Raw genomic sequence first — 410,317 nt, forward strand, 5'->3', positions numbered from 1 at the left:
GGCAATCGCCTCCTCGCGCGCAACCCCGGCGCCATTGTCGAGCCCCGCCGACAGCGCCGAGACCAGCAGGCGCACGCCGCCCTTGCCCTGGATCAAATCATCCATCAGCACGTCAAAGGCCTTGCCGTTGTTGTCTTCTTCAAAGCGCATCAGCGCGCCGGTGGTGAAGCGCAGTTTATGGGTGGTCTTTCCCTGCTTCAGTGTTGCTGCAGCAATCATCGATTACACCCCCTTGGTCCAGCTGATGAGCCCGGTGGGGCGCAGTTTGAGATCCGTCATCAGATCTCCCTCATGGTCGACCGAGGGCACCGAGGGGTTCACGAAGGCCTTGTAGGCAAAGACATCCCCCGAGGTGGCCTGACCCTCCATCATTGGCAGCTTCACCCGGAAGAACACCGGCTTGCCGGAGGCCTTGTAGCCGGCGGCCAACTCGTAAAGCGCGGCGGAATAAAAGCAGCTGAGCGTCAGCTCGCTGGTATCCGTGAGGCCCACGCCCCATTCGCGCGACCGACCGGGGCTGTCGAGCGAGGTGCGATCCCGGTATTCCGGGTTCTCCTCGGGGATCCCCACCGTCTTGCAGCCCTTGATGACGACAAACGTCGCCTCTTCTCCATCCGGAGACCATTCAATGTCCGCCAGATCGCCTGCGATGACATTCTCTGCCATGGCTCGTCCTTTCATATTGTTTGGGAAGTGCCGGTTGCCCGGCCAAATCAGGCGCGGTAGCGCACCTGCACATCCAGCATTTGCAGCCGGATCACATCGCCGCCGGTCTCCTGTGTGGAATCCCGCCGGGAGAGTTCTTTGATGCGGATCACTGATCCGCCGCGATAGTCGGTGAGCGTGGTGGAGACCAAAGGCGCAAGCTCGATCAGCTCATCTGCATCATCTGAATAGAGATTGACCTGCACCCGCGCCGTCTCCACGTTCGAGCGTCCCTTCAGGGAATAATCGGTCAGGTTGGAGATCCGTTGCAGTGTGATACGCGGGAACCCCTCGGCGTCATCAAACCCGCCCCAGACAACCGCCGGCGTGAATGATAAGAGCACGGCACAGAGATCCGTCTCCAAGCTCATTTTGCCACCCTCGCCGCCTTGCGCCGCGCGCGTTCCAGCGACTTCTCGATCTCATTCCAGACCTCACGCCGCAGCGTTGCCAGCATTACCGTTGTCCCGACATCCCAGGCAGGCCGCAGAAACGGACGCGCGGGCATCGCACCGGTCGACCGCCCCGTGGAGGACTGGACACGCGGCCCGGTGCCGAACTCATAAAGATGGGCATGCGGCGCATCCTCCCCATTCGGCTGCACCGGCCCCACATAAAGCACCACCTTGCTGCGCCCGGTATCACCGCGCGCCTCTTTGCGCTGACGGGCAGTCAGCTTGCTGGTCACGGCGACGGTAAACGGAGACACACCGCTCGCCAGGTCCGCCACGGGTTTCAGGCTTTTCTTCATCGCGCGGCGCATCACGCCCTTTGCCGTGCCGCGCGCCATATCCGCCAGCGCGCGCTCAATATCGCCCGCGCCTTCGATCTTCATCTTCACCGCCATGTCGCCCTCACTGACTTTTCAGGGCGGTGATCTCGACCCACCGCCGCCGGCCGATTTCCTTCGTCCCGGTGATTTCCCAATCCGCCCCATTGATCCGCAGAAAGTGCTCGGACGTGATCGCCGCAGCGCGCGCGGAATAGCGCAGCACAAAGCGGGCATCGGCCTTCTGCTCCACCGCCCCTGCCCGCCAGCGCTCACCGTCTGAAAGCGGCTCATAGCTGGCCGGAACCGTCAGCAATTCGACCTCGCCCGTGTTCCGCTTGTTGCCGGTGGCCGTGGTCTCAGTCTGCCGCGCAAGCACGGTCACCACGCGATCCAGACGCCTGCCCATCACTCCACCTCGCAAGGACGCCGATAGCGTGCCTGCTTCATCAACAGCCGCACCCCAAACGAGAGCTGCGGCGGCTGCTCGCCATCCACGGCGATACCCGCCTCAAACCACTCCTTTGCCAGGAGAAAGACCGCCTGCCGCAAACGGGCCAGCGTGGGCACATCCGCGCCGCCCACCGTCGCCTGCACCCGCAGAAGATCACCGCGCACCGAGCGACCGGCCCAACTGCCGCCCAACACAAGCTGCGGCTCATCATGGGCCTGCTGCACCCATGCACCCGCCAATGGTTGATCGAGCCACCCCCCAATCCCGTCGCTGATTGCGAGGCCCGTCAGGTACGCGACCGGCAGCACCGGAAACCACCACCGGACCCAAGCACCACGGGTCACGATGAACTCGACAGAGCGCGGCGTCAGCGGGCGACCGGTGGCGGTGGCGACAACAGATTCCGCCGTTTCCAGAACAAGGCTCAAGGCGGCATCGTCATCCAGATCTTCAGCAGCGATATGAACCGACCGTTTGAAGTCCTCCAGGGTCACGCCCGCCGGGATTTGCCCCTCTTCGATCACCCGCATAGTTCGCGCTCCTTACGTTTTTGCGCCCTGTTTTGGCGGAGTGCCTGCGCCTTCCTTCGGCAACGCGCTTGCGGGCTTTTCCGTCTTTTTCTCCAGTGCGGGTGGCGTGTTTTCAGCTTCTGCAGCCAGCGCCGCTTCCCGCGCCGCAAGCGCCTCTTCGCGCGCCTTCAGGTCGGCGTCGCGCGCATCCAGCTCGCCCCCCTTGGTTTCGAGTTCTGCACGCGCATCGGCGATCATCTGTTCGGCAGCGGTGGTGTCCACGCTCAGCGCTTCGACGGTCTTGGAGGCGTCCGGGTCATAGGGTTTGCACACGCCCTGCGGCCATTTTGCGATGGTTGCGGCATCAAATCCGGCAACGTCGCCTTTGACGTAGCGGCCATGAGTTTTCAGAAATTCAACGATGAGTTTTGCCATATCAGCAGTCCTTGTCAGAGTGGGGTAAGACCCCGGCGCGCGCCGCCGGGATCAGGAGTTCAATGAAGGGATCAGAGCGACCAGGCGACGCCGTTCAGGCCGGCGATGGCCTCATCATGCGCAGGCGCCATGTCGTGCTCCGCGATCGCGCGCATCAGGGTCAGATCACGCTGGAACGCGTGGACCTCGTTGCCAGACTGATCCGTGAAGGACGCCTGCGTGCTGGTTTCGAAGGTGATGTCCATGGTGTCGCCGATCATGATCTCGGCGAAGTCAGCAAAATAGACCTCGGTCTCATTCCCACCCGCGCCCAAGTTATCGGGGATCTGGGACGTTTTCCGGATGGGGGCACCATGCAGCACCCCGCTATCGTCAATGGACGGGAACACCTTGAAGCCGTTGGCCCACCGCAGGCTGGCCAGGAAGTTCTTGGCCGACCCTCGCATGATCCAGCCCGGCGTGGTCATCGCCACATTGGCGTCCTCAACTTTGCTGACGATGCGGCGGATTGCCTGTTCGACCACAGCCGGGTCAGTGCCCGCAACCGCATCTTGCCAATGCTCCGCCAGCGCCCAGCTCCGCAGCCCCTTCGGGGTGTTGCCACTGCCGTCGAAACGCAGGAAAGCCAGATCGTTCTTCAGGGCCATTTCTTTGAGAATATCATCGCGAACGGTCTGGGCGATGGAGGCGCTGGAATGGCGCAACAGAGAATTGCCCAGCGGCACCAATGTGGTCAGCTTCTTGAACTTCTCTTCAACCTTGTCAAAGGTCGGCTCACTTTCAACGATTCCGGCATTTTCTGCACCGTAGGCTGCAGAGGAAGAGGTGGCCTGACGGGCATTCCGTAGTTCGCCTGCCGGCATGTCGTGGACGCGCGCACCCGAAGCGCGCACTGTGATACGCGGACGCAAAAGCGCAATCATCTGCTGCGCCTGTGGGCGTGGCAGGGTCACGCCACCGGCGCTCTCGGTAGCACCGGAGAGCGCCGCTGAAATTGCGCTGTGACCATCCCGCTCCAGCCGCGCCACCGCGCGGTCCCGATCCCCTTTGCAGTTGATCAGCGCATGCGCCATGAATCCAACCTCAATCCCTTCGTACTCCGGGTCTTTCGGCATTGCCGGCGCGGCCTGTGGTGCGGCAGAGCCGGTGGTGTCGAGTTCGGATGTGGCGGTGGCCGCCTTGGCGCGCTCAACCGCTTCGGCCCGCGTCACCTTGACCTGCAGCGCCTTGAACTCGCCCTCAGCGGTCTCGAAGGCCGCAACCGCCGCCTCCAGCGCACCGGCCTCCGCGTCGTCCTGCGCCTCCAGGTCTTCAATCGCCTTGGCCTTGTCACCCATGGCGTCCGCCGCAGCCTTCAGCATGCGGCGCAGATCGTTGATGTCCATGTCGTGTCTCCTTTTTCACATGGAAAGGCTGCACTCGCGCAGCCCAATTGGCCCCGCCGCAAATGCGCGAGGTGTTCCCAGACCAAACCGGTCAGAGAGTGTCAGAGAGAGGCCTGCGCCCGTGCCGTGGCGGCGCGGGCCAAATAGGCGCGCGACGAAGCCGATTTCTTCGGTGCGTAGAGACCAGAAAGGCGCGCCATGAAGTCCGGCAGCGTTTCAATCTGGTCGACCAGACCACGCGCAACGGCATCGCTGTTCCAGAAGACATCGCCCCCTTGTTTGATGTCGTCGCTGCGGCTCATTCGCCCCGGCAGATCCTCGGCAGCAATCCCGCGGCCCTGCGCCACGGCGGCAAGGAACTCCGCTTCCATTTCATTCAGACGCACCATTGCGGTGGCCTGCCCCGCGTCAGAAGAGAGATCCGGGCGCTTGGCGCCTGCGTGCTCCGAGGTCAGGATATAGAGCTGATTCCCCGCCTCACCTGGTTGCACCGGCTGATAGGACGTCAGCATGGTCCCGACAGATCCAACCCAGCTGCCGGGGGTGGCGCTGATTTCGGTGCATTGGCTTGCCAGCCAATAGCCCGCCGACGCAGCCAGCGGATGCACCAGGGCATGCACCGGCTTTGCAGCCACACAGGACCGGATCGCCTCGACCGCCGCCTGCACGCCGAGGACAGACCCGCCGGGGGTGTCGAAGATCATCACCGCCGCGCGCACCTCATCGCTCGCCGCCAGTGTCGTCATGGTCTCGGCGACACCGTGATAATTGGACCAACCGAGGAACCGCTCCAGAATGCCGGAGTTCGGCGTCAAAGCGCCGCGCACCGGGACATAAGCCACGCCGCGATGCACCGCGTATCTTTGGCCGCGTTCGATGGACACGCCGACATCGGCCAACGCCTGGAGGTCCGTTGAGGCGTCCGGGGCCTCGGTTGGGATCTGCTGGTTCAACAGGCCCAACCCCGAGTCATGAATTGACAGATCCGCGCCGTGGAACAACGCGCCGATAGTGGCTCCGCTCATTCGTCTTTCCCCTTCTTTGGTTGGGTGTCATCGCGCGTCATGTTCGGCGCGGGGTTCAGCGTTTCGCCGCCCTCTACCGGCTCAAGGCCAATCTTCTTGCGCCCTTCATTGGGCGTCATGAACGGCCCGCCGATAGCCTTGTTCATGGCCTCGTTGCGCTCTTTGATGGTCGGCTGCAGGAGTGCGTCGAAGTCATGGCGCAGGAAGAACTCCGCCTCGCGTTCGCTGCGGGTCAGCACCGCCATCGCCATGGTCTGCTCTGCCAAGCCGGACCAGTGGAACAGGCAATCAGTGAGGTAGTCGATGGCCTGCTGCTCGCCGTTGGCCTTCACGCCAAATTCCAGCATCTGCAGCTTGGACGGCGGCATGCGGTAAATCGCGGCCAGCTGCTCCCGGTCGAACTTGCGGCTCGACAGCAGCTCCTGATCCGCCGCTGTCAGATCGAGGCTCTTGATGTCATCATCCGGCCCCAGCACGGGAACACCGTCAGAGTTTGGATTGCTCAGATGCTCCTTCAGGCGGCGCGCATTACGTCTGCGATCCTCATCACTCTCATAAGAATCGCCCATCTTCATATAAGCCTTGGCATGCGCCCCCGAGAGTGACCGCGCCGCAGACTCCTGACCGGCGAAGGCCAGCCCCACCGTTTCCGCCGCCACCTGCAAAGGCGACCGACCCGTCCATCCATCCAGCGCCATATAGCGCAGATGCACCATCGACCGGCTGGCAACCCGGCGCGCCACACCGGCCCCATCGGTGAAGTCATAGAAGCGATCCCGACCGGCTTTCAGCGGGGTGCATCCATCCTGATCTACCAGCTCGATCAGCTCCAGCTCGCCACCGCCATCACGCGGACCGAAGGCAAAACCGTTGCCGCGCAGCGCCCAGGCATAGACCAGCGCAAAGCGCATGACCTTTGCAGGCACCCCCGGCGAAGCCTCCACGTTCAACAGGTAGTTGGCCGGATGATCGCGCACCCGGACCTCCTGCCCGTCCGCGTTACGCTGCCACAGCTTCAGTGGCACTTTCGACAGATCGCCGGCGATATTGTTGCAGCAAGCAAAGACAGTGCCGTGCTGCTCGCCGCGCTGTGGCGTCACGCGCGGCAGCTTGGTGGAGAGTTTCGAACCCCCACCCCAGCCGATTTCGGTCATCCATGGCTGCGGGTTGGCGGTGCCAGAGGTCTCCACCTCCGCCGCCGAAGCCATCACCGGCGGCTCGACCCGCGCCCGCGCCGGCACCGACGCCCCGGCGCGGCTGATCTCCAAGCCCAGCAACTTCATACCACTTCGACCTCGCGTGCTTTGCGTTTCTCTTCTCCGACCTCGGCGCGCCCCAGCGCCATGATCGCCGCCACCGCCGCATCAATGCGCCCGGTGGATTTCTTCTTGTTCGGTTTCACGTTTTCGGCGGCGTCCTCATCGCGGTGGACATTGCCCACCTGCCAACCCAGCACGGGATTGCCGCCGTGCCGGATCTTGTTCTGCGCCACCTTTTCCTCGAACCTCTTCATCGGGTTCGACATCGAGGCGTAGCCCTGCCGATGCTCGACCATCGGGAACCGCCGCTTGTCCAGCTTGTCCGCCAGGTACTTCATGCCCCAGGGATCATAGGCGACTTCCTGCAGGTCGAACTTCTTCCTGATCCACTCCAGACGGTTGGCGATCTGATCCTCATCAATCGTGCCGCCCTTGTGTATCTCCAGCCAGCCCTGATCCCGCCAGCCGACATATTCCCGCTTTTCCGTCTGCGCCCGCTGGATGAAGCCTTTCGGCCCCTCCGGCAGGAACGTGTAAGTGATCAGATAGATCAGCCCATCCACCGGCACCGCGACCACGATGGCCGTGGTGTCGATCTTGTTCGACAGATCCAGCCCCACCCAGGCCTTGCGCCCGAAGAGCATCGCCGGGTCAAACGGCGCCGAGGCCATGCCATGATCCCAGACATCCGGCGCGATCCACGACTGCGCCCCCTCGGTCCAGAGGTTCAGGTGGAAGCGCCGAAAGTTCGGCATCTTGCCTGCAATCGCCAGCGCCGAGCGCAGCGTGGCCTGCATGGCCTCCTGCTTCTTACTGATGCCAAGGTTGGGGTTTCCCATCGCCCAGGCAATGGGATCGCTGGGGTCACAATCCGCCGGCGGCTCCGCGACAAAGCCAAAGAACGCATCATCCTCGACCTTGCCGCCCAACACGCTTTCAGCGTAGCCGCGGATCTCACCGCAGAGCGAGTTGCGATCCTGCCCCGCCGTGGTGATCACCCAGTCAATCGGCTGGTCCCGCGCGATCATGCTTTCCACGATGGTGTCGGCCAGTTCGCGGTCGGTCCAGCGGTGCATTTCATCACGGGCCAGGAATGACGGGTTGATCCCGTCCGAGCTATCGCCGTCACGGCTCAGGCAGGCGATGGAGCCATCCGTGCGCGGCGTCTCAATCGAGGTGCGCCAGACCTTCATCATCTGCCCCAGAAACGGCGAGCGCTTGATCATACGCTTCATTTCCTTGAACAGCAGCCCCGCCTGATCCTTGGTGGTGGCGGCGCAATATCCCTGCGGCGCGGCCTCGCCGTCAAAGAGCTGCGTGAACAGCATCGGCACGCCGGTGTCGGTGGTCTTGCCGTTTTTCTTGCCCACCTGGTGATAGGTGGACCGGAACCGCCGCAGCCCGGTCTCGCGTTGCTTCCAGCCAAAGACAGACCCGTGCCGGAATTCCTGCCATGGCTCCAACTTCAGCGGTTGGCCACCCATCGGGCCCGTCGTGTGCTGCAGCATCCCCGCCCAGCGTATGATCCGGCTTGCCGCCTCACAGTCAAAGTACAGCCCGCGATCCGCGCCGGTTTCCAGATCCATCAGGTGCCGCTCGCAGGCCATCCGCACCAGATCGCCCGCGATGATGTCTCCCTCTACAACCCCGGTCGCATAGCGCGAGACCGGGTGATCAATCGGTTCCATTGAGCATCTTCATAGCATCGTCAAAGAGATCGCCTTGGCCCTCTCCCGACAGCCGCAACGCATCAACCGGCGATAAGCCAAACAGTGCCGAGTCCCGCCGCATGCCCGCCATCGCTTCCTGCTGGATGCCCCAAGCCGCCCTCTTTTTCTGCTGAACCCCGTTCCGGGTCTTGGTTTCATAGTACAAGCCCTCCAAAGCGAGGCAGGCCGACGCCGCCACGAAATTGGCGACACAGGTGCAATAGCTTGCAAACTGATAGGCATAGAGCGCATCGAGCCGATCCTTTCGAACCAGTTCGGGTGCAAGCGCATCCCAAACTTTCCGGGCCTCACCCTCCAGAAACTCCGGCGCGTCAGGGACAGGCTTCTGGATGTCGTCTTTCATGGGAACGACGTTTTGCAGGTTCGGTTTCTTCCCTTTCATCCCGCTTCCTCCATGGTTGATTAGTGGGCTTTTTTCCTCAATTTCGCGCGCACAAAAACAAAGGTATCCCCGCCGGTTTGGGGCATATCCCGCTCAGTTTTGAGATACCCCCCGGTCACCCGTGGAACACCTCGCGCGCAGTCTTGCGGCTGTGGCAGCGGTGACAAAGCGCCTGCCAGTTCGAGCTATCCCAGAACAGTTTCCGGTCACCCTTGTGCGGCGTGATGTGGTCGACATCCGTTGCCGCCTCGATCACTCCAAGCTCTCCGCAGTCCACGCAGAGCGGATGGTGGCGCAGGAAAGCTAAGCGCGCCGCTTTCCATTTGGGATCGGCATAGAGTATCCGCGCCATGACCGCCGCCTCGGAGGTCTGCGCCTTGGCCCGCCGCGCCTTCAGCTTGTCTTGCCGCGCCGCTTCATGCCGTTCGCAATGCGATAGCCCAGGCACAGCGAAGTCCTCACAGCCCGACGCTACACAAATCTTCAATCGCGCCATGAGGCATCCATTCGTCAAAGTGCAAGGGGTACGCACGTGAGATGCGTGATCGAAATCAACATCCATCAGCAATTGTTTATTGCAAAACGATAAGAATCAGTGCAAATGCGATAAGCACACAACAGCAACTCTATGAGGTTTCACATGAGCGAAAATCGCTTGTCCCGCTTATCTTGGTGGCTACACCTACTCGCCACGCTCTTTGTCATCGGCATCGTCACCAGCGTCGTGGTGGTTGGCTTTCTGTTTGCGACCGATCCCAACGCCGTCGAGCTTACCGACTTCCAGGTGCCTGCAGAGAACATCGTGGTCGGCCCCATGTTTTGGTTGGGCTTTGCCATCAGCCTTATTCCGACTGGCTTTGCCATCTGGGCAATCCTGCTGCTGCGCAGGTTGTTCCGCTGTTATATGGCGCGCGAAGTTCTGACAGCTCACTGCGCCACGTTGATCAAGAAGAGCGGCCTTGCGTTGCTGATCATGGCAATACTGCGCATCGTGCTCCAACCTGTTGTCACGGCTTTGATGAGCTGGTCGGCCCCTGCGGGAGAACGTATGCTCTCGCTCGGTATTGGGACGCAGGACATCAACTTCTTCTTTGTTGCCGGCCTATTGGTGGTTATTGGTTGGGCCATGAATGAGGCGGCAGGTGCCGCGACAGAAAACAAAGCGTTCGTGTAATGGAAGTCGTTGTCAGGTTGGATGTCGTGATGGCACAGCGCAAGGTGAGAGGTCGTGACCTTGCCAAAGAGATCGGCATTACCGAACAAAACCTGAGCCTGCTTAAATCAGGTCGCGTAAAAGGTATTCGCTTTGATACACTTGCCAAACTATGCGCCGCACTAGACTGCCAGCCCGGTGATTTGCTTGAGGTTGTCGACACCACCGAGGCGCAACCGACCTAAGCGACATCATGGAAGACATCGCAAACGAAGTGCGCCCGGAGCAGGATCTCTGCACCGGGCGCACGTTGGGTGACTGCAATATGTCAATTGGGCTAGGATTTCGTCAAGCGGTTTTCTTCCATGGCGCGCTTGGAGGCATCACGTTCGTTACCACATGAGAGGTTAAGTGACTGATCTGAAGCGCTGATTTTATTTCCAAAAGGGCTGACCACCATTGCAGATATCCACGCCGCATCGATGCGATCTCGCGCGCAGTTGGACGGATTTCAATTGGAGAGTAGAGCACCGGCTCCATCGCGATACTGCCATTGCGCTTGCGGCGGGCTTGATGGGGCCATCCCACTGAACCGAGTTCCAACGCATCTGATGTCCGTGCCCGCGTGCCATGCCGGTTGGTCGCGGTTGCCCTGGGGCGCACCTGCAACTCGCTCCTCCATTCAGGAGCCCGACCAGAGCGCGCCAGCTCCGCAATCCAGATCGCCATACGCCGGCCACCGCAACTCTCCGGCAAGACAGCCAAGGTGCTGGCCACGATATCCGCATCATGATGCGCCGAGGATGTGCCGCCACCCTGAACCCGACACCCCAGCCGCGCCTGCTCCATCAAGATGTACTCCATCCCGACACCGGGCTTTGCCCCGGTTTCGCGCTCGATCTCATCAAAGTCTATGCCGACCTTCTCGCGTTGAAACGCCCACTCGATGATGTCCAACACTGAAACAGATCGTTTGGTCGCGATCCCATGGGCACCGCTGCGCATCGTAACCGTCAAACCGCACCTGCCTCTGCGACCAGTGCCGCAATCCGCTGGCATTTGTCCTGCGCCTGACGCCGTGCCTTGCGGAATTTCCAATCCGCATCCGACAACGTCCCACCCCGCGCGATCTGCTCATCCTGGCGGACAATCTGGCGGCGGGCATCCTCGGCCTTGGACCGGATCTGGTTCAAATCATACTCTCTGGGCCACACCCTCGACCGGCGCAGATAGCCCAGAAGCTCGGGCGCCCAGCCCTCGGCAAGCGCCGCCTGCCCCAACCGATGCGCAAACACCGCCCGAAACAGCGGCGACGCATCATCCGGCGGTGGCTGGATCGCTGCCGCCCATTGCAGGATCTTCGCCGCAATCGGGAACTGATCCTGTCCCTTGCCACCCGGCATGCTGGCCACCTGCTCCGCCAGCGCCGAGAGGTTCAGATCATTCATATACGCCAGCTTGCCGCAGAGATCCGTGATCATCACATCAAACTGCGCCACCGTCAGTTTGCTGGGCTTGGCCAGCCCCAGCCGCACCAGCGGCTCGATCAACAACTGCCGGACCCGCGCCGCGCCTGCCGCCTGTTCCTTCGCATCCATCTCTGCACCTCTTTTCTCAGCAAATCCGAGTTATCCACAGCCACCGAACCCGAACGGTCCCGCGACTGTCCTTCTGTTTTGTTATTTCTCTGTCTCTGTCCCTGTCGTGCAGGACAGTCTGAGACTGTCCGAGACTGTCTTGAACTGTCCGCCGGACAGTCTTGGACACTGTCGGACAGTTATCGGACGGAGCCGGAGCGCGCCTGGCCGAGGTCGAACATATGCGTCGACCAGGACCGCATGGCGCGCTCGATCCAGCTGGCGTTGCGGTATTCGCAGCCCTCCTGGACCAGCCATTCGTCCATCCAGCGAATGGCGGCGTCATTCTTCGCCAGCTCGGCGTGATAGCCGGCCACCGTCATGCGCAAACGCTGCAACCGCTTGGCCGCATTGGCCGCTTCATGCTTGGCGCGGTTGTCTTCCTTGCGTGACAGCGCCTCGGTCAGCGACCGGAGCACCATCGGATGCATCAGCCGCACCTCGCCGCCCTCGCAAATGCAGGGCGTCCACTTGTGCAGCGGGCCGTAGTCCAGCTTGCACAGAGATCGGAAGTGCCCCGGATCCACCAGCAACAGCTTGGCCAGCGTCTCCAGATCCTGCGGCACCGTGCCGACCGGCGTCTGGTCATAGGCGATATTGATCAGATCGAAGTAGAGCGCCCGGCACTCCGGCGTGCCCTTCAGCCGCATATCCGAGTTCAACCAGCGCCGCCGCTCCCACGCCATGAAATAGTGACTATCAAGCCGGTCCTCGATCCCCAGAGGATATTCCGGCAGCTCCTCGGTGGAGACCGGCTGCAGTCCAACCGCGCCCAGCATCAGGCTGCCTCACCAAACAGAGACGACAGCTCATCATCGATTGCATCGATCAGCTGCGGGCCGTTGTCGACCGCATGGCTGCGCGCCATCTTGCGATAGCGTCCGGACCAACCGCGATAGCGGCAGATCTGGGAACAGGTCTGCCGCGATGCGCCAGTAAACGAGGCCATATCCGCCAAGGTGCATTCCCCGGCCCTGTCCTCGATCAGCCACCAGATCTGATAGGCGATCCGCTCGATACGCGGTGAAGTGATCTGTGCCATCATGCTGCCCTCGCCAATTTGTCTTGGAAGAACGCCGCCGCGCCGGGATCCGTCAGGATCATCAGCAAGGCGGTATGGCTGGCGGGCGCGGTTACAGCACCCCACCAGTTCAGCGCGGTCTGGAACGACACATCGCAGAACAGCGCCACCTCGCGCGGGCTGTGGAACCGCGCGTGGAAGTAAGCCGACCAAAGGTCAGGCGCGCTGATCTTCAGTGCATATGGATCCAACTGATTTGACCAAGACGCTTGGTCAGCTGACGTGCCAGGCTGGTCGCATGGCACATCATTGTTCACGATCAGAGTTAAACGCGGGCGGCTCATGCGGCTGCCTTTTCATTCGGTGGCGGATTGTCAGCCATGTATTTTCGCAACCTCTCAGCAACGGAGAGCGTGCAGCTTTTTCCATCCTTCAGGCGGCGATAGAGCCGACTGTTTCCAACCGCGCGACTTGTGACAGTGGCTGGCGCTACGCGCCTTTCAGCCGCGTAGCGCTCGATTTCAGAAATAAGCTGAGCATTCATCATGCGACCATATAGGGACTATAATCCCCACACATCAAGGGACAATCATCTCCTATCGGTAAAAGAATTGCGGGACTATTGTCTCCATATGCCTTTATCATTCAGAGAAGCGCTCAATGGAGCCATGTCAGCATCTGGGCTTTCGATGCGAAAACTGGCTGAGAAGGCTGGCGTTTCGTATGAGCAGCTGAAGAAGATCAACCAAGGCAAAACCCAAAGCACCAACGCAGAAGATGCGCTCCGCATAGCTGCCGCGCTTGGCATATCGCTTGAGAGCTTTATGGCAGGAGAATTCGAAGGAACACCAACCATCGCCATTGCAGGCAAGGTAGGCGCCGGTGCCTCCGTCCCTGTATTTGATGCATACGCAAAGGGCGACGGACCACAGGTAGCTTGCCCGCCAGGGCTTTCACCTAGCGGAGTTGTGGCCGTTGAGGTCGAAGGTGATAGTATGGAACCTGTATATTCGGCAGGTGACCTACTTTTCTACTCGCGAAATGGGCACGATAGCGTGCCTAGCGATGTCATCGGACACAGATGCGTGTGTGAAGACGAAGAAGGCATGGGTTGGGTAAAGCAGGTGAAAGCCGGAGATGAGCCCGGTCTTTTCCACCTGATCAGTTTGAACCCAGGCGCGAACAACATTTGGAATACTCGACTAAAATGGGCCGCTCGTGTCCGCCTACATTGGCCTTCGGACCTCGCAAAGCGGCTGTGAACGCCCCCTAACCAAATTCTCGTAGTGACCGAATCTCTCTTCGGGCAATCGGAGGACGTTCGCCCTGCGCATCGACGGGGATATTTTTCCCCACTACACCATTGACAGGGACTATTATCCCCTACTATCAATCTCCCATCAACCGATGGAGGATTGAATGCAAGACAGACTTGAAGCCGTGCTGCGTGACGCTCAGCAAATCGCTGGCTCTCCCGAGGATCATCTCGACACCCCGCACCTATTCACTACGGCATGGGCCACGCTAAAAGCCGCGCGCGGTCAGGGCTTTGATCCTGCCCGCCTGCGCGCTGCACACCTGATCGAGCGCCCAGCACCGACACCTGAACCAACCGAACAGGTCTTGGAGCGCGTCGGCCACAAGGTGCGCCGCGTCATGGCGGACCGCCAGATCAGCCCGCACGGCCCCCATGCGGCGTAAGGCGAGGCGCACCCGCAATGACAAACCCTATCTCTCAAGGTTCCGCACCCATGGCGGACGGCCCCCGCGGGCGCCGCCCTTGCTCGAATAACGAACACCCGCGCCGCGCTGGAGGATTGCGCGCCGATGGGGTTCCCGAGGTTTCGCACCCGTCTTGCGGTGCGGATCAGGCGCGGGCGGCTCAATCCTCCAAATTGCCCACCGCCCGCGCATCATCTGCCGAGATCAACACCCTGGCGCTCTACGCCGCGACAGAGACCCTCAGGGCGACACCGATGCATCAGAGATCGGCGCAGTTTGCAGATCTCGGCGGATGCATCACCGCGCCAGCTTCGGACGCATGGGTCTATGATGAGGCGCTCTGGCTGGTCGATCTGATGGGCATTCTATGCGCCGGCACATCCCGCCAAAACGCGCTGAGCAACTGGATCAAGACCGCCTCGGCGCGCGTACCCCGCCGCGCCAGCGATGGCCGCCCGGATTGCCCCTACGACGGCCAATTGCCCGCGCCGAATTTCGTGCAAAGTGGCTTCAATGTCTAACGCACTGATCGCCTGCGAAACCAGCGGCATCATGCGCCGCCTCGTTGCCGCCTAAGGCGGCGCGCAGTTCGGAAGCAATGGCCGCCCAAAGCAAGGTCCTGAATCGAGAGAAATTTCATGCCATTTCAGCAGCTTTTCGTAAAGGAAGCGGACATAGCCAAAATGCTGGGCCATGACGTCAAGTGGCTACGCTCAAACAGTGAAACACTCGAACGTCAGTACGGCTTTCCCAAGATCGATCCTGCAATAGGCATGCGCCACCGTGAGGCGGTTGAGGAATGGGCGCGAGAACGCAACGCTAGATCTGCTAAAGCGCGCTCCCGGCGGTTGACGGAAACCAACCATACGGAGAACCACGATGCGTTTTAGAGACTCGCTCTGGGATGACAGCGAACCGGCCTATGCGCCGTTCCTGAAGTACCTGAAAGACCGGAACAGCTACCTATGGCGCCCAAGCAAGAAGTATCTCGAAGCTGGATACAGCATCAAAACATATAAGCTCGGCGGATCAAAAGGCGACGGGCTTGATCTGGAGCGCGCCGCTCACTGCCGCGCCCTCACTCGCGAGATGCTTGAATGGTTTGACGGCGAAGCTATAGGCCGGAAGGCAGGTACATGGGGGTGGCTGATTGGCCGCTACCTGTCAGACGAGTTCAGCTCCTTCCATGACGTCTTGCCCCAAACGCAGGAAAAGTATCGGCAGATGCTGGGATACATCGAGCAAGCAATTGGCAATGTGCTGATCGAGGAGACTGACTTTGAGCGGATTATGAGGTGGAAGAAAGCCATGCACGACAAGGGCCGCTCCACCCACTACGTCAAGAAATGGTTCACCCACTGGCGCTTAATCGTCTCCCACGGGATCAAGGTCGGTGTAGATCATTGCGCCAAGGTGAAAGCGATCCGCGAGGAGGTGCGCATCCAGAATCCCGCCCGTCGATCACGTTATGCCACCCGCGAGCAAATCGAGGCCATCGTGGCCGAGGCCGACCGCATGGGCCGCCCCCACCTCGCCCTTGCCATATTGATGCGGTTCGAGTTTATCCTGCGCGGTGTCGACGTGCACGGGCAATGGGTCAAGGACGATACCCGGCAGGGCGGCGTTCGCGACGGCGGGCAGATTTGGGTCGACGGTGTGACGTGGGATATGTTCGATCAGCACGTCACCTCGTTCACCAAGGTTATCAGCAAGACCCGCAAGAGCTTGACCGAACCTTACACCTTCAGCCTGAAGTACACCCCCGAGATCCGGCAGCGCCTGCTTTTGATCCCGACAGATCAGCGCACCGGCCCAGTAATCACCATGGCAAACGGCAAGCCACCCAAGAATGGTGTCCTGTCCCGCGGCTTCAAGGAGGCCCTGCGCGCTGTGAACAAGGCACGTGCCAAAGCTGAACTAGACCCCTTCCCTGATGATCTACAGATCCGTGACACCCGGTCTGGCGGCATCACCGAAGCGAAGTCTCTAGTGGACCCCACTACCCTCCAGCACGCGGCCCAGCACACTCAAGGCACCACCACCGCGATCTACACCCGTGACCGGTCTGGAGCCGCAAACAACGTGATTCAGGTCCGGGCCAAAAGAGGGTAAGAACAGAACGAGTAACAACACGAGTAACAGACGAGTAACAACGGCTTTTCAAGGCAGATCGTTAAGTGGGAAAAATATATTATTTTCAGATTGGTACGGGCGGCGGGACTCGAACCCGCACGGCTAAAGCCTGGGGATTTTAAGTCCCCTGTGTCTACCATTCCACCACGCCCGCGCGGCTGGACCTCAGCGTCAAGCTCTACCCGCGCGGGCGGCTGTGTTCAACAGGATTTTCAGAGGCTTGCGGTTTCATTTCTCACACCGCAGACGTCGCTACAACTCGATCTCATCCGCTTCCAGAGGCGCACCGGGGCCAAGCAGGTGGCGTTCGGACAGCCAAGGATTCAGCCGCAGAGCCTCCTGCAGGGTACTACGCGCCTCGTCCGGTCGCGCGAGGCCCAGCAACGACAAGGCACGTCCGCTCATCGCCGCCACATGGCGCGGCGACAGTGCCAAGGCGCGATCCAGATCTTCAAGCGCAGCGGCGAAGTCCCGGCGCAGATAGTGCACGAAGGCGCGCTGATTGTAGCCCTCCGCATAGTCGGGGCAGTAGTCAATCAGCCGGTCGAAATCGGACATCGCGCCGAGGAAATCAAAGGCCGAGCGCCGGGTCATGCCGCGATCCAGGATCTCCTGCGCCTGAGCGTCCGGCGCATCCGCCCAGAAGGTCCAGAGCTGATTGGCGATGCGCTTTGCCTCGCGCTCGCTGTCGGCGGCTTGCACCTGCTCCAGCACCTCATCGATCCGCGCCGCGTGATCCGGCGCGCTAGGACACTCTGCCCAACTGCCCCCGGCAAGAACTGACAGGGACACGACGGCGGGGATCACGACACGAAGCAACATACCCGATATGGTGCGCCAAATTCCGCTGCGGACAAGTTACAATCGCGTGTGCTGGCGCATACGCGATTGTCCTCGCGCCTAGATCGGCCCCAGCCCCCCGTCGTCCTTCACCGTCTGCATCGACATGTAAGTGGAGGTCGAGGACACATGCGGCAGCGAGGAAATCCGCTCGCCCAACACCGCGCGGAAATCCGACATCGAGCGGCAGCGCACCTTCAGGAGGTAGTCGAAATGCGATGCCAGCATATGAACTTCCTCGATCTCGGCCACCTGTACGACGGCGGCGTTGAATGCCGCCAAGGCCGCCTCGCGGGTGTCGGTCAGCTTCACCTCGACAAAGGCGATGTGATCGAGCCCCAGCCGGATCGGGTCGATCATCGCGCGATAGCCCTGAATGATACCCTCCGCCTCCAGCCGCTTCAGGCGGGCCTGGGTGGGCGACTTCGACAGACCGATTGCACGCGCTAGATCGGAAATGGAGCTGCGGCCGTTGTGGCTCAGCTCACGTAGAATCGATTGATCAAACCGGTCGAGACCGGGGAAGCGCGATTGCATCAAAAAGCCTCCGCAAATAAACGCGTTTGATCCGCATTATCGACACAAACGGGAGAAATGACCAGTATGAACGCGATACAAGGGTCAAAATCTCTGAGATTGGGGAAAAGACATGACATCTACCATCTTGTTGCGCGACCGGATCGATGCCGGCACCTATGCAGATCAGGCCCGCATGCGCGATGCGCTGGTGGCCCAGGCCGCGCTGTCCGAGGCCGATCGCTCTGCCATCTGTGCCTCCGCCACCCAGCTGGTGACGGACATCCGCGGCCATTCCTCGCCCGGGCTGATGGAGGTCTTCCTGGCCGAATATGGCCTGTCGACCGACGAAGGCATTGCCCTGATGTGCCTGGCTGAGGCGCTGCTGCGGGTGCCGGATGCGGATACCATCGACGCCCTCATCGAAGACAAGATCGCGCCCTCCGACTGGGGCAAGCACATGGGCAAATCGACCTCCTCGCTGGTCAATGCCTCCACCTGGGCCCTGATGCTGACCGGTCGCGTGCTGGACGAGAAAAAAAGCCCCGTCGGCGCCCTGCGCGGTGCCATCAAACGTCTGGGTGAGCCGGTGATCCGCACCGCCGTGGGCCGCGCCATGAAGGAAATGGGCCGCCAGTTCGTGCTGGGTGAGACCATCGAAAGCGCCATGAAACGCGCCTCCAACATGGAAGCCAAGGGCTACACCTATTCCTACGACATGCTGGGTGAGGCCGCGCGCACCGAGGCGGATGCCTCGCGCTATCACCTTGCCTATTCCCGCGCCATCTCGGCCATTGCCAGCGCCTGCACCAGCAGCGACATCCGCGAAAACCCCGGCATTTCGGTGAAACTCTCGGCCCTGCACCCGCGCTACGAGATCGCCAAGGAAGCCTCGGTCAAGCAACAACTGGTGCCGCGCCTCAAGGCCCTGGCGCTGCTGGCCAAGGCGGCAAAAATGGGTCTCAACATCGACGCCGAAGAGGCCGACCGCCTGTCGATCTCGCTCGAGGTGATCGAGGAGGTGATCTCCGATCCCGCGCTCCATGGCTGGGACGGCTTTGGCGTTGTGGTGCAGGCCTATGGTCCGCGCGCCGGGCTGGCCATCGACGCCCTCTACGAGATGGCGGAAAAATACGACCGCCGCTTCATGGTGCGTCTGGTGAAGGGCGCCTATTGGGACACCGAGATCAAGCGCGCGCAGGTCGAGGGCATGGATGGTTTTCCGGTCTTCACCTCCAAGGCGCTCACGGATGTGTCCTACATCGCCAACGCGCGCAAACTCCTGTCCCGCACGGACCGGATCTATCCGCAGTTCGCCACCCACAACGCCCATACCGTCGCCGCGATCCTGCACATGGCAGAGGACGGTCAGGCCTATGAATTCCAGCGCTTGCACGGCATGGGTGAAACCCTGCACCAGAAGGTGATGGACAAGAACAACACCCGCTGCCGCATCTATGCACCGGTTGGGGCGCACCGCGACCTGCTGGCCTATCTGGTGCGGCGTCTGCTGGAAAACGGCGCCAACTCTTCCTTCGTGAACCAGATCGTCGATGAGGATGTGCCACCGCAAGAGGTCGCCGCCGATCCCTTCCTGCAAGTGGACGACCTGAGCACCGACATCCCCACCGGCCCGAACCTGTTCCAGCCGGAGCGTATCAACTCCAAGGGGTTTGACCTGCGCCATGCGCCCACCCTTTCGGCCATCGACGAGGCCCGCGCGCCCTTCCGCAGCGCCACATGGGACGCAGTGCCGTTGATCGCGGGCGAGGCCATGCCGGAGACCCGTGTGGCCGTCACCAACCCCAGCGATCTGAGCGAGATCGGCTCCGTGGCGCAATCCAGCGCCGAGGATGTGGAGCTGGCCCTGGCCTCCGCCTCCACCTGGGACGCCCCGGCAGAGGTGCGCGCCGCCGCACTCAACAAAGCCGCTGACCTCTATGAGGCCAACTATGGCGAGCTGTTCGCCTTGCTCGCGCGCGAGGCTGGCAAGACGCAGATGGACGCGGTGGCAGAGCTGCGCGAGGCGGTGGACTTCCTGCGCTACTACGCCGCCCGCATCCCCGATGCCGCTCCTGCGGGCATCTTCACCTGCATTTCGCCGTGGAACTTCCCGTTGGCGATCTTCACCGGTCAAGTGTCGGCCGCACTGGCGACCGGCAACGCGGTACTGGCCAAACCCGCCGATCAGACCCCGCTGGTGGCCTTCCGCGCAGTCGAGCTGATGCATGAGGCAGGCGTCCCGCGCGAAGTGCTGCAATTCCTGCCCGGACGTGGCTCCAAGGTCGGCGCGGCGATCACCGGCGATGCGCGTGTGGGCGGCGTCGCCTTCACCGGTTCCACCGCCACCGCCATGCGCATCCGCGCGGCGATGGCCGACAATTGCGCCCCCGGCACGCCGCTAATTGCGGAAACCGGCGGCTTGAACGCGATGATCGTGGACTCGACTGCCCTGCCCGAACAGGCCGTGCAGGCGGTGATCGAAAGCGCGTTTCAGTCGGCAGGCCAACGCTGCTCCGCCCTGCGCTGCCTCTACCTGCAGGAAGACGTGGCCGAGGGCGTGCTGACCATGCTCAAGGGCGCGATGGAAGTGCTGGATCTCGGCGATCCCTGGGATCTGTCCATCGACAGCGGCCCGGTGATCGACGAAGGCTCCCGCGCCAAGATCCTCGCCCATATCGACCAGGCCCGCAGCGAAGGTCGGGTGCTGAAGGAGATGCAGGCGCCGCAGGGTGGCACATTCGTCGGTCCGACGCTGATCAAGATCGACGGCATCAGCGACCTGCAGGAGGAGATCTTTGGCCCGGTGCTGCATGTGGCGACCTTCAAGTCGCGCCAGCTGGACGATGTGATCGACGCCATCAATGCCACCGGCTACGGGCTGACCTTCGGTCTGCAGACCCGTATCGACGACCGGGTGCAGCATGTTTGCGACCGCATCCACGCGGGCAACATCTATGTGAACCGCAACCAGATCGGCGCCATCGTCGGCAGCCAGCCGTTTGGCGGCGAAGGTCTGTCGGGCACCGGTCCCAAGGCGGGCGGCCCCCACTACCTCGCGCGCTTCTGCGCCCCGGACCGCCAGCTGAGCACCGAGGCATGGGACGGCACCATGGCGGAACTCCCCGGCGAGACCGGCGAGGCCCGCGCGCCTGTCACCACGTCCCTGCCCGGCCCCACCGGTGAATCCAACCGTCTGACAGTCTCCGCCCGCGCGCCGCTGTTGTGCATGGGCCCCGGCAAAGCCGCCGCTGCAGAGCAGGCCAAGCAGGTTATCGCACTTGGCGGCACCGCGCTGGAGGCGGACGACATGGTGGATCTGCATCGCCTGCAACATCTCGGCGGCATCGCCGGTGTGCTGTGGTGGGGCGATGAGGCAACGGGCCGCGAGATCGAGCAGGCCCTGTCCAAGCGCGACGGCCCGATCCTGCCACTGATCCCGGGCACCCCGGATCGCGCCCGCGTGCTGGCCGAACGCCACGTCTGCGTCGACACCACTGCGGCCGGGGGCAATGCCGCACTCCTCGGCGGCAACGCCTGACACGCGACATCTGACGCGATCAACACCAACGCGCCGCTCCGTGTCCTTCCGAGACGGGGCGGCGTTTCTTTGAATTGCTCTTTCAAGAGAGGGTTTGCGCTGCGCTTCGCGCATCGCGGGGGGCGGGGGCCGCGCCTTTGGCGCGGCCCCCGCCCGGCCCAACGCATGTGTGGGTGGCTTTGCCGCCTGCCCATGGGGCGGGAGCGCCCCAGGCCAAAAATCACTCAAGCCCGGTGGCAAATCGCGCCAATGGCCTTGACCTCGGCCCGGCCACGGCCCAGCGTCTGCGCATGTTTCCACTGCGCGATCACAACCCATCCGGCCGCACGCCCTATGTCGTTTATCTTCTGATGGCGGCCAACATCCTTGGGTATCTGTGGTACTCCACCAGTTTTTCGACAGATCGCAGCCTCGCGCTCTTTTACAGCGCCTTTGCCACGGTCCCGCGAGAGATCATGATGGGAGAGGCCCCGCTGACGCTGGTGACGTCAATGTTCATCCACGGTGGCATCCTGCATCTGGCAGGCAATATGCTGTTCCTGTGGATCTTCGGCGACAATATGGAGGACGAGATGGGCCACCTGCCCTTCCTTCTGTTCTACCTGCTGTCTGGTGTCGGCGCGACACTGGCCCATGTGGTGTCGGCCCCGCAGTCACTGGTGCCGCTGGTGGGAGCCTCCGGTGCCATCGCCGGTGTCATGGGCGGCTACCTCTTGATGTTTCCGAAGGCGCGGGTGGATATCCTGATCATCCTGATCATTTTCTTCCGCATCATTCCCGTGCCCGCCTTCATCATGCTGGGTCTCTGGCTTGGCATGCAGTTCCTCGGTGGCCTCAACGCCGATCCCAATCTTGGCGGCGTCGCATATTGGGCCCATGCGGGGGGCTTCTTCATCGGGCTGGCGCTGACTGTGCCGCTCTGGATCAAGCGAGGCGGTCCAAGGTTCTGGACCCGCACAGACGGTCAGCCGCCGCACCCGGAAACGACCTACAGCACCAGCCGCATTCCACGCATCCCGCGCCACACCCCAGCCCGCCGTCCCGGCCCCTGGGGCAAGTGAAGGAGACGGATATGGAAACCCGCCACGCCACCTGCCATTGCGGGGCCGTTGAAATCAGCGCCGACTTCCCGGACGGGCTGAGCTCCGCCAGCCGGTGTGATTGTTCCTTCTGCCTGCGCCGCGGCGCCCCTGCGGTGACCGCCCTCATGCAGAGCCTCAAGGTGCTGCGCGGGAGCGAGGCGCTCAGCTGCTACACATGGGGCAGCCACACCGCAAAGCACTATTTCTGCAAGATCTGCGGCATCTATGTCTATCACCAACGGCGCTCTGACCCGGCGCAATGCGGCGTCAACCTCGGCTGTATCGAGGGCGGCAACCCGCGTACCCATGCCGACAGCTTTGGCGACATTCCCTGGACCGACGGCGTCAACCACCCGGCCGACCGCTAGGCTCAGGTTCCGAGCGCCCCCATCCATCCATGCCCACTGAATGATGCCGCCCGAACACTTGCGTCAGATGGCGACCACAGCCCGCTTTTATGCTACCTTAGCTGACAAGCCGTAGAAACGCAGAGGCAGACATACGTCAGGACGCCCGTTCACTTCAGGGAGGCCTCGCCATGATCATGCGCATTTTTCAAGTTATCACCCATCCGGGGAAGGAAGGCGAGTTTGCCGAATTCTTTCACCGCACCGCGATCCCTATGATGAAAGCCACCAAGGGCGTCATCTCGGTGTTCCCCGGAGCCGCACGCAACGACAGTCCGCGGGACTTCAGCCTTGTCATGGTCTGGGAGAGCCTCGATGCGCTCAAGGACTTTGTCGGCGAGGATTACGACAGCCCGCATATCGACCCGGCCGAGGCAGATCTCGTCCAGTTCAGATCGATCAAACATTACGAGTTTATCGAAGCCTGAGCCGGATCTGAGGCAAATGGCCCGGTCGCCATGATCGTCCGAAACAAAAAACACCCCGAGGCAGGAGCGCCGCCGGGGTGTCAGATCAGATTATTTGGACGGCACGGCACCGGGGTCTCCCCCGAAACCGATGTGCACGTCCCGGGCTCGATCAGCCCCGGATAACCTTGGCAAAATTCTCAAAGATAGGCTCGTTGGAGCAGATCACATTCCCGCTCTCGATGATGGAGGCCTCGGGGTCGAGCCCTTCGCACAGACCGCCTGCTTCCTTGACGATAATGATCCCTGCGGCAACGTCCCAGGCGTTCAGGCGACGTTCCCAGTAGCCCTCATACCGTCCGGCAGCCACATAGGCCATGTCGAGGGCGGCAGCCCCCCAGCGACGCACACCGGCACAGGCCGGCATCAAACGCGCCAGATCTTTCAGGGTTTCCGGCAGGTCGGCACGACCAGCGAACGGCAACCCGGTGGCAAAGATCGACTCGATCATGCGGTGACGTGCAGAGACACGCATGCGGGTTTCGTTCATCCAGGCGCCTGCGCCCTTTTCGGCAAAGAACATCTCGTCCTTGGCCGCGTCATAAACCACGCCCGCAACGATCTTGCCCTTGTGTTCCAACGCAATGGACACCGCCCAATGAGGCAGACCGTGCAGGAAGTTGGTGGTGCCGTCCAGCGGATCGACGATCCAGCGACGGGTCGGATCCTCGCCGGGTTCTTCGCCGCCTTCTTCGGCCAACCAGCCATAGGTCGGGCGCGCGCCCATCAGCTCATCTTTCAGGATCTTCTCGGCGGCGATATCGGCGCGGCTCACGAAATCCCCGGCCCCTTTGGTAGAGACCTGCAGGTTTTCGACTTCGCGGAAATCTTTCACCAGGGAGCGGCCTGCCTTGCGAGCGGCCTTGATCATCACGTTGAGATTTGCGCTACCAATCATTGTACGAGCTGTCCTTGCGGGGGGAGATGTCGGTCAAAGGGTGGCCATACACGCCTCGCGCCCGCTTGCCAAGGGCGAAACCTGCCCCCATCGGGATCTGTCGACCTCGTGGTAAACTGAGAGGGGGTTGTCGCCCTCAACTGAACTGACTAGTTCAGTTCATGCAAACAGGATGCAGCCCACCTGCCCCATTCATCTCGATAGGAGGACACCCCACATGACCGAGCAGATGCAACGTATCGTACTCGCCAGCCGCCCCAATGGCGCGCCCACCCCTGAGAACTTTCGCCTTGAGAGCCTGGACATCCCGACACCGGGCAAGGGCGAAGTTCTTGTAAAAGCGGAGTATATGTCCCTCGACCCCTATATGCGCGGGCGGATGGACGATGCAAAATCCTATGCGGCCCCTGTCGCGGTCGGCGCGCAAATGGAAGGCGGCGCGGTGGGCGAAGTGCTGATCTCGAACCATCCCGATCTGACGCCAGGAGACAAGGTCCTGGGCATGTTCGGCTGGGCGTCACATGCGGCTGTGCCCGGTGATGAGCTGCAAAAACTCGACGCTTCCCTGACGCCGACCTCGCTGGCCCTGGGTGCCCTGGGCATGCCGGGGTTTACCGGGTGGCATGGCTTGAACGTCCATGGCCGCCCCAAGGCGGGCGAGACATTGGTGGTGGCAGCGGCCACCGGCCCTGTCGGCTCCATGGTGGGACAGCTGGCCAAGGCCGCCGGGTTGCGCGTCGTCGGCATTGCGGGGGGCGGCGAGAAATGCGCCCTGGCGACCAAGACGTTCGGCTTTGATGCCTGCCTTGACCACCGCGCCTATGACACGGCGCAGGAGCTGCAGGCGGCCCTCACCGAGATCTGCCCGGACGGAATTGATATCTACTTTGAAAATGTCGGCGGTAAAGTGTTGGAAGCGGTCCTGCCCCTGATGAACCGCTTTGGCCGCATCCCGCTGTGCGGCATGATCGCCTGGTATGATGGCGCTGCGGACACGAAACTCAGCGGGCCTGGGATCTGGCGCACGGTGCTGGTGAAGCATCTGTCGATCAACGGCTTCATTATCGCCAATCACTTTGACCAATACCCCGCCTTCCTGCAGGAGGTCGGCCCGATGGTGGCCTCCGGTCAGGTGAAATTTATGGAAGACGTGGCTGAGGGGCTGGAGAATGCCCCTACTGCCTTCATGTCAATGCTGAAGGGCGGCAACACCGGCAAGCAGGTGGTCAAACTCGCCTGATCCCGGACTGCGGGTCTGTCGTCCGATGCCGACCACCCCGCCCTGAGCGGCTTCCGATCCTGACGGATCGGACCCGCGCATGCCGGGCCTGTCGGCCCGGCATGCGCATCGCGCCGCAACGCGCGCCGATCATTGCGTCTGAAGCTTGCGCGCCTCGACACGCGCCAGACGGATCAGCTCCTGCATGTAGGGCTTTGCCTCATCCTCTGTTCGGATAGCGGCATAAAGACGACGTGTGATCCCCGCCTCGGTCAGGGGGCGTGTGACGTAATCGGAGGAATATTTCACCTCGCGCACTACCCAGTCCGGCAACACCGACACCCCGCGGTTTGACGCGACCAGCAGCAGGATCACTGCCGTCAGCTCGACCTTGCGGATACCTGCAGGCTCCACCCCCGCCGGGATCAAAAGCTGACTGAAAATGTCCAGCCGGGTGCGCTCCACCGGGTAGGTGATCAGTGTCTGGCCAAGAAAATCCTCGGCCTCCACAAAAGGCTTCTTCGCCAGCGGATGCTGCGCCGAGGCGACAAAGACCGGGCTATAGTCGAACAGTTCGATGAAGGTGACGCCCGGCATTTCCTCGGGATCGGAGGAGACCACCAGGTCTACCTCCTCACGCTTCAAGGCCGGCATCGCCTCGAACGCCAGACCGGGCCGGATGTCCACATCCACATCGCCCCAGCTCTTGCGGAAGGACTCCAGTACCGGGAACAGCCACTCAAAACAGGCGTGGCATTCGATGGCGATATGCAACCGCCCGGCCTCACCTTCGCGCAGGGCCGCAAATTCCGCCTGTGCCGCCTCGATTTGCGGCAGGATCTGCTCTGCCAGCCGCAACAGGCGCATGCCGGCCGCTGACAGTTTCATCGGCTTGGAGCGTCGCTGGAACAGCTCCACCCCGGTTTGCTCCTCCAGACCCTTGATCTGGTGGCTCAGCGCGCTCTGGGTGATGTTCAGCTGATCGGCCGCACGCGCCATGCCGCCCGCCTCGTGGATCGCCTTGATCGTGCGAAGGTGACGGAATTCGATATGCATCCTGTGGTTCACCTCATGTTGTTCTTGAGAAATATGAATTTGCTTCACTCTTAGCTCTCGTGTGACAAGGGGTCAAACGACTTGCGACGCTTACCAGCCGCAATGCGACACCCCGTGCGCAGAACGCCCATTTTCGGCCCCACCGGCCCCCCGAGGAGACAGTGACAGTGACCACGCCCGAGATTTCCTTTGAATTCTTCCCGCCCAAGAACCTGGAGGCCTCCTTCCGGCTCTGGGACACGGTTCAATCGCTGGCACCGCTGGCACCGCGGTTTGTCTCCGTCACCTATGGCGCGGGCGGCACCACCCGTGAACTCACCCGCGACGCGGTGACCACGCTGCACAAAAACTCCGGCCTAAAGGTTGCCGCGCATTTGACCTGCGTGTCCGCGACCCGTCAGGAAACGCTTGATATTGCAGACCAATATGCCGAGGCAGGGATCACCGACATCGTCGCCCTGCGTGGCGACCCGCCGAAGGAACAGGGCCGTTTCACGCCCACTAAGGATGGGTTTGGCTCCTCTGTTGAACTGATCGAGGCATTGGCTGCGAAGGGAAAATTCAACCTGCGCGTCGGCGCCTACCCGGAAAGCCACCCGGAGGCCGCCAGCCAGCAGGCCAACGTGGAGTGGCTGAAGCGCAAGCTTGATGCAGGCGCGGATGAGGCGCTGACCCAGTTCTTCTTTGAGCCCGAGAGCTTCTTTCGCTTTCGCGATGCCTGCGCCAAGGCGGGTCTCGACACGGATCGCATCACGCCGGGCATCCTGCCTATTGAGAACTGGAAAGGCGTGCGCCGCTTTGCCGAAGCTTGTGGCACCACGATCCCGGCCTGGCTCGACGAGGCGTTTGAGAAGGCCACACGCGATGATCGCTGTGACCTCCTGGCGACCGCACTGTGCAGCGAGCTTTGCACCGAGTTGCTGGAGGGCGGCGTCAAGAAGCTGCATTTCTACACGCTCAACCGTCCCGAACTGACCCGCGATGTCTGCCACGCGCTTGGCGTGACCTCGAAGGTGCGCCTCGAGAACGTTGCGTAAGACTTGTTGGCGCCCCGGCGTCCTCCTAGCCTGCGCGCAACGCTGACAGGAGGACGCCATGGCGGTTGCAACATCCCCAAATGATCTGATGCCGATGGCCGAGATCGCTACGATCTCTGGCCTCGACTTCATGACCGGCATCCTCGAGGGCCGCCTGCCCGGCCCGCCCATCGGCGAGACCATGGGCTATCACTTAACCAGCGTGACCGCGGGTCGCGTGGTGTTTCGCGGCACGCCCGAATTCAACGTCACCAACCCGATGGGCACGGTGCACGGGGGCTGGTACGGCACCTTGCTGGACAGCGCCATGGCCTGTGCGGTGATGACCCGGGTGCCGAAGGGCTCGGTCTACACAACGCTGGAATACAAGATCAACATCCTGCGTCCGATCCCGCTGGGCATGACCGTGGACTGCTGGGGCGAGATCGACCACGTCGGCCGCTCCACCGGGATCGCCCACGGCGAGATCCGGGGCGTGGAGGATGACAAGCTTTATGCCACCGGATCGACCACCTGCATCGTGATGAAGCTCGCGCCATAACGCGCTGAGGGCCGACACTTTTCCGGCTCGTGCGGATTGGTGGCACCGGAATACCGCAGGCTGAGAATTGAATGATGGCCCTGGAAAAACCATATCCCTCACAATGCAGGGAGGGATGATGGAAAACTTGGGCCAGGACGCCGCCAGGATTGTGATCGAACCGGGCCTGAGGGCGGAACATCGCGCCAGCGCCGCGCGCGGCTACTGGCAGGCTTTTTCCCGCAAGCTCCGCTATCCGCTGGGTCCACAGGAAAAGGCCGTGGCCTTTTTCGAACAGGTGATCGCGCCCGATCACGCCATCAGTGCGATCTCATCCAACGGCAGGTTTCTCGGCGTGGCCGGGTTCAAATCCCCGCACGGCAGCTTCATCGGCGGCACGTTCTCGGATCTCGCGGAGGTCTATGGCACGTTCGGCGCGGCTTGGCGTGCAATGCTGGTCAGCTCCCTGGAGCGCGAATGCGAGCCGGGAACCCTTCTGATGGACGGGATTTTCGTCGATCCTGAGGCCCGCGGCCTTGGCGTCGGAACCGCGCTATTGCAGGCGATTGTGGATCACGCTGAAACATCCGGGCTGGAGCGGGTCCGGCTGGACGTGATTGACACCAACACACGCGCCCGCGCGCTGTACGAGCGCGAAGGGTTCGTCGCCCAGAATGTCCAGTCACTTGGCATCTTCGCTCCGGTCTTTGGATTTTCCAGCGCAACGGAAATGACCAGAACGCTAAGTGATCATCCCGGCACGCAAGATGCGGTCAATGCGGCGTTCGACGCATGAACAAACTCAGCCAATTTGCTGATTTCTGGTCTTTTCCGGCGGCATGGACACTGGGGTGAATTTTCTCGCTCCGGTCCAATCCAACCTTCCGGTGGCGGCGCATGAGAAAGATCTTCCCCCACCCCGACCAGGTTCCAACGGAGGGCGCGTCCGGGTCGACCGGAAACCGCATCCGCCAGTCGCGCGGCAAGGGCAATCCACACATTTCAGCCCGTTCCAGCATCCACACCAGAGAGATGTTGGCCAGCGGGCGCGCGTCTTCAAACCCGCCCAGTTGACCGCCCACATCCCCATGCGCCCCGCGGAACCAGACCTGCTCCAACTGCCCCTCGTAGTCGGGCGATGTCTCCCACAAGACCGGCGCGTAGACCTCGCGCGTCTCGTCAAGCGCCAGTGCCTGAAACCCGGCTTTCACATGTTGGCTGAGTTTGTGATCGTGAAAGGCATGATGCACCTGTGACCATCGCCAAATCAGCGGCAACCTGAGGCCCAGCGCCTTGACCGTGTCCCAGGCTCCGACCATCTCCACCTCGACCGAGGGGTGGCAATAGGCGCTGCGGAATGCCTGCCGCACATCACTGCCGCTGGCCAGTTGATAATGGCGATAGGCGGTGCGGATGTGGCGCACGGTGGCATGTTCACTGGTCACAAGCCCAACCGCCCCCAGCATCCCCGCCAGTGATCGCGCCGCATAAGCGCCGCGCGAATACCCCAGAAGGTAGATCCTGTCGCCCGGACGATAGCGCGACGCGAGATAGCCGTAGGCGCGGCGGATCTTGCGATTGATGCCGCGCCCGATCATGACATCGACAGTCTTGTTCCATGCGGTCCACTGCACGCCAGCCTCATAGTAGACCGACACCTGGGGGCCCATCTCCTTGCACAGGCGATAGGCCATGCCCGCGTGGGTTTCATGACCTGGCTCCAACGTCGACATGGTGCCGTCCAGGATGATCACATGACATTGCGGTCCGCGTGTGACGGTTTCCGAGGATTGCGCGGACAGCAGCCTTGGCCGCCCGAACAATCCCAGAACTGATTTACTCAGCCGCTTGAGAAACATCCGTGATCAACTCCCATAGTTTGACCGGCGTGAACGGCATGTCCACCTGCCGGATGCCCTGATCCCAGAGCGCGTTCTGCACCGCGTTCGCCACCGCCGCCAGCGCACCGACAGTGCCAGCCTCGCCGCAGCCCTTCATGCCCATCGGGTTCTGGGTCGAGGGCACCGGTTCAGACGTGAAGCCGACCCAGGGCATATCTTCCGCGCGGGGCATGGCGTAGTCCATGAAGGTTGCCGTGAGCAATTGGCCGTCGGCGTCATAGACCACATGTTCAAGCATCGCCTGCCCAAGCCCCTGCGCGACACCACCGTGAACCTGACCTTCGGCGAGCATCGGGTTGATCAGATTACCAAAGTCATCGACCACCGTATAGCGGTCCACGCGCGATTGTCCGGTATCACGGTCGATCACGACCTCCGCGAGATGCGCACCATTGGGAAAGGAGCGCCCGGGCAGAGACGCCTCCGCCTGATGGCGCAGCAGGTCAACACGCCCCTTTTCGCGTGCCAGATCAGCCGTTTCCAGCACCGTTGGCGTCAGGTTTGATCCGGGCGCGCGGAAAGTCTCACCATCAAATTCCACGGCCTCCTCATCGACCCCCATTTCCTCCGCAAGAAAGGGGGTAAAGGCGGCAACCATCTTGTCGACCGTTGCCAGTGTGGCATTGGCCTGTGTGGTGACAGACCGCGATCCCCCGGTGCCGCCGCCTTTGGCAATGCGATCACTGTCGCCCTGAATAACTTCGATCTCACTGACGGGGATGCCGGTCTGGTCCGCAAGGAACTTGGCAAAGACAGTCTCGTGCCCTTGTCCGTTGCTTTGCGTGCCCACGTAGATGTTCACCCGTCCGTCCTCCAGAAATTCGACGTCTGCGGTCTCTGAAGGATCACCCAAAATACTTTCGATATAGTAACAAAGGCCCGCGCCCCGGTAACGCCCCTCTGCCGCATCCCGCGCGCGCCGCGCCGCGAACCCGGCCAGATCCGCCTCTTTCACCAGCCGGTCCAGCACCAGATTGAAGTCGCCCACGTCATAGGTTTCATCGGTGACGGATTTGTAAGGGAACTTTTGCGGGGCGATGAAATTCTTGCGCCGCAGCTCCATCGGATCGACGCCCAGCTCGCGCGCCGCGCGGTCCATTACCCGCTCCAGCACATAGATCGCCTCGGGCCGGCCCGCGCCGCGATAGGCGTCGACCTGCGTGGTATTGGTATAGATGCCGTCCACCTCCAGCCAGGCGGTCTGGATGTCGTAAACCCCGGCCAGAACACGGGAAAACAGCTGCGTCTGAATCGGTTGGCCGAAGTGGGAATTGTAGGCACCAAGGTTGCACTGCGTATGCACCCGGTAGGCGGTGATCTTCAGATCCGCGTCAAAGGCCAGCTCCGCCAGCGAGGTCAGATCACGGCCGCCATTGTCGCTCAGCATCGCTTCGGTGCGGTCCGACATCCAGCCCACCGGGCGCTCCAGCAGCCGGGTCGCATGGGCCACGGCGAAATACTCCGGATAGGGCATCGCCTTCATGCCAAAGCCGCCCCCCACATCAGGTGTCACCACATGCACGGCGTCTTCGGCCAGGTGCAGCTTCTTGACCAATTGCTCCTTCATGCCCCAGACGCCCTGCCCGCCGAAGTGGAAATGCAACCGCCCGTCCGCCCAGCTGGCATGACAGCCGCGCGGCTCCATCGAATTCACGATGATCCGGTTGTCCGCCACCTGCAGGCTCACCCGATGTGCGGCATCGGCAAAGGCGGCGTCCGTTGCGTCCTTGTCGCCCAGCCCCCAGTTGAAGGCCCGATTGTCCGGTGCTTCGGGGTGGATCTGAGGGCCGCCTGACGCGAGGTCCATTTTCACGTCGAGATCGTCATAGTCGAATTCGATCAATTCAGCCGCGTCGCGAGCCTGCTCTATGGTCTCGGCAATGACCACGGCGACAGGCTCTCCGACATATCGCACACGGCGTCCGGCCAGCACCGGGCGTTCCGGGGCCGCCCCTTTGCTGCCATCGATGTTCTTGACCAACGCCCCGTCCAGACTGGCCTCGATCCCGGCTTCGACCAGGTCCGCCTGCGTGATCACCAGATGGACACCATCGGCCTCGCGCGCGTCATCTACGTTGAGCGTGGTGATCTCGCCATGCGCCACCGGGCTGCGGAACACGAACGCCCGCAGCGCCCCCTGCGGCATGGTATCCTCGATATAGCGTCCCTGCCCGGTCAACAGGCGCTGATCCTCAACCCGCGCGAGCGGCTGGCTTTTCCCGAATTTCTCGACGCGTTGGTTCATGAGACTGCTTCCTCTGTGCCTGCGATCTGCTGTCGCGGAGCCTAATGCGCTTGCCGCGCTTGTCCAGTGATAGCGCTGAACAGGTGAAGGAATTTCGTCAAAGGGCGAAGAACCGCTGCCCCGTCCGGCTGCCATAGGCTCCGATCATACACGCCCCGGTCGTCAAGGCGTGGAGGTCGGTGGCAATTCCCCCACCTACGAGCCCTTCCAGATCAAAGGAAAACCCGACCTCGTGTGCCCGGCCAGGTTCGCGGGATGCGCGTCAGACCTGACCGGGCACTAAGGCCGGGTTCTTGATGGGTTCAGGCCGCAGTTTGGGGGGGTGTGGGTGGGGTGGGCTGCGGCCCTTGCTCATCTTTATTTCAAATAAGACTTAATAGCCGGTTATCAGACCGCCCCTCTTGGCCCTCTCCTGTCGATTTTTTCCGGATCGGTTCGACACTTTCCCTTTGCACCCGCATTCGCTATTGGAGGTTTCAACGCGGGCCAGTCCCGCTACATGAGATCAAAGACGTGACGGACGGGGCATCAGACATGGCAATGGAAAAGACCTTCAACGCAGCAGAGGCGGAAAGCCGTCTCTTCGACGCCTGGGAAAAGGCCGGCTGCTTTACCGCAGGCGCCAACGCAAAGCCCGGCGCCTCCACCTATTGCATCATGATCCCGCCCCCGAACGTCACCGGCGTTCTGCACATGGGCCATGCGTTCAATAACACACTGCAGGACATCCTGATCCGCTGGAAACGCATGCAGGGGTTCGACACGCTCTGGCAGCCTGGCACCGACCACGCTGGCATTGCGACGCAGATGGTGGTGGAGCGTGAGCTGGCGGCAACCCAGCAGCCCTCCCGCGCCGAGATGGGTCGCGAGAAATTCCTGGAGAAAGTCTGGGAATGGAAAGAGACCTCTGGCGGCACCATCATCAATCAGCTCAAACGCCTCGGTGCGTCCTGCGATTTTGACCGCACCGCCTTCACCATGGCGGGCGCTGCCGGTGATACCCGCACCGGGCATGAGAACTCGCCGAACTTCCATGACGCGGTGATCAAGGTCTTTGTCGAGATGTACAACAAGGGCCTCATCTACCGTGGCAAGCGGCTGGTGAACTGGGATCCGCATTTCGAGACCGCGATCTCCGACCTTGAGGTGGAAAACATCGAAGTCGCCGGCCACATGTGGCACTTCAAGTACCCGCTCGCGGGCGGCGCGACCTATACCTACGTCGAGAAGGACGAAGACGGCAACGTCACCCTCGAGGAAGAGCGCGACTACATCTCCATCGCAACCACCCGGCCCGAGACCATGCTCGGCGACGGCGCGGTTGCCGTGCACCCCTCGGACGAGCGCTACGCGCCTATCGTTGGTAAGCTGGTGGAGATCCCGGTCGGTCCCAAGGAACACCGCCGCCTGATCCCGATCATCACTGATGAATACCCGGACAAGGAGTTTGGCTCGGGTGCTGTGAAGATCACCGGCGCGCATGACTTCAACGACTATCAGGTCGCCAAGCGTGGCGGCATCCCGATGTATCGCCTGATGGACATGAAAGGCGCAATGCGCACCGACGGCGCACCCTATGCCGAAGATGCGGCAAAGGCCCAAGATCACGCCAAGGGCGCCGCCTTCACCGAAAACGACGTCGACGCCATCAACCTGGTGCCCGATCACCTGCGCGGCCTTGACCGGTTCGAGGCGCGCAAACTCGTGGTGCAGGAAATCACCGACGAAGGTCTCGCCGTCATGCAGACCGTCAGTCGCACGGTGAAGGACGCCGACGGCAACGAGAGCGAGGTCACCGAGACCCTGCCCATGGTCGAGAACAAGCCGATCATGCAGCCCTTTGGCGACCGTTCCAAGGTGGTGATCGAGCCTATGCTGACCGACCAGTGGTTCGTGGATGCGGAAAAGGTCGTCGGCCCGGCGCTCGACGCGGTGCGCAATGGCGACGTGAAAATCCTGCCGGAATCCGGCGAGAAGACCTATTTCCACTGGCTGGAAAACATCGAACCCTGGTGCATCTCGCGTCAGCTCTGGTGGGGCCACCAGATCCCCGTCTGGTACATCCCCGGCGAGGATGACTGGTACCCGATCTGTGCTGCTACCGAAGCCGAAGCGCTGGAAAAGGCCCGCCTGCAATCCGCCGAGGGCACCGAATTCCGCATTGTTGCGGACCAGCACGAGGCCGCCGATATTCTTGCCGAGCAGCGCAAGCTGATGGATGTGCGCACCGAGGGCACCATCCAGAGCTTTGCCGGCCCGATGCAGGTGCCGATGTGGCGCGAACCGGATGTGCTTGATACCTGGTTCTCTTCCGGTCTTTGGCCGATCGGCACGCTGGGCTGGCCGGAATGGACCGAGGAGACCTCGAAGTATTTCCCGACCTCCACGCTGATCACCGGTCAGGACATCCTGTTTTTCTGGGTCGCCCGGATGATGATGATGCAACTTGCCGTTCTGGACGAAAACCTGCCCGTGCAGGACCGCATCCCCTTCGACACCGTCTACCTGCATGGCCTCGTGCGCGACGCCAAGGGCAAGAAGATGTCGAAATCCACCGGCAACGTCATCGACCCGCTGGAGATCATCAAAGAATACGGCGCCGACGCCATGCGCTTCACCAATGCGGCGATGGCCTCGCTGGGCGGCGTGCTGAAGCTGGACATGAAACGGATCGAGGGCTATCGCAACTTCGTTACCAAGATCTGGCAGGCGTGCTCTTATGGCGAGAGCCAGATTGACGCCTTCTCGGTCACCCGCGACGCAACGCCGCCCAAGGCCACCCTGCCCCTCAACCGCTGGATCATCGGCGAGATCGCCAAATTGCGCGAAGAGGTCGATGCGGGCTTTGAAAGCTTCCGCTTCAATGACGCGGCCAATGCGCTTTACTCCACTTTCTGGAACACCTTCTGCGACCGTTATCTGGAATTCACCAAACCGGTGTTCCAGGGCGAGGACGCAGCGGCCAAGGAAGAGACCCGCGCCACCTTTGCCTGGGCCATTGACCAGGCATTGATCCTGATGCACCCGATCATGCCCTTCGTGACCGAAGAGCTGTGGAACGTCACCGAGGGTCGCGGCACCAAGACAGGTGAGGCGTCGAAGATGCTCGCTCACGCGACCTGGCCAACCTATACGGCGGCCGATCTGGTGGATGCAGAGGCCGAAGCGGAAATGAACTGGGTCATCGCGGTGATTGGCAATGTCCGCTCCGCCCGCGCCCAGCTCAACGTGCCCTCGGGCTCCATCGTGCCGATGCTGGTGACAGAAATGGACGCCACCAGTCAGGGGTTCTGGGACCGCAACGGGGCGCTCATCATGAACAAGGCGCGTATCGAAAGCCTGACCCGGACCGAAACGCTGCCCAAGGGCTGCATCTCGATCCCGGTTCCGGGCGCTTCCTTCGCGCTGCCGCTGGCCGACATCATCGATGTGGCCGCCGAAAAGGCGCGTCAGGAAAAGAACCTCGGCAAGCTGGCCAAGGAGCTGGGTGGCCTGCGCGGTCGGCTGAACAATCCCAAGTTCGCCGCCTCCGCCCCCGATGAGGTGGTGGCCGAAGCGCGCGAAAACCTCGCCATGCGCGAGGAAGAGGAACAGAAGGTCAAAGAGGCGCTGGCGCGTCTTGCAGAGATCGGCTGACCTATCGCAAAAACTGAATGAAAAACGCCCGAGGTCATGCTTGGGCGTTTTTTGTTGCAACAGAGCAGCTTGACGGATGCGCATACAGGGGCTTTCCCCGTGAAATTATCAACAATCGCCTATAGGTGGTGATTGCCAAAGCCTGTGATCTGGTACAGCTTGGACTACGAAATGACAGAGGCCGGTCACCGGTCCGCAGAAGGGTGAGGGAACTACATGACCAAGGGGTATTGGGTTGCGCATGTCGATATTGACGACATGGAGCGCTACAAGGAGTATGTTGCAGCCAACGCAATTCCCTTTGCCGATTACGGCGCGCGCTTTCTGGTCCGTGGTGGCCCGAAGGAGGTGCGCGAAGGTCAGATGCGGTCCCGCACTGTGGTGATCGAGTTCAAGGATTTCGCAACGGCCAAGGCCTGCTATGATAGTGTCGCGTATCAGGATGCGAAATCCCTGCGCGATCCGGTATCAACCGGGGATATGGAAATCATCGAAGGCTACAACGGTTGAGCCCGCGGGAGAGGATTTTTTCATGCTGAAGAAGCTGTTTCAGGCCTTCCGCCCCTCGCAGAGCCAAAGCCTGCCGGACCCGGATGCAGAACTCGCCCTCGGGGCGCTTCTGGTGCGCATCGCCCAGTCAGATCGGGCCTATGTGCTGGAAGAAATCAGCCTGATCGACCGCATTCTTGCCCGGCTTTATGAGCATAACGCGATCGAGGCGGCCAAAGTGCGCGCCACCTGCGAGAAATTGCACGCCGCCGCTCCGGAGACCGACACATTTGGTCGCCTGATCCGTGAAACTACCGGGCTGGAAGAGCGCCTCGCCGCACTCGATGCGCTGTGGGAAGTGGTGCTGGCGGACCGCCGCGAACACGAGGGCGAGGTCCAGATCGTGCAGGACGCCTGCAAGGCCATGGGGCTTTCCGTGATGGACAACAAACGCGCACGCGACAAGGCACGCGCAAAACTGGCGACAGAACCGACAGACCGGGAGGACGTGTGATGTTCAAGGAATTTCTGGACAAATTGCTGGCCCCGGCCCCCGCGATCCTGCCGGATGAAGAGGCTCGTCTGGCGCTGACGGCGCTACTCGTGCGTCTGGCGCGCTCGGATAATGTCTATTCGGATGTTGAGCGGGATCGCATCGACCGCATCCTGCGCACCCGCTTCGCGCTGGATACCGGTGCCACGCAAATCCTGCGCGAACAGGGCGAGGGCCTGGAGGCCGCAGCCCCGGACACCGTGCGCTTCACCCGCGCGATCAAGGAGGCCGTGCCCTATGAGGACCGGACCGGCGTGGTCGAAGCCCTCTGGCAAGTCGCACTGGCGGACGGCAAACGAGACGATGGCGAAGACGCGCTGATCCGGCTGGCGGCCAACCTTCTGGGTGTGAACGACGTCGACAGCGCCATGGCGCGCAAACGGGCAGAGGCCCGCGCATGATTGCTCTGTTGCCGATGTATGACCGCCCCGAGACAAAGGCGGCCAATGATGCCTTCTGGCAGGCGATCCGTGCCGCCCTTGGCCGTGGTCCAGACCATCTGACCCGTGATATGGATCTCTGGCAGGCCTGGCGTTCGCCGGAGCTGCTGCTGGCCCAGACCTGCGGCCTGCCCTATCGCGCGCGCCTCTATGGTGATGTGGAGCTCGTCGGCACCCCGGATTACGGCCTGCCCGGCTGTCCCGAGGGCCACTACAACAGCGTCCTTGTTGCGCGCGCCGATCAAAGCGGCATCCGCCTGTCCAAATTCGGCGGCAGCCGGTTTGCCTATAATGACCCGCTGTCGCAATCCGGCTGGGCCGCAGCCATGATGCGGATGCGCTCCGAGGATATCCTGCCCGGCGAGCTGCTGGAAACCGGCAGCCATCGCGCCTCTGCCGAGGCGGTCGCAACCGGCAAGGCCGATTTCGCCTGCATTGATGCGCTCACCTTTCAGATGCTGCAGAGCTACGAGCCTGACCTCATCGCGCAATTGTGTGAACTCGAACGCACGGAGCCCACCCCGGCGCTGCCCTTCATCACTGCATTGAGCGAGGACGCCGCCGCGATTCTGGCCGCCATGCAAGCCGCGCTGGAGACCCTGGACACGGGCCATCGCGAGACGCTGCAACTGAAGAAAATCATGGCCATGACGCCCAGCGACTATCTCGCCATTCCCACCCCGCCCGGGCCGACCTTGCTGATGGACCGTCTGGCGCGCGCACGCTGAAGCTGCCCTGCAACACCGCCCGGACCTGCGCACACAGTCCCCGTTTCCGGAGCATTTTCAGGAGCATTGCCCCTTCTGGCAGTTTCCGCAGCGGAATTGGCGTTTTGACGGGCGTGTTTGCCCCATTGCGCATTGCATTCGCCCAAAAAGTTGGTCCAATAGGGTCACCTTGCACAATAGCCGGACGAGATCACATTGACCGACGACACCCCTGTACTCGAAATCCGCGGATTGCATAAATCCTACGGCGACTTGGAAGTCATCAAAGGGGTGGATATCACCGCCAAAAGAGGCGATGTGGTGTCTCTGATCGGCTCTTCAGGCTCCGGAAAATCCACACTGCTGCGCTGCTGCAACCTTCTGGAAGACAGCCAGCAGGGCGATATTATGTTCAAGAGCGAGCCCATCAGCTGGCGTGGCGCGGGCCTGTCCCGTCAGCCTGCCGATGCCAAGCAGGTGCTGCGCATCCGCACCAACCTTTCGATGGTTTTCCAGCAGTTCAACCTGTGGTCTCACATGACCATTCTCCAGAACGTCATGGAAGCACCGCTGACAGTGCTGAAACGCGACCGCGACGAGGTGGAGACCTCCGCCCGCAAATACCTCGACCAGGTCGGCATCGGCGACAAATGCGACGCCTTTCCGGCGCAGCTTTCAGGCGGCCAGCAACAGCGCGCCGCCATCGCCCGCGCGCTCTGCATGGAGCCCGAGGCGCTGTTGTTCGACGAACCCACCTCCGCCCTCGATCCTGAACTGGAGCAGGAGGTGGTCAAGGTCATCAAGGATCTCGCCAGCGAAGGCCGTACCATGCTGATCGTGACCCACGATATGCGCTTGGCCGCCGATGTCTCCGATCACATCGTGTTCCTGCACAAGGGGCTGATCGAGGAAGAAGGCTGCCCGGACGAAATCTTCGGAAACACTCGCAGTGAACGGCTGCGGGCGTTCCTGTCGTCGACGCGACAGGACCAATAACCAAAAACCAGACCAACACAATAACGGGAGTAACACCATGAAATCTCTGCTTCTCGGCTCTGCCGCGCTGGCTCTCTCCGCAACATTTGCCCTGGCCGATACCGTTCGCCTCGGCACCGAGGGCGCCTACCCTCCCTACAACTTCATCAATGATGCTGGCGAAGTTGACGGGTTCGAGCGCGAGCTGGGTGACGAGCTGTGCAAGCGCGCTGAGCTGACCTGCGAGTGGGTCACCAACGACTGGGATTCGATCATTCCTAACCTGCTGTCCGGCAACTATGATGCCATCATCGCGGGCATGTCGATCACCGACGAGCGCAAGGAAGTTGTTGCCTTCACCGAAGGCTACACCCAGCCATCGCCCTCCGCCTATGCAGCGCTGTCCGAAGGTGTCGACGTGACCTCCAGCGTCGTTGCTGCTCAGGCTGGCACCATCCAGGCCGCGCATGTCGCCGAATCCGGCGCAACCCTGGTGGAATTCCCGACCCCCGATGAAACCATCGCGGCGGTGAACTCCGGCGAGACGGACGTGGTCATGGCCGACAAGGACTTCCTGGCGCCGATCGTCGAATCCAGTGATCTGGTGTTCCTCGGCGACGTCTACCTCGGCGGCGGTATCGGCATGGCCTTCCGTCAGTCCGACGACGAGATGCGTGGTAAATTCAACGCCGCGATCGCCTCCATGAAAGAAGACGGTTCCCTGAACGACATGCTCGAAAAATGGGAAATCGAAGGTCAGTTCTGATCCGCTGACCCCAGACTGAAACACGGAAGGGGGGCATTGGCCCCCTTTCCACTTTTCCCCGCGCACCCTGCTGCGCTTGCGTGCGATCCCGCGCCAGAAAACGAGGCCCGCCATTTTTTCCTATTGCTCCGATCCGGCCATCCTGGAGGGTTTCCAATGGCTGAGCTGTTATCTGACCACCGGCAAGCACATGGGCTTTTACCTGTCTTTCGGGACCGTGTTGCTGCTTCTGGCGATCACTGCGCCACTGGCGCTGGCCTTCGGGTTCTTTGGCGCCAGCGCCGCGCGCTCGCGCATTGCCCCCCTGGCCATATTCGGCAAAGGCTACATCGCCATCGTGCGCGGTGTGCCCGATATCGCCTTCTTCCTGTTTTTCGTCATTGCGCTCGATCAGGGCATCGAATGGCTGCGTCACAAGGTGAAATGCTCTGACTGGGATGAACCGATCCGACAGGGCAATGATTTTGTGGTCTGCCAGATCGCAAAGATGCCGCTGAACGATTCCCCCCAATGGGTGCATGAGGCCTATGGCTTCAGCCTCGCGGTCCTGACTTTTGCCATCGTCTTTGGCGCCTTCGCCGCGAATGTCCTGTTTGGTGCGATGCGTGCGGTCCCCCGGGCCCAGATCGAAACCGCCGAGGCCTACGGCATGTCACCGCGCCAGTCGTTCTGGCGGGTGCTGGTGCCGCAGATGTGGGTCTATGCCCTGCCCGGCCTGTCGAACCTGTGGATGGTGCTGATCAAGGCCACGCCGCTTCTGTTCCTGCTGGGTGTCGAAGACATCGTTTACTGGGCGCGCGAACTCGGCGGATCCAAGACCGAACGGTTCACCGACTTCCCCCATGGCGACTGGCGCATGTGGTATTTCCTGGCGCTGCTGATCTTCTACCTCGCCTTCACCAAGGTCTCTGAACTTGTGCTGGCACGGATCTCGCGCCGCCTGTCCAAAGGTCAGGCCACGCTGGCCGGAGAGGCACAGCGCAAGGAACCCGGCACGGCTGCGGAGGCCACGACATGAGCTGCTTTGAGACGCTACAAGCCTATGCCTTTCGGTCGCTCGGTTATGGCGAACGCCTGCTGCCGCGCAGCGACTTCACCCTATGTGAACAATTCGTGCTGATCGGCTCCGGACTGATCTGGAACGTCTACTTCGGCGTGATCGCGATCGTCACCGGGTTCTTCTTTGCCAACGCGCTTGCGATGGCAAAGAACTCGCCGCGGCGCTGGCTGCGCAGCCCCGCCAACGGGTTCATCTTCGTGTTCCGCGGCTCGCCGCTGTTCATCCAGTTCTTCTTTGCCTACTTCCTGTTCCTGTCACTCAAGAGCGTGTCGCCGATCTTTGACCCGCTCTCTGCGGCGTGGCTCGGGGCGTTGATCGTACTGTTTCTCAACACCTCCGCCTATTCGGCAGAGATCTTCTACGGTGCGCTGCGCTCGATCCCCAAGGGCGATATCGAGGCCGCGGATGCCTATGGGCTGTCCGGCTGGCACCGCTTTCGCCGGGTGATCTGGCCCACCATGATGCGGCTCGCCTGGCCCGCCTACACGAATGAGGCCATCTTCCTCTTTCACGCCACCACGCTGGTGTATTTTTCGGGCTTTCCCGCCTGGCGGCAAAAAGGCGACGCGCTCTATTACGCGAACTATTTCGCGGACAAGACGTTCAACCCCTTTGTCCCCTACCCGATTCTCGCCTTCTACTTCATCCTGCTGACGCTGGTGATCATCGCCGTCTTCGGGGCGATCAACACCCGGCTGAACCGGCATCTCCCGCAAGAGCGGCGCACCAAAGTCCGCTTCAAGCCACAGATGATCCGCTGAACCACATCCGGGCTGACACTGCTCCTGTGCGACAAAGGCTCCTTCGGGAGCCTTTGTTGTTTTGTGGCCGCGGCCTCGCTCCCGGGCTTGCGACCCGGAAATGTCGCAAAAGAATACGGCACCTTCTGCCTTGAGGAATTTTTTTGATCAAATTTGCTTGCCAGCTTCGATTGGTCACGCCAATGTAGGGGCAACAAGACAAGGAGCACGCGCATGGACTTCTCTGCGCTCAGAACAATTCGTATCGCCGCCTGTGACCTCAACGGGCAAATGCGCGGCAAACGCCTCCCCGTCGGCATGGCCGACAAGCTGGGTGAAGGCTCCGCCCGCATGCCGTTTTCGGTTCTCAATGTCGACATCTGGGGCCGTGACATCGAAGACAGCCCGCTGGTGTTTGAAACCGGCGACGCCGATGGCATTCTGCTGCCCACCAAACGCGGCGCCGTGCCGATGCCCTGGCTCGCCACCCCCTCGGCGCTGGTGCCGATGAAGATGGTGCATGAAGATGGCCGCCCGTTCTTCGGCGACCCGCGTCAGGTGCTGGCTCATGTGCTCGACCGCTATACCGAGAAGGGCTGGACCGTCGCCGCCGCCACCGAGCTGGAGTTCATCCTGATCGACGACGCAGGCAGCCAGCCGCTGCCGCCCATTGATCCGCTGACCGGTCGCGCTCTGGACCAGCAATCGGTGCTGTCGATTGCCGAGCTGGACGCCTATGACGACTTCTTTACCGATCTCTATGATGGTGCCGAGGCCATGGGCATCCCAGCCCAAGATGCAATTTCCGAGGCCGGTCTGGGTCAGTTCGAGATCAACCTGACCCATCAGGACGCCATGCGCGCCGCCGATGATACATGGCTCTTTAAGGCGCTGGTCAAAGGGGTTGCACGCAAGCACGGCTTTGCCGCCACCTTCATGGCGAAACCGTATGCCGAGGAAGCCGGCAACGGCATGCATGTGCATTTCTCCGTCTGCGACACCGATGGCACCAACATCTTTGACAATGGCGGCCCCGAGGGCACGCCCGCCTTGCATGCGGCGGTGGCAGGCTGCATCAACGCCATGCGCGACAGCACGCTGGTCTTCGCCCCGCATGGCAACTCCTATGAACGGCTGGTGCCCGGCGCCCATGCGCCCACCTCCGCCGCCTGGGCCTATGAAAACCGCACCGCCGCGATCCGCATTCCCGGCGGCAGCCACAAGGCCCGCCGGATCGAACACCGGGTCTCGGGCGGCGACATCAACCCTTATCTGATGCTCGCCACCGTCCTTGGCGCGGCGCTCATCGGCATGGAGGACGGGTCCACGCCCCCGCCCCCCTCAGAGGGCAATATCTACGAGATCGAAGGCCTGCCGCAGCTTGCTGGCAGCTGGGCCGAGGCCATCGACCTGTTCGAGAACAGCCCCCTCATCGCACGCATCCTGCCGCCGATGGCCATCCGCAATCTGGTGATGACAAAACGCCAGGAGCTTGCGGGCTTTGCAGAGAAGCCGGCAGAGGGCCATTGGCTCTCGTGGCTCGAAGCCGTATGACCGCGGAGAATGGGTTCGATGTGCGAACCTCCAGTTTTGATCATATTTGGTGACTTATGAAGATCGGCATCCTGCAAACCGGCCACGCCCCCGAAGAGCTGAAACCCGCCTCCGGCAATTATGACGAAATGTTCCGCGCGCTGCTTGCGGGGCATGGGTTCAGCTTCGAGACCTATCCGGTGCTTGACGGGATCTTCCCGGATACGGCCGAGGCCGCCGACGGCTGGCTGATCACCGGCTCCAAATTCGGCGCCTATGAGGACCACGACTGGATCCCGCCGCTGGAGGATCTGATCCGCCAGATCCACGCCCGCAAGATGCCGCTGGTCGGCATCTGCTTTGGCCATCAGATCATCGCGCAGGCCCTTGGCGGCAAAGTGGTGAAATACGATGGCGGCTGGAGCGTTGGCCATACCGAATACCGCCTGCACGGCGCGCCGGTGCAGCTGAATGCCTGGCATCAGGATCAGGTGGTGGACAAACCCGCAGAGGCCCGCGTGATCGGCCAGAGTGATTTCTGCGCCAATGCCTTTCTGGCCTATGGCGATCACATCTGGACCGCGCAGCCGCACCCCGAATTTCAGAATGCCTTTGTCGATGGTCTGTTGCGGACCCGCGGCAAGGGCGTGGTCCCCGACGCTCAGCTTCAGGCCGCGTCAGAGACCCTCGACCGCGCCACCGACTCAACGCAAATAGCCAATGAGATTGCCGACTTCTTCAAGAAAGTGAGGACCCGATGACGAGCCCGACGCGCTGGCAGGAAAATCTGCCCGAAGCCGCAAAGACCTATCTGGAGGGCCGTCGTCTCGACGAGGTTGAATGCGTTATCTCGGACCTTCCCGGCATCGCCCGAGGCAAGGCGGTGCCAGCGTCGAAATTTGCCAAGCAGGATTATTTCCACCTGCCCGACAGCATCTTCTACCAGACCATCACCGGCGACTGGGCTGATGCGGCGGATGAGGATGGCTGGATCGAAAAGGACATGACGCTGAAGCCGGACATGTCCACAGCCACTGCCGCCCCCTGGACCGGCGACTGGACCCTGCAGGTGATCCATGATGCCTACGACCGCGAAGACAAGCCGGTGCCCTTCAGCCCGCGCAACGTGCTGAAACGTGTCGTCGACCTCTATCACGCGCAGGGTTGGAAACCTGTGGTTGCGCCGGAGATGGAGTTCTTTCTGGTGGCCCGCAACGTCGACCCTGCCCGCGACATCGAACCGATGATGGGCCGCTCTGGTCGCCCCGCTGCCGCCCGTCAGGCCTATTCCATGACGGCGGTGGATGAATTCGGCCCGGTGATCGACGACATCTATGACTTTGCCGAGGCGCAGGGCTTCGAGATCGACGGCATCACCCAGGAAGGCGGCGCCGGTCAGCTGGAAATCAACCTGCGCCATGGCGACCCGGTGAAGCTGGCGGATGAGGTGTTCTACTTCAAGCGGCTGATCCGCGAGGCGGCGCTGCGCCACGATTGTTTTGCCACCTTCATGGCCAAGCCGATCGCAGATGAGCCGGGTTCGGCGATGCACATCCACCACTCGATCATCGACATGGAAAGCGGCGAGAATATCTTCTCCGGCCCACAGGGTGGCGAGACGGATGCCTTCTATCATTTCATCGCCGGTCTGCAGACCTATCTGCCCGCAGGTCTCGCGGTGATGGCGCCCTATGTGAACTCCTATCGCCGTTATGTGAAGGACCACGCCGCGCCGATCAACCTGGAATGGGCGCGCGACAACCGCACCACCGGCATCCGCATCCCGCTGTCGGGACCGGCGGCGCGTCGGGTGGAAAACCGCATCGCAGGGATGGACTGCAACCCCTACCTTGGCATCGCGGTGTCGCTGGCCTGCGGCTATCTCGGATTGATGGAAGAGCGCCGCCCCACACGCCAGTTCAAGGGCGATGCCTATGAGGGCGATGGCGACATTCCCCAGGTGATGGGCCAGGCGCTGGATCTCTTTGACGAGGCCAAGGCGCTGCACGAGGTGCTCGGCCCAGACTTTGCCCGCGTTTACAGCTGTGTGAAACGGGCGGAATACGAGGAGTTCCTGCAGGTGATCTCGCCGTGGGAGCGCGAGCATCTGCTGCTGAACGTCTGATCCTTTAGCGCCACGCCCCGTCCTGGGCGTGGCGCATTGGATATTTATGAGAAGTTGAAAGACCAGCCCCCTGCGTTTGAACCTCAGGGGTGGCAGACCCATGAGGCCGACCCGATGGCGCTGAACCTGTTGCACGCAAATGACCGCCCCGGCAAATATCCCGAAAGCTGGTATGCCGCCACCGCGACGCCGGGGGTGCATTATCCGTCGCTGTCGGGGGGCGTACGGGCGGATGTCTGCATTGTGGGCGCGGGCTACACCGGCCTGTCGGCCGCGCTGCATCTGGCCGAAGCGGGCCGCAAGGTGGTGCTACTGGATGCGCAGCGGGTGGGCTTTGGCGCCTCCGGGCGCAATGGTGGCCAGCTGGGCTCCGGCCAGCGTCAGGACCAGGAGGTGCTGGAGCGCATGGTGGGACGCGAGGATGCCGCCAAGCTCTGGACCCTGGGCGAAGAGGCCAAGGACCTGGTCAAGGGGTTGATCGCCAAGCATGATATTGACTGTCATCTGAAACCCGGCGTGGCCTGGACCGCCGACAGCGCCCGCGAGGTGCGGCATCTGCATGACTATGGCCGTCACCTGCAGGACGCTTATGGTTACGATCAGATCGAGATCCTCGATCAGGAGGCATGCCACGCCATGTGCCCCTCGCCGGCCTATGTTGGCGGCGTGCTGGATCACGGCGCCGGGCACCTGCATCCGCTGAACTACGCGCTTGGTCTGGCGCGCGCTGCCGCTGCAGCCGGGGTGCAGATCTATGAGCGCAGCGAGGTCTTTGCCATCGAGGATGGCCCGCAGGTGGAGGTCCGCACCGGCGAGGGCACGGTGCGCGCCGACCATCTGATACTGGCCTGCAACGGCTATCTCGGCGGGCTGAACGATCAGGTTGCTGCGCGGGTCATGCCGATCAACAATTTTGTCGCCGCCACTGAACCGCTGGGCGATGACGCCGGCCGGGTGCTGGCCCGCGACGTGGCGGTGGCCGACAGCAAGTTCGTGGTCAACTACTTCCGGCTCAGCCATGACAAGCGGCTTCTGTTCGGCGGTGGCGAGAGCTATGGCTATCGCTTTCCCAGCGATGTCGCCGCCAAGGTGCGCCAGCCGATGACGGAGATTTTTCCGCATCTGCGCGACGTGAAGATCGACTACGCCTGGGGCGGCACGCTGGCTATCACCATGAAACGCCTGCCCTATCTGGCGCGGGTCTCGCCGCGCATCCTGTCGGCCTCGGGTTATTCTGGCCATGGCGTCGGCACCGCTACCCATGCGGGCCGTCTGATGGCCGAAGCCATCGCCGGCCAAAGCGACGGGTTCAACACCATGGCGCGCATTCCCACCGCCCCTTTCCCGGGTGGGCCCAAGATGCGCACGCCGCTGCTGGCGCTGGCGATGACCTGGTTTTCCCTGCGTGATCGGCTCGGCCTCTGATCTCGGCCGGGGGCGCTGCCCCCGGACCCCCGAGGTATTTTTGTAAAGATGAAGACGGGTCACGCCCCCATTCACCTGAAATGAAGCAGAGCTGAAGACAGCGAATCTCCGGTGCTGCCGCCGCGCGCCACATCGCTCCTTTGGACAAGTTTCGGGCGCGACATCCCTGCCCCAAGGCAACAATTTCGTGAAATTTCTACCCCGCAAGTGCCTGAGCACAGGGGAATCCTTGGCATCTCGACGTCATTGTTTTATATTTCTGAAAAGGCAAATTCAGGATTTTGAAATATGAGCCAGGCCCCCAATTCCCAGGTCCAGAACGTCCAAGTTCCGAATGTGCATCAGGGTGAACCCATCCCCGAGGCGGCGCGCGAGGCGATCGAGGCCTTGATGCAATCGGGCGACCTGTTTCGCTACACCGCACCAGAGGATGCACCGGTGTCCTTGCTGGAGACGGAGTTTGCCGCGCTTCTGGGCAGCAAATATGCGCTGGCGGTCTCGTCCTGTTCCGCGGCGCTGTTCCTGTCGCTGAAGGCGCTGGATCTGCCCCGTGATGCCCGTGTGTTGATCCCCGGCTTTACCTTTGCCGCGGTGCCCTCCTCGGTGGTGCATGCGGACTGCGTGCCGGTGCTCTGCGAGGTGGGTGAGAACTACCGCATCAACATGGACGACTTTGCCGCGAAGCTGGATCAGGACATCTCTGCCGTGATCATTTCGCACATGCGCGGGCATACCTCCGACATGGATGCGATCATGGCGTTGTGCGACGCGCGTGACATCCCCGTGGTGGAGGATGCGGCCCATTCGCTGGGCACCACCTGGCACGGGCGCAACATCGGCACTATCGGCCATGTCGGCTGTTTCTCCTTCCAGTCCTACAAGATGCTGAACGCTGGCGAAGGTGGCATTCTGGTGACCGATGACGCCGATCTCGTGGCCCGCGCGGTAATCATGTCCGGCGCCTATGAACACAACTGGCAGAAACACAAACCGGCGCGTGGCGACAATGGCACCGCGCTGGCCGAGGCCTTCGGGCGCTGGCAGAACCTGCTGCCGCTGTATAACCTGCGCATGAGCAACCTCTCTGCAGTGGTGATCCGCCCGCAGATCCCTGAGCTTGCCCGCCGCGTTGCCGATGGGCTGAAGAACCACGATTATGTGGCCGCGAAGCTGAACGCCCATGCCAATTTCCACGTACCCGCACCGCTGGCGCCCGAACGTCGCGCGCCGGATTCGATCCAGTTCAATCTGGTCGGCATGACTGATACGCAGATCGCAGATTTTGCGCAGGCTACGGCGGACAAGGGGATGAAGGTGCAGATCTTTGGTCGTTCCACCGACAACGCCCGGGCGTTCTGGAACTGGCAATTCCTCAAGGATCTGCCGGAGCTGCCGGAAACCCGCGCCATGCTGATGCAGGCCTGCGATGTGCGCCTGCCGGTGCGTCTGACACAGGCAGAACTGGATGTGATCGCGGATATCTTGCTGACCTCGGTCGAGGAGATCATGGCACGCGAAGCCGCCTGATCGACGGGGCAACACGCTGACTTTGTGAAGGGCGCGTCCGGACGCGCCCTTCTTCATGTCCACCATCTCCCGCGCCCATCGCCGCCGCGCGTCAGCGCGGCGCCCGGCCCAACTGGCGGTACTGCATCTTTGATGCGGTGCCGCTGGGCGGGAGCGCTCCCGCGCGTCGCGCCTGACATCAAAGATGTCAGGCCGCCCATTGGGCCTTGCAGCGCGCCTGCGGCGCGCTGCAAGGGGGACCGGTCGCAAGCATTGCGCAAAAAAGCCCCGGCAAACCGGGGCTTTCTACAGCTTCAGCTAAGAAACAGGCGCCCTCAGCTCAGTTTTGAGAGTTTTTCCTGCAGCTCCGCGAGCTGGCGCTTGATGGTGTTCAAATCGTCTTCGCTCTCACCGCTGTCATTATCCTCGCCGCCGCCAGTCCAGCCGCCACTCATTCCGCCGGTCATCGCCTTCAAGAACGCCTCCTGCTGGGTTTTCATGGCCTCGAAGCCGGGCATCTGCGCCATCGGATTGATCGCCGTCATATTCTCCATCATCTTCGACTGGCTGTCGCGCAGCATATCGAAAGACGCCTGCAGAAACTGCGGCATCACACCGCCTCCGGGCACCATATAGCTGCGCACCAGATCGTTGAGCACATTCACCGGCAACACGTTTTCGCCGCGGCTCTCATGCTCGGCAATGATCTGCAACAGATACTGGCGGGTGAGGTCATCCCCCGTTTTCAGGTCAAGGATCTGCACCTCGCGCCCGTCCCGGATAAAACCTGCGACATCTTCCAGCGTCACGTAATCGCTGGTCTCGGTATTGTAGAGCCTGCGGCTGGCATAGCGTTTAATGAGCAGAGGCTTATCCTGTTCCGCCATTCTCTTCTCCCCGGGAAATGTGCGCGTTGCAAAAACCCTAGGCGAGGCTGTCATAAAAAGAAAGCACTGAAAGCAAAAGGAGATGCTGCTGAGAACACCCCTCTTTCACCGTTGGAGGCGGATCAAGTGCAACGCACTCTTGAGAGGACACAGAGTCTCTGTGAATGCCGCTGTTGTCTCACTTTGAAGGTCCGCACCCCGTCCCCTCGCTCACCGAAGGCCACCATCATCAAAAGCGAAGATCCGTCGGACCGGTCCCGATGCACAGCTTTCGAGGGGGCCAGCCACACCGCGTGCCTCGTCGGCCCCGGAAGTGCCCCTTGCGCCCAACACTGATTGCCAGGCTCTCAGACACAAAAAAGGGCAGGCGCGCGGCCTGCCCTTTTCTTCGGGGTCCCGTTGGTTGGGAGGAGAGCTGAACGGGGCCCCGAACGTTCTCGCTGGCGATTATTTCGCGGCAGCGGCTTTCTTGGCAGCGGTGGAGACCTCTTCAGTGGCCTTCTTCACAGCAGCAGATGCCTCTTCAGACATGTCCTTGCCAGCCGACATCATCAGCTCGACGGTGTCCATCTGAACCTTTTTGGCAACTTCGGCGAAGGCTGCCATGTTCTCGGCTGCAACTTCAGCGGAGGAAGATGCAAAATCGGTTGCCGATTTGGCGTAGTCGGCCGGATCGGCTTTCGCCTTGGAGATATCGCTCATCTTCGCCAGAGTGTCTTTGGTCCACTTGCTGGAGATCTCGGCGTTTTTCTCGGCCGCGTCCAGCGCAACGGAGGAGAGCTTCTCGTTCAGAGCGGCAGTGTTCTTGAAGAAGTCTTCCATCGCGGAGGTGTCAACCGGGAAGGAAGCCATCATGTCTTTCATCATCGCGGAAAAATCTTGGGTCTTAGCCATGGTACTCATTCCTTTGTTACGATCCTTCGGAACGCGTCCGATCAGGAGGGTCCTAGCGGGAACCGCCCCGCTGTTGAGATCAATATGCATGCCGCAGTGCAGCATTTCAAGCAAAATTTGCTGCGTTGCAGAAATTTCATCTTAGTTTTACGTTAGAGATGCGCATTGAGGCACATGTCTCCAGCCCATCCGTAGCGCGCGCCCTCGGTATCCTGCGGCGCAGGCCTCTATAGACATGCCAGAGAGAGAGCGACGTCAGGCAATCAGCCTTTCGACCACCTCGGCCCAGCAGATGTGCTGTACATTCCGCCCCCTCAGGACCTTGCTTTGGCGCGCACATATTGGCCCGGTGCGGCGTCCAACGCCGGATAGGACGCATGCGCCCCCGGCACCCGGGCGGGGACCTGCTTACCGGATCGCGTCTTCAGCCAGCTGCCCCAGCGCGGCCACCAGGACCCTTCGGTAAAGCGCGCGCCCGCCATCCATTCGTCCGCGTCCGCTTTCAGGTCGTCGTTGACATAATGGCCGTATTTGTTGCGGCTGACCGGGTTCACGATCCCAGCGATATGACCCGACTGGCTGACAACAAAGGTCTTGGAGCGCGATCCCATCTGCTGCACGCCGCGATAGCATTGCTTCCAGGCGGCAATGTGGTCGGTCTCGCAGGTGATCGACATCAACGGCACATCCACGTCGCGAAGGTGCAGCGTCTCGCCAAACAGCTCAAACCCGCCCTCCGCGAACTGGTTGCCCTGACACAGCCCGCGCAGGTACTGCACCGCCATCCGGCCCGGCAGATTGGCCCCGTCCCCGTTCCAGTAGAGCAGATCGAAGGCAGGAGGGGTTTCGCCCATCATGTAGCTGCGGATCGCCGGGCCGTAGACCAGATCATTGGCCCGCAGATAAGAGAAGGTCCGCGCCATGATGTAATGTGGCATGATCCCGTCGTCACCGATCTCCTCCTCGATCGCATCGACAAAGTCGTTCTGAAGGAAGGGGGTAAAATCCCCCTGATCGGAAAAATCCGTCAGCGCGGTAAAGAAAGTCGCGGATTTCACCGATTTGTCACCGCGCTTCTTCATCAGGGACAGGGTCAGGCTCAGCGTCGTGCCGGCAATGCAATAGCCCACCGCATTGACCTGTTTCGTGCCGCAGATCTCCTTGACCACCTGGATCGCCTTCAGGAACCCGTCCTCGACGTAGTCCTCCATGCCGATATCCGCATAATCCTCATTCGGATTGACCCAGGAGACGACAAACAGGCTATAACCCTGATCGGTAATCCACTTGATCAGGCTGTTCTTTTCCTTGAGGTCGAGGATGTAGAACTTGTTGATCCAAGGCGGAAACAGCACGATCGGCGTCTCATGCACGGTCTCTGTCGTCGGCCGATAGTGAATGAGCTCCATCATCCGATTGCGGAACACCACGTCGCCGGGGCTGGTGGCGATATTGCGACCGATTTCAAAGGCCGTGTCATCTGCCAGCCGCACGATCAGCTCGCCATCGTTGGCCTCCAGATCCGCAACCAGGTTCTCCAGCCCGTCAATCAGCGACTGGCCGTCCGTCTCCAGTGCCTTTTCCAGCGCATCCGGGTTCGTCGCGAGGAAATTCGTCGGCGCCATCATATTGATGATCTGATCAGAAAAATAGCTCAACCGCTGCCGGTCCACCCGGTCCAGATCCTCGACCTCCTCGACGGCGGTGCGGATCGTCTCGGCATTGGTCAGATACTGATCGCGCACAAATCTGAAATAGGGATTGTTCTCCCACATCGGATTGGCAAAGCGGCGATCTGCCGGACGGGGCGCATCAGCCTCTTCGGGTGCGCCTTTCAGGGCGCCAGCCATGGCTTTCTGTGCTTCGGCAAAATTCTCGACCGACTTGCCCCAAAACTGCACCTGCTGTTCCAGCAGTCGAGAGGGGTTTTGTGCCATCGCGGCCCAATAGGACGATGCTGCACGTGCGAAGAGCTCTTGATTCGGAGCGTCCAATCCGGGGTTATGGGTCTTCTTATGCGCCATTACCTCTATCAGGCGCTTGGACAGCTGCTCCACGCGTTCAAGATTTTCCTTAAGCTGGTCAATCTGTTCCGCGGAGGTTGCTTCAATAGCCTTGTCGGTTGTTGTCATCTTAAGGAAACCCTCTTAATCTTTCTGCTGTGCAGAATACTTGCCCTGCCATTCTACGGCAAAGCGACCCAAGGTCCGAATCCGCCGGAATGATCCGGCACACTCGGGCTCAAACCGCGGCACGAAAAGCACCGCCAAGGAGACGCGTATGCGCTACATGATGTCCTACGACCTGATGGAGACGGTTCGGAACACGAACCAGTGGCTGGGCGCGACGGCGCAGTCCATGGCCTCCTATCCGGCCTTCGCCGCCCTGCCCAACCCGATGCTGAGCTGGCTGGCTGGTTGGGGCGAGGTCACCGAACGCAGTTTCAAACGCATGGTGGCCAAACCCGACTGGGGTATCCATGTCACCACGCTGAACGATGGCAAGGATCACCTGGTCGAGGTCGACACGGTTGTTGAAAAGCCGTTTGGCGACCTGATCCACTTCCGGGTCACTGACCGCCCCGAACAACCCCGCAAGGTTCTGGTTGTTGCGCCGATGTCCGGCCATTATGCCACCCTCCTGCGCTCCACGGTCAAAAGCCTCATTGAAAACTGCGAAGTTTATGTGACCGACTGGCACAACGCCCGCGACATTCCGGTCTCCGCCGGCAAGTTCGACGTGGAAGATTACACCCTCTACCTCGTTGATTTCATGCGCGAGCTTGGCCCTGACACCCATGTGGTTGCGGTCTGCCAACCTGCCCCCCTGACGCTGGCGGCCACCGCCTATCTCGCCGAGATGGAGCCCAAGGCCCAGCCCACGTCGCTGACCCTGATCGGTGGCCCGGTGGACCCGGACGCGACTCCGACAGATGTAACAGATTTTGGTCATCGCGTCACCATGGGCCAGCTTGAACAGACCATGATCCAGCGCGTCGGTTTCAAATACAAGGGCGTGGGCCGCGCGGTCTATCCCGGCCTGTTGCAGCTGTCGTCTTTCATGTCGATGAATATGGACCGCCACTCAAAGGCCTTCTCCGAGCAGATCATGCGGGTCAGCCAAGGCGACGCCACGGACCACGATGCCCACAACCGGTTTTACGACGAATATCTCGCGGTCATGGACATGCCGGCCGAGTTCTACCTCTCCACCGTCGAGCGGGTTTTCAAGAACCGCGAAATCGCCAAGAACGAATTTGTGGTGGATGGTCATAAGGTCGATATCGGCAAGATCACCGATGTGGCGGTCAAAACCGTCGAAGGCGCAAAGGACGACATCTCCGCGCCTGGCCAATGCATCGCTGCGCTGGATCTCTGCACCGGCCTGCCTGACAGCAAAAAGGCCAGCCATGTCGAGCCTGACGCTGGCCACTACGGCATTTTTGCGGGCCGTTCCTGGCGCAACAACATCCGCCCGCTGGTGATTGAATTCATGGACGCAAATGCCCGCAAACCTGCGCGCAAGGCGGCCGCCAAACCCGCCCAGGCTGCACAATAAGCCGGAGATCCGTGATGTCAGCGCCCCTTCGCTTTGCCTGCGCCTGCGGCAGCCTCTGCGGCCATGTCGAGCCGACGTCGGTCAAACAGGGCACACGTATCCTCTGCCACTGCGCGGACTGCCGCGCGGTGGAGCTGTATCATGGCTGTACGGACCCCAAGGGCACCGGCGTCGACCTGCTGCAACTCAACCCTGACATGGTGACCATCGACAAGGGTGCAGAGCATCTGCGGCTGCTGAAACTGTCCCCCAAGGGTCTTTTGCGTTGGTATGCGGGCTGCTGCGGCACGCCACTGTTCAACAGCCTCGGCAAACCAAAGCTGCCGTTCATCGCGGTGCGATCTGCCCTTTTTGATGACCCCGACCAGCTCGGCAAGGTGATCGCGCAGGCCTTCATCCCGCAGCCAGGCAAACCGCCCAAACACGAAGGCGCGGCACGTATGACCATGAAACTTGCCAGTCGCATGATCTCGGCCTGGGCCTCCGGTCGCTGGCGGCAGACGCCGCTGTTTGACATCGACAGCGGCGCACCGAAGGCGGAGCCGCTGATCCTGACCAAATCCGAACGGCGCGCCCTCACCGCAGGGGAATAGCTTCGCGACCCTGCCTTGCCTGTGCTCGGCAAGGGGTGGCAAGGGCTGCAACGCCTCCCCCAACCTAGACTGCCCCCACATCATTAAATCGTCGCTGCGCGCGCATAATCAGCTGGCGGTGTCGTTGGGGGCGCCTTCCCGTTTGACCAAAGGCCCGCGAGACCTGACCCGCTCGGCAGGTAGGCTGCCCACAGGTGAGCCGCCGCCCGTGTGTCACCGCATCATGCGCGAAATCAGGCGCTCGCCCGCAGCGCTGGCGTCAGCTGCAAAATCTCTTCTGGCACGGGCTCTATCACTTGCGAGGCCACAGGAGACGGCTGGAAATTACGGCGCGACCGTCGGCTGACCCAAAGCGGTTCATGTTCCGACGGGGCAGCGCTCTCACGCGCAGCTCCGTCTCCAACGATCCAGCTGTGCAGGATCGCAGAGATACGATCTGGCTGTTCCATCAACGGAAGATGCCCGGCATCCTCGATCATTTCCATCCGGGTGTTCTTCATCAATTCGGCGGTGAACATCTGCCGCTTCACCGGAATGATCTGGTCATGCACCCCGCAGATCACCAGCCCGGGCTGCTCTGCCCGCATCAACGTCGCTTGCTGGTCGTTCCGTCGTTGCAACATCCGGCTCTGCGCAACAAAGATGTCGGGTCCAAGGTCTTCCGCCATATCGGCGATCTGCCCCATGATCTGACTGCGCAGCGGGCTCGGTGCCAGACTGGCCGCGGGAAAGACATCCTGCATCACCGCCCGCAACCGCCCGGACCGTGCACGGATGATCCAGGGTTCCCGTTCGGCCGCCTTGGCCGGGGTTTCCGACAACGGGCTTGATGCGATCAACCCGATCCCGGCAATACGATCCGGCGCAACCTCAAGCATCGACATCGCGATAGACCCGCCCAGTCCGGCGCCAATAACGGTAAATTTCGCAGGCAGATGAGCCAGCAGAGAGGCGGCCACATCCTCGACCCGCTCCGCGCTCAGCACCGGTGCGACGGTGACCGGCACGTATCGTGAAAGCAATCGGATCTGCGGCTCCCAGATCCGACCATCACTCATGAATCCCGGCACCACCACCACAGGGTGCCCCGACAGCTCCGCTGGTTCATTCATCTGTATCTGCCCGTTTTCCTGCGCGCCTATAAGTGGCGCTTGGGTTCACTACATGTCCCAAAGTGCGGGGCAGCAAGGACTTTTTTACTTTGCGTAAAATTGGTTAAGAATGTGTGACTTCCTCAATACCCGTTCCAGCGAAACGCCCCATCCGGTGCCAGCGGCGAATACGGATTATGCGCAATCTCCCAGATGTGCCCATCCGGCGCGCGAAAATACCCGATTGTGCCGCCCCAGAACACCGCCCCTGCCTCGCGCAGGATTTCGGCCCCCGCGTCCCGCGCACGCGCCATCAACGGGGCCACCTCGCCTTCGGTGCGCACATTGCAGCTCAACGTCATCGCCCCGGTGCCGAGCGCCTCCACCGGCAGGTTCATATCCTCTGCCAGCTTGTCCAGTGGGTATAATCCAATGGTTTGCGAGATCAGATCAAATGCGATCACCCCATCGGGGCTCTCCGCCCGCGTCCATCCCAGCGCCTCGTAAAACCGTGCCGATGCCTCCACATCCGGCACCCCCAACGTGATCAGGCTCACTCTCTGGTCCATCTCAAAATCCTCACCATAAAGATAACACCCCCAAAGAGGGGTATTGTCAGAGCTTACACAATGGGGAACAAAATGTGAACACCCATCAACGGACTTGCGTCACCCCCGCGCGCACACCTCTGCGACAGCCTCCGCAATCAACCGCAGACAGGCCTCGTCCGAGAACCGGTGATCGGCGCCTTTCACCAGTTCCAGCCGCATATCCTCACAGGTTGCATGCTCCAACAGCCGCAGCGCGGTCGCGGTCGATACCGCAGAGTCGTCGGTGCCCTGCAGGCAGCGCACCGGGAAGGGCAACGCCAGCGCATCGCGCAGCACCAACCGCGTGCGGCCATCCTCGATCATCCGTTTGGTGACCACATAGGGCTCCATGTAGTCACTCGGCAATTCGACCCGCCCGCGCGTGTTCAGCTCGTCCTTTTGCACATCGGTGAAATTCGCCCAATAGCCATCTTCGGTGAAATCCGGCGCGGCGGCGATGGTCACCATGCCTTTGATGCGCCCAGACCGCGCCTTGGCCAGCAACAGCGCCTGCCACCCCCCCATGGACGACCCCACCGGCACGATCTCACCCTGTGTCAGCTGATCCACAGCCGCCAGCGTGTCCTCATGCCAGTCACCGATGCACCCGTCCTCAAACCTGCCGGAACTCTCGCCATGCCCCGAGTAGTCAAAGCGCAAAAACGCCTGCCCGCGCGCCTTGGCCCAGTCTTCCAGAAACAGCGCCTTGGTGCCCTCCATGTCGGACTTCAAACCACCGAGGAACACCACGCAGGGCCCCTGCCCGTCGGTCTTGTGATAGGCAATGCGTCGCCCTTGGGCGGTTTCCAGATATTGCGGCGCCATCGGCTGTCTCCCAAAATTCTTCATGCGTCCTCACATGCCATGGGTGGTGAGATTCGCCAAATCCGCCCCCTTCATCTTTTTCAAAACACCTCGGGGAGCGCGAGGGGCAGCGCCCCTCGCTCACAGCACCCGCCTTTTTGCACCCGCTACCTTGACCTCACCGCCCCCCTCCGCCAAACAGCTCTCACACATATAACCCGCAACCGGGCGTTCAGTGGGCGCCAAACCGACGAGGAGAGCCAAGATAATGGCCCAAGTCTCCCTTACATTCCCCGATGGCAACGCACGGTCCTATGACGCAGGCATCACCCCTGCTGAGGTCGCCGCCGACATCTCCACCTCGCTTGCCAAAAAGGCCATCTCCGCCACCGTGGACGGTCAGCACTGGGATCTCCAGTGGCCGATCACTGCCGACGCCGCGATCGCCCTTCACACCATGAAGGACGAGGCGCAGGCCAACGAGCTCATCCGCCACGACCTCGCCCATATCATGGCGCGCGCCGTGCAGGAGATCTGGCCCGACACCAAGGTCACCATCGGCCCGGTGATCGAGAACGGCTGGTATTACGATTTCGACCGGAAGGAGCCCTTCACTCCCGAAGATCTCGGCACCATCGAAAAGAAGATGAAAGAGATCATCAACAAGCGCGAGCCGGTGACCACCGAGGTCTGGGACCGCGCAAAGGCGGTGCAGTATTATACCGACAACAACGAGCCCTATAAGGTCGAGCTGATCGACGCCATTCCCGGCGACGAGCCGCTGCGCATGTACTGGCACGGCGACTGGCAGGACCTCTGCCGGGGTCCGCACCTGCAGCACACCGGCCAGGTGCCGGGCGATGCGTTCAAGCTGATGTCGATCGCGGGCGCCTATTGGCGCGGCGACAGCGACCGCGCCATGCTGCAGCGCATCTACGGCGTCGCCTTCACCGGCAAGGAGAAGCTCAAGGCCCATCTGACCATGCTGGAAGAGGCCGCCAAGCGCGACCACCGCAAGCTGGGCCGCGAGATGAACCTGTTCCACATGCAGGAAGAGGCCCCGGGTCAGATCTTCTGGCACCCCAACGGCTGGAAAATCTACACCACCCTGCAGGACTACATGCGCCGGATGCAGGACCGCGACGGCTATGTCGAGGTCAACACCCCGCAGGTGGTCGACCGCAAGCTCTGGGAGGCCTCGGGCCACTGGGACAAATACCAGGAAAACATGTTCATCGTTGAGGTCGACGAGGACCACGCCCGTGAAAAGGCGGTGAACGCGCTGAAGCCAATGAACTGCCCCTGCCACGTTCAGGTCTTCAACCAGGGTCTGAAATCCTACCGCGACCTGCCCCTGCGCATGGCGGAGTTCGGCTCCTGCGCGCGCTATGAACCCTCGGGCGCGCTGCATGGCATCATGCGGGTGCGCGGCTTTACCCAGGACGATGGCCATATCTTCTGCGCCGAGGATCAGATCGAATCCGAGACCGCAAAATTCATCGCCTTCCTGTCAAAGGTCTATGCCGATCTCGGCTTTCACGACTGGACCATCAAACTGTCGACCCGCCCCGAAAAGCGCATCGGCAGCGACGAGAGCTGGGATCTGGTGGAAAAGGCGCTGGGGGATGCCTGCAAGGCCGCCGGCTACGAGTATGAGCTGCTGGAAGGCGAAGGCGCCTTTTATGGCCCGAAGCTGGAATTCACCCTGACCGACGCCATCGGGCGCAACTGGCAATGCGGCACCCTGCAGGTGGACCCCAACCTGCCGGAACGTCTGGATGCGAATTTCATCGGTCAAGACGGCAGCAAGCACCGCCCCTTCATGCTGCACCGCGCCACATTGGGCTCGTTTGAGCGTTTCATCGGCATCCTGATCGAGGAACACGCCGGCAAGCTGCCCTTCTGGCTGGCGCCGCGTCAGGTGGTGGTGGCCTCCATCACCTCCGAGGCGGATGACTATGTCAACGAGGTGGTCGAAACCCTGCGCGCCGCCGGTGTGCGGGCCGAGGCTGACATCCGCAACGAGAAGATCAACTACAAGGTCCGCGAACACTCCGTGGGCAAGGTGCCGGTCATTCTCGCCGTCGGCCACCGCGAGGTCGAGGAGCGCAGCGTTTCGGTGCGGCGTCTGGGCGAAAAGCAGACCAAGGTGGAAAGCCTGGCAAATGTTACAGAAGAGCTGTCGCGCGCCGCGACGCCGCCGGATCTTCTGTAATAATTCCCCTCTGAAACTGAAACGAACGGCCCCCACTTGGGGGCCGTTTTGTTACAACAGGCCGAAATATCGCAAAAACAGCGGCTTGCGGGCAACGCCTCTCTGACATTGACTGACGCGGACGTGAGGCACGGCCGCGTGAGTTTATTTTCGCAACCCTCCCCGGTTAAGGTAGCCCTGTCACCAAAGACGACGCTCATCACTTCAGGAGGACACGCGTATGTCGACCACCAAGAAAACCCTCGCCGTTGCTGGCGCCGTTGCCGCAGCTCTGACCGCCGTCACCACCACCCACGCCTCGGCGCAGGCCAAGGAAAAATGCTACGGCGTTTCCCTCGCAGGCCAGAACGACTGCGCCGCCGGTCCCGGCACCACCTGCGCCGGCACCTCCACCGTGGACTACCAGGGCAACGCCTGGACCCTGGTGGACAAGGGCACCTGCACCGAGATGGACCTGCCGGCAATGGCCGATGGCACCGACCGCTCCGGCGCGCTGGAGCCGCTGGAACGCGACCTGCCAGCCTAAGGCCCAACGCCCGGACATCACGTCCGACGCATACAACGGGCGCGCACAACTCGGCGCGCCCGTCTCTCCCGGCCAAGGCCCGCCGGCTCTCCTGTTCTCCGCCTGATTCAGCCTGATCCAGAAAGAGATGCGCCATGCTCACCCGCCCCGACCGCTCCCCGCGCCCAGACGCGCTGCCACATGCGCCCGGCGTCGGCTACAAGCCCCAGCATTTCCAGCATATTCTGGAGGATGCCGGATCGGTCGAATGGCTGGAAATCCACGCCGAGAACTACATGGGCGATGGCGGCCGCCCGCTGGCGCAGCTGCGCCATCTGTCGCAACGCTTCGCCATTTCAGTGCATGGCGTCGGCCTGTCGATCGGCGGCGCAAGCCCGCTGGATCCAGATCACCTCGCCCGTCTCAAGCACCTCACGGATTGGCTGAATCCCGCGAGCTTTTCCGAACATCTCGCGTGGTCCACCCACGACAGCCATTTCTACAACGACCTGCTGCCGCTGCCTTATACCAACGCTACGCTGGCCCGTGTCTGCGATCACATCGATCAGGTGCAGGGCCTGCTGGGTCGCCAGATGCTGCTGGAAAACCCCTCCAGCTACCTCGCCTTTGCCGAGAGCACTTGGGAGGAACCCGCCTTTCTGCACGAGATTGCCAAACGCACTGGCTGCGGATTGCTGCTGGACGTCAACAACGTCTTTGTTTCCGCCACCAACCTCGGCTATCGCCCGCAGGACTACATCGACGCCTACCCGCTTGATCTGGTAGGAGAAATCCATCTTGGCGGCCATGACGAGGACGAGGATGACCACGGCTCCCCGCTCTTGATCGACAGCCACGGCGCCGCGGTGGTGGACCCGGTCTGGGCGCTGCTGGACTACACGCTGGCCCGCTCCGGCCCCAAACCGACGCTGGTGGAATGGGACACCGATGTGCCCGACTGGGTGGTACTGGAGGCCGAGGCCGCCCGCGCCGCCGCTGCGCTGAACGCCGTAAAAATGGCCGCCTGATGTCGCGCGAGGATCAATTCACCCGCGCCATTCTGGACGCACGCCTGCCGGTGCCCGAGGGGCTGCTGGATGGCGCCGATCAGCCCGCTGGGCGGCGCTTCAGCGTCTATCGCAACAATGTCGCCGTCTCCCTGACCGAAGCACTGCATCAGGGCTTCCCCGTCATCACAAAGCTGCTGGGGCCGGAAAATATGGACGGGCTGGCCGCCCTCTATCTGCGCGCCCAGCCGCCGACCTCGCCCCTGATGATGCAGTATGGTGAGGGCTTTCCCGACTTTCTAGAAGGCCTCGAACAGCTCTCTCACCTCGGCTATCTCGGCGATGTGGCGCGGCTGGAACTGGCCCTGCGCCGCAGCTATCACGCCGCCGATGCACCGCCCCTCGACACGCTGCACCTCGGCACTTTGCCGCCCGACGAACTCATGGCCAGCCGACTCAGCTTCGCGCCCGCGATGGCCGTGCTGCGCTCGCCCTGGCCGATCCACGCCATCTGGGCCTATAATACCCATCCCGACGCGCCCAAGCCCGTTGCCCGCGCCGAGGATGTGCTGATTACCCGACCCGAATTCGACCCCATTCCGCAGCCTTTGCCCCCGGGCGGTGCGGACTGGATTGCCAGGCTTCAGGCAGGCGAGACCCTCGGCAGCGCGACCGAGGCCGTCACAAGTGATTTTCCCGATTTTGACCTCAGCGCCCCGCTGGCGCTCCTGATCGAGGGCTTGGCCCTCACCGACCTCTCGCAATAGGACTTCATATGAACGCCCTGATTTCTCTGCATAACGCCGCATTCGACCTGATCGAGCGCGCGGGCAATTGGCTGATGCCGCTGTTCGCCCGCTTCACCTTTGCCGCCGTGCTGCTGATCTACTACTGGAACTCCGGCCTGACCAAACTGGGCGATGGCCTCTTCGGCGTTGTCTCGCCCTCGATCGGCGCCTACAGCCAGATTTTCCCGAAACAGCTGGAGGCCGCGGGCTATGACGTCTCGCAGCTTGGCGTCTTCCACTGGGCCGTCGTCATGGCGGGCACCTACGCCGAATTCATCCTGCCGCTGCTGATCGTCATCGGCTTTGCCACCCGTCTCGCTTCGCTGGGCATGATCGGCTTTGTGGTGATGCAATCGCTCACGGACGTCTACGGCCACGGCGCCACCGATGCCAAGACGCTTGGCGCCTGGTTCGACCGCGCCTCCGACAGCACCATCATGGACCAGCGCCTGCTCTGGGTCTTTGTCCTGCTGGTGCTGGTGGTCAAGGGCGCCGGCGCGCTCTCGGTGGACGCCCTGCTGCGGCGGCGCCAGGACGATGCCAGCGCCTGAGCCATCACCGTTCCCCCGTAAAATCACGGCGCGCGAGGATCATGCCTCGCGCGCCGTTTTCACTCAATCAAGCGCGTAGCTTCAGGCCACCCCAAGCACCGATTTTACATCCGCGGTCCAGCCGAGATAAAGCTGATCGCCCGTCTCGATCAGCGGTCGTTTCATCAGGCTTGGATGCTCTTTGACCAGCTCCAGCGGCGGGCGCGTCCGCTCGTCTTCACTCAAACTTCGCCATGTGGTTGAACGTGTGTTGAGGAATTTATCCGGAAATTGAGCATATGCCCGCTCAATAACCACCTCTGGAACACCGTCTTTCCGCACATCGACAAACACCGCATCCGGCAATGATTTCAGCGCCTTGCGGCACGTATCACATGTCTTCAACCCATATAGCTTCACGACTGCTTCCCCTTGCATATGAAAGTTTCACACAATTTATGGTAGAGCCCCACCGATTTTCTTTGATTTTTCGAAACTGCGTGCCACACTCAAACTGGCTCTTTTGAATTAAAGGGCTTCGGTTATCGTGTTCCGGACACCATCCATCGGCTCCGGCACGCGTGGACGAAAGGTACTTTGAGCATGCTCAAAGTGAAGTGCAAGTAAGAAGGAGACACGGGACATGCCAACTGGCACCGTGAAATGGTTCAACACCACCAAGGGCTATGGTTTTATTGAACCCGAAGAGGGCGGCAAGGACGTGTTTGTCCATATTTCCGCCGTCGAACGCTCTGGCCTGACCGGCCTGGCTGACAACCAAAAAGTGGGATATGAGCTGAGCGAAGGCCGAGATGGCCGCGAAATGGCCGGCGATATTCGCCTGCTCTGAGCCCTTCCCCCAAAATCACCGCTGCGCCCGAACTGCTTGTGTGTGGCTTGGGCGCAGCCGCGACTCTTTCAAAAATCAAAATACCATCAGTGCTGATCGTCAGACAGGGTTCCGCAGGTACTCTGTCAGCACACAGGCTGGCGCGTCATCTCTGAGCGGAATTTTTGCCGCCACCCGCCAGGCCGTCTCGTCAAAGGTCGGGAAATAGGCATCAGCCTCGGCGATGTCCAGATCAACCTCGGTGATCATCAAACGGTCCGCCATCTCCAGCATCCCCTTGTAGATCCCGGCACCACCGATCCCATAGATCCGAGCATAGCCCTCACTCCGCGCCAACGCTACCGCCTCCGCGATCGAGGAGACCACGGTCTCTGCCGCGTCTGGGTTCGACGATACGACAATATTCAGACGATTTTTCAACGGCTTGAACGGCAGAGAGTCCCAGGTATTGCGGCCCATGACAATGGCCCCGCCAGAGGTCTCACGCTGAAACGCCTTCAGGTCCTCCGGCGCATGCCAGGGAATGTCGTTGTCCTTGCCGATGGCGCCATTGCGGGCCCGCGCGACGATGAGTGTGATCATGGGAAAGCCTGTCCTTGCCCCCAGCGGTCAAACCGCAACGGGCGCCTTGATGGTGGGATCCGGGTCATAGCCGACGACCTCGAAATCCTCGTATTTGAAGTCAAAGATCGACGTCACGTTCCGCGCGATCCGCAGCTTCGGCAGCACCTTGGGCTGGCGCGACAGCTGCAATTGCACCTGCTCCATGTGGTTCGAGTAAATATGCGCGTCCCCCATCGTATGCACGAAGGTGCCGGCCTCATATCCGGTCACATGGGCCAGCATCTGCAACAACAGCGCGTAGGATGCGATATTGAACGGCACACCAAGGAACATGTCCGCCGAGCGTTGGTACAGCTGCAGATGCAGCTTGCCGCCCAGCACCCGCACTTGCCACAGAGTATGACAGGGCGGCAGCGCCATCTCCGGCACGTCACCCGGGTTCCAGGCGCTGACAATCAGGCGGCGACTGTCGGGGCTGGTCTCGATCATCTTCACCAGTTCCGCAATCTGATCGACAGTGCCCGCGCGATAAAGCGGCTCATCCCCCAGCGTGCCCTCGGCCAGATCCAGCCGCGGAAATCTGCGCCACTGGTGACCATAGACGGGACCTAGGTCGCCGTTCTCATCCGCCCATTCGTTCCAGATTGAGACACCATTATCCTTTAGATACTTGATATTGGTATCGCCGGACAGGAACCAAAGCAGCTCATGGATGATCGAGCGCAGATGCAGCTTTTTCGTGGTCACCAGCGGAAACCCATCCGCCAGATCGTAGCGCTGCTGCATCCCGAAACAGGACAGCGTGCCGGTGCCGGTGCGGTCACTGGTTTCCACCCCGTGGTCGAGGATATGCTGCAAGGCATCGTGGTACTGCTGCATGGGAAAACCTCCTGATTGCCGGTCGGTGATAGCGCGCCAAACCCCGAGATCCAAGCGCTTTGCTCTGCCCCTCTCGACATTCCCGCCACCGAGCTTAGGTTGACCTGCGACGCCGAATTGTTTCGGTAACTGAAAAAGGACATTCCAATGCCGCTCAAGTATCTGCACACGATGGTCCGCGTGAAGGATCTGGACAAATCCATGGCGTTCTATGCGCTTCTGGGCCTGCAAGAGATCCGCCGCCATGACAGCGAGGGCGGCCGGTTCTCATTGATCTTTCTCGCGCCTCCCGGTCAGGACGAAGCCCCGATCGAGCTGACCTGGAACTGGGACGGCGACGACGAGTTGCCCTCTGACAGCCGTCACTTTGGCCATCTCGCCTATGAAGTCGACAATATCTACGAGAGCTGCCAGCACCTGATGGACAATGGCGTCACCATCAACCGCCCGCCGCGCGATGGGCGCATGGCCTTTGTGCGGTCGCCCGACAATATCTCCATCGAGCTGCTGCAGGCCGGTGACGCGCTTGACGCCGCAGAGCCATGGGCCAGCATGGAAAACACCGGCCATTGGTAAGCCTCATCATGTGACACCTGTCATGTGAGACCTGCCCTTGATGCCCTGCCACGCCCGCGCCCGGACCGGTCGCGGGCGTCACGTTTTCGGCTTTATATCATTGACAAAAATGAACATTCTGACCCCGGATCGCATCCGTGGCCGCGCCAGAGATGCCGTCCAACAAAACACGGCCGGCCGAGAATGGACCTGCGGCAGACGGCATGACCAGCGTGTTCAGACAGCGCTGATCGGATCACGCAGAGCACTGTTTCAGTAAGACAGCTCGTCGCAGCACCGCACAACCGCCGCGACCGAAACGCAACGCGCCCCCGCCAGCCAATGCGCTCTTGCAGCTTCCAGCAACCGGCAGCGGACAGGGCCGCGCTCTCGCCAGACCGGACGGTCACACGACATCCAGCCCGGCGCAGATAAATACCTGGGCCGAGCTGGGTGAGAGCCATCATGCACATGCGGGCAAGCAATCAGGACCAGCGGTCCGTGGTCGATCACCCAAACGTCACGTGCCTCCTGCTAGGACAGGACAGGCACGCGCCGCAACATGGATCTTACATCCGCAGGCCGGAACTGGTCGGGTGGCCCATGGGGTCACCGTCGCAGCATTCCCGAACCAATGGGATGCAACGTGTTACGTACACTCTACTAACAGATTGCCGAATTTTCCGGCGTCGGCAGTGCCTTGGTTGCTTCTGCAACCACCCCGGTCTCATCATCCTGACCGCGCATTGCGGTGGCTTGGACAGGGTTGACAGTGTTGCTGGGTCGTCAGATTTGACTGGTGATCTCCGGCACAGCCGAAGGAGGCAAAAAAGGCGAACGTCGTGCAATTCCTGTCTTTATGCTCCACGGACCTTGGGCCCGAAAAACGGTTCTTAATAGATGTAGCGAATCTGGTCTGACCAGTACCGCTCCATACGCTTGAGAGAGACGGTGATATCCTCGATCCCTTCGGCGCTGATCACGCCTTTGGTCTCCAGGCCCTCAGCGTGACGAGAGAACAGCGACGCAACAATGTCGCGGATTTCCCGGCCGCGGGGGGTCAGGCGCACACGGACCGACCGACGGTCGATTTCGCAGCGCTGATGGTGCATATAGCCCATCTCCACCAGCTTCTTCAGATTGTAACTTACGTTACTGCCCTGATAATAGCCGCGGCTTTTCAGTTCCCCGGCTGTCACCTCATTGTCGCCAATGTTGAACAGCAACAGAGCTTGCACCGCGTTGATGTCAAGGACACCCACGCGTTCAAACTCATCCTTGACTACATCTAGCAGCAGGCGGTGCAGACGCTCCACCAGTGCAAGTGCATCCAGGTAACCAGTCATGAATCCTTTCCGATCCAGCTGGTTGATTGGTCGTTCCATACTCATGCAGCATCTCCGAGTCGAAATTGCTTCTCGTCGAATATGACGGCAATTTCCTGAAAATGCGTTAAACTGGATTTCTCTTTTATTTTTCGTATGTTCTCGAGATTTCATCGATCAAAGCGTGAAACGGCTCCGGTGCGGCGACCTGACCTGTTACCCATTGGTAAAGATCTTGGTCATTTTCCCGCAAAAGCCGATCATAGAGCGTCAAACCCTCATCGCTCATCTGAGCCAGATTCGCCGCCGCATACCCGGAGAGGAGAATGTCCATCTCCTTGATCCCACGGCGCATGGACCGCATGGAGAGCCGCTTGATGCGGACCTCCCGCGTTTCCTGGCCTGCTTCGGCTTCGATCATTCCGCAGGCTCCTGGGATGCCACCAGACGACGCAGGGATTTTTCCAGGCGCCCCGCCCGTTCGGCCTGCGACCGCAAGTCTTCGCGCAGGCTGCGCAATTCGCGTGCGATCGCGGAAATGTCCTCGCTCATCGTGTCCTCTGTCGGACCAGACAGGTCATCGCCTTCGCCGGTCAGCAACCAGCTCATGGAGACATTCAAGAGCCCCGAAAGCATCGACAGCTTGTTGGCCCGCGGCTCGGACAGATCCTGCTCCCAGCCCGCAAGGGTGGATTTCTTCACCCCCATGCGGCGGGCCAGCTGCCCCTGGGACATGCCGGAGCTTTCCCGGGCCGCGGCCACGCGATCACCAAACGTTGCTGCGTCAGGGCCGTACCAGTCCGTCGTGGTGTCGGTCATGTGGTCTCTCCTTCGTGGATGACTTGATTGCCGTTTGGCCTCATCTTATGAGGTTTAAAGATGACATTCAAACCGAGGTCCGACATGTCCTTTCTATCTGCGACACTTTCCCGCGTGAAGCCTTCGCCGACCATCGCGGTCACCAACAAGGCCCGCGAGCTGAAGGCGGCGGGGCGCGACGTGATTGGCCTGGGTGCGGGCGAGCCCGATTTCGACACGCCGCAGTCCATCAAGGACGCCGCCGTGCGCGCCATCGCCGAGGGCAAGACCAAATACACCGCAGTCGACGGCATCCCGGAGCTGAAGCAGGCGATCTGCGAAAAGTTCAAGCGCGACAATGATCTCGACTACACGCCCGCACAGGTCACGGTGAACTCCGGCGGCAAGCAGACGCTGTATAATGCGCTGACGGCGACGCTCAATCCCGGCGACGAGGTGATCATCCCGGCGCCCTATTGGGTCAGCTACCCCGACATGGTGCTGCTTGCGGGCGGCACGCCGGTCGCGGTGGAGGCCAGCCTGGAGACCAACTTCAAGCTGACGCCGGAGCAGCTGGAAGCGGCGATCACCGACAAGACCAAATGGTTCATCTTCAACTCGCCGTCCAACCCCACCGGCGCGGGCTATTCGCGCAGCGAACTCAAGGCGCTGACGGATGTGCTGCTGCGCCACCCGCATGTCTGGGTGATGACGGATGATATGTACGAACATCTCGCCTATGACGGTTTTGAATTCGCCACCCCGGCCCAGGTTGAACCCGCGCTTTATGACCGCACGCTGACCTGCAATGGCGTCTCCAAGGCCTATGCGATGACCGGCTGGCGCATCGGCTATGCCGCCGGCCCCGAGCCGCTGATCGCCGCCATGCGCAAGGTGCAGTCGCAGTCCACGTCGAACCCCTGTTCGGTCAGCCAATATGCCGCGCTTGAGGCGCTGACCGGCCCGCAGGATTTCCTCGCTGCCAATAACGAGATCTTCGTACGCCGCCGCAATCTCGTGGTGTCGATGCTGTCGGAGATCGACGGGCTGACCTGCCCGGTGCCGGAGGGGGCCTTCTACGTCTATCCGTCGATCGCCGGGTTGATCGGCAAGACCACGCCCGCCGGCACCAAGATAGTCGATGACGAGAGTTTTGCCACCGCGCTTCTGGAAGAGGCGGATGTGGCGGTGGTCTTTGGCGCGGCCTTTGGCCTGTCGCCGAACTTCCGCGTCAGCTACGCCACCTCGGATGAGGCGCTCAAAGAAGCCTGCACTCGCATCCAGCGGTTCTGCGCGTCGCTGCGCTAAGCCGCGCGGGACCCAATGACCCGGACAGGAATGACCGGGGCGTCGTGCAACAGCGCGGCGCCCCGTTTTGGCATATTGCAACGGATCTCGGGATCGCCAGAGGGCCGCATCCGCGAGGGATGCCCCACCATAGCACGTCAGCTCCGGGTGATTGGCAGGGTTAGATTGACGCAACATCGCGCCGCCTCTTGCTTCGCCGTATCAGCCTGATAGATTTCGAAAATTGCAGGTATTTTCAGGTTCCTCCATGAGCATCGCCCTACCCGACTACTATTTCCGAGTGCGCGAGAATGGCGCCTTGGTGTTTCGCGTCGACACCGAAGACCGCAACCAGCGGCTTGCGATGAACCAGATCGCGGTGGTCAACCTGAAGAAAGGCGACATCAAACCCCATGGCGACAGGGTGCTGAGCGCGGATGATCTCACCGCCATCCGGGCGTGGATGGAAGGGCGCAAAGCCTTGCTCGCGGATCGTGAGGTCGACGACATCCTGCGCACCGTGGATCACCTGAACCTGACGGCACAATGGGCGCAGTCCCGCGCCAGCGACGATCAGCTAGCGCAGGTCACCGATGGGCTTTTGCTCGCGATGCATGACCTGCGGAGCACATTGGTACGCAAAAAAGCCGACCGTCTGTCACAGAACCACGGGCAGGACAGCTGAGCGCGTCACAGCACTGCGTCAGGTCCGACGGCTGCCCCCCTGCCCTGAGATAGGAAAATCGGGCCGCTGCCACCTCAGGCGGCGGGACCGGCCGTCATGTCCGGGGGCAGATCGCCGGGAGGTGTCATGTTCATATGCTTCAGCGCATGCACCCAGAACCGCAACAGCAGCAGAACGCCCGCGGTGCTCAGGCCGAGGATCAGACCGATCCAGACACCGACGCCTCCCATCTCGAACCGGAAACCGAGGATATAGGAGGTCGGCACCCCGACCGCCCAGTAGCTCAGAACCGCCATCACCATTGGCACGCCGGTATCCAGCAAGCCGCGCAACAGCCCCAGCGCGATCGCCTGCATCCCGTCCATCAGCTGGAACAGACCGGCCATTGCCAGAAGCGTGACACCGATTGCCAGGATCTCGGGCTTTTGCGGATCGTCCGGGTCGAGGAACAGCAGGATCAGCGGCTCCGGAGCAAGAAAGAACACCAGCACCGTTGCCACCGCGATCAGCAGCGACGCCATCGTCACCACCAGCGCACCGCGCACCATATGCACCTTGTCGCTGCGCCCCAGCGCGTTGCCGACCCGAATGGTGGCTGCATTGGACAGCCCCAGATGCGCCATGAACGTCAGGCCCGCAACCGAAACCGCGATCCCATGCGCCGCCAGCGGCACCGTGCCCAGCCAGCCCATCATCAGCGCAGAGGCCGAGAACAGGCTCACCTCGCACAGGGTGGTCAGTCCGATGGGCAGGCCGTGACGCACGATCTCGCGCATCATTTCCCAGTCGGGACGCTGCAAGTTGCGCAGCAGGTCATGCTCCGGCAGGCGCCACAGCGCGTAGCACACCACCGCCAGCAGGGACACGCTTTGCGTCGCCAAGGAGGCCAGCGCCGCGCCTTGCAGGCCCATCTCGGGCAGGCCGAGGTGACCAAAGATCAGCACATAGTTCACGACCGCATTGACCACCGCAGCCATCACCGTGATCCACAGCACCACCTGCGTGCGCTCCAGCCCGGCGAGGTAGGACTTCAACACCATCACCAGAAGCGCCGGGAAGATCCCCCACCCTGCAATCCGCAGGTAGGTTCCGGCATCCGCCGCCACCTGGGGTTCCTGTCCGGCCGCCAGCAGGATCGCCTCGGAATACCACATCAGGGGCATCGACAGCGCGCCATAGACCACCGACAGCCACAGCCCCATGCGGGTGGAGCGGCGAATGCGGCGATGGTCATCCCGAGCGGCCGCCGAGGCCACCATCGGCATCACCGCAAAGGCAAACCCGGCACCCAGGATGAACCACACGAAAAAGAATGACTGCGCCAGCGTCACAGCGGCCAGTTCGGCAACACCATACCACCCCAGCATCACCGTATCGGTCAGACCGATGGCAAACTGCGCGATGTGACCACCGATCAGCGGCAGGCCAAGGATCGACAATGCGCGGACATGTCCGCCATAGCTCATCTGTACCGGGGGTGTATTTGCCATCTGATCGGCCTCCTTGTGGCACAAGCCCTTAGGCCGGGTTTGATGTATCGACAAGTCAGGTTTTCGTACCGATACAATTGCACAAGGAATAGGCAGTTGGAAAACGGCGAGAGCCCGCCTATAGCGGCCTCTCCGGCCAATGCGCTGTGTAACGCTACGTCACATACTGCGCATCAGAAGCTGCAGGCACAGCACCAGAACCAGCCCACCGGCACAGACCTCCAGCGCGGCGGCCAGACGCGCGCCGCCCGTCCCCTCCTGCCCCAGCACCCGCGCCAGGACGCCAGTGCGCACACCCGCCGCAACAAGCGCAACACAAAGGGTCACACAGGCCGTGCCCACCCCCATCGCGAATGTCCCCGCCACCCCTGCCGACAGCACATCCAGCCGCCAGGTCAGCAACAGCAGGAACACTGCGCCCGTGCAGGGACGTGCCGCGATGCTGAGGATGATCGCCACGGCTTCCCGCCAGGAGGAGAGATTTGCGGCCTCCTCCAACGTCGGTCCGTGGCGATGACCACAGCTTGCACAGACTGCGCCCGGTCCATGATGGTGATGATCCGCATCACCATGGCCATCATCCGTGTGAGGGTCATGGGATGGATGGTCGTTAGATTGACGATGGGTCTGGTGATGCGCGTGACCTGCCTCAGCCGTGGCGCCATGCCCCGGCGCCACATGGCCATGGTCGGCGTGATGATGCCGCCCGCCTGTTGACCGCAGCCGAAGCGCCCTGCGCAGACCGCGCAGCAGCAGGTACAGTCCAAGCAGCGCCATCAACCCGTAGGAGACCGGCGCCAGCAGATCCTCCGCCGTGGCGGTCAGCCGCTCTCGCCCCCAGTCAAACAGCCAGACCCCGGCCAGCACCAGGATCACCGCGCTTGCCGCCTGGGCCAGAGAGGACGCGACCGCCAGGCCAGACAGGCGCCACAGGGTGACAGCCCGCCCCAGCCCGTAGCCGCCGATCACCAGCTTGCCATGCCCCGGACCGGCTGCGTGAAAGAACCCATAGGCGAAACAGACGCCCATCAGGCTCCACCAGGCACCGGGCTGGCCGCCCTTCAGCGCCCGCAGCCCCTGCGCCATGGCATTCTGGGCCTCCCGCTGCGCCTCGGCCGCCGCACGCAGCAACGGCTCCGCGCCGCCAAAACCCCAGAGCCAGACCGCGCCCAGCAGCACAACCAGCAGCAGCGTGCTGCCAAGGATCGTCAGCAAATGCCGCGCCATCTCAGCCCTCACACGCCAGCGAGACGGTGGCGGCAAAGGCCGCACCGACCTCCGGATAGGCATCCTCGGCCTGCTCCGTCGGCATCGCATAGAGAAGTTCTTCGACCAGCGTATAGGCCCGGTCCAGATCCGGCGGCGTGACCGAGGCGGTACAGGGTCCGGTCACCTCCACCCCGCGGCTCAGGTCGTAGGCCGTGTAATAGGTCGGATCATAGGGTTTCACCGTCACCCCACCAGCCGCGACAGGCGTCTCGCCGATCAATTCGCGCCGGTGGCGGGTGGTGATGATGCCACGCTCCACCTCGGTGCTCAGGTGGACGGGGTCGCCCAGCGCCAGAGCGCGCGCCCCGGCGGTCAGGTAAAGGTCGCCCTCGAACCCCTCGCTCCAGTTCATGTCAAAGCCTTTCAGCCGCTCCAGCTCCTGCGGCGTCAGCGCGCCGTCAAAATCACTGTCGAGCAGCAGGTCCTCAAAGATCAGCAGCGAATAGAAATCATCATAGGCCCAGGTGACCTCCACCGCGGTCAGCTCTCCGGCGGCGTTCACCTCCAGCTTCAGCCCGGTGTCCACAAAGATATGCGGATGCGCCAGAAGCGGCGCAGGTGCGAGCAGGGCAATACAGAGGGCAAATCTCTTGATCATGTTATAACATCTACTGAAGGCACCCATAGGGCTCAAGCGGGTTTGAAGATCACGCGCGCATCCTGCGCCAGTTTCCGCCCGGCACCCGGCCCGCGGCTCACCGATGGCCCCAGTCCTGCGGATCGGCGCTGTTGCCCGGGCTGAGCCCCAGCACATCGCCCTGCGTCGAGCAGCCCAACCCCAGCACCGTGCGATTGGCATAGGCGAAATAGGCCACCACCTGATTGATCTCGAGGATTTCGCCATCTGACAGCCCATTGTCCCGCAGGGGCCAGATATCAGCCTGGACCATCTCTGCCGGGCGCTCTGTCAGCTTTTGCGCATAGACCAGCGCGGCCTTGTCCGCATCCCGCAGCGGCAGGCTGTCGATGTCACGCGCCGCAATGGCAGTACGGATCGCCTCGGCACGCGCATCATCCTGCAGCAACCGCTGCAAGCCCGCAAAATGATGCTCCACGCAATAGTCACAGCCGTTGAGAGCCGACACCCAGACCCCCAGCACTTCGAGAAACCACTTGGGCAGCGCATTGCCGCTGTGGTGCAGCACATTCTTGTAGAGCGCCATATGCCCTTCCATGGAATGCGGACGCAGGGAATGCGCCATCATGATGTTGTCGACATTGCCATCCGGCCCCACCACCCGGTCATAGAGCTTGCGCAGTTTTCCGGTCGCCTTTTCAAATGCAACGGTTTCAATCCAGGCCATTCGTCACCTCCAGCATATAATGCAGGCACGCTACCCCGCCACCTGCGCAAAGCAAAGCCTCCCGGTCGCGCGGCAGGTCAGACCCGCAACCGCATCTCCTGCACCGCATCCAGCGCGGCGGTGATATCCTCGTCCCGCGTCCGGTGATTGGTGATCGCGGCGCGCAAACAGGTGGTTCCCGCCACATCCGTGGTGGAAAAGACCGCGCTCCCGGTCAGCTGCAGCGCCATGGCGATCTGCGTGTTGATCTGCGACTGGCGCTCCGGTGTCTCTTCGGCCGCGGCGGTGAAGACGCAGATGTTCGACACCACCGGATGCATCAGCGCAAAGCCGTCCCGCGCCTCTACCTGCGCGCCCATCTGCGCCGCCTGCCTGCAATTGTCGGTGATTGCCGCTGCAAAGGCCGCCGCGCCAAACATCTCCAGCGCGCACCAGACCTTGATCGCGCGATTGCCCCGGCTGAGGTCGATACCGTAGTCGCAGAACCATGGCTCACCCCCGGCAAGCCCCGCCTCGGCCCCCGCCAGATAGGACGGGCGCGCCGCAAAGGCCGCCCGATGCGCGGCGGCGTCCCGCATCAGCACCAACCCGCAGTCATAGCCCACATACATCCATTTGTGAAAATCCAACGCCAAACTGTCGGCCCGTTCGATACCATCACTCAATCCCCGCCACGGCGGCTCCGCCAGCCGAGTCCAAGCACCAAAGGCCCCATCGACATGCAGCCAAAGCCCCTCGGCAACCGCCAGATCCGCCAGCGCATTGAGGTCGTCAAACAGCCCGAGATCCACCGATCCCGCCGTGCCCACGTTCAGGAACGGCATCGCGCCCGCCGCCCGATCCTCGGCCAGCATGGCCCGCAGCGCCTGCGGATCCATTGGCCCGTCGCGCAGTGGCACCCGGCGCAGGTTCTGCGATCCAATACCCAGCAGCTCCAGCGCCTTCAGCGTGGCATTGTGCACGCCTGCCCCCGCATAGGCCGTCAGTCGCCGATCCCCCTGCCCCGACTGCCGCAGATCCGGCACCGCCCGCACCCGCGCCGCCTGAAACGCCAGCACCGTGGCCTGCGACGTGCCGGAGGTAAAAACGCCGCTTGCACCTTCGGCAAAGCCCATGGCCTGCCGCGTCCAGTCGATCACCGCGCGTTCCATCTGGTTGGCGCCATGGTCGCGACCGCCGCAATTGGCATTCACCGCCGCCGCCGCCATGCCCGCGATCAGATCAGAGGCCAGCCCAGTGCCCTGCACCCAGCCCCAGAACCGCGGATGGATATTGCCGCCATGATGCGGCAGCACCTCCTCGACCAGCCGCGCCACCAGGTCGCCCTGATCCGCCTGCCCGATGGCATAGCGCGCCTCCAGATCCTCCGGCACCGGCTGCCAGGGCCGGTCGCGCGCCACCTGCATCTGGCTGATCGCCGCATCCAGCATCCGCCGCGCCTCCACGCGAAACGCGCCCCAGTCGTCGGGGTCCAATATACCGTTCTTGCCCATGGACCTATGTCCCCCGTTTGCTAAGCTGCGACTGTTTGAACAGCACATTGAGCAGCCCCCCGCGCAGGGTCAACTCAGGCTGCACCCAAAATCGGCAAAGGGAGGTTTGATCGTGGCCATTGGACGCGTCGAGCGTATCACCGCTCTGGTTGCGGCGCTCTTGGGCATTGCAACCGGCATCGGCTACTTTTGGGATCGGCTCAGTCCGGCGCCGACATTGGCCTATTTCGACGGCACCGCCAGCACCGATGCCAGCCAGCTCAGCGACGGCGACAACACCGCGCTGCGTGATTTTCTGGCCCAGCAGGGAAACAACCCGGTCTTTCTGGACCTCTCTGTCTACGTCAACGAGCTGTCACCACGCCGCACACCGGCCTGCGACACGGATCCGCCCGCTGGTATGAGCGCGGCCGCGGACGCGAGTTCCTACGTGTTCTGGTCTCTCGAGCCGAACCACACCTGCATCACAGGGACCGGCGCACAGCAGCCCTCCGCGGTCTTGTTCGCCTTAGACTTGGCCCTGGACCAGACCATACCGGGTGCCGACGTCCAAATCCCCCCATCTTCCAGCGGCGGCGTGGGGCGCTGGGTTCAGCGGATCTCCGGCTTCTTTCTGGTTGCGCACGGCAGTTACGGTGGGCAGGACGTCTTTACCCTCACCCCCACAGCTGTTGCGCAGGATCTACGGCAGGCCACCCGTACGGCCGCCGCCAAACGCTGACCGGGCGGGGCGTCGACACGCGGGACGCGCCCTTATCCACAGGCGCGTCACGCCCCTTCCCCCGCCCGATCACATACGCCATAATAGCCACCAACCAAACCCAACGATAAGAGCAGTGATCCGCATATGGCCGACGATCTCCTGAGCCCGTCCTCGTCCGACACCTATGACGCCTCCTCCATCGAAGTCCTCGAAGGCCTGGAACCCGTGCGTCAACGCCCCGGCATGTATATCGGCGGCACCGACGAACGGGCGCTGCACCATATGGTGGCGGAAATCCTCGACAACTCCATGGACGAGGCCGTCGCCGGTCACGCCAACCGCATCGAGGTGGAGCTGAACGCCGACTACTCGCTCACCGTGCGCGACAATGGCCGCGGCATCCCGATCGATCCGCACCCGAAGTTCCCGGACAAATCGGCGTTGGAGGTGATCCTCTGTACCCTGCACGCGGGCGGCAAATTCTCCGGCAAGGCCTATCAGACCTCCGGCGGTCTGCACGGGGTCGGCTCCTCGGTGGTCAACGCCCTGTCGGATCTGCTGGTGGTGCAGGTCGCCAAGAACAAGGAACTTTTTGAACAGCGGTTCTCGCGCGGTGTGCCGCAGGGGCCGGTGGAAAAGATCGGCGCCGCCCCCAACCGGCGCGGCACCACCGTGACCTTCCACGCCGACGAGCAGATCTTCGGCTCTCACCGTTTCAAACCCAAGCGCCTGTTCACCCTGGTGCGCTCCAAGGCCTATCTGTTCTCCGGTGTCGAGATCCGCTGGAAATCCGCCATCGACGACGGTGAGACCCCGACCGAGGCCACCTTCCACTTCCCCGGCGGCCTCAAGGATTATCTGACCGAGGTGCTGGGCAAATCCTCCGTCTACGCCGATGCGCCCTTCGCCGGGAAGGTGGAGTTCCGCGAGAAGTTCAACGCGCCCGGCTACGTGGAATGGGCGATCAACTGGACCCCCTCGCGGGATGGCTTCACCCAGTCCTACTGTAACACCGTCCCCACCCCCGAAGGCGGCACCCATGTCGCCGGCTTCTGGGCCGCAATGCTCAAGGGCATCAAGGCTTATGGCGAGCTGGTCGGCAACAAGAAGGCCGCCAGCATCACCCGCGAGGATCTGATGGCGGGCGGCTGCGCGCTGGTCTCCTGCTTCATCGCCGACCCGGCCTTTGTCGGCCAGACCAAGGATCGCCTCTCCACCGAGATCGCCGCCAAGATGGTGGAAAACTCGGTGCGCGATCACTTTGACAACTGGCTCGCCGCCGACACCAAATCCGCCGGTGCCATCCTCGATTTCCTGGTGCTGCGCGCCGAGGAACGCCTGCGCCGCAAGCAGGAGAAGGAGACCCAGCGCAAATCGGCCACCAAGAAGCTGCGCCTGCCCGGCAAGCTCACCGATTGCACCTCCAAGGACCGCTCCGGCACCGAGCTGTTCATCGTCGAGGGTGACTCTGCGGGGGGCTCCGGCAAGGGCGCACGCTACCGCGAATATCAGGCGCTCCTGCCCCTGAAGGGCAAGATCCTCAATGTGCTGGGCGCCGCCTCCGGCAAGCTGACCTCAAACGCCGAGATCCGCGATCTCTGCGAAGCGCTTGGCGTTGGCTTGGGCACCAAGTTCAGCCTCGATGACCTTCGCTATGACAAGATCATCATCATGACCGATGCGGATGTCGACGGCGCCCATATCGCGTCCCTCCTGATGACCTTCTTCTTCACCCAGATGCGCCCGCTGATCGACGGCGGCCACCTCTATCTGGCCTGCCCGCCCCTGTTCCGCCTGACCCAAGGGGCCAAGCGCGTCTATTGCCTCGACGAGGCCGAGCGCGACATGTGGCTGGAGAAAGGCCTCGGCGGCAAGGGCAAGATCGACGTGAGCCGCTTCAAGGGTCTCGGCGAGATGGACGCCAAGGACCTGAAAGAGACCACCATGGACCCCAAGACCCGGAAATTGATCCGGGTCACCATCGACGAGGACGAACCCGGCGAGACCGGAGATCTGGTCGAGCGACTGATGGGCAAGAAACCCGAGCTGCGCTACCAGTATATTCAGGAAAACGCCAAGTTCGTGGAGGAGCTGGATGTTTGAGCGTTCCTGATCGCCATCACATTTTAGCGGAAACCTACCAAAAACAATTTATTGCAGAAGGCAAGTGCGTCTGGGTTCATGACAAAGAGGAGGGGAAGCAATTCCCCACTCAACCCAAAAACTCCACTGTACGTACAGGCTTCAACACCGCACTTTTGCCGGATGGCAGCTTTGACAAGGCGTCGATGGAAACGTTCTTTTCAACGCTGGAAACTGAATACGCCCAAATCATCACCCAATTTCGATCAGGTTTCCAGACTAGCAAGCGAATAGGCTATGCTATCGCCTTCATGCAATTTCAAGCGGCACGTTCTCCATTAGTTCGAAGATTCATGACCGATTTGCTACTACAGCTCACTCCTGACGACGAGCGCCTTCTGAAGGTATTGCAGGTAGAGAATGTAGGAATCGAACTTCTTCGGCGAGCACGAGCAGGTGATGTAGATGCGAAGACAAAAATTGGACTACATTCTACCAAACACATTGTGGATGGAGTGAGCAACGCGCTAAAGGGACTTTGGTACAGACCTATACGCCTCTGTTCTCCCATGCCATTGGTAACCTCCGACAACCCAGTGATATATTTTTCGGTCAAGAGACAAAACGGAAAAGTACAGACCGGGTTGCCATTTGAAGGGTCAAGAGTTCTGTGTTTCTTTCCAATGGCGAAAGACATCCTTCTATTCGGCGACACTGAACGCCCGCCTCTTGACAAGTTAATGAACGATAGGCCTAGTCAGATTTCTAATTCTATCGCATTGGTAAAACGGCTGAACGCTGTAAGCGCCATAAATGCGGAGCGAAGTATTGTCGCTCCTTCCGAGACGAGTTTAAAAAGAACCATGTCGTCTATTGCCAAGAAAACTGCTAGTGTTTCCACTTTGCTTGAGATGTACAATCAGTTGGCGAAAGCCGCTTTATATGTAACTTCCGAACACTGGAAGTAATCCCGCAACACAACGCCCGCGCCTGACCTTGGGGAGGCGTGAAGCGCCTTCCCGGGGGGAAGGTCAGGCGCGGGCCGTGCCGCTGCGCGCCACGTCCCAGGAAAAATCCCGCCAACGCCGCTCCTTGATTTGCACCGTCGGTTGCGCAGGGCTCCGCCCGTCCAGCCCTCACATTCATCTTCTCTCAAATATCCCCGCCGGAGGCTCCCCGGACGCCCCAAGCGCCGCGGCCACCGGCGTTGCACCCCCGGCGCACGGCCAGCACGCGCGCCCTTTACCCCCGGATGCCATACTCAACGGCGTCGCGACATCGGGCGCGGGCTGACATCCCGCCGCCCACCAGGAGAACAGGGCCCCAGAGACCACCCCTTCATCGGGTGCAGGGGATCCGGCCAGACGCGGGGAAACCTGCGCCATCTCTCCGCTTCCCCGGGGACTTCAAACCCTCGTGGCGGCGCCGCCATTTATCACGCTCTTTGCCACAACGCCTTGTAAGGCAGTGACAAAACAGATTGATCCCAGCAGGCCGCCGTGCCTCACCTTCCCGCCAGACAGAGGGCGGAGAGGGGCATCTGCACGTCTGGCCTTCCTCACCTCCCCGCCCAGCCGCTGCTGGTCCGACGGGTCAAATCCATCGTGGAGCTACGCCCCCGCACGCGCTAAGATCACCCCAAGAGACCCCATATTCGACCTGCCCGGCTGAGGACGCCACCCATGCGCCATTTCGACGAGATCTTTGCCATCCCGGTCGCCCGCCATTGCGACCCCGCCGTGCTCAAGGGCAGACTGGCACAGCCCATGTCGCAGATCACCGCCCGGCCCAAGGACCGCTGGCGGCCGGTTGTGTCCCTCTGTGCCGTCAACGCGGGTTGCGATCGGCAAGTCACCGATCCGCCCGCCGCCATAAAAGAGCCGATGCAGATACTGCAGGACGCCTGCGCCAGCTGGGCGGCGCAATCGGACCAGTCGCTTCATCGGGGCAGCCGGGTGCGGGCGTTCAGTGTCTAGGGCGCTCCTCCTCATTCTGATCCTGCTGGCCGCCTGCGGCCGCAGCCCCACCGAGCGGGAACGCTTGTTCCTCGGCACCATCCATGGCGACAGTCTGGATTACGCCCGCCTGCGTCTGGTCGAGGGCGCGCCACTGCGCGCGGTCACCTTCCGCCGCCCACAACGCCCCCGCACCACCTGCCGTGAACGCATCCTGCCACCGCGCCCCGCCGGCGAGCTGGTCACCGCCTCTCCCGCTGCGGTGGCGCTGTTCAACCGTATCTTCTTCACCCGCGAATGGTTTGCCCCGGACTACACGCCTGACTATCCGCAAACGCTGCATCTGGTGGAGGCGATGCTCCTGGCGCATGAGGCCACCCATGTCTGGCAATGGCAGAACCGCGCCCTCACCGGCTACACGCCGCTGAAGGCGCTTGGCGAACATAGCGCCTCGCCCGATCCCTATCTGTTTGACCTTGATGGCCCGGCGGAGTTCCTCGCTTATGGCTACGAACAGCAGGGCACCATCGTGGAGGAATACGTCTGCTGCCGCGCCCTCGCCCCCAATGCCCCGCGCACCCAACGCCTGCATGAGATGCTCGCCGAGGTGATGCCCGTCTCCGACCTGCCGCACAGCCGCGAAAGCGACGTGCTGTTGCCCTGGAAGGGTGCCAAACTCGACAAGATCTGCGATTGATCCCCCGCCCAGAGGAGCGTTGCGTAGAAATACGCGGGCGCACGGATAGCGCTTGCCCCCTGTTTGCCAGCGCCGCATTCTGCCCCGACACGCAATCGCAGGTGGAGCGATCATGGGGAGGACAAGCGAAATGACCCAGTATGCGCTGATCATGCTGGCGGCCGGTGTCGGCATTCCGGTGCTGGCTGCGCTCAACGCGCGATTGGGGCAGTTCCTCGGCGCGCCGGGCGCGGCCTGCGTGGTGCTTTTTGCGGTGGCCTTTGTCGCGGCGATCGCATTCTATCTGCTGGTGGGGCCAAAAACCCTGACACAGGTTGTGGTCGCCCCGAAACACCTGCTGCTGGGTGGGATTCTGGTGGCCTTCTACGTGCTCTCCATCACCCATGTGGCGCCCCATTTCGGGGTTGGCAACGCGGTGTTCTTCGTGCTGTTGGGGCAGCTGTTGTCCGCCGCCGCCATCGACCATTTTGGCCTCTTTGGCGCACAGATCAGCCCGCTGACCTGGATGCGGGCGCTGGGTATTTCGGTGATGGCGGCCGGCGTCTGGATCACCCAGATCGCCGCCTGACCCCCGCTTTGCCTGCTGAAATCAGCGTGCATCACCCCGCGCGCAGCACGCCTTCTTCCAGCCGCAGCATCCGGTCCATACGCGCAGCCAGCTCCAGATTATGGGTGGCGATCAGTGCCGACAGGCCGGTCTCAGATACCAGCCGCATCAGCACATCAAACACCTGATCCGAGGTCGCCGGATCAAGGTTCCCGGTCGGCTCATCCGCCAGCAGGATACGCGGGCTGTTGGCCAGCGCCCGGCAGACTGCCACCCGCTGTTGCTCGCCCCCGGAAAGCGCTGCGGGTCGATGCGCGGCGCGGTCCGACAGTCCCACAAGCGCCAGCAGCTCGGCGCCGCGCGCCTCTGCCGCGCGTTGGGAGACGCCATTGGCCAGCTGTGGCAGCACGAGGTTTTCCAGCGCCGTGAACTCCGGCAGCAGATGGTGGAACTGGTAGACAAACCCCACGTCCTGCCGCCGCACCCGCGTACGCTTGCGATCACTGGCGCCCGCCATATCCTGCCCGCCGATCTCGACGGTGCCCGCATCCGCCACATCCAGCAGGCCTGCGATCTGCAACAGCGTTGACTTGCCAGCCCCCGAAGGCGCCACCAGCGCCACCACTTCGCCCGCACGCAGGGTCAGATCCGCGCCGCGCAGCACCTGCACCTCGCCCGGGGTGCCGGGCAGATAAGTCTTGGTCAGCCCGTCGATCTGCAACGTGATCTCACTCATAGCGCAGTGCCTCCACCGGGTTCATCCGCGCCGCGCGACGGGCCGGAAATATGGTCACGACAAAGGACAGGCCCAGCGACAGGCCCACCGCCGACAGCACATCGCCCATCTGCAACTCCGCAGGCAGCGCATAGATGCCGCGGATCGAGGGATCCCAGACTCCGCCGCCCATGGCATAGTTCACGAAGGAGAAAATCGGATCGATATAGATCGCGAACAGGCAGCCAAGGATCACCCCCAGCAGCGTGCCGATCACCCCGGTGATCGAGCCACAGATGAAGAACACCCGCATGACCGACCCTTCGCTGAGGCCGATGGTGCGCAGGATGCCGATGTCGCGGCCCTTGTTCTTCACCAGCATGATGAGGCCGGAAACGATGTTCATCGTCGCGATCAGCACCAGGATCGACAGGATCACGAACATCACGTTGTCCTCGACCTCCAGCGCCCGCAGAAAGCCCCCTGAACTGTCGCGCCAGCTCCAGACGCCATAGCTCTGCCCCGCCGCCTGCAGCAGTGGCAGGATATACTGATCGACGGCCTCCGGGTCGGCGACCATCACCTCGATCTCATCCGCCGCCCCTTCGCGGTTGAAATAGCTCTGCGCCTCGGCAAAGGGCAGATAGGCGCGGGTGTTGTCGATGTCATAGCGCCCGGCGGTGAAGACATAGACCACCTCATAGGCGTTGACGCGTGGCGAGGTGCCAAAGGCGGTTTTGACCCCGTTGGGAGAGATCAACTTGACCTTGTCGCCAATGCTCAGCCCCAAGCTGCGCGCCACACCGGAACCGATCGCAATCCCCTCGTCAAAGCGACCAAGATCGCCATAGGATTCTTCGCTCTGCGCAACACCCGGGATCTCGGCGAGATCTGCGGCGTGGATGCCATAGACCTGCACCCCGGCATTGCGATCCCCGCGGCTGGCCATCACCTGGCCCTTGATCAGGGGCGCCGCCTGCAACACTCCGGGCACCTCGCCCACTGCATCCGCCAGCGCGGCAAAATCGGTTATGCGCCGGTCCAGCGTGCCGGCTGCCGTGACCTCACCATGCGCATAGACGGTGGCATGGGCATTGGCGCCAAGAATGGTGCCGACGAATTCCGACCGGAACCCCGACCGCACCGCAAGCGTGGCAATCAGCGCAAAGACCGCCAGCGTGATACCGATCAGTGAGATCCAGGTCATCACCGAGACACCGCCCTCGCTGCGGCGGGCGCGCAGATAGCGCCAGGCAATCATCCATTCGAAACGGGAAAAAGGCGCAGGTGCGGCCATTTAGGCTGTCTTCCTTATGTGGTGCAGATCCGGCTCCGACCGTCGGGAGCGCGCGTCGCGCAGACCCTAGGGGCGCACGCAGGCACGGTCAAGCAAGCCGGTCGTGGCGGCGCGCGCGACGGGCAAAGACACGCCGGAGCCCACGCAACACCGCCCAAAGCAGGCCGCCTCCCAGAAGCGCCCCAACACCCGCCAGCAGCATCGCGTCAAGAGACACCGGAACCGCGGGTTCAAAGGCGCTGAGCGTGGCGCTGGCGATCTCTGTTTCGGCAAAACGCCCCAGATGCAGCGCCCGCTCCACCGGGGCCATCGCCGCCAGCTCATGCAGATCGGAGGACAGACGCGCATATCGGTCGATGGTGGCGGCCATGGTCTCCGCCCGCTGCGCTCCCATCTCGCCCCCCTGCGCCAGTTGCACCAGCGCCGCCTGCCGTTCGAGGCCAAGGGCCGCTGCATCCGCGTCAAACTCTGCCACCGTGCGGCGCAACGCATCCACATGGCCGCCGAGCCGCTGCAGATAGGCCTGCGCATAGGCCGGGAACTGCGACAGACCAACGCCCGCGCCCAGACCGCCCAGCAGAGACACCATCCGCGTGATCATGTTCGTTGTCCTTCTCTCCGCCCGTCGCCGCACAGGTGCCCCCATGCGCCCGCCGGGTGCAACCCTCAGCATGAGCGCGCTATCAAACCCGCGCAACCCTCCCCTGTGAAGGGGAAAGGGGGCGCTCCCGCCCCCTTTTGGTGTTTTGCAGTCGCAAAACGCCGAAAAGGCGTTGGGGGTGGCGCCGGGCCTTTGGCCCGGCGCCACCCCCAACCCGCAGGCCCCAACCGGATCAGGGCATGTTTCATGCCCGCAAGACGGACGGGAGCCCTGACAGCATGCACCGATACGGAGCAATCTGCAAAAAACAGCGCAAAAAACTGCAGGCGCACCAGACAATCGGTATGAAATGCAACCCTTTGGTAAACTATCAGCAGCCATTCTCCCATAGGTGGATTTAGACCTTTGCCGCATGGATCGCGCCATGAGGAGATTGATATCATGACGGCTATTTTGCCGGGCCAAGACCCCCGGATCGCACAGATTTTTCAGGATATGGCCAGCAACAAACGCACCCTCAAGGATGCCGATGAGGTCGAACAGGCAGGCAAACGCGGCCAGGCGGCCATGCACACCGAATATCAGATGCGAGCAGAGGACGGCATCACCGTCAAAGAAGGCATGGGCGTCGGCGATATCAATCTCACCGCCCAACGCTACCGCCAGCAGGCCGCGGACATGCGCGTCGCCATCGCCAAACTGCGTGATGAGGATCCCGACCACGCAGACTACGCCACCACCATCGCCATGCAGATCCTCGGGCAAGTCAGCACCGGCGACACGATGGCGGACACGATCCTGATGTCGATCGTGGGCGGTGACGCGACAGATGACACCTTCCTGAGCGCGAAATTCGCCATGCCGGATGCGGTGGGCACCGCAGGCGCGGATGAGGTCTCGGTGGAAACCGAGGGTATGATCTTTGGCGTAAAGACCGGCGACGGTGCCGATGTGGTCTCCCTCAGCGGCGCGCAGGTCTTTGACGTCAGCACCGATGCCACGCCCACCATTGCAGTCACGGTTGCCGACACGGAAGGCTCCAAAACCTGGATGAGCACGCAAACCTTTGCCAACAATGACAGGCTGACCATTCAGGCCGAGACTGCGGGGTCCATCAGCACCGGTGGCGGCGATGACAGCCTCCGCATTGATGCGGATAACCTCTACAGTGTCTCCGCCGGGGACGGGAACGACAGGCTGCGGATCTCAGCCGATTATGCGAAGGGCATCAATGCAGGCGCAGGCAATGATATCATCAGCTTACACGCGACAATTGCCGAACGCATCAGCGGCGGCGACGGGGCCGATGCGATTGATGTCACGGCCGCGCGGGGCTCTGTGGATGGTGGTGAGGGCGACGACCTGATCCGCATCTCCGCAACCGAGGCCGTCACAGTGAGCGGTGGACGTGGCAATGACATGATCGAAGTGCGCAATGGCGGCGGCACCGTCACCCTGTCGCGCAACGATGGGGACGGCGATGATATTGCCATGCTGGCACCTGGGGCAAACCTGACCATCGCCTCTGCCGCGCCCACCAGCCTCACCCGCGAAGGCGACAAACTGCTCCTGCGCTATGCCGATGGCGGCAGCCTCACCCTGAGCGGGATTGATCAGGCGGGAGAGATTTCCCTCGCCAATGCCCGCGGCGGTGATCCTGTACCGCTGCAAATCCCGGCGGCAGACGCCACTGGTGTCGATCTGAGGGTCTGACGTTCGGATCTGACAGAGGCCACGGTTGCCGCGCCTTCAGATACCCCCCGGAAGACAGGAGTATTGGTAGGTACCCAGTGGGCGCACTCGCGCATCGGGCTGCGCGCCCTTCACCGGCGTTGCGCGTATCACTCAAACAAAGACATCTGATCTGGATGCGGCTGCGTAGGTGTCGCAGGGTTGTCCGCACGGACTGCATCAACCAACGCGCGGAGGTCTCTGGCCAAGTCCGGGCACAGCCCTTGCAGACGCGCGGCCTCCTGCGATGCAAAACTGAATTCGCGCGCGCTCATGTGAAACGGCACGTCCTCATCTGCCTCCAAGGTTTCGAGCATCTCTTTGATCGACCAGCCATCGGATAGAAACCCGAGTGCCCGCTCAAAACTCTCGTGCTCGGGATGCGCCCAAGCGATAATTCCGCGCAAGTAGTGGGCAGCCTGCGCGCGATCAGCGCCCTCGCTCAACGTGTTCAACGCGCGGCAAACCTGCACGGCCCATGGTTCGACCCAAACCACCAGAGCTTCAAACAGCGCATCCGCGGGCGGGATCATCGCGGGTGGAATCGAGACATGCCAATGACCCAAATCCCCCCCCGAGAGCGGCAATCCTTCGTAGGCGCAGTAGCTTGCAGGCGCACGTTTGGCCAAGGCGATAAGATGGGCGAAAAAATCAAAGAGCGGTGCCACCGCATCCTCATAGCGACCTGCGATCTGCCAGAGCCACGGCAGTGCCGCCCAAGTGGCCGGGTAGAGCGATTCCTGATGATGGAGGCGATCCCACAGCAACGTATTGCACAACTCCGGGTCCCATTGCTCCAGGAGGCTGGAAAGAGGTCCCCGCACATCCTCCACGCCGTAAGCGCCGGGCAAATGGTCCCAAAGCGGATCATCAAGTAAAAGTTGCATCGTGGCACTATCCGAACTGAAATCTGGCCGGACTGTTACACAACATGCGGCATAGAAAAACCCCGCCCGACGGGTCTGTCTGACGGGGCTTCAAATCTTTTGCGCCGGTGGCTTCAGAAGCCGCGCGGCGTGGGGTGGTTGGAGTAGATCGCGGCGATCTTTTTCACTGCCTCTTCCGGGCTCAGCTCTTCGCTTTCGCCGCTGCGGCGCGAGGTCAGTTCGACCACGCCGTTCTTCAGCCCGCGCGGGCCGACGGTGATGCGCCAGGGCAGACCGATCAGATCCATGGTGGCAAACTTGCCGCCCGCACGTTCCTTGCGATCATCATAGAGCGGCTCCAGACCAATGGCGGTCAGCGCGGCATAAAGCTGCTCGCAGGCCGCGTCGGCCTCATCGTCGCCCTGCTTGAGGTTCACGATCCCGCAGTGGAAGGGGGTGACACCCTCGGGCCAGATGATGCCCTTGTCGTCGTGGCTGGCCTCGATGATGGCGCCGAGAAGACGCGAGACGCCAATCCCGTGAGAGCCCATGTGCACCGGCACGCTGTCGCCCTCGGCGGTCTGCACCGTGGCGCCCAGCGCCTCGGAGTATTTGGTGCCGAAGTAGAAGATCTGGCCAACCTCGATGCCACGGGCAACGCGGCGACGATCCTCCGGGACCTCGTTGAACAGGGTCTCTTCGTGGGTCTCGTCGGTGCGGGCATAACGCGAGGTGAACTCCTCCAGCACCGCCTGGCACTCCGCCACGTCATCATAGTTGATCTCGCGGTCGCCGAATTTCAGATCGGTGATCTCGCTGTCATAGAAGACCTCGGATTCGCCGGTCTCGGCCAGCACGAGGAATTCGTGGGTGTAGTCGCCACCGATCGGGCCACCATCGGCGCGCATCGGGATCGCCTGCAGGCCCATGCGCTCGTAGGTGCGCAGGTAGGTGACCAGATGGCGGTTGTAGGCGTGCAGCGCGTCCTCTTTGCTGAGGTCGAAGTTATAGCCGTCCTTCATGTAGAATTCACGCCCCCGCATCACGCCAAAGCGCGGCCGGATCTCATCGCGGAACTTCCACTGGATCTGATACATCGTCAGCGGCAGGTCCTTGTAGCTGGACACATTGGCGCGGAAGACATCGGTGATCAGCTCCTCGGCGGTGGGGGTGAACAGCATGTCGCGGTCGTGACGGTCCCGAATGCGCAGCATCTCCTCGCCGTAGGCGTCATAGCGCCCGGACTCGCGCCACAGATCGGCGGACTGGATGGTGGGCATCAGCATCGGGATATGGCCCGCGCGCATCTGCTCTTCGTGCACGATGCCTTCGATCTTCTTCAGCACGCGATAGCCCAGCGGCAGCCAGGTGTAGATCCCCGCCGCGGACTGTTTGATCATGCCGGCGCGCAGCATGTAACGGTGGCTGACGACCTGGGCCTCGGAGGGGGTTTCCTTGAGGACAGGCAGGAAATAGCGGGACAGGCGCATAATGGCTCCATGCGGTGAGAGGTGTTTTGCCCGGTGTAGTGGCTGGAACCCGCGTGGACAAGAGTTGAGATGCCTGCAGGATCTGGCGCCCGCGCTCATCCACAAACCGGATCACACACCGCCTTCCCAATGACCCAATGCACGCAAAGGTAATTTTATTACTCGCCTTCAGGCAAAGCCGATATGCGGCGTATCACACCTGCCACAATTGCCCAGTGAAAATTGGCCGATCACAATTGGCCAGCGATACTGGCCCGAAGACAATTGAATACCTCTGCCCGTGTGAATCGGTCAAACCGTGCAAAGCCTCCGACCATTCGACATCAGCACAGCCCGGTGTCGTGACCTGAACAACGCAGCGAATGATCTGCCGTCTGCGCTTGGCCTCGCTGCAAGATTGGACATCGCAGCATGCAGGTCGATCCGGCTGCAGGGGAGCGGCCCTGACATGCCACGCAAGGCAGTCGGACTACTAAACCCTTAGCAGGGTGTATTCGCGACCTTCGAAACGCCAAAGCGATTCCCCCTCGTCCCCGCTGCGCGCCCCTTCGATCCGGCACGAAACAGCGCGCACTCCGCAGCCCAGCCGGTTGCAGCCCCGGATCGGTTCACAGCCACCGCACAGGAGATTTTGCGTCGACGTCCAACCGCAAACTGTGTAAGCAACGGGCCCGTCAGTGTTTTTGATCGCACCTGTTTCGACCTCTTTGCGAGATGTGGCGCGTGCCCGACAGAAATAGTTTTAATTCGACGCAGTTTTTTGACACATTGTCGCCGAATGCGCGTATTCAACGAATGGAATTTCGGCACTATAGGTTTTCTGCCGCCGAATTTCAGGCCAGTCCTTGTTTAGTTTAAAAGATGTGTTGTTGATGAACCAAGCTGCCAATTTCACCCCCGACTCCTATGATGTGCAACTGCGCGAACTTGGATTGGTGGAAGATGAATACGACGCTGGTTTCGACAATCTCACCGCTTTGGCCGCCCGGGTTCTGAAGGCCCCCACCGCATTGTTTTCGGTGGTGCAGCCCAGCCTTGACCGGCAATTTTTCAAGAGCTGCATCGGCCTTCCCAAGCTGGCGGTCGAACTGCGCCAGACCTCACTGTCCTACTCCTTCTGCCAGTATGTGCAGGCCACCAACCAACCGCTGGTGATCGAGGACAGCCGCAGCGACGCTGAGCTGAGAGACAATGCGGCGGTGGTGGATCTGGGCCTGGTCGCCTATCTTGGCGCTCCAATCCATCTGCCGGATGGTGCCCCCATCGGGGCGCTCTGCGTCATCGACACGGTGCCGCGACGCTGGAGCGAAGAGGATCTGGAGACCATTCGGCAGCTCGCGCGCAGTGTTGACGACATGATCGCCCTCCGGCGCGCGCGCGACACGGCTCAGGAAGCGCAGGCTGACGCCCTGCGGGAAGCCGACGCCCGCAAGACCTTTCTGGCGCATATGAGCCACGAGATCCGCACACCGCTGAACGGGATCATCGGCTCCGTCGACCTGCTGATGCGCAACGGGCTGGGACCGACGCAGATGCAGAAGGATCAGACAGAGCTGCTGCGCACCGTCAGCCGCTCCGCACAGAGCTTGCAACGCCTGCTGAGCGACGCCCTCGACATCGCCAAGATCGACGCGGGAAAGCTGGAACTCGCCTCCGCGCCCTTTGACCTGCGTGAAGTGGTGGATGACGCGATCCAGCTGTTTTCGGCGCAGGCCCGCGACAAGGGCATCGACCTCAGCCACAGTTTTGCCGGCATCGAAGTGCAGGAACTGCGCTACGGTGATGCATTTCGACTAAGCCAGATCCTCGGCAATCTACTGAGCAACGCGATCAAGTTCACCGATCATGGAGGGGTCAACCTCTGCCTGCGTGGAACGCCGGAGGCATTGTTCATCACCCTGCGTGACAGCGGCTGCGGCATTGCGCCGGAACAGCTGGATCAGTTGTTCCAACCCTTCATCCAGGCGGATGCCAGCGTTGCGCGCGAACGGGGCGGCACGGGCCTCGGCATGACGATCGTACAGCAGATGGTGGCGCTGATGGACGGGCGCATCCGAGCTGAAAGCACCCCCGGCGAGGGCACAACATTCCGCATGCGACTGCCGCTGCCTGTGACCCAGGCCCAGCCGCACACCGCGCATGCCACACCAGCGCTGTATGACTGCGATGACATGCGCACACCTCCCGCAGAGCCCCTTCAGGGCAAGCGTGTTCTGATCGCGGATGACAGCCCCAGCAACCGGATGGTCCTGCAAAGGATGCTGGAGAACCTCGGCGCCAGCGTCGACAAGGCCTTTGACGGCGGGGACGCCTTTGCGCGCGCAGTGACCAACCGCTATGACGTGATCCTGCTGGATATTCACATGCCCGGTCACAACGGCATTGAAGTGGTGCGCAAATTGCGCGCCCACCCTCGCCATCTTGCACATGCGGCGCTCTGTGTGGCGGTGACCGGAAACACCCGACGCGAACAGGTCACGGCCTATTTCGATGCGGGGTTTGACGCCTGGCTTGGCAAACCACTGCGCCAGTCTGATCTGATCCGGGTCCTGGCCCCACTCATGAAGGACATCCCCGTCCCCGGGCGCTCTCTGACCAACCGCTACGTTGCGGAATGACACAGGCCGCCGCGCAGCAGCGTCCTGTGCACTCGGATCGGCGTAACTCTCTCTTGCAACTGCATGTGCCATGGGCGATCACATAGGCATCGGAAAACAGCCAGAACGAGGATGGCGGATCATGGCACTGCCCGCGCGCAAGCAATTGAAATACTGGGGCGTTGCCGCAGTCCTCTTCGCCGTGGTCATGTGGGCGCTCGGCAATGTGCTGCTGCCCTTCATCCTTGGTGGTGCAATCGCATATATGATCGACCCCCTCGCCGACCGGCTGGAGCGCGCCGGGCTGAGCCGGGAAGGCGCAACCGCGGTGATCACTGTGGCTGCGGTTCTGATTTTCCTGATCATGCTGCTGCTTATCGTGCCCATGCTGGCGAACCAGATGATTGATCTGGTGCAAACCCTGCCTCAGGCCATGTCCAATCTGCGCGACTTTGCCCAGGACCGCTTCCCGGATCTGTTCGAGGAAAACAGCCGCGTGCGCGAGGCGCTCGCAGGGCTGTGGACAATCCTGCAAGACAAGAGCATGGGTCTGCTGCAGACCTTTGTCGGCTCGGCCCTGTCCCTGTTGAACGTTGTGGTGCTGATCGTGATCGTGCCGGTGGTATCGGTCTACCTGCTGGTGGACTGGGACCGGATGGTCGCGCGCATCGACGCCTTGCTGCCCCGCGATCACGCACCGGTGGTGCGCCGCCTGGCGCGCGACATCGACAACGTCCTGTCCTCCTTCGTTCGCGGCATGGGCATGGTCTGCGTGATTCTCGGCACCTATTACGCGGTGGCACTGATGCTGGTGGGGCTGAACTTTGGCCTTGCGGTGGGGTTCGTCGCAGGTCTGGTGACCTTCATCCCCTACCTCGGGGCGATCATCGGTGGCGTGCTGGCGATCGGTCTGGCGCTGTTCCAGTTCTGGGGCGCGCTTGAAGGCGCCGATGGCGAGATGATCCGCCAGGGCACCGACTGGATCCGCATCGCGCTGGTCGCGGGCATCTTCATGATCGGCCAGATGGTCGAGGGCAATTTCCTGACCCCGAAACTAGTCGGCAATTCCGTCGGGCTGCACCCGGTGTGGCTCCTGCTGGCGCTGTCGGTCTTTGGTGCGCTGTTTGGCTTTGTCGGCATGCTGATCGCGGTGCCGGTGGCGGCGGTCATCGGGGTGGTTGCACGTTTTGCCGTGGAGCAGTATCTCGACAGTCGACTCTATCAGGGCCAAAGCCATCGGGATGCTGCGACCCTATCCGTGGACGAGCCGCGCTCCGACATTTGATCCAGACACCAGGCACAGAACAAGCAGACTGACGATGTCCGAACAGCTGAGCTTTGATCTCCCGGCGAAACCGGCGCTGGGGCGGGATGATTTCTTCGTGGCGCCTTCGAACGCGATGGCCGTGGCGCTGATCGACCCCGCCTTTGCCTGGCCCTCGGGCAAACTGGTGCTGAGCGGGCCGAAGGGATCGGGCAAGACCCACCTTGCCCATGTCTGGGCCAAGGAAAGCGGCGCCCGCGTGGTGCCCGCGCAGACCCTGACCGAAGCCGATGTGCCCATGCTGGCAAGCGGCCCCGTCGCCATCGAGGACGTGCCGGAGATCGCCGAGGACGCACTGGCTCAGAAGGCGCTGTTTCACCTGCACAACATGGTGCTGACCCATGGCCACCGTCTGATGCTGACCGGACGCCCGGCGCCGAACCTCTGGGGCCTTGGCCTTGCCGATCTGCAAAGCCGGGTGCAGGCCGCCACCCATGCCGCGATGGATGCACCGGATGACGCACTGCTGGCGGTGGTTCTGGCCAAACTGTTCAACGACCGTCAAATCACCCCGAAACCTGACGTGATCCCCTATCTGGTGGGGCGTATGGACCGCAGCTTTGCCGCCGCACAGGCGGTGGTGGATCAGCTCGACCGGCTGGCGCTGGCGGAACAGCGCACCCTGAGCCGCGCCCTGGCCATCCGCATGATGGCCAACGACCGAGAGCGCGAAGACGGATGAGACGCCCCGTGACAGGATATCGCCTGCGCCCCGGATCCCGCCGCTGCCGAATTGACCTGATCGCCCTGATAGACCATCCTTCCCACAGCCAAAACGCCCCGGAGTCTGCATGACAATCCAGTCTGACGCCCCGACACACGCCGCCTCGGACATCACATCCGCCGGGCTGGACAGTCCCGAGGCCCCGCAGCCCGATGCACCGGGCGAGGACTGGGGCCCCTATGGCCGACCGCTGTTTGACGACCCGGACGCGCGCGCACTAAAGCGAGTCGGCGTGGTCGATGTGGGCTCGAACTCGGTGCGTCTGGTGGTGTTTGACGGCGCCGCCCGCAGCCCGGCCTATTTCTACAATGAAAAGATCATGTGCGGCCTCGGCGCGGGCCTGTCGGAAACCGGCAAGCTGAACCCGAAGGGCCGCGCCCGCGCGCTGGCGGCGCTGCAGCGCTTTCAGATGCTGGCGGATGGGTTGCTGCCCTACCCGCTGACCGTGGTGGCCACCGCAGCGGTGCGCGACGCCAGCGACGGGCCGGAATTCTGCGCCGAGGTGGAGGCCGCCACCGGCCTGCGCATCCGGGTCATCACCGGCGCCGAAGAGGCGCGGCTGTCGGCACAGGGTGTGCTCTTGGGCTGGCCCGGCGCCTATGGTCTGATCTGCGACATCGGCGGCTCCTCGATGGAGCTGGCGGAGATCCACGACGGCGAGGTCGGCAAATGCGTGACCTCCAACCTCGGCCCGCTGAAACTGAAGGACATCACGGGCGGACGGCGCGGGCGCAAGAAACACATCGACGAGGTGATGACCGGGCTGCGTGACCAGATGGGTGATCAGCGCGACCGGCTGTTCCTGGTCGGCGGCAGCTGGCGGGCCATCGCCCGCGTCGACATGTTGCGGCGCAACTACCCGCTGACGGTTCAGCATGAATACCGCATGACCGCCAAGGACGTGCGCGAAACCGCGAAATTCATCGAAAAGAACGACCTCGACAAGATCCGCAGCGATTGCGGCATTTCCTCGGCGCGGATGGCCTTGGTTCCTTATGCGGTGGATGTGCTAGCCCGGCTGGTGAAGACATTCCGCCCCAAGGACATCGCGATTTCGAGCTATGGTATCCGCGAGGGGCTGCTCTATGAACAGATGCCCGAGCGTCTGCGCCAGCGCGACCCGTTGATCGAGGCGGCGCGCTTTGCCGAGGCGAAGGACGCGCGGGTTCCGGGCTTTGGCAAGACGCTCTATACCTTTGTGAAACCCCTGTTTTCCGGCGCGCCTTATGCCAAGTTACGATTGGTGAAGGCGGCCTGCGTGCTGCATGATGTCAGCTGGCGCGCGCATCCCGATTACCGCGCCGAAGTCTGTTTCGACAATGCCACCCGCGCCAATCTGGGCGGGCTGAAACACTCCGAACGGATCTTTCTCGGCATGGCGCTGCTGCATCGCTATCGCAACAAGCGTCAGGGCACCCATTTCGAGCATCTCTATGATCTGCTGGCCCCAGAAAAGCAGAAAGAGGCAGAGATCCTCGGCAAGGCCATGCGCTTTGGCGCCATGCTGATGGTGGGCGAGGATCAGGACATCGGCAGCCTGCGCTGGCAGCCGCGCAAACGCTTCCTGCATGTGGAATTGCCCGCCGCCAGCGCGCCGCTCTTTGGCGAGGTGGCGCAATCGCGGCTTATGTCACTGGTCAATGCACTGGAGGCTGAGGTGCGCGTCACTGTGGAAGGCAAGCGCGGCGCGCTGCTGCAAAAGGACTCGCGGGAGTAATAAAACTCCCCGGACCAGGTCCCTTGCCATTGGGCATCTTCGGATGTGGCGGCAGTTCAGCGCCCCCCGACATACCAATTGTGCGCGCCATCACGAGGCGGTGCTGCCGCCCGTGTGCCGGTTGTGCCATCCCGGTTCAGTCGGATCGCAGGAGAAAACGGCGATCTTGTTGTCCTGCGAGGCGCTAAGGTCGCCGACAGAAGAGTGCGCCGCCTAAGAGGCGTTCCACTGGCCGTCCTGTAAAAGCCCCACTTACAATTCGATACTGCCGTCTTCATCCGCCTTTGGTGCCTCCCCCTCCGGCAGCGGCTCCTTGCGACGGATGATGATGTCGCCGTTGGGCAGGATCTCCGGCATCTCGTAGACGCTCCAGTCCTCCACCTGATCGGCAATCTCCGCCAGCGCCGGACCCATCTCGGTCAGGAAACTGCGCATGGAGGGGCCGATTTCGGCAAAGAGACGTGCTGCCTCCTCCAGGGTTGGCTCCATCTCACGGCGCAGACCCTCGAAGAACAGCTCCGCCCCGCGCTCCATCAGCGACGGCGCGCCATCGCTATCTGGGGTGGTTTGGTCCTGTGCAAGCACCGGCAGTGCGGGCAACATCAGCGCCAACCCCAAAACGCGGGGCAGTCGGCGCAGCGAAGAGAACGAGAGAGCATGTGTCATACCCGAAGTATAGCGCGCCTGTGTAACAGGTATAGAGGTCGCGTGGCGCGGTCCCCTCCGTCACAGACATATGGCAATCTCTTGCCGCACCTCGGTTCACGTCGACCAGCGCGCATCCATACAAAATACGCTACTGGATTGGCAGCTCGACTGTGCATCAGACACGGCGGCGCAGGCCCGCGCAGTCACCCGCCCGACGGACGGGTCAGATCCAGATCTAGCGTGACGGGAAAGTGGTCCGAAGCCGCCAGCAGGGCCTGGCAGAGATCCGGCGTGCCATAGCAGCCGGCATCCTCGAACGGGTGCCAGATGCGCCATTGCGGATCAAACGACATCAGCTCCGGCGACACCATTGCGTAGTCCAGAAGCGCCTGAAAATATCGCTTATCCAGATGGTTATAAAAACGGGCTGATGTAGGGAGCCCCTGCCGATTGGGTCGCAGCAGCTGGCGGGCATGGGGGTCCACCAGCTCGGCCCCCATGATGATTTCCACCGAAGAGCGGCCAAACAGAGCCTCGTAGACATCCAAGCCGGGACCATCGTTGAGATCGCCCATCAGCACCAGCGGCACAGCTGCCTGCAGATGATCCTCGATCCGCGCCCGCAGCCAGACTGCCTGTGCCAGCTGCTTGCGCCGATTGGTGATTGAAATCGCGCGGGCATCCTCGGGCGTCCGTGCGCCATGCGGAGCCTTGGATTTCAGATGCGCGCCGATCAGGCGAAAGGGCAGGCCTGCGCGCGGGGTGATCTGCAGCTCCATCGGCGGTTTGGAAAAGCGCACCAGATCCGCCCTCGCATCCACATCGAGGTCGATCTCAAAACTGCCGTCAAAGCGCGGCGCCTGGGGCGAGGAGACTGGTGCATGGACCGCCTCCAGCACCGTTGCATCATAGAGAAAGGCGATCTCCTGCTGGGTGTCATTGGCAAAGCCCATCACCACGTCACGGGTGCGCAGCCCGGCCCAATTGGCAAAATTTTCCAACGCCCGCAGTGTGTTCTGGTGCTTTCCGCTATTGGGGGCCTCCACCACGACGATGCCATCCGCATTGATCGCTCGCAGCACAGATGCAATCGCGTCGGCCTGCGTCCTGCGGCTGATGCCGTGCCGTCCCGATGGCCCCTCATCAAGCCGCAGCCCGTCCGCGTCATCAAAGAGGTTGGCGAACCATTCGATGTTATACGTGCTCAGGCGCATGATCTCGGGCCTGCGCCGTGCCGCTGATATCGTCCCAGGCGCGGTTGATATCGGCCATGCGTTTCTCGGCCAGTCGGATCGCCTCGGGCGGGACACCGCGGGCGATCATCGCATCCGGATGATTGTCGCGCACCAGCCGTCGCCAGATGCGCCGTATCTCCTCCAACGGTGTGCCGGGCTGCACGCCAAGCACATCATGGGGATCACGCGGTGCGCCCTCGACAAACCGCGCCCGCAATGACCGGAACTGCGCGTCGGACTGCCCGAAGATCCGGCTCACATCCTCAAGAAACGCATTTTCATTCGGGTGATAAAAGCCATCGGCAATGGCGATATGAAACAAGCCCTCCATCAAATCGCAGAGGGTTCCAGGGTCATCGGCAAACATCGCCCCAATGCGGCGGGCATAATCATCGTAGCCTGCGATGTCCTGTCGCGCGAGGTTGAACACCCGCGCGGCCTGCACCTCGTCCTCGGCTGCAATCTGGAACACATCCCGAAACGCGGCAACCTCGTCGCGGGTCACCTGCCCGTCCGCCTTGGCCATCTTTGCCCCCAAAGCAATCACCGCAATGGTAAAGGCCACCGAGCGTTCCGGCGGCGTGCGCAAGCGGTCGAAAACCTGGCTCAGGCTTTCGCCATTGGCGAGCGCGGAGAGCGCTTCGGTTATGCGAGTCCAAAGTGACATGAGGGCAGTTTACCTGCGAAAGGCGCCGGTGTCAGGCGGGGCATGTCCCTCCTCACGGAGAATTTTCCACGATCGCACAGGATCGCGCCACTGGCCCGGCGGCCCGTCAGCGCACAATCGTCATGCAAGTGTTCGCACCCCATGCGGTGTGTCGATCTCAGCGCGGATGTCAGCTGGTCCCGCCTCAAACACGACACGCGCATCTGGGAGCGCCAGCATGGCACGCAGCACCTCCGCCTCCGGGTGGCAGATTATCAGGCGCCGGAGGCCGCAGCCCTGCTGGGTCAGCCGCGTGGCCGGATGCGGCCCCTGCCATTGCATCAACGCAGGACAGCAATTGTCAAAGGGCAGGATCCCGGTTTCGGGCACCGCCATCTGCCAGCTGAGATCGCCGCGTGTCAGCGACACCGGCTGACCAGCATCCACCTCCTGCGCGGCCAACGTGACCAGCGTGGCGTCCAGATCATCGCAGCGGCAGATCCAGGTGCCGATCCGAGGCGGACCACTAAACCGGTCAAGGTCGAACCAGCGTGGGCTGCGCTCTGGCGTGGCACCGGGGTCAATGGCGATCGCCTCCAGATACAGCCCGCCCTCAAGGCCAAGCAACGCGTTATGGGTACCGAACACCTGATGCTGCCCACCGGGCTGCAGCGGCACACCTAGCGCCTGCTCCACATGCGCGGTGGCCTCCTCAAGCGTGTCCCCGGCAACGGCGAAGTGATCAAGTTCCATATGCGTATCCTTTGGCAGCCGCGCGTGTTGCGCTCAGTCATTTACCCAAACTTTCCGGGCTGTTGCATAGCGTAACGCCCCAGCCTCAGAAGAAAACCCCATGCCTGCGGTGGCTGTGTCCAGAGGGTCGAAACATCGGGGCATATCTGCTTGATCTCAAGTTAACTTGAGCAATTAAGGTGCGAGTCGCGGGGCATTCCCCACCAGACAACCCGGAGACAGAACATGCACTCAAACTGGTCACCCGACGATTTACTTGGCCTGTATGAAACTCACCTGACAGTCCGCGACCTAGATCGGGCGCTGGACTTTTACACCAATAAACTGGGCCTGACGCTGGCGCGCCGACTGCCGGAGCGCAAGGTCGCCTTTCTCTGGGTCGGACCGAAGGAGACCGGCATGCTGGGGCTTTGGGAGGTCGGCAGCGCACCGATGGGATTGCAGCTGCATTTCGCGTTTCGGGCCACCCGGTCGGCGGTGCTGCACAGCTGCCAGACGCTTGCGACACGCGGGATTACGCCGCTGGGGTTCACAGGCGAACCGGTACAGGAGCCGGTGGTGCTGGGGTGGATGCCAGCGGTGTCGATCTATTTCAAGGATCCGGATGGCCACTCTATCGAGATGCTGAATATGCTCGATGAGGCGCCCGATGCGGCATTCGGCGTGCGCAGCTACTCGGACTGGCAGAACCGCTGAAGCCATCATCAGCTGAAGCCATCATCATAGGGCACACGACATCGTGGAAAACGACGGGCGGGCTCCCGCCCGTCCCGGTGGCATGATACATGCCACCACGCCCGTTGGGCGTGGCGCGTTGCCCCAGATGGGGCAACGCGCGCAGCCGACCCTCAATGAGGGTCGGCTGCCACCGGATAGCTTCAGACCTCAGCCACGCGCCGCGCGGATCAGTTCCAGAATATCCTGAGCAGCCGTCGGGATATTGGTGCCGGGACCAAAAATCGCCTTGACGCCCACCTTGGTCAGGAAGTCGTAGTCCTGCTGCGGGATCACCCCACCGCAGATCACGATGATATCCTCGGCACCCTGCGCCTTCAGCTCGGCGATCAGCTGCGGCGCCAGCGTCTTGTGACCTGCCGCCTGGGACGAGATGCCGATCACATGCACATCGTTGTCGATCGCATCCTGCGCCGCCTCCGCAGGGGTCTGGAACAGCGGCCCGACGTCGACGTCAAAACCGATGTCGGCAAAGGCGGTGGCGATGACCTTTGCGCCACGATCATGCCCGTCCTGGCCCATCTTGACCACCAGAAGACGTGGGCGGCGACCCTCTTCCTCGGCGAAGTCCTCGATCGACTTCTGGATCGCGGCAAAGCCCTCGTCGCCCTCGTAAGCAGCGCCATAAACACCGGCGAGGGTCTTCACTTCGGCGCGATGGCGGCCGAATTCCTTTTCCATAGCCATGCTGATCTCCCCAACGGAGGCCCGGGCACGGGCGGCTTCGACCGCAGCCTCGAGCAGGTTGCCACCCTCACGCGCGCGACGGGTCAGTTCACCCAGCGCCGCCTCGCAAGCCTCGGTGTCGCGGCTGGCGCGGATGCTCTCAAGCCGCTTGATCTGACTATCGCGCACCTTGACGTTGTCCACATCGAGGATGTCGATCGGGTCTTCCTTGTCCTTGCGGTACTTGTTGACGCCGACGATCACCTCTTCGCCGCGGTCGATCATCGCCTGACGGCGGGCGGCGGTTTCCTCGATGCGCAGTTTCGGCATGCCGGAGGCGACGGCCTTGGTCATGCCGCCCATCTCTTCCACTTCCTGCATCATCGCCCAGGCCTTATCGACCAGCTCAGCGGTGAGGCTTTCGACATAATAGCTGCCCGCCAGCGGGTCGACCACATTGGTGACACCGGTTTCTTCCTGCAAAATCAACTGCGTATTCCGCGCAATTCGTGCAGAGAAATCGGTAGGCAAGGCGATCGCCTCGTCCAGCGCATTGGTGTGCAGACTTTGCGTGCCGCCCAGAACCGCACTCATCGCCTCATAGGCGGTGCGGATGACGTTGTTGTAGGGGTCCTGCTCCTGCAGGCTCACGCCGGAGGTCTGGCAATGGGTGCGCAGCATCTTGGAGCGGTCGCTCTCAGCGCCAAATTCGGTCATCACCCGGTGCCACAGGGTGCGGGCCGCGCGCAGTTTGGCGGATTCCATGAAGAAATTCATGCCGATGGCAAAGAAGAACGACAGCCGACCGGCGAATTTGTCCACATCCATGCCGGCCTCGATGGCGGCTTTGACGTATTCGCGCCCGTCCGCCAGCGTATAGGCCAGCTCCTGCACCAGGTTCGCGCCGGCCTCCTGCATGTGGTAGCCGGAAATCGAGATCGAGTTGAATTTCGGCATCCCATCCGAGGTATATTCGATGATGTCGGAGATGATCCGCATCGAGGGTTCCGGCGGATAGATATAGGTATTGCGGACCATGAACTCCTTGAGGATGTCGTTCTGGATGGTCCCCGACAGCTGGGATTTGTCATGGCCCTGCTCTTCGCCCGCAACGATGAAGCTGGCCAGGATCGGGATCACCGCGCCATTCATGGTCATCGAGACCGAGACCTGATCCAGCGGGATGCCGTCAAACAGGATCTTCATGTCCTCGACACTGTCGATGGCGACACCGGCCTTGCCCACATCGCCCATCACCCGTTCATGGTCGCTGTCATAGCCGCGGTGGGTGGCGAGATCAAAGGCGACGGAGACGCCCTGCTGACCGGCGGCGAGGTTGCGGCGATAAAAAGCGTTGGAATCCTCGGCGGTGGAGAAACCGGCGTATTGGCGGATGGTCCAGGGGCGACCGGCGTACATGGTCGCCTTGACGCCGCGGGTGAAGGGGCCAAAGCCCGGCAATGTGCCCATATGGCCGAGGTCTGCGGTATCCTCGGCGGTATAGATCGGTTTTACGTCGATGCCTTCGAGGGTCTGCCAGGTGAGATCCTCCAACGCACGGCCGCGCAGCTCTTTTTCAGCCAGCGCCCGCCAGTCTTCCGGTGTCTGGGTCATGCAATGGTCCTCTTGTCAGATCGTCCTGCGACACGTGTTCCGCCGCAGTGTTATTGTCGGGTTTGACGTCCGATTTGTTCGGATCTTCAACCAGTTCTGCGAGCCCGTCGGCACCGCCGACCAGCCACATCATATCGTCGTAGTAACTCTCCCGCAGGCTGGCGGTTTCAGCCTCAGAAAACGGCATCCAGCGCCCATCGCCCTCAGGCAGCAGCCGGGCAAAACGCTCCGGCAGATCGGCGCGCAGCTCCGGCAATCTGGAGCTGGAATTGAGCCGGAATCGACCCCGTACAGCGGGACAATTCACACCGGTCACCGCAGAAAGTTGCGCCTCGGGCTGGCTGGCAAAGACTTCATGCGCAAAGACCCTGATGCGGGCCCCTGGCATGGCGCAATATATATCATGAATGACGTCGCGCCAGCTGCGCGTCGCCTCGGCGATGCGCTCCAGCGTACGGGCATTGGACATCCGCAAGGACTGTTCCAGACGCACGGCCATGGCAGAGGCCCAATAGCTTTCGGGACTGCGGATGTTCAGCATCACATCGGTGACCGCGCCGCCAAAGGCATGGTCCAGGCGCGACAGATGCTCTCCCGCACCGGGATACAGCTGCCCGAGAGAGAGGTTCTGTTCCAGCTTGCCCATCATATTGGCATCCGACACCACCAGCGATGCGGTCCCGGCGTCACGCAATGCGCAAAGCTGCAGCGCAATACGCCCCTTGGCACGTGTCACAGGGTCGCGGCCCGTCACCGACAATGCGCCGGGTTGGATGCCGTGCAGCAGCCCCTTGCGCGTGCGGTCCGGTCCCATCATGGCAATGCCGTATTGCGACAGCTGATCGCCCTTCCGGGTCATGTAGTTCTGAAAATTGCGCGTTGCGCAGCGGTGCGCACCGATATGCAGAATGACTTTCATCGCAGGTTCTCCTTGCGCCAGCGGGGGGCATCGGAGACAGCATGGCGCGTCAGGTGTTCCATCGCGCTTAACAGAAGATGATTTTTTTGTGTCTTCCACGGTTTCAGAGGTCGCTTTTAAGCTTGGACCACATATATTTATGCTCATAGGAGAGCGTATGAACAAATTGAATACACTGGCCCTGCTTGCCACAGTTGCCACCCTGCCGCTGGCCCTCGCGCCTGCCGTTCTGGCCGCACAGGAAAGCCCGCAGCCGCCTGCTCCCTCGGTGGCAGGCCTGAGCGATGATGCCTCCCCGGTAGATCTGACCGCAGAAGAGGCGGAGCCCGCCTTCGAGATCCGCGACGGGTATGAGGTGGAGATCGGCGAATACCGGTGGACCCACCGCCCGGTGGTGGTCTTTGCCGACAGCCCGGCAGATCCGCGGTACCAAGAGCAGATCGACGAGTTCCTGCAGGACATTCCGGCCCTGATGACCCGCGATGTTCTGGTGTTTGTCGACACCGATCCGGACGCCAAATCCGCCCTGCGCAAGAAACTGCGACCACGCGGGTTCATGCTGGTGCTGATCGGCAAGGATGGCGGTGTGAAGCTGCGCAAACCGCTGCCATGGAGCGTGCGGGAGTTGAGCCGCACCATCGACAAGATGCCGATGCGGCAGCGCGAAGTCGAAGACCGACGGGGCGGTTGAGCGCTGCGCGCCCTGCCCTGCCAACCGTATCGGCCCGACCAACCCTGCCGAACCTGCCATCCGTGGACGTAATCCGTTAGGAGGTGCGGCCGCGCGAGTAGAACAGGCGCCGGTTGCGCCGGTCGAAGACCGCCATGAACTTTTCTTCCGGCTCGAAGATCAGCACCGAAGTCGGGTCCAGAAGCGCGTTGAAATAGGCCTCTTCCATCTCTACTGCCATGCAGTCCTTGCCGCTGGTGCCCGAAGACAAAACCCCGATGCCCTGCGGCAGATCGCGGGTCATGATCTGCTCGGTGACCACGGTGGGTGACATGCCGTCGATCTCGAATGCAACCGCGGTGCCCTCGGTGATCATGCGCATGCCGGTTTCGACATCGCGGACCTTTTTCACCATGGAGCTGATGCGGGTGGCCTTCACCTCGAACAAAGCGGCGGTGCAGTTCACGCGGGAAAAGAAATAATGCGTCTCGCCCAGCTTGACCCAGTCTTCCACCTGCGCGCGCACCTTCTCCTCCTGGTCGAGGCTGCAAGCCGCAATCAGCGCGGCACTCAGCAGAGCCAAAACAGTGGCACGCATAGGGCGACTGGAACGGGGCAAGGACATAGGTAGGACCACGGGCAAGACCTTCAGAAACTTTGGCGCGCACTTGGGACCGGGGCGCAAAGCGACCCGGCAAGCTGAATGTGCCAACCCTATGGCGCGGGCGTTCAGAAAGCCTTAACACACCCCGCGTAAGCGCAGGATTTTGCGGTATTTTTGACCCGCGCGCATACGCCCTGCCGGGGCCGTCCGGCCACCGGGTTGGATCAGGGAATATCCGGGCGCGCGGGGTCATCAGATCATTCGAATTCGATGATCACGTCGTCGACGGCAAGGCTGTCACCGGCGGCGGCGTTGATCTTGGAGACCACGGATTGCTTCTCGGCACGCAGGATGTTTTCCATCTTCATCGCCTCGATCGTGCAGAGCGGCTGGCCTTCCTGCACCTCCTGCCCCACTTCGACGTCGATTTTCACCACCAGACCCGGCATCGGGCACAGCAGCATCTTGGAGGTGTCGGGCGGCAGCTTCTCCGGCATCAAGGCGGCCAGTTCCGCCTGACGGGGACGGCGCACATGCACCTTCAGCTCTGCCCCACGGCTGCGCACGCGGAACCCTTGGGTGATCTTGTCGACCTTGAGCACCAGCGGCGCGCCATCGGTCTCTACATGCGCCAGCAGGTCGCCCGGCGTCCAGTCGGAGGTCACGCGAATGGCGGCGCCGTCCTCCTCGAAGGTCACCGTGGCGCCTTCGGGATCGGCGGCGACATGAGTCTTGAAGGTCTGCCCCTGCAGATCCACCACCCAATGGTTGCCGACACGGCGTTCGTGGTTGTCCATCCGGCCCGACACCTGGGTGCGGCGGATTTCGGCAATCCGATGCATGGCGGCACAGGAGGCGGCGATGCGGCGCAGGTCGCCCTCGGGCAGCTCCACCCCGCTAAAGCCGTCGGGATATTCCTCGGCGATGAAGGCGGTGGTGATGTCGCCGGAGATGAACTTTGGATGATCCATCACCGCCGCCAGGAACGGCAGGTTGTGCCCGATGCCCTCGACCTCGAAACTGTCGAGCGCGATGCGCATCGCCTCGATCGCCGCCTCCCGGGTTGGTGCCCAGGTGCAGAGCTTAGCAATCATAGGGTCGTAATACATTGAAATCTCGCCGCCTTCGTAGACGCCGGTGTCATTGCGAATGACCACGGGGCCCGCCTCGCCCGGCGCCACGCCGGGGGTATAGGCGGCGGTTTCCGCTGGCGGGCGGTAGCGGGTCAGGCGGCCGATCGAGGGCAGGAAGTTGCGATAAGGATCCTCGGCATAAAGCCGGTTCTCGATCGCCCAGCCGGTGAGTTTGACGTCATCCTGAGTGATCGACAGTTCCTTACCTGCCGCGACACGGATCATCTGCTCGACCAGATCGACGCCGGTGATCAGCTCGGTCACCGGGTGTTCCACCTGCAGGCGCGTATTCATTTCGAGGAAGTAGAAATTCCGCTCACCATCGACGATGAATTCCACCGTCCCGGCAGAGGCATAGCCCACCGCCTTGGCCAGCGAGACCGCCTGTTCGCCCATGGCGCGGCGGGTCTCTTCATCGAGGAAGGGGCTAGGCGCTTCTTCTACCACCTTTTGGTTGCGGCGTTGGATCGAGCATTCACGCTCGCCCAGATAGACGCCGTTGCCATGCGCATCGCAGAGCACCTGGATCTCGATATGGCGCGGCTGGGTGACGAATTTCTCGATGAAGATCCGATCGTCGCCAAAGGAGCTGGCGGCCTCATTCTTGGAGGACTGGAAGCCTTCACGGGCCTCTTCGTCATTCCAGGCGATGCGCATGCCCTTACCACCGCCCCCGGCGGAGGCCTTGAGCATCACCGGATAGCCGATCTCGCCGGAGATCTTCACCGCCTCGTCCGCGTCCTCGATCAGCCCCATGTAACCGGGCACGGTGGAGACACCGGCCTCTTGGGCGATCTTCTTCGAGGTGATCTTGTCGCCCATCTTCTCGATCGCGCCCACCGGCGGGCCGACAAAGGCTACGCCCTCGGCCGAGAGCGCCTCGGCGAATTTGGAGTTTTCTGACAGGAAGCCATAGCCCGGATGCACCGCCTGCGCGCCGGAGGCCCGGATCGCCTCCATCACCTTGTCGATGACGATATAGGATTGGTTGGCCGGCGCCGGCCCCACATGCACCGCCTCATCCGCCATCTGCACATGCAGCGCCTGGCGGTCGGCATCGGAAAAGATCGCGACCGTCTGGATGCCCATCTTGCGCGCGGTCTTGATGACGCGGCAGGCGATTTCCCCCCGGTTGGCGATCAGGATCTTGTCAAACATGGGCTGTCCCTTGTGGTCGGTGTTGAGATGTCGGACGCGCGCACGCAAAACCGCCGCGCACGGAGATCATCCGTGGCGGCGGCGTGCCAGCGTCGTGGGAAACGGTCAGGGGGACGCGGATCAGCTCCGCGCCCCGGGCGCCCTTAGCAGCGGCCCGGATTTTCCTGACAGTAGATGAGGTTGCCTGCGACGCCAACGGCGGCACCGGTGACCAGACTGCCGTTGAGCAGCGCGGCGCCGGCCGCACCTGCGCCGGCGCCATAGAGCGCCTGTTCGCCAGTGGTGTCGCCGCATGCGGCAAGGGCCGTGGTGCCTGCGATGAGGGCGGCAATGATAGATTTGCGCATCGAAATGCTCCTTTGGGAGGGACTGCTAGATTGCGTCTCACTTTGCCTGGACAACGCGGAGCGTCCAGATATGTTCCATGCATAGTATTGCGATGGGCGACGGATCGCCCGTGAAACTGGCGCAAATGGCAAGGTTTCGCCCATCTGCGCCGACAGCCGCCATTAGGGTCGATGTCGAATTGGACAGAAGCGCTACCGCCCTGCCCCGTCAGGGTTTTTCGCGGCGCAGGCAGACTGCGAACCGCGGCAAACAGGGAGAGAGAGTGGGGACCAAAAATGGGCAGCTGGCGCGGGGATGCACACAGCTGCCCAGTCAGGTTTTGGGGCCAGAACAGCAACCAGAAGGGACGAAATGGCTGTGACGGCTGGTTTGACCCTACAGCCATCTGCAGGCCTGAAAACCAAATCGTAAGCGTATGGATTTTTTGGGCAGTGGGCCGCGCACTTTCCAAATGTGAGAGCGGGAATGCGCCGATCAGGCCCGGACATCCCTCTGAATGCGCAGCTTTTTGCTGCAACAGGAGGGGCATTCGGGCGATATGGCGCATATCCCGCATACGATCAGCCCTCAAAGGCCTCAGGGAACGACCTGCGCGCCACATCGACGTCAATCACCAGCAGCGAGTCGTAGCTTTCAGGGTCGAAGGGGTCATCCACGGCCACCACCTCGCGCCCGAACAGCCAACTCAGCCGCCCTGCGTCGAGATTGCCGCGCTCAAACGGCTGGTCGCCGAAGCATTCCCACAGCGCTTTCATGAAACCGGCATCGGCCCGCTTGTCCGCAGGCCTGCGATCACGATACCGCTCGCGCTTGGTGATCGGTGTGACGCCCTTGGGATTGGGGCGGCGGATAATATATTGGAAATCTGTGCCCGGAAGACGGCCCGGAAAGCCGCGATGTTTTAGCATGGGTGTGCCTCCGGTCCGGCACCCCGCAGGTCGGAAAGGTCCGGCCACAGGGCCGGACCCCTGAAGTGATTACTTGTATTTGCCGGTGTAGACCGGTTCTTGCGAGATCGGCTCGGGCTCGACCACGACGAATTCTTCTTCGCGCTGGCCTGCGCATGCGGAAACGGCGGCCACGAGACCGGCGAGAGTGAGAAGTTTGATGCTCTTGGACATGTCAGTCTCCTAAGATCATTAATGAAACCTGCACGGGCGCGTGCCCGTACCTCTGTCAGCCTGGCGGAAAACCCACCCGACCGAGGCGCATTTTTGCGTCCTGCGCGCAGCATAGCGGCATTGGTTTCAAGGTTATATGAAAATTCCGCGTCTCCAGCGGCCTGTGGCGCGAAAATCGCAGAAAAGTGCCGATGTGGTGTCTCGGGCAGCAGCATCAGAACCCCTCCCAGACGCAAACACCATCATCGACGCGGTAGGTCTCGAAGAACTGCGTCGCTTCGGGTGCGGTGCTGCCAAAGGGCAGATCGCGATCCGCCAGCGAAATCACCACGCGGTCCGGCGCAAGCGCGTGGTGTGTCAGGTATGGCACGGCCAGCTTGGCACAGAGGAAATCAATATCAGTGGCGCTGGCCTCCTGCGTCGTCTGCTCCGCAATCTGCGGCGCCACAAAGCGAAACCGCGCCCAGAGCGCACCGGGCGCCGTGTCCAGCAGCACCTCGGAGAGGGTCACAGGCTGGCCAGAGGGAACTGTGATTGCGCTGGCAGCCGGTGCCTCGCCCTGCCCCGATGCGGCGTCCGCGCCGCTGCCGAGCACCAGCGCGACGCATGAAACAGCCACGGCACACAGGTGTTGCACAGGCGCAGAACGCCGACTGACGGGCGCAACTTCAACCACTGCTTGTGCTGGAAATTGTGGGAAAGATCCAAATTTGCCGCAGCCCCGACCCCAATCAGATCGGGCTCCTCCTGCCGGGGCTGCGGGCGCTGCGCCTAGGGCGCGCGCTAAACTCAATTCGGCTGTGGCAGAGCATGCAACCGATTCGGCCTCTGAGTCAAACCCTGTTACAAATTTGTGCAAAACCATATGATCCCGCCCAACCTGCGATCTGTTTGGGAACATGCTGGCGGCATACCGGCGCAATTGCGTCACCCCGGATGCAATTTGCCCGAACATTCCCCTATTATTGCGCTGTTTTAGCGGCATCACAGGGTCCTCCCGGAGCGCTGCGCCTGAGCCACCCAACGGGCGCGCCGCGCCGGGCACGCCAAAACCGCCCCGATCTCTGCCGCCAGACCCGGCGCCACCGGGGCCGCGACTCGCCCGCCCGCCTCAACGCGAATCACCTCGCCCTGCCGGGTCAGCCGCACTACCGGAGAGAACCCCCGCACCCGCTGCAGCGCCCGCCACATGTCCTGACGGATCTGATGTGCCAGCCGCATGGGATCACCCACAGGGAGAGTGGTGGTGGCCACCACGTCAAACCGGGCGGGCAGCTGTCGGGAGAGCGTCAGCTCCCCCTCAGCGCGGGATATGTGCCAGCGAGGTGCCATGGGGATCCGGGATCAAAGCGGGATGTTGTCGTGTTTCTTCCACGGGTTCTGCAGCTTCTTGTTGCGCAGAGAGGCAAAGGCGCGCGCCACCCGGCGGCGGGTCGATTTCGGCTGGATCACCTCGTCGATAAAGCCGCGCTCTGCCGCCACAAAAGGATTGGCGAAACGGTCCTCATAATCCGCAGTATGCGCTGCGATCTTCTCCGCATCCTTCAGGTCGGCGCGGTGGATGATCTCGGTCGCGCCCTTAGCGCCCATCACCGCGATCTCCGCCGTCGGCCAGGCGTAATTGAAATCGCCGCGCAGATGCTTGGAGGCCATCACGTCATAGGCGCCACCATAGGCCTTGCGGGTGATCACCGTGACCTTGGGCACCGTCGCCTCGCCGTAGGCAAACAGCAGCTTGGCGCCGTGCTTGATGACGCCGCCGAACTCCTGGGAGGTGCCCGGCAGGAAGCCCGGCACGTCGACAAAGGTCAGGATCGGGATTTCAAACGCATCGCAAAAGCGCACGAACCGCGCGGCCTTGCGTGAGCTGTCGATGTCCAGACAGCCGGCCAGCACCATCGGCTGGTTTGCCACCACGCCCACGGTCCGCCCCTCAAGGCGCACAAAGCCGGTGATGATGTTCTTGGCGAAGTCTTCCTGGATCTCGTAGAAATCACCCTCATCGGCGACCTTCGTGATCAGTTCCTTCATATCATACGGCGTGTTGGCGTTCTCCGGGATCAGCGTGTCCAGGCTGTCCTCGATCCGGGCCGGATCATCGAAGAACGGGCGCACCGGAGATTTCTCACGATTGTTGGCGGGCAGGAAGTCCACCAGACGGCGCACTTCGGCCAGGGCCTCGACATCGTTTTCAAAAGCGCCATCAGCGACGGAGGATTTCTTGGTGTGGGTGGAGGCGCCGCCCAGCTCCTCGGCTGTGACCTGTTCGTTGGTCACGGTCTTCACCACATCCGGGCCGGTCACGAACATATAGGATGTGTCCTTCACCATAAAGATGAAGTCGGTCATCGCGGGGCTGTAGACCGCGCCGCCCGCACAAGGCCCCATGATGACGGAGATCTGCGGGATCACGCCGGAGGCCATAATGTTGCGCTGGAAGATCTCGGCATAGCCGGCGAGCGCATCGACGCCTTCCTGAATGCGCGCGCCACCAGAATCGTTGAGACCGATGATCGGCGCGCCGTTCTGGATCGCCATGTCCTGGATCTTGCAGATCTTCTGCGCGTGGGTCGCTGAAACGGACCCGCCAAGAACGGTGAAATCCTGGCTGAACACATAGACCTGGCGGCCGTTGATGGTGCCCCATCCGGTGATTACCCCGTCGCCTGCGGGCTTATTGTCCTCCATGCCGAAATCGGTACAGCGATGGCTGATGAACATGTCGAACTCTTCAAAGCTGTCCTCGTCCAGCAGCAGTTCGATGCGTTCGCGCGCGGTCAGCTTGCCGCGGGCATGCTGTGCATCGATGCGTTTCTGTCCGCCGCCAAGGCGCGCGTCTTCGCGGCGCTCTTCGAGTTCGGCAAGGATATCCTTCATGGCAAATGCCCCCTGATCAGTTTGGGCCCAATGTTTCGAACGTATTTTGAACCGGGTTCGTTATCGGCGACCCTAACGCGCAGCCAGCATCAGCCCAAGGCAAATATCGCAAATTTGCAAATGCAATGCATACCCCGAGTGCAAAGCAGCAAATTCGCAAACCAACTGTGGAACTCGACCCGCGGGGCCTTTGGCCAACGGGTGTCGCCACTTGGCAAAATTGTACCACACCGGCAGCTTTGTTGGACTTTGACGAAGCGCCGGACTAGACGATTAACACGCAAACTAAACCGAGACGTATAGTGACCCGCACCACGCCCCCGACCATCTGGACGCTGATCCTGCTCACCGGCCTGTCCGCACTTGGCATGAACATCTTTCAGCCCTCACTTCCCAGCATGGCTGCATATTTCGGGGTCGAGTATCGCATGATCGCGCTCTCCGTGCCGCTCTACCTCGCGTCGAGCACCGTGGTGCAGATCTTCATTGGCCCGATTTCGGACAAGATGGGTCGCAGGCCGGTGTTGATGGCGTCGCTGATCCTGTTTCTTCTGGCGACGCTGGGCTGCATCTTCTCGCCCACAGCGCCCATCTTTCTCGCGTTCCGCATGGCGCAGGCGGTGGTGGCCACCTGCATGGTGCTGAGCCGGGCCGCCATTCGCGACATGCACGATGGCCCCAAAGCGGCCAGCATGATCGGCTATGTCACCATGGGAATGACCGTGGTTCCGATGATCGGTCCGGCGCTTGGCGGGGTTCTGGATCAGGCCTTTGGCTGGCATTCCAGCTTCTGGCTGCTGTTTGCCAGCGGCGTGGCGACACTGGCGATTTTTCACGCCGATTTTGGCGAGACCGCAACCAAGAGCGGCAAGACACTGCTGCAGCAGTTCCGCGAATACCCCGAGCTGCTGCGCTCGCCGCGGTTCTGGGGCTATTCGCTGGCTTCAGGCCTGTCAGCGGGCAGCTTCTTTGCCTACCTCGGTGGCAGCCCGTTTGTGGGCAGCGAAGTCTACGGGCTCAACAGTGCCGAACTGGGCTTCTACCTCTCCGCGCCGGCCCTCGGCTATTTCATGGGCAATTTCCTGTCAGGCCGGTATTCGGAGCGCGTCGGGATCAATGCCATGGTATTCTGGGGCGCGATCGTGAACATCTTCGGGGTCGGGTTGTCGCTGACAATCACCCTGGTCGGCTGGGATACGGTGTGGAGCTTCTTTGGCCTGATGTGTTTTGTCGGCCTTGGCAACGGCATGGCGATCCCCAATGGCACCACCGGCGCCATCAGCGTCCGCCCGCACTTGGCGGGCACGGCGGCGGGTCTGTCTTCGGCGATCATGATTGGCGCCGGGGCTGCGCTGTCGGCGGCCGCAAGCTGGCTGTTGGCGCCGGGCTCCAATGCCTCGCCACTGCTGGAAATCATGATCGCCAGCAGTATCTTCGGGCTGATCGCCATTCTCTACGTGATAAAACGAGAACGTCAGCTTGGCCTCACGGTCTAAGTCTTTTCCGGCTTAACGCCACGCCGAAGGCTGGTGTTTCGCTTCGGGCTGCGCCCGAAGCGACCCGCGCGTCGCGCGCCCCATCCGGGGCGCGCGACGCGCTCGGCCCAACTGCAACGTCAGCTTTTCAAAGCTGGGCGTCGCAGGCGGGAGCCTAGCGCCAGCCGCAACGCAGACGCTGGCGACATTCCACGACTTGCCAGCCTGACTTTGCAGTTCTACAGTTTTAGCGGATCCTATTTGCAAAGGCATGCCGCATGGCCACCCAAAAGCTCTATGCCGGGGCGAAGCTGCGCGAGATGCGCACCCGCCTCGCCCTTACCCAGAAGGATTTCGCCGCCAAGCTCGGCGTGTCCCTGCCCTATCTAAACCAGATGGAGAACAACAACCGCCCCGTCTCCACCACCGTGGTGCTGGCGCTGGCGCAGGAGTTCGGGCTGGATGTGACGGAGCTGTCATCCGGGGACAGCGAGCGGCTGATCTCCGACATGCGCGAGGCCATGGCCGATCCGGTCTTTGCCGATGACGTGCCGCCGCTGGCGGATCTGCGCCTTACTGCCTCCAACGCGCCAGCACTGGCGCGCGCCTTTCTCAGCCTGCACCGCGCCTATCGCCAGACCCACGAGCGGCTTGCGTCGCTGGACGAAGCCTTGGGGCGCGAGGATGCGCGCATTCAGGCCAGCCCCTGGGAGGAGGTGCGCGATTTCTTTCACTATTGCGACAATTACATCGACGCCGTGGACCGCGCGGCCGAGCGGTTTTCGGGCAGCGGCGACACCCGCCTCAACGCCGAGACCGCCCTGCAGGAGATGGGCGTCACCCTGACCCTGCGCGACATGGAAGGCCTGCGTGCCTATGATCCGGAAACCAAGGTGCTGGCGCTGTCGCATCGCTCCGCGCCGCAGACCCGACTGTTCCAGATGCTGTTGCAGCTGGCGCTCCTGCGCTACGGCGACCTGCTGGATGCAACGCTGGATTTTGCAAAGTTCCAGACCGAAGAAGCCCGGTCGATTGCAAAGATCGGTCTTGCCAACTATTTCGCTGGTGCGGCGCTGATGCCCTACACCCGCTTCCTTGAGGCTGCACAGGCCTGCCGTCACGATCTGGAGCTGTTAGCGATCCGCTTTGGCGCCTCGATCGAGCAGGTGGCGCATCGGCTTTCGACCCTGCAGCGCCCGGGCGCAAAGGGCATCCCGTTCTTCTTTGTGCGCGTCGATCAGGCCGGCACCATCACCAAGCGCCATTCTGCCACACGGCTACAATTTGCGCGTTTTGGTGGTGCCTGCCCCCTGTGGAACGTGCACCGTGCCTTTGAGACACCGGGCCGCTTCCTGCGGCAACTGGCCGAGACGCCGGACGGGGTGCGCTATATCTCGCTGGCGCGGGATGTGTCGAAACCGGGCGGATCTTTCGGAGCACCGGTGCGGCGCTATGCGATCTCGCTGGGCTGCGAGGTGAGCCACGCGGATGCGCTGGTCTTTGCAGACGGGCTGGATGTGACGCAGGCCTCCGCGTTTGAGCCGATCGGGATTTCCTGCCGCATCTGCGAGCGCCAGCACTGCCATCAGCGCTCGGTGCCACCACTGGAACGCCGCCTCACGGTGGACACCAATGAACGCAGCGTGCTGCCCTACCGGGTGAATTGACGCAAAACGGGCCGCAGCTTTCTGCGGCCCGTCGTGGTTCACCGCTCCCTCGGCCCTCACGCCTTGGACAGGATCCCCCAGATCTCATCCTTGAGCGTCGCGCGTGTCTTGCGCAGCTCGCTCTCGGCCTGCTCCGAGACCGGCTCCACATTGGTTTCGGCGCGGTGCACGGCGCGGTTCACGTCGTGGTATTCATCCGCCAGCTTTGCAAAATGAGCGTCCGACTGCTTCAGATCGCTGATCAGCGCGGCTTTTTCGGGGAATTCCTCGGCCAGTTCATGCGGGGTATGCGACATCTGTTCGCTCCTTGTCTGTGTTGTTTGACAAGAGCTTAGAAGATGACTCGCAGGCACACTTTGACCGGGATCAAGTTTTGGAGGAATTCAAAACCCCCGAATGACGTGCGGCCGGCATCGCCGCGATATCCGGCCCTCTAGTCAAGGTCCCGCACCAGCGCCCGATTTGAAGCGCTGCAACATTGTGTGCCGTAGGGTGGCAGAGGTTTAGAACCGTGTGAGGAACTGCTCACCTGCTCCACCCCACTCCGACACGGAGCAGCTCTCAGATTGGGCACAGGGAAGGGAATCAAGGGATAGCCTTCAAATCAGGCTGGTCTGCTTTGAGCCCTTCACTGCCACAAAGCATTGTTCGCTGGCTCGGAATATGCGAGCCATTTCTTCCATGACAGACCTGTATTTGACCGAGCCTGACTTCGAAGCTGAGATTACGATCCTTACCGAAGAGCAGCGAGGGCGCCGGGCGCCTCCACACAACTACATTCGCTGGGATTTCGGCTATGCAGAAGACAATCCTCTAGAGCGAGAGCGCTATCTGGATGCAGAAATCTACATGATTTGGCCAAATTTTCTGGATACCGAAGGCGCACCTATTCAGAAGGGCATCCCGCTTGTAGGAACATACAAGGCTCGGATGCACATCCTGGTGAGAGAAATGGTGTACTACCACCGGAAACGGATATCGGTTGGTCTGAAATTCAATTGCTATGAAGGGGGCCAAATCGTGGCAAGAGGGGTCGTGACAGAACTTCGGGCCATTTCGCCCAACGGCAACTAAATCTCGCTCACCGACCAACATGAATTTCAGACATGTCCATAAAAAACCGCCCCGCCGCAAATGCAGGGGGCGGCTAGGCGTGACCAACAGTGCAGGGTTCAGCGCTGCGAGGTCTCCCAATCCGGATTGAACCAAGGCTCTGCATTTGAGGACGGCAGACGGCGCCCCAGGATATGATCGGAGGCTTTCTCGCCGGTCATGATCGAGGGACCGTTGAGGTTGCCATTGGTGATGCGCGGGAAGATCGAACTATCCGCCACCCGCAGCCCCTCGACGCCGATCACCCGGCATTCGGGGTCAACCACGGCCATCGGGTCATCCACCGCGCCCATCTTGCACGTACCGCAGGGGTGATAGGCGCTTTCGACATGTTCGCGCAGAAAACCGTCGATCTCCTCATCGGTTTGCAGGTCGGTGCCGGGCTGGATCTCATGCTTGAGGTAGGGCTTCATCGCGTCCTGAGCAAAGACCTCGCGCGTCAGGCGCACGCATTTGCGGAAATCGATCCAGTCCTGCTCGGTCGACATGTAGTTGAACAGGATCTTCGGCGCGGCATTGGGATCGGCGCTGGCCAGGGTGACCTCACCGCGCGAGGCGGAGCGCATCGGGCCGACATGGGCCTGGAACCCGTGCCCCTCGGCAGCGACCTGACCGTCGTAGCGCACTGCGATGGGCAAGAAGTGATACTGAATGTCCGGGTAGTCTATCCCTTTGTCGGAACGGATAAAGGCCGCACTTTCGAACTGGTTGGAGGCCCCCAGCCCGGTTTTGGTAAACAGCCACTGCGCGCCGACCAGCGCCTTGCCGAAGAGGTTCCAGTATTTATAGAGCGTGATCGGCAGCTTGGAGGCGAACTGGAAGTAGAACTCCAGGTGGTCCTGCAGGTTTTGCCCAACGCCGGGGCGATCTGCGATCACCTCGATGCCGTGTTCGGCCAGATGCGCGGCGGGGCCAATGCCCGAGAGCATCAGGAGTTTCGGCGAATTCAGCGAGGAGGCTGCGAGGATCACCTCCACATCCGCACGGATCACCTCGATCTGGCCACGGCGCTCGACCTCGACACCAACGGCGCGGCCCTCCTCGATCACCACCTTCCGGGCCAGCGCCCGGATCATGGTGCAATTGTCGCGCTTCAGGGCGGGCTTCAGATAGGCGTTGGCGGCAGACCAGCGGCGGCCCTTGTGGACCGTCATCTCCATCGGGCCGAAGCCCTCCTGCTGCTCACCATTGTAGTCCTTGGTGACCGGATAGCCCGCCTGCTGCCCGGCCTTCACAAAGGCATCATGCAGCGGGTTGTCGCGGGGGCCGCGGGTGACATGCAGCGGGCCATCTTTGCCGCGCCAGTCGGGATCGCCGCCATGGCCGCGGTCGTCCCAGGTTTCCATGCGTTTGAAATAGGGCAGCACGTCGGCATAGGACCAGCCTGTCGCGCCGCTTTCGGCCCAGTGGTTATAATCGCCGGCGTGACCGCGCACATAAACCATGCCGTTGATCGAGGACGAGCCCCCCACGACCTTACCACGCGGCGTGACCAACTCGCGCCCACCCAGATGCGGCTCGGGCTGGGATTTGTAACCCCAGTCATACATCGCCATGTTCATCGGGTAGCTCAAGGCGCCCGGCATCTGGATGAACGGGCCTGCATCGGTGCCGCCATGTTCGATCACCAGCACCGATTTCCCCGCCTCGCTCAGACGGTAAGCCATGGCGCAGCCTGCGCTGCCGGCCCCAACAATCACGTAATCCGCGTTCATCGCGTCCATTCTCCTGTCACAGGGCCGACCCGTCGGGGCTGACCAAAAGGCATAGCTTCTCTGGTCCCGCGCGTCCTTTTGGGCGACGGGGTGGGTGGGTGGGCGTCGCCCAAAAGGACGCGCCCTATCGTTTAGGTGCAGACCTCAGAAGGCTGCTTCGCAATCGCCCATGCGCACATAGACCGACTTCACTTGGCTGAAGTGCTTGATCGCCTCCTTGGAGTTTTCACGCCCCACGCCAGAGGCCTTCACACCGCCAAACGGCGCCTCGACCGGCGCGTCATTGTAGGAATTGATGAAGCAGCTGCCCGCTTCCAGCTGACCGATCACCCTGTGGGCGCGGGTGAAATCCTTGGTGAAGACACCGGCGGACAGGCCAAACTCGGTGTCATTGGCGCGCGCGATCACCTCTTCTTCGGTTTCGAAGTCGAGCACACACATGACGGGGCCAAAGATCTCCTCGCGGGCGATGGTCATATCGTCGGTGACATCGGCAAAGACGGTGGGCTGCACGTAGTAGCCGTCCATCTCGGCGCGCGCACCGCCGCAGATCAGCCGTGCGCCCTCTGCCTTGCCCTTCTCGATATAGCCCAGCACGATGTTCATCTGGTTTTCGGTCACCATCGGGCCGAAGTTCACCTCTTCATCCATCGGGTCGCCCAGCTTGGCGGTCGCTGTGCGCTCGGCCAGACGGGCGAGGAAGGTTTCCTTGATGTCCTTGTGCACAAATACCCGCGTGCCGTTGGAGCAGACCTGACCGGAGGAGTAGAAGTTGCCGTTGATCGCGCCGGAGATGGCGCTTTCGATGTCGGCGTCCTCAAACACCAGCATCGGGGATTTACCGCCCAACTCCATGGTCACATGCTTCATGCCTTCGGCGGCAGCGGCATAGACTTTCTTGCCGGTCGGCACAGAGCCGGTGAGCGAGACCTTGTCGACGCGCGGATCAGTGACCAGAGAAGCGCCCACTTCGCCCATGCCCTGAATGACGTTGTACAGCCCCGCAGGCGCACCGGCCTCGATCAGGATCTCAGCCACTTTCAGCGCGCAGAGCGGCGTGGTCTCGGAGGGTTTGAACACCATCGAGTTGCCACAGGCCAATGCAGGCGCGCCTTTCCAGCAGGCGATCTGCGTGGGGTAGTTCCAGGCGCCGATGCCGACGCAGAGCCCCAGCGGTTCGCGGATGGTATAGACCCAATCGTCGCCCAGCTGGATATGTTCGCCCGTCAGGCTTGCCGCCAGACCACCGAAATACTCCAGCGCATCAGCGCCCGAGGTGGCGTCTGCCACCAGAGTTTCCTGCAACGGCTTGCCGGTGTCATAAGTCTCCAGCACCGACAGATCATGGTTGCGCTCGCGCATGATGTCGGCGGCGCGGCGCAGCACCCGGCCACGCTCGGTGCCGGACATCTTCGCCCAGATCTTCTGTGCCGCCTGCGCAGACGCCAGCGCCTGATCGACGATGGCGGGGGTGGCAGCATACACGCGGGCGATCTCTTCGCCAGTGGCGGCATAGATCACCGGGATCGGGGTGCCGGAGGTGTCTTCGATATATTCGCCATTGATGAAATGGCTGGCTTTGGGCTGGGCCGGATGTGTCATGGTCTCGCCTCTTTCCTTCTCAGGTCAGCGTGGTGTCCCGCAGGGCGCGGGAAGGTGTGGAATTCTTCGTGCCCGCAGATGCGGAGCACGAAGCTGTGCGGTTTTTCGGGGACCGGCACATGCAGGATGGGCGCAGGCGGCGTCGATCGTGCATGGGTCGGTAGCGGACCCGGGGTGGTGCCGCCCGGCCTGCGGGCACAGGCAGGGCGACACCGAGGTGCGTCTTAGTGCACGGCTTCGATCTTGGAGAAATCGAGATCGTTCTCATCCGGGCTGGCCTCGATGGCCATGACCTCGTTGCGCTTGACCGCGAAGATGTAGATCAGGCAGCTCACGTAGAGCCCGATCACCACGGCACCGATCCACTGAATCTGCAGCCACTGGCTCTGGAAGGCGACGGTCAGCGCAAAGAGCACAACGGCGTTGCCCAGCACATAGGGCAGCTTGCCAAAGCGTTTGGTGGTGAGGTTCAGGTTGTCGGTATAGAGGCGGATCAGCGAGTCAAACGAGTTGATCACGAAGACAACGCCCACAACCATCATCGAGACATTGATGAACAGCGTCGTCGGGATCTCGTTCAGGTGGTAGTAGTACAGCACCGAGAACCACACGCCGAGCGGGATCGACGGGAATATCAGCAGCGCGGCCAGCACTTGCCAGGTCTTCAGACCGCCGACAAAGCGCGAGGTGAACTGACCGATCATGATCGACCAGGCGAACCACCAGAACAGGTAGAATTCGTGGTAATCGGTGAGCGGCAGCACGAACTTGTGAATATTGGAGAAATAGCCGCCGATGTTGCCGGCGGTGCCCGCAAACTCACCCAGACCCATTCCGGAATAGGCCCACATGCCCAGGATCAGCACCATGAACAGGCCGGTGGAGCCCAGCGACAGGATGCGCACGTATTTGATGTCGGTCGAGGAGAAGGCGGCAAACAGGATCACCAGGAAGGTGATGACATAGAAGGCCGGGATCACCGTCTCGCCGTCGCCCATGAAGGTGGCGTAATAGGGCAGATAGATCAGGAACAATGCGCCGGTGAAGGCACAGGTGCCGATGATGACGATGTTGTTGATCCACTTGACCACCGGGATCTCGAAGAACTTCACCCGCGGTTCGATGACGCAGAAATAGAAGGTGGTCAGGAAGTAGAAGCCCCAGATCAAGAAGCCCCAGAAACCGAACTCCAGCGCCAGCGGGTTGGTGAACCCATAGGCGGGATTGTTTTCCACATCCGCATAAAGCGGGAAGTCCCAGGCCAGCGGGAACATGATCAGCCCCACGTCGAGACCGGATGTAAACAGGATTGCGATGAACGTGAACAGCGGCACGGGAGTGACGCCGACCACCTCCAGGTTCCACCACTTGATGACGCAGAATGCCACCAGCGCGAACGCCAGAAGAATACCTGCTGAGATCAAATAGGTCATGAATTTCACCTCCCAGTGAATTGGTCGCAGGAACACACACTGGCGTCCCGGCGGGGCGATGTTATTGTTGTTGGAGACCGTGATCGTGATAATCAGGGTCTGCATAACCTAACCAAATTTTGAATGGTCATTCAAGTTTTGGTTTTTGGACGCCAATTTTTGAACACTCATCCGGGCTGACGCACTCTTATTTCATGGCACGAAAACGCATCCGCGACATCCGCAACGAAGAACTGATTGAAGCCACCATCGTCACCGTTCACAAACGGGGTTATGGCACTGTAACAATGGCGGAAATCGCGCAGGAAGCTGGCACATCCGCCGCTTCGATCAGCTATTACTTCGGCTCCAAGGAAGGGCTGATGGAGGCCACCATGCGGCATCTGTTGCGCAAGCTGCGCTATGCCATGGTGGCGGGCTACGGACAGGCCGAATCGCCACACGAACGGCTCTATGCGTTGATGGATGCGAACTTCTCAGATTCGCTCTTCACTGTGCCGCAATGCAGCATCTGGATGCAGTTCTGGGCCAGCGCGCCCTATTCGTCAAAACTGGCCCGCCTGCACCGCATCAACCGCTCGCGCGTGCGGAGCCACTTTGTGGCCGAGCTGAGCCAGCTTGTCCCCGCCGACCAGATCGAAACCGCACGCCTGGCGCTGCAAAGCTATATGGATGGTGTCTGGCTTCAGGCGGCGCAGTCGGACGACCCGCTCGACAGCGCCAGCGCCCGCCGCGCCGCGCATCGGGTGGTGGATCTGGTCACCTCTCGAGAGCTGGTCGCCTGAACCGCCACCCGGCGCAGGCCCCTGCCCTCCCTCAACTCTCGCGCCGATAGGTCAGCTGGGTCCCGATCGGCAGATAGACCAGCGACAGCTGTTCGTCGGACGCCTGTGCAATGCGATAGCACAGGCTGGTCCCGGCATTGCGGTCCCAGGTGAACAGATACATCCCCTGTTCGTCTTTACTGCCGGCGCATTGCGTCTGGATCGAGATATACTCCACTGATGTTTCCGCACCGGCATAGGTGTTCACGCGCTCTGCGCCGGTCACGCGAAAGCTGTCATTGGGGTCATCGACCGATTGCCAGCGGCCCTGAAGCCGTGCCAACAGACGATCAAAGCGGTCCATCGGCAGCACTTCGATGTTGCTGAGGATCAATTCCGACGTGGTATCAAACACATCTTCACGCTGGCCCGTCAGCGCGACGCTCCGCCCCTGCCGGAGCGAATGCATCTGCTTCAGCAGCGCATCTGGTGTCCGACCGTCATCATAGACCACGAACCGCCGCCCTTCGCCGATGAAGGTGCAGAAACTCACGTAGGGGTCCACTTCGCGCAAACAGCCCTGAAACACAGCGATATGCCTGAGCTGCGATGATGCAGCACTTGGGGCGGAGTTGAGGAAATCGCGTTTCAGGTTGGCGCTCAGGGCATATGTGAAATCTGGTGTGTCCGGTCCCGTGTCGATGCGGGCGAACTCTTCCTGCCGATATCCCCGCCGGGCGCAATTGTCGTCGTCCACAATGGCAAAGGCCTTGTCATCAACGCAAAATCCCAGTTTGTCGTCGAGAAACCCCCAGCCTTCGGTCTCAACCCGGAGGTAATAGAAGCGGCGCGGCAAATCGCCGGAGACAACGCGCGCACAGCCATCTGCGGGCACTTGCCACCACCCTTCCGAGATCCAGCCCTGCTCACTCTCATAGCCAATGGCGACGTTGTGACTGGCAGCGGTGTCGTTGCAAACATCCAATGCCGCCTGCGCGCCGGAAGACACCGCCAGAGCGGGCACCAGCCAGAGTAGCCGTCTCAAGAGATGATGAAGCATGGCACCACTGACTTCGTATTTCCGCAGTCAGGCGTATCACACAAGTGTAACGCCCTGACGACAGGCGGAGCGCGAAATATTTCAAAATTGCGAATTGGCCAGACCTCGCCCGGTCAGGATTTCATCGCATATGGCGCTGGCGTGACCGTGCGCCGCTTCAGCATTGCCTCACGCCAGGTGATGAAGGTGACGGCCGCGAGGATCATGGTGCCGCCGAGAACCACCCAGGCATCGACCCCTTCGCCAAAGGCCAGCGCCCCGAGAAGCGTCGCCCAGATCAGCTGCAGGAAGGTCACCGGCTGCGTGACCGTCAGGGGCGCGGCGGCAAAGGCCAGCGTCATGGTGTAGTGGCCGGCGGTTGCAAAACAGGCGACCAAGAACAGCAGACCCAGCTCCGCCAGTGTCGGCGTGACCCAATTCATCAGCGCAAAGGGCGCGAGGCCAAGGGTCACCCAGAGCGACAGCATCGCCACCACCACGGTAGGATTTGTCCGCCCGACCATGGTCTTGGCCAGAAGATAGGACAGGCCGAAGGCAAATCCGGTGACCAGCATCGCCAAATGGCCCGGCGAGACCTCGCGAAAGCCGGGACGCAGGATCACCACCACGCCCAGCAGCGCCACCGCGATGGCCGCGATGCGGCGAAACGCCAGTTTTTCGCCCATGAAGAGCGCGGCCCCCAGCGTGACATAGACCGGCGAGAGGTAATTCATCGCCGTAACCTCGGCCAATGGGATGCGCGTCATGGCAAAGAACCACATGATGACCCCAAGCGCATGCACCGCGCCCCGCATCGCAAAAAGCCCGTGCAATTGCCGCGTCCAGTTCACCGCCCTGAGCGAGCCGATCATCGGGATCAGGAACACCAGCCCCAGGAGGTAGCGGAGAAAGGCGCTCTCGGCTGGCGGAATGCGCGGCCCCATGTATTTCACAAGCGCCGTCACCGCCACGAAGTTGAGCCCCGTCACCAGCATCCAGAAGACACCACGCAGAGGGTTGGAGGTCGGCTCGCTTGTCAGGGTCGTTGCATCGGTCATGGCGCAAAACAGACACCCATTGCTGGGGCAAGACAACCCTTCACTTGTGAAATATTGTACCCCTTTTACGTCCGCGTCACGGGTACAAGCGGCCCGCCCTGACCGGTCGCCCCCTTGCCATTGGCTCCAGGCTCTCTATGTTTGAGGGATAGGTAACAGAGGAAGACCGCATCCATGATCCAGACCCTTGCCGCACTCGCCCTTTTTGTGTCGCTGCACGTGGTTCTTTATCATGCCGTCTCCCTCCGCCTCCGTCATTCTCGAAAGCCTCTGCTGGTCCGCGCCTGACGCCCGGCCGCTTTTCGACGATCTCTCCCTCTCATTCGGCCCCGGACGCACCGGGATCGTCGGTCGCAATGGCACCGGCAAGACGACCCTGCTGCGCCTGATCGCAGGGAGGCTGCGCCCCGCGTCGGGGCGGGTCATCACCACCGGGTCATTGGGGTGGATGCAACAGGACGTGGCCTCTGATGAGACGCGGAGTCTGGCAGAGCTGTTTGGCGTCGCCCCGGATCTGGACCTGCTGAACCGGGCGGACGCAGGCACGGCCACCACCACGGATCTAGCCGAGGCCGACTGGAGCCTGCCCGCCCGCATGGCGACCGCCCTTGCGACCTGCGGCTTGCAGATTGCGCCGGAGGCCACGCTGGCCGGCCTGTCCGGTGGCCAGCGCACGCGCGCGGCGCTGGCCGCATTGCTGTTTCAGTCCCCCGACATCCTATTGCTGGACGAGCCGACAAATACGCTCGACATCGAGGGGCGCGCGGCGGTGCGTGAGATCCTTCGGACCTGGCGCGGGACCGCGCTGGTGGTCAGCCATGACCGCGATATCCTCGAGGAGATGGACGCCATTGTCGAACTGACCGCGCTTGGCGCGACGCGCTACACCGGTCCCTATAGCAGTTTCAGGATTGAGCGGGACGCGGCGCTGGCGGCGGCGCATCATGATCTGGCGGAGGCCGAGAAAACCCGCAAGCAGCTCGGTCGTCGGGTGCAGGAGGCGACAGAGCGCAAGGCACGGCGCGACAAGGCGGGCAAGGCCGCGCGGGCCTCGGGCAGTCAGCCCAAGATGTTGCTCGACAAGGCAAAGGAACGGGCCGAGGCCTCCAAAGGGGCAGCGGCGCGGCTGCATGAAGACCGTCTTGCGACTGCCGAGGACGCGCTGACGGAGGCCCGGGCGCGGATCGAGGTGCTGGAACCGATCCGGATGGAGATCGCCGACACCGGCCTATCGGCCACGCGACGGGTGCTGCAAATGGCGAATGTGACGGCGGGATATGCCGAGGCTGCACCGGTCCTGCGGGATGTTTCGCTGGAGATCACCGGCCCGGAGCGGATCGCCCTCACCGGTCCCAACGGCTGTGGCAAGTCGACATTGCTGTCGGTGATCCTTGGCCAGTTGGTGCCAACTGCGGGAGACATCGCCTTGACCGTGGATCCGGTGCTGCTGGATCAACACGTCAGCCTTCTGGCGCAGGATGAGACATTGGCGGAAAATTACCACCGCCTGAACCCGGAGGCCACCGCAACCGACGCCCGCGCGGCGCTGGCCCGGTTTCGCTTCCGGGCGGGCGACGGTGACCGCAAGGCCGGGGCCCTCAGCAGTGGACAGCGGCTGCGGGCGGGGTTGGCCTGCACTTTGGGACAGCCCTCCCCGCCGCAGCTGTTGGTGTTGGACGAGCCCACGAACCATTTAGATCTGGACGCGACTGAGGCACTGGAGGCCGGATTGCGAGCTTACACCGGGGCGCTGATGGTGGTGAGCCACGACCAGCCGTTTCTGGAGCGCATCAACCTGACCCGCCGCATTTCGCTTTCGGACAAGGGCCTCAGCGGTCTGGCAACGGAATGAATTCGCTGTCATCCCCCGGCGGCAGATGAAAGCGCGGGTTATTGGCAAAATCGCCGCGCGCCCAGGCCTGTTTCGCCTCTTCGATCTTTTCTTTCGAGGAAGCGACGAAGTTCCACCAGATATGGCGGGGGCCGCCCATGGTCTCGCCGCCCAGCGCCATCAGCCGCGCGCCCTCGGGCCCGGCGGTGACGGTGATGGCATCGCCGGGGCGAAACACCATCATCTGGCCGGTCTCAAAGGTCTGACCCGCCACCTCTACCGCACCCTGCGTGATATAAAGCCCGCGGTCCTCATGATTGTCGGGCATCGGCAGCTTGGCGCCCGCCTCAAGGATCACATCCGCATAGAAGGCTTCTGACTGCATGGTAACGGGCGCGGTTTCTCCCCAGGCGGTGCCGAGGATCAGGCGCACCTCCTTGCCCTCACCCGTCAGATACGGCAGCGCCTCCTTGCCGTGGTGTTCAAACACCGGCGCCATGTCTTCCTTGTTTTCCGGCAGGGCGATCCATGTCTGGATACCAAAGAGGCTGCTTTGGCCCTTGCGGGTGGCCTCCGAGGTGCGCTCGGAATGGGTGACGCCCTTGCCGGCCACCATCCAGTTGACCGCGCCCGGATGGATCATCTGATGGGTGCCGAGGCTGTCGCGGTGCTCAAACTCGCCCTGATAGAGATAGGTCACGGTGCCAAGGCCGATGTGCGGATGCGGGCGCACGTCGATGCCGCCGCCGGTGAGGAACTCTGCCGGGCCCATCTGGTCGAAGAAAATGAACGGCCCCACCATCTGGCGGCGCGGCGCGGGCAAAGCGCGGCGGACCTCAAACCCACCGATATCGCGGGCACGGGGAATGATCAGCGTCTCGATACTGTCGAGGCTGCCCGCATCGGGGCACTTTGGTTCCAGTGTCGGGTTCCAGCTCATGGGCCTGTCCTTTCCTCGCAACTCTGCCTTTCAAGATAGACCATGCGAGACCGTCTGACAGCCTGTTGGTTCTGCACAGGCCCTGCGCGCGGCCTCACATCAGGGCGAGTTTCAGCGCCAGCGCCAGCATCACCACGCCAATCAGCGCATCCAGCACCTGCCACGCGCGCGGTCGGACAAAGACCGGCGCCAGGAGCCGCGCGCCATAGCCTAGCGTGAAAAAGAACACGAAGGACGCGGTGACCGCCCCAAGGCCAAAAATCCACGCCGGCGTGTATTGCGCCGAGATCGCCCCGAGCAGGACCACCGTATCCAGATAGACATGCGGGTTGAGCCACGTGAACGCCAGGCAGGTCAGAATTGCGGGCCAGAGCGCCATCTGGGTGCCCTGCCCTTCGGTTCTGAGCGCGGCACCGCCCGTCCAGGCCGCCTTGAGAGCGCGCAGCCCATACCACGTCAGAAACAGAATACCGCCGATCAGCATCACGGTCTCAAACCACGGCAGCGCAGTGGTGAGCCTGCCAAATCCGGCCACCCCGGCGGTGATCAGCACCGCGTCCGACACAGCGCAGGTCAGCACGACCGGCAGCACATGCTGGCCCCGGATGCCTTGCCGCAGCACAAAGGCGTTCTGCGCCCCGATGGCCAGAATCAGGCTGAAGGCGAGGCCAAAGCCCGCCATCAGGGTCGGTAAGGCATCGACAGCAGCGAGGGGCGAAAACATGGCGTGGCTCTTTCTTTCTGGGTCAATGTCACTTTGACTACCCCGATGCATTTCGGTAATCCAATTAAAGATACTCACCTGGATTAAGCACAGCTAATGCGATTTGATCCCCCTCAACTGGCCGCGTTGTCGGCGGTCCTCCATCTTGGCAGCTTTGACGCAGCTGCCGCATTGCTTGGGGTGACGCCTTCGGCCGTCTCGCAGCGGATCAAGGCGCTGGAGGATCGGATCGGCACACCGCTGGTGAACCGCACCAGCCCCTGCACTGGCACCGAAACCGGCCTGCGCATCGCCAAACATGCCGAAGATGTCGCCCTGCTGGAGCAAAGGCTGAGCCGGGATCTTTCGCTGGACACCACCAGCACGCCCGCCCGGCTGAAGGTTGCGGTGAACGCCGACAGCCTTGCCACCTGGTTTGTCGAGACCATGGTGGCGGCGGGCGATGTGCTGTTCGAACTGGTGATCGACGATCAGGACCATAGCACCGAATGGTTGCGCCGGGGCGAGGTCTCTGCCGCCGTGACCGCCGAGGCACGCCCGGTGGCGGGCTGCGATGCCTTTGCGCTTGGGCAGCTGGATTATGTGGCCACCGCCAGCCCCGCCTTCATGGCGCGCTGGTTCGCAGACGGGCTGACGCCGGAGGCCGCTGGACGCGCGCCCTGCATGATCTTCAACACCAAGGATCGCCTGCAACACCGCTGGCTGACGACCCATGTGACCCCGGATGTCGTGCCGCCCGCCCATTACCTGTCGTCGACACAGGCCTTTCTGGATGCAGCGACTGCGGGCCTCGGCTGGGGCATGAACCCGGTGCAACTGGCCCGCCCCTATCTGGAGCGCGGGGATCTGGTGGAACTGGTCCCGGGCAGCACTCTTGGTACGCCGCTCTACTGGCAGGTGAGCCGGATCATGGCCCCGGCCCTGCGCGACATCACCCAAGCCGCGCGCCGTGCGGCGGCAAAGACGCTGACGCCTGTAGACGCCTAGGCGAGCACGCACCCCACCGGCCGCTCACCTGCCGCTAGCGAGCGCGCGCCGGACAGTGCTAGGCTGGTTGGATGCGGCGCGCCCTTCTTTCATCGCCCCGGTCGTTCGGGTGGACCTTCTGGCTCATGCTGGCGATGCCGCGTGCGCTGGTGATCGCGATGCTTTGGGGTTTGACCCATCTGGCTGACATGCCGCTGACGCTGGCCTCTGCGCTGATCGCCAGTGATGCGCTCGTGCTGATATGGCAGATCATACGCTACCATCACAGCGCCGACGCCCATATCCGCGACACCGGCGCAATGGTGGCAAGCTGGGGCGGGTATTTCGCCTGTTTTCTGGCTCTGCTCGCCTCGGCAACGCTGTGGTGGGATCTGGTTCTGATCGCAACGCGCCCGCCCGTGGCAGAAACATTCGACCAGCAGATGCGACGCGAGCGAGAGCAGCTTTATGTGCTGGAGGTCGCTTCAGACGGCACCGAACTGCGGTTTGAGGGCGAAATCACCTATGGGCTGAAAGCACGGCTCACGGGCCTTCTTGTGGCACATCCGAACCTGCGCCGCATGTCATTGACCAGCCCCGGCGGCCATGTCTTCGAGGCCCGTGGCACGGCTCAGGTGATCTCTGCGGCAGGGCTCGACACTTACGTGGAGGGGGACTGCACCTCGGCCTGCACATTGTTGTTCGCAGCTGGACAGCGCCGCAGCCTCGCCCCAGATGCGCGGCTTGGATTTCATGGCTACGGGTTTGCGACGGTGGTGCATCTGCCCGGTTATGATATCGAGGCGGCACAGAACAAGGATCGCGCCTTTTTCCTGTCTCATGGGATCGCCCCGATGTTTGTCGCGCGCATGTATGACACCCCGGCACAGGACATGTGGTTCCCGGACCTGAGCGTGCTCAGAGCCGCTGGCTGGCTCCGCGACTAGACGATCCCAAATGCCCCAAACGACAAACGGCCCCGCCAGATGGGCGAGGCCGTTCTCGGGTTACTTTGTCAGGGGCCGCTCAGAGCTGCGCCATCACCTCGTCGGAGGCCTCGAAGTTGGTGGTGACCCGCTGCACGTCGTCGTCATCTTCCAGCGCATCCACCAGCCGCATCAGCTTTTGCATGCCTTCCAGGTCCAGCTCGGTGGTGGTGGTGGGCTTCCAGATCAGCTTGGTGCTGTCGCTCTCGCCCAGCTCGGCCTCCAGCGCGTTGGACACGTCGTTCAGATCGGTGTCCGCGCAATAGACGATGTGACCGTCCTCGGAGCTTTCCACATCCTCGGCGCCGGCCTCGATCGCCGCCATCATCACCGTGTCCGCATCGCCAACTTCGGCGGGATAGGCGACCTCGCCCTTGCGTTCGAACATGAAGCCGACAGAGCCGGTCTCGCCGAGATTGCCGCCGTTCTTGGAGAAGGTCGAGCGCACGGTGGAGGCGGTGCGGTTCTTGTTGTCGGTCATCGTCTCCACGATCACCGCAACGCCGCTGGGGCCATAGCCCTCATAGCGGATCTCGTCATAGGTCTCCGCGTCGCCGCCGGTGGCCTTCTTGATGGCGCGGTCGATCACGTCCTTGGGCACGGAGTTCGACTTTGCCTCCTTGACGGCCAGACGCAGGCGCGGGTTCTTTTCCGGATCCGGGTCGCCCATTTTGGCGGCGACGGTGATTTCCTTGGAGAGTTTGGAGAACAGCTTGGATCGCGCAGCATCCTGGCGACCTTTACGGTGCTGGATGTTCGCCCATTTGGAATGGCCTGCCATGGTGCATCCTATGTTTTGATTTCAGAAACTGGCGCTCATATAGCCCCGGAGCGTGCAGGCATTCAAGCCGGGGCTGTTTTTCTTTGCCACGAGGACAGTTCGAACGCGTCACATCCAGTTCAGGGTGTGTATGGCATTCTGCATTTCTTGCGGAGCGCACCTCCTCAAGAACCTGTTTCACGCGACGCAGGCGAAGATCCGGTTTCCTATGCCGAAACCGATGTAGAATATCTCGTTCTTGCGTGGATCAATGAGCGCATAAACATAGCGCCCCATCCGGTCCACGAGTACGCCCCTAGAACATGAACCCCACGTAGCCAATTGATTTTCCTCGACTGATTGTTCACTGCTGTAATACCAGAGCATTGCCGAAGGTGCTGAGGTGATGCCTACTAAAAACCCCGGAGCCAACGATGACATTGGACCAAACCCTGCTTTTCAGCCTCTTTGCCGCCGTATTCGGCCTGCTCCTCTGGGGAAAATTCCGCTATGATCTGGTGGCCTTTGGCGCGCTGATGGTGGCCGTGGTGCTGGGGCTGGTGGAAACCAAGGACGCCTTCGCAGGCTTTGGTCATCCGGCCACATTGGTGGTGGCGCTGGTGCTGATTGTCTCTGCGGGGTTGGTGAAATCCGGGGCGGTGCATCTGATCACCCGCACCCTGGTGGATCAGAGCCGTTCGCTGGGGGCACATATTGTCATGATGGGCAGCGTCGGCGCGGTGCTGTCGGCCTTCATGAACAATGTGGCGGCCCTGGCGCTGCTGATGCCGGTGGACATCCAGACCGCGCGCAAGGCGGGGCGCGCGCCGGGCCAGAGCCTGATGCCCCTGTCCTTTGCCACCATCCTCGGCGGCATGGCGACGCTGATCGGCACGCCCCCCAACATCATCATCGCCAGTATCCGCCATGACACGCTGGGCGAACCGTTCAAGATGTTCGATTTCGCCCCCGTGGGCCTTGCAGCTGCCGCGGCCGGTCTGGCCTTTGTCGCCCTTGTGGGCTGGCGGCTGATCCCGGACCGCTCGGGCGCGGCAGGCGCCACGGAGAGCCAGCTTTCTCCTTACGTGGCGGAGCTGACGGTGCCGGAAGAGTCTGAGCTGATCGGCCAGCGGCTGGGCGGTCTGGACCCGGAGGCAGAGAAGGCCGATGTGGCCATTCTCGGGCTCATGCGGAGCGGCCAGCGGCGGTATGGTCGCTCGGCGGGGGCGATCCTGCAGGCCGGAGACACCATCGTGCTGGAGGCCACGCCGGAGGCGCTGGACGAATTCCGCTCGACCCTGAAGCTCGACTTCTCCGATGCTGCGCGCGAGGAGAAGCTGAAGGCCGCGGGCGACGGGCTGGAGCTGATCGAGGTGGTGGTGCCCGAACATTCCCGCATTGCCGGGCGCAGTGCGCAGGCGGTGGGGCTGGCATGGCGGCAGAGCGCGGTGCTGCTGGGCATCGCGCGTCAGGGACAGCGGCTGAAAAAGCACCTGCGTCAGACCGAAGTCGCTCCCGGTGATATCCTGCTGATCCTCTGCCCGCGTGATCGCGGCACAGAAGTGGCCGACTGGCTGGGCTGCTTGCCGCTGGCCGCACGAGGCCTGTCGGTGACGGCCAATGACAAGACCTGGTGGGCGATCGGTCTCTTCGCGGCGGCGGTGACGGCGGCCTCTTTCGGGTTAGTGTATCTCCCGATCGCCTTGGGGTTGGTGGCGATCAGCTATGTGCTGCTGAAGATCCTGCCGGTGGCGGAGATCTACGATCATGTGGAATGGCCGGTGATTGTGTTGCTGGGCTCGATGATCCCGCTGGGGCAGGCGCTGGAGAAATCTGGCGGCACAGAGCTGCTTGCCACGGCGCTGGTCGATCTGACCCAGGGGCTGCCTGCCTGGGCGATCCTGACGGTGCTGATGGTGGTGACCATGACCCTCTCGGATGTGCTGAACAACACCGCCACGGCGATCGTGGCGGCGCCGGTTGGGATTTCGATGGCCAATGCGCTGGATGTCTCGCCCGATCCATTCCTGATGGCGGTGGCGGTGGCGGCCTCGGCGGCCTTCCTCACTCCGATCGGGCACAAGAACAACACGCTGGTTCTGGGCCCTGGCGGCTATCGGTTTGGCGATTACTGGCGCATGGGGCTGCCGCTGGAGATCCTGGTGATCACCGTCTCGATCCCCGCGATCCTGCTGTTCTGGCCGCTTTAGATCGCTCGTTGACGCAGCCGCACAGCTGAAGACTGCGGGGGGGCTCCCGCCCCTTTTTCCTGCGGCAGAGCCACCATCAAAAGCGTTGGGCCGGGCGGGGGCCGCGCCGAAGGCGCGGCCCCCGCCCCCTCGCGACGCACAGGGTGCGGCGCAACACCTCTGTGGCGCTGACCTTTCATGTCGCACGGACGAGAGGCACGGCACTACCGCGCCGCGGCACCTGCCCTCACGGCAGCGCCACACGCAAGGATTGCGCGGCGCGGCCCCTTGCGCCTAGGCTCAGACAGAAGAGCACCGCGAACCGGGGAGGAACGCCATGGCCGCCGCGCAGAGAGACAACAGCGCCGATGTCATCGTGATTGGCGCCGGGCTGGCCGGGCTGGTCGCGGCAAACGAGCTGGCCGACCGCGGAAAGCGGGTGATCCTGCTGGAGCAGGAACCGCCGCATTTCCTAGGTGGGCAGGCGCATTGGAGCCTTGGCGGGCTATTCATGGTCGACACGCCGGAACAGCGCCGCATGGGCATTCGCGACAGCCTCGATCTGGCACGGCGTGACTGGGCCGGCAGCGCGCAATTCGACCGCGACGAGGATCACTTTCCGCGCCAATGGGCCAAGGCCTATCTAGAGTTTGCCGCAGGCGACATGCGCCAGTGGCTGCATTGTCTGGGCCTGCGCTGGTTTCCGGTCGTCGGCTGGGCCGAGCGCGGCGATGGCCGCGCCGAGGGGCATGGCAATTCGGTGCCGCGGTTTCACGTCACCTGGGGCACCGGGCCGGGCGTGGTTGCGCCCTTCGCCCAACGGGTCGAGGCGCATATCGCGGCTGGGCGCATTGAGGCACGCTTTCGCCATCAGGTCAGCCACGTCATCCAGCAGAGCGGCCTCATCACGGGAGTGTCGGGAGAAATCCTCGCCAAGGACGCCAGCCCGATCGGCGCTCAGACCAGCCGCCAGGAGGTCGGTGAGTTCGAGGTCTATGCCCCTTCGCTGATCGTGGCTTCGGGTGGTATCGGCGGCAATCTGGAGATGGTGCGCGCCAACTGGCCGGTGGAGCGTCTCGGCCCCGCGCCAAACCGCATGGTCTCTGGCGTGCCCTTCCACGTCGACGGGCGCATGCTGAAGGTGGCGCAGACCGCGGGTGGCCATATCATCAACAACGACCGCATGTGGCATTACTGCGAGGGCCTTCGGAACTGGGACCCGATCTGGCCCAACCACGGCATCCGCATCCTGCCCGGCCCCTCGTCGCTGTGGTTCGACGCTCATGGCAGCCGCCTGCCCGACCCGGCGCTGCCGGGGTTCGACACGCTGGGCACCCTGAAGGCGATCCTCGCCACCGGACAGGACTACAGCTGGTTCATCCTCAGTCAGAAGATCATCGAGAAGGAATTCGCCCTGTCCGGTTCTGAACAGAACCCGGACCTGACCTCCGGCAAATGGGGCGAGGTGCTGCGCGCCCGTCTGCTGTCGCGCGGACAGGCACCAGGGCCGGTGGAGGCCTTCAAGAAACACGGCGCCGATTTTGTGGTCGCCGACACGCTGTCGGAACTGATCCGCGGCATGAACGATATTGGCGATGTTGCGGTGGACGAAGCCCATATGCGGGCCCAGATCGAGGCGCGGGATGCGCAGGTCGACAATCCCTTTGCCAAGGACCGGCAGATCCAGGCGATACATGCGGCGCGCAACTATCGCGGCGACAGGCTTATCCGGACCGCCAAGCCGCATCGCATTCTGGACCGCGCCAACGGGCCGCTGATCGCCGTGCGGCTCAACATCCTGACGCGCAAAACGCTGGGCGGGCTGCAAACCAATCTCGACAGTCAGATGGTCGGCGCAGATGGCCAGCCCCTGCCCGGCCTGTTTGCGGTGGGAGAAGCCGCCGGCTTTGGTGGCGGCGGCTATCATGGCTACAACGCACTGGAAGGCACTTTTCTGGGCGGGTGCCTGTTTTCAGGCCGACAGGCGGGACGCTCGGACAAGATCGCCTGAGCCACCGTATCCGGGCAGCATCACTGACAGGCCAAGCATGCTCTCGATAGGCGCACAGTCCGGATGGTTCAGCCGCTGGTCTCCAGCAAGCTCTCTTCCTCGGCGTCGCGGCTGTAGCGCAGCAGCTCGGTGCCCTCCTCATCCAGCAGGATCAGCGCCGTCGGCTCGATCTGGTAGGAGGTCACACGGGCCAGCAGCGCCAGCACTGTTTCCTCCTGCTCCGCCAGCCCTTCCGGACAGGCCATCATGGTGCCCGCGATCTTGTCCGGGAAGGTGATCGCCTCGCCGTCGATCTCCGCCTCACCCATGAACCGGTTGCAGCCAGCGCTGGTTCCGAACTGTCCATCCTCGGCAAAGCTGAGATCGAGACCACGTCCCTCCAGCGGTTCGGCGCCCTCGATCTGGCTCAATGTCCAGTCCGTCTCGGTGAGCGCGGAGTGCCCCACTTCGGTGGCACGTGTCTGTACCCCGATGACAATGGCGGACGCCGAAATCATAATTGCTGCGATAAATGCGCGTCGGGTTGTTTGCATGGGTCCCATTCCCAATTTCTAATTCACTTATCAAATGTGGGACTGCAATAAGGCCACCACAAGAGGCGCCGTTGGGCGAAACGCAGAGATGCGCGGAAAGACGCGCAGTTGCTGCCAATTGATCCCCGTCAGAGCGGCCACAATAGCGGGATCACCGCCGAGGCCAGCAGCCCCATGGACAGGTTCAACGGGATGCCAACGCGCAGGAAGTCCGAGAACTTGTAGCCGCCGGGCCCATAGACCAGCATGTTGGTTTGATAGCCGATCGGTGTCGCGAAGGCAGCTGACGCCGCGATCATCACCGCGATCACCAGCGGGCGGGGATCGAGTCCCATAGACTGCGCCAACCCCACCGCGATCGGCGTGACAACAACGGCGACCGCGTTATTGGAGACCAGCTCGGTCAGCACGGACGTCAGAAGATAGACCGCCCAGACAAGGAAGAATGGCGGCAGGTCTGCAAGCGAGGGCCCGATCGCAGTCACGATCAGCTGCACCGCGCCAGAGCTTTCCAGTGCCGCACCGATGGCCAGCATGGAGAAGATCAAGGCCAACAAGCGCCCGTCGATAAACGAGAAGGCCTCGTCCGCATCGATGCAACGGGTGACCAGCACCAACGCCACAGCAAGGATCGACAGCATGAAGATCGGCGCAAGCCCGAAGGCCGCGCCAATCACAATGCCGACCATCGCGGCCACAGCGACCGGCGCATGACTGCGGCGATAGGCACGTTGCGTGGGCTGCGACACGTCAGCCATGTCGGTTTCCGCCGCGAGCCGCTGAATGTCGCCAGGGGCCCCCTCCAGCAGCAGCGTGTCGCCGACGCGCACGACAAGATCATCCAGCTGCACGCCGATGTTCTGATTGCGCCGGTGCACCGCCAGCACATAGACGCCGTAGCGCCGCCGCAAACGCATCGCGCCAAGGCTGCGGCCAACCAGACGACAGCCGGGCGTGATCAAGACTTCGACGGTCTTGGTCTCCACTGCGGAGACCTGATCGACGCGCTTCAGCTCCTTGTTGCTTTGCAGGCTGAGCAGTTCGGTCATCTTGGTGCGCAGGACCACCCGGTCCCCCACCTGCAACTGCACGCCTTCGAGGTTGCGGCGCAGCGAGTCATCGCCACGGATCACGTCGATCAAACGTACACCGGGGCGTTTGAACAGCTGAACGCCGGTCACTTCGCGCCCGATCAGGTTGCTGTCCGGGGGGATCACCGCCTCGGTGAAGAATTTCATCTTGGAGCGATCCGACAGCATCATCGCCAGATTGTCGCGCTCCGGCAGCAGATGTGGGGCGATGAAGCGCAGGTAGAGCATGCCCCAGATCACAACCACGATCCCCAGCGGGGTCACTTCGAAGATCGAGAACGGCTCCAGCCCCTGCGCGCGCGCGACACCATCCACCAGCAGGTTGGTCGAGGTCCCGATCAGCGTCAGCGTCCCGCCAAGCACAGCAGCATAGGACAATGGGATCAGCATCTTGGAGGCCGACACATTGAGCGTGCGCGAGATCTGGATGAACACCGGAATCATCACGACAACAACCGGTGTGTTGGACACAAAGGCAGAGGCGATCACCACGAACCCCATCAGCAGGGCGACGGCAAGTCTCGGGCTGACCTCGGCCTTCTTGCGCGCCACGGCCGTAAAGGCATTCAACGCACCCGTGCGCACCATCGCCCCCATGATCACGAACATCGCGGCGATGGTCCAGGGCGCCGGGTTGGCAAGGACCGGCAGTGCTTCGCTATACGGCAGCACGCCGGTGACAAGCATGACAGACACGCCACAGATGGCGACCACCTCGGTCGGATAGGACTCGCGCAAGAACGCCACGAACATCGCAAGAACGATCAACAGCGCAAGAATGGCGCTCGATGTGTCACCCGATTGAAAGAGAAACATGTAGATCCACTATGCCAGGGTTATCCCGCCGCACTCCGCACGGGCGTGTCGGCTGGCGGTCAGTTTCACCGATCCCGCGTCGCACAGCAAGCGATTGTCGCAGCAAAAATGCAGTAAACGCAGTATGATCGACGCAGACGTCGCGGATGCGACACGCGCTGCTGGTCGCCGAGCGCCGGCAAAGGTTTCGCGACCTGCTGCCCCAGACCGACTGGCGGGGATGCTCCCGCCCAAGACACGCTGCTCTGGCCTGCGCCAGAGAAACGGTCTCGGTTGGGCCGGGCACCGCACGCAAGCGTGCGGTGCCCGGCCCAACGGGAGGAGGGTTTTTGTCAAAAAACATGACGACGGGCGGGAGCCCCCCCCGGCCCGCAGGGTGCCCCCGACCCCGCCAATACTCATTTCGCGCCCCGCTTAGGGCGCTGCGTGACCCGGACTGAAAACAGGCGCGACAGTGACTAGGCAATATTCAGCAACGCGAACGAAATGCGCAGGGCACACCCTTTCCAATGGCGAACTCTTGCGTTGAAAAGATCGGGCAGTCATCGTCTCAGGAGAGGCGAAACAGATCCCTCTGCCTCAGGGCGCCGCCTGTTGCAGCAAACCGCCCTGGCGCACCATTTCGATGCGTTTGGCAGCCCCGGTGCGATCATCGGTTTCCACATAGACGCCGGACAAGGTCGCCTCGCCCGAGGCCGGTGTAAACCGCCCCTTGGGCATGCCGGTCAGGAAGCGACGCATCGGTTCCGCCTTGTCCATGCCGATCACCGAATTGTAGTCGCCACACATGCCCGCGTCACTCAGATAGGCGGTGCCGCCCTCGAGGATCTGCGCATCGCCGGTCGGCACATGGGTGTGGGTCCCCACCACCAGCGAGGCCTTGCCATTGCAAAAATGCCCCATGGCCATCTTCTCCGAGGTGGCCTCGCAATGCATGTCGACGATGATCGCCTGTGCCAAGCCCCCGCGCGGGTGCGATTTCAGTACGCCTTCCACAGCGCCAAAGGGATCGTCAAAAGCGCGTTTCATGAACACCTGCCCCAGCGCCTGCAGCACCAGAACCTTCTGGCCGCCGCGCGCCGTGAACAGCCGGTGCCCACGCCCCGGTGCCCCCTTGGCAAAGTTCAAGGGCCGCACGATCCGACTGTCCTGTTCGATATACTGCAGCATGTCCTTCTGATCGAAGGCATGGTCGCCCAGCGTCACGCAATCGGCCCCCGCATCAAACAGCAGCTTGGCGTGTTCGCCCGACAGCCCCATGCCGTTGGAGGCGTTCTCGCCATTCACCACGACAAAATCGAGCCGCCAGTCGTCGCGCAGACGCGGCAGGTTTTCGGAAATCGCCGCACGTCCCGCGCGGCCCATGACATCGCCAAGAAACAGAATTCGCATAGTCCCCGAATAGGCGCTGTCGCGATGCGCCACAAGAGCCAAAGCTGCCGCTGTGATGTTGCACCACGGCTCTCAACCGGTGGAACAGTCCTGCCCCTCGAGGCGCGCGCCCTTGCATGGAAACTGTTGCGATGGGGCAAACAATCCTGCATGCCATAGGAGATTGCCGCGAGCTTTATCCGGTTCACCCTGCAAAAATTACAGTTTTTAGATAAATTGGTTGCGAGATGGAGCCGAGGCGACGAGCCTTAGCAAGAGCAGATCCGCCTGCCGCCCCTTTGCATCCGCCGTTTGCGAGAGTTTTATCATGTCCACACCGATTCTGAGCCTCGACCCCGACACGCTTTTGATGTCCACCAAGGATGCCCGATCTGCGGCCACTGCGCTGGCGCCGGAGTATCAGTCGCGCGGCCCCTTCAACTACGGTGGCTACGACGGTTTTCTCGACCCGGAGATCCTGGAGCGCGTGCGCGAGGAGCTCAAGCAGCTGCCGGAGGCGGAGAACAGCTATGACCGCCCGCAGGAACGGCTGAAGACCTCCTATGTACCGGAGCGCCTGCCGATGTACACCCGACAGCTGTTCTACGCGCTGAATTCGCGTCCCGTGCTGGCGTTTGTGGAAGAGCTGACCGGCATCAAGGGGCTGATCCCCGATCCCTATTTCGCCGGTGGCGGCGTGCATGTGGTGGCCAATGGCGGCCATCTGGACATCCATGCGGATTTCAACCACCACGCCGGGCTGAACCTCGAACGACGGGTCAATATGCTGATCTATCTCAACAAGGACTGGCGCGCGGAGTATGGCGGCTCCTTCGAGGTCTGGGATGAGAATATGTCCAACAAGCTCGGCAGTTACGTGCCTGAGTTCAACCGGATGTGCATGTTCTCCACCTCCTCCGACAGCTGGCACGGCAACCCGGAGCCGGTGAACCACCCCGATGGCGAACCGCGCATGTCGATCGCGCTGTATTACTATACCGCGACCTGGGACAGCACCCGCAAGAGCCACACCACCCTGTTCAAGCCCCGCCCCGGCAGCAAGGACCAGCGCGACCGGCAGGTGGCACGGCGCGAGCTGCTGCAAGATCTGCTGCCGCCAGTGATCCACCGCAAACTGGCGTGGCGGCTGGAAAAGCTGGGGTTCTGATCTCTCAGGACTGCCGACACGGACCGCTGACGGCGCCGAACCTAAATGCACTGGTTGGCGGCCCGTTCGGGTCCGTGCGGGCCGTTCCTAGCGTTTGAAATCCAGGATCCGGCTTTCGGTCACGATCATGTCGAGCGGCTGATCGGTGGGCTCCAACGGCAGCTGCTCGGCCTCCTGCGCGTCAAAGGCAAAACCGATGGCCAGCGTGGCACGACGGCTGCGCAGCCGTTCCAGCGTGCGGTCGTAAAAGCCGCCGCCATAGCCCAGACGGTTGCCCGCAGCATCAAAGGCCACCAGCGGCACGATCAGGATTTCCGGGTCGAAATAATCGTCCACCTCCGGCACCTTGGCACCAAAGGGTCCGTCCCGCAGCGCGCCGTCGGGGTGCCAGAGGCTGAACTCCAAGGCCAAACCCGCGCCTTGAATGACCGGCACGCCTACGGGGCCATGGGCGGCGGCTTCGGCCATCACCGCGAGCGGGTCGATCTCGGTGCGGATCGCCATGTAACCGGCCAGCGGCACGCCGCGATAGCCGGCCAGCACCTCGGCCAGATGGCCTGCCGCGCCTGGATGCTGCGCCTCAAACGCGCCCTTGCGGCGCACGAAGGCCGCCTTGCGCGCCGCCGCCTTGATCGCTGCCAATGCGCTGGCGTCCTGATCCGTCTCGCTCATGTCCTGCTCCTGCCGACCTGTTACAGCAATATCGCTCCGGCAAGACCGAGGAAGGCAAAGAAGCCAACCACATCCGTCACCGTGGTCACAAAGGCGCCGGAGGCCAGCGCCGGATCGACGCCGATACGATCCAGAATAACCGGGATCACCGTGCCTGCGAGCCCCGCCACGACAAGGTTGATCACCATTGCGGCACCGATGACGACGCCCAACATGGGCGTGCCGAACCAGATCACGCCGATGATGCCCATGACGATGGCAAAGATGACGCCGTTGATCAGCCCCACCAGCACCTCGCGCCGGATCACCCGCCAGACGTTGGCGCCGGTCAGGTCGCGGGTGGCAAGTGAGCGCACCGCCACCGTCAGCGACTGGGTGCCTGCGTTGCCGCCCATGGAGGCGACGATCGGCATCAGCACCGCCAGCGCCACAAACTGCGCGATGGTGGCCTCGAACTGGGCGATCACCAGCGAGGCGAAGATCGCCGTCACCAGGTTCACCGCCAGCCAGGGAAAGCGCTGCTTGGTGGTTTCCGACACCTTGTCCGACAGGCTGCCGTCGCCGACACCGGCAAGGCGCAGGATGTCTTCTTCGTGTTCCTCGTCCAGCACCACCATGGCGTCGTCGATGGTGATGGCGCCGACCAGTCGCCCGTCGCCATCCACCACCGGGGCGGAGATCAGGTGATACTGATTGAAGGCATAGGCGACGTCTTCCTCGTCCTGATCTGCGGGGATGACCTGAAAGGTCTCCTCCATGATCTCCAGCAACGGCAGGGTCCGGCGCGAGCTCATCAACCGACCCAGCGTCACCTGCCCTACGGGGTGCATGCGCGGGTCGACGATCACCACGTGGTAGAACTGTTCCGGCAGCTCCTCGGCCTCGCGCATGTGGTCGATGACCTGACCGACGCTCCAGTGTTCGGGGGCGGTGACCACCTCGCGCTGCATCAGACGGCCGGCGGAGTTCTCCGGGTAGGCCAGCGATTGTTCCACCGCGACCCGGTCGCTGTCTTCCAGCGCGTCAAGGATGGCTTCCTGCTGCGGCTCCTCGAGGTCCTCGAGCAGGTCGACCACATCATCGCTGTCGAGGTCGCGCACCGCATCCGCCAGCACCTGTGGTGTCAGCGCGGCGATGACCTCTTCGCGGATCGACTCGTCCAGTTCCGACAGGATGTCGCCGTCGAATTCCTTGTCGTATAGGCGGATCAACCGCCCCCGATCAAAGGCATTGATCTGTTCCAGAAGGTCGGCGATGTCGGCCGGGTGAAGCGGCTCCATCAGCTCGACGAGCGTTTCGCGCTCATCCCGATCGAGCGCAAAGAGGATCTGCGCGACCCGTTTGCGGTCCAGCTCGTAGGCGTCCTCGCCCGTGGCTTCGACGTCGGGGGTGTCCTCGCCTGTGGTCATCCGCAGCCCTCCGGTTTTCTGAACCATCTGCCTAAAGGAAGGTGCCGGGAGAACGCAACGGTCCGTCAGCGATTTACCCTCGGCTGTGGGAGGCCTATCCTGTGTCTGCATGATTTTACAACAGGTGTGATGCGTCGATGGAACAAGATCTCATTCTTCTGGGCCGGGTGCTGTCCTTTGTGGCCTCTCCCTTTTCCGAGGCCGGACCGGAGGCCGCGGTGCAGGAGCATGAGGCCATTGCCCTGCGCGGCGGTCGAATCGTGGCGCTTGGCACCAGGGCGGCGCTGGTGAAGGCGCTGCCGGGGGCGCAGTTGCTGGACCATGGGGACAAGGTGATCCTGCCCGGGTTTGTCGATGCGCATGTGCATTATCCGCAGACCGCGATTATCGCCAGCTGGGGCAAGCGGCTGATCGACTGGCTGAACACCTATACCTTTCCCGAGGAGATGCGGTTTGGCGATGCGGGCTATGCGGCAGAGATCGCGGCGCGCTATCTGGACCTGACCACCGCCTGTGGCACCACCACGTTCGCCAGTTACTGCACCATCCACCCCGAAAGCGTCGAGGCGCTTTTTGCCGCCGCTCAGACACGCGGCCAGCGCGTGGTGGCGGGCAAGACCTGCATGGATCGCAACGCGCCCGAGGGCCTGCGCGACACGCCCCAAACGGCCCATGACGAGAGTGCCGCGCTGATCGCGCGCTGGCACGGGGTCGACCGGCTGACTTATGCGATCACGCCACGATTCTCGCCCACCTCGACGCCGGAACAGCTGGAGGCGCTTGGCGCGCTCTGGGCGGCGCACCCGAGCTGCCTGATGCAGACCCATCTGAGCGAGCAGCTGGACGAGATCGAATGGGTGCGCGGGCTGTTCCCGCAGGCGCGCGATTATCTCGACACCTACGAGGGCTTTGGCCTGTTGGGCGAAGGGGCGGTGTTTGGCCATGCCATCCACCTGCAGCCGCGCGAGCGCGACCGGCTGCGCGAAAGCGGTGCAAGCCTGGTGCATTGCCCGACCTCCAACACCTTCATCGGCTCAGGCCTGTTTGATCTGCACGGCCTGATGGCGGAGGGACAGCGGATCGGGCTGGCCACCGATACCGGCGGCGGGTCGAGTTTCTCGATGCTGCGCACCATGGCTGCCGCCTATGAGGTGGCGCAGCTGCGCGGCACGCCCCTGCATGCGGCGCAATTGCTGTGGCTGGCCACCCAAGGCTCGGCCCACGCGCTGCGGCTGCAGGACAAGGTCGGCAACCTCGCGGTCGACATGGAGGCGGATCTCGTGGTGCTCGACCTGGCCTCGACCCCGGCCATCGCGCAGCGGGTGGCGCGGGCAGATGACCTCTGGGAGGCGCTGTTTGCCACCGTGATGATGGGCGATGACCGCGCCATATCAGAGGTGCGGATTGCCGGTCGCAAGGTGGTGTGAGTGCGGCGTGGATGTCCGGTGGCTCAGGCCCCAAGGGGCCCGAGCCTGCAGGGGGCGCTGCCCCCTCGGCCCTGACGGGCCTCACCCCCGGGATATCTGCGCTCAAAAGACATAGGCATCCGGGGTTTGCCCCTTTGAGAGCGCCCCCAAGCGACGCAGAAAGAGCAAGATGATGAAACTCCTGGCGATTTCCGGCAGCGCCCGGCAAGCCTCCAGCAATACCGCGCTGTTGCGGGCGGTGGCAGAGGTTGCGCCGCCCCCTTTCGAGACCTCCGTCTTTGCAGGGCTCCCGGGCTTGCCGGTGTTCTCTCCGGATCTGGAGGCCGCGCCGCTGCCCGCCCCGGTGCAGGCGTTTGCCGATCTGATCGCCGAGGCGGACGGGCTGATCCTCGCCAGTCCGGAATATGTGCACGCCCTGCCCGGCGGGCTGAAGAACGCCATCGATTGGCTGGTGTCGCGCGAGGAGATCATCGCCAAACCCATCGCCCTGATGCATGGCTCGCATCGGGGCGATGAGATGCTGGCGCAATTGCGCCGAGTGCTGTCAACGGTGAGCAGCGGTTTCATGGCAGAGCCGTTTCTGCGTCTGGACCTGCTGAAGCGCAGCCCGGAAGAGATCGCAACGCAGATGCGGGCAGATGAGATGCGCGCGGCGGTCGCGGAGTATCTGGAGTTGTTTCGCAGCCGCTGCACATCCGCCTGAGACGGCTAGCCGCCGTTGGCCTATCCGTTGGCCAGCGCGCGGGTCATCTCGCCATGGCGGCGGATCACCCCCGGCAGGTCCAGCGTGGTGACGGCGCCGCCCCGGACCACCTGACGCCCCTCGACGAACAGGTCGCGCACCTGGCGTGGCCCGGCCAGCACCAGCGCCGCTGGATCCCAGCTGCCGCTGGAGGCCAGACCGGAGACATCCCAGATCGCCAGATCGGCGCGTTTGCCAACCGCGATGCGGCCACAATCCACCCGCCCCAGCACGTCGGCGCCACCGCGGGTGGCCATCTCCAGCGCCTCATAGGCGGACATCGCATCGGCGCCATTGGCGACCCGCTGCAGGAGCATGGCCTGACGGGTCTCTTCCCACATGTTTGCGATGTCGTTGCTGGCGGAACCGTCGACCCCGAGGCCGACCTTGACGCCGGCATCACGCATCTGACGCACCGGCGCGATGCCGCTGCCGAGGCGACAGTTCGAGCAGGGGCAATGGGCCACGCCGGTACGGGTTCTGGCAAAGAGATCAATCTCCTGCCCGTCGAGTTTCACGCAATGGGCGTGCCAGACGTCCTCGCCGGTCCAGCCCAGATCCTCGGCGTATTGACCCGGGCGGCAGCCGAACTGCGCCTTGCTATAGGCGACATCCTCGTCATTCTCCGCCAGATGGGTGTGCAGCATCACCCCCTTGTCGCGGGCCAGAACCGCGGTGTCGCGCATCAGCTCGCGGCTGACCGAGAACGGCGAACAGGGCGCGAGGCCAACCCGGCACATGGAGCCTTCGCCCGCATCGTGAAAGGCATCCACCACCCGGGTCATGTCGTCGAGAATATCCGCTTCGCGCTCCACCAGGCTGTCGGGCGGCAGGCCGCCATCGCTTTCCCCGATGCTCATGGCGCCGCGGGTCGGGTGAAAGCGCAGCCCCACCTCGGCGGCGGCATGGATGGTATCGTCCAACCGTCCACCGTTGGGAAAGAGGTAGAGGTGATCCGAGGTCAGGCTGCAGCCCGAGAGTGCCAGCTCTGCCAGCCCCAGCTGGGTGGAGACCTGCAGATGCGCCGGCCCCATGCGCGCCCAGATCGGGTAGAGCGTCTGGAGCCAACCGAACAGCAGCGCATCCTGCCCACCCGGCACCGCGCGGGTCAGGTTCTGGTAGAGGTGGTGATGGGTGTTGACGAGCCCCGGGGTGACCACCGTGCCGCGGGCCTCCACCACAGGTTCCTCGCCTTGAAGCCCGGTGCCGATTTCGGCAATCACCCCGTCGCGAACCCGGATATCGACGGATTTCAGCACCCGCCGTGCGTCATCCATGGTGAGCAGGGTTTCAACGTTCTTGATCAAAAAAGCAGACATGATTTCACGCTCCATCTATCGCCCGTTTCGGTGTGTGGAGGTGATGATGCGCCGACAGAACAGGGGCAAAGGACTCGGCGCGCCCCTATTGGTACAACCGCTGCCGCGATGGGGCAAGTTCGGCAACCCGCATAAGCGTTTTGCCGAAATCCTGAAAATCAACCCTGACATGGCCGCATCATGGGCACTGGACCGGAACAGGATCGCGGCGCGCTTTGTCTGATGCTGTTCGAGTCAGCCCGCCTTGAGCAAAGCCAGAGCGGCGGCGTGAATCTGCGGGTTGGCCGCCGCAAGCGCGCGACCGCCGTTGTGCACGGGGTCGCCTTCCCAATTGGTGACGATCCCCCCTGCCGCCTCGATCACCGCGATGGGGGCCTGAATGTCATAGGCGTTGAGCCCGGCCTCGATCACCAGATCCACCGTGCCGGCCGCCAGCAGCGCATAGGCATAGCAATCCATGCCATAGCGGGTCAGCTTGACCTCACGTGCCACCCGCTCAAACCCGTCGCGGTCGGCCTCGGTGCCAACCTCGGGAAAGGTGGTGAACAAGATCGCATCCGCAAGACTGTCTGTGCGGCGCGTGACCAGCGGTCGCGTGCCATGCGGGCCAACGACTTGGGCGTGGTCACGACTGCCTTCGAAACGCTCACCAATGTAGGGCTGATCGACAATGCCCAGCATCGGGCCATCCCCATCCGACAGGGCGATCAACACCCCCCATGTCGGCGTGCCGCTGATGAAACCGCGGGTGCCGTCGATCGGGTCCAGCACCCAGGTACGCCCGCTTGTTCCCGATTTCGGGGCAAATTCCTCGCCGAGGATGCCATCCTCCGGGCGCAGGTCGGCCAAGACAGAGCGCATCGCCTCCTCTGCGGCGCGGTCTGCAATGGTGACAGGGTCGAAGCCGTCATGCAGCTTGTTGTCAGCGGTCGTATTAGCATTGCGGAAATGCGGCAGAATGACAGCGCGCGCCGCATCGGCAAGCTGTCGCGCAACGTCGAGGTCAGACATCGTCATGGCAAGGGTCCCGGTCAAATCAAAAGATAGCGGTGTCCTGCGGGTGCCATGGCGCGCGGATGCTTTCAAGAGAAAAGCCCGAAGCAAACCCATTGCAGAAAAAACGAATGCAATTCCGCCAATCCGCCCAACGGAAGGCACAGAGCGATGCTGCAAAGCGATGAAAACACATCGCTGTGATGAAACGATGGATACATCCCAACGAAAAGGAGGCCGCAATTGCGGCCTCCTCGGGTATGCGGATGTGTAAAGCGGATATGTTCGGAACAGACACGTCCAACATATCTAGTTTTTGTCAGGCGACGTCGCTCAGAACACGCGCCAGTTCAAAAAGACGGCGGCGCTGGTTTTCCGGAATGGCATAGTAGGACCGCACCAGATCAAGCGCTTCCTTGTCGCCCATGAGGTCCGCAGGCACACGCGCCTTTTCAGCGACGGCCTTGTCCTCATCCTGCAGCCCTTCGAAAAAGAAACTGACGTTCACGCCGAGCGCATCAGAAATGTCCCAGAGCCGCGACGCGCTGACGCGGTTCGCGCCGGTTTCGTACTTCTGGATCTGTTGAAATTTAATTCCAACTTTTTCAGCCAATTGCTGCTGCGTCATTCCAATCAGCCAGCGGCGATGTCGAATGCGTTTGCCAACGTGAGTGTCGACGGGATGTGCCATTTAAAGTATCTCCCAGTTACGGTAGCCCAGAATGCTGGCGGTGCAGCCTTCACAAGGCCCACAATTCTATTTCCGGACCCGCAGGCCGATGGCGCACAAACCGTCATCGGTATCTTTTGGTTAGAGTCAGAGGTTCAGTTATGTGGAAAGTGTACGCTCTTCGTGGTTGAATTCAAGTAAAGCAACACGCGCACAACGGGCCGGGCCAAGCAAATATATGATTTTATGCATCAAAATTTAGAATGGTTAATACCGCAAATACGGTTTCCAGCCACCCGCCATAAATAGCGAGGCTGTAAATCGTTGTATATGCGCTTGCATCAATGCCGAATCGCTAGCGCAAGAATCAGGGAGTAAAACATCTATGCTATCCTTTCGTATAGGAAAACAGGGGTCCTGCGGAAATCTGATGGAAATTGACACCCCCGCTCCTGGCCCCGGTCAGATCGGTTTGAAAATCCATGCATGCGCGCTCAACTTCGCCGATCTTCTGATGGTTGAGGGGCGCTATCAGGATACACCGCCCCTGCCCTTCACGCCGGGCCTGGAATGCGCAGGGCGGGTTACTGCAGTGGGCGATGACATTTCGGAATTCCAAATCGGAGATCGGGTCGCAGTTTTTGGGGGCCAGGGTGGGCTGGCCGAGTTCGGCGTCTTCGATGCGGCGCGGGCGGTCCCCTTGCCCGCGTCGGTGGGCTACGACGCGGCGGCGGCATCCTTGATCGCCTATGGCACCAGCCTGCTGGCGCTGGAACAACAGGCCCGGCTGCAGAAGGGCGAGACGCTGCTGGTGACTGGCGCCGCTGGAGGCGTCGGGTTGACGGCAGTCGAGATCGGGAAACATCTGGGGGCGACAGTCATCGCGCAGGCGCGCGGCGCGGAGAAGCTCGCAGTGGCAAAAGCTGCAGGCGCAGATCACCTTATCGACGCATCCGAGGATCTGCGCCTGCGCGTGAAGGCGCTGGGTGGCGCCGATGTGGTCTATGATGCCGTCGGAGGCGAGACCTGGAAGGCGGCGTTCCGGGCCACCAATCCAGGCGGGCGGCTGCTGCCGATCGGCTTTGCCGGTGGCGAGGTGCCGCAGATCCCGGCCAATCACCTGCTCGTCAAGAACCTCACCGTGATCGGCTTCTACCTCGGCGGGTTGGTGAGCCTGCGCCCGGAGCTGGGGCGCGAAACCTTTGACAAGCTGATGCGCTGGCTGGCCGAGGGGCGGATCACCCCGCACATCAGCCACCGCCTGCCCCTGAGCGAGACCGCACAGGGACTGGAGTTGATCCGCAGCCGCAAAGCCACGGGCAAGGTGATCATGCAACCCCGACCTGAGACGTCGGGCTGACCACCTCGGTGCCGACCATGCGTAGGCCGGGTTGGGACAGCCCGGCAAACCCCTGCCGGATCAACCCGGCCAGGTGCTCAACGTATTGGGCACGCGCCCGCTCTGCCCCATAGAGGTTGATGTGCTGCCCCGGCAGCGATGGCAGGGCGCCGCCGTGGTCGATCGCTTGCTGATGCGCGGGCTGGGTGCCTTCCAGCAGCACGCCCACCGCCAGATCCGCGCTGATGGTGGCCTCCACCGTGCGATCCGACTCGCTGTCGACGGCCATTTCCCAACGGATGCCCGCATCGTCGAGCGCCGCAGTGGCCAGCCCGCGGAAGATGCAGTTGCGGCAAAACCCAATGCGCAACGGGCGCTGACGCCAGGTCTGCCCATTGAGGGCCCCGATCCAGCGCAGCGGCATCTGGTGGATGGTCTCACCACCGGCCCCGGCCACGCTTTCGGTCGTGACGATCAGGTCGAACCGCCCGAGGTCAAAATCCGTCCTCAGGCCCCGGGTGTGAGAGGTGCAAAGGTTCACCTTCACCCGCGGAAACTGTGCGTTAAAGCGTTGCAAGACCATCGGGATCACCGGATGCACCACGTCATGCGGCACCCCCAGTGTCACCTCGCCCTCGAACGCCTGGTCCGTCAGGCGGGAAATGATCTCGTCATTGAGGCTGAGCATCTTGCGCGCGAACCCCAAGAGCTGCTCTCCGGCCGCGGTCAGGCCGATACTGCGCCCGCTGCGATCCAGCAACTCCTCGCCCAGCATCTCTTCCAGCCGCTTGAGCTGCATGGACACCGCCGATTGCGTCAGATGCAAAAAGGAGGCGGCGCGCGTCACGCCGCCCGTGTCGGCGACGGCCACAAACGAGCGCAGCGTGGTTATGTCCAGATTTCGCATCATCACACCTCTTGATGGGTTACTTCAAAATCATTCGTTTTGAGAATACACCTATTCGCCTCTATATATCAACAGAAGTGATGCAAGAAAGCTCACTCATCACAAACGATACTATGGAGCCCATCATGACCTGCAGCATATCCCAAAGCACGCCACTCCCCCGCAGCCGCCCCTCACTGCTTGCGCGCCTTCACGCTGTCGTTGCGCTTCGTCGGCAGCGCCGCGCCCTGGCGTCACTGTCCGACACCCAGCTGAAGGACATCGGCCTCAGCCGGGCAGAAGTTGACGCCGAAGCCCGTCGAAAGCCTTGGGATGCGCCTCACCACTGGCAGGGTTGAGGTCGCCACAGTGATCTCTCTGATATTGCCGAAAAACCATCGGAACCGGCCCGCCATCATCTGCTGCGCCGGTTCCGCTAAAAAACATGTCTTTGTCGCGTCGCTTTTCGTTGGTTTGCAGTCCGGAACCCCTTGAACATGAGGGCCCAAAGGCCAATATTTGGCACAACAGGCAGGTCCGCGTCGCGGATGTGCTCTGAGGGAGAATTCTAGACGGAGACCATGACATATGGCACAGTTTGACAGCATTCGGTCTGCTGCCGGCGCACGTACCGCCGAGATCGACGCAGGGCTTCGCGCCCACATGAACAAAGTCTACAGCACGATGTCCGTGGGCACGCTCATCACGTTCCTCGCCGCTTGGGCGATCGCGGGCCTTGCGGTCACGTCTGATCCGGCCAACGCGGTCGCTCAGCTGAGCGGTGACAACTACCTGACCAACTTTGGCTACGCGATCTACGCTTCGCCGCTCAAGTGGGTGATCATGTTCGCGCCGCTGGCGTTTATTTTCTTCGGCTTCGGTGCCGCAGCGAAACGCCTGCCCGCGTCCGGCGTGCAGCTGGTGTTCTACGCATTTGCCGCGCTGATGGGCCTGTCGATCTCCTCGATCTTCGTGGTCTTCACCGGCGAGAGCATCGCTCAGGTCTTCCTGATCACCTCCGTCGCCTTCGCGGGTCTGTCTCTGGTGGGCTACACCACCAAGAAAGACCTCTCCGGCATGGGCTCCTTCCTGATCATGGGTGTGATCGGCCTGATCGTTGCATCCGTCGTGAACATTTTCCTGGCCTCCTCGGCCATGGCGTTTGCGATCTCCGTGCTTGGCGTTCTGATCTTTGCCGGTCTGACCGCTTATGACACTCAGCGCATCAAGAACGACTATCTGCAGATGGTACATGCCGGTGACCAGGAGTGGCTGGCCAAGTCCGCGATCATGGGCGCTCTGAGCCTTTATCTGGACTTCATCAACATGTTCATGTTCTTGCTCCAGCTGTTTGGGAACCGCGAATAACGCACTCTCCCATACCATATGACAGCCGGGGCGGATCTTTCAGATCCGCCCCTTTTTTGTTCGCCTATCCCTTTTGTTCGCCAAACCCATTTTGCGACAGCCATTTGAACCGACATCAGAAATGAGGATTCTCACATGAGGATTTCACCACTTGATCCACATGAGGCCCCGCGCCTTGTCCCGCTCCTGCAAGACTTGCACGCGCTGCATGTCGCGCATCAGCCCGCCCGCTATCCCGCGGACCCCGCACCCGATGCGCTGACGCTCTGGCTGCAGGAGTGGCTGTCGCAGCCGCAGACCGTCGCTCTGGTGGCGCTCAGCCCGCAGAACGCGGTGATGGGCTATCTGATCTACGAGGTTGAGGATCGCACCGCGCTGCCCGTCCGCGCCGCAGAACGACGCGCCATGGTGCACCACATCGCCGTCGCAAAACCGTTCCGTCGCATCGGTGTCGGCAAGGCCCTGATGGCGGAGATGAAACGCCGCGCGCTCGCCGATGGGGCAACGGTGATCGGCGTGACCTATGCGCCGTTCAACACCGCGTCAGCCGGGTTGATTCAGAGCATGGGGCTGAAACCGGTCACAACCGTTGCGGAATGGCGCCTGGAGGGCTGATAGCGATGCGTGACATGCGCGGGCCGTCCCGCCACGTCCCCTGGCTTGCCGGTGTGGAGAAGAGGCCAGAGAGCTAGGGTATGCCCTCAGAGCAGCTCTACGACGATCTGTGAGGGCGGCCCCATCACCTCGGCGGTGTCGTCCCTCTCTTTCACCACGGCCACCGCAGGAAGCAAAAGAATGAGCGCCGATAGTCCCAATACTTTTTTCATATCAAACACCCCGATCAACACACACGCCACTGAGAAGTCTTCTTCTGCAGGGAGAATGTGGTTGGAATGTGTGAGCGCGGCGGCGTCAAATGGCAGCTCGTCGCGCATTTTAGAAAACTACGACAGAGCTGAGCACGCGCGGCGTGGCCCTTTTTACAGGTTCCACAGAAAAAAGGGCCACGCGATATGCGTGACCCTTTTCAAATCAAAAGATCTTTTCTGATCCCGAAAGCCTTACTTGATTTTGCCTTCTTTGTACTCGACGTGCTTGCGCGCGACCGGGTCGTACTTACGTACGGACATTTTTTCGGTCATGGTGCGTGCGTTCTTCTTGGTCACGTAGAAGTGGCCCGTGCCCGCGGTCGAGTTCAGGCGGATTTTGATGGTGGTCGGCTTCGCCATTGTGCTTCTCCTGCGTCCGAAAAGGCAGGGGGCCTCTCGGGTCTAATTCCTATATGAGCGTGCGGTTTTACCCTTGTCGTGGCGAGTGTCAATAGGATTCGCCGGGATAAATGTGCTGCCCGTTGAAATGGCGGTCCTTGCGGGCCGACCACTATGATTTGCGCAGAGAGCCTGTAAGCCGGATCTTGTTCCCCCTGCCCCGAAGGACAAGGTTCGATGACCATTCTTCTGCGACGCCCGTTGCCGGACGCCTGTAGCTGCCAACCCGGCCTCTCTCGGGTGAAACATCCCTAGCGGCGGTATCGGGTTGCCCCGACCGGCCCGCGCGGAGGCCCTATTTGGCATTGCTCCCGGTGGGGCTTGCCGTGCCACCCCTGTTGCCAGCGGCGCGGTGGGCTCTTACCCCACCGTTTCATCCTTACCCCGCAACGTCCCCTTCGGCGAACCTCCGGTTTGGCGAGGCGGTTTCATTTCTGTGGCGCTTTCCGTCAGGTTGCCCTGCCCGGGCGTTACCCGGCACCGTCGTTTCAGGGAGTCCGGACTTTCCTCGCGGGGGCTTGCACCCCAACGCGGCCATCCGGCTCTCTGCGCGCGGTCTGCCTACGCCTGCGTGGGCGGTGCGTCAAGGTGGCACGGAGGTGAGGGGCGTTGCCCCTCTGCGCGGATGCGCATTCACCCCAAGGTATTTGTGAAAAGATGAAATCAATCCAGGAGTGGAGGCAGATCGTCGGGGCACAGTGGCCCCTCCCCCCAGGGCCGATAGCGCAGACGAACGGCTTCAAGAAGCGTGGCATCGTCAACCTCGGCGGTGAACCCGCAGGCCCGCGCGGCCTTGCGAAAACTCTGCGGCGTGGCGGCTGTGGCGGCATTTGACCGGCGGGCGGGCCGCGCAAATCCGAGGGTCGCAAGCCGCTGCCAGTCGAAGCGCGGCCCCGGATCACATTTGCGACCAGGCGCCATGTCGGAGTGACCAATCACCCCCTCTGGCGCGATACTCCACCGCGTCATGATGCGCGGCAGCAGCGCCTCTAGGCGCCGCATCTGCGGGTCTGGGAACGGGTGATCGCCGCGATTGTCCAGCTCGATCCCGATCGAGCGCGAATTGATGTCGGTGTGCCCCATCCACTCGCCAGCCCCCGCATGCCAAGCGCGCATATCTTCACGCACCATCTGCCAAAGGGTCCCATCACTGCCTATCAGATAATGCGCCGAGACCTCATGCGCGGGATCACACAGTCGGCTCAATGCCGCCTCTGCGCTGGCCATCGCGGTGTAGTGCAACACGATCAGCTGCGGACGCAGACCGTTGCGCCGCGGCCCGAAGTTGGGGCTCGGGTGCCAGAGGGGCGCACAGCCGGTCAAGCAGGGCCCTTACTGGCTCTGAGCGCGTACGGCGGCACGATAGGGGGCCGGATCCCAGCCGCAGGCATAGCCGTCGCCATCGGGATCCAATGCCTTGCGGTCCCGTTTCGGCCCTCCCAGCTCAAGGAAGGCTGTTTGCGCCAGATCTGGCGAAGCGTATTCGGCGCAATGACGCTGGGACCGGGCTTGCAGATTAAGACCAGTGCGGCTGTAGATGCGCTGCCCCCGGGGGTTCGAGGTCGACAGCGCATAGCGCACGATGTTCGGCGACAGGTCCTGTGGACGGTCCGGCACCGCTGTAGGCGTGACAACTTCATATTGCGCGCGCTGCCGGGCAAGCCGCTCCGCATCGCTTTCGATGGTCTGCCGGGAAGCCACCGCTTCAAAGTTGTTTTCATCCGAAATCGTCGGATTACCAACAAGTGCAGGCGCCGGGTTGGACGGGCTGGCCTCAAGCGGTGCCTGGCCCGAATTCTGTCCGGATGCGCTGATCGCAGCGGCAGCTTCGCGGGCAATGTCGTCATTGCCCGCAGAGGCAGCGCCAGAGGGGCGTGGATCTTGCCAGTTGGCGGTGTTGGAGGCGTTCTCGTCAGACAGGCGCGTGGGAGATACCAGCGGGTCGCCGTTCAGTGTCTGCCCCGGCTCGACCTCGGGCGGCGCATTGAAGGGGCTCGTGTCATCCCCGATCCCTGCGGCGCTGTCGGGCACTTGCGGGCTGCAGGCTGCGAGCGCAATCACGCTCACCGCCACCATGGTTCCCAGAACTCGCATAGGTCTCACCTGTCTGCTCAGTTTTGCTTTGCCGTTTGTCTTACCACCACTGCGCCGGTTTGGCCACAAAGCCCGCCGATTGCTCCAGCGCATAGGCAGTGTTCAGCAGATCGCCCTCGTCCCACGGCTTGCCGATGAGCTGCAGACCCAACGGCAGTCCCTGTGCATCCAGCCCGGTCGGCACCGAGATGCCGGGCAGGCCGGCGAGGTTCACGGTGACGGTGAAGACATCATTCAGGTACATCTTGACCGGATCGGCGTCGTTCATCTCGCCCAGGCCAAAGGCCGCGGAGGGGGTCGCCGGGGTCAGGATCGCGTCGACACCGGCGGCAAAGACATCCTCGAAGTCCTTCTTGATCAGGGTACGGACCTTGCGGGCGCGGTTGTAATAGGCATCGTAGAAGCCTGCCGACAGCACATAGGTGCCGACCATGACGCGGCGCTGCACTTCGGAGCCAAAGCCCTCGGCGCGGGTCTTCTCATACATCTCGGTGATGCCGTCGCCGGCGTCGAGGCTGGCACGGTGGCCGAAGCGAACCCCGTCGTAGCGCGCCAGGTTCGACGACGCCTCTGCCGGGGCAATCACGTAGTAAGCCGGCAGCGCGTATTTCGTGTGCGGCAGGGAGATGTCGACAATCTCCGCACCGGCCGCCTTCAGCATCTCTGTGCCATCATCCCAGAGTTTGGCGATTTCGGAAGGCATGCCGTCCATGCGATATTCGCGCGGGATGCCGATCTTCTTGCCCTTGATGTCGCCGGTCAGCATTGCCTCGAAGTTCGGCACCGCGAGGTCTGCGGAGGTCGAATCCTTCGCGTCATGACCACACATGGCCTCCAGCATGATCGCCGCGTCGCGCACCGATTTGGTCATCGGACCAGCCTGATCCAGCGAGGAGGCAAAGGCAACAATGCCCCAGCGCGAGCAGCGCCCGTAGGTGGGTTTGATGCCCACGGTGCCGGTGAAAGCCGCAGGCTGGCGGATCGACCCGCCCGTGTCGGTGCCGGTCGCCGCAAGGCACAGGTCAGCCGCCACCGCAGAGGCGGAGCCACCGGAGGAGCCGCCGGGGGTGATCGCGGTCTCATCCGCGCCGCGCCGCCAGGGGCTGATCGCATTGCCATAGGCGGAGGTCTCGTTCGACGACCCCATGGCAAATTCATCCATGTTCAGCTTGCCGAGCATCACCGATCCGGCGTCCTGCAGCTTTTGCGAGACGGTGGATTCATACTCCGGCTTGAAGCCCTTGAGGATGTTCGAAGCCGCCTGGCTGTCCACGCCCTTGGTGCAGAACAGATCCTTGATGCCGATCGGCAGGCCGCACATGGCGGGCGCGTCGCCCTCCTTGATGCGCGCATCCGCCGCCTTGGCGCGTTCCAGTGCGATCTCAGGCGTCTTGTGCACAAAAGCGTTGAGGGCATTTGCGGCGTCGATGGCCTTGAGGCAGCTCTCAGTCAGCTCGACCGAGGTGGTCTCGCCCTTGCGCAGCAGATCGCGGGCCTCTGCAAGGCCCAGTTTGTTCAGGTCAGACATGTCTTACTCCACAACCTTGGGCACGGCGAAAAAGCCTTCGCGGGCATCGGGGGCATTGGCCAGCACCTTGTCCTGCTGGTTGCCGTCGGTGACCTCGTCGACGCGGCGCGCGAGGCGCTGCGGGGTGACCGAGGTCATCGGCTCGACGCCTTCGACATCCACTTCGTTCAGTTGCTCGATGAATCCGAGGATCGTGTTGAACTCCTCTGCCAGCGCGGGCAGAGCGTCCTCCTCGACCTTGATCCGGGCCAGTTTGGCCACCTTCGCGGCTGTGCTTTGGTCAATCGACATCAATAACCCTCATCTCGTGTTGCCCCCGCATTTACCGCCCGCGCCTGCGCGCCGCAAGCCTGCCTTGGGATTTCTCCGCCCAAAGGCCAAATGAAGTGCTGCGCCAGGGCGCTTGCTGGGTTGGTCCGGGTCGCCGCCGCCGGGAAGTCTCTGGTAAAGATCGCGCCGCGCGCGCCACGACCTGAGCCACAGGATCTTGCTGCCCAGGACGTGTTTACTCTGACACGCAATCTTGCGCGTTAGATCAATGGATTTTTCCGCAACCCCTGATAGGGTCGCAAAAAAGGCATCCTGCATGAACCACCCACAGGGAGAGCGCATATGAAACTGATCTGGCTTGGTCATGGCGGCTTCCGCCTGCAAACCGGCGACACCACGATCCTCATCGACCCTTGGCTGACCGGCAACCCGATGCTGGAGGACCACCAGCACGAGGCTGCGACAGCCGGCACCACCCACATCTTGCTGACCCATGCGCATTTTGACCATGTTGCGGATGTGCTCGGCCTGGCCAAGCATCTCTCCGTGCCGATCATCGGCCAATACGACCTGATGGGGTTTTGGGGCGAGACCGAGGGCGTGGAGACCCTCGGCTTTAACAAGGGTGGCACGGTCGAGGTTGGCGACACCCGCGTCTCCATGGTGCCGGCCTCGCATTCCAACACGTTTTCCACCCGCGACGGGCTGCGCACCGCCGGCAGCGAGGTTGGGTATATGATCCAGGCCGAGGGGCATATGATCTATGTCTCGGGCGATACCGACATCATGGCAGACATGGACTGGATGGGGGATTACTACCGGCCCGACATCGGCATCCTGTCCGCTGGCGGTCATTTCACCATGGACATGAAGGCCGCCGCCTATGCCGCGAAGCGCTATTTTGCCTTCAAAACGGTCATTCCATGCCACTATCGCACTTTTCCATTGCTGGAACAGAGCGCACAGGACTTGATTGACGGGCTTCCCGGCGTCAACGTCATCGAGCCACAGGTTCTGAAAGAAATCGAGTTCTAATGCCAGCCAACGATTTTACCACCACCGAATACGCCCGCAGACTGGAAAAGACCCGCCGCGCCATGGCCGCGCAGGGCTTTAAAACACTGGTGATCTGCGATCCCTCCAATATGGCCTGGCTCACCGGCTATGACGGCTGGAGCTTCTATGTTCCGCAGGCGGTGATTCTGCATGAGACCGGCATGCCGATGTGGTGGGGCCGCACCCAGGACAAGCCGGGCGCCGCGCTGACCACCTGGCTGGAGGCCGATCACCTGTTCGACTGGCCCGAAGAACACGTCCAGCACCCGGACCACCATCCGTTCGACTCGCTGGTGGAGCTGCTGCGCGACTTCGGCTGGACCGAGGCCATCGGGGTGGAGATGGACAACTATTATTACTCCGCCCGCAGCCATGAGATCCTTGAAACCGCCCTTGGTCGCGACGCCCTGGCCGATGCCACCGGCCTGGTGAACTGGCAACGCGCGGTCAAGAGCGAGCAGGAGCTGCAGCTGATGGAGGCCGCAGGCAAGCTCTCGGCGCATATGCACGGGGTGCTGCGTGCCTCCTTCAACGAGGGCATCGCAAAGAACGCGCTGGTCGCGCGGGTGCAGGCCGCCGGCATCGAAGGCCTGCCGCTCCTGGCCGGGGACTATCCGGCGATTTCACCCATTGCGCCCTCGGGGATCGAGGCCTCCGCCTCCCACATCACCTGGAATGACCGTCCCTTGGCCCCCGGCGAGGCGACGTATTTCGAGATCTCCGGCTGTGTGCGCCGCTACCACTGCCCGATCAGCCGCACGCTGTTCCTCGGCAGCCCGCCCGAGGACATCCGCCGTGGTGAAAAGGCAATCCTGCAGGCGATCGAGGACACCTTCGCCGTCGCCAAGCCGGGCGTAACCTGCGAGGAAGTCGCCGCCTGCGTCTACGAGAGCTTTGGCCGCGCGGGCTATATCAAGGGCAACCGCACCGGCTACCCGGTGGGTCTCAGCTACCCGCCGGACTGGGGCGAGCGCACCATGTCGCTGCGCCCCGGTGACACCACCAAGCTGGAGGAGAACATGACCTTCCACCTGATGCCGGGCCTGTGGACACCGGATTGGGGCATGGCGATCACCGAGACCTTTGTTGTGACTCCCAACGGCGGCGAGCCGCTGGTGGATGTGCCGCGCGAAATCGTGGTGAAATAACACCGCAGCTCAATCGCTTACCACACTGCCGGGCGGGGGAGCTCCCGCCCGGCGGCATGGTTTATAAAAAACCACACCTTCCGTTGGGCCGAGCGCCGCGCGCCCTTCGGGCGCGCGGCGCGGGTCGCTTTGGGCGAAGCCCAAAGCGAAACAGCTCAGACAAGACATCTGCCATCAAATCAAAAATCAGTCGGGACAGGTCCGAAAGTCAGACCGGGACTGTGAACGCCCGACGCGCCTGAGCCGCCAACGGGCGGCAAAAACAGCCTTCGGCATGGTCATTGACCAACCCCATCGCCTGCATGAAGGCAAAGCAGGTGGTCGGTCCGACGAATTTCCAGCCACGCTTTTTCAAGTCCTTCGACAACGCCACCGACTCGGGACAGGTAGAGACCGTCTGCGGCTCTGGCGGTGTCTTGACCTCATAGCGCCAGAAAAACGCGGCCAGAGAGCCTTCGCGCGCTTCAATCTCGATTGCCCGTGCGGCGTTGTTGATGACCGCTTCGATCTTCCCGCGATGACGGATGATACCGGCATCCTGCAACAAGGCCGCAACCTTCTCCGGCCCGTAGCCCGCCATCGCGTGATAATCGAAGCCATCAAAGGCCGCGCGAAAGTTCTCGCGCTTTGACAGGATGGTGCGCCAGCTCAGGCCGGACTGGAAACTTTCCAGACAGATCTTTTCAAACAACCGCCGATCCTCGCCCACCGGAAAGCCCCACTCCGCATCGTGATAGGCGTCGAACTCCGGCGCGGAGGCAGACCATGCGCAGCGGTCACGTCCGTCCGCGCCGGTGACAATCCGGCTCATGCGGCCACCTTCAGGAACTGAAGCCGCGCATCGGTGCGTGCGGGCGTGAACTTGGTAATCTCCGCCACAACAACTCCTTCAACCACGAAGGGGTCTGCGGCGACCCGGGCCTCCAACGCTCTACGGTCCTCTCCCGATGCAAGGATCGCCCCGCCCTGTCCCTCTTCCAGTGACCCCGCCACGAGGAAAACGCCATCGGAAAACCCCTGCGCCAGCCACGCCTTATGCGCCTCCATGACCTGCGCGGCGCGCGCCTTTTCTGCAGTGAATTTCAAATAGATCACAAACATCGCGACCCTCTCTCCTGTTTTGAATGGGCTATGGGGCCTGCGTCGCGATTTGCTGCTCGACCCAATCTGTCATCTGCGCAACCTCTGCCTCGATCAGCGCCTCGTCACCAAAGGCCTGCGCCAGCGCCGCCACGCCCTGACTGCGCCCCATCAGATGGGTGGCCAGTGCCTTCGCATCTCGCTCAATACCAGCGCTGCGAAATTGCGTTGCGAGCCAGTCGATGAAGAGGGTGAACAGCTCCGCCGCGCGACTTTGTGCGGCATGTTCGAGCTTTGACAGCTCGCTGACCAATGTGCCCACCGGGCAGCCCCAGGACATGATCTTGGCACGATTGCGGATCAGGATGCGGATGAAACAGGTGATGCGCGCAAGGGGCGTGTTGCTCTCTGCTTCCCACGCCGTCAACATCGCCGCCGTGCGAGACAAGCGCAGGTCTATGACCGCATTCAAAATCTCATCCTTGGCCTTGAAATGATAGTAGAAATTCCCGCGCGACAGGCCCAGCGCCCCGGCAATATCGGCCAAGGACGTGGCCTCAAACCCGCGCTCGTAAAACAGCACATCCGCCTGACTGACAATTCGATCTCTCGTGCGGGTCATCGGTCTCTCCATCCACGTGTGAAACCCGAGCAGATTTGACGATTAGGTCAATTGCCCTAGCTCACATTTAGGTCACTTGACCTAGATCTGCAAGCCCGATTTCGCAACGCGGAGCATGTGCCGCAAGAGCATACGGTCATCCAGGGTTTCTTGCCCGGACCAGAGCATCGACAGAAGCAGCTTCGCAATTGCCCAATGGAGTTGCTCCCGCGCAGTGCAGCCCGCCACACGTCCCCACATCATCGCGCGACGCCGGATCACCTGCGGGTCTGCGGCATGGGCGCGACATCCACGCGGATGACGAAACGCATTGGCCAACTCATAGGCGCGCGGCCCCACCAACCCCTTGGCGTCAAAGGCCCGCAAGCCCTGAGCCGTTTGGATGATGTTGTCGTGGTGCAGATCACCGTGCTGGGCGACGTCCTCCCCCGCACCGCATTGCAACTGATCCAGACAGGCCCGCGCAACCCCTTGCGATTCTTGCGCTTCGGGCGAGGTGAAAGTGGCGTCGCGCAGGGGCGACATGACCGTTGATACTGGCAGCAATCCGGCGCCTGAAATGCGGGTGGCACACAATCGAGCGGCCACGTCAGTCACCCCATGATCCGCCGCCTCTGCCCCCTTCGCACGCGCCAGATCCCCCAATGATGGCCCCTCAAGCCACTCCATCAGAACCGCATCCGCACTGCGCTCGAAAACCCGCACGGCTCCCGCGCCCTCGCAGCGTTCGAGATAGGCAAGGCCGCTTGCCTCATTCCCCATATGACCGGCGGGATAGTACTTCAGCGCCGCCCATGCGCCCGACCCCCGGCGTACGCGCCAGACCTTCGCACGCGCGGTCTCTGCCACCAGCTCGGGCGCGCTCAGGCCAAAGCGCTGCAACAGGTCTGTTGGTGGCAGGCTCATCCGCGCCGTTTCGCGAAGAAGTCCCGCAACAGCGCCTCAGATTGTGTCGCGGAAAAGCCGTCATAAACCTCCGGCGCGTGATGGGCCTGCGGGTGGTCGAACACGCAGGCGCCATGGGCCACACCGCCGGATTTCGGGTCGGACGCGCCGTAATAGACGCGCGCCACACGGGCAGCGGCGATGGCAGCCGCGCACATCGCACAAGGCTCCAGCGTCACATAGAGATCGTGCCCCAGGAGCCGCTCAGTCCCCGATGCCGCACACCCCGCGCGGATCACCAGAACCTCTGCATGGGCAGTGGGGTCGTTGAGTTCCCGTGTGCGATTGCCAGCCCGCGCGACCACCTCGCCCGAGGGGCCTACCAGCACCGCGCCCACCGGCACCTCGCCGCGTGCGGCGGCGGCGCGCGCCTCAATCAGCGCTTCTGCCATGAAGGATCGAAACTCCATCCCTGTGGTGCTCCTTTGTCGCCCATGCCGCCGAGATCCGGGGCAGCCCTACCCTGCAATGGGTGCTTTCGCAGGTCTCGCGAATAGGCTATGGCAGCGCCATGAGCAAGAAAACCCCATCCGCCCCTTCCAAGCATCGCGCAGCCACCGGTGCCGCGCCCGGCTCCCGGCCAAAGGCCAAACCGTCGGCAAAGCCGCGCGCGCCGCAAGGCCCGCAGGGTGATGCGTCGGTCAACGCACAACCCGCGTCCGAAGGCGGCCGTATCGCCAAAGTGCTGTCCCGTGCTGGCGTTGCCTCGCGTCGCGAGGCAGAGCGGATGATCGCCGAGGGCCGCGTGGCGGTGAACGGCAAAGTGATCGACAGCCCGGCGCTGAATGTGACCGACAACGACCGCATTGTCGTGGATGGCAAGCCCCTGCCCGAGGCCGAGGCCCCGCGCCTGTGGCTCTATTACAAACCCACCGGGCTGGTGACCAGCAACTCGGACGAAAAGGGCCGTCGCACGATCTTTGACGAACTGCCCGAGGATCTGCCCAGGGTGATGACCGTCGGACGGCTCGACATCAATTCCGAGGGGCTGTTGCTGCTGACAAACGACGGCGGCGTCAAACGCCAGCTGGAGCTGCCCTCCACCGGCTGGCTGCGCCGCTACCGGGTGCGCATCAATGGCCGCCCTCAGGACCATGAGTTCGAGATCCTGCGCAAGGGCGTGGTGATCGACGGCGAACGGTTCCAGCCGATGACCGTGACCCTAGACCGCCAGCAGGGCGCCAATGCCTGGCTCACGATCGGGCTGCGCGAGGGCAAGAACCGCGAAATCCGTCGTGCGATGGATGAGGTGGGATATCCGGTCAACCGGCTTTTGCGTGTGTCCTACGGTCCTTTCCAACTTGGCACGCTGAAAGAAGGCGAAGTCGAAGAGCTGCGGTCGCGGGTTGTCCGTGACCAGCTTGGCCTGCCAGCGCCCGAAGGTGATGGCGAAGCGAAAAAGAAACCGCAGCGCCCCTCGCGCGGGCCACGCAATGCCCCCGGCAAACCGCAGGGTCGCCCTGACCAGCCCGGTGGCAGGTCTGAGGGTCGCCCAGCGGGCAAGGCCCCGGCAGGCAAGCCCACGGGCAAGGGTGGCGGTGGCAAGGATGGCGGCGCGAGCATGGGCCGTGGCAAGACCTTTGGCAGCAAAACCTCCAGCAGCGCCACACGCCCGGGAAAGTCCGGCCCTGCCACAGGCGGTAGACCCAGCGGCAAACCAAGTGGCAAATCAGGGCGTTTTGGCAAAAAACCGCAAGGTTGAGCGCCCTTGAGCGGACTTCCCCCTAGTACGCGGGCCTGAGATCTCCTAGGTTTCAATGCGTTGAGGAAAGTCTGGGGGCCAAAACGGTGAAATCCATCGCCTATGTCGCGTTGCTGATCCTGATGCTGGGCATCGGGACCGGCTGGATCGTTGGGGTCTAGACACATGGCACAGCGTTTTGGTGGCAAATTCAGCCCCTCGGGCAACGACCCCTCCGGCAGCCGTCCGGACGGTCGCACCTCAAGCTCCTCCCGGATGATGGCTAACGCACAGGTGAACCCCGTGGGCCTGCGCGCCAACCTGATGTTCGTACCTGCTGCTGTTCTGATGCTGTTCTCCCTTGGCGCTGGCGCCTCGGCCCTGGTGATCGGACTGATCGGCGCAGGTCTTTGGGTCGGCTCCGCTGTGATGCTGCGCGAAGGGCTGAAGGCCGAAGCCGCCTATGCTGCGCGCAAGGTGGCGCGTCGCCCCGCCCTGCCCCGCAAAATCCTCGCCGCGCTTCTATGTGGTCTCGGCGGCGCTGTCGGTGCATGGGCCAGCGAGCCTGGCGTGATCACGGCTGCGCTCTATGGGCTGGCCTGTAGCGGGCTGCATTTCGCCGCCTTCGGTGTTGACCCGCTCAGCGACAAGGGCGTCGCGGGGGTGGACGAATTCCAAAGCTCCCGCGTGGCCCGCGTGGTGGATGAGGCCGAAACCCATCTGGCCGCGATGAAGGATGCCGTTCTGCGTGCCAAGGATCGTCAGGTCGAGCTGCGCGTCGACCAGTTCCAGTCCGTGGCCCGTGACCTCTGCCGCACGGTGGAGGAAGACCCGCGCGATCTGACCGCCGCGCGCAAGTATCTGACCGTCTACCTCATGGGGGCCCGCGACGCGTCCATCAAGTTTGCCGATATCTTTGCGCGCAGTGGCGACGCACAGGCCCGCGCCGACTATCTGGCGCTGCTCGACGATCTGGAACAGAATTTTGCCGCCCGGACCGAAAAACTCCTGCTGGAGGACCGTGGCGACCTGACGATTGAAATTGATGTATTGCGCGCCCGGTTGGAGCGCGAAGGCGTCCAGATGGACCGCCCCTCTTAACCTGACAGAAAGGCCTGGCCCATGTCCGAGACCATTCAGAAAAAAGCCGTCGAAGCCGAAACATTGGTGAAGGAAGTGACCGAGGTTGCCCTGGCTGAGCCCAAGGGCGAGCTGGCCACGCTGGAGGCCGCAGACCCGGAGACCACCACCGCGATCCGTCGCCGCATTGGCGAGATCGACATGGGTGACACCAATTCGATCATCTCTTTCGGCTCTGCCGCACAGGGCGAATTGCAGCAGATCAGCCAAGCGATGCTGACGGATGTACGCAACAAGGATGTCGGCCCCGCCGGCGATTCCCTGCGCGATATCGTCACCACCATTCGCGGCTTTTCGGTCTCCGAACTGGATGTGCGCCGCAAGCCCACCTTCTGGGAACGGCTGCTGGGCCGGGCCGCGCCCTTTGCCAAGTTCACCGCCAAATACGAGACCATCCAGGGCCAGATCGACCGGATCACCGACAATCTCCTGGGCCATGAGCACACGCTGCTGAAGGACATCAAATCCCTTGACGTGCTCTATGAGAAGACGCTGAACTTCTACGACGAGCTGGCGCTTTATATTGCCGCCGGTGAGGCAAAGCTGGCAGAGCTAGACGCCACAGACATTCCCGAAAAAGAAGCTGCCGTCGAGGCGGCGCCAGAAGACGACAAGGTCATCAAGGCGCAGGAGCTGCGCGATCTGCGTGCGGCCCGCGACGATCTGGAGCGCCGGGTGCATGACCTCAAGCTGACCCGTCAGGTCACCATGCAGTCGCTGCCCTCGATCCGCCTGGTGCAGGAAAACGACAAGTCGCTGGTGACCAAGATCAACTCCACCCTCGTGAATACCGTGCCGCTGTGGGAAACCCAGCTGGCGCAGGCGGTAACCATCCAGCGCTCGGCCGAGGCGGCGCATGCGGTGCGCGACGCCAACAACCTGACCAACGAGCTGCTGACTGCCAATGCCTCCAACCTGCGCGAAAGCAACAAGGTGATCCGGCAGGAAATGGAACGCGGCGTGTTTGACATCGAGGCCGTAAAACAGGCCAATGCGGATTTGATCGGCACCATCGAGGAAAGCCTTCAGATCGCCGACGAGGGCAAGCGCAAGCGCGCCGAGGCAGAGACCGAGCTGAAGAAGATGGAAACCGAACTGCGCGACACGCTGGCCTCCGCCAAGGCGCGCAAGGATGGTGTCGGCGACAATGCCGGCACCGCCGTGCCAAAGTGAGCATGGGCGCGTGACGCCTCGACACAACAAGACCCGGAACCGCCGCCTCGGCGCGGTTTTGTCGCTGGGCGCGTCTGTCGTGCTCAGCGGGTGTCTGGCGCTTGCGCCCGGCCCCAAGGACACGCCGCGCCCAACGCCACGGCCCGAAAAACCGATCTACACCCCGTCGGTCGAGGCACAGGCCCTGACGAAATACTACGCTGATCTTGAACAGGATCTGCTGACCCGTGGGTTATTGCGCACAGATGGTGGCGGGCCGGAAACGCCGTATGACGCCGAGGACCTAGCGGAAAACTTTGAAACCCTTGCGTTTTACGACGAATACGCCACGGCCTCTGATGGCGGTGCCGGGGGCCTGGGGCGTTGGGAACAGCCGGTGCGTCTGGTGCCGGTCTTTGGCCCCTCGGTATCCGCGGCGCAGGCCAAGCGGGATCGCGCCACACTTGCTGCATATGCCGCCCGTCTCGCGCGCATCACCGGGCATCCCGTCACGGTCGGCTCCAGCGGCAATTTCACCGTGATCTTTGCAGGCATTGATGACGCTGACTATGTTGAAAGCAAGGTGCGCCAGCTCCTGCCCAATCTTTCGGCCAGTGACGTCGCCCTGTTTGCGACCCCACCGCGCAAGTTCTACTGCCTGGTCTTTGCAGGCGGCCCGCAACGCGACCCGCTGAATTACTCCCGCGGGGTTGCGCTGATCCGGGCCGAGCAATCTGAGCTGATGCGCGACAGTTGCATTCACGAAGAAATCGCGCAAGGCCTTGGCCTGCGCAACGACAGCCCCAGGGCGCGGCCCTCCATCTTCAACGATGATGACGAATTCGCCCGCCTGACCAGCCACGACGAGAAACTGTTGCAGATCCTGTATGATTCCCGTCTGCGCGTGGCGATGAGCGCGGAGGAAGCCCGACCGACCGTCGCGCGTATCGCCCAAGAGATCATGGGCGATCTGTCTCTCTAGGACGCCGTCCCTGCACCCCCTCGGCACGTGCACCATACGGTTGCGGGGAAAAGCGCCATGTCTCCGGCAGAATCGCAAGTTCCACGCCCTGCCCTCTGGTTTCGAGGCAACGGGGTTGCTACATCTTGGGAAACAGCCGTGGGAGGACACAGCGTGGGCATTTTCGATTTTCTCAAAGGCGAATTCATCGACGTCATCCATTGGACCGATGACACCCGCGACACCATGGTCATGCGGTTTGAACGCGAAGGCCATGCGATCAAATACGGCGCCAAACTGACGGTGCGCGAGGGTCAGGCGGCGGTCTTTGTCCATGAAGGCCAGCTGGCGGATGTGTTCACGCCCGGTCTTTACATGCTTGAGACCAACAATATGCCGGTGATGACGACGCTGCAGCACTGGGATCACGGCTTTCAGTCGCCGTTCAAATCCGAGATCTACTTTGTCGCGACAACGCGGTTCAATGACCTCAAATGGGGCACCAAGAACCCGATCATGTGCCGCGACCCGGAGTTTGGCCCAGTCCGCCTGCGCGCCTTTGGCAGCTACTCGGTGCGGGTGGTTGATCCGGCGCGTTTCCTGACCGAGATCGTCGGCACCGATGGTCAGTTCACCATGGACGAGATCTCCTATCAGATCCGCAATATCATCGTGCAGGAGTTCTCGCGCGCCATTGCAGGATCGGGCATCCCGGTGCTGGACATGGCGGCCAACACCGCCGATCTGGGCAAGCTGGTGGCGGCCGAGATTGGCCCCGTCGTGGCGGAATACGGCCTCGCCATCCCGGAGCTTTATGTGGAAAATATCTCGCTGCCGCCGGCGGTGGAGCAGGCGATGGACAAGCGCACCCAGATGGGCATCATCGGCGATCTGGGCCGCTATACGCAGTTCAAGGCCGCCGAAGCCATGGAAGCCGCCGCCAAGACCCCCAACAGCGGCATGGGCGCGGGCCTTGGCATGGGAATGGGCATGGCGATGGCACAGCAGATGGGTCAGACCTTGCACCAGGCGCAGTCCCCGGCAGCAGCGGGCCAGACCACCGGTCCCTGGGGCACACGGCCCGCACCCGCTGCCTCGCAGGCGCCAGCGCAGGCCGCCCCGATGGCCCCGCCGCCACCGCCGGTGGAGCATGTCTGGCATACTGCTGAAAATGGCAAAACCTCCGGGCCATTTTCCAAGGCGCGCATGGGGCGCATGGCGCAGGAAGGCCAGCTGACACGTGACACCCATGTCTGGACCCCGGGACAAGACGGCTGGATGCGCGCAGGCGACGTCACCGAACTGGCGCAGCTCTTCACCATCCTGCCCCCACCGCCTCCGCCGCCTGCGGGGTAGTATCCCTTGACGATGCCGAGCTTTTCACCCTACTCAACGCAACAATGGAGGTATGCGGTCAGCCTGAGCGGCCCGATCGCATACAACATCATCCTTATTGTTTCGACGGCTCCAATTCTGCTTTCAAGCGACCCTTGGTATGCTGCAATTCTGTATATCTTGGTGTTTGCTCTAGTTGGTACACCAATTGCCTTGATGGCGAGTTGGGTATTCTTGTCTGCGCCACTTAGGCTTCTTATGCGACGCCGCGTAAGCTGGGGAGTTGCAGTGCTTTGGGGGGCCATAATTCCGATGGTTGCCATAGTGACCTATTCGCTTCTGATAAATACTATTGGAACAACAGGGCTTGGGTGGACCAGCCCCACAGCGCGAGACTGGACAGTCTCGGCTGAACATCAGCTCCTCACATCGTCTCAATCGAGAGCGATATTCGTAAGCGCATGCGTTTCAACCGCACTTTTTATTCGCTTCTGTCTCGGACCTGGCAGACAACTTGAAGCACCTTGAATAATTGGCTCTAGACCAAATGGTATACTCCGCGTGACCCAGACACCGCCGCCCCCGCCCGCAATGGACACAGCCCCCCAAGAAGCAGAGGAAACGCACCGCTTTCCTTGTGAACAATGCGGTGCCGATTATCGCTTTGCGCCAGCAGAAGGCGCGTTGATCTGTGATCACTGTGGCCACCAGAAAGACCTGACAGAGAGCCCATGGGGCGGCAGCGCCCTGAAGGAGCTCGATTTCCTCTCCGCGTTGCGCGAACAGCTTCCTGCCGCCGAGATGGAAGTGACCCGCGTTTCCTCCTGCCCCAATTGTGCCGCGCAGGTGGAGTTTGACCCCTCGGTGCATGCGCTGGAATGCCCCTTCTGCGCCACTCCCGTGGTGGCGGACACCGGCGAGAACCGTCACATCAAACCCAAGGGTGTCCTGCCCTTTCAGTTCGACGAACGCGCCGCGCACACGGCGATGGAAGACTGGTTGGGCGGGCTGTGGTTTGCGCCAAATGGCCTCAAGGAATATGCCCGTAAAGGGCGCAAGATGGATGGGATCTACGTCCCCTACTGGACCTATGACGCCCAGACCCACAGCCAATACACCGGCCAGCGCGGCACGGAATATACCGTCAGCCGCACCGTCATGGTCGACGGCAAACCGCAGGTGCGCACCGAAGTTCGCGTGCGCTGGTCCAATGTCCGTGGGCGCGTGCAGCGATTCTTTGACGACGTATTGGTGCTCGCCTCCAAAAGCCTGCCGCGCAAATATACCGAAGGGCTGGAGCCTTGGGACCTGTCGCAGCTTGCCCCCTATCAGCCCAAATATCTGGCCGGGTTCCGGGCTGAGGCCTATACCATCGACCTTGAGCCCGGCTTTGCCGATGCCAGCCGGAAAATGGACCGGGTGATCGAACGCGACATCAAGTTCGATATCGGCGGCGACCGCCAGCGCATCAGCTCGGTCGATACCGATGTGAGTGCGGTGACGTTCAAACACGTGCTGCTGCCGGTCTGGATGGCAGCCTATAAATACCGCGGTCAAAGCTATCGCTTTGTGGTGAACGGGCAGTCGGGCCGGGTGCAGGGCGAACGCCCCTATTCCGCATGGAAGATCGCAGGCGCCGTTGTGCTGGGTTTGATCGTGGCGGCTGGCGTGGCCTACCTCGCGTCACAGAGTTAAATTCCGACACCTGCTTGCCTTTTCGCGACTCCCCCTGCATGTTCGCGCCAAATTCCGGGGAGACGATACATTGTCCAACAGCGCTTTGAGCGAGTTAGACCAGCTGCTAAGCACGCGGCATAGCTGCCGCGGGTTCAGGCCCGATCCAGTACCCCGCGCGGTGATCACCCAGATCTTGGACGCCGCTTGCAAAGTGCCTTCCTGGTGCAACGCTCAACCCTGGGCGCTCACGATTACCAGCGGCGCGGAGACCGACCGGCTGCGCACGGCTCTGACCGAGGCCGCCACTGCCGGTGACCATGACCCTGACCTTGCCTTTCCCACGCGGTATTCCGGCGCCTATCAGGCCCGCAGACGCGCTTGCGGCTGGGCGCTTTATGAGGCGGTCGGGGTTCAAAAGGGCGACCGGGAGGGGGCCGCGCGACAGATGATGGAGAACTTCTCCCTCTTTGGTGCCCCCCATTGCGCGATCCTGTCGAGCCCGGCTGAACTCGGCTCCTATGGCGCAATGGATTGCGGCGGTTTTGTCGCCGCTTTTACCCTTGCGGCGCAGGCGCTGGGGGTCGCAACGATCCCGCAAGCCGCCGTCGCGTCTCATGCGCCGCTGCTGCGCCAGCTCTACGATATACCCGAGGATCGGCTGATCCTCTGTGCGATCAGCTTCGGCTACGAGGATCCGGATCATCCCGCCAACGGGTTTCGCACCACTCGGGCCGCGATCAAAGACTTCACCGATTGGCGCGGCGCCTGAACCGCCGCAGGAAGGACAGCCATGCGCGCCCTGTTGCAACGTGTGAGCGCGGCAAGCGTCACCGTCGACTCTGCCACCATCGGCGAGATCGGCCCCGGAATACTGGTCCTGATCTGCGCGATGCAGGGCGATAGCGAGGCCGAGGCCGAACATTTGGTGCACAAGATTTCACGCCTGCGCATCTTTCGCGATGACGCGGGCAAGATGAACCGCTCGGTTGCGGATGTCGGTGGCTCAGTGCTGGTGGTCAGCCAGTTCACGCTAGCCGCAGACACCCGCAGCGGCACAAGGCCCGGTTTTTCCAAAGCCGCGCCACCAGCAAAAGGAGAAGAGCTTTATCATTGTTTTTGCGACAAAATGCGGGCTACGGGCCTGCCCGTTGCAACCGGCGCATTTGGAGCTGACATGAAAGTTTCACTTGTAAACGACGGTCCTGTTACAGTCTGGCTGGACACCGATGATCGTCCTAACAAGTCCGCAAGACCGGGGTAACACCCCCGCGCAGCCAGAGCATTCGCAGGCCATGATGGGAGCTCTCAAGGGCCGGTTATCCCGGCACTCCCAGCAAGTCGGACGCAATTTTCTGGCATTATTCCTTGCCCCAGTGTGCCAAATCGGCAAATCTTGTACCACCATTCAAGAAAAAACCGGGGCCTACTCGTAACCTCGATAGGGAGACAACGCATGAACGATTATCTCAAACACCTCGCACAGGAAGCCGCTCTGGGCCGTATGGGCCGACGCGAATTCCTCGGCCGCGCTGCGGCGCTGGGTGTCACCGCATTGGGTGCAAACACGCTGTTGGCATCCGCTGCAAAGGCGGCCGGTCCTCAGGCCGGTGGCACGCTGCGTGTCGGTCTGCAGGGTGGCTCCACCACCGACAGTATGGATCCGGCGCTGGCCACCAATCAGGTTGCGCTTTCGGTGATCCGCCTCTGGGGCGAGCCGTTGGTCGAACTGGCCGAAGACGGCGGTCTGGACGGAATGGTTGCAGAGAGCTTCGAAGCATCTGCCGACGCCAAGACCTGGACCTTCAAGATCCGCTCCGGCATCACCTTCTCCAATGGCAAAGCCGTGACCGCAGAAGACGTGGTTGCCACCATGGAGCGCCACTCCGGCGAAGACACGAAATCCGGCGCGCTTGGCATCATGCGGTCGATCACCAAAGTATCGGCTGACGGCGACAACGTGGTGTTCGAACTCGACAGCCCGAACGCCGACCTGCCCTACCTGCTGACCGACTACCACCTTGTGATCCAGCCCAATGGCGGCAAGGACGACCCAGCCGCAGCGATCGGCACCGGCGCCTACGTGATGAAGGCCGTCGACATGGGCGTGCGTTTCGTGGCCGAGAAAAACCCCAACTACTGGGGCGATCTGGGCAACGCGGAAACCATCGAATACGTGGTCATCAACGACAACACCGCGCGCGTCGCCGCGCTGCAGGCCGGTCAGGTGGATATGATCGACCGTGTGCCGCCCCGCACCGCCAAACTGGTGGACCGCGCGCCCAACATCACCGTGCATTCCACCGCAGGTCCCGGCCACTATGTGTTCATCGCTCATTGCGACACGGATCCCTTTGCCAACAACGACGTTCGGATGGCGCTGAAATACGGCATCAACCGTGAGGAACTGGTAGACAAGATCCTCAACGGCTTTGGCTCCGTCGGCAACGACAGCCCCATCAACGCCTCCTACCCGCTGTTCACCGCGGCCGAGCAGCGCACATACGACCCGGACAAGGCGAAGTTCCACATGAAGAAGTCGGGCTATGACGGCTCCATTCTTCTGCGGACCTCCGACAACTCCTTCCCGGGTGCGCCGGATGCGGCGGCTCTGTTCCAGCAATCGCTGGCGGCAGCCGGTATCGAGCTTGAAATCAAGCGCGAGCCGAATGATGGCTACTGGTCCGAAGTCTGGAACAAGCAGCCCTTCTGCACCTCCTACTGGGGTGGCCGTCCGACTCAGGACCAGATGTTCACCACCGCCTATCTGTCCACGGCAGACTGGAACGACACCCGTTTCAACAACGAGCAGTTCGACCAAATGCTGATCGCCGCGCGCGGCGAGCTGGACAATGCCAAGCGGACGCAGATGTATGCGGACATGTCCGACATGGTGCGCAACGAAGGCGGCTTGATCTGCCCGATGTTCAACGACTTCGTCGATGCAACATCCGACAAGGTAGACGGCTGGGTTGACGGCGTGAAAGGCCACGCCCTGATGAACGCATATGCCCCGCTGAAAATGTGGGTCAAAGCCTGATATGCACCCTGTCCTAAAACTACTGACTCAGCGCATTGCGCTGAGTCTCATTCTCCTGTTGATGATCTCCGTGCTGATCTTTGCCGGCACCATGATCCTTCCAGGCGATGTCGCCCAGTCCATCCTCGGACAGTCCGCAACGCCCGAGGCGCTGGAGAATTTGCGCGCTGAATTGGGCCTGAACGATCCGCCTGTCACCCGATACTTCCAATGGTTTTTTGGCGCCCTGCAGGGAGACCTTGGCACTGCTCTGACCTCTGGGCAGGACATCACATCCGCCATCGGATCACGCCTGTCGAACACGCTGTTCCTCGCCTTCTGGGCCGCGCTGATCGCCGTACCGCTGGCGATTTTTCTCGGCCTTCTGTCGGTGCGCTACAAGGACCGCTGGCCGGATAAGCTGATCTCCGGCGTCACGCTGGCGTCGATCTCCATCCCTGAATTCCTGATCGGCTACGTCCTGATGTATCTGGTCGCCGTTAAACTGCGCTGGTTTCCCTCTGTCGCCATGATCAACGACAGCATGAACCTGTGGCAGAAGCTCAATTCCATCGCCCTGCCCGTTGCGGTGCTGACGCTTGTGGTGCTTGCCCACATGATGCGCATGACCCGTGCGGCGATCCTGAACGTGATGCAGTCCGCCTATATTGAGACCGCTGAACTGAAAGGGCTTTCGACCTTCAAGGTGATCTGGCGTCACGCGTTCCCCAACTCGATCGCTCCGATCGTGAATGTGGTGATGCTGAACCTCGCCTATCTGGTTGTCGGCGTCGTGGTGATCGAAGTGGTCTTCGTCTACCCGGGCATGGGGCAATATCTGGTCGATCACGTGTCGAAACGCGACGTGCCGGTGGTGCAGGCCTGTGGTCTGATCTTTGCCGCCGTCTACATCGGGCTCAACATGGTTGCCGATATCGTCTCGATCCTGTCGAACCCGCGCCTGCGGCACCCGAAGTAAGGACACGGACATGAAAAATATACCCGTATCCGCCCTCATCGGCCTGTTTTTCACGGCCCTCTATTTCCTCGGCGCGATCTTTGCGCCCCTGCTCGCGCCCTATGGTATGGCCGAAGTGGTCGGCGATGTCTGGGAGCCCTCCAGCGCCGACTATCTCTTGGGCACCGACAACATCGGTCGCGACCTCCTCAGCCGCATGATCTATGGCGGCCGGACCACCATCTTCATCGCCACCGTGGCGACCATCATCTCCTTCACCACCGGCTCCATCCTCGGCATCTTTGCCGCGGTGGCAGGTGGCTGGGTGGATCAGACGCTGTCGCGTTTCGTCGATCTGATCATGTCGATCCCGACGCTGATCTTTGCACTGGTGGTGCTGTCGGTGACACCTGTCACCGTGCCGATGCTGATCCTCGTCATGGGTCTTCTAGACTCCACCCGCGTGTTCCGTCTGGCCCGCGCGGTCGCCGTGGACATCGAGGTGATGGACTTTGTAGAAGCTGCCCGCCTGCGCGGTGAGCGCACGGTCTGGATCATCTTTCGCGAGATCCTGCCCAACGCCCTCTCGCCGCTGGTGGCCGAGATGGGCCTGCGCTTCATCTTCATGGTGCTGTTTGTCTCCACCCTGTCGTTCCTCGGCCTTGGCGTGCAACCGCCCGAAGCTGACTGGGGCGGCATCGTGAAGGAAAACAAGGACGGCATCGTCTATGGCATTCCCGCCGCCCTGATCCCCGCCTTCGCCATCGCGACCCTCGCGATCTCGGTGAACCTGGTGGCCGATTGGGTCCTGAACCGAACCACATCGCTGAAAGGAGGCCGCGGATGAGCGAACCACTTCTGAAGGTCCGCGACCTGAAAATCGGCGCCACGGTCTACCCGCCGGGTGAAAAGCCCCATGATATCGAGATCGTGCATGGGGTCAGCTTTGACCTGATGCCGGGCAAGGTGCTCGGGTTGATCGGGGAATCCGGCGCCGGCAAGTCCACCATCGGTCTGTCCTCCATGGCCTATGGCCGTGGCGGCGTGAAGATCACCGGCGGCGAGGTCTGGGTCAACGGCCGCGATATCCTGCAGTCCAAACTCAGCGATATCCGCAAGCTGCGCGGTGGCGAGGTGACCTATGTGTCGCAATCCGCCGCCGCCTCCTTCAACCCGGCCAAACCCATCATGGAACAGGTGGTCGAAGCTGCGGTCGAGCAGGGTAAATTCTCTCGCAAGAATGCCGAGGCCCGGGCGCGGGCGCTGTTTGACAAGCTGGGCCTGCCCGATCCGGACAACATCGGTGAGCGCTATCCGCACCAGGTCTCCGGTGGTCAGCTGCAGCGCTGCATGACGGCGCTGGCGCTCTGCCCCGAACCCGATCTGGTGGTCTTTGACGAGCCCACGACGGCGCTGGATGTAACCACCCAGATCGACGTGCTGATGGCGATCAAGGAAGCGATCCGCGACACCGGGGTGGCGGCGCTCTATATCACCCACGACCTCGCGGTGGTGGCACAGGTCTCCGATGACATCATGGTGCTGCGTCAGGGCGAGACCGTGGAATACGGCCCCGTCAACCAGATCATCAATGAGCCGCAGGAGGAGTACACCCAGGCGCTGGTCTCCGTGCGCTCCATCGATCACGAGGAAAAGGCACCCACCGAGGAGCCGGTGCTGTCGGCGCGCAATGTCACCGCGCGCTATTCCGGCACCAAGTTCGATGTGCTGCACAACGTCAACGTCGACCTCTACCCCGGCCAGACGCTGGCGGTGGTCGGCGAATCCGGCTCCGGCAAATCGACGCTGGCGCGGGTGATCACCGGGCTATTGCCCCCACGTGAGGGCGATATCCAATTTGCCGGTCGCACCCTGTCGCCGGACTTCAAGAACCGCACCCGCGAGGATCTGCGCGAATTGCAGATGATCTACCAGATGGCGGATGTGGCGATGAACCCGCGTCAGACCGTGGGCACCATCATCGGTCGGCCGCTGGAGTTCTACTTCGGTCTGCGCGGAGCGGAAAAGCGCAAGCGGATCCAGGAGCTGCTGGATGAGATCGAGCTTGGCGACGGTTTCATCGACCGCTACCCGGCAGAGCTGTCGGGCGGTCAGAAGCAGCGTGTCTGCATTGCCCGCGCGTTGGCGGCCAAGCCCAAGGTTATCATCTGCGACGAGGTCACCTCGGCGCTGGATCCGCTGGTGGCGGACGGCATCCTGAAGCTCTTGCTCAACCTGCAAAAGATCGAGGATGTGGCCTATCTGTTCATCACCCACGACCTGGCGACGGTGAAGGCGATCTCCGACAACATCGCGGTGATGTACAAGGGCAAGGTGCAGCGCTACGGCGGCAAGACCGAGGTGCTGAGCCCGCCGTTTGATGACTACACCGACCTCCTGCTCAGCTCCGTACCGGAGATGAAGCTGGGCTGGCTTGAAGAGGTCATCGCCAATCGCAAGATGGAGAGCGCGGGCAACTGATGCCCGCCTCCTGCCAACCGTCAGCGTCCGCTCGATGCGGGCGCAAGACAACAAAAGCCCTGTTCGGCCGCAAGGCCGGACAGGGCCCGACCCTCCCCCCAGCGAGGGCGCTTCACGCCCACCCTAGGCTCGGGCGCTGTCCTGAGCACCAACAGACCACCCCCAGCCCAGGACCTCTCACATGGACCGCAAACTCCTGCTCATCATCCTTGATGGCGTGCCCTACCGCAATTTCCGCCGCCTGTTCGGCAACCTCGAAGGCTGGGTGCAGTCGGGCGAGGCGCGCGTCTGGAAACACCGCGCCGTGCTGCCGTCGATCTCGGCCAGCTGCTACGCCTCGATCCACACAGGCGTTTCGCCGCAGGTGCATGGCTGCACCGGCAACGGCAATGTGTTCCGCCTGAAGGAGGACGATGTGTTCTCGCAGGTGCGCAAGGGCGGCGGCACAACAGGCGCCGTGGCGCATAGCTTCTGGTCAGAGTTCTTCAACCGTTCGCCCTTCGATTACGTGCGCGACATCGAGTATGACGAACCCGAAAGCGCCACCATCAACCATGGCCGGTTTCACTCCATGACCGGTTACGGCCACGACAATCAGATGACGCCCTCAGATGTGGATCTCTTTGCGACGCTGACCAACCTCTGCGGTCGCTTCGATCTCAACTACGGCATGCTGCACACCTGCACGTTGGACAGCATGGGGCACCGGTTCTTTCACGAAAGCGCCGAGATGGACAAAGCCTGTTTCGTGATGGACGAAATGCTGGCCCCCTTCATTCCGCGCTGGCGTGCCATGGGCTATGAGGTGATCGTGACTGCCGACCATGGCCAGGACGACCGAGGCCACCACGGCGGACACCACCCGCTGCAACAGGAAACCGCGCTTTATTACTTTGGCGAGGCCGAGGGGCCGGCGCAGGACGACGTGATCGACCAGCGGCAGCTGGCGCCGACGATCCTGAACCGCCTTGGCGCGCCGGTTGCAGACAGCATGAAAGCCGGGGCATTCTTGCGCTGAGGACACATTAGGCCGCCGCACAGACGCGGCGGCCTATTCATGCGGGCAAGCCCGATCTGCTCAACGTCACGCGTCACCAGCGTGACACGTCCTCGTCCCGGTCTACATCGCTATCAGGTCAAGAGCTGGCCACGCTCGCTGAGGTCACTCGTCGTAGGGCCAGATTTCTTGTCCCAGCCCCTCAATCGCCAGCACGATACGTTCGAAACTATCGCGCGCACGGCCCACGCTGTGACGGGCGCGTAGATATCCATGCACCAGACCCGTCTCATTCATCCATTCCGCCACCCCGCCCGCCGCGTGGATGGCATCGCGATAGGCGCGGCAATCATCGCGCAGCGGATCGCAATCGGCAGAGAACATCACCGTCGGCGGCAGTCCTGCAAAATCGCTGTCCTGTAACGGCGCATAGGTGGGGTCATTGCTGACCGGTGTGCCGCCGCTGCGCACGTCTGCATAGAATTTGACATCCTCCAGCGTCAGCATCGGCGCGTGAGCATGTTCGTTGTAGGAAGGCAGAGTGTGTTCACCGCCAAGCCCCGGATAGATCAGCACCTGGCCCAAGACCGCATCAACGCGACCACGCGCGTGATGTGCCACTGAGGCACTGAGCGTCCCGCCCGCGCTGTCACCTGCAAGAACCACGCCCCCGTCATATGTCGTGGCGATCCATTGCAGCACCGTCCAGGCGTCGTCGAACTGCGCCGGGTGCTCGTTTTCAGGTGCAAGCCGATAGTCCACGGCCACCACACGGTAGCCGGTCTGCTCGCAAATTTCGGAACACACATCATCATGGCTGTTGAGATCACCGACGACAAAGCCGCCGCCATGACAGTACATCACCGTGCGGGTGGGATCTCCGGCCTCGTAGATGCGGACCGAGACCGTCTGGACCGTCTTCTCGGTGACCTCGACCACCTCGGAACGCGGTTTGCGAAAGGCCGCGGCCATCTTGTTGTAGACCGCGCGTTGTTCGTCGATGCTCAGATCCACGGTGTCTTCGGGGTAATGACGACCCGTCTCCCGGATAAAGGCCCAGGTTTCTTCGTCAATTTGCTTTTCATAATCCATAGTGTCCACCCATCGGCGTCCTCAGTCACGTCGAGCCTAGGACCGCAAGTCCGGGTTGGAAACGGTAAAATGGAAAAAGCACACCAAAGGTGGCGTGCTTTTCCAGTGATACGGCGTGATCGCAGATGTCAGGCAGCGGGCTTGGCTTCGTCCCAGGGCCGAGTGAAGGCAGACAGCACATTGCCGACGTCCTCGGGGCCACTGCCGTGCAATGTGACCTGAGCCACCAGCCCGCGCTTCTTGTCATCGATGACAGAGGTCACGCGCGCGTCCAACCCTGCCTTCTCCAGCGCCGCGTCATAGACGCGAATGATCGCGTGACGGCGCAAATCCGGCTTGAAGACCTTACCGACAGCGGTTTTGGGCAGCTCTGGCAGAATGGTCATATGCTTCGGGATCGCCGCCCGTTCGTGAATATGGCGTTTGCAATGCGCCAGAAGCTCTTCTTCGGTGACGGAGGCCCCATCGACCAGCTCGACAAAGGCGCAGGGCAGCTCGCCCGAATGGGCATCCGGCTGGCCGATCGCACCGGCAAAGGCCACCGCATCATGGCCAAGCAGGGCTTCTTCGATCTCCGCCGGGTCAATGTTGTGGCCGCCGCGAATAATCAGATCCTTGGCCCGGCCCGTGATCCAGAGATAGCCGTCCGGATCCACGCGCCCCAAGTCCCCGGTCCGCAGGTATTTGTCCTGATAATAGAGATCGATGTTCTTGTCGGTCTCCGTGTAGGTATGGCCGGGGAACACACCCGGCGTATAGACGCAGATCTCGCCGATTTCGTCAGTGCCGCATTCCTTCAGCCCCTCGGGCGTGCCTTTGATGATTTTCACGTCGGCATAGGGGAATGGAATGCCGATGGAGCCGACCTTCTTCTCGCCCTCTACCGGGTTGCAGGAGACGAGGCAGGTGGCCTCGGTCAGGCCATAGCCCTCAACCAGCGTGACCCCGGTGGCCTTTTCAAAGCGGCGGAACAATTCCAGCGGCAGCGGGGCCGAGCCGGAGAACGCGGTCTTGATGGTAGAGACATCCGCGTCCACCGGGCGCTGCATCTTGGCAGAGATCGCCGTGGGGACCGTGATGATAAAGGTGATCTTCCAGCGCTCGCAGAGCTTCCAGAAATTGTCGAAAACCCCATCCCCGCGATATCCCTGCGGCGTCGGAAACACCACATGCGCGCCAGACGCGACAGCGGCCATGACGATCACATGGCAGGCAAAGACATGGAACAGCGGCAGAGGACACATGATGTTGTCCTCCTCGGTAAACAGCAGCGTGTGCCCAAGCCAGCCATTGTAGATCATGCCCTGATAGGTGTGCTGTGCGACTTTCGGCATGCCGGTTGTGCCGCCGGTGTGGAAGTAGCAGGCCACCCGGTCGCCGTCGCTGTCAGGGAAGGTCAGCTCGGTCGGTTGCTTGGCCATTTCCTTGCGAAAACACTTGTAGTCCGCATGGGCGTGGGCCTTGTTCACCTTGGGCCGGATCAGCGGCACGATCCAGGATTTCGGCGGCGTCAGATAGCGGTTGAGATCCACCTCCAGCACGGTCTTGACGCTGGGCGCATGCGCCACCGCCTCGGCCACCTTCTGCGGTACATCGGTCTTCGGAAAGCCCTTGAGCGTCACCACAACCTTGGCACCGGTCTCGCGCAGAATGGACGCGATCTGCTCTGGTTCCAGCAGCGGGTTGATCGGGTTCACGATCCCCGCCACCGCGCCGCCCAGCATGGTGATCAGCGTCTCGTTGGCATTGGGCAGCACGTAGGCAACAACGTCCTTTTCGCCCACGCCCAGGGACCGGAACAGATTGGCCGCCTGCGTGGTCTTGTCTTTCAACTCGGACCACGTCAGCGTTTCTGCCTTGTCCGTCGGACCGGAAAAGATCTGGTAGCTGACGGCACGGTTGTTTGGAAAGTTGCCCGCAGTGCGCGACAGCAGACCATAGAGCGTCTTGGGGACGTCGCGATCCGCCCAGGCACATTCCTGTTCGATCGCCGCGACATCCGCGGTCGTTGCAAAAGCCATGTTCTTCCTCCCCTAGCCCGTCCCACGGATCTTGATTGTTCCTCAGGGCCACGATGATTGGAATACCTTGGCCGTGCAAGCAAGACACGAGGTTCACGTAAAGGAAGTTCAGATATGACGCTGCGCAATTTCATGCCTGCGCGCACTGTCAGGGAGACGGCGCGCAGGCAAATCCGGGCTCAGGCCACGGCCTGACCATCGGTGAACTGCAACCGCGCGAGACGGGCATAGAGCCCCCCTTCGGCCACAAGGCTGTCGTGGGTGCCCACCGCCACGATCTGTCCCTGATCCATCACCACAATGCGATCCGCCTTCTTCACGGTCGCCAAGCGATGCGCCACCACGATGGTGGTGCGATCGCGGCTCAGATCCTCAAAGGCGGCCTGCACCAGACCTTCGCTCTCGGCGTCGAGTGCCGAGGTCGCCTCGTCAAGCAACAAGACCGGTGCGTCGCGCAGGATGGCACGTGCGATCGCGATCCGCTGTTTCTGCCCGCCCGACAACATCACGCCACGCTCACCCACATAGGCGTCATAGCCCTCGGGCAGTTTCATGATGAAGTCATGCGCGGCCGCGGCCTCTGCGGCGGCCTCAACTTCGGCATCGCTGGCGTCCGGGCGGCCGAAGCGGATATTCTCGCGCGCGGTGGCGGCAAAGATGATCGGATCCTGAGGCACCATGGCAATATGACGCCGGAACTCACCGCGCGAAAGCGCCGTCAGCGGCACGCCGTCCAGACGCACCTCGCCAGACTGCGGATCATAGAACCGCTGGATCATCTGGATGATCGTGGTCTTGCCCGCCCCGGACGGACCAACAAAGGCCACGGTTTCGCCGGGCTGGATGGTCAGCTGCACCTGATCCAGCGCAGAGGTGTCGGGACGCGACGGATAGGTGAAGGACACGTTGTCAAAGGTCAGCTCGCCGCGCACCGGCTCGGCCAGCACCTGTGCGGCTGCGGGGTCCGTCACGCTGTCCTCGGCCTGCAACAGCTCTACCAGACGCTCCGTCGCCCCTGCGGCGCGTTGCAGCTCGCTCCAGATTTCCGACAGCGCCGCGACAGAGCCTGCCACCATCACGGCATAGATCACGAATTGCACCAGCGCGCCTTCGGTCATGTCGCCAAAGCGCACATCGTTGGCGCCGATCCACAGCACGCCTACCACGCCAGAGAACACCAGGAAGATCACGATCACCGTCAGCCAGGCGCGGGTCTGGATACGCCGGCGCGACACGTCATATGCGGTCTCGGTCATATCCGAGAAATGCGCGCGGCTCATATCTTCGTGGGTGAAGGCCTGCACGGTCTGCACTGCACTCAGCGCCTCGCCCGCGTTGCCGGAGGAGGCCGCAATCCAGTCCTGATTCTCCTTCGAGATCACCCGAAGACGTCGTCCAAGCACCAGAATGGGTACGATCACCGCAGGCACGATCAGCAAAACAAGCGCCGTCAGTTTTGCCGAGGTCAACAGCATCAGAACGAGACCACCGAGAAAGATCAGAAGGTTGCGCAGCGCGACCGAGGCAGAAGAGCCCAGCACCGACTGGATCAGAGTGGTGTCCGTGGTGATCCGGCTCAGCACCTCGCCGGTCATGATCCGCTCAAAGAAGGCCGGGCTCATGCCAATGATGCGATCAAACACCGCCTTGCGGATATCGGCCACCACCCGCTCGCCCAGCTTGGTGACCAACGCGTAGCGCAGACCGGTGCCAACCGCGAGCAATGCCGCCATCACCATCGCGGCGGTGAAATACTGGTTCAGCAGCGCGGCATCGGTGATGCGGAAATTGTCCACCACCCGGCGCACCGCCAGCGGCAGCGACAGAGAGACGCCCGCAGTCAGGGTCAGGGCCGCCAGTGCCGCGAAGATCATGGTCTTGTAGGGGCGCATGAACGGCCAGAGTGCCTTCAGCACCCCGATCTTGCGGGAGCCTTCACGCTCTTCGTTGCCGCCTTGGGTTTTCACCGCACGTCGTGCCATGAGCGCTCCTTTGCTCGCCGCCTGAAGTCTGGCGCGCATTGCGCCATTGCCGCCTCGTGTCATGGCCTTGCCTCACAGGCAGGTCAAGGCTGCATTGGGTCGCACAGTGGGAACAATCGCCGCAGGAGCGCGCAGCAACCATTTGAAACCACGATGATTTAGCAAGTGGGGAGAGAATTTGGAGCGGGTAGCGGGAATCGAACCCGCACCTTAAGCTTGGAAGGCTCTTATGATACCATTTCACCATACCCGCTTCGTATCGTGTGGTCTATGTGAAGGACTTTTTGCCGTCAACCACTTATGCGGAGTTTTTCTGCGACAGATGGCGTGACACACGTTTCGCCAGGACAAGAGACCCGCACTTGCCCCTTCCCTGCGGCTGCCGCCCGCCCTAGGTTCAGACCTCTGACGCCAACGCCTTTCCCACGGAGCCCATGACAGCACATCCGCGCATCGCCATTCTGACCTCGCATGGTCAGCCCTCCGCCCCGCCCCCGCCGGAGATCCATCTCGCCGCAGTTGCCGCCGCGGTGCAGGATCACCTGCCGGGCTGGGAGGTGCGCTCTGCTACGCTGTCGTCCAAAGGGTTTCTGGAGGCCGCAATGCCAGAGGACGGTGCGGTGATCTATCCGTTCTTCATGGCGCGCGGCTGGTTCACCGGCAAGGTGCTGCCCAAACGTCTGGCGGGCTGGCGCTATCGTATGGCCACGCCCTTCGGACTTGACCCCGCACTGCCCGCGCTCACGGTGACTGCGCTGCAAGACGCGATTGCAACCCGCGGCTGGGACGTCACTGACACCGAAGTACTGCTTGCGGCCCATGGCTCTGCCCGTGGACCAAAGGCGGCCGAAGCGGCGGAAAAATTTGCGGCAACCCTGCGCCCTGCCCTGCCCGGATTGAGACTGACGACAGGATTTGTGGAACAGGCGCCCTTTGTCGACGCCGCAGCACGCCCGCTTGGGACGCGATCCCTCTGCCTGCCGTTTTTTGCGCAATCCGGCGCGCATGTCCGGCATGACATCCCGGAGGCGCTGGCACAGGCGGATTTCAAAGGCGACCTTCTGCCGGTTCTCGGCGCATTGCCCGGCGTGCCTGCATTGATTGCACAGGCCATTTGCCGGGCTGAGACGGCGGAGCTGTCGGCGTCCCCCGCAAAAACGGACACCGAACTGCCCTGAACCGGCCGACGCGCGGCCGCGCGGTCTGTGCCGTGACAGAACTGTGCCGTGATGAAAATCCTCGGACATCGTGCCTGTGCTGCCGGACCGCCCGAGGGCTTTGACGGGCGCGACCAAGGGTTTGCGTCAATTTGACTGACCAGCCGTGAATTTGTCGTTTTCTCAAGGACTAGGCCTTTGCCTCGGGCACGCTTTGGATATGATCGCCGCGATCAGGAGAGGAAGACCAACAGATGTCCAGCGACAGAGCACAGCCCAACGCCACCCCCCTTCGCAGCGGTGGCAGACTTCTTGCGGACCAGTTGCAGATCCTGGGAGCGGACACGATCTATTGCGTCCCCGGAGAAAGCTACCTGGAGTTGCTGGACGGGCTCCATGCCCATCAGGACGCGATCAATGTCGTGACCTGCCGCCACGAATCCGGTGCTTCCAACATGGCAGATGCCTATGGCAAGCTGACCGGGCGCCCCGGCATCTGTGCGGTGACGCGCGGTCCGGGGGCCACCAATGCCTCCAACGGGGTGCACACCGCGTTTCAGGATTCGACGCCAATGATCCTGCTGATCGGTCAGGTCGGCCGCGACATGATGGACCGCGAGGCGTTTCAGGAGATCGACTATCGTCGCATGTTTGGCGAAATGGCCAAATGGGTGGCCCAGATTGATGATGCAGCGCGCATACCGGAATACATGGCTCGCGCGTGGAAAATCGCGCAATCGGGGCGGCCCGGCCCCGTGGTGCTGGCCCTGCCCGAGGACATGTTGACCGATGAGGTCCATGCACAGGATCTGCGCCCGACACCCCGGCCCCGGCCCGCGCCGCACGCACAGGACATCGCGTCCCTGCAAGCCATGATCGCCAAAGCAAAACGACCGATGTTGATGGTGGGCGGCCCGTCCTGGAGCAAAAGCTGTGCTGACAAGGCGCTGGCCTTTGCGGAGCGACTGGGCCTTCCCGTCACCACGTCCTTTCGCAGTCAGGACTACGTCGACAACGGGCACGACAACTTCGTCGGAGCGGTTGGCATTGCCCCGGTTCCCAACCTTCGCAAGCGGTTGCGCGAAGAGGTTGATCTGCTGATCGCGGTGGGTCCGCGGCTGGGCGAGATGACCACACAGGGCTACGAGCTGATCGATATTCCGCATCCGCAGATGACGTTCGTGCATGTGCATCCCGGCGCGGAAGAGCTCGGCCAGGTCTACCAGCCGGACCTGTCGATCCAATCCGATCCCGAGCTGTTCTTTGATGCCGCGGACGCCATCACCGGTCCGGATGGAGCAGATGTCTGGTCCGATTGGCGACAGGCGCAGCGGGCCGACTACCTGGCCTTCCAGACACCGACCGATGTGCCGGGCGATGTGAACATGGGCCAAGTGGTGCGCCACATGAGTGAGGCCTTGCCCCAGGATACGATCTACACCAATGGCGCGGGCAACTACACGGTCTGGCTGCATCGCTTCCATCAGCACCGCGCCTATCGCACCCAGCTTGCCCCCACCAGCGGCTCCATGGGCTACGGGGTGCCGGCGGCGGTGGCGGCCAAGCTGCAGCACCCGGAGCGGACAGTGGTGGCGATGGCCGGGGACGGCTGTTTCATGATGACCTCGCAGGAAATGGCGACCGCCGCCCAGCACGGCGCCGACGTGATTTACGTGGTGGTCAACAACGGCATGTATGGCACAATTCGCATGCACCAGGAGCGCCACCACCCGGGCAAGGTGATGGCAACGCAGCTGGTGAACCCGGATTTTGTCGCCTATGCCGCCGCGTTTGGCATTGCCGGAGAGCGGGTCTTGTCCACCGACGGCTTCCCGGCCGCGTTGGAGCGGGCGCGGAGTTCAAAGGGCGGCTATCTGATCGAGATCGTCGTCGACCCCGAGGCCCTGACGCCGAACCAGTCTCTGTCTGCCGTGCGTGCAGAAGGTGAAGCAAAATCAGCGGAGTAAGCATCCGGCTGAATGCCCTGCTTGACTTAGAACCCTCGCATGACGTGGCACCGCGTGCCGCGTCATGTGCGCCGTATTCGCCCCCTAGGCTGAGCAGCAACACAATCACCCGCAGCACGAGATCGACACAACGCAGGACCAGAATTTCCTTCGGCAGGATAAATTGAGTCTCCCCAAACAGCGCCAACCGCTATATCCGCACCGCGAAACGCAACCGGCCCCTCTCGCCACAGCTCCGCATGCTTTGTCGACTGCCACCGCTATATCGACTTCCCATAGAGGGCCGGACGGGATACGCAGCGCACTCCGGGGTCCGCAGCCCGATTTCAGAACGTATTGAGAAAAATCATGGCGCAAAATGCCACCATCTACAAAGTAGAGTTGTCGGTCTCTGACATGGATCGCCACTATTACGAGACCCATAAACTAACGGTGGCCAAGCATCCCTCGGAGACTGATGAGCGATTGATGGTCCGCCTTGTCGCCTTTGCTCTGAATGCACATGAGCATTTGGAACTGACCAAAGGGTTGTCCACGGATGACGAGCCCGACATCTGGCAAAAGAGCCTGAGTGGTGAAATCGATCTGTGGGTGGCGCTTGGGCTGCCCAGCGAGAAGGTCATGCGGCAATCCTGCAGCAAGGCGTCGAGTGTGATTGTCTACCCCTACGGCGGCCGGACAGCCGAAGTGTGGTGGGACAAGGTCAAGAACGCCACCACCCGTTTCGATAACCTGCACGTCATCAATCTTTCGGAGGCCGACACCGCTGCCCTGGCAGAGCTGGCCAGCCGGTCGATGAAGCTGCAGGTCAATATTCAGGATGGTGAGGTCATGGTCAGCTGCGGTGAAAGCCTCGTCTATCTGAACCCCGTCATATGGAAAGGCGCAGCCTAGGTTCGCTGCGCTCACCGACAGATCAAACCACCCAAGCTGCGCGCCAAACTCGACAGCGCGCCGGTCTGCACTGCGTCGCAATGATCGCCGTGCCTGCAGAGAGGCGTGTAAGGTCGCTTCACCGTGTTCTTGAGCACGGCGGCGCCCTGTGAGCGTGTGGTCTGTCGCGGTGTCGAGGAACTGAAGCGGACACATGTCCCGCCCGTCACGGGATGGCTACAGGACCCACGTCGCTGGGCGCTTAACGGCCCCTCTTTGCTGCGAGGGAATGTATGGCAAACAGTGCGCTAGGCCTCTTGCGCTTCCTCTCGGAATCACCTAACTAGTCGCAACCACAGCGGCTTAGGCGAGTTGGCGGAGTGGTGACGCAGCGGATTGCAAATCCGTGAACACCGGTTCGATTCCGGTACTCGCCTCCAACACTTTCAATAACTTATGCATTCTTTCGCTTCCTCGGTACCACTGACGGTATCGGGTTCTTGTTGTGGTCCGGCTTCGTTCACCTGCGTTTGTCTGCGGCCTGTCTCGCTTTCATGATTTGCCGCGCGTCACCCACGCCATCGCGTGGCAGTCCATCGCAGATCCTTCGGCGCGCGTGAGAAATGACATGAGAGATGCGGCATCGTGGGCAAGCTGTCATTTGCCCTATCCAGCGTGGCTTTCAGGGATGCCGTGCAAGGAAGCTGCAAGGCAATGTTGGTCTTGTTCTGATGTACTTAAAGCGCCTCACCGTCCAGGCACCCCATCTGAAATCCACCCAACCTGACGTGCGCCCTCTGCAATTTGACTGGCGCTCAACAGCGTGATGCGTGTCGAGCGCAAATGCGACCCCGCCGTGATAAGCGGCAAGCCGACAAACACACAGAGGCGGCGTCAGAGGCCGCGTAGATACTCCATGACCGCCGGTCGCACGGTCTGATCCCCGCGATGGCGCGCGTCAGAGATGATATTGCGCAGCTCAGCCAGATCCACCCGCAGCAAAAGCGACTTCACCGGGCCGATCGAGGCCGGGCGCATCGACAGGGTGCGGATACCCATGGCCGCCAGACAGACCGCCTCGATCGGGCGGCCCGCATCCTCGCCGCAGAAACTCAGCGGTGTACCGGAGATATCGCAACGCTCCACGATGCGTTCAATGAAGCTCAGGAAACTCACATTGAGCGAGTCATAGCGCTTGCGCACCCGCTCGTTCTCGCGGTCGGCAGCAAAGAAGAACTGCTTCAGGTCATTGCCGCCGATCGACAGAAAATCCACTTCCTCAAAGAAACGAAGCGGTGCGAATCCCAAAGACGGTGTTTCCAACATCGCCCCGACTTCCAGACTTGATGGCAGCACATGCCCAAGCCGCTTCTCGCGCTCAATGGTCTTGTCGACCTCCTGACGCGCCTGACGGTATTCTTCGAACTGCGCCACGAAGGGGAACATCACGGTGAGCGGACCGCCGTTGGCTGCCCGGATCAGGGCCTGCAACTGCATGCGCATGACGCCGGGTTTGTCCAACCCAACGCGGATTGCGCGCCAACCAAGCGCCGGATTGGGTTCGTCCTGCGGCTTCATGTAGGGCAAGACCTTGTCTGACCCGATGTCCAGCGTACGGAACACCACCCGCTTGCCACGCGCCGCCTCCATCACGCGCTGGTAGAGCACCACCAGCTCTGACCGTTTCGGCATCTGGTTGCGCACCAAAAACTGCAACTCGGTCCGGAACAGCCCCACGCCCTCCGCACCAGAGTTTTCCAACGATGGCAGGTCGGCCATGAGACCCGCATTCATCAGCAGATTAACCGTTTGCCCATCTTTGGTTACGGCAGGTTTCTCACGTATGGATGTGTAGCGCTCCTGCGCCTGCGCCTGCATCGCGATCTTGTCACGGAACGCGCTGACCACCGGATCATCGGGGCGCAGATGCACCGCGCCGTGATCGCCATCGACCAGAACATGATCGCCGTTCAGCCCTTCGGTGGTGATCCGGCCCACCCGCACCACCAACGGAATCGCCAGCGCCCGCGCCACGATCGCCGCATGCGAACCGACGGAGCCCTCCTCCAGGATGACCCCTTTCAGCTTGCGGCCATACTCCAGCAGTTCCGCCGGGCCGATGTTGCGGGCCACCAGAATGGGGTTCTCCGGCAGCTCGGCCCCGGTGTCCTTGCCCTGCCCAGTCAGGATGCGCAGCAGCCGGTTTGACAAGTCATCAAGGTCGCTCAGCCGTTCGCGCAGATAGGCGTCTTGCACCTGCGCCATGCGACCGCGCGCCAGCGATTGCTCTTTCTCAACCGCCGCTTCGGCACTCAGACCGCGCGCGATGTCCTCTTCCATGCGCCGCATCCAGCCCTTGGAATTGGCGAACATGCGATAGGTTTCAAGTACCTGGGCCTGTTCCTTATTCCCCCCCGAGACCTGCAGCATCTTGTCGACGCCAACGCGCAGCTCGTCCACCGCCTCTTGCAGGCGCTCAAACTCGCGGTGCGGATCATCAGCAAAGGGATTGGTCACCACCACGCGCGGCTCATGCAGCCAGATATGGCCCTCCGCTGCGCCCTCCTGGCCGGTAATCCCCTTCAGCAGCACCGAGTGCTGGTGCAGCGGCGACATGGCGGAGCCTTCGCCCACGAAGGCGCCCAGCTCGGTCATCTCTGCGATCACCATGGCGACCACTTCCAGCGCATAGACCGCATCGGCAGAGTAGTCTCGGGTTTCCTTGGACTGCACCACCAGCACGCCCATCATCTCGCCCAACCGCTGGATCGGGATGCCAAGGAAGGAAGAGAACCGCTCTTCGCCAGTCTCCGGCATGTAGCGAAAGCCCCGCGCACTGGGCGCGTCGGGTGTGTTGATAACCTTGCCGGTGCGGGCAACACGACCCACCAGCCCCTCGCCGACGCGCATGCGGGTCTGGTGCACGGATTCGCGGTTCAACCCTTCGGTGGCACAAAGCTCCAGCGTTTCTTCGTCGCGAAACAGATAGATGGAGCACACTTCGGTGCCCATGCTGTCGGCAATCAGCTGGGTGATCTTGTCGAGGCGCGCCTGCCCGGCGTCATCTCCCGCCATGGCCTCGCGCAGACGAACCAGAAGCTTCCTGCTCTCGGATTCCGTGTTCTCAACCATGTTCGCCCTTTCTCGGGTTTTCCTTAGACCACCGCGGTGCCTGACAGATGTTTGGCTGGGCCCGGCGCTCGGAATAACAGATGACGCTCATACGCATCAACACTCTTCACGCAGACCATTGGTGGTCTTTGGCAATGTGTCGGCTGCTCCGGGCGCTGGCAAGTGGTTTTACGTCTGCGACACGCAGGGTTACACCTCCTGCTCACCGGAGCGGCGCCCCCATGAAAGGCTGAAAAAACCGGGCTGCACCACCGCATTGCACGCGGGCCAACGCAGCCATTGCCCCCCTTCACGAAAAACGCGCCGGATGCTCAGCTCCGGCGCGTTTCAAGTCTCGTGCTGGTGATCGGATCAGCTGGCCTTGTCCAGTTCGAACGCGTCATGCAGCGCCTGCACGGCCAGCTCCATGTACTTGCGGTCGACCAACACGGAAATCTTGATCTCAGACGTGGTGATGACCTTGATGTTGATGCCCTCATCCGACAGCACCTTGAACATCTTGGCGGCAACGCCGGATTGCGAGCGCATGCCGATCCCGACCACGGAGATCTTCGCCACGCCGGTGTCGGCCACCAGTTCCGCGTAGTTCAGCTCACCCTTGTCCTTGAACGCGTTCAGGGCCAGTTCGGCGCGCTGCACCTGATCGGTCGGGCAGGAGAAGGTCATGTCGGTGCGGCCATCTTCCGAGATGTTCTGCACGATCATGTCCACATTGACCCCCGCATCCGACAGGCAGCCGAAGATGGTCGCCGCGATGCCGGGACGGTCGGCCACCGACAGGCATGTCAGCTTGGCCTCATCACGAGAGTAGGCAACGCCGTTGACAACATTGGATTCCATGATTTCCTCCTCGTCGCAGACCAGGGTTCCGGCCTCGTCGGATTGTTCTTCGAAACTCGACAGCACGCGCAGCTTCACCTTGTAGCGCATCGCCAGTTCAACAGAGCGGGTCTGCAGCACCTTCGCGCCCAAGGACGCCAGCTCCAGCATTTCCTCAAACGCGATCTTGTCGAGCTTGCGCGCCTTGTCGCAGATCCGCGGGTCGGTGGTGTAGACCCCGTCCACATCGGTGTAGATGTCGCAGCGCTCGGCGCCAAAGGCCGCCGCAAAGGCCACCGCGGTGGTGTCCGATCCACCCCGGCCCAGCGTGGTGATCCGGCCCTCGGGGCTGATGCCCTGAAAGCCCGCAACCACTGCGACCTTCATGCCCTCGCCAAACTTGGCGTTGATATGCTCGGTGCCGATTTCCTCGATCCGGGCCTGACTGTGGGCGGAGTTGGTCTTGAGCGGCACCTGCCAGCCCTGCCAGCTGCGCGCCGGCACGTCCATCTCCTGCAGGGTCAGCGCCATCAAACCAGCGGTCACGATCTCACCCGAGGAGACCACGGCGTCATATTCGCGCGCATCATAGAGCGGAGAGGTCTCGCCAACCCAGCCCACCAGCTCGTTGGTCTTGCCGGACATGGCGGAGACGATGACGATCACGTCATAGCCCTTTGCCACTTCAACGCCGACACGTTTGGCAGCACGGCGGATGCGGTCGAGATTGGCGACAGATGTGCCACCGAATTTCATCACAAGTAGGGGCATGGGGCCTGAGACTCCCTCCGCTTGCGGGGTTAAGGTTCGCGCGTTTCTAGGCGAGCGTCCCAGCAAGGGCAAGATGGGCGGCGCCGTTTCTTGCCCGCACCCCGGCGATTTGCGCAAGCATTGTCTGCATGCGACCTCAGCTGCGCCAGAAACGAACCGTCAGGATGGCGTAGACCGCCATCAGTTCCAGCCGTCCGATCAGCATCGCGATGGCGAGGATCCATTTGGCCGTGTCATTCAGCGGCGCGAAGTTGCCGGCCGGGCCGATTGTCTGCCCCAGACCGGGGCCGATGTTGGCCACCGCCGTTGCCGCACCGGAGATCGCGGTGATGAAATCCAGCCCCGTCAGTGCCAGCGCCCAGGCCACGATGCCCATGGTGATGACAAAGAACATGAAGAACGAGATCACCGAGCTCAGAACATCCGGCGTCACCGCCCGTCCCTGATAGCGCGGCACGAAGATGCCATTGGGCGAACGGATCCGCTGCACCTGCACCCGGATCGAGGCAAACAGCAGCTGATAGCGGAAGATCTTCACCGAACAGGCGGTCGACCCCGCACAGCCCCCGATCAGCCCGATGAAGAAGAACAGCATGATCAGGAAAGACCCCCATTGCATGTAGTCCACGCTGGCATAGCCGGTCCCTGACATAATGGAGATGATGTTGAACAGCGCCTCGCGCACCGCCTGTTCGGGGTGATGCGGAAAGATCGTGACCAGCACCCCTGCGGTGACCAGAACCAGCACCGTGATCGTGGCGAGAAAGGTCTGGATCTGGCTGTCCTTGAACAGCGGCACCATGTGGCCGTTCACCATCTGCACATAACGCACGAAGGGCAGCGCCGCCGCCACCATGAAGAAAGACGCAGCATATTCCGCCGGGCCGGAGAAGGTACCAAAAGAGGCATCATAGTTGGAAAACCCGCCGGTGGACACGGTGGTCATCGCATGCACCACCGCATCGAAGGGGCCCATGCCCAGCACCGTGTAAACCAGCGCGCAGACCATCGTCAGCACCAGATAGATGACCGAGATCTGCTTGGCGATTTCCTGCGCGCGCGGCAGGATTTTCCCCATGGTGTCAAAGGCTTCGGATTTGAAGATCTGCATACCACCAACCCGCAGCTCGGGCAGGAACACCATCGCGACCACAATGATACCGATGCCCCCCAGCCATTGCAGGATGCCGCGCCACAGCAACAGCCCGCGCGGCAGCTCATCCAGGCCGGAAATCACGGTGGAGCCGGTGGTGGTCAGCCCCGACATCGCCTCGAAAAACGCATCCGTAAAGCTCAGTTCCGTGGCCCCCAGCATCAGCGGAAGCGCCCCGAAGAAGGGCAGCGCGACCCAGACCAATGTAGTGAGCAAGAAGGTCTGGCGGATCGACAACCCGCGCCCCACCCCATTGGCGCAGGACAACGCCAAAAGACCGCCCGAGAGCAGGCAGAAAATGGCACTTTCCAGAAACACCGGCCACTCCCCCTGACCATCATAGAGGTCAAGGAGAAACGGAAAGACCATCATGCCGCCCAGAATGGTGACAAGAAGGCCAATGACATATCCAACCGGGCGCAGATCCAACATGACGCGAAGCGTTGGCAAGCCCCGGTCAGACTGTCAAGCCAAAGCGATCACGACTCGTCGTTTGTTCCGCCCTTCCCCGCACTGGCCTCCGGCATCACCGGCGGAGTGGCGGGCGCGCGCGGACGTCGGCGCGGCGGTTTGGCGCCATGTTCTGGGGCGCGCGCGTCATGTTGCACAGCATTGGTCGCAGCACCATTGCCCGACGCGGGTCGCTCAGCCAGCGCGCCTTCCGGCGCTTTCGGCTTTGACGAAGACACCGACTTCGTGTTCGGCGCAACGGACGCTTCCGCCTTTGGCGCAGGTTTGGCCGCAACGGGCTTTCGGGCGGCGGGCTTTGCTGATGGCGCAGGCGCGGATTTGACGGGCGCGGGCTTTGCGGCAGCGGCGGTGGCTGATGCAGCGCCTTTGGCGGAGGATGTTTTTGCCGCCGGAGCAGCCTTTCGCACGCCAGATTTCGTCGCGCTTGCGCTCTTGCGGGCGGGGGCCTTGCGCGGCGCAGCGGCCTTTTTCGCCCTCGGTTTTGTGGTGGCGGGTGCGGTGACATCGGCAGGCGCAGTCTGGGACGGCGCGGCCTCTGTTGCTGAAGCCTGTCTGGAGGACTGTGTTGCAGCCCGCGCCGAGACAGCCTTGGTGACCGTCGAAAGCGAACCAGGCAGCCCGCTGATCCACTCCTGCTGCATTTTCAGCAACGCCTGTGTCAGGTGCAATTGCCGCTGTGGCGCCTCTGCCGTCAGGGCCGCAACCGACCGAAACATTTTCATCTGCCGCCCCAGCGCATAGCCAGCCCAAGCCTGCGGGGTGGTGGGGATGTCCTTCAAACCTTCAAACCGGATCATGTGATCTCCTCAGGGTCGACCTTAAACAACACTCGAACAGGGCGGGCGCCCGGACGAATGACGCAAGCGCCCCCTTGAGGATCACGGTAACATGGTTTTTCTTCGCAGCAGCAGAAAAATGCCGCATTGCGGCAAATTTGAGCGGCGCGCCCGTGCCCAGCGCCGCCCCTCTTCATCTTTTCAAAAATATCTCGGGGAGCGCGAGGGGCAGCGCCCCTCGCATCGGCAAGATCAACCCTGGTGGATCAACGTCGAAAACAGCTTTGGATCAAGGCTCTGGCTGGCAAAGGTCTTGCCCTGCGTCAGCACCGACACCGCATCATGGCTGTGCAAGCTCTCCTGATGGCTTGCCACCACCCGGAAATCGCCCACCCGCGCATCGCTCTGCAGCGCTTCACAGAACAGGCGCGCCGCATCCTCGACAAAGATCGGATTGGCCGCATTCAACTCGGCAAAGGCCTGCTCATCCTCGCGCTTCACCATCACCTGCGTTTCGGTCGGAACCGCGCGGCGGCAATGGTCGATCAGATCCTCGAACCACAGGCACCCGGTGCCCGGCTCCATCTGCACGGAAATCCGCGCCACCGAGCGCTGCGAATGCGGTGTTGCCAGCTGGCCACGGGACTGGCGGGCGTGTTCCGACAGCTCCAGCGAACAGGGACAGGTGGAGGAATAGACATAGTCGAGATGCACGATGCTGTGACGTTGACCGCCCGTCTGCACCAGCTCCAGGGCCACGTCATAGTATTGATAGCCCGACAGGCCAGAGCGCAGGCTTTCCACCTTCACCGGGAAGGAAAACCGCATCTGCAAGCGCGCATCACCGCTTTCCAGATCGCTCAGATAATCTTCCAGCGCCGCTTCCATCACTTCAAAGGAAAAGGTCTTTTCCGCATGCCGGTAGAAGCTGCGCATGATGCGGGACATGTTGATGCCCTTCTTCTCCGCATCCAAGCTGACGGTGCCTGTCACACTGGTCTCCAGCGTCAGATCGCCGCCCGCCCGGGTGTGAAACCGGATCGGCAATCGAAAATTGGAAATGCCGACATGCTGGATCTGCTCCTGCGCGCCGCGGATCAGGCTGGACGGGCCGTTTTGCAAATCGGGAAGAGTTGCACGATAGCCCGCGTCTGCCTCGAACTCATCTGGGTACTGGCGCTTCAGGTCCGGGTAGTTCTGCACCTGACGTTCCGGCAACAGCCGCGCGATCGCCGGATCGAGCTGCGCCACTTCCGTCGCGCTCGCCTTGCTGGCCCAGCGCCGCAACACCGCCAGCGCCTCTGCGGCGTCTGACTGATCCGGGGTGTCTCTCAAGTCACCAGAGTGGACGTTCATTGTCGTGTACTCCTGTCCCTACAGCGACGGCGCTGCATCTCATTATGTAGGGTAGTACGGCACTAAACACAAAATAGATCACCAAAAAACGCCAGCACATGTCCCACTTCTGACCTTTTGCCCCTCCGCCTGCGTCCAGGACACTGAGACGCGATGTGGTGCTGGCGGAGGGGCGCTGAGGTGGCTGACGGCTCAACCGATACGGGCAAGCGCGTTTTGCAGATCGCGGATCAGATCGTCGGTGTCTTCCAGCCCCACTGAGAACCGCACCAGCCCGTCCGTGATGCCCAGCTCCTTGCGCTGGTCCACCGACAGGCGTTGATGCGTCGTCGTGGCCGGGTGGGTGGCGATGGATTTGGCGTCGCCCAGATTGTTGGAAATCACCGGGATGGTCAGCGCGTCGAGGAAGGCGAAGGCCGCCGCTTTGCCGCCCTTGAGGTCCAGCGACAGCACCGTGCCGCCCTTGCCGCCAAGCTGACGCTGCACGAGGTCATTCTGCGCATGGGTGCTCAGGCCCGGATAGATGGTGCGCGCCAGCGCCGGATGGCCATCGAGCGCCTCGGCGATCTTCAGCGCGCTGTCGGCCTGCGCGTTCACCCGCAGATCGATGGTCTCCAGCCCCTTCAGGAACATCCAGGCATGGAACGGGCTGAGCGAGCCACCGGTATGCTTCATATAGGGTTCCAGCGTGCCGCGGATATAGTCTTTGCTGCCCAGAACCACGCCGCCCAGCGCCCGGCCCTGACCGTCGATATGCTTGGTCGCGGAATAGACCACCACATCGGCCCCTTGCGCGATGGCGTTGGAGAACACCGGCGTCGAGAACACATTGTCCACCACCACGGTGGCGCCGACGGCATGGGCAATCTGCGCCACACCTTCGATGTCGATCACCTCCAGCGTCGGGTTCGACATGCTCTCGAAGAACACCACCTTGGTCTCGGGACGTACGGCGGCGCGCCACTGCTCCAGATCGGTGCCGTCGACAAATGTCACCTCGACACCGTAGCGGGCCAGGATGTTTTCCAGGATGTAGAGACAGGAGCCGAACAGCGCCTTGGCCGACACCACATGATCCCCCGCCTTCAGAAGCGACGTCAGCGCACCATTCACAGCGGCCATGCCGGAGGCGGCGGCAAAGGCATCCTCGGCGCCTTCGAGCAGCGCAATACGCTCTTCGAACATGGCGACGGTGGGGTTGCCGTAGCGGGCATAGATGAACTCATCCGGGCCGCTCTCGATGAACCGCGCCTCGGCCTGGGCGGCGCTGTCGTAGACAAAGCCCTGGGTCATGAAGATCGCTTCGCTGACCTCGTTGTATTGGCTGCGCCGGGTGCCGCCGTGAACCAGTTTGGTGCGTTTGTTCCAGGTCTCAGTCATCATATCGCCTCCGCCGGATCCGCACTGACCTACGGTCCGGGCATAAAAAAACTCCCGTCCGGCCAAGCGAAAGGGAGTCCCGTCGTCCTGACCTCTTTAGCGACTTCTTTAACGTGGCCCGCAATCCGGTAAACAAATCGCCACGGTTCTTATGTCGCGCATCGGATACGCCCGCAGCGCGCCTCAGTCAAGAGGGGCGCGGCGGGCCGTGCTGCGCCGCGCCTGCTGCAGACCCCACCGAAACAGCATGTGCCAGCCCCTACTGAGGACCCCGCCGCGCGCGCGACCGGGGCGTGCCCCACACCGCGCCCCACGTCACCCAGCCGTTACGCAGACGTCACCTTGCCGTCACCCGAGCGGGCTATCGTACAGGAAAAGTCAGGGCTGCTGAGGGGCCGTGTGATGGCACTGATCCGTATCAACGCACTAGGTGAGACGCCGGTATTTCATGCCCGGCCAAGGTCGATCAACGAGGGCATCGCCAGGGTGGCCCGCGTGCCAGGACCAGTGGTGATCATGGTTCATGGCTATAAATATCAGCCCGGCAACCCGAACCACTGCCCGCATCGACATATCCTGTCTCTCGACCCACAACATCTGCCCTGGCGCGCGCCTTCCTGGCCGCGTCAGCTGGGCTTTGGTCTCGGGCGCAAGGATGAAGGGCTGGCGGTCGCGTTTGGGTGGGATGCCCGCGGGACATTGGCCTCGGCCCAGGGCCGCGCAGTTGCTGCAGGGCGCGCGCTTGCCCGTGTGATCCGCAGTTTGCACGCCGATGCACCAGAGCGCGGCATCCATATTATCGCCCACTCTCTGGGCACCGAAGTTGCCTTGGAAGCGCTGCACTGGCTCCCTTCGGGCGCGGTGCGCCGGGTCATCTCGCTTGCAGGTGCGAGCTATCAGAGCCGGGTGGACAAGGCCCTGTCGACACCTGCGGGTCGCAACACCGAGTTCTTCAACGTGACCAGCCGCGAAAACGATGCGTTTGACTTCATGTTCGAAAGCCTCACCCGCTCGCCCACGCGCGGCGACCGTGCCATCGGCCACGGGTTCGAGGCGGTGAACGCGGTGACGCTGCAGCTCGATTGCCTGGATACGTTGAAGCATTTGTCGCAAATGGGCCATCCCATCGGCCTGCCGGAGCGGCGTGTGTGCCATTGGTCCGCCTACATGCGCCCCGGTGCGCTGCGGTTTTACAAGCGCCTGATCCGGCAGCCGGAACGCACGCCACTGCCGCTGATGCAGCAGGTGCTGCCGGAAACCCCTGCGCGGCGGTGGTCCCGTCTGCTGACCCTGCGGCCCCTGCCCGGCCCGATGCCGATCTGGCAACGTATCTGAGCCACGCCGCCCGTAGCCTCGCGCCTTTTCAACCGCTCAGTTTTTGGTGACATCAGCGCCCGCCGGGGACGCAACCCAGATCTATGCGCGCGCTGAGGACGCAACGGGCACAAAAAGTATCACCGCTGATGACCCATTGTTTCGCGCGCGAAACATCAGGTCAGCAGGCCTGACCTATCTGCCGAAATACCTTGCCCCGCACAAACTCGGCCGGTCAGGAAAAGCCGGGGGCGCTCCCGCCCCTTTGCCGCACAGCCGGAGGCTGCACCCAAAGCGTTGGGCCGGGCGGGGGCCGCGCCTGAAAGGCGCGGCCCCCGCCCCACCGCGATGCGCGAAGCGCAGCGCAAACCCTCAGATGAGGACTGCCGAGGTCTTGTGCTCTTTCAGCTTGCGTCCTTGTCCTCTTCCAGCCCGTAGGTCTGGAACAGTCTCGCCTGCGTCATGAAGAACAGGAACATCGCCGCGGTCAGCCCGAAAGTCTTGAAATAGACCCAGGACTCGGTGCTCATCATCCGCCAGATCACCTCGTTCGCCACCGCCAGCGCAAAGAACATAGCGCACAGGCGCCGGGTCAGGATCATCCAACCCTCGTCCTGCAGCGGCATCATCTCCTCCATCACCACCCGCAGGTAGCTCTGCCCCCGCAACAGGCCAAAGCCCAGCAACCCGCCGAACAGCAGATAGATCATCGTCGGCTTCATCTTGAAGAACCGCTCATCGTTGAACCAGACCGACAGCCCGCCGAACACAACGATCAGCACCAGCGTCATCACCTGCATCTTCGACAGCTTGCCGGTGAGCTTCCACAGCGCCAGCGTTGACAGCACCATCAGCGGCACAAATCCGGCAGTGACCACGATGAAACCCTCATAGGAGGTGCCGCCGATTTCGAACGCCTGATCCTTCAGCCGCAGATAGGCGATGAAGAACAGCACAACGGGGCCGTACTCCAACACCGACTTCAGCAGCGGGTTGATCGGACGCCCCTTGTCCATCGGTTGCTCACTTGTCTGTTCGCTCATGCGCTGCCTCATATGTCCCAATTGATCTTTCACAGATGGCGCTCTCAGCCACCCATTTCAACAATCACCGCGCCCGCCGCGATCAGCGCCATCAGCGCGATGCGGCGCGGGCCGACGGTTTCCTTCAGCACCAGCCAGCCGATGAGGGCGGCAAACACCGTTGATGTCTCGCGCAGCACCGCCGCCTCGCCCACCTTGTCGAGTCGCGTCGCCAGCATCACCGACCCAAAGGAGGCAAAGGCCACCAAGCCGCCGAAGAACCCGCGCAGCATCAGCGGGCCCACCGTGGGCCGCTCTGCCCCCATCCGACGCCAGCGCCAATAGGCATAGGGCGGCATGGTCAGCCCGTCGATCATGAAGAACCACGCCAGGAAGGTGAACGGATCCGCCGTCGCCCGGATGCCATAGGCGTCGTAGGTGGTGTAGAGAGCCACAAACAGCCCCGTCGCCACCGCCAGCACCAGCGCGATCACCAACGTGTCGCGCGCGGTGACAAGAAAGATGAAATTATAGACCGCCAGCCCGAAGATCCCGGCCAGCAGCACCCCGACACCCAGCCATTGCACCAGCGTAAAGGTCTCGCCAAACAGCCAATAGGCCCCGATCACCGCAAACAGCGGCCCGGTCCCGCGCACCACCGGGTAGACCACCGTATAGGCGCCCTTGGTATAGGCCATCGCCTGCAGCACCTTGTAGAGCACATGGATCACCCAGACACCCACAAAGATCAGCCACATATGCGGCTCCGGCCAGGGCACCACAAACAGCGCGAAGGGCGCCGCCATCAGCCCGTAGGAGGCATCGATCGCCCCCCGTGACAGCCAGGGATCATGCCGCCCTTTTTGCAGCGCGCCAAAAACCGCATGCAGGAACGCTGCCGAGACCGCGAGGATCAGCGCGACCTGATGGCCCTGTTCGGTGCCCTCAAGCGAAATCAGCCAGTCGCTCAGCATATGCTGTCATCCTTGTTGTGAACGTGGTGGTTTTTGGAACATCCGCGCGGGGCAGACGTTAAGACACGTCCACCAGCGCCCGAGGTCCCATGTTCGATACCGCCCTGCAACAGATCATCGAAGAGCTCACCAGCACCTTTTCCGTGATACCGGCACCGATTGCCTTCGCGCGGCTTCTGGCTGCCAGTGTGCTGGCCGCCCTGGTCGGTCTGGAGCGTGAGTTGCAGGACAAGCCCGCAGGCCTGCGCACCCATATCCTTGTCTCCGTGGCCGCCTGCCTGTTCGTGGTGCTGGGGCGGGAGATCGCGGCGCTGGATTTTGGCGCCGAGGCGCAGCGCAACGATCCCCTGCGCATGATCGAGGCGGTAACGGCGGGCGTGGCCTTCCTGGCGGCGGGGCTGATCTTCACCTCCGGCGACCGGGTGCGCAACGTGACCACCGGCGCGTCGCTCTGGCTGGTGGGGGCCATTGGCCTTGGGTGTGGCGCCGGTCAGATGCCGCTCGCGGCGATGGCCACGGCCATTGTCCTCACGGTGCTGTTCCTGCTCCGCCATGTGGAGAAATGGATGAGCCGGCATTGATCCGCGATCCTCACGCCCCGTCTTCAAGCCCGGTGAGCGCGGCGGCGAATTCCTCCGGGTCAAAGGGCGACAGGTCGTCGATCTGCTCACCCACGCCGATGGCATGGATCGGCAGGCCGAACTTGTCGGCCAGCGCCACCAGCACGCCGCCCTTGGCGGTGCCGTCAAGCTTGGTCATCACCAGCCCCGACACATCCGCCAGCTGACGGAAGGTCTCCACCTGCGACAGCGCGTTCTGCCCGGTGGTGGCGTCCAGCACCAAAAGCGTGTTGTGCGGCGCCTCGGGGTCCTTCTTGCGAATGACGCGGACGATCTTGGCCAGCTCTTCCATCAGGTCGGCGCGGTTCTGCAACCGCCCGGCCGTGTCGATCATCAAGAGATCGGCGCCATCGGCCTCGGCCTTGGTCATCGCATCAAAGGCGAGGCTGGCCGGGTCGGAGCCCTCGGGCGCGGTCAGCACAGGCACACCGGCGCGGTCGCCCCAGACCTGCAGCTGTTCCACCGCGGCGGCGCGGAATGTGTCGCCCGCGGCGATCACCACGGATTTCCCGGCAGCGCGGAACTGGCTGGCGAGCTTGCCGATGGTGGTGGTCTTGCCGGAGCCATTGACCCCCACCACCAGCACCACCTGCGGTTTGGAAGGATAAAGCGGCATCGGACGCGCCACCGGCTCCATCACCCGGGCAATCTCCTGTGCCAGCAATTCGCGGATTTCGCGACCCGAAACGCGGCGGCCCATGCGGCCCTCGGCGATATTGCCGGTCACCCGCAGCGCCGTGTCCACCCCCATGTCGGAGGCGATCAGCATCTCTTCGAGGCTTTCCAGCATGTCGTCATCGAGCACCCGGCGCGGCTCGGTTGCGGCACTGCGGCCCATAAGCCGCCCCAGAAGGCCCGGTCTGGACACCTCGGCCTGCGGTGCAGGGGTGGTGGGCACATCTGCGGCGGGCGCCTCAGTCGAAGCCCCTGCTTGCGACGTCCCGGCAGGCTCTGCCGCCGCGCGCGTGGCGGGCGCGGGCGGTGGGCTTGCTGGTGTGGGCTCCGGGGTCGTGGCCCCCTCTTCCACGATCGCATCCACCTCCTTGCCGAGGCGGGATGAGGATTTCAGCAACCGTTCCTTGAGCTTCGAGAAAAGCGCCATCTGGGTCTCCGCAGGTCGTTTGATATTCACCTAATGCCCTTTGAGGCGGGATGCAAAGCGCAATGCGGCTGTGTCACATCGCAAACACCGCGAAAAACAGCGCCTGCGCCCCCCAGTAGAGCACCCAGACCACTGGCCCGGTGATGCGACGCAAGGCATGGGCTGGCGGCAGCACAAATGTTTCCAGCGCCAACACCATGTCCGAGATCATGAACATCACCGCCGCCACCCACAGCAGCGGCAGTGGCAGCGTCAGTGCAGCCAGCGCCATGGTGAGGATCACCGGCACATAGGCCAGAACCGCCCCGCGCATCTCGCCCGCATGGCGCGTCAGCACCCGCGCCATCAAGCCCGCCACCAACACAAGCGTCGCCATCCCCCAGATCATCGGAGCGGTCAGAAGCGCTGCAAGATCAGATGGAGGACGCGACAGGAACAGCGCCACATAGGCCAGATGCCCGGCGGCAAAGCTGGCCACCCCCGCCAGAAAGGCGCGCTCGCCCGGGCGCGACAGGGCCAGATCCCCCAGCGCGCAGAGCCCCAGCGCCAGACCAAGCAGCGGCAGGTGCCCAAAGGCAAGGACGGCCAGCAGCGCCACCGCGCCGGTTTTCAGCGCCGATCGTGGCCAGCTCTCTGCCGCCCGCACCTGCGCAAGATATCCCAGCGCCAAAACAGCAGTCGCACCCAGTCCGATCATCTGCACCGTCATCGCGGCCTCCCTGCCGATTTACCTCAGCCTGCGCCGGGGATGGCCGACAGGTCAAAGCTGACCTTGCGCCAGCCAGCACCGGCAATTGTACCCTTGGCGCGGCTTCGGACATGCGCCATGGTGAGGGCATGTTTAACTCTGCCCCCCTGCGCTTCTGCGCCGTGATCCTTGGCTTCTCTTGTGTCGCCGCGCCCTTGAGCGCAGCCGACGCGGAGCAGTTCGACAGCTACACCCGCGGACGGACCATTCACTTCGACTTTCTGGGGCAGCACTATGGCGCGGAACGCTATCTGCCCGGCCAGCGGGTGCAATGGTCCTTTCTCGACGGGCGTTGCGTCGAGGGGGAGTGGTATGCGCAAGGCGATGAGATCTGTTTTGTCTACGAAGACAGACCGGAGGCGCAGTGCTGGAGCTATGAGATCGGCAGCGAGGGTCTCAGCGTCACGATCACGGGCGACGGGCCGGCGCTCACATTGACCGAACAGCCTGATCCGCCCAAGGACATGGTTTGTCTCGGCCCCGAAGTGGGTGTCTGAGGCGAGCCCAGGGAGCGAGGCTCTGCCTCGCGCTCCGAGGTATTTATGAAAAGATGAAGGGGCTGGCTGCCTGCTAGAACAGCGAGCCCTGTTCGCCGGGTGTCTTTGGCGGTTTGGGATTTGCCGGCTTGGCGGTGGCCGGATTGGAAGGGGCCGGGGCTTTTGTCTCGGCACTGCTCGCGCCGCCGATTTCGGTGATACCATCGGCAAATTCGATGCTGAGCGCCTGTGCCGCCTTCGCGCCTGCGGTGTCGGTCACCAAGGTCTTGCCGTCGCGCACCACCGCGTAGCCACGGCTGAGGGTGGCCTTGTAGCTGAGGATCTCCAGCTGGCGTCCGGTGGCCATCAGGCGATCCCGCTGGCGCTGGATTCGCGCGGCCTGCGCGGCATCGAGCCGGTTGGCGATCTGATCCAGCGCGTCGCGCTTGCGGCGCGCGTCCTGTTCAATGGGCCGCAGGCTCAGCCGCGAGGCGAGATTGTTCAGCCGATCCCGGCGCCGCTCCACCAGTCCGCGCAGGGTGGCCGGGCGCAGCGAGGCGGCACGATCGCTGAGGGTCAGCTTGCGCTTCTGCACGCCCGCAATCAGCGCGTTGGGCAGCCGGTCGGAGACCCGGTCCAGTCGCTGGCGCGGCGATTCGAGCAGCGTGTCGGGCTTGGGCAACGCCCGCGCCAGATCGCCCAGCCGCTGCCGGCGCAGCTGCACTGCGCGGGTGGTGGCATGGGCCATGCGCGCGCTTTGGTTCTCGACCCATCCCAGAAGCTCCAGCCGCACCGGCACCGCATGTTCCGCCGCCGCCGTGGGAGTGGGCGCGCGCAGGTCAGAGACATAGTCGATCAGCGTGGTGTCGGTCTCATGCCCCACGGCGGAAATCAGCGGGATGTCACTGGCCGCCACCGCGCGGGCCACGGCTTCTTCGTTGAAGCCCCAGAGATCCTCGATCGAGCCGCCGCCGCGCGCCACGATGATCAGATCAGGCCGGGGCAAGGCGCCTCCAGGGCTGAGGCTGTTGAAGCCGTCGATGGCGCGGGCCACCTCGGGGGCGCAATTGCTGCCCTGGACTGCCACCGGCCAGACCAGCACCTTGCGTGGAAAACGATCCCGCAACCGGTGCAGGATGTCGCGGATCACCGCGCCGGAGGGCGATGTCACCACGCCGACGATCTGTGGTAGATAGGGCAGCGGCTTCTTGCGTTCGGGGGCAAACAGACCCTCGGACTGCAGCTGGGTCTTGCGCTTTTCCAGAAGCGCCATCAGTGCGCCCTGCCCGGCGACCGCCACCTCCTCGACGTTCATGTTGTATTTCGACTGGGCGCCAAAGGCTGTCAGGCGGCCGGTCACCACCACCTCCAGCCCCTCTTCGGGCACCACAGCCAGCTTGCTCACCTGCCCCTTCCAGGTGGTGCAGGCCAGCACCGAGCGGTCGTCCTTGATGTCGTAGTAGAGATGCCCCGACCGCGCCTTGAACACCCGGCCTACCTCGCCCTTGACGCGGATGCGGCCAAAGGTGCCTTCCAGCGTGCGTTTCACCTCGCCGGAGATCTCGGAGACGGAGAACTCGGGCGCGTTCTGACCGGGTGTCGGGTCGTCGAGGAGGTCGGACATGGGAAACTCTTGCTCTTGGCTGCTCGGGTGGATGGGTTTGACGCCCGCGTGGCACAGGGCGTTCTTGTTTATGCGTCGCGCACAGCATAGAACGCGCGACAACGGAGGCCAAGCAGATCGGAGAACGGCTCATGAATATCCTCATCCTCGGCAGCGGTGGGCGGGAACATGCACTTGCCTGGGCGGTGATGCAGAACCCGAAATGTGACAAGCTGATCGTGGCGCCGGGCAATGCGGGCATCGCGCAGATCGCCGATTGCGCCAGCCTCGACGCCGAGGACGGCGGTGCGGTGGTCACATTTGCCGAGGAAAACGCCATCGAGTTCGTCATCATCGGCCCCGAGGCGCCGCTGGCGGCGGGCGTGGCGGATCGGCTGCGGGCTGCGGGCATCTTGGTCTTTGGCCCCTCCGAGGCGGCGGCCAAGCTTGAGGTCTCCAAGAGCTTCACCAAGGAGATTTGCGACGCTGCAAACGCGCCGACCGCAGGCTACGGCCATTTCACTGAAGCCGAGGCCGCCAAGGCGCATGTGCGCGAGAATGGCGCGCCGATCGTGGTCAAGGCCGATGGTCTGGCCGCTGGCAAGGGCGTGATCGTGGCGATGGACGAGCAGACCGCACTGGATGCAATTGATGACATGTTCGGCGGGGCCTTTGGCGGTGCGGGCGCCGAGGTGGTGATCGAAGAGTTCATGGAGGGCGAGGAAGCGTCGCTGTTTGTGCTCTGTGATGGCGAGGAGATCCTGTCGATCGGCACAGCGCAGGACCACAAGCGGGTCGGCGAAGGCGACACCGGCCCCAACACCGGCGGCATGGGCGCCTATTCCCCGGCACCGGTGCTGAGTCCGGAGATCGAGGCGCGTGCGATGGAAGAGATCGTCAAGCCCACCATGCGCGTGATGGCCGAACGCGGCATGCCCTATCAGGGCGTGCTCTACGCCGGTCTGATGATCAAGGATGGAGAGCCGCGTCTGGTGGAATACAACGTCCGCTTTGGCGATCCGGAATGCCAGGTTCTGATGATGCGCCTGGGCGCGCAGGCGCTGGACCTGATGCAGGCCGCCGCCGAGGGCCGCCTGTCGGAGGCCCGGGTGAACTGGGCCGAGGATCATGCGATCACCGTTGTAATGGCCGCTGAGGGATACCCCGGCACCTATCAGAAAGGCTCTGACATCAAGGGGTTGAAGGCGCTTCCCGAGGACAGCATGAACATGGTCTTTCATGCCGGCACCAAGGCCGATGGCGACCGGATCCTGGCCAATGGCGGTCGGGTGCTGAATGTGACCGCGCGCGGTGACAGCCTGGAGGAAGCCCGGGATCGCGCCTATGCGATGGTGGATCAGATCGACTGGCCCGAAGGCTTTGTGCGCCGCGACATCGGCTGGCGCGCCTTGTAATGCCCGCGCCGGTTCAGCTCACCTCCGACAGCCCCGCGCTGATCGAGGTTCTGGAGCTGATCCGGCGCAGCTTTGCCGATATGGACGGGCGGATCGATCCGCCCTCCTCCATGCATCATCTCACCGTTGCGGATCTCGCGGCGCAGGCCGAGGCGGGTGAGGTCTGGGCCATCGGCACGCCGGTAGTGGCCTGCGTGGTTCTGACCCCGCGAACAGATGTGCTTTATCTTGGCAAGCTGGCTGTTGCGGCGGACCAGCGCGGCACCGGTCTGGCACGGCAGCTGGTTGAGTTGGCCGCCGAGCGGGCCCGCGCCCATGGGCTGGAGGCACTGGAGCTGCAGACCCGGGTGGAGCTGTTGGAAAACCATGCCACCTTTGCGCGACTGGGCTTCGTGCAGACGGCGACCTGCGCACATCCGGGATACACTCGGCCGACCTCCGTCGTGCTGCGCCGCACGCTCTGATCGCCCTGATCGCCATACCCGTCGCAGCGCGGCCCTGATCCGGCGTTTGACGACAGGATGACAGGCGCGAAATTTGCTCTTGAGGGCGCAACCGCAACGGAGTGCTCCCGATGATCGTCCGCCACAAACCCGGCTTCCTGGAACTGCTGATCGCCACCCATGGCTCCGTACTGCCGCGAATCCTGCCGCGCATTCTCGCACTGACGGCCCTGGCCGCGCTGCTGGTCTGGCTCGACGGCAGCCTGCTGGCCCTGCCCCACACCAATGCCGCGCCCTTCGCGGTCTTTGGCGTGGCGCTGTCGCTGTTCCTCGGCTTTCGCAACAACGCCGCCTATGACCGCTGGTGGGAGGGGCGCCGGCTTTGGGGGCAATTGGTGGCCGACATGCGGGCACTGGGCCGCGAGGTGGTGATGTTCCAGCCCGAAGGCCATCAGCGCCGCCCCCTGCGGCTGGCGCTGGCCTTCATCCACCTGCACCGCGCCAACCTGCGCCGGTTGAGCCATTATGACGACGGGCACACATGGCTGGAAGACGGCGAGGATCTGCGGGACGCGCCGCATCCGCCCTGCGCCGCGCTCGACCTGATGGCGCGGGACGTGGCGCATCATGCCCCGGATGGGTTTGCCAAGAAGGCGCTGAGCGAGCGCATAGGCTCCATCGCGCTGGCGCAGGCGGGCTGCGAGCGTATCGCGGCGACGCCCCTGCCGTTTGTCTACACGCTGCTGGTGTTCCGCACGACCTACCTCTACTGCCTGCTGTTCCCTTTCGCCCTGCTGGAGGGCGCAGGCTGGATGACGCCACTGTTCGTGGCGATCATCGCCTATGTCTTCTTCGGCCTGGCCGAGGTGACCGAGGAGCTGTCCAACCCCTTTGGCGAGACCGTGAACGGCCTGCCGCTGGATGCCATGTGCCGCACCATCGAGATCTCTCTGCTGTCGCAGCTGGGCGAGGAGGCTCCGGCGCCGCTGAAACCGGTCGGCTACTACCTGAGCTAGCGCAGCTGGCAGTCCAGCGCGGGACCAAGCCGGGTCTGCATGTCGAACGGGCCAAGATCGCGGCGGCTGATGCTACCGTCCGGGTAGAGACGTGAGACGATGATGCGGGACCAATCGGCATCGACAGTCACGATCTCCGGCCCCTCCCCGCAGTCGCGCAGACCGGAGGTGATGACATCCTCACCGATCAGATGGTTCGTCAGGCCGGGCGCGGCGGCAACCTCCACCAGCTTGCCATAGTGAAACCGCCAGATGCGCAGGGTCTTGGCCAGATGGGGGCGGTCGATATAGGCGACCTCGATATGGCCGTCGCCATCCAGATCCGCAGCGCCGACAGGCGCCAGCCAGCGGTTTGTCTGGCCGATATGGGGCGTGGCGGCGATCTTGTCACCCGTGCTGTTGTAGACCGCCAACTGGGCGCCCCGCGCCACATCCGTCTCGACCACCACAACCTCGGGCAACCCGTCGCCAGTGATATCCCAGAGGCGCGGAGCAAGATCCTCAAACACATGATCCAGCGGCAAATCGACCTCAAAGACATCTCGCCGCAACACAGCCGAGGTTCGCAATGAGCTGCCACCCGCATCCTGTTGCACATGAATGCGCAGCTGGCTGTATTCGACGTCATCCCCCAGAACCGCATGGCCATAGCGGGTCGTGGGCGCATCAAAGTCTGCGCCCGTGACCTGCCAGGATTCTTGCGCGTTCAGCGCGCTCGCCGCCCCCGCCAGCGACAGGCACAACACCTGCGCCGCGCGGCGGATGACCGGGGGCCTGGTGCGTGTCAGAAGACGCCGCGCCCGGCCCGCCGACCGCATCAGATCTGCTTTTCGGGCATATGCACAACCAGACCGTCCAGCGCGTCCGAGACCTTGAGCTGGCAGGTCAGGCGCGAGCGGGCCGGATCCGGCTCAAAGGCGAAATCCAGCATGTCTTCTTCCATGTCGTCCTTCTTGGGCAGTTTCTCGACCCAATCCGGCGCAATGTAGACATGGCAGGTGGAGCAGGCACAGGCGCCACCGCAATCAGCCTCGATGCCCGGAATATTGTTGTCACGCGCACCTTCCATCACGGTCAGCCCGTTGGCGACGTCGACCACATGTTCGGTCCCGTTGTGCTCGATGTAGGTGATTTTTGCCATGATCCGTCTTCCCTTTTTCGGTACTCGCCCCCGTGTGTAGCGAGCGTATCCAAGCCGTTCCAGCCCCATTTACGTCATCCCCGGTGTCGCATGCCATTTCACGCTACATTTTCCATGTTTGTTCTCACCCCGCCACGCGCACGCCCCTGCCGACAGCCCTGCGCGCCGATGACGCGCCATCAGATGCAGCCCCGTCAGACGCCCGCAACCGACCATCGCGCCCTACCGCTTGAAACCCTCACCGCATACGGTGCCGGCAAAAGGCAGGATCTTCTGTCGGCAAAACAGGACCGTAGCGCGAATGCGGGCTTTGCGCGCGCTTCGGATTTAAGATAGCATCTGCCATAATCGGGTCACTACAGGATCCCGAAGCCCGCTTTACCCGAGGACCCTGTCAGAGCCTATGACCGCCCCGCTGCCTCCGCGTTCCGGCCTCGCTTTTCTGCGACACGATGTCCTGAACCTGTTTTTCATGCGACAGCTGCATGTGCGCGCATCGGTCCCGGACGGTGCTGTGGTGCCCAGTTCTGCGTTCTCACGGCTTCGGCTGGCCGCGTTGATGACGGTCAATCTCACCCTCCTGAGCGGATGCCTGGCCCCGCCCCCCTTTGAAGGTGTCGGCCGTCCAGCTCCGCCGGGCGCTTTGCCCGGAACCTGCTGGGATACGCTGATTGAACCTGCGCGGGTGGAGACCATTACCGAGCAGGTCATGGTCTCGCCGCCGGACAAAGCCGCCGACGGTTCGGTGACAAAACCTGCGGTCTTTGCCACTGAAACCCGGCAGGAGATCACCCGCCCGCGCAAGGAAACCTATTTTCAGACCCCCTGCCCCGACGCCATGACCCGCGAATATGTCTCCTCGCTGCAACGTGCGCTGGCAGCCCGTGACCTCTATCAAGGCGAGATCACCGGGACCCTGAACGCCGAGACCCGCGCCGCCATCCGCAGCTATCAAAAAGACATAGGCATCGACAGCGCCAGCCTGTCATTGCGCGGCGCACGCAGCCTGGGGCTCAGTGCCGTGGTGGTGGACCGCTGAGCCGCGATTTGCTGCACAATGGCACCGCAAACATTCCAGTCTTGATGCCTGAGCTTGCGCGACGCCGCCTTGCCGCCTAAAAGCCGAACATCACCCAGATATCGTTCGTCCTTGCCGGAGATCTCCTATGCCCGTCGCCCCGCTTCCTGCCTCCAGCTTCCTGTTCGGAGCCTCGGAGCGCCTCAGGGCGATGCTCGACAGTCAGGCCACGGATGTGCATCTGGCCACCGGCGACGTGTTGTTCGAACGGGGCGACGAAGGCGATGCGCTCTATGCGATCATCTCCGGTGCGCTGGAAATTTCCACGCTTTCGGCAGCGGGGCGGAAGCTGTCACTTGATATGATGCGCCCCGGTGCAATTTTTGGCGAAATCGCCATGTTCGACCCCGGCGAACGCACCGCCACCGCCACCGCAGCAGAGCCAAGCCATCTGCGCCGTCTGCGTCACCGCGATGTGCTGGGACAATTGACCAGGCACCCGGAACTGGCTGGCGACATGCTGAAGCTTGCCGGACAGCGCATGCGCTGGATGAACACCCAGCTGAACGAACAGGTGTTCCTGCCGATGCCAGTGCGGCTGGCGCGCAAGCTGTTGTATCTCACGCCGGCAGAGGGCAACGGCCATCTCAGCCTGTCGCAATCCGAACTCGCGGAATTTGTCGGCGCAACCCGTGAAGCGGTCTCCAAGACCTTGTCGAACTGGCGCAAGGCCGGGCTGATCGAGATCAGCCGCGGCGGGCTGCAACTGAAGGATCGCGGAGGGCTGGCGGTTCTGGCCGACCCCGAGGGCATCTGAGCGGCGCGCCTCTGGCGAACCTCCCCACGGGGCGGCATGCAATATTCCCGCCAGAAAGCAAAATACCCGGCGCCAATGTGATCTGTTTCACAGTACATCGCGCGCGCGCCTGCCATAAGATCTGCAAGGCGGTCATTCTCCTATCCATCCCAATGATCGTCCGTCCCATCGTGAGCCATGTGTCCGCCCGACACATGGCTCTTTGGATTCTGCGCTCCTTGAACCCGCCCCGTGCCGCCTGCTGCTGCACCCCGAACGACAATCGGCCGGACCAATGGCCCGGCCGATTTTTTGATGTCACACCCTGCCCCTCTCAAGGGTCGGGGCAGTTTAGTCGTCGAGGTTCAGCGCCACGAAGCGCGGCTCACCTGCCCGACGGACCATCAGGAAGATGGACTTGCGCCCGCCTTCCTCGGCGGCCTCGATCTGGGCTTCGAGATCGGCGATGGAGGCCACTTTGTTCTGCCCCGCCTCGGTGATCACGTCACCCGCCCGCAGGCCTTTTTCCCAAGCAGCGGAGGTTTCGTCCACCGACAGGATCACCAGACCGGGCGTGTCTGCATCGAGGTTCAGCTCGTCGCGCATATCATCGCGAACCGCGCCGACAGTGAGGCCGAGGATCTCTTTCTCGCTCTCATCCGGCACAACATCATCGCCGGTGCCGGTGCCAGCATCGTTGCCAACCGCATCCTCGCGACGACCAAGGGTCACGCGAACGGTCTCGGTCTTGCCATCGCGGAACACCACCACGCGCACAGTCTTGCCCACTTCGGTATCGCCAACGCGGCGGACCAGATCACGGGTATCCTTTACCTCGAAACCGTCAAAGCTGGTGATCACGTCACGGGCCAGCAAACCGGCTTCCTTGGCCGGGCCTTCCGGCACATCGGTGATCAGCACGCCTTCGTCGTTTGTCAGGCCGATCGCCTCGGCCAGATCATCGGTCACGTCCTGAATACGCACACCAAGCCAGCCACGACGGGTTTCGCCAAATTCCTTCAACTGGCTGACCACCTTGGTCACCACATTCGAGGCCATGGAAAAGCCGATGCCGATGGAGCCACCATTGGGCGACAGGATGGCGGTGTTCACGCCGACCACTTCGCCGTCCATGTTGAACAGCGGACCACCGGAGTTGCCGCGGTTGATGGCCGCGTCGGTCTGGATGTAGTCGTCATAGGATCCCGAGAGCGCCCGGTTGCGGGCAGACACGATCCCGGCAGACAGAGAGAACCCCTGCCCAAGCGGATTGCCCATGGCGACAACCCAGTCGCCAACGCGGGCGACGTCGCTGTCCCCGAACTTGACGAATTTCAGCGGCATTGGAGCGTCCACTTTCAACAGCGCAATATCGGTGTTGGGATCGGTGCCCACAACGGTTGCGGGCAGAAAATCGGCAGGCTGGCCATCACCGGGAAAGAATTCGATCTCGATCTCGTCAGCGCCATCAATCACGTGGTTGTTGGTGACGATATAGCCGTCCTCGGAAATCACGAAACCCGATCCCAGCGCCGAAGAACGACGCGGGCGGTTGCCACCGCCATTGCGATCCTGGAACTCACGGAAGAAGTCCTCGAAAGGGGAGCCTTCGGGCACGATGCCCTGGGGACCGGTCCGCCCTTCGACCACGGTCGATGTGGTGATATTCACCACGGCGGGGCTGACCTTTTCGGCCAGCGGCGCGAGGCTTTCGGGCCGTGCCGCTGCCGACAATGTCTGCAGGACCAGCATTGCGGTCCCGAGGACCGCGATCCAGAACAGACGCCAACCGGTCTGCGTGCGCGGGAGGGCACGGTCCTGGCTCAGTGTCTTGGTACTTGTGATGGGATGCACGGACATACTCCTTGAATTGGCCTGTCAACTCTGTCTTTGCCCGCCCCTGCGGACAAGGGGAAAGGGCGCCACCCTGCCTCAGGCACTTGCAGCGCGCCGACGCTCGGGTCGACACACGCCGGGGTGAAATCTCTGGCTACAATGTAGCCACTCCGCGAGAGGTCGCAATGGGGGTTGGGTTCATCTCAATTCGACGTGAATGCTGGTGAAGGTTCCGCGACGGCGTCGCGGCGGCAACAGGCGGATCTTCGCCCAATAAAAGCTGCCATATCGGGGCATCCGCCCTGTCAGCCGCTGTCACGCATCAAAGCGGCCTCTCGAAGCCACCTGTGAAAAAGGCCACTCCGAAGAGCGGCCTTTTCCTGTTCCTCATGCTTTCGCAGATGCGATCACTCGCGCGCCACGCCAGCGGTCCCTTGCGAGGACTTCAGGTAGTTGAAGAACTCGCTGTCGGGAGACAGCACCAACGAGGAGTTGCCCGCCTGCAGCGACCGCGAATAGGCGGTCAGGCTGCGGTAGAATTCAAAGAACTCCGGATCCGCGCCATAGGCTTCGGCAAAGATGCTGTTCCGTTGTGCATCAGCCTCACCACGAATGACTTCCGCCTCGCGCTCGGCTTCGGAGACCAGCTCGACCTCGGTCCGGTCGGCCTGGGCACGCACACGCTGCGCCGCCTCTTCACCACGGGCGATCTCGTCGGCGGCTTCGCGTTCACGCTCAGCGCGCATCCGGGCAAAGGTCGCCTCGAGGTTGGCTTGCGGCAGGTCGGTGCGCTTCAGCCGCACGTCGATCACCTCGAGCCCGAGACCTTCGGCCTGTGCAATGGCACCGTTGCGGATGCGCAGCATCAGCGCCGCACGATCAGACGACAGGATGTCGTTGGAGCTGACGGTACCCAGAACTTCACGGGTCTGGTCGCGCATGATGTTGTCGAGACGGCTTTCGGCAGCGCCGATATTGCCGACACCCACCGCTTCGCGGAAACGACGCACATCGGTGATGCGATAGCGCGCGAAGGCGTCGACCACCAGGCGGCGGTCGTCCAGAGGTGTGACCTCAAGCGGGCCGACTTCGAGGCTGAGAATACGGTCGTCGTATTTCACCACTTCGTCGACGAAGGGCATCTTGAGGGCGAGGCCCGGGGCCTCCTGCACGTTCACGACCCGGCCAAAGCGCATCACCAGCGCCTTTTCCCGTTCGTCCACGATGAAGACCGCCGACAGGCCTGCAAAGACCAGAGCGGCAAGAACAACCAAAGAAATGACAGAGCGGTTCATCAGTTGTCTCCTCCCGATCGACGGATTTCATTCAGCGGCAGATACGGAACGATCCCCTGTCCGCCAGCGCCACTGGTGGTTTCGTCGAGGATGATCTTGTCGACGCGGCTGAACACATCTTCCATCGTTTCCAGATAGAGACGCTTGCGGGTCACCTCGGGGGCCTTCTCGTATTCCGCCAGAACGGCGGAGAAGCGCGACGCCTCACCCTGGGCTTCGTTCACCACCTGCGCGCGGTAGGCCTCGGCCTCCTCGAGCGTCTGGGCGGATTGACCACGGGCCGATGCCAGCTTGCGGTTGGCGTAGGCATCCGCTTGCTTTTCAAGCCGGTCACGTTCCTGACCAGCGGATTGCACCTCGCGGAAGGCGTCCTTGACCGGTTCCGGCGGATCGGCCCCGTCAAAGTTGACCCGGACGATGTTGACGCCGGAATCATAGCTGTCGAGCGTGAACTGGATCAGCTCTTCTAGGCGCTGAGAGATCAAACCCCGGTCACGGTTGAGGATCGGTGCCAGCTGCGACTGCGCGATAATCTCGCGCATGGCGGATTCAGACACCGCCTGAATGGTCGCTTTGGGGTCGCGCAGGTTGAAGAGATACTGATCCGGCGCGGAGATGTTCCAGACCACCTGGAAATCCACGTCGATGATGTTCTCATCTCCCGTCAGCATCAGACCAGCGTCGGAGCCACGGGCGCCCGCGCCGATGCTTTCGGTCTGCTCAACGCTGACCGGGACCACCTCATAGGTGACAAGCGGCCACGGAGCGAAGTTCAGGCCGGGTTCGCCAACGCTGGAGAATTCGCCCAGGAACAGCTCCACGGACTTCTCTTCCGTTTTCACAGTATAGAAGCTGCCGTAAACCCAGAGGCCCGCCGCCACCAAGGCCGCCAGTGCGACGCCACCTTTGGAAAAGAGCGGGCTGCCACCGCCAGAGCCGCCACCTTGCGGGCCCTTGCCGTTGCCACCGCCGCCACGACCGCCCATGAGGACGCGCAGCTGCTCCTGCCCTTTCTTCACCAGCTCGTCGATCTCGGGGATCTGGTTGTCTTCCGGACGGCGGCCACCGCCACCGCTACCGTCACCACCACCATTATTGCCCCGGTTGCCTCCGCCGCCGGAGGAACCGCCGCCCCCCCAGGGGCCACCACTGTTCCCAGCCATGTGTCTCCTATCCATCTCTCCCCGCCGTATCAGCGGATATTGCCCTCTAACCTGTGGTCACCGCGCCGATATTCAAGACGGAGCAGCTCCCAAAGTGACCGAACGCGTCAAAGCGTCCGGACAGGGGTTTTTAGTGTTACCAATTCTTCCGACATGGTCGGATGAACTGCAACAGTTTGGTCGAAATCTTCCTTTGTCGCCCCCATCTTGACGGCAATTCCCGCCAGCTGGATCATCTCGCCCGCACCGGGTGCGACAATATGACAGCCCAGCACCTTGCGGCTGGCCTGACTTACAATCAGTTTCATCAGCACGCGCTGCGCCCGCCCGGCAAAGCTCTGCTGCATCGGCTTGAAGGACGTCGAATAGACCTCGATCGTTTCCTGTTCTGCCGCCTCTTCTTCGCTTAGCCCGATGGTGCCCATTTCCGGCTGCGTGAAAATCGCGGTGGGGATCAGCTCGTGGTCAGGGCTGGTGGGATTGCCGTTGAACACGGTCTCCACGAAGGCCATGCCCTCGCGGATCGCCACCGGGGTCAGGTTGACGCGATCGGTTACGTCGCCGATCGCATAGACCGACGGCACTGCCGTCTGACTGTATTGATCTACCTTGATTTCGCCGCCCTTGCCGCGCGCGATGCCCAATTCCTCCAGCCCGAGGTCATCCGCATTCGGGTTGCGGCCGGTGGCAAACATCACCTGATCGAACAGGCTTTCGTCACCATTGGTGGCCTTGACCCAGATCTGGTCGCCTTCCTTGCGCATCTCCAGCACGTTAGTGCCGAGTTTCAGGTCGATGCCGGACTGGATCATTTCCTCGGCCACCAGACCGCGCGCTTCCTCATCAAAGCCCCGCAGGATCTGAGCGCCGCGATAATACTGCGTGGTGTCCACCCCGAGGCCGTTCATGATGCCGGCAAACTCGGACGCGATATAGCCGCCACCCACAATCAGGATACGCTTTGGCAGCGTCTCCAAGTGGAACATCTCGTTCGAGGTGATCGCCAGCTCGGAGCCCGGGAACTCCGGCACCCAAGGGCGACCGCCGGTGGCGATCAGGATGTGTTTCGCAGTCTTTCGGGTGCCGTCAGACAGCTCCACCGTGTGGGCATCCGCCAGCTTCGCGCGGGCGTCAAAGCTCTCCACGCCGGAGTTTTTCAGCAGGTTGCGATAGATGCCTTCCAACCGGTCCAGCTCGGTGTTGAGCTTGGTCTTGAAGTGATCCCAATCGAAGCCCTTGTTCTCAAGGTCCCAGCCATAGGCCCGGCCATCTTCGACCATGCCGGCATACTCGGAGGCAAAAACCATCAGCTTTTTCGGCACGCAGCCGCGAATGACGCAGGTGCCGCCATAGCGGTCCTCTTCCGCCAGGGCCACCGATGCGCCGCCTGCGGCTGCAACGCGCGCTGCGCGCACCCCACCGGAGCCGCCCCCAATGACAAAAAGATCATAATCAAAGCTCATAGTCGTCGCCCTTCTTTGGTCTTGCGCGAGGTATCCCACAGCGCGATGTGAATTGCCAGTGTCGCAAGTGGGGGCGCGGCGTGACTTTTCATATGCCTGTCAGGGCTTTTGTCGCAAAAGCGTGAAGTCCGCGTGAAGAACAGCGCGTGCTCAGATCACTCCGTATGCGAATGCACCACAACGTCAAAGCCTTCCTGCGGTGTTGGGGGCGCGAAGTGCCGGGTGAACTGGTGAAACTGCGCCTCTGTCGCGGCAAAGGCATGGTTGCCAGCAGCATTTCGGCGACGCAACCGGGCCAGGCAAGTGTCATCAGATACATCAAGCAGATGGAGCTGATGCGCCGCCCCGGTCTGTGTCAGAAGATCCCGCATCCAGGCCCGGGTCGCGACGGTATTGGCGGGAAAATCCAGAACCACCGAAACCCCGGCCTCCAACAGCGCCGCCACATGCGGGGCCATGACTGCGCGCAGGCTGGCCGAACAGCGGACATAATCCGCCGGGGAAGACATCTGATCCGCATATAGCCCATGAAGCCATGCGTCCTCCGCCAGCAGCACCGTGGCGTCCTGCGCCGCAAGCTGCGCGGCGAGGGTGGATTTTCCGGATGCGATCTTGCCACACAGCAGGTGCAGCATCGGATGAGACTGAGACATGGCGGCCTTTCAACAGTTGGTCAGGTCCGGCACGACCCGCGCCAAACCACAGCAGAGCGTCCGACCCACATAATGTGATGGCGTTGGATTGGCACAGGTCTGATGCGGCGTCCACCTGTTCCCACCCTGTGCAGCGTGAGGTCCACTGCACGCAGTCGGGGGATGGGGTGCCCCTGCCACGACACTTCGGAATGCACCAACGCCGGTCTGGCCCCCGCAACAGAATGCCCCGCTCATAGCCACAAGATCACATGCGCCAGCCACATCGCCTAGCCACCTCATCAGTGGGGTTGAACCCCGGCCACCCTTGTCCCACATTGCCCCTTGCAGGGACGACCCTGCGCACGGAGCCACCCCGATGGCGACGTGGTTTGTCACTTCGGGACGACCCGATTACGCAGTATGAGGTCGCCCATGCGCTCCCCCCTTGACCGTATCCGTCATGCCCTGAGTTTTGAAATCATCGCGTTGTTGATGGTTATCCCGTTGGGGGCCTATCTGTTCCACCTCCCCATTCATGACATCGGGGCGGTCGGCGTGGTCAGCGCCACGCTCGCGACACTGTGGAACTTCGTCTACAACTACGCTTTTGATAGCGTTCTGAAACGCCGGACGGGCACGACGCTGAAAACCACACCGATACGGGTCTTTCACGCGGTGCTGTTTGAGGTCGGCCTGCTGCTGGTCCTGATGCCATTTATCGCCTGGTATCTCGGCGTAAGTCTCTGGCAGGCCTTCGTGATGGATGTGTCCTTCGCCCTGTTCTACATGGCCTATGCCTTTTGCTTCAACTGGGCCTACGACCGGCTGTTTCCCCTTCCGGAGTGGCAGAACGCCCGGCAGAACAGCTAAGGAGCAGGGGCGCGCCCGCTTCTTGCGCGCCCGGCACGGCGGGCCTGGGCGGGCCTGGGACCGGCGCGTCTACTCGCTCAGGTCGGTGAACAGGTTCTCATCATCAACGAAGTCGATGCGATCAGTCTCCACCGTGCCCTCGTTGATGTCGCGCACCTCAACCTTGCCGTCACCATAGCCGATCACCACCGTATCGCAGATGTCGATGAACAGCCCGTTCTCCACCACGCCGGGGATCTGGTTGATGACCAGCGCCAACTGACGCGGATTGCCGATACGGGTCAGATGCAGATCGAGGATGTGATTGCCCTCATCCGTCACATAGGGGCTGGCACCATTCATCCGCAGGGTGGAGGTCCGGCCCATCACATCCATCGAGATCAGCGTTTCCTCGACCAGGGCCTGTGTGGTCTGCCAGCCGAAGGGGATAACCTCGATCGGCAACGGAAAGGCCCCCAGTGTTGCCACCTCCTTGGCCTTGTCGGCGATCACAACCATCTGGTCCGAGGCGGTGGCCACGATCTTCTCGTGCAGCAGCGCGCCACCACCTCCCTTGATCAGGTTCAGATCGCTGTCAAATTCATCCGCCCCATCAATGGTAAGATCGAGCCATTTGGCCTCATCCAGAGTGATCACCTCGATGCCAACTTCACGCGCCAGCGCGGCTGTGCGGGCAGAGGTAGGCACGCCGGTGATCTTCAGACCGTCCTCGCGCACCATCTCGCCAAGACAGCGCACCAGCCAGGCGGCCGTGGACCCGGTCCCAAGCCCCACGCGCATGCCGTCCTCGACCATTTCAGCGGCGCGTTTGGCGGCCACGAACTTGGCCTTGTCGATAGGGGAAAGCTCTCCGCTCATGATCTCGTGACCTCCGTGTGTTTGAATTGGACGATGACTGCACTCACCGATTTTGCAAGAGGTATAGGCCGATTGTCCGCCCTGTGCGAGGACCGAAGTGGCATCCGAAATGCGCATCGCCTCTAGGGCAAGCGCTGCGATCCACGCCTGCCAACGCGTCAGAAAGCACCGTTGCGAGGTTCCCCAAGCGCCGCGCGCCATAGGCGCGCGGCGCGGGTCGTTTCGGGCCTTGCCCGAAGCGAAAACCCTAATGCCACAGGCAGATCATGAACAGATCGCCGCAACGGTTGCACTCAGGCACATATAACATAGATTGCAGCTGCGCGTTTCCTATCGGAAACGTCGGAAACGAACGCTTCGCGGCGGCGGAGCGAGACTAGGATCGCCGCATGACTGCACCGCTTCGCCTTCACTATGCGCCCGACAACGCCTCGCTCATCCTGCGATTGGCGCTGGAAGAGCTTGGGCTGGACTATGAGGCGGTGCTGGTGGATCGCAAGACCCGCGGCCAAACTGCACCGCACTACTTGCGAATGAACCCAAATGGCACCATCCCGGTGCTGGAAACACCCGATGGTGCGATGTTCGAGACCGCTGCTATCCTGCTCTGGCTCGCCGACCGGGAGCGCCGCCTGCTGCCGGCACCGGAGGCGCCCGCGCGCGGCAGATGCCTCACCTGGCTGTTCTGGTGCTCCAACACGCTGCATATCGACCTGCGCCAGAGCTTCTATCCAGAGAAATACATCGGCGATGACCGCGCCCATCAGGCGCAGCTGCGCGCCATGCTACGTGGGCGCCTGCAGAATGATCTGCGCATGATCGACGACGCCCTGCGGCAGGCGCCCGCATTGGCCGGCGGCGATCAGCCGACGGTGCTTGACCTCTACCTGCCCTGTCTGTTGCGATGGACCAAACTCTACGCCGACCCGCCCGAGGCACCCTGGTTCGACCTCGCCGCCTACCCCGCCCTGCTGCATGTCTGCCAACGGGCCGAAACCCGCGCCAGCACCCATGCGGCGCAACGCGCCGAAGGGCTGGGCGCCACGCCCTTCACCGCCCCCACACTTGCCACCCCTCCAGAAGGATCAGCCACCTAAATGTTCCTCTCCGTCTTCGACATGTTCAAGGTCGGCATCGGCCCGTCCTCCTCGCACACCATGGGCCCGATGGTCGCGGCTGCGCGCTTTCTCGACATGATGCGCGCCTCGCCCTTTGCCTTTCACGGGCTGCGGGCCTCGCTGCATGGCTCGCTGGCCTTCACCGGCGTCGGCCATGCCACTGATCGCGCCACAATCCTCGGCCTCGCCGGCTTCCGGCCCGACACCTATGACGACGACAAGGCCGAAGCGACGCTGGCCGCCATCAACGAGACCGGCACCATCGAGCTGGACGGTCTTGGCACTCTGCGCTTTGATCCCAAGGCAGACATGATCTTCGACTACGATCATGCGCTCACAGGCCACGCCAACGGCATGGTGCTGATGGCCACCGATGCGCAGGGCGATGTCACCCTGCGGCAGGTGTTCTACTCTGTCGGTGGTGGCTTTGTGCTGACCGAAGAGGAGCTGGCGCAGGGCAAAGCGACCGATGAGGGCGACCCGATCCCCTACCCGTTCAAATCCGCCGTCGAAATGCTGGAGATGGCAAAATCCTCCGGTCTGACCATCGCCCAGATGAAACGCGCCAATGAGGTGTCGCGCGGCTGCGAAGAAAGCCTCAACCGCGGCACAGCGCGGCTCTGGCAGGTGATGAACGACTGCATCAACCGCGGGTTGGAGCGCGATGGCATCCTGCCCGGCGGCCTCAAGGTGCGCCGCCGCGCCAAGGGCATTTATGATGCGCTGATGGCCGAGCGTGGCATGAACCTGACCGCGCCGCATACGATCAACGACTGGATGAGTGTCTACGCCATGGCGGTGAACGAGGAAAACGCCGCCGGGGGACAGGTGGTAACCGCCCCCACCAATGGCGCGGCAGGCGTGTTGCCTGCGGTGCTGCGCTACTACCTCGACCATGTGCCGGGGGCGTCGGAGAAACACATGGAGGATTTCCTGCTGACCGCCGCTGCAATCGGGGGGCTGGTCAAATACAATGCCTCGATCTCGGGCGCCGAGGCGGGCTGCCAGGCCGAGGTGGGGTCCGCCGCCGCCATGGCTGCTGCCGGTCTCTGTGCCGTCATGGGCGGCAGCGTGGAGCAGGTCGAGAATGCCGCCGAGATCGCGCTGGAGCATCACCTCGGGATGACCTGTGATCCGGTCAAGGGGCTGGTGCAGGTGCCCTGCATCGAACGCAACGGCCTCGGCGCGATCAAGGCGGTCTCCGCCGCCTCTCTGGCCCTGCGCGGCGACGGCGAGCATTTTGTGCCCTTGGATGCTGTCATCGAGACCATGCGCCAGACCGGTCAGGATATGCATGAGAAATACAAGGAAACCTCGCTTGGTGGCCTTGCAGTGAACGTACCGAACTGCTGACGCAGGCGACCCAGCTGCACAAAGGCGGGGCTGCTCCCGCCCGTGCGACCCGCATTGAAAATGCGGCCCCTCCGGTTGGGCCGAGCGCGCCGCGCGCCCCGCAGGGGCGCGCGGCGCGAGTCGCTTCGGGCATAGCCCGAAGCGAAACCCCTCGCTCAGCATGACGGACAGCCGCAGACGCCCGGACGACAGCTGCCGAGAACACACCTCGCAAACTCCTGAACATCTTCAGCACTTGCCAAGGTCCCACCCCGCCCCTAGCGTCCCCGCATGAGTACCTCCTCCGCAGCCCAAAGCCTCTCCGATACGGATCGCCCCTTGCTCGGCATTGCGCTGATGCTGGGCTTCTGCGCCTTGATCCCACTTGGCGATGCGGTGGCAAAGATCCTCTCCACCCGCATCCCCGTCGGGCAGATCGTCCTGGCCCGGTTTGCCGCACAGGGCCTCATCCTCGCCCCGGTTGCCCTGATGCTGGGGATCTCACTGCGCTTGCCTTCCCGCGTGATGCCGAAGGTCATCCTGCGCACGCTGCTGCAGATGGCCGGAATCACCGCTATGTTTATGGCCCTGCGCTACCTGCCGCTGGCCGATGCGGTGGCGATTGCCTTCGTGATGCCCTTCATCATGCTGCTCCTAGGCAAATACGTCCTGAAGGAAGAAGTCGGCCTGCGCCGACTGCTGGCCTGCGTGGTGGGCTTTGCCGGTACCCTGCTGGTGATCCAGCCGAGCTTTGCCGAGGTCGGCCTCAACGCGCTCTGGCCGCTTGCTGTGGCGGTGATTTTCTCAGTCTTCATGATGGTCACCCGCACCCTCGCCCGCGACACCGACCCGATCGCCATCCAAGCGGTCTCCGGCGGCATTGCCTGCCTGTTGATGGCCGGTTTTTTCGCGCTGGGTTACGGCTTTTCCATTGAGGAGCTGAACACCACCCTGCCCGCGACACCGGAACTGAAGCTCCTGGCCCTTGCAGGCGTGCTTGGGACAATAGCGCATCTGCTGATGACCTGGTCGCTGCGTTACGCGCCGACCAGCACGCTGGCCTCGATGCAATATCTTGAAATTCCGGTGGCGGTCTTTGTCGGCTGGCTGGTGTTTTCTGAACTGCCCAACAGTATCGCGGCCTGTGGCATCGCGCTGACCGTGGCGGCCGGGCTCTATGCTGTCTTGCGCGAACGGCAGGTCAACCGCGCCGCGCGCGAGGTCAATCCCGCTGCAACAACGGAGAGCGGCCTGCCCGCATCGCCGGAATAAGCGCCGGCAGGCAGTCTCGCGGCAGCAGTGCCAACAACCCCGGCCCATCTGCCTCGATCCGGATCGCTCCAGTGGCACGATTCGAGGTTCCAATCCGCGACATGGGCGACAGGTCGAGCCCCTCGATGGGCCATTCCAGCCCGCTGGACCGCCCCGTCACCGGTGCCAGTGGAAACAGCGAGACCACATCGCCCGGTGTCAGCTCCAGCTCAAGTGGCGCCGTCACATGCACCACGACCTCATGCGCCCCGATCAGAATACAAGGCGTGTCATGCGGTTGCGCCAAGACGTGCAGGGCCGCCAGTTGGTGATCCACCCTCGCTCCGAGGAACCCCACAGCCAGTATCAGCGGCGCGGTGACCGCCCTCACGGCCTTATCGAAATCAGTGGTTTCCTGTTCCGGTACATGATGCAGTATACTGTCTGACAGGGATGATCGCGTAGCTGCAGAGAGCGAGTCGAAATCGCCGATCACCGCGCGCGGCTCGTAGCCCAGACGCAGCGCTTGATCGGCACCGCCATCGGCGGCCACCAGAAACGGCGCATGGCTCAGGGCGTCCGCAAGGTCGGACTTTGCCACCTCTCCGCCGCCAATCAGCGTTACCGGGGCGGTTTCATGAACAATCACCTCTGTCATGAGAGGATACCTCGCAGAAATGGAAACAAGCCACAATCTAAACACAAAATTATACGAACAATTGCTAGGATTCGGGCCGAATTTGACCTGAGGATGAATAGGGTGAACGGTGCGACTTTGGTGAGGACGAACCGACAAATGGTACATAATAACAAAGTTCTAACGGTTTCTTATGGGACGTTTTCATGCACGCTCGAGGGGTTCGAAGACTCCTTTGGCACCATGAAGGTGATCGCTGAGTATTTTCGCGACCTCGCATCTGATGATCGCTACTTTGGCGCAGAGCCTCCACAGCCCGACGCCGACATGCTGGCCCGTATCGCCCAGAAAGAGATCGCCCGTCAGGTCGAGGCCCGCAGCGGCGAAGGTGGCATCCATCTACGCGCGGCGGCGGCCGCCGAGCAGCCACCTGCCCCGGCCCAACCCGCCCTGACCTCAGGACTTTCAACCGCAGCCGAGGTCGCGCCCTCCGTGTCTGAAGCGCCGCAGACTGATTCGCAGCCCGAGGACCCGACGCCCACGCAGTCCTCCGCAGCTGCTGAGGGTGCAGAACCCACCGATGCAGAAACCGCGACGGCGCGCGGCGAGGACGACACGTCCGAGGCCGACACGGACAACGACGCCTCCGACGCCATCCTCTGGAGCGTCAACACCACGCTCACCCCGGCTGAGCCCGTGGCCGCAGCAGACCCGGACGCCGAAGACATCACCCCGGCGTCGCCAGCCCCAGCACAGCCACGTGAAGATACCGTACCTGCGCAGGACAGCATTGCCGCCAAGCTGCAGCGCATCCGCGCGGTTGTGGCAAAAACGCCCGCAGACAACGATGATTTCACCGAAGATGAGCACGCAGAGACCGTCGTCACAGAGGAGACCTCCGAACTGGAGGATGTCCTGACCACCGGCGATGACGCGGACAGCGAAGCGGTATCTGCCTCCGAAGAGGAATCGGTCAGCGACATACTGGACCGGCTGGACCTGACCGGGTCGCGCGCCGCATCCCGTGACGCGGCCGAAGATCCCGCCGATGAGATCGAAGAACAGGCCGTCGCTCAGGAGATCGAGGACGAGGCTGAAATCCAGCCGGAACACGCACCCGTGGCCGCAACGCCCCGGACCGCAGCATCACCTGTCGATGCAGAAGCTGCCGATGCAGGAGCCGCCAGTGCAGTACCGGCAGGGGACCCGCCACGCGAAAAGGTAACGCCGCGCCGTCCCAAGCAAGGCCGGGTGATCCGCGTGAAGCGGGCTCAGGTCGACCCCAATCTGATCGACGCAACCGCCGAGCCTGTGGCCGAACCGCAGCCCTCCGAACCGTCCAAGACGCCCGCCCTCGCCGCTGCCAGCAGCCTGTCCGAGGATGACGAAGCCGATTTGGCGGCGGAATTGGCAGCTGTTGAGGCCGAGCTTCTGGCATCTTCGACAGACAGGACTGACGATGACGCTGCGAAGGATGAAACCTCGGAGGAAGAGGACGCGCCTTATGTCACGCCGCAAGCCAGCCAGCATTTCGCTGACAGTGGCAGCGCAGCAGACGAAGCGGCCTCCGCCCGCCCGGCACGCGACATTCTTACGTCACGCGACAGCGCCTCGGATGGGGATGTGTCGCGCCTGATGGCCGCAGCAGATCACCGATTGAACGACGAAGACGCCACGACGTCACGCGAGACCTACAATCAGCTGCGCGCAGCCGTGGCCGCCGCTCAGGCCGACAGCGACGGGTCCGACGAGGCCCGCCGCGAGGCGCGCACCCGCGCCTTCCGCGATGATCTGGCCAGCGTTGTGCGCCCCGGTCGCCCCGCCTCCGACGCAACGGGCGATACCGCCGCAGAACCGATGCGCGCAAAGGCGCCGTCCGCACCACTGAAATTGGTTGCGGAACAGCGCATCGACCCGTCGGAGAAACACACTCCCTCCGAGGTTGCCTCGGCCGTGGCCGAAGGCGCACGCCAGGCGGCCACCGCGCCCGTGCGCCCGCGTCGCGTCTCCAGCGCGCTTCTGACACCAGAGCCAGATGAGGCCACGAGTGCGACCCAGCAGGACGGCGCGTTTGCTGACTATGCGTCGGACAAGGGAGCTGTCGAGCTGAGTGAACTGCTGGAGGCCGCGGCCTCTTACATGAGCTTTGTCGAAGGACGCGAAAGTTTCTCCCGGCCGCAGCTGATCAACAAGGTTCGGACGCTGGATACGGCCAAGGATGGCTTCAACCGCGAAGATGGCCTGCGCTCGTTTGGGCTGCTGCTGCGCGAAGGCAAGCTGAAGAAAGCGTCAAACGGCCGCTTCTCAGTATCCTCCCAGATTGGCTTTCGCCCCGACAATCGCGCTGCGGGCTGAACACGCCCCGGTCTGCACCAGAGAGATCACATGCAAAACGCCGCCCCATTCCGGAGCGGCGTTTTGCATATCAAGTGATGAAACGCGCCCTGTCCGCCAGTCAAAATGCGCATCGAAAGAGAGGTTTTTCGCTTCGGGCTTTTCCCGAAGCGACCGGCGCCGCGCACCCCAAAGGGGTGCGCGGCGCCGGGCCCAACTGGACGATGTGTTCCGCCAGGGACACTGAGACCAGGCGGGAGCCTCCCCCGCCCCTTGGTCCCCGACCGTTATGTCAGCTACTTCGGGTGTTCGTCGTGCAGCGCATCCGGGTCTTCCTTGCCTACGCCCTTGAAGACAAACTTGAAGGGCAGCACCCAGGCCACGCCCAGCGCGACATAGACCAGAAGTTCGAGCCAGAGCGGCGGACGATCTAGAAGGTTCAGGACCGTCACCGCCAATACGATATAAACCGGCATCCCCACCAAGAGGATCACCAGCGCCCAGATCCGGCGGGCGCGATAGCTCAGACCCTCGCGCGCCATCAGTCGGCGAAGGGATCGGTCACCAGAATGGTGTCGTCCCGCTCCGGGCTGGTGGACAAAAGCGCGACGGGGCATTGGATCAGCTCCTCGACGCGGCGCACGTATTTGATCGCATTGGCCGGCAGGTCCGCCCAGGAGCGCGCGCCCTCGGTGGATTCGCTCCAGCCTTCCAGCTCCTCGTAGATCGGCTTGCAGCGCGCCTGCTGGTCGGCGGCAGTGGGCAGGTAGTCCAGCCGTTCGCCGTCCAGGTCATAGCCGGTGCAGATTTTTAGCGTCTCAAACCCGTCCAGAACATCGAGCTTGGTCAAGGAAATACCGTTGATGCCGGAGGTGGCGCAGGTCTGGCGCACGAGGCAGGCATCGAACCAGCCGCAGCGGCGCTGACGGCCGGTGGTGGTGCCGAACTCATGGCCGCGGGTGCCGAGCCGGTCGCCATCTGCATCGGGCTTGCCCTCGGCGTCCAGCAGCTCGGTCGGGAACGGCCCTTCGCCGACGCGGGTGGTATAGGCCTTCACGATGCCCAGCACATAATCGATCGAATTGGGGCCGATGCCGACGCCGGTGGCGGCCTGGCCTGCGATCACATTCGACGAGGTAACAAAGGGATAGGTGCCGAAATCAATGTCCAGCAGCGCGCCCTGAGCGCCTTCGAACAGGATGCGTTTGCCGGCCTTGCGCTTCTCGTTCATCACCTTCCAAACCGGGGCCGCGAAAGGCAGGATCTCGCCCGCGATCTCTTTCAGCAATGCCACCAGAGCATCGCGGTCGATCGCTTCCACACCCAGACCCTTGCGCAGTGGGTCATGGTGCTGCAGCGCGCGATCCACGCGGGCCTCCAGTGTTGCGTGATCGGCGAGATCAGCGACGCGGATGGCGCGGCGGCCGACCTTGTCCTCATAGGCGGGGCCGATGCCACGCCCTGTGGTGCCGATCTTGGTGCCCTTTGAGGCGGCCTCTTCGCGTGCGCGATCCAGTTCACCGTGGAACGGCATGATCAGCGGCGTGTTTTCCGCGATCATCAGCGTCTCTGGCGTGATCTCCACGCCTTGCGCGCGCACCGTGGCGATCTCCTTCATCAGGTGCCAGGGGTCGAGCACAACCCCATTGCCGATGACTGAGAGCTTGCCACCGCGCACCACACCGGAGGGCAGCGCGTGCAGCTTGTACACCTTGCTGTCGATGACCAGCGTGTGGCCGGCATTGTGGCCGCCCTGAAAGCGCGCGATCACATCGGCGCGTTCGCTGAGCCAGTCAACGATCTTGCCTTTACCTTCATCGCCCCATTGGGCGCCGACTACCACGACATTGGCCATCTCAGGTCCTTTGCATGCTGGGTTGAAACCGACGCCCCGTATAGCGAGCCGGTGCGGGCGATGAAACCGGAAACTTCTATCCGACGCGACTTCACCGCAATCACGGCACTCGATACTGCTGTCAGACGCCCTCTTGCAAATGCACCGGCTGGCCATGCGGGGTTGCGAGGTAGGCACGTTCCCAGCCCTGCTTCACATGCTCGACCTCGGTGGCCGTCACATGTCCTTCGGCGGTCATCATGGCTTCGATGGTCGCCAGCCAGATCTCGAAGTAATCGTCCCCACCGTTCAGCTCCCGCGCCAGCCCGGCCTCCTGAAGCGCAGCAGAGAACTGCGTGACCCATTCGGGCCAGGTGAACAGGCCACTTTCATTCAAATGAACGGCCAGAGCAAAGGCCTGCGCATGCCAAGGCGCCTCAAAGACCGGCGTGGGGAGAGTGTCACATTGCGGCATGGTCACACGGGCTCCAGATAGCTTTGCCACAGATCCAGCACCACCTCGTCGCCGGGATGCTCGGCATGTGGCCACAGCGCGCCAGCCTTGAACACCACCGCATAAAGTGGCTCCGGCGCCTCGCCCAGACTGTGGGCATTGCAGTCCGGCAGCACGTGACTGCCATGTTGGCGCAAGATCACCCCCTGCGCGGCACTGGCATAGGTCGGCAGCCGGGTGTGACCGCCATCCACCAGCGTATTGGCGCTGCGCCGGGTCCGCACACGATCTCCGGGCTGGAATCGCACCTCCACCGCGCTGGCGCGATCCGCGGGACCACCCGTTGCCAACACACCCGCGACCTTATGAGCTGCCAGTCGGCGCGGGCTGAGTGGATGCGCCTTGGCAGGAGGTTCGCCCTCCGACGCGCCCTCCGATACGATGCCCGGCGCGTCACGCAGATCCTCACGGCTCAGCACCCCCTGCTCCACCAGCAGATTGGCCAAGGCTGCCATCCATTTCTCGTAATAGCTGAAACGGGTGTAATCCACCGGGCTGAGCCGCTCGCGCGCATGGCGCGACATATCGATGTTCCACTGGCCGAGCGAGCCACATGCCAGCGTCACTGCAAGCGCGCGGGCGTGCCAATCCTCGGAGAAGACCGGCGCGTCCTCCGCGTCGGGTTCAATCTGGCCGTCACCGTAACGCCCCCCCATGTCATGAAGACGGCTCACCGCTGCGCCCCCCGGGCTGCGGCATCGTCTGGCTGGAGGGCAAGGCCGGTGCCGATCATCGAATCACGGCTGACCAGCCGCTCCAACGCCTCGAGACTCCAGCCCTCGGTTCCAGCCGGACGCATCGGCAGCACCAGATAGCGGACCTCGGCGGTGGAGTCCCAGACACGCACGGCCACCTCGGCAGGCAGGGTCACGCCAAATTCCGCCAGCACCTTGCGCGGCTCCCGCACGGCGCGGGCGCGATAAGCGTCAGACTTGTACCACCCCGGCGGAATGCCCAGCAGCGGCCACGGATAACAGCTGCACAGGGTGCAGACGACCATGTTGTGGCGCGCGGGCGTATTTTCCACCACCACTACATGTTCGCCCTGCCGCCCATTGAGGTCGAGCTCTGCCAGAACCGTATCTGCATCTGTCAGCAGCGCCGCTCGAAACTCTGGCTCTGCCCAGGCCCGGGCGACCACGCGGGCGCCATTTTGCGGGCCGATATGGTTTTCGTAAGTGTCGATGATTTCATCCAAGGCAGCCGGATCGATCAGCCCCTTTCGGGTTAGAATCGTCTCCAGCGCCCGCACCCGGAGCACCGGGTCAGAGGGCAAATGGGAATGCGGCTGGCTGTGCGGGTCATCTATGTCATGCGGCATGATCTGGACCTTGCCCTTGCAAATGCGCCCTGTCCAGATGTTCGACACGGAATGACAGGCCACAGGGGCGGGCACGCCGTAACTCGGCCCTTGCCCCGACCGGCAATCTTCCCTATGAACCGCTCGATACTCAGCCAACAGCCGCAGGAACCTATGGAAAACGTCGTTCTCATCATCCATCTTCTTCTGGCGCTCGGCCTCATTGCCGTTGTTCTTCTGCAACGCTCCGAAGGCGGAGGACTTGGCATGGGTGGCGGCGGTGGCGGCGGCGCCATGAGCGGACGTGCCGCAGCGACCGCATTGAGCAAGATCACATGGGTTCTGGCCATCGCGTTCATCGCGACCTCCATCACCCTCACGGTGTTGGCAGCACAGAAATCCAGCCGTTCCTCGATCACCGATGGCCTCGGCACACCGGCGGAAAATGGCGCACCCTCCGCGCCCGCTTCTCCCTTGGGCAGCGACCTGCTGCCGCCGAGCCAGGACGAAAACGCGCCGCTGGTACCCAGCGCCGACTAACCTACAAAACCTAGACAAACTTTCGGGAACCGTAACAGCATCTTGCGGTTCCCTTGCGCATGCTGTGCGAATCTGATAGTTGTTAAGTCCCGTGATGCTGCGGTTTTTCCGGCGTGAAAATTCACGTTTTGAACAACCGCCGGGCAGCTAGAGATCCGGGGGTTCCCGGGTCGCGACTGAACCGATTTGGACCTGACACGATCTCACGGGGGCAGCCGAAAACATGGCGCGTTTCATCTTTATTACTGGCGGTGTTGTTTCATCACTGGGCAAAGGGCTGGCATCCGCCGCTCTTGGCGCGCTGCTGCAGGCGCGGGGCTACTCGGTACGCCTGCGTAAACTCGATCCGTATCTGAACGTCGATCCGGGCACCATGAGCCCGTTTGAACACGGCGAAGTCTTCGTGACGGATGACGGTGCGGAAACCGACCTCGACCTAGGCCACTACGAGCGTTTCACGGGTGTGCCTGCGCGCAATACCGACTCGATCTCCTCGGGCCGGATCTACACCAACGTGCTGGAGAAGGAGCGCCGCGGCGACTACCTCGGCAAAACCATTCAGGTGATTCCGCACGTCACCAACGAGATCAAGGACTTCATCTCCATTGGTGAGGATGAGGTCGATTTCATGCTCTGCGAGATTGGCGGCACCGTGGGCGACATCGAAGGGCTGCCCTTCTTTGAGGCCATTCGCCAGTTCAGCCAGGATAAGCCGCGCGGTCAGTGTATCTTCATGCACCTGACGCTCCTGCCCTACATCAAGGCCTCTGGCGAGCTGAAAACCAAACCGACCCAACACTCCGTGAAGGAGCTGCGCTCCATCGGTCTGGCCCCCGATATTCTGGTCTGCCGTTCAGAGGGTCCGATCCCCGTGAAGGAACGCGAAAAGCTCGCGTTGTTCTGCAACGTGCGTGCAGACAGTGTGATCGCGGCGCAGGATCTGAAATCCATCTACGAGGCGCCGCTGGCCTATCACCGCGAAGGTCTCGACCAGGCGGTTCTGGACGCCTTTGGCATCGCCCCTGCCCCGCGCCCGACGCTGGACACCTGGGAAGACGTGGCCGACCGCATCTACAACCCCGAGGGTGAGGTCAAAGTCGCCATCGTCGGCAAATACACCCAGCTTGAGGACGCCTATAAATCCATCGCCGAGGCGCTGACCCATGGTGGCATGGCGAACCGGGTGAAGGTGCGTATCGAATGGGTCGACGCAGAGCTGTTCGACACGGAAGACGCGACACCCTACCTGCAAGGTTTCCACGCGATCCTCGTCCCCGGCGGCTTTGGCGAGCGCGGCACCGAAGGTAAGATCAAAGCGGCGCAATATGCCCGCGAGCATAAGGTGCCCTACCTCGGCATCTGTCTCGGCATGCAAATGGCCGTCATCGAGGCGGCCCGCAATGTGGCCGGCATCGAGGAAGCAGGTTCGGAAGAGTTTGACCATGAGGCGGGTAAAAAGCGTTTTGAACCCGTGGTTTACCACCTAAAGGAATGGGTACAGGGCAACCACAGGGTCAGCCGCAGCGCCGATGACGACAAGGGCGGCACCATGCGCCTGGGCTCTTATGATGCATCTCTGGCCGAGGGCTCTCGGGTGGCAGAGGTCTACGAAAGCACCACCATCGAGGAACGCCACCGTCACCGCTATGAGGTCGACATCAAGTACCGTGACAAGCTTGAGGCCTGCGGGTTGAAATTCACCGGCATGAGCCCCGATGGCCGCCTGCCGGAGATCGTGGAATGGACCGACCACCCGTGGTTCATTGGCGTGCAGTTCCACCCGGAGCTGAAGTCCAAGCCGTTCAATCCACATCCGCTGTTCAAGGACTTCGTCCGCGCGGCCAAGGAAACGTCGCGTCTGGTCTGAGGCCAGGAGGCCTGCCATAGCAGCATGATTTTAGGAGGGCATCCCAACGCGGGGTGCCCTTTTTTGTTCTCTTGGCACGAGAGTTGAGGGGTGCAACACTCTCGTCCAAGCTAGAAGGAGCGAGCTATGCAAGCTGGACTGGGCCGCATCATTCTCTACACGAAGCACATCGACGAGATGGTCGCGTTCTACACCGTGCTGTTCGGCTACACCCGACAGGATGCTCCGGGGGACCGCATCGTCGAGCTGCGCCCGTCCACCGCCGGCATACCAATCCTGCTGCACCCGGCCGCCCGCAGCCAGAAACAGGGGCAGGCCTGCGTGAAACTGGTCTTTGACGTCGCAGATGTCTCCGCATTCTGCGCCGACGCCGCCGATGCGGGGTTTGCCTTTGGGACTATACACGATGCTGATGGCTACCAGTTTTCCAATTGCAAGGACCCCAGTGGCAACTCGGTCGCCGTCTCCAGTCGCGCTGGAAGCTCTGCAAACAATTGATCTTTGTTAGCAATTTGGAAGCTTGAATCGCCTATCGTCCCGAGTCGACGATGCGATCAAAGCGAGGCCGAGAATGGCCGCTGGAGACAAGCAAATGCCAGAAACAGGCAAGGAGCCCCGGGAAGAGTTCCCGGTGATCGGAACCGAAGAGGTCCCGGCCGTCTTTTTCGACGGGGACAAGCTGCTCTTGTGTTACGAGGTCGCGCCGATCGCCGGCGGTGGGCTGGCCATTCTGGAATTCGATGATGTGCTGGATTTCCGTGTCGACCCGATGAATGTCGATGAGCTGTCCGATTCCCCCTATCCGGTGTCCGCCTGGAATATCACCGAGATCTGCGGCAGCGAGAAGGCCGCACGCTGGGCCGCAATGGATGCCCGCTACTGGAGCCTGTCGTTCAGCGACATGACCCTGACGGTGCTGTTCGACACCGTACGCCTGGCTGGACGCACCCGCGAAAAGCGCGCGCCCCAACTGGCATTGCGTCATTTCATCGGCTCGGCAGCCGCCTAGGCAGCCATGCCAGCTTCCTGCCCAACTGGAATCGCCGGAGCGCCCCGCTGCAGGACTGCTACGATGCGGCGCCGGTCTCACCGGCTCTTTCGGCAATGCGGTCGGGTTCGTGCATCGGACTGAGGTGTCTGAGCAGTTCGTGCAGGCTCACAGGCTTTGACATCGCCAACACCTCCGGCCAGCGGTGCGGCCGTCAGGCCGCGCCGGTCATAATCGCCCTCATCATTCTTGAGATGCACGACATGATCGCACATGCTCCCCATGGGGGCGTTTTTTCGCTGGGTCACGGCCTAGGTTAGCGCAACCACCAGAAAGCGCTTGTTGTTTCTCTCATCGGCGGCGGTATAGAAGGAGCGACACAACACCCGTGCATTTCCCAAGGAGGCCGCGCGTCATGGCGACAGACACCGCAACCCATGAGCAACAGTTTGACCGCATCGCAACCGGCGAGGGCTTCATCGCCGCGCTGGATCAGTCCGGTGGCTCCACCCCCAAGGCGCTGGCGCTCTATGGCGTGATGGAAGATGCCTATTCGAACGATGAGGAAATGTTCGCCGAAATCCAGAAGATGCGCGCCCGCATCATCACCGCCCCGGATTTCAACAGCAAAAAGATCCTCGGCGCGATCCTGTTTGAAAAGACCATGGACAATGCCATCGATGGTACGCCGGTGCCGACCTACCTGTGGGAAAAATGTGGCGTGGTGCCCTTCCTGAAAGTGGACAAGGGACTTGCGGATGAGGTCGACGGCGTGCAGCTGATGAAGCCGATGCCCGATCTCGATGCGCTGCTCACGCGTGCCAAGGCTGCCGGAATCTTCGGAACCAAGATGCGCTCGGTGGTCAAGGACGCCAATGCGGCTGGCATCAAATCCGTGGTTGCGCAGCAGTTCGAGGTTGGCCTGCAGATTGCCAAGGCGGGTCTGGTGCCGATCATCGAACCAGAAGTCGACATCCACTCCGCCAGCAAATCCGAGGCCGAGGCGCTGTTGAAGGCGGAGATCGCCGCACAACTGGACGCCCTGCCCTCCGGCACCAAGGTGGCGCTGAAGCTGACCATCCCCAATGAGGCCGGTCTGTATGATAGCCTAGCCGATCATGCCGCGGTGGTGCGCGTGGTGGCCCTGTCTGGCGGCTACTCCACCGATGACGCCTGCGAACGGCTGTCCAAGAACGGCAAGATGATCGCCTCCTTCAGCCGCGCGCTGACCGAGGGGCTGAACGCTGGCATGTCGGATGCCGACTACAATGCCGCGCTGGGGGCGAATATCGACAAGATCTATAAGGCCTCGATCTGATCTTGGCTCCTACGGGGGCACATTCCATTTGAATTGAAACGGGCCGCAACACCAGTTGCGGCCCGTCTGTTTTGGATCGGGTCAAAAGACGACCAGAGGACATCAGCCGCGGGCGGCGCGGGCGATGTCCTCTGTGCTGAGGTCGTAGCGCTGCGCAAACCGCAGGCGTGCCGCTACCAGACGCGGGTCATCGGGGCTCATGCCCAGCGTGCGGATGAACTCGATGCGCTGCTGGCGCTTCAGCGCCTCGCGGTCGATGGCAGTGCCCATGGCGCGGTCGATAACCTCACCGCCGGGTGACACATGAAACCATTTGGAAAAGTCGCGAAAGTGATGCTGGTTGTGCAGCTGGGTCACATGGCGCTCCACCCGCGTTTTGCTCACGTTCAAATGTGCGGTCATGTGGAACCACTCGTAACCAAGGAAGGTTGCCACGCCCCCGACAAGCACGATCGCCGCCGCCAGAGACAGTGCATGCAGCGGCACCACCATCCACAACAGCCCGTAGATCACCGCAAAATTCACCGCCAGCATAGGCAACGCCACCCAGATCGGCGCGAAGAACAGCTGGTGATTGGTAGGGAAGTCATGGTGGCCGTAATGTGCCTGATAGAGCAGATCAAAGGCCCATTGGCGACGCGGCGGCTTCAGGTGAAAGATATAGCGATGCAGCCCGTATTCATTGAGCATCTGCAGGCCTACTCCCAGCACGACAAAGCCCCACTGCCAGGTCGCCCCCTGCATCAAAAGGATCGCCAGACCCAGCCCCACCGCGCCCAGCATCACCGGCACCGATGGGTGCGACAGCAAGAGTTTCAACCGCATCATGTCCGCTCCTCCCCGATTGGACCTGTCTGTTGGGCCGCCCCTCGGGCTCCCGTTTTGAATGGTCTACTTATGGTCTACTTAAAGACCGGCGCGCGTTTCTGCATATTGGCCATGACCACTTCCATCTGTTCCGGCTTGCCGATCAGCGCCGCCTGCTCTTCGCTTTCGCGCAAGAGCACCTCGGCACTGCTGGCACCGCTCTCGGCATAGGCAACCAGACGTTTTGCAGCACGGATGGCATTAGGACCCTTGCCCGCGATCTCAGTGGCCAGCGCCTGCGCACGGGCCAGCGGATCCTCCGCGATCTCGGTCACCAAGCCCCAACGTTCGGCCTGCGTCGCCTCCACCGGCGTGGCGGTATAGGTCAGCAGCCGCAACACATCCGAGCGCACCAGCTGCGGCAGCAGCGCCATGCCGCCCATGTCGGGGATCAGGCCCCATTTCATCTCCATCACCGCCAGTTTGGCCTCCGGCGCCGCGATCCGGATATCCGCCCCCAGTGCAATCTGCAGACCAGCCCCGAAGGTGGCCCCGTGCAGGGCGGCAATCACCGGGATCTCCAGTGCGCGCCACAGCATTGCCACCGCCTGAAAATCATTCGCCTCCCCCTCGGTGCGGTCCATGATCCAGGCGCTGTCTTTCATCTGCCCCATGGCGGCAAAGCTCATCACGTCCAGCCCGGCGCAAAAGCTCTTGCCCGCCCCCGACAGCACCACCGCGCGCGCGTCTGACGCGGCGACCTCATGGGCGGCGGCGATCACGGCGGCGAGCATGTCCTTGTCGACGGCGTTCATCTTGTCGGCGCGGGTCAGCGTGACATGGGCGACATGGTCGCGGATCTCGACGGAAACGCGGGCGTTGTCCTCTGCCATGATGGCTCCTCCCTCTGGCAATCTCTCTTGTCGTCAGCTTGCAGCGCATCGGGCGCGCTTTCCAGCCTGACGCCGGGGCATGGTTGGCGCATCATGCACACTTGCCCAGCTGCGCCCGCCCGGCTAGGTCTTGGCCCATGACAGATTTGCGCCAAACCCCGCTCGCCCAGTCCCTGCCCGCCTCCGTCCCGTTTGTGGGACCGGAAACCCATGAACGCCAGCGCGGCGCGCCGTTTGTTGCGCGGCTCGGCGCGAATGAGAACCTCTTCGGCCCCTCCCCCAAAGCGGTTGCAGCGATGCAGGCCGCAGCGGGTGAGATCTGGAAATACGGCGACGCGGAAAGCTACGAGCTGCGGCAGGCGCTGTCCGCGCTGCACGGGATTTCGCCCGATCACATCATGGTTGGCGAGGGCATCGACGGGCTGCTGGGCAATCTGGTGCGGCTATATGTGGGCGCCGGTGATGCGGTTGTGACCTCGCTTGGGGCCTATCCGACCTTCAACTACCATGTGGCGGGCTTTGGCGGCGTGCTGCACACGGTTCCCTATCGCGATGATCACGAGGATATCGCAGCCTTGATGGCAAAGGCGCATGAGGTGGGCGCAAAGATCGTCTACCTCGCCAACCCCGACAACCCGATGGGCAGCTGGCATCGCGGCGCAGATATCGTGGCAGCGCTGGACGACCTGCCCGAAGGCAGTCTGTTGCTGCTGGACGAGGCCTATGTGGAATGCGCCCCCGACGGCACGGCAGCGCCAGTTGATGTAAATGATCCCCGCGTCATCCGCATGCGCACGCTGTCCAAGGCCTATGGTATGGCTGGCGCCCGCGTGGGCTATGCCTTGGGCGCGGTTGAGATGATTTCCGCCTTTCACAAGGTCCGCAACCACTTTGGCATGAATCGCTGCGCGCAGATCGGCGCGACGGAGGCAATCAAGGATCAGGACTGGCTGGCTCATGTGCAGGCAGAGATTGCCACCGCACGGGACGAGATTTCCCGGATCGCCATCGAGCATGGCCTGACGCCGCTGCCTTCGGCCACCAATTTTGTCGCCATCGACTGTGGCCAGGACGGTGCGTTCGCCAAGGCGGTGCTGGACGCTTTGGTCAGCCGGGGCATGTTCGTGCGGATGCCCTTTGCCGAACCTCAGAACCGATGCATCCGTGTCAGTTGCGGCCCGGAGGCCGAGCGCGCGGCCTTTGCAGCGGCCCTGCCAGAGGCCTTGGCGGAGGCCCGATCACAAGCAGACCGATAAACCGGAGCACGCGCGCCAGCGGCTTTACTCGGGATTTACCTCTTTGGCTTTAGTCTGAACGGACATTGCCTGTCTGGAGGGGTAATATGAGACGCCATGATGTACCGCCTGCCTCGACGGACTTGCTGTCCGCCACGCTCAGTTTCCTGACCGTGAACCTGCTGTGGATCTTCATCGTGCTGTGGTTGCTCTACGGGCTTGCGCCGGTGCTTCTGCTGGCCGTCGTGATGAACCACATGATCAACCGACTGGAGGTCCGCATGCTGTGGGCCCACCAGAAGTCGGAGCGACGCGCCTAAGGCAGCTCGCAAGATCCGCCTGTGGGGATGCCAGCCGTCGACGCGTCGTCTCTGGTAGGCGCCTGCGGAGCGGAATTGATCTGCCCGCGAGATGCGGGCCGCGATCCATGTGTCTACATTCTAAGTGCGCTCTATGGCCATTGCGGACCGTAATCCGGCTTTGCGCCACTGCGCTCAGACTCTTCTTCTTGCCCCGCAAATGTGCACGCCGTTTTGAAACCGGAACCCGCGAAGGCGATCAGCCTGACAGAGGAGATATCACTCGCGGTTGAAAAGGCGGTCACGGGTCGAACGCCCGCCCCCGCCTTTCGCTGGCATGTTCTCTGACAATGAGAGGGATCGCGCCGTCAGCCCGAATAGCTGCCGGACAGGACCCGTGTTGCGGCGTCGAGCGCGCCCTTGCCGTGAGGGATATCCAGCGCCGTCAGCCCTGTTTCGATCCCTCCCAGTAGCCCCATAATCATGTGACCATTCACATGCCCCATATGGCCAAGGCGGAAAAACCCGTGCCATTCCGAACTGTCAGGCGGCGCCATGCCCAACCCGATACCGAGGGTCAGGCCAAGGTTCTCTTCCAGCCACATCCGCAGATCCGTCGCCCGTGGCGATGGCAACCGCAACGCCGTCACGGCGTGAGAGCGCAGCGCGGGATCCGTGACATTCATCGCCAGCGCACCGCCCTCGCTCCAGCATTCACACGCCGCCCAAATGGCCCGCGCCAGCATTTCGTGACGGGTCCAGACCTGCTCAATCCCCTCGGCGTGAAGGATGTCCAGCGCCGCGCGCAGCCCATAAAGGTGATGTGTTGGTGCGGTGCCGCCAAAGAACTGATAGAAATACTCCGGGTTGGCGCGCGGGGTCCAATCCCAGTACCGGCTGACGCGCGGCAGCGCAGCACGGGCCTCGGCGGCCTTGTCGTTGAAGAACACAAACGACATCCCCGCAGGCACCATCAGCCCCTTCTGGCTGCCGGTGACCATCACATCAACGCCCCAGGCATCCATTTCAAACCGATCACACCCCAGCGAAGCAATGCAGTCGGCCATCAACAACGCCGGGTGATCTGAGTGATCTATTGCGTCACGCAACCCGCTGATATCATTTCGAATTGATGTGGACGTATCCGTATGGACGCCCAGCACAGCCTTGATTTCATGCCCCCGGTCCGAGGCCAGACGATCCGCGACCCGCGCCAGATCAAACGGGGCCTGCAGACCAAAATCCATCACCTCGATGTTGAGCCCCAGCGCCTCGGCCATCTCGCTCCAGCCATAGGCAAATCGCCCTGACGCCGGCACCAACACCTTGTCACCCTCCTTCAGAGTATTCGACAAGGCCGCCTCCCAAGCCCCATGGCCATTGGCGATATAAATGGCGACATGGTGCTCGGTGCGCGCGACCTTGCGCAGGTCGGGGGGCAATGTGTTGGTCATATCCACCAGCTCGCCCGCGTAGATATTCGGCGAGGCCCGGTGCATGGCTTGCAGCACCTCATCGGGCATGATCGACGGCCCCGGGATCGCCAGATATGATCGCCCGGACGAGAGTTTCACAGAATCGCGCATGTTCGAATGTCCTGCTGGGTGCTCCAAGTCAGGGTCTGATCGCAAAATCGACCCGGAGCTTATTTGAAAATCTCAGGCAGCCTAGCGCAGCCCCGGCTGAGGTCAATTGCCAAGCAGGCGCCGACCCAGCCGTTGCAGATGGCTTGCACGCTGCAGCTAAGCTGCTTAAATGTCGGGACTTGTCGCAAGAAACGCGGCGCATCGACACGTTTCTACGCATGGGAAGAGCACAATGAGCACGCAATACATGTCCTCGCGCGAGTTGTTGCGCTGGCTCTGGCGCGGCTACCTACGGCATCATGTGGGATTGCTGTCGATCGCCATCTTCTTCATGCTGCTCGAAGGGGCCTCCGTCGGCGGGCTCAGCTATATGATGCAGCCGATGTTTGACCTGGTGTTCGTCGACGGCAGTTCGGATGCGCTGATCTGGGTCAGCATTGCCTTTTTTGGCATTTTTCTGCTCCGCGGGATCAGCTCGGTGACGCAGAAGGTCATATTGGCCACCATCAACCAGCGCTCCGAAGCGCATATGCGGACCGACATGCTGGATCGGCTGATCCATCAGGACGCCAGCTTTCACCAGCATCACCCGCCCGGCTTTCTGATCCAGCGCGTTCAATCCGACGTCTCTGCCATCAACCAGGTCTGGCAGGCGATCATCACAGGGTCCGGACGCGACGTGGCGCAGCTCGTCGCGGTGCTTGGCGTGGCGATCAGCGTAGACTGGCGCTGGACCGCCATCATGCTGATCGGCGTGCCCCTACTAGTGCTGCCGCTTTCCATCGTACAGCGCTACGTGCGCAAGAAGGCCAGCCAGGCGCGCGATCTTGGCGCGGTGCAGGCCACGCGTCTCGACGAAGTGTTTCACGGCATCGTCCCGATCAAGCTGAACCGGCTTGAGAGCTATCAAACCGGGCGCTACCGCACTGCGACAACAGCGTTTGTGCGCGCTCAGATCAAGGCGGCACTTGGTGCTTCGTCGACCTCTGGTCTGGTGGACCTGATGGCCGGACTGGGTGTGATGTGCGTGATTCTGTTTGGTGGTCGCGAGATCATCAACGGCGACAAAACCGTTGGCGAATTCATGAGCTTCTTCACCGCGATCGGCCTCGCCTTTGACCCGATGCGGCGTCTCGCCTCGATCATGGGGGTCTGGCAGGCTGCCGCCGCCGCCATGGAGCGCATCAAGGAGCTGATCGATGCGCCGATTACACTGGTCTCGCCGACAGATCCGAAGCCAGCCCCGACCGGCCTGCCGGAAATCCGTTTGGACAGCGTGAACCTGTTCTACGGCGAGGCACATATTCTGCGCGATCTGTCACTGGTCGCCGAAGCGGGCAAGACCACCGCATTGGTGGGCGCCTCCGGGGCGGGTAAATCCACCATTTTCAACATCCTGACACGTCTTGTGGACCCGCAGGAAGGATCCGTGACGCTGAATGGCACGGAGGTCCGGGATCTCGATCTCGGCGACCTGCGCAACCTGTTCTCCGTGGTGACGCAGGATGCATTGCTGTTCGACGAAACCCTGAAGGAGAACATTCTGCTGGGGCGGACCGATGTCAGCGACGAGCGCCTGACCGAAGTTCTGGACGCGGCCCATGTGTCGGACTTTCTGCACAAGATGCCAGACGGGCTTGAGACACGGGTGGGGCCGCGCGGCTCTGCCCTGTCCGGCGGTCAACGCCAACGGGTGGTGATTGCCCGTGCCCTGTTGCGCGACACACCGTTGCTGCTGCTGGACGAGGCGACCTCGGCGCTTGATGCACAATCGGAAAAGGTGGTGCAGCAGGCGTTGGAGAAACTCTCTGGCGGACGCACGACAATCGTGATCGCACACCGGCTCTCGACCATCCGTGCCGCTGACAAGATCGTGGTGATGGAACGCGGCCGGGTGATGGACGAAGGCCGTCACGAGGATCTGTTGGAGCGCGGCGGGATCTACGCCGACCTTTACAGGCTGCAGTTTCAGGATGGCAAAACGGTGATCGATACCGATGGGGTCAATGCGCAACTCACACGCAACGAAAACCGCAACGATGGTGAACAAGCCGGTCTGTTGCGTCGGTTCGCCCGCCGTCTGTTCGGCTGAACAACACGCTGGCCTTTCCCTAGTTTGGACGACCGCTTGAACTTTGGCTCTGGCCGCGTCACATCTTGGCCAACGCCCAAACCCAAGAGAGGGAGACCCAGCATGGCAAATCGCCGCATCCTCCGCCTATCCGGCTCAGAAACCCGCGATTTCCTGCAGGGGCTGGTCACCAATGACGTCGGCAAGCTGGATCAGGGGATGGTCTATGCCGCGATGCTCACCCCGCAGGGAAAGTACCTGGCGGATTTCTTTATGGTCCCCGATGGCGATGCCGTGCTGCTAGACGTGGCAGAAGAGCTCGCGGATGGGCTGAGCAAACGCCTGAAGATGTACAAGCTGCGCGCTGATGTCACCCTTGAGGACAGCACGCTGAAGCTGCGCCGGGGCACCGGAGAGGCGCCCGATGGCGCATTTGCCGATCCCCGTCATCCCGATCTCGGCTGGCGGCTCTATGGAGAAGAGGCAGGAGATGACGACAGCGATTGGGATGCGATCCGCGTGGCGCATGTGATCCCCGAAACCGGGATTGAGTTGTCCCCGGACAGTTTCATTCTCGAAGTCGGGTTCGAGCGGCTGAATGGCGTCGATTTCCGCAAAGGCTGCTATGTCGGGCAGGAAGTCACTGCCCGCATGAAGCACAAGACAGAACTGCGCAAAGGTCTGCAACAGGTCGAGATCGAGGGCAGCGCCCCGGTTGGCGCAAAGATCACCGCCGACGGCAAACCGGTTGGGCAGGTCTTTACGCAGGCCGAGGGCAAGGCGATCGCCTATCTGCGCTATGACCGCGCAAAGGGTGCGCTGCAAGCCGAAGAGGCCGAGCTGCGCTGGCCAGCGGGCGCGACCTCCTAAACCGCCCCCCCCGGAGCACAGCCCTGCCTATCTCAGTTGTGGAATATTTAAAATTTGCGCTCTAAGGTGTCGCCGACCGCTTTCGTTTGGGAGGCGCAAAGGGAACAAATTTATGAATTTTCGACATCTGATGGGTGCGGTCGGGCTAACGGTTCTGGCATTGCCAGCAGCGGCAGACCATTATTGGGAATATGGCGACTGGCGGGTCAACATTACTGACGAAACCGCAGGCCAGAATGTGCGTCGATATTGCCGCGCAAGCACCGGTGGCGATGGCATGCCGACGCTATGGTTGGAATTCAGCGATGGCGATACAGGCCCGCCACATGGCTATCCAACCCCGACATATTCCACCAGCGCACCGCGCGGCTATCGCACGCAGGTGGGCAACGCACAGGGCGTGGCATTTGTCTTTGATCAACAGGGCACATTCTTTGGCGTTGCCGAGGGCGGCATCGACGAAGAGGGGATCGCCTGGGCCGCTGCCAGTCCGCGCTGGCAGGATGTGAAAAATATGCTGCTATGGATGAAGGCCGCCTCGCAAATGGAGGTGCGCGCCCTGGATGCCTACCGTGCGAGCACTCAGGTCTATGTTGCCTCGATGAACGGCTTTACCGCAGCCTATGGCAAGATGATGGACAGCTGCGGTCACTCGATCGAGATCCCACGATAGAGCGTGTCAGATGACGACGGGGGGCTCCCGCCCGTCGCTATCGCATGGGACATGCGACATCTCCCGTTGGGCCGGGCGCCGCTGCGCGGCGCGATCGACCCAGACGCCTGACACAAAGAAGCCCCGGAACCATGCGCTGGCCCGGGGCTTTGGTCATCTTGTGGCGCGGATCAGGCGCGTTCCGAATATTCCATGGTCTCGGTGTTGACGATGATCATCTCATCCTGGCCGACGAAGGGCGGCACCATGACCTTCACACCATTGTCCAGGATCGCCGGCTTGAAGGAATTCGCCGCGGTCTGACCTTTGACGACCGGCTCTGTCTCGACGATCTGGCAGGTCACTTTTTGCGGTACGGTCGCATTCAGCGCCTCGGCGTCATAGAACTCCACCACGATGGTCATGCCATCCTGCAGGAACGGGCGACGTTCGCCCAGCAGCTCGGCAGGCAATTCGATCTGCTCGTATGTTTCGGTATCCATGAACACCAGCATGCCGTCGGTCTCGTAAAGGAACTGCTGATCCTTCTGCTCCAGACGTACGCGTTCGACCTTGTCCGCAGACCGGAACCGCTCGTTCAACTTGGAGCCGTTACGCAGGTTGCGCATCTCGACCTGGGCAAAGGCCCCCCCCTTGCCGGGCTTCACATGGTCGACCTTGACCGCGGCCCACAGACCGTCGTTGTGCTCCAGAACGTTGCCGGGGCGGATCTCGTTGCCGTTGATCTTGGGCATGGAAAACTCTTTCAGGTGGTTGATGACAGCTTTGCCCCTCCTATATCCGGGTGAGGAAAGGCTGACAAGATGACGATATATCGTGTGTCATGGTCGAAAGACCGCGAAATAGGCATGCACAAGGTGCATAAATGATATGCATCTTTGGGGTACCCGAATCGTCACAATTCCGCCATAAGAAGCGACACGCCGAAAATGCAATAGCAAGAACAACAAAGGAAACGAGATGCGAGATTTCGTTGACGGCACCGCATTCAATAACGAACAGGGCAACCGGGCGCGCAAGCTTTTTGCCGCTGTTGTGCTGGCTGCCTTGGATGATGCCATTGCCGACGACAAGAAATACGGCAACGGACCCGAGCAGATCGCCCGCTGGGCACGTTCGCGCGATGGGCGTGAAGTGTTGACCTGCGCAGGTATCGACCCCAACGAGCGTGTGGTCGAAGGCCTGATGGACTTCGTTGGTCGTGGTGTTCGGACCTCTGTCGCGCTGTCGCGCGAAGAAAGTGAACGCCGGAATGCTGCGCAGGCCGAAGCGGCCTGATCGCACATAAATAAGCTGCCAAGCTGATTTGAGAAAAGCGCGTCCTGGGGGGCGCGTTTTTCTTTTGGGCGATACGTTTAGCGCATCGCTGAGCCGTGCAGGCCGTAGGCTCTCAGGCGATTTTGGACCGCAATCACGTGGCCCAAGGGCGCCACGCGGCAACCTCGCCGAAACACACGTGGCGCATCACGCGAACAGCCTGCTCCGGCCGTTTGACGCCCCTCGCGATCCCTGATCCGTCGCTTGCGTGATTGACCTAGCGGCCCGCGACGGTGCAACTGTCCCCAGTAGATCTGGCAAGCGAGACTCCCGATGGGCACCAAGGCAATCATGATACAGGGCACCGGCAGCAATGTGGGCAAGTCGATGCTTGTCGCAGGTCTGGCACGGGCGTTGCGTCGCCGGGGCCTGTCGGTTGCACCATTCAAGTCACAGAACATGTCCAACAATGCCGCCGTCACCTCTGACGGAGGCGAGATTGGCCGGGCGCAAGCCTTGCAAGCCCGTGCTGCGGGGCTGCCCCCGCATACCGATATGAACCCGGTGCTGTTGAAGCCGGAAACCGACACCGGCGCGCAGGTAATCGTGCAGGGCAAGCGGCGCGGCACCCGTGCGGCGGGGTCTTTCATGCGCGACAAGACAGGCTTGCTGGAGGCCGCGCTGGAGAGCTTTCATCGCCTTGCCGCCCAGCATGACATTGTTCTCATCGAGGGCGCCGGCTCACCGGCAGAAACCAATCTGCGCAAGGGCGATATCGCCAATATGGGCTTTGCAGAGGCCGCAGGGGTGCCGGTGGTCCTGGTGGGCGACATCCATCGTGGCGGCGTGATTGCGCAGATTGTCGGCACTCATACGGTGCTCGATGCGGGCGACCGTGCCCGCATAAAAGGCTTTGCGGTCAATCGCTTTCGTGGTGACCTTAGCCTGTTTGACGGCGGTCGCGACGATATTTCCCGCTGGACCGACTGGCCCTCCCTCGGCGTGGTGCCGTGGTTCTGGGACGCCTGGAAGCTACCCGCCGAGGACATGATGGACATCGCCTCCCACGCGGGCGGAGGCTGCAAGATCGTGGTGCCTCAGCTGGAGCGGATGGCCAATTTCGACGATCTGGACCCATTGGCCGCCGAGCCGGATGTCACCATTGAAATCGTCCCACCCGGACGGGCGCTTCCGGGGGACGCCGATCTGGTGCTGATCCCCGGCTCCAAATCGACCATCGGCGATCTCGCCTATCTGCGCGCGCAGGGCTGGGATATCGACATCCTCGCCCACCACCGGCGCGGTGGACATGTGCTGGGCCTTTGCGGTGGCTACCAGATGCTCGGCAAGACCATCGATGACCCGGATGGCGTCGATGGCTCCCCGGGCACGGTGGAGGGGCTGGGGCTTCTGAATGTGCATACCGTGATGGACGGGGACAAACGCGTCACCCTGAGCGACGCGCAGACACGCGACGGCGCCCTGCCCGTTTCCGGCTATGAGATCCACATGGGCCGAACAACGGGCCCCGACTGCGCGCGCGCCTGGCTGACAGTGCAGGGTCGCGACGAAGGCGCGGCCTCAACAGATGGCCGCGTGCGCGGGTCCTATCTGCATGGCCTGTTCACATCGGATGCGTTTCGAGCCCACTTCCTGAGTTCTCTCGGTCATAGCTCATCCATCGGATACGATGCCGGGGTGGAAGATACCCTGGATGCGCTGGCCGCGCACCTCGAAGAATATATGAATGTGGATCTCCTGCTGGAATTGGCAGACCCCATTCCCGGCCTGACGCGCTGACGCACTGAGAACTCAGGCCTGCCGCGACCGGCGCCGTGCGTTGCACGACGTCCAAGTGCGTTCATTCACAGGTCAGAGCAGCTCTTGAGATGCGAGTGCACGCTGGATTTCGCGGCGCACCAGCTTGCGCACATTGCGGGTGATGCGCTCGCCAAGGGGGCCCTGAAGCTCCTCTCGTACGATGTCGGACACCAATGCGCGCAGCGCGTCCTCGTCAAGGAAGTCCTCGGCAGAAGACAAGGCCTCCATGGCGACCTCTTCCGTGGCGCCGCGTGCCACTGCACCGATCTCATCCTCTGCAGGCTCCCGCGCGGAGACAAAACTGTCGGCTGCGACGTCGTCCTGCTGGTGATCTTCCCACTGAATGGTCTCGACCGAGGGGCCACTGTGCGGCACCGCCTCGATATCGTCTTCGTTCAGGTCGGGCACAGCAGTGCCATTACGGTCGGCAGCCGCCTCATCTGTGTTCCGACCGGCGGTTTCCAGTTCCGCGATACGACGCACGACGGCCGCGACACGGGCGCTCTGCTCGCGCGGCGTGTCCTGCGCCTTGGGTGCTGGATCCTGAACCGCATCCGTCACCTGCGCCTCGGTGTTGGTTTCTGCGCCGGTCTCTGTGCCTGTTTCTGCATCGGCCAGGCTATCAAACAGTTTCGCCTCCGGATCGCGCCAGGGTGCGTCATCCCCGGCCTCCACAGAGGGCCCTCCCGCAGGCAGTGCTGCCTCAAGCGAGCTCGTCGACCGTCTCAGCTGGATCGGATCCGCCGCTCCGATCTCCTCGGTGTCCTCCACCGCGACGAAAGGCGCTTCGGCAATTTCTTCATCCCTGTCCGCCCCGGATGACCCTTCGCAGGGCGACAGCTCCGCATCACCCTGCGGCAATGGTTTTGCCACTGAGGCCAATATGCGTGTGGCCTCATTACGGGATTGCTCTGTGACAGGATCGCGCCGCGTGGACAGGTTGACCTTCGCAATCTGGCGCACCGACTCTGCGCGGGCGGATGAATCCTCCGCCGCCGCAGTCGCATCGGGCTTGAACGGCGCCACAACCGACGCCTTCTCGCGTGCATCGTGATCTTGCTGGGGTTGCCCCTCGCGCCCATTTTCAGAGGTCGGCGCGCTCTGGCTTTCCTGCGGTGTATCCTCCGACAGGTCAGAGGCCGGAACCCGCAGCGCAGGTGTCAGCACCAGGCGGGTTGCAGGCCTGCCTTCGTTGCGTGTCGGCGATGCACTGTCCCCATGACCATTGGTCTCACTGACCAGACGGCGGATGGAGGACAATACATCCTCGATTTCGGAGTGCGTAACGGGTTCAGACATTTTTATGAGCCAAGATCACCTCTTAGGGGCAAGTCTAGCCAGCTTGCGCCCATCACACAACAGCAACGTCAGACGATCAGTTCTTTCCAAGAGCCTTGAGCACCCGGTCCAGATCCTGACCGCGCTTGGTCACGAATGCCGGCGCGGACCGTACCTGATTGTAGTAGATCTCAGGGTCATAGCGTTCCACCGCAAGGTTCAGGTTCTCCGCCGTCAACAGGCCCTGAGACTGCAGCAGGTCATACGCGGCAAGCGCCTGCGTTGCACGGGCCGACAAACGCGCGGTCTGCGCATCCAGCAGCTCTTGCTCGGCCTGCAGCACATCAAGCGTGGTGCGCGACCCCAGCGTTGCCTCTTCGCGGACACCGTTGAAGGCCACCTGCGCGGCCCGCACCCGTTCGTTCGAGGACACAAGACTTGCAGCAGCCGTCTCAAACGCCGTGTAAGCGCTGGCGGTGTTGCTGGAAATGCTGCGCTGGGTGGAGATCAACGCCCCCCGCTCCGCATCCAGACGTGCCAGATCTGCACGACGCGCGGCCGCAAGGGACCCGCCCGCATAAATTGTCTGGTTCAGCGACACGCCGATATCAAAGTTGTCGGTCCGTGTGTCGTTGCCGCGCACTTCGCCATGGGAGGCGGATGCGGACAGGTTCACGGTCGGACCCATGTCCCGCAGGGAACTGTCAGCGGTCAGCTGCGCCGCCTTGACCGCATGCTGCTGGGCACGCAGGCTTGGGTGGCTGCGCAGCGCAAGCGCTTGCGCGGTCTGAAGGCTGGACGCGCGGCGCGGCAGTGGCGGGTAGGATGTGACCGTTCCGGGAGCGCGGCCCACGACCTCCTCGTAGGTGGCACGGGCCGTCAGCAGATCACCCCTGGCATCGGTAAGATTGGCGCGGGCCTCGGCCACCTGGCTCTCCGCCAGGGCCACGTCCGTCCGCGTCACCTCACCCACTTCGAACCGGTCATTGGCCGCCCGCAGTTCTTCCTGCAGGAGACGCAAGTTGTTGCTGCGCAGGGACACGATGTCCTGCTGGGTCAAGACGTTCACATAGGCCTGCACCGCCGAGAAAAGCACTTGCTGCTCGACATCCAACAGCGTCTGGCGTGTGGCCAGAACCGTCTCTTGCGCGGCGGCGGTATCAAGACGTGAGGCGCCGTTGTCGAACAACAGCCAGTTCATGCTCAAGCTCAACGCAGCGCCGGTCCGATGGTCGGAGCTTGCGCCCAGCGACCCAAGTCCGGTGCGGTTATAGTCACGGGAAATCGACAGCGCTGTGCTGATCACTGGCCGCAGCCGAGCGACGGTGGCCGCGACCCCTTCGTCAGCGACGCGCAGCAAGGCGCGGTTCTGTTCGAGCAGGCCACTGCTGGTATAGGCGCCGATCATCGCATCGGTCACATTGTCGGCCCGGACCTGCGGTGCGCTGACCGCAGCGGTCGCCAGGACGCCTATAGCAGCAAAAGCCCTGATCCTCTTTGTGTTTACAAATCGTTGCATGCTGTCGCCTCGGTTTTGTTGGGGTTCGTTCAAACCCGTTTACGGTCTGATTGCGCTCAACATATGTGAATGTCACATTAAATTGAAAAGGGCCTGCACCCTCGATCCGCACAAAAAGATCATAGCACAACAGACAAAACTTGTCAGAGCGCAAATTCTGCCGTCTTGCCAAAGCCAGGCAACACCGGCGCACCGGCATTGAATTCGAACCGCCACGAGATCTGATCGCCGCTTTTGTAGCCGATCTTCACCTCGCCAAGCGCCCCCGACATGAACAGAGCCGCAATGCGCCCGCCATCCTTGACCTGCGCCAACAATGCGGCAGGAATATCCTCAACGCCGCCCTCGATGATCATCACGTCATAAGGGCCATGTTCGCCAGCCCCGTCGACCAATGCGCCTTGGTGAACGATGGCATTGTCGGCGTTGCTGTCGCTCAACAGGTCCTGCGCTTCCGACGCAAGTGCCTCATCTTCTTCGACACCGATCACCATTTGCGCCAGTCGCGCCACGACCGCAGTCGAGTACCCGAGCCCGCAACCCACATCGAGCACCAGCTCATCTTCGCGCACATCAAGCGCATCGAGCATCTTGGCCAATGTCCGAGGCTCGGGAATGACGCGGCCCTCGCCCAGCGGAATGCTCTGGTCGGCATACGCGACCTCGGCCTGGGCGTCGGGGGCAAAATTCTCGCGCGGGATGGCAAGCAAGGCCTCAATGATCGGGTATTTGGTCACATCCGCCGGGCGGATCTGAGTGTCTACCATCATGCGGCGGCGGTCGGCGAAATCAGTCATCTGCTAAACTCGTATGTTCAGGCATTTGCATGAGTACTGACACATCGCGGCGAGCGCGGCAACGGCCCCTTTTGTGCAATGCGACGGGAACGGTCGCGCCTGTTGCCCTCAAGCTGCCCTCCACGGCCTGAATTTATAGTCGGCGCAAAAAATACCCCCGCGCAGCGGAGGTATCTACAGGCCGTAATGGCTCCACGCCAAACTCTCTGAGGCGAAGCCGCCGCATCCAGGGGCGCGTCACCGAAAAAGCCACGCGCCCAAGGGGCAACACTTCAGACCAGCGTCAGGCTGCGCTCGGGCCGCATTTCGGCAACGCAGCGGTCAGGCCGAGCAGGATTCGCAAAACGGGGTCTCCGGATGCGCGTGCAGGTGATCTGGTGCAATGTCCGCACCACAGATCCTGCAGTAGCCGTATTCACCCGCGTTCAACCTGTCGAGCGCGGTGAGAATAGCCCCCACTTCTCCGCTCCCTTTATTGACAGAACGACCGCTTGGCCGCTCAACCTTCGCCAGCGCAGACAAGCCCATCCCTGCATGCATGCCCATCGACAAAGCGCTCAACCGAGTTTCCAGACTTTCCTTCTGAACCTTGAAATCCATTGCGCCACCTCCTGCAACAGCTACGCCTCGATTTGGAACGCGCATCACGACAAACAAGTGTCATTGTGCACATCAGGCCCCGAGCAGGCCAAATCTTGCCACCACGCGTCGGCAGCATCGCACGTCCACACACCACGATACTGTACAACAATCACACAACCATAGGGCGAAAAAACATCACCAAATCGTCTGCGCACACGCCGGACACCAGCGCAGGATCGGGCCGCAACTTCAATCTCCTTGCCATTTGCGCCGGGATCGGAGATTTTTGAACCTTCAGAAGCGGTTCTCTCTCGTGAACCGCGCATGCATGGAGAGATTTTGCCCATGATTCGCATGTTCCTATTCGGCCTCATGATCCTCGGCCTTGCTGCCTGTGAAACGACCAAAGGCGCAGGCCGTGATCTGCAGAAAGCCGGGCAGACGATTTCCAATACGGCTCGGAACGTCCAGAACTCGATCTGATCGCAGCTCAACCGCCGTAGAGTTTGCGGGCAATGATGGCACTGACCGGCACTGCGGCAATGAACCCCGCCAGCGCGGCGATCAATATCGACCAGAGCGTCGAGTATCCGGTCACCAGCGCGGCAATCACGGCGCTCCCTGCCAGTGTCGAGCCAATGAAAATGTGCAAGATCAGGGCCAAGCGAAGCATGTCGAACCTCATGTATTGAACTTTGGCCCTGTCTAACGCGGCCTTGAACCTCTTTGCATTGATCTAAGTCAGGTCACGACCTGCGCTTCAATCCGGCTCGCCCCCATTTGACGCGGCGCCTTGGACGCGCGCTCAATACACCCCTCGCACACCAGACGCCTTGTCATAAAAAAAGCGGAGCAAACGCCCCGCTTTTCTGCTCATCCATGGTGTTAGACGCGCTCAGTCGTCCATCTTGAGGGCCGAGATGAAGGCCTCTTGCGGGATTTCAACGCGACCGAACTGACGCATCTTCTTCTTACCCGCTTTCTGCTTGTCCAGCAGCTTGCGCTTCCGGCTGGCATCGCCGCCGTAGCATTTCGCGGTGACGTCCTTGCGCAGAGCCGACAGGGTTTCGCGCGCGATCACCTTGCCGCCGATGGCAGCCTGGATCGGGATCTTGAACATGTGACGCGGGATCAGATCCTTGAGCTTCTCGCACATGGCCCGGCCCCGCTGCTCGGCCCGGTCGCGGTGCACCATCGTCGAAAGCGCATCCACCGGTTCGTCATTCACCAGCACCGACATCTTGACCAGGTTGTCGGTGCGATAACCGATCATCTGGTAGTCGAAGGACGCATAGCCCTTGGTCACCGATTTCAGACGGTCATAGAAGTCAAACACCACCTCGTTCAGCGGCAGGTCATACACCACCATGGCCCGAGAGCCCGCATAGGACAGATCCAGCTGAATACCGCGACGGTCCTGGCAAAGCTTCAGCACATCGCCGAGAAAGTCGTCGGGCACCAGAATGGTCGCCTTGATGCGTGGCTCTTCCAGGTGGTCGATGGTGGACAGGTCGGGCATGTCGGCGGGATTGTGCAGCTCCTGCATCTCCCCGTCCTTGGCATAGACGTGATACACAACGGACGGTGCCGTGGTGATCAGTTCGATGTTGTATTCGCGTTCGATCCGGTCGCGGATCACCTCAAGGTGCAACAGCCCCAAGAAGCCGCAGCGGAAACCGAACCCAAGTGCGGCAGAGGTTTCCATTTCATAAGAGAAAGAGGCGTCGTTCAGCGCCAGCTTCTCGATCGCGTTGCGCAGATCCTCAAATTCCGAGCTATCGACCGGGAACAGACCACAGAACACCACCGGCACAGAAGGCTTAAAGCCCGGCAATGCCGTCTCGGAGCCCTTCTTCTCGTGGGTGATGGTGTCGCCGACCTTGGTGTCGCGCACCTGTTTGATCGAGGCCGTGATAAAGCCGATCTCGCCGGGGCCCAATTCGTCCACAACCTGCATGGGCGGACGGAATACGCCGATCCGCTCGACGCCATAGCGCGCACCGGTCTGCATCATCTTGATCTGATCGCCCTTCTTCAGGACACCATCCATGATCCGCACCAGCACGATCACACCCAGATAAGCATCATACCAGCTGTCGACCAGCATGGCCTTCAGCGGCGCGTCGCGGGTGCCTGTGGGCGCAGGCAGACGCGTCACGATGGCTTCCAGCGTTTCTTTAATGCCGATGCCGGTCTTGGCGGAGACCTGAATGGCATCCGTGGCGTCAATGCCGATCACATCCTCGATCTGCTCCGCCACACGCGCACAATCGGCGGCCGGCAGGTCGATCTTGTTCAACACCGGGACGATTTCGTGATCTGCGTCGATCGCCTGATAAACATTGGCCAGCGTCTGCGCTTCGACCCCCTGCGTGCTGTCGACCACCAGGAGCGAGCCTTCAACCGCGCGCATGGAGCGGGAGACCTCATAGGCAAAGTCGACGTGACCCGGAGTGTCGATCAGGTTCAACACGTAGTGCTCGCCGTCATCTGCCACATAGTCAATGCGGACGGTGTTGGCTTTGATCGTGATGCCCCGTTCGCGTTCGATGTCCATGGCGTCGAGCAGCTGCTCTTTCATGTCACGATCCTGCACCGTCCCCGTCGATTGGATGAGGCGGTCAGCAAGCGTGGACTTCCCGTGGTCGATATGGGCGACGATGGAGAAGTTGCGGATTTTGGAGAGCTCTGTCATGACAAGCGCATATGATTGGGATTTTGCCTTTGGTCAAGATGGATCATGCGTCGCACCGCGCGCAACCGGCAGTCCCTGTGCGACGTGTTGCCGCTTCTGCGACTTCCCGACGTCCGGGCCTCCTTGCCCCATTGATCCGTCTGGATGAAATGTGAAATAAACACTCAGTTCTCATCCCTTTCCAAACTGCGCAAAACCGGAGATCAAACATCGTGTTTCGCCTCGCCCTAGCCGCTTGCCTCTGCATATCCTCCACTCTGGCCACGGTCCCAACTGCCGACGCCGGGACCATCGAACGCGCCTGCCGCAGCTCCGACCGAGGCGCCGCACAAGCGTCGCTGTGCGGCTGCATCCAGAAGGTCGCGGAATTGCGCCTGACCCGCTCCGAGCAGCGCACCGTCGCAAAATGGTTTGCCGACCCGCACCGCGCTCAGGAGGTTCGTCAATCCTCCAGCCGAAGCGATGAGCGGCTCTGGAAGCGATACAAGACCTTTGGCAGCGATGCGGAACGGATTTGCGGCTAAATCATCCGGCCCGTAACATGGAAATGGTTAATTCCCTCTCGGGTGTTAACGAAATAGTTTTGAAAAAACTGAATCCCTTTGCAAATCATCACTTTTGATAACTTTTTCTCTTCCCAAACTAATAAAATAAAAATAGAACCATTGCATATTGTTTCATGTGCGGGAAAATCCTGTGCTGTGCAGTGTTCGGACGCTCCCCCCGGCAGAAGTATCGCGTGATGGAGTTTGAGAGAGATTGAACTTTTTGGAGCTTTTACATGCTGATGAAAGGCGTCACACTTCGGGGGCTAGAGGTTTTTGAAGCACTGGCAAAGTCGGGTTCAGTCGCGCAGGCGGCTGAAATTACCGGACTGAGCCAGCCAGCTGTGAGCCAGCAGCTTCGCAATCTTGAAAAAGCGCTGAGTTCCGATTTGGTGGACCATGGGCGCAGACCTATGGTTTTAACATCAGCAGGCCGCAGTTTCCTGTCCCGAACCCAGGCCGTCCTCAGCGAACTGCGACTGGCACAGAGTGAATTGACCGTCATGGATCTTTCGCATCTGCCGGCCCTGTCGCTGGGGTTGATCGATGATTTCGACAATGACCTCACGCCGCGTCTGGCCACCATTCTGGCCGACAGCCTGACCCAATGCCGGTTCAAGATGGTGACGTCCTCCAGCCATGATATTTATCGAGCGATGGAAGCCAAGGACCTGCACATCGGCATCGCCGCATCGACCGGAGAGCTGCGCAGTGGCGTGACCGAATACCCCCTGGTCGAGGATCCTTTCATCCTTGTGGCACCGCGCGGTGCAGTCACCGCGCCAGAAGACATTGGCAGCCAATTGAACCACCTCCCTCTGCTGCGCTACGCGCGCGATCAGCTGATCTCTCAGCAGATCGAGTCGCATCTGACCCGCAGCAAGCTGGAGTTCGAGGACCGCTTCGAGATCGGCTCTCACCTGGCGCTGATGGCGATGGTGGCCCGCCGCATTGGCTGGGCGATCACTACACCGCTTGGATACATGCGAGCGGTGCGCTTTCACGATGACATCGACGCCTTCGCCCTGCCCTTCGCCGGATTTTCGCGTCGGATCTCGCTCTTCTCGCAGTCGGACTGGCCCGATACGGTGCCGCTCGAGGTTGCAGATACCGTGCGCCGCCTGGTTCAGAGCCAGATGATCACCCCGGCGGTCAACCGGCTGCCCTGGCTCGCTGGCCAGATGCGCGTGATCGACGCCTGAGCCTTTAGCCCGCCCCCAAGATCCTGCGCTGGAGGCCCGTCGCCGCGGCCTCCAGCAAATCCAGACAGCCGTCAAAATCGCGGGTGTAATACGGATCCGGCACATCCTGCGCCACGTGCCCCGGTGCCATCGGGGCGAATAACTCCACAGGCGTGGTGTTTCCACTCGGTCGCAGGTCTTCGACATTGCGCTGGTTTTCGCCATCCATAACGATGATGAAATCGAATTTCAAAAAATCCTCGGATGTGAATTTCCGCGCCCGCAAGTCCGACATATTAATAGAACGTTTTTTCGCTGCGGCCTGCATTGGGCCATATGGCGGAGCCCCTGTGTGAAAATCCGATGTTCCGGCACTGTCGGTTTCGATTTCCGGGCATTTATCCCGAACCAAAGCCTCTGCTGCGGGAGAACGGCAAATATTGCCGAGGCAGACAAACAGGATGCGTTTCATCAGATAGCCCCTTTCGATCAGAAATGATGGAATGCGAGGATTTACCCGGCGCAATCTCCGTGTCAAATCATACTCCGACAGGCCAAGCACGGACCAGCAGAAGGACACAGTACCGATGACAAAAATCGTGATCCTGACCGGTGCAGGTATTTCCGCCGAAAGTGGGCTCGGCACCTTTCGTGATAAAGGCGGGCTTTGGTCGCTGCACAAGATCGAAGATGTCGCCTCCCCGGACGGGTTTTCACGCGACCCCGACCTGGTCCATCGCTTCTACTCCGCGCGCCGCCAGCAGGCTGCGCAAGCGGTCCCCAATGCCGCCCACGCCGCATTGGCGCGACTGGAGCGCGACTGGCCCGGTGACGTAGTGATCATGACCCAGAATGTGGACGGCCTGCATGAGGCTGCCGGCGCTCATCGGGTTCTGCACATGCACGGGACACTCTCAGGCGCGCTCTGCGCCAATTGTGAGCACCGATGGACGCACCGCCGGAAATGTCGCCTGACACCGCCTGCCCCGCCTGTGGCGCGCGCACGGCCCGATGTGGTCTGGTTCGGCGAGCTGCCCTATCACATGGACGAGATCCTGACCCACCTGGAAGAGGCCGATATATTTGTCTCCATCGGCACGTCGGGACAGGTCTACCCGGCGGCCTCCTTCGTGCAGGAGGCCAGGATGCAGGGCGCAGAGACGATAGAGCTGAACCTGGAACCCTCAGAGATCAGCGCCGCCTTCACACAGCATCACTATGGCCCCGCGTCGGAGGTGGTGCCGCAGTGGGTCGCGCGCCTTCTGCCTGACCCCGCCTGACTCAGCTCAGCCTGCCTGACACCGCCTGCCGGATGCAGAAAGCCCCGGCGCAGGGGCCGGGGCTTTGCAAGATGGCAACGAGATCAAACCCGCGGCGATGGCCTGTCTCTTAGTTGGACTCGCCGTCGCCATGATCAGAATGGCCGTCATGATCGGCGTGGTCTGCGTGGCCCTCATGGCTGCCGTGGCCAGCCTTGGACTGACGCGCCATATCGACCGGGATCTCGACGGTGACTTCACCGGCGCTCTCGAACACAAGCGTGACGTTGACGGAATCACCGTCCTTCAGCTCGCGGGTCAGCCCCATGAACATCACATGGTCGCCACCACGTTTCAGCTGATGGGTCTCGCCAGCCGAAATGGCAAAGCCTTCCTCCACATGCATCATCTTCATGACGCCATTTTCGTCTTCACTATGAGTGTGCAGCTGCACGCGCTTGGCCACGTCGGACCGCACATCAACCAGCCGGTCATCGACATCACTGTGATTGATGATCTCCATAAATGCGGCGCCCGCCATCTTGTTCGAGGCGCGCGCATAGGCGTCCTCGATAATCATATGTGCAGAGGCGGCGCCCGCGAGGGCAAGGGTCGCTACGGTCGAAAGGGCAGCCGATAGGGTGAGGGATTTGAAAGACATCTCGTGTCTCCTTTGAAAACTGGGTGTTGGCCGGATGCCTTCGGCGCGGCCGATCTGAGTGTGAGAGGTGCTTCAGATCAGACCAGCGGCGGTGCGCGCGCCCGGGCAACGGGAGCAGTTCCGACGTCGCATTGCGCGCGCGGCGCAACCGGAGCGGCCCGCCGCGCGGTCGCATGCGGCGCCGTCAGCGCAGAAGGATCCTGAACCAGATCAAGGAGATGGGTGATGCAATCTGGGCAAATATGCGGCGCGCCTGTCGGTTCGCCATTTTCATCGACATAGACGCTCACCGGCCCGCTGCCGGTGCACAGGATCACCTGTCCCGTTGCATCACGCGCAAACCGGCTGGCGGCGGCACTATGGCCGGTCATCAGCAGGGCTGCAGCAAGCAGCAGGGCAATATACTGTCTGAGCCGTTTCATTGCGTTAGATATCTCAGGAAGCCCGCCCTGCCTCAAGCCTCAAGCGCATGTAACGGGCAAAGAGTCGCGCCTGCGCGCCCAGCGCGGGTCTGAGGCAATCACACACGCAAAGACCGCCGTGCAAACACACGACGGTCTTTAAAATTCTGGGCAGGATCACAAGGACGCGTCAGACCAATCAGGCCTGAGCAGCTTGTGCCTTTGCAATCTCTTTCTTGACCTTCAGCGCAGTGTCGGACAGTTCAACGTCCTTCGCCTTTGCAAGGAAGGCGTCCAGACCACCGCGGTGATCGACAGAACGCAGAGCCGCTGCGGAGATGCGCAGCTTCACACCACGACCGAGGATCTCGGACTGCAGGGTGACGTCGTTCAGGTTCGGCAGAAAGCGACGCTTGGTTTTGTTGTTGGCGTGGCTGACATTGTTGCCAGTCATCGGGCCTTTTCCGGTCAGTTCGCAACGGCGCGACATGGTGTTATCCTTCGTATCTGCGGCGTCCCGACCTCTGTGTGGCCTGCCCGGCCGTGTGAAGTCAGTCGCCAAATTACAAGGGCGCTGCCATTGGCTGCGCCCGAAAACTGGTTGCATGCGTTTAGGAGGAATCACCGGGATGGTCAAGCCATATGCGACGCTTTTGTGGCAGTCCGACCGACATTCCTGCACCCTTCCCATCAGCGCTGGCGGCCTTGTACAATTTTCACCGGATCAGACAAGCCCTGAGGTCGGGCGATGCGCCTGATCGCGGCAGGCAGCCCCCCGGTTATACCCGACCTGCCCACGCCCGAGTCGTCAGCGATTGGCCACACCAAGCCCGGTCAGCAAATCCCGCGCTGCGGCCTGCGGTGTTTGCGCCCCTTCGGCCACCTCGGCGGAGAGTTCGGTCATGCGGGATTTGGCCCAGGGCGTGTCGAGCCGCGCCGACAGCGCCTGACGCACCTCCTCGGCGAACCAGTATTGCGCCTGCGCCGCCCGGTTGCGATCCCAGTGACCGCTTTGCCGCCGCCACTCAGCCAGGGCCTGGATCTCTGCCCAAGCGGTATCAAGCCCTGTCGCCTCAACCGCAGAGACCGTCAGCGCCTTGGGAAACCCTTCCGGGTCCTGAGGACGCTTGCGCAGCAACCGCAATGCCCCGGCATAGTCGGCACAGGTGCGGGTCGCGGTGGATTTCAGATCGCCATCGGCCTTGTTCACGAGAATCATGTCCGCGATCTCCATGATGCCGCGCTTCACCCCCTGCAGTTCGTCCCCGCCGGCAGGGGCAAGCAACAGCATGAACAGATCCGACAGCTCGGAGACCACGGTTTCAGATTGTCCCACCCCCACGGTCTCGATCAGCACCACGTCATAGCCCGCTGCCTCGCACAGGGCGACCGCGTCGCGGGTGCGGCGGGCAACGCCGCCCAGATGAGTCTGGCTCGGGCTGGGGCGGATGAAGGCTGCAGGTTCGCGGCTCAACCGCTCCATCCGGGTCTTGTCGCCAAGGATGGAGCCACCAGAGCGCGCAGAGCTTGGGTCTACCGCCAGCACCGCCACGCGCAGCCCCTTCCCGACCAACATCATGCCGAAGGTTTCGATGAAGGTGGATTTGCCAACCCCCGGCGTTCCCGACATCCCTATGCGCAAGGCCTGACGGCCGCTTGTGGTGAGCGATGACAGCAGTTCGTCGGCTTGAGCGCGATGGTCCGCCCGCGCGCTTTCGACCAGCGTGATCGCCCGGGCCAGCGCCCGCCGGTCCGCGTTCAAGATCCTGTCACTCAGCTGTGCGATGTCCATGGCGCGCCTCTTGTCCTCACCGCGCATTGATGACGCAGGCAAGACGCGCTTGTCCAGTGGCGCCCGCCGCAAAATCCATAGAAAACCCAGCCGACAGTCTGCCAGAAATGACGCCGCTGTACCGGCACCAACGCCTTCCCTCGCAGCCCGTGGACCCGACTCGGTGCTCTGCCTGGGTGCTCCGCGACCACCGAACACGCGGCTTTGGACTGGACAAGGCGCTGATCGGCTCCGTTCATGATGCGATCCCGTTGAGGGACGGCGTTACACTGTCTGGACCTCGCGCCTGCGATTGGCGATAAGCGCCGCCATGACACGGCTCCCCATCGATGACGCGCTGCCCGACCTGATCTCTGCCCTGCGCCGGAGCGGCCGCGCCGTGCTGCAGGCGCCACCGGGTGCGGGCAAGACCACCAAGGTGCCGCTGGCGATGCTGGAGGCGAAGCTGACCGAGGGTCGCATCCTGATGCTGGAGCCGCGCCGCCTCGCCGCCCGCACCGCCGCCGAGCGCATGGCCGCAACCTTGGGCGAAAGCACCGGCCAGACCGTCGGTTACCGGGTGCGCGGCGAGGCCAAGACCTCCAAGGCGACCCGCATCGAGGTGGTGACCGAAGGCATCCTGACCCGGATGCTGCAATCGGACCCGGACCTGCCGGGCATCGGCGCGGTGATCTTCGACGAGTTTCACGAACGCTCGCTCAACGGCGACCTGGGCCTCGCCTTCTGCCTCGAGGTCGCGGGCGCCCTGCGCGACGATCTGATGCTGCTGGCGATGTCCGCCACCCTCGATGCCGGTCCGGTGGCCGCGCTGATGGAAGCGCCGGTGGTGACGTCCCAAGGGCGCAGCTACCCGGTGGAGACACGCTGGCTCGACAGTCCGCTGCCCGCCCGGGCGCGTAGACTGGACGCGCTGGTGGACCTCGTGACCCGCGCCGAGGCCGAGACCCGCAACAGCGGTGGTGGTGGTGGCGGCCTTCTGGTGTTCCTGCCCGGCGAGGGCGAAATCCGCCGCGCCGCCAGCGCGCTGGAGCGCCGCCTGCCCGGCGATTGCCACATCCGCCCGCTGTTCGGCGCCCTGCCCTTTGCCGAGCAACGCGCCGCCATTGCCCCCGCATCCGAAGGCCGCAAGGTGGTGCTTGCGACCTCCATTGCCGAGACCTCACTCACCATCGAGGACATCCGCGTGGTGGTGGACATGGGACAGGCCCGGCGCGCGCGGTTCGATCCCGGTGCAGGCATGTCGCGGCTGGTGACCGAACGTGTGACCCGCGCCGAGGCCACGCAAAGACAGGGCCGCGCAGGACGGGTCGCCGAGGGCACCTGCTATCGGCTCTGGGCCAAGGGCGAAGAAGGCGCGTTGATGGCCTATCCCCCGGCAGAGATCGAGGCGGCCGACCTCACCGGACTGGCGCTGGAACTGGCGCTTTGGGGCGCAGAACCCGATGATCTGCCCTTGCTGACCCAGCCCCCCGCGGGCAGCCTGGCGGAGGCCCGCGCGTTACTGCAGATGCTGGGCGCGCTGGACGCGCAAATGCGCATCACCGACCATGGCCGCGCGCTGGCGCGTCTGCCGCTTCATCCGCGTCTGGCGCATATGCTCGCGGTGGCCGGCCCCGACAGTGCCCTGCTCGCGGCGTTGATGGCCGACCGCGACCCGCTGCGCGGCGCACCAGTGGATCTGGCCCTGCGCCTGGAGGCCCTGCGCGATCTGCGCCGCTTTCGTGACCGCCGCCCCTATCAGGTCAAGACCCCCGCCCTCCAGGCCATCACCGCTGAGGCCAAGCGCCTGCGCACGCGGCGCGGCGGGCAGAGCGACAGGGCCGCCAGCGCCAAGGGCGGACCCGCCGCATCCCTCACATCCGAGCCCCTCTCCCCCGCCGCCATGGCCGCGCTGGCCTACCCCGACCGGGTGGCACAGCGGCGCAAGGGCGATGACGCGCGCTACGTGCTGGCCGGGGGCAAGGGCGCGGTGCTGGAAAATTCCGACCCGCTGGCCTCCGCCCCCTATCTGGTGGTGACCGACAGCGACGGCAACCCGCGCGAGGCAAAGGTACGGCTGGCGGCCCAGATCACCCTGCCCGAGATCCGCGGATTATTTGCCGACCAGATCACATGGCAGGATGTCTGCAGCTGGTCCAAACGGGATCGTCGCGTGGTGGCGCGCAGGCAGGAACGCTTTGGCGCGCTGGTGCTGGAGGACCGCATTTGGAAAGATGTGCCGCCCGAGGCCGTGGCCACTGCCATGCTCGACGGGGTGCGCGATCTCGGGTTGCGCCTCTCCCCGGCGGCCACGCGGCTGGCCACCCGCGTGGAACTGCTGCGCGCCGAAGGACATGACCTGCCGGATTTCTCCGACGCCGGGCTGATGGCGAGCCTCGACGATTGGCTGCTGCCCATGCTCGGCGCTGTCCGCAACGACAGCGACTGGAAGGGCTTTGACGCGCTGCCCGCCCTGCGCGCGGCACTGACCTGGGATCAGACCCAGCTTCTGGACCGCGAGGTGCCGGGCAGCTTCATCACCCCGCTGGGGCGCAAGGTCCCCATCGACTACGCCGGTGAGGTGCCGGGCATCGAGGTGCGGCTGCAGGAAATGTTCGGCGTCACACGACACCCCACCGTGGCGGGCGTGCCGCTCAAGGTCACGCTGCTGTCCCCCGCCCGCCGCCCGATCCAGATCACCCGTGATCTGCCGGGGTTCTGGTCCGGCTCTTATGCCGATGTGCGCAAGGACATGCGCGCGCAATACCCCAAACACCCCTGGCCCGAAGACCCGACCCAGGCCGAGGCCACCCTGCGCGCCCGCCCCCGGCGCTGAGATCGCAAAATTTGCACCAATTCGTATCATGCAGGCGCGGCACCCCCGGCCTGCGGTGTCATAAAACCGTTGCACTATCAGCCGAATTTGCATACTCACCATCGGTCAATCACATCCGTTCACCTTCAAGGACACCCGGTCACGCCGGACTGTTTATCACCCCGATGCAAATTTCCCTGCACAACCTCTGGTTCCAGACACTGCGCCCCATGCTGTCGCGCCCGCGCCGACTGCAAGTGGCCGCGCTGTGTTATCGCCAGACGGGCGACGAGCGCGAAGTGCTGATGATCACCAGCCGCGACACCGGACGTTGGGTGCTGCCCAAGGGCTGGCCAATGGCAGGAAAATCCAGCGCCGAAAGCGCAGCGGAGGAAGCCTGGGAAGAGGCCGGCGTGCGCAAGGGGCGCTTTGATGACACCCCGCTTGGGCGCTATGAATATGACAAGCGTCTCGACAGCGGCGCGGTCGAACCGCTGGAAACCCTGGTCTATGCACTGGAGGTTGAAGAGCTGTGCGATGACTTTCCCGAGGCACATGAACGCAGCCGCCGCTGGATGACACCGTCCGAGGCCGCGGAACTCGTGAATGAGCCGCAGTTGCGCGATTTATTGAGCGTTTTTTGATCCTCTTGATCCGCGTGTCACATCTCCCCGCCAAAACGACTGCCATCGCACTGGGCCTGAACGTCGGCACTCCACCGACCGGCCCGGCTTGCGCGGCGCATCCTGAGGAGGCGACATGACCACCGGCCCCGACTGGAGATCCCTGGACAAGGACCTTGCCCGTCTCAATCAGACGGAGCGCGCGACAGGCTATGTGGTGCGTCCGCTGCTGGGGCTGGGGCTGGCGCTTGCTTTCATGGCCTTTGCCGGGCTTGAAGCTGCGCTGGTCATGGGTACGTCGCCCACCACCATCATGGCCATGGTGGCGGCGGTGTTTGGCGCTTATCTGGCGCTCAACATCGGCGCCAACGATGTGGCCAACAACATGGGCCCGGCGGTGGGCGCCAAGGCGCTTCCAATGACCGCCGCGCTGATCGCCGCCGCACTGGCAGAGGTCTCCGGCGCGTTGCTTGGCGGCAGCGAGGTGGTCAACACCGTATCACGCCGCCTGATCGACCCCACCGCAATGAACAGCCCCCAAGTGGTGGTTCTGGCAATGATGTCGGCGATGATCGCATCGGCGCTCTGGGTCAATCTCGCAACCTGGCTGTCTGCCCCTGTTTCCACCACCCAGAGCATCATCGGTGCCATTCTGGGCGCCACCTGCGCCGCTGCGGGCGTCGCAGCAGTCGACTGGCTGACCTTCAGCAGCATCGCCACCAGCTGGATGCTGTCCCCGCTGATCGGCGCTGCGCTGGCAATGGCGCTGCTGGCCTTGATCCAGCGTCTGATCAGCCGCCGGGACGACAAGATGGCCGCTGCACGGCGCTGGGTGCCAGTTCTTCTGGCGGGCATGGGCGGGGCCTTTGGCACCTTCTTCGCGCTGAAACTACCGGACACCATCGCCACCGTCACACCTGAGCAGGCTCTCGGCGTTGGGGCACTTGCAGGCGGGCTTTCTTTCATGATCGCCCGTCCAGTCATCCGCTACCGCGCCGCTCAGCTTGAACACCAGAAGGGCGCCATCAAGGCCTTGTTCCGCCTGCCATTGGTCATCGCAGCGGTGCTGATGTCCTTTGCTCATGGTGCCAATGACGTGGCCAATGCAATCAGCCCGCTGGCCAGCATTGTTCAGGTCATGGGCCAGGAGAGCATTGGCACCCACCCTGCCGAAATCGACGCCTTTGCCCCGATCAGCGTTCCGTTCTGGGTGCTGATCATCGGCGCACTCGGCATGGCAATGGGAGTGCTGCTATTTGGGCCGCGCCTGATCAACATGGTCGGCACGCAGATCACCAAGCTCAATCCCATCCGCGCCTATTGCGTCTCCACCTCCGCCGCCCTGACGGTCATCGTCGCAAGCTGGCTTGGCCTGCCGGTCTCCTCCACACATGTGGCGGTCGGCGCGGTCTTTGGTGTCGGTTTTTATCGCGAATATGCGGCCGCCCAGACCCGGCGGGCGGGCGGGAAATCAAACCGCCCCGGTCTGCCGCGCGAAGATCGCAGCCGCCGACGCCTGGTGCGGCGCAGCCATGTGTTGACCATTCTGGCGGCCTGGCTGATCACGGTGCCGCTCTCTGCCATGGTATCGGCGCTTGTGTTTACGGTGCTGCGTTTCTTTGCAGGCTGAGCCGCGCGGTGATCTATCGCATGTCCCTTGCCGCGACCTTAGGTGGTCCCGTCGGCCCGGTTTCCTGTGGTCTGCTGGCGCCTTCTCCTCCGACAGCGCCGACGATGACAACTCAGCGGCGACCGGGCAGAGCTGTGCTGGTTCCGGCAGGCATCGCCCCCATAGTAACCCGCTGACGTCGCGCCGTGCCCTCACCTTCAGGCAAGGCGCATCAAGATCACGCATCAATGTTTCAGCGTCATTTGCAATCATCAGTTGACCCTGACCGAGCCATCCCGACCAGACCAGATGTGAACCGCCTGCGCAAATGCACCGCGCCGGGCCAAAGGCCCGGCGCTACGCCCAACGGGCGGATCTGCATGTCAATGCAGGTGCAACGGGCGGGAGCCTCCCCGCCGCGGCCTCATCAATGCCGGCGGATCAGACGTCGAGACACCAGCGCATCACGGCCTTCTGTGCGTGCAGGCGATTTTCGGCCTCGTCGAAGATCACCGATTGCGGCCCGTCCATCACCGCAGAGGTCACCTCTTCCTCGCGGTGCGCCGGCAGGCAATGCATGAACAATGCGTCCGGCTTGGCGTGCGCCATCAGCGCATCATTGACCTGATACGGCCGAAGCATGTTGTGGCGCCGCTCCTTGGAGGACTGGCTGTCATGCATCGACACCCAGGTGTCCGCCACCACCAGATCGGCACCCGCCACGGCCTTGGCCGCGTCGCGTTCAATGGTGATGGTGGAGCCCGCCTGGCGCGCCAGACCGATGAATTCCTCCTCCGGGTCCAGTTGCGACGGGCCGGTGAACGTCAGGTCGAAGCCAAACTGCCCCGCCGCATGCAGGAAGGAGGCGCAGACATTGTTGCCATCCCCGGTCCAGACCACCTTCTTGCCCTTGATTGGGCCGCGATGCTCCTCGTAGGTCTGGATATCGGCCATGATCTGGCAGGGGTGGGTGCGATCTGTCAGCCCGTTGATCACCGGCACATCGGAATATTCCGCCATCTCGGTCAGCACCGTCTCGTCAAAGGTGCGGATCATGATCAGATCGACGTAGCGCGACAGCACCCGCGCGGTGTCGGCGATGGTCTCGCCGTGCCCCAACTGCATATCCTTGCCGGACAGCACCATGGTCTCACCGCCCATCTGGCGCACGCCAACGTCGAACGACACCCGGGTCCGGGTCGAGGGTTTCTCGAAGATCAGCGCCACCATGCGCCCCGCAAGCGGCTGGTCGTCGTCGGGGGTGCCCTTGGGGCGACCGGCGCGGGCGGACTTCATCTGCGCGGCCTGATCGATGATCTGGCGCAGGTCGTCGGGAGAGGTCTTATGGATGTCGAGGAAATGGTTCATGAGATGTATCGCTTTGTTGTGCCGGAGGAAACGCGGGGACCAGTCCCCGCACCCTGAGATATTTGGGAAAAGATGAAGGTCAGGCAGCCTCGACCGCCGTGGCGGCCGCATCGAGACGCGAGACGGCCTCCTCGATATCCGCATCGGTGATGGTCAGCGCGGGCAGCAGGCGGATCACATTGTCGGCGGCGGGCACCGTGATGACCTCGGCGGCATAGCCTGCCTTGACCACATCGGCGTTCACCGCCCTGCATTTCAGCCCCAGCATCAGGCCGGAGCCGCGTACCTCCTCGAACACCTCCGGGTGCGAGGCAACCAGCCCTTCGAGCTTCTGGCGCATGAGGCCCGCCTTGCGGTTCACCTCGGCCAGGAACTCCGGCGCCGCCACGTGATCCATCACCGCGCAGCCCACCGCGCAGCCCAGCGGGTTGCCGCCATAGGTGGAGCCATGGGTGCCCGCCGTCATGCCGGAGGCGGCCGTTTCGGTTGCCAGCACCGCGCCCAGCGGGAAGCCGCCGCCGATGCCCTTGGCCACCATCATGATGTCCGGGGTGATGCCCGCCCATTCATGGGCAAACAGCTTGCCAGTGCGGCCCACCCCGCATTGCACCTCGTCGAGGATCAGCAGGATGCCGTGTTCATCACAGAGCGCGCGCAGGTCCTTCAGCTCCTGATCGGGCATCGGGCGGATGCCGCCCTCGCCCTGCACCGGCTCCACCAGAACTGCCGCAGTCGTCTCATCAATGGCGGCCTCGACGGCTTCGGCGTCGCCCCAGGGCAGATGCACAAATCCCGGCAGCAGCGGGCCGAAGCCCTTGGTCATCTTTTCCGATCCCGCCGCCGCGATGCCGGCGGACGAGCGACCGTGGAAAGACCCCTCGAAGGTGATGATTTCCACCTTTTCCGGGTGGCCCTGCTCGAAATGATACTTGCGCGCCATCTTCACCGCCAGCTCGCAGGCCTCGGTGCCGGAATTGGTGAAGAACACCGTATCGGCAAAGGTTTCCGCCACCAGCTTGTCCGCCAGCGCCTGCTGCTGCGGGATCTCGTAGAGGTTGGAGACATGCCACAGGCTTTGTGCCTGGCTTGTCAGCGCGTCCACCAGCGACGGATGCGCATGGCCCAGCGCGTTCACCGCGATCCCCGAGCCGAGGTCCAGGAAGCGTCGACCATCCGCCTCGATCAGCCAGGAGCCTTCGCCTTTGACGAAGGTCAGGGGCGCCCGATTATAGGTCGGAAGAACGGAAGCGATCATCTGGATCATCCTTTGCAGTGCGGTCTAACAGGGATCAGGACCAAATCAGTGCCCCACCACGGGGCGACGGTCAATAACTGGTCCGGTCTGGGTTTGAGAAGGTCGCGCCCTCTTGATGAACAAGCGAGGCGCGCGGGATCAAAAGCGCTGCGGGTGGCAGCGTGTCAGGCACATTGGCGTCGACGTCGAGTCGACAGGAGGCAAGCGTGTTTGATCATAGGAAGGCTCCATAACGGAAGCTTTGCCACCTGAAAACCCCCTTTGGCACCCGATGGCGCACAAAATGGCATCCGGTCGCCCGTCATCCCGTCAGACAGTGCGTCGCAGACCGCAGCCTTTGCGCTTGCCTTTGCGGCCCAGCTCGCGCACCGCTTGTACCATGACGCATGTGACCCCTCAGAATCCCCCGCTGGCCGCCGCGCTGATCCTGCTTGCGACCGTCTTCATCGCTGGCACCACATTGCTGGCAAAGTCGCTCGGCACCGACACGCTGGGGCCGCCGCTGCACCCGCTGCAGATCAGCCAGGGGCGGTTTGTCTTTGCCTTCATCGGGATTTCCACCGCCGTGGTGGTGATGCGCCAGAAGATCCGGGCGCCGCATTGGGGGCTGCACATCGGGCGGTCGACCTTCGGCTGGGGCGGGGTCACCTTGATGTTTGCCTCCGTCGCCTTCATCCCGCTGGCGGATGCCACGGCGATTTCCTTTCTGAACCCAGTGATCGGCATGCTGCTGGCGATCCCATTTCTGGGCGAGAAAGTCGGCCCCTGGCGCTGGCTGGCCGCGGCGATTGCCCTGGGCGGCGCCATGGTGCTGCTGCGTCCAACACCAGAGAGCTTTCAACCCGCCGCGCTGCTGGCGCTTGGGGCGGCGCTGGCCATGGGGGCGGAGCTGATCTTCATCAAGAAACTGGCAGGGCGCGAGCCACCGCTACAGGTCCTTTGGGTCAACAATCTGATTGGCATGGTGATCGCCAGCACCGCAGCAGTCGCCGTCTGGCAGATGCCGACGCTGGCTCAATGGGGCGCGCTGGCCGCGCTTGGCGGGCTGATGGCCTGCGCGCAGGCCTGTTTCATCAACGGTATGGCGCGGGCGGATGCGTCCTTTGTGGCGCCCTTTGCCTATGGCACGCTGGTCTTTGCCGCGATCTATGACGCGGCGATCTTTGGCGTATTGCCGGATTCGATCACCGTGCTTGGGGCCTGTATCATCCTGTCCGGTGCGGCGCTCCTGGCCTGGCGCGAGAGCGTCAATGGCAAGCGCCCTTCCGTGACCTTGCGCCGCCCCGCGCCCTGACCCGTCAGCACATTCAGGCTCAGGCCTTCAGGCGGTAGCCGGTACGCAGCATCTGCCAGGCCAGCGCCGTGATGGCGGCGGTCGCACCAAGGCACACCAGCGCGCCAAACAGCGGATCACTGTCAGAGACACCGATCATCCCGTAGCGCACCCCGTCGATCAGGTAGAACACCGGATTGACGTGGGAAATCGCATAAAGCACCGGCGGCAGCGCCTCGACCGAATAGAAAGTGCCCGACAGAAAGGCCAGCGGAGTCACCACGAAATTGGTGATCGCGGCCATCTGGTCGAACTTCTCGGCGAACACCCCGGCGACGATACCCAGCCCGCCAAGGAAGGCCGCGCCCAGCACCACAAAGCCCAGCGCCACCAGCGGATGTGCCGGCACCAGCCCGAGGAACAGCACCATCCCAAGCCCGATTCCCAGCGCCACCAACGCGCCGCGTGCAATCGCACCGCAAAGATAGCCCAGCAGGATCTCCAGCCCCGACAGCGGCGGCATCAGCGTGTCGACGATATTGCCCTGCACCTTGGAGATCACCAGCGACGAGGAGGTATTGGCAAAGGCGTTCTGGATCACCGTCATCATCATGATGCCCGGCGCGATGAACGACATGAAGGGCACCCCCATCACGTCGCCCCGGCGCGGGCCGATGGCAATATTGAAGATCAAGAGGAACAGCGCCGCCGTCACCATCGGCGCCACCAACGTCTGGGTGTAGACCACCAGAAAGCGCTTGATCTCGCGACCGGCAAGGGTCTGCAGCCCCAGCCAGTTGATCCGGCCGAACCGGCGCTCGCCCACTTCGATACGAAAGCTCATCTGCGTGCTGTTGTCGGACATGCCACCCTCATTTTCTGTATCCTGCCTGCATAATGGCTGTTTTCAGGGATGCAAGCTGCGGATCTGACCGCAGTCGGACCTGTTCATGACTTGTATCTCGCCCGTCAGTAATTAATATAGCGAGGTAACTTGGAATTCGATGGCGGCCACAGGACCCCTGAGGCCGCTATCCGCTTTGAAAGGCACCTAATGTCCTGGACAGACGAGCGCGTCGAACTGCTCAAGAAAATGTGGGGCGAAGGCCAGTCGGCCAGTCAGATCGCAAAGGAACTCGGTGGCGTGACCCGCAACGCGGTCATCGGCAAGGTTCACCGTCTCGGTCTGTCCAACCGCACCACGACCAGCAGCAGCAAGCCTGCAGCTGAAGCAAAGGAAAAGCCCGCGCCGAAGGCTCCCGCTAAGCCGAAGGTCCAGCCAAAGACCGAACCGGCCCGCCCGGTGACGCCGGAACCCGTTGCGGCGGAGGCCCCCGCGGTGGAGCCGAAGCCCTCGACCCATACGCGCAAGCAGATCATCCCGGCTGGCCAGCCGCTGCCGCCGCAGCCCTCGGCCAACGAGATCCCCGCCGAGGCGCTGGCCAAGGTCAACGAGATCGAGAAAAAGGCCAAGCGGCTGACCCTGATGGAGCTGACCGAGCGCACCTGCAAATGGCCCGTGGGCGATCCCGCGACCGAGGACTTCTGGTTCTGCGGCCTGCCGGTGCAGCAGGGCAAACCCTATTGCGAGGCCCATGTCGGCGTCGCGTTCCAGCCGATGAGCTCGCGCCGCGACCGCAAGCGCTGAGGCTTCGGAACGATCAACATGCAAGACCCCGGCGCCCTTCGGCACCGGGGTTTTTCTTTTACCGGGAGACTGGTGGCACGCTCAGGGATGCATCCGCGCGCCCTTGGTGATCTTGTCGACCAGCTTGCGCTCCTCGCGCAGCGCCAGACCGACCAGGTTCAGATCAGCCGTGGCGTATTCCGCCACCACAGCCCGGTTGGCCGCATCATCTCCGGTCGAAAACATCTCTTCGGTGTAGATCGACAGCGCCGCGCCGCGTGCTCCGGCGCGGTCGAAGATCTTGCGAATCCCCGGCCCATCGGTGCCCAGCACGATCACCGGCTGCACCGCCAGCGCGTTGTAGCCATTGCCGTCGCCGTCGCGGTAGCGCTCACCGATCAGGCCCGGAGTGGCGCCCACGATCCCCGACATCACAAACGCGGTGACATTCAGCTTCTGCCAGGGGGCGAGGTCCGCACGCAGGACAATGGCGATCTTGGTGTCAAACTGCATCGCTCAGCCCCCTGCCCGCAGGCGCTTGGGCGCGGAGACGGTCAGGGCGCTGTCGGCATCGCCGGTGTTGAGCGTCCCCGCTGGCTCCACCATCACCACCACCGGCTCCGGGGTCAGGGCGCGGGGGCGATGTTCCACGCCGCGCGGCACGCAGAGAAAATCGCCCTCTCCCAGCTCCACCACGCCATCGCGGAAATCGAGGGCGATGCGCCCGCGCAGCACCAGAAACGCCTCGTCCTCCGCCGGGTGGCTGTGCCAGTCAAAGCGAGGGCCGAATTTGGCGACCTTGATCTGGGCGTCGTTCACATCCGCCACGATATGCGGATCGAAGACCTGTGAAATCTGCGCCTCCACGCGGTCGAGTATATTGAGTTTTTCGGGTGGCACGGGAATACTCCTTCTTGAATTCACCAACCGGCCCGCGCAGGGCCAGCCGGACGTGGTCCGCGCCGTCCCGGGACTGCTCTCCGATGACCGACACGCGCTCAGGCCCCGAAACTGCCATGCCGCGCCCATGCGGTCTTGAACGATCCTGCACCCTCCCCGGTGCGGGCGACTGGCTGCGCGTCGCGCCCAAGGCCACCGGGCTGGAGCGGATCGAGGCGCATTTCGACGGCCATGCCTATGCGCCGCACCGCCACGACAGCTACGCCATCGGCTATACGCTCGACGGGGTGCAGAGCTTTCGCTACCGCGGCGCCCGCGCCGACAGTCTTGCGGGCAATGTGATCGTGATCCACCCGGACGAGCTGCATGACGGCGAGGCCGGTCAGGAGGGCGGGTTTTCTTACCGGATGCTCTATCTGGAGCCCGCCCGCATCCGCGAAGCACTTGGCCCTGCCGCCCGCAGCCTGCCGTTTGCCAAGGATCCGGTGCTGACCAACCCCGCCCTTTTGCAGGCGCTGCACATGGCCTGCGCCGACATGGACCGCCCGCTGGAGCCGCTGCAACAGGATCAGGTGATCGCGCTTCTGGCACAGGGGGTGCTGTCTCAGGACAAGAGCGCCGGGCGTGCCCGCCGCGCCCGTATCGACATGCAAGCGGTGGATCGCGCCCGCGACTATCTCGACGCCCATGCGGCGCGGGTGGTGCCCTCCGAAGAGCTGGAACAGGTCACTCAGCTGGATCGCTACAGCCTGTCCAGACAGTTTCGCGCCGCGCTTGGCACCAGCCCCTACCGCTACCTGACCCTGCGCCGGGTGGAGCGCGCACGGCAGGCGATTCTGGCCGACATCCCCCTGGCCGAGGCCGCCGTTTTGGCTGGTTTCAGCGATCAGCCCCATATGACCCGCCAGTTCACTGCCGCCATCGGCATGTCACCGGGCCGCTGGCGGCGTCTGTGTCGTCCAGACTAAGCGCCGCCCATCAAAAAAGCCCCGCACAACATGCGGGGCTTTGGCAGGCCATCCGGCCATAATCCCGACCAGGATCAGCGAATCAGTTCTGGGCCGGCGCGGGCGAGGAGAAGTTCGGGATCGTGCTGGTCGAGGCGGGCGCAGGGTCGATCTCCGGCCAGTTGCCCTCAGCCAGGGTAATGTTGCCCGGAATGTCCTCTTCCCAGAAGCCAACCACATTCTTGGTGATGTTCAGATAAAGCTTGTCGTCGATGATACGCCACAGGTTCGGGTTGCCGGGCACCTTGCCCCCCTTGGAGACGCCATAGGCGCAGTGACCATCGTATTGGGGGGCGTAATGCGCCGGGTTTTCCAGAAACATGTCGCGGTTCTCTTCGCTGGCAAAAGCAAAGGTCGCACCGTTGTAATCGGCAGTGATCTCCGCCTTGCCCGGAACCGCGGCGGGCTGCGCTTCGCCGACCGGAGCCTGCGTCAGGCTGCGATAGGCAACCACATCATAGCCGGAGGCCGCATAGCCTGTCTCATCGACGAATTGTTCGCCTGCAAACGCTGGCAGGCCAAGGGTCAGGGCTGCCACTGCAGCCAAAGCGAAACGTTTCATGCGAATTCCTCTCCTCGGGCGCCGCGGCGCACCATAAACTGAGACACCTGCAGTGATCGCAGGATCTGAGGAGAAGATACGCGAAGCATCCTCCTTGCGAAGCCGCTCTCACGCGCCTGTGTTGGCAGACGAGCCTGCGTGAGATCGCCGTGATGCTGCGGAAACGGCGCGTCGGCCTCAGCTGTTTCGAGCCCGCCCAATGCGGCCAAGATGAGTGAATTCAAACCCTTGCATCGTTTTCAGCCCATAGCCCAGCATCCGGTCAAAGCCGCAATGCGCCAACCACAGCGCGCCCAGCTCCCATCCCAGCGGCGCATGCCACAGGTGCCCCAGCGCCAATGTGACAGCGCCGAAGGCATAGACATGCACCAGATTGTAACAAACCGCGCCAAAGCGCCGACCAAACAGATACCCGAGAAAGCTCAGATCCAGCGCAAAGAACACCAGCACCGCCGCCCAGACCGGCAGCACCGTCTCCGCACCGGCATAAAGCCAGATACCAACGGCGCAGATCACCGCGCCTTCGGCCTTTTGCCAGCGGATGACGGACTGCTCCGGCACGTCCATCAGTCCAGCCTACGCACCACGATCTGGTTGCCCTCGCCACGCCGGGTTTCCAGGATCTTCATGGTGGCGATCAGATCCGACAGCTTGCGCTTGCCGTAGCTGCGGGTGTCGAAATCCGGGCTGGCCGCGGTGATATACTGGCCGATCTGGCCCAGAGAGAACCACTCGTCCTCCTGGCTGATCGCATCCATCGCGCGCAGCACCAGCTTTTGCGGATCCTCCAGCTCTGCCGGGGCCTCGTCGTCCTGCGCCGCGGCGGTCTGTTCCGTGATCTGGTCGCTGGCAAGTTCGCTGGCCTGTTCCGGCGTGGCGCTGCTGGCATGGGCTGCCGGTTTCTGCCGCGGTCGAGAGGGTTTAGGCACCTCGTTCAGCAGGTTCTCCACATAGATGAACCGTTTGCAGGCCCGCACGAACGCCGCCGGCGTCTTGCGCATGCCCATGCCATAGACATCCAGACCCTGTTCGCGGATGCGGCTCGCCAGGCGAGTAAAATCGCTATCCGATGAAATCAACACAAACCCGTCGAAGCGGCCCGAATGCAGGATGTCCATCGCATCGATCACCAGCGCGATGTCGCTGGCGTTCTTGCCGGTGGTATTGGCAAATTGCTGATGCGGCACAATGGCATAGGCCGCAAGCTTCTCCTTGCTCCAGCCCTGTGGGCCACCGCCGGAAAAGTCGCCATAGATGCGCCGGATGCTGGCTTCGCCAAGCGAGGCGATCTCCTCGAACATGGCCTCGGCATGTTTGGCAGAGATATTATCCGCGTCGATCAGGACCGCCAGAAGGGGTGGTTTTTCGCTATTGGACATCGGAGATCCTGTCTGTGAAAGGGCTTTGTCCATACATACCCGCATGACAGGAAATGGAAACCGGGCATGGCGCGATCCGTGAAATTCTTCGCCGTTTCAGGCCGGGAGACGTCCTTGGTGTCGGAAAATTTACCGCACCAGACCTTCCAGTCATTGGAATTTTCATTATTGTCCCCATCTGAGTTGGGACGCTGCCCCGGGACGTCTGCTTCACGACACCCCAGCATGGGTGGCTACGCTACCATAGTCTGACACGTAACATGATGAGGCCCTCCATGAGCGATACGACCTACACCCCTCCGAAGGTCTGGACCTGGGATCAAGCAAGCGGTGGCAAGTTTGCCTCCATCAACCGTCCCATCGCGGGTGCCACCCACGACAAGGAGCTGCCCGTTGGGGATCACCCGTTCCAGCTCTATTCGCTGGCCACCCCCAATGGCGTCAAAGCGACCGTGATGCTGGAAGAGCTGCTGGAACTGGGCGTGAAGGACGCCGAGTATGATGCCTGGCTGATCAACATCGGTGATGGCGATCAGTTCGGCTCCGGGTTTGTCGAAATCAACCCGAATTCCAAGATCCCGGCGCTGCACGACCGCTCTGGCGAGGCCCCGGTGCGCGTGTTCGAAAGCGCATCGATCTTGATGCATCTGGCCGAGAAGTTCGGTCATTTCCTGCCCAAGGACGGCCCCGCCCGCACCGAGGTGATGAACTGGGTGTTCTGGCAGATGGGCTCTGCGCCCTATCTCGGCGGCGGCTTCGGCCATTTCTACGCCTACGCACCAGAGAAATTCGAATACCCGATCAACCGCTTCACCATGGAAGCCAAACGCCAACTGGACGTGCTGAACCGCGAATTGGCGGGCAAGACCTATCTCGGCGGTGAAGAGTATTCGATCGCCGATATCGCGATCTGGCCTTGGTATGGTCAGCTGGTTCTGGGGCGTCTCTATGATGCGGCAGAGTTCCTGGACGTGGAAAGCTACGAGCATGTGATGCGGTGGGCCAAGGCGATCGACGCCCGCCCTGCCGTGCAACGCGGCCGCATGGTCAACCGATCCTTTGGCGAATTGTCCTCGCAATTGCGCGAACGCCATTCGGCGGAGGATTTCGCAACCCGGACCCAGGATAAGCTGGAGTCCGAAGCGGCGGAATAACTTCGACCGCCCAGAACATCTGCAAAGCCGCGCCGCATCCCGGCGCGGTTTTCTTTTGCTCCGTTGGGCCTTGGTCCGTGACATATCCCAGATAGGGGAGCCCTCCCGCCCCCGCTGCAGGCGCCCTGCCCTTGGCAGAGCACCCTGGCAGGGTTGGGCCGGGCCTCCAGCCCCCATCGGGGGCTGGAGGCAGCGCCGGGCCGAATGGCCCGGCGCCACGCCCAACGGGAGCGGATCACCCAAGTGATCCGGCGACGGGCGGGAGAGCCCCCGTCTCTGTTCTGCGCAATCGGATCGTTATTTCAAACGCGGGGGCTTGGCCGGATCTGATCCCGGCATCTGCGGCTGATAGCTTTGGGCGGCTTCCACCTTCGGCAGGTCGAACCGCAACCCCACGCGCGACAGCCGCGCCGAGATCTCCTCGCTGGCCGCAAAGAACCCCACATCCAGCGCTCCGGCCTCGATCCCCGAAAAGGTCAATGCCTCGCCGGCGGCCTTCGCCAGCGCGGCCTCGGCCCCTTCGGTTGTACCGATAAAGGCCAAGAGGTGACCGCTGCCGCCGCTCTCATAGGTTACTGCGGCAAGATAGGCGGTCTGCGCCAGGCCGGCGGCAGTCGCCAGCTTGGCATCCAGCGCTGTCAGCAGAACTTCGGGCAGCCCCTTGGGCGGGCGCACCTCGGATATGGATGCCTCCACCTCGCCCGGCGCATGCGACAGCGTCTCTGCCAGCCAGCCCATCGCCGCCTCCGGGATCAGGATCGACGACGGCGCAACCTCCAGATTGACCCCCAGACCAATGCCCTGCCCGGCCAGCATCTGCGCGATCACCCGACCTGAAAGCGCGGCATAGGGCACGATCCGGTCGGCAAACTGCGCCAGACGTTCCTGGCGGTCGAACACCAGAACAAACTGCCCCTCGCCAGTATCAAACACCTGCGGGCTGATCCGCTCGCCCTCCGGCTCCTTGTCCAGCAGCATGAACAACTCGCTATCCGCAAGCCGTTCGAAAAACCGCAAACGGGCCGCGTCATCTTCCGGAGCCGCCTCCATGGCTGCGTGAGCCAGATCCAGCGGGGTCAGTTCAGTCATCATCCATCAGCTCCTTCACCCTCGCACGCAGGACCGGCAGCAGCTCTGCCTCGAACCAGGGGTTGCGTTTCAACCAAGCCGTATTGCGCCAGGACGGATGAGGCAAGGCGAAGACATCCTCCGGCAGGGATCTCCAGCCCCGCACGACCTCCGTCACGCCTTTGCGGGTGCCGAGGTGATAGCGATGCGCATGCCCGCCAACCAGAATACGCAGGCGCACCCCGTCCAATGCGTCCATCACGCTGTTGTGCCAGGTTTCACCACAGATGCGCGGTGGCGGCAGGTCGGCCTTCTTGGCGTCATAGCCGGGAAAACAGAACGCCATGGGCACGATGGCCACCCGTTCACGGTCATAGAATTGCGCCTCGCTCAGCCCCAGCCATGCGCGCAACCGGTCGCCGGAGGGATCGGTAAATGGTTTACCACTTTCATGCACCCGCAGCCCCGGAGCCTGACCGGCGATCAAGATCCGTGCACCGCCCGCGAACCAGACCACGGGACGCGGCCGATGGGCCGTTTGCGTCGCCGCGAACCGCTCGGCACAGATGCGACATTCGGCAATCATTTGCTGCAGTTCCGAGACCCGCTTCACCCGTATTCCTTTCGCTGAAATGCTGCGATACTGACCTGACCGGGCCACGCGCGATAACGCAATCGTTCCCGCTCTATGGCATGACATCGCTCAAATTCGACATATTTGCGCCTGAATCAACGCGTAAACCGTTAACGTTCCTGTGTTAGCACTCGCTGCACAGGAACGCGTCGGGTCGCTTTGAACGCCCGGCAGGGCATATGGTTCGCATCACGCGAATGAAAACACCGCCCGAGCGGGCGAACAACAAGAATGGCGCGAATGCGCTGAGGGAACATAGCAGGGTGTATGGACACTCTGTTGATTGAGGTAAGAGACGGCAAGCCGAGCAGGTCATGTTGGAATTTGTGAACGTCAGTAAATCCTTCTGGACCGGGACCCAGCGCAAGGTGATCCTGGACAAGGTCTCCTTTCAGGTAGAGCTTGGCACCTCGCTTGGCATTCTGGCTCCAAACGGCACCGGCAAGACCACCCTGATCAATATGATGGCGGGTCTCGAAAAGCCGGACGACGGCGAAATTTACCGCGGCTGCAAGATTTCCTTTCCACTGGGGTTCATGGGCGGCGTTGTCGGACGTCTCTCGGCAATGGAAAACAGCCGCTACATCGCCCGCCTGTATGGTCTGGACCCGGATTACGTCGAATCCTATTGCCGCTGGCTGTGTGGTCTGAATGAGTATTTCGACCAGCCCCTTGGGACGTTTTCCGCCGGTATGAAGTCCCGGTTCACCTTTGCGCTGATGCTGGCCCTTGATTTCGATATATATTTGATTGACGAGGGCATGCCCAGCTCCACCGATGTGGAGTTCAATCGCAAGGCTGGCACCATTTTGCAGGAACGATTGGCAACCACGACGATTGTCATCGTCTCCCATCAGCCCAGCACGCTGGAGAAATTCGCAAACAGCGCCGCCGTGCTGTCGAACGGGCAGCTCCACATGTTTGAAACCTTGGAAGAAGCGAAACAGCTCTATGACTACGAAACCCAAGGCTAAGAGATTTCGCATCCGGCGTTCACCGTCCTCCTTCGGGGAGGCCGAGGCCCGCACCTCTGCGACCGCCCGCCCGGTAGACCCGCCACGGCAAAGCCCTGCCTCCTTTGCGGCCGCAACCGAGCCCACCGGGGCAGAGCACCAGCAGGCACAGCCGTCAGGTCCATCGCCCGCGGCACCGTCGCGACCAGCCGCAAACGCCGCGCAAACCAGTGGCGATCAGGCAGCGTCCGCAGCTGCGGGCGCGGGATCCACTGACATCGAAGAGATCAAACGCGAAGGCCTCACGGGGCGCCAACTCCGCCTGGCCCGTCGCGTGGCGCAGAAACACGATTTGCCGGCGACCTCGGATTATGACGCCGTGCGCCAGCTGCGTCAGATCGGTATTGATCCGTTCAAACGCTCGAACATGCTGGAACTGGTGGTTCCGCAGTCCAAACAGGCGTCAGTGCCCGCCCCGACATCACCGTCAGGGGCCGATGCACAGACCTTGCCGCAGACAGTCAGCCGGGAGAAAGCCGCACCTCCCACGCCCGGACACCTCAGCCCCGCTGAGCGTCGCAACCGTGAAATCCAATCCATCCAACGTGACATTGCCCGCCGCCGTCGGCGCAAGATGGCATTGCTCGGCGCACGGGTTGGGGCCTTCGTGATGATCCCCACATTTGTCGTGGGGTTTTACTATTACAACGTCGCCACGCCGATGTACTCCTCCCACTCGGAATTTCTGGTGCTGAAGGCCGACAGCACGGGCGCGTCCGGGTTTGGCGGCCTGCTCAGCGGCACTCAGTTTGCCACCAGCCAGGACTCGATCGCCGTGCAGGCCTATCTGCAATCCAAGGAGGCGATGCGCCGTCTCGACGAAGAAGCGGGCTTTCGCGCGCATTTCACCCAGGACTGGATTGATCCGATCCAGCGGTTGGAACCTGGCGCCACCAACGACGACGCCTATACGATATACGAGCGCAATGTGAAGATCGGCTATGATCCGACCGAAGGCGTGGTGCGGATGGAAGTATCCGCTGCCGAGCCTGAGGTTGCGGCGGAATTCTCCAGCCGACTGATTTCCTACGCGCAGGAGAAGGTGAACCACCTGTCCGAGCAGAAACGAGACGACCAGGTCGGCGATGCCGAGCGTGCGCTGGAACTGGCAGAACAGCAGCGCCGGGACGCGCAGGCCGAACTGGTGCGTCTGCAACAGCAGGGCGCCGTCCTTGACCCGGAAGGCGTGATTGCGTCTTTGCGCAGCCAAATCAACACGTTCGAACTGCAGCTGCAGCAAAAGAAGCTGGAACTGGCCGCCTTGCAGGACAACCTGCGCCCGAACGCGGCAAAAGTCGAAGGCACCGCAGCCGATGTCAAACGGCTGGAAACCCTGATCGACAACCTGAACAAGCGGATGACGGATGCGTCGCAAGGCGAAAACTCGCTTGCCTCTCTGAGTGTCAAGATTCAGATGGCGCAGGCTGATCTCGCGACCCGCGACATGATGCTGCAATCGGCACTACAGCAGGTGGAACAGACCCGCATGGAGGCCAATCGTCAGGTGCGCTACCTCACCACCGCGGTTGAGCCGGTTCCCTCCGACAGCCCGTCCAGCCCGCGCAAGTTCGAAAATACGATTTTGGCTTTCCTGATCTTTTCCGGTATCTACCTGATGTGTGCCCTGACGGCATCCATTCTTCGGGAACAGGTATCTTCGTAAACTCATGAAAAAAATTGACATCAATGGTATCACCATTGGCAATGACTGTCCTCTGACCGTCATTGCCGGCCCCTGCCAGCTGGAAAGCGCCGATCACGCGCAGATGATTGCCGGCAAGATGAAGGAAGCCTGCGACGCCGCCGGCGCACAATTCGTCTTCAAGGCCTCGTATGACAAGGCCAACCGCACATCGCTCTCCGGCAAGCGCGGCCTTGGCATCGACGCCGGGCTACAGGTGCTCGCCGACCTACGCGACATGTTTGGCGTGCCGGTGCTGACAGATGTCCACACCGAAGCCCAGTGCATCGTCGCCGGTGACGTCGTCGACATCCTGCAAATCCCGGCGTTCCTGTGCCGTCAGACCGACATGCTTCTGGCCGCTGGCAACACCGGCAAGGCCGTGAACATCAAAAAGGGTCAGTTCCTGGCGCCTTGGGACATGGACAATGTGGTGTCCAAGGTCGAGAGCACCGGCAACAACAAGATCCTGCTGACAGAGCGCGGCACCTCCTTTGGCTACAATGCGCTGGTCGCCGATATGCGCGGCCTGCCCCGGATGGCGCAAACCGGATATCCCGTCGTCATGGACGCCACCCATTCGGTACAGCAGCCCGGCGGTCAGGGCGGATCGACCGGTGGACAGCGCGAATTTGCGCCGGTGATGGCGCGTGCTGCCGTTTCTCTGGGCATTGCCGCGGTTTTCATCGAAACCCATGAAGATCCGGACAACGCACCCTCCGATGGGCCGAATATGATTTACCTGAAAGATATGCCGCAATTGATTGATACATTGATGGGGTTTGATGCGCTTGCAAAAGCGGATCCGATCCGTCTCTGAGCTCCATTATTTAAGAGAGTACAATTATGACCAAGCCTCAGCCCGAAGTGACGCCCAACACCTGGGAGTTCCTGCGCGACGCGATGATCAAGCCCACGGGCTTTCGCGAATATGACGCGCGCTGGAAGTACCCGGAAGAGATCAACCTGCCCGGCATGACCGCACTGGGGCTTGGCCTCGGCACCCAGATGATCCGCCGGGGCATCGCACCGGTGATTGCCGTCGGCAATGATTACCGCGACTATTCCCTTGCCATCAAGAACGCGCTGATGCTGGGCCTCATGCAGGCTGGCATTAAGGTCAAGGACATCGGTCCCGCCGTGTCTCCGATGGCGTATTTCGCGCAGTTCCATCTCGATGTGCCCGCGGTCGCCATGGTCACCGCCTCGCACAACCCCAACGGCTGGACCGGGGTGAAGATGGGCTTTGACCGTCCGCTCACTCATGGTCCGGACGAGATGGGCGAGCTGCGCGATATCGTGCTGCGCGGTGAAGGAGAGCGGCGTGAGGGCGGCTCGTACGAATTTGTTGAGGGAGTGAAAGAGGCCTATATCGACGATCTGGTCGGTGACTTCAAAATGTCCCGCCCTCTCAAGGTCGTCTGCGCCACTGGGAACGGCACGGCATCGGCCTTTGCCCCAGAGATTTTCGAGCGCATCGGCGTCGAGGTTGTGCCCAGCCACAACACGCTGGATTACACCTTCCCCCACTACAACCCCAACCCAGAAGCCCTTGAAATGCTGCATGATATGTCCGACAGCGTCAAAGCGTCGGGGGCTGATCTGGCGCTTGGGTTTGACGGCGACGGCGACCGCTGTGGCGTGGTCGATGACGAGGGTGAAGAGATCTTTGCCGACAAGGTTGGCGTGATCATGGCGCGCGATCTATCCAAGATCTATCCAAATGCCACGTTTGTTGCAGATGTGAAATCCACCGGCCTCTATGCGTCTGATCCCGAGCTGCTGAAAAACGGTGTGAAGGCCGATTATTGGAAGACCGGCCACAGCCACATGAAGCGCCGGGTGAAGGAAATCGGCGCGCTGGCTGGCTTTGAGAAATCCGGCCATTACTTCCTCGCGGAACCGATCGGTCGCGGCTATGACTGCGGCATGCGCGTCGCGGTCGAGGTCTGCAAGATGCTGGACCGCAACCCCGACATGAAGATGTCCGACCTGCGCAAGGCGCTGCCAAAGACCTGGGCGACGCCCACCATGTCCCCCTATGCCTCTGACACCGAAAAATACGACATCCTCGCACGTCTGGTCGACAAGCTGGTCGCCAAACACGCCGCCGGAGAGACAGTTGCCGGCCGCGCCATTCAGGACGTCGTCACGGTGAACGGCGCGCGGGTGATCCTCGACAATGGCTCCTGGGGGCTGGTGCGCGCCTCATCGAACACGCCCAATCTGGTGGTGGTCTGCGAAAGCTCTGAGAGCGAAGCCGAGATGCGCGCGATCTTTGCCGATATCGACGATGTCATCCGCACCGAACCGGGCGTTGGCGATTACGATCAAACCATCTGAGCACGCCCTCAGCGATAAAGACCAAAGAGGCCGCGCCTTCCGTTCCGAAGACGCGGCCTTTCTCATGTCAGGTCGCCAACCAGCGCGACGGCACCCTTCAGCTTTTCTCAAATACCTCGGGGTCCGGGGCAGCGCCCCGGTCCGTCCTCGCCTCAGTCGCCGCCAAGGAACTTCAGCAACTGCTTGCGTGCTTCTTCCTCAACGCGGCGCTTCAGCGCGTCATTGACGTCTTGTTCAGTTTCGACCGGCACACCCAGCTCTTCGCTCAACTTGTCACGCACCGCTTGCTTGGCCTTTTCCTCAGCCTCATCCAGCTTCGGCTGCACCAGCTTGCTCAGATCCGGCTTGATCTCCGGGTCGAACCAGGAGCCACGGATCCGCACCGGCACGGAAATGCCCGACGACGTATCGCTGGCGAATGCCGTAGGGGTGAAGGTGTAATCCAGATCCTGCGCGCCAAGCCCCACACGGCCCTCACCTTCGGCCTTCAGCATCTTGAGCGCAGCGCGCAGATCATCATTGCGCAGGGTGCCATCTTCCATCGCGAAACTGGCCGTCAGCCCCTCAAAGATGGTGGAGCCGCCATTGCCCCCGTCCGGGTCCATGATCGCCTGCAGGTCAAAGCCGGTGAAAAACCCTTTGCCAAGCTCCACGTTGCCCTTGCCATCCAGCGAGCTCATGATCTGGTCCATGGAATTGCCAACACCGAGGAAATCCAGCGCCCCGGATGCCTCGCCGTGCAGCTTGTCATATCCCGCCAGCTGGCCCAGCGCCTCCTGCATCTGCACCTCGGCAAAGCTCAGCCGCCCGGCGACCGACAGGCCGTTGCGGTTGTTGGCAATCAACTCCCCCTGTAACGCGCCGCCAAAGGCCTGCACCGGCAGCAACGACAGCACCGCACGCGCGCGCTCAACCGCCAGCGTCAGCCGGCTTGGTCCAAGCGTCAGCGAGGAGGTTTTCAGCCCCTGCACATCCAGCGAGATCTGCCCGTCCAACAGCGCGAGGGCCGAGGCATCAATCGGCTCTGTCGACCAGCCCCGCGCCGCAGCGCCGCCCGTCCCTGCGCCCCCGGCGGAGGACGCAGGTGCAGCATCCAGCGCACTTAGATCGAGCACATCGCCCTTCAACGCCGCCGTCAGCTGCAGCGGCGAGGCGCTTGTGTTCACATCAGCCTCCCCCGTCACCGTGTTCTGATCCAGCGACAGGCTCAGGTCACGCAGCGCGATGCGGCCGTCCGGCGTATAGGTGGTGTCGGCAGCAAATTCGACCGTCCGGCCCAGCCCCTGCGGGATCTCTGCCGGCTCAAGGCCCAGCGCCGCCATCAACGCGCCCGTGTCCTCGCTGGCGCCCGTCACACGTCCGTCAAATGCGCCGGTCAGATCCGCCCGCCCATCCAGCCGCGCCTTGCTGGCCTGTGTCGTCACCGTCGCCCCGACCGAGGCCACCTGCCCCAGCAGGAATTGCTTGAAACTTCCCACTTCCCCCTGAACCCGCACCGGTTTTCCCGATGGGCGCACTGTCAGATCTATCGTCGCGGTGCCGTTGGGATCAGGCCACAGCAGGTTCAGGTCCACCTGGCTCATCTCGATCACGTCCTGACCATGCGGCGCATAGCGCAGCGAAGCCCCGTTCAGCGTCACCGCCTCGATCGCAAAGGAGGCGCTCTCTTCCGTCGCGCTCTCACCCGCTGCGCCCGCTTCGGCCTGTGGGCTTTCAAACACCCAGTTGCCCATCCCGTCCTCGCGGGTTTCCAGGTTGAGATGCGGCACGATCGCCGTCAGCTCGGTGATGCGCACATCGCCCCGGATCAGATCCGCCGCATCCACGCCGATCACCAGCCGCCCGGCGGTCAGCATCGGCTCCGGCCCCGCCCAATCCGCATTGGCAAGCGCCACGGTGTCGGCCTGAATGCCCAGCGTCGGCCAGAGCGAGAATCGCACGTCACCGCCAAACACCACCTGCCGACCGGTCTGCTTTTCGATCTGCTGCCCCACCAGTTCTGCCAGCTTCTGCCCCGGAATAAACGCCAGAATGGCAAAGGCCGCGGCGACGGTCAGAACAAGGGCGGTAAGAAGACGAAGGATCAGGCGCATGGCTCGTGGCCCCTTTTTGGGAATTCAGCAGATGTCTGGCCCAAGTTCAGGGCTTTGCACCAGATTACAACCCTCACCCGCGGGATCAATCCGGCCGTGTCCTCAAAACCATGGCTCAGCGCAGCCGGAACCGCTGGCGCAGCGCCAGACCGAGAAAAAACAGCAGCGGTAGCGACAGCACGGTCTGCGCTCCGGACAGCACCTGGAGCACGGGCGGCATTTCGTCCAAAATCTCCCCCAGGGCGCCTCGACCAAAGCCAAACAGCGGAAACAGGTTGGAAAAGCTCAGCGCCATCGCTGTGCCCATCGGGCGTTCAACAACGCCCGGCGGTGCGGGCACGCAACAGCTTGCAAGATAGCCCCAGAAGGCAGCACCGCCAAAGGCCCACAGACACAGCAGCCACACAAGAGGCCGCTGGATCGAATACCCAAAGTCGGACAGCCAGCCAAACAACAGATAAGGCAGCCGCTCGGTGAAGCTGCGCTCTTTGCTCCGCCCTTCACTGGACAGCCCGGCACAGTCTTCACTGGGCAGCCCGGCAAAATGCATTTCCCGGCGAAAGAAGAAATGCGCGTCCTCCGGCAGCCCTTGCTGGGTCAGCACATGGCGAATGGTGGCACAGCTTTCGCGCGCACTGACCGGATCCTGTTGCGTTTTCTGTGGCCAGAAGGTCCGCCCCTTGAGGTCTTTGTCTCGTTTAATTTCATTCGGCGTCGGTTTCATCCGCGCGGTAAAGCTGGTCTTGTCATGCAGCACCGCGCCCGAGAAATCCGGATAGCCATCACAGAACAGCGCCTGACGGAAGGAGGTTGGTTTTTCAAACAGACAGTCACTGAAATCCGGGATGCAGGGTTCTTCAGTAGAACTCCCGAAACGGGTTCCTGTGAAATAGGCAAAGCCGCTGAAACTGGCGGATTTGAACTGGGCATTCTGTGCAAAGGTGGCTGCGCAAAAGTCAGCGTCCTGCGTGAAGGTGACGGAGGCGAACCAAGCGTCCTGTTTGAAGGTAGCAGAACTGAAAGAAGCGGACTGCTGAAAGGTAGCGGAATCAAACGAGGCGTTAGAAGAGAAAGTCGCTTCGACAAACACTGCGTCCTGTGTGAACGTAGTGTAATCAAATTCAGCTGACTGTCTGAAGGTGACGAAGGCGAACCAGACGGCCTGCACGAAAGTCGCAGCTTCGAACATAGCATCCGACGCGAAGGTCGCGGAATGGAACAACACATCTCGTCTGAAGGTAGTGGTGTCAAACAAAGCATCTAACTTGAATGTTGCAGAGTCGAACAATGTAGCCGACATGAAAGTAGCTGACGCAAACCGAGCCGTCCGCATGAAATTGGCGAGGATAAATGAAGCCTCAGACGCAAATACAAACCCGTCCAACACAAGTGTATTGGCGAAGTATGTTGATGACATATCTATGAGGCGCGTGGCTTTCGGCAAATCGGGTACGGTGCCGACCTCTGGATTGCGGCGCCTATACTCCGCAGCGAACCGGGCCTTGATCTCCTCCGACAGGTCCTCCCACGCCTCCAGCTCTGCCACATCAATTTTCGATGATTTTGCCGCCGCCGCGCGCTCCTCAGCACTCAGCGTTTGACCGGACCAGGCATTCCACGCCCGGCGGTTCTTTTCGTGCAATACCCGATCAATCAACTCCCCTTTCTGCTCATCATGAAGCGTCATCAGGATGTACCAGGGGTTTTCACTGGCCGGGCGCAGGCCCTCTGGGGTCTCTGGTGGGCGCGTGTCGGCGGAATCGGGCATCAAAGTCTCACGTCATTGCAAATCAACTGCCCGGAGCCTAGCGCAGCTTTTGTGTTCCGCGAAAGGCAGATGGCCGCCCCGCCCCCTCAATCAGGGGCACATTGCGCGCAAACCCCCTATTCCCTTGACCGCGCGCGCGGTCTATAGGACGGCCATGACCAGCAATCCGCCAGATCTCCGCCCCGACCTCGCGCCGAAACCCTCCTTTGGCGCCGCCCCCCGCAAGGACCAGCCGAGCCTCGGCATGGTCTCCCTCGGCTGCCCCAAGGCGCTGGTGGACAGCGAACGCATCCTGACGCGGCTGCGCGCCGAGGGCTATGGCATCTCCGCCGATTACGCCGGCGCCGATGCGGTGATCGTCAACACCTGCGGCTTTCTCGACAGTGCCAAGGCCGAAAGCCTGGAGGCCATCGGCGAGGCACTGAAGGAAAACGGCAAGGTGATCGTCACCGGCTGTCTGGGGGCCGAACCCGATTACATCCGCGAACACCACCCGCGCATTCTTGCCGTGACCGGCCCGCATCAATACGAACAGGTGCTGGATGCGGTGCATGCCGCCGTGCCGCCCAGCCCGGACCCGTTTGTGGACCTGCTGCCCGCCACCGGCGTCAGCCTCACGCCGCGGCATTTCAGCTATCTGAAGATCTCCGAGGGCTGCAATCACAAGTGCAAGTTCTGCATCATCCCGGACATGCGCGGCAAACTGGCCTCGCGCCCGGCCCATGCGGTGCTGCGCGAGGCGGAAAAGCTGGTTGGCGCCGGCGTCCGCGAACTCTTGGTGATCTCTCAGGACACCTCCGCCTATGGGCTGGATCGCAAGTACGACGTGAACCCGTGGAAAGAAGGCGAGATCCGCAGCCATATCACCGACCTCACCCGCGCGCTGGGGGAACTGGCCCCGGCGGAGGAGCTGTGGGTGCGGCTGCATTACGTCTACCCCTACCCATCTGTGCGCGAGCTGATCCCGCTGATGGCCGATCCCGCCAATGCGGTGCTGCCCTATCTCGACATCCCCTTCCAGCACGCCCACCCGGACGTGCTGCGCCGCATGGCCCGCCCTGCCGCTGGCGCCAAGACGCTGGACGAGATCCGCGCCTGGCGCGACATCTGCCCCGAGATCACCCTGCGCTCCACCTTCATCGTCGGCTACCCTGGCGAGACGGAAGCGGAATTCCAGCATCTGCTGGACTGGATGGACGAGGCGCAGCTGGATCGGGTGGGCTGCTTCAAATACGAAAACGTCGATGGTGCGCGTTCAAACGCGCTGCCGGATCACGTGCCCGAGGAGCTGAAGCAGGAGCGCTGGGAGCGGTTCATGCAGAAGGCGCAGGCAATTTCCGAGGCGAAACTGGCCGCCAAGGTGGGTCAGACCATGCAGGTTATCGTGGACGACATCGACGCGGACGGCATCGCCACCTGCCGCACCAAGGCCGACGCGCCAGAGATCGACGGCAACCTGTTCATCGACGAGGGCACCGATGCGCTGAACGTCGGCGATCTGGTGACGGTCGAGGTGGATGAGGCCGGGGAGTATGATCTATGGGGCGCACTGCGCTAACCTCGACTGATCGGTCCGGCCGAGAGGCCGGACAGCCCCCGAACTTCCGAACCGAAGGTCGCGAGATAATCAACGGATTATTCAATATTAAGCAGTAGATCCCTTAGTTTATACCCTTTTGAGGTAAGCTCAAACATCCGCTCAGAACGAATAACATCTTTCACAAAACCTTCGCTGGATAGGAGTTGCAATGCCTCCTCTACTTCAACATCAAGCCTTTTGCCATTACCAAATAACTTCCGATCATCGGGTGACAGTGTCATACTGACCTCTTGGACAATTTGAGAAAGAGACCGGTTTTTTTCTGCATTTCCAAGTACGATTAACGCGTAACGGCCTGCGACATTCAAATGACTATTTCCTTTCAACCATTTCGCCTCTCGTTCTAACTCCTTCCCCTCGCGTTCATTATCATTCTTAGACCTAGCGGCAGCCAATTCATCAACGGCCTCTTGTCCAAGATCTTCCGCATCCTTATCTCTCCTAGCGCGCGCTATAAGTTCATTTTCTTCCTGAGCTTCTCGATCAGCTCTCGCACGCCTAAACTTAGTTTGCGCGTCTAATCGCTCAGCCTCGACTCGATAACCATTTATTTCTCGCTTCGTCGCTTCATCTTGCTCCAAGCGATGCAACCAAAATTTCGGCCACCGTGCCGCCCACGCACCAACAAAGGTCAGGATCGGTAGGATAAGTGCCAAGCCTACCCCGGTGAAAATTGGCCAAAAGATTGAATTTGCGAAGCTGTATAGCGCCTCAATCTCGGAGATCTTGAACTGAGCTGACCTGCCAGAGAAAAATACCAAAACAGCCCTCCAATTCCAAAAAAGAAGGCTAAAGGCGACGCTGCCAAGAATGGGGGAGCGAACTCTCTCGTTAATACTTTGCACAAATTGCTGAAAAAAATCCCCCATAGGACGTCCCTAAAGCGTTTCACACTTAAATAATGAAGTCTACGCGGCGACGCTTGTCACACAAGGCTAAAATATAGATAAAAGATAAAATCCCCTTCCGTACCAAAAGAAAAAGTGGGCTTTTTGTTGTTATGTTTGTGTTGTATTTCGAGTGCAGCTTTCGGCTTTGCTTGCGACTCTTCCTCAGCCCCCTACTCCGCCGCCACCGCGTGCTCTTCCTTCAGGTAGGCAAGCAGATCGGCGTTGCGGCAGTAATCCGGCGTGCGCTCGATCTCGCCCTCAAGGCTTGCCAGTTTGCGATCGCAGACCTGCGGGCAGGCGCAGCGGGTGCAGCGCAGCACCGCCTCGGCGATTTCCTCGAACTGCAGGGTACCGCTGACCGCCTCTTCCTCAAGGTCCAGCCCCATGGCCCTGCCCATACGGTCAAAGAGGGCCGCGTGTGTCTTCAGCTGTTCCGGGTCGGTCATGATACGCGCTCCTGATCCTGTTCACGCGGATCACTCTGCCAGCGCGCAGGGGCGGACGCCTTGATGCAGGTCAAATAGACCTATGGCCACCGCCCCCCGCTCAGCGGGCTTCCAGATAGGCGCGCACCGCGTCCTGCACCCGGCGGAACCGATCACCGCCCAGCTTCTTGCCGCCATACCAGCGGGTGACGATGATGACGTGGTCCGACAGCCCCTCGCGCTCCATCATCCGCAGGATCACCATGCCGGCGCCGCTCTCGCCATCGTCGGCCTTGAGGCCGCCGGTGGGCAGCATTGCCGCCCAGGTGTTGTGGGTCGCCTTGGCATAAGCGCGCTCTGCCTTTAGCGCCGCCAGCACCGCATCCACATCCGCACGACTGCCCACCGGGGCACCGGTGACCGCATACTTCGAGCCCCGATCCGTCAGCACCACGCCAAGTTTCGTCAACGCCACGGGCGCAGCGTCCGGGTTCTTCGTCATCATCAGCCCTCAGTTCAGACCGTATTTACGGATGGTTTTCTTGACCACCAAGATGCGGTCGGGGTTGGCCGGATGCGTGCCCAGAAAGGCATCCCCCGGATCCGGGATGGCATCGAAGAACTGGACCCCGATGCTCGGACGATAGCCCGCCAGATGGGTAATCACCGTGCCCAGCGCATCCGCTTCCAACTCAAACGCCTTTGAATAGCTGCGCGCGCCCACCACAGCGCCCACATACTGCGCATTGGCGATTTCCTCCGGCGTGCCCCCTTCAAGCGAGACCAGTTCTCCCAGAAACACGGCCCCCTGCACGGCATTGCGCCGCTGCTGGTCCAGATGGCCGAGGATATGATGCGCCACCTCATGGCTCATCACAAAGGCCATCTCGTCTGGATTCCTGAAGCTCTCCAGCATGGACGCCGTGAAGATCACCAGCGGACGCCCGCTGCGGTCCACCGACTGAAAGGCATTGGCAGGCGCCTTGGGGTCCATATCCAGTTGCAACTCGAAGTCACAGTTGCGGTTGGGATTGCGCTTGCGGCATTCGGCCTCGGCCACCGGCTCCACATCCTGCGCCACCGCGACAAAGGCGCGATAGGTCGGGTCATCGGCGGTGATACCGGCACAGCCGGCAACCCACAGGACAATGAGAATCAAGAAACGACGCATGACATTCCACGGTTGAACACACTCAGGCTAGCCCGGTTCCGGGCGAGGGTGCAATCAACTGGCGCGGTTGTGCGTCCACATTGCGGTCCTGCCACCTGACGCTGCCCAAGATCATCGCTTGCCAGTGCCGCCCGGCCGGTGGCAAGCTGAAGACATGTTTACCATCGAGCATGAATTCGATTCCACGGTGATCACCCTCGTCGACGAGGGCAAGGCGCATCTGAACGAGGATGTGATCATCAACGCCTTTTCCGAATGTGTCACGGTCGAGCAATTCGACCCGCGCACCAACTCGGTTCAGCGCATCACCCTCTCTCCCGAGCAGCTGCAGGATCTTGCGGCCGCGCTCGACCTGCCAGAAGGCGTCTATCGGCTGGTGCTGGAAAAGAACAGCTGACGCCGTCCCCGTGTGGCTCTGGTCAAGGGACCGCCTGCGGTGGGAATCCGGTTGTCGCCCTCGGCGTCAGGCTGCGCGCACCACAAATGTCTTGTCGCGGCTGGTCGCACCCCGTCTCAGCTCCAGCCGTGACGGCGCCAGACCCAGCGCGCGGGCCAGAAGCGCCTGCACATCTGCCGTCGCCTTGCCGCCCTCCGGCACGGTTGTCACCAGAACTTTGATGATATCACCCTGCCGCTGCACGGCATTGAACGCCGCCTTGGGCGTCACCCGCACCGTGACTTCAGCCCCTGCCACGGCGAGGTCGCTGAGGTCCGCCATTTGCCGCGCCTTCGGCTTTGCCATCGCCTGCTGCTCCTACCTGATCGCCAGTCCATGTGCCCCATGTACCCCATGTGCAAGGGCGCGGGGCACCCTGTGCGGGCCTGCCCGTGGACAGATCGCACCTGCTTCACTACACGCCAGACAGGACAGTTCCCAGCCCGGCCCCTGCATCGCAGAGGTGGCCAGATGCAAGGCGTCTTGCCTCTTGAAACCCACGCCACGCTGCCCGACATAGGGCAGGATAGATGTAATAAGGTTTTACATATGCCGCAACGCAATGATGCCGCCCTCGATTTTCTGCAAACCCGCCGGTCTCGCCCGGCCAAGACCCTGATCGCCCCGGCCCCCAGCCGCGACGAGCTGATGCCCCTGCTCACCGCCGCCGCCCGCACGCCGGATCATGGCAAGCTGGAACCCTGGCGCTTCATCGTGGTGGAACAGGGCGCGATGGGCCGCCTCGGCGATCTGACCGAAGCGGCAGGCGCGCGGCTCGGCAAATCCGCCGAGGATATCGCCAAGGCCCGCAGCCAGTTCGACCTTGGGCAGCTTGCCGTTGTGGTCATCGAGATCCAGAAGAACAACCCCAAGATCCCGCCGCTGGAGATCACTTATTCCGCAGGTGCCGTCTGTTTGGCGTTGCTGAACGCGGCGCTGGCTGCAGGCTGGGGCGCCAACTGGCTGTCCGGCTGGATGAGCCATGATCGCGGGTTCTGCGAGGCCGCCTTTGACCTTGCGCCGAACGAGCGGGTCGCCGGGCTGATCCACATCGCCACCGAAGGCTCCGTGCCGCCCGAGCGCCCACGCCCGGATCTGGAGACGATCACCACCTGGGTCGACGCATGATCTTTACCGCTTTTGGCAAGGCCCTGGGCCAGGTCGGAGACCCGCGCTTTCGTCGGGTGCTCCTGCTTGGCATCGGCCTGACCTTTGCGCTCCTGGTGGCCGCCTATGCCGCGCTTTTGATGCTGATCCAATCGCTGGTCGGGCCAGAGACCTCCCTGCCCCTGATCGGTGAGGTCACGTGGATGAACGACCTGCTGTCGGTGGGATCGTTCTTCTTCATGATGCTGCTGTCGGTGTTCCTGATGGTGCCGGTCGCCTCGGCGATCACCTCGATGTTCCTCGACGAGGTGGCCGCCGCGGTCGAGGCGCGCCACTATCCGCATCTTGCGCCCGTGCCGGGCCTTTCGGTCTGGGAAGGCGTCAAAGACACGGTGAATTTCCTCGGTGTGTTGATTACCGCCAACGTGCTGGCGCTGGTGCTTTACGCACTCTTTGCCCCGGCGGCATTGTTCATCTTCTGGGGGCTCAACGGCTTTTTGCTGGGACGTGAGTATTTCACCCTCGCCGCTGCACGCAGGGTCGGACTGGTGGAGGCCAAGCGCCTGCGCCGACGCCATGGCGCAACCATCTGGGCGGCCGGTGTGCTGATGGCAATGCCGCTGTCGGTTCCGCTGGTGAACCTGCTGATCCCGATCCTCGGAGCGGCGACCTTCACCCATATCTTCCACGCCCTATGGCGTGCGGAGTGACCGCCTGAGATGCCAGCCAACCTGCGGGCGCGGCGATCAAATTTGATCTGGTAGCGGCGGCCTGCACGCCAGCGCCGCCCACCGCATCGTCACTGGCCACCGCATGGTCGCTTGCCACCGCATGGTCACTGGCCCGATCCGGGTCCGGCCAGGTGATCCGCGCCGGGCCGTCAGGTCCGGCGCTCGGCCCAACGGGCGCGATGCATGTTTCATGCCGTCGCAACGGGCGGGAGAACGCCACTCTCGCCGCTGATTTCTCGAATGATCCGATCAGGGACGATCCGGCAGACGGTTGAGCCAGTCGAAATCGTTGACGCTGATGACACCGGACCAGATCACCCCGGCGATGATCGCCCAGAGTACAGCCGCCGCCCCGGTCGTGATCCAGGCCTTCTGCTTCAGAAAATGCCGCTCGGGCGCGCCAGCATGGGTGCCGGGCACCACCGCTCCGGCATCGCCCTGGGTCTCCAATCGGATCGGGATCACCACCAGAAAGGTCATGAACCAGATGACCGCATAAAGCACGAGACCGGATGTGATACCCATGGGATGTTCCTTTCACGGGGCCAATAATGCAGGACAGCCTGCAGGACAATCAGTTCGGACACGTGGCCCGACAGGGGCCATCTAGTCTCAAACCTCTTCGAGTTCCACCAGGCAGCCGTTGAAATCTTTGGGGTGCAGGAACAGCACCGGCTTGCCATGCGCCCCGATCTTCGGCTCCCCCGTGCCCAGCACCCGCGCGCCTTCGGATTTCAGATGGTCCCGCGCCGCCAGAATGTCGTCGACTTCATAGCAGATGTGGTGGATACCGCCCGCCGGGTTCTTGTCCAGAAATCCCTGGATCGGCGAGCCCTCCCCCAGCGGATAGAGCAGCTCGATCTTGGTGTTCGGCAGCTCGATGAAGACCACGGTCACCCCATGGTCCGGCTCATCCTGAGGCGCCCCTACGCTTGCGCCAAGCGCATCGCGATACTGCGCCATCGCGGCCTCCAGGTCCGGCACGGCAATAGCTACGTGGTTCAGTCGTCCGATCATGGCAGGCTCCCTCAGCATCCGAAACAATATGTCCCCGTAAAGATCAAAACCCTACGTTTCTTGCAAGCCCACTGGCACACGCCAGAGATGTATATGACCGCGTCGAGACGTCACATCTGCCACCATTAAGAACTTGTTAGCCCAGATTCCATAGCGTCGGAGTATGTAATCAGTGAGGTCAGAACATGGACGATTCGGATCTTTTTGCCTCTGCGACCCGGCTGGGAAGTGGACGCCGCCCGCTTCTGGGTTTGACGATCCTTGTGGTAGAAGACAGCCGCTACGCCTGCGAGGCGATGCGCCTGCTGTGTTTGCGCAGCGGGGCCCGCATCCGCCGGGCCGACAGTCTGAAATCCGCCCGCCGACATTTGCAGGTCTACCGCCCCTCCGTGGTGATCATCGACATGGGCCTGCCTGATGGCTCCGGCGCCGAACTGATCGAAGCTCTGTCGGGCGCCTCGCGTCAGGTTGCCGTCATCCTCGGCATCTCGGGGGACGAAAACACTGAAAGCGCCGCTTTGGCCGCCGGTGCGGATGGTTTTCTGCCCAAGCCCATCGTCTCCGTCGCCGCGTTTCAGAACGCCATCCTCAACAACATGCCACCGGAGCGTCAGCCGATCGGCCCGCGCCCCATCACCGACGAGGCGGTCGAACCCGATATTCTCGCGTTTCGCGATGATATGGCACATGCGGCCGAAGTTCTCGACGAAGCCCGGGACGAAAAGACGCTGGACTATCTGGCCCAGTTCCTCGGCAGCGTCGCCCGTAGTGTCGGGGACTCCTCGCTGGCCACAGCCGCGACCCGTCTGGCTGAAACCCGCGAATCCGGAGGTCCGTTGGCCATTGAGACCGCCCATATTGCGGATCTCGTGCAAGAGCGGCTCCAACGCAAGATTGCGATCTGAGCCATGCTGCAGTCTCTTCTAATCGCTTCGCTGACCCTGGTCATCGTCTTGGTCGTGCAGGCTCGTCTAAGCTCCTCTGATGCAGAGGCCTCTCGTCATTCGATGCAGCCTCGACGCCCAAAAACGCGTTAGCCTGTGCTGCGCATTGCCTGTTCCAACAGACCAATCAGCGGGCCCGGCTCTTCCACTGGCAAAAAATAACGGTAGTCACTGCGCCCGGAATCGAGCGCCTCCTGCAATACGCCTTCGGGTGACAGGATCATTGAGCGCGGAATATAGTCACCATCCGGAGCGTAGGCTTGACTGATCTCCGGTTCCTGGTCCCGATCAACCAACACGAATATGAGGTTTCGAGAGAGCGCCTCTACGCGGCGCTCAAAGAAAACGGAACGAAATGCGCGACACGTCGGGCACCAGGTCGCGTGCACCAGCATGTAGATCGGCTTGCGTTCGGCCTGCGCCCGATCCAGCCCCTCACCGTAGCTGTGCCACGCAATACCCTCTGTGTTGAAAGACGCAGCACTGGCATCCGCAGAAACTGTCTCCGGCCAAAGAAAAGGGGCCGCCAAACTGGCAGCTCCCGTCACAATCTGTCGACGTCTAAGCATCAATCGTCTTGCGGGATCACCCGCAGGCCCAGCTCCATCAGCTGCTCTGCCAGCGGCTCGGACGGTGCCGCCATCATCAGGTCTTCGGCGCGCTGGTTCATCGGGAACATGATGACCTCGCGAATGTTGGCTTCATCCGCCAGCAGCATCACCATCCGGTCGATGCCGGCCGCGCAACCACCATGCGGCGGGGCGCCGTATTGGAACGCGTTGACCATACCGCCAAAGCGTTTCTCGACCTCATCCTTGCCATAGCCGGCAATTTCAAAGGCCTTGAACATGATCTCCGGCTTGTGGTTCCGGATCGCGCCAGAGACCAGCTCATAACCGTTACAGGCCAGATCATACTGGAAACCGCGCACGGCCAATGGGTCGCCTTGCAGCGCCTCCATCCCGCCCTGCGGCATGGAGAAGGGGTTGTGCTCGAAATCAACCTTGCCGGTTTCCTCGTCCTTCTCGTAGATCGGGAAATCCACGATCCAGGCAAAGGCAAAGCGGTCCTTGTCGGTCAGGCCCAGCTCCTCGCCGATCACATTGCGGGCCCGGCCTGCAACGCTCTCGAAGGTCTTTGGCTTGCCGCCGAGGAAGAAGGCCGCATCGCCGACACCCAGACCGAGCTGCTGGCGGATTGCCTCGGTGCGCTCGGGACCGATGTTCTTGGCCAACGGACCTGCGGCTTCCATGCCGTTGCCCTGATCGCGCCAGAAGATATAGCCCATGCCGGGCAGTCCTTCCTTCTGGGCAAAGGCGTTCATGCGGTCGCAGAACTTGCGGCTGCCGCCGGTCGGCGCGGGAATGGCGCGAATTTCGGTGCCGTCCTGCTCCAGCAGTTTGGCAAAGATCGCGAAGCCGGAGCCCGCGAAATGCTCGGACACCACCTGCATCTTGATCGGGTTGCGCAGGTCCGGCTTGTCGGAACCATACCACAGGGCCGCGTCCTTGTAGGAGATCTGCGGCCAGTCTTCGGCGGCATCCACCTTGCGGCCCTTGCCGAATTCCTCGAACACCCCCGCCATCACCGGCGCGATCGTGTCGAACACATCCTGCTGGGTGACAAAGGACATCTCCAGGTCGAGCTGGTAGAAATCGGTGGGCGAACGGTCGGCGCGCGGGTCCTCGTCGCGGAAACAGGGCGCGATCTGGAAATACTTGTCAAAGCCGGACACCATCATCAGCTGCTTGAACTGCTGCGGCGCCTGCGGCAAAGCGTAGAATTTGCCCGGGTGCAGACGCGAGGGCACCAGGAAGTCACGTGCGCCCTCGGGGGACGATGCGGTGATGATCGGCGTCTGGTATTCGTTGAAGCCACGATCCCACATGCGTTTGCGGATCGACTGGATCATCTGCGAGCGCAGCACCATGTTGTTCTGCATCTTCTCGCGCCGCAGGTCGAGGTAGCGATAGCGCAGGCGGGTTTCTTCCGGGTATTCCTGTTCGCCAAAGACCATCAGCGGCAGCTCTTCGGATTTGCCGAGCACTTCGATGTCGCGGATGAAGACTTCGACCTCGCCGGTCGGGATCTTGGCGTTGATCAGGCTTTCGTCGCGAGCCTTCACCTCGCCGTCGATGCGGATACACCATTCGGCGCGCACCTTTTCGATCTCGGCAAACACCGGGCTATCCGGATCCGCCATGACCTGGGTGACGCCGTAATGGTCGCGCAGGTCGATGAACAACAGGCCGCCGTGGTCGCGGACCCGATGGACCCAGCCGGACAGGCGAACGGTTTCGCCGACGTGGGATTTGTTCAACTCGGCGCAGGTATGGCTGCGGTATGCGTGCATGGATCTGGTCTCTCTCGGCTGCGGCTGGCGAGATGCGGGGCATCAGCGCCGGGCAAAATTCATCCGCACCCGTACACAGGGTTCAACCGGTCTTGTCAAGCAAACCGGGCCAATTGACCGACCTCACCGCCCTGTTTTGCACCACTGCAGCGGCGCGGGAGGCTCCCGCCCACGCGGGCCGCCCTGCACAGGCAGGGCAACACCTTGCGGTTGGGCCGGGCGCCGCGCGTTGCGCGGCGCCGCAGCCGGTCCCCCGCGGGGACCGGCTGCCCCCTCCGCTCGGGCATCCTGTCTGACACATCCGTCGGGAGAGAGGCGCGTGTCTACGCGCCAAGCCGCGCCGCGATCTGCCCCCGCAGTGCGTTCATCAGATGGATTTGCCGCGCCTGCCGCAAATCATCCATCGTCATAACCGCCTCGCGCAGCGCGCCGGCCTCCAGCAGGCTCTGACGGTAGATCCCCGGCAGACAACCGGAGGCCAACGGTGGTGTGAGCCTGTCGCCTTGCGCGGTGGTGACGGCGATATTGGTGATCGTTCCTTCGCAAAGCTCCCCGCGCGTGTTGAGGAACACCATCTCCTGCACCCCAGCCAGAAGGTCGCGCCGCACCTGGTCATAGAGCGCCCGCCGAGTGCTCTTGTGCTGCAACATCGGGTCATCTGCCTCCAGCCGCGCCTCGGCGATGGCAAATCGCCACGAAGCTGCGGCCGGCGGCATCGGAGAGGTCGCCAGATCCAGCGCGCCATCTGCCGCAAGGGTCATACGGCAGCGCAGCGGCGCCGAGCCCCACAAGCCCGCCACCAAACGGCTGGCTCCTTCCGCATCGAAGGGGATGCCAAACGCCGTCGCCGACCGTGCCATGCGCGCCAAATGCAGATCCAGCCGCGCCACGCGCGCCCCCTGCCCCGGCACATAGCCGAAGGTCTCGATCAGGCGGAAATCGGGGTCGTCACCTGCGCAAAACGGGCTTTCCACAGCGCTTCCTCATATTCCGAGGCCGCGGTGCTGTCCCAGACCAGCCCGCCGCCGACGTTGAAAGTGGCGCGGTCGCCGTCTAGAAGCACGGTGCGGATTGCCACGTTGAATTCCGACCGGCCATCCGGCGCCGCCCAGCCGATGGAACCGCAATAGATGTCACGCGCCCAAGGTTCCAGATCGCGCAGCACCTCCATGGCGCGGATCTTCGGCGCGCCGGTGATCGACCCGCAAGGGTACAGCGCGGCAAAGATCTCCGCCAGACCACAGCCCGCTGCCAGACGTGCCCGCACCAGCGACACCATCTGATGCACGGTGGTGTAGCTTTCGATCGCGAACAGCTCCGGCACATGCACCGATCCGGTCTCGGCCACGCGGCTGATGTCGTTGCGCAAGAGATCCACGATCATCAGGTTTTCCGCGCGGTTCTTCTCGTCCGCCTGCAGGAAATCGCGCCGCCGCGCGTCCTCTGCCGGATCGGCGCTGCGCGGCTGGGTGCCCTTCATCGGGCGGGTCTCGATCACGCCCTCACCCGTGGTGCGAAAGAACAGCTCCGGGCTGCGCGACAGGATCGCGGGCAAGCCCTCCTGCTCGATCAGGACCCCGTGCCCCACCGGCTGACGCTGTGCCAGAGCCGCGTATAGCGCCTCCGGACTGCCCCAGGCCGCGACATCAATGGGAAAGGTCAGGTTGGCCTGATAGATGTCGCCCGCGCCAATCAGCGCCTTCACCTGGTCAAAGGCCTGCGCATAGCGCGCCGCGTCCCAGCGTGGCACCGCCTCGCCAAAGCCTGCATCGCCCGCCCAGCGCGGAACCTCTGCCACCGCCGGCGCGCGGTACACCCCGAACTGCATCAACGGCAGACGCCGGCGCTCCGGCATCCGCGTCGAAAGCCGTGGCTCCAGCGCATAGCCCAGCTCATAGGAGGCATAGCCCGCAACCCAATAGCCCTCGGCGCGCGCCTCATCCAAGGCCGCCAGCGCATCCGGCACCTCCTGTGCGCAGGCGGCACGGATCATCCGCAGCGGCTCGGCAAATTGCGCCGCACCGCCGCCCTCACCACACACAGGGCCATTGTCAAACCGGAGTCGCACCGTCAAAGTCTCCTCACAGACTGTTGGAGCCCCGCATATAGCGGTTTGATCGCCTCGGGAAAGGCCTGAAAGCGGCAAATTGCGTTGCGGGGCCGATCCCCCTTGCACCTTTTGTCTCGCTCCCTATAACGCAGGACAATTTGGGCGCTGCCCGCGCCTGATTCAGACTGCCACCCGCATAGTTTTCCAAGAGGACGCCACGCCATGCCCAAAAGAACCGATATCCAGTCGATCATGATCATTGGCGCGGGGCCGATCGTCATCGGGCAGGCCTGCGAATTCGACTATTCCGGCGCTCAGGCTTGCAAGGCGCTGCGCGAAGAAGGCTACCGGGTCATTCTGGTGAACTCCAACCCGGCGACGATCATGACTGATCCCGGTCTGGCCGATGCCACCTACATCGAGCCGATCACCCCCGAGGTGGTCGCCAAGATCATCGAAAAGGAACGTCCCGACGCGCTCTTGCCGACCATGGGCGGGCAGACCGGCCTCAACACCTCGCTGGCGCTCGAAGAAATGGGCGTGCTGGAGAAGTTCGGCGTCGAGATGATCGGTGCCAAGCGCGAGGCCATCGAGATGGCCGAGGACCGCAAACTGTTCCGCGAAGCGATGGACCGGCTGGGCCTGGAAAACCCCAAAGCCACCATCGTCACCGCACCGACCAAGGACGACGGCAAGGCGGACCTCGACGCGGGCGTCGCCAAGGCACTGGAAACGCTTGACTATGTAGGTCTCCCAGCGATCATTCGCCCGGCCTTCACCCTCGGCGGCACAGGCGGCGGCGTGGCCTACAACCGCGAGGATTACATCCACTACTGCCGCTCTGGCATGGATGCCTCGCCGGTGAACCAGATCCTCGTCGACGAGAGCCTTCTGGGCTGGAAAGAATACGAGATGGAAGTGGTCCGCGACAAGGCGGACAACGCGATCATCGTCTGCTCGATCGAAAACATCGACCCGATGGGCGTGCACACCGGCGACAGCATCACCGTGGCCCCGGCGCTGACGCTCACCGACAAAGAATACCAGATGATGCGCTCCGCCTCGATCGCGGTGCTGCGGGAAATCGGTGTCGAGACCGGCGGCTCCAACGTGCAATGGGCGGTGAACCCCGACGATGGCCGCATGGTCGTCATCGAGATGAACCCCCGCGTGTCGCGCTCCTCGGCGCTGGCGTCCAAGGCCACCGGCTTCCCGATCGCCAAGATCGCCGCAAAACTGGCGGTGGGCTACACGCTGGACGAGCTGGACAACGACATCACCAAGGTGACGCCCGCCTCGTTCGAGCCGAGCATCGACTATGTGGTCACCAAGATCCCGAAATTCGCCTTCGAGAAATTCCCCGGCTCCGAGCCCTTCCTGACCACGGCGATGAAATCCGTGGGCGAGACGATGGCGATCGGCCGCACCATTCACGAATCGATGCAAAAGGCGCTGGCCTCGATGGAATCGGGCCTCACCGGCTTTGACGAGGTCACCATCCCCGGCGTCACCGCCGGTCACTGGGAAAGCGTCGGTTCGGACGACAAGGCCGCGGTCATCAAGGCGATCAGCCAGCAGACCCCGGACCGGCTGCGCACCATCGCCCAGGCGATGCGTCACGGGCTGTCGAATGACGAAATCTTCGGCGTCACCAAATTCGACCCCTGGTTCCTGGCCCGCATTCGCGAGATCATCGACGCCGAGCGCGACGTTCGCAAGAACGGCCTGCCGATGCGCGAAGATGGCCTGCGCGCCCTCAAGATGCTCGGCTTCACCGATGCCCGCCTCGGCCTGCTGACCGGTCGCGACGAGGACAACGTGCGCCGCGCCCGCCACAACCTCGGCGTCAAGGCGGTGTTCAAACGCATCGACACCTGTGCCGCCGAGTTCGAGGCGCAGACCCCCTATATGTACTCCACCTACGAGAGCCCGATGATGGGCGAAGTCGAGTGCGAGGCCCGCCCCTCCGACCGCAAGAAGGTGGTCATCCTCGGCGGTGGTCCAAACCGGATCGGCCAGGGGATCGAATTCGATTATTGCTGCTGTCACGCCTGCTACGCGCTGACGGACGCGGGCTACGAGACCATCATGGTCAACTGCAACCCGGAGACCGTGTCGACCGACTATGACACCTCGGATCGTCTGTATTTCGAGCCGCTCACCATGGAGCACGTGATGGAAATCCTGCGCGTCGAGCAGGACAACGGCACTCTGCATGGCGTGATCGTGCAGTTCGGCGGCCAGACCCCGCTGAAGCTGGCCAATGCGCTGGAGGCCGAGGGCATCCCGATCCTCGGCACCACCCCCGACGCCATCGACCTGGCAGAGGACCGCGAGCGGTTCCAGACGCTGGTCAATGAGCTGGGCCTGAAGCAGCCGAAGAACGGCATCGCCTCCACCGATGCACAAGCTCTTGAAATTGCAGGCGAGATCGGCTTCCCGCTGGTGATCCGCCCCTCCTATGTTCTGGGCGGCCGCGCGATGGAGATCGTGCGCGACATGGATCACCTCAAGCGCTACATCAACGAGGCCGTGGTGGTCTCCGGCGACAGCCCGGTGCTATTGGACAGCTATCTCTCCGGCGCGGTGGAGCTGGACGTGGACGCGATCTGCGACGGCACCGACGTGCATGTGGCCGGTATCATGCAGCACATTGAGGAGGCCGGCGTGCACTCCGGTGACAGCGCCTGCTCCCTGCCGCCCTACTCGCTCGACAAGGACATCATCGAAGAGATCAAGGTGCAGACCTTTGCGCTGGCCAAGGCGCTCAATGTGGTTGGTCTGATGAACATCCAGTTCGCGGTCAAGGATGGCGACATCTACCTGATCGAGGTCAACCCGCGTGCCTCGCGCACCGTGCCGTTTGTGGCCAAGGCCACCGACAGCGCCATTGCCTCGATCGCCGCGCGGGTGATGGCGGGCGAGCCGCTGTCGAATTTCCCCAAGCGCGCGCCGTATGAACCGGACGCGGGCTATGACGTCAACACGCCGATGGCCGACCCGATGACGCTGGCCGACCCGAACATGCCGTGGTTCTCGGTGAAGGAGGCGGTGCTGCCCTTCGCCCGCTTCCCCGGTGTCGATACCATTCTCGGCCCGGAGATGCGCTCCACCGGCGAGGTCATGGGCTGGGACCGCAGCTTTGCCCGCGCCTTCCTCAAGGCGCAGATGGGCGCCGGCATGGTGCTGCCCGCGTCGGGGCGCGCCTTCATCTCGATCCGCGACACCGACAAGACCGAGGTGATGCTCGACACCGCCCGCATCCTGCTGGGTCAGGGCTTTGAACTGGTCGCCACCCGCGGCACCCAGGGCTGGTTGGCCGGTCACGGGGTCGCGTGTTCGGTGGTCAACAAGGTCTACGAGGGCCGCCCGCATGTGGTCGACATGCTCAAGGATGGCGGCATCCAGCTGGTGCTGAACACCACCGAGGGCGCGCAGGCGGTCGAGGATTCAAAGCCGATGCGCGAAGTGGCGCTCTATGACAAGATCCCCTACTTCACCACCGCCGCCGGTGCCCATGCCGCGGCCCGCGCCATCCAGGCGCAGGCCGAGGGCGAGGTAGAGGTCAAAAGCCTGCAAGGCTGAGCCTCCATCACATAAAGACAGACAAACGCCCCCGGTTCGGGGGCGTTTTCTTTTGCCCAACAACGGCTTTGTCCTGTCTATGGCGGGCCAGGGACTGCCATAGCCGCACGGCAGGCACACCTGCATACGCGACGCGCCATATATGCTAGGAACGCATCAGACACGCGCGTTCTCTTGCTGATAGGTGCCCTGATGATGATCCGCCGCTTTCTCTGCCTCTCACTGTTTATATCGCTGGCTGCATGTGATGTGCCCTTGGTGCCGCTGATCTGATCCCTCGCCGCGTTCGGTGATTTTTCGTACAATTGAATCAGATGTTTACGGAGCGCTCACGACGTCTGCGTTGCGACGACTCAATCGCGCAGGCAGAGTTAGTCCTGCATAGAGCAGCTCAGAAGAGCAGCGGAAGATCATGTTCCCTCCGGCCATCACCTTCTCTCTCACCCCCTCACAGATGGCCAACCTTTGATCTCCCCTTTAACGGAAAAGCCCCGTGGGACAGGATCCCCGGGGCTTTTCTCAGTCTTGTTTGTTCCGGCCGCGCCACGAAGGGCGCAACCGGATGTCTGTCAGGTCATTAGGCCGCCGCAGCCGCCTCGGCCTTCTCGCGGCGTTCTACTCCTTTGAAGAAGATCAGGTAGAACACCGGCGCGGCCACCAGGGTCAGCACGGTGGCAAAGGCCAGACCACCCATGATGGTCACCGCCATGGAGACGAAGAAGGCATCGCTCATCAGCGGCGCCATGCCAAGGATGGTGGTCACCGCCGCCAGCATCACTGGGCGCAGACGCGACACCGAAGCCTTGACGATGCTTTCGCGCAAGGGCAGCGCCTCCTCGCGGCGCACGATGTCGATCTCCTCCACCAGGACGATGCCGTTCTTGATCAGCATCCCCGACAGGCTCAGCAGACCCAGAAGCGCGGTAAAGGTGAAGGGCAGCCCGGTGCCCATCAGCCCGATCACCACGCCGTTCACGCTCATCGGCACCAGCAGCCAGATGATGATCGGCTGGCGGATGGCATTGAACAGCAGCACCGAGATCAGCACCATGATCAGGAGCGACAGCGGCAGCTGCTTTCCGAGGCTTTCGTTCGCCTCGGCGGAGTTCTCATGCTCCCCGCCCCACTCCATTTTGTAGCCCAGCGGCACCTCGATGGCCTCCACTGCAGACTGAACCTCGCTGAACACCGTCGCCGCCGTCACCTCGGATGAGATATCTGCACCGATGGTGATGGTGTAGACCCGATCCCGACGATGGACGAGGGTGTTCTGCACCTCGTAGCCCACCCCGTCGAGCATCTGCTCGATCGGAATCCAGGTGCCCGCAGTTTCGGAAAACACCACCTGATTCATCAGGTTGTATGGCTCTTCCGGCGGCTGGCGCATGACGATGGGGATCAGACGCTCCCGCTCGCGGAACACCCCGGTGGTCAAACCATTGGTCGAGAACTTCAGCGCGTTGGAGATCGCCTCCCGCGTCACGCCTGCGGTCTGGGCGCGATCCGTTGCATAGACCGGCTTCAGCACCAGTTCCTGTTCCCGCCAATCATGTCGGACGTCGCGCGTCAGGTCGCTTGACGTCTCCAGGACCACCTTGGCCTCTTGTGCCAGCTGTCGCAGCACGGCCGGATCGGGCCCGGAGAACCGCACCTCCACCGGAGCCCCGCCGCCGGGTCCAAAGACCAGCCGTTCGGTGCGGAACTCGCCTTCCGGGAAGCGGGACTTGCCAAAGGCTTCCAGCTCCGCCTGCAGCGCCGGGATCTGCTCGATGTTTTCGGTGCGGATGATCAGGTGACCATAGCTCGGGTTTGCCTTCTGTGCGGCGTAGGTCAGCAGGAACCGGGTTGCGCCCTGCCCCACGAACGTCGCGGTGGACACCACATCATCGCGCGCGTCCAGCCACTCCTCGACCACCGCCAGATGCGCCGAGGTGGTCTCGATCGCGGTGCCCTGCGGCAGCTTGTAGTGCACATAGAACAGCGGCGTGTTGGAGTTCGGGAAGAACTGCTGCTTCAGCATGCCAAAGCCCATGAAGCACACCACCGTCACTGCAATCAGACCAGCTACGACGAACCAGCGCAGCTTCAGCGCCGCCCGCAACAGGCCACCATAGGCGCGGAACATCAATCCGCCATAGCTGTCGAGATCCTCGCCGGTGCCACGCTTGAAGAAGTAATGCCCCAGCAGCGGCGTCACGGTCAGCGCCAGAAGCCAGCTCAACAGGAGCGAAATCCCGATCACCGCAAAGAGCGAGAACATGAACTCACCCGTGGCATCCGGGCTAAGACCAATACCGGCAAAGGCCATGATACCGATGACCGTCGCCCCCAGCAGTGGGATCTGTGTCTTGGCAGCCGCCTCATGCGCCGCTTCGCGCGAGGATCTGCCTTTCTGCATGGTGATCTGCATGCCCTCGGCCACAACGATGGCGTTGTCCACCAGCATGCCCATGGCAATGATCAGCGCACCCAGTGAAATCCGCTCCATCTCGATCGAGAACAGCGCCATGAAGAACAGCGTGCCCACCACCGTCAGCAGCAGCGTCGTGCCCACCACGATCGCCGCACGCCAGCCCATGAACAGCGCCAGCACCACGATCACGATGGCCACCGACATGGCAAGGTTCACCAGAAAGTCGTTGGAGGCCTTCTCCACCACGATATGCTGCTGGTAGATCGGGTGCAGCTCGACACCAAAGGGAATTTCGCTGTCCAACTCGGCCAGCTTGTCATCCACCCGGTGCCCCACATCGACGATGTTTTCGTTGGCAACGCCCGACACGCCCAGCGTGAAGGCTTCCATGCCGTTGAACCGGATCAGCTCGTTCGGGTCGACTTCGCGCCCGCGCCAGACATTGGCAATGTCGATGATGTTGATGGTTTCACCACCCACGCCCACCGTCAGACCGGCGATTTCAGATACCGAGTCGGTCCCTTCCGGCGTCTGCAGAAGCGTGTTCACAGTGCCAGCCTTGATCTCCCCCGCCGGTGTGACGGAGTTCGATGTGGCGATGGCATTGGCGATCGCATTCACCGAAACGCCCAGATTGGTCGCGATCGGCATATCGGGTTCGACATAGATGGATTCGTTGCGCAAACCGGCGATATTGACGTCGGCCACACCCTCCACCGTCAGCAGCTCCCGCCGCAGATAGGTGGACAGCTCGTATTTCTCCTTGTCGGAGAATCCTTCCGCCGTCACCGCGTAGAAAATGCCAAAGACGTCGCCGAAACTGTCATTGACCAGCGGCTCACTGACGCCATCGGGCAATCCCCGCGCCGCATCGCGCACCTTGGCGCGCAGTTTGGTCCAGATCTGTGGCAGCTCGGACCCGTCATAGGTGTCCTGCATCTCGACCTCGATGATCGACACGCCGGGCCGGTTCATCGAGCTGATTTCCTTCACTTCCGCCATCTTCTGAATGGCGGATTCCAACGGTTCGGAGACCTCCATCGCCACCTGTTCGGCGGTGGCGCCGGGATAGGTGGTCTGGATCACCGCCTGTTTGATGGTAAAGGCCGGGTCTTCGAGCCGCCCGAGGCTGAGAAAGCCCCAGATGCCCCCGAACAGGGCAAACAACATGATCAGCCACGTATAAAGCGGCCGTTGAATGGATCCGCGTGCAATGTCCATGTCGCGGGCCTCAGTTGCTGAAGCCGGTGAAGCGGCGAACCGCCTGACCGTCTTTCAACGCCGCACCGCCGGTCAGCACGACCTCGTCCCCGTCATTGACACCGGACAAGACCTCGAATTCACCAAATTGGTTCGGCTCGACCGTGACCTCGGTCCAGGTCACAGCCCCCTGATCCGCGCCGGTCGGGGTAAAGATCATCACGCCCGTCACCCCTGCAGGTGTGGTCACGATGGCTGTGGCTGGCAGAGAAATCCGATGCCGCCCGATCATCACCCGCACGCTGACGGTGGTTGAGGCCCCCGGCAGCACCTGCCGGTCCTCCGGTGGCTCCATCGACAGGGTCACCCGATAGGTCTGACCCACTGCTGAGGCCTCGGCCGTGTATTCCAGGATCTCCAGGGGATACTCCTTATCCGACCGGGGAAAGGTCGCAACGATCTCGAAACGATCACTTTCGTTGGTCCGCTGGAACAGCAGCTCCGGCACGTCGATTTCCACATGCAGCTCCGACATGTCGTGCAGACGTGTGATCGGTGTTCCGGCAGACACCGTGGAGAACAGCGCCACCTCACGTCGCGCCACCAGCGCATCAAAGGGCGCATAGAGCGTGGCGTGATTGAGGTTGGTCTGCGCCGTACGCAGGGATACCTCGGACAGGCCCGCCGCGGTTTCCGCATCCTCGATCACCACCTGGCTCACCGTACCCGCAAGGCGCGCATTGCGTTCCTTGTTGCGGTCGGCCTGCTGCTTGTTCAGCACCGCCTGTTCCAACTGCAACTGAAAGGTCTCCAGATCGAGCTGCGCAATCAATTCGCCCTGTGGCACCACATCGCCTTCGGTCACAGGCAGTTTCAGCACCTGGCCGCCAACCTGAAACGCCAGATCGACGGTCTCCTTGGCGGCCACCTGACCGAAGAAACGCCGCTCCATCGGTGCGGCGCCCCCATCGGCAGTCATCAGCTTCACCGGCTTCAGCGATGTGTCCACCGCCTGCTCCGCATCCTGTGCCTGCGCCGCCAGCGGTGCCGCAAGCACCACCCCCAGCAGCACGGCCCGGATTGATGTCATTGTCATGTCTGATCTCCTTCACAGGGTCCTACAGCGCCCGACTGAACGGCCTTGTTGTGAATTTTCTGTGCGAGCCCTGCGAGAATTCGTGCTTCCTCTCGCGTCAGGCCCGACGTTTCATAAAATACCTCGGACGCATCAGCGACAAGCTGCCGCCGCCTTGCATGTCCGTTCTGCGTCAGTTCCAGCAGCCAGGCGCGCCCGTCATCGGCATCACGCACCCGACGGATCAGGCCCTGACGTTCCAGCGCCCCTGCTCCGGCCGTAACGGCCGAGGGCGCCTTCATCGTCAGCCGCGCCAGCTCCCCCATGCGACAGGGTCGCACGAGAAGCAGCAACAGATGGCATTCCATCCGGCCCAGCTGTTCCCCGAGACGTGCATCATTCAGGCGCTGCTCCAATTGCCAATGCAGTGCAAAGACCCCCATCATGGCCTGCACTTCTGGTGTATGGAGATCCCAATTGTCGGAATGATCTGAAGTCATGTCTCGCTCCTGAGAGCCAAATAGTTCACGAACTGAAGTATTTAAAGGGGGCCCCTCCTCTTTCTGCGCGCATCCCGAAGCATTATGTCACATCTCACAGGTCAAAGCGTATATTTCACGCAAATGTCGCAGATCAGCTGCGGGACCTGCGGTCAGACCACATATCCCGCCTCACCTTTCGCCAAAGCTATTCGTCTGAGGTTTTCGCAGATCGCCGGGTGTGATTCGCCCCCACCACATTGCTCTTGACCCGAGGGCATGCAGCCCGCCGCCCTTGACCTCTCGACTTGAAAAAGGCCCTATATGCGCCACCTCGAGACAGGGGACCTGTTCAGGCCCCGCCACCTGGGACGCAAACATGTACACACCCGCCATTACCGGAACCGGGGTCTTCACCCCCGCAGAGCGCATCTCCAACGCGGAACTGGTCCAGGCGTTCAACGCCTATGTCGACCTGCAGAACGCCCGGCACGCCGAGGCCATCGCTGCCGGTGAGCGCGAGCCGCTGCACTACTCTTCGGAAGAGTTCATCGAGAAAGCCTCCGGCATCCGCAGCCGCTTTGTAATGGACAAATCCGGCGTGCTCGACCCGGAGGTGATGCACCCGCAGCTGCGCCAGCGCAGTGACGACGAACCCAGCATCATGGCCGAAATGGCCGTCGACGCCGCCCGAAAGGCGCTCGCGCAGGCCGGCAAGACCGCTGCCGACGTCGATGCGGTGATCTGCGCCGCCTCCAACATGGAACGCGCCTACCCCGCTGTCGCCATCGAAATCCAGCAGATCCTCGGTATCAAGGGGTTCGCCTTCGACATGAACGTGGCCTGTTCATCGGCCACGTTCGGCATTCAGGCCGCCGCCGACATGGTGCGCTCCGGGTCGATTCGCTCCGCCTTGGTGGTGAACCCGGAGATTTGCTCCGGCCATCTGGAATGGCGTGACCGCGACTGCCACTTCATTTTTGGGGACGTGGCCACCGCAACTCTGATCGAGCGTCAAGAGGACGCCACCGGCGCCCATTTCGAGATCCTCTCCACCCGCTGCGCCACCGAGTTTTCCAACAACATCCGCAACAACAACGGTTATCTGCGCCGCTCCCGCCCCGACGGCGTGGCCGACCGCCGCGACATGCAGTTCATGCAAAACGGCCGCAAGGTGTTCAAGGAAGTGCTGCCCATGGTCAGCCAGCACATCGCCGACCACATGCAGGCCGAGGACGTGACCGCCAGCGATCTCAAGCGTCTCTGGCTGCATCAGGCCAACAAATCCATGAATGACTTCATCGGCAAGAAGGTTCTCGGCCGCACGCCCGAAGCGGGTGAGCAGCCAAACATCCTGCAGGACTACGCCAATACCTCTTCGGCGGGGTCCATCATCGCCTTCTCCCAGTTCTCCGACGACCTCAGCGACGGCGACACCGGTCTGATCTGCTCCTTTGGGGCGGGCTACTCGGTCGGTTCGGTGATTCTGCGCCGCCACGGCTGACGGGTGCGTCTTCTCTGTCGCTGTGCCGACGACGCGCGCTTGCACATAAAAAGCACGCGCCCGATCTGGGCGCGTGCTTTTTGTATCCGCTCAAAGCTGTGCAACCTGTCTCAGTAAACGACCAAGATTTCAGCCCCCGCTCAAATGCAGCGGGAAGGCTTCAGGCGCTTTCTTCTTCCAGGTGCAATTTCATGTCGATCAACACCTGCTGCAGCAAGACAGTCTCCCTCAACAGCCGCTTTGCCTCATTCACGGTGATGATTCCATCGGCGATGGCATCCTGATACTCGCTCATCAGTTGCGCAAACCGGCGGCTCAACGCGATCACGTCGGTATTGACCCCACCGGGCCGGGTGACAGCCCCCGGCGTGCCGGAATAGGACAGGGTGATGTTCTTCAGATCAGCCAGCGCAGAGGTGACATGCGGGAACGAAGACGCCCCCTCGAGCTTTGCTACTGCATCCACCGGAATGAAACGATCCGCGTGTTCCGTATTCTCGGAATAATACCGTCCTAATGTCGCCTTGGATTTGCCGGTAATCTGGCAAGCGGACTCGATCCCCACGTCCTTTACAAGTGCTTCGGTATGTTTTTTCAGATACGTCCCGATATCCGCCATAATACTCTTTTACCTACATGTATGCCCCCCGAACCAACGGCTTGGGGGAACCTCACGATTAAATTCCCATTCAGTTTGCTTAACCGAATTGTAATACCTTTGCCAGACCTGCCGTGACGACTTGAGCTTCAAGAGTGGTGTGAGTTGGCGTTTGAGTCACGACAGGTCGGAAGGATCGGCATTGTGAGTGAGTAGCCTGTCTTTTCAAGTGGCAATTGGTCTGCCGAGAAAGATGTCTCCCAGGGACGGAACGTGGTTCTCAGAAGGGCTTTTGACGCCTTGGATCGCAACTCCGGCTCTCTGGGGGCATCACCCTCGGCGTCGCTTTGGTTTCCGTGCGGTCTGGACCTTTTGGGCTGAGTGTTACCGACCCTTCGTGACGCCGCCGAAATAGCCCGCGACACGCCAGGCTGGCGCCAGAATACGCCTCCTTGCAGCATCTCGGGCGCCGCAAGCTTTCACCTTTTCTAAAGTCGCGGATGCGGATAGACCCCAGCCCATGGCCAAGCTCTACTTCAATTACTCCACCATGAACGCCGGTAAATCGACCGTCTTGCTGCAGGCGTCTCACAACTACCGCGAAAACAACATGCAGACCTATCTGCTGACCGCGAGCGTTGACGACCGGGCGGGCGCCGGCCGCATTGCGTCGCGCATCGGCATTGGCGCCGAAGCGGATGTGTTCCGACCCGAGGACGACCTGCACGCCCGCATCTGCGCCCGGCTAGAGCAGGGGACGGTAGCGGCAATCTTTGTGGATGAGGCGCAGTTCCTGACGCCGGATCAGGTCTGGCAACTGGCCCGTGTGGTGGATGACCTGCGCATTCCGGTACTGGCCTATGGGCTGCGGGTGGATTTCCAGGGCAAGCTTTTCCCCGGCTCTGCCACCCTGCTGGCACTGGCTGATGAAATGCGCGAGGTGCGCACCATCTGCCATTGCGGCAAGAAAGCCACCATGGTTGTGCGCCAGGATGATCAGGGCAATGTTCTGACCGAAGGCGATCAGGTGCAGATCGGTGGCAATGAAAGCTACGTCTCCCTCTGCCGCCGCCACTGGCGCGCCGCCATGGGCGATCTACCAGATAACAGCTGAGCGTGCTCTGACCGCAAGCGTCGACCTCAGGTTCGGTCAGGGCCGGTGGGCCTCCCGCCCGCACCCGGGCTGCGCCAAGGCGCCGCCGGTTCGGTTGGGCCCGGCACGCAAGGTGCCTTTGGCACCTTGCGTGCCGCAGCCAGCCCATCGGGCTGGCTGCCCGCCCCAATACAGCCCTAAAAGATCGGTCTTGACGGAAGGCGTGCGTCTGAAGCACTGGGCGCTATGCCGTCTCGATCCGGGGTCGATGCAGACTAGACGGGGTTCGGCACGCGCTGCCCGGCCAGAAGTGCTGCCACATTGTCCAGCGCCATATGGCCCATATCGCTGCGCACCTCTTCGGTCGCAGTGCCCAGATGCGGCAGCAGCGCGACATTGTCCAGATCGCGCAACGCCTGCGGCACCTCGGGTTCGAACTCGTAGACATCCAGCCCCGCACCGGCGATTTGCCCGGACTGCAGCGCCGCGATCAGTGCCGCCTCTTCCACCACTTCGCCGCGGGCAATATTGACCAGATGCGCATGGGGTCGCATCGCCTTCAGCACCTGCGCGTCGACCAGATGCCGGGTCTCCGCCCCGCCGGGCACGGCGATCACCAGCATGTCGACCATGGACGCAAGCGCCATCAGGCTTTCCGCGCGTTCGGCAGGATAGTCGGTGGCCTTGTCGCTGCGCGCGACATAGGCAATCTGCATGCCGAACCCGTAATGCGCCCGCCGCGCGATCGCATCCCCGATCCGCCCCAGTCCAACGACGCCGAGCCGCTTGCCCGACAGGTGTAGCCCCAGCATCTGGGTCGGGTGCCAGCCCGCCCATTGGCCGGACCGCACCAATCGCTCGCCCTCGCCCGCCCGCCGGGCCGTCATCAGCATCAGGGTCAGCGCAATATCCGCCGTCGCATCGGTCACCGCACCGGGCGTGTTGGCGACCTCGACCCCTGCCCTGCGCGCCGCCTCAGCATCGATATGATTGAAACCGACGCCGAAATTGGCCAGCAACCGGCAGCGCGGCGCCGATGCGGCGGCAAAGATCTCCGCCCCATAGGCATCGCCCAAGGTCGGCACCACCACGTCGAAATCGCGCAGGCTGGCGATCATCTCATCTGGGGTCATCGGCGTGGTCTGGCTGCGGATCTCCACATCAAACTCTGCCCGTGCCCGGGCCTCCACGGCTGCTGTCATGGGCCGGGTGATCAACACGCGGCCCGTCCTTGCGCCCGTCCCCGTGCCTGTGATCGCACCTGACATCAGTGCATCCGCCCGCCGGTCGGCACCTCGGCAGTTACCTCGCCGTCAGGGCCGATCAGGACGATCTCACCATCGGCGTCCGGCAAACCCAGCACCAGCACCTCGGACATGAACTTGCCAATCTGGCGCGGCGGGAAATTGACCACCGCCATCACCTGCTTGCCCACCAAATCCTCTGGCGCGTAATGCGCCGTCACCTGGGCCGAGGACTTGCGCTCCCCGATCTCGTCGCCAAAGTCGATCCACATCTTGATGGCGGGCTGACGCGCCTCGGGAAAGGTTTCCGCCCGCAGCACTTTGCCGACGCGCACATCCACCTTCAGAAAGTCATCAAAGGAAATCTCAGCCACGCGACAGCTCCTCAGAGCGCTTGGCCGCAGCCTCCACGGCGCGCTGCAACAGCGGCGGGAAGCCGGCGGTCTCATCCATCAGCACCTCAAGCGCTGCCTGCGTGGTGCCATTGGGACTGGTCACATTGACCCGCAGCTGCGCCGGATCTTCCTCTGCGGCCTCGGCCAGCGCGCCTGCGCCCGCCACCGTCGCCTTGGCCAGCTGCATGGACAAATCCTCCGGCAGGCCCTGCGCCACGCCCGCGGCGGCCAGCGTCTCGATCAGGTGGAACACATAGGCCGGGCCGGAGCCGCTGACCCCGGTGACCGCATCCATCTGGCCTTCGCTCTCCAATCGCACGGTCTGACCCACCGCCTGCAACAGCCCCTCGGCCTGCGCCAGATGCGCCTCGGTCACATGAGCGTTGCCAATGATCGCGGTGATCCCACGCCCGACCGCCGCCGGCGTATTGGGCATGGCGCGGATGATCGGGGTGCCACTGCCGAGCATCTTCTCGAAAGTCGCGATAGAGGTGCCCGCAGCCACCGAAATAAACAGGGTGTCGCCGCCGCCGTAGGATTTCGCTGTGGGCAGCGCCGCGGCCATCACCTGCGGCTTCAACGCCACCAAAACGATGGCAGGCTGCTCGGGCGCGGCCGAATTGATCCGCACGCCGGTGCCCTTCAGCCAATCTGAGGGTTTGGGGTCCATCACATAGACGGCCTCGCGCGGCAATCCGCGTTCCAGCCAGCCCGCAAGCATAGCCGACCCCATCTTGCCACAGCCCAAAAGCACCAGCCCGCGCGCCGCGATCTGTTCCATATCCATGATATCCACCATCTGTCGTTCCGGTTGATGCCGACCCGAGGTCAGCTGATGGGGCTAAGACTTACGCGCGCCCATAAGCCTCTGCAATGGCGACCTGCATTGCCTCCTTGGCCGGGCGCTCGCCCCAGACCATCAGCTGGATCGCCGGGTAGTAGCGTTCGCAATTGCTGACTGCGGCCTGCACGATCGCATCCACCTGCTCTGGCGTCGCCATCTGCCCGCCCGACAGCACCAGCCCGTAGCGATAAAGCATCAGCCGATGCTCCGGCCAGTAACTGAACGCCCCGGCCCAGCACTGATCGTTCATGTGGTTGATCAGCTCATAGAGCTGCGGCACCTTGGCCTCCGGCGGCTCCATTTCGAAGCTGCAGACCATGCGCAATGTCTCGTCATAATCGGACCACGCCAGGGTCAGGGAATAGGTGCGCCACTGCCCTTCCACCGCCATGGCGATCTGGTCATCGGCGATACGGTCGAAATCCCAGTCATGATGGGACGCGAGGTTCTCGACAAGGTCGATCGGGTGAAGGTCGTCCTGCAGCTCGTGCTCGGAAAGTGCCATGATGCCACCTCTCTGGTCTCTAGCTTTTGGACCCGCAGTGAGCCCCTATTGCTAGCTGTCTTATCTAAGGACAGGGAGGGTTCCCCTGCTCCCTACCAGATATGGTGGGCGCGTGCCGCATCCGTGGCAACCCTTTATTTGGGGACAACTGCAATAAGTTGTGGATGACTGGAATTCTTGTGCAAAATATCGGGGTTCTGCTAGGCTGACACACAGGCGTTACCCGAGCGGCCTAGACTGTCGCTCCGGGATGGAGGCAGGCGGCCCCTGTTTTGTGACCGCAGAACGGCACGACCAATACATCACCGTAAAACGCGCGCCCAAGCCGCCGATCCGCGATTCCCCGCCCTGTTCCGGCGTCAAACGCCGCAGCCGCATGCCCGCGCCGCGGCGTTCTTCCGGCCCAGCCCCCGCCCCGCCTACGGGCAGTGGGATCGCGAGCAGCGTCAGACGCCACGGCCTCTGCCGGGGCCGCTCTGCGCCCCTGCGGAGGCTCAAACTGAAAAAGGGATGCACTGCCGCATCCCTTTTCCCATATGACAAAGAGCGTTCAGATCCCGGTGACCCGCCGCGAATTACACCGCGCGCGCCCTTCGGACAGGATCAGCGCACTCAGTTGGATTTGGCTTCCAGCGCATCCAGACGCGCCTTAAGCGCTTCGTTCTCTTCGCGGGCCTTCTGCGCCATGGCGCGCACGGCATCGAATTCCTCGCGGGTCACGAAATCGCGATCGGCGAGCCATCGGTCGATCATGCCCGACATCGCGGTTTCCGCTTCGTCCTTCGCCCCTTGCGCCACACCCATGGCGTTGGTCATCAGCTGCGAAATATCATCCATAATCTTGTTGCGGGTCTGCATGGCCATCTCCCGTTTCATGTCTTACCTCTGTGAGGCTTGCTGCCTATATGGGCGCTAGAACACCAAACGGCAAGTCGTTGACAGCACTTGCTCCAAAGAGGCACAGAGACCCCCATGCTGGCTGAGATGATCCAATTCCCGAACCTGTCGCCGGAGATTTTCTCCATCTCCCTCTTTGGAATGGACTTCGCCCTGCGCTGGTACGCGCTGGCCTATATCGCCGGCATCCTGATCGCCTGGCATCTGGCGGTGCGTGCCGTGAAAACCCCGGCCCTCTGGGCCAATGGCACCGCCCCCATGGCGCCCCGTCAGGTCGAAGATCTGATGACCTGGATCATCCTCGGCGTCATCCTGGGGGGTCGTCTGGGCTATGTGTTGTTCTATCAACCTGCCGTCTATCTTGAAAATCCGGCCCAGATCCTGCGCATCTGGGAGGGCGGCATGGCCTTTCATGGTGGTCTTCTCGGCGTGGTAGTGGCGGCATGGGCCTATGCGCGTGCTCAGGGCATCGACAAACTGGCCATGGCCGATCTGGTGGCCCATACCGTGGCCCCCGGCCTGCTGCTGGGACGGTTGGCGAATTTCGTCAACGCCGAGCTTTGGGGCCGCGCGACGGATCTGCCCTGGGGCGTTGCTTTTCCGGGCCGTGCGGCACAGGACTGCGGTCAGGCACTGGGCGAAATCTGCGCCCGCCACCCCAGCCAGCTGTATGAGGCCGCGATGGAGGGGCTGATCCTCGGCGCTCTGATCCTCTGGATGGTCTACCGCCGCCACGCCTTTCACGCACCGGGCCGCATCCTTGGCACCTTTCTCGCCGGCTATGGCATCGCCCGTTTCATCGTTGAGTTCTTCCGCCAGCCGGACGCGCAATTCATCTCTGACGGCAATCCGCTGGGGCTGGCCTGGCAGATCGGCGGCTTTGGTCTCACCCAGGGCCAGGCGCTGTCGATCCCGATGATCGCACTGGGTCTGTGGTTCGCCCTGCGCGCCCGCCGCACCAGCGCCAAGACCGGGGCCGCAGCATGAGCCTGACCGACACGCTCCGTCGCCGCATTCTGCTTGATGGTCCGATCAGCCTGGCGGACTATATGTCCGAATGCCTGCTGAACCCGAGTTTTGGCTATTACACCACCGCCACCGCCATCGGAGCGGAGGGCGATTTCATCACCGCGCCGGAAATCAGCCAGATGTTTGGCGAATTGCTGGGGCTGGCGCTGGTGCAATCCTGGCTCGACCAAGGCAGCCCCGCGCCGTTCACCCTGGCCGAGCTGGGCCCCGGACGGGGCACCCTGATGGCCGATATGCTGCGCGCCACCCGCATGGTGCCGGGGTTTCACGACGCGATGGATCTGGTGCTGATCGAGGCCTCGCCGCGCCTGCGTGACCAGCAGGCCAGCGCGCTTCGGGACTATGCTCCGCAGTGGCTGCCCTCGGTCGAGGATCTGCCGCAACAGCCGCTCTTTCTGATCGCCAACGAGTTCTTCGACGCGCTACCGATCCGTCAGTTCCAGCGTGATGGCGACCTTTGGCGCGAACGCCGGGTTGGCTATGACACCGAGAGCGCCGCACTCTGCCTCGGGCTTGGCGCCCCTGCCCCGCAACCCGCGCTGGACCACCGGCTTGAGGACACGCCCGCCGGCAAGCTGGTAGAGCTCTGCGAGATCGCCGGCGTGCTCTGCGAGGCCATTGCCCAGCGGGTTGCGGAGTGTGGCGGGGCTGCATTGCTGGTGGATTATGGCGACTGGCGCTCACTTGGTGATACGCTGCAAGCAATGCGCGCCCATGCGCCCGCCGACCCGCTCATCGATCCGGGCCAGTCCGACCTCACCGCGCATGTGGATTTCGAGGTGCTCTGCCGCGCCGCCCGTGCCTCGGGCTGTGCCCACACCCGCGTCACACCGCAGGGAGTGTTTCTGGAACGGCTGGGCATCACCGAACGCGCGCAAACCCTCGCCGCCAATCTGGACGGCGCTCCGCTGGATCAGCTGATCGCCGCACATCGACGGTTGACGCACCCCGAAGAAATGGGAACCCTGTTCAAAGTGCTCGGCCTCTATCCCGCCAAATGCCCTCCCCCCGCAGGACTGGAAAAATGACCCTCGAAATCGTCACCTCGGATCTTCTGACCCCGGCTCACCATGGCTTCTTCACCCGCAGGGGCGGCGCCTCTTCCGGCGTGTTTCAGGGGCTGAACTGCGGTGTCGGCTCCTCCGATCAGCGCGAGGCGGTGATGCTGAACCGGGCCCGCGTGGCAGAGGCGATGGGGGTCGCAACCGACGCGCTGGTGGGCATGCATCAGGTTCATTCCGCAGATGTAACGGTCATCGACGGGCTGCCCGAAGATCCCACCGCCCCGCGCCCCCGTGCCGACGCGCTGGTGACAGCCACCCCCGGCGTGGCGCTCTCTGTGCTCACTGCCGACTGTCAGCCAGTGCTCTTTGCCGACCATCAGGCCGGGGTCATCGGCGCGACCCATGCCGGCTGGCGCGGCGCCCTTGATGGGGTGCTTGAGGCCACCATTGAGGCCATGCTGTCGCTCGGGGCCACCCGCGAGGGCATCCGCGCGGTGATCGGCCCAACGATCTCCCAGCGCGCCTATGAGGTCGGGCCGGAGTTCTTTGACGACTTCATGGCGCAGTCCCCCGAAAACGCGCGCTTCTTCGCGCAGGGCAAAGAAGATCGCATGCTCTTCGACCTGCCGGCCCTGGGACTTGCACGGCTGCGCTCCGCAGGCATCCAGCAGTGCGAATGGACCCGGCACTGCACCTATTCGGACCCGGATCGGTTCTATTCCTATCGTCGCACAACCCATGCCAAGGAAGCCGACTACGGGCGCCTGATTTCCTGCATCCGGCTTTGAGTGGCCGCAGCCCGCGCATTGTGGCGGCGGCTTTGCAGTTCTGCCATAATTTGAATGCGTGATGTCCGACCATCACCTTCCCTTGCGTAAGCTGCACCCACCACACTCAATAAATTCAATGACTTAAGGGCACCTCCGGGCGATGGCGGACTTTTCCGCTGTTGGACCGCTGTTTCCACGCGCTGGCCATATTCAGACCGCAATATTCAACGAAAACTGACGGTAGAAAGAATTCAGCTGCCCGAATTTGGCGGACAGGAGATTTAGAATGCCCGCGCAGTCACGTTTTGTGAAATCCATCGTCGCCACGTCCAAGGCACAGGACATCCGCCTGCCCTGGACCCGTGGTGCGCCCCGCAAGGCCATGATTGCACGCCGCCGGAAAGACCTCGTTGACGCGACGCCTGTCGCGAAATCCGCCTGAACGATCCATCGATCGTTCGACAGAGCGGACCCGCCGGAGAAACCGGCCCACCTGCAGACCACCTGCAGGCGCATTGCCCGTCCCGCCCTACGGCCGAGACGCTCGTTTCTGTGTCCGCCCCATGCTTTCTGCAGGCAGGGGGTGCGGACGACGGGCTGCTCTGGGCCGGGCAGGCTCTGGGCTGAAGATCACGCGCGATACCTTCGGTGGGGGCCGGAGGTCGCGCCCTTAGGGAAAGAAGGCCAAGCATGATGACCTTGCCCCAGTCGTTGCAGCGCGCTGCCGCAAATATTACCGAAACCCAACCGGTGTTGCGGGATCAGGCGGCCGCGCAGGCCGGACCGAAACCGCAGCTGCGCCGCTACGAGGTCGCCAGCCTGCTGCCCAATGGCAACCTGGCCGAGACCCGTCACATTGCGCCGGCGCTGCCGCTGTTCGAACAGGCCTTCTGCGCCTTCACCCGGGGCTCTTTGGTAGAGACGGACTTCGGCCCTGTGGCGATCGAGGATCTCTATCCCGGCGATCAGGTCCTGACCCGCGACGGCAGCTATCAGCCGTTGATCTGGAAAGGCATGACAACCCTGGTGCCCGGTCGCAAGGCTGCCACCGGCACGCGCCACGCCCTCACAAGTTTCATGGCCGACAGCCTCGGCATGGAGAAGCCGATGTCCTGTGTGATCAGCGGCCCCTCGGCACGGTTGCTACGCACCCCGGCCCACCTGCGCCACGCTGAAGGCGATGGCCCGCTGCTGACCCCGGTTACAGAGTTCCTCGACGGAATGAACATTGTCGAAACCACACCGCCAGCGCCGGTGGACATGTATCACCTCTGCCTTGCGCGCCATGCGGTGATCCGCGTCGGTGGGCTGGAGTTTGAAACCTACCATCCCGGCCTCGACGCCCTGCGGCTGGTCAGCTACCCGATCAAGACGCTCTTTCTGAACATGTTCCCGCATGTGGACAAGATCGCGGATTTTGGCCCGCTCGCCTTTGATCGCGCCCGCGCGCTGCAGGCCTGAGGCACAGACCCAACAAAAATGCCGCCCCTTTCATGAGGAGCGGCAGCAGGATGTTCTCAACCGAAGGTGCGAGGTTAGGCCTGACGCGCCAGCCGTGCCTCAAGCACATCAAAGGGCACGCCGGGTTCGTCCTTGGCGCCCCGAATGACCAATGAGGTCTTCACGCTGGCCACATTCGGCGTTGTCAGCAGATCGCTGGTCAGGAAGGCCTGAAAGGTGGACAGATCCGGCGCGACGCATTTCAGGATGAAATCCACCTCGCCGTTCAGCATGTGACACTCACGCACCAGCGGCCAGCCACGGCATTTTTCCTCAAAGGCCGTCAGCTCTGACTCCGCCTGGCTTTCCAGCCCGACCATGGCAAAGACCTGAACCTCGAATCCCAGCTCGCGGTCGTTCACTTCCGCGTGGTAGCCGCGGATCAATCCGGCCTCTTCCAAGGCGCGCACGCGGCGCAGACAGGGCGGCGCAGAAATTCCGACGCGTTTGGCCAGTTCGACATTCGTCATTCGGCCATCGGCCTGCAGCTCCGACAGAATCTTCCGGTCAATCGGGTCCAGACGTGTGGTGACCATTGGGGTGCTATCTCCTGAGAATTGCGTTTCTTATAGCAGGGACGTAAATTCACGCAACATTATTTCACAAACTCACAACATTCTTCTAACACCCATCGCCCCGTGCACCGTGACCGGCCCAGAGAACGGGTCGCCCGGTTTGCACAGGGTGCATCAACGAGGGTCTTTAAGCATGCGCGCGCCGCAGTTATATGCAGTCTCCGACGGCGGCAAGACCGCAAACACTCAGACGTGGGGAAAAACCATGAGCGACACGCGCCACACCAAGGTCCTGATCATCGGCTCCGGCCCGGCCGGCTACACTGCCGCAGTCTACGCCAGCCGCGCGATGCTGGAACCGGTCCTGGTGCAGGGCATCGAGCCCGGCGGCCAGCTGACCACCACCACCGAGGTCGAGAACTGGCCCGGCCATACCGAGATCCAGGGCCCCGACCTGATGGTCAACATGGAAGCCCACGCCAAGGCGATGGGCACAGAGATCATCGGCGACATCATCACCTCGCTCGACACCTCTGCCCGCCCCTTCGTGGCCAAGGGTGACAGCGGCACCACCTACACGGCGGATGCGGTGATCCTGGCCACCGGCGCGCGCGCCAAATGGCTGGGCCTGCCGTCGGAAGAGAAGTTCAAGGGCTTTGGCGTTTCCGCCTGCGCCACCTGCGACGGCTTTTTCTATCGCGGTCAGGAAATCGTGGTGATCGGTGGCGGCAACACCGCCGTCGAAGAGGCGCTGTTCCTCACCAACTTCGCCTCCAAGGTCACCTTGATCCACCGTCGCGACGAGCTGCGCGCCGAAAAGATCCTGATCGACCGGCTGATGAAGAACCCCAAGATCGAGCCGCTGTGGTTCCACGAGCTGGAAGAGGTTGTCGGCACCGATGCGCCGCTTGGCGTCGAGGGCGTGCGGGTGAAACACACCAAGACCGGCGAGATCACCGAGATTGCCGCCAAGGGCGTCTTTGTCGCCATCGGTCACGCCCCCGCGACCGAACTGGTGAAGGACGTGCTGGAGACCCACAATGGCGGCTATGTGACGGTGAAACCCGGCTCCACCGAGACCTCGATCCCCGGCATCTTTGCCGCTGGTGACCTGACCGACCACAAATACCGTCAGGCGGTCACCTCTGCTGGCATGGGTTGCATGGCCGCACTCGATGCCGAGCGGTTCCTGGCTGAGCAGGAGTAAACCGCGCCTCTGGCCCGTAACGCATCAGAACAGGCTCCCGCGGTCCCCTCGGGAGCCTGTTCGCGACTGACCTCCAGCCGCCAGTGACAGCCATGGCGCGCGCGGCGGATGGCCTCAGCCTGCGGGAGCGTATCCGCGCCACCAGCACGATAAGCCCTTGAAATAGAGCCTTTATTCCTCCTACTCAGGGATACTTCAGCAGGCATTCAGGGCCTCGGATCCGGTCAAAAAGGCAACGGGCGGGGTTGACGGACTGCGTCGACTAGTCCACGGCGACAAGGCCGATGCGCGAAACGTCATTTTGTCTCGCTGACATTCAACCCGTTGCGACCCAGTGCGCTGGGTCGATCCTGATGTGAGGTGTCCAGATCGCCGAGGCGCTCACGACCCGGTCCGCGTCCTGCGGCAGCCGGACACTCTATCTCATCGCGCTTCGAGCCAGACCGGTTCGGGCCCTCCACCGGAGACTCCTGCCATGACCGCCCCACACCCCAGTGATGCAGCCGCAGACGCGCGGCGCTGGGTTCCCATTCTCGCGCGCTATCGCGACCCATCGGATCGCCGCAGCCTGCTGGAGATTGGCCTGACGCTCGGTCCGTTCCTGCTGCTTTGGGGTTTGGGGTGGTGGGCTCTGTCGATCAGCCCCTGGCTCGCCGTGCCCATCGCCATTTTCAATGGTTTCTTTCTGGTCCGGCTGTTCGTGATCCAGCATGACTGCGGTCATGGGGCCCTGTTCAGCAACAAGACGCTGGGCGATTGGGTCGGGCGCGCGCTTGGGGTGCTGACAGTCACCCCCTATGATGTCTGGCAGCGCATCCACGCCGCCCATCATGGCACCGCTGGCAATCTGGACCGCCGCGGCCCCGGCGAAGTCTACACGATGACCACCGCAGAATATCGCGCAGAATCGCGGCTGGGCCGCCTGCGGTATCGGCTTTATCGGCACCCGGTGGTGCTGTTCGGGATTGGCCCTGCCTGGGTGTTCCTGTTCGAGAACCGCCTGCCCCTTGGTCTGATGCGCGCCGGTGCGCGCTATTGGGTCAGCGCGATGGGCACCAATATCGCCGTCTTCCTCGTGCTTGGTGCCGTCGTGATGTTCGGCGGGCTTGATCCGTTGCTGTTTCTGTTCCTTCCCACCACCGTCTGCGCCGCAACGATAGGCGTGTGGCTGTTCTATGTTCAGCACCAATTCGAAGACACGCTGTATGAACACGAGCCGGACTGGAACCTGCATGAGGTCGCCCTGCACGGCAGCTCGCATTACGACCTGCCCGCGCCGCTGCATTGGCTGACCGCCAACATCGGTCTGCATCACGTGCATCACCTCAACAGCCGCATTCCCTTCTATCGCCTTCCCGCCGTGCTGCGGGACCATCCCGGCCTTGAAGGTGCCCAGCGGCTCAGCCTCGGCGAAAGCCTGCGCTGCGTGCGACTGAAGCTCTGGGATGAAGAGCGCCGCCGGTTGGTCACACTGGCCGACGCCTTCACGCCGACACCCGCTTAAGCCCCTGCCGCGCCACAGCCCGCCGCCTATCACAGGCCGGGCCGTGGCGCGGCAGCGACGCCCCGACATCCGGGGCCCGACCGATCCCCCTCCCTCGCATGGTTGAGAGATGCGCGGCCTGCAGCGCGTAGCGCACAGGTGACAGGCCGCTCCGGATCGCCTACACCCAACCAGATAGCAACAGAGGCGGAACACCCGTGGCGCAGGCACTCTGGCGGGGCAACTGGATACAACGCAGCAGACTGGTCTCCGGGCTGGTGCTGTTCACCTTCGCCTTTTTCCATTTTCTGAACGTCGCAGCCGGGCTGGTTTCGCCCGAGCTGCTGGAAACGGTACAGGAAGCGCGCGAGGCGGTGACCAAGAACCCCGTTGGCCAGGTCGTCCTCTACGGGTCGCTCCTTGTGCATGCGGGACTGGCGCTCTGGCAGGTGGCCACCCGGCGCACCCTGCGGATGAGCTTCACCCAGTGGCTACAGCTGAGCCTCGGGATCCTCATTCCACTGCAGCTGTTTCAGCACATCGTGCACACCAATTACGCCGCCCGCGTCTATGACTATCAGGACGAGATGTCCTCGGTGATCTTGATGCTCTGGAGCTCGCCCGAAGCGCTGCACCAATATCTGCTGTTGCTCGCGGTCTGGATACACGGCTGCATCGGCCTGCACATGTGGCTGCGCCTGACCCGCTGGTGGGCCGCATATGTGCCCTATATGATCGGTCTTGCGGTGCTGGTGCCTGCCTTGGCGCTGGCTGGTCTGGTGACCGAGGGGCGCCGGATGTGGGGGGTCTTTGCCGAAGACGGCTTTGCCGCGCAGATCATGGCGGATTACAACTGGCCCGACGCCGCCGGGTTTGCCCAACTGGCGACCATAAACAGCGCCAGTGTCTGCGTCTTCTTCGCCCTCTTGGGGCTGGCCTGCGGTGCCTACATCCTGCGTCGCCTGATAAAGCGCAGCCGCTCGGTGCGTATCACCTACGAAAACGGTCCCGCAATCACCGCCGACCGTGGCCTGACATTGCTGGAAATGTCACAGATGAAAGGCATACCCCATCCCTCGCTCTGTGGTGGCAAGGGGCGCTGTACCACCTGCCGGGTTGCCATCACCGATGGGTTCGAGGATCTCCCTCCCCCCAGCCCCGCCGAAGCGCGCAGCCTCGCCGCCATCAACGCCGCCGACAATATGCGGCTGGCCTGCCAGATCCGCCCCACCTCGGCGCTGAGTGTGAAACGGGTCTATGCGCCACAGGGCCGCCGCCAGCTACATGCGGCACAGGGCGAGGAGAAAACCATCGCGGTGCTGTTCCTTGATATTCGCGGCTTCACCGCACGCTCTGCAGGCTTGCTGCCCTATGATGTGGTGTTTCTGCTGAACCGGTTCTTTGACGCCATCGTGCCCGAGGTCACCCGCGCCGGGGGGACCGTCGACAAATACATGGGCGACGGTATGCTTGCCCTGTTCGAGACACACACGCCTGACAGCTCTGCCGCAGCCGGGCTGACGGCGGCGGCCAATATCGGCGCGGCGCTTGCCCGCTTCAACCAGCTGCTGTCCTCCGAAGGCGAGGCGCCGGTGCGAATCGGCATGGGGCTGCATGTCGGCACGGTTGTGTTGGGCGAGATCGGCGCGGCCGGTCAGGCCCCGCGCACCCTGATCGGCGCGGCAGTCAATGCTGCCAGTCGGCTTGAGGCCAAGACCAAGGACCTTGGGGTCGAGCTTCTGGTCTCGCGCGCGGTGTTCGAGGCGGCGGAGCTACCGCCTCCGGACATTGGGTATGAGACATTTGCCTTGCGCGGTGTCGATGCCCCCGTCGACGCGCTGCCCCTGCCCCGCGCATCAAGCCTCGATACGATGGTGGCCACGCTCCGCCCCCCAGCCCGATCCTGAACCACTGGACCGACTGCGCGCGAAACCCGGCGAATTCTGTTCCACACATCCGCTGCTTTGCGTGACCGATGATCCAAACGCGGCAGTAAACGCTCACACTGTCCTTTTTCCGATGCGCTGGTAGACTTTGGTCATGCCGACAGGGTATTGCCCGCCCCGAGCGCTACCGATGCAGGTGCGATGCCAGACAAAAGAGACGCCCCATGACCATGTTGAGCAATCTGGCTCCGATCCCGGAGCTTTATGTATCTTACGATTCCGCGCAGAAACTGAAGATCGAAGCAGGCGAGTTGACCAGCCACGACCTGACTCCGCGCCAGATCTGCGACCTCGAACTGTTGATGAACGGCGGGTTCAACCCGCTCAAGGGTTTCCTCTCCGAAGAGGACTACAACGGCGTTGTCGAGAACATGCGCCTGGCCGACGGCCAGCTGTGGCCGATGCCTGTCACCCTTGATGTCTCCGAGGATTTCGCCGCCTCCATCGAGATCGGTCAGGACATCGCTCTGCGCGACCAGGAAGGTGTGATCCTCGCCACCATGACCGTCACCGACCGTTGGGAGCCGAACAAGTCCCGCGAGGCCGAAAAGGTCTTTGGCGCCGATGACGACGCGCATCCGGCAGTGAACTACCTGCACAACCAGGCCGGCAAGATCTACCTCGGCGGCCCTGTGACCGGCATCCAGCAGCCGATCCACTACGACTTCCGCGCCCGCCGCGACACTCCAAATGAGCTGCGCGCCTATTTCCGCAAGCTGGGCTGGCGCAAGGTCGTGGCCTTCCAGACCCGCAACCCGCTGCACCGCGCCCACCAGGAATTGACCTTCCGCGCCGCGCGCGAAGCGCAGGCCAACCTGCTGATCCACCCCGTCGTGGGCATGACCAAACCGGGCGATGTGGACCACTTCACCCGCGTGCGTTGCTACGAGGCAGTGCTGGACAAATACCCGGCAGCCACCACTTCCATGAGCCTCCTGAACCTGGCGATGCGCATGGCCGGCCCCCGCGAGGCGGTCTGGCACGGGCTGATCCGCAAGAACCACGGCTGCACCCATTTCATCGTTGGCCGCGACCACGCCGGCCCCGGCAAGAACTCCGCAGGCGAGGATTTCTACGGCCCCTATGACGCGCAGGACCTGTTCCGAGAACATCAGGACGAAATCGGCATCGAGATGGTCGACTTCAAGCACATGGTCTATGTGCAGGAGCGCGCCCAATACGAGCCCGCCGACGAGATCGCCGACAAGGATGACGTGACCATCCTCAACATCTCCGGCACCGAACTGCGTCGCCGCCTGTCCGAAGGTCTGGAAATCCCCGAGTGGTTCTCCTTCCCCGAAGTGGTGGAAGAGCTGCGCAAGACCAAGCCACCGCGCGCGCAACAGGGCTTTACCGTGTTCTTCACCGGCTTCTCCGGCTCCGGCAAATCCACCATCGCCAACGCGCTGATGGTCAAGCTGATGGAGATGGGTGGCCGCCCAGTGACGCTGCTGGATGGCGACATCGTGCGTAAGAACCTCAGCTCCGAGCTGGGCTTCTCGAAAGAGCACCGCGATCTCAACATCAAGCGCATCGGCTATGTCGCATCCGAGATCACCAAGAACGGCGGCATCGCCATCTGCGCCCCGATCGCGCCCTATGCGGCCACCCGCCGCCACGTGCGCGAAGAGATCGAGCAGTTCGGCGCCTTTGTCGAGGTGCATGTCGCCACCACGATCGAGGAATGCGAACGTCGTGACCGCAAGGGCCTGTACAAGCTGGCGCGCGAGGGCAAGATCAAGGAATTCACCGGCATCTCCGATCCCTATGACGTGCCGCAGAACCCGGAGCTGAGCGTCGAGACCGAAAATGTCGAAGTCGACAATTGCGCCCATCAGGTTCTGCTGAAGCTGGAAAGCATGGGCCTCATCAACGGCAACTGACACGGCCGCTGAGCACCCGTTCAGAACACTCTTCCGGCCTTTGGCCGAGGCATCAGAAACCGCCCCGACAACAGTTGGGGCGGTTTTCCTTTTCCGTGGCCATCTGGACGGCGTGCCGCGCACGTCATGTGCCCATCAGGGTGCAAAAGCAGGTCGCGGCTGCCTGCCCTACAAGAACACAGCCGCATCTAATCTTCACCACCGCACAGGTCACGCATTGCCGGATTGTCATAAAACCGTTACACGCAGCTCGCGTGAAAAAACGGAGAGGCCAGGTGTCCCAAAACGATCTAGACCCGCGTCACCTTGAAACCCTGGACCGGGATCTCGACCGCCTGTCCTCGCTGGAACAGGCGACAGCCTATGTCGGGCGGTCCAATGTCGGGCTTGGAATTGCCTTTGTCTTCATCCTGATTGTCGCTGCCGCGACCGGGTTGATGCTGGGCGATGCCAACAACACCGTCATCGTGGTGATCGCCGCTGCTTTCGGGGCCTATATGGCCCTCAACATCGGCGCCAATGACGTCGCCAACAACATGGGCCCCGCCGTGGGCGCCAATGCAATGTCGATGGGGTTTGCCATCGTCGTGGCCGCCATCTTCGAAAGCGCCGGGGCGCTGATCGCGGGGGGCGATGTGGTTTCGACCATCGCCAAGGGCATCATCTCGCCGACCACCATGGCGACCTCCTCGATGTTCATCGCCGCGATGCTGTCGGCGCTTCTGGCCTCCGCGCTCTGGGTCAATCTCGCGACCTGGATCGGCGCACCTGTCTCCACCACCCATGCGGTGGTGGGCGGCGTGATGGGCGCCGGCATCGCCGCAGCCGGCTTTGCCGCCGTGAACTGGGCGCAGATGAGCGCCATTGCCGCCAGCTGGGTGATCTCGCCCATGCTGGGCGGGCTGATCGCGGCGGGTTTCTTGTGGTTCATCAAGTCGCGCATCATCTACCGCGATGACAAGATCGCCGCTGCCCGTGTCTGGGTACCGGTTCTGGTCGGCATCATGGGCGGCGCCTTTGCCGCTTATCTTTCGGTCAAGGGTCTGAAGAAACTGATCAAGATCGACCTGACCGATGCGATCATGATCGGGGTCGGCGTGGCCCTGCTGCTGTGGCTGGTGATGATCCCGGTGGTGCGCCGCCAGTCACGCGGGCTGGAGAACCGCAACAAATCGCTGAAGGTGCTGTTTGCGATCCCGCTGATCGTCTCCGCCGCACTGCTCAGCTTTGCCCATGGGGCCAATGACGTGGCCAATGCGGTCGGCCCGCTCGCGGCGATCGTGCAGGCCTCCACCTCCGGCGATTTCACCCAAGCGGTCTCGATCCCTTTCTGGGTGATGATCATCGGCGCCTTCGGCATCTCCTTTGGCCTGTTCCTCTTTGGCCCCAAGCTGATCCGCATGGTCGGCAGCCAGATCACCAAGCTGAACCCGATGCGCGCCTACTGCGTGGCGCTGTCAGCGGCGATCACGGTGATCGTGGCGAGCGGGCTGGGCCTGCCGGTCAGCTCCACCCATATCGCCATCGGCGGGGTGTTCGGCGTCGGGTTCTTCCGCGAGTGGGACACCGAACGCCGCCTGCGCCGGGCCAAGGCCGTGACCCCCGATGCCCCGCGTGTGGGCGCTGCGGAACGGCGTCGTCGCAAGCTGGTGCGTCGGTCGCATTTCATGACCATCATCGCCGCATGGGTGATCACCGTTCCGGCTGCGGCCACCCTCTCGGGCGTATTGTTCATTGCCATCAATCGCATGATCGGCTGACCTCGGCCCACCACTGCAGGCGTGCAGTTCGATCACAACAACGGCCTGCCCCGGTGGCGGGCCGTTTTCATTTGTGCCCCGCCGTGCCTTAATGGCGCCGAACGTCGAGAGGGAAAGCACGCCAATGGCCAAGCGAAATGCCTTTCACCATACTGCGGCCATGATGGGCATGACACCGCAGGTCTGGGCCCGCCACGCCAATCCCTGGAGCGGCTGGAGCCGCCTGACCGTGCTGCCGCTTCTCGCCCTGGCGGTCTGGAGCCGCGTCTGGGTCGGCTGGGGCGCGCTGCTGCCTGTGGCGCTGCTGCTGCTGTGGACCTGGCTCAACCCGAGGGTTTTCCCGGTTCCAGCTCGCACCGACAACTGGATGTCAGAGGGCGTCTTGGGTGAACAGCTCTGGCTGCAGCGCAGCGACACACCGGCGCTCGCCCACCATCGCCGGGTGGTCCATGCCCTGACGCTGGGTGGTCTCTGTGGTGGGCTTTTGTACTTCGCCGGTCTGGCAGTCTTGCATCCCGGGCTAACCGCGACCGGGCTGGCCATCACCATGCTGACCAAACTCTGGATGCTAGACCGGATGGTCTGGGTCCTGTGGGACTGCAGGGCGGAGGATGCGACCTGAGCCTCCGCCCCCGCCGCGACTAAAGCCGGATCACGTGGTGACGGGATGCCCGTCATACTGCTCTGCCGCGTCGCAAATTTCATACCAGGACGGCTTTTCCGCCACGAACTCGTGAAACCGGTTGCGGATCTCAAGATCGCTGTCCAGCGCATGGGCCGAGATTGGAAAGCTCTCCTCCTCCGACAGGATCTCTCCCAATGAGGTGCCACATGTCCTGCAGAAACAACGGCCGTATGTATAAGGCGCCTCGGGCTGGTAACGCGCCACATTCTCGCGCCCCTGTACCCAGCTCACGCTGTCGCGCGCTACAAAAACCAGCACATTGGCCCCGACCTTGCGGCAGCGCGAGCAATGGCAGGTGCCCATCATCGACGGCGGCCGATCCAATGTGAACTGCACCGCGCCGCAACAACAACTTCCCTCGATCATCCTGACTCTTCCCGTATTTATTGAACTTGATAAGAACAATACATGAACATCCAGAATTCGACAAGCGTTGTAACAGGCAAGTCAACGGGTTTCGCTTCGACCTCTGCTCGAAGCGACCCGCGCCACGCGCGCCCAACCGAGGGACGTGTCCCACAGGGGCATGACCCACGGGCGGGAGCCTCCCTGTGACGAATATGTGCTCTTAGAGGGAGAGGTCTTCGGGCAAGGTGACACTGCCCCGCATCAACACAAACCCAGTGCCCCCGACGCGCACGCCCTGGATGGCGTCTGGTGGTCCGATCCGCGACACATGGGCCTGCCCGGGCCGCCCCATCAGGTGCCCCTGCTCCGCGACAAAGCTCTCTTTCTCCATCAGCCCATGGTGCCAGAGATAGGCCGCCATGGCGCCGGTGGCGGACCCTGTGAACGGATCTTCCGGCGGGCTTGGGGGCAACATCAGCAACCTCGAAAACGTGTCCCCCGCGCCGGTATACCCGTCAAGCGTCACCAGAAAGGGCTCCTTCATATCGCTGCCATCTGCCCCCAGCGCCGCGCCCAGCGGCTCCATTGCTTCGGCGTTCAGCCGGGCCGCTTTCAGTGCCGCGTGATCCTTCAGCACGGTGATGCAAAACGGCAGGCCGGTGGAGACCAACTGAGGCTGACCGATGATGGCGTCCTCCGGCAGGGACACCGCCGCCGCCACCAGTGCAAGGTCCGGCGCGGGGCCGAACTCCGGCGCCACCTGTTGCATGACGATCCGATCTCCCTCCAGCGCCACGGGCACGACCCCCGCCCCGGTCTCCAGCGTGATCCGATTGCCGGCGATCATGCCGCGATCCCGCATTGCCGCCACGGTGGCGATGGTGGGATGCCCGGCAAAGGGGATCTCGCGGCTGGCGAGGAAGTAGCGCACCCGGATATCCGCGACCTCAGAGGGGCCGGTAAAGGTGCATTCCACCAATGAGGTCTCGCGCACATAGGCGCAGGCCACAGCTTCCGGCAGATGGGCCCCGCCATGCACCACCGCGCAGCCATTGCCGCCAAAGGGTCGGTCGGTGAAGGCATCGACCCAATCGAACTGAAACTCAGGCATCTCGTGCTCCTGCTGTGTCTTTGTGCTGCAGGCAAGCATCCCACCCCAGAAAGCTCAAGGTCGCAGTTCTGTGCCGATACAATAGATGCATCTCGACAGGCTCGGTGCCGTTCACTCAGGCGGTACACAAACTCGGGGCGGGCCAGCGGGGTTTCGCTTCGACCTGCGTTCGAAGCGACTCGCGCCGCGCGCGCCCTTTGGGCGCGCGCGGCGCCGGGCCCAACCGGAGGACAGGTCCCGCAGGGGCATGGCCCACGGGCGGGAGCGCCCCCTCAGCCCTCAAAGGCAGCGCGCATTTCATCGATCCGAAATGTCTGCAACCAGTCGTGATACTCTTGGTAGAGCGGCACCAGCGTCCCTTTCTGAGTGGCGGCAACATCCATGCCGCGATCATCATAAGGGTGAAGAACCCGCCCCCGCGCAAAATCCACGACATAAATATCTGCGGACACGCTCGGCCGCCCCCCCCCATCTCGGCGCCGAGGGTCAGCCAAAGCACTTCGCGCAGCTGCCATCGCTCCTTCAGGATCGTTGCATCCCAGTGACGATAAATATCGCCGGTAAAGTCGTCCGAGTCCTCCTGAAACACCTTGCCGAGATACTGGAAGTCCGAGGGCCTGAGGGTTGTTTTCTTGTAGGGCTTCAGGCGCTTCTTCCTGGGCTTTTCATCCCCGTAATCCGATGACAGCAGCCACAGCTCCTCCGTGTCACGAAACAGCCAGGAGGCCACCGCATCGGCCCGCTCGAACGCCTGAATGAACCGCCGCAGACACAAGGAATCAGAAACATCGTCTCCGCCAAGCTCAAAGCGCAGACAGTGGTCCCAGTCACGAAACCGATTGTGTGAGAAGTCCGTGCAGGGAAACACCGGCGCAAAGGACCCCAGTATATTGTCGGTGGACGGGATCGCCTTGGCCATGCCTGCACGCGCCTCAAAACTACCTTGTGTCGGGGCAAGCTATCCATATGGCAACCGCAAGACCAGCCATTGCGACAGGGTATGGTGAAACAGAAAAGGGCCGCCCGAAGGCGACCCCATCCCGACCCTTGCGGGTCAGTCATCCAGGCTGGATGGCGTGATTTACATCATGCCGCCCATGCCGCCCATGCCGCCCATGTCGGGCATGCCGCCACCGGCAGCTGCGCCTTCTTTGGCGGGCTTGTCGGCAACCATGGCTTCGGTGGTGATCAGCAGGCCAGCGATCGAGGCCGCATCTTCCAGAGCGGTCCGGGTCACTTTGGCCGGGTCGATCACGCCGTAGGAGAACATGTCGCCATATTCGCCGGTCTGAGCGTTGTAACCGAAGGTCTTGTCGTCGGATTCGCGGATCTTGCCGGCAACCACGGCACCGTCAACACCGGCGTTTTCGGCGATCTGGCGCAGCGGCGCTTCGAGAGCGCGACGCACGATTGCGATACCGGCGTTCTGATCGGAGTTCTCACCGGTCAGACCTTCGAGAGCCTTGCCGCCCTGAACCAGAGCAACACCGCCACCGACGATCACGCCTTCCTGCACAGCAGCGCGGGTCGCGTTCAGAGCATCGTCCACACGGTCCTTGCGCTCTTTCACTTCGGTTTCGGTCATGCCACCGACGCGGATCACGGCAACACCGCCTGCCAGTTTGGCAACGCGCTCTTGCAGCTTCTCTTTGTCGTAGTCGGAGGTGGTCTCTTCGATCTGGTTACGGATCTGGGCAACACGTGCTTCGATCTCGGCCTTCTCGCCTGCACCGTCAACGATGGTGGTCTCGTCCTTGGTGATCTGAACCTTCTTGGCGGTGCCAAGCATGTCCATGGTCACGGACTCGAGCTTCATGCCGAGGTCTTCGGAGATCACCTGGCCGCCGGTCAGGATCGCGATGTCCTGCAGCATGGCCTTGCGACGGTCGCCAAAGCCCGGTGCCTTGACAGCAGAGATCTTCAGGCCGCCGCGCAGCTTGTTGACAACCAGGGTTGCCAGCGCTTCGCCTTCGACGTCTTCTGCGATGATCAGCAGAGGCTTCTGCGACTGGATCACCTGCTCCAGCAGCGGAACCATCGGCTGCAGGGAGGAGAGTTTCTTCTCGTGCAGCAGGATCATGCAGTCGTCGAGTTCTGCAGTCATCTTGTCGGCGTTGGTCACGAAGTAGGGGGACAGGTAGCCGCGGTCGAACTGCATGCCCTCGACCACGTCGGTCTCGGTTTCCATGCCTTTGTTCTCTTCGACGGTGATGACACCCTCGTTGCCGACTTTCTGCATCGCGTCTGCGATCTGACGGCCGATCTCGGCTTCGCCGTTGGCGGAGATGGTGCCAACCTGCGCAACTTCAGCGGAATCGTTGACCGGACGGGCCATCTCTTTGATCGCTGCGACGACTTTGGTGGTCGCCATGTCGATGCCGCGCTTCAGGTCCATCGGGTTCAGGCCAGCAGCAACCTGCTTCAGGCCTTCTTTGACGATGGCCTGCGCCAGCACGGTTGCGGTGGTGGTACCGTCGCCTGCTTCGTCGTTGGTGCGGGAAGCAACTTCCTTCACCATCTGGGCGCCCATGTTCTCGAACTTGTCTTCCAGTTCGATTTCCTTCGCCACGGACACACCGTCTTTGGTGATGCGCGGGGAGCCGAAGGATTTCTCCAGAACCACGTTACGGCCTTTGGGGCCCAGGGTTACTTTGACAGCGTCTGCGAGGGTGTTGACACCCTTCAGCATACGGTTGCGGGCATCGGTGTCGAATTTGACGTCCTTAGCAGCCATTTTTCAGTCTCCTTGAGAATACTGTATCTATGCGATGGAGGATGTGTCGGAGCCGGTGGCTCAGACGATCACACCCATGATGTCGCTCTCTTTCATCATCAGCAGCTCTTCGCCGTCGACGGTGACTTCGGTCCCGGACCACTTGCCGAACAGGACTTTGTCGCCCTCTTTCACGGCCATCGCGATCAGTTCGCCGCTGTCCTTGCGCGCGCCATCGCCACACGAGACAACTACGCCCTCGGACGGTTTTTCCTTGGCGCTGTCGGGAATGATCAGACCACCAGCGGTTTTTTCTTCGCTTTCGGTACGGCGAACCAGCACGCGGTCATGAAGCGGTTTCAATGCCATCTTTGCAGCTCCTCAAAAGGCTCAAAGTGTTTTCCTTACCCCACGCCCATCATGGGCCGCGAGGACGTTGGCACTCACCTTAGTCGAGTGCTAACTGCCGGATAGTTAGGCAGTGAGAATTGGCCTGTCAACCAATCCCTGCATGAAACTTGGTGGAATTTTTGTAACGGCCGGACCTGTGCGCGGATACCGGAATGCAAGGGGCTCTGGATTGCGCATTTGGCGATATATTTATCGTCATCTGCCCCTGCAAGCTGGCCGCCTCAGCGCGCCACCGATCCAGATCCCGACCCTGAGTCGGTTTCTGTCTCCGTGGGGGGCGTCTGTGGCTCCGGCCAGTCCAGATGCTCCGCCCGCCCCGTCTCGGTCAGCGCATAGATACCCTTTGCCGCCCGCTCGAACCAGCCGTAATGGTTGGAGTACATCACCTGCGTGGCGCGGCTGACGCCGGTGGCACGGGCGATCTCGGCCCCGCGCGATGGGCCATGGGCCGCAAGGTGACGCGCGCAGGCCAGCGCGTCCTGCCGGTAGCCGGTCATCAGCCCGCCCCGCGTTGCGCCGCCGGTATTGGGGTCCCCCTGGATGCGGGCAAATTCACGCAGCAGCCGTGCGGTTTTCACCTTGGATTTACGCGGCGCGTAGGGGCCGGGATCGCAATGCACCTCGGTGCGGCCATCCGCGCGCACCGTGATCAGCCCGAGGCCAAGCCGCCGGCAGAGCGCCAGGTTGTCCTTCAACGCCCGGCGCGCGGTCTTGCCGGTGGGACGCGGCACGGCGAGATACACCAGATCGGTGACCGCAAGCCGCGTCACCGCCTGATGGAACAGCGACAGGGTGAAGCGCAGCTTCAGCTCCACCACCACCGGCGGCTCCGCGCCGCGCAGCGCCACCACATCGGCAGCACCCACCTCGCCCTTCACGGTATAGCCCTGCCCTTCGAACAGCGCCTTCACCGGGGCGTAGAGATCTTGTTCACGTTCCATCCCGGCCATGCTTGCCCCGCCCCGGCGGCAATGGCAATGTGAGACAAATGAAAAAACCGAGCGGTGAGTCATGACCGGACTATTCTCTCGCCTCCGCCCTGCCCCGGCATGGACAGTGGAGACCTTTGGGCATGGCTGCGCGCTGCGCAACAAACCCGCGCGCCCGTCCTTGCAGGCCTCGCTGCGGCTCTGGGCTGCATCATTACTGATCGGCCCAATGCTGGCGGGCACCGCCCTTCAGGCCGCCTGTTCCGGCACCGACCTGCGCGCCACCGCCCCCCCGGAGATCCGCGCCGAGGTGGACGCGGAGCTGGCGCAAACGCCCTATGCGGAGGGGCTCAGCTGGATCGCCACACGGGGCGAGCGGCGGTTGCACATCATCGGCACCATGCACCTGAACGACCCCCGTCACGCCGCGCTTGTGGCGCATATGACCCCGGTGGTGGAAGGCGCCGATGCCGTGCTGCTGGAGGTGAACCGCGCCGACAAGGCCGCGCTGAACCGCACCCTGGCCGAAACGCCGTCGATGATGTTCATCACCGAAGGGCCAACCCTGATTGATCGCCTGCCCGAAGAGGACTGGCAGCAGATCGCCGATCAGGCCCGCGCCGCCGGGGTGCCTGCCTTCATGGCGGCCAAGATGCGGCCCTGGTTCCTGACCATGTCCCTGTCGGTGCCGCAATGCGCTCGCACGATCAAGGATGTGACGCGCGGCCTCGACATGCAGCTGATGGAGGTGGCCGAGGAAGCCGCCGTCCCGACTCTGTCGCTTGAGGATCCGCTGAGCGTGTTTCAGCTGCTCGACGCCGCCCCGCTGGAGCAGCAGGTGGCGGAGCTGCGCGGCTATATCGCCATGATGGGCGTGGGGCCGGACGACTTCTACACGATGGTGGAAAGCTACTTTGACGGCGCGGTGCAGGAATTTACCCTGCTGCAGCTGAAGGACTATCTGACCGCAGAAAGCAGCCTCTCCGAGGCAGAGCGGCAGGCACAGGTGGATGAGCTGATGGAGCTGCTGCTCTACCAACGCAACCGCAACTGGATCCCGGTGATCGAGGCCACGCAGGGGTCACGGCTGGTGGTGGCCGTTGGCGCCGCACATCTGCCCGGCACGCAAGGGGTGCTGGCCCTCTTGGACGCAGAGGGCTACGAGATCGAAGAGGCGCCACTATGACCGGCACCGCCACGCTATCTGTGCTACGGGCAATGGCCCGCCGCCTGCCCCGGGGCATGATGGCCGCCACGCTGGCGCTGTCCCTGCTCACCGGGGTTGACCGCGCCGAGGCGCGTTGCTCCGGCATCGACCTGCGGGATCACCTGACTGACAGCGCCCGCAGCCGGCTCGACAGTGACCTTGGCAAGGTGCCCTTTGCCATCGGCAACCACTGGGTCGCCACCCGCGGCACGCAGCGGATCGATATCGTCGGCACCCAGCACAGCGGCGATGCGCGCATGGCAAAGACCATGCGGCAGTTGCGTCCGCTGATCCGGCAGGCCGACGCGGTATTTCTGGAGGTCACCGAGACGCAGATGCAGGCGGCGGATGGCAATCAGGGTGCCTTTGCGCGCTATTTTCTGCTGCCACCGGGCCAGCAACTGGACCGGATGATGCCCGCTGCCGACTGGCGGTTGCTGACCGCCCGCCTGGCGCTCTACGGGATCACCGCAGAGGCCGCCAAACGGATGCAGCCGTGGTATATCTCCGATTTCCTCACCGGAACCGATTGCCGCAAGCGCGGCTTTGGCGCCCGGCGTGGGCTCGACGACCGCATCGAGCGCAGCGCCCGAAACGCCGGCATCCCGACGCTGGGTCTGGAGGCGCCGGAAAGCGGCCTTGCTGCGCTGGCCTCCATGCCGCTGGCGGATCAGGTCAAGATGCTGCGCCTCGATCTGCGCAGCGAGACCCGGCACGAAGACCTCTATGTCACCCTCTCCGAATCCTATTTCGACGACCGGCTGACCGAGGGGCGCATTGTCATGAGCTGGATGATCTACCGCGACCTCGACGTGCCGCGCCGCGAGGTGCACCGGCTGCTCGCCAGCTTTGACCGGGCCGTGCTGACCCAGCGCAATCGCGCCTGGGTTAAACGCCTGCGCGCCCGCCAGGACCCCCATCTGATTGTCGCCGTCGGCGCGGCGCATCTGGCCGGGGACACCGGTGTGCTGAACCTGCTGCAACGGGCCGGGTATCAACTGACCCCGGCCCGCAACTGATCCGGCCTGCACCGGACTCGCCAGGGCGCGGGGCTCACCCGCGATCAGCGGGCGAGTGAGAATTCCAGGATCGGAATGCCCCCCGTGGGACAGAGCCCATTGATTTTGGCCTCCACGGTCTGCGCTGCCCCGAAATAGCTGGCATCGGGTGTCAGCAGCTGCGGCTGGTTGTCCGCCGTGACCAATGGTGCATCGTCGATGTAAAGCTGCGCAGACAGATCACTGCATCCGGCGGTACTGTGAAAGGCGACCGAGAACTCCCGCGTCGTTGCAAAACCGCCCAGCAGGATATTGTGCCCCGGCAGCACATCGACCTGCACGGTATCGCGCTGGGTGGCGGCATCACTCACCGAGGCCCAGGTGCACTCCAGCACCTTGCCCGCCCCGGCCTCACGCAGCGCAAGGGTTTTCGCGTCCACAAAGGCGGCGCCGCTTTCGTTGACGGGCCAGCGGTACTCTCCGGCCTCTGTCACCAGCAGAAAACTGGGGAACTCCTGATCGTTGGAGATACCCTCGCAGGTGATGCGGATCAGGTGGCGGTTGGCGAGGCCGTTGATGATCCATTGTTTGTCCACGTCCAAACCCTGCCAGCTGCCGCTGTAGAATGCTGCCGGTTCCGTTGTGGCCACGTCTTTGGGCGCGCTGTCGTCTTCGGCCAGCGCGACGCCAGCCGTCACCTGCAACAACAGCCCCCCGGCCCCGCCGACCACCCTGCGAAATACACTCATCATCTGAAATCCCTCCTCTTTACCAATCACGGTTACCAATCACGGCCCCCGCCGCCTTCGCAGGTTTACATGCCCCCCGACCCCGGGCAACTGCCCCTTGCGTTGCGGTGCCACCTTAAAGGGGGCCGTGACCGAGCCATGCGCTGCGCAGAACTCCGTCGCCCACCCGTGGCGGGGTGACAAACCCTGCCCCGCTGGTGTAAGGCGCGGCAACAGACCCCGTCAGACAGGATTGACCTCATGACCATTCAAGTTTTCGGCCACAAATCTCCCGACACCGATTCCACCGGCTCCGCGATCATCTGGGCCTGGTATCTGAACGAGGTGAAGGGCGAAGCCGCCACCCCCGTCCTCTTGGGCGCGCCGAACACCGAAGCCGCCTTTATGTTGCAGCGCTGGGGCTTTGAGCAGCCCGCAATCATCGCCGATGTCGAGGCCGACGCGCCGGTGGTGATCGTCGACACCAACAACCCCGCCGAGCTGCCCGCCTCCATCAACAGCGCCGACATCCGCGCCATCATCGACCACCACAAGCTGGTCGGTGGCCTGGAAACCAAGGGTCCGATCGACATCACAGTGCGCCCGCTGGCCTGCACCGCGACCATCATGCACGACCTGATGGGCACCGATGCCGACCGCATGCCCGACGACATCAAGGGCGCGGCGCTGACCTGCATCCTGTCGGACACGCTGGAATTCCGCTCCCCCACCACCACGCCGCATGACCGCGCCGTGGCGGAGAAGCTGGCCAAGGATCTGGGCCTCGACGTCACCGACTACGCCGCCGAGATGTTCGCCGCCAAATCCGACGTCTCCGCCTTTTCCGATGCAGAGCTGATCCGCATGGACTCCAAGGAATACGAGGTCGACGGCACCAAGTTCCGCGTCTCCGTGCTGGAAACCACCGCGCCGGACATCCCGCTGGGCCGCAAGGACAGCCTGATGGAGACCTTCAAGACTGTTCAGGCCGAGGACGGCGTCGATCAGGTGCTGCTGTTCGTGGTCGACATCCTGAAGGAAGAAGCCACCCTGCTGGTGCCCAACGATCTGGTGAAATCCGTGGCCGAAAAGAGCTTTGACGCCAGTGTCGAGGGCGACCTCGTGGTGCTGCCGGGCGTGATGTCGCGCAAGAAGCAGATCATCCCGAACCTCAAGGTCTGATCGCGCTGGCGGTCCCGGACCTCCCTAACATGCAAAACGCCCGCTGCCTGCAGCGGGCGTTTTTCCGTTTTGAAACAGGTCCTGTTGATTATCGCGCGTTGCGCAGCCCGACCTGACCATCAATCTGGGCCTTGGTGGCCAACACTGTCGCCACCCGCCGACGGTCCGGCGGATGGGTGCCCCAGATCGAATAGCCGCCACTGGTGCCGGTGGCCGCCTCGGAGCGGGCAAAGAACTTCGCGCCCTCTACCGGATCATAGCCTGCGTCATAGGCGATGCGAGTGCCCAGCGTGTCGCTCTCCAACTCGTAGGATTGCGAATAGACAATCCCGCCCGCCGTCGCGCCAACACCAAGCCCCAGCCCCACCGCATCACCACTGTCGCCCACCAGCCCGGCGAGCGCACCGCCAATCAGCGCCCCCGCCAGCACTTGCTGCTGCTGTTTTTCCACGTGCCGTCCGATCAGATGACCGTATTCATGCGCCAGCACAAAGGCGACCTCGTCATCGCTGCCGGTGTCCTGGATCAGCGGCAGCGAAATGCGGATCACCGGCTGGCCGTTCTGATAGGTGAAATAGGCGTTGCGCTCCGTCATCTGCCGGTCGATGGCGATATCGACGTTGCAATTGACGCCGGTTCTCAACCGCTGGCAGGTCTCGCGCCCCGCTCGCATCACCCGGGGCTCCACCCGGGCAAACCGCGCCTCGGCGGCGGATCTGGACAGGGTGGCCGGTGGCGGGCTGCGACGCGCTTCGGCAAAGAGGCGTGCCGCCTCCTCGGAGTGAACACCGCCGCTGTCGGGCAACTCGTAGGTGGTGCCACAGGCACTGACGACAAGGCATATCCCGCCCGCAAGCAGCGCGCGACAGGAGGAACCGGGGGACCGCAGAAACATCATGAAGGTATCGCTCTATCTGGCAGGGAAACGGATCTGACCGCGACGCAGATTAGCAGCGTCTGCGCCCGCTACAAGAGGCGTTGCAGGCGTCGGCGAACGCTCACCTCAAGACGCGTTTGGCAGCGCAAGCGCCTGCTGCAGGAAACCGCGCGCATCCCGTGCCGCCACATCATCCGGATGGCGGAATTTCAGATGTCGGCGCGCCTTGCCCTTGCCCTCCAGATATCCCTGCGGATCCGCAAAACGCGCCCCCTGCGAGAACTCGAGCGAGACATGTTCGGTATAGGTAAACAGCCCGCCGACAAACTGGTCGCTCGCGGGGTCGGGCGCGATCACCACGCCGCCGTATTTCGGCAGATAGCGCGCATCGGGGGCCAGATCCGCGACGATCAGGCGAATCGCGGCATCAATCTCCGCGATCACCTCCGGGGGCAGCTTGCTCATGTGCCGTCTCCTTGTTGCCATGACGTTGTCATGCCCGTGTCCCTTGTCACATCTGTCGCGCCTTGCGGCATGTCCCGCCCCCCCGCGCGAACAGGCAGCAAAGGCGTGCGGGTCCGACAGCGGGGCTGCGACTGGGCTCTGAACCTAAGGCCGCCAAATTGGCGCGCTGCCCGCCGCAAATCAACTCCGAAGCGCCTGCGCGGCGCCGTTCCCTTAAAAAACGCAATACAGCCATGCAGCCAACACGGGCGAGATATGCTATACAAAGCCGAAACCTTGCGCTATACGCGCGATCTTGACCCATCGGCGCCTCTGTGGCCCTGCGCCCCGTGCGCCTCACTTCGATATGAACGGATCCCCTCTTGATACCCACCTTGCAGCAGGCGCTAGAGCGCCGTGGTTACACTTCTCTCACGCCTGTGCAGGAGGCAGTCTCTGACCCAGAGCTGGCGGGAGCGGACCTGTTGGTGTCGGCACAGACCGGATCCGGCAAGACGGTGGGCTTTGGCATCGCCATTGCATCCACCATCCTCGAAGAGGACGGCCGCTTTGCCCGTGCCGGCACCCCGCTGGCGCTGGTGATCGCCCCGACCCGCGAGCTGGCGCTGCAGGTGAAGCGCGAGCTGACCTGGCTTTATGGTGATGCGGGCGCGGTGCTGGCCTCCTGTGTGGGCGGCATGGACATGCGCGACGAACGCCGCGCACTGGAACGCGGCGCTCATATCGTCGTCGCCACCCCGGGCCGTCTGCGGGATCACATCACCCGTGGTTCCATCGACCTAAGCGGCGTCGCCGCCGTGGTGCTGGACGAAGCCGACGAGATGCTCGACCTGGGCTTCCGCGAGGATCTGGAGTTCATCCTTCAGGAAACCCCGGAAGAGCGCCAGACCCTGCTGTTCTCGGCCACGGTGTCCAAGCCGATCGCCACGCTGGCGCAGACCTACCAGACCGATGCGCAGCGGATTTCCACGATCAACAAATCCGAACAGCACAGCGATATTTCCTATCTCAGCCATGTGGTTGCGCCGCATGACGTTGAAAACGCCATCATCAACGTGCTGCGCTTTCACGAGGCCCCAAATGCCATCGTCTTTGCCAATACCCGCGCCGCAGTGAACCGTCTGCTGACCCGGCTGTCGAACCGCGGTTTTCAGGTGGTGGCACTGTCGGGCGAGCTGAGCCAGGCGGAACGCGCCGGTGCCCTGCAGGCAATGCGCGATGGTCGCGCCCGGATCTGTGTGGCCACCGATGTGGCGGCGCGCGGCATCGACCTGCCGAACCTCGATCTGGTGGTGCATGCCGATCTGCCGTCGAGCCATGAGACCCTGCTGCACCGTTCGGGCCGCACCGGTCGCGCCGGGCGCAAGGGCGCCAGCGCGCTGATGGTCACGCCGCGCTCCGTCCGCAAGGCCGAGCGCCTGCTGCGCGATGCCAAACTGTCAGCGGAATGGGTCGATGCGCCCTCCGCCGACGAGGTGCGTGGCCGCGACATGGAGCGGATGCTGTCCGACGCTGTCTGGACCGAAGAGGCCCCCGAAAGCCAGGCGGAAACGCTGGCGAAACTGGTCGAGAGCTTCTCGGCCGAGCAGCTTGCCGCTGGCTATCTGCGCCTGTGGTCCGCCGCCCGCTCCGCGCCGGAAGAGCTGACCGATGTGGCCTCCGTGGATGCCCGCAAGAAGAAAGAAGACCGCGTGCCCTTTGGCCCCTCGGTCTGGTTTGCCATTGATGGCGGGCGCGACGCCGGTGCCGATCCGCGTCGCCTGCTGCCGATGCTGTGCAAGGCCGGTGGCATCGACAAATCCGCCATTGGTGCGATCCGCATCGTCGGCGACAAGAGCTATGCCGAGATTTCGCAGGACAAGGTCGATGGCTTCATGGCCACCCTTGGCGGCGAAATGGCGCTGGATGATGGCTCCGCGCTGGAGCGTTTGAACGAAGCGCCAAACCTGCCCGAACGCTCCAAACCGCCATTCCGCAAAGGTGGCGCACCCGGTGGCGGCAAGGGCCGTGGTGGCTTTGGCGGCGGCAAGCCCGGCTACAAGGGCGGTGATCGTGGTGACTACAAGGGCGGCGGCGACCGCAAGAGCGGTGGCGACTACAAGAGCGACCGCAAGCCTTATCGCGCCCGCGAGGACAGCACAGACCACCCGGTAAAACCGCGCGCGGCCAAACCACGCCCGTCCGGTGACAAACCCGCCTATGACAAACCCCGGGGCGACAAGCCGCGCGGGGACAAGGCGAAGTTTGACAAGCCGCGGTCGGACAAGCCCCGTGGCGACAAGCCGAAATTCGATAAACCGCGCTCGGACAAGCCGCGCAGCGACAAGCCCAAGGGCCCGCCGCCCCCGGCAGGCAAGCCCTCCAGCAAGAAGAACAAGGCCCGCGGTGCTTCGGATACCTCCAAGCGCTTCACCCCGCCCAGCAAGAGGGGCTAAGCCCCGCCCGGCCTTGTGAAACATAGACACATCGGCTTGCGCCCGTCCCGAAACCGGGGCGGGCGCAACTCATTTCGGGGCACGCGATCCGTTTCACCGAGCGCGCCCATTCGCCGGACGCCCCCGCCGCGCTCTGCCTGCATCTGGCCAAACGGCTGCCCCTGGCATAGGAAGGACGCATATTCCTTTCCCATGAGGCGCCCCATGAGCCAGATCATCTCCGCCCTTTCCGAGGTCTCCGCCGACTACAAGGCCCTGTTCGTCGACCTCTGGGGCTGCGTGCACAACGGCATCACCGCCTACCCCGACGCGGTGGCCGCACTACAGGCCTATCGCAAGCGGGGCGGCGTCGTGGTGCTGGTGACCAACTCGCCCAAACCCCGCGCCGGGGTGGCCGAACAGCTGAGCCAGTTCGGGGTCCCCGATGACGCCTATGACACCATCTCCACCTCTGGCGATTCTGCCCGCGCGGCAATGTTCACCGGCGCGGTGGGCAGCAAGGTCTATTTCATGGGCGAGTGGGAGCGCGATGCGGGCTTTTTCGAACCGATGAAGGTGATCCACGATCCCGTCGAGATCACCCGCGTGCCCCTGAAAGAGGCCGAGGGCATCGTCTGCTGCGGCCCCTTCGACACCATGGCCGATCCGGAAGTGAACCGGGCGGAGTTCCTCTACGCCAAGCAGATGGGGATGAAGCTGCTGTGCGCCAACCCCGACATCATCGTCGACCGCGGCGAGGTGCGGGAATGGTGCGCCGGGGCGCTGGCGAAGCTCTATACCGAGATGGGCGGCGAGAGCCTCTATTTCGGCAAGCCCTACCCGCCGATCTACGATCTGGCGCGTCGCCGTCTGAGCGAGATCGGTCATGATGTCAGTGACCGCGAGATCCTGGCGATCGGCGACGGCCCGCACACGGATATCTCCGGCGGCATGGGCGAAGGCGTGGACACGCTGTTCATCACCGGCGGGCTGGCGGCCAAGGACACCAAGACCGACCAACAGCCCGCCCCGGCCGCGCTAGAGACCTATCTGGCACAAGAGCAGGTGGCCCCGACCTACAGCATCGGCTTTCTACGTTAACGCTGGCGTCTGTGCGCCTATCGGGCCCGTTTGCTCCACCCGGAGCGGGCGGGCCTTTTGCTGTCGCCCGTCAGGGCGTCCGCTGGGATACCTGCGCCATAAGGGCCGGGCGGGCGGGCTTGACTTTCTGCAGCTGCGAGGTAATAAAATTACCAAACACGCAATTCAGCGGTCTATTTATTACCGCTCAAATCCTTCAGGGAGGCAGGGATGTTGGACAATTTCCCCCGCGGCACCATCTGCATCGAAGACATCGAGATGGGCATGACCCGCTACCTGCGCAAGCAGATCACCGACCGCGACATCGAGCTGTTTGCCGAGGTCTCCACCGACCGCAACCCGGTGCATCTGGATGACGGCTATGCGCAGGACACCATCTTTGAAGGGCGCATTGCCCATGGCATGCTGACCGCCGGGCTGATCTCGGCAGTGATCGGCGAGCAGCTTCCCGGCCATGGCACCATCTACATGAGTCAGAACCTAAAATTCCTCGCCCCTGTACGCCCCGGCGACATGGTGCTGGCCGAGGTCGAGGTGACCGACATCCAGATCGACAAGCGCCGGGTGAAGCTGGATTGCCGCTGCATCGTCGAGGGCCAAAAGGTACTGGTGGGCGAGGCCATGGTGATGGCCCCCTCGCGCAAGTTCGACTGACGCGCGGCCGCACATCAGACCGCCTCGGGGATGCCCCCGGACGGAGTGCCGACGATGAAGCCGGTTCATTTTCATAGTCGGAGCCGATGATCGATCCAATAAAGAACGGGTCGCGGTACCGCTTGCTCAGGCATCTGGACAGGTCGCACAACGGCGCCTGCTGGGTGTGCATCTGCATCATCCACCCCCTTTTTATCGGGGCCGGTCGTTGCCTTAGACGCGGCGCTGCCCACAGCCATCCCGCGTCCCCATCTTGGTGATCGATCCCGGCCAGCCTAGCGCCATCAAATGAGATCCCGGTGAAGCGGGCGCACGGCGGCAGCGCAACAGGTCCTTCAGACCGGGGTCGGTTGTCACGCTGCAGGAGCCTCCGGCGGGGATATTTACAAGAAGGTGAAACGGGGGAGACCGGCTCCCTCTCTGGCTCCGGTCCTTCGGGCAAGGGATTTCACGCGCTGGTCGCGCGGTAGAGGTCGCCACTGACCACAGCACTCTTGCGCCGCCCAGCCACGGCAGCTAGGGAAGCGCCATGCGCATCATCCGGGACTATCAATTTGTCGAAGAGCAGGATCGCGGGGCCACCGTCGCGATCGGCAATTTCGACGGCGTTCATCGCGGCCATCGTTCGGTGGTGGATCTGGCACGTCAGGCGGTACCAGACGCTCCGCTGGGCGTGATGACCTTCGAGCCGCATCCGCGTGAATTCTTTGCCCCCGACGCACCACCCTTCCGGCTGATGTCGGCAGAGGCCCGCGCGCATCGGCTGGAGAAGATCGGTGTCGAGAAGCTCTATCAGCTGAATTTCAACCACGCGCTGTCGTCGCTTCCCCCCGAAGAGTTTGCCCGCAAGGTGATCTTTGAAGGTCTCGGGCTGGCGCATGTGGTGGTGGGCGCCGACTTCTGCTTTGGCAAGGGGCGGGCCGGCACCGCCAAAGATCTGCAGCGCTTCGGCCAAGAGATGGGCTTTGGCGTCACCATCGCGCCCTTGATGGAATATTCCGAGCACACCGTTTCTTCCACCGCGATCCGCACCGCCCTGAGCGAGGGCCGCCCGCGCGACGCCGCCGCCATGCTGGGTCATTGGCACCGCATCGAGGGTGAGGTGATCGGCGGCGAGCAGCGCGGCCGCGAGCTTGGCTTTCCCACCGCGAACCAGTCCATCGACGGGTTGCACCCGCCTGCTTTTGGCGTTTATGCGGTGCTGGTGGATGTGCTCGACGGCCCCCATATGGGCAGCTACCACGGTGCCGCCTCAGTCGGGGTGCGGCCGATGTTTGACGGCGACCAGCCCAACATCGAGACCTATCTCTTTGATTTCAAGGGCAACCTCTATGGTGCGCATCTGTCCGTCGGATTGGTGGATTTCTTGCGCCCGGAGCTGACATTTGACGGGCTGGAGCCCTTCATCGCCCAGATGCACGCCGATTGTGATCAGGCGCGCGCCATCCTCAACGCACTCTGAGAGGGCGGATATGACCAATCAGATCGACCGCAACGGTCTCGTTGACCGATTTTGGGAAAAGAAGCCGCTGAAGACGCTCTCCCCGCGCGAGTGGGAAGCGCTGTGTGACGGCTGCGGCAAATGCTGCCTCAACAAGCTGGAAGACGAGGACACCGGCGAGGTGGCGCTGACGCGTGTGGCCTGCCGCCTGCTGGACGATCAGTCCTGCCAATGTGCGCATTACGAGACGCGGCACAGTTTCATTCCCGAATGCATCGTGCTGCAGCCCGAAAACCTCGACACCCACGCCTATTGGATGCCGCAGACCTGCGCCTATCGCCGGCTGTGGGAGGGCAAATCCCTGCCCGACTGGCACCCGCTTGTGACCGGCGATCCGGACAGCGTGCACCGCGCCGGGGTCTCGGTGCGCGGCATGACCGTGTCGGAATTCGACACGCCGCTGGAAGAATGGGAAGACTACATCATCGAAGAGCCGGTCTGAGCGCGGCGGACAACTGACCGGCCCTCGGGCCGATCAGTGACGGGTCAGGTTGTGGTCCAGAACGGGGCGATCACCTCCGCCACGGCCTCGGGATGTGTCACCGGCACCATATGGCCCGCGCCCGCTATGACCGCGACCTGCGCCTCCGGCATCCGCGCCGAGAGCGCCTGGGTGACCGCGGACATGATGGGCTGGGTCGCGCCCCCCTGCATCAGCAGAACCGGCATCGGCAGCGCCTCCAGTGCGCCGGGTGCCAGCAGACCGGCGGCGTCGTCATAGACCTGACTGTCGCAGTCCATCACCGCCGGGAAGGACCGTATCATCGCAGCGCGGGCGGTCTCCGGCAGGTCGGGCCATTTGGGGTGACCGGTGCCCCAGGCGCGGTTGAACAGGCGGGTGGCCAGCTCCACATCGCCTGCGGCGAAAGGCTCCCGCACCGCCATGTGATCGGCGCGCATCTGCGCCAAGGCTGCCGGGTCGCGCGCGCTGGCGGCGGCAAAGAGCACCGGCTCGATCAGGGTCAGCGTGCGCACCAGATCCGGGCGGGCCTGCGCCATCGCCAGCGCCACCGTGGCGCCAAAGGAATGGCCGATCAGATCGACGGGGGCACCCGCAGCCTCGACCTCAGCCGACAGCAGGTGCAGCCCGACCTCTGCATTGCGCTGCTGCAGCAGGCCCTGCCCGTCCCAGTCCGGGCTTTTGCCGTGCGACAGCATGTCGAAGGCCGCGCAGGACACCGCATCCTCGCCCAGGGCCGCCACCAGGCCGCGCCAGGCACCGGAATGCGCCAGCGAGCAATGCACCGCAAAGACGGGCCGCGTGCCCTGACCAAAGCGGCGGTGAAACACCTCTTGCGGCAATGCGCCCATGTCGAGGCTCATGCGCCCTGCTCCGCAAGGTGCAGGTCGAGGTCATCCAGTCGATCCTGCCCCCAGAACTTTGCCCCGTCCGAGGTCACATAAAACGGCGCGCCAAAAACGCCAGCGTTGACAGCGTCCTCGAGGTTACGCGCATAGATCTCCGCGCCGGTGAGAAGTCCGCTGTCGGCCAGCGCCGCGTCGAAACCGGCGCTTTCGAGCAGGGATTTCACCACATCATCCTGCGCGATGTCGCGATCCTCGGCCCAGATCGCGCGCAGGGTGCCATGCACCAGCGCGCCAAGATCACCGCCCCCCGCCTTCTGGGCCGCGATGATCGCGTAGGAGGACGGGGCCGCATTGGTGGGCCAATGCGCAGGCTTCAGGTTCAGCGGCAGGCCGGTGCGTTTGGACTGCCGCTCGATCTCGATCAGGCGGTAGTCCTGCCGCGCGGGGTGCCGGTCCTTGGGGGGAGTGCCGCCGGTGCGCGCAAACAGCGTCATGATGTCGAAGGGCTTGTAGGTGATGGCAGCGCCGTGGCGGGCCGCGATCTCCTCCAACCGCTGCCCGGCAAGGTAGCTGAACGGCGACAGGGTAGAGAAATAATAGTCGATTGATGGGATCGATGCGGCCATGGGACGAATTCCTCGTGCTTAGAACTAGGCCTGACCCTATGTGCGTGTTAAGCGGGGTTCAATATCACGAATCTGTCACATTGCTGCCCGGGGATAAACAGCCAATGCCGACCTTGAACGAACCCAAGCTGATCGCTGGGAACGCCAATCTTCCTCTCGCCCAATCCATATCGCGCCGTATGAGCATGCACCGGGGGGTCGATCAGAACCTGGTGAATGCTCGGGTCGAGCGTTTCAATGATGGCGAGATCTTTGTCGAAGTCTACGAGAACGTGCGCGGCGAGGATATGTTCATTATCCAGCCGACCTCGAATCCGGCCAACGACAATCTGATGGAGCTTCTGATCATCGCGGATGCGCTGCGCCGATCTTCGGCACAACGGATTACCGCGGTCATTCCGTATTTCGGCTATGCCCGTCAGGACCGCCGCACCAAGGCACGCACGCCCATCTCTGCCAAGATGGTCGCCAACATGCTAACAGGTGCCGGCATCGAGCGCGTGCTGACCATGGATCTGCACGCCGCACAGATCCAGGGCTTCTTCGACATTCCGGTGGACAACCTTTACGCCAGCCCGATCTTTGCGCTGGACGTGAAGGCACAGTTCAAGGACCAGATGGACGACCTGATGGTGGTCTCGCCCGACGTGGGCGGCGTGGCCCGCGCCCGCGAGCTGGCCAAGCGCATCAACGCGCCGCTGTCGATCGTCGACAAGCGCCGCGAAAAGGCCGGCGAGATTGCCGAGATGACCGTCATCGGCGACGTCAAGGACAAGATCTGCCTGATCGTCGATGACATCTGCGACACGGCAGGCACCCTGTGCAAGGCAGCGCAAATCCTACTCGACAACGGCGCCAAGGAAGTTCACGCCTACATCAGCCACGGCGTCATGTCCGGCCCGGCGGTGGAGCGCGTGACCAATTCGGTGATGAAGTCGCTTGTGCTGACCGACTCGATCCAGCCGACCCAGCAGATTCTGGACGCCCCGAACATCCGCATCGTGCCCACCGCACCGCTGTTCACCCAGGCGATCCTGAACATCTGGCACGGCACCTCGGTGTCCTCGCTGTTCGAGGACAAGACCCTGATCCCGATCTACGAGTCGCTCTACAATAGCCAGAGCTAAGATCCCTCAGATCTCATCAAAACACCCCACGAGATGTCGTGGGGTGTTTTTTTGTGGACGGCCCTCAAATGCAACCCGCCATACGTGCGGCTGTTCGTTGGGCTTGGCACGGGCAAGAGTGGGTCAATGGTTCTCGATCTCATTGGTCTGCATCAGTCCTGCAAGCGCTGTTTTCCCATCGCCTGAACAGAATGCCGTCAAGAACATCAAGTTTTCCTAGCGGCTCCGTCGAGTGTTTGAATTCAATTTCCAGAGAACCAAGCGCAAAACTCATGCCGGAGTCAAAATTCACCGCGACGACTTCGGCTCTTTCTCGTGTGAAGTCTGATGGCTCTTGATCCAAATAGTATCTGAACGTGGCCTTTCGACCGTCCATTTTCAGGACGACCATCCTCATTTGTGTAGAGATTTCACCACTCAGGCTCTTTACCGCCCAAATAAACGTTTGGTCATCTAAAGCCATCGCAAACCTCTGATCTAGCTGTTGAAAGAACACTGTCCGGTTTTCAAAGACACCGCAACAGACAGCAGCTTCATCCCGCCCGGCTGACCTAGCGGTCAGCGCCGCTGACAACGCCTATTTCTGCATTGAGGTGATCCTTCTGCGGCACATGCCCGGCCGGTCTGGCATTCTACCGGAAAACCCGATTGGGCCGCATGATGGCGCCCCTTGTCACACCGCAGAGCGCGGTTTGACGCACCCACAACGCCTGACAGGTCCTTACCATCCCCCCAGACGAAAGCTGTCCCATGAGACCAGTCGACCTCCCGCGCCTTGCCGCCCTGGTCTTCACCGCCGTGACCTGCGTTGTGCTGGGCGACACCGCTGGAAAGCTACTGACCGCAAGGGGGCGAACCGGTGGTGGTGGCATGGTCGCGTTTCCTGATTGCGGCGCTGGTGCTGCTGCCATTCAGAGGATTTGCGTGAAATTGTCGATAAAATACCTACCTCCGGCGCAGCCTCATGTCTCCGGCTCAGCCAGAAGTTGTCAGACCCGCCCGTATATGCTGTTCTCTGCGTGCATGAGGTGGCGGAGTGACGCGCGACCGCACAGATCCAGATCGAGGAGACCCCTGATGATGCTCGGACACCGGTTTTTTGCCTCTCCGGCCTGTCTGGTGGGCCTGTCTGGCGGCCTCTCTGACGCCCTGACGGCCCGATTTGTCCTGCCTCTCTTGGCTAGCCTCGCCGGAGTTTCGAGTGCAGCGGCCGAAGAGCAGCGCTTTGCCGCCTATATCACCGGATACGGGTTCTGGGACAATACACCGCCGGGCACGGCCATCATCTCGCACCCGGTCAAGCACCGGCGCGCGGGCGGCAGTGGCACCCATGACGATCCGGTCACCCTGGCGGTGGGGCATGCGCTCCATGGGCCGCATGAGATCCTCGATTTCCCGCCCGGCACGATGCTCTACCTGCCCCGGATCAAGAAATACGCGGTGGTCGAAGACACCTGCGGCGATGGCCCCCGGCCTCAGGACGGCCCCTGTCACACCGGCGCCCGCGGCCATATCTGGCTCGACCTCTATGTAGGGGGACAGACCGTCACCCCCACGCAGGCCGAGCAGTGTCAGTACAGGATCACCGCGGTACAGATGGTGTACCTGAACCCGGCGCCGCATTACGAGGTTCACCCCGGCGAGGTTATCGGTTCCGGCTGTGCGGTATTCTAAGGGCGGGCCCCGGCCCTAGCCCCTGGCCTACCCCGCCCGCCGCAGCCGCAGCGCATTGGTCAGAACCGAGACCGACGACAGCGCCATCGCTCCGGCCGCAAAGACCGGCGACAGCAATATGCCGAACGCGGGATAAAGCGCGCCCGCCGCCAGTGGGATCAACGCGGCGTTGTAGACAAAGGCCCAGCCGAGGTTCTGGCGGATGTTCATCAGCGTCTTGTGCGAGATACGGATCGCCGTCACCACACCACTCAGGTCGCCCGACATCAGGACCACATCGCCGGCCTCGATCGCCACATCGGTGCCGGTGCCGATGGCGATGCCTACGTCCGCTTGCGCCAAGGCCGGTGCGTCATTGATCCCATCCCCGACAAAGCCCAGCTTGCGCCCGCGCGAGGCAAGATCCCTGAGCGCGGCCACTTTGCCCTCAGGCGCAACACCTGCGACCACATGGGAGATGCCCAGATCGCGGGCAATGGCCTCTGCCGTGGCCGGGGCATCGCCGGAGATCATCGCCACATCCTTGCCCATGGCGCGCAGCGCTTTAATGGCCGCGGCACTGGTGGGTTTGATCGGGTCTGCCACCGCCAGCAGCGCCGCAAGCTGGCCGTCGATGGCGGTGTAGAGCACGCTTTCACCCCGGTTGGCGCGCTCCAACGCCTCTGCCGCCAGCGCATCGACGCTGATACCGGCCTCCGACATCAGCCGCGCGCTGCCGATATGGATCTCGCGCCCGGCAACCTTGGCGGTGACACCGCGGGCTGTGTGGCTCTGGAAATCGCTGACCTCCGCGAGGGTCAGGCCCTCGTCCTGCGCAGCTGTCACTAGCGCGCGGGCTATGGGATGCTCAGAACGCGCCTCCACCGCGGCCACCGCACCCAGCACCTCGGCGCGCTCAAACCCTGCGGTTGGGTGCAGCGCCACCAGTGATGGGCGGCCCTCGGTCAGGGTGCCGGTCTTGTCAAAGGCGATGATGTCGACCTCGTTGAGGGATTGCAGCGCGTCGCCCTTGCGAAACAGCACGCCAAGCTCCGCGGCGCGCCCCGTCCCCACCATGATCGAGGTCGGCGTTGCCAGCCCCATGGCGCAGGGACAGGCGATGATCAGTACCGACACCCCGGCCACCAGGGCGTTGGTCACTGTAGGCTCCGGCCCCACCATCAACCATACGGCCACCGTCAGCAGCGCCAACCCCATCACCACTGGCACAAAGCGCAGGGTGACCTTATCCACGAGGCTCTGGATCGGCAGTTTGGCGCCCTGGGCGTCCTCCACCATGCGGATGATCTGCGCCAGCGTCGTGTCCGCGCCAGTCCGGGTCACATGCACGGTGAGGCTGCCCTCGCCATTTACAGTGCCGCCGGTGACCGCAGCGCCTGTGGCTTTCTCCACTGGGATCGGCTCGCCCGAAATCATGCTCTCATCCACATGGGCGCTGCCCTCAAGCACCTCGCCATCGGTGGGGATGCGTTCGCCGGGGCGCACAAGGATGCGATCACCGGGCGCAAGATCATCCACCTCCACATCCTCGGGCTGGCCATCTTTGGTCAGCCGGCGGGCATGGCGGGCCTGCAAGCCCACCAGCGCCTGAATGGCAGCCCCCGTGCGGCCCTTGGCGCGGGCCTCCAGCCAACGGCCAATCAGGATCAGGGTCACGATCATCGCTGCGGCCTCGAAATAGACAGCACGCACATCGGCGGGCAGCAGGGCTGGGACAAAAGTGGCCACCAGAGAGTAGATCCACGCGGCCCCTGCCCCCAGCGCCACAAGGCTGTTCATGTCCGGTGCGCCCTTGCGCAAGGCGGGCAGACCCAGCGCGAAAAAGGCCCGACCGGGGATGAACAGCACCGCCGTGGTCAGTACGGCCTGGATCACCCATGAGGTCTGCATGCCGATGGTCTGCGCGATCCAGTGATGCACCGCCGGGACCATGTGGCCGCCCATTTCCAACAGAAACACCGGCAGGGTCAGCACGGCGGCGATCCAGACCTGACGACGCAGATCGCGCGCCTCGCGGTGCTTGCGGGCGCCGCGGTCCTCACTGTCGCGTGCCTCTGCCGGGCGGGCGCGATAGCCAGCCTCCGTGCTGGCCGCCGCCACCTGAGAGGGCGTCACCACCCCTTGCAGGATCTCCACCTGCGCGCTTTCGGCGGCGAGGTTTACATTTGCCGAGACCACACCGGGCAGCGCCTCGATCGCACGTTCCACCCGGCCCACGCAGCTGCCGCAGGTCATGCCCGCGATGGACAGCTGCACAGTCTGGTGCCGCGCCGGTTTGCCCAGATCGCGCAGGGCGCTGTCGGCCTGCTGCAGAGCCTCCGGTGTGGTGGCGGTGATCTGCGCGGTCTCATTGGCGAGGTTCACCGAGACATCACTGAGGCCCGGCAGCGCGGCCAGGGTGCGGTCGACACGGCCCACGCATCCGGCGCAGGTCATGCCCTCAATCGAGAGGCGGGCGGTGATCGGTTGGGTCATGGAACGACTCCGTTATTGCCTGTTGTCTTCCATGTAGGGCTTCCAGTCACTGGAGGCTCAAGGGGAAATTTGAGATTTTCATCGTGCCGCGCGCAATACCCAAGCTTCCCCCGACCGGGAACCAGCCAGACGGTGCCGTTATTGGCCGTCACACTTCTGCATCTGCACGGACTCCCGCACACGGATCACATCGCCAGCGCTCATCCCGATCCGTGCCATTAAAGCGTCCAGAGGAAACTCGGTCCGGATCAGCTTTTCATGTTTGCGCGTGTTTGAACCATTGGGCGAGACTTCTTTCAACATGGCGTAGCACTCGACGATTTTGCCCTGTTGTTCAAAGCGATAATCGGTAAAGCGCTTTCCGTTCACCAGCGTATAATCATAGACGTCATCCCCGAACCTGACATGCTCCGAGACCACCTTGGCAAAGCTGTACCCAGTCATGTCGCGGTTCTGATACTGCCACACATGGGTCAGTTCATGCGCCATCAACCATCGGTCACTGTTGATTGGGCTTTGAGAGATATCCGACGAATAGTATTCACGGTCAAAGAACACTGTATTGCCCACCACCAGTGCGTCGGCGCCGAACAGTGATGGTAGGGACGCAATCTTTTGCGAGTTTTCGCCGGCGCTGCCCGCCGCTGTTCCGAGTTCGCGTTCCAACTGCTGCTTCGCAACTCTGCGCCCTCGGGCCTCGTTCCCGGAAAACCGCACATCTTCAAACGCCAAGTTCTGCGTAAAATACTGTGACCCGTAAGTAATCTCGCCATCAGTCATGGGGCGACTACAGGCGGCAAGCGCTAATCCGGACATCATCAAACCAATAGAGCGAAACCACATTTCAATACCTCTCCTGAACACCAAATGCGCACACAACGCAGGGGGGTATCAAATGCAGTGCTCGCACCACTTGCAAGTTTAATATTGCCGACCGCGAATATGAGATGTGTTCTTTCCGGGTCAGTGCAGAGAGCCGCTGCCGTCCCCTACTCCACGTCCCAGTCATCCTCGAACGGCAGATCGCCAATCGCCATCCAGGACACCCGCACGCGGGCAACGCGGCTGTCGGACCAGGTGCGGAACACGATATCAAAGCCCTCGGCCGAGATCTCCTCGGCCACCAGTTCCGCGCGATAGGCGGCGGCGTGGTCCATGTCCATCAGAGAAGCCGTGAGATGCACCGCAGGCGGGGCAGCAAACGCCTCGTCAAAACGCAGGTGCAGGCGGCGCTCGCGCTCTCCCTCTCCGGTCCACATGGTGCCGCCGGACTCAAATTCAGAGAAGATCTCTGCATCACCCTGAATAATCCCGGTGCGTGCGCTGTGAAGACGAGTGGAGTGCAAGGCGAACCTCAAAGGTAAAATATGCGACAAAGTGAAACTATCGCGGGTTTCTTACCAAAAAGAAACCGGCCTGCGTAAACAGGCCGGTTTCAAAGATTTCAGTCTGACGACAGGCGTCAGAGGCTCATGTGGGTCCCGAGCGCTTCCATGTCCGAAAGCAGCTTGGCCGCGTCTTCCACCAGACCGTGCTCGGAGTCATCGTCCTTGGCGGTCTTGTACATGGCGCGGGCTTCCTCGATGAGCTCGTCCATATGGGCGCGGGTCATCTCGTCCATCGGAATTGCCCGCTCCGCGAGGACCGAAAGGCCCTCTGCAGTGATCTGGGCAAAGCCGCCGGTGACAAGATACTCCGACGATCCTTCAGGCGCATCGACCTTCAGGATGCCCGGACGCAGGGTGGTGAGGGTCGGCGCATGCAAAGGCATGGCCGTCATGTCACCCTCGGACCCGGGGATCTGGACCGCGCTGGCCTGAAGCGAAGCAAGGCTCCGCTCCGGGCTGACGAGGTCGAATTGCATCGTATCAGCCATAAGGGCCCTCCTTAGGCCGCGTCAGCAGCCATTTTTTCGGCTTTGGCGATCACTTCGTCGATGCCGCCAACCATGTAGAAGGCGCCTTCGGGCAGGTGATCGTATTCGCCGGCCACAACCGCCTTGAACGAAGAGATGGTGTCCTCGAGGGAAACCTGCACACCGTCAGAACCGGTGAAGACCTTCGCAACGTCGAACGGCTGGGAGAGGAAACGCTGGATTTTCCGCGCACGGGTCACGGTCAGCTTATCTTCTTCCGACAGTTCGTCCATGCCGAGGATGGCGATGATGTCCTGCAGCGACTTGTAGCGCTGGAGGATCTGCTGAACCTCGGAGGCCACCTTGTAGTGCTCTTCGCCAACGATCTGCGGGTCCATCAGGCGCGACGAGGAGTCGAGCGGGTCCACAGCCGGGTAGATGCCCAGCTCGGAGATGGCACGGTTGAGAACGGTGGTTGCGTCGAGGTGCGCAAAGGTGGTTGCCGGCGCGGGGTCGGTAAGGTCGTCCGCGGGAACATACACAGCCTGGATCGAGGTGATCGAGCCGTTCTTGGTGGAGGTAATACGCTCCTGCATCGCACCCATGTCGGTGGCCAGCGTCGGCTGGTAACCCACAGCGGAGGGGATACGACCCAGAAGTGCGGACACCTCGGAACCGGCCTGCGTGAAGCGGAAGATGTTGTCCACGAAGAACAGAACATCGGTGCCGGACTGGTCGCGGAACTGCTCGGCCAGGGTCAGGCCGGTCAGCGCAACACGGGCACGCGCACCCGGAGGCTCGTTCATCTGACCGTAAACCAGAGCAACCTGCGACTCTTCGAGGTTGTCGGGCTTGATCACGTTGGATTCGATCATCTCGTGGTAAAGGTCGTTGCCTTCACGGGTCCGCTCACCAACACCGGCGAACACGGAGTAACCCGAGTGCACTTTTGCGATGTTGTTGATCAGTTCCATGATGAGAACGGTTTTACCAACGCCGGCACCGCCGAAGAGGCCGATCTTGCCGCCTTTGGAATAGGGCGCCAGCAGGTCGATGACCTTGATGCCGGTTTCCAGAACCACGGATTCGGTGGACTGCTCGGAGAACTCCGGAGCAGGCTGGTGGATCGCGCGGTGCTCGGTCGCGTTGACCGGCTCACCTTCGTCGACCGGCTCGCCGACGACGTTCAGGATGCGGCCCAGGGTTGCGTTGCCGACCGGGATGGTGATCGGAGCGCCGGTATCGGCCACGGCCTGACCGCGCACGAGACCCTCGGTGGCGTCCATAGCGATGGTGCGGACAGTGTTCTCGCCGAGGTGCTGTGCCACCTCAAGAACGAGTTTCTTGCCATTGTTGTCGGTGGTCAGGGAGTTCAGGATCGCCGGCAGGTCGCCGTCGAACTGGACGTCCACAACGGCGCCGATGACCTGAACCACCTTGCCTTTTGCATTTGCCATTTGTTCGTCTCCGGTTGTCTCTTAGAGCGCCTCGGCGCCCGAAATGATTTCAATCAGCTCGTTGGTGATGACGGCCTGACGCGAGCGGTTGTACTCGATGGTCAGCTTGTCGATCATCTCGCCCGCGTTGCGGGTCGCATTGTCCATCGCGCTCATCCGAGCCCCCTGTTCGGAGGCCCCGTTTTCCAGCAGCCCCGCAAAGATCTGGGTGGCGACACCGCGCGGCAGGAGATCCGCAAGGATCGCCTCTTCGCTTGGTTCGTAATCCACCGGACCGGATGCGGCATCGGCGTCGTCAGCATCGAATTGAGCAGGAATGATCTGCTGTGCGGTCGGGATCTGGGTCACGACGTTCTGGAACTTCGCGTAGAACATCGTCGCAACGTCGAACTCACCCGCGTCGAAACGTGCCAGCACGTCCTTGGCGATGTTCTGCGCGTCGACATAACCCAGGCGCTTCACCTCGGTCAGATCCACATGGCCGATGAACAGCTCGCCGAACTCGCGCTTGAGAACGTCGCGGCCTTTTTTGCCCACGGTGAGGATCTTCACGGTCTTGCCAGCCGCCTGAAGTTCTTGCGCCTTCAGACGTGCCAACTTGGCGATATTGGCATTGAAGCCACCGCACAGGCCGCGTTCGGCGGTCATGACCAACAGGAGCTGAACCTGATCCGAGCCGGTGCCCGCGAGGAGCTTCGGCGCGGTATCGCTTTGGCCGACAGAAGCTGCCAGCCCCGCCATCACGGCATTGAACCGTTCGGCGTAGGGGCGTGCATCCTCAGCCGCTTCCTGGGCGCGGCGAAGTTTCGCCGCCGCGACCATCTGCATGGCTTTGGTGATCTTACGAGTGTTTTTCACACTCGAGATCCGGTTTTTGAGGTCCTTGAGAGAAGGCATGTGCTGTCTCTCTCCTTACGCGAAGTCTGCGGCGAATTCGTCCAGAACAGCCTTCATCTTCTCGAGCGGTTCACCCTTCTTGAACTTGGGATCTTCATTGGTGATCCAAGCCAGGAAGTCGGCCTTCTTGGTACGCAGGAAGGTCAGCAGTTCCGCTTCAAAGCGGCCCACTTGCTTCACGTCGACATTGTCGAGATAGCCGTTGGTGCCCGCGAAGATGACGCAGACGATTTCGGAGTTGGTCAGCGGCGAATACTGCGGCTGTTTCATCAGCTCGGTCAGACGCGCGCCACGGGCCAGCAGTTTCTGGGTCGCGGCGTCGAGGTCGGAGCCGAACTGAGCAAAGGCAGCCATCTCGCGGTACTGGGCGAGAGACAGTTTCACCGGACCGGCGACGGAGGACATCGCATCGGTCTGAGCCGAGGAGCCCACACGGGAGACCGACAGACCGGTGTTCACGGCCGGACGGATACCCTGGTAGAAGAGTTCGGTTTCCAGGAAGATCTGACCGTCGGTGATGGAGATCACGTTGGTCGGAATAAACGCGGACACGTCGCCGCCCTGGGTTTCAATGATCGGCAGCGCGGTCAGCGAGCCGGAACCGAAATCTTCGTTGAGTTTCGCGGAACGCTCCAGCAGGCGGGAGTGGAGGTAGAACACGTCACCCGGATACGCTTCACGGCCCGGCGGGCGGCGCAGCAGCAGGGACATCTGACGGTAGGCCACGGCCTGCTTGGAGAGGTCATCATAGATGATGAGCGCGTGCTTGCCGCTGTCGCGGAAGTATTCGGCCATCGCGGTCGCGGCGTAGGGTGCCAGGAACTGCATCGGCGCCGGGTCGGACGCGGTCGCGGCCACAACGATGGAGTATTCCATCGCGCCGGACTCTTCCAGTTTCTTCACCAGCTGCGCCACGGTGGAGCGCTTCTGACCAACCGCAACATAGACGCAGTAGAGCTTCTTGCTCTCGTCGTCGCCTGCCGCTTCGTTGTAGGATTTCTGGTTCAGGATGGTGTCCAGGGCGATCGCGGTCTTACCGGTCTGACGGTCACCAATGATCAGCTCACGCTGGCCACGGCCAACGGGGATCATCGCGTCCACGGACTTGAGGCCAGTTGCCATCGGCTCGTGCACGGATTTACGCGGGATGATGCCCGGCGCTTTCACGTCTGCAACTTTGCGCTCTTTGGCTTCGATCGGACCTTTGCCATCCAGCGGGTTGCCGAGGCCGTCCACAACGCGACCCAGAAGCTCGGGACCAGCAGGCACGTCCACGATGGAGTTGGTGCGCTTGACGGTGTCGCCTTCTTTAATGTCGCGGTCGGAGCCGAAGATCACCACACCGACGTTGTCGGATTCGAGGTTCAGCGCCATGCCCATGATGCCGCCGGGGAACTCGACCATTTCGCCCGCCTGGACGTTGTCGAGGCCGTAGACACGGGCGATACCGTCACCGACGGAGAGAACGCGGCCGATCTCGGCCACTTCGGCTTCTTGACCAAAATTCTTGATCTGGTCTTTCAGGATCGCAGAAATCTCTGCTGCTTGGATACCCATTTATCCGACCTCTTTCATTGCATTCTGTAGGGAGTTGAGCTTGGAGCGGATCGAACTGTCGATCATCTTCGAGCCCACTTTTACGACGAGACCGCCGATGATGCTCTCATCAACGGTGGCATTGATTTTGACCGTCTTGCCCACGCGCTCGGCGAGGGTTTTGGCCAGTTTTTCACTTTGGGTCTTGGTCAGCGCCTTGGCAGAGACGACATCTGCGGTGACCTCACCACGGGCCTCGGCAAGGCGCGCGCTCAACGCAGCGATCAGCGCCGGAACCGCAAACAGGCGGCGTTTGGCCGCCATCACGGACAGGGCATTGCGGAGCACTTCGTCAATCCCCATCTTCTCCGCTACGGCGGAGATGGCCGAAGCCTGCTCTTCGCGCGACACGAGGGGAGAAGAGATGAGAGTACGCAGGTCTTCGCTGTCAGCCAGCGCGGCTGCCAGATCGTTGATGCTTGTCTCGAGTTTATCAAGAGCATTGCTCTCGACAGCGATATCAAAGATCGCTGTGGCATAGCGGTCGGCAATGCCTGCGGAAATCGAAGCTGGTTCGGACACGTCCACCCTTCCGATATTATTTTGGCCCCGGTTTTTAATGCGTCCTGGCAGGTTGCATCCGGGGGCGTGAGGTCAACCCGATTTTGGCCGGGCATCGAAATCAGCGTGGATGTAGCAGAGCCTTTGCGACCTAGCAACTCCCTCTGTCTGCGACACAAAAAACCGATTTCTATGTTTTTCAATCACTTAACAAAAGTGCGACGCTTTATTGCAGGTCGGGCCGCAAAAAAATTACGTCCGCGAGCGAAGCGGATGCGATTCCGATGTGACAATTTGCGCTATTTCAGTACACCGGCGCATACAATGTCGAATCTCGCACATGAAGCGTCGACTGTGTCCCTCCCCACGCCAGCGACACTCCGAAGCGCGGCGGGGACGACCCCCGGCATGGGCGCCGGTCCCAAGAGATCAGGCCGGTTCAGCAACCGGATTGGACAGCCCCTCCAGAACCCGGATCGGGTTTGTGCGTCGCGATTTGATCATATGGCCCTTCTGCGGGTGGGTCTGCTTGGACACTTCGACCAGAAACACCCCCGCCGCCATCATTGCGGGCAACCGCCGTCCGAACCGCTCGATCATGGCGCCGGACTTGAGCCAGAACCGCCGTTGGCTCGGCAGGCGATAGAGCGCCGCCGCGTGGCGTTCGATCACAAACTGGTGCCCTCGGAGCTGATTTTCCACCTGGGTCAGCGTATAAGGACGGCCAAAGCCAAAGGGCGTGGCATCCGAACGCGCCCAGAAGCCGCCCCGGTTGGGCACGATGAAGATCGCCCGGCCGCCCGGCCCCAGAACCCGCCAGCATTCATCCAGAAGGTCGGAAGGCCGTTCCGAGGTTTCCAGCCCGTGCAACACCACCAGACGGTCGACCCGCCCCGTCTCCACCGGCCAGGAGGTCTCTTCGCACAGAATAGAGACATTGGGCATCCCCGCAGGCCATTGCATCACCCCCTGTGGCCCCGGCATTAACGCGAGCACGCGACGCGCCTCCGGCAGGTAGGGCCGCAACAGAGGGGCGGCAAAGCCAAAGCCCGCAACAGTCTCGCCTATCGCATCCGGCCACATGCGCAACAGCTGGCCCCGGATCGATGCTTGTGCCGCACGCCCCAGCGTACTGCGATAATAGAAGTTCCTTAGATCCTGCACGTCCAGATGCATTGCAGAGGCCCACTGCTTCGGTCAGTTTGGGGGCAGTCTAGCAATGTGAAAGCGAATGACCATGCCCGATCAAGCCTCTACCTCCGCTTCTGCCCTCGAAATCGTCACGGTCGCCTGCCTGTCGGACAATTACGCCTATCTGGTGAAGGGCCCCGACGGAGTTGCCGTGATTGACGCGCCAGAGGCTGCTCCGATCATCGACGCCCTTGAGGCGCGCGGCTGGACGCCCGCCGTGGTGATGATCACCCACCACCACCACGACCACGTCGGCGGCATCAAGGCGCTGCGCGACAGATACGGCTGCACGGTGATGGGCCCCAAGGCCGAGGCCGACAAGATCGCCGCCCAGGGCGAAGCGCTCGACATGGAGCTGGAGCCCGGATTTGAGGGCGGCACCGGCGCGGGACGCTGCCAGGTTCTGGCGGTTCCCGGCCACACGCTGGGTCATATCGCCTTCTACTACCCGGAAGGCGGCGCGCTCTTTACCGCCGACAGCCTGATGGCGCTGGGATGCGGACGCCTGTTCGAGGGGACACCGGCCATGATGTGGCAGTCGCTGACGTCGCTGGCCGCCCTGCCCGACGAGATCATGGTTTATTCCGGGCATGAATATACCCAGTCCAACGCCGCCTTCGCACTCAGTATCGACCCGGACAACGCCGCGCTGCAACGCCGGGCAAAAGAAATTGCGCAGGCGCGCGTAAAAAACGCCCCCACAGTGCCCGTCGCATTGGGCGTGGAAATAGCCACCAATCCATTCCTGCGCGCAGGCGATGCGGAAATGAAGAAAACCCTTGGCATGGAAGGGGTTGCAGACGTCGAGGTCTTTGCCCATATCCGGTCGGCAAAGGACAGGTTCTAACGCACCGGGGCTCTGCCTCATCAAATCTACGCAAGATATGTGAGCACAATGACGGGAATTGTGACCACAATCACGTAAAAAGCCCTTGAAGCTTACGCTCTATCAACCAAACTCTAACAGTATGAGGACATGGTTATGGGACAGGACCGGGCCGCCCGGTGGCGACGGGTCCCCATAACCCAAGACAGAGGAGCACGCCCGTGCCTTCATTCTCGAGCACTTTGGAACAAGCCATTCACGCGGCGCTGGCGCTGGCGAATGAACGGCGTCACGAATTCGCAACCCTCGAACATCTGCTGCTGGCACTGATCGAGGAACCTGATGCCGCACGCGTCATGCGCGCCTGCAGCGTCAATCTTGACGAACTGCGATCAACCCTTCTGGAGTTCGTAGAAGAAGATCTGGCCAATCTGGTCACCGACATCGACGGATCGGAGGCGGTTCCGACCGCGGCCTTCCAGCGCGTCATTCAACGTGCCGCGATCCACGTTCAATCCTCGGGCCGAACCGAAGTGACCGGGGCCAATGTGCTGGTGGCGATCTTTGCCGAACGCGAAAGCGATGCGGCCTTCTTCCTGCAGGACCAGGACATGACCCGCTATGACGCGGTGAATTTCATCGCGCATGGTGTCGCCAAGGATCCCGCCTATGGCGAAAATCGCCCCGTGTCCGGCGCCCCCGAGGCCGAGGAAGAACTTGGCGGTGGCCCAGGCGTGGCAGAAGGCGAACAGAAAGAGTCGGCACTGGCGAAATACTGTGTCGATCTGAATGCCAAATCCCGCGAAGGCGACATCGACCCGCTGATCGGTCGCGACTCCGAGGTGGAGCGCTGCATCCAGGTGCTGTGCCGCCGTCGCAAGAACAACCCGCTGCTGGTGGGCGATCCCGGCGTCGGCAAGACCGCCATCGCCGAAGGGCTCGCCCGCAAGGTCGTGCAAAGCGAAGTACCCGAGGTGCTGTCGGAAACCACCATCTACTCGCTCGACATGGGCGCATTGCTGGCCGGAACGCGCTATCGCGGTGACTTCGAGGAACGCCTGAAGGCGGTGGTGACCGAGCTGGAAGACCACCCCGACGCGGTGCTGTTCATCGACGAGATCCACACGGTAATCGGGGCCGGCGCCACCTCCGGCGGTGCCATGGATGCCTCCAACCTGCTGAAACCTGCACTGCAGGGCGGCAAGCTGCGCACCATGGGCTCTACCACCTACAAGGAGTTCCGCCAGCACTTCGAGAAGGACCGCGCCCTGTCGCGCCGGTTCCAGAAGATCGATGTGAACGAGCCGTCGGTGGAGGATTCCATCGCCATCCTGAAGGGGCTGAAGCCCTATTTCGAGGAGCATCATTCAATCAAGTTCACCTCGGATGCGATCAAATCCGCGGTGGAACTGGCGGCGCGCTATATCAACGACCGCAAGCTGCCGGACAAGGCCATCGACGTGATCGACGAGGCAGGTGCGGCCCAACACCTGGTGGTGGAAAGCAAGCGTCGCAAGACCATCGGCGTCAAGGAGATCGAGGCCGTGGTGGCCAAGATCGCCCGCATTCCGCCAAAGAGTGTCTCCAAGGACGATGCCGAGGTGCTGAAGGATCTGGAGGCCAGCCTGAAACGCGTGGTCTTTGGTCAGGACGCCGCCATTGACGCGCTGTCCTCGGCGATCAAACTGTCTCGTGCCGGGCTGCGCGAGCCGGAAAAACCGATCGGCAACTACCTGTTTGCCGGCCCAACCGGCGTCGGCAAGACCGAGGTGGCAAAGCAGCTGGCCGATACGCTGGGTGTGGAGCTCTTGCGCTTTGACATGTCGGAATACATGGAGAAACACGCGGTCTCACGGCTGATCGGCGCGCCTCCGGGCTATGTCGGGTTCGATCAGGGCGGTCTTCTGACCGATGGCGTCGACCAGCATCCACATTGCGTACTGCTGCTCGACGAGATCGAGAAGGCGCATCCGGATGTGTTCAACATCCTGCTGCAAGTGATGGACAACGGTCAGCTGACGGACCACAACGGCCGCACGGTGAACTTCCGCAACGTGGTTCTGATCATGACCTCGAACGCGGGCGCCACGGAACTGGCGAAATCGGCTGTCGGCTTTGGTCGCGACCGTCGCGAGGGCGAGGACACGGCGGCCATCGAACGCACCTTCACGCCGGAATTCCGCAACCGTCTGGATGCCACCATCTCCTTCGGCGCGCTGCCGAAAGAGGTCATCCTGCAGGTCGTCGAGAAGTTCGTGCTGCAGCTGGAAGCCCAGTTGATGGACCGCAACGTGTCGATCGAGCTGACCCGCAAGGCCGCCGAATGGTTGGCGGACAAGGGCTATGACGACAAGATGGGCGCCCGCCCACTGGGTCGCGTGATTCAGGAGCACATCAAGAAACCGCTGGCGGAGGAGTTGCTGTTTGGCAAGCTCGCCAAGGGCGGGGTGGTTCAGGTCGGCATCAAGGACGGCAAGCTCGACCTGCGGATCGAGGGGCCAAACAAGCCGCAGCTCAGTGGCAACAAGCCACCCCTGCTGACCGCCGAATAACGCGCGCTGCCTGCCTCAGGCGCAGCAACGGACAACGCCCACCTTCAGTCGAAGGTGGGCGTTTTTCATGTCAGAGTTCAAGCTGCGGCGGGTGCCCGCCCCTCCCCCCAATTGTTCAGCAGACACACCCTGGAAAAAGACTGCTCTAGATCGCGGCATCGGCCCATCGAGCAGACAGTGCCCCGCGTGCGAAATCACGGCTCAGCTGCGGCGGATGGGACTGCGCAAGGCGCGAAAGATCAACATCAGAACCATCATAAGCACCACCTGCCCGAGGATGTCGCCAACCATATACGCAGCAACCTCGCCAATCTGACTGCTGGGGTCAACGATGCCGGAGAACACCAGCGTCTGCCCCATCGAGTTGAAAACAGATGCCAGCAGTCCTGCCAGCAGCAGCTGCCGCCAATTCATGCGCCTGCCGCTTCCGGCATAGGCAAAAACGCCGAACACGCGCAGCAGCTCAAATGCCAGATAGGTGGCAAACGTGCTCGTCAGGATCGAGATCCACATCCGGTTCTGCATCAAGTCTCGGATGTCAGCTCCCGTAAAGATCAGGTTCGCAAGCACTGCGCCAAGAACCAATGGCAGGATCGCCCGCCACCCCATCAGCCAGACGCTCAGCACCCGAACCCCATGCGGCAAATACGCCAGGCTGGCAAACACGGACGCGCTTTCCCAGAAGAAATGCTGCACCGGCGCGATCACCCAGATGGTGGCACCGTGACAAATTATATAGGCCATGGCGATCATCACCATGCCGGGGACACCGGGTATGAAGCCGTCAGCAGTTCTCATACATCTGGTGTATCGCCCACATATTCACAAAACAATTCCTGTCGCGACCTTGACCCTCAAACCGAGAACAAACGCCACGTCCTTTGCGAAATCAATCGTGCAACAAGTCTCGTCGAACGATGTAATGCTTGGCCCGTGCGCCCTCGGGACGTTCGAGAAAGCCGAGATCCAGCAGCGAGCGCAATGCCCGATGAAACGTCGCCTGGGTGATGTCGCATGTCAGAGGGTGCTGTCGAATTTGCTCAGAGCGCACCAATTGTCCGGGCTCATCCGTCAATTTATGTGCCGCCTGAAAAACGTCCTTTTCGGCCCGGCTCAAATCCTCCAGCCCTATGTCGCGCTCCATCTGACGCAACATGTCGCGAAGTTCAAAGATGGCGCGTAGTCTATCCAATCAAAATGCCCCTCCAAGAAGATGCATATGCCCTCCAGGGGCCAAAGCAAATAATCTGTAGGATCAGCATAGCACATAAAAATTCTCACGCATGAGAATTTATTGAAATTTAGCTGTCGCCGTGCTACTCACCTACTGGGCGAACCCAATAGCCGTGAGTGGTGGAGACGTCCAGATTTCAAAGATGTTATTTGAGCAGTTCGGGCTCTGGCGATGTCATGTCGCCGGAGCCTTTTTATTTTAGAGATATCATATGTTTATCTTTGACTTCAGCGCTCGGTGAGCTTCAGTTCGATACGGCGGTTCTGCGCCCGCGCTGCCGGCGTGTCGGCTGGATTGATCGGCTGAAATTCGCCAAAACCATTGGCGGCAAGCCGATCTGGAGGGATCCCAAGCGCATCAATCATGTAGCGCACAACCGACAGTGCCCTGCCCTGGCTGAGTTCCCAATTGTCGGCGTACTTCCCAGTGCTCGAAAAACTCAGATTGTCGGTATGGCCATCAACCCGGATGATCCAGTTGATCTCCTCAGGGATCACCGCTGCCACGTTCTGCAAGATACGCGCGACTTTGGCGATCTCGACCTTGCCCGCCTCTGACAGTTCGGCGCTGCCTAGCGCGAAGAGCACCTCTGAAGCAAAAACAAATCGGTCACCTTCGATTCGCACGCCCTCCTGATCGCCCAGGACATCACGCAGCTGACCGAAGAACTCGGACCGGTACCGCTCCAGATCCTCCGCCCGGTTGGCCAGACGCTCCCGTTCGGCCTCCAGACGCTTGCGCTCCTGCTCCTCCAGCAGTCGGCGGCGACGCTCCTCTGACGCGGCTCGGGCCAATGCGGTGTTGAGATCCTGCCCAAGCGACTGCACCTGCACGGACTGAGCGGCATCGCGTTCCTTGAAATCATCCAACAGCGCCTGCAATCCGCCAAGCTGCTCGCGCAGCGCCGCCACCTGCTGGTTGAGCAGCGCAGTTTCGCGTCGCGCGTCCTCGGAAATCGCTTTCTCGTCTGCAAGGGCGGCGCGGGCCTGTGCGAGGAGATCGGCGCGTTGTTCGGCAAGGGTCTTTTGTTCGGCAGCCTCTGAGGCGAATTCGTCCTTGTCCGACAAGGCGGCCAGCAGGCGGCTTTGCAACACATCCTGATCGGAGGCCGCAGCCTGCGCCCGCTCCAGCGCCTCCAAGGCGACCAGCAGGCGCTGCTCGACAGAAGCGCGCTCTTCCGCGGTAGAGCTTGCCGCGCTGCGGGCGGCCTGTAGATCGGCCTCGGCACGGTCGAGGCGCGTCTGCAAACCGCTGCGGGTTTCTGCGGTTTCGGCGCGAAGATCTGCCAGCTGTGTTTCGAGCGTGCGGCGGCTTTCTTCCGCCTCGGCCCCCAGCGCGGCAAGCTGATCCTCCAGCGCGCGCCGTTCGACATCAAAGCTGTCCTGCAAAGCACGCAACTGGGCCTGATACTGGGTTTCCGTCTCCACCGTGGCGGCCCGCTGGCGGGTCAGTTCGGTTTCCAACTGGCTGCGGGTGTCTGCGGCCTTCTGACGTGCGGCGTCGACCTCTGCCGACAGCCGGGCGCGCGTGGCGCTGCTGTCGGCACGCACACGCTCCAACTCCGCCTCCAATGCCGAAACTCGGGCGGCGGCGCTGCTTTCGGTGACCTCCATCTGAGCCAGCACGCGTGTCAGCCGTTCAGCCAATTCATCGCGATCCTGGGCTTGTGCCTTGGCCTGCTCGATCGTGGACAGCGCCTGGTCCAGTTCCTCGTCAAGCGTCTCGCGGGCGGCCTCCGCGGCAGCCAACAGCGTCAGCGTGTCCTCGGCGTTCTTGCGCTCCTCTTCCAACGCCAGCGTCATCGCGGTGAGTTCGGCGTCAGCATTTTCCAACCGGTTGCGCAGCGCCTCGGCGGCGGCTGCTTCGGTCAGGCGGGCAGCTTCCTCCTCGGACAGCGCCTCTTCCAGCTCGGAGACACGGGCGGCCTGCGCGTCGTCTTCGCTGCGCAGATCCTCCACCAGGGCCTGCAGCGCATCCGTTCGCGCGGCAGCCAAGCGCGCGGCCTCGACCTGCGCGTCCATCTCATCGCGCGCCTGCGCCAACGCGAGGTTCAGCGCGTCCTGCTCCGACATCAGCTCGCTGCGCGCGACCACAAGATCGTCCCGTTCGGCGGTGAGTTCCGCAATCTGCGTCTCGGCCCGGTCACGTCCTGCGATCAACGCCGCCACCTGGGCCTCGAAATCGGAAATCTGAGTCCGCGCCGAGGCGAGGTCAGAGGTGGCCGCATCCCGCTCCTGCGTCAATGTGCTGATGCGCGCCTGCTGCGCCGAAATCTGATCCCGCGCGGCCTGCAGATCCGAGCGCGCCGAATTGAGCGTGGCGCCCAAAGCGCCCAAACGGGCCTGCAGCTGACTGGCCTCGCGCTCCTTCACCCCAAGCGCCTGCGCCAGCGCCCGGACCTCGGTCGACAGGTCATCAAGTTCGGTTTCTTGTCCGGAAATCGTTTCGCGTAACACGAACTGCACCACCATGAAGATGGTCAGCACAAACATCAGCACCAACAAAAGACCGGTCATCGCGTCCACGAAGCCGGGCCAGATCGCGCCCTGGAAACGTTGGCCGGTACGGCGTTTCAGGGCCATGGATCAGCTCTCTTTCCGCGCCGCCACACGCGCCGCCCGATCCATGCCACGCGGGCCGGCGAAGGCCTTGACCAGAAGGTCGATGTCCTTGCGCAACTCGGCGAGGCTTTCCTGACGACCGGCAGAGAGTTCCTCGAGAATGCGCAGCATCTGCACGTCGATGGAGCGCAGGCGCATGCGGCTTTCGGCGTCAATGCCCACGTCACCATGGGCGCGCATCAGCTCTGTCAGGGTTTCCTGCCCCAACGCGACCCGTTCCAGCGCCCCGGAGATCGAGGAGACATCGTCCTGACGGCGGTTCATGTCATCAATCGAGTCGACCAGCCGCGACAGTTTTCCATCCACCTCGGCGCGGCTCTCGGCGGTCTGAACAAACATCGCCTGCAGCGCGTCCATCTGTTCCGCCATGGTATCAAGCACACCGGCCACGAGGTTGCTGTCGCCAACGCCCTCCTCACCGGACGAGAAACTGACGCGGGTGAAGGACGACAGCCATTCCTCCAGCTCGCGATAGAACCGGTTCTGACCGTGCCCGGCGAACAGTTCCAGCAGACCGACTATCAGCGAGCCTGCAAGACCCAGCAGCGAGGAGGCAAAGGCCACACCCATGCCGCCCAATTGTGCCTCGAGCCCGGTCATCAGACGGTTGAAGACGGCGATGCCCTCTTCGCCCTCCTGCGGGGCGAGACTGCGGATGGTGTCGACCACAGCCGGAACCGTGGTGGCAAGACCGTAGAAGGTCCCCAGCAGGCCGAGAAAGATCAGCAGGTTGACGATATAGCGGGTGATTTCGCGCGCTTCATCAATGCGCTCGGCCACGGAGTCAAGGATTGACCGGGTCGAAGAGGACCCAAGCTGCATTCGCGCACCCCGGGATCGCAACAACGAGGCCAGTGGTGCAAGCATCGAGGGCGCACGATCATCATCTGTGGTGATCTCGGCGGCAAAGCGTTCGATCCAGCGCACGGAGTTGATCAGCTGCAGCACCTGCCAGAAGGTGGCCAGCACCCCGATGACAAAGACAAAGACGATAAACCCGTTGAGATAGGGGTTCGCCTCGAACACCGGCATCACCCGCGGCAGCGCCATCACGGCCCCTGCCCCGGCCAGCGCCAATGCGATCAGCATCATGACAACCTGACGCACCGGCTGTGAAAACTGCGGCCGGCGTTCGCGTTCGTGATGCGCCATTCCTTGCGGCTCCCGATAGGCTTCGACGTGGTTCTGCGCCTGCAGCCTAGACCGAAAACCTCATGGTCGCCAAGGATTTATGATAAAATTTGCCGGACGCGCTGCGTCAGCCAGCTGAGGTCGGGATCGCTGAGCCCGATTTCATCCAGATGGCCGGCCGTGTTGAACAGATACTCGCTGTTGGGACCACGCCCCCCCACGGCACGGGCGATGATCTGCGCCTGCTCTTCCAGCTCCAGATGGCAGTACTGCACGTGATGCGGGTCGATCACGTAGACCACCGCGTTGACCAGCTCGCCGCTGGCAAGCTCCACGTCAAAGAAACGTTCGACATAGGCCGAGGAGATCAGCTCGCGTTCGCGCAGCGCGGCGAGGGTCGTCTCCTCGTGGCCCGGCTCCACGCGGAGCGCCAGCCCCTTGCAATGGGCATCCTCCTGCGCATCAAGTGCCAGCACCAGGCCCGGAACCTCCTCGCTGCCGCGATGGTGGATGGACCGCATGCAGAAAGATCGGGCGAAGCCATGCAGCGTTGCCACCTCGCTCTGCGCCACTGGGAACTCCGGGTTCCACAGGAGAGAGCCGTATCCGAATACCCACATCGTCATGTTACTGGTCCTTTTTTCCGTGCGCCTGTAAACAGCAAAACGGGTGGAAACAAAAGGGGCAGTGCGGCATGAAACGCGGGTTGAAGGTCCTTCTGGGGCTCTGTGTCATCTGGATGCTCTATTGGGCCGTCGCGGCATGGGGCCTGCGTCAAAGCGTTGCGAACTGGTTTGAGACACAGGCGGCACGCGGCTGGCAGGTGGAGGTGGGCGGCATTGCGCCCCGAGGTGCGCTGGGGGGCTTTCCCTGGCGCCATGTGACCCGCATCGACGCCCCCACACTGGCCGATCCGGGCACCGGGGCGGCGTGGCGCGCAGACTGGCTGGAACTGCACAGCCCCGCGATCTGGCCCGGACGTCAGAGCCTGCGGTTTGCCGATGGAGATCAGCGTCTGTCCTATTTTGACCAGACCGCCGTGATCGGCACTGAAGGGCTGCGCGCGGATCTGTTCCTCGCGCCCGGTCTTGCGCTGGAGCTCGAAGAGCTAGGGCTGAGTTCGGGCGCGTGGCGCATCGGTGATGGCGAGACCATCACGCTCAGCGCCGAGGATCTGGATCTGCGCATGGTGCAAGGCGCTGAGCCGGAGGCGTATCGGATCGACATGCAAGCCCGCGCCTTTCGCCCCGGCCTCCGCCTGCGCCGTCTATTGCGGGCCGCGCCCGAGCTGCCACAAACATTCGACACTCTGACCCTGCAGGCAGATGTGACGTTCGACACCGCCTGGGATCGCAGCGCACTGGAGGACCGTCGCCCGCAACCGCGCCGGATTGACCTTGATCGGCTGGAGGCCCGCTGGGGCGAGATGCGGCTGAAGAGCACCGGAACGCTGGATGTGGATGCCTCGGGCGTCCTCACCGGCGAGCTGGCGCTGCAGGTGGAAGCCTGGGCCGAGTTTCTGGATATGGCGGTGGATACCGGCTTTATCACCCCTGGGGCACGAGATCAGACCGCACGCGTGGTGGCGATACTGGCGCGCGCCAGCGGCAACCCGGAGGATCTGGACATCACGCTTGGCTTTCGCGGTGGCTATATCACCATCGGCCCGATCCCGCTTGGCCCTGCCCCGCGCTTGATCATCCGCTGAGGCTGTGCAAGGGCTAATGGGGGGGCTCCCGCCCCGGTTCGCTGCGCCCCTGCGGGGCACATCGCTCCGCGTTGGGCATGGCGCCGGGCCCTTCGGCCCGGCGCCGCAGCCTGTCCCGATCCGGGACAGGCTGCCCGGCCCAACCCCGCCAAGGGGGAGGCCCACGTCAGGGGGCGTGCACCTGCGGGGGCGGGAGCCCTGCCCTAGCGATTTTGCCCGGACGACCCAGCGCTGACTGCGCGGCGCGAACCACAAGATCCGCGACGATGCCCTTAGCGACAGTAGCGGCCACTGCGATGACGGGCTGTGTCGAGGTGAAAATGATCGCGGTGATAGATGTCGGCCTCCGGTCCCAGCACCGTGTGGAACGGACCGCAGGCGGATTTCCACATGCGACGCAGTGCCTTGCGGGTGGGCTTGTCGAGCCAGCCCTTGAGGACGCTCACGGTGGTGCCATTCTCCAGAGTGAACCCAGAAATGTCGATCGCCCGCCCGCGCCCGTGCTCAGAAATTTTAGCGCCGGGCCGGTTGTTGCGGGTGCGGCAGCTGTAATGCGCGGCCACCCGTAGCCGCACAACGCGGTTGGATCGGCCAAAGGCCGTTTCCACATCCCGCGACACCCATTTGTTCAGCGCCTTGGCGGTGTCGCACGTCATCAGCGCCGGTGTGCTGAGCGCAACCCCGGAAACCGAGCGTACCCGCACCGCATTCTTGGCACCACAGCCCTTGAGCTTGCCAGGGATGTCGCCCGCGACCTCACCCTGAATGTCCAAGACACCGCAGACCGAGCCGCGCCGTTTTTTGGCGCGACCAAACAGCACCTGCTGCATGAACTCCGGTGTGCGCATCATCGGGCGCAGGGTCGCCCCTGGCGCCACCGGACTCAGATCCATCGGGCGCGCGGCGGCGGCCAGGATCTGTGGCGACACGGGGCGGATATGTGGGCGCAGCTGAGCCGCCAGCGATGGCATGACCACAGTGGCGGCCGTCGCGCTGACTGCGGCAGACGCAGACAGGTCAGAGACCTCCGCCAGTGCCACCTCTGTGCCCCGTTCAAGCGGTGGCCGCGGGGTGGTTTCCGGCGCGGCAGTGCTGACATTGCTGGCCGCATGAAGCACAACCAGCGCAACCCCGGCCAGCCTCATATGCGCCCGCACGCTCATTTCTTCGGCCCACGCCCGAAGTCCGGCGCATCCGTATCCTGGCCAGCCTCGATGATGCCGCGACGGATCGCGCGAGTGCGGGTGAAATAGGCGTGCAGATGTTCACCGTCGCCGGTGCGGATGGCACGTTGCAGGGCAAAGAGCTCCTCGGTGAAGCGACCGAGGATTTCCAGCGTCGCATCCTTGTTGGTCAGGAACACATCGCGCCACATGGTTGGATCGGAGGCCGCAATCCGGGTGAAATCGCGAAAACCCGCAGCGGAATACTTGATAACCTCACTATCCGTGACCCGGCGCAGATCATCGGCCACGCCAACCATGGTGTAGGCGATGAGGTGTGGCGCGTGGCTTGTCACCGCCAACACAAGATCGTGGTGGTCGGCGTCCATTTCCTCCACATGCGCGCCCATGCCCTCCCAGAGCGCGCGAAGACGGGCCACCGCCTCTGGATCGCTGCCCTCTACCGGCACCAGCAGGCTCCAGCGGTTGTCGAACAGTTCGGCAAAGCCCGATTCGGGCCCGGAGTGTTCGGTGCCGGCCAGCGGGTGGGAGGGGACAAAATGCACCCCCTCGGGGATATGCGGCGCGACATCCTCGATCACATGGCGCTTCACCGATCCCACATCGGAGAGCGTGGCCCCCGGCATCAGCACCGGGGCGATCTCGGCGGCGACAGCGCCCATCACGCCGACAGGCACGCAGAGCACCACCAGGTCGGCGCCCTCGACGGCCTCTTGTGGCGTGTCGCAGATGCGATCGCACAGGCCGATGCGGCGAGCGGTGTCGCGGGTCTCGGCGCTGCGGGCGTAGCCGGTGACCTCGCCCGCAAGACCGGAGCGTTTCATCGCCCAGAACATCGACGAGGCGATAAGCCCCAAGCCGATCAGCGCCACGCGGTTGTAGACGGGTTTAGCCTGCGCTTCGGTCATTCTGTGCCCTGCCCGGATTTAAACGCCTTCACGGCCGCAGCCACGGCGCGGCAGGCGGTCTCATCCCCGATAGTGATCCTCAGCGCGGTGGGCAGGTTATAGCCCGCCACCCGGCGCACGATCAGGCCGCGGGCCTTGAGGAAATCATCGCAGGCCTCGGCCTCGGACTGGCTGGCAAAGCGGGCGAGGATGAAATTGGTGCAGGAGGTATCCGACGGCACACCCGCCTCCGCCAGCTGATCGGCAAGCCAGCCGCGCCATTTCGCGTTCTCAACCCGGCAGGCCTCCACGTAGTCGCGGTCGCGCACCGCCGCCTCCGCCCCCGCCAATGCGGTGGAGGACACGTTGAAGGGCCCGCGCACACGGTTCAGCACGTCGATGATCTCGGCCGGGCCATAGCCCCAGCCGATGCGCGCACCACCAAGCCCGTAGATCTTGGAGAAGGTCCGCGTCATCACCACATTGTCGCGGGCCTCGACCAGCTTTGCACCGGCATCAAAGCCCTCGACATATTCCGCATAGGCACCATCCAGCACCAGCAGCGCGCCCTTGGGCAGGCCATCGGCAAGCCGGGCCACCTCGGCCTCGGAGATCATGGTGCCGGTGGGGTTGTTGGGATTGGCGATGAAGACCAGCTTGGTCTGCGGTGTGCAGCCTGCCAGGAGCGCGTCCACATCGGTGACACGCTCGCGCTCCTTGACCTCGACCGGGGTTGCGCCGGCGGCCAGCGCAGAGATGCGGTACATGGCAAAGCCGTGCTCAGTATAAAGCACCTCGTCACCCGGACCAGCGTAGCACTGGCAGAGAAAGGCGATGATCTCGTCACTGCCCGCGCCGCAGATGATGCGATCCGCGTCGAGCCCGTGGGTCTCGGCAATTGCAGTGCGCAGGGCGATATGGTCGGAACTTGGGTAGCGATGCATCTTGGCCGCAGCCTGGGCCATGGCCTCCACCGCCTTGGGGCTGGCGCCCAGCGGGTTTTCATTGGAGGAGAGCTTGGTCACATTGCTCACCCCGTCCACATGGGCCGCGCCCCCCTGATACAGGGCGATGTCCATGATACCGGGTTGCGGCGTGATTTGGGTCATATCGGTCGAGCTCCTTCGCGAACCCGTCTCTCATAGCGGTCTGAAGGCGATGGGAAAAGCGGCAACTGCGCGCAGGCCTACACCAGTGGCGCGCAATCCGGGATGGGAGGGCGTGCTCCCGCCCGTCGCTCCTGCCCGCAAGCGGACAGATCCTCCCGTTGGGCCGGGCCGCGCCGCGCGCCCCAAAAGGGGCGCGCGGCGCGGGTCGCCTCGGGCAAAGCCCGAGGCGAAACCTCTCAATTCAACGGCTCATGCAAACACAGGCATCCGATGCGCTACGTCTTTACGCAGCGCGCGGCTGGAACCGGGCGGTACTCGGATCAGCATCATAGGACGCGGCGATTTGTTCTGCCTCCGCCACCAATTTAGCAACGCTTTCGATCACATAATCCACCGTTTCCTCCTCCATCAGGTAGGAGAAATTGAGCCGCACCCAGCCGGGTTTCTGCAACTCGCGCCCTGCCAGAAGATCGCCGAGCAGAGCCTCGGACTGAGGCTGGTCGATCTCCAGCAGCCGGTGCGCATAAGGTCCCGCACAGGCACAGCCACCGCGGGCCTGGATGCCATAGACATCACTCAGCATGCGGGTGAAAAGCTGCTGATGCACCGGCGCACCGGAGGCCCCGCGCACCGTAAAGGAATAGATCGGCAGCCGATGTGCGCTCTCATGACCCAGCAGCGTCAAGCCCGGCAGCGCCCCCCATGCCGCGCGGGCCTTGGCCGCATACTGCGCCTCGCGCGCCTCGATATACTCCTGCCCCACCGCTTCCTTGACCAGAAAGGCCAGCGCGGCGCGGATGTCACCAACCACATTGGGCGTGCCCGCCTCTTCGCGCGCGGCAAGACTGTCGGCGTAGCGATGCGACCAAGGCGACACGAAACTGACGGTGCCACCACCGGGCCAGGAGGGCATGGTCGAGCGCACCGCCTCGCGGCGCAGGATCAGCACCCCGGAGGCACCTGGACCACCGGGGAATTTATGCGGCGAGACCACTACGGCGTCCTTTGGCTCAGCGCCATGCTCCCCCATGTCGATGGGCAAATAGGGCCCGCCCCCGGCATAATCCCAGACCGCCCGCGCCCCATGCGCCCGCAACAGCCGGGTCACCGGGTCCGGATCGGTGACGATACCCGTGACATTCGAGGCGGCCGAGAAGCTGCCGATCTTCAGATCCGCATCCGCATGCTGCAGCAATGCCGCCTCCAAGGCCGCCAGATCGACGCCACCCTCTGCGCCCTCGGGGATTTCCACCACCTCGGCCCGGCTCTCGCGCCAAGGCAGGATGTTGGAGTGATGCTCGTAGGGGCCGATGAAGACCACCGGCCGCTCCGCCTGCTCAACCCCGAGCAGTTTCACCAGCCGGTTCAGCCCCGCCGTCGCGCCGGAGCCGGCAAAGATCACCTCGCACGCCTGCCCCGCCCCGGTGAGCCGCGCAATCTCGGCCCGGGCCTCGCGGCGCAGGCGGGTCACATATTGCCCGCAATAGGAGGCTTCGGTGTGGGAATTGGCGTAGAACGGAAGCAGTTTCTCGGCGATGAACGCCTCCACCGGGCGCATGGCGCGGCCTGAGGCCACGTAATCCGCATAGACCAGCGGCACATCGCCGTTCAGGCCGGGGATCATCACCCCCTCGCCGATCAGCGTTTCAGCCAGCTTGCCCGCATCCGCGGTGTGTTTGATCGCCGTTTTGAACTCTTGCAGGATCATTTTTGCGCCCTCATGGTTATTTTGCTCATCATAGACCACCTAAGCAGGGTCATTTTCACAAAACATCACAGGTGACAGCGCTAATTCGCTATCATATGATCGAGAAATGGCAAAAACCATAGATCAGATTGACCGCGACCTCCTGCATATCCTGCAAAGGGACGGCAGCCTGTCGCAGCGCGACCTGGCGGAGCGTGTCGGCCTGTCGCAGAACGCCTGCTGGCGGCGGCTTCGGGCCTTGCAGGACAAGGGTATTCTGCGCGGCACCCGGGCGGAGGTGGATCGCAGCCAGCTGGATCTCGGTCTGGTGGTCTTTGTCATGCTGCGCACCCGGCATCATTCGGCAGACTGGCTGGCGCAGTTCCGGCGTCATGTGCTGACCATTCCCGAAGTGGTGGATTTCCATCGCATCGGCGGCGATTACGATTACCAGCTGAAGGTGGTGACCCGCGACATGGCCAGTTACGACAAGGTCTATCAGCGGCTGATCGGTGGCGTGGAACTGGACAGCGTGACGTCCTATTTCGCGATGGAAACAATCGCCGAGGGGCGTCCGCTGCCGGTCTGAGGCTTAGCCGCGCGGCAAATGGAATGCCTTGCCGACGCCACCGGGTTCAGAGCGATGGTCGACAAACCCCATGGCGGCGTAATAGCCCAACCCTTCGGCATTATCGGCACCGATGAGGGCGTCAATGGCGGGCAGTCCAGCCCGCCGTGCCGCCGCCGTGGTGACGGCAAACAGCCCCCGCCCAATCCCGCAACGCGCCGAGCTTGGATGAATATGGGTGCCGATCACGCCCCAGCCCACCGGGGCGCCATAGGGGTTTCCGGGCACCGCGCGCTTCAGCGATTGAAAGCCAAGAACCACGCCCGTTTCATCGGTTGCAACGGTGCAGGCCAACTGGTCGGGATGGCGGATGTAATGCGTCCGGACAAAGGCGGCATCCCCTGCCTTGTGCCGCTTGCCAGCCCTGCGCAGCGCCTCGAGCACGGCGGAGATACCCGCCGCATCCGAAAGCTCCGCTGGGTGATAGTTGATCTGCATACTCCGGTGGCGCCGATCAGTGTCCGAAGGCCGCGTTGGGCATCCAGGTCGGGCGTTTGCCCGCAGGCGCGGCGCGCATGTGCAAACAAGCCGTGTTGGTGCGCTGGAACCAGAGCGCCTGCAGCGGATACCAGCCCGCTTGCGGCACCTCGACCTCTACCGCAAAAGTCTCCTCGCAGGCCTGACGGCCATCAAATTCGCCAACTAGCTGGCCGCCCACCACAGCGTGCAGCCCGTCGTTGGTCAGAAAATCGATGGTATAGACTCCGGGCGCGTCAAATCGCACATAGCCCCGAATATCGGCCACCACCCGTTCGGCCCGCTTGGAGGTGAGGACATTCTCGCCCAGCTCGGTGTCGCGGTAGTCCAGCCCCTTGAGCGGCGCGCCCTGTTCGACCTTGTATTTCAGCGCGTTGCGGGCCGCGCCCAGGCTCTTGACGTCCGAGGGATAAGCATAGCGCACCGAAAGCCCCGGCTTCAGCCCCGAAGGCTGCGGGTCTGCGGGTGTCAGCTGCACCGGGGCGGCAACCGCGGCGGCGGCCAACCCGGCAATCAGCCCGGTGGCAAGCGTGAGGGTGCGAAGGGTGGCGGATGTGATCGACATGGTGAACTCCCAATCTGTCCGGACCACGTATTTGTTCTGGGGTTGGGGCCGGTGTCAGGGGCACCATAGGCAGCAAACCCGCGATGACCCAAGAGATTCCTGACGTCATGCGGCGCGCAAGCCCACCCGCTCCACACAAAAGAAGAAAAGCCGCCCCTTTCGGGAGCGGCTTTTGCAAATCTCGTATCCAATACGCCCTGCGGGCGACAGGATCAGTTCTTGGCGTAGAATTCGACCACGAGGTTCGGTTCCATGATCACCGGGTACGGCACGTCGGCCAGCGAGGGCGCGCGCACGAAGGTGGCGGTCAGCTTGGAGTGGTCGGCTTCGATGTAGTCAGGCACGTCACGCTCGGCCAGTTGCACGGCCTCGAGAACAGCAACGTTCTGCTTGGACTTGTCGCGCACTTCGATGACGTCACCCTCTTTCACACGGTAGGAGGGGATGTTGACGCGCTTGCCGTTCACCAGCACGTGGCCGTGGTTGACGAACTGACGGGCCGCAAAGACGGTCGGCACGAACTTGGCGCGGTAGACGACGGCGTCCAGACGACGCTCCAGCAGACCGATGAGGTTTTCACCGGTGTCGCCCTTCACACGCTCGGCTTCGCCGTAGATGCGACGGAATTGCTTTTCGGTCAGGTCGCCGTAGTAGCCTTTCAGCTTCTGCTTGGCGCGCAGCTGGATACCGAAATCGGAAAGCTTGCCCTTGCGGCGCTGACCGTGCTGGCCGGGGCCATATTCACGACGGTTCACCGGGGATTTTGCGCGGCCCCAGATGTTTTCGCCCATGCGACGGTCAATTTTGTACTTGGCAGACGTGCGTTTGGTCACGGCTGTTCTCCTTTATATTTGGCTCCGCGACTTGCTCCGAAAACCGGTTCCCACTTTTCGGTTGCGGACGCGAGCGACACACAACCGTCAGAACCAGATCAGGCTCGCCACGGCGATAAAGGGCGTTGTCCTCTTGGGTTTGGATCTTGCGACCCTCTGCCATGACAGGCATTCCCTTGCGGGAGCCACCAACACCAATGAAGCCGCGCTTCTATAGGAACGCGCTGTGGTGTCAAGGGAGAAGCCGCGGATTATGGCCCCGCTCAATCCAGCGGCCATTGCCGCGCCGGGACCTTCGGTCAGGTCACAACAGCAGATCTGCTGGGACACTGGGACTGGATGCCCTGCCCGCCCTCACAAATCCCGAACCACAGCGCGATCAACGCGGCGGTGCTAGGCTGCGTCATGCAGCAGAATGGCCGCCTCCGAGGCAGAGAGATTGCGACGGGCGAAACCGCCATAGCTGCTCGGGTCGCCTTCGATATCCGGCAACTGCCGCAGCAGCCGCTTGCGATCAGAATCATCCAGCGCCGACAGGGCCGCGTGGGCCGGATGAAAGCTCTCTGTCTCCACTCCGTTGGCCCAGAGCACCTGATGATTCTCCAGCAGAAGATGGACATAGGTCACCTCTGTCACGGCGCGGTCCACCTGGATCGTGCGATCATTCACCAGATCACGCGCGGCCACCAGAACTTCCGGCTCATTGAACAGCGCCTGCGCCGCAGGGCCGCGCAACAACATGCGGTGTTCGGGAGAGACCAGCAGCTCCTGTTCGGGGCGGTCAATGCCAAGCGCGCCCGCGCCGATGCGCACCGGACGCAGCTGCGGCATCACGAAGAGCCGCGCGCCCGTCATACGCCGCGCGCCGATCCAATGTATCATCTGGACACCGTTGTCGCGGGTCTGCACCCGGTCGCCCTCACGCAGGGTTTCGACGGTTCTGGGCCCATCTGGTGTGGCGATGCGGGTGCCGGGGGTAAAGCAGATCACCCCCGGATCGCGCGGCGCCTGAGCCACGCCCAAGGACCCAAGCGCATGATGTACGACCCAGAGATCGGTGTGGCGCGGCGGCATGTCATCGACAAACATCAGCAGAGGTGGTCGCCCCTTGCCGGCATCAATCACGGTCACCGTATAGCTGCGCACCCCATTGGTGACGACAAAGCTGCTGTCCATCACCGGATCCTTGACGTTGATCGCATGAATATCAGTGCGATTCTGCACGGCTGCGCCAACAAGACGACGCACCGAATGCGCCGCGCGCCGGCGGAGATCCTTTTCGCCATCTGCCATGTCGAGACGCAATAGGTCCGACGGTCCATCCACGCGCAGGGCATCCCCATGCCATGACCACGCGGCACCGACATCGAGCGCAGATATCGGCGCTGCCTCGAGACCGTCGATTTCTGTCTGCGTCCAGGAAATGACAAACGTGCCACGAAAGCCCGTCTTCATGCTCTAGCCTGCCTCAGTCACTGCTTCTTATTTTAACGAAGCGTTAACAAATTGAGGCGCGGCGGGAAAGTCCTCACACAGGGGCCAGGGGCACTATTCCCAAATGAACCGTGATGAAATGGCCACGTCACCCTCTCCTGCGGGGCGCAGGACAGCGGTGATCTGCGCCACGACAAGGCGAAACAAAAAGGGCGCGCCGCAGCACGGCGGGGAAAGTTCCTGAGCTTACTGAGGGATTCGGGTTCAGTCGGCGCTATCTACCGCTGGCACCACCGGCCCCTCTGCCTTCACCCAGCCGGAGAAGCCGTCGCTGATATGCGCGGCCTCAAATCCCATGTCCTGCAACATCGCCACCGAAAGCGCCGAGCGCCAGCCAGACGCGCAGTGAAAGACGAACCGCTTGTCCTCCTCGGCGAAGATCTCCTTGAAATAGGGGCTGTCGGGATCCACCCAGAACTCCAGCATGCCACGGGGGCAGTGAAAGCTGCCGGGAATAAAGCCCGTGCGCTGACGCTCGCGCACGTCGCGGAGATCGACAAAGATCACGTCGTCGCGCCCATGCAGCGCAATCGCATCCGCGCTGTCGATCTCCGCGATGCGGGCGCGGGCTGATGCCACCATGTCCGCCGATGAGGTCTTGAGCTTGGCCATCATGTCGCCTCCTGCTGTGGGTCGAGCCCTGCTGCGTTTCCAGTACTCTAGGCCCAGTCGGGGCGCTGCGCCAGCCCGTGTCACGCAGCCGATTGACAGGCGTTCTGCGCTGCCCCAGTGTTCCCTGCAGGCCCGGCGGGCATCCCCGCTCCGGGCGCACCCCTAGCATGTGAGGCGTCCAACGTGAGCGCAGACACGTCCATTTCCCTGTGGGACCGCTCGTCCGCAGAACCCACCCATTCCGAGCCGCTGCAACAGGATGCGCGAGTCGACGTGGCCATCGTCGGTGGCGGCTACACCGGCCTTTCGACCGCGCTGCACGGGGCGCTCAAGGGGCTGTCGTGCCATGTGCTGGAGGCCGAGGAGATCGGCCATGGCGGTTCCGGGCGCAATGTCGGGCTGGTGAACGCCGGGCTGTGGCTGCCGCCGCAGGAGGTGGAGCATCTGCTGGGCCAGCGCCATGGCGCCGCATTGGTGCGGGAGTTGGGGGATATGCCCGACTACGTGTTCTCGCTGATCGAGCAATATCAGATCCGCTGCGAGGCGACCCGCGCGGGCACCATCCACGCCGCCCATGCGCCCTCGGGCCTGCGCGACCTGGAGGCCCGCGCCGCCGCCTGGCAGGCACGCGGTGCGCCGGTGCGCCTGCTGAGCGCTGCAGAGACGGCGGAAAAGACCGGCACAGGCAAATTCCACGGTGGCCTGCTGGATGCCCGCGCCGGCACCATCAACCCGATGGGATACGCACGCGGATTGGCCCGCGCCGCGCGGGCGGCAGGGGCGGAGATCTCCACCGGCACCAAGGTGCTGTCGCTAAAGAAGGACGGCGACAGCTGGAAGGTCGAGACGAAGCGCGGCGTCATTACCGCAGGCCAGGTGGTGCTGGCCACCAATGCCTATAGCACCGGACTGTGGCCGGGACTGGAACAGAGCTTCACCCCGATCCAGTTCTTCCAGCTGGCCACCGCTCCTCTTGGCGAGGAGGCGCAGGCGATCCTGCCCGAGGGGCAAGGCCTGTGGGACACCGGCAAGATCATGTTCTCGCTGCGCCGCGATCAGGCCGGGCGGTTGATCATCGGCTCCATGGGGTCAGTGGTGGGCGGCACCACGGGTCTGTCGCGCCGCTGGGCGGAGCGCAAGCTGCGCCGTCTGTACCCGGCCCTCGGGCCGCTGAGTTTCGAGGACGCCTGGCACGGGCAGATCGCCTTTACCCCCGACCATCTGTTCCGCATTCACCGGCTGGATGACGGGCTTTACACTCCGGTGGGCTACAATGGCCGCGGCATCACCACTGGCACGCTGTTTGGCCGGGCGCTGGCGGAGCTGTTCTCCGGCGCACCGGAAGAGAGCCTGCCACTGCCGATCACCGATCTGGTGCCGGACCGGGGCCGCGCGCTGAAGGCACCGCTCTATCGCACGGCCTTCCTTGCCAAACAGACCGCCGAAAGCCTGCTCTGATCCGGCGGCCCTGGATCAGCCCGGGTCAGCTCGATCAGCCGGTGGTGTCGTCCCAGACCAGATCCAGGGCCGCGTTGATGTCGCGGGCGGCCTGCTGCAGCGCCTCCAGATGCAGCGCCGCAAAACCCTGCACCGGCTTGTAGGTCCTGAGCCACAGCACCGAGATCCCGCCAAGTACCTGCCCGCGCGCCTTGATCGGCACCGCGATGGCGCGCAGGTCAGTGTCCCATTCCCGGTCGCTCAGATGCGCCGGCAGCCGCTCGGCATAGCCCTGGGCGCGAATTTGCGCGATCCGCTGCATCAGCGTGGCAAGGTCCAGGCCAAAGCGCACCGGCCCCCAGTGCCGGTCGGTTTTCAGCGCCTCATAGATGGCAGCGATCTCGCCGTCGCCCATTGCCGCCAGACAGGCCAGCCCTGTGGCTGAGCCGAAGTGGCTGACCTGCCGGTTGATCTGACCCTGTTCGACGTGGAAATTGCTGGCCTGCCGGGTGCTGTCGATGATGCGCATGCTGCGCGCCTCGCGGATATGGATGTCCGACGGCCAGCCGATCTGCTGCGTCAGCGCCAGCGCCCGCGGGATCGCCGCATCGGCCATCTGCAACATCCCCTTCGGCATCACCTCGCCGGATATATCGGGAAACACCAGCAGCGTGCGATAGAGCTGATCCGCCAGCGAGCGGCGCACGATCTTGCGCTGTATCAGCGTCTGCAGCAACCGCCGGATGGTGCTCTTGGGCAATCCGGTGGCGCGATGCAGATCCGCCAGCGACATGGCGCCCTCGCGCGCGAGCGTTTCCAGGATCTCGATCCCGCGATCAAGTGAGCGGTTTTCCTTCAGCATGGCCCCTCATGCCACCCTGCGGCACGATTTGACAAAGGTTTTCTGCGCCCTCTGCCCTCTTCTAGGCTTGGTGCCGACACCACGGGAGCAGCGCGCGCCATGAATATCCTCTTCATCATGTTCGACCAGCTGCGGTTCGACTATCTGAGCTGCGCCGGCCATCCGCATCTGGAGACGCCGCATATCGACCGGCTGGCACAGCGCGGCGTGCGGTTTACCAACGCCTATGTGCAGTCGCCCATCTGCGGCGCGGCCCGGATGAGCTGCTACACCGGGCGCTATGTGTCCAGCCACGGGGCGCAGTGGAACAACTCGCCGCTGCGGGTGGGCGAATGGACCATGGGGGATCACCTGCGCAAGGCGGGCATGGGCTGCTGGCTCATTGGCAAAACCCATATGAACGCCGACAGCGAGGGCATGGCCCGCCTCGGCCTCAGCCCCGACAGTGTGATTGGCGCACGCCAGGCGGAATGTGGCTTTGACGTCTGGATTCGCGACGATGGTCTCTGGGCCGAAGGGCCGGACGGGTTCTATGACCAAAAGCGCAGCCCCTATAATGAGTACCTGAAATCAAAGGGCTACGCGGGCCACAACCCCTGGCACGACTTCGCCAATGCGGGGCTTGAGGGCGAAGAGATGGCGTCTGGCTGGTTCATGGCCAATGCGCAGAAGGCTGCGAATATTGCCGAGGAAGACAGCGAGACCCCGTGGCTCACCACCAAGACTATTGAGTTCATTGAACAGGCCCAAGGGCCATGGTGCGCGCATGTGAGCTACATCAAGCCGCATTGGCCCTATATCGTGCCCGCGCCCTATCACGACATGTACGGGCCGGACCATGTGCTGCCCGCCGTCAAAGACCCCGCTGAGCGCGACGATCCGCACCCGGTCTACGGCGCCTTCATGGGCAATGCCATCGGTCAGGCCTTCTCGCGCGAGGAAGTCCGACAGGCGGCGATCCCGGCCTATATGGGCCTCATCAAGCAATGCGACGACCAGATGGGGCGACTGTTTCAATACCTTGAGGACACCGGCCGGATGCAGGACACGATGATCGTGATCACGTCTGACCACGGAGACTATCTGGGCGATCACTGGCTGGGTGAGAAGGATCTCTTTCACGAACCCTCCGTGAAAGTGCCGATGATCGTCTATGACCCCCGGCGCGCGGCCGATGCCACCCGTGGCACCACCTGCGCCGCGCTGGTGGAAAACATCGACCTGCTGCCCACCTTCGTGGAGGCCGCAGGCGGCGAGGTGGCCGATCACATCCTCGAAGGCCGGGCGCTGACGCCCTGGCTGCATGGCCGATCACCCGAAGAATGGCGGGAGTATGCGGTCAGCGAATACGATTATTCCGGCACGCCGATGAGCGTGAAGCTGGGGATTGCCCCCCGCGATGCGCGGCTGTTTATGGTGACGGACACGCGCTGGAAATTCATGCACGCCGAAGGTGGCCTGCCGCCAATGCTGTTCGATCTGAAAAACGACCCGCAAGAGCTTCACGACCTTGGCCGCAGCGCCGATCATGGCGCGGTGATCGATCTGATGTATGCGCGTCTGGGCCAATGGGGACGACGCATGTCGCAGCGCCTCACCCGTTCCGACGCGCAGATCATCTCCGGGCGTGGGGCCTCGCGCGGCAAGGGCATCCTGTTGGGAGTCTATGAGGCGGATGACGTGCCAGCTGACTTAACCCAGAAGTATCGCGGCAAACCTCCCAGCTGACCAAACGCAGGGCACAATTCGCCGGTCCTAACCGCCACGCCGGGGGCACTCCCGCCCGTCCAGCAGGGATCACAGATCCCCTTGCCCGGTTGGGCCCGGCGCCGCGCTGACGCGCGGCGTGCGCTTACCCTGCCTTTCATCTTTTTCCAAATATCTCGGGGGTGAGGGCCGCAAGGCCCGAGGGGGCAGCGCCCCCTTGCGCCCGGACCCTGTCCGGGCGCTGGGCCCAAGGTCGCCAACGGGTCCTGCCGCGGGCCAGGCACCTGCGGGCGCGGAAGCTCTCCCCGGTCGGCACACGATAGCTCAGCTCACATCATAGCCCAGCGCGCCGATCGCCTCCTGCAGCGCCTTCACGAACAGCCGCTCCAGCGGTGTCGGCTCCGCCTCCTGTCGCTGCATCAGCCCAACCGGCCCCTTGGTGAGCGAGGTGTCAAACGGCAGCCGGATCAGCCGCCCGTCCGCCAGCTCGTTGCGGACCACCCCATGCGAGATCATCCAGATCGCATCCGTGTCACGCGCATGCACCCGGGCAAAAGCGCCGGAAACCGTCTCGATCCGCTGCGGCGGTTCGGACAACCCGTGACTGATCAGCCAGCGTTCCACCTGCGGGCGGATGGCGGCGGTGGTGGGCGGAAAGATCACCGGCCAGCGGCCCAGGTCGCTCAGGTCGGGCGCCGCTAGACAGGGATGACCCGGGCGCACCACGCAGACCACCTCCTCCGTATAGAGCTGGGTGAAGGACACCCCCTGCATCGACGCTGGATCGCCAAGCCGCCCGATCACCATGCTGACCGCGCCGCTGCGCAACAGGTCCACCAACATGCCATGCGGCCCGTCCGAGAGCCGCAGCACCGCTTCCGGTGCCAGCCGCCGGAACCCCTCGGCAACCTTCGGCAGCAGCCCCGCCGCCACGCTCGGCAAGGCCCCCACTGTCACCTCCTGCCGCAGCACGCCGCCACGGGTGCGGTCGACACTTTCCAGCCCGTGATCCAGCGCCGCCAGGCTCATCGCCGCAAAATGCGCAAAGACCTCGCCCGCCTCGGTCAGCTCCACCCCGGCGCGACTGCGCAGCAACAGCGTGGTGCCGAGGATCTCCTCCAGCTCCTTCAGGGTGCGCGACATCGCTGGCTGGGTCAGGCCCAGATGCTCCGCCGCGCCCTTGAGACTGCCACGCGCCACCACCTCCGACAGGCATTGCATATGCCGGACCTTCACCTGCCGAGAACGCTTATAGTTTACCATATCGATATGTATATTCGCGGATAACTCATTTTTGAATACCGAAACGGCATGATACGCTCATCTGGAAACGGGGAGGACATCAATGCGGACTCAGGTGGTGATCGTCGGCGGCGGACCGTCGGGCATGTTGCTGGGACAGCTACTGCATCTTGCGGGTATTGACACCGTGGTGCTGGAACGGCGCAGTAAGACGCATGTCCTCAGCCGCATCCGCGCGGGGATCCTGGAACAGGGGCTGGTGGAGCTGATGCACAAGGCCGGTGTCGGTGCGCGGCTGGAGCGGGAGAGCTTTCGCCATGAGGGCACGCTGATTTCGCACAACCAAGACCTGTTCGGGATCAATTTTCAGGCGCTGATCGGCAAATCGGTGGTGCTCTATGGTCAGACCGAAGTCACCCGCGATCTCTATGAGGCACGCGAAAAGGTTGGCGCGCAGACGATTTTTGACGTGTCGGATGCAGCCATTCACGACGCGGACACCGATGCGCCCTACGTGACCTTCCACAAAGACGGGCGGGAACAGCGCATTGATTGCGATTTCATCGCCGGTTGTGACGGGTTCCATGGCGTCAGCCGCCGCACCATTCCGACCTCCGTGCGTACCGAATATGAAAAGGTCTACCCCTTCGGCTGGCTCGGCATCCTGTCGGAAACCCCGCCGGTCAACGACGAGCTGATCTACGCCAATTCCGAGGACGGGTTTGCGCTGTGTTCGATGCGCAATGCCAGCCTCAGCCGCTATTACGTGCAGTGTTCGCTGGGCGATGACGTGGGCGATTGGACTGACACGCGGTTCTGGGACACCCTTCGCCGCCGCCTGCCTGCCGAGGTGGGCGAGGCGCTGGTGACCGGCCCGTCGATCGAGAAATCCATCGCGCCGCTGCGCTCCTTCGTCAGCGAGCCGATGCGCTGGGGGCGGCTGTTCCTCTGTGGCGATGCCGCCCATATCGTGCCCCCCACCGGGGCGAAGGGGCTGAACACCGCCGCCTCGGACGTGCATTATCTCTATACCGGCCTGCTGCAATTCTACCACGACAAGGACAGCGAAGGCCTTGATCGTTATTCAGAAAAAGCCCTCGCTCGGGTCTGGAAGGCGGAGCGGTTCAGCTGGTGGATGACCTCACTCTTGCATCGGTTCCCGGACCAGAGCCCGTTTGATGTGAAGATGCAGGCGGCGGAACTGGCCTTCCTGCGTGACAATGAGGATGCCCAGCGGGTGCTGGCCACCAATTACGTCGGGCTGCCCTACTGATGCGGGTGGCGCAGCTGACAGATGCGGCGCTGCACTGGCGCGAGGATGGCCCCCCGGAGGGGCCTGCGGTGGTCTTTGCCAATTCCCTTGGCACCGATCTGAGGCTTTGGGACGCGGTGGTGGAGCGTATGCCGCGACACCTGCGGCTGATCCGCTACGACATGCGCGGCCATGGGCTGTCGAGCTGCCCGCCCGGCCCCTATTCCATCGACACCCTTGCGGGCGATGCGCTGGAGCTTTTGGATCACGCAGGCGTCGAGACTTGCGTCTTTGTTGGCCTCTCCATCGGCGGCATGATCGGTCAGGCGCTGGCCGTGCGCGCGCCGGAACGCATCTCGGCACTGGTGCTGTCGAACACCGCCGCCAAAATGGGCGAGCCGCAGATGTGGCAGGACCGGATTGCCACCATCGAGGCGGACGGGATTGCGGCCCTGACGGATATGATACTCGAGCGTTGGTTCGCGCCCGGCTTCCTGCAGACGGAGGCGCATCTTCCTTGGCGGCATATGCTGGAGCGCACGCCGCAGGCGGGGTACGTCGCCTGCTGCCAGGCCATCGCGGGCGCTGATCTGAGTGCGACCAGCCAATCGCTGACCCAGCCGGTGCTGGGCATTGCCGGCAGTGAGGACGGCGCCAGCCCGCCGGCGCTGGTAGAGGCAACGCTGGAGTTGATCGCCGACGCCCGCTTCACCCTGGTCGAGGACACGGGCCACCTGCCCTGTGTCGAAGCCCCCGACGCCTATGCTGGCGCGCTGACCGATTTCCTGAAGGAGCTGGGCCATGTCTAAACAGCCCCCCAACGACCGCTACATCAGCGGCATGCAGATCCGCCGCAAGGTGCTGGGTGACGCCCATGTGGACCGGGCCGAGGCCGCCAAGACCGCCCTTGATGCGCCGTTCCAGACATTGATCACCGAGACCGCGTGGGGCAATGTTTGGGCCAGCGAGGCGATCAGCGACCGGGAGCGGTCGATGCTGACGCTGGCACTGCTGGCCGCGCTGGGGAATTTCGACGAGATCCCGATGCATATCCGCGCCACCGCCCGCACCGGCGCCAGCAAGAGCGACATACTGGAGGTGTTCCAGCATGTGGCGATCTACGCGGGGGTGCCGCGCGCCAATCACGCGCTGAAACTGGCCAAGGAGACTTACGCTGAAATGGAACAGGAGGCGGGCGAAGAATGACCAACGGCTATGTAAACCGCGACCGGCGCTGGCATCCGCCCAGCATCACGCCCGATTACAAGACATCGGTGGCGCGCGGCCCGCGTCACGCGCCGCTGTCCTTTCCCACCACTTTGGCGGAAGAAACCGGGCCGGTGTTCGGCCATGACATGCTGGGCAGGCTGGACAACGACCTGATCCTGAACTTTGCCAAGGACGGTGGCATGGCGATCGGCCCGCGCATCATCGTGCATGGGCAAGTGCGCGACGAATTTGGCCGTGGTGTGCCCGGTGCGCTGATCGAGGTCTGGCAGGCCAATGCGGGCGGGCGCTATCGCCACAAGAAGGAAAGCTATCTGGCGCCGCTGGACCCGAATTTCGGCGGCTGCGGGCGCTGCATCAGCGACGCACAGGGGTTTTATGAGTTCCGCACCATCCTGCCCGGCCCCTATCCCTGGCCCAACACGATGAACGACTGGCGCCCGGCGCATATCCATTTTTCCATCTTTGGTGCGGGGTTTGCCCAGCGCCTGATCACCCAGATGTATTTCGAGGGCGACCCGCTGATCTGGCACTGTCCCATCGTCGACACCATCCCGACCCGCGAGGGGATCGAGAGCCTGGTCGCGGCGCTCGACATGGCGCGCACGGTGCCGATGGATGCGCGGGCCTACAAGTTCGACATCACCCTGCGCGGTCGCCGCCAGACGATGTTTGAAAACCGCATGGAGGGGCTGTGATCATGGTGCAACCGTTGAGCTATCTGAAGGAATCCCCCTCGCAAACCGCCGGGCCTTACGTCCACATCGGATGCACGCCGAATTTTGCCGAGATCGAAGGCGTCTACCCGCAAGACCTCGGCCATGAGATGATCACCGGCGACGTGCAGGGTCAGCGCATCCGCATCACTGGCCGCGTCATCGACGGCACCGGCACGCCCTTGCGCGATGCGATGATCGAGATCTGGCAGCCGGACGCGGCCGGGCTGTTCAACTCCCCGGCCGAGACGCGCGGCACGGCAGATCCGAACTTCACCGGCTGGGGGCGCTGTGCCTCGGATATGACCACGGGTGAATTTGCCTTTGAGACGGTCAAACCCGGTGCGGTGCCCTTTGTCGATGGCCGCATGCAGGCCCCGCATGTGACGCTCTGGATCGTGGCGCGGGGCATCAACCTCGGCCTGCACACGCGGATGTATTTCCCCGACGAGGCAGACGCCAATGCCGACGACCCGATCCTGAGCCGTATCGAACATCAGACCCGCGTCAAAACCCTGATGGGCGAAGATAAGGGCGACGGGCACATCCATTTCGACATTCGCCTTCAGGGGCATAATGAAACCGTGTTTTTCGACATCTGAGGCCAGATCATGAGCAATCCTTGTATCCTCTGCGTGGCGATCACCGGCTCGCTGCCCACCAAGGCCAACAATCCGGCGGTGCCGATCACCGTGTCCGAACAAATCGAGAGCACCCATGAGGCGTTCGAGGCTGGCGCCAGCATCTGCCACGCCCATGTGCGCAATGACGACCAGACCCCCTCCTCCGATCCGGAGAAATTCGCGGCGCTGAAAGAAGGGCTGGAGAAACACTGCCCCGGCATGATCCTGCAGTTCTCCACCGGCGGGCGATCTGGCGCGGGCAAGACGCGGGGCGGCATGCTGCCGTTGCAGCCCGACATGGCCTCCCTGTCGGTGGGGTCGAACAACTTTCCCACCCGCGTCTACGAAAACCCGCCGGATCTAGTCGACTGGCTCGCCTCTGAAATGCGAACGCATCACATCACGCCGGAGGTCGAGGCCTTTGACCTCAGCCATATCCTGCAGGCGATCCGGCTGCACCGGGAGGGCGCGCTTTATGGCAAGCTCTATGTGCAATTCGTGATGGGCGTGAAAAACGCGATGCCCGCCGACAAGGAGGTGTTCGACCTCTATGTCGATCTGGTCAAACGCCGCGCCCCGGAGGCCAATTGGTGCGCCGCAGGCATTGGAGCGAACCAGTTGGTGGTCAACGAATGGGCCATTGCCGCCGGTGGACACACGCGCACGGGGCTGGAGGACAACGTCCGGCTGGATCGCCAGACGCTTGCGCCCTCCAATGCGGCGCTGATCCGGCGCGCGGCGGAGCTGTGCGACAAATACGAACGCCCCGTCGCCACCTGGCAGCAGGCGCGCGAGATCCTTGACGTGCCCCTGCGCGGCTGATCTCCTTGCCTCATCGCCGCATTCAAGGAGTGTTTGCCCCGTGAACCCGCTGACCTCGACAAACCCCTATTTTGCCGGCCTCTTTGCTGATGAGGCGATCACCGGGCTGTTTTCCGGTGCTGCCACGGCGGAGGCCTTTCTGGGCTTCGAGATGGCGCTGACCCGCGCCGCCGCCGCCGTGGGTCAGATCGAGGATGACCTCGCACGGCGGGCGTTGGCGGCGATGACGGATTTCACCCCCGACACGGCAGCATTGCAGGCGGATCTGATGGTCGATGGCATGGCGGTGCCGGGCTATGTGCGGCAGCTGAAGGCCCATGCGGGAGCCGAGCTTGCCGCTGCGATCCATCCCGGTGCCACCAGTCAGGACTTGATCGACACCGCGCTGGTGCTCGCGATCCGTGCGGCAAACGCGATCTACCTGTCCCGGCTGGACGCGTTGAGCGCCGCACTGGAGGAGCTGGGGCGGACACAAGGTGAGAACCCTCTGATGGCGCGCACCCGGATGCAGGCGGCATTGCCGATCACCGCCGGGCATCGGATCACCACATGGGCCGCGCCTGTGGAGCGCCACCGAGCACGGCTGGAGGCGCTGCGCCCCGAGGTGGAGCTGTTGCAGTTCGGCGGTCCGGTGGGGGATCGCCAGCGCAGCCAGCCGCATGGCGACGCCATCGCCCGTCTCATGGCGACCGAACTGGGGCTGAGCGCGCCTGAGCGCGCCTGGCACACGGAGCGCGACGGGCTGGCGACATACGCCAGCTGGCTTTCAGCCCTGACCGGCAGCCTCGGCAAGATCGGGCAGGATATCTGTCTGATGGCGCAGCAGGGCGTCGATGCGCTGGCGCAGCAGGGCGGTGGCAGCAGCTCTGCTATGGCGCATAAACAGAACCCCGTGACGGCGGAACTGTTGGTGACGCTGGCGCGCTACACCGCCGGCCAACTGCCGTTGATGCATCAGGCCATGGTGCATGAGCAGGAACGCTCCGGCGCCATGTGGACGCTGGAATGGATGGTGCTGCCCGCCATGATGTCCAGCACCGGCGCGGCCCTGCGTCTGGCCACCGAACAGGTCCACGCGATCACCCGCATCGGCGAGGCCCCGTCGCCCGCCTGAGCGCACGTTCGAAATTTTTTTCGAAAAAATTCGAACTCCGCTGCATCCAAATGCGGCCCTGGCGGAGTCTCCTCCCTGACAGCACGCGGATGGTCCGCGTTTTCGTCAAACAGAGAGGAGCTTTTTATGCATTCCCTTAAGACCGCTTTTGTGACCGCATCCATTTTCGCAACCGCGCAGCTGGCGCAGGCTGACGACCACGCCGCACCGATGGCGATCGGGCTGAGCGGCGACAACATGCTGCATATGATCAACGCCGAGACCGCAGGTGTCACCGGCTCCATGCCGGTCAAGGGCGTCGACAAGCTGCTTGGCATCGATCTGCGTCCGGCCACGGGCCAGCTGATCGGCGTCACCTCCACCTTTGACATTGTCGAGATTGACCCGATGACCGGCGAAGCCACGGTGATTTCCACCATGGACAAGGAACTGCCGATCGCCGAGGGCGCGCCGGTAATCGTGGATTTCAACCCCAAGGCCAACAAGCTGCGCTTCATGAGCGGCACCACCAACCACCGCGTGGACATCGAAAGCGGTGCTGTGACCGTGGACGGCTCGCTGGCGTTTGAGGACGCCGACATGCACGCGGGCGAGGCCCCGGCCATCGTCGCGGCGGCCTATATCAACTCCTACGGTCAGCCGGACACCACTGCGATGTACGACATCGACGCAACCATCGTGGCGCTGATTCAGCAGACCTCGCCCAACGACGGCACATTGGCGGCAATCGGCAAACTCGGGATCGACGGCAGCGACAGCTATGCCTTTGATATCGCGACCGACGCAGAGGGCAAGAACACGGCGTGGCTGGCGACCGACGGCATGCTGAACACAGTGTCGCTGGAGACTGGCGAAATCCTTGAAAGCTGGGAGATCAAGGAGGCCGACGCGCCATTGCGCGACATCACCTTCATGACCGCCATGTGATTTTCGGGTTGCACCCCGGAACGTAATTCGTGCTAAGGTTGTGTTAGTACGAGTATCTCCCCGTGATGCAGTTCATCACGGGGAACCGTTTCCCCGGGGGCCGTCGGGTTGATACCTGATGCCCCCCGGCTCACTGATTTCTCAAGACATCATGACGTTGACCGCATCCCCCTGCCCTCATACGGTTCACCAAAGCATGCCGTTCTCCCCCTCTGCGGGGCCAACGCATGAGGCAATGGACGCATTGAATGCGCAGATGGACGAGGACAGGCGATTGAGCGACTTGGCAGACCGGATAGAGGCCTGCGCATTGGGCGACAGGACCGCGCTACGCGCAATCATGGATCAGGAAGGATCACGCCTGCTGGGTATTGCCCTGCGCATGCTACGGCGTCGGGATCTGGCGGAAGACGCCCTGCAGGAGTGTTTTGTCTCCGTCTGGCGCAAAGCCCATCAATTCGATGCCAGCCGGGGCGGCGCGCGCGGCTGGATCACCACCATTCTGCGCAACCAATGCCTGACGATGCTGCGCAAGGAGAGCTGGGAAATCGCTGAAAGTGCCGACATACTGGAGCGACGGCAGGATGAGGAGGTCGTGATGGACGCCTATGGCAGGCTGGACATGAACAGCGACCTGCGCCGCTGCCTCGACCGGCTGGAGCCGCCCAAACGGGTCGCCATCCTGCAGGCCTATGTGCTGGGCTACACCCATGGCGAGATTTCGGGCCGCCTTCAGGCACCGCTCGGATCGGTCAAGGCCTGGGTACGGCGTGGACTGATCGCACTGCGGGAGTGTTTGGCATGAGCGATCATCAATCCCTGATGGATTTGGCGATGGAGGTTGCCCTTGGCCTTGCAGATGAGGCCGAAGCCGCAGAGCTGGAAGCCCGCGCCCTGCAGGATCCGGAGGCCGCCGCCGCCCTGAACCATGCGCGCATGCGGCTTGCCGAACTGGACGACACCGCAACGCCGGAAACGCTGCCCGCAGATATGTGGGACCGGGTGACCCTGCGCTTGGACGAGCGAGGTTCTGCGGTTGGTGTGCTCCCCGGAACAGTGCCGGAATTCGACGCCGAAACCGATACCATCCTGCCTGCAAATGAGCCCCATGCGCCGCGGTCATGGTTCATGGCGGCCTGCACCGGACTGGCGGCCTCGGTCATGTTGGCGCTGGCACTTGGCTGGGTCGTGATGACGCGTCCCGATCCGACCGTGATTGCGGTGCTGATCAATGACACCACTGGCGAGGCCGTGGCGTTGGTTGAAGGCACGGAGGCAAACCTGACTCGCGTTACCCTGCTGGGGCAGACCGCCGTACCGGAGGGACAGGTGATGCAAGTCTGGACCAAACCGGAAGACGACGGCCCGCCTGTCTCGCTTGGCCTGCTTGCCGATAACCGCGGCACCGCGCTTGCGGCTGACGGGCTGCCACCGCCGGGACCGGAGCAGCTCTATGAGATCACGTTTGAACAATCGGGGGGCTCTCCTACCGGATTGCCCACCGGGCCAATCCACGGCAAGGGGTTTGCGAAAGAGCCGCTCTGACAGTCAAACCACATATTCAACATGAAAAGGGGCGCCGTATATGGCGCCCCTTTTCATGCATCTACTGCATCCCCCCTGTCAGAAGCGAATGCTATACGTTGCCTCAGGCTGCCGCTTTGATCGGCTTGTCAGCCTTGGACGTTTTGTCCTGCTTGGCAGACTTGTCCTCGATCAGCACCTTGTGCAGGGCGCTGATCACCGGCTTCAGATCCTCACGCTCAACGATGAACTGTACGTCCACGTTGCGCGGCCCCTGCGAGGCCCCAAGGCTGGCCAGCCCCACATCGGCAATCGCCTGCAGACCACGTGTCAGCACAGACAGCCCCTTGAGGTCGCGTCCGATGGCCGAGGCCATGGACAAAAGCCGCGCCGAAATCTCGGCGTTGGGATAAATCCGTGCCAGATCCTTTTCCACCCGCTTCAGTACGGTCAGCGAGGTGTCGAGGTAGTGGGTGATCGTATTGGCGTTCGAGGTCTTGGAGACGATGCGCACATCGTGACGCGTCAGAACCTCAAGGATCGAGGCATCATATCCCTTCACCCCGACCATATCCTGTTCGAACACTTCCAGCGCGATGATATCAAGGCCGGTTATCATCTCCACCGCCGGGCTTTCTGCCGGCTTGTCGTCGATCAGCGTGCCGGGATCTTCCGGCTCGAACGCATTGGTGACGCGCAGCGGCACGTCCGCCTGACGCAGGGTCTTGGCCGCCTTGGGGTGGATCGCCTCCATCCCCATGTTCGACATCTGGTCCGCCACGTCATAGTTGGTGTGACCCAGCTTTTTCGCCACGCCTGCGCCCACCAGTTTCGGGTCGGCGGAGGAGAGGTGGAATTCCTTGTGGATGATCGCCTCACTGGCGCCGGTGAGGGCTGCCAGACAGGAGAAGGTCACTTCGGAATAGCCGCGATCAAACTCCCGCATCAGCCCTTCGACGCATTGCGCGTAGCCGGTGACGATGGGCATCTCGGTGGCGGGGTCAACATCTTCGAGCGCCTTGGAAATACGTTCCTCCAGCGTCACATCGCCCTCGTCACGCCAGCCAGACAGATCCACGAAGCGCGCATTGACGCCGCCACGCTGCAGCAGGAGCGCGGTAACGAATGCGGAATGCGCCTCGCCCAGCCCCGACAGCAGTTCGCGGATCTGCAGCATGTGTTCAGCCAGGCGGAAGTGGCCATAGCTGCACAGGCGCTGCAGGTCGATCAGGCAGTTGCGCGCGCCCTCGATGCGTTCGGCGACAAAGGCATCTGCCTGCGTCACGTCACCGGCGTTTTCGAGCACCGCCTCATGGGCCTTGCGCATCTCGTCGCCCACACGGCTGAGCGCTTCATGCCAGCCATGGTCGGACTCTGCGTCGGCAAACCGGGCATAGACGCCCGGCTCACCAGTTTTCTTGTGTTCGAGCAGGAGGTTGGTAATGCCCCCAAACGCGGAGACCACAAAGACGCGGCCATAAAGGCCAGCCGCGCCGCGGCCACCGGTAAACAGTGTATCCACCAGCTCGTTCACGCGGGACATCGAAGTCCCGCCGATTTTTTCAACGGTATGTGTCATGCGTCACCTGTGTCTCAGGCCAGCTCCTCCGCAGGAGCATAAGAGCCGTCTTCGCGATGGACTTCAGTGCCGGTCACCGGCGGGTTGAAGCAGCACGCCATGTGCAGTTCTTCTTCGGCCCGCAGGATGTGTTTGTCATGCAGGTTCAGCGCATACATGACGCCGGGCTTGATCTCATGGGTCTCGCCGGTGGCGATATCCGTGATCGAGCCTTTGCCCTTCATGCAGTAGACACTCTCGAAGTGGTGCTTGTAGTGGAACTGATGCTCCGATCCCGCTTCCAGCACGGTGATGTGGAAGGAGAACCCCATCCCGTCATCGGCCAGCAACATGCGGGTGGAGGTCCAGCGCGCATCCGCAACAGTACGGTCGGAGGTCTTCAGTTCGTTGAAATCGCGTACGATCATGGGTCTTAGTCTCCGGTCTTCGAGTTATTGCGCGGCAATTTTGGATTTTGCGAACACTTCGCGGGCGGCAGTGCTGAGAATGGCGAAGCCTTCACAGAACAGCTGCTCGGAGGTGGTGAGCGGCGCGAGGATCTTCACGACCTCGTCGTTGGGACCGGAGGTTTCCACCACCAGGCCCAGCTCGTAGGCGCGGGCACAGATGTCACCGGCCAGCTCGCCAGAGCCCACATCAACACCCTGCATCAGGCCACGGCCCTTGAGGTAGGCGCCGGGGATGTGGCTGGCCACTTCCTGCAGCGCGCTGGTGACCAGTTCGGTCTTGCGGGCCAGTTCGGTGGTGAAGGCATCATCAGCCCAGAACTTCTCGATCGCCACACGGGCGGTCACGAAAGCATGGGTGTTGCCGCGGAAGGTGCCGTTGTGCTCGGCGGGGCCAAACACGTCATGCTCCGGGCGCACCAGAACCAGCGCCATCGGCAGACCAAAGCCGGAGATCGACTTTGCCATGGTGATGATGTCGGGCTTCACGCCCATCTCCTCGAAGGAGAAGAATGTGCCGGTACGGCCACAGCCAGCCTGAATGTCGTCAATGATCAGCAGCGCGCCATGGGCATGGGCGATGGTTTCAAGCTTTTTTACGAACTCAGCGGAGGCGGCGTTGAGGCCACCCTCGCCCTGCACGACTTCCAGCATGATCGCCGCCGGGGCGTCGATACCGCCGGACGGATCGGAGAGCATTTTGTCCAGCAGCGCGGCACTGTCGAGACCATCAACATAGGCGTCGAAGGGCACGCGGGTCACGCCGGATTTGTCCATGCCGGCACCACCACGGTGGTAGCCGTTACCTGTCGCCGCCAGCGCACCCATGGTCACACCATGGAAGCCGTTGGTGAAGGAAATCACATTGGTGCGGCCAGTGACCTTGCGGGCGATCTTCATCGCCGCTTCAACGGCGTTGGCGCCGGTCGGGCCGGTGAACATCAGCTTGTGATCCATGCCACGCGGCTTCAGGATCAGATCGCTGAAGCTGTGCAGGAAGGCTTCCTTGGCTTCGGTGTGGAAGTCGAGGCCGTGGGTAATGCCGTCCTTGAGGATATGCTCGACCAGAGCGTCCTTCATGTCCGGGTCATTGTGGCCGTAGTTCAGCGAAGAACAGCCCGCGAGGAAGTCGATGTAGCGGGTGCCATCCTCGGTGAACAGCTCGGATCCGCGTGCAGTGTCGAAGGACGCGGTGAAGGAACGGCAGTAGGAGCGCGCATTGCTTTCGCGGCTCACATAGATAGACGAATTGGTTGCCATGTCTTTGGGCATGGGGGAATCCTTTTCGGATAAGATAAATTCTGGATGAGGAGAGAGGAGTTAGGCCGCGCGCTTCAGGACCTTGGCATCACTTTCAAGCGTGATGGACACCATGTGTTCGGTGTCATGCGCGCCATCGAAATGGGCCTCTTTCTCAAAATGCGGCTCGTCTGTCAGTTCGCCGCCGATGTCTCGGGCAAAGCTGCGGAAGAGGCCCCAGGAGGCCGCATTGTCCTTGGTGATGGTTGTTTTCAGCACGGAAGCGTCAGAAATGCCGTCACGCGCGATCAGCGCCTTCAGCATCTTCTTACCCAGTCCCATGCCGCGCGCGGCTTCACCCACCGCGACCTGCCAGACGAAGAACGCATCATCGCCCGGGATCAAATGGCCGGAAATCCAGCCGACAATTTCGCCGTCCAGCTCCGCCACCACGCAGGTGTCGCGGAAATGATCCGCTTGGATCAGGTTGGCATACATGGAGTTGCGGTCGAGAGGCTCACAGGCCTTGACCAGCTCCCAAATCTCGGCCCCGTCCGTCGCATTTGGCTTGCGCAGGCGGGGCTGGCAAGTTCGGGGGCTTTCGGTCTCAGTCTGCAGGATGTCTTTGGGCATCGCTTACCATCTCCATTATCGTTCGCCTTTCTAAATATAGTGAAGCGGTAAAAACTTCAAGAACCTCAGCAATTTTATTCCCCCGGCGTGTTTATCACTGTTTTCACAGGGAAAAACTCCTTAGCAAGACAAATGAAGGCCGAAAAATACTGCTTTAACCTGAGAAAATGTTGCGACGATACTTAGCGTATTGAAGGAAATCGCCATCCATGACATTTTAGAGCGTTATGAATGACAGGCCCCGCGACCGAACAGATGAAAGCCTGATCGCGCTCAGACGTATTCTGCGCGCGACCGAGCTGTATTCCCGCAATCTGGCGCAGGCCTCCGGCCTAACGCCGGCTCAGTTGCGCGTGCTGCAGCTGTTGGCGACCAGCGGTGGCAGCGCCACGCCGAAGGAGCTGGCCCAGACGATGGGGGTCGCGCAGGCCACTGTGACAACATTGGTCGACAAGATCGTCTCTCGCGGCATGGCGACCCGGATGCGGTCTGACGCGGATCGCCGGCAGACCAATGTGGTGCTGCAACCGTCTGGACGCGAGGCGGTCAAAGCGGCGCCCGACGCCCTGCAGCAAAGATATGTGCGCGCCTTCGAGCAGCTCAAGGATTGGGAACAGGCGCAGCTTCTGGCCTCGCTCGAGCGGGTTGCCGCAATGCTGAACGCAGACGACATGGATGCCGCCCCCGTGCTGACCACCGGCGACCTCAAGATTGGTGATCGCCTCACCTGAGCCTGCCAGACCCCGCCAGTCTACGCGCTGAACTGGAATCGCAGTCGCCACTGCGCATCCCGTCGCAGGTGCGTCTAGTCGAGACTGGCGGCGTTAGGGCTATGTGTTGCGCAGCTGAACGATGCGGACCAAATCCATCACAGCCGACCGTCGGACAATCGCAGATCAAGCTCTGTAAAGTAGCGCAGCCAGACCGCAACATCACTGCGCAAACCTGCGCGTTTCTGCGCGAGGGCGGCGCGGGTCTGAGCAGCCTCGGTGTCCTCGGTCAGAGCCCTGAGCGCATGGGCCATTTCGCCCGCATCCTGCGGTGAGACCAGCAACGCGGTTTCGCTGTCCACATAGTCCGCGACCCCCGCTGATCGCGTGACCGCCAGTGGCACCCCCAGCAACTGCGCCCCAACCAGTGTCACATGTCCATTGGGCGTGCGATCCGTGCGCAATGGGATCGCCATGCCACAGGACTTCTGCGCGATCGCCCAGGTCACAGGCCCCGGCAGATTGGTGAAGACCTTCACATTCTCTGGAAAGCAGATCCCTTCGATGCTGTCCGGACGGGCCACGATCGCCAGCTGCAGATCCTGCGCCGCCCGCATCGCCTCTGCCAAAACGTGATAGTCACGCCCCTCCCCACCGATCGCACTGAGATATGCGCCCTCAAAGGGTGGCGGGTGATGGGACGCGACCTCGGGGGCCTGCATGGCCCAAGGCAGGAAAGTAAACCGCGAGGGGGGCAGATCGAAGAGATCCGCATAAAGACCAACCTCATGTCGCGAGAAGACCACGAACTCTGCCACATCCTGAAAGTAGCGTTGCGACAGAGCCAGGCGACGCCCCTCTGGCAAATGCGTGTAGTTAAAGGCAAACGCGACATGTGGCCGCCCGGGCGCAATCAGCCGGGCCAGACCCGCGGTGGCCAACGTGACATTCGGCAGATGCGACACCAGAACCGCATCGGAGCGCCGACGTGCGGACCACACCGCAGACGTGCATGCCCGGTAGCGCGCCACTGCAGGACGGGTAACCAGCCGCTCCAGACGGTTTTGCGGCCGCCCATACCGCATATCCCAACTCAGCTCGGGCGCAGTAGAGACGGGTTCCAGAAACCGCCAGTCCCGATCCACCAGATCGGAAATATTGATGTAATGCATGCCCTGCCCCACTCGCCCCCAAGGCCTGCACAGGCCGCCGCGCGGCAAAGAGTGCCAGAGCCCGGTGTCGCTGACAATGGGCGCGCAAGTGGTCAAAATGCGATTCGTTGGCTTAGCTCTCCCCGACCCAAAGGTTAGATTGGCGTCAAGATCGTGAACAATCGCATCGCTGAACGAGGATTATCACCAACATATCATAAGAATTTGATGTAAATTCACTTTAAGATTAAGAGAATTTTGACTCTAATGATCGTCGGCGGGACACTGCTGACATCAAACAAACAGCTTCGCAGCTGCTGCGGAACGGGGGTGGGGACTCCTGTCGCATCGCGACCAGTGGTGGCTGGAGGCTTAATTCAGGTTGTGGGGAACCGTGTCAGACATTGCGCAAAGTGCATTTGTGGCAAGCCGTGGCTTGTCGCGCGTTACCATAGTGCCTGACGGCACCGGGGAGGTCTCCCTTTGAGCCGCTTTGCCTTTCATTATGAAAAGCTGGCGGTGGAGCAAGAAGGGCGGAAAGTCTTTGACGATCCGCGCCGCATCCGCATTCGCCGCTTCCGAATGGTCCTTGCCTTTGGGCTGATCTCCTTTGTCAGCTGGGTGTGCCTGCTCTTCAACGGGGCCTTTTCCTGGCAATCTGCGGTTCAGGAGCTGAATGGCTACTGGCGTGGAAACGAGGCGCTGCAAACAGTCCTCAGCAGCCCGCGCACCGACACGCCCGACGCATTGCGTCTTGCCTCAACCCGGCCCTATCTGCCGCCGGAAACAGCCTGCGACGCACCAAGCCAACCTTACTTCGCGGCCATGGCAGATCCGGCATCGCCCGTCATGTTCGGACACCTCCCAAGCGACATAGACGGCGCACACCTGTCCCTTGACGACAGCTGCAACCAGCTCGGCGTGCTGGTGCCGGATTGGCTGCAGATCGAAGCGGATGGAAACGCGCCGACCCTCACAGTGGAGGACGCATCCAACCGCGCGCCGGTCGAGGACTATCGCTCCAGCGCCGCGCACACGCCGGTTCTCATGCCGAGCATTTCTATCGACGCAGGCGAGGACAAAGCTGCCTTCTACGCATCCCTCAGCACAGCGGATGTCGCACAGAGCACCACGCGGCAAATTCTGGACGAGTTGAAGCCGCTCTACGCACATGGCGCCTGTCTGGATTTCCAGGATGTGCAGCAGAGCGATCTGCCAGCGCTTCAGCCGTTCCTGCAAACCCTGAGCAGCAGCTTTCAGGCCAACGGCATGGCGTCCTGCATCATACTGAGCGGCAGCAATGCGGTGTGGCAGGACGCGGAGACCATGGCCCTGTTCGACAAGGTGGTCCTGAAGCTGTTCCTTGACCCTTGGGTCGGGGCCGCCCCCTCGCCGCTTGCGGCAGATCCCTGGTTTTCAGAAACCGCAGGCCTGGCGCTTGAGACGCTTGGCAAAGACAAGCTGGTGGTCGCCCTTGGCAGTTTTGCGGTCGAATGGGTGTCGGGAACCCCGATGCCCAAGACGCTCTCCTACGCCGCCGCGATGGAACAGATTGCAGAGGCCGACGCGGACGTCCGCTTCAGCAGCAAGACCTCCGGCAGCTTTGCCTCCTACCGCGACGAGATCGGCCGCACGCATAAAATCTGGATGCAGGACGCCGCCACCTTGCACAACCAACTGAAGACGCTGGCGGATCTGGGCATTTCCGCGACCGGCATCTGGTCACTGGGGATGGAAGATCCCGGTGTCTGGACGGTTCTGCGGTCCCGAGACAAGACGCCAGATTCGCTGAGTGCGGGGCTGGCTCTGGTGAAGCTGGAAAACCATGTGAGCTACACGGGCGAAGGTGCCCTGCTGCGGCTCGCGCATCGCCAATCGCCCGGCATCCGGCAAGTGCGCATGGATGAGGTCACCGGACGGGTGAGCGCGCAGGAGTATGACATCCTGCCCCGCCCCTACGCGCTGGAGCGCTACGGCAAACCCGAGGGGCGCAAGCTGGTGCTGACGTTCGATGACGGACCTCACCCGGTGTTCTCACAACAGATCCTCGACATCCTGAAGGACACAGATACACCCGCAGCCTTTTTCGTGACCGGCAAGAGCGTGATGGACGCGCCTGACGTGCTCAACCGCATGATCAACGAGGGCCATGAAATTGGTGCGCATACCTTTTCGCACCCGCGCATGGACGAGGTGTCACAGACCCGCGCAACGCTGGAATATGCGATGCTGGACAAGGTGGTCGCCGGTGCAGCAGGCCGCAAACCGATGCTCTATCGCGAACCGTTTCAGCGCAGCAAAGGCCCGATCAGCGCCGACCGTGTTGCCGCGCTCGAAATCGCTTGGGAGCGCGGCTTGCAGGTGATCGGAATGGATATCGTCCCCCACGACTGGTCCGGGTGGAGCGGCCGTGAAATCGCCGACTATGTCGTGAAGCAGGTCGAAGAGGACGCCGGCAACGTGATCCTCTTACACGATGGCGGACTGGATCGCGCCGCCTCGGTCGAGGCAACGGCGCTCCTCATCCGCGAGCTGACCGCAAAGGGCTATGAGTTTACCACGCTGGCGGAGCTGATGGGTGCGACACGCGCAGACCTGATGCCCGTTGCGGAAGGGGGCTACCAGACATTCGACCGGGTGTCCTTTTCGATGGTGGTCTGGGTGCAGTCGGCAATTGTCACCCTGTTCTGGGTGGCGCTGGGGATCGGCGTCATTCGCTCCCTTGCGATCCTGTTGCTGTCGATCCTGAACTGGCGCGGCCGCAGCCCCGTTTCGCTGATCGACCCGAGCGTCGCAGTGGTCATCCCTGCCTACAATGAGGAAAAAGTCATCCGCAAGTGCATCGAGAGTGTGCGCGCCAGTGACTACAAGAACATCGAGATTATCGTTGTGGATGACGGATCCTCTGACAACACGCTTAACGAGGTGTTTTCCTTCAGCCACAAGCAGGACGTGCGCGTGATCTCTCAGCCCAACCAGGGCAAATGGAGCGCATTGAACCGCGCCATGCTGAATGTGTCCTCGGATATCGTCGTTTGCATCGATGCCGACACGCAGATCGAAAAAAGTGCAATCCGCCATCTGGTCAAGCACTTCAACGACGCCAAGATCGGTGCGGTTGCAGGCAAGATCATGGCGGGCAACAAGGTCAACCTTCTGACCCGCTTGCAGGCCTTTGAATACGCCACCTCGCAAAACGTCGAGCGCAAGGCCTTTGACCTCATCAACGGCATTCTCGTGGTGCCCGGTGCGCTTGGGGCCTGGCGCGTCTCCGCCCTGCGCAAGGCCGGGCTGTTCAGCGATGAAACCATGACCGAGGACACCGACCTGACGATCAAGGTCAACCGGGCTGGCTATCGCATCGTCTATGAACCCGACGCGCGGGGTTATACCGAAGTCCCCGAACGCGTAGGTCAGCTTCTGAAGCAACGCCTGCGCTGGTCGTTCGGCATGTTCCAGAGCGCATGGAAGCACAAGAAAGCCCTGTTCGAAGGACGCGCGGTCGGCCTGGTTTCGATCCCCGACATGTTCATCTTCGGCTATCTGTTTCCACTGCTGGCCCCGCTTGCGGATCTGTTTGTGGCGATCATGCTGTACAAGCTGCTGTCCGGCGATTGGAGCGGCGAAAGCACAGGCATGCTCGGCTCGCAACCCGCGCAGTACCTACTGGCCTACCTGACCTTGCCCGTGCTGGAGTTGCTGATCGCAGCCTTTGCGCTGGCGCGCGACAAGGACGAGAGCCTGTGGACCCTCCTGTTGTTCCCGCTTCAACGTATTTTTTACCGTCCGTTGCTCTACTATTCGGTCATCCGGGCCATCCTGCGCGCCATCACTGGACGTCTGTTCAGCTGGGGCACGCAGAAGCGATTGGGACGGGACTACGCCCTGGCAACGAGCGGCTCATGAAACGCAGAACATTCCTGACATCAGCGGTCGCCGCAGGGGCGGCGCTCATTCCGGTGAAATCCTTTGCCTCCGGTTTCATCGGAGCGGTTGCGCCGCAGACCTACCCGGTGATTGCCGGCATTGATGCCAGCACGTCCGCACCGCATCTGATCGCCGTGCTCGATGCGTTCTGGGCCCGCAATATTCCAGTGACCTGCCTGGTTTCACCCTTCGACGATCAGGGACAACCACTGGGCCCACAAAGCCCGCTGGCACGATTACTCTCCGGCTTTCTACTAGGGGGCAGCGGCATCGAGATCGCGCCCTTTCAGCCAGAACTCGCCACGCTGTCGCAGCATTTTCAGGCACGCGCCGCACATGACGCGGTCGCAGCCCTGCAGGGCATGCTGCAACCCGTGGAACGAACACTCGGACTCCCCATCCGAGTTCAGACCCTGGCCTGTCACGATGTGGCAAGCCCGATGTCCCCCATCGCGGTGCGCACGGCCGGGGTCTTCAATATTCTCTGCCTTCCAGAGGAAAGCGCCCCGGTGCGCTCCGAAACCTGGCAGAACGGTGTGGCCCGGCTGTTTGGTGGCAGCCGCGTTGATCTTGCTGCAGATGCCCCACCAGCAGAGGACGGGACGACACCGACCCAAACGGTGGCCTACCTCTCCGCACGGGCCTTTGCAGAACTGCCGCTGGACGACCTGGAGGCCGCAGCCGCGGCCTATGCTGAACGCCTGACCCAACAAGAGCTGGACGGAACGGCGTCGTTGCTGCCCGTGTCCGACCTACAGCTGCGCGACGCCTATCAGTTCAACCGCTTCGTCTGCCTGCATGTCACTGACCCGTTGCGCAGCGCCGGCGCAGATCAGGCCGGTCACGATGCGCTTGTCGATCTGCTGGCCGAGATGGAGCTGCCATTCTCTCGTGGCCCCGATATCGAACCCAGCACTCCGAACGCGGACCTTGGAATGTGGGTGCCCACCGAACCGCCTACGCCCACTGAGGGCGAGGCCTCTTCGCCGCCTGCGCCCCACCCGATCCGCCTGATCGCATCGCAATCGGACGGCACCACATCCATTCGCACCACCCGCCCGCTTGCAGCTGGCATCGCGGTTCGTTTTGCCCCCAGCACTCAGACACGAAGAGGGCTGGACGCCGAGGGCGTCTTGACGCTGCCCCAGCGCACCATCCAGACGCCCGTGACAGCCGACACGCTCGCTGCGGCATTTGCTGGCGTCGATGACATGGTTGTCCTGCTGCGCCCCGAAGATTTTGCCACGCAGGACGCAACGGATGCGCTGAAGCGTCACTTGGAAACCCTGCGCGCTGACGCCATCACCACCTGCGTTTCGATCAATGACCTGGCGCGACGCGTGGTCCCCAAAGGGCCCGTGCCCATGCGCCACAGGCGCGTGGCAGCGGCCCGACCAGAACTTGTGCCCCCTGCTGGCGGACTGTCGGAACGCGCCCGAGACACTCTGCTTGACGATGCCAAGGCGGCGTGGCGCTACCTCGACCAGTTCACGCATCCTGAGACGGGGCTGTGCCCATCCACTGTGGATTTCTCGCCCGGCGGGCGTCTGCACGAGGCGGTCACGATGTGGGACGTGGGCAGCCAGATCAACGGCTTGGTCGCGGCCTCGCAGATTGGCTTGATCAGCTCAAAGGATTTTGCGGCCGCAATCGCCAAGATTCTCCCCAATATCGCAGGCCGCGTCTCACAGGATCGGCGCCTGCCGCAGGGATGGATTCGCACGGATCGCACCCGCTGGGGGAACAAGAACTTTGATGGCAGCGACGCCGGACGCTTGCTTGCGTCCCTCGACAACCTGCGTCGCCACAGCACATTCGGAGATCAGCTGGAGGAGCTGGTTGCGTCCTATGACCTGGATCAGGTGATCCGTGATGGCGAGATCTTCTCCGTCACCGACGGGGCGCTGCACAGCTCCTATATCTCACACAGTGCCCACTATTCGGCTCTGGCGTTTCGGCGTTGGGGGCATCAGGTGCGCTCACCCTATGAGGTGTTTTCGGGGCGCTCCGTCAACGATGGCCAGATGGCGTTGCTCGAAGCGGTGGTGGGCATCGGCCCGATCGGCGCCGAGCCGCTCCTGCTGGAGGGCCTGGAACTGGGCATGAGTGACGAAAGCGCATATCTGGCCGACGTGCTGTTCACCACCCAGCTTGAGGAATATCGCGAGACAGGTCGCATGATCTGCGTCTCCGAAGGTCCGATCGACAGCGCGCCGTGGTTCTTGTACCAAGGGTTGCAGCTCGACGCGCAAAGCCGAACCTGGGCAATGGACACCGTTGGTCGAGAACAGGAATATCGAACGCCTGAATTCCGTGACGAATTCCTCGCGGTCAGCAGTAAGGCGGCCTATTTATGGTCGGCGATGCAGCCCCATGATTATTCTGATAGATTGACGCATTACGTCCGCGACACCGCAAAAACACAAAATGGGTTTGCGTCCAGCATTTTCGTCAAGACGGGCCGCGCCACCAAGAATTACACCGACCTCAATACCAACAGCATCATCCTGCAAGCGATCGCGCATAAATTAAACACCACTGGCTGAGCGGTTTTGACGCGACCTGCCCATGCCATCAGAACGTGCGGCACCCGGTGGAGGCAATCTCGCCCGGTACAACCGGATAGCCCGGTCGCGGATTGAGGATAACCGACTGGATCCCGGTAATCCGGCGCATGCAGGCATCCACCGAGGCCTCGTCCATGCGGCGTCCCCCCACATAGATATCGATCCAGTCATGCCCGCGATGTCCGGTGTGACACGGCCCCTCTTGCGGGCGAGGGCCATCGCCACACATATCTTCGACAATGGCGTATTTTTTCAGATTTTCGATATAGAAGCGCGTTCCCGGTTTGTAGTCCATGATACTGCGGCCACCGGTTTTTCGGTGACCGACGGCGAGCGTGATGGGATCCTTGTATGTCCCGACACCACCAGCGGTGCGATGGATGACCGGGCGCGCAATCTGGGCCGATCCGCGCGGCGTGTTATCCCACCAGCTATAGCCTGTCAGATAAGCGTTCATGTTTTGTTCTTGCGTTGGTGCAATCGCAACGCGGGTCAGGCTGGACAGATCGTTATCCACATTCAATCGGGTACTGACACTATTGAACGCATCATAATCAGATCGCACATCGCCACCACAGGCCGACATCGAGACCATGGCTGAGACCGCAAATGCGGCTTTAATAGAAACACTCGTCATTTCACCATCCTACTGAATAGAGACATTGCCAAGAATCCGTTTTGGATTATCAGCCTACATCAGCAGGATGTTGCAGAGGTATTTCCGAAATATTAATCATCCACACCCCATTCGAGTGAAATGATTTTCAAAATTTACTAAAATTATTATCATTTAGATTGTCAAAAAATTGACGCCCCAAAAATCTGCGCTAAGCCCAGCTTATATATCGATCAGAGGGGCGCGCGCATCGGCTCTGCGGATCGTTCCACTTGGATCACCCGACATCCCTCCGCCGCGCAGCGCGCCAAAAGCGTCGATGGGAATTCCGCCCCGGTAACAATGACATCGTAGTCCCAGAGCATGTGTTTGCGACAGGGTAGTTCGCGACCAAATTTCGCACAGTCCATCACCAGAACCTTCCGCTGAGCGCAGCCAGAGACCGCAACCCGTGCCGTGATCTCATCGGTGTTATAGTCCAGCACCTCGCCCGCACTAGACACGCCCCCACAGCTGAAGATCGCAATATCCGCGAGATAATTTGCAAAAAATTCACGACTGGCTGTGCCGATCAGGTCAAGATCGCGCAACCGAACGGCGCCTCCAGCCAGCGAAACGGTCGCACCGGACGCCCCCTGCAGCGCCATCACCGCATGCATGTTGTTGGTGGCCACAAACAGTTCCTTGCGCGTCGCCGCCAGCATCCGGGCGCAGGCCTCGACCGTGGTTCCCGTGCCCAGCGCCACCCGTGCGCCGTCCGCCACGAGGTGTTGTACCTCGAGAGCGATCTGCTGCTTCTCTCCCCGTGCGACGCTGACCCGCGGCGCATAGCCAATGTTCTCGGACTGCCGCCGCAGGCGCACGACACCGTTCCGCCGCTGCACCAGCCCCGCCTCATCCAGATCGCGCAGATCGGCGCGAATGGTCTGAACCGAAACCTCCAGCTGGCCGGCGAGCGCTGCAGCAGACATCTCATCAATGTCACACAACAGGCCGATGATGGCGTCTCGCCGCCGATTTAACTCGCTTCGTCGCATTCGCTTTCCTTTGAAAGTGAACAAGTCACCCCACGGTCCTAGCAAGCGCATTCAGCAGCGAGCAAGATAATATTTTCTTTGCCAAACCGTCACAAAACCGTTTCAGACTCAGTGGATACGGGCAGCGTCATAACTTTCGAACGAAAGCCAAATTGGAGATTTCGGATGAAACCCCTTCTGTCCGCCGCCGCCCTCGCCCTGACCGCATCTGCGTCGTTTGCCGAGACATTGACCCTCTACACATCGCAACCCAATGCTGACGCGCAAATGACCGTCGATGCCTTCACCGAAGCCAACCCGGAGATCGAGGTTGAGTGGGTTCGCGACGGCACCACCAAGCTGATGGCCCGTCTGATGGCGGAAATCGAAGCCGGCAACCCGCAGCCCGATGTCCTGCTGATCGCAGACACCGTCACGCTTGAGGGCATGGCACAGGGCGGCCACCTGAAGGCCTACCAATCGCCGGAAGCCGCAGCCTATGACCCCGCGCTCTACAGCGCCGAGGGGTTCTATCACTCGACCAAGCTGATCACCACCGGCATCGTCTACAACACCGGCGCCGAGGTCCAGCCGACCTCCTGGTCCGATCTGGCCGATCCCTCCCTCAAGGGTCAGGTCGCGATGCCCTCGCCGCTTTATTCCGGTGCCGCGCTCATTCACTTGGCGACCCTGACCGGCGACAAGGCTCTGGGCTGGGATTACTACACCGATCTCGCCTCCAATGAGGCGCGCGCACAGGGCGGCAATGGCGGCACCTTCAAGGCCGTGGCCTCGGGTGAGAAACCCTATGGCGTCGTTGTCGACTTCCTCGCGATCCGCAACAAGGCCGACGGATCCCCGGTGGAATTCGTCTTCCCGCAGGAAGGTGTCTCCTATGTGACCGAACCTGTTGCGATCCTCGACACCGCGAAGAATGTCGATGCCGCGCAGAAGTTCGTCGACTTCGTGCTGTCCCAAAAAGGTCAGGACCTGGTCCTCGACATGGGCTACATCCCGGCCCGCAACGACATGGGCGTGCCCGCAGGCTTCCCGGCGCGTGACGACATCAAGCTGATGTCCTTTGATCCAGCGCAGGCGTTGTCCACAGCCGACGCCAACAAGGCGAAATTCGCAGAGCTTTTCGGCGCCGAATGACCCTCGCATCCGCAAATCCCAGCAGCAGCCGGTCCGAGGGCCGGCTGCTGTCGCTTATTCTGGGGCTGGCCATCCTGGTGACCCTCGCCCCTGTCGCGCGACTGTTCTTTGAAGGTGTCACTGCGGGCGGAAGCCTCAACCTGACGTTCTTCTCCGAGGTGTTGTCCAAACCTGCAACCCACTCCGCCCTGCGTCATTCGCTGGTGACGGCCGGATTGGGAACAGTGATCTCCGTTCTCATCGGCAGTGTCTTTGCCTTTCTGGTGGCCCTGACGGATCTGAGGCGCAAGGCTGCGCTGGTGTTCTGCCTGATGATCCCGATGATGATCCCGCCGCAGATCACCGCCCTGTCCTGGACGCAGATGATGGGACCGTCCTCGGTCTTGCTGAAGACGCTTGGCCTTGCCCCGCCCCTTGGCGCGCCGCAGCCGCTTTATTCGCCTGGGGGGATCATTCTGCTTCTCGGAATCCAGCATACATCGATCATTTTCCTGACCCTGCGCGCTGGTCTGCGCGCGATCCCACAAGAAGTGGTCGAAGCCGCACGGATTTCGGGCGCGCGCGGGTTTCGCATCTGGTGGCAAGTGGTGCTGCCCCTGACACTGCCGAGCCTGCTGGCCGGGGTAGCAATCACCTTTGTGACCGCGCTTGGCAATTTCGGCATCCCCGCAATGCTTGGTATTCCCGCAGGTTACGCTACCCTTCCGACCCTGATTTATCAACGGCTTGCGGGCATGGGCACAACCGTTCTGGCAGAGGTCGCAGTGCTGGCGATCCTGATCGGCATCGTGGCCATCACCGGCATTCTGATACAGCGCTTTTTCCAACGCCGCCAACGTGTGCATCTGGTCGGCAGTACCGGCCGCCCGCTTGCAATACCGCTGGGACGGGCACGTCTGCCGGTCGAAATCACGCTCTGGCTGGTGATTGCCGGGATTCTGGTGCTGCCGATGATGGGATTGCTCGCAACATCGCTGGTGCCCGCCTACGGCGTGCCACTTCGGCTCGACACGGTGTCGCTTGATGGGTGGTATGAGGCCTTGTTTCGTCAACCATCGACCCGGCGAGCCTTTGTGAATTCCTTTGGTCTGTCGATCGGTGCCGCCGTTGTGTTGATGGCCCTGTGCCTGCCACTGGCCTGGCTGATGGACCGCCATCAAACCCGCCTGAGCCGCGCCTTTGACAGTCTTCTGGACCTTCCCTACGCGCTGCCCGGTGTGGTTCTGGCGATCGCCATGATCCTGCTGCTGATCAACCTGCCCTTCACCGACCTGTCTCTGTACGGCACGATCTGGATTATCTTCCTCGCCTATCTCGCCCGGTTTTTTGCGGTGATGTTTCGGCCCGTGCAATCCAGCCTGCGACAGCTTGATCCCGCAATGAACGAGGCCGCACAATCTGTTGGTGCACCGCTTTGGCGCCGCCTGCGCGATATCGTGCTGCCGCTCTCTGCTCCGGCAGCCGCTGCGGGGGCGATCCTCGTCTTTCTGACCGCGTTCAACGAACTGACCGTGTCCGCCCTGCTGTGGTCCTCGGGCACGGAAACCCTTGGCGTGGTGATTTTCAACCTCGACGACAGCGGCGAGACGGTGATGGCCTCTGCCGTCGCCATGACCATCGTCTTTGTCGTCATGATACTGATGGCGGTGATCCAGCTTACATCCCGCCGCCTGCCCAAAGGAGTTGTCCCATGGCAGAGCTGACCCTCACGAATATCGGCAAGCATTTCGGCGGCGCCCCCGCCCTGCAATCGGTTACCACGCGTGTGAATGATCGCGAATTTCTGGCCCTTCTCGGCCCCTCTGGCTGCGGCAAGTCCACACTGTTGCGTCTGCTGGCCGGGTTTGAACAGCCCAGCGCAGGGTCGATCCGCATCGGCAATCGCGAGGTCGCCAACGCAGACACGCGCCTGATTGTGCCGCCGGAAGAGCGCAACATCGGGTATGTGTTCCAGTCCTACGCGCTCTGGCCGCATATGACGGTGCGCCGTAACGTGGGCTACCCGCTGGAGATCAGAAAACTGTCAAAGTCTGATCGCGAGACCCGCATCGATGCCGCTCTGGAGGCCACGGCCCTCGGCCCCTATGGCGACCGCATGCCCTCCGACCTCTCTGGCGGGCAACGACAGCGCGTTGCCCTGGCGCGCTGCCTTGTGTCTGATCCCACTGCCGTGCTGCTGGATGAGCCGCTCGCCAACCTCGACGTCGCACTCCGGGCCTCCATGCAGGGCGTGTTCTGCGACTTTCACCAGCGCACGGGCGCGACCATGGTATATGTCACTCACGATCAGGCCGAAGCCATGGCGATGGCGGACCGGATCGCGGTGATGAATGAGGGGCGCATCATGCAGCTGGACACGCCCGAGGCGCTTTATGCCCGCCCCCGAAGTCGCTTTGTCGCCGAATTCATCGGCGATGGCGCCGTTGTGCCCCTGACTGGTACCAGCCATTCCGACAGCGCCTGTGAGGCCACCCTGCTCGGCACGCGACTGAGGGTTGAAACGGACACCCCAACCCCAGAGATGGCCTGTCTGCGCCCGGAAAACCTGACGATTGCCGAGACCGGCGACATCCGCGCCCGCGTGGAACGTGTGACCTATCTGGGCGGGCGCTACCGGCTCGATCTGGTGGCCGCAAGCGGCGAGCCTCTCGTCACCCAGTCAAACACCCGCTACGCGCCGGGCGAACACATCGGCCTCGCGCTGACGGCCCCCTGGGCCTTTGCCGCCGCCTGATCCGGAGACACACATGAGCACCATTACCGTTCTCTCCGGCATCGGAGACAAGGGCCCCGCCGCCATGCGCCTGGACACCGGGCGTCAGCGCTGGTTGCTGGATTGCGGGTTTGGTCCCGAGGCCAATGCGAAATTCGACCCCAGCTGGCTCGACGGCGTCGATGCGGTCTTTGTAACACACGACCATATCGACCACATCGGCGGCGCGGCCTACGCGGTAGAGGCAGGTCTGCCGATCTACGCCACCCGCCGTACCGCACAGGCCCTGCCCCCATCAGCGCAGGTGATCGAGCTGCCAGAGCGCGGCGAGACGCTGATCGACGGCATTCGCCTGACCACCGGCCTCAATGGGCACGCGCTTGGCGGCGTGTGGTTCCATTTTGATCTGGGTGAGGGGCTGTTTTATTCGGGCGATTGGTCGGAGGAAAGCGCATGGTTCGCCTTTGATCTGCCACCCAAGGCGGCCACCGCGATCATCGACTGCTCCTATCACCTGAGCAATGTGCCTCAATCCCAACGCCTCGCCGACCTTGACGCGCTGATCGACACATTGCCCGGTCAGGTCCTGTTTCCCGTGCCGCCCTCGGGGCGCGCCGGCGAACTCGCGCTGCATCTGATGCGCCGCTTCGGACCAGAGGCGGTTTTGCTGGACCCGGAATGCTGCATGACATTGCGCGCCGCACTTGCCTCTGGCGGTGTCGCGGATCGCGCACAGGAAATCGCCCCGTTGCTGGAGCGCGGCCCGCTGGACGAGGCGCGGTTTCTGATCTGCGACACGCCCAATGCCGACGGCGGGGCCGCCTGGGCCTATGTCCGTGCGTGGCGTGAAAGCGGGCGGTTGGGTCGCGACGCGCATGTGGTTTTCACCGGACATATGACCGCCCATGCCCGTGGTGTCGAAACCGTTGAGGGCGGCTCTTTCCGCCGCTGGAACGTCCACCCGCCGTTGTCGGATCAAATCGCCATGATCCGGCGTCTCGGTGCGACGCGGTTTGCCCCGGCTTTCTGCACCTTGCCAGAGGAATACCTGGTGGAAAATGGCTTTGAGGCGCAGGTTTTCCTGCATGAGACGGTGACATTGTGATGGAAGATCTGCCCCCCCTCCCCCCGCGCACGATCTGCCTGATCCGCCATGGCGAGACGACGGCCAACCGCGACAGCATCATCGCCGGTCGCCTGGACGTCGCGCTGACAGACCATGGCCGCAGCCAGGCCCGCAGCCTGGCCACGTTGACCTGGGAAGAACCGATTACAGTGTTCTGCAGCCCGATGGCGCGCGCTAAGGAAACCGCCCGGCTTGGCTTTCCCGATCTTGTCGCAACACCGCATGCGGGGCTACGAGAACGCGACTGGGGCGTCTTCGAAGGACGCCCGCTTACCCAATTGCCCCCCCGAGAGGAGACGCCCGACGGCGGCGATGGCTGGCGCGACATGATCCTGCGCGTCCATGCAGCGATCCGTGATTGTTGCGCCGCCGCCGGTCCCACCTTGCCGGTTCTGGTGTGCCATTCCGGTGTGATCAGAGCGACACGCCTGCTCGCATGTCTCGGCAGTGTGGGAGAGCGTCCCCCCAACGCCCACCCGGTGCTCTTTCGCCATCACGCAGGACGACATGAGGAACATCCGCTCTGACCACGGCTCTTGGCCGCTTTGGGCATCCCTCACTCTCGTACACACCCGCAGATGGCCCGAACCCATGTCGCCTTCACCCTATCGGGCCAGCGCTATACCGTCTCATCGCGGGCTCTGAAGCACCAGTTCCGTCTGCCAGTTTCAACAAAACCGCAATGGTGGATAAGGCGGTCGAACCGCGCGGTCGCCCTTTTGGCGTCGACGAAGACGCCTGGGCATTCACCAAAGACGAGGTTGGCCGTAAACAGGATCCAGCTGCGCAAGCAGGAGGGTGCCTGATGAACTCCAACGATGGCGGAGCACGGGTGTGTGCGACACGCAAGATGGCCGTTCCCATCGGCATGCGATTGCGAAAACGGCTAGCAAGCTCCAAAAGCCACTATAACATTTCAGATTTGTCGAGATTTACATCGAAATGTAAAATGGTGCGGTCAGATGGAGTTTGCTCAAACTCAACTGACGAACAAGAGAACCCCAATCTGGAAGAGGTTTTTCAGGAGCTTGAACGCTGGAATGATATCCTCAAGGATGACAAGGATATCCTGCGAGGACCACGCCCATGAGCCGCCTCGCACCGTTCTCGTTAAGACTGACACCAGAGGAACGAACCCAGCTTGAGTCTCAGGCTGGGGCAATGCCGCTGGCGTCCTATATCAAGTCCGTGGTTTTTGCCGCTGAAGCTCCTAAATATCGGAAGCGGCGGAAACCACCTGTTGCGGAGCAACAGCTTCTTGCTGAGGTGTTGGCACGGCTGGGACAAACACGACAGGCCAACAATCTCAATCAAATCGCCAAACACCTGAACCAAGGCACATTGATCGTCGATCCTGAACTAGAGGAAGATCTCAAACGGGCCGTTGCCGAAGTGGCTTGGATGCGGGCAACATTGATGGAAGCCTTGGGGGTGAAATCATGATCCTCAAAGGCTCTCAAAGGTCGGGTGCAAAGGCGCTAGCCGATCATTTGATGAATGATCGCGACAATGATCACGTTACCTGCTTGGATTTGCGTGGGTTTTCAACCAACGACCTTCATGGTGCGCTCGCTGAGATGCATGCGATTTCCAAAGCAACCCAGTGCAAGAAGTTCATGTTCTCATTGAGCCTCAATCCTCCACAGGATCATGTCGGGACAGAAGAGGAGTTCCTTGATGCCGCAGACCGTGCGGAACAAGCGTTGGGGCTGGATGGCCAGCCCCGTGCTGTCGTTGTGCACGAAAAAGAAGGTCGCCGTCATGCCCATGTGGTGTGGTCATGTATTGATGTGGATGAGTTGAAGGCTATCCACTTGGGGCGGTTTAAGCTGGCATTGCGTGACTTGTCGCGCGATTTGTTTTTGGATCATGGCTGGACGTTACCTGACGGGCTGGCGACCTACGGCAACAAATCCCCTTTGAACTTCACACTTGAAGAGTGGCAGGCTACAAAACGTCAGGGCCTTGACCCGCGTGAGGTTAAACAGGCGTTTCAGCAAGCATGGGAACGATGCGATAGTCAGATCGGCTTCAAGAATGCCCTTGAGGATCGCGGGTATTTCCTCGCTCGTGGTGATCGTCGCGGGTTCGTCGCCTTGGATGTCGATGGCAATGTGCATTCCATTGCAAAGTGGACAGGCCTGAAAGCGAAAGATGTGAACGCCAAGCTCGGCTCGCCCGAAAACTTGCCCTCTGTCGATGAGGCGCAACCCAACATTCACTCCAAGATTACGGACCAAATGCGTGGTTTTATCAGCGACATCAAAGATCGTCAGCGCCATGACCTCGCTCCGTTGCGCGATAAACAACGTGAAATGGCTCTGGCACATCGTGAAGAGCGGAAACGGCTTAAGCAAGCTCAAGAACAGCGGTGGGTCGAGGAGACGAAGGCACGATCTGGTCGTCTCAACAAGGGTCTACGAGGCCTATTTGATCGTCTGACGGGTGCTCACAAAGCTGTCCAGAAACGCAATGAAATGGAAGCTATGGATGCTGCACGTCGGGATCAAAGGCAGCGTGACCTGTTGACCAAGGAACAGATGAAAGAGCGCAAGTCTCTGCAAAAGCAAGTTCAAAAGATGCGGCGCAAACATCAAGAGGAGCGACGTTTTCTCGCTTCTGACATTCGGCAAGCAATCAAGCCAAAGAAGGCTTCAATGCAGCCCACACGGCGGAGGGAGCGCGGCCTTGATCTGTCTCTCTAAGCACCCAAGCAGCGCGACTGTTGGGATAACCGTTGCCAATCTACTGGCGCTAAAAGTCAACAAGTGATAGCTAGGTGTTGACCGCGGATGAGAGAAACATGTCAAAAGAAAAACAGTTAGTTATCGCGTCAGCATACTTCGCATCTGACGATGTTATTTATGCTGTACGACACGACAACGCCACGAGCGGCGAACGTATTGATCGCGTTCCTGTTGCGGATAGCGTCCCAGATGAAGAAAAGATGGACGCAGACCTAAAGTCAGCAGCGTTAGGAATAAGTAGTCTTCTAGGGGAGCGCGAAAAGATCAGAGCTATTGTTCTGATTTGTCCCGGCCCTTTTCGAACCATTGACAAGAAGAGCCACTTGTACGGTGAAATTGGATGGAACGCGGAAGTTCGTTGTTGGCGGGAAAAAAATGCAATCACGATGTTCCGAAAGCACCTCTTAAGGGAACTTGGAGATGAAGCAAAAGATGTCGAAATTTACATACACAACCAAGCAGGCGCGACAGCAGTAGGTGAATACCTTCACGCTTATGGTGACCTCATCAAGCGTTCAAATTCACGTGGGGTGCTTTACAAACAGCTAGGCAATCATCTGTATGTTGTAGCGGATTATACAATTGACGCGGCACTGATAGTTGAGGGAGAGCCATTCCATGGCCTATCTACAATGAATGTCGGACATCATGCCGTCATTCCAGTAGATGAAGACGATGAAACACTCGAGCGTCTAAAAAACTCGACGCACCCTGAACGTCCTTGCTTGAATAGTTTGGCGTCACTAGACGCAATAAAGAAACGTTGGCCAGGAATGCACTCGGAAAAGTTCAGCGCATGCACGGACACGTCGAAGGTGTCTCGTATCGCTTTCTATATTGCCCAGATGCTCGCCAACGTCGTTTTGAGTGTCTCCCCTGCGAAAATTATAATCGGTGGTCGTATCAAAGATAATCCACTTATCATTTCGATGATTAGGCAGCAAATTGATTACCTTCTAAGAGATCATGAAAATCCTGAGATTTATCCAGGTTATCCACAAATCAATGACCTCAACAATTTTATAGTTGAGCAAGATGATCGAGACTCTGGCGTTAAGGGGGGATTGCATGTTCTCGCAAGGACTCTGGTGAAGGCGCATGATGAATCAAACATCGCTTCCTTTGATGCCTACAAGAAGGGGCTTTATCCGTTATGAAATCGCAAAAAAACACGGTTACAGAAATCTCTTTATCGAACCCCGCATTGAGTTGGCATCCCACACTATACGTTGACAAAAAAGGTAAGCATTGTTACCCTAAGTGGGATTTGAAGAATAGACTTATTGCCGACTTAGAAGATCAAATTAATGACCGAATAGATGCCGTGGGCATTAGCGGAGAGGATCGCCAGAACCTTCTCTCAGAGCTTTTCAAGAACTTAACTCGGGAATTGCCGCAGGTAGATTTACCACCGAAAGCCCCGATGCTCTACAAAGATCGAGAAGACAAAAGCCAAACGGCTGAACAATTCACCCGTGAACATTATGCCGCGTTTTTTGGCAAGGGTTTAACCAGAGCCACGCTGAAGCAGCTTGATAAATCTCTGTACGGGATGCTGATGAAAGGTGGATTTCCTGAGAGTTTGAGGGAGTTAATCCCAGCTGCGCAAGGGAAAGGTGGCGGAGGCAATCACAGCAAAGGTGGCAGCAAGCCTGTGTTCTCTGACGAGGAGCTTGCGGAACGGGCGCGCAGTCAAGCAAGGGAGCGGATGCGTCGCTATCGGCAGCGAAAAGCAAACGGTTAGTTACGTAACTTCTACCTATTGACTGACGGCGAATCTCCCGCTATATCCCTGTGGCATCGGCAGTCATTTCGGCTGACCGTGTTGCACACGGAGGCTCAGCATCATGAGCGACAATAAAGGCACTGGAACACCCATCCCGATCCCAAACGAGCCGCGCATCACTGGCGGCACTGGCCACGTCAACGTTGGTGGTACAGTCGTTCAAGGCACCAACATCGGGGGCGGCAAAGTTCAAACTCCCGACGGGAAAATTCACGGCTAAACCAAGCCGTCCTTGGTAGTCCCGCACTTCTGTAGTGGGGCTACCGTCCTCCCCTCAAAACTCGTGGTGAAACTCATGCTGCACCTGACAACCATCGGGGCGGTCGCGATGGCGCTCGTCCTGTTTCAAACGGCAACTTTGGTCATCGGCGGCCACGTCGCCAAAGACCTGTTGGCCTCTTTCTACGCTGCCTTTCCGAACTGGTGGCAACGCATGTTGGTCGTGATCGTGCCGCTGTCTGGCCTAGGGAATTTGTTCGCAGCCTATGCTTTTCAAGCTCCGATTGTGGCTGGTGTGTCGTTTCTGGTTCTCGGTCTGTGGTCGCCAATCTTGATGGCCTTGGTCATCCAAGGGCGCAGTTTCTCCGCCACTGACATTCTCATCATGATCGCAATTTCTTGTTTGGGCCTTTGGCTCGGCATCCGCCTGGGAGCCACGCAATAATCGCTTCAGAAGGTTCATTTAGCCCCAACTGCATCTCTGAAAGGTCGTCTTTCAAAGATGGTTACTACAAGGAGACCCCACCACATGAATGAGTTCGTCTACTACTACGGCATGACCGTGGTCCGTATCGTCATGGTAGCCGCATCCTTTGGTGCAGGCTTCCTGATCGGCTGGCTTCTCTCTCCATATTCAGCCGGATTTCGGAAAGTTGTCGCCTATGTCATCGCCGCTGTGCTGGTGTTGGCAGCCATCTTCGCAAACAACTTCATCGGCTGGAACGCAGCGCTTCTGCTGGCCATCATTGCCTTTGGCATCGGGCTGGCCTTTTGGCTGGGCGGTGTCACTGCAAATGCCTTCAAGATGCCCGACACCTTTGGGTCAAGCCGCTGGGCCACCAAAGATGATCTTCAGGAGAATAACCTCTATGGCACAGATGGCATTCGCATCGGCAAAGCCATGAATGAGGATGGTGATCTTGATTGGGTGTCTTACAAAAGCGACCGCCACTTGCTGACCGTTGCACCCACCCGTTCAGGGAAAGGGACAACCCAGATCATCACCAATTTGCTGACCTATGAAGGGTCAATGCTGGTCATCGATCCCAAAGGCGAAAACGCCATGATCACCGCCAAGCGCCGCATGGAAATGGGGCAAGAGGTTTATGTGGTCAATCCATGGGGCATCGTCGATATTGAAGGTGTGGAGCAGGCAACTTTCAATCCAATGGATTGGCTGGACCTGCGCGATATCGACATGTCAGAAAATACCATGATCATGGCGGATGCTTTGGTCATGAGGAATAATCACTCTGACAGCTTTTGGGACGAAGAATCCAAAGCTTTGCTGCAAGGCTTGATTGCCTACGTGGCGTATAGTCCAGATGAAGATGGCAACCGTCATCTGGGGCGCGTTCGCGAACTTCTCAATGAGAATGCGGACGATCTGACCAAGCTGTTCAAGAAAATGGAAAAGTCCTCTTTCCCCATTGTCAAAAGTACGGGTGCGCGTAGCGGTCAAAAAGAAGCCAAACTGCTGGCCAACGTTTTGGCCTCGGCACAGGCGCACACACATTTTCTGGACAGCAAGCGGCTGCGCGACAACATGATGACATCGAGCTTCAAGTTTGAGGATTTGAAAACCAAGCCCATGACGATTTATCTGGTGCTGCCTGCGGATCGCATGAACACCTTTGGTCGCTGGCTGCGTCTGCTGGTTCAGCAAGCCTTGACGGTAAACGCCCGTAATATCGAAGAGAAACCAGAAAAGCCTGTGCTGTTTGTCTTGGATGAATTTGCTGCGCTTGGACGCCTGAATATGGTCGAACAGGCTTATGGCCTCATGGCAGGGTTCGGCATGCAGCTTTGGGGTATTGTGCAGGACCTCAGCCAACTTGAGCGTATCTATGGTGAGGGTTGGCAGTCGTTCGTCGCCAATGCTGGCATGATCAACTATTTCGGCTCAAGCGACCAAAAGACCGCGCAGTGATGTGCCCCCATCGAGTGGTCCAATTTGAATGTTAATGCATCGTCGGCCTTTGGTCTATCAGGACGATGCTTTTGGGCGCTGGGGGCCGGTATCCTAAGGCGCTGTGGGGCCTAACCGTGTTGTAGTGGCGACGCCAGCGTTCGATGAGGATCTGTGCTTCACGCAGCGTGGTGAAGACCTCGCCGTTTAGTAACTCATCCCGGAAGCGGGCGTTGAAGCTCTCGCAGTAGCCGTTCTCCCAAGGTGATCCCGGGGCAATGAATGCGGTCTTCGCGCCCACGGCAC

Annotated in this window: 399 protein-coding genes, 3 tRNA genes, 1 other RNA gene, 1 pseudogene and 1 riboswitch; of the genes and pseudogenes, 191 read left to right on the top strand and 213 right to left on the bottom strand. The window is 62.4% G+C overall.

What is annotated here, in order from left to right; all coding sequences use genetic code 11:
- The 13 genes from CLV89_RS05935 to CLV89_RS05995 all read right to left on the bottom strand — a co-directional run.
- The coding region (locus CLV89_RS05935) for a hypothetical protein (RefSeq protein WP_133166703.1) at positions 1-219 on the bottom strand (219 nt) is incomplete at its 3' end.
- A gap of 3 nt (positions 220-222) precedes the next feature.
- Entirely contained in the window at positions 223-666 is a 444-nt protein-coding gene (locus tag CLV89_RS05940) for a phage tail protein (RefSeq protein WP_106162736.1), read from the bottom strand.
- 47 nt (positions 667-713) lie between these two features.
- Positions 714-1,076 (bottom strand): DUF3168 domain-containing protein, encoded by a 363-nt coding sequence (locus tag CLV89_RS05945; RefSeq protein WP_106162737.1) that lies wholly within the window; start codon positions 1,074-1,076, stop codon positions 714-716.
- The gene (locus CLV89_RS05950; RefSeq protein ID WP_106162738.1) at positions 1,073-1,552 is read right to left on the bottom strand and encodes an HK97-gp10 family putative phage morphogenesis protein; all 480 of its coding nucleotides are present in this window, start codon (positions 1,550-1,552) and stop codon (positions 1,073-1,075) included. Before CLV89_RS05950 ends, CLV89_RS05945 begins: the two co-directional genes overlap by 4 nt.
- Before the next feature lie 7 nt (positions 1,553-1,559).
- On the bottom strand, positions 1,560-1,883 hold the full coding sequence (locus CLV89_RS05955) for a phage head closure protein (RefSeq protein ID WP_106162739.1): 324 nt from the start codon (positions 1,881-1,883) through the stop codon (positions 1,560-1,562).
- Entirely contained in the window at positions 1,883-2,458 is a 576-nt protein-coding gene (locus tag CLV89_RS05960) for a head-tail connector protein (protein ID WP_106162740.1), read from the bottom strand. Before CLV89_RS05960 ends, CLV89_RS05955 begins: the two co-directional genes overlap by 1 nt.
- 12 nt (positions 2,459-2,470) lie before the next feature.
- Entirely contained in the window at positions 2,471-2,872 is a 402-nt protein-coding gene (locus CLV89_RS05965) for a hypothetical protein (RefSeq protein WP_106162741.1), read from the bottom strand.
- Positions 2,873-2,943: 71 nt separating this feature from the next.
- The gene (locus CLV89_RS05970) at positions 2,944-4,257 is read right to left on the bottom strand and encodes a phage major capsid protein (protein WP_106162742.1); all 1,314 of its coding nucleotides are present in this window, start codon (positions 4,255-4,257) and stop codon (positions 2,944-2,946) included.
- 101 nt (positions 4,258-4,358) lie between these two features.
- Positions 4,359-5,282, bottom strand: coding sequence for a S49 family peptidase (locus CLV89_RS05975; RefSeq protein ID WP_106162743.1), 924 nt, complete (start codon positions 5,280-5,282; stop codon positions 4,359-4,361).
- Positions 5,279-6,565, bottom strand: a complete 1,287-nt coding sequence (locus tag CLV89_RS05980) for a phage portal protein (protein ID WP_106162744.1) — start codon at positions 6,563-6,565, stop codon at positions 5,279-5,281. The genes CLV89_RS05975 and CLV89_RS05980 overlap by 4 nt, the downstream gene beginning before the upstream one ends.
- Positions 6,562-8,229 (bottom strand): terminase large subunit, encoded by a 1,668-nt coding sequence (locus CLV89_RS05985; RefSeq protein ID WP_106162745.1) that lies wholly within the window; start codon positions 8,227-8,229, stop codon positions 6,562-6,564. The genes CLV89_RS05980 and CLV89_RS05985 overlap by 4 nt, the downstream gene beginning before the upstream one ends.
- Positions 8,216-8,653 (bottom strand): P27 family phage terminase small subunit, encoded by a 438-nt coding sequence (locus CLV89_RS05990; protein ID WP_106162746.1) that lies wholly within the window; start codon positions 8,651-8,653, stop codon positions 8,216-8,218. The genes CLV89_RS05985 and CLV89_RS05990 overlap by 14 nt, the downstream gene beginning before the upstream one ends.
- 115 nt (positions 8,654-8,768) lie before the next feature.
- Positions 8,769-9,101 (bottom strand): HNH endonuclease, encoded by a 333-nt coding sequence (locus CLV89_RS05995; protein WP_341477107.1) that lies wholly within the window; start codon positions 9,099-9,101, stop codon positions 8,769-8,771.
- A 192-nt stretch (positions 9,102-9,293) separates the two neighbouring features.
- On the opposite strand from CLV89_RS05995, the gene CLV89_RS06000 reads away from it, so the two are divergent.
- Entirely contained in the window at positions 9,294-9,827 is a 534-nt protein-coding gene (locus tag CLV89_RS06000; protein ID WP_106162748.1) for a hypothetical protein, read from the top strand.
- Complete coding sequence (locus CLV89_RS06005) at positions 9,827-10,051, top strand: helix-turn-helix domain-containing protein (RefSeq protein WP_106162749.1); 225 nt, start codon at positions 9,827-9,829, stop codon at positions 10,049-10,051. The genes CLV89_RS06000 and CLV89_RS06005 overlap by 1 nt, the downstream gene beginning before the upstream one ends.
- A gap of 103 nt (positions 10,052-10,154) precedes the next feature.
- Here CLV89_RS06005 and CLV89_RS06010 read toward each other — a convergent pair whose 3' ends face one another.
- The 5 genes from CLV89_RS06010 to CLV89_RS06030 form a co-directional block, all read right to left on the bottom strand.
- On the bottom strand, positions 10,155-10,823 hold the full coding sequence (locus tag CLV89_RS06010; RefSeq protein ID WP_133166704.1) for a hypothetical protein: 669 nt from the start codon (positions 10,821-10,823) through the stop codon (positions 10,155-10,157).
- Positions 10,820-11,404 carry a hypothetical protein gene (locus CLV89_RS06015; RefSeq protein ID WP_106162751.1) on the bottom strand — a complete coding sequence of 195 codons (585 nt, stop codon included), beginning with the start codon at positions 11,402-11,404 and terminating at the stop codon, positions 10,820-10,822. Before CLV89_RS06015 ends, CLV89_RS06010 begins: the two co-directional genes overlap by 4 nt.
- Before the next feature lie 179 nt (positions 11,405-11,583).
- On the bottom strand, positions 11,584-12,222 hold the full coding sequence (locus tag CLV89_RS06020; protein ID WP_106162752.1) for a hypothetical protein: 639 nt from the start codon (positions 12,220-12,222) through the stop codon (positions 11,584-11,586).
- The gene (locus CLV89_RS06025; RefSeq protein WP_106162753.1) at positions 12,222-12,488 is read right to left on the bottom strand and encodes a hypothetical protein; all 267 of its coding nucleotides are present in this window, start codon (positions 12,486-12,488) and stop codon (positions 12,222-12,224) included. The genes CLV89_RS06020 and CLV89_RS06025 overlap by 1 nt, the downstream gene beginning before the upstream one ends.
- A complete protein-coding gene (locus CLV89_RS06030) occupies positions 12,485-12,715 on the bottom strand; it encodes a hypothetical protein (RefSeq protein WP_243394942.1) in 231 nt (76 codons plus the stop codon). The genes CLV89_RS06025 and CLV89_RS06030 overlap by 4 nt, the downstream gene beginning before the upstream one ends.
- A gap of 294 nt (positions 12,716-13,009) precedes the next feature.
- On the opposite strand from CLV89_RS06030, the gene CLV89_RS06040 reads away from it, so the two are divergent.
- From CLV89_RS06040 to CLV89_RS06060, 5 genes are all read left to right on the top strand, one after another.
- Complete coding sequence (locus tag CLV89_RS06040; RefSeq protein WP_106162756.1) at positions 13,010-13,726, top strand: XRE family transcriptional regulator; 717 nt, start codon at positions 13,010-13,012, stop codon at positions 13,724-13,726.
- 157 nt (positions 13,727-13,883) lie between these two features.
- Positions 13,884-14,165 (top strand): hypothetical protein, encoded by a 282-nt coding sequence (locus CLV89_RS06045; RefSeq protein ID WP_106162757.1) that lies wholly within the window; start codon positions 13,884-13,886, stop codon positions 14,163-14,165.
- 50 nt (positions 14,166-14,215) lie between these two features.
- Positions 14,216-14,707 carry a hypothetical protein gene (locus CLV89_RS06050; RefSeq protein ID WP_243394943.1) on the top strand — a complete coding sequence of 164 codons (492 nt, stop codon included), beginning with the start codon at positions 14,216-14,218 and terminating at the stop codon, positions 14,705-14,707.
- Between the two features lie 117 nt (positions 14,708-14,824).
- Positions 14,825-15,076, top strand: a complete 252-nt coding sequence (locus CLV89_RS06055; RefSeq protein ID WP_106162759.1) for a hypothetical protein — start codon at positions 14,825-14,827, stop codon at positions 15,074-15,076.
- The gene (locus CLV89_RS06060) at positions 15,066-16,298 is read left to right on the top strand and encodes a site-specific integrase (protein ID WP_106162760.1); all 1,233 of its coding nucleotides are present in this window, start codon (positions 15,066-15,068) and stop codon (positions 16,296-16,298) included. The genes CLV89_RS06055 and CLV89_RS06060 overlap by 11 nt, the downstream gene beginning before the upstream one ends.
- A gap of 91 nt (positions 16,299-16,389) precedes the next feature.
- On the opposite strand, the gene CLV89_RS06065 is transcribed toward CLV89_RS06060, so the two are convergent.
- The 3 genes from CLV89_RS06065 to CLV89_RS06075 all read right to left on the bottom strand — a co-directional run bounded on the left by CLV89_RS06065 (position 16,390) and on the right by CLV89_RS06075 (position 17,696).
- Positions 16,390-16,473 (bottom strand) — tRNA-Leu (locus CLV89_RS06065).
- 98 nt (positions 16,474-16,571) lie between these two features.
- A complete protein-coding gene (locus CLV89_RS06070) occupies positions 16,572-17,141 on the bottom strand; it encodes a tetratricopeptide repeat protein (RefSeq protein ID WP_106162761.1) in 570 nt (189 codons plus the stop codon).
- 78 nt (positions 17,142-17,219) lie between these two features.
- Positions 17,220-17,696, bottom strand: coding sequence for an Lrp/AsnC family transcriptional regulator (locus CLV89_RS06075; protein ID WP_106162762.1), 477 nt, complete (start codon positions 17,694-17,696; stop codon positions 17,220-17,222).
- Positions 17,697-17,808: 112 nt separating this feature from the next.
- Between CLV89_RS06075 and putA the strand changes: the two genes are divergently transcribed.
- The 4 genes from putA (at position 17,809) to CLV89_RS06095 (ending at position 23,133) form a co-directional block, all read left to right on the top strand.
- On the top strand, positions 17,809-21,216 hold the full coding sequence (putA, locus tag CLV89_RS06080; protein ID WP_106162763.1) for a bifunctional proline dehydrogenase/L-glutamate gamma-semialdehyde dehydrogenase PutA: 3,408 nt from the start codon (positions 17,809-17,811) through the stop codon (positions 21,214-21,216).
- A 290-nt stretch (positions 21,217-21,506) separates the two neighbouring features.
- The gene (locus CLV89_RS06085; protein WP_106163092.1) at positions 21,507-22,277 is read left to right on the top strand and encodes a rhomboid family intramembrane serine protease; all 771 of its coding nucleotides are present in this window, start codon (positions 21,507-21,509) and stop codon (positions 22,275-22,277) included.
- Positions 22,278-22,288: 11 nt separating this feature from the next.
- Positions 22,289-22,666: a GFA family protein gene (locus tag CLV89_RS06090; protein ID WP_106162764.1), complete on the top strand. Its 378-nt coding sequence runs from the start codon at positions 22,289-22,291 to the stop codon at positions 22,664-22,666.
- A 170-nt stretch (positions 22,667-22,836) separates the two neighbouring features.
- Positions 22,837-23,133 (top strand): antibiotic biosynthesis monooxygenase family protein, encoded by a 297-nt coding sequence (locus CLV89_RS06095; protein WP_106162765.1) that lies wholly within the window; start codon positions 22,837-22,839, stop codon positions 23,131-23,133.
- 151 nt (positions 23,134-23,284) lie between these two features.
- Here the strand turns inward: CLV89_RS06095 and CLV89_RS06100 are convergent, their stop codons facing one another.
- Complete coding sequence (locus CLV89_RS06100) at positions 23,285-24,070, bottom strand: inositol monophosphatase family protein (RefSeq protein WP_106162766.1); 786 nt, start codon at positions 24,068-24,070, stop codon at positions 23,285-23,287.
- Positions 24,071-24,287: 217 nt separating this feature from the next.
- Between CLV89_RS06100 and CLV89_RS06105 the strand changes: the two genes are divergently transcribed.
- Positions 24,288-25,310, top strand: a complete 1,023-nt coding sequence (locus tag CLV89_RS06105; RefSeq protein ID WP_106162767.1) for an NADP-dependent oxidoreductase — start codon at positions 24,288-24,290, stop codon at positions 25,308-25,310.
- Positions 25,311-25,439: 129 nt separating this feature from the next.
- On the opposite strand, the gene CLV89_RS06110 is transcribed toward CLV89_RS06105, so the two are convergent.
- Positions 25,440-26,345, bottom strand: coding sequence for a LysR family transcriptional regulator (locus CLV89_RS06110; RefSeq protein WP_106162768.1), 906 nt, complete (start codon positions 26,343-26,345; stop codon positions 25,440-25,442).
- A gap of 167 nt (positions 26,346-26,512) precedes the next feature.
- Between CLV89_RS06110 and metF the strand changes: the two genes are divergently transcribed.
- The 3 genes from metF (at position 26,513) to CLV89_RS06125 (ending at position 28,698) form a co-directional block, all read left to right on the top strand.
- Positions 26,513-27,382 (top strand): methylenetetrahydrofolate reductase [NAD(P)H], encoded by an 870-nt coding sequence (metF, locus tag CLV89_RS06115; protein WP_106162769.1) that lies wholly within the window; start codon positions 26,513-26,515, stop codon positions 27,380-27,382.
- Between the two features lie 58 nt (positions 27,383-27,440).
- Positions 27,441-27,923, top strand: a complete 483-nt coding sequence (locus tag CLV89_RS06120; RefSeq protein ID WP_106162770.1) for a PaaI family thioesterase — start codon at positions 27,441-27,443, stop codon at positions 27,921-27,923.
- 115 nt (positions 27,924-28,038) lie between these two features.
- Positions 28,039-28,698, top strand: a complete 660-nt coding sequence (locus CLV89_RS06125) for a GNAT family N-acetyltransferase (protein WP_106162771.1) — start codon at positions 28,039-28,041, stop codon at positions 28,696-28,698.
- Here the strand turns inward: CLV89_RS06125 and CLV89_RS06130 are convergent.
- Both CLV89_RS06130 and CLV89_RS06135 read right to left on the bottom strand, forming a co-directional pair.
- Positions 28,676-29,761, bottom strand: a complete 1,086-nt coding sequence (locus tag CLV89_RS06130; protein WP_106162772.1) for a DUF2235 domain-containing protein — start codon at positions 29,759-29,761, stop codon at positions 28,676-28,678. The genes CLV89_RS06125 and CLV89_RS06130 overlap by 23 nt on opposite strands.
- A complete protein-coding gene (locus CLV89_RS06135; RefSeq protein ID WP_106162773.1) occupies positions 29,739-32,048 on the bottom strand; it encodes a xanthine dehydrogenase family protein molybdopterin-binding subunit in 2,310 nt (769 codons plus the stop codon). The genes CLV89_RS06130 and CLV89_RS06135 overlap by 23 nt, the downstream gene beginning before the upstream one ends.
- A 534-nt stretch (positions 32,049-32,582) precedes the next feature.
- Between CLV89_RS06135 and CLV89_RS06140 the strand changes: the two genes are divergently transcribed.
- From CLV89_RS06140 to CLV89_RS06205, 14 genes are all read left to right on the top strand, one after another.
- Positions 32,583-35,684: a valine--tRNA ligase gene (locus CLV89_RS06140; RefSeq protein WP_106162774.1), complete on the top strand. Its 3,102-nt coding sequence runs from the start codon at positions 32,583-32,585 to the stop codon at positions 35,682-35,684.
- Positions 35,685-35,900: 216 nt separating this feature from the next.
- Complete coding sequence (locus tag CLV89_RS06145) at positions 35,901-36,194, top strand: DUF1330 domain-containing protein (protein ID WP_106162775.1); 294 nt, start codon at positions 35,901-35,903, stop codon at positions 36,192-36,194.
- 22 nt (positions 36,195-36,216) lie between these two features.
- Positions 36,217-36,687: a tellurite resistance TerB family protein gene (locus tag CLV89_RS06150; protein ID WP_106162776.1), complete on the top strand. Its 471-nt coding sequence runs from the start codon at positions 36,217-36,219 to the stop codon at positions 36,685-36,687.
- On the top strand, positions 36,687-37,127 hold the full coding sequence (locus CLV89_RS06155; RefSeq protein WP_165798095.1) for a tellurite resistance TerB family protein: 441 nt from the start codon (positions 36,687-36,689) through the stop codon (positions 37,125-37,127). Before CLV89_RS06150 ends, CLV89_RS06155 begins: the two co-directional genes overlap by 1 nt.
- Positions 37,124-37,894, top strand: coding sequence for a phosphate/phosphite/phosphonate ABC transporter substrate-binding protein (locus CLV89_RS06160; RefSeq protein ID WP_106162778.1), 771 nt, complete (start codon positions 37,124-37,126; stop codon positions 37,892-37,894). The genes CLV89_RS06155 and CLV89_RS06160 overlap by 4 nt, the downstream gene beginning before the upstream one ends.
- 195 nt (positions 37,895-38,089) lie before the next feature.
- The gene (locus CLV89_RS06165) at positions 38,090-38,869 is read left to right on the top strand and encodes an ABC transporter ATP-binding protein (protein WP_106162779.1); all 780 of its coding nucleotides are present in this window, start codon (positions 38,090-38,092) and stop codon (positions 38,867-38,869) included.
- Between the two features lie 37 nt (positions 38,870-38,906).
- Positions 38,907-39,614 carry a transporter substrate-binding domain-containing protein gene (locus CLV89_RS06170; RefSeq protein ID WP_106162780.1) on the top strand — a complete coding sequence of 236 codons (708 nt, stop codon included), beginning with the start codon at positions 38,907-38,909 and terminating at the stop codon, positions 39,612-39,614.
- A 112-nt stretch (positions 39,615-39,726) separates the two neighbouring features.
- Positions 39,727-40,632 carry an ABC transporter permease gene (locus CLV89_RS06175; protein ID WP_106163093.1) on the top strand — a complete coding sequence of 302 codons (906 nt, stop codon included), beginning with the start codon at positions 39,727-39,729 and terminating at the stop codon, positions 40,630-40,632.
- Positions 40,629-41,435: an ABC transporter permease gene (locus tag CLV89_RS06180; protein ID WP_106162781.1), complete on the top strand. Its 807-nt coding sequence runs from the start codon at positions 40,629-40,631 to the stop codon at positions 41,433-41,435. The genes CLV89_RS06175 and CLV89_RS06180 overlap by 4 nt, the downstream gene beginning before the upstream one ends.
- 213 nt (positions 41,436-41,648) lie before the next feature.
- Positions 41,649-42,968, top strand: coding sequence for a glutamine synthetase family protein (locus CLV89_RS06185; protein ID WP_106162782.1), 1,320 nt, complete (start codon positions 41,649-41,651; stop codon positions 42,966-42,968).
- Positions 42,969-43,024: 56 nt separating this feature from the next.
- The gene (locus tag CLV89_RS06190; RefSeq protein ID WP_106162783.1) at positions 43,025-43,708 is read left to right on the top strand and encodes a type 1 glutamine amidotransferase; all 684 of its coding nucleotides are present in this window, start codon (positions 43,025-43,027) and stop codon (positions 43,706-43,708) included.
- On the top strand, positions 43,705-45,072 hold the full coding sequence (locus tag CLV89_RS06195) for a glutamine synthetase family protein (protein ID WP_106162784.1): 1,368 nt from the start codon (positions 43,705-43,707) through the stop codon (positions 45,070-45,072). The genes CLV89_RS06190 and CLV89_RS06195 overlap by 4 nt, the downstream gene beginning before the upstream one ends.
- A 114-nt stretch (positions 45,073-45,186) precedes the next feature.
- A complete protein-coding gene (locus CLV89_RS06200) occupies positions 45,187-46,497 on the top strand; it encodes an NAD(P)/FAD-dependent oxidoreductase (RefSeq protein ID WP_106162785.1) in 1,311 nt (436 codons plus the stop codon).
- A gap of 288 nt (positions 46,498-46,785) precedes the next feature.
- Positions 46,786-48,024, top strand: a complete 1,239-nt coding sequence (locus CLV89_RS06205) for a DegT/DnrJ/EryC1/StrS family aminotransferase (RefSeq protein WP_106162786.1) — start codon at positions 46,786-46,788, stop codon at positions 48,022-48,024.
- A 314-nt stretch (positions 48,025-48,338) separates the two neighbouring features.
- Here CLV89_RS06205 and phaR read toward each other — a convergent pair whose 3' ends face one another.
- The 3 genes from phaR to CLV89_RS06220 all read right to left on the bottom strand — a co-directional run bounded on the left by phaR (position 48,339) and on the right by CLV89_RS06220 (position 51,916).
- Positions 48,339-48,890 carry a polyhydroxyalkanoate synthesis repressor PhaR gene (phaR, locus tag CLV89_RS06210; RefSeq protein ID WP_106162787.1) on the bottom strand — a complete coding sequence of 184 codons (552 nt, stop codon included), beginning with the start codon at positions 48,888-48,890 and terminating at the stop codon, positions 48,339-48,341.
- A gap of 447 nt (positions 48,891-49,337) precedes the next feature.
- Positions 49,338-49,784 carry a phasin family protein gene (locus tag CLV89_RS06215; RefSeq protein WP_106162788.1) on the bottom strand — a complete coding sequence of 149 codons (447 nt, stop codon included), beginning with the start codon at positions 49,782-49,784 and terminating at the stop codon, positions 49,338-49,340.
- A gap of 314 nt (positions 49,785-50,098) precedes the next feature.
- Positions 50,099-51,916, bottom strand: coding sequence for a PHA/PHB synthase family protein (locus CLV89_RS06220; protein WP_106162789.1), 1,818 nt, complete (start codon positions 51,914-51,916; stop codon positions 50,099-50,101).
- 148 nt (positions 51,917-52,064) lie between these two features.
- Here CLV89_RS06220 and phaZ point away from each other — a divergent pair, with 148 nt between their 5' ends.
- Both phaZ and CLV89_RS06230 read left to right on the top strand, forming a co-directional pair.
- A complete protein-coding gene (gene phaZ, locus CLV89_RS06225) occupies positions 52,065-53,342 on the top strand; it encodes a polyhydroxyalkanoate depolymerase (RefSeq protein ID WP_106162790.1) in 1,278 nt (425 codons plus the stop codon).
- A gap of 14 nt (positions 53,343-53,356) precedes the next feature.
- Complete coding sequence (locus CLV89_RS06230; RefSeq protein ID WP_106162791.1) at positions 53,357-53,935, top strand: DUF6151 family protein; 579 nt, start codon at positions 53,357-53,359, stop codon at positions 53,933-53,935.
- A 233-nt stretch (positions 53,936-54,168) separates the two neighbouring features.
- On the opposite strand, the gene CLV89_RS06235 is transcribed toward CLV89_RS06230, so the two are convergent.
- From CLV89_RS06235 to CLV89_RS06245, 3 genes are all read right to left on the bottom strand, one after another.
- The gene (locus CLV89_RS06235) at positions 54,169-55,047 is read right to left on the bottom strand and encodes an alpha/beta fold hydrolase (protein ID WP_106162792.1); all 879 of its coding nucleotides are present in this window, start codon (positions 55,045-55,047) and stop codon (positions 54,169-54,171) included.
- Positions 55,048-55,169: 122 nt separating this feature from the next.
- On the bottom strand, positions 55,170-55,595 hold the full coding sequence (locus tag CLV89_RS06240; RefSeq protein WP_106162793.1) for a VOC family protein: 426 nt from the start codon (positions 55,593-55,595) through the stop codon (positions 55,170-55,172).
- Positions 55,596-55,694: 99 nt separating this feature from the next.
- Positions 55,695-56,441 (bottom strand): alpha/beta hydrolase, encoded by a 747-nt coding sequence (locus CLV89_RS06245; RefSeq protein WP_106162794.1) that lies wholly within the window; start codon positions 56,439-56,441, stop codon positions 55,695-55,697.
- Between the two features lie 247 nt (positions 56,442-56,688).
- Between CLV89_RS06245 and thrS the strand changes: the two genes are divergently transcribed.
- The 5 genes from thrS to CLV89_RS06270 all read left to right on the top strand — a co-directional run bounded on the left by thrS (position 56,689) and on the right by CLV89_RS06270 (position 61,486).
- Positions 56,689-58,635 carry a threonine--tRNA ligase gene (gene thrS, locus CLV89_RS06250; protein WP_106162795.1) on the top strand — a complete coding sequence of 649 codons (1,947 nt, stop codon included), beginning with the start codon at positions 56,689-56,691 and terminating at the stop codon, positions 58,633-58,635.
- Between the two features lie 220 nt (positions 58,636-58,855).
- On the top strand, positions 58,856-59,161 hold the full coding sequence (locus CLV89_RS06255) for a BufA1 family periplasmic bufferin-type metallophore (RefSeq protein WP_106162796.1): 306 nt from the start codon (positions 58,856-58,858) through the stop codon (positions 59,159-59,161).
- Between the two features lie 134 nt (positions 59,162-59,295).
- Positions 59,296-60,168: an MNIO family bufferin maturase gene (bufB, locus tag CLV89_RS06260; RefSeq protein WP_106162797.1), complete on the top strand. Its 873-nt coding sequence runs from the start codon at positions 59,296-59,298 to the stop codon at positions 60,166-60,168.
- The gene (locus tag CLV89_RS06265; RefSeq protein WP_106162798.1) at positions 60,168-60,914 is read left to right on the top strand and encodes an HvfC/BufC N-terminal domain-containing protein; all 747 of its coding nucleotides are present in this window, start codon (positions 60,168-60,170) and stop codon (positions 60,912-60,914) included. The genes bufB and CLV89_RS06265 overlap by 1 nt, the downstream gene beginning before the upstream one ends.
- A gap of 8 nt (positions 60,915-60,922) precedes the next feature.
- The gene (locus CLV89_RS06270; RefSeq protein ID WP_106162799.1) at positions 60,923-61,486 is read left to right on the top strand and encodes a DoxX family protein; all 564 of its coding nucleotides are present in this window, start codon (positions 60,923-60,925) and stop codon (positions 61,484-61,486) included.
- Positions 61,487-61,567: 81 nt separating this feature from the next.
- On the opposite strand, the gene CLV89_RS06275 is transcribed toward CLV89_RS06270, so the two are convergent.
- The gene (locus CLV89_RS06275) at positions 61,568-61,885 is read right to left on the bottom strand and encodes an ArsC/Spx/MgsR family protein (RefSeq protein ID WP_106163094.1); all 318 of its coding nucleotides are present in this window, start codon (positions 61,883-61,885) and stop codon (positions 61,568-61,570) included.
- Between the two features lie 223 nt (positions 61,886-62,108).
- On the opposite strand from CLV89_RS06275, the gene CLV89_RS06280 reads away from it, so the two are divergent.
- Positions 62,109-62,315: a cold-shock protein gene (locus CLV89_RS06280; RefSeq protein ID WP_106162800.1), complete on the top strand. Its 207-nt coding sequence runs from the start codon at positions 62,109-62,111 to the stop codon at positions 62,313-62,315.
- A 99-nt stretch (positions 62,316-62,414) separates the two neighbouring features.
- On the opposite strand, the gene CLV89_RS06285 is transcribed toward CLV89_RS06280, so the two are convergent.
- On the bottom strand, positions 62,415-62,897 hold the full coding sequence (locus CLV89_RS06285; RefSeq protein ID WP_106162801.1) for a dihydrofolate reductase: 483 nt from the start codon (positions 62,895-62,897) through the stop codon (positions 62,415-62,417).
- Between the two features lie 27 nt (positions 62,898-62,924).
- Complete coding sequence (locus tag CLV89_RS06290) at positions 62,925-63,758, bottom strand: thymidylate synthase (protein WP_106162802.1); 834 nt, start codon at positions 63,756-63,758, stop codon at positions 62,925-62,927.
- Between the two features lie 147 nt (positions 63,759-63,905).
- Here CLV89_RS06290 and CLV89_RS06295 point away from each other — a divergent pair, with 147 nt between their 5' ends.
- Positions 63,906-64,334, top strand: a complete 429-nt coding sequence (locus tag CLV89_RS06295) for a VOC family protein (protein WP_106162803.1) — start codon at positions 63,906-63,908, stop codon at positions 64,332-64,334.
- 872 nt (positions 64,335-65,206) lie between these two features.
- On the opposite strand, the gene CLV89_RS06300 is transcribed toward CLV89_RS06295, so the two are convergent.
- From CLV89_RS06300 to CLV89_RS06310, 3 genes are all read right to left on the bottom strand, one after another.
- A complete protein-coding gene (locus tag CLV89_RS06300) occupies positions 65,207-65,704 on the bottom strand; it encodes a MarR family winged helix-turn-helix transcriptional regulator (RefSeq protein WP_207796894.1) in 498 nt (165 codons plus the stop codon).
- Between the two features lie 79 nt (positions 65,705-65,783).
- Entirely contained in the window at positions 65,784-66,059 is a 276-nt protein-coding gene (locus tag CLV89_RS06305; protein WP_106162804.1) for a succinate dehydrogenase assembly factor 2, read from the bottom strand.
- Entirely contained in the window at positions 66,056-66,457 is a 402-nt protein-coding gene (locus tag CLV89_RS06310) for a helix-turn-helix domain-containing protein (protein ID WP_106162805.1), read from the bottom strand. The genes CLV89_RS06305 and CLV89_RS06310 overlap by 4 nt, the downstream gene beginning before the upstream one ends.
- An 84-nt stretch (positions 66,458-66,541) precedes the next feature.
- On the opposite strand from CLV89_RS06310, the gene CLV89_RS06315 reads away from it, so the two are divergent.
- Complete coding sequence (locus CLV89_RS06315; RefSeq protein ID WP_106163096.1) at positions 66,542-67,744, top strand: pyridoxal phosphate-dependent aminotransferase; 1,203 nt, start codon at positions 66,542-66,544, stop codon at positions 67,742-67,744.
- A 247-nt stretch (positions 67,745-67,991) separates the two neighbouring features.
- The gene (locus CLV89_RS06320) at positions 67,992-68,408 is read left to right on the top strand and encodes a hypothetical protein (RefSeq protein WP_106162806.1); all 417 of its coding nucleotides are present in this window, start codon (positions 67,992-67,994) and stop codon (positions 68,406-68,408) included.
- A gap of 74 nt (positions 68,409-68,482) precedes the next feature.
- Here CLV89_RS06320 and CLV89_RS06325 read toward each other — a convergent pair whose 3' ends face one another.
- From CLV89_RS06325 to CLV89_RS06345, 5 genes are all read right to left on the bottom strand, one after another.
- On the bottom strand, positions 68,483-69,898 hold the full coding sequence (locus CLV89_RS06325; protein ID WP_106162807.1) for an MATE family efflux transporter: 1,416 nt from the start codon (positions 69,896-69,898) through the stop codon (positions 68,483-68,485).
- A 159-nt stretch (positions 69,899-70,057) separates the two neighbouring features.
- On the bottom strand, positions 70,058-71,125 hold the full coding sequence (locus tag CLV89_RS06330; protein WP_106162808.1) for a nickel/cobalt transporter: 1,068 nt from the start codon (positions 71,123-71,125) through the stop codon (positions 70,058-70,060).
- A gap of 1 nt (position 71,126) precedes the next feature.
- Positions 71,127-71,765 (bottom strand): DUF1007 family protein, encoded by a 639-nt coding sequence (locus CLV89_RS06335; RefSeq protein WP_106162809.1) that lies wholly within the window; start codon positions 71,763-71,765, stop codon positions 71,127-71,129.
- A gap of 97 nt (positions 71,766-71,862) precedes the next feature.
- Positions 71,863-72,471, bottom strand: coding sequence for a peroxidase-related enzyme (locus CLV89_RS06340; protein ID WP_106162810.1), 609 nt, complete (start codon positions 72,469-72,471; stop codon positions 71,863-71,865).
- A 77-nt stretch (positions 72,472-72,548) separates the two neighbouring features.
- Positions 72,549-73,964 (bottom strand): pyridoxal phosphate-dependent decarboxylase family protein, encoded by a 1,416-nt coding sequence (locus CLV89_RS06345; protein WP_106162811.1) that lies wholly within the window; start codon positions 73,962-73,964, stop codon positions 72,549-72,551.
- Positions 73,965-74,076: 112 nt separating this feature from the next.
- Here CLV89_RS06345 and CLV89_RS06350 point away from each other — a divergent pair, with 112 nt between their 5' ends.
- From CLV89_RS06350 to CLV89_RS06375, 6 genes are all read left to right on the top strand, one after another.
- Positions 74,077-74,685 (top strand): hypothetical protein, encoded by a 609-nt coding sequence (locus CLV89_RS06350; protein ID WP_133166705.1) that lies wholly within the window; start codon positions 74,077-74,079, stop codon positions 74,683-74,685.
- A gap of 126 nt (positions 74,686-74,811) precedes the next feature.
- The gene (parE, locus tag CLV89_RS06355; protein WP_106162813.1) at positions 74,812-76,770 is read left to right on the top strand and encodes a DNA topoisomerase IV subunit B; all 1,959 of its coding nucleotides are present in this window, start codon (positions 74,812-74,814) and stop codon (positions 76,768-76,770) included.
- Positions 76,767-77,717 (top strand): DUF4238 domain-containing protein, encoded by a 951-nt coding sequence (locus CLV89_RS06360; protein WP_106162814.1) that lies wholly within the window; start codon positions 76,767-76,769, stop codon positions 77,715-77,717. The genes parE and CLV89_RS06360 overlap by 4 nt, the downstream gene beginning before the upstream one ends.
- Before the next feature lie 714 nt (positions 77,718-78,431).
- The gene (locus CLV89_RS06365) at positions 78,432-78,725 is read left to right on the top strand and encodes a hypothetical protein (RefSeq protein ID WP_106162815.1); all 294 of its coding nucleotides are present in this window, start codon (positions 78,432-78,434) and stop codon (positions 78,723-78,725) included.
- A complete protein-coding gene (locus tag CLV89_RS06370) occupies positions 78,718-79,401 on the top strand; it encodes a hypothetical protein (RefSeq protein WP_106162816.1) in 684 nt (227 codons plus the stop codon). The genes CLV89_RS06365 and CLV89_RS06370 overlap by 8 nt, the downstream gene beginning before the upstream one ends.
- 130 nt (positions 79,402-79,531) lie before the next feature.
- Entirely contained in the window at positions 79,532-79,969 is a 438-nt protein-coding gene (locus CLV89_RS06375) for a DMT family transporter (RefSeq protein ID WP_106162817.1), read from the top strand.
- Between the two features lie 31 nt (positions 79,970-80,000).
- On the opposite strand, the gene CLV89_RS06380 is transcribed toward CLV89_RS06375, so the two are convergent.
- From CLV89_RS06380 to CLV89_RS06390, 3 genes are all read right to left on the bottom strand, one after another.
- Positions 80,001-80,684, bottom strand: coding sequence for an ABC transporter ATP-binding protein (locus tag CLV89_RS06380; RefSeq protein ID WP_106162818.1), 684 nt, complete (start codon positions 80,682-80,684; stop codon positions 80,001-80,003).
- Entirely contained in the window at positions 80,677-81,960 is a 1,284-nt protein-coding gene (locus CLV89_RS06385) for a lipoprotein-releasing ABC transporter permease subunit (RefSeq protein ID WP_106162819.1), read from the bottom strand. Before CLV89_RS06385 ends, CLV89_RS06380 begins: the two co-directional genes overlap by 8 nt.
- A gap of 88 nt (positions 81,961-82,048) precedes the next feature.
- The gene (locus CLV89_RS06390; RefSeq protein ID WP_106162820.1) at positions 82,049-82,561 is read right to left on the bottom strand and encodes a DUF2937 family protein; all 513 of its coding nucleotides are present in this window, start codon (positions 82,559-82,561) and stop codon (positions 82,049-82,051) included.
- A 441-nt stretch (positions 82,562-83,002) separates the two neighbouring features.
- Between CLV89_RS06390 and CLV89_RS06395 the strand changes: the two genes are divergently transcribed.
- Positions 83,003-84,274 (top strand): calcium-binding protein, encoded by a 1,272-nt coding sequence (locus CLV89_RS06395; RefSeq protein WP_106162821.1) that lies wholly within the window; start codon positions 83,003-83,005, stop codon positions 84,272-84,274.
- 128 nt (positions 84,275-84,402) lie between these two features.
- On the opposite strand, the gene CLV89_RS06400 is transcribed toward CLV89_RS06395, so the two are convergent.
- The gene (locus CLV89_RS06400; protein ID WP_106162822.1) at positions 84,403-85,179 is read right to left on the bottom strand and encodes a hypothetical protein; all 777 of its coding nucleotides are present in this window, start codon (positions 85,177-85,179) and stop codon (positions 84,403-84,405) included.
- Positions 85,180-85,292: 113 nt separating this feature from the next.
- Positions 85,293-86,648, bottom strand: a complete 1,356-nt coding sequence (gene proS, locus CLV89_RS06405; RefSeq protein ID WP_106162823.1) for a proline--tRNA ligase — start codon at positions 86,646-86,648, stop codon at positions 85,293-85,295.
- An 872-nt stretch (positions 86,649-87,520) separates the two neighbouring features.
- On the opposite strand from proS, the gene CLV89_RS06410 reads away from it, so the two are divergent.
- The 4 genes from CLV89_RS06410 (at position 87,521) to CLV89_RS06425 (ending at position 93,010) form a co-directional block, all read left to right on the top strand.
- Entirely contained in the window at positions 87,521-89,266 is a 1,746-nt protein-coding gene (locus CLV89_RS06410) for a GAF domain-containing hybrid sensor histidine kinase/response regulator (RefSeq protein ID WP_106162824.1), read from the top strand.
- A gap of 121 nt (positions 89,267-89,387) precedes the next feature.
- On the top strand, positions 89,388-90,530 hold the full coding sequence (locus tag CLV89_RS06415) for an AI-2E family transporter (RefSeq protein WP_106162825.1): 1,143 nt from the start codon (positions 89,388-89,390) through the stop codon (positions 90,528-90,530).
- A 34-nt stretch (positions 90,531-90,564) separates the two neighbouring features.
- On the top strand, positions 90,565-91,251 hold the full coding sequence (locus CLV89_RS06420) for a P-loop NTPase family protein (protein WP_106162826.1): 687 nt from the start codon (positions 90,565-90,567) through the stop codon (positions 91,249-91,251).
- A 109-nt stretch (positions 91,252-91,360) separates the two neighbouring features.
- Entirely contained in the window at positions 91,361-93,010 is a 1,650-nt protein-coding gene (locus CLV89_RS06425) for a Ppx/GppA family phosphatase (protein ID WP_106162827.1), read from the top strand.
- Between the two features lie 252 nt (positions 93,011-93,262).
- Here the strand turns inward: CLV89_RS06425 and CLV89_RS06430 are convergent, their stop codons facing one another.
- The 4 genes from CLV89_RS06430 to CLV89_RS06445 form a co-directional block, all read right to left on the bottom strand.
- Positions 93,263-93,676, bottom strand: coding sequence for a hypothetical protein (locus CLV89_RS06430; protein WP_106162828.1), 414 nt, complete (start codon positions 93,674-93,676; stop codon positions 93,263-93,265).
- Positions 93,677-93,861: 185 nt separating this feature from the next.
- On the bottom strand, positions 93,862-94,872 hold the full coding sequence (locus tag CLV89_RS06435) for an endonuclease/exonuclease/phosphatase family protein (RefSeq protein ID WP_106162829.1): 1,011 nt from the start codon (positions 94,870-94,872) through the stop codon (positions 93,862-93,864).
- A complete protein-coding gene (locus CLV89_RS06440) occupies positions 94,853-95,560 on the bottom strand; it encodes a molecular chaperone DjiA (RefSeq protein ID WP_106162830.1) in 708 nt (235 codons plus the stop codon). Before CLV89_RS06440 ends, CLV89_RS06435 begins: the two co-directional genes overlap by 20 nt.
- A 120-nt stretch (positions 95,561-95,680) precedes the next feature.
- Positions 95,681-96,292: a VOC family protein gene (locus CLV89_RS06445; protein ID WP_106162831.1), complete on the bottom strand. Its 612-nt coding sequence runs from the start codon at positions 96,290-96,292 to the stop codon at positions 95,681-95,683.
- Positions 96,293-96,517: 225 nt separating this feature from the next.
- Between CLV89_RS06445 and CLV89_RS06450 the strand changes: the two genes are divergently transcribed.
- Entirely contained in the window at positions 96,518-96,988 is a 471-nt protein-coding gene (locus CLV89_RS06450) for a VOC family protein (protein WP_106162832.1), read from the top strand.
- Between the two features lie 189 nt (positions 96,989-97,177).
- Here CLV89_RS06450 and scpA read toward each other — a convergent pair whose 3' ends face one another.
- Both scpA and CLV89_RS06460 read right to left on the bottom strand, forming a co-directional pair.
- A complete protein-coding gene (gene scpA, locus CLV89_RS06455) occupies positions 97,178-99,307 on the bottom strand; it encodes a methylmalonyl-CoA mutase (RefSeq protein ID WP_106162833.1) in 2,130 nt (709 codons plus the stop codon).
- A complete protein-coding gene (locus tag CLV89_RS06460) occupies positions 99,270-100,226 on the bottom strand; it encodes a hypothetical protein (protein WP_106162834.1) in 957 nt (318 codons plus the stop codon). Before CLV89_RS06460 ends, scpA begins: the two co-directional genes overlap by 38 nt.
- 157 nt (positions 100,227-100,383) lie before the next feature.
- On the opposite strand from CLV89_RS06460, the gene CLV89_RS06465 reads away from it, so the two are divergent.
- Positions 100,384-100,917: a DUF4174 domain-containing protein gene (locus CLV89_RS06465; protein ID WP_106162835.1), complete on the top strand. Its 534-nt coding sequence runs from the start codon at positions 100,384-100,386 to the stop codon at positions 100,915-100,917.
- A 76-nt stretch (positions 100,918-100,993) separates the two neighbouring features.
- Here CLV89_RS06465 and CLV89_RS06470 read toward each other — a convergent pair whose 3' ends face one another.
- The 8 genes from CLV89_RS06470 to CLV89_RS06500 all read right to left on the bottom strand — a co-directional run bounded on the left by CLV89_RS06470 (position 100,994) and on the right by CLV89_RS06500 (position 108,137).
- Positions 100,994-101,494: a hypothetical protein gene (locus CLV89_RS06470; protein ID WP_243394944.1), complete on the bottom strand. Its 501-nt coding sequence runs from the start codon at positions 101,492-101,494 to the stop codon at positions 100,994-100,996.
- 263 nt (positions 101,495-101,757) lie between these two features.
- The gene (locus tag CLV89_RS06475) at positions 101,758-103,791 is read right to left on the bottom strand and encodes an acetyl-CoA carboxylase biotin carboxylase subunit (RefSeq protein WP_106162836.1); all 2,034 of its coding nucleotides are present in this window, start codon (positions 103,789-103,791) and stop codon (positions 101,758-101,760) included.
- 143 nt (positions 103,792-103,934) lie between these two features.
- Positions 103,935-104,138 carry a hypothetical protein gene (locus CLV89_RS06480; RefSeq protein WP_106162837.1) on the bottom strand — a complete coding sequence of 68 codons (204 nt, stop codon included), beginning with the start codon at positions 104,136-104,138 and terminating at the stop codon, positions 103,935-103,937.
- Positions 104,139-104,699: 561 nt separating this feature from the next.
- A complete protein-coding gene (locus CLV89_RS06485) occupies positions 104,700-105,047 on the bottom strand; it encodes a hypothetical protein (protein ID WP_106162838.1) in 348 nt (115 codons plus the stop codon).
- A gap of 69 nt (positions 105,048-105,116) precedes the next feature.
- Positions 105,117-105,260: a hypothetical protein gene (locus CLV89_RS22570; RefSeq protein WP_165798096.1), complete on the bottom strand. Its 144-nt coding sequence runs from the start codon at positions 105,258-105,260 to the stop codon at positions 105,117-105,119.
- 214 nt (positions 105,261-105,474) lie between these two features.
- Positions 105,475-105,879, bottom strand: a complete 405-nt coding sequence (locus CLV89_RS06490; protein WP_243394945.1) for a DUF6497 family protein — start codon at positions 105,877-105,879, stop codon at positions 105,475-105,477.
- Positions 105,880-106,244: 365 nt separating this feature from the next.
- Positions 106,245-106,592, bottom strand: coding sequence for a hypothetical protein (locus CLV89_RS06495; protein WP_106162839.1), 348 nt, complete (start codon positions 106,590-106,592; stop codon positions 106,245-106,247).
- A 12-nt stretch (positions 106,593-106,604) separates the two neighbouring features.
- Positions 106,605-108,137: an acyl-CoA carboxylase subunit beta gene (locus CLV89_RS06500; RefSeq protein ID WP_106162840.1), complete on the bottom strand. Its 1,533-nt coding sequence runs from the start codon at positions 108,135-108,137 to the stop codon at positions 106,605-106,607.
- A 302-nt stretch (positions 108,138-108,439) separates the two neighbouring features.
- Between CLV89_RS06500 and CLV89_RS06505 the strand changes: the two genes are divergently transcribed.
- The gene (locus CLV89_RS06505; RefSeq protein ID WP_106162841.1) at positions 108,440-109,633 is read left to right on the top strand and encodes a multidrug effflux MFS transporter; all 1,194 of its coding nucleotides are present in this window, start codon (positions 108,440-108,442) and stop codon (positions 109,631-109,633) included.
- Between the two features lie 257 nt (positions 109,634-109,890).
- Positions 109,891-111,279, top strand: coding sequence for a helix-turn-helix domain-containing protein (locus CLV89_RS06510; protein WP_106162842.1), 1,389 nt, complete (start codon positions 109,891-109,893; stop codon positions 111,277-111,279).
- A 56-nt stretch (positions 111,280-111,335) separates the two neighbouring features.
- Here CLV89_RS06510 and CLV89_RS06515 read toward each other — a convergent pair whose 3' ends face one another.
- Complete coding sequence (locus CLV89_RS06515) at positions 111,336-111,575, bottom strand: HP1242/YdcH family protein (RefSeq protein ID WP_106162843.1); 240 nt, start codon at positions 111,573-111,575, stop codon at positions 111,336-111,338.
- A gap of 385 nt (positions 111,576-111,960) precedes the next feature.
- On the opposite strand from CLV89_RS06515, the gene CLV89_RS06520 reads away from it, so the two are divergent.
- A complete protein-coding gene (locus tag CLV89_RS06520; RefSeq protein ID WP_243394946.1) occupies positions 111,961-112,353 on the top strand; it encodes a hypothetical protein in 393 nt (130 codons plus the stop codon).
- A gap of 98 nt (positions 112,354-112,451) precedes the next feature.
- Here the strand turns inward: CLV89_RS06520 and betA are convergent, their stop codons facing one another.
- The 3 genes from betA to CLV89_RS06535 all read right to left on the bottom strand — a co-directional run bounded on the left by betA (position 112,452) and on the right by CLV89_RS06535 (position 117,142).
- Positions 112,452-114,107, bottom strand: coding sequence for a choline dehydrogenase (gene betA / locus CLV89_RS06525; RefSeq protein WP_106163099.1), 1,656 nt, complete (start codon positions 114,105-114,107; stop codon positions 112,452-112,454).
- 144 nt (positions 114,108-114,251) lie between these two features.
- Positions 114,252-115,709, bottom strand: coding sequence for a betaine-aldehyde dehydrogenase (gene betB / locus CLV89_RS06530; protein ID WP_106162845.1), 1,458 nt, complete (start codon positions 115,707-115,709; stop codon positions 114,252-114,254).
- Positions 115,710-115,933: 224 nt separating this feature from the next.
- The gene (locus tag CLV89_RS06535) at positions 115,934-117,142 is read right to left on the bottom strand and encodes a choline transporter (protein WP_106163100.1); all 1,209 of its coding nucleotides are present in this window, start codon (positions 117,140-117,142) and stop codon (positions 115,934-115,936) included.
- A gap of 194 nt (positions 117,143-117,336) precedes the next feature.
- On the opposite strand from CLV89_RS06535, the gene betI reads away from it, so the two are divergent.
- A complete protein-coding gene (gene betI, locus CLV89_RS06540) occupies positions 117,337-117,927 on the top strand; it encodes a choline-binding transcriptional repressor BetI (RefSeq protein ID WP_106162846.1) in 591 nt (196 codons plus the stop codon).
- 31 nt (positions 117,928-117,958) lie between these two features.
- Here the strand turns inward: betI and CLV89_RS06545 are convergent, their stop codons facing one another.
- A complete protein-coding gene (locus CLV89_RS06545) occupies positions 117,959-118,966 on the bottom strand; it encodes a DUF1036 domain-containing protein (RefSeq protein ID WP_106162847.1) in 1,008 nt (335 codons plus the stop codon).
- A gap of 113 nt (positions 118,967-119,079) precedes the next feature.
- Positions 119,080-120,003, bottom strand: a complete 924-nt coding sequence (locus CLV89_RS06550; RefSeq protein WP_110684116.1) for a DMT family transporter — start codon at positions 120,001-120,003, stop codon at positions 119,080-119,082.
- A gap of 232 nt (positions 120,004-120,235) precedes the next feature.
- Here CLV89_RS06550 and CLV89_RS06555 point away from each other — a divergent pair, with 232 nt between their 5' ends.
- Positions 120,236-121,855, top strand: coding sequence for an ABC-F family ATP-binding cassette domain-containing protein (locus CLV89_RS06555; protein ID WP_106162848.1), 1,620 nt, complete (start codon positions 120,236-120,238; stop codon positions 121,853-121,855).
- Here the strand turns inward: CLV89_RS06555 and CLV89_RS06560 are convergent.
- Complete coding sequence (locus CLV89_RS06560; protein ID WP_106162849.1) at positions 121,833-122,774, bottom strand: pirin family protein; 942 nt, start codon at positions 122,772-122,774, stop codon at positions 121,833-121,835. The two genes, CLV89_RS06555 and CLV89_RS06560, sit on opposite strands and share 23 nt — an antisense overlap.
- Before the next feature lie 94 nt (positions 122,775-122,868).
- Entirely contained in the window at positions 122,869-123,498 is a 630-nt protein-coding gene (locus CLV89_RS06565) for a LysE/ArgO family amino acid transporter (protein WP_106162850.1), read from the bottom strand.
- Between the two features lie 96 nt (positions 123,499-123,594).
- On the opposite strand from CLV89_RS06565, the gene CLV89_RS06570 reads away from it, so the two are divergent.
- Complete coding sequence (locus CLV89_RS06570) at positions 123,595-124,485, top strand: LysR family transcriptional regulator ArgP (protein WP_106162851.1); 891 nt, start codon at positions 123,595-123,597, stop codon at positions 124,483-124,485.
- 125 nt (positions 124,486-124,610) lie between these two features.
- Positions 124,611-125,411: a COG3904 family protein gene (locus CLV89_RS06575; RefSeq protein WP_243394947.1), complete on the top strand. Its 801-nt coding sequence runs from the start codon at positions 124,611-124,613 to the stop codon at positions 125,409-125,411.
- Positions 125,412-125,490: 79 nt separating this feature from the next.
- Here CLV89_RS06575 and CLV89_RS06580 read toward each other — a convergent pair whose 3' ends face one another.
- The gene (locus CLV89_RS06580) at positions 125,491-126,231 is read right to left on the bottom strand and encodes a YebC/PmpR family DNA-binding transcriptional regulator (RefSeq protein ID WP_106162853.1); all 741 of its coding nucleotides are present in this window, start codon (positions 126,229-126,231) and stop codon (positions 125,491-125,493) included.
- A 413-nt stretch (positions 126,232-126,644) separates the two neighbouring features.
- Between CLV89_RS06580 and CLV89_RS06585 the strand changes: the two genes are divergently transcribed.
- Together CLV89_RS06585 and CLV89_RS06590 are read left to right on the top strand one after the other, a co-directional pair.
- Entirely contained in the window at positions 126,645-128,420 is a 1,776-nt protein-coding gene (locus CLV89_RS06585; protein ID WP_106162854.1) for an SLC13 family permease, read from the top strand.
- Between the two features lie 316 nt (positions 128,421-128,736).
- The gene (locus tag CLV89_RS06590; protein ID WP_106162855.1) at positions 128,737-130,410 is read left to right on the top strand and encodes an FAD-binding dehydrogenase; all 1,674 of its coding nucleotides are present in this window, start codon (positions 128,737-128,739) and stop codon (positions 130,408-130,410) included.
- A gap of 68 nt (positions 130,411-130,478) precedes the next feature.
- Here the strand turns inward: CLV89_RS06590 and CLV89_RS06595 are convergent, their stop codons facing one another.
- The 3 genes from CLV89_RS06595 to CLV89_RS06605 all read right to left on the bottom strand — a co-directional run bounded on the left by CLV89_RS06595 (position 130,479) and on the right by CLV89_RS06605 (position 134,242).
- Complete coding sequence (locus CLV89_RS06595; RefSeq protein WP_106163102.1) at positions 130,479-130,943, bottom strand: META domain-containing protein; 465 nt, start codon at positions 130,941-130,943, stop codon at positions 130,479-130,481.
- Positions 130,944-131,071: 128 nt separating this feature from the next.
- On the bottom strand, positions 131,072-132,850 hold the full coding sequence (locus CLV89_RS06600) for an SLC13 family permease (RefSeq protein ID WP_106162856.1): 1,779 nt from the start codon (positions 132,848-132,850) through the stop codon (positions 131,072-131,074).
- Positions 132,851-133,429: 579 nt separating this feature from the next.
- Complete coding sequence (locus CLV89_RS06605) at positions 133,430-134,242, bottom strand: TIGR00282 family metallophosphoesterase (RefSeq protein ID WP_106163103.1); 813 nt, start codon at positions 134,240-134,242, stop codon at positions 133,430-133,432.
- A gap of 307 nt (positions 134,243-134,549) precedes the next feature.
- Here CLV89_RS06605 and CLV89_RS06610 point away from each other — a divergent pair, with 307 nt between their 5' ends.
- Positions 134,550-135,389, top strand: coding sequence for a 2OG-Fe(II) oxygenase (locus tag CLV89_RS06610; protein WP_106162857.1), 840 nt, complete (start codon positions 134,550-134,552; stop codon positions 135,387-135,389).
- An 87-nt stretch (positions 135,390-135,476) separates the two neighbouring features.
- Here the strand turns inward: CLV89_RS06610 and CLV89_RS06615 are convergent, their stop codons facing one another.
- Complete coding sequence (locus CLV89_RS06615) at positions 135,477-136,061, bottom strand: 5-formyltetrahydrofolate cyclo-ligase (RefSeq protein ID WP_106162858.1); 585 nt, start codon at positions 136,059-136,061, stop codon at positions 135,477-135,479.
- Positions 136,062-136,081: 20 nt separating this feature from the next.
- On the bottom strand, positions 136,082-137,470 hold the full coding sequence (gene mgtE, locus CLV89_RS06620; protein WP_106162859.1) for a magnesium transporter: 1,389 nt from the start codon (positions 137,468-137,470) through the stop codon (positions 136,082-136,084).
- 137 nt (positions 137,471-137,607) lie between these two features.
- Between mgtE and guaD the strand changes: the two genes are divergently transcribed.
- Together guaD and CLV89_RS06630 are read left to right on the top strand one after the other, a co-directional pair.
- Positions 137,608-138,897 (top strand): guanine deaminase, encoded by a 1,290-nt coding sequence (gene guaD, locus CLV89_RS06625; protein WP_106162860.1) that lies wholly within the window; start codon positions 137,608-137,610, stop codon positions 138,895-138,897.
- 169 nt (positions 138,898-139,066) lie between these two features.
- Entirely contained in the window at positions 139,067-139,600 is a 534-nt protein-coding gene (locus tag CLV89_RS06630) for an NADPH-dependent FMN reductase (RefSeq protein ID WP_243394948.1), read from the top strand.
- Positions 139,601-139,620: 20 nt separating this feature from the next.
- Here the strand turns inward: CLV89_RS06630 and CLV89_RS06635 are convergent, their stop codons facing one another.
- From CLV89_RS06635 to CLV89_RS06650, 3 genes are all read right to left on the bottom strand, one after another.
- Positions 139,621-140,958, bottom strand: a complete 1,338-nt coding sequence (locus CLV89_RS06635) for an 8-oxoguanine deaminase (RefSeq protein ID WP_106162861.1) — start codon at positions 140,956-140,958, stop codon at positions 139,621-139,623.
- A 234-nt stretch (positions 140,959-141,192) separates the two neighbouring features.
- A complete protein-coding gene (gene hisN / locus CLV89_RS06645; protein WP_106162863.1) occupies positions 141,193-141,975 on the bottom strand; it encodes a histidinol-phosphatase in 783 nt (260 codons plus the stop codon).
- A 295-nt stretch (positions 141,976-142,270) separates the two neighbouring features.
- Complete coding sequence (locus CLV89_RS06650; RefSeq protein ID WP_106162864.1) at positions 142,271-142,642, bottom strand: helix-turn-helix domain-containing protein; 372 nt, start codon at positions 142,640-142,642, stop codon at positions 142,271-142,273.
- Positions 142,643-143,006: 364 nt separating this feature from the next.
- Between CLV89_RS06650 and CLV89_RS06655 the strand changes: the two genes are divergently transcribed.
- The gene (locus tag CLV89_RS06655; RefSeq protein WP_106162865.1) at positions 143,007-143,981 is read left to right on the top strand and encodes an NADPH:quinone oxidoreductase family protein; all 975 of its coding nucleotides are present in this window, start codon (positions 143,007-143,009) and stop codon (positions 143,979-143,981) included.
- Here the strand turns inward: CLV89_RS06655 and CLV89_RS06660 are convergent.
- Positions 143,950-144,870, bottom strand: coding sequence for a LysR family transcriptional regulator (locus CLV89_RS06660; protein ID WP_243394949.1), 921 nt, complete (start codon positions 144,868-144,870; stop codon positions 143,950-143,952). The genes CLV89_RS06655 and CLV89_RS06660 overlap by 32 nt on opposite strands.
- Before the next feature lie 122 nt (positions 144,871-144,992).
- On the opposite strand from CLV89_RS06660, the gene CLV89_RS06665 reads away from it, so the two are divergent.
- The 3 genes from CLV89_RS06665 (at position 144,993) to CLV89_RS06675 (ending at position 146,829) form a co-directional block, all read left to right on the top strand.
- Entirely contained in the window at positions 144,993-145,205 is a 213-nt protein-coding gene (locus CLV89_RS06665; protein ID WP_243394950.1) for a DUF1127 domain-containing protein, read from the top strand.
- 229 nt (positions 145,206-145,434) lie between these two features.
- Positions 145,435-146,214: a Bax inhibitor-1/YccA family protein gene (locus CLV89_RS06670; protein WP_106162866.1), complete on the top strand. Its 780-nt coding sequence runs from the start codon at positions 145,435-145,437 to the stop codon at positions 146,212-146,214.
- Between the two features lie 135 nt (positions 146,215-146,349).
- Positions 146,350-146,829, top strand: a complete 480-nt coding sequence (locus CLV89_RS06675; RefSeq protein ID WP_106162867.1) for a GNAT family N-acetyltransferase — start codon at positions 146,350-146,352, stop codon at positions 146,827-146,829.
- A gap of 86 nt (positions 146,830-146,915) precedes the next feature.
- Here CLV89_RS06675 and CLV89_RS06680 read toward each other — a convergent pair whose 3' ends face one another.
- The 7 genes from CLV89_RS06680 to gatC form a co-directional block, all read right to left on the bottom strand.
- Positions 146,916-147,149, bottom strand: coding sequence for a hypothetical protein (locus CLV89_RS06680; protein ID WP_106162868.1), 234 nt, complete (start codon positions 147,147-147,149; stop codon positions 146,916-146,918).
- 126 nt (positions 147,150-147,275) lie between these two features.
- Entirely contained in the window at positions 147,276-147,443 is a 168-nt protein-coding gene (gene rpmG / locus CLV89_RS06685; protein ID WP_050927593.1) for a 50S ribosomal protein L33, read from the bottom strand.
- Between the two features lie 158 nt (positions 147,444-147,601).
- Positions 147,602-148,032, bottom strand: an RNA gene (gene rnpB, locus CLV89_RS06690) — RNase P RNA component class A.
- A 113-nt stretch (positions 148,033-148,145) separates the two neighbouring features.
- On the bottom strand, positions 148,146-148,805 hold the full coding sequence (locus CLV89_RS06695) for an N-acetylmuramoyl-L-alanine amidase (protein WP_106162869.1): 660 nt from the start codon (positions 148,803-148,805) through the stop codon (positions 148,146-148,148).
- Positions 148,806-148,814: 9 nt separating this feature from the next.
- On the bottom strand, positions 148,815-149,576 hold the full coding sequence (locus CLV89_RS06700; RefSeq protein ID WP_106162870.1) for a hypothetical protein: 762 nt from the start codon (positions 149,574-149,576) through the stop codon (positions 148,815-148,817).
- 40 nt (positions 149,577-149,616) lie between these two features.
- A complete protein-coding gene (gene gatA, locus CLV89_RS06705; RefSeq protein WP_106162871.1) occupies positions 149,617-151,104 on the bottom strand; it encodes an Asp-tRNA(Asn)/Glu-tRNA(Gln) amidotransferase subunit GatA in 1,488 nt (495 codons plus the stop codon).
- Between the two features lie 3 nt (positions 151,105-151,107).
- Positions 151,108-151,395 (bottom strand): Asp-tRNA(Asn)/Glu-tRNA(Gln) amidotransferase subunit GatC, encoded by a 288-nt coding sequence (gene gatC / locus CLV89_RS06710; protein ID WP_106162872.1) that lies wholly within the window; start codon positions 151,393-151,395, stop codon positions 151,108-151,110.
- Positions 151,396-151,716: 321 nt separating this feature from the next.
- On the opposite strand from gatC, the gene CLV89_RS06715 reads away from it, so the two are divergent.
- Both CLV89_RS06715 and CLV89_RS06720 read left to right on the top strand, forming a co-directional pair.
- The gene (locus CLV89_RS06715; protein ID WP_106162873.1) at positions 151,717-152,409 is read left to right on the top strand and encodes a metal-dependent hydrolase; all 693 of its coding nucleotides are present in this window, start codon (positions 151,717-151,719) and stop codon (positions 152,407-152,409) included.
- A complete protein-coding gene (locus CLV89_RS06720) occupies positions 152,409-153,578 on the top strand; it encodes a M24 family metallopeptidase (protein WP_106162874.1) in 1,170 nt (389 codons plus the stop codon). Before CLV89_RS06715 ends, CLV89_RS06720 begins: the two co-directional genes overlap by 1 nt.
- A gap of 208 nt (positions 153,579-153,786) precedes the next feature.
- Here CLV89_RS06720 and CLV89_RS06725 read toward each other — a convergent pair whose 3' ends face one another.
- The 5 genes from CLV89_RS06725 to CLV89_RS06745 all read right to left on the bottom strand — a co-directional run bounded on the left by CLV89_RS06725 (position 153,787) and on the right by CLV89_RS06745 (position 156,635).
- A complete protein-coding gene (locus tag CLV89_RS06725; protein ID WP_106162875.1) occupies positions 153,787-154,389 on the bottom strand; it encodes a DNA-3-methyladenine glycosylase I in 603 nt (200 codons plus the stop codon).
- On the bottom strand, positions 154,386-154,679 hold the full coding sequence (locus tag CLV89_RS06730; protein ID WP_106162876.1) for a YciI family protein: 294 nt from the start codon (positions 154,677-154,679) through the stop codon (positions 154,386-154,388). Before CLV89_RS06730 ends, CLV89_RS06725 begins: the two co-directional genes overlap by 4 nt.
- Before the next feature lie 28 nt (positions 154,680-154,707).
- Positions 154,708-155,280 (bottom strand): TetR/AcrR family transcriptional regulator, encoded by a 573-nt coding sequence (locus CLV89_RS06735; protein WP_106162877.1) that lies wholly within the window; start codon positions 155,278-155,280, stop codon positions 154,708-154,710.
- Between the two features lie 81 nt (positions 155,281-155,361).
- The gene (locus tag CLV89_RS06740) at positions 155,362-156,186 is read right to left on the bottom strand and encodes an aminoglycoside phosphotransferase family protein (RefSeq protein ID WP_106162878.1); all 825 of its coding nucleotides are present in this window, start codon (positions 156,184-156,186) and stop codon (positions 155,362-155,364) included.
- Complete coding sequence (locus tag CLV89_RS06745) at positions 156,183-156,635, bottom strand: nucleoside deaminase (RefSeq protein WP_106162879.1); 453 nt, start codon at positions 156,633-156,635, stop codon at positions 156,183-156,185. The genes CLV89_RS06740 and CLV89_RS06745 overlap by 4 nt, the downstream gene beginning before the upstream one ends.
- 101 nt (positions 156,636-156,736) lie before the next feature.
- Here CLV89_RS06745 and CLV89_RS06750 point away from each other — a divergent pair, with 101 nt between their 5' ends.
- The 13 genes from CLV89_RS06750 to CLV89_RS06810 all read left to right on the top strand — a co-directional run bounded on the left by CLV89_RS06750 (position 156,737) and on the right by CLV89_RS06810 (position 171,644).
- Positions 156,737-157,927: a pseudouridine synthase gene (locus CLV89_RS06750; RefSeq protein ID WP_106162880.1), complete on the top strand. Its 1,191-nt coding sequence runs from the start codon at positions 156,737-156,739 to the stop codon at positions 157,925-157,927.
- A 165-nt stretch (positions 157,928-158,092) separates the two neighbouring features.
- Positions 158,093-159,007: a 5-bromo-4-chloroindolyl phosphate hydrolysis family protein gene (locus CLV89_RS06755; RefSeq protein ID WP_106162881.1), complete on the top strand. Its 915-nt coding sequence runs from the start codon at positions 158,093-158,095 to the stop codon at positions 159,005-159,007.
- A gap of 21 nt (positions 159,008-159,028) precedes the next feature.
- Positions 159,029-160,219 (top strand): toxic anion resistance protein, encoded by a 1,191-nt coding sequence (locus CLV89_RS06760; protein WP_106162882.1) that lies wholly within the window; start codon positions 159,029-159,031, stop codon positions 160,217-160,219.
- Positions 160,220-160,229: 10 nt separating this feature from the next.
- Positions 160,230-161,180 (top strand): DUF2927 domain-containing protein, encoded by a 951-nt coding sequence (locus CLV89_RS06765; protein WP_243394951.1) that lies wholly within the window; start codon positions 160,230-160,232, stop codon positions 161,178-161,180.
- 153 nt (positions 161,181-161,333) lie between these two features.
- Entirely contained in the window at positions 161,334-162,515 is a 1,182-nt protein-coding gene (locus CLV89_RS06770; RefSeq protein WP_106162884.1) for an SPFH domain-containing protein, read from the top strand.
- A gap of 570 nt (positions 162,516-163,085) precedes the next feature.
- Positions 163,086-164,189, top strand: a complete 1,104-nt coding sequence (locus CLV89_RS06775) for a TFIIB-type zinc finger domain-containing protein (protein WP_106162885.1) — start codon at positions 163,086-163,088, stop codon at positions 164,187-164,189.
- 70 nt (positions 164,190-164,259) lie between these two features.
- The gene (locus tag CLV89_RS06780) at positions 164,260-164,940 is read left to right on the top strand and encodes a nitroreductase (RefSeq protein WP_106162886.1); all 681 of its coding nucleotides are present in this window, start codon (positions 164,260-164,262) and stop codon (positions 164,938-164,940) included.
- Positions 164,941-164,961: 21 nt separating this feature from the next.
- A complete protein-coding gene (gene dtd / locus CLV89_RS06785) occupies positions 164,962-165,432 on the top strand; it encodes a D-aminoacyl-tRNA deacylase (protein ID WP_106162887.1) in 471 nt (156 codons plus the stop codon).
- A gap of 192 nt (positions 165,433-165,624) precedes the next feature.
- The gene (locus CLV89_RS06790; protein ID WP_106162888.1) at positions 165,625-167,208 is read left to right on the top strand and encodes an ABC transporter substrate-binding protein; all 1,584 of its coding nucleotides are present in this window, start codon (positions 165,625-165,627) and stop codon (positions 167,206-167,208) included.
- Position 167,209: 1 nt separating this feature from the next.
- Positions 167,210-168,166 carry an ABC transporter permease gene (locus tag CLV89_RS06795; protein WP_106162889.1) on the top strand — a complete coding sequence of 319 codons (957 nt, stop codon included), beginning with the start codon at positions 167,210-167,212 and terminating at the stop codon, positions 168,164-168,166.
- Between the two features lie 10 nt (positions 168,167-168,176).
- Positions 168,177-168,992, top strand: a complete 816-nt coding sequence (locus CLV89_RS06800; RefSeq protein ID WP_106162890.1) for an ABC transporter permease — start codon at positions 168,177-168,179, stop codon at positions 168,990-168,992.
- The gene (locus tag CLV89_RS06805; RefSeq protein ID WP_106162891.1) at positions 168,989-170,626 is read left to right on the top strand and encodes an ABC transporter ATP-binding protein; all 1,638 of its coding nucleotides are present in this window, start codon (positions 168,989-168,991) and stop codon (positions 170,624-170,626) included. The genes CLV89_RS06800 and CLV89_RS06805 overlap by 4 nt, the downstream gene beginning before the upstream one ends.
- A gap of 181 nt (positions 170,627-170,807) precedes the next feature.
- Positions 170,808-171,644, top strand: coding sequence for an alkaline phosphatase family protein (locus CLV89_RS06810; RefSeq protein ID WP_106162892.1), 837 nt, complete (start codon positions 170,808-170,810; stop codon positions 171,642-171,644).
- Between the two features lie 144 nt (positions 171,645-171,788).
- Here the strand turns inward: CLV89_RS06810 and CLV89_RS06815 are convergent, their stop codons facing one another.
- The 4 genes from CLV89_RS06815 to CLV89_RS06830 form a co-directional block, all read right to left on the bottom strand.
- Positions 171,789-172,715 (bottom strand): alpha/beta hydrolase, encoded by a 927-nt coding sequence (locus CLV89_RS06815; protein WP_106162893.1) that lies wholly within the window; start codon positions 172,713-172,715, stop codon positions 171,789-171,791.
- Positions 172,716-172,843: 128 nt separating this feature from the next.
- Positions 172,844-174,736: an acyl-CoA synthetase gene (locus CLV89_RS06820; RefSeq protein ID WP_106162894.1), complete on the bottom strand. Its 1,893-nt coding sequence runs from the start codon at positions 174,734-174,736 to the stop codon at positions 172,844-172,846.
- Between the two features lie 179 nt (positions 174,737-174,915).
- The gene (locus CLV89_RS06825) at positions 174,916-176,718 is read right to left on the bottom strand and encodes an ABC transporter transmembrane domain-containing protein (RefSeq protein ID WP_106162895.1); all 1,803 of its coding nucleotides are present in this window, start codon (positions 176,716-176,718) and stop codon (positions 174,916-174,918) included.
- A gap of 179 nt (positions 176,719-176,897) precedes the next feature.
- Positions 176,898-176,971 (bottom strand) — tRNA-Gly (locus tag CLV89_RS06830).
- Positions 176,972-177,152: 181 nt separating this feature from the next.
- On the opposite strand from CLV89_RS06830, the gene CLV89_RS06835 reads away from it, so the two are divergent.
- From CLV89_RS06835 to CLV89_RS06850, 4 genes are all read left to right on the top strand, one after another.
- On the top strand, positions 177,153-177,896 hold the full coding sequence (locus CLV89_RS06835; RefSeq protein ID WP_106162896.1) for a CbiX/SirB N-terminal domain-containing protein: 744 nt from the start codon (positions 177,153-177,155) through the stop codon (positions 177,894-177,896).
- A gap of 233 nt (positions 177,897-178,129) precedes the next feature.
- Positions 178,130-179,842: a thiamine pyrophosphate-binding protein gene (locus CLV89_RS06840; RefSeq protein ID WP_106162897.1), complete on the top strand. Its 1,713-nt coding sequence runs from the start codon at positions 178,130-178,132 to the stop codon at positions 179,840-179,842.
- A 348-nt stretch (positions 179,843-180,190) separates the two neighbouring features.
- On the top strand, positions 180,191-180,736 hold the full coding sequence (locus tag CLV89_RS06845) for a YaeQ family protein (RefSeq protein WP_106162898.1): 546 nt from the start codon (positions 180,191-180,193) through the stop codon (positions 180,734-180,736).
- 345 nt (positions 180,737-181,081) lie between these two features.
- Positions 181,082-181,155 (top strand) — tRNA-Cys (locus tag CLV89_RS06850).
- Between the two features lie 454 nt (positions 181,156-181,609).
- Here the strand turns inward: CLV89_RS06850 and ptsP are convergent.
- The 3 genes from ptsP to CLV89_RS06865 form a co-directional block, all read right to left on the bottom strand.
- The gene (gene ptsP / locus CLV89_RS06855; RefSeq protein ID WP_106162899.1) at positions 181,610-183,847 is read right to left on the bottom strand and encodes a phosphoenolpyruvate--protein phosphotransferase; all 2,238 of its coding nucleotides are present in this window, start codon (positions 183,845-183,847) and stop codon (positions 181,610-181,612) included.
- A gap of 351 nt (positions 183,848-184,198) precedes the next feature.
- The gene (locus CLV89_RS06860) at positions 184,199-185,437 is read right to left on the bottom strand and encodes an aspartate kinase (RefSeq protein ID WP_106162900.1); all 1,239 of its coding nucleotides are present in this window, start codon (positions 185,435-185,437) and stop codon (positions 184,199-184,201) included.
- 136 nt (positions 185,438-185,573) lie between these two features.
- The gene (locus tag CLV89_RS06865; RefSeq protein WP_106162901.1) at positions 185,574-187,022 is read right to left on the bottom strand and encodes a TrkH family potassium uptake protein; all 1,449 of its coding nucleotides are present in this window, start codon (positions 187,020-187,022) and stop codon (positions 185,574-185,576) included.
- A gap of 195 nt (positions 187,023-187,217) precedes the next feature.
- Between CLV89_RS06865 and CLV89_RS22770 the strand changes: the two genes are divergently transcribed.
- Positions 187,218-187,802: a hypothetical protein gene (locus CLV89_RS22770; RefSeq protein WP_207796895.1), complete on the top strand. Its 585-nt coding sequence runs from the start codon at positions 187,218-187,220 to the stop codon at positions 187,800-187,802.
- Positions 187,803-188,089: 287 nt separating this feature from the next.
- Here CLV89_RS22770 and folE2 read toward each other — a convergent pair whose 3' ends face one another.
- Both folE2 and metZ read right to left on the bottom strand, forming a co-directional pair.
- Positions 188,090-189,193, bottom strand: a complete 1,104-nt coding sequence (folE2, locus tag CLV89_RS06875) for a GTP cyclohydrolase FolE2 (RefSeq protein WP_106162903.1) — start codon at positions 189,191-189,193, stop codon at positions 188,090-188,092.
- Positions 189,194-189,385: 192 nt separating this feature from the next.
- The gene (gene metZ / locus CLV89_RS06880) at positions 189,386-190,573 is read right to left on the bottom strand and encodes an O-succinylhomoserine sulfhydrylase (RefSeq protein ID WP_106163107.1); all 1,188 of its coding nucleotides are present in this window, start codon (positions 190,571-190,573) and stop codon (positions 189,386-189,388) included.
- 75 nt (positions 190,574-190,648) lie between these two features.
- Positions 190,649-190,727, bottom strand: a riboswitch (SAM riboswitch).
- A 248-nt stretch (positions 190,728-190,975) separates the two neighbouring features.
- On the opposite strand from metZ, the gene CLV89_RS06885 reads away from it, so the two are divergent.
- Positions 190,976-191,908: an alpha/beta hydrolase gene (locus tag CLV89_RS06885; protein ID WP_106162904.1), complete on the top strand. Its 933-nt coding sequence runs from the start codon at positions 190,976-190,978 to the stop codon at positions 191,906-191,908.
- A gap of 383 nt (positions 191,909-192,291) precedes the next feature.
- On the opposite strand, the gene CLV89_RS06890 is transcribed toward CLV89_RS06885, so the two are convergent.
- Together CLV89_RS06890 and CLV89_RS06895 are read right to left on the bottom strand one after the other, a co-directional pair.
- On the bottom strand, positions 192,292-192,930 hold the full coding sequence (locus CLV89_RS06890; RefSeq protein WP_207796896.1) for an inner membrane-spanning protein YciB: 639 nt from the start codon (positions 192,928-192,930) through the stop codon (positions 192,292-192,294).
- 44 nt (positions 192,931-192,974) lie between these two features.
- Complete coding sequence (locus CLV89_RS06895) at positions 192,975-193,880, bottom strand: DMT family transporter (protein WP_106163109.1); 906 nt, start codon at positions 193,878-193,880, stop codon at positions 192,975-192,977.
- A 92-nt stretch (positions 193,881-193,972) separates the two neighbouring features.
- Between CLV89_RS06895 and CLV89_RS06900 the strand changes: the two genes are divergently transcribed.
- Positions 193,973-194,464, top strand: a complete 492-nt coding sequence (locus CLV89_RS06900; RefSeq protein ID WP_106162905.1) for an MgtC/SapB family protein — start codon at positions 193,973-193,975, stop codon at positions 194,462-194,464.
- A gap of 10 nt (positions 194,465-194,474) precedes the next feature.
- Here the strand turns inward: CLV89_RS06900 and ftsY are convergent, their stop codons facing one another.
- Both ftsY and CLV89_RS06910 read right to left on the bottom strand, forming a co-directional pair.
- Positions 194,475-195,605: a signal recognition particle-docking protein FtsY gene (gene ftsY / locus CLV89_RS06905; protein ID WP_106162906.1), complete on the bottom strand. Its 1,131-nt coding sequence runs from the start codon at positions 195,603-195,605 to the stop codon at positions 194,475-194,477.
- 73 nt (positions 195,606-195,678) lie between these two features.
- On the bottom strand, positions 195,679-196,314 hold the full coding sequence (locus tag CLV89_RS06910) for a lysoplasmalogenase family protein (RefSeq protein ID WP_106162907.1): 636 nt from the start codon (positions 196,312-196,314) through the stop codon (positions 195,679-195,681).
- A gap of 128 nt (positions 196,315-196,442) precedes the next feature.
- Here CLV89_RS06910 and CLV89_RS06915 point away from each other — a divergent pair, with 128 nt between their 5' ends.
- A complete protein-coding gene (locus CLV89_RS06915) occupies positions 196,443-196,850 on the top strand; it encodes a hypothetical protein (RefSeq protein ID WP_243394952.1) in 408 nt (135 codons plus the stop codon).
- 73 nt (positions 196,851-196,923) lie between these two features.
- Here CLV89_RS06915 and xseA read toward each other — a convergent pair whose 3' ends face one another.
- Complete coding sequence (gene xseA, locus CLV89_RS06920; RefSeq protein WP_106162909.1) at positions 196,924-198,453, bottom strand: exodeoxyribonuclease VII large subunit; 1,530 nt, start codon at positions 198,451-198,453, stop codon at positions 196,924-196,926.
- A gap of 131 nt (positions 198,454-198,584) precedes the next feature.
- Here xseA and purD point away from each other — a divergent pair, with 131 nt between their 5' ends.
- The 3 genes from purD (at position 198,585) to CLV89_RS06935 (ending at position 201,306) form a co-directional block, all read left to right on the top strand.
- On the top strand, positions 198,585-199,847 hold the full coding sequence (purD, locus tag CLV89_RS06925; protein WP_106162910.1) for a phosphoribosylamine--glycine ligase: 1,263 nt from the start codon (positions 198,585-198,587) through the stop codon (positions 199,845-199,847).
- Positions 199,847-200,311, top strand: a complete 465-nt coding sequence (locus CLV89_RS06930; protein WP_106162911.1) for a GNAT family N-acetyltransferase — start codon at positions 199,847-199,849, stop codon at positions 200,309-200,311. The genes purD and CLV89_RS06930 overlap by 1 nt, the downstream gene beginning before the upstream one ends.
- 110 nt (positions 200,312-200,421) lie before the next feature.
- Positions 200,422-201,306: a bestrophin family protein gene (locus CLV89_RS06935; protein WP_106162912.1), complete on the top strand. Its 885-nt coding sequence runs from the start codon at positions 200,422-200,424 to the stop codon at positions 201,304-201,306.
- Here CLV89_RS06935 and CLV89_RS06940 read toward each other — a convergent pair.
- Both CLV89_RS06940 and CLV89_RS06945 read right to left on the bottom strand, forming a co-directional pair.
- Entirely contained in the window at positions 201,303-202,124 is an 822-nt protein-coding gene (locus tag CLV89_RS06940) for an FG-GAP repeat domain-containing protein (RefSeq protein WP_106162913.1), read from the bottom strand. The two genes, CLV89_RS06935 and CLV89_RS06940, sit on opposite strands and share 4 nt — an antisense overlap.
- Positions 202,124-202,447 (bottom strand): 2Fe-2S iron-sulfur cluster-binding protein, encoded by a 324-nt coding sequence (locus tag CLV89_RS06945; RefSeq protein WP_106162914.1) that lies wholly within the window; start codon positions 202,445-202,447, stop codon positions 202,124-202,126. The genes CLV89_RS06940 and CLV89_RS06945 overlap by 1 nt, the downstream gene beginning before the upstream one ends.
- Positions 202,448-202,850: 403 nt before the next feature.
- On the opposite strand from CLV89_RS06945, the gene CLV89_RS06950 reads away from it, so the two are divergent.
- Together CLV89_RS06950 and CLV89_RS06955 are read left to right on the top strand one after the other, a co-directional pair.
- Entirely contained in the window at positions 202,851-203,486 is a 636-nt protein-coding gene (locus CLV89_RS06950; protein WP_243394953.1) for a peptidoglycan-binding domain-containing protein, read from the top strand.
- 127 nt (positions 203,487-203,613) lie between these two features.
- Positions 203,614-204,282, top strand: a complete 669-nt coding sequence (locus CLV89_RS06955) for a Crp/Fnr family transcriptional regulator (RefSeq protein WP_106162915.1) — start codon at positions 203,614-203,616, stop codon at positions 204,280-204,282.
- 330 nt (positions 204,283-204,612) lie between these two features.
- Here the strand turns inward: CLV89_RS06955 and CLV89_RS06960 are convergent, their stop codons facing one another.
- The 5 genes from CLV89_RS06960 to CLV89_RS06980 form a co-directional block, all read right to left on the bottom strand.
- Positions 204,613-206,121, bottom strand: coding sequence for a Do family serine endopeptidase (locus tag CLV89_RS06960; protein ID WP_421687086.1), 1,509 nt, complete (start codon positions 206,119-206,121; stop codon positions 204,613-204,615).
- 383 nt (positions 206,122-206,504) lie between these two features.
- On the bottom strand, positions 206,505-207,392 hold the full coding sequence (gene hflC / locus CLV89_RS06965; RefSeq protein WP_106162916.1) for a protease modulator HflC: 888 nt from the start codon (positions 207,390-207,392) through the stop codon (positions 206,505-206,507).
- The gene (gene hflK / locus CLV89_RS06970) at positions 207,392-208,555 is read right to left on the bottom strand and encodes an FtsH protease activity modulator HflK (protein ID WP_106162917.1); all 1,164 of its coding nucleotides are present in this window, start codon (positions 208,553-208,555) and stop codon (positions 207,392-207,394) included. The genes hflC and hflK overlap by 1 nt, the downstream gene beginning before the upstream one ends.
- Before the next feature lie 107 nt (positions 208,556-208,662).
- Complete coding sequence (gor, locus tag CLV89_RS06975) at positions 208,663-210,018, bottom strand: glutathione-disulfide reductase (protein ID WP_106162918.1); 1,356 nt, start codon at positions 210,016-210,018, stop codon at positions 208,663-208,665.
- 155 nt (positions 210,019-210,173) lie between these two features.
- A complete protein-coding gene (locus CLV89_RS06980; RefSeq protein ID WP_106162919.1) occupies positions 210,174-210,671 on the bottom strand; it encodes a P-loop nucleotide/nucleoside kinase family protein in 498 nt (165 codons plus the stop codon).
- Between the two features lie 414 nt (positions 210,672-211,085).
- Between CLV89_RS06980 and CLV89_RS06985 the strand changes: the two genes are divergently transcribed.
- Entirely contained in the window at positions 211,086-211,523 is a 438-nt protein-coding gene (locus tag CLV89_RS06985) for a PACE efflux transporter (protein ID WP_106162920.1), read from the top strand.
- A gap of 69 nt (positions 211,524-211,592) precedes the next feature.
- Here the strand turns inward: CLV89_RS06985 and rpiA are convergent, their stop codons facing one another.
- Positions 211,593-212,381, bottom strand: a complete 789-nt coding sequence (gene rpiA / locus CLV89_RS06990; RefSeq protein ID WP_106162921.1) for a ribose-5-phosphate isomerase RpiA — start codon at positions 212,379-212,381, stop codon at positions 211,593-211,595.
- Between the two features lie 389 nt (positions 212,382-212,770).
- Here rpiA and CLV89_RS06995 point away from each other — a divergent pair, with 389 nt between their 5' ends.
- From CLV89_RS06995 to CLV89_RS07005, 3 genes are all read left to right on the top strand, one after another.
- Positions 212,771-213,478, top strand: coding sequence for a glutathione S-transferase family protein (locus CLV89_RS06995; RefSeq protein WP_106162922.1), 708 nt, complete (start codon positions 212,771-212,773; stop codon positions 213,476-213,478).
- A complete protein-coding gene (locus tag CLV89_RS07000; protein ID WP_106162923.1) occupies positions 213,479-214,852 on the top strand; it encodes an L-serine ammonia-lyase in 1,374 nt (457 codons plus the stop codon). It abuts the gene before it with no gap.
- A gap of 270 nt (positions 214,853-215,122) precedes the next feature.
- Positions 215,123-216,103 (top strand): DMT family transporter, encoded by a 981-nt coding sequence (locus tag CLV89_RS07005; protein WP_106162924.1) that lies wholly within the window; start codon positions 215,123-215,125, stop codon positions 216,101-216,103.
- On the opposite strand, the gene CLV89_RS07010 is transcribed toward CLV89_RS07005, so the two are convergent.
- On the bottom strand, positions 216,054-216,740 hold the full coding sequence (locus tag CLV89_RS07010) for a thiamine diphosphokinase (protein ID WP_106162925.1): 687 nt from the start codon (positions 216,738-216,740) through the stop codon (positions 216,054-216,056). The genes CLV89_RS07005 and CLV89_RS07010 overlap by 50 nt on opposite strands.
- Positions 216,741-216,878: 138 nt before the next feature.
- On the opposite strand from CLV89_RS07010, the gene CLV89_RS07015 reads away from it, so the two are divergent.
- Entirely contained in the window at positions 216,879-219,074 is a 2,196-nt protein-coding gene (locus CLV89_RS07015; protein WP_106162926.1) for a chemotaxis protein CheA, read from the top strand.
- A 275-nt stretch (positions 219,075-219,349) separates the two neighbouring features.
- On the opposite strand, the gene CLV89_RS07020 is transcribed toward CLV89_RS07015, so the two are convergent.
- The 5 genes from CLV89_RS07020 to nthA all read right to left on the bottom strand — a co-directional run bounded on the left by CLV89_RS07020 (position 219,350) and on the right by nthA (position 222,722).
- Entirely contained in the window at positions 219,350-219,595 is a 246-nt protein-coding gene (locus CLV89_RS07020) for a DUF2842 domain-containing protein (protein ID WP_106162927.1), read from the bottom strand.
- Entirely contained in the window at positions 219,595-220,908 is a 1,314-nt protein-coding gene (locus tag CLV89_RS07025; protein ID WP_106162928.1) for an adenylosuccinate synthase, read from the bottom strand. The genes CLV89_RS07020 and CLV89_RS07025 overlap by 1 nt, the downstream gene beginning before the upstream one ends.
- Before the next feature lie 121 nt (positions 220,909-221,029).
- Entirely contained in the window at positions 221,030-221,362 is a 333-nt protein-coding gene (locus tag CLV89_RS07030) for a nitrile hydratase accessory protein (protein ID WP_106162929.1), read from the bottom strand.
- Positions 221,363-221,364: 2 nt separating this feature from the next.
- Positions 221,365-222,075: a nitrile hydratase subunit beta gene (nthB, locus tag CLV89_RS07035; RefSeq protein WP_106162930.1), complete on the bottom strand. Its 711-nt coding sequence runs from the start codon at positions 222,073-222,075 to the stop codon at positions 221,365-221,367.
- Positions 222,072-222,722 (bottom strand): nitrile hydratase subunit alpha, encoded by a 651-nt coding sequence (nthA, locus tag CLV89_RS07040; protein ID WP_106163112.1) that lies wholly within the window; start codon positions 222,720-222,722, stop codon positions 222,072-222,074. The genes nthB and nthA overlap by 4 nt, the downstream gene beginning before the upstream one ends.
- A 153-nt stretch (positions 222,723-222,875) precedes the next feature.
- Here nthA and secG point away from each other — a divergent pair, with 153 nt between their 5' ends.
- From secG to CLV89_RS07065, 5 genes are all read left to right on the top strand, one after another.
- Positions 222,876-223,241: a preprotein translocase subunit SecG gene (gene secG, locus CLV89_RS07045; RefSeq protein WP_106162931.1), complete on the top strand. Its 366-nt coding sequence runs from the start codon at positions 222,876-222,878 to the stop codon at positions 223,239-223,241.
- Between the two features lie 223 nt (positions 223,242-223,464).
- Positions 223,465-225,108, top strand: coding sequence for a CTP synthase (locus CLV89_RS07050; protein WP_106162932.1), 1,644 nt, complete (start codon positions 223,465-223,467; stop codon positions 225,106-225,108).
- A 126-nt stretch (positions 225,109-225,234) separates the two neighbouring features.
- On the top strand, positions 225,235-225,606 hold the full coding sequence (locus CLV89_RS07055) for a VOC family protein (RefSeq protein WP_106162933.1): 372 nt from the start codon (positions 225,235-225,237) through the stop codon (positions 225,604-225,606).
- A 94-nt stretch (positions 225,607-225,700) separates the two neighbouring features.
- Positions 225,701-226,117: a hypothetical protein gene (locus tag CLV89_RS07060; RefSeq protein WP_243394955.1), complete on the top strand. Its 417-nt coding sequence runs from the start codon at positions 225,701-225,703 to the stop codon at positions 226,115-226,117.
- Positions 226,118-226,511: 394 nt separating this feature from the next.
- A complete protein-coding gene (locus tag CLV89_RS07065) occupies positions 226,512-227,414 on the top strand; it encodes a fructose bisphosphate aldolase (RefSeq protein WP_106162934.1) in 903 nt (300 codons plus the stop codon).
- A 102-nt stretch (positions 227,415-227,516) separates the two neighbouring features.
- Here the strand turns inward: CLV89_RS07065 and CLV89_RS07070 are convergent, their stop codons facing one another.
- Together CLV89_RS07070 and CLV89_RS07075 are read right to left on the bottom strand one after the other, a co-directional pair.
- Entirely contained in the window at positions 227,517-228,242 is a 726-nt protein-coding gene (locus tag CLV89_RS07070; RefSeq protein ID WP_207796898.1) for a sterol desaturase family protein, read from the bottom strand.
- A gap of 74 nt (positions 228,243-228,316) precedes the next feature.
- Positions 228,317-229,114, bottom strand: a complete 798-nt coding sequence (locus CLV89_RS07075) for a crotonase/enoyl-CoA hydratase family protein (protein ID WP_106162935.1) — start codon at positions 229,112-229,114, stop codon at positions 228,317-228,319.
- Between the two features lie 137 nt (positions 229,115-229,251).
- Between CLV89_RS07075 and CLV89_RS07080 the strand changes: the two genes are divergently transcribed.
- A complete protein-coding gene (locus CLV89_RS07080) occupies positions 229,252-230,370 on the top strand; it encodes a pyridoxal phosphate-dependent aminotransferase (protein WP_106162936.1) in 1,119 nt (372 codons plus the stop codon).
- Between the two features lie 86 nt (positions 230,371-230,456).
- The gene (locus CLV89_RS07085; RefSeq protein WP_106162937.1) at positions 230,457-230,669 is read left to right on the top strand and encodes a hypothetical protein; all 213 of its coding nucleotides are present in this window, start codon (positions 230,457-230,459) and stop codon (positions 230,667-230,669) included.
- A 347-nt stretch (positions 230,670-231,016) separates the two neighbouring features.
- On the opposite strand, the gene CLV89_RS07090 is transcribed toward CLV89_RS07085, so the two are convergent.
- Positions 231,017-232,234: a pyridoxal-phosphate-dependent aminotransferase family protein gene (locus tag CLV89_RS07090; protein ID WP_106162938.1), complete on the bottom strand. Its 1,218-nt coding sequence runs from the start codon at positions 232,232-232,234 to the stop codon at positions 231,017-231,019.
- Positions 232,235-232,466: 232 nt separating this feature from the next.
- Here CLV89_RS07090 and CLV89_RS07095 point away from each other — a divergent pair, with 232 nt between their 5' ends.
- The 3 genes from CLV89_RS07095 to CLV89_RS07105 all read left to right on the top strand — a co-directional run bounded on the left by CLV89_RS07095 (position 232,467) and on the right by CLV89_RS07105 (position 235,848).
- On the top strand, positions 232,467-234,326 hold the full coding sequence (locus tag CLV89_RS07095; RefSeq protein ID WP_243394956.1) for an ABC transporter ATP-binding protein: 1,860 nt from the start codon (positions 232,467-232,469) through the stop codon (positions 234,324-234,326).
- 102 nt (positions 234,327-234,428) lie between these two features.
- Positions 234,429-235,175 (top strand): CAF17-like 4Fe-4S cluster assembly/insertion protein YgfZ, encoded by a 747-nt coding sequence (ygfZ, locus tag CLV89_RS07100; RefSeq protein WP_106162940.1) that lies wholly within the window; start codon positions 234,429-234,431, stop codon positions 235,173-235,175.
- A gap of 112 nt (positions 235,176-235,287) precedes the next feature.
- Positions 235,288-235,848, top strand: a complete 561-nt coding sequence (locus tag CLV89_RS07105) for a hypothetical protein (protein ID WP_106162941.1) — start codon at positions 235,288-235,290, stop codon at positions 235,846-235,848.
- Between the two features lie 170 nt (positions 235,849-236,018).
- On the opposite strand, the gene efp is transcribed toward CLV89_RS07105, so the two are convergent.
- The gene (gene efp, locus CLV89_RS07110) at positions 236,019-236,582 is read right to left on the bottom strand and encodes an elongation factor P (protein WP_106162942.1); all 564 of its coding nucleotides are present in this window, start codon (positions 236,580-236,582) and stop codon (positions 236,019-236,021) included.
- Between the two features lie 226 nt (positions 236,583-236,808).
- Between efp and CLV89_RS07115 the strand changes: the two genes are divergently transcribed.
- Positions 236,809-237,126 (top strand): DUF6280 family protein, encoded by a 318-nt coding sequence (locus CLV89_RS07115; protein ID WP_106162943.1) that lies wholly within the window; start codon positions 236,809-236,811, stop codon positions 237,124-237,126.
- A gap of 312 nt (positions 237,127-237,438) precedes the next feature.
- Positions 237,439-238,905, top strand: a complete 1,467-nt coding sequence (locus CLV89_RS07120) for a cobyric acid synthase (RefSeq protein WP_106162944.1) — start codon at positions 237,439-237,441, stop codon at positions 238,903-238,905.
- A gap of 72 nt (positions 238,906-238,977) precedes the next feature.
- Here the strand turns inward: CLV89_RS07120 and CLV89_RS07125 are convergent, their stop codons facing one another.
- From CLV89_RS07125 to CLV89_RS07140, 4 genes are all read right to left on the bottom strand, one after another.
- Positions 238,978-240,225, bottom strand: a complete 1,248-nt coding sequence (locus CLV89_RS07125; RefSeq protein WP_106162945.1) for a hypothetical protein — start codon at positions 240,223-240,225, stop codon at positions 238,978-238,980.
- A gap of 76 nt (positions 240,226-240,301) precedes the next feature.
- On the bottom strand, positions 240,302-241,723 hold the full coding sequence (locus CLV89_RS07130; protein WP_106162946.1) for a TolC family outer membrane protein: 1,422 nt from the start codon (positions 241,721-241,723) through the stop codon (positions 240,302-240,304).
- Between the two features lie 143 nt (positions 241,724-241,866).
- Positions 241,867-242,520, bottom strand: a complete 654-nt coding sequence (locus CLV89_RS07135; RefSeq protein ID WP_106162947.1) for a protein-L-isoaspartate O-methyltransferase family protein — start codon at positions 242,518-242,520, stop codon at positions 241,867-241,869.
- Positions 242,521-242,841: 321 nt separating this feature from the next.
- Positions 242,842-243,120 carry a TraR/DksA family transcriptional regulator gene (locus CLV89_RS07140; RefSeq protein WP_106162948.1) on the bottom strand — a complete coding sequence of 93 codons (279 nt, stop codon included), beginning with the start codon at positions 243,118-243,120 and terminating at the stop codon, positions 242,842-242,844.
- 327 nt (positions 243,121-243,447) lie between these two features.
- Here CLV89_RS07140 and CLV89_RS07145 point away from each other — a divergent pair, with 327 nt between their 5' ends.
- Positions 243,448-243,585 carry an entericidin A/B family lipoprotein gene (locus CLV89_RS07145; protein ID WP_106162949.1) on the top strand — a complete coding sequence of 46 codons (138 nt, stop codon included), beginning with the start codon at positions 243,448-243,450 and terminating at the stop codon, positions 243,583-243,585.
- Positions 243,586-243,592: 7 nt separating this feature from the next.
- Here CLV89_RS07145 and CLV89_RS07150 read toward each other — a convergent pair whose 3' ends face one another.
- Together CLV89_RS07150 and lepA are read right to left on the bottom strand one after the other, a co-directional pair.
- Complete coding sequence (locus CLV89_RS07150) at positions 243,593-243,775, bottom strand: CTP synthetase (protein ID WP_106162950.1); 183 nt, start codon at positions 243,773-243,775, stop codon at positions 243,593-243,595.
- A gap of 222 nt (positions 243,776-243,997) precedes the next feature.
- On the bottom strand, positions 243,998-245,797 hold the full coding sequence (gene lepA, locus CLV89_RS07155; RefSeq protein ID WP_106162951.1) for a translation elongation factor 4: 1,800 nt from the start codon (positions 245,795-245,797) through the stop codon (positions 243,998-244,000).
- A 212-nt stretch (positions 245,798-246,009) separates the two neighbouring features.
- On the opposite strand from lepA, the gene CLV89_RS07160 reads away from it, so the two are divergent.
- Positions 246,010-246,321: a hypothetical protein gene (locus CLV89_RS07160; protein ID WP_106162952.1), complete on the top strand. Its 312-nt coding sequence runs from the start codon at positions 246,010-246,012 to the stop codon at positions 246,319-246,321.
- Positions 246,322-246,578: 257 nt separating this feature from the next.
- On the top strand, positions 246,579-247,544 hold the full coding sequence (locus CLV89_RS07165; protein ID WP_106162953.1) for a LysR family transcriptional regulator: 966 nt from the start codon (positions 246,579-246,581) through the stop codon (positions 247,542-247,544).
- Positions 247,545-247,548: 4 nt separating this feature from the next.
- Here CLV89_RS07165 and CLV89_RS07170 read toward each other — a convergent pair whose 3' ends face one another.
- Complete coding sequence (locus CLV89_RS07170; RefSeq protein WP_106163115.1) at positions 247,549-247,998, bottom strand: low molecular weight protein-tyrosine-phosphatase; 450 nt, start codon at positions 247,996-247,998, stop codon at positions 247,549-247,551.
- Positions 247,999-248,110: 112 nt separating this feature from the next.
- Here CLV89_RS07170 and CLV89_RS07175 point away from each other — a divergent pair, with 112 nt between their 5' ends.
- Complete coding sequence (locus tag CLV89_RS07175; protein ID WP_106162954.1) at positions 248,111-248,803, top strand: NAD-dependent deacylase; 693 nt, start codon at positions 248,111-248,113, stop codon at positions 248,801-248,803.
- Between the two features lie 109 nt (positions 248,804-248,912).
- Here the strand turns inward: CLV89_RS07175 and CLV89_RS07180 are convergent, their stop codons facing one another.
- From CLV89_RS07180 to meaB, 4 genes are all read right to left on the bottom strand, one after another.
- Positions 248,913-249,443 (bottom strand): copper chaperone PCu(A)C, encoded by a 531-nt coding sequence (locus tag CLV89_RS07180; protein WP_106162955.1) that lies wholly within the window; start codon positions 249,441-249,443, stop codon positions 248,913-248,915.
- A 77-nt stretch (positions 249,444-249,520) separates the two neighbouring features.
- Complete coding sequence (locus CLV89_RS07185) at positions 249,521-249,865, bottom strand: hypothetical protein (RefSeq protein ID WP_106162956.1); 345 nt, start codon at positions 249,863-249,865, stop codon at positions 249,521-249,523.
- A gap of 178 nt (positions 249,866-250,043) precedes the next feature.
- A complete protein-coding gene (gene rpmB, locus CLV89_RS07190) occupies positions 250,044-250,334 on the bottom strand; it encodes a 50S ribosomal protein L28 (RefSeq protein ID WP_106162957.1) in 291 nt (96 codons plus the stop codon).
- A gap of 318 nt (positions 250,335-250,652) precedes the next feature.
- On the bottom strand, positions 250,653-251,636 hold the full coding sequence (meaB, locus tag CLV89_RS07195; protein ID WP_106163116.1) for a methylmalonyl Co-A mutase-associated GTPase MeaB: 984 nt from the start codon (positions 251,634-251,636) through the stop codon (positions 250,653-250,655).
- A gap of 310 nt (positions 251,637-251,946) precedes the next feature.
- On the opposite strand from meaB, the gene hrpB reads away from it, so the two are divergent.
- The 3 genes from hrpB to CLV89_RS07210 all read left to right on the top strand — a co-directional run bounded on the left by hrpB (position 251,947) and on the right by CLV89_RS07210 (position 256,683).
- Positions 251,947-254,451 (top strand): ATP-dependent helicase HrpB, encoded by a 2,505-nt coding sequence (gene hrpB / locus CLV89_RS07200; RefSeq protein ID WP_106162958.1) that lies wholly within the window; start codon positions 251,947-251,949, stop codon positions 254,449-254,451.
- Between the two features lie 164 nt (positions 254,452-254,615).
- Positions 254,616-255,074 carry an NUDIX hydrolase gene (locus CLV89_RS07205; protein ID WP_106162959.1) on the top strand — a complete coding sequence of 153 codons (459 nt, stop codon included), beginning with the start codon at positions 254,616-254,618 and terminating at the stop codon, positions 255,072-255,074.
- A 115-nt stretch (positions 255,075-255,189) separates the two neighbouring features.
- Complete coding sequence (locus CLV89_RS07210; RefSeq protein ID WP_106162960.1) at positions 255,190-256,683, top strand: inorganic phosphate transporter; 1,494 nt, start codon at positions 255,190-255,192, stop codon at positions 256,681-256,683.
- A gap of 420 nt (positions 256,684-257,103) precedes the next feature.
- On the opposite strand, the gene argF is transcribed toward CLV89_RS07210, so the two are convergent.
- Together argF and CLV89_RS07220 are read right to left on the bottom strand one after the other, a co-directional pair.
- Complete coding sequence (argF, locus tag CLV89_RS07215) at positions 257,104-258,030, bottom strand: ornithine carbamoyltransferase (RefSeq protein WP_106162961.1); 927 nt, start codon at positions 258,028-258,030, stop codon at positions 257,104-257,106.
- Positions 258,031-258,109: 79 nt separating this feature from the next.
- Positions 258,110-259,285, bottom strand: a complete 1,176-nt coding sequence (locus CLV89_RS07220; protein WP_106163117.1) for an aspartate aminotransferase family protein — start codon at positions 259,283-259,285, stop codon at positions 258,110-258,112.
- Between the two features lie 379 nt (positions 259,286-259,664).
- Between CLV89_RS07220 and CLV89_RS07225 the strand changes: the two genes are divergently transcribed.
- Positions 259,665-260,579 (top strand): DMT family transporter, encoded by a 915-nt coding sequence (locus CLV89_RS07225; RefSeq protein WP_106162962.1) that lies wholly within the window; start codon positions 259,665-259,667, stop codon positions 260,577-260,579.
- A gap of 19 nt (positions 260,580-260,598) precedes the next feature.
- On the opposite strand, the gene CLV89_RS07230 is transcribed toward CLV89_RS07225, so the two are convergent.
- Positions 260,599-261,423 (bottom strand): ABC transporter permease, encoded by an 825-nt coding sequence (locus CLV89_RS07230; protein ID WP_106162963.1) that lies wholly within the window; start codon positions 261,421-261,423, stop codon positions 260,599-260,601.
- Positions 261,424-261,612: 189 nt separating this feature from the next.
- Between CLV89_RS07230 and CLV89_RS07235 the strand changes: the two genes are divergently transcribed.
- Positions 261,613-262,206: a GcrA family cell cycle regulator gene (locus CLV89_RS07235; RefSeq protein ID WP_106162964.1), complete on the top strand. Its 594-nt coding sequence runs from the start codon at positions 261,613-261,615 to the stop codon at positions 262,204-262,206.
- Between the two features lie 81 nt (positions 262,207-262,287).
- Here CLV89_RS07235 and CLV89_RS07240 read toward each other — a convergent pair whose 3' ends face one another.
- Together CLV89_RS07240 and CLV89_RS07245 are read right to left on the bottom strand one after the other, a co-directional pair.
- Positions 262,288-262,698 (bottom strand): DUF2000 family protein, encoded by a 411-nt coding sequence (locus CLV89_RS07240; RefSeq protein ID WP_106162965.1) that lies wholly within the window; start codon positions 262,696-262,698, stop codon positions 262,288-262,290.
- Between the two features lie 3 nt (positions 262,699-262,701).
- Entirely contained in the window at positions 262,702-263,085 is a 384-nt protein-coding gene (locus CLV89_RS07245) for a cupin domain-containing protein (protein ID WP_106162966.1), read from the bottom strand.
- Positions 263,086-263,168: 83 nt separating this feature from the next.
- On the opposite strand from CLV89_RS07245, the gene CLV89_RS07250 reads away from it, so the two are divergent.
- Positions 263,169-264,053: an AraC family transcriptional regulator gene (locus tag CLV89_RS07250; RefSeq protein ID WP_106162967.1), complete on the top strand. Its 885-nt coding sequence runs from the start codon at positions 263,169-263,171 to the stop codon at positions 264,051-264,053.
- An 82-nt stretch (positions 264,054-264,135) separates the two neighbouring features.
- On the opposite strand, the gene CLV89_RS07255 is transcribed toward CLV89_RS07250, so the two are convergent.
- The 3 genes from CLV89_RS07255 to CLV89_RS07265 form a co-directional block, all read right to left on the bottom strand.
- A complete protein-coding gene (locus tag CLV89_RS07255; protein WP_106162968.1) occupies positions 264,136-264,654 on the bottom strand; it encodes a YHS domain-containing (seleno)protein in 519 nt (172 codons plus the stop codon).
- A gap of 177 nt (positions 264,655-264,831) precedes the next feature.
- A complete protein-coding gene (locus CLV89_RS07260) occupies positions 264,832-265,221 on the bottom strand; it encodes a DUF4260 domain-containing protein (RefSeq protein ID WP_106162969.1) in 390 nt (129 codons plus the stop codon).
- Positions 265,221-266,033 carry an NYN domain-containing protein gene (locus CLV89_RS07265; protein ID WP_106162970.1) on the bottom strand — a complete coding sequence of 271 codons (813 nt, stop codon included), beginning with the start codon at positions 266,031-266,033 and terminating at the stop codon, positions 265,221-265,223. Before CLV89_RS07265 ends, CLV89_RS07260 begins: the two co-directional genes overlap by 1 nt.
- Positions 266,034-266,308: 275 nt before the next feature.
- Here CLV89_RS07265 and yghU point away from each other — a divergent pair, with 275 nt between their 5' ends.
- Positions 266,309-267,187 carry a glutathione-dependent disulfide-bond oxidoreductase gene (yghU, locus tag CLV89_RS07270; RefSeq protein WP_106162971.1) on the top strand — a complete coding sequence of 293 codons (879 nt, stop codon included), beginning with the start codon at positions 266,309-266,311 and terminating at the stop codon, positions 267,185-267,187.
- A 297-nt stretch (positions 267,188-267,484) separates the two neighbouring features.
- Here the strand turns inward: yghU and CLV89_RS07275 are convergent, their stop codons facing one another.
- Positions 267,485-268,276, bottom strand: a complete 792-nt coding sequence (locus CLV89_RS07275; RefSeq protein WP_106163118.1) for an SseB family protein — start codon at positions 268,274-268,276, stop codon at positions 267,485-267,487.
- On the bottom strand, positions 268,269-268,841 hold the full coding sequence (locus CLV89_RS07280) for a uracil-DNA glycosylase family protein (RefSeq protein WP_106162972.1): 573 nt from the start codon (positions 268,839-268,841) through the stop codon (positions 268,269-268,271). The genes CLV89_RS07275 and CLV89_RS07280 overlap by 8 nt, the downstream gene beginning before the upstream one ends.
- A gap of 362 nt (positions 268,842-269,203) precedes the next feature.
- Between CLV89_RS07280 and CLV89_RS07285 the strand changes: the two genes are divergently transcribed.
- From CLV89_RS07285 to CLV89_RS07300, 4 genes are read left to right on the top strand one after another with little or no spacing between them, the layout of a single operon-like run.
- On the top strand, positions 269,204-269,863 hold the full coding sequence (locus CLV89_RS07285; protein ID WP_106162973.1) for an ABC transporter ATP-binding protein: 660 nt from the start codon (positions 269,204-269,206) through the stop codon (positions 269,861-269,863).
- Positions 269,841-271,565 carry a KpsE/RkpR family capsule polysaccharide export protein gene (locus CLV89_RS07290; protein ID WP_106162974.1) on the top strand — a complete coding sequence of 575 codons (1,725 nt, stop codon included), beginning with the start codon at positions 269,841-269,843 and terminating at the stop codon, positions 271,563-271,565. The genes CLV89_RS07285 and CLV89_RS07290 overlap by 23 nt, the downstream gene beginning before the upstream one ends.
- 4 nt (positions 271,566-271,569) lie before the next feature.
- The gene (gene kdsA, locus CLV89_RS07295; RefSeq protein ID WP_106162975.1) at positions 271,570-272,403 is read left to right on the top strand and encodes a 3-deoxy-8-phosphooctulonate synthase; all 834 of its coding nucleotides are present in this window, start codon (positions 271,570-271,572) and stop codon (positions 272,401-272,403) included.
- Between the two features lie 26 nt (positions 272,404-272,429).
- Positions 272,430-273,926 carry a phosphomannomutase/phosphoglucomutase gene (locus tag CLV89_RS07300; RefSeq protein ID WP_106162976.1) on the top strand — a complete coding sequence of 499 codons (1,497 nt, stop codon included), beginning with the start codon at positions 272,430-272,432 and terminating at the stop codon, positions 273,924-273,926.
- Between the two features lie 152 nt (positions 273,927-274,078).
- On the opposite strand, the gene CLV89_RS07305 is transcribed toward CLV89_RS07300, so the two are convergent.
- A complete protein-coding gene (locus tag CLV89_RS07305; RefSeq protein WP_106162977.1) occupies positions 274,079-276,019 on the bottom strand; it encodes an AsmA family protein in 1,941 nt (646 codons plus the stop codon).
- A gap of 115 nt (positions 276,020-276,134) precedes the next feature.
- Positions 276,135-277,706, bottom strand: coding sequence for a pentapeptide repeat-containing protein (locus tag CLV89_RS07310; RefSeq protein WP_165798097.1), 1,572 nt, complete (start codon positions 277,704-277,706; stop codon positions 276,135-276,137).
- Between the two features lie 235 nt (positions 277,707-277,941).
- Between CLV89_RS07310 and rimO the strand changes: the two genes are divergently transcribed.
- Positions 277,942-279,345 carry a 30S ribosomal protein S12 methylthiotransferase RimO gene (gene rimO, locus CLV89_RS07315; RefSeq protein WP_106162979.1) on the top strand — a complete coding sequence of 468 codons (1,404 nt, stop codon included), beginning with the start codon at positions 277,942-277,944 and terminating at the stop codon, positions 279,343-279,345.
- Positions 279,346-279,422: 77 nt separating this feature from the next.
- Here rimO and CLV89_RS07320 read toward each other — a convergent pair whose 3' ends face one another.
- The 4 genes from CLV89_RS07320 to CLV89_RS07335 form a co-directional block, all read right to left on the bottom strand.
- Positions 279,423-280,256 carry a hypothetical protein gene (locus CLV89_RS07320; RefSeq protein WP_106162980.1) on the bottom strand — a complete coding sequence of 278 codons (834 nt, stop codon included), beginning with the start codon at positions 280,254-280,256 and terminating at the stop codon, positions 279,423-279,425.
- Between the two features lie 191 nt (positions 280,257-280,447).
- Positions 280,448-280,723, bottom strand: coding sequence for a DUF6455 family protein (locus CLV89_RS07325; RefSeq protein ID WP_106162981.1), 276 nt, complete (start codon positions 280,721-280,723; stop codon positions 280,448-280,450).
- 100 nt (positions 280,724-280,823) lie between these two features.
- Positions 280,824-281,204 (bottom strand): YigZ family protein, encoded by a 381-nt coding sequence (locus tag CLV89_RS07330; RefSeq protein ID WP_106163119.1) that lies wholly within the window; start codon positions 281,202-281,204, stop codon positions 280,824-280,826.
- 9 nt (positions 281,205-281,213) lie between these two features.
- Positions 281,214-281,873, bottom strand: a complete 660-nt coding sequence (locus CLV89_RS07335) for a M48 family metalloprotease (protein ID WP_106162982.1) — start codon at positions 281,871-281,873, stop codon at positions 281,214-281,216.
- 154 nt (positions 281,874-282,027) lie between these two features.
- On the opposite strand from CLV89_RS07335, the gene CLV89_RS07340 reads away from it, so the two are divergent.
- Positions 282,028-282,270 (top strand): hypothetical protein, encoded by a 243-nt coding sequence (locus CLV89_RS07340; RefSeq protein ID WP_106162983.1) that lies wholly within the window; start codon positions 282,028-282,030, stop codon positions 282,268-282,270.
- Between the two features lie 66 nt (positions 282,271-282,336).
- Here CLV89_RS07340 and CLV89_RS07345 read toward each other — a convergent pair whose 3' ends face one another.
- The gene (locus tag CLV89_RS07345; RefSeq protein WP_106162984.1) at positions 282,337-282,615 is read right to left on the bottom strand and encodes a DUF167 domain-containing protein; all 279 of its coding nucleotides are present in this window, start codon (positions 282,613-282,615) and stop codon (positions 282,337-282,339) included.
- Between the two features lie 243 nt (positions 282,616-282,858).
- Here CLV89_RS07345 and CLV89_RS07350 point away from each other — a divergent pair, with 243 nt between their 5' ends.
- Together CLV89_RS07350 and CLV89_RS07355 are read left to right on the top strand one after the other, a co-directional pair.
- Positions 282,859-283,437 (top strand): nitroreductase family protein, encoded by a 579-nt coding sequence (locus tag CLV89_RS07350; RefSeq protein WP_106162985.1) that lies wholly within the window; start codon positions 282,859-282,861, stop codon positions 283,435-283,437.
- Positions 283,434-284,126 carry an EI24 domain-containing protein gene (locus CLV89_RS07355; protein ID WP_106162986.1) on the top strand — a complete coding sequence of 231 codons (693 nt, stop codon included), beginning with the start codon at positions 283,434-283,436 and terminating at the stop codon, positions 284,124-284,126. Before CLV89_RS07350 ends, CLV89_RS07355 begins: the two co-directional genes overlap by 4 nt.
- Before the next feature lie 270 nt (positions 284,127-284,396).
- On the opposite strand, the gene CLV89_RS07360 is transcribed toward CLV89_RS07355, so the two are convergent.
- A complete protein-coding gene (locus CLV89_RS07360) occupies positions 284,397-284,672 on the bottom strand; it encodes a DUF1467 family protein (protein WP_106162987.1) in 276 nt (91 codons plus the stop codon).
- Positions 284,673-284,759: 87 nt separating this feature from the next.
- Complete coding sequence (gene mce, locus CLV89_RS07365; protein ID WP_106162988.1) at positions 284,760-285,164, bottom strand: methylmalonyl-CoA epimerase; 405 nt, start codon at positions 285,162-285,164, stop codon at positions 284,760-284,762.
- A gap of 185 nt (positions 285,165-285,349) precedes the next feature.
- Between mce and CLV89_RS07370 the strand changes: the two genes are divergently transcribed.
- A complete protein-coding gene (locus CLV89_RS07370; protein WP_106162989.1) occupies positions 285,350-286,069 on the top strand; it encodes a response regulator in 720 nt (239 codons plus the stop codon).
- A gap of 128 nt (positions 286,070-286,197) precedes the next feature.
- Here CLV89_RS07370 and CLV89_RS07375 read toward each other — a convergent pair whose 3' ends face one another.
- The 4 genes from CLV89_RS07375 to CLV89_RS07390 form a co-directional block, all read right to left on the bottom strand.
- A complete protein-coding gene (locus CLV89_RS07375) occupies positions 286,198-286,638 on the bottom strand; it encodes a thioredoxin family protein (RefSeq protein WP_165798098.1) in 441 nt (146 codons plus the stop codon).
- A gap of 38 nt (positions 286,639-286,676) precedes the next feature.
- Positions 286,677-288,461 (bottom strand): aspartate--tRNA ligase, encoded by a 1,785-nt coding sequence (aspS, locus tag CLV89_RS07380; RefSeq protein WP_106162991.1) that lies wholly within the window; start codon positions 288,459-288,461, stop codon positions 286,677-286,679.
- Between the two features lie 323 nt (positions 288,462-288,784).
- Entirely contained in the window at positions 288,785-289,435 is a 651-nt protein-coding gene (locus CLV89_RS07385) for an aminotransferase class IV family protein (protein WP_106162992.1), read from the bottom strand.
- Entirely contained in the window at positions 289,390-290,529 is a 1,140-nt protein-coding gene (locus CLV89_RS07390; protein ID WP_106163120.1) for an aminodeoxychorismate synthase component I, read from the bottom strand. The genes CLV89_RS07385 and CLV89_RS07390 overlap by 46 nt, the downstream gene beginning before the upstream one ends.
- A 204-nt stretch (positions 290,530-290,733) precedes the next feature.
- Between CLV89_RS07390 and carB the strand changes: the two genes are divergently transcribed.
- On the top strand, positions 290,734-294,096 hold the full coding sequence (gene carB / locus CLV89_RS07395) for a carbamoyl-phosphate synthase large subunit (protein ID WP_106162993.1): 3,363 nt from the start codon (positions 290,734-290,736) through the stop codon (positions 294,094-294,096).
- 577 nt (positions 294,097-294,673) lie between these two features.
- Here the strand turns inward: carB and CLV89_RS07400 are convergent.
- The 3 genes from CLV89_RS07400 to CLV89_RS07410 are packed head-to-tail and all read right to left on the bottom strand — an operon-like array spanning position 294,674 to position 299,284.
- Positions 294,674-297,730 carry an efflux RND transporter permease subunit gene (locus CLV89_RS07400; protein ID WP_106162994.1) on the bottom strand — a complete coding sequence of 1,019 codons (3,057 nt, stop codon included), beginning with the start codon at positions 297,728-297,730 and terminating at the stop codon, positions 294,674-294,676.
- Between the two features lie 10 nt (positions 297,731-297,740).
- The gene (locus CLV89_RS07405) at positions 297,741-298,805 is read right to left on the bottom strand and encodes an efflux RND transporter periplasmic adaptor subunit (protein WP_106162995.1); all 1,065 of its coding nucleotides are present in this window, start codon (positions 298,803-298,805) and stop codon (positions 297,741-297,743) included.
- Positions 298,802-299,284 (bottom strand): MarR family winged helix-turn-helix transcriptional regulator, encoded by a 483-nt coding sequence (locus tag CLV89_RS07410; RefSeq protein ID WP_106162996.1) that lies wholly within the window; start codon positions 299,282-299,284, stop codon positions 298,802-298,804. Before CLV89_RS07410 ends, CLV89_RS07405 begins: the two co-directional genes overlap by 4 nt.
- A 358-nt stretch (positions 299,285-299,642) precedes the next feature.
- On the opposite strand from CLV89_RS07410, the gene CLV89_RS07415 reads away from it, so the two are divergent.
- On the top strand, positions 299,643-300,767 hold the full coding sequence (locus CLV89_RS07415) for a beta-ketoacyl-ACP synthase III (protein ID WP_106162997.1): 1,125 nt from the start codon (positions 299,643-299,645) through the stop codon (positions 300,765-300,767).
- A gap of 160 nt (positions 300,768-300,927) precedes the next feature.
- Here CLV89_RS07415 and CLV89_RS07420 read toward each other — a convergent pair whose 3' ends face one another.
- A complete protein-coding gene (locus CLV89_RS07420; RefSeq protein WP_106162998.1) occupies positions 300,928-301,386 on the bottom strand; it encodes a hypothetical protein in 459 nt (152 codons plus the stop codon).
- Positions 301,387-301,885: 499 nt separating this feature from the next.
- Between CLV89_RS07420 and CLV89_RS07425 the strand changes: the two genes are divergently transcribed.
- Entirely contained in the window at positions 301,886-302,479 is a 594-nt protein-coding gene (locus tag CLV89_RS07425; RefSeq protein ID WP_106162999.1) for a thymidine kinase, read from the top strand.
- A gap of 254 nt (positions 302,480-302,733) precedes the next feature.
- Here CLV89_RS07425 and CLV89_RS07430 read toward each other — a convergent pair whose 3' ends face one another.
- The 5 genes from CLV89_RS07430 to CLV89_RS07450 form a co-directional block, all read right to left on the bottom strand.
- Positions 302,734-303,726 carry a 2-hydroxyacid dehydrogenase gene (locus CLV89_RS07430; protein WP_106163000.1) on the bottom strand — a complete coding sequence of 331 codons (993 nt, stop codon included), beginning with the start codon at positions 303,724-303,726 and terminating at the stop codon, positions 302,734-302,736.
- Positions 303,726-304,076 (bottom strand): tRNA-binding protein, encoded by a 351-nt coding sequence (locus tag CLV89_RS07435; protein WP_106163001.1) that lies wholly within the window; start codon positions 304,074-304,076, stop codon positions 303,726-303,728. The genes CLV89_RS07430 and CLV89_RS07435 overlap by 1 nt, the downstream gene beginning before the upstream one ends.
- Positions 304,069-304,884, bottom strand: a complete 816-nt coding sequence (gene proC, locus CLV89_RS07440) for a pyrroline-5-carboxylate reductase (RefSeq protein ID WP_106163121.1) — start codon at positions 304,882-304,884, stop codon at positions 304,069-304,071. Before proC ends, CLV89_RS07435 begins: the two co-directional genes overlap by 8 nt.
- 61 nt (positions 304,885-304,945) lie before the next feature.
- The gene (locus tag CLV89_RS07445) at positions 304,946-305,446 is read right to left on the bottom strand and encodes a type III secretion system chaperone family protein (RefSeq protein WP_106163002.1); all 501 of its coding nucleotides are present in this window, start codon (positions 305,444-305,446) and stop codon (positions 304,946-304,948) included.
- 612 nt (positions 305,447-306,058) lie between these two features.
- On the bottom strand, positions 306,059-306,304 hold the full coding sequence (locus CLV89_RS07450; protein WP_106163122.1) for an accessory factor UbiK family protein: 246 nt from the start codon (positions 306,302-306,304) through the stop codon (positions 306,059-306,061).
- 114 nt (positions 306,305-306,418) lie between these two features.
- Between CLV89_RS07450 and lgt the strand changes: the two genes are divergently transcribed.
- The 5 genes from lgt to CLV89_RS07470 all read left to right on the top strand — a co-directional run bounded on the left by lgt (position 306,419) and on the right by CLV89_RS07470 (position 310,607).
- Positions 306,419-307,330 (top strand): prolipoprotein diacylglyceryl transferase, encoded by a 912-nt coding sequence (gene lgt / locus CLV89_RS07455; RefSeq protein WP_106163003.1) that lies wholly within the window; start codon positions 306,419-306,421, stop codon positions 307,328-307,330.
- Positions 307,327-308,400: a class I SAM-dependent methyltransferase gene (locus CLV89_RS07460; protein WP_106163004.1), complete on the top strand. Its 1,074-nt coding sequence runs from the start codon at positions 307,327-307,329 to the stop codon at positions 308,398-308,400. The genes lgt and CLV89_RS07460 overlap by 4 nt, the downstream gene beginning before the upstream one ends.
- Positions 308,397-309,164, top strand: coding sequence for a peptidoglycan editing factor PgeF (pgeF, locus tag CLV89_RS07465; RefSeq protein WP_106163005.1), 768 nt, complete (start codon positions 308,397-308,399; stop codon positions 309,162-309,164). The genes CLV89_RS07460 and pgeF overlap by 4 nt, the downstream gene beginning before the upstream one ends.
- 268 nt (positions 309,165-309,432) lie before the next feature.
- Positions 309,433-309,588, top strand: coding sequence for a hypothetical protein (locus CLV89_RS22575; protein ID WP_165798099.1), 156 nt, complete (start codon positions 309,433-309,435; stop codon positions 309,586-309,588).
- A gap of 251 nt (positions 309,589-309,839) precedes the next feature.
- On the top strand, positions 309,840-310,607 hold the full coding sequence (locus tag CLV89_RS07470) for a Hint domain-containing protein (protein WP_106163123.1): 768 nt from the start codon (positions 309,840-309,842) through the stop codon (positions 310,605-310,607).
- A gap of 74 nt (positions 310,608-310,681) precedes the next feature.
- Here CLV89_RS07470 and CLV89_RS07475 read toward each other — a convergent pair whose 3' ends face one another.
- Entirely contained in the window at positions 310,682-311,182 is a 501-nt protein-coding gene (locus tag CLV89_RS07475) for an Lrp/AsnC family transcriptional regulator (protein ID WP_106163006.1), read from the bottom strand.
- Positions 311,183-311,426: 244 nt separating this feature from the next.
- On the opposite strand from CLV89_RS07475, the gene trxB reads away from it, so the two are divergent.
- The 6 genes from trxB (at position 311,427) to CLV89_RS07505 (ending at position 320,062) form a co-directional block, all read left to right on the top strand.
- Positions 311,427-312,368 (top strand): thioredoxin-disulfide reductase, encoded by a 942-nt coding sequence (trxB, locus tag CLV89_RS07480; protein ID WP_106163007.1) that lies wholly within the window; start codon positions 311,427-311,429, stop codon positions 312,366-312,368.
- 475 nt (positions 312,369-312,843) lie between these two features.
- Positions 312,844-313,872 carry a fatty acid desaturase gene (locus CLV89_RS07485; protein WP_106163008.1) on the top strand — a complete coding sequence of 343 codons (1,029 nt, stop codon included), beginning with the start codon at positions 312,844-312,846 and terminating at the stop codon, positions 313,870-313,872.
- Positions 313,873-314,069: 197 nt separating this feature from the next.
- Entirely contained in the window at positions 314,070-315,758 is a 1,689-nt protein-coding gene (locus CLV89_RS07490; protein ID WP_106163009.1) for an adenylate/guanylate cyclase domain-containing protein, read from the top strand.
- A 203-nt stretch (positions 315,759-315,961) separates the two neighbouring features.
- Positions 315,962-317,680: a bifunctional sulfate adenylyltransferase/adenylylsulfate kinase gene (locus tag CLV89_RS07495; protein ID WP_106163010.1), complete on the top strand. Its 1,719-nt coding sequence runs from the start codon at positions 315,962-315,964 to the stop codon at positions 317,678-317,680.
- A 275-nt stretch (positions 317,681-317,955) separates the two neighbouring features.
- Entirely contained in the window at positions 317,956-319,440 is a 1,485-nt protein-coding gene (locus tag CLV89_RS07500) for an inorganic phosphate transporter (RefSeq protein ID WP_106163011.1), read from the top strand.
- Between the two features lie 124 nt (positions 319,441-319,564).
- The gene (locus CLV89_RS07505; RefSeq protein ID WP_106163012.1) at positions 319,565-320,062 is read left to right on the top strand and encodes a DUF6653 family protein; all 498 of its coding nucleotides are present in this window, start codon (positions 319,565-319,567) and stop codon (positions 320,060-320,062) included.
- 30 nt (positions 320,063-320,092) lie between these two features.
- On the opposite strand, the gene CLV89_RS07510 is transcribed toward CLV89_RS07505, so the two are convergent.
- From CLV89_RS07510 to CLV89_RS07535, 6 genes are all read right to left on the bottom strand, one after another.
- Positions 320,093-320,491 (bottom strand): GFA family protein, encoded by a 399-nt coding sequence (locus tag CLV89_RS07510; protein WP_106163013.1) that lies wholly within the window; start codon positions 320,489-320,491, stop codon positions 320,093-320,095.
- A 202-nt stretch (positions 320,492-320,693) separates the two neighbouring features.
- Complete coding sequence (locus CLV89_RS07515) at positions 320,694-321,584, bottom strand: PhzF family phenazine biosynthesis protein (protein ID WP_106163124.1); 891 nt, start codon at positions 321,582-321,584, stop codon at positions 320,694-320,696.
- A 115-nt stretch (positions 321,585-321,699) separates the two neighbouring features.
- The gene (locus CLV89_RS22885) at positions 321,700-322,503 is read right to left on the bottom strand and encodes a DUF3885 domain-containing protein (protein ID WP_243394957.1); all 804 of its coding nucleotides are present in this window, start codon (positions 322,501-322,503) and stop codon (positions 321,700-321,702) included.
- Positions 322,504-322,665: 162 nt separating this feature from the next.
- Positions 322,666-324,318 (bottom strand): chaperonin GroEL, encoded by a 1,653-nt coding sequence (gene groL, locus CLV89_RS07525; RefSeq protein WP_106163015.1) that lies wholly within the window; start codon positions 324,316-324,318, stop codon positions 322,666-322,668.
- A gap of 60 nt (positions 324,319-324,378) precedes the next feature.
- Positions 324,379-324,666: a co-chaperone GroES gene (locus CLV89_RS07530; protein WP_106163016.1), complete on the bottom strand. Its 288-nt coding sequence runs from the start codon at positions 324,664-324,666 to the stop codon at positions 324,379-324,381.
- Positions 324,667-324,929: 263 nt separating this feature from the next.
- Complete coding sequence (locus CLV89_RS07535) at positions 324,930-325,649, bottom strand: DUF2161 domain-containing phosphodiesterase (protein WP_207796899.1); 720 nt, start codon at positions 325,647-325,649, stop codon at positions 324,930-324,932.
- A 70-nt stretch (positions 325,650-325,719) separates the two neighbouring features.
- Here CLV89_RS07535 and CLV89_RS07540 point away from each other — a divergent pair, with 70 nt between their 5' ends.
- Both CLV89_RS07540 and CLV89_RS07545 read left to right on the top strand, forming a co-directional pair.
- Positions 325,720-326,823, top strand: a complete 1,104-nt coding sequence (locus tag CLV89_RS07540; RefSeq protein WP_243394958.1) for a TraB/GumN family protein — start codon at positions 325,720-325,722, stop codon at positions 326,821-326,823.
- Positions 326,820-327,863, top strand: coding sequence for a TraB/GumN family protein (locus CLV89_RS07545; RefSeq protein ID WP_243394959.1), 1,044 nt, complete (start codon positions 326,820-326,822; stop codon positions 327,861-327,863). The genes CLV89_RS07540 and CLV89_RS07545 overlap by 4 nt, the downstream gene beginning before the upstream one ends.
- A 44-nt stretch (positions 327,864-327,907) precedes the next feature.
- Here CLV89_RS07545 and CLV89_RS07550 read toward each other — a convergent pair whose 3' ends face one another.
- Positions 327,908-328,594, bottom strand: a complete 687-nt coding sequence (locus tag CLV89_RS07550; RefSeq protein ID WP_106163018.1) for a hypothetical protein — start codon at positions 328,592-328,594, stop codon at positions 327,908-327,910.
- Positions 328,595-328,831: 237 nt separating this feature from the next.
- Here CLV89_RS07550 and CLV89_RS07555 point away from each other — a divergent pair, with 237 nt between their 5' ends.
- On the top strand, positions 328,832-329,752 hold the full coding sequence (locus CLV89_RS07555; protein WP_106163019.1) for a manganese-dependent inorganic pyrophosphatase: 921 nt from the start codon (positions 328,832-328,834) through the stop codon (positions 329,750-329,752).
- Between the two features lie 88 nt (positions 329,753-329,840).
- On the opposite strand, the gene CLV89_RS07560 is transcribed toward CLV89_RS07555, so the two are convergent.
- On the bottom strand, positions 329,841-330,650 hold the full coding sequence (locus CLV89_RS07560; protein WP_243394960.1) for a M48 family metalloprotease: 810 nt from the start codon (positions 330,648-330,650) through the stop codon (positions 329,841-329,843).
- Between the two features lie 105 nt (positions 330,651-330,755).
- Complete coding sequence (locus CLV89_RS07565; RefSeq protein ID WP_106163020.1) at positions 330,756-331,094, bottom strand: DUF1801 domain-containing protein; 339 nt, start codon at positions 331,092-331,094, stop codon at positions 330,756-330,758.
- Positions 331,095-331,456: 362 nt separating this feature from the next.
- On the opposite strand from CLV89_RS07565, the gene CLV89_RS07570 reads away from it, so the two are divergent.
- From CLV89_RS07570 to CLV89_RS07595, 5 genes are all read left to right on the top strand, one after another.
- The gene (locus tag CLV89_RS07570) at positions 331,457-333,529 is read left to right on the top strand and encodes a DEAD/DEAH box helicase (RefSeq protein ID WP_106163021.1); all 2,073 of its coding nucleotides are present in this window, start codon (positions 331,457-331,459) and stop codon (positions 333,527-333,529) included.
- A 204-nt stretch (positions 333,530-333,733) separates the two neighbouring features.
- On the top strand, positions 333,734-334,609 hold the full coding sequence (locus tag CLV89_RS07580) for a TIGR01459 family HAD-type hydrolase (RefSeq protein WP_106163023.1): 876 nt from the start codon (positions 333,734-333,736) through the stop codon (positions 334,607-334,609).
- A 210-nt stretch (positions 334,610-334,819) separates the two neighbouring features.
- Positions 334,820-335,263, top strand: coding sequence for a MaoC family dehydratase (locus CLV89_RS07585; protein ID WP_106163024.1), 444 nt, complete (start codon positions 334,820-334,822; stop codon positions 335,261-335,263).
- Between the two features lie 529 nt (positions 335,264-335,792).
- The gene (locus tag CLV89_RS07590; RefSeq protein WP_106163025.1) at positions 335,793-336,725 is read left to right on the top strand and encodes a bifunctional riboflavin kinase/FAD synthetase; all 933 of its coding nucleotides are present in this window, start codon (positions 335,793-335,795) and stop codon (positions 336,723-336,725) included.
- Between the two features lie 10 nt (positions 336,726-336,735).
- Complete coding sequence (locus tag CLV89_RS07595) at positions 336,736-337,206, top strand: YcgN family cysteine cluster protein (protein WP_106163026.1); 471 nt, start codon at positions 336,736-336,738, stop codon at positions 337,204-337,206.
- 44 nt (positions 337,207-337,250) lie between these two features.
- On the opposite strand, the gene CLV89_RS07600 is transcribed toward CLV89_RS07595, so the two are convergent.
- Both CLV89_RS07600 and CLV89_RS07605 read right to left on the bottom strand, forming a co-directional pair.
- Positions 337,251-338,087, bottom strand: a complete 837-nt coding sequence (locus CLV89_RS07600) for an alpha/beta fold hydrolase (RefSeq protein ID WP_106163027.1) — start codon at positions 338,085-338,087, stop codon at positions 337,251-337,253.
- Entirely contained in the window at positions 338,084-338,698 is a 615-nt protein-coding gene (locus CLV89_RS07605; RefSeq protein ID WP_106163028.1) for a 2-hydroxychromene-2-carboxylate isomerase, read from the bottom strand. Before CLV89_RS07605 ends, CLV89_RS07600 begins: the two co-directional genes overlap by 4 nt.
- 104 nt (positions 338,699-338,802) lie before the next feature.
- Here CLV89_RS07605 and CLV89_RS07610 point away from each other — a divergent pair, with 104 nt between their 5' ends.
- Entirely contained in the window at positions 338,803-339,825 is a 1,023-nt protein-coding gene (locus CLV89_RS07610) for a ribose-phosphate pyrophosphokinase (protein ID WP_106163029.1), read from the top strand.
- 139 nt (positions 339,826-339,964) lie between these two features.
- On the opposite strand, the gene CLV89_RS07615 is transcribed toward CLV89_RS07610, so the two are convergent.
- Complete coding sequence (locus CLV89_RS07615; protein WP_133166706.1) at positions 339,965-340,288, bottom strand: MafI2 family immunity protein; 324 nt, start codon at positions 340,286-340,288, stop codon at positions 339,965-339,967.
- A gap of 287 nt (positions 340,289-340,575) precedes the next feature.
- Between CLV89_RS07615 and CLV89_RS22890 the strand changes: the two are divergent.
- Positions 340,576-340,744: pseudogene (locus tag CLV89_RS22890) on the top strand (EamA/RhaT family transporter); the annotation flags it as partial.
- Between the two features lie 158 nt (positions 340,745-340,902).
- Positions 340,903-341,499 carry a hypothetical protein gene (locus CLV89_RS07620; RefSeq protein WP_243394961.1) on the top strand — a complete coding sequence of 199 codons (597 nt, stop codon included), beginning with the start codon at positions 340,903-340,905 and terminating at the stop codon, positions 341,497-341,499.
- A 27-nt stretch (positions 341,500-341,526) separates the two neighbouring features.
- Here the strand turns inward: CLV89_RS07620 and CLV89_RS07625 are convergent, their stop codons facing one another.
- The 9 genes from CLV89_RS07625 to CLV89_RS07665 all read right to left on the bottom strand — a co-directional run bounded on the left by CLV89_RS07625 (position 341,527) and on the right by CLV89_RS07665 (position 351,456).
- On the bottom strand, positions 341,527-343,974 hold the full coding sequence (locus CLV89_RS07625; RefSeq protein WP_106163031.1) for a heavy metal translocating P-type ATPase: 2,448 nt from the start codon (positions 343,972-343,974) through the stop codon (positions 341,527-341,529).
- A gap of 138 nt (positions 343,975-344,112) precedes the next feature.
- A complete protein-coding gene (locus CLV89_RS07630; RefSeq protein WP_106163032.1) occupies positions 344,113-344,817 on the bottom strand; it encodes an eCIS core domain-containing protein in 705 nt (234 codons plus the stop codon).
- A 146-nt stretch (positions 344,818-344,963) separates the two neighbouring features.
- A complete protein-coding gene (locus tag CLV89_RS07635; RefSeq protein WP_106163033.1) occupies positions 344,964-345,320 on the bottom strand; it encodes an H-type lectin domain-containing protein in 357 nt (118 codons plus the stop codon).
- 116 nt (positions 345,321-345,436) lie between these two features.
- Positions 345,437-345,850, bottom strand: coding sequence for a F0F1 ATP synthase subunit epsilon (locus CLV89_RS07640; RefSeq protein WP_106163034.1), 414 nt, complete (start codon positions 345,848-345,850; stop codon positions 345,437-345,439).
- A gap of 11 nt (positions 345,851-345,861) precedes the next feature.
- Entirely contained in the window at positions 345,862-347,286 is a 1,425-nt protein-coding gene (gene atpD / locus CLV89_RS07645; RefSeq protein ID WP_106163035.1) for a F0F1 ATP synthase subunit beta, read from the bottom strand.
- A gap of 21 nt (positions 347,287-347,307) precedes the next feature.
- Complete coding sequence (locus tag CLV89_RS07650; protein ID WP_106163036.1) at positions 347,308-348,183, bottom strand: F0F1 ATP synthase subunit gamma; 876 nt, start codon at positions 348,181-348,183, stop codon at positions 347,308-347,310.
- A gap of 15 nt (positions 348,184-348,198) precedes the next feature.
- Complete coding sequence (atpA, locus tag CLV89_RS07655) at positions 348,199-349,740, bottom strand: F0F1 ATP synthase subunit alpha (RefSeq protein ID WP_106163037.1); 1,542 nt, start codon at positions 349,738-349,740, stop codon at positions 348,199-348,201.
- Positions 349,741-350,301, bottom strand: a complete 561-nt coding sequence (locus CLV89_RS07660) for a F0F1 ATP synthase subunit delta (RefSeq protein WP_106163038.1) — start codon at positions 350,299-350,301, stop codon at positions 349,741-349,743.
- A 408-nt stretch (positions 350,302-350,709) separates the two neighbouring features.
- On the bottom strand, positions 350,710-351,456 hold the full coding sequence (locus CLV89_RS07665; protein WP_106163039.1) for a class I SAM-dependent methyltransferase: 747 nt from the start codon (positions 351,454-351,456) through the stop codon (positions 350,710-350,712).
- A 55-nt stretch (positions 351,457-351,511) separates the two neighbouring features.
- On the opposite strand from CLV89_RS07665, the gene gloB reads away from it, so the two are divergent.
- Together gloB and clpA are read left to right on the top strand one after the other, a co-directional pair.
- Positions 351,512-352,318, top strand: coding sequence for a hydroxyacylglutathione hydrolase (gloB, locus tag CLV89_RS07670; protein ID WP_106163040.1), 807 nt, complete (start codon positions 351,512-351,514; stop codon positions 352,316-352,318).
- Positions 352,319-352,518: 200 nt separating this feature from the next.
- Positions 352,519-354,849 (top strand): ATP-dependent Clp protease ATP-binding subunit ClpA, encoded by a 2,331-nt coding sequence (gene clpA / locus CLV89_RS07675; protein WP_106163041.1) that lies wholly within the window; start codon positions 352,519-352,521, stop codon positions 354,847-354,849.
- 201 nt (positions 354,850-355,050) lie between these two features.
- Here clpA and CLV89_RS07680 read toward each other — a convergent pair whose 3' ends face one another.
- From CLV89_RS07680 to CLV89_RS07700, 5 genes are all read right to left on the bottom strand, one after another.
- Entirely contained in the window at positions 355,051-355,647 is a 597-nt protein-coding gene (locus tag CLV89_RS07680; protein ID WP_106163042.1) for a hypothetical protein, read from the bottom strand.
- A gap of 91 nt (positions 355,648-355,738) precedes the next feature.
- Positions 355,739-356,041 carry a hypothetical protein gene (locus CLV89_RS07685; RefSeq protein ID WP_106163043.1) on the bottom strand — a complete coding sequence of 101 codons (303 nt, stop codon included), beginning with the start codon at positions 356,039-356,041 and terminating at the stop codon, positions 355,739-355,741.
- Between the two features lie 269 nt (positions 356,042-356,310).
- Positions 356,311-358,665 carry a peptidoglycan -binding protein gene (locus CLV89_RS07690; RefSeq protein WP_106163044.1) on the bottom strand — a complete coding sequence of 785 codons (2,355 nt, stop codon included), beginning with the start codon at positions 358,663-358,665 and terminating at the stop codon, positions 356,311-356,313.
- Between the two features lie 3 nt (positions 358,666-358,668).
- Complete coding sequence (locus tag CLV89_RS07695; RefSeq protein WP_106163045.1) at positions 358,669-359,856, bottom strand: biopolymer transporter ExbB; 1,188 nt, start codon at positions 359,854-359,856, stop codon at positions 358,669-358,671.
- A gap of 77 nt (positions 359,857-359,933) precedes the next feature.
- A complete protein-coding gene (locus tag CLV89_RS07700; RefSeq protein WP_106163046.1) occupies positions 359,934-360,461 on the bottom strand; it encodes a gamma-glutamylcyclotransferase in 528 nt (175 codons plus the stop codon).
- Between the two features lie 68 nt (positions 360,462-360,529).
- On the opposite strand from CLV89_RS07700, the gene CLV89_RS07705 reads away from it, so the two are divergent.
- Positions 360,530-361,543: a DUF2125 domain-containing protein gene (locus CLV89_RS07705; RefSeq protein ID WP_106163047.1), complete on the top strand. Its 1,014-nt coding sequence runs from the start codon at positions 360,530-360,532 to the stop codon at positions 361,541-361,543.
- A 272-nt stretch (positions 361,544-361,815) separates the two neighbouring features.
- Here the strand turns inward: CLV89_RS07705 and CLV89_RS07710 are convergent, their stop codons facing one another.
- The 4 genes from CLV89_RS07710 to CLV89_RS07725 all read right to left on the bottom strand — a co-directional run bounded on the left by CLV89_RS07710 (position 361,816) and on the right by CLV89_RS07725 (position 366,431).
- Complete coding sequence (locus CLV89_RS07710) at positions 361,816-362,706, bottom strand: extensin-like domain-containing protein (RefSeq protein ID WP_106163048.1); 891 nt, start codon at positions 362,704-362,706, stop codon at positions 361,816-361,818.
- A complete protein-coding gene (locus CLV89_RS07715; RefSeq protein ID WP_106163049.1) occupies positions 362,703-363,635 on the bottom strand; it encodes a prephenate/arogenate dehydrogenase family protein in 933 nt (310 codons plus the stop codon). Before CLV89_RS07715 ends, CLV89_RS07710 begins: the two co-directional genes overlap by 4 nt.
- Positions 363,632-364,723 carry a histidinol-phosphate transaminase gene (hisC, locus tag CLV89_RS07720; RefSeq protein ID WP_106163050.1) on the bottom strand — a complete coding sequence of 364 codons (1,092 nt, stop codon included), beginning with the start codon at positions 364,721-364,723 and terminating at the stop codon, positions 363,632-363,634. The genes CLV89_RS07715 and hisC overlap by 4 nt, the downstream gene beginning before the upstream one ends.
- A gap of 283 nt (positions 364,724-365,006) precedes the next feature.
- Complete coding sequence (locus CLV89_RS07725; protein ID WP_106163051.1) at positions 365,007-366,431, bottom strand: aminotransferase class V-fold PLP-dependent enzyme; 1,425 nt, start codon at positions 366,429-366,431, stop codon at positions 365,007-365,009.
- 106 nt (positions 366,432-366,537) lie between these two features.
- Here CLV89_RS07725 and CLV89_RS07730 point away from each other — a divergent pair, with 106 nt between their 5' ends.
- Positions 366,538-366,999 carry an Lrp/AsnC family transcriptional regulator gene (locus tag CLV89_RS07730; protein WP_106163052.1) on the top strand — a complete coding sequence of 154 codons (462 nt, stop codon included), beginning with the start codon at positions 366,538-366,540 and terminating at the stop codon, positions 366,997-366,999.
- A gap of 3 nt (positions 367,000-367,002) precedes the next feature.
- Here the strand turns inward: CLV89_RS07730 and CLV89_RS07735 are convergent, their stop codons facing one another.
- The 5 genes from CLV89_RS07735 to CLV89_RS07755 all read right to left on the bottom strand — a co-directional run bounded on the left by CLV89_RS07735 (position 367,003) and on the right by CLV89_RS07755 (position 371,019).
- Positions 367,003-367,476: a GNAT family N-acetyltransferase gene (locus CLV89_RS07735; RefSeq protein WP_106163053.1), complete on the bottom strand. Its 474-nt coding sequence runs from the start codon at positions 367,474-367,476 to the stop codon at positions 367,003-367,005.
- A 16-nt stretch (positions 367,477-367,492) separates the two neighbouring features.
- Positions 367,493-368,080, bottom strand: a complete 588-nt coding sequence (locus tag CLV89_RS07740; RefSeq protein ID WP_106163054.1) for a PA14 domain-containing protein — start codon at positions 368,078-368,080, stop codon at positions 367,493-367,495.
- A gap of 212 nt (positions 368,081-368,292) precedes the next feature.
- Complete coding sequence (gene rpsD, locus CLV89_RS07745; protein WP_106163055.1) at positions 368,293-368,913, bottom strand: 30S ribosomal protein S4; 621 nt, start codon at positions 368,911-368,913, stop codon at positions 368,293-368,295.
- A gap of 393 nt (positions 368,914-369,306) precedes the next feature.
- Positions 369,307-370,368: a Hint domain-containing protein gene (locus tag CLV89_RS07750; RefSeq protein WP_106163056.1), complete on the bottom strand. Its 1,062-nt coding sequence runs from the start codon at positions 370,366-370,368 to the stop codon at positions 369,307-369,309.
- 243 nt (positions 370,369-370,611) lie between these two features.
- Complete coding sequence (locus tag CLV89_RS07755; RefSeq protein ID WP_106163129.1) at positions 370,612-371,019, bottom strand: rhodanese-like domain-containing protein; 408 nt, start codon at positions 371,017-371,019, stop codon at positions 370,612-370,614.
- A 183-nt stretch (positions 371,020-371,202) separates the two neighbouring features.
- Between CLV89_RS07755 and CLV89_RS07760 the strand changes: the two genes are divergently transcribed.
- Positions 371,203-372,477, top strand: a complete 1,275-nt coding sequence (locus CLV89_RS07760) for an NAD(P)/FAD-dependent oxidoreductase (RefSeq protein WP_106163057.1) — start codon at positions 371,203-371,205, stop codon at positions 372,475-372,477.
- A gap of 34 nt (positions 372,478-372,511) precedes the next feature.
- Here the strand turns inward: CLV89_RS07760 and CLV89_RS07765 are convergent, their stop codons facing one another.
- Entirely contained in the window at positions 372,512-373,318 is an 807-nt protein-coding gene (locus CLV89_RS07765; RefSeq protein ID WP_106163058.1) for an IclR family transcriptional regulator, read from the bottom strand.
- 99 nt (positions 373,319-373,417) lie between these two features.
- Between CLV89_RS07765 and CLV89_RS07770 the strand changes: the two genes are divergently transcribed.
- Complete coding sequence (locus CLV89_RS07770; protein ID WP_106163059.1) at positions 373,418-375,046, top strand: sulfatase-like hydrolase/transferase; 1,629 nt, start codon at positions 373,418-373,420, stop codon at positions 375,044-375,046.
- Positions 375,047-375,349: 303 nt separating this feature from the next.
- Here CLV89_RS07770 and pcaQ read toward each other — a convergent pair whose 3' ends face one another.
- Positions 375,350-376,288 (bottom strand): pca operon transcription factor PcaQ, encoded by a 939-nt coding sequence (gene pcaQ / locus CLV89_RS07775; protein WP_106163060.1) that lies wholly within the window; start codon positions 376,286-376,288, stop codon positions 375,350-375,352.
- A gap of 82 nt (positions 376,289-376,370) precedes the next feature.
- Between pcaQ and pobA the strand changes: the two genes are divergently transcribed.
- The 10 genes from pobA to CLV89_RS07825 all read left to right on the top strand — a co-directional run bounded on the left by pobA (position 376,371) and on the right by CLV89_RS07825 (position 384,493).
- Positions 376,371-377,540 carry a 4-hydroxybenzoate 3-monooxygenase gene (pobA, locus tag CLV89_RS07780; RefSeq protein ID WP_106163061.1) on the top strand — a complete coding sequence of 390 codons (1,170 nt, stop codon included), beginning with the start codon at positions 376,371-376,373 and terminating at the stop codon, positions 377,538-377,540.
- On the top strand, positions 377,540-378,328 hold the full coding sequence (gene pcaD, locus CLV89_RS07785) for a 3-oxoadipate enol-lactonase (protein ID WP_106163062.1): 789 nt from the start codon (positions 377,540-377,542) through the stop codon (positions 378,326-378,328). Before pobA ends, pcaD begins: the two co-directional genes overlap by 1 nt.
- Positions 378,321-378,725, top strand: coding sequence for a 4-carboxymuconolactone decarboxylase (gene pcaC, locus CLV89_RS07790; protein ID WP_106163063.1), 405 nt, complete (start codon positions 378,321-378,323; stop codon positions 378,723-378,725). The genes pcaD and pcaC overlap by 8 nt, the downstream gene beginning before the upstream one ends.
- Positions 378,722-379,444 (top strand): protocatechuate 3,4-dioxygenase subunit beta, encoded by a 723-nt coding sequence (pcaH, locus tag CLV89_RS07795; RefSeq protein WP_106163064.1) that lies wholly within the window; start codon positions 378,722-378,724, stop codon positions 379,442-379,444. Before pcaC ends, pcaH begins: the two co-directional genes overlap by 4 nt.
- Positions 379,445-379,446: 2 nt before the next feature.
- Positions 379,447-380,064 (top strand): protocatechuate 3,4-dioxygenase subunit alpha, encoded by a 618-nt coding sequence (gene pcaG / locus CLV89_RS07800; protein WP_106163065.1) that lies wholly within the window; start codon positions 379,447-379,449, stop codon positions 380,062-380,064.
- Positions 380,065-380,073: 9 nt separating this feature from the next.
- Entirely contained in the window at positions 380,074-380,907 is an 834-nt protein-coding gene (locus CLV89_RS07805; RefSeq protein ID WP_106163066.1) for a 3-oxoadipate:acetyl-CoA acetyltransferase, read from the top strand.
- Between the two features lie 40 nt (positions 380,908-380,947).
- Positions 380,948-382,021: a 3-carboxy-cis,cis-muconate cycloisomerase gene (locus tag CLV89_RS07810; protein ID WP_106163067.1), complete on the top strand. Its 1,074-nt coding sequence runs from the start codon at positions 380,948-380,950 to the stop codon at positions 382,019-382,021.
- A 126-nt stretch (positions 382,022-382,147) separates the two neighbouring features.
- Positions 382,148-382,948: a DUF4394 domain-containing protein gene (locus tag CLV89_RS07815; protein WP_106163068.1), complete on the top strand. Its 801-nt coding sequence runs from the start codon at positions 382,148-382,150 to the stop codon at positions 382,946-382,948.
- Positions 382,949-383,222: 274 nt separating this feature from the next.
- Positions 383,223-383,753: a sigma-70 family RNA polymerase sigma factor gene (locus tag CLV89_RS07820; RefSeq protein WP_106163130.1), complete on the top strand. Its 531-nt coding sequence runs from the start codon at positions 383,223-383,225 to the stop codon at positions 383,751-383,753.
- Positions 383,750-384,493, top strand: a complete 744-nt coding sequence (locus tag CLV89_RS07825; protein WP_106163069.1) for an anti-sigma factor — start codon at positions 383,750-383,752, stop codon at positions 384,491-384,493. Before CLV89_RS07820 ends, CLV89_RS07825 begins: the two co-directional genes overlap by 4 nt.
- A gap of 103 nt (positions 384,494-384,596) precedes the next feature.
- On the opposite strand, the gene CLV89_RS07830 is transcribed toward CLV89_RS07825, so the two are convergent.
- From CLV89_RS07830 to ectA, 4 genes are read right to left on the bottom strand one after another with little or no spacing between them, the layout of a single operon-like run.
- A complete protein-coding gene (locus CLV89_RS07830) occupies positions 384,597-386,051 on the bottom strand; it encodes an aspartate kinase (RefSeq protein WP_106163070.1) in 1,455 nt (484 codons plus the stop codon).
- A 14-nt stretch (positions 386,052-386,065) separates the two neighbouring features.
- Positions 386,066-386,458, bottom strand: coding sequence for an ectoine synthase (locus CLV89_RS07835; protein WP_106163071.1), 393 nt, complete (start codon positions 386,456-386,458; stop codon positions 386,066-386,068).
- Between the two features lie 24 nt (positions 386,459-386,482).
- Positions 386,483-387,769 carry a diaminobutyrate--2-oxoglutarate transaminase gene (ectB, locus tag CLV89_RS07840; RefSeq protein ID WP_106163072.1) on the bottom strand — a complete coding sequence of 429 codons (1,287 nt, stop codon included), beginning with the start codon at positions 387,767-387,769 and terminating at the stop codon, positions 386,483-386,485.
- A gap of 48 nt (positions 387,770-387,817) precedes the next feature.
- Complete coding sequence (gene ectA, locus CLV89_RS07845) at positions 387,818-388,369, bottom strand: diaminobutyrate acetyltransferase (RefSeq protein WP_106163073.1); 552 nt, start codon at positions 388,367-388,369, stop codon at positions 387,818-387,820.
- Between the two features lie 227 nt (positions 388,370-388,596).
- On the opposite strand from ectA, the gene CLV89_RS07850 reads away from it, so the two are divergent.
- A complete protein-coding gene (locus CLV89_RS07850; RefSeq protein ID WP_106163074.1) occupies positions 388,597-389,100 on the top strand; it encodes a MarR family winged helix-turn-helix transcriptional regulator in 504 nt (167 codons plus the stop codon).
- Positions 389,101-389,237: 137 nt separating this feature from the next.
- On the opposite strand, the gene CLV89_RS07855 is transcribed toward CLV89_RS07850, so the two are convergent.
- Positions 389,238-390,251 (bottom strand): glycosyltransferase, encoded by a 1,014-nt coding sequence (locus tag CLV89_RS07855; protein ID WP_106163075.1) that lies wholly within the window; start codon positions 390,249-390,251, stop codon positions 389,238-389,240.
- A gap of 462 nt (positions 390,252-390,713) precedes the next feature.
- On the opposite strand from CLV89_RS07855, the gene CLV89_RS07860 reads away from it, so the two are divergent.
- Both CLV89_RS07860 and CLV89_RS07865 read left to right on the top strand, forming a co-directional pair.
- A complete protein-coding gene (locus CLV89_RS07860; RefSeq protein ID WP_106163076.1) occupies positions 390,714-394,136 on the top strand; it encodes a trifunctional glycoside hydrolase family 18/polysaccharide deacetylase/glycosyltransferase family 2 protein in 3,423 nt (1,140 codons plus the stop codon).
- A complete protein-coding gene (locus tag CLV89_RS07865; protein ID WP_106163077.1) occupies positions 394,133-396,703 on the top strand; it encodes a DUF3131 domain-containing protein in 2,571 nt (856 codons plus the stop codon). Before CLV89_RS07860 ends, CLV89_RS07865 begins: the two co-directional genes overlap by 4 nt.
- A gap of 28 nt (positions 396,704-396,731) precedes the next feature.
- Here CLV89_RS07865 and CLV89_RS07870 read toward each other — a convergent pair whose 3' ends face one another.
- Positions 396,732-397,361, bottom strand: a complete 630-nt coding sequence (locus tag CLV89_RS07870) for a hypothetical protein (protein ID WP_106163078.1) — start codon at positions 397,359-397,361, stop codon at positions 396,732-396,734.
- Positions 397,362-397,573: 212 nt separating this feature from the next.
- Positions 397,574-398,377, bottom strand: a complete 804-nt coding sequence (locus CLV89_RS07875) for a DeoR/GlpR family DNA-binding transcription regulator (RefSeq protein ID WP_106163079.1) — start codon at positions 398,375-398,377, stop codon at positions 397,574-397,576.
- A 165-nt stretch (positions 398,378-398,542) separates the two neighbouring features.
- Between CLV89_RS07875 and CLV89_RS07880 the strand changes: the two genes are divergently transcribed.
- The 5 genes from CLV89_RS07880 to CLV89_RS07900 are packed head-to-tail and all read left to right on the top strand — an operon-like array spanning position 398,543 to position 403,877.
- Complete coding sequence (locus tag CLV89_RS07880; protein ID WP_106163080.1) at positions 398,543-399,511, top strand: ABC transporter substrate-binding protein; 969 nt, start codon at positions 398,543-398,545, stop codon at positions 399,509-399,511.
- Positions 399,508-401,214, top strand: coding sequence for an ABC transporter permease (locus CLV89_RS07885; protein WP_106163081.1), 1,707 nt, complete (start codon positions 399,508-399,510; stop codon positions 401,212-401,214). The genes CLV89_RS07880 and CLV89_RS07885 overlap by 4 nt, the downstream gene beginning before the upstream one ends.
- Entirely contained in the window at positions 401,202-402,245 is a 1,044-nt protein-coding gene (locus tag CLV89_RS07890) for an ABC transporter ATP-binding protein (RefSeq protein ID WP_106163082.1), read from the top strand. Before CLV89_RS07885 ends, CLV89_RS07890 begins: the two co-directional genes overlap by 13 nt.
- 13 nt (positions 402,246-402,258) lie before the next feature.
- Positions 402,259-403,329, top strand: coding sequence for an MBL fold metallo-hydrolase (locus CLV89_RS07895; RefSeq protein ID WP_106163083.1), 1,071 nt, complete (start codon positions 402,259-402,261; stop codon positions 403,327-403,329).
- Positions 403,329-403,877 carry a histidine phosphatase family protein gene (locus tag CLV89_RS07900; RefSeq protein WP_106163084.1) on the top strand — a complete coding sequence of 183 codons (549 nt, stop codon included), beginning with the start codon at positions 403,329-403,331 and terminating at the stop codon, positions 403,875-403,877. The genes CLV89_RS07895 and CLV89_RS07900 overlap by 1 nt, the downstream gene beginning before the upstream one ends.
- 92 nt (positions 403,878-403,969) lie before the next feature.
- On the opposite strand, the gene CLV89_RS23210 is transcribed toward CLV89_RS07900, so the two are convergent.
- Positions 403,970-404,140, bottom strand: coding sequence for an ATP-binding protein (locus tag CLV89_RS23210; RefSeq protein ID WP_417816443.1), 171 nt, complete (start codon positions 404,138-404,140; stop codon positions 403,970-403,972).
- 15 nt (positions 404,141-404,155) lie between these two features.
- On the opposite strand from CLV89_RS23210, the gene CLV89_RS22580 reads away from it, so the two are divergent.
- The 8 genes from CLV89_RS22580 (at position 404,156) to CLV89_RS07935 (ending at position 410,032) form a co-directional block, all read left to right on the top strand.
- The gene (locus tag CLV89_RS22580) at positions 404,156-404,440 is read left to right on the top strand and encodes a hypothetical protein (RefSeq protein ID WP_243394963.1); all 285 of its coding nucleotides are present in this window, start codon (positions 404,156-404,158) and stop codon (positions 404,438-404,440) included.
- Complete coding sequence (gene mobC, locus CLV89_RS07910; protein WP_243394964.1) at positions 404,437-404,793, top strand: plasmid mobilization relaxosome protein MobC; 357 nt, start codon at positions 404,437-404,439, stop codon at positions 404,791-404,793. The genes CLV89_RS22580 and mobC overlap by 4 nt, the downstream gene beginning before the upstream one ends.
- On the top strand, positions 404,790-406,055 hold the full coding sequence (locus tag CLV89_RS07915; protein WP_110684121.1) for a relaxase/mobilization nuclease domain-containing protein: 1,266 nt from the start codon (positions 404,790-404,792) through the stop codon (positions 406,053-406,055). The genes mobC and CLV89_RS07915 overlap by 4 nt, the downstream gene beginning before the upstream one ends.
- Before the next feature lie 98 nt (positions 406,056-406,153).
- Positions 406,154-407,254 carry an ROK family protein gene (locus CLV89_RS07920; RefSeq protein ID WP_106163088.1) on the top strand — a complete coding sequence of 367 codons (1,101 nt, stop codon included), beginning with the start codon at positions 406,154-406,156 and terminating at the stop codon, positions 407,252-407,254.
- Complete coding sequence (locus CLV89_RS07925) at positions 407,251-407,841, top strand: hypothetical protein (RefSeq protein WP_133166707.1); 591 nt, start codon at positions 407,251-407,253, stop codon at positions 407,839-407,841. The genes CLV89_RS07920 and CLV89_RS07925 overlap by 4 nt, the downstream gene beginning before the upstream one ends.
- Before the next feature lie 103 nt (positions 407,842-407,944).
- Positions 407,945-408,103 (top strand): hypothetical protein, encoded by a 159-nt coding sequence (locus CLV89_RS22585; RefSeq protein ID WP_165798103.1) that lies wholly within the window; start codon positions 407,945-407,947, stop codon positions 408,101-408,103.
- A gap of 75 nt (positions 408,104-408,178) precedes the next feature.
- A complete protein-coding gene (locus CLV89_RS07930; RefSeq protein ID WP_106163090.1) occupies positions 408,179-408,547 on the top strand; it encodes a hypothetical protein in 369 nt (122 codons plus the stop codon).
- Positions 408,548-408,631: 84 nt separating this feature from the next.
- Positions 408,632-410,032 carry a type IV secretory system conjugative DNA transfer family protein gene (locus tag CLV89_RS07935; RefSeq protein ID WP_165798104.1) on the top strand — a complete coding sequence of 467 codons (1,401 nt, stop codon included), beginning with the start codon at positions 408,632-408,634 and terminating at the stop codon, positions 410,030-410,032.
- A gap of 31 nt (positions 410,033-410,063) precedes the next feature.
- Here the strand turns inward: CLV89_RS07935 and CLV89_RS07940 are convergent.
- Positions 410,064-410,317: integrase core domain-containing protein (locus tag CLV89_RS07940; protein ID WP_133166708.1), on the bottom strand; the 254-nt coding region annotated here is incomplete at its 5' end.

Source organism: Tritonibacter scottomollicae (genome assembly GCF_003003215.1).
Taxonomy (GTDB): domain Bacteria; phylum Pseudomonadota; class Alphaproteobacteria; order Rhodobacterales; family Rhodobacteraceae; genus Epibacterium; species Epibacterium scottomollicae.

Coding starts and splice junctions, on each gene's coding strand:
- CLV89_RS05940 (WP_106162736.1), bottom strand. CDS start 666: ATGGCAGAGAATGTCATCGCAGGCGATCTGGCGGACATTGAATGGTCT.
- CLV89_RS05945 (WP_106162737.1), bottom strand. CDS start 1,076: ATGAGCTTGGAGACGGATCTCTGTGCCGTGCTCTTATCATTCACGCCG.
- CLV89_RS05950 (WP_106162738.1), bottom strand. CDS start 1,552: ATGGCGGTGAAGATGAAGATCGAAGGCGCGGGCGATATTGAGCGCGCG.
- CLV89_RS05955 (WP_106162739.1), bottom strand. CDS start 1,883: ATGGGCAGGCGTCTGGATCGCGTGGTGACCGTGCTTGCGCGGCAGACT.
- CLV89_RS05960 (WP_106162740.1), bottom strand. CDS start 2,458: ATGCGGGTGATCGAAGAGGGGCAAATCCCGGCGGGCGTGACCCTGGAG.
- CLV89_RS05965 (WP_106162741.1), bottom strand. CDS start 2,872: ATGGCAAAACTCATCGTTGAATTTCTGAAAACTCATGGCCGCTACGTC.
- CLV89_RS05970 (WP_106162742.1), bottom strand. CDS start 4,257: ATGGACATCAACGATCTGCGCCGCATGCTGAAGGCTGCGGCGGACGCC.
- CLV89_RS05975 (WP_106162743.1), bottom strand. CDS start 5,282: ATGAGCGGAGCCACTATCGGCGCGTTGTTCCACGGCGCGGATCTGTCA.
- CLV89_RS05980 (WP_106162744.1), bottom strand. CDS start 6,565: ATGAAGTTGCTGGGCTTGGAGATCAGCCGCGCCGGGGCGTCGGTGCCG.
- CLV89_RS05985 (WP_106162745.1), bottom strand. CDS start 8,229: ATGGAACCGATTGATCACCCGGTCTCGCGCTATGCGACCGGGGTTGTA.
- CLV89_RS05990 (WP_106162746.1), bottom strand. CDS start 8,653: ATGAAAGGGAAGAAACCGAACCTGCAAAACGTCGTTCCCATGAAAGAC.
- CLV89_RS06000 (WP_106162748.1), top strand. CDS start 9,294: ATGAGCGAAAATCGCTTGTCCCGCTTATCTTGGTGGCTACACCTACTC.
- CLV89_RS06005 (WP_106162749.1), top strand. CDS start 9,827: ATGGAAGTCGTTGTCAGGTTGGATGTCGTGATGGCACAGCGCAAGGTG.
- CLV89_RS06015 (WP_106162751.1), bottom strand. CDS start 11,404: ATGGATGCGAAGGAACAGGCGGCAGGCGCGGCGCGGGTCCGGCAGTTG.
- CLV89_RS06020 (WP_106162752.1), bottom strand. CDS start 12,222: ATGCTGGGCGCGGTTGGACTGCAGCCGGTCTCCACCGAGGAGCTGCCG.
- CLV89_RS06025 (WP_106162753.1), bottom strand. CDS start 12,488: ATGATGGCACAGATCACTTCACCGCGTATCGAGCGGATCGCCTATCAG.
- CLV89_RS06040 (WP_106162756.1), top strand. CDS start 13,010: ATGCGACCATATAGGGACTATAATCCCCACACATCAAGGGACAATCAT.
- CLV89_RS06045 (WP_106162757.1), top strand. CDS start 13,884: ATGCAAGACAGACTTGAAGCCGTGCTGCGTGACGCTCAGCAAATCGCT.
- CLV89_RS06050 (WP_243394943.1), top strand. CDS start 14,216: ATGGCGGACGGCCCCCGCGGGCGCCGCCCTTGCTCGAATAACGAACAC.
- CLV89_RS06055 (WP_106162759.1), top strand. CDS start 14,825: ATGCCATTTCAGCAGCTTTTCGTAAAGGAAGCGGACATAGCCAAAATG.
- CLV89_RS06060 (WP_106162760.1), top strand. CDS start 15,066: ATGCGTTTTAGAGACTCGCTCTGGGATGACAGCGAACCGGCCTATGCG.
- CLV89_RS06070 (WP_106162761.1), bottom strand. CDS start 17,141: ATGTTGCTTCGTGTCGTGATCCCCGCCGTCGTGTCCCTGTCAGTTCTT.
- CLV89_RS06075 (WP_106162762.1), bottom strand. CDS start 17,696: ATGCAATCGCGCTTCCCCGGTCTCGACCGGTTTGATCAATCGATTCTA.
- putA (WP_106162763.1), top strand. CDS start 17,809: ATGACATCTACCATCTTGTTGCGCGACCGGATCGATGCCGGCACCTAT.
- CLV89_RS06085 (WP_106163092.1), top strand. CDS start 21,507: ATGTTTCCACTGCGCGATCACAACCCATCCGGCCGCACGCCCTATGTC.
- CLV89_RS06090 (WP_106162764.1), top strand. CDS start 22,289: ATGGAAACCCGCCACGCCACCTGCCATTGCGGGGCCGTTGAAATCAGC.
- CLV89_RS06095 (WP_106162765.1), top strand. CDS start 22,837: ATGATCATGCGCATTTTTCAAGTTATCACCCATCCGGGGAAGGAAGGC.
- CLV89_RS06100 (WP_106162766.1), bottom strand. CDS start 24,070: ATGATTGGTAGCGCAAATCTCAACGTGATGATCAAGGCCGCTCGCAAG.
- CLV89_RS06105 (WP_106162767.1), top strand. CDS start 24,288: ATGACCGAGCAGATGCAACGTATCGTACTCGCCAGCCGCCCCAATGGC.
- CLV89_RS06110 (WP_106162768.1), bottom strand. CDS start 26,345: ATGCATATCGAATTCCGTCACCTTCGCACGATCAAGGCGATCCACGAG.
- CLV89_RS06120 (WP_106162770.1), top strand. CDS start 27,441: ATGGCGGTTGCAACATCCCCAAATGATCTGATGCCGATGGCCGAGATC.
- CLV89_RS06125 (WP_106162771.1), top strand. CDS start 28,039: ATGATGGAAAACTTGGGCCAGGACGCCGCCAGGATTGTGATCGAACCG.
- CLV89_RS06130 (WP_106162772.1), bottom strand. CDS start 29,761: ATGTTTCTCAAGCGGCTGAGTAAATCAGTTCTGGGATTGTTCGGGCGG.
- CLV89_RS06135 (WP_106162773.1), bottom strand. CDS start 32,048: ATGAACCAACGCGTCGAGAAATTCGGGAAAAGCCAGCCGCTCGCGCGG.
- CLV89_RS06140 (WP_106162774.1), top strand. CDS start 32,583: ATGGCAATGGAAAAGACCTTCAACGCAGCAGAGGCGGAAAGCCGTCTC.
- CLV89_RS06145 (WP_106162775.1), top strand. CDS start 35,901: ATGACCAAGGGGTATTGGGTTGCGCATGTCGATATTGACGACATGGAG.
- CLV89_RS06150 (WP_106162776.1), top strand. CDS start 36,217: ATGCTGAAGAAGCTGTTTCAGGCCTTCCGCCCCTCGCAGAGCCAAAGC.
- CLV89_RS06155 (WP_165798095.1), top strand. CDS start 36,687: ATGTTCAAGGAATTTCTGGACAAATTGCTGGCCCCGGCCCCCGCGATC.
- CLV89_RS06160 (WP_106162778.1), top strand. CDS start 37,124: ATGATTGCTCTGTTGCCGATGTATGACCGCCCCGAGACAAAGGCGGCC.
- CLV89_RS06170 (WP_106162780.1), top strand. CDS start 38,907: ATGAAATCTCTGCTTCTCGGCTCTGCCGCGCTGGCTCTCTCCGCAACA.
- CLV89_RS06180 (WP_106162781.1), top strand. CDS start 40,629: ATGAGCTGCTTTGAGACGCTACAAGCCTATGCCTTTCGGTCGCTCGGT.
- CLV89_RS06185 (WP_106162782.1), top strand. CDS start 41,649: ATGGACTTCTCTGCGCTCAGAACAATTCGTATCGCCGCCTGTGACCTC.
- CLV89_RS06190 (WP_106162783.1), top strand. CDS start 43,025: ATGAAGATCGGCATCCTGCAAACCGGCCACGCCCCCGAAGAGCTGAAA.
- CLV89_RS06195 (WP_106162784.1), top strand. CDS start 43,705: ATGACGAGCCCGACGCGCTGGCAGGAAAATCTGCCCGAAGCCGCAAAG.
- CLV89_RS06200 (WP_106162785.1), top strand. CDS start 45,187: ATGGCGCTGAACCTGTTGCACGCAAATGACCGCCCCGGCAAATATCCC.
- CLV89_RS06205 (WP_106162786.1), top strand. CDS start 46,786: ATGAGCCAGGCCCCCAATTCCCAGGTCCAGAACGTCCAAGTTCCGAAT.
- phaR (WP_106162787.1), bottom strand. CDS start 48,890: ATGGCGGAACAGGATAAGCCTCTGCTCATTAAACGCTATGCCAGCCGC.
- CLV89_RS06215 (WP_106162788.1), bottom strand. CDS start 49,784: ATGGCTAAGACCCAAGATTTTTCCGCGATGATGAAAGACATGATGGCT.
- CLV89_RS06220 (WP_106162789.1), bottom strand. CDS start 51,916: ATGACAACAACCGACAAGGCTATTGAAGCAACCTCCGCGGAACAGATT.
- phaZ (WP_106162790.1), top strand. CDS start 52,065: ATGCGCTACATGATGTCCTACGACCTGATGGAGACGGTTCGGAACACG.
- CLV89_RS06230 (WP_106162791.1), top strand. CDS start 53,357: ATGTCAGCGCCCCTTCGCTTTGCCTGCGCCTGCGGCAGCCTCTGCGGC.
- CLV89_RS06235 (WP_106162792.1), bottom strand. CDS start 55,047: ATGAATGAACCAGCGGAGCTGTCGGGGCACCCTGTGGTGGTGGTGCCG.
- CLV89_RS06240 (WP_106162793.1), bottom strand. CDS start 55,595: ATGGACCAGAGAGTGAGCCTGATCACGTTGGGGGTGCCGGATGTGGAG.
- CLV89_RS06245 (WP_106162794.1), bottom strand. CDS start 56,441: ATGGCGCCGCAATATCTGGAAACCGCCCAAGGGCGACGCATTGCCTAT.
- thrS (WP_106162795.1), top strand. CDS start 56,689: ATGGCCCAAGTCTCCCTTACATTCCCCGATGGCAACGCACGGTCCTAT.
- CLV89_RS06255 (WP_106162796.1), top strand. CDS start 58,856: ATGTCGACCACCAAGAAAACCCTCGCCGTTGCTGGCGCCGTTGCCGCA.
- bufB (WP_106162797.1), top strand. CDS start 59,296: ATGCTCACCCGCCCCGACCGCTCCCCGCGCCCAGACGCGCTGCCACAT.
- CLV89_RS06265 (WP_106162798.1), top strand. CDS start 60,168: ATGTCGCGCGAGGATCAATTCACCCGCGCCATTCTGGACGCACGCCTG.
- CLV89_RS06270 (WP_106162799.1), top strand. CDS start 60,923: ATGAACGCCCTGATTTCTCTGCATAACGCCGCATTCGACCTGATCGAG.
- CLV89_RS06280 (WP_106162800.1), top strand. CDS start 62,109: ATGCCAACTGGCACCGTGAAATGGTTCAACACCACCAAGGGCTATGGT.
- CLV89_RS06285 (WP_106162801.1), bottom strand. CDS start 62,897: ATGATCACACTCATCGTCGCGCGGGCCCGCAATGGCGCCATCGGCAAG.
- CLV89_RS06290 (WP_106162802.1), bottom strand. CDS start 63,758: ATGCAGCAGTACCACGATGCCTTGCAGCATATCCTCGACCACGGGGTG.
- CLV89_RS06295 (WP_106162803.1), top strand. CDS start 63,906: ATGCCGCTCAAGTATCTGCACACGATGGTCCGCGTGAAGGATCTGGAC.
- CLV89_RS06300 (WP_207796894.1), bottom strand. CDS start 65,704: ATGAGTATGGAACGACCAATCAACCAGCTGGATCGGAAAGGATTCATG.
- CLV89_RS06305 (WP_106162804.1), bottom strand. CDS start 66,059: ATGATCGAAGCCGAAGCAGGCCAGGAAACGCGGGAGGTCCGCATCAAG.
- CLV89_RS06310 (WP_106162805.1), bottom strand. CDS start 66,457: ATGACCGACACCACGACGGACTGGTACGGCCCTGACGCAGCAACGTTT.
- CLV89_RS06315 (WP_106163096.1), top strand. CDS start 66,542: ATGTCCTTTCTATCTGCGACACTTTCCCGCGTGAAGCCTTCGCCGACC.
- CLV89_RS06320 (WP_106162806.1), top strand. CDS start 67,992: ATGAGCATCGCCCTACCCGACTACTATTTCCGAGTGCGCGAGAATGGC.
- CLV89_RS06325 (WP_106162807.1), bottom strand. CDS start 69,898: ATGGCAAATACACCCCCGGTACAGATGAGCTATGGCGGACATGTCCGC.
- CLV89_RS06330 (WP_106162808.1), bottom strand. CDS start 71,125: ATGGCGCGGCATTTGCTGACGATCCTTGGCAGCACGCTGCTGCTGGTT.
- CLV89_RS06335 (WP_106162809.1), bottom strand. CDS start 71,765: ATGATCAAGAGATTTGCCCTCTGTATTGCCCTGCTCGCACCTGCGCCG.
- CLV89_RS06340 (WP_106162810.1), bottom strand. CDS start 72,471: ATGGCCTGGATTGAAACCGTTGCATTTGAAAAGGCGACCGGAAAACTG.
- CLV89_RS06345 (WP_106162811.1), bottom strand. CDS start 73,964: ATGGGCAAGAACGGTATATTGGACCCCGACGACTGGGGCGCGTTTCGC.
- parE (WP_106162813.1), top strand. CDS start 74,812: ATGGCCGACGATCTCCTGAGCCCGTCCTCGTCCGACACCTATGACGCC.
- CLV89_RS06365 (WP_106162815.1), top strand. CDS start 78,432: ATGCGCCATTTCGACGAGATCTTTGCCATCCCGGTCGCCCGCCATTGC.
- CLV89_RS06375 (WP_106162817.1), top strand. CDS start 79,532: ATGACCCAGTATGCGCTGATCATGCTGGCGGCCGGTGTCGGCATTCCG.
- CLV89_RS06380 (WP_106162818.1), bottom strand. CDS start 80,684: ATGAGTGAGATCACGTTGCAGATCGACGGGCTGACCAAGACTTATCTG.
- CLV89_RS06385 (WP_106162819.1), bottom strand. CDS start 81,960: ATGGCCGCACCTGCGCCTTTTTCCCGTTTCGAATGGATGATTGCCTGG.
- CLV89_RS06390 (WP_106162820.1), bottom strand. CDS start 82,561: ATGATCACGCGGATGGTGTCTCTGCTGGGCGGTCTGGGCGCGGGCGTT.
- CLV89_RS06395 (WP_106162821.1), top strand. CDS start 83,003: ATGACGGCTATTTTGCCGGGCCAAGACCCCCGGATCGCACAGATTTTT.
- CLV89_RS06400 (WP_106162822.1), bottom strand. CDS start 85,179: ATGCAACTTTTACTTGATGATCCGCTTTGGGACCATTTGCCCGGCGCT.
- proS (WP_106162823.1), bottom strand. CDS start 86,648: ATGCGCCTGTCCCGCTATTTCCTGCCTGTCCTCAAGGAAACCCCCTCC.
- CLV89_RS06410 (WP_106162824.1), top strand. CDS start 87,521: ATGAACCAAGCTGCCAATTTCACCCCCGACTCCTATGATGTGCAACTG.
- CLV89_RS06415 (WP_106162825.1), top strand. CDS start 89,388: ATGGCACTGCCCGCGCGCAAGCAATTGAAATACTGGGGCGTTGCCGCA.
- CLV89_RS06420 (WP_106162826.1), top strand. CDS start 90,565: ATGTCCGAACAGCTGAGCTTTGATCTCCCGGCGAAACCGGCGCTGGGG.
- CLV89_RS06425 (WP_106162827.1), top strand. CDS start 91,361: ATGACAATCCAGTCTGACGCCCCGACACACGCCGCCTCGGACATCACA.
- CLV89_RS06430 (WP_106162828.1), bottom strand. CDS start 93,676: ATGACACATGCTCTCTCGTTCTCTTCGCTGCGCCGACTGCCCCGCGTT.
- CLV89_RS06435 (WP_106162829.1), bottom strand. CDS start 94,872: ATGCGCCTGAGCACGTATAACATCGAATGGTTCGCCAACCTCTTTGAT.
- CLV89_RS06440 (WP_106162830.1), bottom strand. CDS start 95,560: ATGTCACTTTGGACTCGCATAACCGAAGCGCTCTCCGCGCTCGCCAAT.
- CLV89_RS06445 (WP_106162831.1), bottom strand. CDS start 96,292: ATGGAACTTGATCACTTCGCCGTTGCCGGGGACACGCTTGAGGAGGCC.
- CLV89_RS06450 (WP_106162832.1), top strand. CDS start 96,518: ATGCACTCAAACTGGTCACCCGACGATTTACTTGGCCTGTATGAAACT.
- scpA (WP_106162833.1), bottom strand. CDS start 99,307: ATGACCCAGACACCGGAAGACTGGCGGGCGCTGGCTGAAAAAGAGCTG.
- CLV89_RS06460 (WP_106162834.1), bottom strand. CDS start 100,226: ATGAAAGTCATTCTGCATATCGGTGCGCACCGCTGCGCAACGCGCAAT.
- CLV89_RS06465 (WP_106162835.1), top strand. CDS start 100,384: ATGAACAAATTGAATACACTGGCCCTGCTTGCCACAGTTGCCACCCTG.
- CLV89_RS06470 (WP_243394944.1), bottom strand. CDS start 101,494: ATGCGTGCCACTGTTTTGGCTCTGCTGAGTGCCGCGCTGATTGCGGCT.
- CLV89_RS06475 (WP_106162836.1), bottom strand. CDS start 103,791: ATGTTTGACAAGATCCTGATCGCCAACCGGGGGGAAATCGCCTGCCGC.
- CLV89_RS06480 (WP_106162837.1), bottom strand. CDS start 104,138: ATGCGCAAATCTATCATTGCCGCCCTCATCGCAGGCACCACGGCCCTT.
- CLV89_RS06485 (WP_106162838.1), bottom strand. CDS start 105,047: ATGCTAAAACATCGCGGCTTTCCGGGCCGTCTTCCGGGCACAGATTTC.
- CLV89_RS22570 (WP_165798096.1), bottom strand. CDS start 105,260: ATGTCCAAGAGCATCAAACTTCTCACTCTCGCCGGTCTCGTGGCCGCC.
- CLV89_RS06495 (WP_106162839.1), bottom strand. CDS start 106,592: ATGGCACCTCGCTGGCACATATCCCGCGCTGAGGGGGAGCTGACGCTC.
- CLV89_RS06500 (WP_106162840.1), bottom strand. CDS start 108,137: ATGAAGGATATCCTTGCCGAACTCGAAGAGCGCCGCGAAGACGCGCGC.
- CLV89_RS06510 (WP_106162842.1), top strand. CDS start 109,891: ATGGCCACCCAAAAGCTCTATGCCGGGGCGAAGCTGCGCGAGATGCGC.
- CLV89_RS06515 (WP_106162843.1), bottom strand. CDS start 111,575: ATGTCGCATACCCCGCATGAACTGGCCGAGGAATTCCCCGAAAAAGCC.
- CLV89_RS06520 (WP_243394946.1), top strand. CDS start 111,961: ATGACAGACCTGTATTTGACCGAGCCTGACTTCGAAGCTGAGATTACG.
- betA (WP_106163099.1), bottom strand. CDS start 114,107: ATGAACGCGGATTACGTGATTGTTGGGGCCGGCAGCGCAGGCTGCGCC.
- betB (WP_106162845.1), bottom strand. CDS start 115,709: ATGACACATCCGGCCCAGCCCAAAGCCAGCCATTTCATCAATGGCGAA.
- CLV89_RS06535 (WP_106163100.1), bottom strand. CDS start 117,142: ATGACCTATTTGATCTCAGCAGGTATTCTTCTGGCGTTCGCGCTGGTG.
- betI (WP_106162846.1), top strand. CDS start 117,337: ATGGCACGAAAACGCATCCGCGACATCCGCAACGAAGAACTGATTGAA.
- CLV89_RS06545 (WP_106162847.1), bottom strand. CDS start 118,966: ATGCTTCATCATCTCTTGAGACGGCTACTCTGGCTGGTGCCCGCTCTG.
- CLV89_RS06550 (WP_110684116.1), bottom strand. CDS start 120,003: ATGACCGATGCAACGACCCTGACAAGCGAGCCGACCTCCAACCCTCTG.
- CLV89_RS06555 (WP_106162848.1), top strand. CDS start 120,236: ATGCCGTCTCCCTCCGCCTCCGTCATTCTCGAAAGCCTCTGCTGGTCC.
- CLV89_RS06560 (WP_106162849.1), bottom strand. CDS start 122,774: ATGAGCTGGAACCCGACACTGGAACCAAAGTGCCCCGATGCGGGCAGC.
- CLV89_RS06565 (WP_106162850.1), bottom strand. CDS start 123,498: ATGTTTTCGCCCCTCGCTGCTGTCGATGCCTTACCGACCCTGATGGCG.
- CLV89_RS06570 (WP_106162851.1), top strand. CDS start 123,595: ATGCGATTTGATCCCCCTCAACTGGCCGCGTTGTCGGCGGTCCTCCAT.
- CLV89_RS06575 (WP_243394947.1), top strand. CDS start 124,611: ATGCTGGCGATGCCGCGTGCGCTGGTGATCGCGATGCTTTGGGGTTTG.
- CLV89_RS06580 (WP_106162853.1), bottom strand. CDS start 126,231: ATGGCAGGCCATTCCAAATGGGCGAACATCCAGCACCGTAAAGGTCGC.
- CLV89_RS06585 (WP_106162854.1), top strand. CDS start 126,645: ATGACATTGGACCAAACCCTGCTTTTCAGCCTCTTTGCCGCCGTATTC.
- CLV89_RS06590 (WP_106162855.1), top strand. CDS start 128,737: ATGGCCGCCGCGCAGAGAGACAACAGCGCCGATGTCATCGTGATTGGC.
- CLV89_RS06595 (WP_106163102.1), bottom strand. CDS start 130,943: ATGCAAACAACCCGACGCGCATTTATCGCAGCAATTATGATTTCGGCG.
- CLV89_RS06600 (WP_106162856.1), bottom strand. CDS start 132,850: ATGTTTCTCTTTCAATCGGGTGACACATCGAGCGCCATTCTTGCGCTG.
- CLV89_RS06605 (WP_106163103.1), bottom strand. CDS start 134,242: ATGCGAATTCTGTTTCTTGGCGATGTCATGGGCCGCGCGGGACGTGCG.
- CLV89_RS06610 (WP_106162857.1), top strand. CDS start 134,550: ATGTCCACACCGATTCTGAGCCTCGACCCCGACACGCTTTTGATGTCC.
- CLV89_RS06615 (WP_106162858.1), bottom strand. CDS start 136,061: ATGAGCGAGACGGATCAGGACGCCAGCGCATTGGCAGCGATCAAGGCG.
- mgtE (WP_106162859.1), bottom strand. CDS start 137,470: ATGACCACAGGCGAGGACACCCCCGACGTCGAAGCCACGGGCGAGGAC.
- guaD (WP_106162860.1), top strand. CDS start 137,608: ATGGAACAAGATCTCATTCTTCTGGGCCGGGTGCTGTCCTTTGTGGCC.
- CLV89_RS06630 (WP_243394948.1), top strand. CDS start 139,067: ATGATGAAACTCCTGGCGATTTCCGGCAGCGCCCGGCAAGCCTCCAGC.
- CLV89_RS06635 (WP_106162861.1), bottom strand. CDS start 140,958: ATGTCTGCTTTTTTGATCAAGAACGTTGAAACCCTGCTCACCATGGAT.
- hisN (WP_106162863.1), bottom strand. CDS start 141,975: ATGACGATGTCTGACCTCGACGTTGCGCGACAGCTTGCCGATGCGGCG.
- CLV89_RS06650 (WP_106162864.1), bottom strand. CDS start 142,642: ATGGCACATCCCGTCGACACTCACGTTGGCAAACGCATTCGACATCGC.
- CLV89_RS06655 (WP_106162865.1), top strand. CDS start 143,007: ATGCTATCCTTTCGTATAGGAAAACAGGGGTCCTGCGGAAATCTGATG.
- CLV89_RS06660 (WP_243394949.1), bottom strand. CDS start 144,870: ATGATGCGAAATCTGGACATAACCACGCTGCGCTCGTTTGTGGCCGTC.
- CLV89_RS06665 (WP_243394950.1), top strand. CDS start 144,993: ATGACCTGCAGCATATCCCAAAGCACGCCACTCCCCCGCAGCCGCCCC.
- CLV89_RS06670 (WP_106162866.1), top strand. CDS start 145,435: ATGGCACAGTTTGACAGCATTCGGTCTGCTGCCGGCGCACGTACCGCC.
- CLV89_RS06675 (WP_106162867.1), top strand. CDS start 146,350: ATGAGGATTTCACCACTTGATCCACATGAGGCCCCGCGCCTTGTCCCG.
- CLV89_RS06680 (WP_106162868.1), bottom strand. CDS start 147,149: ATGCGCGACGAGCTGCCATTTGACGCCGCCGCGCTCACACATTCCAAC.
- rpmG (WP_050927593.1), bottom strand. CDS start 147,443: ATGGCGAAGCCGACCACCATCAAAATCCGCCTGAACTCGACCGCGGGC.
- CLV89_RS06700 (WP_106162870.1), bottom strand. CDS start 149,576: ATGCGAGTTCTGGGAACCATGGTGGCGGTGAGCGTGATTGCGCTCGCA.
- gatA (WP_106162871.1), bottom strand. CDS start 151,104: ATGTCTGACCTGAACAAACTGGGCCTTGCAGAGGCCCGCGATCTGCTG.
- gatC (WP_106162872.1), bottom strand. CDS start 151,395: ATGTCGATTGACCAAAGCACAGCCGCGAAGGTGGCCAAACTGGCCCGG.
- CLV89_RS06715 (WP_106162873.1), top strand. CDS start 151,717: ATGAAACTGATCTGGCTTGGTCATGGCGGCTTCCGCCTGCAAACCGGC.
- CLV89_RS06720 (WP_106162874.1), top strand. CDS start 152,409: ATGCCAGCCAACGATTTTACCACCACCGAATACGCCCGCAGACTGGAA.
- CLV89_RS06725 (WP_106162875.1), bottom strand. CDS start 154,389: ATGAGCCGGATTGTCACCGGCGCGGACGGACGTGACCGCTGCGCATGG.
- CLV89_RS06730 (WP_106162876.1), bottom strand. CDS start 154,679: ATGTTTGTGATCTATTTGAAATTCACTGCAGAAAAGGCGCGCGCCGCG.
- CLV89_RS06735 (WP_106162877.1), bottom strand. CDS start 155,280: ATGACCCGCACGAGAGATCGAATTGTCAGTCAGGCGGATGTGCTGTTT.
- CLV89_RS06740 (WP_106162878.1), bottom strand. CDS start 156,186: ATGAGCCTGCCACCAACAGACCTGTTGCAGCGCTTTGGCCTGAGCGCG.
- CLV89_RS06745 (WP_106162879.1), bottom strand. CDS start 156,635: ATGGAGTTTCGATCCTTCATGGCAGAAGCGCTGATTGAGGCGCGCGCC.
- CLV89_RS06750 (WP_106162880.1), top strand. CDS start 156,737: ATGAGCAAGAAAACCCCATCCGCCCCTTCCAAGCATCGCGCAGCCACC.
- CLV89_RS06755 (WP_106162881.1), top strand. CDS start 158,093: ATGGCACAGCGTTTTGGTGGCAAATTCAGCCCCTCGGGCAACGACCCC.
- CLV89_RS06760 (WP_106162882.1), top strand. CDS start 159,029: ATGTCCGAGACCATTCAGAAAAAAGCCGTCGAAGCCGAAACATTGGTG.
- CLV89_RS06775 (WP_106162885.1), top strand. CDS start 163,086: ATGGACACAGCCCCCCAAGAAGCAGAGGAAACGCACCGCTTTCCTTGT.
- dtd (WP_106162887.1), top strand. CDS start 164,962: ATGCGCGCCCTGTTGCAACGTGTGAGCGCGGCAAGCGTCACCGTCGAC.
- CLV89_RS06790 (WP_106162888.1), top strand. CDS start 165,625: ATGAACGATTATCTCAAACACCTCGCACAGGAAGCCGCTCTGGGCCGT.
- CLV89_RS06795 (WP_106162889.1), top strand. CDS start 167,210: ATGCACCCTGTCCTAAAACTACTGACTCAGCGCATTGCGCTGAGTCTC.
- CLV89_RS06800 (WP_106162890.1), top strand. CDS start 168,177: ATGAAAAATATACCCGTATCCGCCCTCATCGGCCTGTTTTTCACGGCC.
- CLV89_RS06805 (WP_106162891.1), top strand. CDS start 168,989: ATGAGCGAACCACTTCTGAAGGTCCGCGACCTGAAAATCGGCGCCACG.
- CLV89_RS06810 (WP_106162892.1), top strand. CDS start 170,808: ATGGACCGCAAACTCCTGCTCATCATCCTTGATGGCGTGCCCTACCGC.
- CLV89_RS06815 (WP_106162893.1), bottom strand. CDS start 172,715: ATGGATTATGAAAAGCAAATTGACGAAGAAACCTGGGCCTTTATCCGG.
- CLV89_RS06820 (WP_106162894.1), bottom strand. CDS start 174,736: ATGGCTTTTGCAACGACCGCGGATGTCGCGGCGATCGAACAGGAATGT.
- CLV89_RS06825 (WP_106162895.1), bottom strand. CDS start 176,718: ATGGCACGACGTGCGGTGAAAACCCAAGGCGGCAACGAAGAGCGTGAA.
- CLV89_RS06835 (WP_106162896.1), top strand. CDS start 177,153: ATGACAGCACATCCGCGCATCGCCATTCTGACCTCGCATGGTCAGCCC.
- CLV89_RS06840 (WP_106162897.1), top strand. CDS start 178,130: ATGTCCAGCGACAGAGCACAGCCCAACGCCACCCCCCTTCGCAGCGGT.
- CLV89_RS06845 (WP_106162898.1), top strand. CDS start 180,191: ATGGCGCAAAATGCCACCATCTACAAAGTAGAGTTGTCGGTCTCTGAC.
- ptsP (WP_106162899.1), bottom strand. CDS start 183,847: ATGGTTGAGAACACGGAATCCGAGAGCAGGAAGCTTCTGGTTCGTCTG.
- CLV89_RS06860 (WP_106162900.1), bottom strand. CDS start 185,437: ATGCCCCTACTTGTGATGAAATTCGGTGGCACATCTGTCGCCAATCTC.
- CLV89_RS06865 (WP_106162901.1), bottom strand. CDS start 187,022: ATGTTGGATCTGCGCCCGGTTGGATATGTCATTGGCCTTCTTGTCACC.
- folE2 (WP_106162903.1), bottom strand. CDS start 189,193: ATGAACGTCCACTCTGGTGACTTGAGAGACACCCCGGATCAGTCAGAC.
- metZ (WP_106163107.1), bottom strand. CDS start 190,573: ATGACTGAGACCTGGAACAAACGCACCAAACTGGTTCACGGCGGCACC.
- CLV89_RS06885 (WP_106162904.1), top strand. CDS start 190,976: ATGGCACTGATCCGTATCAACGCACTAGGTGAGACGCCGGTATTTCAT.
- CLV89_RS06890 (WP_207796896.1), bottom strand. CDS start 192,930: ATGAGCGAACAGACAAGTGAGCAACCGATGGACAAGGGGCGTCCGATC.
- CLV89_RS06900 (WP_106162905.1), top strand. CDS start 193,973: ATGTTCGATACCGCCCTGCAACAGATCATCGAAGAGCTCACCAGCACC.
- ftsY (WP_106162906.1), bottom strand. CDS start 195,605: ATGGCGCTTTTCTCGAAGCTCAAGGAACGGTTGCTGAAATCCTCATCC.
- CLV89_RS06910 (WP_106162907.1), bottom strand. CDS start 196,314: ATGACGGTGCAGATGATCGGACTGGGTGCGACTGCTGTTTTGGCGCTG.
- CLV89_RS06915 (WP_243394952.1), top strand. CDS start 196,443: ATGTTTAACTCTGCCCCCCTGCGCTTCTGCGCCGTGATCCTTGGCTTC.
- xseA (WP_106162909.1), bottom strand. CDS start 198,453: ATGTCCGACCTCCTCGACGACCCGACACCCGGTCAGAACGCGCCCGAG.
- purD (WP_106162910.1), top strand. CDS start 198,585: ATGAATATCCTCATCCTCGGCAGCGGTGGGCGGGAACATGCACTTGCC.
- CLV89_RS06930 (WP_106162911.1), top strand. CDS start 199,847: ATGCCCGCGCCGGTTCAGCTCACCTCCGACAGCCCCGCGCTGATCGAG.
- CLV89_RS06935 (WP_106162912.1), top strand. CDS start 200,422: ATGATCGTCCGCCACAAACCCGGCTTCCTGGAACTGCTGATCGCCACC.
- CLV89_RS06940 (WP_106162913.1), bottom strand. CDS start 202,124: ATGCGGTCGGCGGGCCGGGCGCGGCGTCTTCTGACACGCACCAGGCCC.
- CLV89_RS06945 (WP_106162914.1), bottom strand. CDS start 202,447: ATGGCAAAAATCACCTACATCGAGCACAACGGGACCGAACATGTGGTC.
- CLV89_RS06950 (WP_243394953.1), top strand. CDS start 202,851: ATGACCGCCCCGCTGCCTCCGCGTTCCGGCCTCGCTTTTCTGCGACAC.
- CLV89_RS06955 (WP_106162915.1), top strand. CDS start 203,614: ATGCCCGTCGCCCCGCTTCCTGCCTCCAGCTTCCTGTTCGGAGCCTCG.
- CLV89_RS06960 (WP_421687086.1), bottom strand. CDS start 206,121: ATGTCCGTGCATCCCATCACAAGTACCAAGACACTGAGCCAGGACCGT.
- hflC (WP_106162916.1), bottom strand. CDS start 207,392: ATGAACCGCTCTGTCATTTCTTTGGTTGTTCTTGCCGCTCTGGTCTTT.
- hflK (WP_106162917.1), bottom strand. CDS start 208,555: ATGGCTGGGAACAGTGGTGGCCCCTGGGGGGGCGGCGGTTCCTCCGGC.
- gor (WP_106162918.1), bottom strand. CDS start 210,018: ATGAGCTTTGATTATGATCTTTTTGTCATTGGGGGCGGCTCCGGTGGG.
- CLV89_RS06980 (WP_106162919.1), bottom strand. CDS start 210,671: ATGTCTCAGTCTCATCCGATGCTGCACCTGCTGTGTGGCAAGATCGCA.
- CLV89_RS06985 (WP_106162920.1), top strand. CDS start 211,086: ATGCGCTCCCCCCTTGACCGTATCCGTCATGCCCTGAGTTTTGAAATC.
- rpiA (WP_106162921.1), bottom strand. CDS start 212,381: ATGAGCGGAGAGCTTTCCCCTATCGACAAGGCCAAGTTCGTGGCCGCC.
- CLV89_RS06995 (WP_106162922.1), top strand. CDS start 212,771: ATGACTGCACCGCTTCGCCTTCACTATGCGCCCGACAACGCCTCGCTC.
- CLV89_RS07000 (WP_106162923.1), top strand. CDS start 213,479: ATGTTCCTCTCCGTCTTCGACATGTTCAAGGTCGGCATCGGCCCGTCC.
- CLV89_RS07005 (WP_106162924.1), top strand. CDS start 215,123: ATGAGTACCTCCTCCGCAGCCCAAAGCCTCTCCGATACGGATCGCCCC.
- CLV89_RS07010 (WP_106162925.1), bottom strand. CDS start 216,740: ATGACAGAGGTGATTGTTCATGAAACCGCCCCGGTAACGCTGATTGGC.
- CLV89_RS07015 (WP_106162926.1), top strand. CDS start 216,879: ATGGTACATAATAACAAAGTTCTAACGGTTTCTTATGGGACGTTTTCA.
- CLV89_RS07020 (WP_106162927.1), bottom strand. CDS start 219,595: ATGGCGCGCGAGGGTCTGAGCTATCGCGCCCGCCGGATCTGGGCGCTG.
- CLV89_RS07025 (WP_106162928.1), bottom strand. CDS start 220,908: ATGGCCAATGTCGTGGTAGTCGGCGCCCAATGGGGCGATGAAGGTAAA.
- CLV89_RS07030 (WP_106162929.1), bottom strand. CDS start 221,362: ATGCCGCAATGTGACACTCTCCCCACGCCGGTCTTTGAGGCGCCTTGG.
- nthA (WP_106163112.1), bottom strand. CDS start 222,722: ATGCCGCATGACATAGATGACCCGCACAGCCAGCCGCATTCCCATTTG.
- secG (WP_106162931.1), top strand. CDS start 222,876: ATGGAAAACGTCGTTCTCATCATCCATCTTCTTCTGGCGCTCGGCCTC.
- CLV89_RS07050 (WP_106162932.1), top strand. CDS start 223,465: ATGGCGCGTTTCATCTTTATTACTGGCGGTGTTGTTTCATCACTGGGC.
- CLV89_RS07055 (WP_106162933.1), top strand. CDS start 225,235: ATGCAAGCTGGACTGGGCCGCATCATTCTCTACACGAAGCACATCGAC.
- CLV89_RS07060 (WP_243394955.1), top strand. CDS start 225,701: ATGCCAGAAACAGGCAAGGAGCCCCGGGAAGAGTTCCCGGTGATCGGA.
- CLV89_RS07065 (WP_106162934.1), top strand. CDS start 226,512: ATGGCGACAGACACCGCAACCCATGAGCAACAGTTTGACCGCATCGCA.
- CLV89_RS07070 (WP_207796898.1), bottom strand. CDS start 228,242: ATGATGCGGTTGAAACTCTTGCTGTCGCACCCATCGGTGCCGGTGATG.
- CLV89_RS07075 (WP_106162935.1), bottom strand. CDS start 229,114: ATGGCAGAGGACAACGCCCGCGTTTCCGTCGAGATCCGCGACCATGTC.
- CLV89_RS07080 (WP_106162936.1), top strand. CDS start 229,252: ATGACAGATTTGCGCCAAACCCCGCTCGCCCAGTCCCTGCCCGCCTCC.
- CLV89_RS07085 (WP_106162937.1), top strand. CDS start 230,457: ATGAGACGCCATGATGTACCGCCTGCCTCGACGGACTTGCTGTCCGCC.
- CLV89_RS07090 (WP_106162938.1), bottom strand. CDS start 232,234: ATGCGCGATTCTGTGAAACTCTCGTCCGGGCGATCATATCTGGCGATC.
- CLV89_RS07095 (WP_243394956.1), top strand. CDS start 232,467: ATGAGCACGCAATACATGTCCTCGCGCGAGTTGTTGCGCTGGCTCTGG.
- ygfZ (WP_106162940.1), top strand. CDS start 234,429: ATGGCAAATCGCCGCATCCTCCGCCTATCCGGCTCAGAAACCCGCGAT.
- CLV89_RS07105 (WP_106162941.1), top strand. CDS start 235,288: ATGAATTTTCGACATCTGATGGGTGCGGTCGGGCTAACGGTTCTGGCA.
- efp (WP_106162942.1), bottom strand. CDS start 236,582: ATGCCCAAGATCAACGGCAACGAGATCCGCCCCGGCAACGTTCTGGAG.
- CLV89_RS07115 (WP_106162943.1), top strand. CDS start 236,809: ATGCGAGATTTCGTTGACGGCACCGCATTCAATAACGAACAGGGCAAC.
- CLV89_RS07120 (WP_106162944.1), top strand. CDS start 237,439: ATGGGCACCAAGGCAATCATGATACAGGGCACCGGCAGCAATGTGGGC.
- CLV89_RS07125 (WP_106162945.1), bottom strand. CDS start 240,225: ATGTCTGAACCCGTTACGCACTCCGAAATCGAGGATGTATTGTCCTCC.
- CLV89_RS07130 (WP_106162946.1), bottom strand. CDS start 241,723: ATGCAACGATTTGTAAACACAAAGAGGATCAGGGCTTTTGCTGCTATA.
- CLV89_RS07135 (WP_106162947.1), bottom strand. CDS start 242,520: ATGACTGATTTCGCCGACCGCCGCCGCATGATGGTAGACACTCAGATC.
- CLV89_RS07140 (WP_106162948.1), bottom strand. CDS start 243,120: ATGGATTTCAAGGTTCAGAAGGAAAGTCTGGAAACTCGGTTGAGCGCT.
- CLV89_RS07145 (WP_106162949.1), top strand. CDS start 243,448: ATGATTCGCATGTTCCTATTCGGCCTCATGATCCTCGGCCTTGCTGCC.
- CLV89_RS07150 (WP_106162950.1), bottom strand. CDS start 243,775: ATGCTTCGCTTGGCCCTGATCTTGCACATTTTCATTGGCTCGACACTG.
- lepA (WP_106162951.1), bottom strand. CDS start 245,797: ATGACAGAGCTCTCCAAAATCCGCAACTTCTCCATCGTCGCCCATATC.
- CLV89_RS07165 (WP_106162953.1), top strand. CDS start 246,579: ATGCTGATGAAAGGCGTCACACTTCGGGGGCTAGAGGTTTTTGAAGCA.
- CLV89_RS07175 (WP_106162954.1), top strand. CDS start 248,111: ATGACAAAAATCGTGATCCTGACCGGTGCAGGTATTTCCGCCGAAAGT.
- CLV89_RS07180 (WP_106162955.1), bottom strand. CDS start 249,443: ATGTCTTTCAAATCCCTCACCCTATCGGCTGCCCTTTCGACCGTAGCG.
- CLV89_RS07185 (WP_106162956.1), bottom strand. CDS start 249,865: ATGAAACGGCTCAGACAGTATATTGCCCTGCTGCTTGCTGCAGCCCTG.
- rpmB (WP_106162957.1), bottom strand. CDS start 250,334: ATGTCGCGCCGTTGCGAACTGACCGGAAAAGGCCCGATGACTGGCAAC.
- meaB (WP_106163116.1), bottom strand. CDS start 251,636: ATGGACATCGCACAGCTGAGTGACAGGATCTTGAACGCGGACCGGCGG.
- hrpB (WP_106162958.1), top strand. CDS start 251,947: ATGACACGGCTCCCCATCGATGACGCGCTGCCCGACCTGATCTCTGCC.
- CLV89_RS07205 (WP_106162959.1), top strand. CDS start 254,616: ATGCAAATTTCCCTGCACAACCTCTGGTTCCAGACACTGCGCCCCATG.
- CLV89_RS07210 (WP_106162960.1), top strand. CDS start 255,190: ATGACCACCGGCCCCGACTGGAGATCCCTGGACAAGGACCTTGCCCGT.
- argF (WP_106162961.1), bottom strand. CDS start 258,030: ATGAACCATTTCCTCGACATCCATAAGACCTCTCCCGACGACCTGCGC.
- CLV89_RS07220 (WP_106163117.1), bottom strand. CDS start 259,285: ATGATCGCTTCCGTTCTTCCGACCTATAATCGGGCGCCCCTGACCTTC.
- CLV89_RS07225 (WP_106162962.1), top strand. CDS start 259,665: ATGACGCATGTGACCCCTCAGAATCCCCCGCTGGCCGCCGCGCTGATC.
- CLV89_RS07230 (WP_106162963.1), bottom strand. CDS start 261,423: ATGTCCGACAACAGCACGCAGATGAGCTTTCGTATCGAAGTGGGCGAG.
- CLV89_RS07235 (WP_106162964.1), top strand. CDS start 261,613: ATGTCCTGGACAGACGAGCGCGTCGAACTGCTCAAGAAAATGTGGGGC.
- CLV89_RS07240 (WP_106162965.1), bottom strand. CDS start 262,698: ATGCAGTTTGACACCAAGATCGCCATTGTCCTGCGTGCGGACCTCGCC.
- CLV89_RS07250 (WP_106162967.1), top strand. CDS start 263,169: ATGACCGACACGCGCTCAGGCCCCGAAACTGCCATGCCGCGCCCATGC.
- CLV89_RS07255 (WP_106162968.1), bottom strand. CDS start 264,654: ATGAAACGTTTCGCTTTGGCTGCAGTGGCAGCCCTGACCCTTGGCCTG.
- CLV89_RS07260 (WP_106162969.1), bottom strand. CDS start 265,221: ATGGACGTGCCGGAGCAGTCCGTCATCCGCTGGCAAAAGGCCGAAGGC.
- CLV89_RS07265 (WP_106162970.1), bottom strand. CDS start 266,033: ATGTCCAATAGCGAAAAACCACCCCTTCTGGCGGTCCTGATCGACGCG.
- yghU (WP_106162971.1), top strand. CDS start 266,309: ATGAGCGATACGACCTACACCCCTCCGAAGGTCTGGACCTGGGATCAA.
- CLV89_RS07275 (WP_106163118.1), bottom strand. CDS start 268,276: ATGACTGAACTGACCCCGCTGGATCTGGCTCACGCAGCCATGGAGGCG.
- CLV89_RS07280 (WP_106162972.1), bottom strand. CDS start 268,841: ATGATTGCCGAATGTCGCATCTGTGCCGAGCGGTTCGCGGCGACGCAA.
- CLV89_RS07285 (WP_106162973.1), top strand. CDS start 269,204: ATGTTGGAATTTGTGAACGTCAGTAAATCCTTCTGGACCGGGACCCAG.
- CLV89_RS07290 (WP_106162974.1), top strand. CDS start 269,841: ATGACTACGAAACCCAAGGCTAAGAGATTTCGCATCCGGCGTTCACCG.
- kdsA (WP_106162975.1), top strand. CDS start 271,570: ATGAAAAAAATTGACATCAATGGTATCACCATTGGCAATGACTGTCCT.
- CLV89_RS07300 (WP_106162976.1), top strand. CDS start 272,430: ATGACCAAGCCTCAGCCCGAAGTGACGCCCAACACCTGGGAGTTCCTG.
- CLV89_RS07305 (WP_106162977.1), bottom strand. CDS start 276,019: ATGCGCCTGATCCTTCGTCTTCTTACCGCCCTTGTTCTGACCGTCGCC.
- CLV89_RS07310 (WP_165798097.1), bottom strand. CDS start 277,706: ATGACGCTTCATGATGAGCAGAAAGGGGAGTTGATTGATCGGGTATTG.
- rimO (WP_106162979.1), top strand. CDS start 277,942: ATGACCAGCAATCCGCCAGATCTCCGCCCCGACCTCGCGCCGAAACCC.
- CLV89_RS07320 (WP_106162980.1), bottom strand. CDS start 280,256: ATGGGGGATTTTTTTCAGCAATTTGTGCAAAGTATTAACGAGAGAGTT.
- CLV89_RS07325 (WP_106162981.1), bottom strand. CDS start 280,723: ATGACCGACCCGGAACAGCTGAAGACACACGCGGCCCTCTTTGACCGT.
- CLV89_RS07330 (WP_106163119.1), bottom strand. CDS start 281,204: ATGACGAAGAACCCGGACGCTGCGCCCGTGGCGTTGACGAAACTTGGC.
- CLV89_RS07335 (WP_106162982.1), bottom strand. CDS start 281,873: ATGCGTCGTTTCTTGATTCTCATTGTCCTGTGGGTTGCCGGCTGTGCC.
- CLV89_RS07340 (WP_106162983.1), top strand. CDS start 282,028: ATGTTTACCATCGAGCATGAATTCGATTCCACGGTGATCACCCTCGTC.
- CLV89_RS07345 (WP_106162984.1), bottom strand. CDS start 282,615: ATGGCAAAGCCGAAGGCGCGGCAAATGGCGGACCTCAGCGACCTCGCC.
- CLV89_RS07350 (WP_106162985.1), top strand. CDS start 282,859: ATGCCGCAACGCAATGATGCCGCCCTCGATTTTCTGCAAACCCGCCGG.
- CLV89_RS07355 (WP_106162986.1), top strand. CDS start 283,434: ATGATCTTTACCGCTTTTGGCAAGGCCCTGGGCCAGGTCGGAGACCCG.
- CLV89_RS07360 (WP_106162987.1), bottom strand. CDS start 284,672: ATGGGTATCACATCCGGTCTCGTGCTTTATGCGGTCATCTGGTTCATG.
- mce (WP_106162988.1), bottom strand. CDS start 285,164: ATGATCGGACGACTGAACCACGTAGCTATTGCCGTGCCGGACCTGGAG.
- CLV89_RS07370 (WP_106162989.1), top strand. CDS start 285,350: ATGGACGATTCGGATCTTTTTGCCTCTGCGACCCGGCTGGGAAGTGGA.
- aspS (WP_106162991.1), bottom strand. CDS start 288,461: ATGCACGCATACCGCAGCCATACCTGCGCCGAGTTGAACAAATCCCAC.
- carB (WP_106162993.1), top strand. CDS start 290,734: ATGCCCAAAAGAACCGATATCCAGTCGATCATGATCATTGGCGCGGGG.
- CLV89_RS07400 (WP_106162994.1), bottom strand. CDS start 297,730: ATGGACATTGCACGCGGATCCATTCAACGGCCGCTTTATACGTGGCTG.
- CLV89_RS07405 (WP_106162995.1), bottom strand. CDS start 298,805: ATGACAATGACATCAATCCGGGCCGTGCTGCTGGGGGTGGTGCTTGCG.
- CLV89_RS07410 (WP_106162996.1), bottom strand. CDS start 299,284: ATGACTTCAGATCATTCCGACAATTGGGATCTCCATACACCAGAAGTG.
- CLV89_RS07415 (WP_106162997.1), top strand. CDS start 299,643: ATGTACACACCCGCCATTACCGGAACCGGGGTCTTCACCCCCGCAGAG.
- CLV89_RS07420 (WP_106162998.1), bottom strand. CDS start 301,386: ATGGCGGATATCGGGACGTATCTGAAAAAACATACCGAAGCACTTGTA.
- CLV89_RS07425 (WP_106162999.1), top strand. CDS start 301,886: ATGGCCAAGCTCTACTTCAATTACTCCACCATGAACGCCGGTAAATCG.
- CLV89_RS07430 (WP_106163000.1), bottom strand. CDS start 303,726: ATGTCAGGTGCGATCACAGGCACGGGGACGGGCGCAAGGACGGGCCGC.
- proC (WP_106163121.1), bottom strand. CDS start 304,884: ATGGATATGGAACAGATCGCGGCGCGCGGGCTGGTGCTTTTGGGCTGT.
- CLV89_RS07445 (WP_106163002.1), bottom strand. CDS start 305,446: ATGGCACTTTCCGAGCACGAGCTGCAGGACGACCTTCACCCGATCGAC.
- CLV89_RS07450 (WP_106163122.1), bottom strand. CDS start 306,304: ATGCAGACCCGCAACAAGATTATGGATGATATTTCGCAGCTGATGACC.
- lgt (WP_106163003.1), top strand. CDS start 306,419: ATGCTGGCTGAGATGATCCAATTCCCGAACCTGTCGCCGGAGATTTTC.
- CLV89_RS07460 (WP_106163004.1), top strand. CDS start 307,327: ATGAGCCTGACCGACACGCTCCGTCGCCGCATTCTGCTTGATGGTCCG.
- pgeF (WP_106163005.1), top strand. CDS start 308,397: ATGACCCTCGAAATCGTCACCTCGGATCTTCTGACCCCGGCTCACCAT.
- CLV89_RS22575 (WP_165798099.1), top strand. CDS start 309,433: ATGCCCGCGCAGTCACGTTTTGTGAAATCCATCGTCGCCACGTCCAAG.
- CLV89_RS07470 (WP_106163123.1), top strand. CDS start 309,840: ATGACCTTGCCCCAGTCGTTGCAGCGCGCTGCCGCAAATATTACCGAA.
- CLV89_RS07475 (WP_106163006.1), bottom strand. CDS start 311,182: ATGGTCACCACACGTCTGGACCCGATTGACCGGAAGATTCTGTCGGAG.
- trxB (WP_106163007.1), top strand. CDS start 311,427: ATGAGCGACACGCGCCACACCAAGGTCCTGATCATCGGCTCCGGCCCG.
- CLV89_RS07485 (WP_106163008.1), top strand. CDS start 312,844: ATGACCGCCCCACACCCCAGTGATGCAGCCGCAGACGCGCGGCGCTGG.
- CLV89_RS07495 (WP_106163010.1), top strand. CDS start 315,962: ATGACCATGTTGAGCAATCTGGCTCCGATCCCGGAGCTTTATGTATCT.
- CLV89_RS07505 (WP_106163012.1), top strand. CDS start 319,565: ATGGCCAAGCGAAATGCCTTTCACCATACTGCGGCCATGATGGGCATG.
- CLV89_RS07510 (WP_106163013.1), bottom strand. CDS start 320,491: ATGATCGAGGGAAGTTGTTGTTGCGGCGCGGTGCAGTTCACATTGGAT.
- CLV89_RS07515 (WP_106163124.1), bottom strand. CDS start 321,584: ATGCCTGAGTTTCAGTTCGATTGGGTCGATGCCTTCACCGACCGACCC.
- CLV89_RS22885 (WP_243394957.1), bottom strand. CDS start 322,503: ATGGCCAAGGCGATCCCGTCCACCGACAATATACTGGGGTCCTTTGCG.
- groL (WP_106163015.1), bottom strand. CDS start 324,318: ATGGCTGCTAAGGACGTCAAATTCGACACCGATGCCCGCAACCGTATG.
- CLV89_RS07530 (WP_106163016.1), bottom strand. CDS start 324,666: ATGGCATTGAAACCGCTTCATGACCGCGTGCTGGTTCGCCGTACCGAA.
- CLV89_RS07535 (WP_207796899.1), bottom strand. CDS start 325,649: ATGGAACGTGAACAAGATCTCTACGCCCCGGTGAAGGCGCTGTTCGAA.
- CLV89_RS07540 (WP_243394958.1), top strand. CDS start 325,720: ATGACCGGACTATTCTCTCGCCTCCGCCCTGCCCCGGCATGGACAGTG.
- CLV89_RS07545 (WP_243394959.1), top strand. CDS start 326,820: ATGACCGGCACCGCCACGCTATCTGTGCTACGGGCAATGGCCCGCCGC.
- CLV89_RS07550 (WP_106163018.1), bottom strand. CDS start 328,594: ATGATGAGTGTATTTCGCAGGGTGGTCGGCGGGGCCGGGGGGCTGTTG.
- CLV89_RS07555 (WP_106163019.1), top strand. CDS start 328,832: ATGACCATTCAAGTTTTCGGCCACAAATCTCCCGACACCGATTCCACC.
- CLV89_RS07560 (WP_243394960.1), bottom strand. CDS start 330,650: ATGATGTTTCTGCGGTCCCCCGGTTCCTCCTGTCGCGCGCTGCTTGCG.
- CLV89_RS07565 (WP_106163020.1), bottom strand. CDS start 331,094: ATGAGCAAGCTGCCCCCGGAGGTGATCGCGGAGATTGATGCCGCGATT.
- CLV89_RS07580 (WP_106163023.1), top strand. CDS start 333,734: ATGAGCCAGATCATCTCCGCCCTTTCCGAGGTCTCCGCCGACTACAAG.
- CLV89_RS07585 (WP_106163024.1), top strand. CDS start 334,820: ATGTTGGACAATTTCCCCCGCGGCACCATCTGCATCGAAGACATCGAG.
- CLV89_RS07590 (WP_106163025.1), top strand. CDS start 335,793: ATGCGCATCATCCGGGACTATCAATTTGTCGAAGAGCAGGATCGCGGG.
- CLV89_RS07595 (WP_106163026.1), top strand. CDS start 336,736: ATGACCAATCAGATCGACCGCAACGGTCTCGTTGACCGATTTTGGGAA.
- CLV89_RS07600 (WP_106163027.1), bottom strand. CDS start 338,087: ATGAGCCTCGACATGGGCGCATTGCCGCAAGAGGTGTTTCACCGCCGC.
- CLV89_RS07605 (WP_106163028.1), bottom strand. CDS start 338,698: ATGGCCGCATCGATCCCATCAATCGACTATTATTTCTCTACCCTGTCG.
- CLV89_RS07610 (WP_106163029.1), top strand. CDS start 338,803: ATGCCGACCTTGAACGAACCCAAGCTGATCGCTGGGAACGCCAATCTT.
- CLV89_RS07615 (WP_133166706.1), bottom strand. CDS start 340,288: ATGGCTTTAGATGACCAAACGTTTATTTGGGCGGTAAAGAGCCTGAGT.
- CLV89_RS07620 (WP_243394961.1), top strand. CDS start 340,903: ATGATGCTCGGACACCGGTTTTTTGCCTCTCCGGCCTGTCTGGTGGGC.
- CLV89_RS07625 (WP_106163031.1), bottom strand. CDS start 343,974: ATGACCCAACCGATCACCGCCCGCCTCTCGATTGAGGGCATGACCTGC.
- CLV89_RS07630 (WP_106163032.1), bottom strand. CDS start 344,817: ATGTGGTTTCGCTCTATTGGTTTGATGATGTCCGGATTAGCGCTTGCC.
- CLV89_RS07640 (WP_106163034.1), bottom strand. CDS start 345,850: ATGGCTGATACGATGCAATTCGACCTCGTCAGCCCGGAGCGGAGCCTT.
- atpD (WP_106163035.1), bottom strand. CDS start 347,286: ATGGCAAATGCAAAAGGCAAGGTGGTTCAGGTCATCGGCGCCGTTGTG.
- CLV89_RS07650 (WP_106163036.1), bottom strand. CDS start 348,183: ATGCCTTCTCTCAAGGACCTCAAAAACCGGATCTCGAGTGTGAAAAAC.
- atpA (WP_106163037.1), bottom strand. CDS start 349,740: ATGGGTATCCAAGCAGCAGAGATTTCTGCGATCCTGAAAGACCAGATC.
- CLV89_RS07665 (WP_106163039.1), bottom strand. CDS start 351,456: ATGCATCTGGACGTGCAGGATCTAAGGAACTTCTATTATCGCAGTACG.
- gloB (WP_106163040.1), top strand. CDS start 351,512: ATGACCATGCCCGATCAAGCCTCTACCTCCGCTTCTGCCCTCGAAATC.
- CLV89_RS07680 (WP_106163042.1), bottom strand. CDS start 355,647: ATGAGAACTGCTGACGGCTTCATACCCGGTGTCCCCGGCATGGTGATG.
- CLV89_RS07690 (WP_106163044.1), bottom strand. CDS start 358,665: ATGGCCCTGAAACGCCGTACCGGCCAACGTTTCCAGGGCGCGATCTGG.
- CLV89_RS07695 (WP_106163045.1), bottom strand. CDS start 359,856: ATGGCGCATCACGAACGCGAACGCCGGCCGCAGTTTTCACAGCCGGTG.
- CLV89_RS07700 (WP_106163046.1), bottom strand. CDS start 360,461: ATGACGATGTGGGTATTCGGATACGGCTCTCTCCTGTGGAACCCGGAG.
- CLV89_RS07705 (WP_106163047.1), top strand. CDS start 360,530: ATGAAACGCGGGTTGAAGGTCCTTCTGGGGCTCTGTGTCATCTGGATG.
- CLV89_RS07710 (WP_106163048.1), bottom strand. CDS start 362,706: ATGAGCGTGCGGGCGCATATGAGGCTGGCCGGGGTTGCGCTGGTTGTG.
- CLV89_RS07715 (WP_106163049.1), bottom strand. CDS start 363,635: ATGACCGAAGCGCAGGCTAAACCCGTCTACAACCGCGTGGCGCTGATC.
- hisC (WP_106163050.1), bottom strand. CDS start 364,723: ATGACCCAAATCACGCCGCAACCCGGTATCATGGACATCGCCCTGTAT.
- CLV89_RS07725 (WP_106163051.1), bottom strand. CDS start 366,431: ATGATCCTGCAAGAGTTCAAAACGGCGATCAAACACACCGCGGATGCG.
- CLV89_RS07730 (WP_106163052.1), top strand. CDS start 366,538: ATGGCAAAAACCATAGATCAGATTGACCGCGACCTCCTGCATATCCTG.
- CLV89_RS07735 (WP_106163053.1), bottom strand. CDS start 367,476: ATGCAGATCAACTATCACCCAGCGGAGCTTTCGGATGCGGCGGGTATC.
- CLV89_RS07740 (WP_106163054.1), bottom strand. CDS start 368,080: ATGTCGATCACATCCGCCACCCTTCGCACCCTCACGCTTGCCACCGGG.
- CLV89_RS07750 (WP_106163056.1), bottom strand. CDS start 370,368: ATGAAGACGGGCTTTCGTGGCACGTTTGTCATTTCCTGGACGCAGACA.
- CLV89_RS07755 (WP_106163129.1), bottom strand. CDS start 371,019: ATGGCCAAGCTCAAGACCTCATCGGCGGACATGGTGGCATCAGCCCGC.
- CLV89_RS07765 (WP_106163058.1), bottom strand. CDS start 373,318: ATGCTGAAGGAAAACCGCTCACTTGATCGCGGGATCGAGATCCTGGAA.
- CLV89_RS07770 (WP_106163059.1), top strand. CDS start 373,418: ATGAATATCCTCTTCATCATGTTCGACCAGCTGCGGTTCGACTATCTG.
- pcaQ (WP_106163060.1), bottom strand. CDS start 376,288: ATGGTAAACTATAAGCGTTCTCGGCAGGTGAAGGTCCGGCATATGCAA.
- pobA (WP_106163061.1), top strand. CDS start 376,371: ATGCGGACTCAGGTGGTGATCGTCGGCGGCGGACCGTCGGGCATGTTG.
- pcaD (WP_106163062.1), top strand. CDS start 377,540: ATGCGGGTGGCGCAGCTGACAGATGCGGCGCTGCACTGGCGCGAGGAT.
- pcaC (WP_106163063.1), top strand. CDS start 378,321: ATGTCTAAACAGCCCCCCAACGACCGCTACATCAGCGGCATGCAGATC.
- pcaH (WP_106163064.1), top strand. CDS start 378,722: ATGACCAACGGCTATGTAAACCGCGACCGGCGCTGGCATCCGCCCAGC.
- pcaG (WP_106163065.1), top strand. CDS start 379,447: ATGGTGCAACCGTTGAGCTATCTGAAGGAATCCCCCTCGCAAACCGCC.
- CLV89_RS07805 (WP_106163066.1), top strand. CDS start 380,074: ATGAGCAATCCTTGTATCCTCTGCGTGGCGATCACCGGCTCGCTGCCC.
- CLV89_RS07815 (WP_106163068.1), top strand. CDS start 382,148: ATGCATTCCCTTAAGACCGCTTTTGTGACCGCATCCATTTTCGCAACC.
- CLV89_RS07825 (WP_106163069.1), top strand. CDS start 383,750: ATGAGCGATCATCAATCCCTGATGGATTTGGCGATGGAGGTTGCCCTT.
- CLV89_RS07830 (WP_106163070.1), bottom strand. CDS start 386,051: ATGACACATACCGTTGAAAAAATCGGCGGGACTTCGATGTCCCGCGTG.
- CLV89_RS07835 (WP_106163071.1), bottom strand. CDS start 386,458: ATGATCGTACGCGATTTCAACGAACTGAAGACCTCCGACCGTACTGTT.
- ectB (WP_106163072.1), bottom strand. CDS start 387,769: ATGCCCAAAGACATGGCAACCAATTCGTCTATCTATGTGAGCCGCGAA.
- ectA (WP_106163073.1), bottom strand. CDS start 388,369: ATGCCCAAAGACATCCTGCAGACTGAGACCGAAAGCCCCCGAACTTGC.
- CLV89_RS07850 (WP_106163074.1), top strand. CDS start 388,597: ATGAATGACAGGCCCCGCGACCGAACAGATGAAAGCCTGATCGCGCTC.
- CLV89_RS07855 (WP_106163075.1), bottom strand. CDS start 390,251: ATGCATTACATCAATATTTCCGATCTGGTGGATCGGGACTGGCGGTTT.
- CLV89_RS07865 (WP_106163077.1), top strand. CDS start 394,133: ATGAAACGCAGAACATTCCTGACATCAGCGGTCGCCGCAGGGGCGGCG.
- CLV89_RS07870 (WP_106163078.1), bottom strand. CDS start 397,361: ATGACGAGTGTTTCTATTAAAGCCGCATTTGCGGTCTCAGCCATGGTC.
- CLV89_RS07875 (WP_106163079.1), bottom strand. CDS start 398,377: ATGCGACGAAGCGAGTTAAATCGGCGGCGAGACGCCATCATCGGCCTG.
- CLV89_RS07880 (WP_106163080.1), top strand. CDS start 398,543: ATGAAACCCCTTCTGTCCGCCGCCGCCCTCGCCCTGACCGCATCTGCG.
- CLV89_RS07885 (WP_106163081.1), top strand. CDS start 399,508: ATGACCCTCGCATCCGCAAATCCCAGCAGCAGCCGGTCCGAGGGCCGG.
- CLV89_RS07890 (WP_106163082.1), top strand. CDS start 401,202: ATGGCAGAGCTGACCCTCACGAATATCGGCAAGCATTTCGGCGGCGCC.
- CLV89_RS07895 (WP_106163083.1), top strand. CDS start 402,259: ATGAGCACCATTACCGTTCTCTCCGGCATCGGAGACAAGGGCCCCGCC.
- CLV89_RS07900 (WP_106163084.1), top strand. CDS start 403,329: ATGGAAGATCTGCCCCCCCTCCCCCCGCGCACGATCTGCCTGATCCGC.
- CLV89_RS22580 (WP_243394963.1), top strand. CDS start 404,156: ATGAACTCCAACGATGGCGGAGCACGGGTGTGTGCGACACGCAAGATG.
- mobC (WP_243394964.1), top strand. CDS start 404,437: ATGAGCCGCCTCGCACCGTTCTCGTTAAGACTGACACCAGAGGAACGA.
- CLV89_RS07915 (WP_110684121.1), top strand. CDS start 404,790: ATGATCCTCAAAGGCTCTCAAAGGTCGGGTGCAAAGGCGCTAGCCGAT.
- CLV89_RS07920 (WP_106163088.1), top strand. CDS start 406,154: ATGTCAAAAGAAAAACAGTTAGTTATCGCGTCAGCATACTTCGCATCT.
- CLV89_RS07925 (WP_133166707.1), top strand. CDS start 407,251: ATGAAATCGCAAAAAAACACGGTTACAGAAATCTCTTTATCGAACCCC.
- CLV89_RS22585 (WP_165798103.1), top strand. CDS start 407,945: ATGAGCGACAATAAAGGCACTGGAACACCCATCCCGATCCCAAACGAG.
- CLV89_RS07930 (WP_106163090.1), top strand. CDS start 408,179: ATGCTGCACCTGACAACCATCGGGGCGGTCGCGATGGCGCTCGTCCTG.
- CLV89_RS07935 (WP_165798104.1), top strand. CDS start 408,632: ATGAATGAGTTCGTCTACTACTACGGCATGACCGTGGTCCGTATCGTC.